The organism is Actinoplanes sp. NPDC051859 (assembly GCF_044452725.1).
In the GTDB taxonomy this organism is placed as follows: Bacteria; Actinomycetota; Actinomycetes; order Mycobacteriales; family Micromonosporaceae; genus Actinoplanes.
Genome location: NZ_JBITBX010000007.1, coordinates 112,756 through 438,715, shown reverse-complemented (window position 1 = coordinate 438,715; position 325,960 = coordinate 112,756). Strand labels below are relative to the sequence as shown.

The 325,960-nt window shown below is 68.9% G+C and carries 297 protein-coding genes, 2 tRNA genes, 2 pseudogenes and 1 riboswitch (1 of these 302 cut by a window edge); of the genes and pseudogenes, 149 read left to right on the top strand and 152 right to left on the bottom strand.

What is annotated here, in order from left to right; translation table 11 throughout:
- Nucleotides 1-117 precede the first annotated feature (117 nt).
- Entirely contained in the window at nucleotides 118-630 is a 513-nt protein-coding gene (locus ACIA1L_RS20815; protein WP_396074468.1) for a hypothetical protein, read from the top strand.
- Between the two features lie 4 nt (nucleotides 631-634).
- On the opposite strand, the gene ACIA1L_RS20810 is transcribed toward ACIA1L_RS20815, so the two are convergent.
- Nucleotides 635-1,090: a lamin tail domain-containing protein gene (locus ACIA1L_RS20810; protein ID WP_396074467.1), complete on the bottom strand. Its 456-nt coding sequence runs from the start codon at nucleotides 1,088-1,090 to the stop codon at nucleotides 635-637.
- 242 nt (nucleotides 1,091-1,332) lie between these two features.
- Between ACIA1L_RS20810 and ACIA1L_RS20805 the strand changes: the two genes are divergently transcribed.
- From ACIA1L_RS20805 to ACIA1L_RS20795, 3 genes are read left to right on the top strand one after another with little or no spacing between them, the layout of a single operon-like run.
- On the top strand, nucleotides 1,333-2,178 hold the full coding sequence (locus ACIA1L_RS20805; protein WP_396074466.1) for a G5 domain-containing protein: 846 nt from the start codon (nucleotides 1,333-1,335) through the stop codon (nucleotides 2,176-2,178).
- 10 nt (nucleotides 2,179-2,188) lie between these two features.
- On the top strand, nucleotides 2,189-3,031 hold the full coding sequence (locus tag ACIA1L_RS20800) for a DNA polymerase subunit beta (protein WP_396074465.1): 843 nt from the start codon (nucleotides 2,189-2,191) through the stop codon (nucleotides 3,029-3,031).
- Nucleotides 3,028-3,765, top strand: coding sequence for a Type 1 glutamine amidotransferase-like domain-containing protein (locus ACIA1L_RS20795; RefSeq protein WP_396074464.1), 738 nt, complete (start codon nucleotides 3,028-3,030; stop codon nucleotides 3,763-3,765). Before ACIA1L_RS20800 ends, ACIA1L_RS20795 begins: the two co-directional genes overlap by 4 nt.
- 12 nt (nucleotides 3,766-3,777) lie before the next feature.
- Here ACIA1L_RS20795 and ACIA1L_RS20790 read toward each other — a convergent pair whose 3' ends face one another.
- From ACIA1L_RS20790 to ACIA1L_RS20775, 4 genes are all read right to left on the bottom strand, one after another.
- Nucleotides 3,778-5,457, bottom strand: a complete 1,680-nt coding sequence (locus ACIA1L_RS20790; protein ID WP_396074463.1) for a ThuA domain-containing protein — start codon at nucleotides 5,455-5,457, stop codon at nucleotides 3,778-3,780.
- Nucleotides 5,454-8,267: a PQQ-dependent sugar dehydrogenase gene (locus ACIA1L_RS20785; RefSeq protein ID WP_396074462.1), complete on the bottom strand. Its 2,814-nt coding sequence runs from the start codon at nucleotides 8,265-8,267 to the stop codon at nucleotides 5,454-5,456. The genes ACIA1L_RS20790 and ACIA1L_RS20785 overlap by 4 nt, the downstream gene beginning before the upstream one ends.
- 104 nt (nucleotides 8,268-8,371) lie before the next feature.
- Nucleotides 8,372-8,734, bottom strand: coding sequence for a PH domain-containing protein (locus tag ACIA1L_RS20780; protein ID WP_396074461.1), 363 nt, complete (start codon nucleotides 8,732-8,734; stop codon nucleotides 8,372-8,374).
- A gap of 10 nt (nucleotides 8,735-8,744) precedes the next feature.
- Nucleotides 8,745-9,071 carry a 4a-hydroxytetrahydrobiopterin dehydratase gene (locus tag ACIA1L_RS20775; RefSeq protein WP_396074460.1) on the bottom strand — a complete coding sequence of 109 codons (327 nt, stop codon included), beginning with the start codon at nucleotides 9,069-9,071 and terminating at the stop codon, nucleotides 8,745-8,747.
- A gap of 180 nt (nucleotides 9,072-9,251) precedes the next feature.
- Here ACIA1L_RS20775 and ACIA1L_RS20770 point away from each other — a divergent pair, with 180 nt between their 5' ends.
- A complete protein-coding gene (locus ACIA1L_RS20770) occupies nucleotides 9,252-9,689 on the top strand; it encodes a (deoxy)nucleoside triphosphate pyrophosphohydrolase (protein ID WP_396074459.1) in 438 nt (145 codons plus the stop codon).
- Here ACIA1L_RS20770 and ACIA1L_RS20765 read toward each other — a convergent pair.
- Nucleotides 9,654-11,240: a long-chain fatty acid--CoA ligase gene (locus ACIA1L_RS20765; RefSeq protein WP_396074458.1), complete on the bottom strand. Its 1,587-nt coding sequence runs from the start codon at nucleotides 11,238-11,240 to the stop codon at nucleotides 9,654-9,656. The genes ACIA1L_RS20770 and ACIA1L_RS20765 overlap by 36 nt on opposite strands.
- Before the next feature lie 114 nt (nucleotides 11,241-11,354).
- The gene (locus ACIA1L_RS20760) at nucleotides 11,355-12,527 is read right to left on the bottom strand and encodes an acyl-CoA dehydrogenase family protein (RefSeq protein ID WP_396074457.1); all 1,173 of its coding nucleotides are present in this window, start codon (nucleotides 12,525-12,527) and stop codon (nucleotides 11,355-11,357) included.
- Nucleotides 12,528-12,581: 54 nt separating this feature from the next.
- Between ACIA1L_RS20760 and ACIA1L_RS20755 the strand changes: the two genes are divergently transcribed.
- The 3 genes from ACIA1L_RS20755 to ACIA1L_RS20745 are packed head-to-tail and all read left to right on the top strand — an operon-like array spanning nucleotide 12,582 to nucleotide 15,684.
- On the top strand, nucleotides 12,582-13,211 hold the full coding sequence (locus tag ACIA1L_RS20755; protein WP_396074456.1) for a TetR/AcrR family transcriptional regulator: 630 nt from the start codon (nucleotides 12,582-12,584) through the stop codon (nucleotides 13,209-13,211).
- Entirely contained in the window at nucleotides 13,208-14,602 is a 1,395-nt protein-coding gene (locus ACIA1L_RS20750; protein ID WP_396074455.1) for an aldehyde dehydrogenase family protein, read from the top strand. The genes ACIA1L_RS20755 and ACIA1L_RS20750 overlap by 4 nt, the downstream gene beginning before the upstream one ends.
- On the top strand, nucleotides 14,599-15,684 hold the full coding sequence (locus ACIA1L_RS20745) for an alcohol dehydrogenase catalytic domain-containing protein (RefSeq protein ID WP_396074454.1): 1,086 nt from the start codon (nucleotides 14,599-14,601) through the stop codon (nucleotides 15,682-15,684). Before ACIA1L_RS20750 ends, ACIA1L_RS20745 begins: the two co-directional genes overlap by 4 nt.
- Nucleotides 15,685-15,690: 6 nt before the next feature.
- Here the strand turns inward: ACIA1L_RS20745 and ACIA1L_RS20740 are convergent, their stop codons facing one another.
- Together ACIA1L_RS20740 and ACIA1L_RS20735 are read right to left on the bottom strand one after the other, a co-directional pair.
- Nucleotides 15,691-16,320, bottom strand: coding sequence for a C40 family peptidase (locus ACIA1L_RS20740; RefSeq protein WP_396074453.1), 630 nt, complete (start codon nucleotides 16,318-16,320; stop codon nucleotides 15,691-15,693).
- Between the two features lie 225 nt (nucleotides 16,321-16,545).
- The gene (locus ACIA1L_RS20735; protein ID WP_396074452.1) at nucleotides 16,546-17,778 is read right to left on the bottom strand and encodes an aminotransferase class V-fold PLP-dependent enzyme; all 1,233 of its coding nucleotides are present in this window, start codon (nucleotides 17,776-17,778) and stop codon (nucleotides 16,546-16,548) included.
- A gap of 53 nt (nucleotides 17,779-17,831) precedes the next feature.
- On the opposite strand from ACIA1L_RS20735, the gene egtA reads away from it, so the two are divergent.
- The 4 genes from egtA to egtD are packed head-to-tail and all read left to right on the top strand — an operon-like array spanning nucleotide 17,832 to nucleotide 22,076.
- Nucleotides 17,832-19,067: an ergothioneine biosynthesis glutamate--cysteine ligase EgtA gene (gene egtA / locus ACIA1L_RS20730; RefSeq protein ID WP_396074451.1), complete on the top strand. Its 1,236-nt coding sequence runs from the start codon at nucleotides 17,832-17,834 to the stop codon at nucleotides 19,065-19,067.
- On the top strand, nucleotides 19,064-20,356 hold the full coding sequence (gene egtB / locus ACIA1L_RS20725; protein ID WP_396074450.1) for an ergothioneine biosynthesis protein EgtB: 1,293 nt from the start codon (nucleotides 19,064-19,066) through the stop codon (nucleotides 20,354-20,356). Before egtA ends, egtB begins: the two co-directional genes overlap by 4 nt.
- On the top strand, nucleotides 20,356-21,105 hold the full coding sequence (egtC, locus tag ACIA1L_RS20720; RefSeq protein ID WP_396074449.1) for an ergothioneine biosynthesis protein EgtC: 750 nt from the start codon (nucleotides 20,356-20,358) through the stop codon (nucleotides 21,103-21,105). The genes egtB and egtC overlap by 1 nt, the downstream gene beginning before the upstream one ends.
- Before the next feature lie 2 nt (nucleotides 21,106-21,107).
- Nucleotides 21,108-22,076, top strand: a complete 969-nt coding sequence (gene egtD, locus ACIA1L_RS20715; RefSeq protein WP_396074448.1) for an L-histidine N(alpha)-methyltransferase — start codon at nucleotides 21,108-21,110, stop codon at nucleotides 22,074-22,076.
- Between the two features lie 52 nt (nucleotides 22,077-22,128).
- Here egtD and ACIA1L_RS20710 read toward each other — a convergent pair whose 3' ends face one another.
- The 7 genes from ACIA1L_RS20710 to ACIA1L_RS20680 form a co-directional block, all read right to left on the bottom strand.
- Entirely contained in the window at nucleotides 22,129-22,380 is a 252-nt protein-coding gene (locus ACIA1L_RS20710; RefSeq protein ID WP_396074447.1) for a hypothetical protein, read from the bottom strand.
- Between the two features lie 92 nt (nucleotides 22,381-22,472).
- Nucleotides 22,473-23,063 carry a TetR/AcrR family transcriptional regulator gene (locus ACIA1L_RS20705; protein WP_396074446.1) on the bottom strand — a complete coding sequence of 197 codons (591 nt, stop codon included), beginning with the start codon at nucleotides 23,061-23,063 and terminating at the stop codon, nucleotides 22,473-22,475.
- 99 nt (nucleotides 23,064-23,162) lie between these two features.
- Nucleotides 23,163-24,365 carry an acyl-CoA dehydrogenase family protein gene (locus tag ACIA1L_RS20700; RefSeq protein WP_396074445.1) on the bottom strand — a complete coding sequence of 401 codons (1,203 nt, stop codon included), beginning with the start codon at nucleotides 24,363-24,365 and terminating at the stop codon, nucleotides 23,163-23,165.
- Complete coding sequence (locus tag ACIA1L_RS20695) at nucleotides 24,365-25,381, bottom strand: phosphotransferase family protein (protein ID WP_396074444.1); 1,017 nt, start codon at nucleotides 25,379-25,381, stop codon at nucleotides 24,365-24,367. The genes ACIA1L_RS20700 and ACIA1L_RS20695 overlap by 1 nt, the downstream gene beginning before the upstream one ends.
- Nucleotides 25,378-26,148 (bottom strand): SDR family oxidoreductase, encoded by a 771-nt coding sequence (locus tag ACIA1L_RS20690; protein WP_396074486.1) that lies wholly within the window; start codon nucleotides 26,146-26,148, stop codon nucleotides 25,378-25,380. The genes ACIA1L_RS20695 and ACIA1L_RS20690 overlap by 4 nt, the downstream gene beginning before the upstream one ends.
- A 164-nt stretch (nucleotides 26,149-26,312) precedes the next feature.
- Nucleotides 26,313-27,065 carry an SDR family oxidoreductase gene (locus ACIA1L_RS20685; RefSeq protein WP_396074443.1) on the bottom strand — a complete coding sequence of 251 codons (753 nt, stop codon included), beginning with the start codon at nucleotides 27,063-27,065 and terminating at the stop codon, nucleotides 26,313-26,315.
- Between the two features lie 156 nt (nucleotides 27,066-27,221).
- The gene (locus tag ACIA1L_RS20680) at nucleotides 27,222-27,854 is read right to left on the bottom strand and encodes an alpha-ketoglutarate-dependent dioxygenase AlkB (protein ID WP_396074442.1); all 633 of its coding nucleotides are present in this window, start codon (nucleotides 27,852-27,854) and stop codon (nucleotides 27,222-27,224) included.
- A 110-nt stretch (nucleotides 27,855-27,964) separates the two neighbouring features.
- On the opposite strand from ACIA1L_RS20680, the gene ACIA1L_RS20675 reads away from it, so the two are divergent.
- Entirely contained in the window at nucleotides 27,965-28,537 is a 573-nt protein-coding gene (locus ACIA1L_RS20675; protein WP_396074441.1) for a hypothetical protein, read from the top strand.
- Between the two features lie 50 nt (nucleotides 28,538-28,587).
- Here the strand turns inward: ACIA1L_RS20675 and ACIA1L_RS20670 are convergent, their stop codons facing one another.
- From ACIA1L_RS20670 to ACIA1L_RS20630, 9 genes are all read right to left on the bottom strand, one after another.
- Nucleotides 28,588-29,604: a succinate dehydrogenase/fumarate reductase iron-sulfur subunit gene (locus ACIA1L_RS20670; protein ID WP_396074440.1), complete on the bottom strand. Its 1,017-nt coding sequence runs from the start codon at nucleotides 29,602-29,604 to the stop codon at nucleotides 28,588-28,590.
- A complete protein-coding gene (locus tag ACIA1L_RS20665; protein ID WP_396074439.1) occupies nucleotides 29,604-31,514 on the bottom strand; it encodes a fumarate reductase/succinate dehydrogenase flavoprotein subunit in 1,911 nt (636 codons plus the stop codon). Before ACIA1L_RS20665 ends, ACIA1L_RS20670 begins: the two co-directional genes overlap by 1 nt.
- 10 nt (nucleotides 31,515-31,524) lie before the next feature.
- On the bottom strand, nucleotides 31,525-32,331 hold the full coding sequence (locus ACIA1L_RS20660; RefSeq protein WP_396074438.1) for a hypothetical protein: 807 nt from the start codon (nucleotides 32,329-32,331) through the stop codon (nucleotides 31,525-31,527).
- A gap of 153 nt (nucleotides 32,332-32,484) precedes the next feature.
- Nucleotides 32,485-33,285: a hypothetical protein gene (locus ACIA1L_RS20655; RefSeq protein WP_396074437.1), complete on the bottom strand. Its 801-nt coding sequence runs from the start codon at nucleotides 33,283-33,285 to the stop codon at nucleotides 32,485-32,487.
- Nucleotides 33,286-33,397: 112 nt separating this feature from the next.
- The gene (locus tag ACIA1L_RS20650) at nucleotides 33,398-34,888 is read right to left on the bottom strand and encodes a TldD/PmbA family protein (protein WP_396074436.1); all 1,491 of its coding nucleotides are present in this window, start codon (nucleotides 34,886-34,888) and stop codon (nucleotides 33,398-33,400) included.
- Nucleotides 34,885-36,327: a TldD/PmbA family protein gene (locus ACIA1L_RS20645; protein WP_396074435.1), complete on the bottom strand. Its 1,443-nt coding sequence runs from the start codon at nucleotides 36,325-36,327 to the stop codon at nucleotides 34,885-34,887. The genes ACIA1L_RS20650 and ACIA1L_RS20645 overlap by 4 nt, the downstream gene beginning before the upstream one ends.
- A 43-nt stretch (nucleotides 36,328-36,370) precedes the next feature.
- The gene (locus ACIA1L_RS20640) at nucleotides 36,371-36,922 is read right to left on the bottom strand and encodes a Uma2 family endonuclease (RefSeq protein ID WP_396074434.1); all 552 of its coding nucleotides are present in this window, start codon (nucleotides 36,920-36,922) and stop codon (nucleotides 36,371-36,373) included.
- Nucleotides 36,923-36,961: 39 nt separating this feature from the next.
- Nucleotides 36,962-37,480 carry a Uma2 family endonuclease gene (locus ACIA1L_RS20635; protein WP_396074433.1) on the bottom strand — a complete coding sequence of 173 codons (519 nt, stop codon included), beginning with the start codon at nucleotides 37,478-37,480 and terminating at the stop codon, nucleotides 36,962-36,964.
- Nucleotides 37,477-39,225 carry a prolyl oligopeptidase family serine peptidase gene (locus tag ACIA1L_RS20630; RefSeq protein ID WP_396074432.1) on the bottom strand — a complete coding sequence of 583 codons (1,749 nt, stop codon included), beginning with the start codon at nucleotides 39,223-39,225 and terminating at the stop codon, nucleotides 37,477-37,479. The genes ACIA1L_RS20635 and ACIA1L_RS20630 overlap by 4 nt, the downstream gene beginning before the upstream one ends.
- A 75-nt stretch (nucleotides 39,226-39,300) precedes the next feature.
- Between ACIA1L_RS20630 and mshB the strand changes: the two genes are divergently transcribed.
- From mshB to ACIA1L_RS20580, 10 genes are all read left to right on the top strand, one after another.
- Nucleotides 39,301-40,179, top strand: a complete 879-nt coding sequence (gene mshB, locus ACIA1L_RS20625) for an N-acetyl-1-D-myo-inositol-2-amino-2-deoxy-alpha-D-glucopyranoside deacetylase (protein WP_396074431.1) — start codon at nucleotides 39,301-39,303, stop codon at nucleotides 40,177-40,179.
- Nucleotides 40,176-40,619, top strand: a complete 444-nt coding sequence (locus ACIA1L_RS20620; protein WP_396074430.1) for a hypothetical protein — start codon at nucleotides 40,176-40,178, stop codon at nucleotides 40,617-40,619. Before mshB ends, ACIA1L_RS20620 begins: the two co-directional genes overlap by 4 nt.
- Before the next feature lie 74 nt (nucleotides 40,620-40,693).
- Entirely contained in the window at nucleotides 40,694-42,442 is a 1,749-nt protein-coding gene (locus ACIA1L_RS20615; protein ID WP_396074429.1) for a VanW family protein, read from the top strand.
- 22 nt (nucleotides 42,443-42,464) lie between these two features.
- Nucleotides 42,465-42,929, top strand: coding sequence for a hypothetical protein (locus ACIA1L_RS20610; RefSeq protein WP_396074428.1), 465 nt, complete (start codon nucleotides 42,465-42,467; stop codon nucleotides 42,927-42,929).
- 35 nt (nucleotides 42,930-42,964) lie between these two features.
- Nucleotides 42,965-43,690: an alpha/beta fold hydrolase gene (locus tag ACIA1L_RS20605; protein ID WP_396074427.1), complete on the top strand. Its 726-nt coding sequence runs from the start codon at nucleotides 42,965-42,967 to the stop codon at nucleotides 43,688-43,690.
- A 55-nt stretch (nucleotides 43,691-43,745) separates the two neighbouring features.
- Nucleotides 43,746-44,297: an RNA polymerase sigma factor gene (locus tag ACIA1L_RS20600; protein WP_396074426.1), complete on the top strand. Its 552-nt coding sequence runs from the start codon at nucleotides 43,746-43,748 to the stop codon at nucleotides 44,295-44,297.
- Nucleotides 44,294-45,091 (top strand): anti-sigma factor family protein, encoded by a 798-nt coding sequence (locus tag ACIA1L_RS20595; protein WP_396074425.1) that lies wholly within the window; start codon nucleotides 44,294-44,296, stop codon nucleotides 45,089-45,091. Before ACIA1L_RS20600 ends, ACIA1L_RS20595 begins: the two co-directional genes overlap by 4 nt.
- Nucleotides 45,092-45,142: 51 nt before the next feature.
- A complete protein-coding gene (locus tag ACIA1L_RS20590; RefSeq protein WP_396074424.1) occupies nucleotides 45,143-45,946 on the top strand; it encodes an ABC transporter ATP-binding protein in 804 nt (267 codons plus the stop codon).
- On the top strand, nucleotides 45,943-47,289 hold the full coding sequence (locus ACIA1L_RS20585; protein ID WP_396074423.1) for a hypothetical protein: 1,347 nt from the start codon (nucleotides 45,943-45,945) through the stop codon (nucleotides 47,287-47,289). The genes ACIA1L_RS20590 and ACIA1L_RS20585 overlap by 4 nt, the downstream gene beginning before the upstream one ends.
- A complete protein-coding gene (locus ACIA1L_RS20580) occupies nucleotides 47,286-47,903 on the top strand; it encodes a hypothetical protein (RefSeq protein ID WP_396074422.1) in 618 nt (205 codons plus the stop codon). The genes ACIA1L_RS20585 and ACIA1L_RS20580 overlap by 4 nt, the downstream gene beginning before the upstream one ends.
- Here ACIA1L_RS20580 and ACIA1L_RS20575 read toward each other — a convergent pair.
- The gene (locus ACIA1L_RS20575) at nucleotides 47,900-48,862 is read right to left on the bottom strand and encodes a GNAT family N-acetyltransferase (protein ID WP_396074421.1); all 963 of its coding nucleotides are present in this window, start codon (nucleotides 48,860-48,862) and stop codon (nucleotides 47,900-47,902) included. The two genes, ACIA1L_RS20580 and ACIA1L_RS20575, sit on opposite strands and share 4 nt — an antisense overlap.
- A 90-nt stretch (nucleotides 48,863-48,952) precedes the next feature.
- On the opposite strand from ACIA1L_RS20575, the gene fdxA reads away from it, so the two are divergent.
- Together fdxA and dapC are read left to right on the top strand one after the other, a co-directional pair.
- The gene (gene fdxA, locus ACIA1L_RS20570) at nucleotides 48,953-49,279 is read left to right on the top strand and encodes a ferredoxin (RefSeq protein WP_396074420.1); all 327 of its coding nucleotides are present in this window, start codon (nucleotides 48,953-48,955) and stop codon (nucleotides 49,277-49,279) included.
- Nucleotides 49,276-50,373 (top strand): succinyldiaminopimelate transaminase, encoded by a 1,098-nt coding sequence (gene dapC / locus ACIA1L_RS20565; RefSeq protein ID WP_396074485.1) that lies wholly within the window; start codon nucleotides 49,276-49,278, stop codon nucleotides 50,371-50,373. Before fdxA ends, dapC begins: the two co-directional genes overlap by 4 nt.
- Before the next feature lie 74 nt (nucleotides 50,374-50,447).
- Here the strand turns inward: dapC and ACIA1L_RS20560 are convergent, their stop codons facing one another.
- On the bottom strand, nucleotides 50,448-51,038 hold the full coding sequence (locus ACIA1L_RS20560; RefSeq protein ID WP_396074419.1) for a hypothetical protein: 591 nt from the start codon (nucleotides 51,036-51,038) through the stop codon (nucleotides 50,448-50,450).
- 181 nt (nucleotides 51,039-51,219) lie between these two features.
- Here ACIA1L_RS20560 and ACIA1L_RS20555 point away from each other — a divergent pair, with 181 nt between their 5' ends.
- The gene (locus ACIA1L_RS20555) at nucleotides 51,220-53,475 is read left to right on the top strand and encodes a catalase (protein ID WP_396074418.1); all 2,256 of its coding nucleotides are present in this window, start codon (nucleotides 51,220-51,222) and stop codon (nucleotides 53,473-53,475) included.
- Between the two features lie 89 nt (nucleotides 53,476-53,564).
- Here the strand turns inward: ACIA1L_RS20555 and ACIA1L_RS20550 are convergent, their stop codons facing one another.
- The gene (locus ACIA1L_RS20550) at nucleotides 53,565-55,217 is read right to left on the bottom strand and encodes a methyl-accepting chemotaxis protein (RefSeq protein WP_396074417.1); all 1,653 of its coding nucleotides are present in this window, start codon (nucleotides 55,215-55,217) and stop codon (nucleotides 53,565-53,567) included.
- 276 nt (nucleotides 55,218-55,493) lie between these two features.
- Here ACIA1L_RS20550 and ACIA1L_RS20545 point away from each other — a divergent pair, with 276 nt between their 5' ends.
- Entirely contained in the window at nucleotides 55,494-56,297 is an 804-nt protein-coding gene (locus ACIA1L_RS20545; protein WP_396074416.1) for an RNA polymerase sigma factor SigF, read from the top strand.
- Between the two features lie 91 nt (nucleotides 56,298-56,388).
- On the opposite strand, the gene ACIA1L_RS20540 is transcribed toward ACIA1L_RS20545, so the two are convergent.
- From ACIA1L_RS20540 to ACIA1L_RS20525, 4 genes are all read right to left on the bottom strand, one after another.
- Nucleotides 56,389-57,318, bottom strand: coding sequence for a diacylglycerol/lipid kinase family protein (locus ACIA1L_RS20540; RefSeq protein ID WP_396074415.1), 930 nt, complete (start codon nucleotides 57,316-57,318; stop codon nucleotides 56,389-56,391).
- 66 nt (nucleotides 57,319-57,384) lie between these two features.
- Entirely contained in the window at nucleotides 57,385-58,278 is an 894-nt protein-coding gene (locus tag ACIA1L_RS20535) for a hypothetical protein (RefSeq protein WP_396074414.1), read from the bottom strand.
- A 37-nt stretch (nucleotides 58,279-58,315) separates the two neighbouring features.
- Nucleotides 58,316-59,080: a LamG-like jellyroll fold domain-containing protein gene (locus ACIA1L_RS20530; protein ID WP_396074413.1), complete on the bottom strand. Its 765-nt coding sequence runs from the start codon at nucleotides 59,078-59,080 to the stop codon at nucleotides 58,316-58,318.
- 87 nt (nucleotides 59,081-59,167) lie between these two features.
- The gene (locus ACIA1L_RS20525) at nucleotides 59,168-59,872 is read right to left on the bottom strand and encodes a hypothetical protein (RefSeq protein ID WP_396074412.1); all 705 of its coding nucleotides are present in this window, start codon (nucleotides 59,870-59,872) and stop codon (nucleotides 59,168-59,170) included.
- A gap of 231 nt (nucleotides 59,873-60,103) precedes the next feature.
- Between ACIA1L_RS20525 and ACIA1L_RS20520 the strand changes: the two genes are divergently transcribed.
- The 7 genes from ACIA1L_RS20520 to ACIA1L_RS20490 all read left to right on the top strand — a co-directional run bounded on the left by ACIA1L_RS20520 (nucleotide 60,104) and on the right by ACIA1L_RS20490 (nucleotide 68,101).
- Nucleotides 60,104-60,742: a DUF4352 domain-containing protein gene (locus ACIA1L_RS20520; protein WP_396074411.1), complete on the top strand. Its 639-nt coding sequence runs from the start codon at nucleotides 60,104-60,106 to the stop codon at nucleotides 60,740-60,742.
- A 9-nt stretch (nucleotides 60,743-60,751) separates the two neighbouring features.
- Nucleotides 60,752-61,381, top strand: a complete 630-nt coding sequence (locus ACIA1L_RS20515; protein ID WP_396074410.1) for an SIMPL domain-containing protein — start codon at nucleotides 60,752-60,754, stop codon at nucleotides 61,379-61,381.
- 71 nt (nucleotides 61,382-61,452) lie between these two features.
- Entirely contained in the window at nucleotides 61,453-62,766 is a 1,314-nt protein-coding gene (locus ACIA1L_RS20510; protein ID WP_396074409.1) for a hypothetical protein, read from the top strand.
- A 39-nt stretch (nucleotides 62,767-62,805) separates the two neighbouring features.
- Nucleotides 62,806-63,969 carry an ATP-binding protein gene (locus ACIA1L_RS20505; RefSeq protein WP_396074408.1) on the top strand — a complete coding sequence of 388 codons (1,164 nt, stop codon included), beginning with the start codon at nucleotides 62,806-62,808 and terminating at the stop codon, nucleotides 63,967-63,969.
- Nucleotides 63,966-64,403 (top strand): response regulator, encoded by a 438-nt coding sequence (locus ACIA1L_RS20500; RefSeq protein ID WP_396074407.1) that lies wholly within the window; start codon nucleotides 63,966-63,968, stop codon nucleotides 64,401-64,403. Before ACIA1L_RS20505 ends, ACIA1L_RS20500 begins: the two co-directional genes overlap by 4 nt.
- Before the next feature lie 7 nt (nucleotides 64,404-64,410).
- Nucleotides 64,411-66,327, top strand: a complete 1,917-nt coding sequence (locus tag ACIA1L_RS20495) for a response regulator (RefSeq protein WP_396074406.1) — start codon at nucleotides 64,411-64,413, stop codon at nucleotides 66,325-66,327.
- A 61-nt stretch (nucleotides 66,328-66,388) separates the two neighbouring features.
- On the top strand, nucleotides 66,389-68,101 hold the full coding sequence (locus tag ACIA1L_RS20490; protein ID WP_396074405.1) for a DUF4407 domain-containing protein: 1,713 nt from the start codon (nucleotides 66,389-66,391) through the stop codon (nucleotides 68,099-68,101).
- Nucleotides 68,102-68,128: 27 nt separating this feature from the next.
- Here the strand turns inward: ACIA1L_RS20490 and ACIA1L_RS20485 are convergent, their stop codons facing one another.
- Both ACIA1L_RS20485 and ACIA1L_RS20480 read right to left on the bottom strand, forming a co-directional pair.
- Nucleotides 68,129-68,407 carry a hypothetical protein gene (locus tag ACIA1L_RS20485; protein WP_396074404.1) on the bottom strand — a complete coding sequence of 93 codons (279 nt, stop codon included), beginning with the start codon at nucleotides 68,405-68,407 and terminating at the stop codon, nucleotides 68,129-68,131.
- Nucleotides 68,408-68,781: 374 nt separating this feature from the next.
- Nucleotides 68,782-69,177: a helix-turn-helix domain-containing protein gene (locus tag ACIA1L_RS20480; RefSeq protein ID WP_396074403.1), complete on the bottom strand. Its 396-nt coding sequence runs from the start codon at nucleotides 69,175-69,177 to the stop codon at nucleotides 68,782-68,784.
- A gap of 126 nt (nucleotides 69,178-69,303) precedes the next feature.
- Here ACIA1L_RS20480 and ACIA1L_RS20475 point away from each other — a divergent pair, with 126 nt between their 5' ends.
- The 6 genes from ACIA1L_RS20475 to ACIA1L_RS20450 all read left to right on the top strand — a co-directional run bounded on the left by ACIA1L_RS20475 (nucleotide 69,304) and on the right by ACIA1L_RS20450 (nucleotide 75,396).
- Entirely contained in the window at nucleotides 69,304-69,960 is a 657-nt protein-coding gene (locus ACIA1L_RS20475) for a hypothetical protein (RefSeq protein WP_396074402.1), read from the top strand.
- Nucleotides 69,961-70,263: 303 nt separating this feature from the next.
- Nucleotides 70,264-72,078 carry a S8 family serine peptidase gene (locus ACIA1L_RS20470; RefSeq protein WP_396074401.1) on the top strand — a complete coding sequence of 605 codons (1,815 nt, stop codon included), beginning with the start codon at nucleotides 70,264-70,266 and terminating at the stop codon, nucleotides 72,076-72,078.
- Nucleotides 72,079-72,268: 190 nt separating this feature from the next.
- The gene (locus ACIA1L_RS20465) at nucleotides 72,269-72,841 is read left to right on the top strand and encodes a hypothetical protein (RefSeq protein WP_396074400.1); all 573 of its coding nucleotides are present in this window, start codon (nucleotides 72,269-72,271) and stop codon (nucleotides 72,839-72,841) included.
- A gap of 11 nt (nucleotides 72,842-72,852) precedes the next feature.
- Complete coding sequence (locus ACIA1L_RS20460; protein ID WP_396074399.1) at nucleotides 72,853-73,416, top strand: S26 family signal peptidase; 564 nt, start codon at nucleotides 72,853-72,855, stop codon at nucleotides 73,414-73,416.
- A 69-nt stretch (nucleotides 73,417-73,485) separates the two neighbouring features.
- Nucleotides 73,486-73,578, top strand: a riboswitch (glycine riboswitch).
- A gap of 126 nt (nucleotides 73,579-73,704) precedes the next feature.
- Nucleotides 73,705-75,015, top strand: coding sequence for an L-serine ammonia-lyase (locus ACIA1L_RS20455; RefSeq protein ID WP_396074398.1), 1,311 nt, complete (start codon nucleotides 73,705-73,707; stop codon nucleotides 75,013-75,015).
- A gap of 18 nt (nucleotides 75,016-75,033) precedes the next feature.
- Nucleotides 75,034-75,396, top strand: coding sequence for a hypothetical protein (locus ACIA1L_RS20450; protein WP_396074397.1), 363 nt, complete (start codon nucleotides 75,034-75,036; stop codon nucleotides 75,394-75,396).
- A 61-nt stretch (nucleotides 75,397-75,457) separates the two neighbouring features.
- Here ACIA1L_RS20450 and ACIA1L_RS20445 read toward each other — a convergent pair whose 3' ends face one another.
- The 9 genes from ACIA1L_RS20445 to ACIA1L_RS20405 all read right to left on the bottom strand — a co-directional run bounded on the left by ACIA1L_RS20445 (nucleotide 75,458) and on the right by ACIA1L_RS20405 (nucleotide 81,895).
- The gene (locus tag ACIA1L_RS20445) at nucleotides 75,458-76,069 is read right to left on the bottom strand and encodes a hypothetical protein (protein WP_396074396.1); all 612 of its coding nucleotides are present in this window, start codon (nucleotides 76,067-76,069) and stop codon (nucleotides 75,458-75,460) included.
- A 650-nt stretch (nucleotides 76,070-76,719) separates the two neighbouring features.
- On the bottom strand, nucleotides 76,720-77,046 hold the full coding sequence (locus ACIA1L_RS20440; RefSeq protein WP_396074395.1) for a hypothetical protein: 327 nt from the start codon (nucleotides 77,044-77,046) through the stop codon (nucleotides 76,720-76,722).
- A gap of 25 nt (nucleotides 77,047-77,071) precedes the next feature.
- A complete protein-coding gene (locus ACIA1L_RS20435) occupies nucleotides 77,072-77,449 on the bottom strand; it encodes a hypothetical protein (protein ID WP_396074394.1) in 378 nt (125 codons plus the stop codon).
- 142 nt (nucleotides 77,450-77,591) lie between these two features.
- Entirely contained in the window at nucleotides 77,592-78,371 is a 780-nt protein-coding gene (locus tag ACIA1L_RS20430) for a hypothetical protein (RefSeq protein ID WP_396074393.1), read from the bottom strand.
- The gene (locus ACIA1L_RS20425; protein WP_396074392.1) at nucleotides 78,368-78,829 is read right to left on the bottom strand and encodes a hypothetical protein; all 462 of its coding nucleotides are present in this window, start codon (nucleotides 78,827-78,829) and stop codon (nucleotides 78,368-78,370) included. Before ACIA1L_RS20425 ends, ACIA1L_RS20430 begins: the two co-directional genes overlap by 4 nt.
- 31 nt (nucleotides 78,830-78,860) lie before the next feature.
- The gene (locus ACIA1L_RS20420; protein ID WP_396074391.1) at nucleotides 78,861-79,355 is read right to left on the bottom strand and encodes a hypothetical protein; all 495 of its coding nucleotides are present in this window, start codon (nucleotides 79,353-79,355) and stop codon (nucleotides 78,861-78,863) included.
- 83 nt (nucleotides 79,356-79,438) lie between these two features.
- Nucleotides 79,439-79,930: a hypothetical protein gene (locus ACIA1L_RS20415; protein ID WP_396074390.1), complete on the bottom strand. Its 492-nt coding sequence runs from the start codon at nucleotides 79,928-79,930 to the stop codon at nucleotides 79,439-79,441.
- A gap of 863 nt (nucleotides 79,931-80,793) precedes the next feature.
- On the bottom strand, nucleotides 80,794-81,405 hold the full coding sequence (locus ACIA1L_RS20410) for a hypothetical protein (RefSeq protein WP_396074389.1): 612 nt from the start codon (nucleotides 81,403-81,405) through the stop codon (nucleotides 80,794-80,796).
- A gap of 163 nt (nucleotides 81,406-81,568) precedes the next feature.
- Complete coding sequence (locus tag ACIA1L_RS20405) at nucleotides 81,569-81,895, bottom strand: hypothetical protein (protein ID WP_396074388.1); 327 nt, start codon at nucleotides 81,893-81,895, stop codon at nucleotides 81,569-81,571.
- Between the two features lie 186 nt (nucleotides 81,896-82,081).
- Between ACIA1L_RS20405 and ACIA1L_RS20400 the strand changes: the two genes are divergently transcribed.
- A complete protein-coding gene (locus tag ACIA1L_RS20400; protein WP_396074387.1) occupies nucleotides 82,082-83,680 on the top strand; it encodes a polysaccharide biosynthesis tyrosine autokinase in 1,599 nt (532 codons plus the stop codon).
- Here ACIA1L_RS20400 and ACIA1L_RS20395 read toward each other — a convergent pair.
- Entirely contained in the window at nucleotides 83,667-84,227 is a 561-nt protein-coding gene (locus ACIA1L_RS20395) for a low molecular weight phosphatase family protein (RefSeq protein WP_396074386.1), read from the bottom strand. The two genes, ACIA1L_RS20400 and ACIA1L_RS20395, sit on opposite strands and share 14 nt — an antisense overlap.
- A gap of 63 nt (nucleotides 84,228-84,290) precedes the next feature.
- Between ACIA1L_RS20395 and ACIA1L_RS20390 the strand changes: the two genes are divergently transcribed.
- From ACIA1L_RS20390 to ACIA1L_RS20370, 5 genes are all read left to right on the top strand, one after another.
- Complete coding sequence (locus ACIA1L_RS20390; RefSeq protein ID WP_396074385.1) at nucleotides 84,291-85,409, top strand: DegT/DnrJ/EryC1/StrS family aminotransferase; 1,119 nt, start codon at nucleotides 84,291-84,293, stop codon at nucleotides 85,407-85,409.
- A gap of 36 nt (nucleotides 85,410-85,445) precedes the next feature.
- Nucleotides 85,446-86,495: a GNAT family N-acetyltransferase gene (locus ACIA1L_RS20385; RefSeq protein ID WP_396074384.1), complete on the top strand. Its 1,050-nt coding sequence runs from the start codon at nucleotides 85,446-85,448 to the stop codon at nucleotides 86,493-86,495.
- A 76-nt stretch (nucleotides 86,496-86,571) separates the two neighbouring features.
- A complete protein-coding gene (locus ACIA1L_RS20380; protein ID WP_396074383.1) occupies nucleotides 86,572-87,177 on the top strand; it encodes a sugar transferase in 606 nt (201 codons plus the stop codon).
- 26 nt (nucleotides 87,178-87,203) lie between these two features.
- Nucleotides 87,204-87,920: a GNAT family N-acetyltransferase gene (locus ACIA1L_RS20375; protein ID WP_396074382.1), complete on the top strand. Its 717-nt coding sequence runs from the start codon at nucleotides 87,204-87,206 to the stop codon at nucleotides 87,918-87,920.
- 106 nt (nucleotides 87,921-88,026) lie between these two features.
- Nucleotides 88,027-88,761 (top strand): hypothetical protein, encoded by a 735-nt coding sequence (locus ACIA1L_RS20370; protein ID WP_396074381.1) that lies wholly within the window; start codon nucleotides 88,027-88,029, stop codon nucleotides 88,759-88,761.
- Here ACIA1L_RS20370 and ACIA1L_RS20365 read toward each other — a convergent pair.
- Nucleotides 88,740-89,222, bottom strand: a complete 483-nt coding sequence (locus ACIA1L_RS20365) for an SAM-dependent methyltransferase (protein WP_396074380.1) — start codon at nucleotides 89,220-89,222, stop codon at nucleotides 88,740-88,742. The genes ACIA1L_RS20370 and ACIA1L_RS20365 overlap by 22 nt on opposite strands.
- 210 nt (nucleotides 89,223-89,432) lie before the next feature.
- Between ACIA1L_RS20365 and ACIA1L_RS20360 the strand changes: the two genes are divergently transcribed.
- The 5 genes from ACIA1L_RS20360 to ACIA1L_RS20340 all read left to right on the top strand — a co-directional run bounded on the left by ACIA1L_RS20360 (nucleotide 89,433) and on the right by ACIA1L_RS20340 (nucleotide 92,446).
- Complete coding sequence (locus ACIA1L_RS20360) at nucleotides 89,433-90,215, top strand: Scr1 family TA system antitoxin-like transcriptional regulator (RefSeq protein WP_396074379.1); 783 nt, start codon at nucleotides 89,433-89,435, stop codon at nucleotides 90,213-90,215.
- The gene (locus ACIA1L_RS20355; protein ID WP_396074378.1) at nucleotides 90,206-90,406 is read left to right on the top strand and encodes a DUF397 domain-containing protein; all 201 of its coding nucleotides are present in this window, start codon (nucleotides 90,206-90,208) and stop codon (nucleotides 90,404-90,406) included. The genes ACIA1L_RS20360 and ACIA1L_RS20355 overlap by 10 nt, the downstream gene beginning before the upstream one ends.
- A 545-nt stretch (nucleotides 90,407-90,951) precedes the next feature.
- Nucleotides 90,952-91,449: a hypothetical protein gene (locus ACIA1L_RS20350; RefSeq protein ID WP_396074377.1), complete on the top strand. Its 498-nt coding sequence runs from the start codon at nucleotides 90,952-90,954 to the stop codon at nucleotides 91,447-91,449.
- A 44-nt stretch (nucleotides 91,450-91,493) separates the two neighbouring features.
- Nucleotides 91,494-91,850, top strand: a complete 357-nt coding sequence (locus ACIA1L_RS20345; protein WP_396074376.1) for a cyclic-phosphate processing receiver domain-containing protein — start codon at nucleotides 91,494-91,496, stop codon at nucleotides 91,848-91,850.
- Between the two features lie 128 nt (nucleotides 91,851-91,978).
- The gene (locus ACIA1L_RS20340) at nucleotides 91,979-92,446 is read left to right on the top strand and encodes a hypothetical protein (RefSeq protein WP_396074375.1); all 468 of its coding nucleotides are present in this window, start codon (nucleotides 91,979-91,981) and stop codon (nucleotides 92,444-92,446) included.
- 30 nt (nucleotides 92,447-92,476) lie between these two features.
- Here the strand turns inward: ACIA1L_RS20340 and ACIA1L_RS20335 are convergent, their stop codons facing one another.
- Nucleotides 92,477-93,088: a hypothetical protein gene (locus ACIA1L_RS20335; RefSeq protein WP_396074374.1), complete on the bottom strand. Its 612-nt coding sequence runs from the start codon at nucleotides 93,086-93,088 to the stop codon at nucleotides 92,477-92,479.
- Nucleotides 93,089-93,254: 166 nt separating this feature from the next.
- On the opposite strand from ACIA1L_RS20335, the gene ACIA1L_RS20330 reads away from it, so the two are divergent.
- Nucleotides 93,255-93,881, top strand: a complete 627-nt coding sequence (locus ACIA1L_RS20330; RefSeq protein ID WP_396074373.1) for a phosphoesterase PA-phosphatase — start codon at nucleotides 93,255-93,257, stop codon at nucleotides 93,879-93,881.
- Between the two features lie 293 nt (nucleotides 93,882-94,174).
- Nucleotides 94,175-94,564 (top strand): hypothetical protein, encoded by a 390-nt coding sequence (locus ACIA1L_RS20325; protein ID WP_396074372.1) that lies wholly within the window; start codon nucleotides 94,175-94,177, stop codon nucleotides 94,562-94,564.
- 70 nt (nucleotides 94,565-94,634) lie between these two features.
- Here the strand turns inward: ACIA1L_RS20325 and ACIA1L_RS20320 are convergent, their stop codons facing one another.
- Both ACIA1L_RS20320 and ACIA1L_RS20315 read right to left on the bottom strand, forming a co-directional pair.
- A complete protein-coding gene (locus ACIA1L_RS20320) occupies nucleotides 94,635-100,001 on the bottom strand; it encodes a fibronectin type III domain-containing protein (protein WP_396074371.1) in 5,367 nt (1,788 codons plus the stop codon).
- Between the two features lie 500 nt (nucleotides 100,002-100,501).
- A complete protein-coding gene (locus ACIA1L_RS20315; protein WP_396074370.1) occupies nucleotides 100,502-103,798 on the bottom strand; it encodes an RHS repeat-associated core domain-containing protein in 3,297 nt (1,098 codons plus the stop codon).
- A 493-nt stretch (nucleotides 103,799-104,291) separates the two neighbouring features.
- Here ACIA1L_RS20315 and ACIA1L_RS20310 point away from each other — a divergent pair, with 493 nt between their 5' ends.
- Entirely contained in the window at nucleotides 104,292-104,510 is a 219-nt protein-coding gene (locus ACIA1L_RS20310; RefSeq protein ID WP_396074369.1) for a hypothetical protein, read from the top strand.
- A gap of 229 nt (nucleotides 104,511-104,739) precedes the next feature.
- Nucleotides 104,740-104,943: a cold-shock protein gene (locus ACIA1L_RS20305; RefSeq protein ID WP_396074368.1), complete on the top strand. Its 204-nt coding sequence runs from the start codon at nucleotides 104,740-104,742 to the stop codon at nucleotides 104,941-104,943.
- 55 nt (nucleotides 104,944-104,998) lie between these two features.
- Here the strand turns inward: ACIA1L_RS20305 and ACIA1L_RS20300 are convergent, their stop codons facing one another.
- Nucleotides 104,999-106,162: a PQQ-binding-like beta-propeller repeat protein gene (locus ACIA1L_RS20300; RefSeq protein ID WP_396074367.1), complete on the bottom strand. Its 1,164-nt coding sequence runs from the start codon at nucleotides 106,160-106,162 to the stop codon at nucleotides 104,999-105,001.
- Nucleotides 106,163-106,352: 190 nt separating this feature from the next.
- Between ACIA1L_RS20300 and ACIA1L_RS20295 the strand changes: the two genes are divergently transcribed.
- Nucleotides 106,353-106,733, top strand: a complete 381-nt coding sequence (locus ACIA1L_RS20295; RefSeq protein ID WP_396074366.1) for a hypothetical protein — start codon at nucleotides 106,353-106,355, stop codon at nucleotides 106,731-106,733.
- Between the two features lie 75 nt (nucleotides 106,734-106,808).
- On the opposite strand, the gene ACIA1L_RS20290 is transcribed toward ACIA1L_RS20295, so the two are convergent.
- The 11 genes from ACIA1L_RS20290 to ACIA1L_RS20240 form a co-directional block, all read right to left on the bottom strand.
- Nucleotides 106,809-108,044 (bottom strand): hypothetical protein, encoded by a 1,236-nt coding sequence (locus tag ACIA1L_RS20290; protein WP_396074365.1) that lies wholly within the window; start codon nucleotides 108,042-108,044, stop codon nucleotides 106,809-106,811.
- 48 nt (nucleotides 108,045-108,092) lie between these two features.
- Entirely contained in the window at nucleotides 108,093-109,304 is a 1,212-nt protein-coding gene (locus tag ACIA1L_RS20285; protein ID WP_396074364.1) for a glycosyltransferase, read from the bottom strand.
- Nucleotides 109,305-109,358: 54 nt separating this feature from the next.
- Nucleotides 109,359-110,432 carry a DegT/DnrJ/EryC1/StrS family aminotransferase gene (locus ACIA1L_RS20280; protein WP_396074363.1) on the bottom strand — a complete coding sequence of 358 codons (1,074 nt, stop codon included), beginning with the start codon at nucleotides 110,430-110,432 and terminating at the stop codon, nucleotides 109,359-109,361.
- 64 nt (nucleotides 110,433-110,496) lie between these two features.
- A complete protein-coding gene (locus ACIA1L_RS20275; protein WP_396074362.1) occupies nucleotides 110,497-111,768 on the bottom strand; it encodes a lipopolysaccharide biosynthesis protein in 1,272 nt (423 codons plus the stop codon).
- Nucleotides 111,769-111,773: 5 nt separating this feature from the next.
- Nucleotides 111,774-112,787: a GDP-mannose 4,6-dehydratase gene (gmd, locus tag ACIA1L_RS20270; RefSeq protein WP_396074361.1), complete on the bottom strand. Its 1,014-nt coding sequence runs from the start codon at nucleotides 112,785-112,787 to the stop codon at nucleotides 111,774-111,776.
- A 5-nt stretch (nucleotides 112,788-112,792) separates the two neighbouring features.
- Nucleotides 112,793-113,434 carry a NeuD/PglB/VioB family sugar acetyltransferase gene (locus ACIA1L_RS20265; RefSeq protein ID WP_396074360.1) on the bottom strand — a complete coding sequence of 214 codons (642 nt, stop codon included), beginning with the start codon at nucleotides 113,432-113,434 and terminating at the stop codon, nucleotides 112,793-112,795.
- 11 nt (nucleotides 113,435-113,445) lie between these two features.
- Nucleotides 113,446-114,585 carry a glycosyltransferase family 4 protein gene (locus tag ACIA1L_RS20260; protein ID WP_396074359.1) on the bottom strand — a complete coding sequence of 380 codons (1,140 nt, stop codon included), beginning with the start codon at nucleotides 114,583-114,585 and terminating at the stop codon, nucleotides 113,446-113,448.
- Nucleotides 114,586-114,617: 32 nt separating this feature from the next.
- On the bottom strand, nucleotides 114,618-115,751 hold the full coding sequence (gene wecB / locus ACIA1L_RS20255; protein ID WP_396074358.1) for a non-hydrolyzing UDP-N-acetylglucosamine 2-epimerase: 1,134 nt from the start codon (nucleotides 115,749-115,751) through the stop codon (nucleotides 114,618-114,620).
- Entirely contained in the window at nucleotides 115,748-116,995 is a 1,248-nt protein-coding gene (locus tag ACIA1L_RS20250; RefSeq protein WP_396074357.1) for a glycosyltransferase family 4 protein, read from the bottom strand. The genes wecB and ACIA1L_RS20250 overlap by 4 nt, the downstream gene beginning before the upstream one ends.
- Nucleotides 116,992-118,077, bottom strand: coding sequence for an NAD-dependent epimerase/dehydratase family protein (locus ACIA1L_RS20245; RefSeq protein WP_396074356.1), 1,086 nt, complete (start codon nucleotides 118,075-118,077; stop codon nucleotides 116,992-116,994). The genes ACIA1L_RS20250 and ACIA1L_RS20245 overlap by 4 nt, the downstream gene beginning before the upstream one ends.
- A complete protein-coding gene (locus ACIA1L_RS20240) occupies nucleotides 118,074-119,123 on the bottom strand; it encodes a polysaccharide biosynthesis protein (protein ID WP_396074355.1) in 1,050 nt (349 codons plus the stop codon). The genes ACIA1L_RS20245 and ACIA1L_RS20240 overlap by 4 nt, the downstream gene beginning before the upstream one ends.
- A 292-nt stretch (nucleotides 119,124-119,415) precedes the next feature.
- On the opposite strand from ACIA1L_RS20240, the gene ACIA1L_RS20235 reads away from it, so the two are divergent.
- From ACIA1L_RS20235 to ACIA1L_RS20225, 3 genes are all read left to right on the top strand, one after another.
- Nucleotides 119,416-121,329, top strand: coding sequence for a DUF4012 domain-containing protein (locus tag ACIA1L_RS20235; protein WP_396074354.1), 1,914 nt, complete (start codon nucleotides 119,416-119,418; stop codon nucleotides 121,327-121,329).
- A gap of 271 nt (nucleotides 121,330-121,600) precedes the next feature.
- Nucleotides 121,601-123,505: a polysaccharide biosynthesis protein gene (locus ACIA1L_RS20230; protein WP_396074353.1), complete on the top strand. Its 1,905-nt coding sequence runs from the start codon at nucleotides 121,601-121,603 to the stop codon at nucleotides 123,503-123,505.
- Nucleotides 123,506-123,543: 38 nt separating this feature from the next.
- Nucleotides 123,544-124,887 carry a nucleotide sugar dehydrogenase gene (locus ACIA1L_RS20225; RefSeq protein ID WP_396074352.1) on the top strand — a complete coding sequence of 448 codons (1,344 nt, stop codon included), beginning with the start codon at nucleotides 123,544-123,546 and terminating at the stop codon, nucleotides 124,885-124,887.
- On the opposite strand, the gene ACIA1L_RS20220 is transcribed toward ACIA1L_RS20225, so the two are convergent.
- The 3 genes from ACIA1L_RS20220 to ACIA1L_RS20210 all read right to left on the bottom strand — a co-directional run bounded on the left by ACIA1L_RS20220 (nucleotide 124,848) and on the right by ACIA1L_RS20210 (nucleotide 126,858).
- On the bottom strand, nucleotides 124,848-125,492 hold the full coding sequence (locus tag ACIA1L_RS20220) for a VanZ family protein (RefSeq protein WP_396074351.1): 645 nt from the start codon (nucleotides 125,490-125,492) through the stop codon (nucleotides 124,848-124,850). The two genes, ACIA1L_RS20225 and ACIA1L_RS20220, sit on opposite strands and share 40 nt — an antisense overlap.
- A 146-nt stretch (nucleotides 125,493-125,638) precedes the next feature.
- Nucleotides 125,639-126,379 carry an L-type lectin-domain containing protein gene (locus ACIA1L_RS20215; RefSeq protein ID WP_396074350.1) on the bottom strand — a complete coding sequence of 247 codons (741 nt, stop codon included), beginning with the start codon at nucleotides 126,377-126,379 and terminating at the stop codon, nucleotides 125,639-125,641.
- A gap of 113 nt (nucleotides 126,380-126,492) precedes the next feature.
- A complete protein-coding gene (locus tag ACIA1L_RS20210; protein ID WP_396074349.1) occupies nucleotides 126,493-126,858 on the bottom strand; it encodes a hypothetical protein in 366 nt (121 codons plus the stop codon).
- A 257-nt stretch (nucleotides 126,859-127,115) separates the two neighbouring features.
- Between ACIA1L_RS20210 and ACIA1L_RS20205 the strand changes: the two genes are divergently transcribed.
- From ACIA1L_RS20205 to ACIA1L_RS20180, 6 genes are read left to right on the top strand one after another with little or no spacing between them, the layout of a single operon-like run.
- Entirely contained in the window at nucleotides 127,116-127,832 is a 717-nt protein-coding gene (locus ACIA1L_RS20205; RefSeq protein ID WP_396074348.1) for a glycosyltransferase family A protein, read from the top strand.
- On the top strand, nucleotides 127,829-129,337 hold the full coding sequence (locus ACIA1L_RS20200) for a glycosyltransferase family 4 protein (protein ID WP_396074347.1): 1,509 nt from the start codon (nucleotides 127,829-127,831) through the stop codon (nucleotides 129,335-129,337). Before ACIA1L_RS20205 ends, ACIA1L_RS20200 begins: the two co-directional genes overlap by 4 nt.
- Nucleotides 129,334-130,074: an SGNH/GDSL hydrolase family protein gene (locus ACIA1L_RS20195; RefSeq protein WP_396074346.1), complete on the top strand. Its 741-nt coding sequence runs from the start codon at nucleotides 129,334-129,336 to the stop codon at nucleotides 130,072-130,074. Before ACIA1L_RS20200 ends, ACIA1L_RS20195 begins: the two co-directional genes overlap by 4 nt.
- 14 nt (nucleotides 130,075-130,088) lie before the next feature.
- Nucleotides 130,089-131,765, top strand: a complete 1,677-nt coding sequence (locus tag ACIA1L_RS20190; protein ID WP_396074345.1) for an ArnT family glycosyltransferase — start codon at nucleotides 130,089-130,091, stop codon at nucleotides 131,763-131,765.
- Nucleotides 131,762-133,147 carry an oligosaccharide flippase family protein gene (locus ACIA1L_RS20185; RefSeq protein ID WP_396074344.1) on the top strand — a complete coding sequence of 462 codons (1,386 nt, stop codon included), beginning with the start codon at nucleotides 131,762-131,764 and terminating at the stop codon, nucleotides 133,145-133,147. Before ACIA1L_RS20190 ends, ACIA1L_RS20185 begins: the two co-directional genes overlap by 4 nt.
- Nucleotides 133,144-134,280 (top strand): glycosyltransferase family 4 protein, encoded by a 1,137-nt coding sequence (locus tag ACIA1L_RS20180; RefSeq protein ID WP_396074343.1) that lies wholly within the window; start codon nucleotides 133,144-133,146, stop codon nucleotides 134,278-134,280. Before ACIA1L_RS20185 ends, ACIA1L_RS20180 begins: the two co-directional genes overlap by 4 nt.
- Here the strand turns inward: ACIA1L_RS20180 and ACIA1L_RS20175 are convergent.
- Together ACIA1L_RS20175 and ACIA1L_RS20170 are read right to left on the bottom strand one after the other, a co-directional pair.
- Nucleotides 134,256-135,503 carry a beta-galactosidase gene (locus tag ACIA1L_RS20175; RefSeq protein WP_396074342.1) on the bottom strand — a complete coding sequence of 416 codons (1,248 nt, stop codon included), beginning with the start codon at nucleotides 135,501-135,503 and terminating at the stop codon, nucleotides 134,256-134,258. The genes ACIA1L_RS20180 and ACIA1L_RS20175 overlap by 25 nt on opposite strands.
- A 149-nt stretch (nucleotides 135,504-135,652) precedes the next feature.
- The gene (locus ACIA1L_RS20170) at nucleotides 135,653-136,438 is read right to left on the bottom strand and encodes an ATP-binding protein (RefSeq protein WP_396074341.1); all 786 of its coding nucleotides are present in this window, start codon (nucleotides 136,436-136,438) and stop codon (nucleotides 135,653-135,655) included.
- 249 nt (nucleotides 136,439-136,687) lie between these two features.
- On the opposite strand from ACIA1L_RS20170, the gene ACIA1L_RS20165 reads away from it, so the two are divergent.
- Nucleotides 136,688-137,113 (top strand): response regulator, encoded by a 426-nt coding sequence (locus tag ACIA1L_RS20165; protein WP_396074340.1) that lies wholly within the window; start codon nucleotides 136,688-136,690, stop codon nucleotides 137,111-137,113.
- Between the two features lie 38 nt (nucleotides 137,114-137,151).
- Nucleotides 137,152-139,677 carry an ATP-binding protein gene (locus ACIA1L_RS20160; RefSeq protein ID WP_396074339.1) on the top strand — a complete coding sequence of 842 codons (2,526 nt, stop codon included), beginning with the start codon at nucleotides 137,152-137,154 and terminating at the stop codon, nucleotides 139,675-139,677.
- A gap of 6 nt (nucleotides 139,678-139,683) precedes the next feature.
- Here ACIA1L_RS20160 and ACIA1L_RS20155 read toward each other — a convergent pair whose 3' ends face one another.
- The 5 genes from ACIA1L_RS20155 to ACIA1L_RS20135 all read right to left on the bottom strand — a co-directional run bounded on the left by ACIA1L_RS20155 (nucleotide 139,684) and on the right by ACIA1L_RS20135 (nucleotide 144,318).
- Nucleotides 139,684-140,427 carry an EAL domain-containing protein gene (locus ACIA1L_RS20155; protein ID WP_396074338.1) on the bottom strand — a complete coding sequence of 248 codons (744 nt, stop codon included), beginning with the start codon at nucleotides 140,425-140,427 and terminating at the stop codon, nucleotides 139,684-139,686.
- A 53-nt stretch (nucleotides 140,428-140,480) separates the two neighbouring features.
- Nucleotides 140,481-141,758: an EAL and HDOD domain-containing protein gene (locus tag ACIA1L_RS20150; protein ID WP_396074337.1), complete on the bottom strand. Its 1,278-nt coding sequence runs from the start codon at nucleotides 141,756-141,758 to the stop codon at nucleotides 140,481-140,483.
- Between the two features lie 99 nt (nucleotides 141,759-141,857).
- Entirely contained in the window at nucleotides 141,858-143,444 is a 1,587-nt protein-coding gene (locus ACIA1L_RS20145) for a DUF6345 domain-containing protein (protein ID WP_396074336.1), read from the bottom strand.
- Nucleotides 143,445-143,621: 177 nt separating this feature from the next.
- Nucleotides 143,622-144,044 carry a G5 domain-containing protein gene (locus ACIA1L_RS20140; protein ID WP_396074335.1) on the bottom strand — a complete coding sequence of 141 codons (423 nt, stop codon included), beginning with the start codon at nucleotides 144,042-144,044 and terminating at the stop codon, nucleotides 143,622-143,624.
- Nucleotides 144,045-144,096: 52 nt separating this feature from the next.
- Nucleotides 144,097-144,318: a hypothetical protein gene (locus tag ACIA1L_RS20135; RefSeq protein WP_396074334.1), complete on the bottom strand. Its 222-nt coding sequence runs from the start codon at nucleotides 144,316-144,318 to the stop codon at nucleotides 144,097-144,099.
- Between the two features lie 187 nt (nucleotides 144,319-144,505).
- Here ACIA1L_RS20135 and ACIA1L_RS20130 point away from each other — a divergent pair, with 187 nt between their 5' ends.
- Together ACIA1L_RS20130 and ACIA1L_RS20125 are read left to right on the top strand one after the other, a co-directional pair.
- Nucleotides 144,506-144,940, top strand: coding sequence for a glycosyltransferase (locus ACIA1L_RS20130; RefSeq protein ID WP_396074333.1), 435 nt, complete (start codon nucleotides 144,506-144,508; stop codon nucleotides 144,938-144,940).
- Between the two features lie 49 nt (nucleotides 144,941-144,989).
- Nucleotides 144,990-145,127: a hypothetical protein gene (locus ACIA1L_RS20125; RefSeq protein ID WP_396074332.1), complete on the top strand. Its 138-nt coding sequence runs from the start codon at nucleotides 144,990-144,992 to the stop codon at nucleotides 145,125-145,127.
- Here the strand turns inward: ACIA1L_RS20125 and ACIA1L_RS20120 are convergent.
- On the bottom strand, nucleotides 145,124-145,864 hold the full coding sequence (locus ACIA1L_RS20120) for a class I SAM-dependent methyltransferase (protein WP_396074331.1): 741 nt from the start codon (nucleotides 145,862-145,864) through the stop codon (nucleotides 145,124-145,126). The genes ACIA1L_RS20125 and ACIA1L_RS20120 overlap by 4 nt on opposite strands.
- Before the next feature lie 164 nt (nucleotides 145,865-146,028).
- Between ACIA1L_RS20120 and ACIA1L_RS20115 the strand changes: the two genes are divergently transcribed.
- From ACIA1L_RS20115 to ACIA1L_RS20105, 3 genes are all read left to right on the top strand, one after another.
- Nucleotides 146,029-146,595 carry a cysteine hydrolase family protein gene (locus ACIA1L_RS20115; protein WP_396074330.1) on the top strand — a complete coding sequence of 189 codons (567 nt, stop codon included), beginning with the start codon at nucleotides 146,029-146,031 and terminating at the stop codon, nucleotides 146,593-146,595.
- Nucleotides 146,596-146,715: 120 nt separating this feature from the next.
- The gene (locus ACIA1L_RS20110) at nucleotides 146,716-146,844 is read left to right on the top strand and encodes a hypothetical protein (protein ID WP_396074329.1); all 129 of its coding nucleotides are present in this window, start codon (nucleotides 146,716-146,718) and stop codon (nucleotides 146,842-146,844) included.
- Nucleotides 146,845-146,902: 58 nt separating this feature from the next.
- Nucleotides 146,903-151,171 (top strand): HEAT repeat domain-containing protein, encoded by a 4,269-nt coding sequence (locus ACIA1L_RS20105; protein WP_396074328.1) that lies wholly within the window; start codon nucleotides 146,903-146,905, stop codon nucleotides 151,169-151,171.
- 78 nt (nucleotides 151,172-151,249) lie between these two features.
- Here the strand turns inward: ACIA1L_RS20105 and ACIA1L_RS20100 are convergent, their stop codons facing one another.
- Nucleotides 151,250-152,314 carry a threonine aldolase family protein gene (locus ACIA1L_RS20100; protein WP_396074327.1) on the bottom strand — a complete coding sequence of 355 codons (1,065 nt, stop codon included), beginning with the start codon at nucleotides 152,312-152,314 and terminating at the stop codon, nucleotides 151,250-151,252.
- A gap of 65 nt (nucleotides 152,315-152,379) precedes the next feature.
- Here ACIA1L_RS20100 and ACIA1L_RS20095 point away from each other — a divergent pair, with 65 nt between their 5' ends.
- The gene (locus ACIA1L_RS20095; RefSeq protein WP_396074326.1) at nucleotides 152,380-152,865 is read left to right on the top strand and encodes a GNAT family N-acetyltransferase; all 486 of its coding nucleotides are present in this window, start codon (nucleotides 152,380-152,382) and stop codon (nucleotides 152,863-152,865) included.
- A gap of 55 nt (nucleotides 152,866-152,920) precedes the next feature.
- Here ACIA1L_RS20095 and ACIA1L_RS20090 read toward each other — a convergent pair whose 3' ends face one another.
- On the bottom strand, nucleotides 152,921-153,577 hold the full coding sequence (locus ACIA1L_RS20090) for a DUF4360 domain-containing protein (protein WP_396074325.1): 657 nt from the start codon (nucleotides 153,575-153,577) through the stop codon (nucleotides 152,921-152,923).
- Between the two features lie 469 nt (nucleotides 153,578-154,046).
- On the opposite strand from ACIA1L_RS20090, the gene ACIA1L_RS20085 reads away from it, so the two are divergent.
- Nucleotides 154,047-154,697 (top strand): DUF4360 domain-containing protein, encoded by a 651-nt coding sequence (locus tag ACIA1L_RS20085; protein ID WP_396074324.1) that lies wholly within the window; start codon nucleotides 154,047-154,049, stop codon nucleotides 154,695-154,697.
- Nucleotides 154,698-154,751: 54 nt separating this feature from the next.
- On the opposite strand, the gene ACIA1L_RS20080 is transcribed toward ACIA1L_RS20085, so the two are convergent.
- The 3 genes from ACIA1L_RS20080 to ACIA1L_RS20070 all read right to left on the bottom strand — a co-directional run bounded on the left by ACIA1L_RS20080 (nucleotide 154,752) and on the right by ACIA1L_RS20070 (nucleotide 161,889).
- Entirely contained in the window at nucleotides 154,752-155,993 is a 1,242-nt protein-coding gene (locus ACIA1L_RS20080) for an aminotransferase class I/II-fold pyridoxal phosphate-dependent enzyme (RefSeq protein WP_396074323.1), read from the bottom strand.
- Nucleotides 155,994-156,011: 18 nt separating this feature from the next.
- Entirely contained in the window at nucleotides 156,012-159,050 is a 3,039-nt protein-coding gene (locus ACIA1L_RS20075) for a putative bifunctional diguanylate cyclase/phosphodiesterase (protein WP_396074322.1), read from the bottom strand.
- Between the two features lie 277 nt (nucleotides 159,051-159,327).
- On the bottom strand, nucleotides 159,328-161,889 hold the full coding sequence (locus ACIA1L_RS20070) for a putative bifunctional diguanylate cyclase/phosphodiesterase (RefSeq protein WP_396074321.1): 2,562 nt from the start codon (nucleotides 161,887-161,889) through the stop codon (nucleotides 159,328-159,330).
- 225 nt (nucleotides 161,890-162,114) lie between these two features.
- On the opposite strand from ACIA1L_RS20070, the gene ACIA1L_RS20065 reads away from it, so the two are divergent.
- Entirely contained in the window at nucleotides 162,115-163,716 is a 1,602-nt protein-coding gene (locus ACIA1L_RS20065; RefSeq protein ID WP_396074320.1) for a S8 family serine peptidase, read from the top strand.
- Nucleotides 163,717-163,763: 47 nt separating this feature from the next.
- Here the strand turns inward: ACIA1L_RS20065 and ACIA1L_RS20060 are convergent, their stop codons facing one another.
- A complete protein-coding gene (locus ACIA1L_RS20060) occupies nucleotides 163,764-164,822 on the bottom strand; it encodes a MerR family DNA-binding transcriptional regulator (RefSeq protein WP_396074483.1) in 1,059 nt (352 codons plus the stop codon).
- 47 nt (nucleotides 164,823-164,869) lie between these two features.
- On the bottom strand, nucleotides 164,870-166,285 hold the full coding sequence (locus ACIA1L_RS20055) for a DUF1996 domain-containing protein (RefSeq protein ID WP_396074319.1): 1,416 nt from the start codon (nucleotides 166,283-166,285) through the stop codon (nucleotides 164,870-164,872).
- 169 nt (nucleotides 166,286-166,454) lie between these two features.
- Between ACIA1L_RS20055 and ACIA1L_RS20050 the strand changes: the two genes are divergently transcribed.
- Nucleotides 166,455-169,124, top strand: coding sequence for an alpha/beta hydrolase family protein (locus tag ACIA1L_RS20050; RefSeq protein WP_396074318.1), 2,670 nt, complete (start codon nucleotides 166,455-166,457; stop codon nucleotides 169,122-169,124).
- A gap of 6 nt (nucleotides 169,125-169,130) precedes the next feature.
- On the opposite strand, the gene ACIA1L_RS20045 is transcribed toward ACIA1L_RS20050, so the two are convergent.
- Complete coding sequence (locus ACIA1L_RS20045; protein WP_396074317.1) at nucleotides 169,131-169,538, bottom strand: VOC family protein; 408 nt, start codon at nucleotides 169,536-169,538, stop codon at nucleotides 169,131-169,133.
- 166 nt (nucleotides 169,539-169,704) lie between these two features.
- On the opposite strand from ACIA1L_RS20045, the gene ACIA1L_RS20040 reads away from it, so the two are divergent.
- Together ACIA1L_RS20040 and ACIA1L_RS20035 are read left to right on the top strand one after the other, a co-directional pair.
- A complete protein-coding gene (locus ACIA1L_RS20040; protein ID WP_396074316.1) occupies nucleotides 169,705-170,235 on the top strand; it encodes an RNA polymerase sigma factor in 531 nt (176 codons plus the stop codon).
- Nucleotides 170,235-170,756, top strand: a complete 522-nt coding sequence (locus tag ACIA1L_RS20035) for a hypothetical protein (protein WP_396074315.1) — start codon at nucleotides 170,235-170,237, stop codon at nucleotides 170,754-170,756. Before ACIA1L_RS20040 ends, ACIA1L_RS20035 begins: the two co-directional genes overlap by 1 nt.
- A gap of 8 nt (nucleotides 170,757-170,764) precedes the next feature.
- Here the strand turns inward: ACIA1L_RS20035 and ACIA1L_RS20030 are convergent, their stop codons facing one another.
- Both ACIA1L_RS20030 and ACIA1L_RS20025 read right to left on the bottom strand, forming a co-directional pair.
- On the bottom strand, nucleotides 170,765-171,319 hold the full coding sequence (locus ACIA1L_RS20030) for a TIGR00730 family Rossman fold protein (protein WP_396074314.1): 555 nt from the start codon (nucleotides 171,317-171,319) through the stop codon (nucleotides 170,765-170,767).
- A gap of 1 nt (nucleotide 171,320) precedes the next feature.
- Nucleotides 171,321-172,097 (bottom strand): TIGR00730 family Rossman fold protein, encoded by a 777-nt coding sequence (locus ACIA1L_RS20025; protein WP_396074313.1) that lies wholly within the window; start codon nucleotides 172,095-172,097, stop codon nucleotides 171,321-171,323.
- A gap of 223 nt (nucleotides 172,098-172,320) precedes the next feature.
- Between ACIA1L_RS20025 and ACIA1L_RS20020 the strand changes: the two genes are divergently transcribed.
- The gene (locus tag ACIA1L_RS20020) at nucleotides 172,321-172,488 is read left to right on the top strand and encodes a hypothetical protein (protein ID WP_396074312.1); all 168 of its coding nucleotides are present in this window, start codon (nucleotides 172,321-172,323) and stop codon (nucleotides 172,486-172,488) included.
- Here the strand turns inward: ACIA1L_RS20020 and dapE are convergent.
- Nucleotides 172,485-173,558 carry a succinyl-diaminopimelate desuccinylase gene (gene dapE / locus ACIA1L_RS20015; protein WP_396074311.1) on the bottom strand — a complete coding sequence of 358 codons (1,074 nt, stop codon included), beginning with the start codon at nucleotides 173,556-173,558 and terminating at the stop codon, nucleotides 172,485-172,487. The genes ACIA1L_RS20020 and dapE overlap by 4 nt on opposite strands.
- 53 nt (nucleotides 173,559-173,611) lie before the next feature.
- On the opposite strand from dapE, the gene dapD reads away from it, so the two are divergent.
- The 5 genes from dapD (at nucleotide 173,612) to ACIA1L_RS19990 (ending at nucleotide 183,511) form a co-directional block, all read left to right on the top strand.
- Nucleotides 173,612-174,559: a 2,3,4,5-tetrahydropyridine-2,6-dicarboxylate N-succinyltransferase gene (gene dapD, locus ACIA1L_RS20010; RefSeq protein ID WP_396074310.1), complete on the top strand. Its 948-nt coding sequence runs from the start codon at nucleotides 173,612-173,614 to the stop codon at nucleotides 174,557-174,559.
- 39 nt (nucleotides 174,560-174,598) lie between these two features.
- Nucleotides 174,599-175,603 (top strand): LacI family DNA-binding transcriptional regulator, encoded by a 1,005-nt coding sequence (locus ACIA1L_RS20005; protein ID WP_396074309.1) that lies wholly within the window; start codon nucleotides 174,599-174,601, stop codon nucleotides 175,601-175,603.
- A gap of 43 nt (nucleotides 175,604-175,646) precedes the next feature.
- A complete protein-coding gene (locus ACIA1L_RS20000) occupies nucleotides 175,647-179,489 on the top strand; it encodes a UvrD-helicase domain-containing protein (protein ID WP_396074308.1) in 3,843 nt (1,280 codons plus the stop codon).
- Nucleotides 179,490-179,520: 31 nt separating this feature from the next.
- Nucleotides 179,521-182,934: a UvrD-helicase domain-containing protein gene (locus ACIA1L_RS19995; RefSeq protein WP_396074307.1), complete on the top strand. Its 3,414-nt coding sequence runs from the start codon at nucleotides 179,521-179,523 to the stop codon at nucleotides 182,932-182,934.
- Between the two features lie 373 nt (nucleotides 182,935-183,307).
- A complete protein-coding gene (locus ACIA1L_RS19990; RefSeq protein WP_015625344.1) occupies nucleotides 183,308-183,511 on the top strand; it encodes a cold-shock protein in 204 nt (67 codons plus the stop codon).
- Between the two features lie 104 nt (nucleotides 183,512-183,615).
- Here the strand turns inward: ACIA1L_RS19990 and ACIA1L_RS19985 are convergent, their stop codons facing one another.
- The gene (locus ACIA1L_RS19985) at nucleotides 183,616-184,347 is read right to left on the bottom strand and encodes a lysophospholipid acyltransferase family protein (protein WP_396074306.1); all 732 of its coding nucleotides are present in this window, start codon (nucleotides 184,345-184,347) and stop codon (nucleotides 183,616-183,618) included.
- 148 nt (nucleotides 184,348-184,495) lie between these two features.
- Between ACIA1L_RS19985 and ACIA1L_RS19980 the strand changes: the two genes are divergently transcribed.
- Both ACIA1L_RS19980 and ACIA1L_RS19975 read left to right on the top strand, forming a co-directional pair.
- Nucleotides 184,496-184,687, top strand: a complete 192-nt coding sequence (locus ACIA1L_RS19980; RefSeq protein WP_396074305.1) for a hypothetical protein — start codon at nucleotides 184,496-184,498, stop codon at nucleotides 184,685-184,687.
- A gap of 62 nt (nucleotides 184,688-184,749) precedes the next feature.
- Entirely contained in the window at nucleotides 184,750-185,634 is an 885-nt protein-coding gene (locus ACIA1L_RS19975) for a hypothetical protein (protein ID WP_396074304.1), read from the top strand.
- Nucleotides 185,635-185,667: 33 nt separating this feature from the next.
- Here the strand turns inward: ACIA1L_RS19975 and ACIA1L_RS19970 are convergent, their stop codons facing one another.
- From ACIA1L_RS19970 to ACIA1L_RS19955, 4 genes are all read right to left on the bottom strand, one after another.
- The gene (locus ACIA1L_RS19970) at nucleotides 185,668-186,552 is read right to left on the bottom strand and encodes an ABC transporter permease (protein ID WP_396074303.1); all 885 of its coding nucleotides are present in this window, start codon (nucleotides 186,550-186,552) and stop codon (nucleotides 185,668-185,670) included.
- Complete coding sequence (locus tag ACIA1L_RS19965) at nucleotides 186,542-187,315, bottom strand: ABC transporter ATP-binding protein (protein WP_396074302.1); 774 nt, start codon at nucleotides 187,313-187,315, stop codon at nucleotides 186,542-186,544. The genes ACIA1L_RS19970 and ACIA1L_RS19965 overlap by 11 nt, the downstream gene beginning before the upstream one ends.
- Before the next feature lie 165 nt (nucleotides 187,316-187,480).
- Complete coding sequence (locus tag ACIA1L_RS19960) at nucleotides 187,481-188,530, bottom strand: ABC transporter substrate-binding protein (RefSeq protein WP_396074301.1); 1,050 nt, start codon at nucleotides 188,528-188,530, stop codon at nucleotides 187,481-187,483.
- Nucleotides 188,531-188,558: 28 nt separating this feature from the next.
- Entirely contained in the window at nucleotides 188,559-188,972 is a 414-nt protein-coding gene (locus ACIA1L_RS19955) for an RrF2 family transcriptional regulator (RefSeq protein ID WP_396074300.1), read from the bottom strand.
- Between the two features lie 171 nt (nucleotides 188,973-189,143).
- Here ACIA1L_RS19955 and ACIA1L_RS19950 point away from each other — a divergent pair, with 171 nt between their 5' ends.
- A complete protein-coding gene (locus ACIA1L_RS19950; RefSeq protein ID WP_396074299.1) occupies nucleotides 189,144-190,016 on the top strand; it encodes a hypothetical protein in 873 nt (290 codons plus the stop codon).
- 29 nt (nucleotides 190,017-190,045) lie between these two features.
- On the opposite strand, the gene ACIA1L_RS19945 is transcribed toward ACIA1L_RS19950, so the two are convergent.
- The 5 genes from ACIA1L_RS19945 to ACIA1L_RS19925 form a co-directional block, all read right to left on the bottom strand.
- Entirely contained in the window at nucleotides 190,046-191,110 is a 1,065-nt protein-coding gene (locus tag ACIA1L_RS19945) for a hypothetical protein (protein WP_396074298.1), read from the bottom strand.
- Nucleotides 191,111-191,514: 404 nt separating this feature from the next.
- The gene (locus ACIA1L_RS19940) at nucleotides 191,515-191,889 is read right to left on the bottom strand and encodes a hypothetical protein (protein WP_396074297.1); all 375 of its coding nucleotides are present in this window, start codon (nucleotides 191,887-191,889) and stop codon (nucleotides 191,515-191,517) included.
- A 59-nt stretch (nucleotides 191,890-191,948) separates the two neighbouring features.
- Nucleotides 191,949-194,027 carry an SIR2 family protein gene (locus ACIA1L_RS19935; RefSeq protein ID WP_396074296.1) on the bottom strand — a complete coding sequence of 693 codons (2,079 nt, stop codon included), beginning with the start codon at nucleotides 194,025-194,027 and terminating at the stop codon, nucleotides 191,949-191,951.
- Nucleotides 194,024-195,295: a YqgE/AlgH family protein gene (locus ACIA1L_RS19930; RefSeq protein WP_396074295.1), complete on the bottom strand. Its 1,272-nt coding sequence runs from the start codon at nucleotides 195,293-195,295 to the stop codon at nucleotides 194,024-194,026. Before ACIA1L_RS19930 ends, ACIA1L_RS19935 begins: the two co-directional genes overlap by 4 nt.
- 3 nt (nucleotides 195,296-195,298) lie before the next feature.
- Nucleotides 195,299-195,652 carry a hypothetical protein gene (locus ACIA1L_RS19925; RefSeq protein WP_396074294.1) on the bottom strand — a complete coding sequence of 118 codons (354 nt, stop codon included), beginning with the start codon at nucleotides 195,650-195,652 and terminating at the stop codon, nucleotides 195,299-195,301.
- Between the two features lie 130 nt (nucleotides 195,653-195,782).
- On the opposite strand from ACIA1L_RS19925, the gene ACIA1L_RS19920 reads away from it, so the two are divergent.
- The 4 genes from ACIA1L_RS19920 to ACIA1L_RS19905 all read left to right on the top strand — a co-directional run bounded on the left by ACIA1L_RS19920 (nucleotide 195,783) and on the right by ACIA1L_RS19905 (nucleotide 200,868).
- Nucleotides 195,783-197,090 carry a M16 family metallopeptidase gene (locus ACIA1L_RS19920; RefSeq protein WP_396074293.1) on the top strand — a complete coding sequence of 436 codons (1,308 nt, stop codon included), beginning with the start codon at nucleotides 195,783-195,785 and terminating at the stop codon, nucleotides 197,088-197,090.
- Entirely contained in the window at nucleotides 197,087-198,406 is a 1,320-nt protein-coding gene (locus ACIA1L_RS19915; protein WP_396074292.1) for a M16 family metallopeptidase, read from the top strand. The genes ACIA1L_RS19920 and ACIA1L_RS19915 overlap by 4 nt, the downstream gene beginning before the upstream one ends.
- Entirely contained in the window at nucleotides 198,403-199,407 is a 1,005-nt protein-coding gene (gene nudC, locus ACIA1L_RS19910; protein ID WP_396074291.1) for an NAD(+) diphosphatase, read from the top strand. Before ACIA1L_RS19915 ends, nudC begins: the two co-directional genes overlap by 4 nt.
- A 153-nt stretch (nucleotides 199,408-199,560) precedes the next feature.
- Nucleotides 199,561-200,868, top strand: a complete 1,308-nt coding sequence (locus ACIA1L_RS19905) for a hypothetical protein (RefSeq protein ID WP_396074290.1) — start codon at nucleotides 199,561-199,563, stop codon at nucleotides 200,866-200,868.
- Between the two features lie 83 nt (nucleotides 200,869-200,951).
- Here the strand turns inward: ACIA1L_RS19905 and ACIA1L_RS19900 are convergent, their stop codons facing one another.
- Nucleotides 200,952-201,194, bottom strand: a complete 243-nt coding sequence (locus ACIA1L_RS19900) for a mycoredoxin (RefSeq protein WP_396074289.1) — start codon at nucleotides 201,192-201,194, stop codon at nucleotides 200,952-200,954.
- A gap of 81 nt (nucleotides 201,195-201,275) precedes the next feature.
- Between ACIA1L_RS19900 and ACIA1L_RS19895 the strand changes: the two genes are divergently transcribed.
- The 4 genes from ACIA1L_RS19895 (at nucleotide 201,276) to ACIA1L_RS19880 (ending at nucleotide 204,564) form a co-directional block, all read left to right on the top strand.
- Entirely contained in the window at nucleotides 201,276-203,423 is a 2,148-nt protein-coding gene (locus ACIA1L_RS19895; RefSeq protein ID WP_396074288.1) for an ATP-dependent DNA helicase UvrD2, read from the top strand.
- 116 nt (nucleotides 203,424-203,539) lie between these two features.
- Complete coding sequence (locus tag ACIA1L_RS19890; RefSeq protein ID WP_396074287.1) at nucleotides 203,540-203,839, top strand: hypothetical protein; 300 nt, start codon at nucleotides 203,540-203,542, stop codon at nucleotides 203,837-203,839.
- A 151-nt stretch (nucleotides 203,840-203,990) separates the two neighbouring features.
- Nucleotides 203,991-204,353 (top strand): WhiB family transcriptional regulator, encoded by a 363-nt coding sequence (locus tag ACIA1L_RS19885; protein ID WP_396074286.1) that lies wholly within the window; start codon nucleotides 203,991-203,993, stop codon nucleotides 204,351-204,353.
- Nucleotide 204,354: 1 nt separating this feature from the next.
- Nucleotides 204,355-204,564 carry a hypothetical protein gene (locus ACIA1L_RS19880; protein WP_396074285.1) on the top strand — a complete coding sequence of 70 codons (210 nt, stop codon included), beginning with the start codon at nucleotides 204,355-204,357 and terminating at the stop codon, nucleotides 204,562-204,564.
- Between the two features lie 752 nt (nucleotides 204,565-205,316).
- Here the strand turns inward: ACIA1L_RS19880 and ACIA1L_RS19875 are convergent.
- The 3 genes from ACIA1L_RS19875 to ACIA1L_RS19865 form a co-directional block, all read right to left on the bottom strand.
- Nucleotides 205,317-206,663 carry an ABC1 kinase family protein gene (locus tag ACIA1L_RS19875; RefSeq protein WP_396074284.1) on the bottom strand — a complete coding sequence of 449 codons (1,347 nt, stop codon included), beginning with the start codon at nucleotides 206,661-206,663 and terminating at the stop codon, nucleotides 205,317-205,319.
- A 4-nt stretch (nucleotides 206,664-206,667) separates the two neighbouring features.
- Nucleotides 206,668-207,492 carry a hypothetical protein gene (locus ACIA1L_RS19870; protein WP_396074283.1) on the bottom strand — a complete coding sequence of 275 codons (825 nt, stop codon included), beginning with the start codon at nucleotides 207,490-207,492 and terminating at the stop codon, nucleotides 206,668-206,670.
- Nucleotides 207,493-208,013: 521 nt separating this feature from the next.
- Entirely contained in the window at nucleotides 208,014-208,175 is a 162-nt protein-coding gene (locus ACIA1L_RS19865; protein ID WP_015625326.1) for a DUF5679 domain-containing protein, read from the bottom strand.
- Nucleotides 208,176-208,892: 717 nt separating this feature from the next.
- On the opposite strand from ACIA1L_RS19865, the gene ACIA1L_RS19860 reads away from it, so the two are divergent.
- Together ACIA1L_RS19860 and ACIA1L_RS19855 are read left to right on the top strand one after the other, a co-directional pair.
- A complete protein-coding gene (locus ACIA1L_RS19860) occupies nucleotides 208,893-209,426 on the top strand; it encodes a M48 family metallopeptidase (protein WP_396074282.1) in 534 nt (177 codons plus the stop codon).
- A 212-nt stretch (nucleotides 209,427-209,638) separates the two neighbouring features.
- Nucleotides 209,639-210,235, top strand: coding sequence for a hypothetical protein (locus ACIA1L_RS19855; RefSeq protein WP_396074281.1), 597 nt, complete (start codon nucleotides 209,639-209,641; stop codon nucleotides 210,233-210,235).
- A gap of 108 nt (nucleotides 210,236-210,343) precedes the next feature.
- Here ACIA1L_RS19855 and ACIA1L_RS19850 read toward each other — a convergent pair whose 3' ends face one another.
- A complete protein-coding gene (locus ACIA1L_RS19850) occupies nucleotides 210,344-211,603 on the bottom strand; it encodes a zinc-dependent metalloprotease (protein ID WP_396074280.1) in 1,260 nt (419 codons plus the stop codon).
- Nucleotides 211,604-211,693: 90 nt separating this feature from the next.
- Here ACIA1L_RS19850 and ACIA1L_RS19845 point away from each other — a divergent pair, with 90 nt between their 5' ends.
- The 3 genes from ACIA1L_RS19845 to ACIA1L_RS19835 all read left to right on the top strand — a co-directional run bounded on the left by ACIA1L_RS19845 (nucleotide 211,694) and on the right by ACIA1L_RS19835 (nucleotide 216,099).
- A complete protein-coding gene (locus ACIA1L_RS19845) occupies nucleotides 211,694-212,725 on the top strand; it encodes a PDZ domain-containing protein (protein WP_396074279.1) in 1,032 nt (343 codons plus the stop codon).
- 108 nt (nucleotides 212,726-212,833) lie between these two features.
- Entirely contained in the window at nucleotides 212,834-215,806 is a 2,973-nt protein-coding gene (locus ACIA1L_RS19840) for a UPF0182 family protein (protein ID WP_396074278.1), read from the top strand.
- A 219-nt stretch (nucleotides 215,807-216,025) separates the two neighbouring features.
- Nucleotides 216,026-216,099: transfer RNA gene (locus tag ACIA1L_RS19835), tRNA-Met, on the top strand.
- A 399-nt stretch (nucleotides 216,100-216,498) separates the two neighbouring features.
- Here the strand turns inward: ACIA1L_RS19835 and ACIA1L_RS19830 are convergent.
- The 4 genes from ACIA1L_RS19830 to ACIA1L_RS19815 form a co-directional block, all read right to left on the bottom strand.
- Nucleotides 216,499-218,361, bottom strand: a complete 1,863-nt coding sequence (locus ACIA1L_RS19830; RefSeq protein ID WP_396074277.1) for a hypothetical protein — start codon at nucleotides 218,359-218,361, stop codon at nucleotides 216,499-216,501.
- A gap of 179 nt (nucleotides 218,362-218,540) precedes the next feature.
- On the bottom strand, nucleotides 218,541-218,951 hold the full coding sequence (locus tag ACIA1L_RS19825) for a hypothetical protein (RefSeq protein WP_396074276.1): 411 nt from the start codon (nucleotides 218,949-218,951) through the stop codon (nucleotides 218,541-218,543).
- An 85-nt stretch (nucleotides 218,952-219,036) separates the two neighbouring features.
- Entirely contained in the window at nucleotides 219,037-219,720 is a 684-nt protein-coding gene (locus tag ACIA1L_RS19820; RefSeq protein WP_396074275.1) for a DUF4360 domain-containing protein, read from the bottom strand.
- Nucleotides 219,721-219,858: 138 nt separating this feature from the next.
- Complete coding sequence (locus ACIA1L_RS19815; protein WP_396074274.1) at nucleotides 219,859-220,245, bottom strand: hypothetical protein; 387 nt, start codon at nucleotides 220,243-220,245, stop codon at nucleotides 219,859-219,861.
- A gap of 241 nt (nucleotides 220,246-220,486) precedes the next feature.
- Between ACIA1L_RS19815 and ACIA1L_RS19810 the strand changes: the two genes are divergently transcribed.
- Nucleotides 220,487-222,529: a diguanylate cyclase domain-containing protein gene (locus ACIA1L_RS19810; protein ID WP_396074273.1), complete on the top strand. Its 2,043-nt coding sequence runs from the start codon at nucleotides 220,487-220,489 to the stop codon at nucleotides 222,527-222,529.
- Here the strand turns inward: ACIA1L_RS19810 and ACIA1L_RS19805 are convergent.
- Together ACIA1L_RS19805 and ACIA1L_RS19800 are read right to left on the bottom strand one after the other, a co-directional pair.
- Complete coding sequence (locus ACIA1L_RS19805) at nucleotides 222,451-223,251, bottom strand: TIGR02452 family protein (protein ID WP_396074272.1); 801 nt, start codon at nucleotides 223,249-223,251, stop codon at nucleotides 222,451-222,453. The genes ACIA1L_RS19810 and ACIA1L_RS19805 overlap by 79 nt on opposite strands.
- Before the next feature lie 56 nt (nucleotides 223,252-223,307).
- Nucleotides 223,308-223,895: a chemotaxis protein CheB gene (locus tag ACIA1L_RS19800; RefSeq protein WP_396074271.1), complete on the bottom strand. Its 588-nt coding sequence runs from the start codon at nucleotides 223,893-223,895 to the stop codon at nucleotides 223,308-223,310.
- Between the two features lie 206 nt (nucleotides 223,896-224,101).
- Here ACIA1L_RS19800 and ACIA1L_RS19795 point away from each other — a divergent pair, with 206 nt between their 5' ends.
- The 3 genes from ACIA1L_RS19795 (at nucleotide 224,102) to ACIA1L_RS19785 (ending at nucleotide 226,731) form a co-directional block, all read left to right on the top strand.
- A complete protein-coding gene (locus ACIA1L_RS19795; RefSeq protein WP_396074270.1) occupies nucleotides 224,102-224,488 on the top strand; it encodes a multiprotein-bridging factor 1 family protein in 387 nt (128 codons plus the stop codon).
- 100 nt (nucleotides 224,489-224,588) lie between these two features.
- Nucleotides 224,589-225,038: a hypothetical protein gene (locus ACIA1L_RS19790; protein ID WP_396074269.1), complete on the top strand. Its 450-nt coding sequence runs from the start codon at nucleotides 224,589-224,591 to the stop codon at nucleotides 225,036-225,038.
- Nucleotides 225,039-225,090: 52 nt separating this feature from the next.
- Nucleotides 225,091-226,731: a methyl-accepting chemotaxis protein gene (locus tag ACIA1L_RS19785; RefSeq protein WP_396074268.1), complete on the top strand. Its 1,641-nt coding sequence runs from the start codon at nucleotides 225,091-225,093 to the stop codon at nucleotides 226,729-226,731.
- Nucleotides 226,732-226,792: 61 nt separating this feature from the next.
- On the opposite strand, the gene ACIA1L_RS19780 is transcribed toward ACIA1L_RS19785, so the two are convergent.
- Entirely contained in the window at nucleotides 226,793-226,987 is a 195-nt protein-coding gene (locus ACIA1L_RS19780; protein WP_396074267.1) for a DUF397 domain-containing protein, read from the bottom strand.
- Between the two features lie 21 nt (nucleotides 226,988-227,008).
- Nucleotides 227,009-227,866 carry a helix-turn-helix domain-containing protein gene (locus tag ACIA1L_RS19775; protein ID WP_396074266.1) on the bottom strand — a complete coding sequence of 286 codons (858 nt, stop codon included), beginning with the start codon at nucleotides 227,864-227,866 and terminating at the stop codon, nucleotides 227,009-227,011.
- Between the two features lie 129 nt (nucleotides 227,867-227,995).
- Here ACIA1L_RS19775 and ACIA1L_RS19770 point away from each other — a divergent pair, with 129 nt between their 5' ends.
- Together ACIA1L_RS19770 and ACIA1L_RS19765 are read left to right on the top strand one after the other, a co-directional pair.
- Nucleotides 227,996-228,136 (top strand): hypothetical protein, encoded by a 141-nt coding sequence (locus ACIA1L_RS19770; protein ID WP_396074265.1) that lies wholly within the window; start codon nucleotides 227,996-227,998, stop codon nucleotides 228,134-228,136.
- A gap of 19 nt (nucleotides 228,137-228,155) precedes the next feature.
- Nucleotides 228,156-228,422 (top strand): hypothetical protein, encoded by a 267-nt coding sequence (locus tag ACIA1L_RS19765; protein WP_396074264.1) that lies wholly within the window; start codon nucleotides 228,156-228,158, stop codon nucleotides 228,420-228,422.
- 36 nt (nucleotides 228,423-228,458) lie between these two features.
- On the opposite strand, the gene ACIA1L_RS19760 is transcribed toward ACIA1L_RS19765, so the two are convergent.
- Both ACIA1L_RS19760 and lysX read right to left on the bottom strand, forming a co-directional pair.
- Entirely contained in the window at nucleotides 228,459-228,587 is a 129-nt protein-coding gene (locus ACIA1L_RS19760) for a hypothetical protein (protein WP_396074263.1), read from the bottom strand.
- A gap of 68 nt (nucleotides 228,588-228,655) precedes the next feature.
- Nucleotides 228,656-231,994: a bifunctional lysylphosphatidylglycerol synthetase/lysine--tRNA ligase LysX gene (gene lysX / locus ACIA1L_RS19755; RefSeq protein WP_396074262.1), complete on the bottom strand. Its 3,339-nt coding sequence runs from the start codon at nucleotides 231,992-231,994 to the stop codon at nucleotides 228,656-228,658.
- Between the two features lie 201 nt (nucleotides 231,995-232,195).
- On the opposite strand from lysX, the gene ACIA1L_RS19750 reads away from it, so the two are divergent.
- Genes ACIA1L_RS19750 through ACIA1L_RS19740 form a run of 3 tightly spaced genes read left to right on the top strand, consistent with a single transcriptional unit; the run spans nucleotide 232,196 to nucleotide 234,788 of the window.
- On the top strand, nucleotides 232,196-233,038 hold the full coding sequence (locus tag ACIA1L_RS19750; RefSeq protein WP_396074261.1) for a hypothetical protein: 843 nt from the start codon (nucleotides 232,196-232,198) through the stop codon (nucleotides 233,036-233,038).
- Nucleotides 233,035-234,099, top strand: coding sequence for an alpha/beta hydrolase (locus tag ACIA1L_RS19745; RefSeq protein ID WP_396074260.1), 1,065 nt, complete (start codon nucleotides 233,035-233,037; stop codon nucleotides 234,097-234,099). The genes ACIA1L_RS19750 and ACIA1L_RS19745 overlap by 4 nt, the downstream gene beginning before the upstream one ends.
- Complete coding sequence (locus tag ACIA1L_RS19740) at nucleotides 234,033-234,788, top strand: SGNH/GDSL hydrolase family protein (RefSeq protein WP_396074259.1); 756 nt, start codon at nucleotides 234,033-234,035, stop codon at nucleotides 234,786-234,788. The genes ACIA1L_RS19745 and ACIA1L_RS19740 overlap by 67 nt, the downstream gene beginning before the upstream one ends.
- Here the strand turns inward: ACIA1L_RS19740 and ACIA1L_RS19735 are convergent.
- Complete coding sequence (locus tag ACIA1L_RS19735; protein ID WP_396074258.1) at nucleotides 234,785-235,321, bottom strand: DUF3558 family protein; 537 nt, start codon at nucleotides 235,319-235,321, stop codon at nucleotides 234,785-234,787. The two genes, ACIA1L_RS19740 and ACIA1L_RS19735, sit on opposite strands and share 4 nt — an antisense overlap.
- 111 nt (nucleotides 235,322-235,432) lie before the next feature.
- Nucleotides 235,433-236,137, bottom strand: a complete 705-nt coding sequence (locus tag ACIA1L_RS19730) for a VOC family protein (protein ID WP_396074257.1) — start codon at nucleotides 236,135-236,137, stop codon at nucleotides 235,433-235,435.
- Between the two features lie 232 nt (nucleotides 236,138-236,369).
- On the opposite strand from ACIA1L_RS19730, the gene ACIA1L_RS19725 reads away from it, so the two are divergent.
- A complete protein-coding gene (locus tag ACIA1L_RS19725; RefSeq protein ID WP_396074256.1) occupies nucleotides 236,370-236,525 on the top strand; it encodes a hypothetical protein in 156 nt (51 codons plus the stop codon).
- A gap of 101 nt (nucleotides 236,526-236,626) precedes the next feature.
- Here the strand turns inward: ACIA1L_RS19725 and ACIA1L_RS19720 are convergent, their stop codons facing one another.
- The 9 genes from ACIA1L_RS19720 to ACIA1L_RS19680 form a co-directional block, all read right to left on the bottom strand.
- The gene (locus ACIA1L_RS19720) at nucleotides 236,627-237,403 is read right to left on the bottom strand and encodes a hypothetical protein (RefSeq protein ID WP_396074255.1); all 777 of its coding nucleotides are present in this window, start codon (nucleotides 237,401-237,403) and stop codon (nucleotides 236,627-236,629) included.
- A 2-nt stretch (nucleotides 237,404-237,405) separates the two neighbouring features.
- Nucleotides 237,406-238,131: a hypothetical protein gene (locus ACIA1L_RS19715; protein ID WP_396074254.1), complete on the bottom strand. Its 726-nt coding sequence runs from the start codon at nucleotides 238,129-238,131 to the stop codon at nucleotides 237,406-237,408.
- A gap of 133 nt (nucleotides 238,132-238,264) precedes the next feature.
- Nucleotides 238,265-239,779 carry a helix-turn-helix domain-containing protein gene (locus ACIA1L_RS19710; RefSeq protein ID WP_396074253.1) on the bottom strand — a complete coding sequence of 505 codons (1,515 nt, stop codon included), beginning with the start codon at nucleotides 239,777-239,779 and terminating at the stop codon, nucleotides 238,265-238,267.
- Between the two features lie 249 nt (nucleotides 239,780-240,028).
- Nucleotides 240,029-241,036, bottom strand: coding sequence for an aldo/keto reductase (locus tag ACIA1L_RS19705; protein ID WP_396074252.1), 1,008 nt, complete (start codon nucleotides 241,034-241,036; stop codon nucleotides 240,029-240,031).
- Between the two features lie 742 nt (nucleotides 241,037-241,778).
- On the bottom strand, nucleotides 241,779-242,702 hold the full coding sequence (gene hemC / locus ACIA1L_RS19700; RefSeq protein ID WP_396074251.1) for a hydroxymethylbilane synthase: 924 nt from the start codon (nucleotides 242,700-242,702) through the stop codon (nucleotides 241,779-241,781).
- Between the two features lie 18 nt (nucleotides 242,703-242,720).
- Nucleotides 242,721-243,311 (bottom strand): O-methyltransferase, encoded by a 591-nt coding sequence (locus ACIA1L_RS19695; protein ID WP_396074250.1) that lies wholly within the window; start codon nucleotides 243,309-243,311, stop codon nucleotides 242,721-242,723.
- Nucleotides 243,308-244,012: a hypothetical protein gene (locus ACIA1L_RS19690; protein ID WP_396074249.1), complete on the bottom strand. Its 705-nt coding sequence runs from the start codon at nucleotides 244,010-244,012 to the stop codon at nucleotides 243,308-243,310. The genes ACIA1L_RS19695 and ACIA1L_RS19690 overlap by 4 nt, the downstream gene beginning before the upstream one ends.
- A gap of 354 nt (nucleotides 244,013-244,366) precedes the next feature.
- Entirely contained in the window at nucleotides 244,367-244,801 is a 435-nt protein-coding gene (locus ACIA1L_RS19685; RefSeq protein WP_396074248.1) for a hypothetical protein, read from the bottom strand.
- Nucleotides 244,802-244,840: 39 nt separating this feature from the next.
- Nucleotides 244,841-245,146, bottom strand: coding sequence for a hypothetical protein (locus ACIA1L_RS19680; protein WP_396074247.1), 306 nt, complete (start codon nucleotides 245,144-245,146; stop codon nucleotides 244,841-244,843).
- Nucleotides 245,147-245,385: 239 nt separating this feature from the next.
- Here ACIA1L_RS19680 and ACIA1L_RS19675 point away from each other — a divergent pair, with 239 nt between their 5' ends.
- The 3 genes from ACIA1L_RS19675 (at nucleotide 245,386) to ACIA1L_RS19665 (ending at nucleotide 249,766) form a co-directional block, all read left to right on the top strand.
- Entirely contained in the window at nucleotides 245,386-246,756 is a 1,371-nt protein-coding gene (locus ACIA1L_RS19675; protein ID WP_396074246.1) for a hypothetical protein, read from the top strand.
- A 15-nt stretch (nucleotides 246,757-246,771) separates the two neighbouring features.
- Entirely contained in the window at nucleotides 246,772-247,710 is a 939-nt protein-coding gene (locus ACIA1L_RS19670) for a phosphotransferase (RefSeq protein WP_396074245.1), read from the top strand.
- Nucleotides 247,711-247,810: 100 nt separating this feature from the next.
- Nucleotides 247,811-249,766 carry a hypothetical protein gene (locus ACIA1L_RS19665; RefSeq protein WP_396074244.1) on the top strand — a complete coding sequence of 652 codons (1,956 nt, stop codon included), beginning with the start codon at nucleotides 247,811-247,813 and terminating at the stop codon, nucleotides 249,764-249,766.
- 537 nt (nucleotides 249,767-250,303) lie between these two features.
- Here the strand turns inward: ACIA1L_RS19665 and ACIA1L_RS19660 are convergent.
- The 3 genes from ACIA1L_RS19660 to ACIA1L_RS19650 all read right to left on the bottom strand — a co-directional run bounded on the left by ACIA1L_RS19660 (nucleotide 250,304) and on the right by ACIA1L_RS19650 (nucleotide 252,378).
- Nucleotides 250,304-250,377, bottom strand: a tRNA-Met gene (locus ACIA1L_RS19660).
- A 56-nt stretch (nucleotides 250,378-250,433) separates the two neighbouring features.
- A complete protein-coding gene (locus ACIA1L_RS19655) occupies nucleotides 250,434-251,186 on the bottom strand; it encodes an enoyl-CoA hydratase (protein ID WP_396074243.1) in 753 nt (250 codons plus the stop codon).
- A 64-nt stretch (nucleotides 251,187-251,250) separates the two neighbouring features.
- Nucleotides 251,251-252,378 carry a lamin tail domain-containing protein gene (locus ACIA1L_RS19650; protein ID WP_396074242.1) on the bottom strand — a complete coding sequence of 376 codons (1,128 nt, stop codon included), beginning with the start codon at nucleotides 252,376-252,378 and terminating at the stop codon, nucleotides 251,251-251,253.
- 201 nt (nucleotides 252,379-252,579) lie between these two features.
- On the opposite strand from ACIA1L_RS19650, the gene ACIA1L_RS19645 reads away from it, so the two are divergent.
- Both ACIA1L_RS19645 and ACIA1L_RS19640 read left to right on the top strand, forming a co-directional pair.
- Entirely contained in the window at nucleotides 252,580-253,341 is a 762-nt protein-coding gene (locus tag ACIA1L_RS19645) for a pentapeptide repeat-containing protein (protein WP_396074241.1), read from the top strand.
- Nucleotides 253,342-253,352: 11 nt separating this feature from the next.
- Nucleotides 253,353-254,291, top strand: a pseudogene (locus ACIA1L_RS19640) (TerC/Alx family metal homeostasis membrane protein); the annotation flags it as partial.
- Between the two features lie 295 nt (nucleotides 254,292-254,586).
- Here ACIA1L_RS19640 and ACIA1L_RS19635 read toward each other — a convergent pair.
- Both ACIA1L_RS19635 and ACIA1L_RS19630 read right to left on the bottom strand, forming a co-directional pair.
- Entirely contained in the window at nucleotides 254,587-255,858 is a 1,272-nt protein-coding gene (locus tag ACIA1L_RS19635; RefSeq protein ID WP_396074240.1) for a translation initiation factor 2, read from the bottom strand.
- A 128-nt stretch (nucleotides 255,859-255,986) separates the two neighbouring features.
- Entirely contained in the window at nucleotides 255,987-256,838 is an 852-nt protein-coding gene (locus ACIA1L_RS19630) for a spermidine synthase (RefSeq protein WP_396074239.1), read from the bottom strand.
- 91 nt (nucleotides 256,839-256,929) lie between these two features.
- On the opposite strand from ACIA1L_RS19630, the gene ACIA1L_RS19625 reads away from it, so the two are divergent.
- Both ACIA1L_RS19625 and ACIA1L_RS19620 read left to right on the top strand, forming a co-directional pair.
- Complete coding sequence (locus tag ACIA1L_RS19625; RefSeq protein WP_396074238.1) at nucleotides 256,930-258,375, top strand: DUF1800 domain-containing protein; 1,446 nt, start codon at nucleotides 256,930-256,932, stop codon at nucleotides 258,373-258,375.
- Between the two features lie 2 nt (nucleotides 258,376-258,377).
- Nucleotides 258,378-259,628, top strand: a complete 1,251-nt coding sequence (locus ACIA1L_RS19620; RefSeq protein ID WP_396074237.1) for a DUF1501 domain-containing protein — start codon at nucleotides 258,378-258,380, stop codon at nucleotides 259,626-259,628.
- On the opposite strand, the gene ACIA1L_RS19615 is transcribed toward ACIA1L_RS19620, so the two are convergent.
- Nucleotides 259,625-260,536 (bottom strand): anti-sigma factor RsbA family regulatory protein, encoded by a 912-nt coding sequence (locus ACIA1L_RS19615; RefSeq protein ID WP_396074236.1) that lies wholly within the window; start codon nucleotides 260,534-260,536, stop codon nucleotides 259,625-259,627. The genes ACIA1L_RS19620 and ACIA1L_RS19615 overlap by 4 nt on opposite strands.
- A 180-nt stretch (nucleotides 260,537-260,716) precedes the next feature.
- Between ACIA1L_RS19615 and ACIA1L_RS19610 the strand changes: the two genes are divergently transcribed.
- The gene (locus tag ACIA1L_RS19610; RefSeq protein WP_396074235.1) at nucleotides 260,717-261,106 is read left to right on the top strand and encodes a hypothetical protein; all 390 of its coding nucleotides are present in this window, start codon (nucleotides 260,717-260,719) and stop codon (nucleotides 261,104-261,106) included.
- 3 nt (nucleotides 261,107-261,109) lie between these two features.
- On the opposite strand, the gene ACIA1L_RS19605 is transcribed toward ACIA1L_RS19610, so the two are convergent.
- Together ACIA1L_RS19605 and malQ are read right to left on the bottom strand one after the other, a co-directional pair.
- Complete coding sequence (locus ACIA1L_RS19605) at nucleotides 261,110-261,292, bottom strand: antitoxin (protein WP_396074234.1); 183 nt, start codon at nucleotides 261,290-261,292, stop codon at nucleotides 261,110-261,112.
- On the bottom strand, nucleotides 261,292-263,238 hold the full coding sequence (gene malQ, locus ACIA1L_RS19600) for a 4-alpha-glucanotransferase (RefSeq protein ID WP_396074233.1): 1,947 nt from the start codon (nucleotides 263,236-263,238) through the stop codon (nucleotides 261,292-261,294). Before malQ ends, ACIA1L_RS19605 begins: the two co-directional genes overlap by 1 nt.
- A 99-nt stretch (nucleotides 263,239-263,337) precedes the next feature.
- Here malQ and ACIA1L_RS19595 point away from each other — a divergent pair, with 99 nt between their 5' ends.
- The 6 genes from ACIA1L_RS19595 (at nucleotide 263,338) to ACIA1L_RS19570 (ending at nucleotide 275,924) form a co-directional block, all read left to right on the top strand.
- Nucleotides 263,338-263,589, top strand: a complete 252-nt coding sequence (locus ACIA1L_RS19595) for a hypothetical protein (RefSeq protein ID WP_396074232.1) — start codon at nucleotides 263,338-263,340, stop codon at nucleotides 263,587-263,589.
- Between the two features lie 66 nt (nucleotides 263,590-263,655).
- The gene (locus ACIA1L_RS19590) at nucleotides 263,656-264,888 is read left to right on the top strand and encodes a chitosanase (RefSeq protein WP_396074482.1); all 1,233 of its coding nucleotides are present in this window, start codon (nucleotides 263,656-263,658) and stop codon (nucleotides 264,886-264,888) included.
- A gap of 340 nt (nucleotides 264,889-265,228) precedes the next feature.
- Nucleotides 265,229-265,771: a hypothetical protein gene (locus ACIA1L_RS19585; protein WP_396074231.1), complete on the top strand. Its 543-nt coding sequence runs from the start codon at nucleotides 265,229-265,231 to the stop codon at nucleotides 265,769-265,771.
- 25 nt (nucleotides 265,772-265,796) lie between these two features.
- Nucleotides 265,797-269,222, top strand: a complete 3,426-nt coding sequence (locus ACIA1L_RS19580) for a LamG domain-containing protein (RefSeq protein WP_396074230.1) — start codon at nucleotides 265,797-265,799, stop codon at nucleotides 269,220-269,222.
- Nucleotides 269,223-269,266: 44 nt separating this feature from the next.
- A complete protein-coding gene (locus ACIA1L_RS19575; protein ID WP_396074229.1) occupies nucleotides 269,267-275,491 on the top strand; it encodes an RHS repeat-associated core domain-containing protein in 6,225 nt (2,074 codons plus the stop codon).
- Nucleotides 275,481-275,924, top strand: a complete 444-nt coding sequence (locus tag ACIA1L_RS19570; RefSeq protein ID WP_396074228.1) for an SUKH-3 domain-containing protein — start codon at nucleotides 275,481-275,483, stop codon at nucleotides 275,922-275,924. Before ACIA1L_RS19575 ends, ACIA1L_RS19570 begins: the two co-directional genes overlap by 11 nt.
- Nucleotides 275,925-275,926: 2 nt before the next feature.
- Here ACIA1L_RS19570 and ACIA1L_RS19565 read toward each other — a convergent pair whose 3' ends face one another.
- The 3 genes from ACIA1L_RS19565 to ACIA1L_RS19555 form a co-directional block, all read right to left on the bottom strand.
- On the bottom strand, nucleotides 275,927-276,223 hold the full coding sequence (locus tag ACIA1L_RS19565) for a hypothetical protein (RefSeq protein ID WP_396074227.1): 297 nt from the start codon (nucleotides 276,221-276,223) through the stop codon (nucleotides 275,927-275,929).
- A gap of 2,153 nt (nucleotides 276,224-278,376) precedes the next feature.
- Nucleotides 278,377-279,639, bottom strand: a complete 1,263-nt coding sequence (locus ACIA1L_RS19560; RefSeq protein WP_396074226.1) for a family 16 glycosylhydrolase — start codon at nucleotides 279,637-279,639, stop codon at nucleotides 278,377-278,379.
- Between the two features lie 97 nt (nucleotides 279,640-279,736).
- Entirely contained in the window at nucleotides 279,737-280,843 is a 1,107-nt protein-coding gene (locus tag ACIA1L_RS19555; protein WP_396074225.1) for a carbohydrate-binding protein, read from the bottom strand.
- A 289-nt stretch (nucleotides 280,844-281,132) separates the two neighbouring features.
- Between ACIA1L_RS19555 and macS the strand changes: the two genes are divergently transcribed.
- Nucleotides 281,133-282,260: a MacS family sensor histidine kinase gene (macS, locus tag ACIA1L_RS19550; RefSeq protein WP_396074224.1), complete on the top strand. Its 1,128-nt coding sequence runs from the start codon at nucleotides 281,133-281,135 to the stop codon at nucleotides 282,258-282,260.
- Nucleotides 282,261-282,279: 19 nt separating this feature from the next.
- Entirely contained in the window at nucleotides 282,280-282,909 is a 630-nt protein-coding gene (locus ACIA1L_RS19545) for a response regulator (RefSeq protein WP_396074481.1), read from the top strand.
- 18 nt (nucleotides 282,910-282,927) lie between these two features.
- On the opposite strand, the gene ACIA1L_RS19540 is transcribed toward ACIA1L_RS19545, so the two are convergent.
- The 6 genes from ACIA1L_RS19540 to aroA form a co-directional block, all read right to left on the bottom strand.
- On the bottom strand, nucleotides 282,928-283,479 hold the full coding sequence (locus tag ACIA1L_RS19540; protein WP_396074223.1) for a DUF5709 domain-containing protein: 552 nt from the start codon (nucleotides 283,477-283,479) through the stop codon (nucleotides 282,928-282,930).
- 9 nt (nucleotides 283,480-283,488) lie between these two features.
- Complete coding sequence (locus tag ACIA1L_RS19535; RefSeq protein WP_396074222.1) at nucleotides 283,489-284,262, bottom strand: ATP-binding protein; 774 nt, start codon at nucleotides 284,260-284,262, stop codon at nucleotides 283,489-283,491.
- A gap of 156 nt (nucleotides 284,263-284,418) precedes the next feature.
- Nucleotides 284,419-285,285, bottom strand: a complete 867-nt coding sequence (locus ACIA1L_RS19530) for a hypothetical protein (protein WP_396074480.1) — start codon at nucleotides 285,283-285,285, stop codon at nucleotides 284,419-284,421.
- Nucleotides 285,286-285,368: 83 nt separating this feature from the next.
- Nucleotides 285,369-286,172, bottom strand: coding sequence for a histidinol-phosphatase (gene hisN / locus ACIA1L_RS19525; protein ID WP_396074221.1), 804 nt, complete (start codon nucleotides 286,170-286,172; stop codon nucleotides 285,369-285,371).
- 73 nt (nucleotides 286,173-286,245) lie between these two features.
- Nucleotides 286,246-287,331 carry a ribosome small subunit-dependent GTPase A gene (gene rsgA, locus ACIA1L_RS19520; protein WP_396074479.1) on the bottom strand — a complete coding sequence of 362 codons (1,086 nt, stop codon included), beginning with the start codon at nucleotides 287,329-287,331 and terminating at the stop codon, nucleotides 286,246-286,248.
- Entirely contained in the window at nucleotides 287,304-288,587 is a 1,284-nt protein-coding gene (aroA, locus tag ACIA1L_RS19515) for a 3-phosphoshikimate 1-carboxyvinyltransferase (RefSeq protein WP_396074220.1), read from the bottom strand. The genes rsgA and aroA overlap by 28 nt, the downstream gene beginning before the upstream one ends.
- Nucleotides 288,588-288,658: 71 nt before the next feature.
- On the opposite strand from aroA, the gene ACIA1L_RS19510 reads away from it, so the two are divergent.
- The 5 genes from ACIA1L_RS19510 (at nucleotide 288,659) to rsrA (ending at nucleotide 291,772) form a co-directional block, all read left to right on the top strand.
- Entirely contained in the window at nucleotides 288,659-289,363 is a 705-nt protein-coding gene (locus ACIA1L_RS19510) for an SOS response-associated peptidase (RefSeq protein WP_396074219.1), read from the top strand.
- A 209-nt stretch (nucleotides 289,364-289,572) separates the two neighbouring features.
- Nucleotides 289,573-289,968, top strand: coding sequence for a WhiB family transcriptional regulator (locus ACIA1L_RS19505; protein ID WP_396074218.1), 396 nt, complete (start codon nucleotides 289,573-289,575; stop codon nucleotides 289,966-289,968).
- A gap of 11 nt (nucleotides 289,969-289,979) precedes the next feature.
- Nucleotides 289,980-290,582, top strand: coding sequence for an alpha/beta family hydrolase (locus ACIA1L_RS19500; protein ID WP_396074217.1), 603 nt, complete (start codon nucleotides 289,980-289,982; stop codon nucleotides 290,580-290,582).
- Between the two features lie 72 nt (nucleotides 290,583-290,654).
- Nucleotides 290,655-291,488 carry a sigma-70 family RNA polymerase sigma factor gene (locus ACIA1L_RS19495; protein WP_396074216.1) on the top strand — a complete coding sequence of 278 codons (834 nt, stop codon included), beginning with the start codon at nucleotides 290,655-290,657 and terminating at the stop codon, nucleotides 291,486-291,488.
- 5 nt (nucleotides 291,489-291,493) lie between these two features.
- Entirely contained in the window at nucleotides 291,494-291,772 is a 279-nt protein-coding gene (rsrA, locus tag ACIA1L_RS19490; protein WP_396074215.1) for a mycothiol system anti-sigma-R factor, read from the top strand.
- 66 nt (nucleotides 291,773-291,838) lie between these two features.
- Here the strand turns inward: rsrA and ACIA1L_RS19485 are convergent, their stop codons facing one another.
- Nucleotides 291,839-291,913, bottom strand: a complete 75-nt coding sequence (locus ACIA1L_RS19485) for a 50S ribosomal protein bL37 (protein WP_369752275.1) — start codon at nucleotides 291,911-291,913, stop codon at nucleotides 291,839-291,841.
- Between the two features lie 173 nt (nucleotides 291,914-292,086).
- Here ACIA1L_RS19485 and ACIA1L_RS19480 point away from each other — a divergent pair, with 173 nt between their 5' ends.
- Nucleotides 292,087-292,302 carry a biotin/lipoyl-binding carrier protein gene (locus ACIA1L_RS19480; RefSeq protein ID WP_396074214.1) on the top strand — a complete coding sequence of 72 codons (216 nt, stop codon included), beginning with the start codon at nucleotides 292,087-292,089 and terminating at the stop codon, nucleotides 292,300-292,302.
- Here ACIA1L_RS19480 and ACIA1L_RS19475 read toward each other — a convergent pair.
- Nucleotides 292,292-293,923 carry a tetratricopeptide repeat protein gene (locus ACIA1L_RS19475; protein ID WP_396074213.1) on the bottom strand — a complete coding sequence of 544 codons (1,632 nt, stop codon included), beginning with the start codon at nucleotides 293,921-293,923 and terminating at the stop codon, nucleotides 292,292-292,294. The genes ACIA1L_RS19480 and ACIA1L_RS19475 overlap by 11 nt on opposite strands.
- A 253-nt stretch (nucleotides 293,924-294,176) precedes the next feature.
- On the opposite strand from ACIA1L_RS19475, the gene ACIA1L_RS19470 reads away from it, so the two are divergent.
- Together ACIA1L_RS19470 and ACIA1L_RS19465 are read left to right on the top strand one after the other, a co-directional pair.
- Nucleotides 294,177-295,211, top strand: coding sequence for an SIS domain-containing protein (locus ACIA1L_RS19470; protein WP_396074478.1), 1,035 nt, complete (start codon nucleotides 294,177-294,179; stop codon nucleotides 295,209-295,211).
- A gap of 25 nt (nucleotides 295,212-295,236) precedes the next feature.
- Nucleotides 295,237-296,781 (top strand): sensor histidine kinase, encoded by a 1,545-nt coding sequence (locus ACIA1L_RS19465; protein WP_396074212.1) that lies wholly within the window; start codon nucleotides 295,237-295,239, stop codon nucleotides 296,779-296,781.
- Here ACIA1L_RS19465 and ACIA1L_RS19460 read toward each other — a convergent pair.
- On the bottom strand, nucleotides 296,778-297,701 hold the full coding sequence (locus ACIA1L_RS19460; RefSeq protein ID WP_396074211.1) for a 1-phosphofructokinase family hexose kinase: 924 nt from the start codon (nucleotides 297,699-297,701) through the stop codon (nucleotides 296,778-296,780). The two genes, ACIA1L_RS19465 and ACIA1L_RS19460, sit on opposite strands and share 4 nt — an antisense overlap.
- Nucleotides 297,702-297,916: 215 nt before the next feature.
- Here ACIA1L_RS19460 and ACIA1L_RS19455 point away from each other — a divergent pair, with 215 nt between their 5' ends.
- The 5 genes and pseudogenes from ACIA1L_RS19455 to ACIA1L_RS19435 all read left to right on the top strand — a co-directional run.
- Nucleotides 297,917-298,765 carry a helix-turn-helix domain-containing protein gene (locus tag ACIA1L_RS19455; protein WP_396074210.1) on the top strand — a complete coding sequence of 283 codons (849 nt, stop codon included), beginning with the start codon at nucleotides 297,917-297,919 and terminating at the stop codon, nucleotides 298,763-298,765.
- Between the two features lies 1 nt (nucleotide 298,766).
- Nucleotides 298,767-298,970 (top strand): DUF397 domain-containing protein, encoded by a 204-nt coding sequence (locus tag ACIA1L_RS19450; protein ID WP_396074209.1) that lies wholly within the window; start codon nucleotides 298,767-298,769, stop codon nucleotides 298,968-298,970.
- A 311-nt stretch (nucleotides 298,971-299,281) separates the two neighbouring features.
- Nucleotides 299,282-301,000 (top strand): nitrite/sulfite reductase, encoded by a 1,719-nt coding sequence (locus ACIA1L_RS19445; RefSeq protein ID WP_396074208.1) that lies wholly within the window; start codon nucleotides 299,282-299,284, stop codon nucleotides 300,998-301,000.
- Nucleotides 301,001-301,149: 149 nt separating this feature from the next.
- The gene (locus tag ACIA1L_RS19440) at nucleotides 301,150-301,905 is read left to right on the top strand and encodes a phosphoadenylyl-sulfate reductase (protein ID WP_396074477.1); all 756 of its coding nucleotides are present in this window, start codon (nucleotides 301,150-301,152) and stop codon (nucleotides 301,903-301,905) included.
- Between the two features lie 110 nt (nucleotides 301,906-302,015).
- A pseudogene (locus ACIA1L_RS19435) lies at nucleotides 302,016-302,984 on the top strand (sirohydrochlorin chelatase); the annotation flags it as partial.
- 298 nt (nucleotides 302,985-303,282) lie between these two features.
- Here ACIA1L_RS19435 and ACIA1L_RS19430 read toward each other — a convergent pair.
- Both ACIA1L_RS19430 and ACIA1L_RS19425 read right to left on the bottom strand, forming a co-directional pair.
- Nucleotides 303,283-303,537: a WhiB family transcriptional regulator gene (locus tag ACIA1L_RS19430; RefSeq protein ID WP_396074207.1), complete on the bottom strand. Its 255-nt coding sequence runs from the start codon at nucleotides 303,535-303,537 to the stop codon at nucleotides 303,283-303,285.
- 440 nt (nucleotides 303,538-303,977) lie between these two features.
- Entirely contained in the window at nucleotides 303,978-304,928 is a 951-nt protein-coding gene (locus ACIA1L_RS19425; RefSeq protein WP_396074206.1) for a diacylglycerol/lipid kinase family protein, read from the bottom strand.
- Nucleotides 304,929-304,981: 53 nt separating this feature from the next.
- On the opposite strand from ACIA1L_RS19425, the gene ACIA1L_RS19420 reads away from it, so the two are divergent.
- Nucleotides 304,982-305,371 (top strand): hypothetical protein, encoded by a 390-nt coding sequence (locus ACIA1L_RS19420; protein ID WP_396074205.1) that lies wholly within the window; start codon nucleotides 304,982-304,984, stop codon nucleotides 305,369-305,371.
- A 107-nt stretch (nucleotides 305,372-305,478) separates the two neighbouring features.
- Nucleotides 305,479-306,174: a FadR/GntR family transcriptional regulator gene (locus tag ACIA1L_RS19415; RefSeq protein ID WP_396074204.1), complete on the top strand. Its 696-nt coding sequence runs from the start codon at nucleotides 305,479-305,481 to the stop codon at nucleotides 306,172-306,174.
- Here ACIA1L_RS19415 and ACIA1L_RS19410 read toward each other — a convergent pair whose 3' ends face one another.
- From ACIA1L_RS19410 to sodN, 3 genes are read right to left on the bottom strand one after another with little or no spacing between them, the layout of a single operon-like run.
- Complete coding sequence (locus tag ACIA1L_RS19410) at nucleotides 306,175-306,570, bottom strand: anti-sigma regulatory factor (protein WP_396074203.1); 396 nt, start codon at nucleotides 306,568-306,570, stop codon at nucleotides 306,175-306,177.
- A 46-nt stretch (nucleotides 306,571-306,616) separates the two neighbouring features.
- On the bottom strand, nucleotides 306,617-307,060 hold the full coding sequence (locus tag ACIA1L_RS19405) for a GNAT family N-acetyltransferase (protein WP_396074476.1): 444 nt from the start codon (nucleotides 307,058-307,060) through the stop codon (nucleotides 306,617-306,619).
- A gap of 53 nt (nucleotides 307,061-307,113) precedes the next feature.
- Entirely contained in the window at nucleotides 307,114-307,518 is a 405-nt protein-coding gene (sodN, locus tag ACIA1L_RS19400) for a superoxide dismutase, Ni (protein ID WP_396074202.1), read from the bottom strand.
- Between the two features lie 84 nt (nucleotides 307,519-307,602).
- Here sodN and ACIA1L_RS19395 point away from each other — a divergent pair, with 84 nt between their 5' ends.
- The 4 genes from ACIA1L_RS19395 (at nucleotide 307,603) to ACIA1L_RS19380 (ending at nucleotide 311,493) form a co-directional block, all read left to right on the top strand.
- Nucleotides 307,603-307,911, top strand: coding sequence for a S26 family signal peptidase (locus tag ACIA1L_RS19395; RefSeq protein WP_396074201.1), 309 nt, complete (start codon nucleotides 307,603-307,605; stop codon nucleotides 307,909-307,911).
- Between the two features lie 138 nt (nucleotides 307,912-308,049).
- Nucleotides 308,050-309,318, top strand: coding sequence for an NADP-dependent malic enzyme (locus tag ACIA1L_RS19390; protein ID WP_396074200.1), 1,269 nt, complete (start codon nucleotides 308,050-308,052; stop codon nucleotides 309,316-309,318).
- Nucleotides 309,319-309,666: 348 nt separating this feature from the next.
- Entirely contained in the window at nucleotides 309,667-310,617 is a 951-nt protein-coding gene (locus tag ACIA1L_RS19385; protein WP_396074199.1) for a zinc-binding dehydrogenase, read from the top strand.
- 708 nt (nucleotides 310,618-311,325) lie between these two features.
- Nucleotides 311,326-311,493: a hypothetical protein gene (locus tag ACIA1L_RS19380; protein ID WP_396074198.1), complete on the top strand. Its 168-nt coding sequence runs from the start codon at nucleotides 311,326-311,328 to the stop codon at nucleotides 311,491-311,493.
- Between the two features lie 388 nt (nucleotides 311,494-311,881).
- Here the strand turns inward: ACIA1L_RS19380 and ACIA1L_RS19375 are convergent, their stop codons facing one another.
- The 9 genes from ACIA1L_RS19375 to ACIA1L_RS19335 form a co-directional block, all read right to left on the bottom strand.
- Nucleotides 311,882-312,994, bottom strand: a complete 1,113-nt coding sequence (locus ACIA1L_RS19375; protein ID WP_396074197.1) for an acetate/propionate family kinase — start codon at nucleotides 312,992-312,994, stop codon at nucleotides 311,882-311,884.
- Nucleotides 312,991-315,096 carry a phosphate acetyltransferase gene (gene pta / locus ACIA1L_RS19370; RefSeq protein ID WP_396074196.1) on the bottom strand — a complete coding sequence of 702 codons (2,106 nt, stop codon included), beginning with the start codon at nucleotides 315,094-315,096 and terminating at the stop codon, nucleotides 312,991-312,993. The genes ACIA1L_RS19375 and pta overlap by 4 nt, the downstream gene beginning before the upstream one ends.
- Before the next feature lie 92 nt (nucleotides 315,097-315,188).
- Nucleotides 315,189-315,917, bottom strand: a complete 729-nt coding sequence (locus tag ACIA1L_RS19365; protein ID WP_396074195.1) for an AAA family ATPase — start codon at nucleotides 315,915-315,917, stop codon at nucleotides 315,189-315,191.
- Complete coding sequence (locus ACIA1L_RS19360) at nucleotides 315,907-316,086, bottom strand: DUF6104 family protein (RefSeq protein ID WP_396074194.1); 180 nt, start codon at nucleotides 316,084-316,086, stop codon at nucleotides 315,907-315,909. Before ACIA1L_RS19360 ends, ACIA1L_RS19365 begins: the two co-directional genes overlap by 11 nt.
- Before the next feature lie 20 nt (nucleotides 316,087-316,106).
- Complete coding sequence (locus ACIA1L_RS19355; protein ID WP_396074193.1) at nucleotides 316,107-316,922, bottom strand: class I SAM-dependent methyltransferase; 816 nt, start codon at nucleotides 316,920-316,922, stop codon at nucleotides 316,107-316,109.
- Between the two features lie 98 nt (nucleotides 316,923-317,020).
- On the bottom strand, nucleotides 317,021-320,740 hold the full coding sequence (locus ACIA1L_RS19350; protein WP_396074475.1) for a multifunctional oxoglutarate decarboxylase/oxoglutarate dehydrogenase thiamine pyrophosphate-binding subunit/dihydrolipoyllysine-residue succinyltransferase subunit: 3,720 nt from the start codon (nucleotides 320,738-320,740) through the stop codon (nucleotides 317,021-317,023).
- A 165-nt stretch (nucleotides 320,741-320,905) separates the two neighbouring features.
- Nucleotides 320,906-321,733: an ABC transporter permease gene (locus ACIA1L_RS19345; RefSeq protein WP_396074192.1), complete on the bottom strand. Its 828-nt coding sequence runs from the start codon at nucleotides 321,731-321,733 to the stop codon at nucleotides 320,906-320,908.
- Nucleotides 321,730-322,647 (bottom strand): ABC transporter ATP-binding protein, encoded by a 918-nt coding sequence (locus ACIA1L_RS19340; protein WP_396074191.1) that lies wholly within the window; start codon nucleotides 322,645-322,647, stop codon nucleotides 321,730-321,732. Before ACIA1L_RS19340 ends, ACIA1L_RS19345 begins: the two co-directional genes overlap by 4 nt.
- Nucleotides 322,648-322,675: 28 nt before the next feature.
- Nucleotides 322,676-323,332 (bottom strand): PaaI family thioesterase, encoded by a 657-nt coding sequence (locus ACIA1L_RS19335; protein ID WP_396074190.1) that lies wholly within the window; start codon nucleotides 323,330-323,332, stop codon nucleotides 322,676-322,678.
- A 106-nt stretch (nucleotides 323,333-323,438) separates the two neighbouring features.
- On the opposite strand from ACIA1L_RS19335, the gene ACIA1L_RS19330 reads away from it, so the two are divergent.
- From ACIA1L_RS19330 to ACIA1L_RS19315, 4 genes are all read left to right on the top strand, one after another.
- Nucleotides 323,439-324,203: a GNAT family N-acetyltransferase gene (locus ACIA1L_RS19330; protein WP_396074189.1), complete on the top strand. Its 765-nt coding sequence runs from the start codon at nucleotides 323,439-323,441 to the stop codon at nucleotides 324,201-324,203.
- A gap of 125 nt (nucleotides 324,204-324,328) precedes the next feature.
- The gene (locus tag ACIA1L_RS19325; RefSeq protein WP_396074188.1) at nucleotides 324,329-324,967 is read left to right on the top strand and encodes a lysophospholipid acyltransferase family protein; all 639 of its coding nucleotides are present in this window, start codon (nucleotides 324,329-324,331) and stop codon (nucleotides 324,965-324,967) included.
- Between the two features lie 68 nt (nucleotides 324,968-325,035).
- Nucleotides 325,036-325,752, top strand: a complete 717-nt coding sequence (locus ACIA1L_RS19320; RefSeq protein ID WP_396074187.1) for a response regulator transcription factor — start codon at nucleotides 325,036-325,038, stop codon at nucleotides 325,750-325,752.
- A gap of 7 nt (nucleotides 325,753-325,759) precedes the next feature.
- On the top strand, nucleotides 325,760-325,960 hold the start of the coding sequence (locus ACIA1L_RS19315) for a sensor histidine kinase (RefSeq protein ID WP_396074186.1). It continues 1,353 nt past the right edge of the window; only the first 201 of its 1,554 coding nucleotides appear in the window; it begins with the start codon at nucleotides 325,760-325,762; its stop codon lies beyond the right edge, outside the window.

The following is a 325,960-nucleotide window of genomic DNA, read 5'->3' as shown; positions in this document are numbered from 1 at the left end:
CACCCCCCGGATCATCCGTACGACAGGGGCAGTAAGTCATACCGGACCAGGCGACCGAGCAGTCCCCGGCTGGGGACCTGAAAAAGGTAACGGGGTGGGTGACTGATCATGGGGACGGTGGCGCGGCGCTTCACAGCGGACCTGAGCGCCTGCACAGGCCTCGCCCTGCTCGCCCTTTCCGCCGTCGCGCCGAGCCCGCCAGCCGCCCCGGACTTCCGGCAGACGGCCGCCGCCGCCCTCGATCCGGTGCCGCTCACCGGCGAACCGGGAATGCTCATCGCCGCCTCGGGCAACATCGCCTGCGGACACACTGCGCCAGCCTTCAAAGACGGCAAGGGTACGGCCGTGGGATGCGCCATGGGCCGCACGTCCGACTACGTCTGGAACCTCGACGAGCATCCCGGGGTCCTCGCGCTGGCGGCGGTCAACCTGCTGGCTCTGGGCGCCGGCGGCTTCCTCCTCTGGCGTCGTCGCAGCGCGCGGAAGCTGCTGCCGGGTGCGGACGGCTCCGGTGAGCCACCCACCGGTGAACCTGGGCCGCACGGTCCCGGGCCGGATGATGCCGGGCCGGACGACGATCATCCGGCCGGCACCACCGGCGGCTACGGGCGTACCCCCGCAGCGTGGTAGCGGGTCAGCAGGCGACCCAGGTGCGGTTCTTCTTCGACGCCCACGAGCAGGAGTCGACTGCCTTGCCGGTGGCGTTGCGCAGGTGCGCAGTGTCGCCCGTGTTGTTCCAGATGTAGTTGCCGCTGCCCCAGTAGCGGTTTCCGCCCTTGTCGGTGCCCGTGCCGGTGCGCAGCCACAGGCGTCCGCCGTGCGCCGCGATGGTGACGTTGCCGAACGTGTAGACGCGGTTCGACTCGTCTCGGATGGTGTAGCCGCGCAGGTTCACCGCGCGGCTCCCGCTGTTGATCAGGGAGACCCATTCGTTGTTCAGGCTCGCGTTGCTGCGGGTGTCCTTGCCCGGCGAGTCGTACTGGGCGCCGTGGAAGCGCAGTGTGGGTGCCGCAGACGCGGGTGTGCTGACAGCGAGGGAGCCGGCGAGGACTGCCGTCGTCGTCGCGATGATGGTGATCGTTTTGCGCACCGGTTCCTCCAAGTGTCCGTGCCGAGTGCTCGGACATTCTGGACATGCGGTGTCGCTGGGTGGTGTCGCATACCCGTCCGTGCGGCGCCGGTCATCCTTTCGAGTGCGGCGCTGACGCTGGCGTGCCGGAGTCCGGCCCGCACAATGCTGGGGTGCTAAACCAGACATCTAGTGATTCCTGGCAGCATTTACTCGAAATGCCGCGAAAGTCATTCTGGGCGCGCCTGCCGTTCAGCGTCCGCATGACCACAGCAGGGCTGGGCGTCCTTGCCCTGATCGCCGGTACGGCAGGTGGAGTCGCCGCCCTGACCGGCGGTGACCAAGCTCGTGCGGTCACCGCCGTCAAGCAGGAAGCCGTGGCTGCCGCGCCGCTGCACGTACCGCCGCAGGTGCCCACCGCACCCGCCGACGACCGAACCGTGCCCGCCGACGACCACGCCGCCCTCGGTGCTGACCGAGCCGCGCCGGGCGAGGCTGACCGCAACGGCACCCGCAGTCCCCGGCCGCCCGCTGCGACCACTCCTCCGCAGGCGAAAGCACCGGCGAAGCCTGCCGGGACCGCCGCTGCGCCCGGCCCGTTGGTCCGCACCGAGCGGGTGTCGGAGACACACACCATCCCGTTCCGGACGATGCTGGTCCGCGACCCGTCGCTGCCGCGCGGCAGTAAGCGGGTGCAGACCCGCGGAGTTCCCGGCGTTCGCGTGCTGCAGTACGAGGTGACCTACACCGGCACCGCGGAGACGTCGCGCAAGCTGCTCGGCTCGACGGTCGCCCGCGAGCCGCAGCACCGGGTCATCGCGTTCGGCAACCGTCGCGACTCCGACGGCCCGGGCCGAGACCGGGACCGAGACCGGGATCGGGACCGGGATCGGGACCGGTGGTGTGGGAACGGCAAGAAGGAATGCACTCCGGCGGGGCGAAGTGCCGTGTGCAGCGACGAGACGAAGCCGGAAGAGGAAAGCATCCTCGACCAGCACCTCGGTCTGCTGAGCGCCGATGACCTCGACGCTCTGGATCTGACGCTGCCGTGCGAAGACGAGGTCCCGGTGGAACCCACCCCCGCGACCACGGCACCGAAGCAGCCTTGACCGCGAGAGGATGACGGGCGTGGCGGTAAGTGAGGCGCGACTGCACGAGCTGGCAGCCCGCCTGATGGAGGTGCCCGGCATCATCGGTGTGCTGCTGGGTGGCAGTCGCGCCCGCGGTTCGCAGACCTCCGACTCCGACACCGACCTCGGGCTCTACTACCGGCAGCCGCTCGACGTCGCCGCGCTGGACGAGCTCGCCCGGGCGGTGGCCGGCCCGCAAGCCCGGGTCACGGCGACCGGTGAGTGGGGCCCTTGGGTGGACGGCGGCGGTTGGCTGACCGTGGACGGCGAACCCGTGGACTGGATCTACCGGGACATCGACCGGGTGGTCCAGGCCGCCGTGGACGCCGAGCACGGCCGGTACGCCTTCCACGCCCAGGCCGGCCACCCCCTCGGCGTACCCGACTTCGCGTACGCGGGAGAAGTCGCTCTGGGTGTTGTCCTCGCCGACCCATCCGGGCAGCTGACCGCGCTGCACGACCGGGTCCAGGCAGTGCCGCCCGCGTTGCGCGAAGCGCTGGTGTCCGGCCTCTGGGAGGCCGACTTCCTGACCGGTGTGGCCCGCAAAGCCGTGGCCCGGCGCGACGCGGCCTACATCGCTGGTTGCCTGTTCCGGATCGTTGGCGTCTGCGCGCATGCCTTGCACGGCGCGGCCGGACAATGGCTGATCAACGAGAAGGGCGCGGTGGCCGCCGCGGCGGCGCTGCCCGGATCCCCCGAGCGTTTCCGGGATCGGGTCGACGCGCTCTTCACCAAGGTGGATGCGGATCCGCTGCACTTGTCCGCGGTGCTCGACGCTGCCGCGGACCTTGTTCTGGACACCGCCGACGCGTGCGCCATGATGACGCGATGACCGCCGACGAACCCACCATCCTCGCCACCAGCGCCGGATTCCGCCGGGGCGAACACGGCCTCTACGACCTGAGTCCCGGCCCGATCCACCACTTCGCCGCCGAGCTGTCGAACGCGGGGCCGAACGCCAAGTTCTGCTTCCTGCTGCAAGCCACCGGCGACCCCGAGAACTGGATCGGCGCCACCTACGCCGCGTTCGCCAAGACCGGTTACCGCACCTCGCACGTGCAGCTCTTCCCGATGCCCAATCACCGGGACCTTCGCGCGCACCTGCTGGACCAGGACGTCATCTGGGTCGGTGGGGGCAGCGTCGCCAACCTCTGCGCGGTGTGGCGGGTGCACGGCCTCGACGAGATCCTGCACGAGGCGTGGCAGGCCGGTGTGGTGCTGGGCGGCGTTTCCGCCGGGTCGATCTGCTGGCACCAGGGCGGCAGCACGGACAGCTTCGGCCTGATGCTGCGCGGGTTCACCGACGGGTTGGGCTGGCTGCCGTACAGCAACGGTGTGCACTACGACGCCGAGGAGCAGCGCCGGCCGATGATGCACCAGCTGATCGCGGACGGCACCCTGGGCGACGGGTACGCGACCGACGACGGCGCCGGACTCGTCTACCGCGGCACCCGCCTCGCCGAAGTGGTGGCCGACAAGGAAGGGCCCCTCGGGTACGAGCTGAAGCGGGCAGCGGACGGCACGGTCACCGAGACGCCGCTGCCCACTCGCGTGCTGGCTTACTGAGGCGGCACTGGCTTACTGAGGCGGCAGAATCCACCGCTGGTTGGCGGCGCCCAGGCAGTCCCAGAGGTGGATCTGCTGACCGTTGACCGGGCGATTCTCGCTGACGTCGAGGCAGCGGCCGGACTGCGGGTTGCGAAGGGTGCCGTCGCTCTGTGCCATCCAGGTCTGGGCGCCGGTGCCGTTGCACGTCCACAGTTGGACCTTCGTGCCGTTGGCCGTGCCGCCGCCGGCCACGTCCAGGCATTTGCCGAGGGCATGGAAAGTGGCGGTCGGCGTGATGGTCCAGCGCTGCGCCCCGGTGCCGTTGCACGTCCACAGTTGCACCTTGGTGCCGTCCGCTGTGCCGGCACCGGCGACGTCGAGGCACTTGCCGGCGAGGCCGACGACCGGCCCGACCCACGGCCCCGGATCGGGATCGCCCGCCTCCTTGATCCGAACGTTGCGGAACGAGACGTTGTCGCCCACCCCGTGGTTCTGCAAGCCGATGTGGCCGGCCAAGGAGCGGGCCGGATCGGTGTTGGTGAAGTCGTTGATCTTCCGGCCGTTGAGGAAGATCTGCAGCCGCTCGTCCTCGACCAGCAGCTCGAAGGTGTTCCACTCGCCCGGTGGGTTGAGTGCGGCGTCCCGGGCGGCGATGTCGGCCGACTGGAAGGTGTAGACGGCGCCGGTGGTGCGGTCGGGTGCGTCGGTGGCGTCGATCTGCACCTCGTAGCCGTTGTTCACCGCCGACCACGGGTCATTGGACGGCGGGAAGCCGAGGAAGATCCCGGAGTTGTCGTCCCCGGCCAGCTTCCAGTCCAGCTTCAGCGAGTAGACGGTGAACTGCTGGGCGCTGTACCAGAACAGGCCCATCCCGCCGGTGGACGTGAGGGTCGCGTTCGAGTTGGTGAAGCCGCCCGGGCCGGCCTGGGACCAACCGGTCGTCGCGCCGTCGTAGAGCTTGGTGTAGCCGGTCTCGGGTCGGCAGTCCGCTTGCGTACGCCCGGCCGCGTACCGGATTCCGCCGAGCAGGTGCGCCCGGAACGCGGCGTCGGAGTAGGACTGGGCGGTGTGGCCGCCGCCGGTGTAGAACGAGCGTCCCGTCTCGACGGTCTTGCACCACGCGTGCGGGTGATCGGCGCCCATTCGACCGCCGGAGTAGGTGCTCTCGTCCAGGGTGGCGAGGATGTGCGCGGTCGAGCGGGCGTTGGTGCGGTAGTCGTACCACTCGTCTGTGCGGTTCCAGCGTTGCGGCAGGTGGGCGGTCGCCGCGTGCGCCCGGTCCTCGACGACGACGGTGGCGGGCTGGATCAGCGGGTGGGACGCGAACCAGGCGCCGACCAGTTCGCCGTAGAAGGGCCAGTCGTATTCGGTGTCGGCGGCAGCGTGCACGCCCGCGTACCCGCCGCCGCCGCGGATGTAGCCCTCGAAGGCGGTTTGCTGCGTGGCGTTGAGGACGTCGCCGGTGGTGTTGAGGAAGACCACGGCCTCGTAGGTGGCGAGGCCGGCCGGCGTGAAGACGGCCGGGTCTTCCGTCGCGGTGACCGTGAAACTGTTCTGGGCGCCCAGTTCGCGGATGGCCTGCGTTCCGGCGGCGATGGAGTCGTGCCGGAAGCCCGCGGTGCGCGAGAAGACCAACACGTCGTACCACGTGTCAGCGGCCACCACCGGCGCCGGGACGAGCAGCAGGGCGGCGAGCAGTTTGCCGATCATGGCAGCACCCACTTCTGGTTGGCCGCGCCCAGGCAGTCCCAGATGTGGATCTGCTGGCCGTCGGCGGGATTGTTGCCGGAGACGTCGAGGCAGCGCCCCGACTGCGGGTTGCGGATCGTCTGGTCGCTCTGTGCGGACCAGATCTGTGCGCCGGTGCCGTTACATGTCCAGAGCTGGGCCTTGGTGCCGTTGGCGGTGCCGCCGCCGGCGACGTCGAGGCATTTGCCGAGCGCCCGGATCGTGCCGTCCGTGCCGACCGTCCAGCTCTGTGCGGGGGTGCCGTTGCACGTGTAGAGCTGAATCTTCGTGCCGTTGGTGGTTGCGCCGCCGGACACGTCCAGGCACTTGTTCGCGAGGCCACGGACCGGGCCGATCCGCGCTGCGCCGGAGTTCAGCGTGAAAGCGTCCACGTCGAACAGTGCGCCCGCACCCCCGGCGAAGGTCAGATAGAGCGTGCCCGCCGCGGCCGGTGCACCGCTGATCGCCCCGCTCACGTCGATGAACGTCTCCCAACCACCCGTCCGCGGCACTGTCGCCGAGCCGAGCACCGGACCAGTCGGGGAGCCGGTCCGCAGCTGCAAGGTGCCACCCGTGCCGCCGGAGGAGACGCGCGCGGTGAAGGACGTGGCCCGATCCAGCCGGTACGGCTCGAACGACACCCAGTCCCCGTTGTCGATGTTGCCAACCGTCTTGCCGCCCTCGGCCTGCGTCTTGACGATCTGCGTGATGCCGGACTGCGCCTTGTAATGCTCGGCCTGCCGGTGCCGGGGCTGCAGGATGTGCTGGGTGTGCGTGGTCAGGCCGCCCGCGTCGGTGTATTCGGCGTCGAAGACCGCGAAGATGTTGGCCGCCGAGTCGTGTTCACCGTCGACCGGAATGGTGATCGTGCCGGAACAGCCCGGCTGCGAGGTGATCTGGTGGCCGTGGCTGTCGTGACCCAGCACGTAGGTCATGGTCACCTTCGTGCAGTCGATCGTCGTGTCCTCCGGGTCGGTCACGGTGATGGAGAACGGGACCGCGTCGCCGTAGGAGAACAGCGAGCCGTGCATCGGGGCGTTCACCCGTACCGTCGGAGCGGTGTTGCCGACCGTGACCGTCACGCTGGCCGTGCCGGTCAGGCCTTCCGGGTCGGTCACCGTGAGCGTCGCTGAGAAAGTGCCATTGCTTCCGTACGTCTTCGTCGGGTTGGCTGCGGTCGAGGTGGTGCCGTCGCCGAAGTTCCACGCGTACGTGAGGTTGCTTCCCTCGGGATCCGCGGAGCCCGCCGACGAGAAGGTGACGGTGAGCGGCGGCTGGCCGGACGTCCGGTCGGCGCTGGCGACCGCGGTCGGGGCCTGGTTGGCGCCGGGGAGGTAGTCGAAGCGGTACAGCGCGGAGTTCTCGTCGCCGTTGAAGTAGCCGGTGCCGTAGTCGAGGACGTAGAGCGCGCCTTCCGGGCCGAACGCCAGGTCCATGACCTGCTTGCCGACCCAACCGAACGACGAGATGGTGCCCGGCGAGCCGTCCGCGCCGACCTGGATCGGCTTGATCCAGCCGCGGCCCAGCTCGCCGGCGAAGAACTGCCCGTCGAAGCCGACCGGGAACTTGGTCGGGGAGTTCAAGTTCGGGTCGAACCGGTAGACCGGGCCGCCCATCGGGGACTCGGAGCCGCCACCGAACTCGGGCGGGGTGCCGGCGTCGCCGCCGTATCGGATCCAGGCCGGGCGGGCCGGGGGCAGTTTGCTCTGCCCGGTGTTGCGGAACGAGTTGTTGGTGGGGCCGCCCGCACAGTCGTACTTCGGCCCGGTGCTGCTGGTCGCGAAGTTCCACTCGTTGTATGTCTCGGTGCTGGTGTTGGTGCCGGTGCAGTACGGCCAGCCGTAGTTTCCGGCGCTGGTGATCCGGTTGAACTCGACCTGGCCGCTGGGGCCGCGCAGCGGGTTGGTGATGCCCGCGTCGGGCCCGTAGTCGCCGAGGTAGACGATGCCGGTGGCCTTGTCGACGCTCATCCGGAACGGGTTGCGGAAGCCCATCGCGTAGATCTCGGGGCGAGTTCCCGGTGTGCCCGGCGCGAACAGGTTGCCGGTCGGAATCGCGTACGACCCGTTGGCGTTCACCTTGATCCGCAGCACTTTGCCGCGCAGGTCGTTGGTGTTGCCGGAGGTGCGCTGCGCGTCGTACCCGGGGTTGCGGTTGGTGCGCTCGTCGATGGGCGAGTAGCCGGCCGAGTCGAACGGGTTGGAGTCGTCGCCGGTGGACAGGTAGAGGTTGCCCGCCGCGTCGAAGTCGATGTCGCCGCCGACATGGCAGCAGAGGCCGCGGTCGGCGGGCACGTCGAGGACGTCCACCTTGCTGGCGGCGTTGAGGGTGAAGTCGGCGTTGAGTGTGTAGCGCGACAGCCGGTTGACGCCCTGCCATGCGGCCCAGGTGGTGCCGGTGGCGGGGGCGTCGCCGGTCGGGGTGTTCAGCGGCGGCGCGTAGTAGAGGTAGATGTGCCGGTTGGTGGCGAAGCCGGGGTCGACGCCGACTCCTTGCAGCCCTTCCTCGTCGTGGCTGTAGACGGCGAGGGTGCCGATGACGGTGGTGGTGCCGGCCGCGTCCGTACGCCGCAGCGTCCCGTTGCGGGCGGTGTGCAGCACGGACCGGTCGGGCAGGACGGCGATAGCCATGGGCTCGCCGACCTCGGCGACCCCCTTGGCGAGGGTGACCTGCTGGAAGTCGCCGGGTGCGGCTGGTGCTGACGGAGTGTCGGCGGACGCGGAATGGGGGAGGGCGGTGAGCAGGCTCGCGGTCAGCACTGTCACCACGGAGGCGGATCGAAGCTTTGCCATGCATCGATATGTGGGGGACATGGGACGACGCTAAGAACTTCCGCCGGGAGTGTCCATGCTTTCCGTCAGCGGAGGTGAACTTTTGTCTCTGGCGACAAAAAGCCTCAGGCGGCGTAGTGCAGGATCACGTTGTGCACGTGATGGGTCTTCTCGGAGCCGCGGAATTCGACCTCGTAGACGTGCTGGCCGACCGTGATCGCAATGGTGCCGGTGGAGAAGTACTGCCCGGCCCAGCTCTTGTTGCTGACCACGCTGACGCTGCTGATCTTCGAGTACGGAATGCTCGTGATCGCGAAACGCTTGCCGACGAAAGACTTGTCCTGGATGATCACCCGGCGGTCGGTGAGCCCGATGAATCCGGTGCCGACGCCGATCGCGTCGTAGACCGCGATGATCTGCTCACCCTCGAGGAGGCCGGAAGCGACCTGCTGGTACTGACCTTTGCTGTCGTATACCGGAGCCGTCATGGCGCCGAGATTACCGAGGCGGCGCCACCGCGATGCCGACCACCGTGCGATAGGCGTCTTCGATCCGGGCGGCCAGGGTGACCTCGCCGTCGGTGATGGTGCTGGCGTCCGGCGCGCCCAACAGGATCTGTGTCTCGCCGTCCGCGCGTTGGATGCGGGGACGCAGGTGCAGGGTGTCGGCAGCGACCTTGATCCGCTCGGTCAGTGCGGCGTGTTGGCTGTCATCGCACGCGAGAACCCGCTCGAGTCGGCCACCGTCCTGGGTCCAGCCGCCGAGCACTGCCAGTGCGTCACTGAGGTAATCGGAGCGGGCGCCCCGGGATTTCCTGCCGCGCATGGCCCACCTCCCAGGCGTCGTTGCCGGCTTGTGGCCAATCTGTCGCCGTGTCGTTGTATCAGTGCCCCCAGTGTGATCCCCCTTGTCAATGATGTCCACGCCCACATATCCGTGTTCTCGTGACGTACGGGACGCATCGTTCAACCTGTTCGGTCAAGATTTGTGGCACGCTTCAGTCTCATGCCCCCTGGACAGCAGTTCGGCACTCCGCCATCACGCAGAGTGATCGTTGCCGCCGTTATCGTCATGGCTGGCCGAGTGCTGGCCTGTGAGCGGTCCGCGCCGCCCGAGGTGGCCGGTCGCTGGGAATTCCCGGGCGGCAAAGTGGAGCCCGGCGAGACCGATGCCGAGGCGCTCGCCCGGGAATGCGTTGAAGAACTGGGTGTCCACGTGGAGGTCGGCCCACGGGTCGGCCCGGACGTGCCGTTGGCGCATGGTCGCGCCGTCCTGCGGGTATTCGCGGTCACGCTGCGCGATGGCGACGTGCCCCAGGCGCTGGAGCACACCGCCATGCGCTGGCTGGCGGTCGACGAGCTGCACAGCGTGCCGTGGCTGCCCGCCGACGAGCCGATCGTCGCGGAGCTACCCGCTCTGCTCGGCGCCGAACGTCTGGCGTAGCTCCCGCTTCAACACCTTGAAGCTGGGACCCATCGGCAACTCCGTCACGAACCGGACCTGGCGTGGGTACTTGTGCCGGCCGAGCCGCTCCTTCGACCACTCGATGAGCTCCTCGGCGCTGACCCCGCCCGGATCCGGCACCACCACCGCGCAGATCTCCTCACCGAGCACGTCGTCCGGCACGCCGATCACCGCCACCTGCACCACCGCGGGGTGGTGGGCCAGCTCCTCCTCCACCTCGCGCGGATAGACGTTGAAACCGCCCCGGATGACCAGGTCCTTCTTGCGGTCGACGATGGTGACGAAACCGTCGGCGTCCTTGGTGCCCAGGTCACCGCTGCGGAACCAGCCGTCGACCAGCGCCTCGGCGGTCGCCTCCGGCCGGTTCAGATAGCCGGCGAAGACGTTGTGGCCGCGGATCACGATCTCGCCCAGCTCGCCGGCAGGCAGGAACTCGATGCGCTCGTCGACGTCGGCCCGGGCGATCTCCACCTCGACGCCCCAGATCGGGTGGCCGATCGAACCCGGTCGCGTGCCGTACGCCGGCTGATTCGCAGTCGCGGTCGGCGAGGTCTCGGACAGGCCGTACCCCTCGAAGATGGTGGCGCCGAACGTCTCGGTGAACCGCTCCAGCACGGCCACCGGCAGCGAAGCGCCACCCGAGACGCAGAGCCGCAGCTTCGGCAGGTTTTCGCCTCGGTTTTCCGCTGCGGGTCGGCTCGGCAGCTGGTCGGCCTTGGCGGCCGCCTCCAGCAGGGCGATATACATCGTCGGTACGCCGTGGAAGGCGTCCACTTTCTCCCGGACCATCAGGTCGATCGCCGCCTCACCGGTGAAACGGGCCAGCAGCACCAGGGTGTTGCCCAGCCGGAAGGCGCCGTTCATGCTCACCGACTGCCCGAAGGTGTGGAACAGCGGAAGGCAGCCCAGCACCACGTCGTCGTGCCGGGTGTCGTTGACGTCGAACACGTTGACGGTCGCGTTCATGACCAGGTTGAGATGGGTGAGCAGGGCGCCCTTCGGCTTTCCGGTGGTCCCGCTGGTGTAGAACACGACCGCGACGTCCTCGGCCTCGCGGGTCACGTACGTCGGCAGCGTCGGCACCGCCACGACGGCCTTCTCCAGCCGTTGCGGCGCGTCCGGCAGGTCGGCCGGCAACGGACCCACCGAGACCAGCCGAACCCCGGCCTTCAGTGCGGCCACCGATGCGGTCTGCAACTGGCTGGCGTGCGCGACGAGCATGGTGGCGCCGCTGTCGGCGAGGACGTACGCCATCTCGTCGGGGGTGAGCAGCAGGTGCACCGGCACGACGCGGGCGCCCACGGCCAGGGCGGCGTAATAGACCCGCGGGAAGTCGGTGATGTTCGGGATGAGCACGGCCACGGCGTCGTCCGGTCGGACACCCAGTTCCTGCAGGCCGGCTCCGTAGGCGAGGGCGTCGGCCCAGAGGTCGCGATAGGTGGTGCGGTCCGTCCCGTCGATGACGGCGACCTTGTCGGGATACTTGCGGGCGGATTCGGCGAGGATGGTCGCCAGCGACAGGACCGTCATGCTGAGCCTCCTTTGGCATGCCCTCCTGGCCCTTGCTGCGCTGCGGTGCAGTCGTTCATGCTGAGCCTCCTTTGGCATGCCCTCCTGGCCCTTGCTGCGCTGCGGTGCAGTCGTTCATGCCAGGTGCCCTCCTATCTTGGTGTAACCCCGGAGCAGGTCGCGGCTGATGATCAGGCGCTGCATCTCGTCGGTGCCCTCATAGATGCGCATGAGGCGGACCTGGCGATACCAGCGCTCGATTGGTAGCTCGCGGGTGTAGCCCATGCCGCCGTGGATCTGCAGCACCCGGTCGACGACGTGGTTGACCATGTTCGCGCCGTAGAGCTTCGCCATCGACGACGAATGCCGCGGGTCTTCGCCCTGGTCGACTGTCCAGGCCGCGCGCAGGGTCAACCACCGGGCCGCCTCCAGCTCCACCTCGGAATCCGCGATCATCCACTGGATCGCCTGATTCTCGCCGATCCGTCGGCCAAAGGTTTCTCGAGTGTTGGCGTAGTCGATCGCCATGCCGAGCGCCCGCTCCGCGATGCCCAGCGCGTGCGACGGGATGAGGTAACGGCCCTTGCCGATCCACTTCATGCCCAGCTCGAAGCCTTGGCCGAGCTCGCCGAGGATGTTGCGCGCGGGCACACGTACGTTGTCGAAGACGAGCGCGGCCGGACCGCCCTCGCCCATGGTCTGGATGAATTCCGAGCGCCAGCCCATCTCCCGGTCGACCAGGAACGCCGTGGTGCCGCCACCCCGGACGCCCTTCTCCTTGTCGGTCACCGCGACCACGATGGCGAAGTCGGCGTCGTTGCCGTTGGTGATGAACGTCTTCTCGCCGTCGAGGATCCAGTCGTCGCCGTCCCGGCGGGCGGACAGGCGGATGTTGGCCGCGTCCGAGCCGGCGCCCGGCTCGGTGATGGCGAAGCAGGAGACCCGCTCGCCCTCGATCGTCGGGACCAGATAGGCGCGCTTCTGGTCGGCGTTGGCGTGGTAGAGGATGTTGTCCGCTTCGCCGCCGAAGGTGAACTGGACGAAACTGCGGCCGGTCTCGGTGACGATCAGGGACTGCAGGACGGCGGGCAGATTCATGCCGCCGTACTCCTCCGGCGTGGACAGTCCCCAGAAGCCGAATTTCTTGGCCTTGAGTCGCAGTTCCTTCAACTCACTGCGGTCCAGGCCAGGCAGGTGTGCCCGCTCCCGGCGCAGCGCTTCCTGCTCGAGTGGCATGACTTCGCGGGTGATGAATTGGCGGGCAGTGTCGCGGACCGCACGTTCTTCGTCGCTCAGTGAGAAATCCACGTGCTAAAACTAGCGGCGTAAGTTTTCCGGAGTCCAGAGTCGCAGGAGCGTGGAATGGCCCGCCCCCGGCAGACCGTGCTCACCCGGCAGCGGATCGTCGAGGTAGCCGCCGGACTGGTGGACACCGAGGGGCTCGACGCCGTGTCGGTCCGGCGGCTGGCTACCGAGCTCGGTGTCGCGGGACCCTCGCTGTACCACCATTTCGCCACCAAGAACGACATTCTCGATGCGGTGGCTGACGCCGTCGTCGCCCGGGTGGACGTGTCAGCCTTCGCCACCCTGGGCTGGGCGGACGCGCTGCGGCACTGGGCGCGGTCGTACCACGCGGTGCTCTGCGCGCACCCGCACATCGTGCCGGTGCTGGCACAGGGCCCGGGTCGGCGGCCGGCCGCGCTCGCCATGGCCGACACCGTCTACGGCGCGCTGATCGACGCCGGCTGGCCGCCGGCCCGAGCCACGCACATCGGCGCCCTGATGCGCTATCTGGTGACGGGTTCGGCTCTCGGCTCGTTCGCCCAAGGCTTCGACGAGGATCCTGGGGTGTACGCCGAGCGCTACCCCCACCTGCGCGACGCCCACCTGCTCGCCGAGCACCGCCGCAGCGTGGACGAGGGCGCGTTCGAGCTCGGCCTGGAAACCGTGATCACCGGCCTGGTGGCCCTGCGGAACGGAGTGCGGCAATGAACCGGGACAAGATCTATATCGGTGGCCGGTGGGTTGCCCCGGCGACGCGGGACACGATCGCTGTGGAGAACCCGGCGACCGAGGAGACCCTCGCCAAGGTGTCCGCCGGGACCGCGGAAGACGTGGACCGGGCCGTCGCTGCGGCACGGGGTGCTTTCGACGGCTGGGCGGCCACGCCGATGGCCGAGCGTGGCGCCCTGCTGGGCAAGCTGCACGAGGGGCTGTCGGCCCGGTCCGCCGACATCGCCCGCACGGTCGGGCTCGAACTGGGCACCCCGCTCAAAATCGCGAAGGCGGTCCAGGCTGGACTGCCGCTCAAGGTGCTGCAGGGGTACGCCGACCTGGCCGCCAGGCCGGTGGCCGAGGAAACGATCGGCAACTCGCTGGTGGTCCGGGAGCCGGTCGGCGTCGTCGGCGCCATCACGCCGTGGAACTACCCGCTGCACCAGGTCGTCGCCAAGGTTGCCGCCGCCCTCGCCGCTGGGTGCACGGTCGTGCTGAAGCCGAGCGAGTTGACGCCGCTGGTGGCGTACCTGCTGCTGGACGCCGCTGACGAGGCCGGGCTGCCCGCCGGGGTCCTCAACCTCGTGCCGGGCACCGGGCAGGTGGTCGGCGCCGCGATCGCCGGGCACCCCGACGTCGACATGGTGTCCTTCACCGGCTCCACGGCCACCGGGCGGGCGATCTCGCATGCCGCCGCCGACCGGATCGCCCGGGTCGCGTTGGAGCTCGGCGGCAAATCCGCCAACGTGATCCTGGAGGACGCCGACCTGGCCCGAGCTGTGAAGGTCGGTGTCGGCAACGCGTTCCTCAACTCCGGGCAGACCTGCACCGCGTGGACGCGCATGCTGGTGCACCGCAGCCAGTACGACGCGGCGGTCGAGCTGGCCGGGGCCACGGCGGAGACGTACCGCACCGGCGACCCGTTCGACGAAGCCACCCGGCTCGGGCCGCTCGTCTCGGCCGCACAGCGCGAGCGGGTGCGGGGCTTCATCGACCGGGCGGACGCGCGGCTCGTGACGGGTGCTGCGGGCGTACCCGGGAAGGGGTATTTCGTGGCGCCCACGGTCTTTGCGGATGTGGACCCGGACAGTGAGCTGGCCCAGGAGGAGATCTTCGGGCCGGTGTTGTCGATCATCACGTTCGACGACGACGACCACGCGGTGCGGATCGCGAACAATTCCCGGTACGGGCTGGCGGGTGGCGTCTGGGGCTCGCCCGAGCGGGCCATGGCGGTGGCTAGGCGGCTGCGCACCGGCGGCGTCGACATCAACGGCGGCGCGTTCAACCCGCAGGCGCCGTTCGGCGGCTACAAGCAGTCAGGCATCGGTCGTGAGCTGGGTGTTCACGGCCTCACCGAGTTCCAGCAGACGAAGGCGATCCAGCAGTGACGGCTTACATCCGCGCCCTGGTGGCGCACGCCGCGGGCACACCGCCCACGGTCGAGGAGATCCGACTGCCCGTGGTCGGCCCCGGCCAGGTCCGGGTCTGCATCCGCGCGGCGGGCGTGTGCCACTCCGACCTGTCGATGGTGGACGGCACGCTGCGGCCGCCGTACCCGCTGATTCTCGGGCACGAGGCGGCCGGCGAGGTGGTCGAGGTGGGCGCGAACGTCACCCGCGTCGCCCCGGGTACGCCCGTAGCCCTCAACTGGTCGCCACCGTGCCGCAACTGCTGGCACTGCACGCACGGGGAGCCGTGGCTGTGCTCGGCGGCCAACGTGGCGGCAACAGCGAACGGCAGCACCCTCGACGGCGCGCCGGTCCACGTGACGCTGGGGCTGGGCGCGTTCGCCGAACAGGTCGTGGTGCCGGAACGGGCTGTTATCGCCGTACCCGACAAGGTGGGGTGGGCCGACGCGGCCCTGCTCGGCTGCGCGGTGTTGACCGGCACCGGCGCGGTACGCAACACGGCTCGGGTGCAGCCGGGCGACGCGGTGGTGGTCATCGGGCTGGGCGGCGTCGGCCTGTCGGTGGTCGCTGCCGCGCGCGCTGCCGGAGCGGCCACGGTCCTCGCCGTCGACGTGTCGGAGGCCAAGAAGGCGCTGGCCGAGGCGGCCGGCGCGACGGAGTTCCTGCTCGCAGGCGACACGCTGGCGAAAGACGTGCGGGCTCGCACCGAGGGTCGTGGCGCCGACCACGCCTTCGAATGCGCGGGCCGGGCAGCGGCGATCAAGGCGGCCTGGCGGACCACCCGCCGCGGCGGACAGGTGACCGTGGTCGGCATGGGCCGGGCCGACGACCTGGTCGAGCTGAGCGCGCTGGACATCTTCACGTCGGCACGGACTCTGCGCGCCTCGGTGTACGGCTCGTCCGACCCGGACGTGGAACTGCCCCTGCTCGCGGGCGAGGTGGTGTCCGGCACGCTGCGCCTCGACCACCTGGTGACGGACCGGATCACCCTGGCCGAGGTCCCCGAGGCGTTCGCCCGGATGGCCCGCGGCGAGGGTGCCCGGTCCGTGGTCACCTTCTGACCGTCCTCAACCGATCAGGCGCCGGAACTGCAGCGACGACGACTTGTAGATGAAGCGCTCGGTCACCCGGCGGCCCGAACCCGGCGCGTCGACCATGCGCCAGCGGCCCACGAGGATGCCCACGTGGCCGCGCATGGCGACCAGGTCACCGACCCGGGCGGTGCCGGAGCTGACCCGCTTGCCGCGCCGGGCCTGGGCGGCCGACGAGTGCGGCAGCCGGATGCCCACCACCCGGTAGGTGCCGGCGGTGAGGCCCGAGCAGTCCCAGCTGTTCGGGCCGCTGGCGCCGTACGAGTACCAGTCGCCGCGTTGGGCGCGGGCGAACTTCACCACCTTGATCCGGGCCCGGGCATGCCGCTGGGCCAGCTTTCGGGCGGTCAGGATCTTCTTCTTGCGGGGCGCGACCGCCTTCTCGGTGGTCAGCTGGGGGATCTTGCGCGGGACCAGGCGGCTCTGTAGCTCATCGGCCGTGATCGGTGGTGCCTGCAGGCGCTTGGTCGGCGCCGACTGCACGGGGGTGGGCAGCAGCAGGATCGTGAGGGCACCAGCGCAGGCGGCCAGGCGCAGCGGGCTCGTGGACAGTGCGGCTCCTCGGTCGGCCCGGGACGCACGTGTGAACTCCGATGCCCTGCACACGCGGCGCAGGGCGGACCCGGGCGGGATCTTGACTCGCGGACCGTAACTCGGAGCTGTCTTCGCAGGTCAATCCGCACAGCCCGGGTCCGGCGTCAAGGAAGCGCGCGCGGCGGGAAACCCTGGGGCCCCACGACTCGTTAGGTCTGTCCAAGTACGACTCGCGCGCGCGTGGCGGCGGCCGGATCGACCTGAAACCTGATCACCTCCACGGGTGATCTTGATTACTCACCGGGAGCGCGGCAGCTGACGACAAAGCAGGTCCAGCTCCGCCTCGGTGTTGTAGTAGTGGGTCGACGCGCGGACCACGTCCGGCAGTCCGCGCCCCTTGAGATGCCACTGCGCGTAGTCCGCGGAGCTCGTGCTGGTGTTGATCCCGGCTCCGCCCAGCACCCGCTTCACCTCGGCGGCGTCGACTCCGTCCACCGTGAACGTCACGATGCCGCTCAACCGGTCGCCGCGGTCGTGCACGGCGACGCCGGGAAGCTCACGGAGCCGGTCGCGCAAGGCTGCCGCGAGCGTCGCGATGCGGTTGGTGATTGCCGGGAAGTTCCAGGTCAGCGCGTAGTCGGCTGCCGCGCCCAGGCCGAGCTTCGTCGCGTAGTTGGTCTCCCAGGTCTCGAAGCGGCGCGCGTCCGGTCGGATCTCGTACCGGTCCGGCGCGGGCCAGCTCGCCGCGTGCAGGTCGAGCAGCGGCGGCTCGAGGCGCTGCACCAGGTCGCGCCGGGCATAGAGAAATCCGGTGCCGCGCGGGCCACGCAGGAATTTGCGGCCGGTCGCCGACAGCAGGTCGCAGCCGATCTCCGCCACGTCGATGGGGAGCTGCCCGACGGACTGGCACGCGTCGAGCAGGAACGGCACTCCCGCGGCCCGGGTAACCTTGCCGACCTCGGCCGCAGGGTTCACCAGACCACCGGAGGAGGGCACGTGGGTCAGCGCGACCAGCTTTACCGTGTCGTCCAGGCGGCGGGCCAGGTCAGCGACGTCGATCTGGCCGTACTCGTCGTCGTCGACCAGCTCGACGACGGCGCCGGTGCGGCGGGCCACCTGGAGCAGGGCGATGACGTTGCTGGCGTACTCGGCGCGGGTGGTGAGGATGCGGTCGCCGGGCTGGAAGCCGAAGCCGTAGAAGGCCATGTCCCAGGCCCGGGTCGCGTTCTCCACCACGGCGATCTCGTCCGGGTCGGCGCCGATCAGCCGACCGATCGAGCGGTAGACGCCCTCGACCTCATCGGCGGCCTCGGCTGCGGCCTCGTAGCCGCCGATGAGACTTTCCCGCTGGGTGTACGCGATAACGGTTTCGGTGACCACCGCCGGGGGCAGTGCAGCCCCGGCGTTGTTGAGATGGGTGACCGTGGCACAGCCTGGAGTTTCGCGGCGGGCGCGGTCGACGTCGACGGTGGTGATAGCGGCTCCCTGGTCGTCGGTACGCCCCCTGAACCTACCCGTTCGACGCTGCACAAATCGATGCTTGTGTGTATGGTCGCGAAGGAATCACCACTCTAAGGAGAGCTGTGACTACCGAAAGTAGTGACGACGATCCGACCGGGAACGTCCTACGGCGGCTGTCCGACGCTGCCGAGCACGTCTCGGGTATCTGTTTCAAGACCGGTCCACCGCGCCGGGTCGGCGCCGAACTCGAATGGACCACCCACCGCGCCGGGCTCCCCACGGCGCACCTGCGGGTCACCGACCTGAGCCGGGCGCTCGGCCCGTACACCCCCGCGAACCTCGGCAACGCCGCACCCCGGGCGCTCCCCGGCGGCGGCACCGTCACCCTCGAACCCGGCGGCCAGCTGGAAATCTCCTCCGCCCCGGCGGACTCCCTCGCCGCCCTGTACGCCGCCGTCACCGTCGACCAGGAATTCGTGGCCGACCTCCTCGCCACCGGCGGCCTCGTCCTCGGCGACCGCGGACTCGACCCGTACCGGCCACCCGTCCGCATCCTCGACACCCCTCGCTACGCGGCCATGCAGCACGCCTTCGACCGCACCGGCTCCGTGGCCGGCCGCACGATGATGTGCAGCACCGCCGGCCTCCAGGTCTGCCTCGACGCCGGCACCGCGGCCCGGCTGCCGCAGCGCTGGGCGGCCGTCCACGACCTCGGACCACCCCTGCTGGCTGCGTTCGCCAACTCCTCGGGCCACGCCGGCGGCGACACCGGGTGGGCCAGCGGCCGGATGGCGACCTGGCTCGGCATCGACGCCCGACGCAGCGGCGAAGTGCCGCTCACCGCCGACCCCACCGACGCCTGGACCCGCTACGTCCTCGAGGCGCCGGTGCTGTGCGTGCGACGCAACGGCCACTGGGACACCCCGGACGGGGTGACCTTCGCCGAATGGATCGGCGGTGCCCTACCCCGGCCGCCCACCGTGGACGATCTCGACTACCACATCAGCACGCTGTTCCCACCGGTCAGACCCCGCGGCTACCTCGAAGTGCGCTACCTCGACGCGCAGCCCGGCACCGAATGGATCGCCCCGGTCGCCGTGCTCTGCGCACTCCTCGCCGACGACACCGTCATCGACAAAGCCCGCGACCTCGCCGGACCCGCCGCCGGTCGCTGGCAGGAAGCAGCCCGCCACGGCCTCGCCGACCCCGCCACCGGGGCCTGCGCGGCCGACCTGATCGACCTCGCCTGCCGCCACCTCGACCGCACCGGCCTCCCCGGACCGGTGCGTGACCTGGTGACCGGCATCGCCGACCGGCGGCTGCACGCCGGTGCTCTGCGGAAGGACCAGTACCGATGACCCAGGACCTGCGGCTCACCATCGCCGCCGAGCTGGAGCGCGCCCGGGCGCGTACCACCCTGCTCACCGAGACCGTCGACGACGCCGAACTGGTGCGCCAACACTCGCCGCTCATGTCGCCGCTGGTCTGGGACCTCGCCCACGTCGGCAACCAGGAAGAGCTCTGGCTGGTTCGCGACGTCGGCGGCCGCGAGCCGCTGCGCCGCGACATCGACGAGCTCTACGACGCCTTCAAACACACCAGATCGGACCGTCCCGCTCTGCCGCTGCTCAATCCCACCGAGGCCCGGGCGTACGCGGGCCAGGTGCGCGACAAAGCCATGGACGTCCTCGATCACGTACGCCTCAACGACCGTCCACTCGTGGCTGACGGCTTCGCCTTCGGCATGATCGTCCAGCACGAGCAGCAGCACGACGAGACGATGCTGGCCACCCACCAGCTCCGCGTCGGCGCACCCGTCCTGGAGGCACCTTCACCGCCCCCCGCTCGCAGCCCTGTGCGCGGCGAGGTTCGGATCCCCGGCGGCCCGTTCACGATGGGCACCGACACCGAGGCGTGGGCGCTGGACAACGAACGACCCGCCCACACCGTCGACCTGCCCACGTTCTTCATCGACGCGGCCCCGGTCACCAACGCCCACTATGCGGCCTTCATCGCCGAGGGCGGCTACGACGACGAGCGGTGGTGGAGCGAGCGGGGCTGGGCTTACCGGCAGAAGGCGGGACTCGTTGCGCCCCTGCACTGGCAGCGCGACGGGGACGGCTGGGCGTACACGCGATTCGGGCGCACCCAGCGGATCATCGCCGATGAGCCGGTGGTGCACGTCTGCTACTTCGAAGCACAGGCGTACGCCGCCTGGGCGGGGAAGCGGCTGCCTACCGAGGCCGAATGGGAGAAGGCGGCCCGCTGGGACCCGGCGACCGGACGCTCCCGCCGCTATCCCTGGGGCGACGAGTCACCCGGCCCCGAACACGCCAACCTCGGCCAGCGCCATCTCGCCCCGGCCCCGGCCGGCGCCTACCCGCTCGGCGCCTCACCGCTGGGCGTGCACCAGCTCATCGGCGACGTCTGGGAGTGGACCGACTCCGGCTTCCACGGCTACCCCGGCTTCCAGGTCTTCCCGTACGCGGAGTACTCGCAGGTCTTCTTCGGCGGCGACTACCGGGTGCTGCGCGGTGGCTCCTTCGGCACCGACGCCGCCGCCTGCCGCGGGACCTTCCGCAATTGGGACCACCCGATCCGGCGGCAGATCTTCAGCGGGTTCCGCTGCGCCCGCGACGCCGACTGATGTGCCGCCACCTGGCCTACCTCGGCCCGCCACTGCCGCTGTCCGCGCTGCTCTTCGACCCGCCGCACGCCCTGGCGAAACAGGCTTGGGCGCCGCAGGACATGCGCGGCGGCGGCACGATCAACGCCGACGGGTTCGGTGTCGCCTGGTATCCACCCAGCGCCACCGTGCCGATTCGCTACCGGGGAGCGATGCCGATCTGGACCGACCCGGCGCTGCCCGCGCTCGCCGCCGCCACCACATCGCGGGCAGTGCTGGCCGCCGTGCGGTCCGCGACAGTCGGCATGCCGGTCACCGACACGGCTGCCGCGCCCTTCACCGAAGGTCGCTGGTTGTTCAGCCACAACGGGGTGGTGCGCGGCTGGCCCGGCTCGGTCGCCAAACTCGCCAGCCGGCTGCCGACCGAGGACCTACTCACCCTCGACGCGCCGACCGACTCGGCACTGCTGTGGGCGCTCCTGCGGGACCGTCTACGCGCCGGAACGCCGCCCGCCGAGGCCGTCGCCGAGACAACCGCCGACGTGTCGCTGGCGGCTCCCGGCTCCCGGCTCAATCTGCTCCTCACCGACGGCACCACGATCATCTCCACGACCGTCGGTCATGCGCTGTCCGTCCGGGCGGGGGCTGACGCCGTACTCGTCAGCTCCGAGCCCGTGGAATCCGGGCGTGAGTGGCAGGCCGTGCCGGACGGCCACCTGCTCGTTGCCACCCCGATGCATCTCCACCTCAGTCCACTAGGGAGACCGTGACCATGCTCGAGATCCACCTCGACGACAGCGACATCGACCGCGAGTTGCGCGCCGACGTGACCACCGGCCTGACCGCCGCCGGAAAGTGGTTGCCACCCAAGTGGTTCTACGACGCCCGCGGCAGCGAACTGTTCGAGCAGATCACCCGGCTGCCCGAGTACTACCCGACCCGCACCGAGCGGTCCATCCTCGCGTCGCATGCGCTGGAGTTCGCCCGGATCACCGAGGCCAAGACGCTCATCGAGCTCGGCTCCGGCTCCTCGGAGAAAACCCGAATCCTGCTGGACGCCCTGCTGCAGCGCGGCACGCTGGGCTCGTTCGTCCCGCTCGACGTCTCCGACGCCGCCCTCGAGGAGGCGGTGGCCGGGCTGGCGGTCGACTACCCCGGTTTGACCGTACGCGGCGTCGTCGGTGACATGACCCGCCACCTGCACCACATCCCCGACGGCGACAACCGCGTCGTCGCCTTCCTCGGCGGCACCATCGGCAACCTCGCCCCCGCGGAACGCGCCGCCTTCCTCGGCAACCTGCGCGGCGTGCTGCACGAGGGCGAATGGCTGCTGCTCGGCACCGACCTGGTCAAAGACCCGGCCGTGGTGGTCCCCGCCTACGACGACGCGGCCGGCGTGACAGCCGAGTTCAACCGTAACGTGCTGCGCGTGATCAACCGGCGGCTGGCAGCCGACTTCGACGTCGACGCTTTCGCCCACGTGGCGCTCTGGAATGCCGAACAGGAGTGGATCGAGATGCGGCTGCGCGCGACCACGGCGCAGCACGTGCAGGTCCGCGAACTGGGGCTCACGGTCGACTTCGCGGCCGGGGAGGAGATGCGTACCGAAATCTCGGCCAAGTTCCGGCAGGCCGGGCTGGCCGCCGAGCTCTCGCAGGCAGGTTTTGCCCTGCGGCACTGGTGGACCGACCCGGACGGCCTCTTCGGCGTCTCACTGGCCCAGGCGGTCGCTACGAGCTAGGCCGGTCCCGCTACGAGCTGGACCGGTCCCGTTACGAGCTGGACCGGTCCCGCTACGAGCTGGACCGGTCCCGCTTCGAGGTGCCCAGGGTGTGCCGCAGCCGGGCCAGGTGGATCTCCACCTGGTCCAGCTGCCGGAGCAGGACCCCGGCCGGGAGGTCCGGGAGCGGCCGGGCGATGCCCAGGTCCCGGAGCGTCTTGAACTGGGTGTGCACCAGCTTCTCGCTGGCGGCGACCAGGCGAGCCAGATCCGCGGGATCGGGTTCACCGATCCCGCGTGCCGGGTCTTGCTGTGTGTCACGCACGCCCTGGCTATCGGCGGCGCCGCGCCCCGCTTCAGAAAACCCGCCGCCTCGAAGCGGCACCGCCGAGGGTGATGTGTCCCTCAGCGGGGAGATCAGTGGGGGAGCAGGGCGCGGAGCATGCGGGCCAGGGCGGCGCGGGCCCCGGCGGGATCAAGATCCATGGCGTCACGCAGCGTGCCCCAGGTGGGCCACATGGCCGCCGCAGTGAGGGCGTTGAGGAGGTCCTCGTCGCCGTTGATCTCGCGGGCGAAGACGGTGGACAGCTCGGTACGGACGCGCTGGAGATGGATGCGGCGGTAGCTCTGCAGCGCCGGCGAGAACGGCTCCTTGATCGAAGACGCCTTGGCGACCGGGGCGATCTGCTCCAGCTGGCGGGCGCGCTGGTGGCAGTAGAGCTCGATGCGGCGGTCGAGCGGAAGGTCGGGCGGGATCGGCTCGTGCAGGTCGTCGCGCTGGTCCAGGGTGAGCTGGCCGCTGGCGGCGAAGAGCGCCTCCATGTCGGCGAAGTGGCTCCAAAGCGCCCGGAGGGAGACACCCGCCCGTTTGGCGATGCGGTCCGCGGTCGGGCGCAGGTCGCCTTCGCGGAGCAGCTGCACGTGGGCCTCGACGATGGCGGCCCGGGTGCGCTCCGAACGGGCGGTACGCCCGTCGACGCGCGGGGCTGGTGGCGGGGTGGCGGGCATGGAGGGGCTCCGAGGTGTGGGCGTTCGATGAACGAGGGGTGGAAGAGCGGCCGCGACGACGTTGACGCGGCTACTCGAGGGCAGGGTGGTGCGGGTGGGTCAGGGGCGGTAGGCGGCGAGCTCCCGCCGGGCGAGAGACCGCTTGTGCACCTCGTCCGGCCCGTCGGCGAGCCGGAGGGTACGGGCCGCGGCCCAGAGCCGGGCCAGCGGGGTGTCCTGGCCGACGCCGGCCGCGCCGTACGTTTGGATGGCCTTGTCGATGATCCATTCGGTGCTGGCCGGGACGGCGATCTTGATGGCTTGGATCTCGGTGTGCGCGCCCTTGTTGCCGACGGTGTCCATCAGCCAGGAGGCTTTGAGGACCAGGAGGCGGGCCTGCTCGATGCGGACCCGCGACTCGGCGATCCACTCCCGGACGACGCCCTGGTCGGCCAGCGGCCGGTGGAATGCGGTGCGGTTGAGGGCACGCGTGCACATCAGCTCGAGCGCGCGTTCCGCCATGCCGATGAGCCGCATGCAGTGGTGGATCCGGCCCGGGCCCAGGCGCGCCTGGGAGATCGCGAAGCCGGAGCCCTCCGCACCGATGAGGTTGCTCGCGGGGACCCGTACCCCGTCGAAGGTCAGTTCCGCGTGGCCGCCGTGGTCGCCGTCGTCGTAGCCGAACACCTCCATGCCGCGCTCGATGGTCAGGCCGGGAGTGTCGCGTGGCACGAGGATCATGCTCTGCTGGACGTGCCGGGCGGCGGCAGGGTCGGTTTTGCCCATCACGATGAAGATCTGGCAGTTCGGGTTCATCGCGCCGGAAATGTAGAACTTGCGGCCGGTGATCACGTAGTCGTCGCCGTCGCGGACGATCCGGGTGCCGATGTTCGTCGCGTCCGAGGAGGCGACCTGCGGCTCGGTCATCGCGAACGCCGACCGGATGGTGCCGTCGAGCAGCGGCCGCAGCCACCGCTCCCGCTGCTCCGGGCTGCCGAACTGGGCCAGCACCTCCATGTTGCCGGTGTCCGGCGCCGCGCAGTTCAGCGCGGCTGGGGCAATCGAGGGGCTGCGGCCGGTCAACTCGGCCAGCGGGGCGTACTGCAGGTTGGTCAGCCCGGCGCCGTGCTCGCCGGGCAGGAACAGGTTCCACAACCCGGCGGCCTTGGCCTTCTCCTTCAGCTGCGCGATGACCGGGGGCGGCGACCAGTCATTCGCGTACGAGGCGTGGAACGTCTCCTCCGCGGGGTAGACCCACTCGTCCATGAACGCGAGTAGCCGCTTGCGGTAGTCCTCGGTCTTCTCGTCGAACGCGAAGTCCATCAGCTTGCCTCCAGCGTTCCATCCAGCGACTCGTGTCCCTGCGCGACTAGCGGTGCCACCATCTCGCCGACAGTGTCGAAGCCCTCACCAACCGTCTGCCCTTGAACGTATCGGTAGTGCACCCCTTCGAGGATCACGGCCAGCTTGAATGCGGCGAACGACACGTACCAATGCAGGTCGGAGACGTCCCGACCGGACCGGTCGGCGTAGTGCGCGGCCAGCTCCGGCAGGCCGGGGTGACCCGGCACTGACAGCGGCGTCCGAATCCCACGGTCGCTGACCAGCAGCGGTCGCCCGGCGTAGACCAGCATGAGCGCCAGGTCGCCGAGCGGGTCGCCCAGCGTGGACATCTCCCAGTCCAGCACCGCGTTGACCTGCAGCTTTTCGCCGATCAGCACGTTGTCGAGGCGGTAGTCGCCGTGCACGACCGCGCCCGGTCCGCCAGCTGGCACGGCCGCCGCGAGCCGGGCGTGCAACTCCTCGATGCCGGGCACGTCTCGGCTCCGCGAGGCGTCGAGCTGCTTCTTCCACCGGCGTACCTGCCGCTCGTTGAACCCGTCCGGTCGGCCGAAGTCGGCGAGCCCGATCGCCGCCGGGTCAAGCGCGTGCAGGTCGGCCAGCGTGTCCACGAGGGACAGTGTGAGACTCCGCACGGAATCCGGCCCCAGCGCGGTCAGCACGTCCGCATCGCGGTAGATCGTGCCGTCGGCGTGCTCCATGAGATAGAACGGCGCACCGATGACGTCCGGGTCGGTGCAGAGCCGGACCGGCCGGGGCACGGGGAAACCGGCTTCGGACAGCGCCGCCAACACCCGATGTTCCCGGGACATGTCGTGCGCGGTCGGCAGGACATGGCCGAGCGGTGGGCGGCGCAGCACCCACCGGTGCGTGCCGTCGCTGACGGCATAGGTGAGGTTGGATCGGCCGCCCGCGAACATGGTCGCGCTCAGCGGCGGCGCATTCAGGTACGCCCGCAGGCGCGCCAAATCCAGCCCGCGCGGCCCCGCCCCGCTCATGACCGCCCCGACTCGTCGAAGCCGCGCTGCACCTTGTTCATGCCGCCGAGCCAACGATCGGTGTCGGTGGCCCGCAGCGCGTAGTAATCGGCCACCTCCTTGTGCGGCAGGACCAGGAAGCTGTCGCCCTGCACCGCCTCGGCCACCACGGTCGCCACGTCTTCGGGCTCCAACGCGCCCGCCGCCAGGATGGTCCGGCTGGCGCTTTCCTCGCCGCCGGTCATCATCGCCGTGTTGACGCCCTGTGGGCAGAGCGCCTGCACGGTGATGCCGCGGTGGGCGTACGTGGCCCGGAGCCATTCCGCGAAGCCGAGCGCGGCGTGCTTGGACACCGAGTAGGGCGCCGAGCCGAGCAGCGTGAGAAGTCCCGCGGCGGACACGGTGAACAGCAGGCGGCCGCCGCCCGAGTCGAGCCAGCGGGGCAGGACGGCGCGGGCCGCGTACACATGGGACATGACGTTGATCTGCCAGGCCTGCTGCCACTCGGCGTCGGGTGCGTCGGCTGATCCGCCGGTGAGGATGCCCGCGTTGGCGCAGAAGAGGTCGCAGCCGCCCAGCTCGGCCCAGGCGGTGTCGACGAGTCGGCGCACATCCGCCTCATCCCCGGCGTCGCCCGGCACGGCGATGCCGCCGATCTCAGCCGCGACGACCGCCGCGGCCGCCTCATCGACATCGTTGACCACGACCCGCGCGCCATCCGCGGCGAACCGGCGGGCCATGGCCGCCCCGATCCCGCCACCAGCCCCGGTCACGACCACTCGCCGCATGCTCATCGCAGCGCCCCGTTTCGCCGGCCCGCACCGGTGCCGACCTTGCGCGCGCTCATCGCAGCCCCCCGCTTCGCCGGCTCCCACCGGTGTCGACCTTGCGCGGCGCGCTCATCGCAGCGCCCCGGTTCGTCGGCTCCCACCGGTGCCGACCTTGCGCGCACTCATCGCAGCGCCCCGCCGAGGGTGACGCCACCGTCGACGACGATGGTCTGCCCGGTGATCCAGGCGGCGTCGGGCGAACACAGGAAGGCCACCGTTCCGGCGATGTCCTCGGGGACGCCGAGCCGTTTGAGCGGGTAGGTGGCGGCGACCTTCTCCTCGCGGCCTTCGTACAGTGCGGTCGCGAACTTGGTCTTGACCACCGCCGGCGCGACGGCATTGACCCGGATCGCGGGTGCCAGCTCGACGGCGAGCTCCTCGGTGAGGTGGATGAGCGCGGCCTTGGTGACGCCGTAGAACGCGATGCCGGGCGCCGGGCGGATGCCCGACACCGATGAGATGTTCACGATCGCGCCGCCGTCCGTGAGGCCGCCCCGCAGGCCCTCCTGCACCCAGCCCAGCGTGCCCAGCACGTTGACGTCCACCATCTTGCGCGCGGCGGAAAGATCAAGGTCGGCGAGCGGACCGTACGCGGGATTGATGCCCACGTTGTTCACCAGGATCGACACCGGCCCGAACGCGGTCCGCACGGTGTCCACGACCGCGGCGCGGTGGTCGGCGTCGTCACCTCGCCCGGCCACCCCGATCGCGACCTCGGCGCCGCCGAGCCCTTCGACCGCGGCATCCAGCGCCTCCTTGTCGCGCCCGGTGATGCACACCCGGGCACCTTCGGCAACGAACCGCTGGGCGATCGCGTACCCGATTCCTCGGCTGGCGCCCGTCACGATCGCGACGGCGCCCGAGAGTGTCGACATCCGGCCAGACCCCCAAAAAGTTTGCACTTAGAGTGCTGAATACTATTGAGTAACCGTCCCGTCGCCCACCCTGCATGGGCTGACGGCCCGCCGCAAGCGGTACCGGTTTCTTGACCGCTGTGCTATCTGTCCGGGCCGCACCAGCGGCGACTAGGGCTAAGCGACGTTGATCGGGCGGAACTGCACGCTCACCCGGGGTCCCACCGCCCGCGCTGTCTTCGGGATGGCGTGCTCCCAGGTGCGCTGGCAGGAACCACCCATCACGATCAGATCGCCGTGCCCCTGCGGAAAGCGCAGCGTCTCCGCCCCGCCTGCGCGTGGGCGGAGGAGCAGGTGGCGAGGAGAGCCGAACGACACGATGGCGACCATCGTGTCCTGGCGGGCCGAGCGGCCGAGCGTGTCGCCATGCCAGGCGACGCTGTCGCGCCCGTCGCGGTAGAGGCACATGCCGGCGGTGACGAAGGGCTCGCCCAGCTCGGGGCGGTAGTGGGCGGACAGCCGGTCGCGGGCTTCGGTGAGCGTCGGGTGAGGGAGTTGCTCGTCGCGGCCGTACCAGCGCAGCAGTCGGGGAACGTCGACAATGCCGTCATACATCGGGCGGCGTTCAGCGCGCCAGGCCACCTCGGTGCGCAAGGTTTCGAAGACGGCGTCGGAGCCGGTGATCCAGCCGGGCAGGACGTCGATCCAGGCGCCGGCCGTGAGGTGCCGGCGCACCATGCGGCCGGGCAGGGGTTCCAGCGCCGGTGCCGGGCCGCACAAATCGAGCATCGAAGGCTGGTACGCTTCCATCGCGCGATAGTACGCCTGTTCGACTGCGGGAATGCTGACAAGTTCCACACACCGGCCCGCCACGCTGCTCACAACGAACGAGCGGCTGACGTGGTGGGAGCGGGCGGACGATGGCAGGCGACAGCGGAAAACGCAGGATCATGCTGGTCGGGTTGGCGGCGGTGGCCGTCCTGGCGGCCGCGGTGGCCTGCTCGGCGGAGCAGTCGAAGGACGGCGCTGCACCGCAGGTGGCAACCCTGACCAGCGGCGGCGCCAGCCCGGCCGCCTCGGGCAAGCCAGCCGAGCGGCCCCGGGAGCGGCTCGACACCACTGAGGAAGAGTTCGAGGCGCTGATGGCGCCGTACCGGAAGTGCCTGAAGGAACAGGGCGGCAAGGACAAGAAGGACTGGACCTACAACGGCGACACGCCGTTGGAGGCGGACATCCGCAACTACGAGAAGGCGGACAAGTTCTGCAATCCGCTGTTCTATCCGCTGCCGCCGTGGGAGCGGGATCCGAAGAACCCGGAGTCCAAGGACTTCACCCGGGACGTGGTCAAGTGCCTCAAGGGCAAGGGTGTGCGGTACGTCGAGGCGGGCGAGAACGGCCTCTCGTTCGGCGGCCCGCAAAACGACCAGGACTCCATCAGTAAGGGCCTGGAGTACGCGGACGACTGCGAGCGCGAAGTAGCGGCGAAGAAGTAGTGAGATGGGGGAGGGTCCGTGTAGTGCGGACCCTCCCGTACCAAAAGAGATCAGGGCTCGGGGTGCCGGTAGCTGATCTCGGTGAGCGGGAACTGCTGGTCGTCGCCGAAGGGCGACGGACCGCCCGCGTTCTGCGACAGCAGCTCGGCGACCTCCATTTTGCCGTCAGGCCCGATCGGCGCATGCTGCGGCGGTCGGGCTCCGGCGCCGGACAGGCCCGCGGCCACGCCGGTAACACCCTCGGAGATGCTGGGCGCCATGTTTTCACCGCTGCGGCTGCGGCTCGGGATCCCGCCGTGGCCGACCGACGTGCCGTCGAGCTGGTCCCGGCGGAAGATCTTGCGGCCCAGCCAGACCAGCGGGTCGTAACGGTTGTCCACCACCCGTTCCTTCATCGGGATGATGGCGTTGTCAGTGATCTTGATGTGCTCCGGGCAGACCTCGGTGCAGCACTTCGTGATGTTGCAGTAGCCGAGGCCCTGCTCCGCCTGCGCGTACTCCTTGCGGTCCTCGCGGTCGTCGAGCGGGTGCATGTCCAGCTCGGCGGCCCGGATGAAGAAGCGCGGTCCGCTGAACGCCTTCTTGTTCTCCTCGTGGTCGCGGACCACGTGGCAGGTGTTCTGGCAGAGGAAGCATTCGATGCACTTGCGGAACTCCTGCGACCGCTCGACGTCGATCTGCTTCATCCGGTAGTCGCCCGGTGCGACACCGGGCGGCGGCGCGAACGCGGGCGTCTCGCGGGCCTTCTCGTAGTTGAAGGACACGTCCGTCACCAGGTCGCGGATCACCGGGAAGGTGCGCAGCGGCGTGATCGTGACGGTCTCGGTTTCCTCGAATGTGGACATCCGCGTCATGCAGCCCAGCCGCGGCTTGCCGTTGATCTCCATCGAGCAGGAGCCGCACTTGCCGGCCTTGCAGTTCCACCGGCAGGCCAGGTCGGGGGTCTCGGTGGCCTGCAGCCGGTGGATGATGTCGAGCACGACCTCGCCGTCGTTGACCTCGACGTCGAAGTCCTGGATCTCCCCGCCGGACGAGTCGCCCCGCCACACTCGGAAATGACGCTTCATCAGTGGGCCTCCGTCGCGATCGCGTCGAATTCCGCGAGCTCCTGCTCGGTGAGGTACTTGCTGAGCTCGGTGCGCTTGAAGAGGCGCTGCAGCTCCTCGCGCATCTTCGGCAGCGGCTTACGTTCCAGGTGCACGTCGCCGTTGTCGTCGAGCGAGCAGACCAGGTTGACCTTGCGCCATTCCGGGCTCATCTTCGGGAAGTCCTCCCGAGTGTGCCCGCCGCGCGACTCTTCCCGTTCCAGCGCGGCTTTCGCCGTACATTCCGAGACGACCAGCATGTTGCGCAGGTCCAGGGCCAAGTGCCAGCCCGGGTTGTACTGCCGTCCGCCGGTCGCGCCGACGTTCGCCACCCGCGCCTTCAGCTCCTGCAACCGCTTCAACGCGTCGGACAGCTCGCCCTCGCGCCGGATGATGCCGACCAGGTCACCCATCACCGCCTGCAGATCTTGCTGCAATGTGTACGGATTTTCGCCGCCGCTCCGGTTCAGCGGGGCCAGCGCGGCGTCCACTGCCTGCTCGACATCCGCGGTAGCGACCTTCGGCCGTTTGGTCAGGCCATCCAGGTACGCGGCCGCGTGCTCACCGGCCCGCTTGCCGAACACCAGCAGGTCGGACAGCGAGTTGCCGCCCAGCCGGTTGGAGCCGTGCATGCCGCCGGACACCTCACCCGCCGCGAACAGCCCCTCGACGTGGCCGTGCGCCGCCGCCGAGTCCGGGTCGACCTCGACGCCGCCCATCACGTAGTGGCAGGTCGGCCCGACTTCCATTGGCTCCTTGGTGATGTCGACGTCCGCCAGCTCCTTGAACTGGTGGTGCATCGACGGCAGCCGCCGGATGATCGTCTCGGCCGGCATGCGGGTGGAGACGTCGAGGAACACGCCGCCTGACTTGGTGCCCCGACCCGCCTTGACCTCGCTGTTGATGGCCCGGGCCACTTCGTCGCGGGGCAGCAACTCGGGCGGGCGCCGGTTGTTGTCCGGGTCGGTGTACCAGCGGTCCGCCTCCGCCTCCGTGTCCGCATATTGGTGCCGGAACACGTCGGGGACGTAGTCGAACATGAACCGCTTGCCGTCGGAGTTGCGCAGCACACCGCCGTCGCCGCGGACCGACTCGGTGACCAGGATGCCCTTGACGCTGGGCGGCCACACCATGCCGGTCGGGTGGAACTGCAGGAACTCCATGTTGATCAGCGTCGCTCCGGCGCGCAGCGCCAGCGCATGACCGTCCCCGGTGTACTCCCAGGAATTCGAGGTGACCTTGTAGGACCGGCCGACGCCGCCCGTGGCCAGCACCACCGCGGGCGCCTCCAGCAGGATGAACTCGCCGGTCTCGCGATAGTAGCCGAACGCCCCAGCCACCTTGTCGCCGTCGAGCAGCAGCTCGGTGATCGTCGTCTCGGAGAAAACCCGGATCTTGGCGTCGTAGTTGCCGGTCTCCGCGAAGTCTTCCTGCTGCAACGAGACGATCTTCTGCTGCAGGGTGCGGATCAGCTCCAGGCCGGTGCGGTCACCGACGTGGGCCAGGCGGGGGTATTCGTGGCCGCCGAAGTTGCGCTGGGAGATCTTCCCGTCTTTCGTACGGTCGAACAGCGCCCCGTACGTTTCCAGCTCCCAGATCCGTTCCGGGGCTTCCTTGGCGTGCAGCTCCGCCATCCGGAAGTTGTTGAGGAACTTGCCGCCGCGCATGGTGTCACCGAAGTGCACCATCCAGTTGTCCTTGCTGTTCACGTTGCCCATGGCCGCCGCGGCGCCGCCCTCGGCCATGACCGTGTGCGCCTTGCCGAACAGCGACTTCGAAATGATCGCGGTCTTCTTGCCGGCGAGCCGGGCCTCGATGGCTGCCCGCAGCCCGGCGCCACCGGCGCCGATCACGACCACGTCGTAATGGTGTCGTTCGATTCGGGTTGTCATGGGGGGCCCTCTAGTTGATGAAGCGCAGGTCGGGCCACCAGCCCGCGGCGAGCGCCATGATGTAGAAGTCGGTCAGGGCGAGCGTCCCGAGGGTGATCCAGGCGAGCATCATGTGCCGCGCGTTCAGCTTCGACACGAACGTCCAGAAGCGGTACCGCACCGGGTGCTTCGAGAAGTGCTTCAACCGCCCGCCGGCGATGTGCCGGCACGAGTGGCACGACAACGTGTACGCCCACAGCATCACCACGTTGCCGACCAAGATCACGTTGCCCAGCCCGAACCCGAACTTGTCTCCACTTTGGAAGGCGACGATCGCGTCCCACGTGTTGATCAACGAGATGACGGCGGCGGCGTAGAACGCGTACCGGTGCAGGTTCTGGAAGACCAGCGGGAAGCGGGTCTCACCGGTGTACTTCTCGTGCGCGTCGGGCACGGCGCAGGCCGGCGGCGACAGCCAAAAGGCCCGGTAGTAGGCCTTCCGGTAGTAGTAGCAGGTGAGCCGGAACAACAGGAGGAAGGGCAGGGTGAACGCGGCCTCCGGAATGAGCCAGAAGGACGGCAGCGGCGTCCCGAACTCCGCGGCACCCTCGACGCACCGGTCCGTGATGCACGGCGAGTAGAAGGGGGTGAGGTAGTGGTACTCCTCGACGTAATAGTTGTTGTGCATGAAGACCCGGACGGTCGCGTAGATGACCCACGCGCTCAGTCCCGCGAAGGTGACCAGCGGCGGAAGCCACCACCGGTCCGTACGCAACGTCTTCGCCGCGATCGCGGCGCGCGAACGCCCCGCCTCCGGCCTCGTTGCCTGCGTCGTCATTGACGTCTCTCCCTGACAGTGCTGCGCTGAGGTGCTCTGCCGGCGGGCGCGCCTGTACCTGTCTGACAGACGGGGGGTGTGCGTCCGCAATGGTGTGGCACACGTTACAACGAAGGTCAGCGCAATGCTCTGTAAGGGATGGCTTACTGCCCGCTACAGCTCCGGTGCGGCAAGTCTGCGGATAAGTCCGGAACATACCGCCGGCGAGCGCCGCACCAGCTCATCGGCCGCCACCGCGCCGTCGCCGGTCCGCGGAACAACGAAGAACGCAGGTGTCCGTGACTCGGTTTGTGCCGCCAGCGCCTCTGCATACGACGTACGCGCATCGAGCAGCTGTCGCCACAGGTCCTCGGTGTGCTCGCCCCGCAACTGACCAACGTAGACACGCGCAGCGGTGTTCTCGTCACGTACGGCGACCGCTCGGGCGTCCGGAGTGGCTGTCGCCCCCGGCGGAGTCAGCCGGTTGAGCCGCTGCTCCAGCTCGAGGCAGGCAGTGTCCCGGGCGGCCAACTGCTCCTGTGCCTTGTCCCGGTCACCCCGGAAGTCCGCGACGGCGTTCACGACGGCAAGCCCGCCAACACAGAGCGACCCGACGATCAAGGCCGCGCCCGCCGCAACGCCCCCGATGAACCACCGGCGCCGCCGCCGGCTCCGCGGACCGTCCTCGGCCCCAGCCGGCGCGAACCGCAGCGCCCGGCCCCGATCAACCCCGCCCGGGTCCCCGTCCGAGCCGCGATCATCGTCCCGGCTGTGGTCCTCGGGCTGAGCGTGGTCTCCGGCTTGGCTGTGGTCCTCGGGCTGAGCGTGATCTCCGGCTTGGCTGTGGTCCTCGGGCTGAGCGTGATCTCCGGCTTGGCTGTGGTCCTCGGGCTGAGCGTGCTCTCCGGCTCGGCCGCTGGCGGCGTCCGCGTGCTGATTCGGGACCTGGTCATGGTCCTGCGAGTCGTTGCTCACCGCCCTAGTCAAACACGCCGGTCAATGCGGAGGCGTCGGCAACGGCTTCCGCTCAGCCGGAGGTGTCGGCAACGGCTCCCGCTCAGCCGGAGGTGTCGGCAACGGCTCCCGCTCAGCCGGAGGCGTTGCCGGTGATGTTCCAGGAGGCCAGGTGCAGGGCCGGAGCGGTGTAGCGGACACCCGACCAGCGATCCGGCAGGGCCACCGACTCCGCACCCACGCCGAGCACAGCCCCCGGACCCAGCGCCTGCGGGTAGGACTGGGTGAAGCGCATATTGCCCACCGCCGTCGTCACCTCGCCGTCCTCGATCAGCCAGACGCCGTTCCGGGTGAGACCGGTGACGACGAGGCTCTTCTGGTCGAGCACCCGGGTGTACCAGAGGTCGGTGACCAGCAACCCTCGGCGCACGTTCGCGACCAGCGCCCGCGCGGACGGCACCACCGACTCGGCCGCGCCCACCGAACCCGTGCCGCCTGTTCCCGTGCCTGCCGGACCCGTGCCGGCCGTGTCCGTGCCTGCCGGACCCGTGCCGGCTCGGCCCGCACCCGCCGGGCTTGTGTCCGGGTTGCTCGCTGCCCCGGCACCGGAGGTCGAGCCAGGAGCCAGACGGAGGTTGGCGGCGACCGGTCCCCAAGAGCGGGAGGCCGGGGAAGCATGTCCGGTCGAGGCGGCGCCCGCTTCGGCCGCCGAGGTCCGGTCATGGCTCACCGCGCGGGTCACACCCGCCTCCACCAGGGTCAGCGTGCCGCGGGGCGTGCCCTCCGCGTCGAACGGAAGGGTCGCGCCCAGCGGCTCGTCGGTCAGGGTGATCCGCTCGTCGAACTGGGCCACGTCCAGCTCGGCGAACGACTGACGCTGCGCGAAGGCCTTGCCGTTGAAACCGAAGCCGGCCAGGTTCTCCAACAGGTCGGCGACCGCGGCCGGTTCAAGGACGAGCTCATAGCGGCCGGGCGGCAGCTCCATCGGGTTGGCCGCGGCCCGAGCCTTGGCCGCGGCCCGCGCGCCCAACTCCGCACCGTCCAACTCGGCGAGCCGGCCACTGGCCCGGCGAGCCACCCCGTCGGCGCCGTCGAGGCGGGCGATGCCGTCCATTCCCGCGTCGGCGGAGCGGCCGTGGACCGCCTGCCCGAGAGTGTTGGCGAACCCGCCGGAGGCGTACGCGGTGCGGCAGAAGCCGGCCGTCTCCAGCCCGCCGGCGGCGTCCACGAATGCGCGGACCAGCGCAGCCCGGTCCTGCGGGCCGGCCGCGGCGGTCGCCTCGTCGTAGGCGGGGGCCGAGCGCAACTCGGTGGGTGCGGTGAGCCCCGGCCAGGTGGCGTCGGGCGGCGACAGGCGGGCCGCGGCCAGGGTGCGCTCCACCAGGGACCGTAGCCCTTCGGTGCTGGTCACGGTGGTCGAGCCGCCGGCCGTACGCCCGTCGAGGTGCAGGCGCAGCCGGACGGTCGTGGTGGCGTCTGCGACGTTCTGGTGGATCGCCGAGTTGGCGAACCGGGTCAGCGCCTCCGCCGAGTGCGCCGCCACCACTTCGGCTTCCGCGCCGGCCCCGGCGAGCTGCCGGGTGAGTTCGATGACGCGGGCGGCCAGGTCGAGTTCGGTGCTCATCCGCGGACTCCCACCCGTACGTTGGCAAAGCGGGCTGGTGCGGCGGGGTGGCCGGTGTGGCCGATCTGGCCGGGTTGGCCCTTGCCGCAGTTGGGGGTGCCCCACGCGACGGTCTCGCGGGACAGCATGTCCATCGACTGCCAGAACGTCGGGCCGATGCCGGTATAGGTGGGGTTGCGCAACATCCGGCCGCGCTTGCCGTTCTTGATCTCGTAGCCGATCTCGCAGCCGAACTGGAAATTGAGCCGCCGGTCGTCGATCGACCAGGAGCGGTTGATGTCCATGAAGACGCCGTCGTCGGTGGCCGCAATCATCTCGTCCAGGGTGTGCGGTCCCGGTTCGAGGCCGACGTTGGTCATCCGGACCATCGGCAGCCGGGCCCAGCCGTCGGATCGGACGCTGCCGGCGTAGTCGAGCCCGGCCATCGCCGCCGAGTCGCGTCCGGCCAGGACACCGACCCAGATGCCGTCGCGGACCGCGTCGCGTTTGGTCGCCGGGGAGCCCTCGTCGTCGAAGCCGAAGCTGCCGAGCGCGCCGGGGATCGTCGGGTCGAGCGTGATGTTCATGAGCTCGGAGCCGTACCGCAGGCTGCCCAGCTTGCTCAGATCCAGCCAGGAGGTGCCGGCGAAAGCGGCCTCCCAGCCGAGGATCCGGTCCAGCTCGATGGCGTGCCCGACCGACTCGTGGATCTGCAACGCCATCTGCTCGCCGCCGAGAATCAGCGTGGTCTCCTCCGCCGGGCACTGCGGCGCGGTGAGCAGCGCCCGTGCCTCGTCGGCCATCCGGGCGGCATGATCGGTGAGGGCGAGCTCGTCGACCAGCTCCCAGCCACGGGTGCCGTACTGCCCGCGGTGCGAGGGCCAGGAGCGCCGCTGGATCTCGCCGTCGCCGTACGCGTTGGCGGTGACGCCGGCGCCGCACTCGCGGATGTGCTGGTCGATGCGGTGGCCTTCGCTGGAGACGAACCACTTGCGGGTGTCCCAGATCTGATAGAGGCCCTCGGCGAGGTCCGCCCCGGCATCCTTGGCGGCGGCCGTGGCGGCGACCAGCAGATCACCCTTGGTGGACAGCGGCACCGAGAGCGGGTCGATCTCGCACGGGCTGGCCCAGCTCGCGGTCACCGCGGGTGCCGCCACCAGGTCGATTGCCGGCCCGGGCACCTTGGCACTGGCCGCGGCGATCTCGGCGGCCCGCCGCCCGGCGGCCCGCGCCGCGGCATCGGACAGGTCCGGCACGGCGTAGAAACCCCAGCTCGACCCGACCAGCGCCCGCACGCCGAGGCCGGCGCTCTCATCAGAGCTCAGGTCCTCGACCGCACCGTCCCGCGCGGTCATCGTCTCGGTCCGGCGCAGCATGACCCGGGCATCCGCATAGCGCGCCCCGGCATCCAGCGCCGCCTGCACCGCCGCCCCGGCCTCCGCGAAGTGATCGCCACTCATACCCACGACCCTAGGCGACGCCCCCGACAGAAACCCGCCTACTTCACTGCGGAGGCAACAGATCCTCCGGCGAAATCTCCGCCACCACGGGGTCCGTCAGCCGCAAGACCTCACCGACCTGAGCGACGGACCGCAGAACGTATGCGCCGTTGCTCAACTGGTGGAGGTGCAGCGCTCCGGTCTCCTGCTCCACAAGCAGATACCAGGGAATTCCGGCTGTCGCGTAGTAGTGCATCTTCAGCACCTTGTCGGCCGACGCGTTGGACGGCGAAACGATTTCGCAGACCAGGAGGACGGCCTCGGCGTCGACTGCCAACGCCGCGAAGTCGATCTTTTCGGTGATCACCACGTCGGGGATCGGTATGCGACCCGGTTGGAGCCGGACATTGATCGCTTCCGACACGAATCGCCCTGGCTCTGCCCCCGCTTCCAGGGCATTCGCGAGGCGTCGCGAGATGTATTGGTGGCGCGGCGTAGGCGCGGGGGTCACGTGCAGGCTCCCATCGAAGAGCTCGACGCGATCGGGGGTCTCCCCGAGGGCGAGGTAGTCCTCCTCCGTGATGGGTGAACCCATGCCGAAGATGGCGGACGTCATGCCCGCTATAGTCCCATGACTAGGGTCGTGCTGCATAGCTCAGATATTAAGGCCGGTTACTCGGACCAGCTGCATGACGGACTGTTCGACGTAGCCCTGGGCGGTGAGCATGTTGCTGTGCAGGAGGCCTCGGTCGGGTTCGGCGACGAGGTAGCAGGGGATGGCGGCCTGGGCGTACGCGTGCATTTTGAGGGTCCAGTCCACCGTGGCGCTGGCGGCCGACGTGATCTCGCAGACCAGGCGGACGGAAGCCGCGTCGACCAGGGGGATGTCCGGGTCGATGGCGCCCGCGATGACGAGGTCGGGGACGGCGATGCGGCCGGGGGCGAGGCGGACCGGGACGCCGGTGACCACGTTGAGGTCGGTGCGGCCGGCGCGCAGCGCGTTGGCGAGGGCGTTGAGGATCATCTGGTGTCGGGGGGTGTCCCGGGGGCAGGTGAGGACGTTGCCGTCCCAGAGTTCCGAGATGGCCGAGGTCTCGCCGAGTGAGAGGTAGTCGACTTCGGTCGTCGGCAGGGCTTCCATGGGCAGGCTGCGGCCGATCAGGGCTGACGTCATGCACACTCCCGGATGACGAACTCACGTTCTTCGGACAGATCCCCGGTGGGGGAGATCAACAGCGGCGCCCCGCCGGGTGCGGCGAGGGCGTGGTGGTCGTAGATCTCGGGGTTGTCGGCTCGGTTGCCGAGGTAGCGCTCGGCGAACGCGGGGGAGAGGTTGGCCCAGTCGGTGACGGGGTCGATGGCGACGCCGCAGCGGAACACGTCGGGACGGCGTTGGACGGCGAGGGCGGCGAGCCAGCCGCCGAGGCCGGTGCCGCGGATGGCGACTCGGCTGAGGTCGAGGTCGGGGTGTTTGCCGGTGAGGGCGTGCAAAGCGTCGACCTGGTCGGTGAGGGCCACGTCGGCGAGGCGCCGGTAGACGACTTTCTCGAAGCTGGGGGCTACTCCGGGCGTACCCCGGGAGTCGACGCTGACCACGACGAAGCCGGCGTCCGCCCACCATTGCCGGTCTTGCCAGGACCTCGCGTCGGTGACGACTTGCTGGTGGCCCGGCCCGGCGCCGAGGTCCAGCAGGACCGGCAGCCGGGTGCCGCTGACGTGGGCGGCCGGGTAGAGCACGCCGGCGGGGAGCCGGCGGTCGGTGACCCGGGTGAGCAGCGGCCGGGGCCGGTACGGCAGCGGGTGGGCGTCGTCAGGCAGCGGGACGGTGGCCGCGCCGCGCCGGATCGTGTCGTCGATGACCATGACGTCGCCGCCGAGGTGGGCGTGGTGCCAGCCGGGTTCGGTGGTGAGGCGACGGAGTTTCGCGCCGTTGCCGCCGAGGGCGGTGCGGACGGCGAAGACGTGTTGTTCGGCGGGTTCGCCTTCGGTGGCTTCGACGAGGACTTCCTGGGTGTCGGCGATCAGGCCGACGACGCGGCGGACGTAGAGCTCGGGCGGGGTGAGCAGGCTGCCGTCGGCGAAGAGGCAGCGGGCGTCGAAGCCGTCGTGGGCGAGTTCGCCGCCGACGAGGACGCGGCCGTCGGGCAGCAGCAGTGGGGTGCCGGGGACGGGTTCGACCCAGCGGGCGTCGGCCAGCTCGGCGTGCACCTGGGTTTCGCCGGTGCGCGGGTCGACGGACAGCACGAGGCCGTGTTGTTGGCTGCGGCGTAGCACGGTGAGCAGGGCGTTGCCGGTGGTCCAGCGGACGTCGACCAGGTAGGGGTAGGTCTCCCGGTCCCAGTGCACGTCGACCCAACCGCCGTGCAGGTCGAGCAGGTGCAGGCTGACGGTGGTCGCGCTGCGGACGGCCAGGATCCGGCTGCCGTCGGGGGACCACCACCACCCTCTCCTACGCCCGAAGTCAGCGGCTGTGGGTTCGGCGACGCCCCAACGCACGCCGCTGCCGGGTTCACCCGCGAGCAGCTGGTCGTCGCCGTCGGGGCCGATGACTCGCAGGGTGTCGTCGGGGGTGGTGTAGCCGATGGACTGTCCGGTCGGGTCGGGGCGGGGCGCGAGGACGGGCTCGGCGGCGGTGCACGGACCGCGGCCGGCGCAGGCCAGTTGCCCGGCTGTCGCCCAGGCGAGGACGGACAGGTCGGCGGAGCCGGCGTACGAGTCGATCGGACCGTCGGCGATGCGGGTGACCGCGCCGGTGGCGACGGTGAGGACCCACAGCGCGGCTGCCGGGTCGTACGGTCCGGCGGAGCGCAGGAAGGCCACCCGCGCGCCGTCGTCGCCGACCGTGACGGCGTGCGGCGCGCCGAAGCGGAACCGGCCGGTGCGGGCGGCGAGTTCGGGATACTCCACGCCGACCAGCATCGCTGATCAGGTGCCCCCCGCGTGCGGCAAACAGCAGACGCGGGCCTGGTACACCACGCGCGTAAAGTGGCGCGGGTGACCGACACCCTGCCCGCCCGCCGCCTCATGCTGGTGCACGCTCACCCCGACGATGAGGTCACCGGCACCGGCGCGACTATGGCCCGTTATGTCTCCGAGGGCGCCCAGGTGACGCTCGTGACCTGCACGTTGGGTGAGGAGGGTGAGATTCACGTGCCGGCGCTGGCCGGGCTGGAGGCGCAGCAGGCCGATCAGCTCGGTGGGTGGCGGATTTCGGAGCTGCAGCGCGCCTGTGCCGCGCTGGGCGTGACCGATCACCGCTTCCTCGGCGGTGCGGGCCGTTACCGCGACTCCGGGATGATGGGTCTGGAGACCAACAACCACCCGCGGGCTTTCTGGGGTGCCGATCTGGACGAGGCGGCGGCGAGCTGCCTCGCCATCATGCGGGAGGTACGCCCGCAGGTCCTGATCACGTACGACGAGAACGGCTTCTACGGGCATCCGGACCACATCCAGGCGCACCGGGTGGCGATGCGCGCGGCGGAGCTGGCCGAGGCGGAGGGCTTCGGCCCCGAGAAGATCTACTACACGGCGATGCCGCGCAGCGTGCTGGAAGGTGGCATGGCCGCGTTCCGGGGGATGGACGACAACCCGTTCGCCGGGGTGGAGCACGTGGACGATCTGCCGTTCGGGCACCCGGATGACGAGATCGCGGCCCGGATCGACGGCACCGACTTCTATGACCAGAAGGTCGCCGCGATGCGCGCGCATGCCACCCAGATCCCGGACAATTCCTGGCTGTACGGCATCGCCGGCGACTTCGGCGGCGAGTTCATGGGCGTGGAGTACTTCACCTTGGTCAAGGGGGAGCGCGGCGAGGTGTCGGGTCCGCACAAGTGGGAGAGCGACCTGTTCAGCAATGTGGTGGGGCGATGACGCTGGAAGCGTCCGTGCCCGCCCCGCCGGCCGAGCCGCCGGTCACTGCGCCGAGACCGGCCGTGGAGCGGCTGATCACCATCGGCGGTCTGGTCGTGCTGGTGCTCGCCACGGTCTTTAGTGCGCTGTTGGAGCTGTACTGGTCGCCGCTGCGGATCGGCCAGGTGCCGATCGGCGTGGCGATCCTGTTCGCGGCCGTCGCCAATTACGCGTTGTGCTGGTTTGCCGAGGCGGCGGTGGGGCGGCGTTCGGCGGTTGCCGTGCCCTGGGTGTTGTGGACCGTGATCATGTTTTTCGCTGCCGGGTTCAGGACCACCGAGGGTGACTATCTGGTCGGCCCGGAGGACTGGGTGGCGCTGGCGATGATTCTGGTGGGCAGCCTGACCTTCGCCGTGTACGCATATCGGGCTATTCTCCGCCCAACCGTCACAAAGTCATGACATCCGGTCGTGGCGTGCGTCGACGGCGCTGACCGGGCCGCAGACTCTTCGGAAGTCCGCCGCCGCCGCTGAAGGTGACATCGTTGACCTCCGTATCCGAAGACACCGCGGCATCGGCCGCCTCCACGGTCTACGCAAGCAGTAATGCCTCCGCGCCAGGGCCGCTCAACCGTAAGCGCGTCGTCATCGTGGGCACCGTCGCTGCCGTCCTGATCGCCGGCGCCGGTGCGGTCGCCTGGTCGTACGGCGGGGACGTCCCGCGCGGCACCCACATGCTCGGCGTCGACCTCGGCGGACTGTCCCGCAGTGACGCCGAACGGTTGCTCACCGACGCTGTCGAGGGCCGCACGGGTGAACCCGTCCAGATCGACCTCGACGGCGAGCTCCTCACCGTGCCACCCGCGGACCTCGCGCTGACCCTCGACATCGACCGCAGCGTCGGCCGCGCCATGCGGGGCAACCCCGTGCCGTTCGGCGTACGCACCGTCGACCCCGTGGTCGAGCTCGACGAGGCGAAACTCGCAGGCCTGCTGCGCCGCGAGGTCGACCCCAGACAGATCACCCTGAAGAAGCCCGGGATCGCGTACGCGGGCCGCACCCCGAAGCCCACCTACCCGGCGGCCGGCCGCAACCTGGACCCGGCACTCGCTGCCGCCGAGGTTCGTCGGGCCTGGCCGCTCGGCGAGACGGCCCTGGTGCCGCTGGTCGACCGGACGCCCATCACCGGCAGCGAGCAGGTCGACGCGCTGATCCACGAGCTGGCCGAGCCCGCCGTCGCCGCGCCGGTGACCGTGCGGGTGGGCGCGAAGTCGTTCACCCTCGCCCCCGCGGCGATCGCTGCCGGGCTCGTGTTCCGCTCGGACGACGACGGCCGGCTCACGCCCACCATTGACGGCAAACGGCTGCATGCTGCCGCGGAGCAAGCCTTCGCCACGGTGGAGAAGGCCCCCCGAGACGCTCGGGTCAAGCTCTCGAAAGGCAAACCGACAATCGTTGCGGGTACGCCGGGAGACATGGTGGACCTCGGCGCGCTGGGCACCGCCCTGCTGGATGTCCTTGGCAAGCCGGCGCCGCGCGAGGTGGCGGCCGTTCTCGTCGAGCGGCAGCCCGACCTGACCGCGGCCGGGGTGAAGACGCTCGGCATCAAGGAGAAGGTGTCGGCTTTCACCACCTACTTCACCGGCGGGGCCAGCTCGCCGCGCAGCCAGAACATCATGACGATCGCCCGGGCGGTCGACGGGGCGCTGGTCCGGCCCGGCGAGACGTTCTCGCTCAACGGGCACACCGGCGAACGCAACTACGCCGCCGGATACAAAGATGCCCCGGTCATCGTCGGCGGGAAGCTGGAGCCGGGCGTGGGCGGCGGCGCGTCGCAGTTCACCACGACCCTGTTCAACGCCGCCTACTACGCCGGGCTGGAAGATGTCGAGCACAAGCCGCACTCGTTCTACTTCTCCCGCTATCCCGCGGTGATCGAGTCCACGATCTTCTATCCGACGCTGGACCTGAAGTTCAAGAACACCACGCCGTACGGGATCTTCATCGACACCTCGTACACCAGTGGCTCGGTGACGGTGCGGATGTTCAGCACGAAGGTCTACGACAGCGTCAAGACCGTACGCGGGCCGCGCCGCAACGTGACGTCGCCGCCGACCGTGCACCGCGAGCCCGGCCCGAAGTGCATCGAGTCCAGCGGATTGCCAGGTTTCACCCAGGACGCTTGGCGCGTGATCCGCAAGGATGGCGAGGAGGTCGTGCGCGAGAAGTTCTCCTGGCGCTACGATCCCGAGCCACGGTTCGTGTGCGGCGGCGAGGAGCCGTAGGCCTGGTATGTCGGAGGACGTCATGAAGCAGCGGGTGGTGCCGATCGCGGTGTTGGCCGGAGCACTGTTCGCAGTGAACGTGGTGGCACGGCTGATCACCCGGTTCGGGTTCGACGGTGACGACACCGCCCAGTACCGGATCACCATCGGCATGTTCGCGACGATCGGCGTGATCCTCGCGTCGGTGGCGTACGTCCGGGCGCAGAAGTCGTTGCCCAGCGAGTGGCTGCCCAGCCTCGCCGCGGCGGCGATCGGCGGCATGCTGTTGACGATTCTGGTGGGCCCGTTCCTCAGCGGCGGCTACCCGTTCTCGGCCGGCGCCGGCAACTTCTTCTCGCAGATCTGGCTGTACGGCGGCTTCGCCATCGTCGGCATCCTTTTCGGTTACTGGATCGCGACGATGCTCGGCCGGGACTACCGCTCCCAGTCGCTCAAGGCCTTCACCGCGGCCAAGGCGGGCAAGCCCCGGCGCGTCGTCCGTCGCTGACCGTGGCGACCCGGCCGGGGTGAGAGGATCCGGCCATGCCGTACACGCAGCTCGGCGCGGTCAACACCTGGTGGGACGAGCACGGAGCGGGCGACCCGGTCGTGCTGCTGCATCCGGGCGGCGCCGACTCGCGGGCCTTCGACGTCACCCTCGCCCTGGCCGACGCACTGCACGTCTACCGGTTCGACCGGCGTGGGCACGGCCGGACCGCGGACGTCGACGGACCCATCGGGTACGCACAGATGGCCGACGACACCGCCGCCTTCCTCACCGAGGTCGTCGGCGGTCCGGCGCACCTGGTCGGACACAGTGACGGTGCCCCCGTCGCCCTGCTCACCGCCCTGCGCCACCCCGGCCTGGTCCGCCGGCTGGTCTTCGCTTCCGGCGTCTTCCACCACGAGGGCTGGCGTCCCGGCGTCCTGGACCTGGACGACGAGGCGACCGAGTTCCTCAGCTCCTGGTACGGCGAAGTCTCCCCGGATGGGCCGGCGCACTGGCCGGTGGTTGCGGCGAAGCTGGACCGCATGCACCGCACCGAACCGGTGCTCACGACCGCCGACCTGGCCGGCATCGAAACGCCGACGCTGCTGATGTTCGGTGACGACGACGAGGTGGAGCCTCCGCACCTGCACGCCCTGCACCGCGGCTTGTCGAACGTCCAGCTGGCGATCGTGCCGGGTGCGGGGCACGGCGTGCTGCTGGACCGGCCCGAGCTGTGCCACCTCATGATCCGCGACTTTCTGTCCTCGACCGAGATGTGACCCAGATCACTTTGCGGCGAGAACCGTTGCTGATCATCTCGTCGTCTAGCCGGGTGTGAGAAAAACCTTGGCGGAGCTCGACGAGGGAGAGCTGCTGCGCCGTACGGCGCGCGGCGACCGTCGCGCCTTCGACGAGCTGTATCGGCGGACGTCGCCGTGGCTGGCCGTGCGGTTGCGCCGGCGCTGCGCCGACGAAGACGTGGTCGCCGACGTGCTCCAGGAGACCTACCTGGCGGTGTGGCGCTCCGCCGCCAGCCAGGCGAGCACCGCACCCGAGGGCAGCGCGGTCGGTTGGCTCTGGACCATCGCCGCGCACCGGCTGGTCGACGCGTTCCGCAGCCGGGCCCGGCGCTCCCGCGTCCCCACCGTGGAGACGGTCGAGACTGTGGCACCCGCCGCCGAGGACGAGGTGATGGCCGGCCGGATCGACGCCAACCTCGAGAACGCCCTGCTCAACCTGCCGCCGGAACTACGCCAAGTGTTGCGCGCGATGGTGCTCGACGGGCTGACCGTTCGGGAGACGTCGCTGCTGCTCGGCATGCCGGAAGGAACCGTCAAGACCCGCGCGCGGCGGGCCCGGATCGCACTGCGGGAGGCGCTCTCGTGAACACCCATCCGTCCCCCGACCTGATCTCGCGCTACGCCACTGGCGACACCGACGTCGACGAAGCCACCCTCTGGGCCATGGAGGCCCACCTGGAAACCTGCGCCGACTGCCGGGACCACGTGACCGCCGCCATCGACCCCGGCACCCAGGACCTGCTCGCCCGAGTCGCCGAGGGCGTTTCGGCCGGGATCGCCACCGGCCCGGCGCCGGCTGGGCCCCGACGGCGGCTGCGGCGGACCGGAGTGGCCGCCCGGGTGCTGCCCTGGCTCGCCACGGCAGGCCTGCTGATCGGCGCAGCGGTCATCTTCGAGCGGTTGTTCCCCGAGATGCCGTCGCTGGTGCTGTTGCTGGCGCCGGTGGTGCCCCTGCTGCCGGTCGCCGCGGCGTGGAGCCGGCGCACCGACCCGGCCTGGGAACTCGTGGCGAGCATGCCGCGTACCGGTCTCCAGCTGCTGTTGCGCCGAACGTTGTCGGTGCTGGCGGCGGTCATTCCCGCGCTGGCCCTGGCGGCCTGGGGGACCGGCCACTCCCCGGCCCTCTGGCTGCTGCCCTGCCTGGCGTTCACCGCCGGCACCCTCGCCCTCGGCGGACTGTTCGGCATCGATCGTGCCGCGATCGGGCTGACGATCGCCTGGTCCGCCGCGGTCGTGGTGCCGAGCATGGTCACCGCGCGCCTGCCGGCCCTCCTCAGCGGAGGGAGCTGGCCGGTCTGGGCCGTACTCACTGCGCTCCTCGTGGGACTGGTGCTCGTTCGCGGCGCCGACCACCGCCGGTTCGGTGCCGGCAAAGGCTGATCCCACCCCTTACCTCGTACCTGTTATCCCGCACGACGGAACGGAGAGACGATGATGCGCGCCATCAGCGCGGCCGAAACGGCCCCGACCACCTACGCCTGGGCGGTGCACGCCTCGGGGCTGAAGGTCAAGGCCGGGCGGCACCTCGCCGTCGACGGGCTCGACCTCGCCCTCGGCACCGGCGTCCACGGCCTGCTCGGCCCGAACGGCGCGGGCAAGACCACCCTCATGCGCGCTCTCGCCACCGTGATCGAACCAGCCGGCGGCTCGCTCGCCCTGCTCGGCGCGGACGTCAGCGCCCGGGGCGACCTGCGCCGGGTCCGCCGCGGCCTCGGTTACCTGCCGCAGCACTTCGGCTTCTACCCGCGGTTCACCGTGCGGGAGTTCGTCGAATACATGGCCTGGCTGAAAGAGATGCCGAAGGCGGCCATCCCCGCAGCGGTGCAGCGGGCCATCGACCGGGTGGGCCTGACGAACCGGGCCGAATCAAAGCTCAAGACGCTGTCCGGTGGCATGCTGCGGCGGGCTGGCATTGCCCAGGCGATCGTGAACGACCCGGAGATCCTGCTGCTGGACGAGCCGACCGTGGGCCTCGACCCGGAGCAACGCCTCGACTTCCGGGAACTGCTGCGCGACATCGGCGTGGACAGCACGGTGCTGGTCTCCACCCACCTCGTCGAGGACGTGGTCGCCGCCTGCTCCGACGTAGTCCTGGTCGACGCCGGACGTCTCGTCTACCAGGGCACTCCGGCAGACCTCGCCGCGCGCGGCGGAGCCGGTGATGCCGGGGACAGCCCCGCCGAGCGTGGCTACTCCGCGCTGCTGCGGGCGTACCGGACGGAGAACGGCCGATGACCCGGGCGCTGTGGATCCAGGCGCGCCGCTCGACCGCGCCCGTCGTTCTGCTGTTGTTGCTGGCCGCTTGCTTGATCGCCATGTTCGCCGACAGCCCGTTCTGGTCCGGGGGCTGGCTGATGCTGGCGAGCGGTCAGCGGCTCCTGCTGGTGCTGCTGTGGCCGATCGCGCTGGCCTTGGGCGCCTGGCAGATGCGCTGGGAGCAGCGAGCCCAGGTGGACGAGCTCTTCGCCACCACCGGCCGGCCCCGCTGGCACCGCATCGTGGTCACCGCCGCTGTGCTCGGTGTCGCCGCGTTCACTTCCTACTTGCTGGCCTTCGCGGCGGGTGCCGCCTGGATCGCCGGCGGCGCCACCTATTTCCCCGCAGCGGTGCCCGCGGTGGTCGCCATCGGAGGGCTGTCGTTGGTGGCAGCGGTGTGGCTCGGCATGGGTGTCGGCTATCTGGTGCCGCACCTGGTGACCGCGCCCGCGCTGGCCGTCGTCGGCTTCGCGGTGCAGGTCCTGCTCGGGGTCATCTTCAAGAACGCGCGGTGGCTCGCGGACCTGCTGTCGCCGATGATGTCGGCGCCGTGGGACCCGTACTACACGCTGCCGGCCTCGTTCACCGTCGGACAGACGCTTTGGCTGGTCGGGCTGGCGCTGACCGGATTGCTGCTGGTCGCCCCTGCCTCCAAACGGTTCCGCCCGGCGGCGATCGTGCCCGTGCTGCTCGGTGCCGGGCTGGCCGTCGCGTTGTCGCCGCGAGTGGACACCGCCAATGCGCAGTGGGTCCGGGACCTGGCCGGCGCCGAGCTGGTCTGCGCCGAGGGCACGCCCCGGGTCTGTGTCACCAGGGTGAACGCCAAGGTGCTGCCGGCGGCGACTCCGCTGGCCCGGGAGGTCCTGGCGAAGCTGGCCGACTTGCCCGACGCACCGACGAGCGCTGTCGAGGACTGGCACCTGCCCTACGGCGACGCCCGGGACGTGTCCACCGGACGGCCCGGCCCGGACACCCTCACCTTCCTCGTCGAACGTAGTGGGGAGCTCGTGCAGGAGAAGTTCGTCCTGGACACTCTCACCACCTTCATCTCGCAGGGCAGGTACGACTGCGATGCGTGGACCGAGGAACAGCAGACGGCGAACGGGGCCGCCCTCGCCGCGGCCGTGTATTGGTTCGCGGGAAAGACGCCGGCGGCCGGCCTGTTCGTAGACCCGGCCGAAGTCGACCAGGCCACGCGGCTCGCCACCGAGCTGGGCTCCATGCCCCGGGACCAGGCTGTGCAGCGGGTCGCCGCCGTCCGCGCCGGGGTCAAGGAGTGCCGGACCGACTTGACCGCGATTCTGCAAGGACGCGCGAAGTGAGGTGGCTGTGGCTTTACCTCCGCTCCCGGAGCGTGCCGGCGGTGGCCGGGGCCGGGTTCGGCCTGATCGCCACTTTCTGGGTGCTGTGGAGCGTCTTCTCGAAAGAGCGGGACGTGCTGTTCCCGTACGTGGTGCTGATCGTGGTCGTGCTGGTCAGCGCCGTAGGCGGCACGCTGGCCGGCAATGACGACGCGCTGGACCGGACCGCGGCGAAACGCTGGGTGCCACGCCGGTTCGCGCATCTGCTCGTCGCCTGGGCCGCGATGACGGGTGTGCTGCTGGCGACGCTGGTGACGTCGGCTCGGTTCGGCCCCGCGGCAGAGGTGGCCCGCGACACCGGTGGGCTGCTCGGCCTGACCGCCCTGGGCGCGGCCCTGCTCGGTGCCCACCGCTGCTGGTTCCTGCCGTTGCTGTGGACGCTGCCCGCGATCGTGGTCGTCGCCGCCGGCAGCGAGAAGCTGACCGTGCCGGAGCAGGCCTTCACCTGGATGATGCAGCCGATCGGCAACAAGCCCGCCGCGCTGACCGCCGCAGTGCTGATCGTCGCCGGGACGGCCGCCTACGCCCTGCGCGGCACGCCTCCCCGGCCGGCATCCGACCCGTCCCCGGCTTAGCGCGGCGCCTCGCGGGTCAGATAGGTGTGGTGGGTGCGGAAGCCCAGTTTCCGGTAAAGCTCGACAGCGGGCGTGTTGCGTTCTTCCACCTGCAGGTAGGCCCGCGCCGACCCGTGCTGGAGCGCCCACCCCGCCAACGCCCGCATGACATGGGCCCCAAGTCCCCGACGCCGGGCGGCGGGAGCGGTCTGCAGCAAGGCCACCCCGAGCCACCGGTCCGGCCCGGTCACCGCGCCCCGGGCCACCGCGAGCAGGTCACCCTCCGCGTCGCGGACGTGCGCGAAGACAGCGACGGGTACGCCGGTCAGCACGCGTTTCGCCGGCTCGGGCAGGGTGCCCTTGTGCTCGGCGACCAGGGCGTACCAGTCGTCGGTGGGGGCGTCGGCGAGCTCGACCGTGGGCAGGTCGGTGCGCTCGGGGAGGGTGTTCAGCAGGTTCGGCACCCGGGCGGTCTGCACCAGGGTCAGCGGCCGGGCGGTCCAGCCCCGGGCGTCCAGCGCCGCGTTGACCGGGGCGGCCAGCGGCATCGGAGCGTTGATCAACGGTTGCTGGCCGCGGGCGGCGTACCACTGCTCGACGGCGTCGATCGCGGCGTCGAGGGTGCGGTCCGGATCACCGACGGCGAGCGCGGAGTTGGCCCGGCCGGTCCAGTTCCCGGCGGCGCGCAGGATCCAGCTGCCGAGCCGGGCCTGCACCGGGGCGGGCCAGCCCTCGTTGGCGGCCAGTTCCAGCGCGGCCACCTCGGCCGCGGGTGGGCGGCGGGCAGGCGGAACGCGTTTGGCCCGGTGCACCTCGGTGAGCGGTACCCGAACTGTGCCCTTGGCGGTGGCGATAGTGAGATCTGTCTCCGTCAGCGCCACAAGTTCGCCCAGCGCATCCGTGAAAAGTGGGCGATTCTGGGAAACGCCTACAATTCGACGAACGACAACCCGATGTCCCACATCCTGCCGTCGGAGCACGCCCCACCTCCTGTCGGCGAGATACTAGGCTCTGCGGCGTACCGTCGCGCTGCTGAGCTGTTAGCGGCATGGCTCCGGAAGGGAAAGACCGTGACCTACATCATCGCTGAGCCCTGCCTCGATGTCCTGGACAAGGCATGCATCGAGGAGTGCCCGGTCGACTGCATCTACGAGGGCAACCGGATGCTCTACATCCACCCCGACGAGTGCGTTGACTGCGGGGCCTGCGAGCCGGTCTGCCCGGTCGAGGCGATCTTCTACGAAGACGACGTCCCGGAGCAGTGGAAGGACTACACGAACGCCAACTACGAGTTCTTCGAGGACCTGGGCTCGCCCGGCGGCGCCTCGAAGATGGGCAAGGTCGAGAAGGACGCGACGTTCGTGGCGGCCCAGCCGCCGCGCGGGGATGCGCACTGACCGTGCTTTCGGCGGCGCTCCCCGATTTTCCCTGGGACCTGCTGGAGCCGGCGAAGGCGATCGCCGCCGGGCATCCCGGCGGCATCGTCGACCTCTCGGTCGGCACCCCCGTCGACCCTGTTCCGGCCGTGATCCGCGCCGCGCTGGCCGCTGCGGCGGATGCGCCGGGCTACCCGCTGACCGCGGGCACCCCGGCGCTGCGAACGGCAATCGGTCAGTGGGTGCGCGCGGCGTGTGCCACCTCCGGCGATCCCGCCGTGCTGCCGACCATCGGCTCGAAGGAGCTGGTGGCCTGGCTGCCCACGCTGCTGGGGATTGGTCCCGGCAACGTCGTGGTCATTCCCCGGATCTGCTACCCGACGTACGAGGCGGGGGCGCGGCTCGCCGGCGCTGAGGTGGTCCGCAGTGATTCGCTCACTGCGCTCGGCCCCGACCGTCGGGTGCGGCTGGTCTGGATCAACTCGCCGTCGAACCCGACCGGCCAGGTGCTGCCGGTGGCGCACCTGCGCAAGGTCGTCGAGTGGGCCCGTGAACGTGGCGTGCTGGTCGCCTCCGACGAGTGCTACCTGTCGCTGGGCTGGGAGCAGACCCCGGTCTCGGTGCTCGCGGACGAGGTGTGCGGCGGCGACTACACCGGTGTGCTCGCCGTGCATTCCTTGTCCAAGCGGTCCAACCTTGCTGGCTACCGCGCCGGGTTCGTGGCCGGTGATCCGGCGGTGGTGGCGGAGCTCCTCGCGGTTCGCAAGCACGGCGGCATGATTGTTCCGGCCCCGGTGCAGGCGGCGATGATCGCGGCGCTGGGCGACGAGTCGCACGTCGTCGAGCAGCGCGACCGCTATGCCGCGCGGCGGGAGGCGCTGCGCGCGGCGCTGGTGGGGGCCGGCTTGGTGATCGAGCACAGCGAAGCGGGCCTCTACCTGTGGGCGACCCGCGGCGAAGACTGCTGGAAGACGGTCGACTGGCTGGCCGAGCGGGGCATCCTTGCGGCGCCCGGCGCGTTCTACGGCCCGGCGGCTGCGCAGCACATCCGGGTAGCACTGACGGCCACCGACGAGCGCGTGGCCGCAGCCGCCGCCCGGCTCGCGGGGGCGTGAGGAACGTGGGCAAGTAGATGCGGGCGGGGGCTTGAAGCCCCCGCCCGCGGCGGTGAGAAGGAAGTACTAGCGGGTCAGACCATGACCTTCAGGGCTTCGAGGCGCAGGCTCTGGCCGGTGGTGCCGGCGCTCGCCCACTTCCAGTTCTTGGCGCAGCTCTTGCCCATCCAGCCGATGTCCTGCACGTGGCCCTGGACGCAGATCTTCTTGGCGGTGGCGAGGCGCAGGGCCTCCATGCGCAGCGACTGGCCCCAGGTGCCGACCGTGGCGATGTGGTTCTTCTTGGCGCAGCGGACCGGCTGCCAGCCGATGTTCTCGACGTGGGCCCGGGCGCAGATGCCGCCGGACTTGGTGGTGAGGATGGACAGCGCCTCCATGCGCCGGGACTGACCCCAGGTGCCGGCGGTGACGACCTTGCCGGCCTTCGCGCAACGCCAGCCCTGCCAGCCGATGTCCTGGATGTGGGCGTTGACGCAGACGGCACCCTTCCACTTGGCGGTGAACGCCTTGGCCGCGCTGCTCAGCGCCGGGGCCTGGACCGCGGCCGGGGCGGTCGGCTTGGCCGGGGCGGCAACGGCCGCGCCGCTGTTCATGGGCAGGATGATCGCGGCGGCGGCGATGCTCGCCACGGCAGCGTTGCGGAGGAAGTGTGTGACCTTGATCATGGTCGGAAAGGTACCGCCCAAAAGCGACATAAAACCTCAGGACGCCATGAAGATCATTTTTTGCCCCATTCGGATGATCCGTAACGGGTGACGGCGGATTGGCGCAGATCGTTTGCGCCGAAACCGGCCGGGTACGCGCTGTAAGCCCCCCGCGCTCGCCGTATCTGGAGGACTCGTTCCGATGAATTCCCGCAAACCGGCAGAGGTCGTCAAAGGCGCCGTCGAGGCCGCCGCGGCCAAGGTGACCGAAGCCCTGACTCCGGACGTGCCCGGCTCTCCTGGCAGCGCCCCGGCGCCCCTCGAAGAGCCGACCACGCCGGTCGCGCCACTGCCGCCGAAGGACGAGCAGGGAGCGCCGGACACTCGCACGCCGACGGGTGCCGAGACCGGGGTCCCACCCACCGCGAAGGGCCAGCAGGGCGCGTACCTCACCACCGCGAACGGGACTCGGCTCCGCGACACCGACCACTCGCTGAAAGCCGGGCCGCGCGGCCCGATCCTGCTGCAGGACCACCACTTTCGCGAGAAGATCACCCACTTCGACCACGAGCGGATCCCGGAACGCGTCGTACACGCCCGAGGTGCCGGGGCGCACGGCACGTTCACCGGCTACGGGTCAGCGGACGGCGTCACCTGCGCCGGCTTTCTCGCCAAGGGCAAGGAAACCCCGGTCTTCGTACGCTTCTCGACGGTCCTCGGCTCGCGCGGCTCGGCCGACACCGTCCGGGACACTCGGGGCTTCGCCACGAAGTTCTACACCGACGAAGGCACCTTCGACCTGGTCGGCAACAACATGCCGGTGTTCTTCATCCAGGACGCCATCAAGTTCCCGGACATCATCCACGCCGGAAAGCCGCACCCGGACCGGGAAATTCCGCAGGCGCAGAGCGCACACGACACCTTCTGGGACTTCGTCTCCCTGCACACCGAAGCCCAGCACCACACCATCTGGAACATGTCCGACCGGGGCATCCCGCGCTCCTACCGGACGATGGAAGGCTTCGGCGTCCACACGTTCCGACTGATCAACGCGGCTAACGAGACCGTGCTGGCGAAGTTCCACTGGAAGCCCAAGCTGGGTGTGCACTCCCTCGACTGGGAAGAGGCCCAGATCGCCGCGGGCATGGACCCCGACTACCACCGCCGCGATCTGTACGACGCGATCGAAGCCGGCGCCTTCCCGGAGTGGGAACTCGGCATCCAGGTCTTCCCGGACACCCCCGAGGAGACCTTCGCCGGCATCGACCTGCTCGACCCGACCAAGATCGTTCCCGAGGAGCTCGCACCCGTCCAGGCGATCGGCAAGCTGGTCCTGAACCGCACGCCCACCAACTACTTCGCCGAGGTCGAGCAAGTCGCGTTCCACCTCGGACACTTGCCGCCCGGTATCGACGTCACCAACGACCCGCTGCTGCAGGGCCGACTCTTCTCCTATGTCGACACGCAACTCACCCGGCTCGGCGGACCCAATTTCTCGCAGATTCCGATCAACCGCCCGCACGCCCCGGTCAACGACATGCTCCGTGACGGCTTCCACCAGCACGCGGTGCATGCAGGCGTGGCGCCGTACAAGCCGAACTCGTTGGACGGCGGCAACCCGTTCGAGGCGGGCGACGCAGAGCAGGCGTTCCTGGACTTCCCGGTCCGGGTCGCCGAGGCGCCGAAGGTGCGCGAGAACCCGGTTTCCTTCGACGACCACTACAGCCAGGTGCGCCTGTTCTGGCAGAGCATGTCGCCCGTCGAGAAGGAACACATCATTCGGGCGTACACGTTCGAGCTGGCGAAGTGTTACGAGCAGGCGATCAAGGAGCGGCAGCTGCGCTGCCTCGCGAACATCGACCCGGTGCTGTGCGAGCAGGTCGCGACGGGGTTGGGCCTTCCGGCGCCCGAGCCGACCGTACCCCTGGTGGACGTGGAGCCCAGCCCGGCACTGTCGCAGGTGGGCGGGGAATGGCCGGCTGACGGCCGCGTCATCGGCGTCGTCGTCGACGAGACCGACATGGCCGGCGTCGACGAGGTGCGCCAGGCGGTCTTCGCTGCGGGTATGACACCGCTGCTGATTGCTGCGCACGGGGGCAAGGTCGGTGGCCTGCCCGTGCAACGTACCTTCGCCACCGCCCGGTCCATCGAGTTCGACGCGATCCTGCTTGCCGCAGCACCCGCGCCCGCTCCCGACGCGCTGCCCGCCCGGGGCGCCACGGCGGGCGCCGCTGGTGGGACGGTGGATCCGCGGGTGATCCTGCTGGTCGAGGAGGCCTGGCGGCACGCCAAGGCCGTCGTCGCGTGGGGGACCGGCGAAACCGTGCTCACGCAGGCCGGTGTCAAGGACACCCCGGGCGTCGTCACTGCCGGCTCTGGTCCGGAGGCCTTCGCGGCGTTGCAGCCACTCCTGGCCGCGCACCGAGCCTGGGAGCGGTTCCCCGCCTCGGTCGCCTGAGAGTGCCGGCCGCGGGATCGGTCCTCGGTCGCCCGTCATGACGCAAGCCCGTCCCCGTACCGTCGGGGGCGGGCTTGCTGCATCGGGCGTCAGTTCTCGACGCGGAACCGGCCGACTGTTGCCTGGAGCTCGCGGGCCAGTCCGGCGAGGTCGCTGACGGCTTCGTCGGCCTCAGCCAGCGTGCTCGTCGTCGATTGCGCGGCGGCGGCGACCCCCTCGATGGTCCGGGCGATGTTCGTCGTGCCGTCCGCGGCGCCGGTGACGTTGCGGCCCATCTCGCTGGTCGTGGCGCTCTGCTCGTCGACCGCGGACGCGATGGTCAGCTGGTAGTCGTTGATTCGCGCGATGATCTGGCCGATCTCCTGGATCGCCAGGACCGCCTTGCCCGTCTCGGACTGGATCGCGGTCACCCGCTGGGAGATGTCCTCCGTCGCCCGCGCGGTTTCCTGCGCCAGGTCCTTGACCTCGTTGGCTACCACGGTGAAGCCGCTACCCGCGGCCCCGGCGCGGGCCGCCTCGATGGTCGCGTTCAGGGCGAGCAGGTTGGTCTGCTCGGCGATCGAGGTGATCACCTTCACCACGTTGCCGATCTCGGCCGAGGACTCGCCCAGGCTGGAAACCGTACGGTTCGTCTGGTCGGCCATGGCGACCGCCTCGGCCGCGACCCGGGCGGCCTCGTTGGCGTTCTGCGCGATCTCACTGATCGAGGCGCCCATCTCCTCGGCGCCGGACGCCGCCGCCTGCACATTGCTGGACACGTCCCCGGCATCGGTGGCGACGGCACCGGCTTGCTCTGCGGCGGCGCGGGCCGCGTCGCCGATCCGGCCGGTCAGGGTGGTGAGCTGCCTGGCGCTGCCGCCGAGCGTACGGGCGCCGGTGTTCAGCACTTCGACGGTGCTGCGCGTCGCGTCGCTGGCCCGGTTGACCGCGGCGGCCATCCCACCCAGTTCGTCGCGGCCGTGGACCTCGGCGCGCCGGGTCAGGTCGCCGTCCGCGAACGCGGCCAGGGTGGTGGAGACGCTGGAGAGCTGACCACGCATGACCTTGTTGAGCCAGAGGGCGAACAGTGCAGCCAGCACCAGCCCGGCGACCAGTGCGCCGATGGTCCACGCCCGGGCGGTGTGAAACTCCTGCTCGGCGTGCTCGGACATCTCCTGGGCCGTCTCCTTCTCCAACGCCTGGAGCGCGGACAGGGAGTCCTTGACCTCCTTCTCCCGCGCGAGGTAGGTGGGCACGAGCTGGTCGCGCGCGGGCAGGGTGAAGCCGGCGGGCGGTTCCTCGCCCAGCTCGACGACGTTGCGTAGGGCACGGTAGTCGGCCAGCGCCTTCACGACCCGCTCTTCGGCCGCCACGCGGTCGGAGCCTTCGGCCAGCGTGCGATACCGGTCGAGCGCCTGGTCGACCGTGACATCGGCGGCCTTGATCGTTTCCCGGCCCATCTTGCCGTACTCGGGATTGATCGGGGTGCCCCAGACGAGCATGAGGCCGCGGAAGTTCTCGCCGATGCCGTCCCGCACGACGACGAGTTGTTCCATGCTGTCGACGTGGGCCGACTTCATCTCCGCCAGGTCGTCGTTGGCCTCGGTCATCGCGCTGATGCAGAGGGTGGAGATGGCGACGGCCACCAGCGCCATCATCAGGGTGGGAAGCAGGTTCTTCAGCCACACCGGCCGGTCGGCCAGCCAGCCGACCAGCGGGTTCCGGCGTACGGTGACTTCAATCGCAGTCTTCGATGTCCGCACCGGATCTCGCTTCCTCGTCACGCCTCAGGTCCAGCGGCAGGCCCGCCTAACCGGACTCTTCGGCGGTAGTGGACCGCAACTGAGAGCGGGTCGGTTACGGCTTCAGCATCCACCTTTCGGCGCAGTTTCTGTGCCCGATCGGATGAGTTTGGGACACCCTTGCTGCTGGGCAAATGTCTGGTCGACCGCGACGGGTCTAGCCTCCCGGCTCCGCCGCACGTCACTGCAGGGAACAGGGCCACCGAGACTCGGTGGCCGGGATTGAAGGAGTCGTCCATGACCGTTATCGCCTCTGTCGACAGCGCCGAGCTCGCTGCTGATTCCTCGGCGACAACGGACCCCGCGAGCGAGCTGATCGCCGCGGTGGCCGCCCTCCCCGCCGGGCACCCGTCCCGTGCCGGTGTCCGCGACCGCGCGATCGAGGCCTGGATGCCGCTGGCCCGGCACCTGGCCAACCGCTACGCCGGCCGCGGCGAGCCCACCGATGACCTGTTCCAGGTCGCCGTGATGGGCCTGATCAAGGCCGTCGACCGCTACGAGGCCGACCGCGGCGTCGAGTTCGCCGGCTTCGCGATCCCCACCATCGTCGGCGAGCTGAAGCGGCACTTCCGCGACCGCACCTGGTCCATCCGGGTCCCGCGCCGCCTGCAGGAGCTTCGCCTCGCGATCACCGGCGCCAACAACACCCTGAGCCACACCCTGGGTCGTTCGCCGACGGTCACGGACATCGCCGAACACCTCGGCGTCACCGAGGAAGACGTGCTGGAAGGCCTGGAAGGCGCCCGCGCCTACAACGCCACCAGCCTCTCCACCCCGATCAACGCCGACGGCAGCACCGAGCTGGGCGACACCCTTGGCGGCGAGGACTCCGCCTTCGAGCTTGCCGAGACCCGGATCGCCCTCGGCCCCGCCCTGGCCACGCTGGACGAGCGCGAGCAGAAGATCATCTCGCTGCGCTTCTACGGCAACCTGACCCAGTCGCAGATCGCCGAGCAGGTCGGCATCTCCCAGATGCACGTCTCCCGCCTGCTCACCAAGGCCCTCGCCAAGCTCCGCGGCCACCTCGAGATGGCCGCCTGAGCCTGCCCGCCCCGCACCGCCTGACCCGCGTCTCCTCCGAGCCGCGGGTCAGCGGCGTTTCACGCACCCGAACCAGGAACCAGCGGTCGGATCAGCGGTCGACGGTGCCGGGCGGTGCCATGATGCGCAACGCGTTTCCGATGACCTCGATGCGGATGGGCGTCTGGCCGCAAGGTTCGCCGTCGACCTCCACCCGGGCCGGACGGTCGGTTTCCAGGCGCAGCTCGCCGACCGCGATGAACGGCTCTTCCCGCAGCGTGCGCCGGTGCCCCGTGGCGGCGTTCCGCGCGGTTTCGCGCAACAGGCCGCGCCGGTTCGACCCGCCCACCGGGTAGGCCACCAACAGCCGGTCGTCCGCGTCGGCGTCGCCGGTGATGGGCCGGCCGGCGTGGAATCCGCCGTTCGCGACGTACAGCTGGTGGGTGCGAAACTCGTGCTGCCGGCTGCCGGCGCGGACCACGGCCCGCAGCGGCCGGTGCCGGGCCAGCAGAGCCAGGGCCGTCAGCGGGTACGCGAGCCGCCCGGTGAGCCGTTTCAACCGCGGCGGCGCTTTGATCATGACGTCCGCGGAGAGCCCTACGCCCACGTGGTTGGTGAAGAGCTGATCGCCGGCCCGGCCCAGGTCGACGTCGACCACGATGCCGTTGGCGAGCGTGTCGACCGCCGCGCTCAGGTCCAGCGGCACTCCGACCGTACGCGCGAAGTTGTTGGTCGTGCCCAAGGGCAGCAGCCCGAGCGCGATGTCCTGGTGGGCGAGCATCCGGGCCGCGGTGCTGATCGTGCCGTCGCCGCCGCCGACCGCCAGCAGGTCGGGGCGCAGCGCGATGGCTTCGGACAGGCTCGACTCGAGCTCGCCGGGCCGGTCGACGCCGAAGTCGCCGAGCGACGTGAACCCGGCGGCGAGCAGCTGGTTCCGGGCGTCGCGGTAGAGCTTGCCGCCCCGCCGGGAGTGGGCGTTGACCACGAGGGCCGCGCGCCGTCCGCCGTGGATGTCCGCAGTGAGCTGCTGCTTGGTCCGCATCGGCGATAACCCTACCGCCACCCGCCGCTCAGCGCCCCTCGGCGACAGCGGCGGGCAGACGGAGGCTCACGTGGTGGAGCGGGTGCGCCGGCGGACGAGGTACGTGGCGAGGAGGCCGAGCAGCACCATGGCGCTGCCCGTGGTGGCGACGGTTGCTGCGGGCGTACCCGTGATCGGAAGTCCGGCACCGGAACCGGAAGCCGCCGACGTTGTCGGTGCCGGTGCGGGGGGCGCGGAGGATGGCGCGGCGGGCGACGGCGACGACGACGTCGGCGTGACCGAGGGTGACGCGGACGGTGTCGGCGACGGGGTGAGCGGCGGCTCGTTCGTCACGGTGAGCCGGATGTGGTTGCCATTGGTGCGGATGTCCGCGATCGGCAGGGCCAGCTTCGCGACGGTCAGTGTGCCCTGGTTGCCGCGGACGACCGGCTGTCCTGGCCCAGCGAAGAATGCGGTGACCGGTCGCAGCCCGCCGCGGGCGTCGGACCAGGCCTTGCTCTGCCAGCGGAAGGAAACGGTGGCTTCCGTGCCCGGGGCTGTGTCGGTGTGCACTCGGGCGACTGGGGTGGTGATGGACAGGCCGCCGCCGTTTCGGGGCAGCACCGCCGTCGGGAACTGGCACCACGCGATGTCGGTGTCGGCGTCGGCGGTGTACCAACAGTTGCTGTAGCGCTGGGTGAACTCGAGCGTGTGGTCGATCGCGACCTTGGCGACGAGGCCACGGACCGGTTTGTCGTCCATGCTGATCACACCGAGCGGCGCCCGGACGACATCGCCGCGCCGGGTCCGGTATTCGGGTTTGGACGGCCAGCCCATTTCCTCGTCGATCTCGGTGACCGCCTCCATCTTTGCGGGGTCGGCCGGGGCCGCGGCGGCGGCCGGGGCCGCCGCCGCGACGGAGAAACCGAGGACGGTTCCGGCGCTGAGCGCGAGGGTCCGGAGCATGCGGGAAGCGGTCACGCCGACATGCTCCCATACGCGGACAAATTGGACGGGGTCATCCGATGGCTACCCAGACGTCGTCCAGCGCGCCCTGAAACTGGTCGTTGTCGCGGTACGCGCCCTTGCCGCCGATGCTGAGCGGAATGGAGTTGGACACCGACAGGTCCGCCGGGATGGTGGCGCTGCCGCGGCGGCGGCCGTCGACGCGGATGGCGAGCCAGGAGCCCTTGCGGCGACATTCCAGGGTGTGCCACTCGCTGTCGGCGACGGTGACGCTGCTTCGGGCGATGTGCACCGCGCCCTTGGCGTCCACCATGGCGCAGCTGGGCTTGCCCGCTTTGCCGTCGATCTGCAGCTTGAACTGGCTGCCGCCCGCCGAGTAGCCCTTCTGGATGATGTTCTCGCCCTTGGTGGTCTGCTTCTTGTCGAGCAGCACGGTGGCCCCGAAACGGATCGGCTTGCGGCCGGGGTTGAGGCCGGCCGAGTTCTTGGCGCGCAGGGCCACCCGGGGGCACGGCTCGGTGCGGCACGGCGGCGGGAACTGCAGCGCCGTGCCGCCGCCGTGGGCGATGGGGGTGAGCGCGCCGCCCTTGCTGCTGACCGTCTTGAGCAGGTGCGGGCCGCCGGTCACGCTGGGGAAGAGCGCGCCGTCGGTCTGCTCGAAGGTGTACCGGACCACCTCGGTCTCTCTGGTGCCGGCGTCCGCCCGGATCCAGAACGAGCCGCCGATCGCGGTTCCCGCGGCAGCCGTCGCGGCGATCGCTCCGGTCATCCAGCGTCGGCGGCGCGACCGTGCCCGCGGCTTGTGATCGTCAATCATGTCCGAATCATCCCTTTATGGGGCACGCGGGGCAGCTTTGGCGGTGCGGTCGAACGGCCAGGAGGTGCTGGCCGAACGGAGGGCGGATCACTCGTCCTCGGCTTCGGCCTCAGCGTCACCCTCGGCCACGATCTCGATCTCGATCGTGGCCTGCGGGTTGGCCTCCGTGTCCTGGAGCTCGTCGCTGACCACCGGCACGTCGACCCACAGGGCGCGCAGCTGGGTCTGCATGAAGGCGGTCAACCGAGACCGGTACTCGCGATCGAACTGCTCCAGCGACTCGATCTGCTTCTGCAGCGCCTCGCGCTTGGCGCCCAGGCTGCCGACCGCGTCCTCGTACCGCTGCTGGGCCTGGAGCTTCAGCTGCTCGGCCTGCTCCTCGGCCTTCTTGGCAGCGGTCTCGGCCTCGGCTCGGGCCTCCGAGAGGACCTGGTCCGCGTTGCGCCGGACCTCCTCGGCCTGGGCGCGAGTCTCCCGGGCCGCCTTCTCGGCGGCCGCCCGGGCCTCGGCCAGGACCTTGTCGGCCTCCCGCCGGATGTTCTGCGAGTGGGCCTCCGCGTCCTCTGCGATCTTGTCCGCGGCGGTCTGTGCGTCCGTCCGGATCTTCTCGGCCTGCCGATTCGCGATGGCGATGTGCTCCTCGGCTGTCCGTTGGGCCAGCGTGAGTACCTGCAGCGCCTGGTTCGGCGGCATGTGACCCGGCACGATCAACGGATGTTCCGAGGTCGCGGTGTCCGGGGAGTTCCCGTTGAGAACGGCCTTGAGGCGGTCCTTGATCTGATGCTCGGTCACGGTTACGGCGATCTCCCCTGGGGTCGTGGGCGGACTTCTCGTCGCGGGATTCCTAACGCGTGAGAACCGTCATTCGGCGCGGCAGTGAGACATGGTTCGCCGCGTCGGATTCCTCCCACGATTCGCCCGGTGGGGGACCCGCGGGCCGACCGGGTGGGCCGCGCTGGCTGTTCGGGCCACTTCCGCGACCCGCGATGACCGGTTTGTCAGGGAGCGTGGCCGGGTCCTCGGGTGGTTGATCCGGCCACGCTGCACGTCCGGACCGGCTCGGCGGGGGAGTCCATGTCGTACCACGGAACCCGCCGCCGCACGGGCCGGTCGCTGTGGCCCTGGATCGCCGGTGGCCTCACCCTCGTGATGATCACGTCGCTGGTTGCCCTGTTCGCCGTCCTCGGGGTCATCGCCAACTCGCTGTCGGCCGCACTCGGGCTCGACGCCGTCCCGGCGACCCGCCAGGAGGCGGTGGGCGGGCGGCTGCACGAGGTGATCGCGGACGGCGGCTTCCAGTTCTCGGTCACCGGCATGCGGTGCGGCGCCCGCCGGGTCGGCACCGACAACCTCGGGCAGCGGGCGCGCGGAGAATATTGCCTGGTGGCGGTCACGGTCCGGAACATCGGTACGCGCGCCGAGGCGCTCGATGGCGCGGCGCAGACCGCGTACGCCGCCGACGGTTCCCCCTTCACCAGCGAGGTGGGCGCCGCCATGTACGTGGGCGGCCGCCGTCCCGGCATTCTCGAGCCGATCCCCGCCGGCGCGCTGGTCCGGGGCACCCTGGTGTTCGACGTTCCCCGTGGCACCCGGCTCACGTCGATCGAGCTTCGGGATTCCGTACGGACGCGCGGCGTGCGAATCCCGCTCACCCGCGAGTAGCTTCGACAAATGGCCGAGCAAGCGATGATCGTTGTCCGCGGTGCAGCTGTCCGCGAGGTTCCGCCGGAGATCGCGCAGTTCTCCGTGACCGTGTCCGCGCGTGACAAGGATCGGCAGGTCACGCTGACTCGACTGGCCGAGCGGTCCGCCGCCCTGCGCGACGCGCTGGACCAGTGGGCGGACGTGATCGAGCGGCGCGACACCAGTGGAGTGCAGGTACGCCCGGAGCTCAAGCGGGGCGGTGAGCGCGTCTCCGCGTACGTGGGCAGCGTCAGCACCACCGTGACGGTGTCCGATTTCGCCGCACTGGGCGAGATGTTGTTGCATCTCGCCGACGCGGACCAGACCACGATTTCCGGCCCGTGGTGGCAGTTGCGTCCCGGCAGCCGGGCGGGCGCCGAGGTCCGGCGGGAGGCGATCACCGATGCCCTGAGCCGCGTCCGGGAGTACGCGGCGGCTGTCGGTGCGCAGGTGGATCGCCTGGTGGAGATCGCTGACGAGGACACCGGCGGTGGGGGTCATTGGCGGTTGATGAGCGCCGGATCGGCCGAGGAGTTCGAGTTGGAGATCGACCCGCAGCCGCAGACCGTGCAGGCCACGGTGGTGGTTCGGGTAGCGATCACCGGCGCCCAGATCTGACCGAAATGTGTGACAGATCGGAATAAGGGAAATATCTTCAGACACCACGTGGTCTGAAGGGTGTGAGTGCGATGGCGCTGCCACAGCTCGGCGCATGGGTGCTCGATGAACTGCCGCGGCTTAACCAGGGCATTCTGCGCGACGAGGTGGCGCCGAGCGTCCTGGTCGACGCGCTGCACGAGGTCGTGCTGCCCCATCTGCCGCTGCCTGACCGCCTGTCCGTGCCCGAGGCGCAGCAACTCGTGGTCAACCTCGGCTTCGTGGGTGCCTCAGTCGGCCGGCACTATCAGGAGCGCACGCCCGGCGGCAAGGACACCCCGGAGCGGGCCTTCGAGGGCCTGGAAGCCGGCACCGGGCAGATTCCTTTCCAGCGCTACTTTGCGGCGCTCGCCGACCACACCGGCACCGGCCACGATCACCGGGACAGTTACGCCTCCCTGGTGCGGTGGAACGTGGGCACGGTCGAGGTGCGGCTGGGCGAACAGACCGTCGTGTCGATGCCGGGGGTGTTCTCCGACGGGCGTACCCGCACATACACCGGCACCAGCGGCGAGGAGCACTTCTTTGCGCTGGTCAAGAAGGGTGAGGCGGTCGAGAAGGCGGTCAACGACCTGCTGGAACCGCTGGCCGACCCGGAGACCTGCTGGGCCTGCCCGGAGCCGATGGCCCGGGTGCGGACGGCCATCACGTTGCTGGGCACGCTGCGCCAGTTGTTCCTGGACTTCGCGGCACTACCGCCCGAGCACAGCATGCCGCCCGAGCACTTCATGGACGTGTTCCGCCAGTTCGCCGTGCACTGGACCCCGGGTGACATTCCGCCGAGCGGCGCCCTGGACATCGAGGGTCTCAAGCGGGACTTCCTGCTGGGCATCGCCATACCCGACTACGCCTCGCACGTCCGCAAGCTGTTCCCCGGCCTGCTCACCGAGGAGCGGGCGATCCTGGAAGAGCTGATGGTGCAGCCCACTCTGCCGCAGCGGGTCGCTACCTCGCTCGGCGTCGACCTGGAAAAGTTGCCGGACGCCGACCCGGCGGATCTGCGCCGGCTGGTCGCGGCACACCCCGTCCTGATCCTTTGGTACGACATCCTGACCGCGCACGCCAAAGCGGCCGGCTCGCACCTGATGCTGAGCAAGAAGTTCCTGTTCAAGCCGCAACGCCAGCGGGACGCCGAGGGCATCGGTGACCACGCCCTGGTGTCGAACCGGTCCGGCACAACCGGCATGACCGAGACCTACCTGGAGCGGCTGACCCGCGCCCGCCGCGATCACGTATTGGCCCCGCTGCACCGAGCCGTCGCCGAAGTGGGCGAGGGCACCCCATTACATGCGGTACGGTCGGATATGAGAGAAATTCCACCAGTAGGGGTGCTGCTGGTGACCTGAGGGCGGGGCGGCAGCCGGGGGCTGATGGTGCAGACGAGGGTGAACGCCGAACCAGCGGGCGAGGTGCAGCTCCCCGGCCACGAGCAGCTCATGGCGCTGATCGACCACACCTCCGCCGTGATCTACATGCGCGACGCCGACGGCCGCTACCTGCTGGTCAACCGCGAGTACGAGCGGCTGTTCAAGCTGCACCGCGAGAACATCGTCGGCCTCACCGACCACGATCTGTTCCCCAAGGACACCGCCGACGCGTTCCGAGCCAACGACCTGGAAGCCTTCGCGCGGGGCGTGCCCGTCCAGATGGAGGAAGAGGTCCCCGGCGAGGGCGACGAGATCAACACCTACATCACGGTGAAGTTCCCGCTGCTCAACGCGGCCGGACACCCGTACGCGGTCTGCGGCATCTCCACCGACATCACCGACCGCAAGCGGGCCGAGGAACAGGTGATCCAGCTCAACGCCAACCTGGAACTGCGCGTCCGGGAACGCACCGCCGAACTGGAGGCGTCGACCCGGGAGCTGGACGCGTTCGCGTACTCGGTGTCGCACGACCTGCGCGCGCCGCTGCGCAGCCTCGAAGGCTTCAGCCAGGTGCTCCAGGAGGACTACGGCGACGTCCTCGACCAGCAGGGCCAGCGCTACCTGCAACGCATCCAGGCCAACGTCGGCCGGATGGCGCAGATGATCGACGACCTGCTCGGCCTGTCCCGGGCAACCCGGACCGAGCTGCATCGCGAGCACACCGACCTGTCCGCGTTGGCCCGTGACCTGGTCGCCGAGCTGCACAACACCGACCCCGAGCGCTCGGTCGACGTGGCCGTCGCCGACGGGCTGGTCGCGCAGGCCGACCCGCACCTGATCCGGCTGGTGCTGCAGAACCTGCTCGGCAACGCCTGGAAGTTCACCGCGAACTCCGAAGCCGCCGCCATCACCATGGCGTCCGAGGACCACCACGGCGTCGAGGTCTTCACGGTGACCGACAACGGCGCCGGCTTCGACATGAAGTACGCGCACAAACTCTTCGACCCGTTCCAACGCCTGCACACCGCCGACCAGTACGAAGGCTCCGGCATCGGCCTCGCCATCGTCCAGCGGATCATCACCCGGCACGGCGGGCAGATCACCGCCGACAGCTCACCGGGCAACGGCGCGACGTTCCGCTTCAGCCTGACCCCCGCCCCCGACGACTGGGAGATCCGATGAGTGACGGACCCATCCTGCTGGTCGAGGACAACCCCGACGACGTGATGTTCACGGTGCGCGCGTTCGCCAAGAACCACATCAAGAACGAGGTCATCGTCGCCAACGACGGTGAGGAAGCGCTGCGCCTGTTGTTGCCCGAAGACGGCACCCCGCCGCTGAAGCCGGCGTTGATCCTGCTCGACGTCAACCTGCCGAAGGTCAACGGGCTGGAGGTGCTGCGGCACATCCGCGAGGACGACCGCACCGTCACCCTGCCCGTGGTGGTGCTGACCACCTCCAACGAGGAACGCGACATCGTGGCGAGTTACCGGCTCGGTGCGAACAGCTACGTCCGCAAGCCGGTGGTGTTCGACGAGTTCCTCGCCGCCGCCAAGGTGCTGGGCGTCTACTGGCTGCTCGTCAACGAACCGCTGCCGCCCGGGTTGGGCCGGTGAGCCGCGCGTGGACCCCTGCCACCTGCTGGTCATCGACGACAACGACGACGACGCCTTCCTGATCGCCCGGCACCTCAAACGGGCCGGGCTGACGGTCGACCACACTCGGGTCGACACCGCCGCCGATCTGACGGCTGCGCTGCGCGAGCAGCCGCCCGACGTGGTCATCTGCGACTACAACATGCCGGCGTTGCGCGCCGAGGACGCCCTCGAACAGGTTCGCGGCCAAGACCCCGACATCCCCTTCATCCTGGTGTCCGGCGAGGTCGGCGAAGAAACCGCGGCCGCGGTGATGCGAGCGGGCGCGCAGGACTTCGTCCTCAAAAGCAAACTGGCCCGACTCGCGCCGGCGGTCCAGCGCGAATTGCGCGAGGCCCGGGAACGCCGGCAGCGGCGCCGAGCCGAAGCCGCACTGCGCGACAGCGAGGAACGGTTCCGCCTGCTCGCCGAGCACGCCCAGGACATCATCTTCCGCTACCGCCTGGTGCCCGAGCCCGCCGTCGAATATCTGAGCCCGGCCATCGAGGCGATCATCGGGCGCCCACCCGACGACTTCTACGGCGACCACGAGCTCATCTTCCAGCTGGTCGAGCCGGGCGACCGTGCGGCGTTGGAACAGTCCTGGCGTTCACCGCGACCGGGCACGGTCACCGTCCGCTGGCGGCGCCCGACCGGGGAAACTGTGTGGACCGAACAACGCGCGGTGGCGATCACCGACGACGCCGGCCACGTCATCGCGGTCGAGGGCATCCTGCGCGACACCACCGAGCAGGTGCTCGCCGAGCAACGTCGCGCCGAGCTGGAACGCCAGCTGCGCCAATCCGAGCGGCTCGACTCGCTCGGCCAGCTCGCCGGCGGGGTGGCGCACGACTTCAACAACCTGCTCGCGGTCATCTCCGGCTACGCCGCCATGCTCGCCGAGGACCTGCCGGCCGACGACCCGGCGCTCGCCGACGTCAACGGCATCCAACAGGCCTCGGCGCGGGGCACCGCCCTGATCCGCCAGCTCCTCATCTTCAGCCGGCTCGAACCGTCCCAGCCGGAGATCCTGGACCTCAACGCCGTCGTGCAGGAAATGCAAAAACTGTTCAGCCGTACGCTCGGCGAAGACATCGAGATGACCACGCTGCTCGAGCCCGCCCTGCCGCCGGTGACGATGGACCGCAGCAAGCTCGAACAGGTGCTGATGAACGCCGTCGTCAACGCGCGCGCCGCGATGCCCACCGGTGGCCGCCTGACCATCGCCACCGGCGGCACCCGGTTGGCCGACGGGTCGGCGGTCACCCTGACCATCACCGACACCGGCTGCGGCATGTCGCCCGAGGTCGCCGCGCGAGCCTTCGAGCCGTTCTTCACCACCAAGGGACGCGGCCAAGGCACCGGGCTCGGGCTGGCCACCGCGTACGGGGCGGTGACCGAGGCGGCTGGCACGATCGAATTGGACTCCCGCCCCGGCCAGGGCACCACACTGCGCGTCTGCCTGCCCGCCACCGCCGCCGCGGCGGACGACGCGGACACCGCTGCCACACCGGCGCCGGACGAGGCAGGCGGGCAGACGGTGCTGGTCGTCGAGGACGAGGACGCCGTCCGCGACATCGTCTGCCGGATCCTGACCAAAGCCGGATACCAGATCCACCGCACCGCGACGCCGCACGAGGCGCTGAAGCTCTGCCTGGAGGACCACGTGCAGATCGACGTCCTGCTGACCGACGTCATCATGCCCGGCATGTCGGGGACACAGCTCGCCGCCGAGCTGCGGCGCAGCCGGCCGGACCTGCCGGTGCTGTTCATGTCCGGCTACACCGGCGTCTCACCCGGCGGCCAGGAGCTGCCCCCCGACGCGCCGCTGCTGCGCAAGCCGTTCAGCAAGGACACCCTGCTGACCGAACTGCACAAGCTGTTGAAGCAGGCGGCCGGTGCATAGCGGCCCGGTCGATCCCACGGTTTCGCCCGCGCGGGCTCCAGGGATCGGCGAGACTTCCCGCATGCGTCGATTGTTGCTCCGGATCGCCAATGTGAACCCGGACAGCGTCACCACGCACTCGGACCGCGTCCTCTACTGCTCCATCGGCGTCTTCATCATTCTCTATTTCGGGTACGCGACCGTGGGCGGCGCGGCCTTCGTGGACGCCAGCGCCAACTACACCAACCCGTGGTGGCAATGGCTGGTCGGTCCACTGGTGGCGACGGGCGTCGTCGCGTACGACCGGGCAGTGGTCGGCCGGGTGGCGGTCAACTACCACAACCTGGACTCGCCGGACCCGGAAGAACTGCTCCGCAAGCCCACCCTGGGGCTGTACGCCGGCCGGGTCTGCCTGGCCCTGCTCTTCGCGGTCATCATCACCGAGCCGCTGATGCTGGAACGCTACAAAGGCGAGATCGACGCCCGGCTCAACGAAGTGCACAACGCGGAGATCAGCCAGATCGAGAACGGCGGGGCGATCGCGGCGTACGACGCCCGGCTCGCCCAGCTCAAGAAGGTGACCGTCGCCGAGAACGACGCCGTGAAGTCGCTGAACACCCGGGCGGCCGAAAAGCGCAGCGACGCCCGCAAGCTCTACGCCCAGGCGGTCGCCGACTCGGAGGGCGACGGCGCGTCCCGCAAGGCCGGCTGTCCGCCCGGCGGCTTCTGCGACACGCTGGTCAAGCGGTCCCGGGGGCTGGACAGCGAGGCCGCCCAACTCGACGCGCAGGCCGCCCGGTTGCAGGAAAGCCAGAAGGCCGCCCGACAGTCGCGCGCCGCCGAAGAAGCCGATCTCACTTCCAAAATCCAGGCGCAGCGTACGGCCAACGCCAAAGCCATCGCCGCCGATGCTGGGTTCGGCGCCCGTACCAAAGCCATGTGGTATCTGCTCGGCAGTGACTTCTGGGGCATCGGCGTCTTCTACATCGGCATCGCCCTGCTCCTCGTCGCCCTGGACTGCGCGGCCGTCGGGCTCAAAATCGTCTCGCACGGCAACGCGTACGAACGCACCGAAGCCCGTCTGGCCCGCGGCCACGAACACGAGGCGGCGATCGGTTACGAGCAGGGGCTCAAGGATGCGCGCCGCTACGCGGAGGCGGCCTCCCGGGTGATGGCCGAAAGCATAGGTAAGGCCTCCCACGACGAGGACTTGCAGGACATGGCGATGGAACGGGCGCGCGCGCACCTCTATGACAGCGTGGCCGGACTGGCGATGTCGCCGATGTCTCCCGTGCCCCTGATCGAACACCACCTCCCGCCGCATCCGCCCGAACTGCGCCGCCCGAACGGCGAGCTGCGGCAGGCCATCGACCTGCGCACCCTCAACGGTCAGCGCGGCATGCTCGGTGACCTTCCGGCTATGAACGACGAGCGGGGCAGGTATGGCGACATGCGGACCCTGGACGATCAGCGTGGCCTGCGTGGCGACCTGCTGGAGGTGGACCAGCTGCGAGACGTGAACGGTGAGCTCTCGGACGGCACCGGTCGCCGGGGCGTGGACGAGCTGCGGGACATGGACGAGCTGCGGGGCATGGATGAGCTGCGGGGCGTGGACGAGCTGCGGGGCATGGATGAGCTGCGGGGCATGGATGAGCTGCGGGACATGGATGAGCTGCGGGACATGGACGAGCTGCGGGACATGGACGAGCTGCGGGACGTGAACGGTGAGGTGCGGGACACGGTCGAGCTCCCGGTCCTGGACCGGCTGCGGGATGTGGGCAATATCAGGGCGTAGTGCAAATTGCACGAGGGGGCTAGGATTTCACTCCGGCGCTCCGTCAGCCCACGCTCTGTTTCGGCGGTGGCGCCGGGCTCGAAGAGCGGCGGAGGCGGCGAGGGATCGCCGTCGCCGCCGTGGCAATCCCGGCACCGGGGCGGGTCCGAGCGCGAGTCGCAGTTGCTCATACTCCGCACTGGTCAAGATGACACTGGCCAGGTCCAGCGCCTCCTGCCGGGATGTGCCGCGCGGCAGCGCCACCACGATGCCCGCCGGCGTCGACACTCGGACCGCGATCGGCAGTTCGGTCAGGCAGACGCGCATGGTTCCTCCTGGGATTCGCTGACAGCGGCGGGGCAGGCACTTGCCTACCGGCACCGCCCGCGGCTGCCCCCACGCCGGGCGAACGCCCGCACGGCCACGGCTACGGATTGCGCACTCGGCCACACTCTATGAAGTATTTGGCGGGATCGATGCGCGAGGCGCAGATTTCCAGCGATCCGAAAACGGGGCCAAACCGGCAGCGCCGCTAATTTGGCGTTGGCGGCTCTGCCGCTTCGGGCGGGTGTTCAGGCGCTCCGGGCGGGTGTTCAGCGCTCCGGGCGGGTGTTCAGCGCTCCGGGCGGGTGTTCAGCGCTCCAGGCGGGTGTTCAGCGCTCCAGCGGGAGGCGAGCGTTTCAGGCGGGGCGGTCAGGGTTTCAGGCGGGGCGGTCAGCGCCGAGGAGTGACTGGACCAGGGCGAGCACGTGCCGGCGGTCGTCGGGGCTGAGTCGGGAGAGCGCCGCCACCAGGATGGTGATCTCGGGATCGGTGGCCGGCTCCTGCCAGGTGGTGAGCCCGGCGGCGGACGCGGCCGCGGCCCGGACGGCGTCCAGTGGCACCGCCAGCCCCTCGGCCAGCCCCTCCAGCGTTGCCGGGTGCGGCGGCCGGCGCAGATGGTCGGCCGTTGCCAGGTGGTGCACGGTGGAGCGCGGGATGGTGCCGCGGCGGGCCACGTCGGCGTACGACCAGCCCTGCTCCGCCATCCGATCCCGGATGAGCTGCTGGAGCGGGTTCATCGGCATCCGGTGATCGCCTTCGTCGGAGAAGTTCACAATTTACCGTGCAAATATATCGAACGACTTCGACCCCTTGTCTGCCCGCCGGCGCCGGGCGTAGCGTCCGATGTCGATGGACAACCTGTCCATCGAGGTTGGACGTTCGGAGGCACGATGTCAGCCATGACGTACGCACCCACCATGTCGACGAGCCAGGGCTTCAGCGGCTGGGGCGACAACCCGTACGCGACGCAGCAGGGCGGCCAGCAGATGACCCCGCACCCGCTCGCACAGCAGGCAGCGCAGCAGCAGCTCGCCCACCGCATCGCCCAGCAGCTGATCCGCCAGCAGGTCACCCAGGTGCTGGCCCAGCAGCCGGGCATCACCCAGCAGCTCGAACACATGCAGCTGATCCAGGTGCAGACGCAGTCCCACCCGCTGGTCCAGGTCCTCGCTCAGCAGCCCCTGCTGCAGCAGATCGCCCAGCGGGCCATCGAGCAGCTCACCCAGTCCGGCGTGCTCCAGCTCGCCACGCAGGCCGCGCAGCAACTCGTGCAGCAGCAGCTGAGCCAGCAGCAAACCACCGGCCAGCAAGGCATCGCCCAGCCGTTCGCCCAGCAGTTCGGCTCGCAATACGGCCAGCAGCCGTTCGCTCAGCAGCCGTTCGGCCAGCAGTTCGGTTCCCAGTACGGCCAGCAGCCGTTCGCGCAGCAGCAATTCAGCCAGCAGCCGTTCGGCCAGCAGCAATTCAGCCAGCAGCCGTTCGGCCAGCAGTTCGGCAGCCCGCAGGTCCCGGGCCAGACCCCGTTCGCCTGGAGCCCCGGCCCGTTCGGCCGCTGACGATCCCGGCCGACCCGCGACCGCGGCACGTGAGCTCACCTCACCGTCGTGTCCGCGGTGTCAGACCTACCGATCGCCACCACGGTGCGTCCTCACTTCGGCGGTGGCCGGACCCCGCGGTCCGGTCGCCGCCGGCGCACGGCAACTCGCCCTACCCGGCGCGTCATGAAAGCCGGCGGCGTCAGGTTCACGGCAACTCGCCCTACCCGGCGCGTCATGAAAGCCGGCGGCGTCAGGTCAACGGCAACCCGCGGCGTCGCCCCGGCGTCACGTAAACGTCAGCGTCAGCGGAAGGAGCACGCCATGGCCGAGCAGGGCCAGGCACACGGCACCGGCCGGCCAAAGGGACGGCCCGACAAACCCCACGAGCGTGCGGCCGACCCCCGCCCCACCACCGCCGGCACCGCCCGGCCAGGTGCGCCGCAACCCGGCGAGCAGCAGCAGCCCGCCGACCGCCCCACCCCCGATTCCCTCGGTCGGCGCCCGGAGCGCTATCTCGTCGCACCGACGGGCCTAACAGCCGCGCCTGGCATGATCACGCAGTCGGGCATGACGGCTGCGCCCGGCGTGGCTGATCCGGCTCGGGCTGGGCAGCAGCTCATCGAGGCCCTGCAACGCGATCCCAGCCTGCACGTGGTGCGGATCATCCGCAGCGCCGCCGAGGAGGTGAGCACCGCTGAGCAGCGGACCGGCAGCTATTTCCCGGCCGTCGCGGTGGTGGAGGCCACCCCGGAGCAGGCGGCGATTCTGGCGGCTCGGCCCGAGTTCCACGTCGACATCGACCATCCGTTGCGGCACGGCGAGCAGTTGCCGGTTCCCGTGATGCTGCCGGCCACGGGGTCGGCGGAGCAGAGTGTGTCCGTACGTTTCCGGGTTCGTGATGATCAGGGTGAGCCGCTTGGCGATGCCATGGTTTACGTGCATGGCGGTTTGTATCCCGTTGCTGGCCGGACGGGTGCTGAGGGCATGGTGGAGTTGACCGTGCCGGCCGATTCGCTGGATGCGGTGCGGGGGGTCTTCGTCCGTCCGCGGGCGGACTGCTGGACCACTCTGGTGGACTCGCCGGACCTGTCGGCGACCGACGCCAATGCGGTGACCTGCCGGCGGCTCGACAGTGTTCCTCGTGAGCACGGGCCCGAGGAATGGGGACGCCGGGCGATGAGTTTCGATCGGCTTCCGCCCACCTACCGCGGGCACGGCGTACGCATCGCGGTGATGGGGTCGGGGGTCGACGGTGGTCGGCTCGGCGCGGCCGAGGGCGTCATGTCCGGCATCAACGTGGTGGGCCAGGATGAGAAGTCGTGGGATCAGGACGCGGTCGGCCGGGTCACCCACTCGGTGGCGCTGCTCGCCGGCTGTGACGGTGACCAGGCCGGCGGGCTGGCGCCCGAGGCGGAGGTGCACGTCTGTCGGGTGCTGCCGGGGCGGTTGAGCGATCTGCTGGAGGCGATCGACTACTGCATCGCCCAGGAGGTCGACGTCATCGATCTCGGCGTGTACGCGGACGGGGCGTCGGGGCTGTTGGCGCACAAGGTGGCGGAGGCGCGGCAGGCGGGGATCTTCTGTGTGGCGGCGGCTGGTGACACCGGTGGGCCGGTCGCGTTCCCTGGTTCGCTCGCGCCGATCTTCACCGTGGGGGCGATGGGGCAGCTGGGGACGTACCCGCAGGAGAGTCACCATGCCATCCAGCCGGCCGGGCTGCCGACGCCGGACGGCTTTTTCGCGGCCCGGACCAGCTGCGCCGGTCCCGAGGTGGATGTGTGTGCGCCCGGCGTGGCAGTCATTTCCGCGGTTGGCCCGCAGGGGCGGGCGGCGTTCGATGGCACGGCGGTGGCCGCGACACATGTTGCTGCGTTGGCGGCGTTGGTGCTGGCCCATCACCCGGACTTCCGGTACGGCTTCGGCAGCCGGCATCCGGGTCGGGTGGACCGGCTCGGTCAGCTGATCAAGGCCAGTTGCCGGCCGTTACTGGGCGTCGACCCGTACCGGTGTGGCGCGGGTCTGCCGGATGCTGCTGTGGCGGTCGGGCTGATCCCGTCCGTCCCGCTGGCCCCACCGGCTTCCCAGGTCACGGCGATGCGGGCTGCCGGCTATCTGCTGCCGGACCTGGACGACTGACGCTTTTCCCGGTGTGCGGGACCGCTGGGCGGACTCCGGTCCGCCCGGCGGTTTGTCATGTCCGCCGAGATTCGCCCAGCCTTGCCCTGGGTTTGACTGCCGCTTGAGACGGGGTTGAGGTAGCCCGCCGAACTATCCCCCTGACAGCGACGGAGTGGCCGGCAAGCCGGTCGGTGAGAGGACAACACAGATGCAGCTCGGCGGAACGAAGATGCTGGCGGTGGCGCTGACGGTGACCGGCGGAATCGCGATCAGCTCCGGCGTCATGTGGCAGGCCTCCAGCGCGGCCTTCACGGCGAACACCGGCAACGGCGCGAACAGCTGGAACGCCGGCACGGTGGCCCTGAGCGACGACGACAGCAACGCGGTCATGTTCAGCCCGACCAACCTGCGGCCCGGCTCGACCGGCGACAAGTGCATCACGGTCTCGTACTCGGGCACCTTGTCCTCCACGGTGAAGATGTACGGCACCGCGGTCTCCGGTGGCCTGGCCCCGTACATCGACATGGTGGTCGAAGAGGGCAGCGGCGGCGGCTTCGGCAGCTGCACCGGCTTCACCCCGACCGGTACCGCGTACACCGGCACGCTGAGCAACTTCGGCACCACCAAGAACAACTTCGCCAACGGCGTCGGCACCTTCGCCCCGTCCGGTGCGGGCCAGAGCAAGACCTACAAGATCACCTACACCGTCAACGCGGGTACGCCGGACGCCCAGCAGGGTGGCTCCGCGAACGCCTCCTTCACCTGGGAAGCGAACAGCTGATCATGACTGTCATGTCCGTACCGGCCGGATGGGCCGGAACCCAGCCGTCCCCGGTGGGACAGCGCAGTCGCCGGAACTTCGCCGGCCTCCCCTCGCTCCTGCTCCGGCTCGTTGCCATCGCGATCCTCGCGGGTGTCGGCGCCCTCGTCGCCTGGAGCTCGGTGCCCGCCCTCTGGGGCTGGACCCCCGTCGCTGTCGTCAGCGAGTCGATGAGCCCGAACCTGCACCGCGGCGACGTGGCCATCACTTCCGCCCCGCCGGAGAACTGGACGCCGATCGTCGGGCAGGTCGTGGTCGTGCCCGACCCGCAGCACCCCGGCAACACCCGCATCCACCGCATCAGCGGCATCGACGAGAACGGCATGCTGATCACCCGCGGCGACGCGAACGGCAGCGACGACAGCTTCCGTACGGCGCCGGACAAGGTCGAGGGCATCGGCCGCCTGCTCATCCCCGGCGTCGCCCTGGCCACGCTGGACCTGCAGGAAGGCGACCCGGCGATGTTCGTGCTGCAGACCGTCGCGGTGCTCGGCGCGGTAGCCTTGGTCCTGCGCCCGGCCCGCAAGCCGGAGTGATCCATCCGCCGACTTGACGGCCCGCGACGCGGCTCCTACGGTCGGCGCATAACTCAAGATCGCGCTGCTCGAGCCCTGGCGGGAGAGCACCCGGCCCGCCGGGACGCCGAAGGAGCAACTCCTCCCCGAGAATCTCTCAGGCCCAGATACCGCCACGGCGAGGCGACTCTGGAAAGTCGGGACCATCCTTCGGTCCCGCACCCACGGTGCAAACCGCCTGACGGCGGTGAAGCTCTCAGGTAGAGATGACAGAGCGGGGAGGGTCATCTGCGACCAGGGAGCCCTGTCATGGCGGTCAGCGCCTTCGACCTGTACTCAATCGGGATCGGCCCGTCGTCCTCGCACACGGTCGGCCCGATGCGCGCCGCGCGCAGATTCGCGGCCGCCCACCCGGACGCGACCCGGGTGCGGGTCGAGCTGTTCGGCTCCCTCACGGCGACCGGCAAAGGCCACGGCACCGACGGCGCGATTCTGCTGGGCTTGGAAGGTGCCGACCCGGCCACGATCGACCCCGACCGGGCCATCGTCCGGATCGAAGAGATCGGTACGGACGGCAAGCTCTTCCTCAACGGCACCCACCCGGCCGCCGTGGAATTCGTCCGGCACCGGCGCAGCTTGCCGTTCCACCCCAACGCCCTGCGACTGAGCGCCGACGACGGCGCCGAGCAGACCTACTACTCGGTCGGCGGCGGGTTCGTGGTCGAAGAGGGTGCGAGTGCCGACCCGGACACCACAGTGCTGCCGCACCAGTTCACCACCGGTGACGAGCTGTTGCAGGTCTGCCGCCGGGAGAGCTTGTCGATCTCGGACGTGATGCTCGCCAACGAGCAGTCCTGGCGCAGCACCGCCGAGATCCACGACGGGTTGCTGCACATCTGGTCGGTCATGCGCGGGTGTGTCGAGCGCGGGTTCCGTACGCACGGGGTCCTGCCCGGTGGCCTGCGGGTCCGCCGCCGCGCCCCCGCCTTGCACGCCGAGCTGATCCGGCGTCCAGAGACCGACCCGCTGCACGTGATGGACTGGGTGAACCTGTTCGCGCTCGCCGTCAACGAGGAGAACGCGGCGGGCGGCCGGGTGGTCACCGCCCCGACCAACGGCGCGGCCGGCATCGTCCCCGCGGTGCTGCACTACTACGACAAGTTCGTGGCCGGCGCCAACGACGAGGGCGTGGTCCGCTTCATGCTGACCGCCGCCGCGATCGGCATCCTGATCAAGGGGAAAGCCTCGCTGTCTGGCGCCGAGGTCGGCTGCCAGGGTGAGGTCGGCTCGGCCGCGGCGATGGCGGCGGGCGCACTGTGCGAGGTGCTCGGCGGCACCCCCGAGCAGGTGGAGAACGCGGCGGAGATCGCGCTGGAGCACAACCTCGGGCTCACCTGCGATCCGGTCGGCGGCCTCGTGCAGATCCCGTGCATCGAACGCAACGCGATCGCCAGCGTCAAAGCGATCAACGCGGCCCGGCTCGCCCTCAACGGCGACGGCGACCACCGGGTCAGCCTGGACACCGCGATCCGGACCATGCGCGACACCGGCCGCGACATGTCCAGCAAGTACAAGGAGACTTCCCGCGGCGGGCTCGCGGTCACCGTCGTGGAGTGCTGAACCCGATAATCTGCACCGGTGAAGGTGAAGCCGAACAAGCGTCAACTCGTGATCGGCGGCGGGGTCCTGCTCGTGGTGCTGGCGGGCCTCGCGATCGGCCGTTCCGCCCAGGAGCCGGGGCCGGGCACCCTCGACGACGCGGCTGCGCGCGCCTGCACCGCGTTCGCCGAGGGCCAGCGAAACGCCGATTCCAAACAGGCGCGCCTGGCGCTCGCCGACGAGGTCGGCAAGTGGTCGGCGGACAGCGACAACGACCGGATCGCGGAGCGGGCTGTCGCGATCGGCCGCAGCGCAAACGGCACCTCGACCGCATGGAAAGCGGACGCTACCGCCTTCACCCAGGCCTGCCGAGACGCCGGCTGGCCCACGTCAAAAAGCTGACCACGCCACGCTGGGCCGCCCGATGGCCTAGCCAGCGTCGAAGGGCCGGCCGGGGCGTCGGTCAGGGGCGGCGGGCCGAGCCGGTGATGCGGACCGGGACCGTGAAAATGGCGTCGCGGCAGGCTTGGTCGGCATCGGCCGCCATGCGCAGGGCGCCGGGCACGGTGAACACGGCCACGTCGTTGCGGCTGACCTCCCACTGCACGGGCAGCTCCGGCCTGGTGAAGTCGACGCCGTGCCGCGTGCAGCCGTTTTCGCGGTGCTCGTCGTCGGCGATGATGTTGCCCGAGCCGGGTGCGACGGAGGTGACCCGGATGGCGAAGTCGTTGTCGTTCGAGACGGTCACGGTCAGGTCGCCAGTGCCGCCCGGGGTCAGCGGCACGTCCAGGCTGGTGCGCCCCCGCAGACCCATTTCCAGGTACGCGCCCGCTCCGGCCGCTGCGCTCTGCGATCCGGTGATTTTCCAGTACGTCCACATGGCACCGGCATTGACGATCACGGCAGCGACGGCCGCAGCGACCAGAATGCTCCGGGTGCGTGGATCGAGTCCCCGTGTGCGGCGCGGTGCGGGTGTGGTGCCGTCGGGGTCCGCGACGGCGGCCGGCGGCTCTTCGGTGTCCTCCGCTCGGTCCTCCGCAGCGGGGCGTTCACTGCTCAGGACGGCTCGCCTCATGAGTCCACACCGGCCTTGGCGGCGGTGCTGACAGGGCAGGGCGTCGCGGTCGGGGCGAGCCGTCTGCGGGACGTACGCATACGGGGCTTCCTTCTGCGCGGTGGCGGGTGTTCCAACCGGGTGCCGCCGGTTCGGCACGGGGGCCGCTGAGCGGTGACACCACCCTGCCCGATTCGCCGGCGTGCCGAGATCGGCGTTCCGTCTGGCTTTGTCCGCGCATGACTCAGTGAGGACGGCCGGTACGGCCTAATTCCTCCGGGGGAGCGACCACCGCAGATGGATCTTCGACAGCCTGGCGGCCACTGCTGCGCTTCTCGGGTTGACCAGCGGCGACAGCGTGGTTAACACCAGGAACCCGGGGAGGCAAATCCGAGTGGTTCTGGGAAAACGCCTTCATCTCACGCGGCATCCGGTGACCCGTGGCCGCCCACCTGAATCGTCGCCCGCCGGATCGCTCGACCGCATCGTCTGGCGGTGCACAGCGGACTGCCGTTCGGCCGACCCGGATCGGTGCCCGTCGCACAAAGCGAGGCTGGCTGGATCGGTGCCCGTCGCACAAAGCGAGGCTGGCTGGATCGGTAACCGTCGTAGAAAGCCAGGCCTGCTGGATCGGTGCCCCGTCGCAGAAAGCCCTCTGCTCGGCCTAGGTCTCAGCGGGTGTGGGAGCGGCGACGTCGACGGCCGGCGGGCTTGGCTTTCGGGTCGGGCTGGATGCGGCGGCGGGCGTGGCCGACGAGGTGGGAGCGGTCTTCCGCGGGGGGAGTGAAGTCGGTGCCGGTGGCCGGGTCGTGCCGACGCTTACGGATGGCGAGGTCGAACATGGAGTTGGAAGCCTGGTCGTATCCGTTGCGGTAGGCCAGGTCCCGATCCAGTCCCTGCTTGTACCACTGGTGGATGCGTCCGGCGGCGTATCCGCTGGCGATGACGAAGGCGAGCGCGAACAGCGCTTGGATGATGCTGTTGCCGGGCACGGTCATGACTTCTGGTGTTGCCTTCCGTGGGTCAGACGTGGTGGTGCAGCAGCCGTTCGGCGTGGATGTCGACGGCGGTGCGCTCGGGGAGTTGGTGCAGGGGGACCACCGCGCGCACCTGGGCGGGTGCCACGGGCCGGGCCGGGGCGGGGGTGACTTCCACGGCGTCGCTTGCGTGCGAGCCGCTGGGCAGGGACCCGCTTGCGGTGGGGTTGATGCCGACGGGGTGGTTGCGGACGGCGAGCTGGAAGAGCGTGTGCGACGCCTGGTTGTAGCCCTCGCGGAAGGCCACGTCGCGGTCGAAGCCGTGCCGGTACCACTGGTGCACTCGCCCGGCCACGTATGCGGTGAAGATGACCATGGCGACCGAGAGGGCGAGCTGAAGTGCAATGGAACCGGTTGGCGTCATGGTGCAAATGTTATTAGTTGCCCCCGGTGAAGTAAGCCCTCTGTAACGGCAGTGCGGACCTACTCCCGGCGCCGCGATTTGACTGTTTGTTCAGGGTGTTTTGGCGTGACACGGCGACATTTTCATGAACTTCGACGGTCGCCTACTCAACGGCCGGGGAAAGCGTTTCTTTCTCATTTTCTTCTGTAGGCGCTGGACCGCTGGAACCGACCGGCGGCGGCACCGATTCCTCGACCGGTGCACTCTCGGGCGGCTCGGGCGGCACGATCACCGGCGCTGACGACGGCACCGGGACATCGGGTGAGGGGCCAGCCGGCGGGGAAACCGTGCCGGGCGCCGGTGCGACCGCGCTGGTGCTGGGGTCTACACCCGGCACTACCGCAGTTCCGCCTGGGCCGGGCGTGACGACCACCCCGTCCACCACGATGGGCTCGGCCTTGCCCGGCAACAGGAGCTGCTGACTGGCCTGACTCGGCGTCCCGGTCCAGAAACGACCGTGGGTGGCCACGACGGTGTACGTCACGAGATAGCCAGCTGGCGGGAGCAGGTCGACGCAACCGCGCCGCGGCGCCGGGACGTCGCAGGCGATCTGCCGGATCGGACCCAGGTTGCGGGTCACCACATAACGCTGGACACCGACGGACGGAGTGATTTCGACTCGGCTCCAGGTGATCCGTGGACCACGGAGGATCCGACCGCCCGCGTCGACCAGCGCCGGTCCGCTGGGCAGGACCGCGTTCGGTGCGTCCATGCGGGGGATGCTCGCGGCGTGCACGGTGAACGTGGCCCTGTCGGCGTTGACGTCCCAGTCGCCGTACGCGGCGACGCCGGTCCCGATCACCAGTGCGGTCGCCGTGCCGATGTACGGCAACGGCGACCGCAGGAGACGCGACGTGCGGGTACGGCCGGGCCGTGGCGTCACCGCGCGGCCACGGCGTCGGCGGTGACAGCCACGGTGAAGGTTGCTTCCTGGCATGCGTCCACGACGGTGTTCGGCATGCGCAGCGGCACCGAGCCGGCCTGCCGGGTGCTTCGCGCGTCGAGGCGGGCGGGCAGCGCCCCGGTGTATTCCTCGACTTCGAGGTTGGTGGCGTCGGGCGCGCAGCCTGGCTTGCTCGTGGCGGTGAGGCGGGCGTGCATGCCGGTCACCAACAGGTCGACGCCGGAGGAATTCGCCAGGGTCAGGACCAGTCGACGCCGGGCGCCGGGAACGAGGCCGTCGACGGCGGTGCCGCGTACGGTGAGGATCGGCACGGAGCCCGCCACCACGCTGAGGGTGAGCTGCTGATCGGTCGAGGTCTGGTCGTGCAGGGCGGCGCCGAGGCTGGCCGCGCCCACGACGGCCGCGGCGGCGGCCACGGTTTTGTGCCAGCGGTGCACGGGGGTAACTCCTAGACGGGCGAGGGGTGGGTCAGGAGGCGCTGCTCAGGCCTTTGGCCGTGACCGGGATCGTGAACGTGGCGCCCTGGCAGGCGCTGTCCGAGCTGTTGGTCATCCGCAGGCCGCCGGGCACGGTGAAGACGCCGATGGTGTTCTTCGGGACCTCCCATGACACGGCCAGCACATCAGCGCTAACGATCACTCCGGTCTCGAGGCAACCGGCGTCGCGGTGTGCGGCGTCCGCCGTTACCTTGCCGTCGCCGGGGCTGATCGAGGTGATGCGGACCGGGAAGCCGTTGCGGTTGGTGACCGTGACGGTGAGGCCGGCCGTCGCGCCGGGATATAGCGATTCGCTGTTGTCGGAGCGGCCTTGCAGCTCGAGCTCCACCGCGGATCCTGCCACGGCCACACCGGTGCCGGCTCCGCCGAGCTTCCAGTATGCCCAGGCCGCGCCGGCGTTGACGATCACGGCGGCAGCGGCGGCGGCGCTGAGGATCGCCTTGCCGCGACGGTTGAGCTTGCGCATGCCAGTCCTTTTCGGTCTGAGGGCATCGGGGGCCGGCGGCGACGGAGCGAGGGCGGCGTGACCGCCCTGCCCCATCGCCGTGCTCACGCCGCCGCGCTGACGGCGTCGAGGTGGACGTTGAACGTGAACGGTGCCCCCTGGCAGGCGTCCGCCGGGTCCGCCTTCATCTGCAGCGGACCGCTCCACGCGATCTGCGCGGTCGCCGGTTTGTCCTCGCTGCCCGCCGGCACGGTCGCCTTGGTGGGCAGGGCCGCGTCGTTGACGACGTCGACGTTGGCGCTGGCGTCGCAGCCCTGCTGGGTCGAGTCGAGCTGGGTCAGGTCGATGTTGGTGATCTTCACCGGGAAAGCGTTGCGGTTCTCCACCGTGAGCAGCACCGTGGTCGGGTTGCCGGGCGTGAGCCCGCCCGCCGCGAGGCCCGCGCTGGTGACTTTGAGGGTGACCACCGAACCAGCCTTGGCCTCGGCGGTGCCGGAGCCGGTGAGGCTCCAGGCGGCCCAGGCGGCACCAGCGGCGCCCACGGCGACCACGGTGGTGACGACGACGGTGGTGGACCGTCTGCTCAGTTTGCGCATGTGCGCTTTCCTCCTGCGAAGACATGAATGTGGCTCCGGCCGCCGGGACACGGCCGGAGCCACGGGGAATGAACTGCCTGCGCCCTCCGGTGGAGGCGGAAAACGGGCGCGGCACAACATTCCCGGACCAAGGGCAGAAACGTGATCGGATGTCCGTTCGGCATTACCGCCGGATGTAATCCCGCTTCTGCGCTCACCGGGTTAACCCGTCCGGGGTACGGCGCCGCATCCGCAGCATCGATCGTCGATGCGCTTTCGCGCTGTCAACGCTTCGATGAACGTTGTCACCAGCGAGAACATGCGGCTACCACCTTTCTCGGGAACTCTTCAAATCGGTGTCGGTCACGCTGTGCCGCCAATCCCCGTCACCGGGCGGGGTGACGGGGACCGGCGGAACCGCCGGTGCCGGGAGGACGCGGCGGGTCCGCACCGTCCCGGCCGTCGAAGGGGGGCGTTTCTGCGACGGCCGGAGAACGGTGAGGCTCTTCACTGGACTATCGTTTCGTGGCACGGGCCCTCGGCGTTTTCTGGCCGCCGAGGGCTCGCCCGATCCGCAAACGCGCCACGACACGGTTCGCGGATCCTCTTCACTTTTCTTCTTTCTCCATCACCTGCCGGGTTCGTAAGCCGCAGGTGTTTTGGGGAGACGCCGTCGCTTCGCAGGTAGGACGGCGTCTCGTAGTAGAAAACGCTACGGGGACGCCGGCGGAGATCGGGCCTTCGTGCGGCGAATTCCAGGTTTTGATCAACGTGCTGGGACCACTCGGATTAGCCCGAGAGAGTGACGTGAGCGCGGCTCGTCGGAAACGACGCCGGCCCGCACCTCGCAAGAGGTACGGGCCGGTGCCTTCCAGCACGTGCGGTCAGCTGTGCTGACGCCGCCGCATGGTGCGCCGGGTGACGACCGTGCTGCCAGCCAGGGCGAGGACGCCCAGACCCGCGACAGCCAGCCACGCGCCGTTCGAGTCGGCCGGGCTGCTGGCCGGGGTCACCGCGGTGCCACCGATACCCGCCGGGCCGCCGGCCGTGAACGAGGCACGGCGGATGTTCCAGCCGCCGCCCTTCTTCTTGTCGATCACATACACGGCGGCGGAAGCGCTCTTACGCGAGTTCTTCCCCTTGGCCGTGATGATCAGGACGCCGGCCGCGAAGGCCTTCAGGTTGTACGTGAACTTGCCGTTGCTGTCGGTGCGCACCGTGGAGACCTTGATGGTCTTCCACTTGGTGGAGCCCTTCTTGCGGAAGGTGACAGTGACGGTGACCTTCTCCTTCTTGGCGTACTTGCGGCCCGTAGCCCGCACGGAGACGCCGTACTTCACCACGCCCTTGTTGACCACCAGCGACGGCGGCGGCGGCGGGTAGTGCACCTTCGGCGTGGCCGATGCCGCGGTTGCGGTGAAGGCCGTCAACCCCAGGCTCATCGCCAGTGCGGCGATGACCGAGGTGAGAAAAGCGATAGCCCGATTGCGGCTCATTGCTGCCTCTTCCAGATTTTGTGATTAGCCCTCGACGTACAACGGGCCAGGCCCGTTCTCGTTGCGATGTCAGCCCTTTCGGGTGCACCGGGCTCTGTCGCGACCCTCCGGCGCTGGGCCGGGGTCGCCCGTGGCTCGATCGCAGGCGGCGGGCCGCCGGTGGTCACACCGACGACGCGGTCTGGTTCGAGTCCGGTGCCGGCTCCACCTCCTCGCCGTCGAGCGTGGCCCCCACCATTCCGCCGCCGGTGGGGCTTTTAGTCTGGGAATGACGACCCGGGTAATACCGTTGCGGCATTGCCGAACAACGATCGAGAAATAGCCCCGACAACAATGCGGTCATCGACTCGGACCGGGTTGTTCCGCGCGGATTCCCGGCGGCGGGCAGCAGTCGTCGGGTCCCGGCCGTAACCGGCCTGACCAGGCATTTCGCGGTGCCATGTCGGCCGTCGCGGAAATCATGCTGCCTCTTCCGGGTGAAATCTTCCACGTCGTCGGAGTTTCTGCTCGGTGAACCATCATTGGAGGCGCTATGCGCCGTTATCCGTGATGAGCCCCGGTTGCGCGCGGGCTCGTACGGGACAACGCGTAACCGATGACCGAATACATGCGCAGTTCGGGCCGATGAAGGTGACCGAATGGCGGATACCGGGACACGAATAGAGGAGGCAACTCGATGGACCTGCGCGATTACCTGCGCGCCGTCCGGAAGCGATGGTGGCTGGTCGCAGGAGCAATCGCGGTGTCGGTCGGCGTTGCCGTCGGCGTCACCCTCCTCACCCCGCCGACGTACGCCGCCTCCGTCACGTTCTTCGTGAACACCCGCGGCACCGAGGTGACCCAGGCGTTCCAGGGCGGCCAGTTCGCCCAGCAGCGAGTCAAGTCGTATGTGGACGTGCTGACGAGCAACCGGCTGGCGCAGTCGGTCGCGGCGGCGGATCCGGCCGGCTTGGCCGCCGAGGATATTCAGAAGCAGATCGCGGCGCAGGTCGTCCCGGATACCGTGCTGGTGCAGGCAACGGTGACGGATACGAATCGTGCTCGGGCCTTGCAACTGGCCCAGCGGCTGGCCGTGGAGTTTCCGGCGTTGATCGGCAAGCTGGAGACGCCGCCGGGTTCGAAGTCGCCGACGGTGGGCGTACAGATCATTGCGGAGCCGAAGCTGGCAGATGCGCCGGTGTCGCCGCAGCCTGTCCGCAATGTGGGCCTGGCTATTGCTCTGGGTTTGATTCTCGGGGTGGGGGCCGCGGCCCTGCGCGAATCATTGGACAGCACTATTCGATCGCCGGAGGCGTTGAATGCGGCCGCGTCGGCGCCGGTGCTGAGTGCGATTCCGTTCGACCGCAAGGCCGACAAGTCGCCGCTGATCACTGAGGGCAGTGCGCAGTCCACCCGGGCTGAAGCAATGCGTCAGTTGCGGACGAACCTGCAGTTCGTGCACGTGGACCGGCCGTTGCGCAGCCTGGTCGTCAGCAGCGCCCTGCCGGGTGAGGGCAAGTCCACCACCGCCTGCAACCTGGGCATCGCGTTCGCCGAGGCGGGCAAGCGGGTCATCATCATCGACGCTGACCTGCGGCGTCCCCGCATCGCCGAATACCTCGGCCTGGAAGGTGCGGTCGGGCTCACCAACGTCCTCGCCGGGCAGGCCAACGTCCGTGACGTGGTGCAGCCGTGGGGCAAGAGCGGCCTGTGGGTGCTGCCCAGCGGTTACGTCCCGCCGAACCCCAGCGAGCTGCTCGGCTCGGGCAACATGGCCGACCTGCTCACGGCGCTGGGCACGGCTTTCGACGTCATCATCATCGACACCCCGCCGCTGCTGCCGGTCACCGACGCCGCGGTCATGTCGACCATCGCCGACGGTTGCCTGCTGGTTTCCCGGCACGCCAAGACCACGGTGTCGCAGGCGCAGACGGCTGCGGCAGCCCTCGCCAAGGTGAGCGCCAAGCTGCACGGCTGCGTGCTCAACATGGTGCCCGCCAAGAAGGGCAGCACGTACGCGTACTACAGCTACGCGTCCGCTACCGACGAGGTGACCGCCCCCGAGACGACCGCCCCGCCGCGGCCCCGCAACTCCGGTGGCGGCATCGGCGAGTCGAAGCTCCCCGCCTCACCGTTCCGGCAGGAGTACACGCCGAACGTCGCCAAGGAAAAGTCCCGCCACGGGCGCCTCGTCGACGCGGTGGACACCCCGACGACCGATCTGCGGGCGTACCGCAAGCCCGACGCCGGCCACTACGAGGGGACGGCGTCGGTGCCGAAGGTCAAACGGCAGTGATCACCCCGACCACCGCGCGCAGGGACCCCCACACATCCTCGGCACACACCCGGAACGCCTCGATCGGCTGGTTGACCGGGTCCGGCAGGTCGTCGGCGTCGCCCGGCGCCGCGGGCACCAGGTGCCGGTGGTCGTTCACCTCGGCCACCAGCCGGTGCATCCGCTCCGCGGGCGACCCCGCGGTGATCGGCGGCACCACGGCCGCGAACCTGGCGAACTGCCGCACCGTGAACGTCCGCCGGACGGCCCCCGGCTCGACCGCCAGACAGGCCGAGCGTTGCTCCCGCGTGGCGGTCAACACCAGGTCGGCGTCGCGCAAAATTCCGGCGGTCACCGTACGGCTGACGAACCCGGACGCGTCCACCCCGCACTCACCCAACACGTCGGAGCTGCCCCGGTGCATGGGCGACCCGTCGTACGCCCGGGTCCCCGCACTCGCCGTCACGACCGCGGCGGCGGCCGGCCCGAACGCGTCGTCGAACGCCCGCCGCGCCAGCCGCTCCGCCAACGGCGACCGGCACAGATTCGCGTGGCACACGAAAAGCATTCCGAAACGATCCGCAGACACCGCTTGCCCTCCTGTCGACAGTTCCGCAAAGGATGCCCCACGATGACCGGACGAATTCTGTTGTCCGCCCCCGACGTCGGCGACCTCGAAGAGACGTACGTTGTTGAGGCCTTGCGTTCCGGCTGGGTCGCTCCGGCCGGCCCGGCCGTCGACGCTTTCGAACGTGAGGTCGCCGACCGGGCCGGCGTCGCGCACGCCGTCGCAGTCAGCTCTGGCACGGCAGGCCTGCACCTCGCGCTGCTCGCCTCGGGCGTCGGCGCAGGTCAGACGGTGATCGTGCCGACGCTGACCTTCGCCGCCACGGCCAACGCGGTGGCGTACACCGGCGCCCAGCCGATCTTCGTGGACGCCGACCCCGCCACCGGAAACCTCGATCCGGACCTGGTGGAGCAAGCCCTCCACGTGCACGGCGACACCGTCGCCGCCGTCCTGCCCGTGGACCTTTTCGGTACGTGCGCCGACTACGACAAACTCATCCGTACGTGTGACGCCGCCGGGGTGCCGTTGATCGAAGACGCCGCCGAATCGCTCGGCTCCACCTATCGGGGGCGACCGGCCGGCTCCTTCGGCGCCGCAGCCGTGATCTCCTTCAACGGCAACAAGATCATGACGACGTCCGGCGGTGGCATGCTGCTGTCGGACAACCGTGAGCTCATCGAGCGCTGCCGGCACCTGTCCACCCAGGCGCGCCTGCCGGTCCCGCACTACCAGCACGAAGAGATCGGCTACAACTACCGGCTGAGCAACATCCTGGCCGCCCTGGGCCGTGCCCAGCTCCGGCGACTCGACGAGATGATCGCCCGCCGCCGGGCGCTGCGTGACGCCTACGCCAAGCTGTTCGCCAGCATCGACGGCGTTGACCTGCTCGGCCAGGACGACGGCGCCAACTGCTGGCTGACCAGCGTGATCATCGACCCGGCCCGCGCCGGCTGGGATGCCGCCAGCCTGGCCCGACACCTCGCCGAACACGACATCGAAACCCGGCCGGTCTTCAAGCCGATGCACCTGCAACCGGTCTTCGCCGGCGCGGACTCGGTGTTGACGGGAGTGGCGGAACGACTGTTCCAGAGGGGTTTGAGCTTGCCCAGCGGCTCCGGCCTGAACGAATCGAACGTCCGCCGGGTGCTGGACAGCGTGAAGGCATTTCTCGCAGAACGCTGACGTCGATCCGAACCTATCCTCTGATCAGGAGTACGCATGATTCACGTTCTGGATGCCGTAACGGACCGCGAGGTGTGGCTGGAGCGGTGGGCGGCGTGCGGCCGTGAGCCCTTTGCCCACCCCTCCTACAGCGGTCTGTTCGCGGCGGCCGGCGAGAGAGCACTAGCCTTGGTGGTGGAAAACGGTGGCGAGTTCGCGCTTCTTCCGCTCATCGTTCGCCCGGTGCCGGCAGCCCTCTCACAGGACGAGCTGACCGACGCCATCTCGCCCTACGGGTACGGCGGGCCCTTCGTGTCTGGCTCCGTCGATATCGATCAGGTCCTGACCGAGGTCGAGGATTGGGCAGCCAACGAAGGCATCTGCTCCGCCTTCCTGCGTCTGTCGCTCGAGTCGGGCCTGTCCGGCCGGCTTGGCACCGGGCGTACCGCGATCACCGAGACGGCGGACAACATCGTGGTCAATCTTCGGCAGAGTCCGGAGGAGCTGTGGGCCAACTACGAACACAAGGTGCGCAAGAACGTCAAGAAAGCCCTGCGCGCCGGCTGCAGCGTACGTAGGGACGACAACCTCCAGGACGTTGACGCGTTCCTGAACGTCTACTCGTCGACGATGCAGCGTCGGAGCGCAGCCCAGTGGTACCGCTTCGATCGAAGCTTCTTCTCCGCTCTCGCCGATGGAATCTCGGGGAGCTACAGCGTCTTTTCAGTGGTCAACAGCCAGGACGAGGTAGTCAGTGTGGAGCTGGTGCTTCAGAGCGACGCCTACCTCTACTCCTTCTTGGGCGGCACGTTGGCGGAAGCCTTCTCGATGTCACCCAACGACCTGCTGAAACACGAAGTGGCCTCATTCGGTCAGCAGACCGGGCGCCACGGCTACGTGCTGGGCGGCGGGTACAAAAAGGACGACGGCATCTACCGATACAAGAAGGCATTCGATCCGCAGGGCGTTCGCGGCTTTCGTACCGCGAAGTTGATCGGCTGCCAGCAGCGATATGACGCGCTGGTCGCAGCACGTCTTCAAGAGGTCGGCGGGGTCCTGGACGAAGGCTTCTTCCCGGCCTACCGCGCGTCCGTTGCCGCCCTCTGAGCTACGCCTGTTCTGACCTTGCTTTTCTGACTCATTGATTGGAAGACCGATGCGCCGGAGGAACGTGCACCGTTCGGTGACCAAGAGGATCACCGACCTGACCATCGCGATGCTGCTGCTCGTGGTCCTGAGTCCACTTCTGTTGCTGGCAATGGCAGCCATCGCTCTCACCATGGGGCGACCAGTCATCTTCACCCAGACCCGAACCGGCCTATCCGGGCAGCGATTCCGGCTGATGAAGCTCCGCACTATGCGGGACTCGCACGGCGCGGACGGCAAGCCACTCAGTGACACTGAGCGGCTGACCTCGCTCGGTCGCTTCCTGCGTAAAAGCAGCATCGACGAGCTTCCAGAGCTCATCAACGTCATGCGCGGGGAGATGAGTCTGGTCGGCCCCCGGCCGCTGCTCACCAGGTACGACCGTTGGTACACGGACACGGAACGACTGCGTTTCGCCGCACGCCCCGGACTAACCGGTCTGGCCCAGGTCAGCGGACGAAACAATGTCGGCTGGGACGCGCGCCTCGCGATGGATGTGCGCTACGTCCGCAACTGGAGCCTCGGCATGGATCTCTCGATCCTTGTCAAAACCGGTTGGGGCGCGGTCGCCGGTTCGGGCGTCACCGTGGACCCGAGCGCGGCCATGCAGGACCTGGACATCGAGCGGCAATGCCGGGTCTGACGGAGACGACCGGTCGGGTCAGTGACATGGACGCGACCGACCCGGTCGCAGTTCAGGAAGCTACGGCGCTTCTCGCGGAGTCGGTACACGAATCCATTCGAGGTCTGGTCCCATATCACGCCGATGGCTATGCCGCATACCTCCGGGCCGTGCTGGGCGCGCCAGCGCCGATGCGCACGGTCCTGGTCCGTACTGTCTGCATCGGCTCGGAAACGGTCGGGACCGCCGATTGGCGTGTTCTCCCTGGAGAACTCTTCCTCAATGGCATCGCGGTGGCCTCGCACGCCCGAGGCATGGGCCTGGCCAGCCTGCTGATGGAGGACGGCGCGCAACTCGCCAAGAGCATGGACATTCGCAGGCTCGGACTCGATGTGCTCGCTGACAACCTTGTGGCCCTGAATCTCTATCGCCGTAGAGGCTTCGTTGCCACTGGGAGTACCTATTGGCGGCACGTCGATCATGCCGGTGCCGATGAAACCAGTTTGCAGGCGATCGACTGGCCGGTCTTCAGCGCTCATATGCAGGCTTATGGCTTCGGCGACTTGACGCTGCGGCTGCGCTCTGGCGAGTCGCGACGAGTTCGCCAGGTCGGGAGAAAGCTGAGAGTCCCCCCGGGCTGTCCCGGCGTTGCCTATCTAGCTGCAGCTCTTGGCGCTGACAGAGTAGTGACGACGACCGTCGAGGCGCCGGATGACCTGTCAATTGCGCATTCTCTACGAATGTCGCGCGAAGTCTGCCCTTGACGGAAGGTTCCCGTCACTTGATACGACCGGCCGCCATGCTCCACGTGGTAGGAGCCGGCCTGAGATCGTCCCTGGAGTCCGAATCAGAAAACTCGTCGCTGAAGACATGTCTTCTGAGCACAGGGAACTGAACCCTGCGCTCCTGGACGCAATCGAAGCGCTGGACCCACAGCCGCGAAGTGGCCGATGGGCCAGCCTCAGCTATTGCATCCTCGACGCGGTGTGGTCGATCGGCGCGCGGTACGACGCGGTGGTCGTACCGCTAGTCAGGCGCATCTCCGAACTCGCTGGCGATACCACGCCCCTGATCCCACCCGGAAGCCCTCCGCCTGACGATCCGATGCGGTTGGAGCGATTCCTAGCCCGGTACCCCGACACGATGGCTTTGCAAGCAATCACCAACGCCCAGCGAACCTCCACCCGGGCTGGCATCGCCAAGGCCGATGCTGCGCTGCGCTTCGCGCGCGTCTTCGCCGAGCAGGGGATAAACGACCTGAGCAGCGCCGCGACGCTCGTCGTTGATGGCTCTTCGGTCCGGTCGCAGATTGATCATGCACTGGCGGCAGTTCCTGGCGCCGGACGGGCCGGCATCCGCCTCAGCTACCTCTGGATGCTCGTCGGTGACGACGATGCGATCAAACCTGACCGGATGGTCCTGCGCTGGCTGGCTCGTCACGCTGCACCGGTTTCGCCAGTCCAAGCCCGCGTGATGCTCCACGATGCGGCGTCGGCGTTGTCCAAGCGCCTCCACCGACCAGTGACACCATGGATGGTCGATCACGCCATCTGGCGCACCGAACGTGCCGGTGGTGCACCGGCTCACGGCCTACACGCAAAATAGCTGGCTAGCATCTCGGTGGCCCAGGTTGCTTGGTAGACCTCACCTCTTGGCCCGAAATCAATGAACCAGGGTTTGATGTCAAGGACCGGCGTTCCGTCAACGGCGTCGAGTTCCTCCACGTGTAGATCGAGTCCGTCAACCCTTAACAGGCGGCATCGCGATACACCGAGCCAGTTCAGGCGGCGCATGTTGCGGTGACCGAAGATCCCCACCTCGGGGTAGCTCGGATTGTCCCGCGGCCGCCGGGCGCCGCGGCTCAGATCGCTCTGGTCTGTCAGGTGGAAGCGGAAGACCACCTCGAGGTGGGAGAAGTCCTCAAGCCCCTTGGTTGACTCTGGCGCGACCCTGCTGCCCTCGATCCGAATGATCGACCGCGTCCCACCCCAATAGTCGTCAGTCGGCTCGATGCGACCACCCACCACGTGAGCGACCGGCTCGACAATGAAATCCTTATCCGGCATGTGCTACTCCTCTCGATCTTGCGTGCTCCCCGCGGTCCGTGCATCGGAGGTTTGACACTGACAAGACCCTGCCGCTCGTTCAGCTAGGCGTGCGTGACAGTCTGCCCTTCGGCTCGATAGATTCGTAAGGCTCGAAGCCCGGCTCACCGGGCTAGTAAGGGTTCGCATGGCGCCGAGTACAGGGGTGTACAGGTGACGCAAATCCAAGTCTTGGAACTGTTTGCGGGCGAGCTGCGCAGACTGCGTTCGGGAGCTGGCCTGTCGCAAGAGGCCTTGGCCGAGAAGATCAGCTACTCGGCGTCCCTGGTCGCTGCCGTCGAGCAATGCCGCCGCCCGCCGCAGCTCGAGTTCGCCCAGCAGTGCGATCAAGTTCTCGGCAGCGAAGGACTTCTTCTCCGGATACGTGAGGTCTGCATCCGAGAGTCGCTAGTTCCCTGGTTCCGTGAATGGGCGGCGATCGAGCGTGAAGCAAGAGCACTGCGCACGTTCCAGCCGCTCGTGATTCCCGGCCTGCTCCAGACAGCTGACTACGCCCGGGGGATGTACGAAGGTGGCACTCCGCTGACCGCGGACGAACTCGACCAGATCGTTCTCGGCAGACTCACTCGACAGGAGATTCTCGAGAGTTCTCGGCCGCCCCTGCTCGTCGCGGTGATCGACTACTCGGTCCTCGAGCGGCCGGTCGGCGGGCCGAAGATCATGCGGGAGCAGCTCCTCCACCTCGCTGAAGCTGCAACCCGGCCGTTCGTACACGTGCATGTCATACCGAGAGGCGTCGGCGGCTACCTCGGTCTGGGTGGGCCATTCGTTCTCGCTACGGCACCTGACGGGGCTGACATGGCCTACCTGGACAATCAACTCAAGGGCATGTCGGTCGACGGTGTGGAGGAGCTACGCTACCTCCGGGATGCGTGGGAGTGCGTGAGGGCTGATGCCTTGCCGCAGCGCCAGTCCCACGCACTGATCGCGGAGGCAGCGAACCAATGGACCTGACCCGGGCGAAGTGGCACAAAAGTTCCCGCAGCAGCACTAATGGCGGCGACTGTGTCGAGGTCGCCGCCAACCTGCCTGACGTGGTCGGTGTAAGGGACTCCAAGGCTCCCGCGGGCCCTGTCTTGGCGTTCCCCCGCGGCGGCTGGCTTGCCTTTGTAACCGGTGTGAAGTCCGGCGAGTTCGACATCTGAGCTATCTGGAGCGAAGGCGCATCTCGACCTCCTGCAGCCGGGCATCAACGCAAGGCCAGAGCAAGCCACAGACGCAGAGCCGCCGACCGAGGCCCCACTGTCGTTTCCGAGGCCTGTGATTCAGGTGTAGCTCGTTCATCGGATTCCCTACCGATCGCGACGGAGAGATGCCGACGGCGCAGCGCGAGCGATCTCTCCGTCGCGATCCGCGGCCACCCGATACACGCAGGGGTGACCGAACGACGCGACCTGTCCTTGGCTCGGGAGCAACCACTCGTTCCAGCCGGCCGTCACTAGCCAGTCTGGTGCGGCGATGGGCACGGCGTAAGACCTGCAGCCAGCACACACAGGTTGTAAGGCTCTATGACTGGCGAGTGCAGATCTGTACAGAAGTTGGATACTCATGCGGTCCAGGTCAGAGTTGCCACCATCGCAGTCCGGGCGTGCTGGTCACACGCTCGCAGGGTGTTATCCAGCTCGGCCACCGAGCCGCGCCGTCTCAGCCCGGAGGCGGTCAAGTTCAGCCACGATTAGGTCTCTACCGGGTGGCCCGCGTGCATGGCTCGCGCCTCTATGCGCTCGTCGGCCGACGAGTCAGATCGATGACGGGTCTGTGCTACGTCATTGACGGCGCGTGGTGCTGCACCGCGCCGCTCATCATCGACTTCGGCGGCCCGCGTCTGGAACTCGCCTTCGACGGCTTCGACGAAATGCACCTGGGCTGGGAAACGATCGACGTTGATGAACCTCTAGACACACCCGACCAGGACGACCCTGAACTGGCTCTCGCCTGGGGCGATCCGCAGGAACCACACTTGGCTGGCATCCTCGGCGCCGTAGTCCGAGAGGTGCGAGTACTGGAACATGACTTCCGGCTCGATCGCGTTGACGGGCAACGCCTCCAGGCGTGGCTGCTCGCCGGTTTGGAACTGGTCTTCGACGACGGACGGGCGGTGCAGTTGTCCAACGTGTTCAGCGAACTGACGGTCGCCGCGGAGCCGGCGGACGATGACACCTGGCGGCGACAAGTCGTTAGGAGCTGAGGGGGAGGACCGGGCATCATCGTACGATGACTGACCGCGAGCCGATGATCGTCCTCATCGACGATCTCCGCTCGTTCGTCGACGGCCGGCCAGCCGAGGTGGCGCGCACGAGCTCAACTGGTGTCGAGCTTCTCAACCGTCACCGCGGCCACCGGCTCGACGAACTCTGGCTCGACCATGATCTTGGCGACGATGACACCATCTGGCCGGTCGTGGAGGTTCTCGAACGGGCTGCCTTCGAGGGCCAGCCCTTCGATATCGGTGTCGTCATCATCCACTCGGCCAATCCCGCGGGCGCCGCGAAGATGGCGCAGGCTCTGCGGCGCTGGAACTATCCGGTTCGGGTTGCTTCGGGCAATTCCGCGGTGGGATACATCGGCCCAGGGGACTCGGGTGGATGATCTAGCAACTACCCCGGAGGCCGCTCACGAGCACACTACTAGTGCGGCATAAGCGGAGATCCGTAAACAATTCAGATTCAGGTCGGGGCCGCGGATGTCAGATCGCGCAGGTAGGCAAGGATGCTCGGATGCGCCGTCCCGTCATCGCCCTAGCCACCCTTGTCATGGCAGCCGGTTCACTGTCGTCTTGTGACTCCGGCGGGACGTCGTCCAGCCTCTCACCGCACCCCGCTGCGTCGGGCACGCCGGCTGTCAGCGGCACGCCGCAAACCCTCCGGATCTTCCGTGAGGGGGACAAGACGCTATCCATCATGTTCTACGTGCGCGGTCAGGGGCGGGCGGAAGTCACGTACTCCGTGCGTGCCGGCGACACACCGACCCGCGAGACGGTGGCGGTCCCGTGGACCCACATCGTTGAGGTCGGGGTTGACGAACCCGATTTGTCGCCTGTCCTGACCGCTCGGAACACCGATCCGAACGCCACGGCCGAATGCCAGATAGGGACGAGCCAGCTCGCTCTTTCCGGAGGCGAGCTGCCGCTGGTGCCGGGCCGCACGGTCAGGTGCGCCATCGACAAGGTGCCGTCCGTGCGTTGACGTGTCGCACCGGCGCCGTCCAGCGCGGGATCAGACGGTGGGCGTGCGGGCACCGCCGGATGATTCCACCAGCGCGTCGGCGACCAGGGCGGCATCCGCGTCAGCCAGCTCGGCCGGGTACTCCGGCAACAGATCGTCCCAGACCGGCAGCCATGAGCCGTACAGTTGCGCCTGGCCTTCGGGTCGGGCGAAGAACCACAGGTGTAGATGCGCGGCGCCGTCGCCGAAGCGGTACATGTGGGCTCGCGAGATGTGCGGCACCGCTTGGATGTGCCGGACGATGCGGGTGCCCAGCAGGCCGAGTTCCGCGGCCATGTCGTCGGGGAGATCAGCAAGGTCGTAATGCTCGCGGGGGTAGAGCATCAGGATCAGCGGCACCCCGACGCCGGGGATCCGGTCGAGACGCCAGCGTTCGTTGAACCAGATGCCCTTGTCGCGGTCGCTGCAGATGCTGCAGTCCGCGGGGTCCTCGCCGTGTCGCGGCGGCTCGGGCAGGACCGGCGGCCGGAGGGCGGAGACCCGGAGGCCGTCCTGTTCGAACGGGCTGATCTCCCAAGCGGTCATGCGGGACAGAGGAAGGCGCTGCTCGCTGTCGGTGGCAGCGAGCGCGTGCTGGTAGAACTCGTCCGGAGTCAATGCCATTGCCGCAGAGTAGTCATGCCGGGCGAGGCGAGGGGACACACGAGCGTTCCGCGTCTCCCCTCGCGCGGTCAACCGCGGCTGTGCGTACGCCCGCCTAGCAGCGGGCCTACACTCACCCACCCATCGGCGCAGCCCCCGCGGACGCACTCGCCCCCTAGGACCGACCATGCCGACACTCACCGACGCCCCCACGACCGTCGCGACGCCAACCCGGCTGCGCCTCGCCAAGCTCATCACCGACGTGCTCTCGCCCGCCGTCCTCGTCGCCCTGCTCACCCTCACCGTGGCGTGGAACGCCGCCGCCGGCCTCGCCCAGGCACTCACTGTCGGCCTGATCGCGGCCGCGGCCGGAAGCTTCATCCCCATCGCCTACATCCTGCGCGGCGTACGGAAAGGCAGATGGACCGACAAGCACGTCCGCGTCCGGGCCCAGCGCAAGCTGCCCATCCTCGCCTGCCTCATCTCCACGGTCCTCGGCACCGTCGTCCTTTACCTCGTCGACGCGCCCCGGCAGCTCATCGCCCTCATCATCGCGATGGTCGCCTCCCTCGCCGTCGCCGCACCCGTCACCGTCCTGCTCCGCTGGAAGATCTCCGTCCACGCCCTCGTCGCTGCCGGAACCACTGCGGCACTCACCGTCATCTTCGGACCCTTCGGTCTCGTGACGGCACCGGTCGCCGTCGCGGTCTGCTGGTCACGGGTCGTCCTGCGGGACCACACCCTGCTCCAAGTTATCGGCGGCACCATCGTCGGCACCGCCGCGATGACGTTTCTCTTCCCCGTCCTCAGCTGATCCCGCAGATCGCCTCCGGAGTCGCCGTGCCATGCCCGCGGCGGTGCTGTTGCTGCCGGACCACCTATACCGCGGCCCAGCTGCCTCGCAAGGCGGCCGTTGCTTGCACGCGGGCTGCACTACTACCGGGTTTCGCGAGGCAACTAGGACGGTCCGTCCCACTACCGACCGCTCGGAGTCGCAGAGGAACCACACGGACAGCTTGTATGGCTCTGCGGATCGATGGGTACAGCGTCGTATCGGGGGTAGCTTGGCAGCTGCTCTTACTCGGCTCGATGAGAGGTTTCGGATACATGCGACGTTTTTCACGATGGTCAGCGGCGGTCGTGGGCATTACCGCAGTGGTGCTCGGATCTACTGCACTGCCTGCGGCGGCGGCAACCAACGAGGTGTTGCTGCAGCGCAACGGCGAGTGGAAGGCGTACGCCTACCTCGACATGTCAGCCCGCAAGGCTTGCGTCCGCGTCTACAACGCCGGTTCGGGCGCGTACGCCGGGGTGCACTACGAGGCCTGGGACAACGGCGCTGACGCGCAGGCGTGGGACTACGGCGGCGACAACGCGAACACCTGTGCCGCAATCCCGGGCAATTACACCCGAGGCGAGAAGGTCAACGTTTATCTGAGTTTCACCGGAAGCGGCTGGAGCGACTACCGCTACGTCACGGGGATGGTGCTGCAGTAGGTCAGCAGCCCCCGACAAAATAGTCAGGGCCGCCACCTCGCGGTGACGGCCCTGACTGCTATGCGGTTTCTCAGTACCGGATGGTGATGTCCACTCGGCGGTTGCGGGCCATGCCCGCGGCGGTGCTGTTGCTGCCGGACGGGTTCGCTTCACCCTTGGTGATCACGTTCGTGCGGATCTTCGTGCGGGCCGCCAACGTGCGACACACTTCCCGGGCACGCCGTTCACCGAGCGCGCGGCTGGCGGCTGCGCTACCCCGGTCGTCGGTGTGCCCGACGCAGGTGATCGACCGGATACCGGTCAGGTTGCTCCGCAGGGTGCCCAGGTAGCGGCGTTGCGGGGCGCTGATCGTCGACGAGGCGGTGGCGAAGTACACCGGTCGTGCCGCGGTGAAGCTGTTCAGCACGAGCTGGGTACGGCTGCTGCCCCGCAACGTCTTCCCGCCGCCGGTCGGCACGGTGGTGATCGCCGCCGCGATCGGGTAGCCGCCGAGTCGCGCGGCCATGGCCCGGCCGAGCGGGTTCAGCGTGGCGGTGACGACCGCTGAGCGGCTGGCCGTGGTGGTGACTGCGCGGCCGGTGCCGAGCATGACCCGCTTGCCGGACACCGTGCTCCACAGCACCAGCGTATGCCGGCCACGAACCGCCGAGGAGAACGACACCGCCACGGGCACCGTCGCCTTGGCCGGAAGGCCTCGGGTCACGGTCAGCTTGGAAACCTTCACTGTGACCGAGCCGGTCGACGGGCTGGGGCCGGGTGTCTCGCCACCACCGCCGGTCACGACGGCCGTGTAGGTGCCGTCGACGATCGTGCCGATGGAGTCGGTGATGCGGTACTTGACCGCGGTGGCCGTACCCGTGAAGCCGGTGACCGGGACGAAGGTGATCGCGCCGGTCGTGGCGTCCAGGGCGTAGGTGCCCTGTTGCGGGATCACGACGGTGGTGGTCGGGTTGTTGAGTGCGTCGAGCAGGGTGATGCCGCCGCCGGCCGGGACCGGCAGGGTCGTCTTGTTCGTGTCGCCGGGCCCGGTGGTGTCCGGGTTGGTCGGCGGCACGGTGACGGGCAGCGCCATCTTGCGGGACGCACCGTTCGGGTCGACACCGACAGCCAAGAAGGTGTGCGCGCCGGCGGCCAGCGACGCCGGGACGGTGACCGGCACCGAGAAGTTGCCGTTGGCGTCGGTGGTGACCGTGCCCAGCTCGATCGGGTCGGAGTAGATCGTGACCTTCGCCGTCGAGAACGGCGCGAAGCCGGTGCCGATCACGACGATCTGCTGCGACGGTACGGCCAGCGACAGCTTGCCCTTGTCCGTGGTCAGTGTCAGCGGCGCATCCGTGGGCACGGTGGCCGGCGGTTCCGGTTCCTGCACCGTCACCTGGTTCGACGCCGCCGACGGCAAAGACGTGCCGCCGGGGCCGATCGCCACCACCGTCACCGTGTAGGCCGTGCCGGCGACGCCGCCGAGCACACACGACGTGGCGGGTGCGTCCACCTGGCAGAAAGCCTGACCCGGTGACGCTTCCGCCTTGTAGTTCACCGCGCCCTGCACCGCCGGCCACGACACCGTGATCGACGAGATCCCGGCCGTGGCGACCGGCGCGGTGGCCGGGGCAGCGGGGGCCGGGGTCGGAGCGGCGGGGGTGACCGTCGCCGCCGCCGACGCGGTGCCCGGTCCGACACCGTTCACCGCGCGGACGCGTACCTGATAGAGCTGGCCGTTGACCAGCCCGGTGACCGACAGACGCCGCTGGGTGTTGGTGTGCACGGAAGTCTGGACCGTCGCCCAGTTCACCCCGTTGTTGGTGGATACCTCGTAGCCGGTGATCGCACTGCCGCCGTTGTCGGTCGGCGGCGTGAAGATCACCATCGCGGCGGTGTCATCGGGCTGCGTGCTCAGCCCGGTCGGCGCGCCAGGCGCGACCGCGGCCGGGGTCACCGACGAGGCCGTGGAGGCCGCACCGGGTCCGACACCGTTCACCGCACGCACCTTGATCTGGTACGTCGTGGTGTTCGTCAAGTTGCTCACGGTCGCCGTGCGCGTGCCGCCGCCACCCGCGGAGGTGGCGATCGTCGCCCAGTTCACCCCGTTGTCCGTCGACACCTCATAACTGGTGATCGCGCTGCCACCGTTGTCGACCGGCGGCGTGAAACTCACACTCGCCGAGGTGTTGCCCGGTGTGGTCGACAGACCCGTTGGCGCACCCGGCACCTGCGTGGCCGGGGTGACAGACGACGCCGTCGAGGCCGCACCAGGACCGACGCCGTTCACCGCACGCACCTTGATCTGGTACGTCGTGGTGTTCGTCAAACTGCTCACGGTCGCCGTGCGCGTGCCGCCGCCACCCGCGGAGGTAGCGATCGTCGCCCAGTTCACCCCGTTGTCCGTCGACACCTCATAACTGGTGATCGCACTGCCACCGTTGTTCACCGGCGGCGTGAAACTGAGGCTCGCCGTGGTGTTGCCCGGCGTCGTGGACAGGCCGGTCGGCGCGTCCGGCGCCACCGAGCCCGGGGTCACCGACGAGGCGGTCGACTCGGCGCCCGGTCCGACGCTGTTCACCGCGCGCACCTTGACCTGATAGGTCGTGGTGTTCGTCAGGCTGGTCACCGTGCCCGTCCGGGTGCCGCCGCCAGCCGCGATCGTGGTGATTGTGGCCCAGTTGACGCCGTTGTCGGTGGACACCTCGTAGCTGGTGATCGAGCTACCACCGTTGTCGACCGGCGGCGTGAAGGTTACGGTCGCGGTGGTGTTGCCCGGCGTGGTCGACAGGCCAGTCGGGGCGCCCGGCGCCTGGGCGGTCGGGGTGACCGAGGACGCCGTCGACGCGGCACCGGGTCCCACTCCGTTCACTGCCCGCACCTTGATCTGGTACGTCGTGGTGTTGATCAAACTGGAGACGGTCGCCGTGCGCGTACCGCCACCACCGGCGGAAGTGCCGATCGTGGTCCAGTTGACGCCGTTGTCCGTCGACACTTCGTAGCTGGTGATCACGCTGCCGCCGTTGTCGACCGGCGGCGTGAACGTCACGCTCGCCGAGGCGTTGCCCGGCGAGGTCGACAGGCCGGTCGGGGCGCCCGGCGCCTGGGTGGCCGGAGTGACCGAGGAGGCCGTGGAAGCCGTACCCGGTCCGACGGAGTTCACCGCACGTACCTTGATCTGGTAGGTCGTGGTGTTGGTCAGGCTGGTCACCGTCGCGGTGCGCGTACCGCCGCCGCCCGCCGACGTGGCGATCGTGGTCCAGTTGACGCCGTTGTCGGTGGACACCTCGTAGCTGGTGATCGTGGCGCCACCGTTGTTGACCGGCGGCGTGAAGCTCAGGCTCGCCGTGGTGTTGCCCGGCGTGGTGGACAGACCGGTCGGCGCGTCCGGCGCGGTCGCCTGCGGGCAGGCCGTGAAGGTCGCGATGACGCTACCCGCGCCGGATCCCGACCGTACGCCGTTCGTGGTGGCACCGTTCGGCGCGAGGTTCGCGCCGCCACCGCCACCGCCACCGTCGAACTGGTCGACGCCGCCACCGCCACCGCCGTAGTAGCCACCGCCACCACCGGCGCCGCCACCCGAGCCGCCCTGCGCACCGTCACCACCCAGTCCGGCGCTGCCCACACCCGCGGAACCCTCCACGGTCGAGCCGCCCATGCCGCCTCCGATGGTCGAGGCACCGCCACCGCCGCCGCCGTTGCCACCGGCCGAGCCGTTGGCACCGTCACCGCTCAACGAGCCCGCGTCGCCGCCGGCACCGAGGCCGCCGCCGCCACCACCGCCGGCGATGATGTCCGGGCTGGAGTTCGCACCCATCGTCACGCTCGAGGCGCCACCACCGCCGGCGGCACCGATGCCGCCGGACGGCGCACCGCCGCTGACGCCGCCGGACCCCATCGAGCCGACATCGCCGACGTGCACGGTGTAGGCGTCGCCCGGTGCCACCGTGACGGCGTGCACGACCTGCCCGCCCTTGCCGGCGGCTCCGGCGCCGATGTCACCACCCGAAGCACCGCGCACGTCAAACTGGATCTCACACACGTTCGCCGGAACGGTCTCGACCAGCGGCTGCGACGAGTCGGTGTACGTGGTCGGCGGCGGCGGACCGTTGGGGGCCATCGACGCCGAGGGCATCGACTCGTTCGAGTTGCCCACACTGTTCGTCGCGTGGACCGTGAAGGTGTACGAGACACCGTTCGTCAGACCACTGACCGTGCAGGGGCTGTTCATGCAGGAGGCGTTGAAACCGCCCGGCGTCGAGGTCGCGGTGTAGGTGCTGATCGCCGCGCCGCCGTCGTTGAGCGGCGGCGTGAACGACACGGTCGCCTGCGCGTCACCGGGAACCGCGTCGACACCCGTGGGCACACCGGGGACCGAGTTCGGCAGGGTGTTCACGTAGCCGTAGCCCGCGAAGATTCCGGGCAGGCCGCGGCCGGTCACATACAACTTCATCGCGGTCGGCGAGACCGCCACGCCGTAGGTGTCGACCCCGCTCGGCTGGTCGTAGCCCTCCTGCGGGACGGGCGGGTTGGACGAGTAGTCCGCAACCTTGTACCAGTACAGGTTCGAGCCCGAGGTGTTGCCGCCGTTGGCGCCGTACACCTGCTGCCCGTCCGGGGTGACGGCGATCTGGTTGAACCGCTGCTCGTAGTTGGTGTTCCCGTCCGTCGTGTTCAGGTACGCGAGGCTGGCGGTGGTGAACCCGTCGATGTACCCGTAGCTGTACTGCCCACCGGTGGCGTCGTCGTTGGCGGCGAACAGCGTCGTCCCGTCCGGGGTGACAGCCAGGTACTGCACCTCGAAGGTGCCGCCGCCGTTGACCGTCGCGGACGTGGTCACGGTGTTGTTCGACGTGTCGATCTTGGAGATCTTGCCGCTGCCGCCACCGACGTAGACGAACTTTCCGTCCGGGCTGGCGGCGACGGCGATGGGCGAGAAGGACACCGGAACCGTCGTCGTGACGGAGGCCGTGCTCGTGTCGATGACCGAGACCGTGTTCGCTCCGGCGTTCGCGACATAGGCCATGTCGGTGCTGCCCACGGAGGTGACGACGATGCCCTTCGGCGAGTTGCCCACGCTGATACTGGAGCTCGCCGACCCGGTGGCGGCGTCGATGACGGAGACGTTGCCGGCGGTGTTTCCGGTGACGTACATGGTCGCGCTGTCGCTGCTGAACGCGATCTCGTACGGATCGGCGTCGGGAACGCTGACCGACCGCCACGTGGGGCTGTTGTCGGTGCCTTCCAGCGCCAGAATGTCGGTCGCGCCGGCCTCGTCGTTGATCGCGTACACGCGGGTGCCGTCCGGCGAGACGGAAAGCAGGCCCGGCTCCTGGTTACCAGTGGCGGCTACCGACCCGACCTCCGTGGGTGGCTGAACGGCCAACGCCGGGGCCTCGCCCAAGGCTGCCACCAGCACGCCGACCAGCGCCGCGGCTACCGCTTGCGCAGGCGTCACACCCGCTCTCACGCGGCGGTTCCGCCGCCGAACCCTATCATCACCGACTACCCCGAGTGTCATAGTCTGCACTTTAGGTGACATGCATGGCGCTTGATGGCGGTTCGATGGAGCTCACCACCGATAGGCGTCGCGCGAGGAGCGAACCTGAGGGCCGAAAAGCAAAGCGCACAGAAGGGGCGGGTATGCCGAACGGCGGCTCGCCTGATCCAGGCAGCCGCCGTTCGGAACATCACGGAACCCGATCCCCACACCCGCACTTTCCGGATCTGGCCGATCGGTCTATCTGGATTTGCCTCGGTCACCCAGGAAGCCACGTGGCGCGAACTTGAACAACACAGGCAGGAATACCACGAGAATGATCGATGCCATGAGGAGCGCAGAACCTTGGGACAAACCACCGGACCCGCTAGCGTACCCGGCCCCGATCATGATCATGATGAGTGCCGCGAGAAGTGTGAGGAAGATGCCCTTGGATGGTGTGCGCTTCATATCGCTCCTCAGTTCCGACCGAGATAGTAGGCACCGCCAAAAGCGCCGAAGGCTGCCCCACCGATGATGCCGCCGGCGGCTGCTCCACCGGGGCAACCGGCGCCAGCCGTGGGAAGGGACGCAATGATGCAGCCCGTCACGCCGCCGACAATGGCGCCGGCGCCTCCGAACGTCGCGACATAGTCCATGAAGTCAAACAGCGCGTCATCCTCCATCCCGGTGGGATCGACGTTGTCGATCGGATCGCCGGCCGCATAGGCGTACCGATTGCCCTTGCGCGGACTGCCGATGAAGCTGAGGTTGTCCTGCTGGGTGAAGCGCCCCTGGTTCGGGTTGTACCAGCGCTGCCCGTACTTGGTCAGCCGGGTCGCCGCGTCGTACGTGCCGCCCGCGTAGCGGATGATGTTGGTCTGGCCGAGGCCGTTCTCCTGCGTGCTCGCCTGGACCACGCCGTACGGGTCGTAGACATAGGTAGCGGCCACGGTGTTGTTGCTACCCACCACCGCGACGACCGAACCCAGTCCGTCGAGGACATAGGCGTAGTCAGCGCCGCCGATGCGGAGACCCAGCGGGGTGCCGATGCCGTCCCGTTCGACGTACACGGTGGGGTTGGTGCCGTTGGTCCAGGACTGCAGCCAGGGCATGCCGTGCTGGTCCTCCATGCCGTAGTCGAGCTTGAGAGCCCCGACCCTGGCGACTTCGACCTGGTCCGTTCCGGCGTACGCATAGTCGGCGTTGCCGCCCGGCCCGTACGCGTTGGTCATCTGGTTGGCGGCGTTGTGGCCCAGCGTGCCGATCGTCGGCTCGGTGACCTTGGTCTGGTTGCCACGGTTGTCGTACGTGTTGTTCGTCGTGGTGACCTGGTTGGCGGAATTGAACGTCAACGACTGCGTCTCGGTGCCGTCTGCCTTGACGGTCTTGCGGTTGCCATTGGTGTCGTACGCGTACTCATAAGTCTTGCCGTGGACGTTGGTGGCCTTGGTCAGGCGGTTGCCCTTGTCGTGGCTGAACTCGCTGACCGCACCGGTGATCTCGTTCCTCTGCCACTGCCGGATGCCCGTGTCGTCGGCCTTGTCGGTGGAGCAGCCCTGGCCGGACACGTACTTGGCGTAGCAGTACGTGGTGTCGAAGACCGGGCCGCCCGACTTGCGGGTCGAGGTGATCCGCAACGGCCGGTCGGACTTGTCATAGCGGGTCGTGGTGCGCAGGACCCACTGGCTGTTCTCGTTGTCCGTGGCGAACCACTGATCGGTGCGGTTGCCGTTGGAGTCGTAGGCGAAGTTGTAGCGGGTGCCACCAGCCGTGTCGACGCGGACCAGCCAGTTGCGGCTGTTGTAGTAGTAGCGGGTCGTGCCGCGGCCGTCGGTCAGCCGCTCGAGGTTGCCCGCCGGGTCCGGCACGTACGTCTGCGCCGGCGCGTTCGGGGCACTCCGGACCCGCAGCCGGTTGAGCTGGTCGTACTGGTAGGTGGTGGTGCCGGTCGCGTCGGTACGGGTGATCAGGTTGCCGGTCAGGCCGTAGTCGTAGCTCACCGGCGCGGTGGCCGGGCAGCCCGGACCTGCGTACGTGACCTTCATCAGCCGGTCCTCGGCGCTGTACTCGTACGTGGTGGTGCAGGCTCCGTGGGTGACGGTTTGCAGCCGGCCGAACGCGTCGTAGGTGAACGTCTTGACCGCCAGGCCGTTGCCGGTGGGAGGCGTCAGCTTCGTCAGCTGCTTGTTGGCGTCGTACGCATAGACCGTACTGTTGCCGTCGTTGCCCGGATCGGTGGATTTCTTGACCGTGCCGTCGTCGTTGTAGTCGACCTTCGCCTCGGCCGCGAGCGCGTCCTTGGCAGAGGTCTTGTTGCCCGCGCCGTTGTAGCTGAACGACGAGCTGTTGCCCTGCGTGTCGATCGACGAGGACGGCTGGAAGTTCGCCGTCGGGTTGGTCTGCGACGCGGCGTTCGCGTACGCGGCGGAGGCGCTGGATCCGGTCGGCGACGCGGACTTGGTCATCGACTCGCCAGCGTTCGCGCCAAACGTGTTGGTGACCGTGCCGCCTTCCGGGGTGACCAAGGTGGCGATGTCCGCGAACGGCGTGTAGGTCTTGCTGCGCTCGTTGCCCGCCGGGTCGATGGTCTTGGTGACGCGCTCGTCGTCGTTCAGCTCGTAGGTGGTGTGCGGCACCTCAGCGACCGGCTTCGACAGGTCCTGGCGTGGATCGGCCACCTCGGTCTTCGACGCCGTCGGGTAGGACAGGCGGGTGACCGAGCCCTGCCCGGTGGCGTTGTCGGTGACCTGGTTGACCGAGGTCACCCGGTGCTGGCCGTCGTAGGTGATCAGGACGTACGTGTCGGGCTTGGTGGTGATCTTCGTCAGGTCGCCCTTGGCGTCGTATTCGAACATCACCTTGCGCGGGGTCGCGCTCTGGATGGTCTGCAACCGGCCGGCACTGTCATAGGCGTACGAGGCTTCGCGCCAGCTGTTGTCCGCGCCGGTCTGCCGGAGCTTGCTGACTTTGCCGTCGGTGTAGGAGACGGCGACGGTCCGGCCCGAGCCGACGCCCTTGTCCGAGGTCACGCCGGTCCACTGCGCGCCGGCGTGGGTGTAGTCGGTGACGTTGCCGTTGCGGTCCTCGGTCTTGTCCAGGATCCCCGCCGAGGTGAAGAACAACTTCTTGCCGCTGCCGTGCTCGGTGAGCTTCCAGCCAGAGCCGTCCTTCGTGAGGGTGGCCTTGAACTCGCTCGGCGTCTTGTAGCCGGACCCTGAGACCGTGAACTTTCCGATCACGCCGTCAGCGGCCACATAGGTCACCGACTTGTCCCCGGAGGCCTCGACGAGCCGAACATCAGCACCGCTCCGGGTCCGCCAGCCGGGCCCGAGCGCGCCGTTGGCGATGCTTGTGCCCACCAGCAGGCTGTTGTAGGCAGCGCCGAGGGTGACGTTGTCGGCGACCCCCGGCAGGGTCAGTTCGGTGCTGGTCAGCAGCAGGTTGCCGGACCCTACGTTCACCTGCATCTGCAGGCGGTCGGTCAGCGAGAACGACAATTGCGTGGCGTTGCGCACCGGCCCGGTGCCCTTGGGCACAGCTGGCGCTTCCGCCGCGCTAGCGGTCCGCGCGGCTGCCGTGGACTTCACCTTCGTCGCGGTGCTGGACAACCACACCGCGGGACCGGACTGCGGCGATCCGACCGGCTCGATCACCGGCGTCGCCACCCTGGCCTGGACCGGCTGCGCCGCAGCTGGACCGGCCGTGACCGCCACCAGCGACGACGCCGCGAGCACCACGACGCTCACCCCGGCGGCAGCACGAGTTTGTGCCATTCGAATTCCTCCCCGTGACCGGCGGAAACAGTTTTCCGCCGGAAATCCAGACACCACAAATAGCCGCCCCGCAAACGAAGGCGGCACGGAACCACTGGCGAAAGAAAGAGAAGTCCGAGGGTCGCGGATTCGCCGCCGGGCATGCCCGAGCCCCAGCTCAGCAGCTACAGACGTGGCTAGCTGAGCGGCATAATCCTGTCCCCGATATTCAATTCCCCGTTGGGGCACATCTTACGAACGTCTACTTACCACAGTCAACAACAGTTACAAATGGTAGGGATGCAACGCGTGTAACGGGCAAGCCGGGCAGGAAATTTACTTCGCGTAGATCCGGACGATTCAAACCATGACGTGTCCCACAGCGACCGCTGGGCCGAACAGGTCACGGTGTGCCGCCGAGCGGGTCAAAACCGCTCCAGGCCATATCCGGGAGCCGCCAACGCTCGATCTCCCAGTAGCCAGACCCGGCAGCACCCGAGGAAGGACCAGTCAGGTGGAAGACACCGCAGCGAGGGAACCCCGCCGCACCAACCTCGCCCGACGCACCCCCGGCGCCGCCTGGCGGGCCGCCCGCAGAGACCCGGGCGGACGCAAGCTCACCGTCAACCGGGCACCCAGCAGCGCCACCTACGCCGCAGACGAAGCCACCCTGCTCCGCCTCCGCGACGGTCTGCTGGGCGCACACCGCCCCGAGCAGCCGCCCCGCTCGTAAACGTGCTCCTACCCACCTTCGGATTACCACGACGGCCAGCCCCGACGAGTTGTGCTACGTTGAGGTCGTTGCAGTTTTGATTTCCAAAGACGTTTTTGGCGCCTGACGGGGTTATCTGAAACCCGGCAGGCGTTTTTTCGTTAGTGCGTGTCGTTTCCGGCGCGGGTGATCAACGCGGCACCCGAAGTCTGCACGGTGCAGACTTCGACCAGCCTGCGAAGGAGCAGACATGACGACAGGCATCGTGAAGTGGTTCAACGCCGACAAGGGCTTCGGCTTCATCACCCCGGACGACGGCGGCGCTGACGTCTTCGCCCACTTCTCGGCGATCGCGTCGAGCGGCTTCCGCAGCCTCGACGAGAACCAGCGGGTCGAGTTCGACATCACCCAGGGCCAGAAGGGCCTGCAGGCGGAGAACATCCGCCCGCTCTGATTTCACTCCACCGAACGGCGGCCCGACTGATGCAGCGGGCCGCCGTTCGGCGTGTTTACGGGCGGTAGCCCTCGAGGCTGTGGTCGAACACCCGGAACAGCCACCCGTCCGCCACCACCACATTGCCGCCGTCATCGTTGCCGAACTGCTTACCGGACGACACGACCCGGCCGGTGGCCGCGTTCAGCACGCCGACCGGCTGACCCGCGTCGACATTGGTGTAGAGCAGGCCGCCCGCGCGCACCGGCTGGCTGGTGTCGCCTTCGAACTGCCGGAGCCAGAGCCGCTTGCCCTTCTTGACGTCCAGCGCCTCGATGCCGTTCACCACCGTCCGGTAGACCCGCTTGCCGTCCGCGGCCAGCAGGGCCGGCGCACCGGTGTCCATCGTGTTGGTCCAGGTCGCCGCGCCGTTAGCCAGCTTCGCGCCGATCAGCCGCCCGGCTTTGTCGGTCGCGAAGTACATGTCGCCGGCTGCCGCGATCGGCTGCCACTCGATCGGCTTGCTCCACGCACGCTTACCGGTGGTGATGTCCACGGCGGCAACCCCGGCGGCATCCGTACGCGTCACCAGCAGTTTGCCGTTCGCCGACACCCCGGGTGACCAATGCTCGGCGAGCGACCACCGTGCTTTGCCGTCACTGAGCCGATAGGCGCGCACGCTGGGGTCGGACGACTCCGACGACCCGGCAACCACCACCATGCCCTTGTCGACGACCACCGTCTCGACCGGCCCACCCGCCGCGACCTGCCACTTGACCTTGCCGGTGGTGAGACTCAACGCCACGATGCCGCCGTTCGGGTCGCTCTGCGACTGGCACTCGGTGTTCCCGGCGATGAGCAGCCCGCCCGCGACTGCCAGGTGCGGCGTGTACTCGTTGTCCGGGTACGCCCAATCCCAGTGCCAGGACCGTTTGCCGGTGCCCGCCTGGTAGGCGCCGATGCCCTTGTCGTCGGTGACGAAGACGCGGCCACCGTACGCCAGCGGCTCGGCGGGTTTGGTGCAACTGAGCTCGATGTCGGGCAGCTTGGCCGACCACCGCTTCTTGACCTTGTTGATGCTGGCCGCGTTGATCGCGGACTCGGCCGGGTTGTAGAAGTTGTGTCCCGCGCCGTAGCCGGGCTGCGTCCAGCCCGGCGACACAGCGGCGGCGGGTGCGGCCGCAAGCGTGACGGCGAGAGCACCGACGCTGAGCGTGGCAAGCACGCGTGTTTTCCACATGACGTCCCCCATGGGTGATGACGTGCCGGCCCGGCCAGCACAACGTATGGGGCAACGTTCGTCCCGGCGCTACATCCGCGGCCTGTGTCACCTGCGGGTGATGCCGATATACCCAGTTCTAGGAATACCCGCGCTGATCTTCACCGGGGAGGCTGTTCTGCGCACGCCAACAACCGGCGAAAGGAAGATCATGCGCTTCTCCCGAGTGGTCGGGCTGGCAGTAGCTTTCGGGCTGGCTGCATCCGCACTCCCCGCCGTGCCCGCGGCGGCCGCGACCCCTAAGTGCACCCTCACCATCGGGGCGGCATACCCGCCGTACCAGGACTACTACCTGCTGACCGTCGGCTGCACGGAGGGCAACGTCGAGAGCTTCTCGGTGCACGGGTCGGACCAGTGGGACGACGACTGGCTGTTCACCCAGGGCTTTGGATACGAGATCATCGTCGACGGTGGCAAGCTGAACGAGGACCCCGGCGCGGGGGACGAGATCTATGCCAAGGCCACTGTCCGGCTGCCCAACGGCAGCAAGGTCAACGTGGGGACCAACAAGGTTCACGGCCGGTGGAGCTGAGGTAGAAGCCCCCGGGCGAGTCGCCCGGGGGCTATCGGGACCAACGGTCCCCTCAGCGCGCTGGTCTGGCGCCTTCTATGCATCCGGAGATTCAGGATCCCGACCAAACAGTCGCAGCGCACCGAAAACTGGAAGCATTGCCACCATGCTTTGCAGGTATCCGACCACTGATTCGGGATAGCTGCTGGTCCAACTCAAAGGGCCCGCGATGGCCACGAACAGCAGCATCAGTCGTCCGGGGCCGGGTCCTTGACCGGTTCTCAGTAACAGCGCCAACGCCAGAGCCCATAGGCTATAGAACAGCATCACGCCATAGGGGCCGGTAAAGAAATATAGGTTGCCTAAGGGGAGGAATGAATATGAATTTGTGCGAGAGCCCCCGATGTAGTCACTCACGAGACCGCCGGTGGCGAGGATGGGTCGGGAAGAGTCTAGGGCGCGGGGAACCAATCCATACCGAAGGATGTTCTCTGGGGTGATGAATCCTGGCACTCGGGCTGGCACTTCGTATTTATCTACCTCGGTTATCTGAGTGTCGAAACGTAGACGTTCTTGCGCCGTAACCTCAGTCGAAACCGTGATTCCCTGGTCTTCGCGAATCTGATTGCGGACGGCGAAGATCGCGGGCCAGGCGAGCAGGAGAATCAAGGAAAGCGTGACTGCCAGCCGTGCTCGGAACAGGCCCAGCAGCATGCAGGCAAGAATAATGAAGCTGAAGAAGTTCACCATCGGTGCGGTAATCGCACTAAGGGCTGCTACGACGAACTGTGCCCCCATGATTGCGGCGGTCCAGCGATAAAAGCTCGACTTGTTCATCAGTCCACCGAGACACGCGGATGCGAACAGAGCCAGCGCCATGTATTTCCAGGTGATGAGGGGAGTCAGGATCGGGACCAAAGGTGAGGTTGCGGCTCGTCCGGTAATCTGCGTACCGATTCCACCGCCGCCTGCGGCGGCGCTGACAATGTCCGCGGCGACACCGATGATGGCAACTGGACGCGCGATTAAGAGGATCCGAGGGTACCGAGAGTTTGCGGAAACGCGGTCCGTCAGCTGCGGATACAGGGGACGCAGCTTGAGAAGCGCGGTCTCGATCAGACCCGCTCCGCACAGTGCGAGCCCTATGAGTCCAACAAGGAAATAAGTTCGCGGATTTTGATACCACACCGCTTGTGGAATGACCAGCAGGAGATAGGGTACGACCATGATGCATGTCGCCGGGTAGCGCTGGAGCACGCGGGTGACAAGGTTTTCCCGCACGCTGTCGACATCTGTGTTCGGCGCAATACTACGGGCGGCGGCGGTGATCACGGATGTCCTTAGTCGATTTCGGATATGTGAGGGTCCCCGGAGATGGCGTTAGCGCGAAGGATCCGTCAGTGACTCGGGGGCGGTGCCGAAGGTCGACCGAGGAATGTTGCCGGTCCGACCTGCAGCGACCCAGCCGAACAAGTCAGCATAATCGCGGGCTGTGTCAGTCCAGGTGCGGTCAGCAAGCCGGTGACTCGCCACGCGTGAGGCTGCGGCATAATGCTCGCGATTCGCAGCCAAGCGTTCGATGGCCCGGGACACTGATCGCGGGTCATACGCATCGAAGAATGCCGCGTCCCCACCGGCGAATTCGATCTGGGCGCGCAACGGCTTGACGTCGGCGCATGCCACCGGAAGGCCCCAGCTGAAAGCTTCGAAGATCGCGCCGCTCGCCGCCTCCCAGGTCGAGGGGACCACGACCGCCCAGGCTCGGCTGTAGAGCTCCGTCAACTCATCCACCGTTACGAATCCCGGCAGCGAAACTCGCCCTGCCAGGTCCGGCTCGGCCGCACGCTGCAGGAGCCGGTCCGCCTCGGGGGCTACCAATGGGCCAGGGCACACCAAGCGGAAGTTCGGCAACAGCGTCATACCTTCGAGCAAGGTGGCGTGGTTCTTATGGGTTGATGTTGACGACGGGTACAGCAGGAGGCCTTCCTCGGGCGTGCTCACCTGATCTGCCGGTCGCGGATGAAATGTCGGCGGCGGGATCATTGCGATCTTGTCCCGCGCTTCAGGGAAGAGCTCTAGCGCCTGCTGGTACGGATGCGGCCAGGACACAGCGATCGCGGCCGCCTTCTTCACGTTCTCGGTGATGACCTCGACGTAGCCCGGTTCAAGGAAGCCTGGCTGAAAGCGGCGGAGGTCGTGCATGACAAGAACAGAATTCTCCGCACGCACCGGCACGCACGTGAACGGATACACCGTCACGTCCGCCTGTGTCTTCTCCTGCGGCCTCGCGATCTCCCGGATCCCATTGACCACTCGGCGGGAGATCTTCGACGCGCGAACTTGCGCCGGGACGAAGCGCCTGGCCTGCCGACCGAGTCTCGTGTCGCTGCGCAGCGCCACGGGAATCTCCGACCATCGAACAGTGTCGCTGGGTACCCGTTCCTTCCAAGCTTTGGTGGTGTCGTCGAGGATCTCTACCTCGATGTCATGCTCCGCCGAATTCAGCAGCCCCCGGAGCATCCCGTACGTAAACGCCTCGACTCCGGCAGAGTGCCCGGGCTTGATGGAGGTGCCGTCGATCCGAATTCGCATACCTGGGTACCTTTGCTGTAGGTCGCGGGATGGTCCGTTGTTGACGGAAATGCACTACGCCTGGATGTCGCGGAAGGCGCAATCCAGGCGCCTAAGAATCTCTTCCAGTTCTGGGTCAGTCAGATCCGGATAGGTTGGTAGGTTGAATCCTCGCCTACTCAGCTGCTCTGAGACCGGCCAGGAATCCGTCGACGGCCCGTAGGCGGGCAGCCCGGGCAGCGGAGGAAAGAACGGACGAGTGTCTACCCCGAGGTCGGCAAGGCGGGCCGTCAACTGGTCTCTTGTATAGCTTGCAGTCCCGCTCACCAAGAGAGATGCCATCCAGGGTGCCCGCTCCGCAGGATGTACGGTCCTGGGGACCTCGAGTTCGGCCTTCCCGCTCGCCCACCTTTCGTAGGTGGAGACGATGTCCTTACGCCGCGAGATCAACTGTTCACTGCGCTCGAGCTGACCGCACAGGATCGCGGCAGCCACGTTAGTCATGCGGTAGTTGAAGCCGATCACGGGGAAGAAGTAGCGCCGGTTCGGGTCCATGCCTTGGTTCTTGAAGAGGCGCATTTTCGCGGCGAGCTCATCGTCGGCGGTGGTGACACAGCCACCTTCGCCACTAGTCAGGATCTTGTTGCCGAAGAACGAGAAGGTGGTCGCATCCGCGAGCGCACCTACCGGGGCGCCGTCGAGCCGGCCACCCAGAGACTCGGCGGCATCGGCAATCAGCAGGAGGCCATGCGACGAGCAGACGGGACGCAACGCGGTGTAGTCCGCAGGATGGCCGTAGATGTCGACGGCGATGACCGCTTTGGTCCGCGGCGTGATAGCGGCGGTGACCGCGTCCGGGCCGATGCACCAGGTGTCCGGCTCCACGTCAACGAAGACCGGGGTCGCGCCGCAGTATGTAACGGCGTTGGCTGTGGCGATGTAGGTGAACGCCGGCACGATAACCTCGTCGCCGGGACCGATTCCGGCTGCGGCGAGCACCAGGTGCAGGGCCGAGGTGCCGTTGTTGACCGCGACGGCATGCGTGGTGCCGCAGCGTGCCGCGAATTCGGCTTCGAACCGGTCGATGTAGGGGCCGGTGGACGATACCCAGCCGCTGCGTACGGCGTCGGCGACGTACTTCTCCTCCAAGTCCGACAAGGATGGCTTGGCTACCGGGAATCGGGTCATCGAGACGTTCTTTCTCTGGGTGTGATCAGCGGGAGGGTGGGTTGGCGGCCACCGGGGTCCTCGGAGGCGTGCTTTCGGAGTCTTGCCGCGCGAGTTCCGTAGGGGACGTCTCTTGCGGCATGCTCCGGCGGAGGAGCACGTACGACGCCGCGGTCGACATTGCGGCAGCGGCAGAAGAGAACACAGCTACCTGGGCCAGTGAGTGCGCAAACGGCGCCAGCGCCGCGAAGGCTGCGACACCGACTCCGTTCGCCCAGGCTGTCGCCCAGGTGCGGCCGAGTCCGGCCAGTTGTCCGTTCAGGCCCTGCCGTATATAGAACAGCAGGCCGCCGATGCAGAGGTAACGGGTGATCTCGCCAGCTCCCGCGAATTCTGTGCCGTAGACGGTGGTGATCAGCCAGCCGGCTGAGGCAGCGACGGCTACCGTCATGGCCGCCGCTGCCAGGAGGCCGCCGACGTCGATTCCTGAACGCCTAGTCCGGCCGGTCAGCCCTCGCATGAGATTGGCGGCGCCGAAGATCGATGCGAGCTGTCCGAGTGAGGAGGCCACGGCATACAGGCCGACCTCTGTCAGTCCGAAGAGTGCTGACACGACGATCAGGTCGATGCGGGAAGCCAGGAATGACAGCACACTGCCGACGTGATAGCCACCGGAGAACCTAGCGACCTCTTTCAGTTCAGCGCGTCGCGGCAGCCGCAGACTCACCCGAGACCAGCCACCGATGAGTACAGGCGGGGCGCAAACGCTGATGCAGAGCGCGAAGGCGATCAGGTCGATCGGTGCGGTGGAGTCCGGCCCGGCCAGACTCAGGGCGATCAGGCAACCGAGCAGGTAGATCGCCGGCTGCATGAAGCGCAGCAGCGCGTAGCTGCCCCAGCTCTCGTGGACGAGGAGATGCGCTGCACGCGCGTCGCAGGCGATGGTCCCGAGCACTACTAATGCCAGCGCTATGCACAGGCTCGGGTCTGCCAGCAGGCCGGTGAACGCGAATCCGGACACGAGCGCGGCCAGGGCGCCGAAGGCGAGCATGACGAGCACACCGCTGGAGACCGGCATGCTCGTCAGCCGGCGCCGTTCGGCACCGTGGCGGGCGATCAGCGCCTTGTCCACCGACAGGCCGCACACCCAGCCGAGCGCCTGCCCCCAGGTGGCCACGACCACGATCTGGCCGCGGCCGGTCGGCCCGAGGGTACGGGCGATTAGAATGCCGGTGAGCACTGAGGAGACAACCGTGAACAGTGCTGCCGCTTCCAGACCGCGCTTTGCGGTGACGAGGTGCTGAATTCGCCGGAGCAAGTCGGCTACCGGTCGATCCTGACCAGGCGTCCCATGCGCTCGTCCTCGAGCAGCTGCCGGTCGGCGTCGACCATGATGCGGACCAGGTCCGTGAAGCCGGTCTTGGGAACCCAGCCCAACTGCTCGCGGGCCTTGCTGGCGTCACCGATGAGCGCATCGACCTCGGTGGGGCGCATGTACTGGGGATCGATCTGGACGTGCTTCTCCCAGTCGATGTCCACCATCGCGAAGGCCGCATGCACGAATTCGCGGACCGTTCGTGCCTCGCCCGTGGCGATGACGTAGTCGTCCGGCTTGTCCTGCTGCAGCATCAGCCACATCGCCTCGACGTACTCCGGCGCGTAGCCCCAGTCCCGGACAGCGTCAAGGTTGCCCAGGAAGAGCGTGTCCTGGATACCGGCCTCGATGCGTGCCACCGCCCGGCTGATCTTGCGGGTCACGAAGTTCTCTCCGCGTCGCGGGCTCTCGTGGTTGAACAGGATGCCGTTCGAGACGTGCATATCCCAGGCTTCGCGGTAGTTGACTGCGGACCAGTACGCGAAGACCTTCGAGCATCCGTACGGGCTGCGCGGGTGGAAGGGGGTGGTCTCGCGCTGCGGCGGGGGAGTGGAGCCGTACATCTCCGAGGAACTGGCCTGGTAGACCCGGCAGTTCACGCCGGCGATCCGGATCGCCTCCATGACCCGGACTGCACCAAGGCCAGTCACGTCGGCTGTGTAGCCGGGAACGTCGAACGAGACCCGCACGTGGCTCTGGGCGCCGAGGTTGTAGACCTCGTCTGGCTGGACCTCACGGATCAGGTGGACGAGCGAACCCATGTCCCCGAGGTCGCCGTAGTGCAGGAAAAGACGGGCGTCGGGGTGGCGGGGGTGCACGTCGACCCGCTCGATACGTTCGGTGTTGAAGCTCGACGAGCGCCGCTTCAAACCGTGCACGACATAGCCCTTGTCCAGCAGCAGCTCCGCCAGGTAGCTGCCGTCCTGGCCGGTGGTACCCGTGATGAGAGCGACCTTCGGCATACCATTCACCTTCTGAGTTCGGTGTCAGCTGACACTTTGAGCGGACGCGCGGGCACGCCGACCACCGTGGTGTTCGGCGGCACGTCCGTGCGGACCAGGGCCCCGGCGCCGACTACCGCGCCGGCACCGATCCGCTTTCCTTCCAAGACCGACGCCCCTGCGCCGATGACGGCGGCCTCACCGATCTCGGTGAACCCGCCGACCGTGCAGCCAGGCAGCAATGTGGCGAAGTCGCCGATCACGACGTCGTGGCCCACGGCGACATTGGTGGAGACATGGGCGTGACTTCCGACGGAGATGCCGGTGGTCAGTACCGCCCCCGGCCAAATGATCGAACCGGGCTTGCGGCTTGTATCCGACCCGATGACGGCATTCGGATGCGCCACAGCCGGAGCAGACCTCGCCGAGACTTCCGCTGCTCCTGCCAGACGACGCCGGACTCGTCCGTCACCGATACCGATGAGAAATCCGACCTCATCGGGTGCCTCGGTGAACCAGGAGTCATCACCGAGCCGGGGTGCGGGAAGCGGCTTCCCGGTTTCCCCCGCAGGGCCGATGAACCCGATTAGCGCGAGTGCGGGATCGGTGCCCGCGATCCAGGCGACTTCACGGGCATGTCCCGAAGCGCCGAGTACGACGAACTGCATAGGAGACACGGTCATGATTCCCCGGCCCTCGGAGCGGATCGCGCCACGTCGAGAATGTTGCGAACGGTCGTCGTCTTCTTCCAGTCGCGATATGCCCGGGCAGCGGCTGAGCGGTTCTGTTGCCGTTCGGCCGCCGACATGGTCGATAGCCTTTTCAACTCCAGACCGAATTCCTCGACAGAGCCATCGGCCAGGGCGCTTCCGCCACCCCCTTCCAACACCTCGGTCCACGGCGTCGTGTCGGTACAGATGACCGGGCAGGAGGCGGACAAACTCTCCGCGATGGCGTGGCCGAAGTTTTCCCCCGTTGTGGGGAAAACGAAGGCGTCGTAATCCGAAAATGTCTTGCGAACGTCTGCGGGCGCTAATTCGCCGCGGTAAGCGACCTGAACCTCGTTCGGTAGCTCGGCGATGATGGCTTGGCAGCTAGCCCAATATTCTTGATTCTCGATCGGGCCCCAGATATCAAGATCTACTGGATTGGCGACATGCCGCAAGGCTTCGAGTGCGACGTGCAGGCGCTTGTTGATGACGATCCGACTGACATAGACCAGCCGGGCGTGGTCTGCGGAGGGCAGCCCATCAGTGATCGGCTCGTCCGGCAGGGCGGTCTGGTTGGGTACAAGGTGGACGACGTCAGCGGGGAAGTTGCGGCGGATGTCCGCGATTTCATGTTCTGCCGTCGCGTGCCACTGCACCTTGAGGAGCCGAAGGACTCGTTTCCATGTCGGCAGCAGCGCGCGCTTCTTTCCGGCTTTTACTGAGAGAGCTCCATCGGAGAATTCGCCTCGTGGCGCGATCAGGATCCGCCGTACCTGCAGGATTCGGATGAGAGCAGCAAGCAAAGGTGCGACCGTCGTCCTGACAGCCCAGAAACTGTTGACATACATCAGGTCGAAGGGCGTGGTGCGTAGGTCGCGCCAGAGCCGCCACCACTGCGCAGGGCTTGCGGTGTCCAGGTAGAAGATCTGCGCGGTGCCGCGCTGGAACCACTGGCCGGAAAGGCCTGGGTAGGGCTCGGTCGCGCCTTCATCTCGGTCCCGGGTGACGAGGCGCAGCTCGACGCCCTCCGGCACGGTATCGACGATCTGCGCGATGGAGCGGATCGGTCCGCCGCCCCGAAAGCCGGGCTCGAAGGCGCCGGACGTCATTAGCACGCGGTAAGCGGACTGTTCCGGTGCACTCATGCGCTGGCCGAGGGCTGGCGGATACCGGACCAGGCGCTATGGCGGCGCACGGTCGACAGGATGAACCGCACCGTTCGAGCCGAGGTGTTGTCGATCGCGTAGTCGGCGGGCACGGTTACGTCAGAACCGGCTGTCGTGATCGCTCCGACAGACTCGACGACGCCGTACGGGTCCAGGCCGGTCATGATGATCGCGCCGGTGTCGAGGGCTTCCGGACGCTCGATCGAATCCCGCAGCGTTACCGCGGGGAAGCCGAGGATCGACGACTCCTCGCTGATCGTGCCGCTGTCGGACAGCGTACATTTCGCCTTCGTCTGCAGGTGGACGTAGTCGAGGAAACCGAACGGCTCGTGGAAGACGATGTTCGCGAGCGAGCTCGGATCATCCGCGCGCTCTTCGAGCCGCTTCCGGGTACGCGGATGGGTCGAGACGAGTACCGGCAGACCCCACCGGTCGCGGACGGCCCGGAGGCAGTCGAGCAGCTGCCCGAGCCGTTCCGGATCGTCGACGTTTTCCTCGCGGTGGGCGCTCACCAGGAAGTATTCGCCTGCGTTGAGGTCGAGCCGGTCGAGGACCTGGCTGGCTTCGATCTTCGGCCGGTAGTGTTCCAGCACCTCCCGCATCGGCGACCCGGTGTGCATGATCCGGCGCGGGTGCAGGCCTTCGGCCAGCAGATTCCGGCGGGCGTGCTCGGTGTAGACCAGGTTGAAGTCGCTAACGTGGTCGACCATTCGCCGGTTGGTCTCCTCCGGCACATTGAGGTCAAAGCAGCGGTTCCCGGCCTCCATGTGATAGACCGGCACCTTCATTCGGCGGGCCATCAACGCGGCGATGCAGCTGTTCGTGTCGCCCAGGACGAGCAGCGCATCGGGCCGCTCCTCCTTGATGGCCTCCTCAACGCCTGCCAGCACCCCGCCGAGCACGCGGCCCAACGAAGACGTGTCGACACCGAGAAACCGATTCGGCTTGGGCAGCTCGAGTTCTTCGAAGAAGACGTCGCTGAGCATGGGGTCCCAGTTCTGGCCGGTGTGGACCAGAACGTGGTCGACGGTTTCGTCGAGGCAGCTGATCACCCGGGAGAGTCGGATGATTTCGGGCCGGGTGCCGACGACGGTCATCACCTTGGTCATCGTTTGCGTCCTCCAGTGATGGCGGCGGCGATCAGCATGTCTTCGAGCTGGTCGATACCTGCTTGGCGGGACATCTGGGTTCGGTAGACCTCGAGGGAGCGGCGGGCCATCGCGGCGCGCTCGTCGACGGACAGCTTGGCGGCGTGCTGGAAGCGCTCCGCCAGGGCACGCCAGTCGTCCGGTGGGGAGGCGAGCCCGACGCCGTGGGTTTCCACCAGCGTTGCGCAGTCGCCGGGGACGGAGACCACGACCGGTGAGCCGCAGGCGAGCGCCGCTTGCAGCTTGGAGGGGACCGTGCCGCGGAAGATGGGCTTGTCGGCGAGGCTGACCAGCTGGAAGTCGGCAGCGGCGTAGAGCGCGGCCATCTCGTCCATAGGGAGGCGACCCAGGAAGCGGACGTTGTCGGCGCCCAGCTCGGTGACCAGGTTTCGGGCCGCCTGCTCCTCGATGCCGGATCCGGCTAGCACCAGGTCCATCTCCCGGCGCTCGGAGAGGCTTGCGGCAGCGCGTACGGCGGTGGGGATGTTCTGGAAGGGGCCCATCGCTCCGGCGTACATGACGGTGCATCGGTCGCGATGGCCGATGACGCGCCGGGCTTCCGGGCTGAGCGGGACCGGGCGGAAGACGTCCTCGTCGGCCCAGTTCAGCACCACCCGCGTGCGGTCGGGGTCGGCGCCGCGCTCGATCACCATGTCGCGCATGGTCGGTGCGATGACGGCGACTCCGGCGGCGGAACGGTAGACGCGGCGCATGACCGCGTGCAGCGCGCGTTCGACGGAGCGGCCGATCGCGCCGGACGGCGCCATCGACGACTGGGTGACGGACTCGGGCCAGAGGTCCTGGACGTGGATCACACTCGGGACGCCGCGCAGCAACTTGAGCAGCGCCGGTGCCGCGAACACCGTGGCGGGGGTCAGGTAGACGTAGACCGCGTCGACGTCGGCGAGGAACTGCCAGGCGGCGGCCGTGCTGGTCGCTGCGAACGACAGGTAATTGGCCGCACGCCGGACCGGGGACGAGTCATGGCTTGCATACAGCGGGACTCGCCGGACGGTGACGCCGTCCTGCCGGGAGGCATGGCCCCAGCGCTGACGGAAGCCGGGATAGATCTTGCCGTCCGGGTAGTTGGGGAAGCCGGTCAGCACCCGGACGTCGTGCCCGCGGGCGACCAGGCCGTCGGCCAGGTTCGCGGGGATCGACGACGGCTCCGGTGGATACCACTGCGAGATGATGCCGATCTTCATCGCACCGGCTCCGGGTAGGTGTCCGGGTTGGCCGGGTCGAAGAGGTCGTTGGACCAGAACAGCGTGGTCAGCTCGCTGTCGCCGACGTTGGTGATGTCGTGCGCCCACATGGTCGGCATGTCGACCACGACCGGCTCCTCGCCGGATACGCGGAAGGTCAGCACCTCGTCGTGCAGGACGCGCCGCAGGCGAATCTCGGCTTCGCCGCGGACGACGACGAACCGTTCCACCTTTGCCAGGTGGAAGTGCTGGCCGCGGGTGATGCCGGGAACCGTGGACGAGCAGAACGTCTGCCCGCCGCCGCCGTGCACCTTGACGGTTTCGACCAGGCTGCCGCGGGCGTCCGAGTGCCGGGTCAGGCCGTACGGCGCCGGGGCCAGGTGGGAGCGGTACGTGTTGAACAGGCGTACGTCGAACCGGTCTGCCAGATCGGGAATCTCGGCGGTCCGGTACGTGGCTGCGAACCGTTCGAGTTGGTCTGCGAGCTGCTGCACGGTGCGACGCACGGTGGGCTGTGCATCGGTGGTGCCGAGCAGCAGGGCCGCCGCGTCGGTGGCGTGCAGGAGGTCCAGTTCCCGATCACCGCTGATCTGAGGTGTGCCGCCATCGGCGAGGAGCCGGCAGAAGGTGGCGATCACCGAGTTGTAGTGCGGCTGGCCGTGCTCGCCGAAGAGGTTCGGGAGCAGGACGTCGGCGAACGTCGAGCCGAGCCAGCGCGTGGTCTCGGCGAGCTGCACCGCCGCGGTGGCTTTGCCGTCGCCGTAGGCGGTGCCGTTACCCGCCTGGATCGAGTTGGCGAACACCACTGTCTTCGGCGGCGTGGGGCAAGCGCGCAGGCCAGCCATCAGTTGCTGGGCGAGCTGGACGTTGCCCGCGGTGACCTTGTGCGGTTCGCCGCGGTTGATGCCCGCGATGTGGATGACGCGGTCGGCGCCGTTCAGCGCATCTGCGAGCAGCGCTGGGCTGGCCAGCGTCGCGCGGTCCACGATGGTTGGTTCCGGGAAGCCGAGGGCGCGGGCCAGCACGCGGACGTGCCAGCCCAGGAACCCACCGGCGCCGGTGAGGACGAGGGATTCAGTCATGCCGGCACCGAGTCGGGGAGGCGGTCGGCGGCGGCGAGTTGCGCCCGGACTTCCGGCAGCGTCAGCAGCAGCTTTTCCACCTCGGGCACCGTGAGGCGGGGGGCGTTGAACGAGTTGAAGTCGAAGATCTGCTCGCGCTCGGTCTCGCCCTCTTCGAAGTAGAGGGCGTAGTTCAGGTCGCGCGTGTCGAGCGGCACTCGGAAGAAGTCGCCGAAGTCTTCCGCGTGTTCCAGCTCTTCGCGGCTGGCCAGGGTTTCGGCCATCTTCTCGCCGTGCCGGACGCCGAGGATGTTCATCTTGAACGGGACGCCGAAGAGGTTGCATAGCGCTTCGCCGAGGTCAGCGATGGTCGATGCGGGCGCCTTGCGGATGAAGATGTCGCCCGGCCGGGCGTGGTTGAACGCGTGCTCGACCAGGTCCACCGACTCGACCAGCGACATCAGGAAGCGGGTCATCTTCGGTTCGGTGACCGTGATGGGCTGGCCGGCGCGGATCTGCTCGATGAACAGCGGGATGACCGAGCCGCGGGAGTACATGACGTTGCCGTAGCGCACGCAGGAGACGTTGGTCGCTGCGTTCGGGTTGTTGCGGGCGTGCGCCTGGGCGACCTTCTCCATGAGGGCCTTGCTGATGCCCATGGCGTTGATCGGCTGCACGGCCTTGTCGGTGCTGAGGAAGACCGCCGACTGGACGTCGTTGCGTTCGCACGCCTCGATGACGTTCGCGCTGCCCAGGACGTTGGTCTTGACCGCTTCCAGCGGGAAGAACTCGCACGACGGCACCTGCTTGAGGGCGGCCGCGTGGAAGACGTAGCTCACGCCGCGCGCCGCCTTCGTCACGGATTCCGCGTCGCGGACGTCGCCGACGTAGAAGCGGACCCGGTCGTCTCGCAGCCGGCGGCGCAGATCGTCCTGTTTCGCTTCGTCCCTGCTGAATACCCGCACCTCAGAAGCCCCGGCGGCCAGCAGCCGGGCCACCATGGTCTGGCCGAACGATCCGGTGCCGCCGGTGATCAGAAAGCGTTGGTCCTGGAGGGAGGGCAACAAGAGGGGATCCTTTCGAGCATCGCTGAAAGACGATCGATTCACCCGAGACCAACGAGGCCTCGGCGGTCGGGTGTCGGACCGGAGCGGAAAGGTTTCGGTCGTCCTGCACAGGCCAACGGATTTCACCGCAAGGGGGTAGGCCGAACATCCTGCGGCCCGCCGTTCCGTTAGTCAGGGATGGCCGAAGTTCGGACACTCCGCGACCGAAGGCGTTGCGCCGGGGGAGTGGTCGCCTTTATCAATCTGCGGACGCCGTCTGGGCGCCTCACTGTCGTTTTAGGGAATCATCAGCGTGCCTGACGAAGATCAGAATCCGTCGCCGAGCGGTCCGGATCGATATTCCTTCACTCCGCCCGCGGACGCGGGGGCGCAGCGCATCGAGTTCAAGAAAGTGCGTCGCGTTTCCGCGGAGTCTGCCGCGCCGAATGCGAAACAGCGGAAGCCGCAGCGGCGAAAGGCTTTCATTTTGGCCGCCGCCGGTCTGGTGGTCGTGCTGGTGCTGACGGTTGGCTGGGTGGGGGTGCAGGGGGTCCGGGCCAAGGGGCACCTGCAGACCGCGGCTGGCTTGTTCTCGCAGCTGCAGCAGCAGATCCGCGCCGGGGAGGTCGCCGCCGCGAAGGGGACGCTGTCTGCTTTGCAGCTGGAGACCAAGGCGGCCCGGGACGAGACGGACGGGGTCGGCTGGGCGGTGGCGGGGAAGCTTCCGCTTTTCGGGGATGACCTGGGCGCTGTGCGTACGGTGGCCAGGGTCTTGGATGAGCTCGCCGCGGATGGCTTGCCGGCGCTGTTGGATGTGGCGTCGGGGTTGGATCCGAAGGCGTTGGCGCCGAAGAACGGCCGGGTCGATCTGGCGTCGCTGTCGACGGCTGCGCCACGGATTGCGTCCGGTCTGGCGGTGATCAAGAAGGCCCGCGCTGACGTGGACGGCATCGAGTCGGACGGGCTGATGGACCAGGTCAGCGCGGCTGTGGGGCAGCTGGCTGACGGGTTGGCGAAGGCTGATCAGCTGGTGTCGACGGCGGACCGGGCGGCGAAGTTGCTGCCGCGGATGCTGGGGGCGCAGGGGCCGCGGAACTACCTGGTGTTGTTCCAGAACAATGCGGAGATTCGGGCGACCGGTGGCATGCCGGGTGCGTTCATCGTGGTGCATGCGGATGCGGGTGCGGTGACGATCACCGACCAGGGCACGGCGGCGAGCGACATGAAGACGTTCGATCCGCCGGTGCAGACGTTGGACGGCGATCAGATTGCGCTGTACACCGACCGGCCGGCGGTGTTTCCGGCGGACGTCAATCTGACGCCGGACTTTCCGACCGCGGCGGGTCTGATTCGGGCGATGTACAAGCAGCGGTCCGGGGTCACCGTGGACGGTGTGTTGGCTACCGACCCGGTGGCGTTGTCGTACCTGCTGCGGGCGACCGGTGCGGTGCAGATGCCGGTGGGGGAGGCGCTGACCGCCGACAATGCGGTGCGGGTGCTGCTGTCGGAGGCGTACGCGAAGTATCCGGACCCGGCGGACCAGGATGCCTATTTCGCGAAGGCGGCGCGGGCCACGTTCGAGGCGCTGATCAAGGGTCAGGGTGACGCCAAGGGCATGGTGACGCAGTTGGCGAAGGCGGCGGGTGAGCGCCGGCTGCTGATGTGGACGGCCGATCCGGCGGAGGAGGCCGCGCTGGCCGGGACCGTGTTGGAGGGGCGGCTGCCCGCCGACGACGCGACGCATCCCACGGTCGGGGTGTTCCTGAACGACGGTACGGGCGCGAAGCTGAGCTATTACCTGAACCACGCTGCCGAGCTGAGCGCCGGGAAGTGTGACGAGGAGGGTGGCCGGGACTTCCATCTCAAGGTGACGTTGGGGTCGACCGCGCCGACCGCGAACCTGCCGGACTATGTGACCGGGCTGGCGTTGACCGGGGACAAGTACACGTCGCGGACCAACCTGATGATTTTCAGTCCGACCGGGGGCGGGGTCGTGTCGGTCACCTCGAACGGTCAGGAAGTCGAATTCGGTTCGGGTCTGGAACGGGATCGGGCGGTGGCGATCGTCACAGCGGAACTGCCGCCGGGGACCAGTAAGACGTACGACGTGACGATTCAGCCGGGGACGCTGCCGGAAAAGGGCGAGGCGGTGCACCCTCGGTTGTGGACGACGCCGGGCGTGCGGCCGTGGCAGCAGGCTGTGCAGTCGGGTGCCGCCTGCTCCTGAAATACCAGGTAGTGCCGTTGTGCCCCATCGCCACGCCGGCGGTGGGGCATTTCGGTAATCCGCTCCGGCTCGCCCATTTATGCCCACGGTATCCGCCATATGGACAGGGTGATGGGGCCGAACTACGCATGTATGCGCGACGCCGCAGCGCGTTGTTTTAATCGACCCCGTAGGCATGCGGGGCCGTTAGTGGAACGGCGTTATCGCATTTCCGCGGCGGCCGCGCTGGGGGAAGACCGTTCGGTATCGAATTTCACTCTGAAGAGGCCGTATGTCATTCGCAGCGCTGATTCGGCAGTCCGACACCCCGGCTACGCGTACGCGTGTCCTCGGCCCCTGGCTGGTCGATGCCGGTGCCTGGGCGCTCGGCCTGGGAGCGGCGGTCTTCGCCCGGTACGACGGTGACCTCGTGGCGGCGCCGATGACCGCCACCGTGGCAGCCGTCGCCGTCGCCGTGGTGCTGCACACGGTGATCGGGCACCAGCAGTTCCTCTACCGCGGCCGGTACGGCTTCGGCACCTTCGAGGAAGTGCGGGCGGTCTTCACCACCGCGCTGGCCGTGGTGCTGGTCCTGTTCGCGATCGATCTGGCGATGCCGGCCCGTCCGGTGCCGCTGAGCGTCACAGTGGTCGGTGGGTCCGTCGCGCTGATCGCCATGTGCGCGGTCCGGTACGTCCGGCGCCTCCAGCACGAGCGCCGGCTGCGCCCCGACGCGCTGCGCGGCACTCCGGTGCTGCTGTTCGGCGCGGGGGCTGCGGGGCAGCGGCTGCTGCGTTCGCTGCTGCAGGACCCGAACAGCCAGTACGTGCCGGTCGGCCTCATCGACGACGACCCGGGCAAGCGGCACCTGCGGGTCAACGGCATCGCGGTGCGCGGCGACCGCAACGACATCGCTGAGGCGTTGGCGTCGACCGGTGCCCGTACGGTCATCTTCGCCGTTGCCAACGTGGACGGCGAGATCATCCGCGAGGTGCGTCGCCGGACGCTGGACGCCGGCGCCTCCTTCAAGGTGGTGCCGTCGTTCACCGAACTGCTGGACGGCACGGTCAGCGCGTCCGACGTGCGCGACGTGAACATCGCCGACCTGCTCGGCCGGCACCAGGTCGACACCGACCTCGACGCGATCGCCGGCTACCTCAAGGGCAAGCGGGTGCTGGTCACCGGCGCGGGCGGCTCGATCGGCTCGGAACTGTGCCGCCAGCTGCACCGCTTCGCGCCCGCCGAACTGATGATGCTGGACCGCGACGAGTCCGCCCTGCACGCCGTGCAGCTGTCCATCCACGGCCGGGCGCTGCTGGACAGCCCGGAGCTGATCCTCGCCGACCTGCGCGACGCCGACGGCATCGCCGCGATCTTCGCCGAGCGCCGGCCGCAGGTGGTCTTCCACGCCGCCGCGCTCAAGCACCTCTCGCTGCTGGAGAACCACCCCGGCGAGGCGGTCAAGAGCAACGTCTGGGGTACGCAGACCGTCCTCGAAGCCTCCGCCGCGGTCGGCGTCGAGCGCTTCGTCAACATCTCCACCGACAAGGCCGCCAACCCGAGCAGCGTGCTCGGCTACTCGAAGCGGATCACCGAACGGCTCACCGCGCACGCCGCCACCACCGGCGACGGGACCTACCTCAGCGTGCGGTTCGGCAACGTGCTCGGCAGTCGCGGGTCGGTGCTCACCGCGTTCGCCGCGCAGATCGCCGCCGGCGGGCCGGTCACCGTCACCGACCCCGACGTGACCCGCTACTTCATGACCGTGCAGGAAGCTGTGCAGCTGGTCATCCAGGCCGCCGCGATCGGCCGCGACGGGGAGGCGCTCGTCCTGGAGATGGGCCGCCCGGTGCGGATCGCGCAGGTCGCGCGGCAGATGGCCGAGCAGGCCGACCGTCCGGTCGAGATCGTCTACACCGGGCTGCGTCCCGGCGAGAAGCTGCACGAGGACCTGTTCGGCGAGGGCGAGGAAGACGTGCGCCCGCTGCACCCGCTGATCTCGCACGTCGCGGTTCCCGCGCTGAACCCGTACGAGGTGCAGATCCTGGCGCCGTACGCGGAGTCCGGCCGGATCGTCCAGTCGCTGAAGGGTCTGTGCACCGGCCCGGCCCGGGTGCCGGTGGGTGCCCACATCGCCCGGCAGGCCGGTCCCGCGGATCTGCGCGAGACGGTCGTGCTGCGGGTGCCGAACCGCTGATACCGGCCTACCCCCGAACGAGAAGAGAAGGATCTATCGTGCTTTCCTCGCAGACCGTCGAGACGCCGGCGAGATTGTCGCGGCTCGGCATGCCCGCCCCCCGGCCCGCCGTGGACGAGCCGACGTTCCGCTACGACGTGGCGGTCGTCGGGCTCGGCTACGTCGGCCTGCCCACCGCGCTCGCCCTGCAGAGCGCGGGCCAGCGGGTGGTCGGCCTGGAGATCAGCGCCGCGCGGCTCACCGAGATTCGCGAGGGTACGGCCGACCTGCTGCCCTCCGACAAGTCCCGGCTGCTCGACGCGCTCGACACCGGCGACGACTTCCGCCTCACCACCGACCCCGCCGAGTGTGCCACCGGCCGGATCGTGCTGGTGTGCGTGCCGACGCCGATCGACCACCACCTCGCCCCCGACCTCGACGCGTTGCGGGCGGCCTGCCGGACCGTCGTGGCCCAGGCGGTGCCCGGGCAGACGCTGGTGCTGACCTCCACCACGTACGTGGGCTGCACCCGCGACTTCCTCGTGGAGCCGCTGCGTGAGCGCGGGTTCGTGGTGGGCAGGGACATCTTCGTGGCGTTCGCGCCGGAACGCATCGACCCGGGCAACGAACGGCACGTGCAGAAGCAGGTGCCCCGGGTCGTCGGTGGCGTGACCCCGGAGTGCGTGCGGCGGACGACCGAGCTGCTGGAGGGCTGCGCCAGTTTCGTGCACCCGGTGAGCAGCGTCGAGACCGCCGAGATGACCAAGCTTTACGAGAACACGTTCCGCGCGGTCAACATCTCGATGGCGAACGAGTTCGCGGACATCAGCCGGGGCCTGGGCCTCGACATCACCGAAGTCATCGACGCGGCGGCCACCAAGCCGTACGGCTTCATGCCGTTCTATCCGGGGCCGGGCGTCGGCGGGCACTGCATCCCGTGCGACCCGCACTACCTGCTGTGGCAGTTGCGCGCCGACCGGGTCAGTTCGCCGCTGATCGAGACGGCGATGCACCAGGTCGCGGCGCGGCCCGGCCGGGTGGTGCAGCGGCTGGTCGAGGTGCTGGGTGCCAGCGGCAAGGCGCTGAGCAACGCCAAGGTCCTGGTGGTGGGCGTGGCGTACAAGCCGGGCGTGGCCGACGTGCGGGAGTCGCCGGCGCTGGAGATCATCGAGCGGATGCGCGCCGCGGGTGCCTCGGTGTCGTTCACCGACGAGCTGGTCGAGTCGATTCTGGTGCCGGGTGGCCGGCTGCGCTCGGTGCAGACCACGGACCCGTCCGAGTGGGACGCCGTCCTCGTGCACACCCTGCACCCGGGCGTCGACTACTCGTGGCTGGCGGACACGTCCGTCCTGCTGGACGCGACCTACCGCCTAAACGAGCTGGTCCACCGCGTGGTGCTCTGAGGTTCAGTGCTCTGAGCTTTATCGCTCGGCGGCGGCTGCGGGACAGGGAGGTCCGGCAGCCGCCGTTTTGTGTGACCGCGGCGCCAAAGCCGACCGGCTAGTGCCGCGGCGAGGAGGACGGCCGCGGCGGCCAGGGCGCCGAGGAACGTGCCCAGGGTGTTGTTGCGGATGTCGGTGATGGATCCGGCTCGGCCGGGGATGAGGTACTGCGCGGTCTCGATCGTCAGCACCAGCAGGAAGCCGTAGGCGGTGGTGCGCAGGACGCTGCGCCACAGCACGTGTCCGGCGAGGCCCAGCGGCACGTAGAGCGCGATGTTCGCGATCTGCTCGGCGTCGGAGGGCGCGGCGGTGAGCAGCGACCAGACCAGGCGCGGCTCGTTCCACTGGGTCAGGAAGTGCGGCGGTACCAGGGTGGGCGCGACCGGCGGCACATAGTTCGGGGTGGCCGTCAGCGCGACGATCATCGCCACCGAGGCGAGCATGAGGTAGCCGGTGATGCGGTGGCGGGCGAACCGGCTCAGCGGCCAGGCGCAGATGAGGCACGCGACGAAGACCACCTGCGGGACCGGGTTGGTGACGAAGGTGGCGAGGCTCTCGGGCGTCATGAAGCCGAAACGGTCGCGATGGGCATTCTTTGCACCCTAGGCGGCCCGGACGGGCAGGGCATGATCGTCGTCACCGGTCCGGGTTAGGCGGCATGGTCAAGATTCCGGTGTGGCCGCCGCCGGGACCGGCGACGGCCACGCGCGGGTCAGTGCATGACCTTGAGGTGCCAGTTCTTGATCTTCTGTACGGACACGTCCTCGCCCGTGCCACCGGTGAAGCCGACGAAGGCCTTCTTGTAGCCCAGTGCCTTGCGCAGGTCGACGTGCTCTTCGAGGATCTTCATCTCGTCGCCGCCCATGGCCTTCACGCGGACCTTGAGCATCTTGGTCTTGGCGTTCCAGGTGATCCGGACCCGGATGTCCTGGCCGAACATCTGGATCGGCGACGGTGCCACCATCGACTGGGTCTCGTCCGAGGCACCATGCATGACCAGGGCGACGTGGTTGTTGTCCACGTCGTTCGGGTTCTTGAAGGTGTCCATCTCGACGGCGACGCTGTGCGTCATGCCGCCGTAGCCGATGCTGCCGCCGTGGCCGCCGATCTCCATCGGGCCGTCGTTCTGCAGGACGAACGCGACGCCGTCGGCGTGGCCGACCGCTCCGGTCATCGAGACGTCGAACCAGGTCTCGAAGGACCACTTCGGGTTGATCTTCATCTTCGACCAGGCGGCGCCGGCCTGGCGCTTGGTGTCGCTGGTGAGCCGCAGCGCCATGCCGTCGACGGCGGTGCTACCCACCATGTGCAGGCCGGGTCCGGCGCTGAAGTCGGAGTGGCTGATGACCTTCTTGGAGCCGGACGGTGCGGCCACCGCGGCCGGCGTCATGGACGTGCCGGCCAGTGCGGCGGCCAGGGTTAAGGCCGCGCACGTTGCCAAGCGCTTTCGCATTGCGTGTTCCCCTCGTACGGTTGGAACGGTCGAAACCACCTTGAACCGCACGAAAAAGCGAAACGCCGCAAACGGGCAGACCTCATACTTTCGGCCGAAGCGCGACTGCCCGTTTAGTTCTGGTCCGGCACCTTTGCCCGCGCTACCCGATCCGGCCCGAGCTGGTACGTCGACATACGCAGGAGCTCCGGGGGCAGGTGATGCCGCCCGGTGTCCGTCAGGTTTTCCCAGTTGTTCTGGCCGGAGAGTCCGTCGAGCCAGAGCCGGTGCGCGTTTTCGAGGGCGGCGGAGTCGGGGCGTTCCACCCGGGGGGAGAGCCGGACGGGGGGTGCCACCCGGCGGTTGCGGCCGCGCCACGCCAGCGTGACGGCTTGGGCGCGAGTGCGGCGGCCGCGCCAGAACAGCACTGTCGCCACCAGGGCCATCGCGACGAACGCTGACCAGAGAGTGATGAGGATGGTCATCAGGGGGAGGTCCACGCTTCGACGTTAGTCACGGCGATCCAGTGCCGCACCGGCGAACTAACCGCTCAGGGTTAAGCACCACGGCCGGGTTTTCGCAGCCGTTCCGGCGACAAGCATCCCCCAGAGTTAGTTCGTTCGGTGCGCGCAATCAAACCGTTTTTAGGGAGAACTATCCGGATAGGTGGTTACATGTCCGTTTCCCCGGCCCGCGACCCGGCGGATACCGACAGAATGGGTCGGACAAATCAGGCAACGGAGGCGGAGCCGACGAGATGCAGCATGCTCTCACCACGACCGACGACACTTCCCAGGCCGGACGCCGCATCACCAGAAGCGCCGCGGCGCAGCCGGGCTCGACCCGGCCGCTGCTGCTGGACCGGACGGCGAGACCGCCGGGGCGCCCCGCGCAGCACGTCGATCTGGAGCTGATCTTCCCGGTCGTCAACCGCGAGGACGACGTGCCGGTCCGGCTCGCGAACGCGGCGGCCGCCCTGCTCACCCTGGACCTGTCCGTGTCGATCGCGATCGTGGACGGCGGTTCCAGCGATCGCACCCTGGAAGCCGTCGACGAGGTCGCCGCGGGCTCGCTGCTCCCGATCCGGGTGCTCGGCTGCTCGATCCCCGGCTGGGGAGCCGGCGCCCTGCGCGGCGCCCGAACCAGTCGGGCGCGCTGGGTCGGCTTCGGTGAGCCCAGCCCGTTCGGGCGCGGCACGGTCGCGGCCCTGCGGCGTGCGGCCCACCTGCTGGCCGGCGGCAAACACATCGTCTGCCTCGCCGCCGAAGGCCAGCGGCTGACCGTCATGGACCAGCCGGTCGCCGAGCTCCTGTTCACCGACGAGCTCCCCACCGGCCCAGGCTTCGTGCCCGCCCTGCCCGACACGGCGCGGCACGCCGGACTGCGGATGGCTGCCCACGGGCGCATCCCGGCCGGCGACCTCGACCGCATCGAACAGGACAGCACCCTGATCCTGCCGAGGATCACGGCATGACCGGTCGACGCTTCCGCGGTGCGGACGGCGAGCACGTCGTATGGCTCAACTTCAAAGACAGCGAACACCCGCTCGGCGGCGGCGCCGAGGAGTACATGCACCAGGTCACCGCGCGGATGGCGACGTCGGGACAACGGGTCACCATCGTCACCTCCCGGCCGAATGGCGCGGCACGGACCACCGAGATCGCGGGCGTCACCGTACGGCGGATGGGCAACGCGTACACGGTCTATCTGTATGCGTTGCTCTGGCTTTTGCGCCGGCGGCGGGACATCGACGCGATCGTGGACACCTGCAACGGCATCCCGTTCTTCTCCCCGCTCGCGGTGGGGCGCCGGGTGCCGGTCGTCGTGCTCATCCACCACGTGCACCAGACGATGTTCGCCCAACACTTCCGCTTCCCGCTGGCCCAGATCGGCCGGTGGATCGAGCGGGTCGGCAACCGCATCGTGTACGGCGAGCGCACCATCGCCGTCGTCTCGCCCTCCTCGCGTACGGAAGTCCGCCGGGTCCTGGGTTTGGTCGGGCCGGTGTTCGTGGCCGCCAACGGCCAGGCACCGCTGCTCGTGCCGGGCACCCGCCGGGCCGAAGCCCCGCGCATCGTGTGCGTCGGGCGGCTCGCCCCGCACAAGCGCTGGGACCTGCTGCTGCGCGCGATGCCCCGGGTCGCCGAGCTGATCCCCGACGTCGAGGTGCACCTGCTCGGTGACGGACCCTGCCGCAACCAGCTCACCGCCCTGATCGCCGAGCTGGGCCTCGGCGACCGGGTGACGCTGCACGGCCGGGTCGACGACGACGAGCGCAACCGGATGCTGGCCTCCGGCTGGCTGACCGTCTGCACCTCCGAAGTGGAGGGCTGGGGCCTGGCGGTCACCGAAGCGATGAGCCTCGGCATCCCCGCGGTCGTGCTCGCCTCACCCGGCCTGCGCGACTCGGTGCGCAACCGCAGCACCGGCTGGGTCGTGGCCCGGCCCGCCCACCTGGCCGGCCAGCTCACCTCCGCACTGATCGAGCTGGAAGACCCGGCCGCAGCCGCACTGTGGGCGCGCCGGTGTCAGGCCTGGGCCGGCCGATTCACCTGGGACGCCACCACCGACCGGATCACCGCGCTGCTCGCCGCCGAAGACGCCCGCCGGGTCGCCGTCGACCGGCGCGCCGTCTGCGACCTCGCCACCGTGGTCGACCTGCCGGTCCGCCTCGCCGCCCGGATCGACTTCACCCGGCTGCGCAGCGTCGACCAGATCGACTGGGAAGGCTACGACCCGACCGACCCCACGTCCGTACGCGTCCGGATCCTGCTCGCCGGCTTCGACGAAAGCGACGCCACCGCGCTGCTGCACCGGCTCGGCATCGACACAGATCCTGCCACCACCTGGGTGTGGCTGGCCCGCCCGGCCGACCTGCTCGGCTGGAAACGCGCCGCTGGACCCCGCGCGGGCGACCTGCGCCCGTACTTCGCAGACCACTGCGCCGAGCCGGCGCACAGCGGAACGAGGACCACATGACGATCAAGGTCGTATTCCTGGGTGGCAGCAGCACCCTCGGACTGGGCGTGCAGGGCCGCTCGTACGCCGTGCGTTACGCGGAAAAGCTCGGCGCCGACGTCGAGACGCTGCAACTGTCCAAATCGGCGCAGACCGTGGCCGACGTGGCGCCAGAGACCCTCGCGCAGATCCGCGACTTCCGGCCCGACGTCGTGCTCCTCTCCTTCGGCGCCGCCGAAGGACACGTGCACCCGAGTCGGTTCCTGCAACGCATCCTCGACCGGTTCGCGCCGCAGAGCTGGCGCGGCCCGGCCGGCATGGAACCGCGGCCCTACTTCTCGAAGACCCGCACCAAGCGGCTCCGGCAGGTGCTGATGTCCGGCACGAAAGTCCAGGTCAAGCGGGCGATCATCGCGGTCAGCGGCGGCTACCACCGGCTGCCGTCGGATGAGTTCGACGCCGGCCTTCGGAAGATCCTGGACGAGCTTGGGCCGGCCACCAAGGTGCTGATCGGGCTGTGGCGGGTGGACCCGTACAAGTTCCCGCGGTCGAACCCGGTGCTGCGGCACAACGACGAGCTGCTGCAAGCCATCGCCGCCGAACGCGACGACGTGCGGTTCGTCAACACCGCCGACGCCGTCCACTACTGGGACGACTTCCTCGCCGACCACGCCCACCTCAACGAGGCGGGCCACGACCGGGTCGCCGACCTGATCCTCGACGCCACCAGCCGGACTCCAGCCGCTGCCTCGCGGTAGCAGAGAGCAGAGATGTGACCGCCGTACTCGACCTGGAAGCCGCACCACGCCGGCGCCCGCCCCGCACCACGCGGCGGCGGGCGCCGTGGTGGGTCTTCGCCTCGGTGCTCGCGGTGGCCGCCGCCGCGTACCTGATCAATCTGCGCGTCGCGCTCGACTTCGACCTCGACGAGGTCATGTACACCATCGCCGGTCAGAACGTCGCCGCCGCCGATTCCGTTTCCTGGGGCGAGATGCCGACCAGCGTGCACCCGCCCGTGCACTTCCTGCTGGTCGGCCTGTGGACGCTGATCACCGGCACCGCGGACGGCAGCATCGTCGACGCTCTCTTTGCCGCCCGTTACCTCGGCGCGCTGTGCAGCGTGCTCGTGGTCGGCATGGTCGGGCTGCTGGCCCGCCGCCACACCCGCAACGGCTGGCTGGTCGCCGGGGCGATGCTGCTCGCCGCCGGCAACGGGTTCCTGGTCCGGTTCGGGCGTACGGCACTGATCGAACCGACCGCGCTGCTCGCCGGGCTCGGCGTGGTGCTGCTGGCGTTGCGGCTGCGTCGGGCGGCCAGCCCGGTCTACATCGGCATTGTCGGGCTGGTCTCCGGCATCGCCCTACTGATCAAAGAACCGCTGATCTTCACGGTCCTGGTGCCCGTGCTCGCGGCCGTTCTGGAGCGCGACTTCGCCTATCTGCGGCGGGCAGCCACCGCCGTCCTCGTGGCGATGGGCATCTGGGGCATGTTCCCGCTGTGGGCGGTGCTCAACGGCGCCGGCGCGTGGTGGTGGTCGGAGCACGACACCAGCCTCCAACGGATCAGCGGCCTGCTGCAGGTCAGCGGACTCAACCGGCCCGGCGTCTCGTCCACCGGCGTTTTCGGCGACACCTTCACCACGTACGTGAGTGGCTACCTGACCTTCGGCATCGGGGCGCTCGGGCTGCTCGTGCTGGCCTACCGGGGCGGGCTGTTCCACCGGCGGAAGCTACGCGCCCGGACCGCCAGCCTGGTCGCGTTCGGAGTGCTCAGCTACGGGTTCCTGGCGTACTGCGTGCTACTCGGACAGGCCAACGAGCAGCTGACGGCGTACTCGGCGGTGCCCGCGGTGCTGTTGAGCGTGCTCGCCTGGGGCGACCGGATGCCCAAGGTGATCGTGGCGGCGGTGACCGCGGTGGTGCTGGCCAGCCTGGCCGCCTGGACCTGGAACGTCGCCATGGCCCGCGACGACGCGTCCACCCGGATGGGCGGCTTCCTCACCGAGAACTACGCGTGCGCGCCGGTCAACGCGACCGGCAACGCGCTGCGCTGGGCGCCCGTGCTGCCCCGCAACCACGTCGAGGGCTTCCGCGACGGCGGCACCGCGGTCGAAGCGGGCGTCCGGCTCTTCCTCCTGTCACCCAAGGACAGCCGGATGCGTTACGGCAACTCGTCGCCCGAACTCGACACGTTCGTGCGGACCTACGGCTCCCTGGTCCAGCAGTACCCCAGCCGCCGGTACGAGCAGATCGAACTGTGGTCGGTGCCCGGCCCCCAGCTCGCCGCCCGCGACTGCGGCAACACCCGCCCGCCGATCGCCCAGAACGCGTCGGCCCTGCGCTTCCTGGCCCTGCTCATCGCCGCGGCGGCGGGGCTCGGCACGGTCACGTACGGATGGAACGCCGTTCACCGCCGCCGCGAATGGGCCAGAGATTGGGCAAAGCGATGACCGCCGTGCTGGAGAAGCCCGTGGTGCGGCACAGCGCCGGCGCGGGCTGGCTGATGATCGCCACGACGTCCGCGGGCGTCATCAACTACGGGTACGCGCTCGTGCTCACCCACGGCCTCACCCCGGCCGAATACGCCGCCTTCGCCGCCGCCCAAGCCCTGCTGATGGTCCGGGCGGCGATCTCCGCGGCCGGCATTCCGTGGATCCTGGCCCGCGAGATCGCCAAGGCGCCCGGTGACCTCGCGCGGCAGTCGGTCGTCACCACCTTCGCGTTTTGGACCAACCTGGTCATCGGCCTGGTCCTCACCGCCGTGGTGACCGGCGGCGTGCTGCTCTTCGGCAGCGTCCGGGAAGCGGTCGTGGTCGCCTGCGCGTCGCTGTTGATGTCCGTCGGCTCCACCGGCATGGGCTACCTGCAAGGCGTCGGCCGGATGGAGACCATCGCGATGCTGTTCACCACCGAGGTGGTGGTGAAGGCCGCGGTCGGCATCGGACTGGTCTTCTGGGCCGGCCTCGGCTCCGCCGGCGCGCTGGCCGGCTTCGTCGCGGGCAGCCTCGTGCTGCTGATTCCGCTGCCGAAGTTCCGGAAGCTGCTCGGGCCGCCGGTGTGGCGCCGAGCAGAGTCCCAGCTGCTGCGGGCCGCGCTGCGACAGACCCGGATGCAGGCCAACGTCGCCGTCGCCTCCGCGGGGGACACCGTGCTGGTGGCGGCGCTGGGGCTGGGCAGCACCGGCGGGCCGTACCTGGCCGCGTCCGCGCTGGGTCGGGTGCCGCTCTTCGCCTCGAACGCCGTCTCGACTGCGGTGTTCCCCCAGCTCAGCCGGGACGCGTCGGCCGAGCGGAAGGCCGGGGCGCTACGGTCCTACCTGCTGGTGGCCGCACTGATGACCGCGGTGCTGGTCACCCTGCCCAGCGAGATCCGCTCGGCGCTGTTCCCCGACGAATTCGACACCATCGGGCAATGGCTTCCGTACGCGGCAGCGCTCGGCCTCGCCATCGGAGCGGTCAACCTCAGCGTCACCTTCCTGCAAGCCGACGACTCCCGCGGCACCGGCCTGCACCTCACCCTGATCACCGCCGGCTACCTCGCACTGGTGATCGTGGCGGGCGCGTGGTTCGGCGTGACCGGTCTCGCCGCCGGTGCCGCGCTCGCGGGAATGCTCGCCGTGGCGGCACTCGCGCTGCTCGCTCCCGTACGCCCGGGGTGGAAGGTCCTGTTCAAGTCCCGCCGCAGCCTGCACGACCTGGTCGGGATCGCCGTGGTGTTCGCCGCGCTCGCCGTGGCGGGCCACCCGCTGCTGTGGCTGGCGGTCGCCGCGGTCGCCGGAATCTACGTCCTGGCCGCCAGTTTCCCCGAACTCATGCCCCGGAGGCGCAAGTGACGGTACGGATCGGCATCGACGGCCGGGTACTCACCGACCGCTACCACGGCATCGGCCGAGTCACCTGGGAGCTCGTCCGGGAAATGGCCGCGACTCCCGGCGTCGAAGTGGTCGTCTTCGCCGGCGAGGAACGGTCCCGGCGCTTCGACATCGACACGCTGGCCCTGCTGCCGGACGTCGAAATCGCGCCGGTCCGGCTGCGGGCGGTGGACGTACGGCAACTCTGGCGCTGGCGGTCACTGGTCCGCGGCGCACTGGTCGATGTGATGGTCTTCCCCTACCACCTGGGCGCGGCGCCGCTGCTCGGCTGCCCCACCGTGGCGCTCGTGCACGACTGCATCTTCGAGACCGACCCCCGCTATGTGCCGTCCCGGAGCATCGGCGTCGCCTACCGGATGATGACCTCGCTGGTGGCCCGCACCGCGACGATCGCGACGGTCAGTCGGGCCTCCGCGCGCGAGGTGGAGCGCTACTACGGCCAGCGCGTCGACCCCGGCCTGGTCATCGGCGCCGGCGTCGACCAGCAGCTGCGGGCCGACCCGGCCGCGGCGGACCGGCTGGCCCGCGAATACGGCCTCGAGCCCGGGTACGTCCTGCACGTCGGCGCCCAACGCCCCCACAAGAACGCGGCCATCCTCGTCGAGGCGATCGCCCGGGTGCCCGGCGCGCGGCTCGTGCTGGTCGGGTCGGCCGACGAGCGGTTCGGCGACGAGGTCGGGCCGGCGATCGAGCGGTACGCCGTCGCCGACCGGGTCACCCGGCTGCCGTTCGTGCCGGAGGAGTTGCTGGGCAGCCTGTACGCGGGGGCTCGGCTGCTCGCGTACCCGTCGCTGGTCGAGGGTTTCGGTCTGCCCGTGCTGGAAGCCATGGTGGCGCGCACCCCGGTGCTGGCCAGCGACGTGCCGGTACTGCGCGAGGTCGGCGGGACGGCAGCGCAGTACGTGCCGCCGGGATGCGCGGAGGCGTGGGCGGCCGGGATCACCCGGCTGCTCGCCGATGATGATCTCCACCGCGGCCTGGTGGCCGCGGGTGCCGCCCACGCCTCGCACTTCACGTGGGGTGCCGCTGCTGCGCGGCTGGTCTCCGCCTGTCAGACGTTGACCGGGACTTACTTGACCGAGCCGATCAGGTAGGTGGCCTTGACGATCTCGGTCGCCTTCTGCCGGACGATGTAGAGGGCGGCCAGGTTGTTCTTCTGCGCCTGGGCCATCACCAGCGGCATCTGGTCGACGCGCATGTCGTGGCTGGTCTCCGCCATCGTCTTCAGACCCTTGGCCTTGGCGAGACCGGCCAGGTAGGTGACGGTGGCGTTGGACTCGGCCCAGGTGCCATACACGATCACGTTCTTGTCCTTGAGCGCGTTGACCTGGCGGGCCATGTCGAAGCCGCGCTGCACCTCGCCGTTGATCTCCGGGCTCGACGTGCCGTTCAGGTTGGTGGCGACGGCCTTCTCCAGGTCACCGGTGCGCATGCCGTACGACGGGTAGAGCACAGCGGCGTTGCCCGCGAAGCCGGCCGTCCGCAGCGCGGTGATCTGCCAGTTCTGGTAGTCGGCCAGGGCGGTGAGGTACCAGCGCAGGAACTTGCCGGCCTCGCCGTTCGGGCTGGGCTGACCCGGCTTCCAACCCTTCACCGGGCTGGCCTGCTGGGCGTAGACGTCGTACGCGTAGTAGAGGTTGCGGATCTTGCCGGTGCTCGGGTTGACCTTCGACGGGTAGGTCAGCTCGCCCCAGTGCCCGCCGCCGACCCGGACCAGCGAGAACTGGTCGCCGAGGCGCGCGAAGACCGTGGTGAGGTAACGCTCGGCCAGGTAGCGGTAGCGGGTGCCGAAGACCAGGTTGGGCTCGGGGGAGTCGGTGTAGACGCCGCCGTTCTGGTCCACGAACCGGGCGCCGGTCGAGTTGAGCAGCCAGGCCGGAGCCTCGTGCACGCCGGTGTTGAAGGAGATGGTGTAGCCGAGCGCCTTCAGCGTCGAGATGCGCTTGGCGATGCTGGCGAAGTACTGCTCGTTGTAGACGCCCTTGGTCGGCTCCGCCTGTGCCCAGGACATCTCCACCAGCACGTCGGACGCGCCGCCGGCGGTCCGCAGGTTGGTCATGTCGGCGTCGGAGTAGTTGCCGATGATGCCAAGCGCGGGCACGGCGGCGGACTTCACGGTGCTGGTGGGCTTGACGGCGGCCTTCTTGACGACGGTCTTCTTCGCGACGACCTTCTTGGCGACGGTCTTCTTCGCGGTGGTCTTCACGACTTTGGTCGCGGTGCGGGTGGCACTGGCCTGGGCCTCGGCGGGGGTCGAAGTGAACAGGGCAATGGCGGCGACGGCCGCAGCGGCGATCTTAGTCGTGTTGAGCTTCACGCCGGGCAGATTCGGCTGTGGCGCCCCGCACTGGAAGGGTCGCAACCGAGCGCTCCGACGTCGCACCCAAGCTGCACTGTGGTCGGTTGCCGGACGGTTTCGCTACCGGACAGGACCGGGCTGGCACCCGATTGGCACCCGAGCTGGAATCAGGCGCCGTTACCCTGCCGCTGGTTACCGCGGGACCGAACGTTTGCCCACACCACCTTGCCGCTGCGGGTGGGCAGCGCGCCCCAGGCGGACGCGAGGTTGTGCACGACGTGCAGGCCCCCGGGGAAGTGGCGCATCTGTGGGATACGAGGATTGCCGTCGGCGACGGCCAGGTGGACGCCGGTCCGCTGGCGGGCGACGGAGATCTTGATGTCGCTGCCGCCGTGCTGCACCGCGTTCACGACCAGTTCGGTGATCACCTGCTGGGCGGCGGGCAGGACGGACGTCAGGTTCCAGGTGGTGCAGCCGTCGGTGACGAGGTCCCGGGCGGCTGCGGCCGCGGCCGGGCCGGCGGGCAGACCGAGGCAGAGGCGATCGGTCAGCGGCCGGCGACTGCGCAAGGCCGCTCGCGCTTCCGGCAACGTGGCATACATCGGTTGGTGGTATTGCGCCCCGCACCGCCGCAGCACCACGGCCAGCGGCGCCTGGGTCGGCAGACAGATGGCGAACGGCACCGCGGGACGTAGCTCGGCGCCCCATTTGCGGGCCGCCGGCCACAGCATCGCGCTCTCACCCAGCGGGTCGCCCAGGTCGTGCAGGTCCACGATGACACCGCTGGGCTGCTCGGACAGGGTCTTCTGGAGCGTCGTCACCACCGCACTCTTGAGCTCGCGGTTCCAGCGGCCGTGCACGGTGAGTTCGATGATGGAGGTGTCCATGTCGGCCACCGCGGTCACTGCGGCCTCTGCGTGGTCCAGCAGGTAGGGGAGCTCGTCGTGATCCATCGCCGTCCTTACTGTCCGTGACGATGTGCGTACACATCATAGTGGCTTGGATCGATGGAAAGCGCTACGCCTGCGGATGGCCGGTATGCAAACAACGCGGTTCACCGCCGCGGAAAAGCATGACCTTTTGCCGGGGCATCACTCGACAGGACGATTTCCGGGAGCGAAACACGGCGAACGTCGCGGGGTCTTTGCCGTGGAGCAATAATGACCCCGGCGCACCACACTTCTTCCCACGCCGGAGCCCATATGAGCGTGTTGCTCATCGCGGAGGATGTCGACGACATCGCGATGATTCTTGTCCGACTGTTCCGCCGCGAGGGGATGACGGTCCTGCACGGTGCGGACGGGGCGGAAGCGTATGACCTGGCCGTCGAACACCGGCCTGACGTGATCCTCACCGACCTCGGCATGCCCCGGGTGGACGGCTGGGGACTGCTCAAATCGGTCCGGGAGAATCCGGATCTCCGCGACACACCCGTCGCCATCCTGACCGGGCAACTCCAGCCCGGCGACACCCGGGTGTCCGACTCCGGTGCCTGTTGCCTGTTGCTCAAACCGTGCCCGAACGACCAGCTGAAAGCCGAGATCAAGCGGCTCACCGACGCCGGCCCGCACGGTCACACCTTCTCCGCCGCAGGATGCCTCAATCACGCCACCACCAACGTGAACTAACGCCCATTCTTACAACAAAAAGATCGGACCGTGGCGGCATGACCAGAAATGCCGTGGTGAGCGTCGACCGAGCCGTACTGGCCGACCCGGTGCGCCTGCGCGCCGTTGAGCTGTCGAAACGCATACTGCCGGTCCTGCCCATGCCGGTGGACGACATCGCCCGGCTCGCGGCCCGGCTGACGGGCTCGCCGATGGCAGTGGTCACGCTCGTCGGCAGCGAGGCGGAGTTCTTCGCCGGCGCGCACAACATCCCCGAATCACTGAACGAGCTCGGCGACCGCCTGCCGCTCGAGTACTCACTCTGTAAATACGCCGTCTCCGCCGACCACCTGATCGGCGTCGAGGACATGCGCGCCGCCGACGATCCGGAGCTCTGCGAGCACCTGCTGACCCGGGAATACGGCGTCCGTGCCTTCCTGAGCGTGCCGGTCCGCGACGCCGGCGACCAGCCGGTGGGCTCGCTGACCGTGCTCGACACGTCGACCCGGAACTGGACCGACGAACAGAGCGCCGCCCTGCTGGAGATCGAACACCTCCTGCACCTGCCGACCGCTGCGGCGCCGCCCCCGGCGGTCGAAGGCCTGGACAGCGCCGCCCTGCTCGCCAGCGTTCCGCAAGCGCTGCTGGCGGTCGACGCGCACGGCACTATCGTCGGATTCAACCGCGCCGCCGAGGACCTGCTCGGCTTCGCGTCGGCCGACGTGCTCGGCCGCGGCCTGGACGAGTGCCTGCAACCCGACTACGACCACCAGCCGGTCGGTGCCGCCCTCGACCGCCTGTTCGCCGCCGCCCCCGAACGACCGGTCCGCCGCCAGGTCAGCCTCCGGCACCGCGACGGCAGCCGGCTGCTCACCGAAGTCGCGCTCACCGTCGTCCGCGGCTCCGGCGGCGCACTGGCCTGTGTCCTCATCACCGACCTGACGAAGCACAAAGCGGTCGAGGAACGAGCGGACCACAACGCCAGCTTCCTCGAGGCTCTGCTCGACAGCCTCGCCGTCGGCGTGCTCGCCTGCGACCCCGACGGCGGGCTCGTCGTGATGAACCGGGCGCTCCGGCAGGTCTACGGTCTCCCCGAAACCAGCGAGCTGCCGCCCGACTACGCGACCCTGGTCGGCGGCTTTCTCTACGACACCGACCACCAACCACTCCCGTGGCATCAGACTCCGCTCATGCGCGCCCTCAACGGCGACCCGATGCGCGACACCGACGTGATCATCGACGTTCCCGGCCACCGGACCCGTACGTTCGGCGTCACCGCTCAGCCGATCATCACGGCCAGCGGGCAGCAGACCGGGGCGGTCGCGGTGACCCACGAGGTCACCGCCGTGCGCCGGGTCGAGCGCTTCCGGGACTGCCACCTCGCCGTCGAACAGGCGCTGAAATCCGCCACCTCGGTCGCCGAGGCCGCCCCGACCGTTCTGCAGGCGGTGGTGACCACCCTGCGCTGGTCGGCCGCGGAGCTGTACCTCGTCGACGAGGTCACCGGCCAACTGCATTCGGTCGGGCACTGGAACGACACCGGGATGGAATCGGAAGGCTTCTTCGGCCACACCCCGGTCAAGGGAGCCGGGGCGACCGGCCGGGTCTGGCGCACCGAGCAGCCGTTCTGGATCCGCGAAATCGGCGACGCCACCATGCTGCGCTCACCGTTCGAACGGGAACGCGTCGAGATCTGCCTGCGGCACGGCATTCACACCGTGCTCGCCGTCCCGGTCAGCGACGGCCGTAACCTGCTCGGCGTCCTCACCTGTTACGCCGGCGCCGCGGAGAACCACGAGGAAATGCTGACCGTGCTGCTCGACGGGATCGCCGCGCAGATCGGCATCTTCGTCGCCCTCCGCCGGGCCGAAGAGCTGACCAGACAGCTCGGCCGGGTCCAGGACGACTTCATCTCGCTGGTCGGCCACGAGCTGCGAACACCCCTGACCGCGATCACCGCGTACGCGGGAATGCTCTCCGACGACTTCGGCGAGGACGAAGACAGCCGGTCCATGGTGCAGAGCATCGAGCGCAACGCCGGCGAGCTCCAGTCGATCGTCGCGACCCTGCTCGACCTGGCCGGCCTGGACTCCGGCCACCTGCCGTTGCAGATCCGGCCCGTCGACCTGTCTCGGATCGTCCTCGAAGCGGAGGCCGCGTCCCGGCACCACGACGTGCACTTCCACACCGACATCCCGGACAGCGTCACCATCGACGGCGATCCGGACCGGCTGCGGCAAGTGGTGCAGGACCTGCTGGACAACGCCGCGAAATACAGCGCCGCCGGCAGTGACGTCCGGGTCAGCCTGACGACCGACGCCCAGATGGCCGAACTGTGCGTCAGTGACCAGGGCATCGGCACGCCCAGCGAAGAACGGGAACGGGTGTTCGACCGCTTCTACCGGGGCAGCAACGTCCGGCACCAGGGCACCCAGGGGACCGGGCTCGGACTGAGCCGGGCGCGCACCATCGTGCACCTGCACGGCGGCACCATCCAGCTCCTCGACAACGAACCCACCGGCACCACAGCCTGCGTCAAAGTGCCCATCCAACAAGACGCCGCGCGCACCGTACGGGACCTCTGACGTCCCCTAGAGCAGCGGCTCGATGTGGCGGCTGGGCAGGGGGCCGGGTTTGGCGATGTAGTAGCCCTGGCCGTGGCGGACGCCGAGGGCCATGAGTTGGGCGTGTTCGGCGTAGGTTTCGATGCCTTCGGCGACCAGTACGGCGCCGACGCTTTCGGAGAAGGAGAACAGGGCGCGGGCGAGGGCGATGCGGACGGGGTCCTGGTCGATGTCGCGGGTCAGCGAGATGTCGAGTTTGATGATGTCGGGTTGGATTTGCAGGATCTGGCTGAGGTTGGCGAAGCCGGAGCCGGCGTCGTCGACGGCGATTTTGATGCCGGCGGCGCGGAGCAGGTCCATGACTTCGCGCAGTGCGGTGTAGTCGGTGACCTGGGTGTGTTCGGTGAGCTCGACGGTGAGGCTGTGGTGGGCGTGGGCCAGGAGCATGGTGATGGTGCGGGGTTCGAGGAGGGCTTCGACGGAGGCGTTGAGGCTGAGCCAGACGCCGGTGGGGAGGTCGCTGATGCGCAGCAGGGCGCGTTCGATGGCGAGGATTTCGAGGTCGACGCCGAGGCCGGCGGTGTAGGCGGCGTGGAAGGCGTCGGCGGGGTTGGTGAAGTGCTCGGGGTTGAACCGGGCGAGCGCTTCGTAGCCGTTCACGACGCCGTCTTCGAGCTGGACGATCGGCTGGAAAGCGGGCTCCACCGCGTTGCGGTACAGCACTTCGCGAACGGCCCGGGTGGCGGGCGAGGGGAGCTGCGCGACGGTCATGCCGCCTAGTTCGGCCGGCAACCTCAACGCAACCTCAGGCCGCCATCAGCTTTCTACGTAACGACGAGCGCCCGGCTCATCGTCTCGGCGGCCGGGCGCGAGTGGGTGCCCGCGACGGTCTGCGCCGACCAGCGCATGGCGTCCATGACGGCGCCGGTGAGGTCGTTGCCGCCCCGGTTGAAGCCCATCATCGCCATGTCGCCCCGCTCGTACGCGTCCACCACTCGCAGCATCCGACCCAGCGGCCCGGTGCCCCGGGTCAGCGCCGCGGTGATGTCCGCGGTCAGCGGCACGTGGCTCACCAGCGACGCCGGGGTGATCCCGAGCAGCTGGGCGACCGCGGTGATCAGCCCGGCCACGAACGCGGCGTCCGGGTCGGAGTCGAAGCGGGGTGCCAGGTTGTGGCAGAGCCGGGCCCGGGTCAGCGCGTTCGCCAGCGTCGCCTCGGTGGCCTCGCTGACGTCGTCGACGACCATGAGCATCGCCCACCGGCGGATGTGGCCCAGGCCGAGCAGCATGACGGCCTGCCGGATGGAGGACACCCGGCGGATCGAGCCGACCGCCGCGCCGTTGCTGGCGCGCAGCACGCGCATGGTCAGCGCCGGGTCGCTGGAGATGATTTCCACGATCCGGTCGATGTCGACGTGCGCGGCGTCCAGCGCCTCAAGCAGCTCGCGCTGCCGGGCCTTGAACGGCGGGATGCAGACCGCGGTCATCACCTGCGGGCGGGAAAGCACGTAGCCCTGCCGCAGCTCGATGCCGTACTTGTCGCACAGCGCCAGGTCGTCCAGCGTCTCCAGACCCTCGGCGACGATCTCGATGCCGGGGAAGCCGCGGAAGAAGGCCAGCTGCTCCTCGAGGCGCTCCGGGTCGCAGCTCGGCAGGTCCAGCTTCACGTACGAGGCCAGGGGCAGCAGCCGCTCGTGGCCGGAACCCCAGACGAAGTCGTCCAGGGCGATCGGGTAACCGGCGGCGACCAGGTTCGACACGCCCGCCACGACCGCGTCGTCCACCTCGATCGTCTCCAGGACTTCGAGGACGACACTCTCCGGGCCGAACGGCAGGATCAGCTCGCCGGTGAGGAACTCGCGTGTCATGTTGATGAAGCACATCCGGTCGCCGACGACCTCGTCCAGGCCGAACTCGGTGAAGGCGTTCACCAGGACCTGACTGGTCGCGTACGCGTCGCGCCGGTCGGCCTCGACAGCGCTGGTGTTGCCACGGAACAGCAGCTCGTACCCGGCGATGTCGCCGTGCGCGTCGAAGATCGGCTGCCGCCCGATGTGCACCTGCCGGGTTCCGGGCTGAGAGAACTGCTGCCGCTTGTCCATGGCGGGACGATCGGCCGCCTTGATGTTCTCTTGAGCGTTCTCTGCGGGAAACTTGAAAGAGGGGCCGCGCACCGAGCGCAGCCCCTCTTCAGGCACGGATCAGGAGCCGCCGGAGATGTACCAGTAGCCGGTGATCGAGGCTGCGGGCACGTCAGCGCTGACCGCGCCCTTGCCCCAGAAGTAGTCGTTCATGCTGACCGCGCCGCCGGGGCCGATCGGGCCCATGGTCGCCCACACCACCGAGGCCGGCTGGTCGTCGATCGAGGCCTGCGCCCAGGCGTTGCGCACGGACATCGGCTTGTTCCACCACAGGAACGGCGTACGCAGCAGGTAGTTGGCGTACGTGCCACCGTGCGAGGCGCTGTGGTACGACACCGTGTGGAAGCTGTTGAGCTGGTGCAGCCCGGCGAACGCGGGACCCCAGCGCTGCCACCACCGGTTGCCGGGCGCGCCGGCCTCCAGCACCAGGCAGGTGAACAGGCTCATCCACTCGACGTCACCGTTGCCCCAACGGGCGTCGGTGTTCGACAAGAACGTGTCGTCGTTGCTGCTGCAGCCGGAGAAGCTGAAGCCGGTCGGCGCGCCGTGGCCCTGCCAGTAGGTCATGTCGACGTGGTCGGTCCAGTCGCTGTCGTCGCCGCCCAGCGCCGGGTCCTTGAAGTCCTGCTCCCACGCGTTCTGCTCGGTCCAGCTGAACTCGACCGGGATGCCGCGCGAGGAGAACTGGTTGTTGAAGGACTGCAGGTTGGTGCCGGTGTGCGGCAGGCCGGAACACGGTCCGGTGCCCTCGCTGCCGACGTCGGCCCGCCCGAACGCACGCGCGGTCACCGTCGGGCTGTCACCCGGCCGGTTCGCGGGCGGCGCGGGCATCTCCGGCAGCGTCGCGTCGACCGCGGCCGGGGCCATGACGATCTGGGCGCGGCTGCCGTCAGTGTTGATGCCGGAGCAGCGCAGGCTCGGCTCGATGGTCTTCACCGACTCCGACAGCGCCGGCGCCCAGTAGACCGGGGTCGCTGCGGCGATCCGCACCTTGCCGCCCATCGCGGCGGCGCACCGGGTCCGGGCGGTGGCCGCGTTGACGACCGCGACCGTGCCGGTCTGGGCGACCGTACGGGTGCTGTAGGACAGGGCCGTCACCGCGCCCCGCCCGTTGTAGGCCACCCGGATTTTGGCACCGGGTCCCTCGTAGGGCAGGCCCGCGAGGGTGAAGTTGTAGGAGACGGCGGTGTCCAGTGCAGCGGACGCGGTGGTGCGCCCGCGTTTGTCGACGGCCGTGAGCATGGTGTGCCGCGCGGTCGCCTTCGCGTTGCGCGGCGTCATCTTGACGGCGGCCAGGGACCGGGCGGCCCGGCGCGTCGCGTCCGCGCCGGCGAGCGGGCGCAACCGCTTCAGCGCGGCAACGTCGAGCACTGTCGTGGTGGTGGCCTGTCCGTCCTCGTCCTTGCCGACCCGGTTCGACGCCTTGGTCGGCACCGCAAGGAACGCGTTCTGCGCGGCGAACCGGACGCTACCGTCCTCGGACCGCGCCACTCGGGCGAGGCCCAATGCGCGGCCCAGGCGGTTGGCCTGGGCCGCGGTCAGACCGTTCGACCGTACGGTGAAAACCGGCAGTGTCGCCGCCGCGACGGCGGTCTCGACGGCTCCCGCCGGCGCGGCGATCGCGTTGATGCCCAGCGGCACAGTCACCGCTGCCGCCGTGAGTAGGGCGGCGGTGGTCCGTCGCCGCCGCCTGGGTGTTTCAGTCTCGCTCCACATCGCTGACCCCCCGTGTCAAGCTCCGGCACCGTTCGGTGCCGGAGCCAGTATGGGATCGGGAAATCCCGCGAAATGCGGTTATCAGCGGCGTGACGGATAGGCGACAGGTCAGGAGGTGCCGACGGCGGTGACCTGGTCGACCGGCTTGCGAGTGATTTCGTTCTTGATCAGTTTCCGCTGCTCCTTGCCGTCCACGATCGTCACCTCGTAGGTCTTGGTGCGCTCGCCCGCGACGCCGCCGGTGCGCACTTCCTTCTCGCCTAGCGACAGCCAGTTGTCCTTGACTGTGCGGGACTTGAACTTCACCGGCTCGGTCTCGGTCACCGTGCGCTTGCCGGCGGCGGCCGGCGCCGGAGCGCTCGGGGCGGTGGACGCGACCGGGCTGGCGTTGCGCGGGGTGGAGTCGGAACCGCTGTCGTCGAGGACGCTGTAAGCGATGGCGCCGCCGGCGGGTACGGCGAGGGCGGCTACGATCAGGCCGACTTTCTGCAGGGGCTGCAACCGCGACCACGCGCTCGTCTGGTTTTTCACCCGCACAGTGTGGACGTCCTCTTCCGGCGCCAGATCCCCCGTTCGGGTGAAGTCAGCTCGCCCCCGGATCGACCTCGACGGTCACGTCGGAGGACGAGGCGGGAGTGGGCCGGGGGCGGTCCCGGGACTCTCGGGAGACGCCCAGGACGAGCAGTCCCAGCAGGCCGGTCAGGAGCAGGGCGGCGATGGCGAACTCGAGACGGTCGCGCCGGCGGGTTCGCCACAGGCCGCGTGGGGGGATCTCGTCATACCACCGGGGTTCGTGTTCGGGCACCGGACCAGTCTTCGCCCCCAGCCCGGTCGGGGCCTAGTCGGCGAAAGAAGCTAAAAGATTTAGCCTCTTTCTGGGCGACGCTCGCAGCCGGCCGCTCGTTGGGCATGGCCGCACCGCTGAGGCTCTTTGCGCAGCTGTTGAGATACGGCTGAGGTTGCATTGAGGTTGCCGGCCGAACTAGTGGGGCATGACCCAGACGAACCTCCTCGCCGTCCCGCCCGTCGTCGTCGCCGGCCCCGCCCGTGACCTGACCCCCATGCCGTGGCCCTACCGCGTAGCCTCCGTCGAGCTCTCCATCGTCGTCCCGTTCCACAGCGCCGACGAGCGCCTGCAGGACGCGCTGCGCCGCATCGGTGACGCCCTCAACTCCCAGGGCATCTCGTTCGAGGTGATCGCCCTCTCCGCCCGTCCCGGCATCGGCGCCTCGCCCGAACTCGCCCGCATGCCGCACACCCGCGTCATCACCTCGGACGCCGTCGAGGACAAGGGCGCCGCCCTGCACCTCGGTTTCGCCATGGCCCGGGGCGCCTGGATCTGCTTCGTCGACGTCGACGAGGACGCCGACATGGACGCGTACGAGCTGATCGAGTACTTCCACCGTGCCCGCGAGAAGAACTTCTGATCCCTCTTTCCACGAAAGGCTGAGCTCCGTGCCAGCAGGAAGTGACGTCATGAGCCTGTTGGTCGCGGTCCTGGCGGCGTTTCTCTACCTGACCGCCACGATGCGACGCGACCCCGATGACGACGGCGACGGACCGCGCCGCCGACGCAACGACACCCGGACCCCGCAGCGCCGCGAGGCCCTCTAACGCCGCGAAGCTTGAACGCAGAACCGGTGGGCGGTCACCGTGAGGGGCCCGTCCCGGCGAATCATCGCGTCGATCCGGCGCAACACCCGGTCGTACCGCTCCGGGGTGAAGTCCCGCACCTGCCACGGCACCGCACGCAGGTGCTGCACGATCGCACCGACGTCAGCAAACGTCAGCGGCGGCCGCTCTTCGCGGACGTCCGTCACCACCAGCCCGGCCGCCTCCAGCGCGGCAACCGCCGTCGCCGCGGTCCAGGTCCGCAGATAGGGCGGGGCCGCACCCAGCTCGGCATTCAGATCCGCCAGATCGTCGCTGCCCACCTGCTGGGTCAGCAGCGTCCCGCCCGGCCGCAACAACCGGGCGATGTCCGCCGCGGGCAGCCGTCCGTGCCGGCTCAACACCACGTCGAACTCGTCCTCGCCGCCGGGCAGCTCGGTGACCACCGAGGCCCCGTACGGCGCCAGTCGGTCCCGGGCCACCGCGACGTTCGGCGCCCAGCCCTCCACCGCGACGGTGTGCGCAGGGAGCGGCGCCAGTTCCACCAGCAACTCGCCACCCCCGGTGTCGAGGTCCAGCGCGCTGCCCGCCGCGCGCAGCAGTGGTGCGGCGAGCGCGGGGTAGGACCAGGACGGCCCGGCAACGGTGGTCCGACCGTCCAGCCAGCCGAACTCCCAGTTGGTGAACGAGATGCCGGCGGCCTCGCTCACGAGCTGGTCATAGGGGCCTCCGGAACGCATGCCCGCGACGGTAGCCCCGCGACCGGGGCTCCGGCGATCCGGGCGCCGTGCGGACAGCGGGCCTTGTCGGCAGGATCACGCCGCTGAAGTTGTCGTACCCCCGGAATAGGGTCACGGGGACAGCGATCGACTAGCGGCTGCTCACCCTGCTTACGGAGGCTCGCATGACCACGCTCGGCAACCGGCCGAATACCGCCCTCGTCGTCATCGACGTGCAGAACGGCGTCGTCGGGCAGGCTCACGACCGAGACCGGATCGTTGCCAACATTGCCGCCGCGGTCGAGAAGGCCCGCGCCGCCGGCACCGAGATCGTGTGGGTCCAGCACAGCAGCGACCAGCTTGCCCGCGACAGCGACAACTGGCAGTGGGTGCCCGAGCTGGCGCCGCGCGCCACCGAGCCGCTGGTCCACAAGAAGTGGGGCGACTCGTTCGAGGCCACCGACCTGGAGTCCGTCCTCGCCGAGCGCGGCATCGGCCGCCTGTTCGTCACGGGCGCGCAGACCGACGAGTGCATCCGGTCAACCCTGCACGGCGCTTTCACCCGCGGCTACGACGTGACGCTGGTCGCCGACGCCCACACCACCGAAGACTTCTCGGAATACGGCGCGCCGACCCCGGACAAGGTCATCGCCCACACCAACCTCTATTGGAAATACCACGCCGCCCCCGGTCGCACCGCAGGCACGGTCAACACCGAGGAGCTGGACTTCGCCGCGGCCGCGCAGTCCTGAGGTTGGCCTGCGGGTGCAGGCCGGCGGCGGGCACTACGACTTTCGTCCGATCGGGGGACCGGCGGAAACCCCGCTCGCTGGCGATGCCGGCCGGGGCAACCGACCGGGATAGTCCTTCCCATGCACACGACAAACGCTTTCGACCGAGCCCAGCTCGCGGCCATCCTGACCGATCCGGCGGTGTTCCGGCTCGGTCTGCTCGCCGCCGCCGTCTCGACCGCCGTCCTCTCCGTCGCCGCGCTGCTCTGATCCACTCGTCGGTGTTCGCGGACCGGAGTGGACGGTCCGCGGCGGATACCATGGCGGGATGCCCGTGCTCGCCGAAAGATCAGCGGACGACAATGGGCAGGCTCCCGCAGCCGAAGTCTGGGCAGACACCGAGTTTCGCCGTCAGCTCGGCCGAGCCGTCCCGCGGACCTACTGCCGGCCGCATTTCCTGCACAGCGGCGATGACGATGTCGCCAGCACCCTGCCGATCGACCTCAGCGCCCTCGTCGAGGAGCTGACCCAACACCGGCCTCGGACCTGGATCATCGCCGGCGGTCCGGGCAGCGGAAAGACCTCGCTTGCCGCGGCGCTGGCTGCCGACCTGCTCGAACGCGACACGGTGCCGGTCGTGCTCGACGCCCGTACGTGGGCGCGGGTCGACGAGAAGTCCGAGCTGAAGGACGTCCTGCTCGCCCTGCGGCCGGACGAGATTCCCGCCCCGCTGTGGAAGTCGCGGATCAAGCACAAGCGCTGCGTCGTCATCATCGACGGCCTCAACGAGATTTCTCGGCAGTTTCGCGACGCGCCGGCCTGGGCCTTCGCCAAGTCGATCGTCGAGGGCGGGCACCCGTTCCCGGTCCTCGCCACGATGCGGCACTTCACGGACGAGCCGCAGGAGTCGTTGAGCCGGCCGATGACCGTGCTGGACCTGGCCCCGTTGACCGATGCGGAGGTGGCCGACTACCTGGCCGCCGTGGGCCTCGACTCCGCTGCCGTGTTGCGGCTGCGGACCCAGGACGACTTCGAGGACCTGTATTCCAACCCGCTGCTGTTGTCGCTGCTGGCTAACCTGCTGGGCCCGCAGTCGAGCAGCGCGAGCACCCCACCGTCGCGCGGCCGACTGCTGTTGCAGACGGTGCAACGGGCGCGGCGGCAGCGACGGCTCACCGCCGATGAGGCCGAGATCGAGCGGAACGGTTTGCAACTCGAGTCGGTCATGGTGGCGGCTGCCGCGTGTGCTCTCGCCGATCCGGGCCGGGACCAACACTTCGCCCGCCGGGATGTGGAGCGGCTGCTCGCCCAGCACCGGCCGGACGAGCCGCGGCTCCCCGCCATCGTGGATGCCTTCCTGGACACCCAGATGGTGGTGCGGGTCGAGGATCCGGGCTCGCTCGACCGCTACCGGTTCGCGCACCCCTCGTTCGTCGACTTCGGCGTGGCACTGGCCTACCGCGACGAGGATCTGCCGGAAGCGCTGATGGCCGCCGAGGAGCTCGTGCACTGCCTCGGCGACTGGGTCGGCCTGTCCGCCGACCCGGATGAGAGCGCACGCCTGGTGCTGAACCGGATCGCCGATGATGAGTACGAGTACGACCGCGCCTGCCTCGTCGACGTGGTGTTCGCCAACCGCGGCGTCCTCACCCCGCAGACGTTGACCCTGCTGTGGCGATCGATCGGCAAGGCCCTGGGCACGGCGCTGCGTGGCCGGCGCTGGCAGCAGCAGTCGCTGATCCAGGCGCTGAACCAACTGCCCGAGTGGACCATCGCCGAGGGGATCCGACTCGGCGTGCTCGACAAGTTCACCGGGCCGCTGCACGCGGAGATCGCGGACCAGTTGGCGCACCGGACCCTGGACGTCCGCAAACTGCGGCAGGCGCAACGACGCACTCGCGACGAACGGTTCGAGACCAACGCCGCCGAACGCCGGCAGGCGCTGGCGCTCGCCAAAGAGCTGGGCGCGAGCGGCTCGGCCGGGCCGGTGGAGGCGTTGAAGGCCCGGTTGGCCGGCGCGGACGACGAACTGGCCGCTCGGATCGTGCACGGCATCATGCGGCTAGGCGGGCTGGATGAGATGCCGGTCCTGGTCAGCACCCTGGCCGCCGGCCAGTCGGCGCTGACCCGGGCGGCCGCGGCCGCGGCGCTCGCCTCGGTGGGGCACCGCGACGCCATCGCCCAGCTCATGGAGTCGCTGGTCAAGGACGAGTCGGCGGAGGTCCGGCTGGCGTGTGCGACGACGCTGGGCCGACTGCGCGCCCGGCAGGGGGTCGGCGTGCTCGCCGCCGCGCTCGCCGACGCGGCGGCAACCGTCCGGGTGGGGGCCGCCCGGGCGCTCGCCGAGCTGGCCGACGCCCGGACGGTGCCGGCACTGATCCGGGCGTTGGAGGACGAGCACGACCACCACGTGCAGTCGGCGCTCGCCGCGGCGCTGGGCCGGCTCCGCACCACCGAGGCGGTGCCCGGGTTGATCATGGCATTGACCGAGACCTCCTTGACCGTACGGATGGACGCGTGCCGAGCCCTCGGCGCGATCCGGGACCCAGCCGCCATCCCCGCCCTGGCCCGCCGCCTCCAGGACCACGCCGGAGCCGTACGCGGCGAGGCACTCAAAGCCCTCGGCGAGATCGGCGACCCGAGTGCCACCCCGCACCTGATCGAGGCGCTGCAGCACGAGGAAGCGCAGACCCGGGCCATGGCAGCCACCTCGCTCGGCAAGATCGGCGACCCGCGGGGCATCGACCCGGTGCTGCGGGCCCTGACCGACGACAACCCGTACGTTCGGAGCGGAGCAGCCGGCGCGCTGGGTCGCTTCCCGGACCGGCGCATCGCCGCCCGACTCAACGAGGTCGTCCGGCAGGACCCGCATTCCGCCGTACGCTCCTCGGCGATCAGTTCGCTGGGCCGGGTCGGCAGCTCCCGCGACCTGCCCGCGCTCGAACGGGTCATCCGCGACCCGGAGGAATTCCCCTGGGCGCGGACGGTCGCCGTCATGGCGTACGGAGCGCTCTCCTCGGAGACGCCCATGTGGCTGGCCGCGACGGCCGACGAGCTGAACCCGGCCATCCAGAACGGTGATCCGGAGGCGCAGAAGTTGCGCGGGGCGATCGTTTTCTGCGTGGGCCGACACTCCAACCTGGAACTGATCGGCTGGCTGGAGTCGGTGGCCCGCACCGACCCGGAGTTCATGAACCGCACCTCCGCGACGTCCGCACTGGTCCGCAACGGGCGCGCCTCGGAACGGTTCCTCACCAGTCTGCTGTCTGACGCCGAACAGGCGGTCGCCGCCGGCCGGAAGCCCGGCGCGGCCATTCTGCGGATCGCCGCGACGGAGATCGTCCGCAGCTCCGCGGACACCGGCCTGCGCGACCCGTCGATGCTGACTCGGCTGCTCGACATCGTGCTCACCAACGGCAAAGAGTGCGAGGAGATCGTTTCCGGGGCGGTGAAGGACAACCGCAGTTCGGACCCGCGCCGGATGTTGCGGGTCCTCGAGTTCATCGGCGACCGACTCGCGGCGGCCGACCGGGACGACCTGATCCGGACGACCGTCGCGGGGGCCATCGAATTCCACCGCCGGCAGATCGAGTTCGCGGAGACCCTGGCCGGTCTGCGCGCCGACGCCGGCCTGCTGCCAGCCAGGTTCGAGGCCGCCCTCAACAGCAGCGCCGTTCAGGCCGAAACCTCCGTCCATGGCGGCGTCACCCAGATCGACGCAGCTGCCGGCGGCGGCTCTGTGCAGGTCGAGGCCGCAGTCGGCGGCGGCGTGGGCGAAGTATCGACCTCGCGCGAAGCTGATACGGCTGTGAACAAGACCTTCGCCCCCACGCCGATGACCGAGGAAAGGGAGCCCGTGACCGACCGGTGCGACCTGCTCGTGGTCACCGTCAACGCCGTGGAGACCGAGGCGGTGAAGAAGGCGCTGAGCGCGCACTGCGGGCCACCGGTCGTCAAACACGCGAAGATCAACAGCTACTGGCGCTATCACGGTGCCAACCTGCCCACGATTGCGCACCTGCGGTGTGGCATGGGCGGCAGTGGCGTACGCGGCGCGTACGTCCAGGTCGGCGACGCCGTCCGCGACCTGCGCCCGACATCGGTGGTGGCGGCCGGCGTGGCCTGGGGCGCGGACCCGGCAGCCACCGGGATCGGCACGGTCCTGCTCAGCACCCAGGTCATCGACTTCGAACGGCAGCGGGTCGGCGCGGACACCGCCGGCGAAAAGGTGGTCATCGCGCGCGGGGCCAAATCCGAGGCGAGCCCGCGCCTGATGAACCGCTTCCTGGTGACCGACTACGACGGCACCGGCGTGACCATCGCGGACGGGCCGCTGCTGTCGGGCGAGAAGCTGATCGACAATCCGGAGTTCAAACGCCAGCTCATCGACCTGTTCCCGGACGCCATCGGCGGCGAGATGGAGGGCGCGGGCATCCAATCGGTGTGCGCGCGGGAGCAGGTGGACTGGATCGTCGTCAAGGGCGTCTGCGACTTCGCCGAGAACAAGGGCGAGGACAAGGCCAACCGCCAAGCCCTCGCCGCCGCCCGCTCCGCCGAAGCGCTCTGCGCGGTGCTCCGCCAGGGCGGCTTCGGCTAGGCCTGGAGGTTCGCGTTGCCATGCCGGAACCGGGGTAGGCCCCGCCTGGAGCGCTCCGCGACCTAGCGAAGACAAGACCTAGGCGCAGAGGCCGGCCAGGATCTCGGCGATGGCTTCGGGCTTGTGGCGCAGGGTGGCGTGGCCGACGGAGAGTTCGGCGCGGACCACGGCGGGGTCGCCGGTGGCGAAGCCGCTGGGCCACACCCACAGGCCGGTCTCGTCGGCGAGGCGCTGGGCGTTCTCCCGGAACGTCTCGGCGGACGCGGCGAACAGCAGGTGCATCATCGGCGCCTGTGGGGGATCGGGCACGACGCGGACTTCGGGTACGCCGGCGAGCGCGTCCCAGATCGCCCGGGCGTGCCGCATCCGGGCTGGCATTTCGGCCAGCGCATCGTCCAGCAGTCGCAGTGCCGACGCGGCGGCCGGCCACAGGGCGAACAGGGTGCCGCCCAGCCGGGACCGCCATTCGCGGACCGCGGCGATGTCGGGAGCGGAGCCGGCGACGCAGCATCCGGGCAGCGCGCCGATGCCTTTGTAGAAGGACACGTAGACAGTGTCGAAGAGGGCGGCGATGTCGGCGGGGGCGCGGTCGTAGCCAGCGCTGGCCTCCCAGAGGCGGGCGCCGTCGAGGTGGACCGCGGCGCCGCGGTCGCGTGCCCAGCGGGTCTGCGCCACGAGGTCGTCCCAGGCGGGCAGGGCGCCACCGAGGTCACGTTGGGGCAGTTCGAGGACGAGGGCAGCGACCGGTTCGGCCACATCTTCCAGGTCGTCGAGGGTGAGCAGGCGTTCCAGGTCGCCGGCGCGGCGCCCGACGAGGTGGTGCAACCGCTGATGCGCCTGGCCTTCGTGCTGTTCGAGGTGGGAGTACGGGTGCCAGACGACGGTGCGGGTGGTCCGCCGGTCGGCGTGCACGCGCAGGGTGGCCGCTTGCGCCATGGTGCCGCTGGGCAGGAACACGGCGGCGGGCTTGCCGAGCACGTCCGCGACGTGGCGTTCGAGGTCGGTGACGACGCCGCCGGCGCCGTACAGGTCGGGTTCGGTGTCTGGGTCGATCGACGCGAGGAGGTCCCGCGGCCGGATCAGCCCGTTGCCGAGGAACGTGTCGGTGCAGGCGGCCCGCCGGGCCCGGATCTCCTCGTCCACCGGGCCAGTCTTTCGTGTCCAGCCGTCGCTGTCAGTCGGGATTGCGGTACTGATATCAAGAGCGGATGCGACTGCGTCCGTACGCTGAAGAAGATCTGGGTTTGACCCGGCGCTTGGAATCCGACCCTCGGGTGGTCGGCGAGCTCGGCGGTGTCGGGGACGACGCGCATGCGGCCGGGGTGCACGAGAAGCGGATGGCCGGGGTGGCCGAGGGCGACCTGTATTTCGCGATCCTGCCCGATGCGGCCGAGGAGCCGGTGGGGATCATCGCGGTGTGGCGCTCGGAGTTCGCCGGTGAGCCGGTTTTCGAGCTGGGGGCGATGCTGGTGCCTGACCATCAGGCGCGGGGTGTCGCCGCTGAGGCTTTCGCGCTGTTGCTGCCGCACCTGCGGCACGGTGGGATCGGCACGTTGCATTCTTTTCCAGGCGTGACGAACGGGCCGTCGAACGCGATCCTGCGCAAGCTTGGCTTCAGTCGGGGCGAAGACTGCGACCTGGACTACGAGGGCCGGCCGTTGCGGTGCGCGCATTGGACGCGCGAGCTGGCCTGACGCAAACGGGGAGAGCTTCGTGACGAAGCTCTCCCCGCGCGGCGGCAGGTGCCGCTCAGCAGCGGATCCAGGCGAAGTTGAACAGCGTGTCGACGTCGCCCTCGCTGGACTTCATCGACATGGTGCTCTTGCCGGACGAGGTGCCGGCGTCCACCCGCAGCTCGGTGTTGATGTTCAGGACCTTCTGGTCCTGGCACGGGAGGTAGACCAGTCCGCCGGCTTGGTCGTTGGTCGCCCAGTAGCCGTTGAGCGGCCCGGCGAAGGAGTCCTCGGTGCGGTTGTTGGCCGAGGAGCCCTGCCAGTAGTAGTTGGTCTTCTGCAGGCCGGTGGCGCCACCGTTGATCTTCAGCCGGCCGCGGTACTCGGTCTGGGCGACCGCGAAGGTCCAGCCCGCCGGTACGGTGACGAGCACGCCGAGCTGGCAGTTCTTGCGGCGGGCCGTGGGGGAGGCGTCGCCGCCCGCCTCGGCTTCGAAGTCGTAGTACCGGACGCGGAAGCCGGTCTTGTCGTGGTTGCCGTAGACCGCGGCCGTGCCGGGCGCGCAGCCCGAGCCGTTGGCGGCGATCACTTCGACGTGGACGTTGCCATCGGGCACGCCCTGGACGGCGGCCGGTCCTGCGACGGCGGCGGCCGGGGTGGCTAGGGACAGCGCGAGGACCGTGCCGACTACGGCGAGAACCGCACGCCTCCCGCCGACGAGTCTTTCCTTCATTGCATTCCTCTCGGATTGCTACTCAATATCGACTTGCAGCGCGCGTGCGTCATCGCCGGAGAAGCCGGCCAGCATCCTTGCTCGACGGCATTCCGTTAATAACCTGACTAATGCGCTGGGACTCTCCTGGTAGTCCCGCGAGGGAATGTTAGTCAGGTGATGACAGCCACACAAGCATCGACTTGAGTCGATAACTTGAGGTCGAGACGGCCGGACAAAACTCCTGCTCAGGATGAGGTTTAACCCGGCGACGGCCGGGATTGCGGGGATAATTCGGGCTTTTCCGCCGGACCTATTGCCCGGTTCGACAGCAAGAGTGCCGAATGCTGGTTTGTGCAGTCTGCCGCGAAACATCGGCGAAATGTATTTTCCGGCGCGGAAGCCGCAGAAGATTTCATTGACCCTGATCTATGCAAACCTTAACATTGGCCCGCGTGTGCATCGTCGTGTCAGCTTGAAAGGGAGTCCAATGCGTAAAATGTTGGTGCGTGGCGGTGCGGTGCTCGCATTGCTTGCCGCCTCACTGGTTTCCGGCCCGGCCGCCCAGGCGTCCGGCAGCGGCATTCTGACCGACCCGCCGAATCAACAGATCACCATTGACCTGGTCGCCATGGCCGGCTCGGGCTGCCGGCCCGGCACCGCCGATGTCGCGATCTCGCCGGACAACAAGGCCTTTACCGCCATCTACAGCGAGTACCTCGCCCAGGCGGGCCCCGGCATCTCCACCACCGAAGGCCGGAAGAACTGCCAGCTGAACGTCCTGGTCCACGTGCCCCAGGGCTTCACCTACGCCATCGCCAAGGTGGACTACCGCGGCTACGGCTCCACGATGGCCGGCTCCAGCTCGCAGCAGCGGGCGAACTACTACTTCCAGGGCATGAGCCAGGGCGTCTACACCACCCACCCGTTCCCGGCGCCGCTGGACGACAACTGGATGGTCAGCGACGAGGTCGCGGTGGCCGCCATGGTGTGGCACCCGTGCGGTGAGATGCGCAACCTCAACATCAACACCGAACTGCGGGTCAGCAAGGGTTCGTCCACGGGCACCAGCTTCGTGACCATGGACTCCACCGACGGCAGCATCGAGACCACGTACCACTTCGCGTGGAAGCGCTGCTGACGAAGCTCCGTACGCGAGAAAGGGCCGCCGGGAAACCAGCGGCCCTCTTTCTCGTCAGCGGCGGCGCAGCAACGGCGTGCCCAGGTCGGACAGCAGCACCAGCAGGTCGTCGATCTGCTCGTCGGTGTGCGCCGAGGTCAGCTGGATCCGGAAGCCCACCTGATCCTTCGGCACCCCCGGGTACGGCGCCAAGGTCACGTAGACCCCGCGCTCCAGCAACGTCCGTGCCACCGCGGGCAGGTCATCCGGGTTGCGCAGCGGGATCTGCACGAGGGGATAGCCCGACTCGTTCGGCGTCTCCACACCCAGCCCGTCGAGGTGGTCCAACACCCGCCGGGTTTTGCGGTGCAGATCGTCGCGCAGCGCGTCGCCGCGAACCTCGTTGACCTCCAGACCCTTCAGCGCGGTCGCCAGCGCCGCGGTCGGCACCGGACCCGAATACAGGTACGGCGGCGCGGTGATCTTCAGGTGCTCCTTGACCCGGGTCGAGCAGGCAATGAACGCCAGCATCGACGAGTACGCCTTCGAGAAGCCGCCCACCAGCACGATGTTCTCGTAGTCCAGCCCGTAATGGCGGACTACGGCGTTGCCCCGGCGGCCGTAGGAGGTGGCGTCGCCCGCCGCCCGCTCGCCGATGATGCCGAAGCCGTGCGCGTCATCGACGTACAGGGTGGCGTCGTAGTCGCGGCAGACCGCCGCGAACCGGGCCAGGTCCGGGGTGTTGCCGGTCATGCTGTTGACGCCGTCCATGCAGACCAGGGCCGGGGTGCCCGGCGGCAGCGCGCTCAACAGCTCGGCGAGGTGCTCGGCGTTGCCGGACCGGAACCGGGTCAGGGTCGCACCCAGGCCACGGGCGTGCACACAGCCGTCGTAGATCGTGCGATGCGCCCGCGAGTCGAGCAGGATGTGGCCGCCCCGCGCCAACGCCGGAATGACCGACAGGTGGATCTGGCTGATCGTCGGCAGCAGCAGGGTGTCCTCGGCGCCGAGCAGCGCGGTCAACTGTTCCTCGATCATCGGATACAGCCGCGGGCTGCCGAGCATCCGCGACCAGCTCGGGTGGGTGCCCCAGCGGCGCACCTGCGCGTCGATCGAGTCGATGATTTCGGCGTCCAGATCCAGACCGAGATAGTTGCAGGACGCCCAGTCGACGAGCCACCGGTCGCCGATTCGAATTCGACGGCCGTCAATCTCGTCAATCACCTGGTCCCACAGCCCAGCCCCGGTGAGCTCGGCGACGCTGCGGTAGGCGGTGCCGGCGGTGGCCGGCGGGGCGGCAGGGGAATTGGGCACCATGCGCCGAATGTTAGAGGCTCACCGCGAGCCCTCGATCAACCGGGCGGCGTCCGCCTCACTCATCGGTCGGTTGAAGAGGAAGCCCTGCCCAAAGCGGCAGCCGGCCTCGGTCAACAGCCGGTGCTCCGGCTCGGTCTCGATGCCCTCCGCCACCACATCCAGGTTGAGCGTGGCGGCCAGCTGGATGATGCCCCGGACCAGATCGAGCTGCTGCGGTGAGCCGGTGATCGTGTCGACGAAGGACTTGTCCAGCTTCAGCGTGTCCACCGGGACCCGGTGCAGGTAGCTCAGCGAGGAGTAGCCCGTACCGAAGTCGTCGATGGAAAGCTTGATCCCGGCCGCGCGCAGCCGGGCGATGTCGGCGTGGATCCCCTCGTGCTCGCCCAGCAGCAGGCTCTCGGTGATCTCCAGGGTGAGCAGGTGTGCGGGCAATCCGGTCCGCTCCAGCTCAGCCAGCACCTGATCGACGAAGTCCGGCGAACGGAACTGGCGGACCGACACGTTCACGCTGACGTAAGGCGTGTCCTGCGGATGCTGCTCGTGCCAGCCCGCGGCGGTGGCGACGGCCGTGCGGAGCACCCAGGCGCCCAGCTCCACGATCAGCCCCGACTCCTCGGCCAGGGGAATGAAGACCGCCGGGGAAACCATGCCGCGCTCCGGGTGCGGCCAGCGCAGCAACGCTTCGAAGCCGACGGTACGGGCCGGGCCGAGCTCGACGATCGGCTGGTAGTTCAGGGCGAAAGCATCCTCGGCGAAGGCCCGGTCGAGGTCGGTGCGGAGCTGCATCCGGTCCAGCACTTCGGCGTGCAGCGACGCCTCGTAGCGCCGCCAGCGCCGGCCGCCGCTCGGCGGCACGGTGTCCAGGGCGACATCCGCCTGACCCATGAGGTCCTTGGCGCTGCCCGCGTCCGCCGTGGTAGCCACACCCACCCGCAGGTGCGCCGCGACGAGGCTGCCGCCGACGTGGAACGCCTCGTCCGACAGGCAGACGACCTGCTGGGCCAGCTGCTCGATGTAGCCGACGTTCGGCGCATCCACGATCAGCACGCCGAACTCGTCGGCCCCTAGCCGGGCCACCGAGCCCCGGTCCGCGAACAGCACCGACAGCCGCTTCGCCACCGCGATCAGCAGCTCATCGCCGACGTCATGGCCCATGGTGTCGTTGACGACCCGGAACCGGTCCAGGTTGATGATCATCGCGCCGCAGGCGCCGTCGCCCCGGGCGGCGATCGCCGCAGCCACGTCGTCCTGGAACTGCAGGCGGTTACCCAGACCGGTCAGCGGATCCACGTACGCGCGGGTGATCAGCTCCTGCTCCAGGCGCTGGCGCTCGGTCACATCGCGCAGGGTCACCACGAGCCCGTTGACGCCCGGCTCGCTCCGCATGTCGCCGATGACCGCCTCGGTGCAGATCAGCGCGCCGTCGGTCCGGCGTACCTGCCACTGGCTGAGGCCTTCGCCCGCGGCACCGCGCCGGGCGGCGTCGAGCTGGTTGCGGACGTCGTCGCGCTCCTCGGCGTCGATGATCGCCACGAAGTCGGTGCCGACCAGCTCCGCGGTCCCGACGACCTGTTCCGCCGCCGGGCTCACGTACGTGATGCGGTTGTCCTCGTCGACGATCGCGATGACCTCGGTCGCGTTGAGCACGAGCGTCCGGAAGTACGCCTGGCTGTCCCGGCGGCTGATCTCGCGGTTCAGCCGGATCCGGTCGATCATGGTGGCCGCCTGCCCGGCGAGCACCGGCACCGCCTCCTGCAAGCCGATCAGCGCCGGCTCGTCGGCGCCCACGAACAGGTCGCCGATCCAGGTGTCGCCCACCGCCAGGCGGCAGTGCAGAGCCAGCTCGAAGCGGGCCAACGGCTCGGCGACCTCTGCGGGCAGGGTGACCACGTAGCGCAGCTCCAGCCCGCCGGTCAGGTTGCCGATCGCCGCGGTGACCGCTGCGGGCTCGCCGTGCAGCTCCAGGACGATGCGGTGTTCCGTACCCGGCGGAAGCATCCGTCCGACGGCCCCGCGCAGGACCGCGTCGGCCTCGTCGGCGCTGGCCGAGACCAGCAGAGCTTCGCAGGCCTCGCGCAGCTCGCGCTCGCGGGCGAGGGTCTGCCGCAGGCTGCCCGCGACCGCGGACATCCGGGCGAGTGAGAGCAGGATGAGCGCGGCCGACACGACGGCGATGACCACCCCGTCGTGGACCGGACCACGCAGCGCCTGCACCAGCAGCGCCGCCGGTGGGAGCAGCGAGGCGAAGGTCAGCACGCCCCGGCGCAAAGTCACCTGGGTCTGGGTCAGCACCTGCGGCTCGGTCAGCCGGATCATCGACGGGTGCAGCGCCGCCGCACCGCCGGCGATGTAGAAGACCAGCCAACCTAGATCGATGGGGCCACCGAGCTGCCAGATGCCTTCGAGGCGGCTGAGGCCGTAGAGGACGTCCGCGGTGAGGAGCCCGGCACCCGAGGCGAGCAGGAACACCAGGCTGGTATTGCGCGCTGCGGCAAGGCCGAGCCGCGCCAGGATGGCGAGGGTGAGCACGTCGGTCAGCGGATAGGCGATGGAGACCGCCTTCTCCAGCACGCTCAGGTTCGGGTCCTGCAGGAACGGGTTGATCAGGAAGATCCAGGCGAGGAAGCCTGCCCCGACCGTCAACAGGACCGCGTCGAGCATCCCGGCCCGGTCTGGGAACCGCGCCCCCGACCGGGTCAGTCCGATCAGGCCGCCCAACAACAGCGGTAACGAAGAGCCCAGGAAGACCAGGTCCGCCACGGACGGGAACTGGCCGGGCACCACCACCAGCGCGATCAAGGTGCCGACGGCGAACGTCAGATAACTCGCCGAGAGCAACAGCCAGGGTTGCCGGCGCCGGGGCCGATTGCGGCTGATGCCCACGGCGAAGGCGGTCAGCGACGACAGGACGATCAGCGCCCACGCGGCGACGTACAACTGCGGGACGAACAGATAGATGGCCGCGAGCAGGGAGGTCGCGGTGAGATAGATCGGTACGGCACGAGGCAGTGGTGACCGAGGGCGATCGGCCAACGCGGCGAAGGCACGGACAGCCACGTTGCGATGCTCGGGGATCTGCGGTGGTTCTGGAGTCGATCCGCCCGAAGGTGCCGTATGTCCGGTTTTCTCGGGACGGCTGACGACCCGGGTGGCGGAAGTGTCACCCGTGGAGGTCCCCAAGGGGAACCGCTCGTCTGTACTCAAGGCAACCTGCCCGGGCCGCTGCTGCACCCGCCGCCATGGCGGGCGTCACTACCTCTTGATCGGCATCTGGGCTTCAGGACTGAGAGCCGGCTGGATGGGTGGCAATCATGGAGATCAGTGCAGGATCTTACTACGCGTCGGCAGTCCGGACCCCTAGCTCTGGCAGGTGTGCTGTGGGCCGCCCACGGAGCCACTCGGCAAAGTCCGGGCCGGGCAGCGGCCGGGAGATGTAGTAGCCCTGGATCACGCCGCAACCGTGGCGGCTTAGATACTCCAGCTCGGTCTCGTCCTCGACCCCCTCGGCGACGACGATGAGGCCGAGCGTACGTCCCAGCTGGAGCGCCGCATCCGTCACCGCCCGCCGGGTCTGGTCGGTGGTGAGCCCCCGGACGAAGCTCTTGTCGATCTTCATCTCGTGGATCGGCAGCTCGGCCAGGCGGCCCAGCGACGAGTGCCCGGTGCCGAAGTCGTCGATGGAAAGCTTGACGCCGAGCGCGTGCAACAGCTCCAACGTGCGCATACTGCGCGCCGGATCCTCCATAACGCCGTTCTCGGTGATCTCCAGGGTCAGCGCCGAAGGCGGCAGCCCGTGCCGGCGCAGCGCGTCCGACACGTCATCGGCCAGACCGGGCTCGGTCAGAATCTGCGGCGACAGGTTGACGGCGACCGACAGGTCGGGCCCGCCGTGCCGCCACTGCGCGCACGCCGCGAGCGCCGTGTCCAGGATGAACCGGGTCAGCGCGGGAATCAGCCCGGCCCGCTCGGCCAGCGGAATGAACTCGTCCGGCGGCACCGGCCCGTCCGGCCGCAACCAGCGCGCGAGCGCCTCCGCACCGAGCACTCGGCCGTCACTCGGATCCACCTTCGGCTGGTACGCCACGGTCAGCGCCCCGTTCTCGACCGCCGAGCGCAGCTCCGCCATCAGGGTCAGCCGGCGCGGCGTGTTCAAGTCGTCCTGCGCCTGGTACGCCCGAACGCCGGCGTGCGCGTGCTTGGCGGCGTACATGGCGACGTCGGCGCGCTGCAGGAGCCGGTCCGGTTCGATGCCGTGCTCCGGTGCGAAGCTGACGCCCACGCTGGCCTGGGCGTTGAGGCCCATGTCGCCCACCGGGACCGGTTCGGCCACGATCCGGCGCAGCTCCTCCGCGGCGTCCAGAACTTCCTGCGTGCTGGTGCAGCCGGTGACGACGACGGCGAACTCATCGCCGCCCAGCCGGGCGACCGTGCCCCGGCCCTCGAACGCGGCCTGGAGCCGCTGGCCGATCTGGCGCAGCAGGTCGTCGCCGACATCGTGGCCCAGCGCGTCGTTGATCTCCTTGAACCGGTCGATGTCAGCCAGCAGCACCCCGACCGGGCCTCTGATGATGCCTGCCTCGATCGCGTTCCGGAGGTCCATGAGCAGGAGTCGACGGTTGGGCAGGCCGGTGAGCGCGTCGTGCATGCTGGTGTGCCGCAGCCGCTCGACCAGGCCGATGTTCGTCAACGCCACGGCGGCGTGCGCGGTGAGCGCCTGCAGCAGCCGCAGATCCTCCGCGCTGAACGTGGAGATATCGGCCAGGCTGTCGTAGACCATGAGCACGCCGGTGCCGCGGTCCATCGCCACCGGGACCGCCATACCGTCAACCGGACGGCCGTCGACCTGCGCGACAGCCGGAGCCAGGTGCACCGGCTCGCCGCTCAGCGCCGGATACCACCACGCGGCCGGGTCGGGCCGGTCGTGGTGCCGGGTAGGGACCCGATCCTGCGCCGAGAGTCGGAAGCTCACCGGCTCACCGCCGCCGGTGGCGACCACCAGCTCGGCTGTGTCCGCCCGGGTCACGTCGCGGACTCGGCTCAACACGGTGTCGATCACCGACTCCAGATCCCGGGAGCCGTGCAGCGAGCGGGTGAAGGCGTACAGCTGCTCGACCTGGGCGTGGCCCTGGGTCTGCAGGGCGTACCGGCGGAAGACCTCGAAGATCGCGAAGAGCAGGACGGCGAGCAGCACCGCGGCGAGCATCTGGTCCCGGACCACGATGGCGGTGATCAGCGCCAGCGTCGTCGTCACGATCATCATCGGGAGCTGGATCAGCTGCTTGATGTCCGCGGTGACCAGCCGCCGCCACTCCTGGCTGTCGTCGTGCAGGGCGATAACCATCGTGACCAGCACGATCGAGACCACATCCACGACCAGAGCCGCCGCGTACGCCGCCAGCCAGCCCCTTGGCTCCAGCGTGTGCCCCGGCTCGGCGATCATCCGGAACACGGCGGTGGCTACCGTGGCCTCTGTGGCGTAGAGCGCCACGTTGAAGAGCAGTTTCACACCGCGTTGCCGGCGGAACGCGAGCAGACCGGCGGTGCCACCGAGCACCCGGGCCAGGACGACCGCGGCCGGCGAGCACCAGATCAGCGCCAGGACCAGCGGCACCTCGCTCAGACTGATGGTGTGGGCGCCCCGACGGACCGGGAACACCACCACGAACCGCTCCGCGAAGGCGAACAGCGTGGCCAGGACCAGCAGCAGGAGGGCTTCGCGGCCGCCGAACAGGGACTGGCCCCGGGCCCACAGCGCCTGCACGGTGACGACGAGCGCGACCAGGACAGCGACGATCGCCACGACGCGGCCGTCCGGGGAACGCCAGGAAAACCGTCCCCGGGCCGCGTCGGCGTGCTCTGGACCCGTGTGGGTGCCGTCGTCGGAACTGGACGTCACCCCGGCACGCTCCTTCCCGTACGCCACCTTGTTGCGGCTCTTGTCTTTCCTGTCGGCCGCCGGAGACTTTTGTGAAGCATTGCCGGAAAGAACTATTGGCAGCTCACCGGCCAGATGAGGGGGCCTGGCCGGACGGCGTCGACCCCCGTCCGATCGCCGACTTCGGCAGCGCCGGAAACGACCGATCAATGCACCTGTCAATCCGGTTACTTTTCGGGAGCGTAGATGGTTCGCAGTCGTGGGTCGCGTCGTGTGCTGGTCGGAATCCTGTCGGGGGCACTCGGTGCCACCGCCCTGGGTGTCGTCCCGGCGTCGGCGGTCTCGGCCACGCCGCAACAACCGGTAGTGAAGTCGAACTTCCTGAGCGAGGAATGGCTGGCCGACCAGGACGCCCACTCGATGTACAGCATCGCCAAGTGGGCCGGTGTGCACGACGTATGGGCCAAGCGGGACGCGCTGGGCCGCAAGATCACCGGCGCGGGCGTCGGCATCGCGCTGATCGACAGCGGCATCACCCCCGTCAAGGGCCTGGACGGTGCCGGCAAGGTCGTCAACGGGCCGGACCTGTCGGTCGAGTCGCAGGCGGACAACCTGCGCTACCTGGACACGTACGGCCACGGCACGCACATGGCCGGCATCATCGCGGGCCAGGACGCCGGCGTCGAGCCCGGCACGGTGTCCTCGAAGTCCTTCGCCGGTGTCGCCCCCGGCGCCCACCTGATCAACATGAAGGTGGCCGGCGCCGACGGTGCCGTCGACGTCTCCCAGGTCATCGCGGCCATCGACTGGGTCGTCGCGCACCGCAACGACCCGGGCCTGAACATCCGCGTGATCAACCTGTCCTTCGGCACCGACTCGCTGCAGGACCCGCGCATGGACCCGCTGTCCCACGCGGTCGAGGCAGCCTGGCGCGCCGGCATCGTCGTAGTGGTGGCCGCGGGCAACGACGGCGCCTCCGCCGCGCGGCTCGCCATGCCGGCCATGAACCCGTACGTCCTCGCGGTCGGCGGCGCCGACACCAACGGCACCGACAACCGGGCCGACGACGTGGTCGGCGACTTCAGCAGCCGCGGCGACGCGAACCGGGCCCCCGACCTGGTGGCCCCGGGCAAGTCCGTGGTCTCGCTGCGCGACCCGGGCTCGTACATCGACACCGAGTACCCGGAAGGCCAGCTCGCCACCGACTCGGCGAAGCGCTTCTTCCGCGGCAGCGGCACCTCCCAGGCCGCCGCGGTGACCTCCGGCGCCGCCGCCCTGCTCCTGCAGCAGCGCCCGGACCTCACCCCGGATCAGGTCAAGGAGCTGCTGGTCAGCACCGCCGAAGCGATGCCCGCGGCCGACCCGGTCGGCAGCGGCGCCGGCCAGCTCGACGTCGAGGCCGCCGCCGACGCGACGACCCCGGCCCAGACGCAGTCCCACCCGGCGTCCCTGGGCACCGGTTCGCTCGAGCAGGCCCGCGGCACCGCCCACCTCACCGACCCGATCAACGGCCGCGAGCTGACCGGCGAGCAGGACCTGATGGGCAACCCGTGGAACGCCCCGGTCTGGGCCCAGCAGGCAGCCACCGGCACCTCGTGGGACGCCGGCACCTGGAACGGCGGCGTCTGGACCGGCACCGCCTTCGACGGCACCTCCTGGGCCGCCACCACCTGGACCGGCACCGCCTGGTCGGACGTCGCCTGGTCGGCGCACGAGGCCGGCTTCACCGGCCGCTCCTGGACCGGCCGCAGCTGGACCGGCCGCTCGTGGACCGGCCGTAGCTGGACCGGTCGCTCCTGGACCGGCAGCGTCTGGTCGGGAGCCGCCTGGGCGGCCCCCGCCAACTGAACCGGCACTCAGCAAGCCGATAGCGGGTGTCTCGGGGGAGACATCCGCTATCGGCGTACCGGCATGAGAATCGAGTAGCCACCGGCGCCGCTGATCGCGAGCGGGCTGATCGGGCCGTCGAGTTCGAGGACGAGCTGGCCGGAGCCGCTCGCATCCAGGGCCTGGAGCAGGTACTCCCGGTTGACCGCCGTGTGTGCCGCTTCGTCGGCGGCCCAGGCCTGCTCGTCTGACAGTCGTACGTCCCCAGCCGGGTCAACGGACAGGACCACGAGCGGATGGCTGATTCCGTCGTGCTCCCGGACCACCGTGGCGGCAGTGCCCAGTGAAGCGCGTAGAGCCGGAACGTCGACCGTGATCTTGCGGGAGCCCGGTGCCCCCGGCCCGGCGAGCCGGCGGTGGTCCGGGAAATCCACGTCGAGTGGCACGGCGGTCAACTTCGGTCCGGGGCCGACGCCGGCGGCCACGAGGCTGAGTTCGAGGTCGAGCGTGACCGTGCCGCTCACCAGCGGGCGCAGCTCGTCGACGAAGCCCAGCGGGACGGCGACCCGGATCGGCGGCCCGGTGACCGTTCCGGCGGCCTCAGCGACGGCGAGCCGGTAACGGTCGGTGGCAACCAGGGTGAGTCCGTCGGTGCCGGCCTCGAACAACACGCAGTTGATCATCGGCAGGTCGGGGTTGGTGCCGGCGGCGTACCGCACGGCGTCGAGCGCGGCGGCCAGGTCGGCGGCGGGCAGGGTGATGCGGGTCAAGGTGCTCTCCTCGAGGTCCAGTAGCCGGTGCAGGCGGGAGAGCTCGCGGCGGGCGTCGGCCAGGCCGTGTTCCAGGCGGCGCAGGTGCTCGTCGAGCAACTCGCGGACGCCCGGGCGGCCCGGCGCGCCGGCCGGGCCGCTCAGGCCCGCGACGGCCCGGCCGATGTCCGCGACCGGCATGCCCACCCGGCGCAACCCGGCGACCAGCCGCGCAGCCCGGATCTGGTCCGGGCTGTACCGCCGGTAGCCGGTCGCCGGGTCGACCTCGGCCGGGATCAACACCCCGGCCTGGTCGTAGAACCGCAGGGCGCTGATGCCCAGGCCACTGGCCCGGGCGACCTCGCCGATGCCGTACATCTCGCTCTCCACACCTCGGCACCCTGGTACCTCGACCAGGTCGAGGGTCAAGCGGCGCGAATGGTACGCCCGCTGTTGATCGCGGCGACAATCCGCTTCATCTGCCGCTCGGAGTTGACGTTGACGAAGTCGTCGTGGTCAGAGAACGGGTTGTGGTCCTCCTCGGGGAAGGAGTCCAGCGCGAACTGTCCGCGGACCTGCTGCTCACGCGGGATCGCGTAGGAGAGGGTGATCCGCAGCTGCGGGATGGCCTTCGTGCCGCTCGGGCAGGCGCCGCTGGCGGCGTCCGCGAACGCCAGGTGGCTGCGGTGGTTGGCGCTGTCGATGTTCTTGCCGTCCCAGCAGCCCGGGAAGTCGTGCACCCGCTGGACCAGCGACCCGGACGGGCAGATCGGGTACTTGTCGGAAAGTCGGTCACCAAAGCCGGAACAGGTCCAGCTCGGCCGGGCGTTGGCTGGTCCCCGGCTGGTGGGCTTCGCGTCCCCGGTCAGCGCCCGGAGGAACCGCGGCATCGCGACAACCTTGCTCTTGGCGTTGCCTCGATACTCGATGAGCACCGAACGCGGCCGCTGGATGCCGCCGGTGTTGTTCGGCAGCTCGAGGTTCTTCCCCTGCGGCTCGGGCAGTGCGGAGCTGCTGGGCTGCGGCGCGGGCGGAGTGGCACCGCCCGGGGTCGCGGAATGGGAGTGCGACGGCATGTACTTGTGCATCGAGTCGTAGCTGACGTCGCAGTCCACAAGCGACACGAGTTGCCCCGATCGGCCGTAGGCACTGCGACTGATGGCGCTGATGAGCTCGGCACGTTTGGCCCGCAACGGCTCGATGACCGAAGCGTTGAAAGCGGCGTCGACCCGGCCGCGGCTGTCGTTCATCCGGACGTTCGCCGCGGAGGTCAGCCGGTCCAGCTCGGCGAGCCAGCGAGCAACGGCCGCGCGACGGCCGGCCGGCACGCGGTCACCGACGCGGGGACATGACACGTTCGGGACGGTCCGAGCCAGTGCCTGCCGGGTGCCGGCACTGCCGGGCCGGACGGCGGGGTCGACCCGCAGCACCGGCCAGAAGTACGACGACCGGTCCCCGTTGCGGCAGGTGGTGCCGGAGGCGGCCAGTTCGGCGTCGGACGAGGTGGCCGTGATGGCGAGGTTGCCGACGAAGTCGTGCACGTGCTCGGCGCCGTTCTTGATACCCGGCTGGGCGACCGGGTTGTCCGGGCTGAACTTGCCGTTGCGGTTGGTGCCGCAGTCCACGACCGCCCGGCCGGTGGCGGCGTTGCGCCCGGGTGTCGGCTTGCGGGCAGCGGGGGCCACCCGCTGGATCGGCACGTACTGGCTGAGTTCCGTGGCGGCGTCCGCGGTGCCCTTGCCGCCGCTGGACACGAAGGTCACGGTCAGCACACCGGTGGCGGCGAGCACTACCCCCGCCACCGCGACGCGGGCCTTCCCGGCCCATTTCCTGCCTGTCATTGCGGTCTCCTCGTTCGCGTCGCGCGCCTGCCGCGCGGCTCGACGGCAACGAGTACGGCCCCACGGCTCAAGCGGGACGGGCCACCGATCGATGGTCAGAAGACGGTAAGAATCGACGCCCCATTCGGCAGGCATCGACAGATTTGCACGTCTCAGCTAGACACTCCATATGCGCAAAATCTTCATATCGGCCGCGCTCGTCGCCGCCCTTTTCGCGGGCGCCGGCGGACCGGCCTGGGCCGCGCCTCCGCCGCTGGTCGCCGCAGCAGACGGCTGGTCCCTGACCGGTGACACGCTCACCTGGACGTCGGCGCGCCGGGTGCCCATTGGGGACGCCGTCATCGAGTTCTTCGCCGGCGACCGCCCGCTCGGCCGCCCCCAACCCCACCCCGATCAACGCACCTTCACCCTGCACCTGGAATCGGGTCACGCCGCTCACCTAGCCGACCTGAGCGTCCGGGCTAGCGGCAAACGACTGGACGAGGCTTCCTCCGCGACGCCCGGGCTGCGGGCAGGGGCGATCACAGTGCCGGCCGAGCAGCCCCCCAACCCGATCGACCCGGGGCGTAAAGGTCCCTACCAGACAGTGCACGGCGAGTACGCGCTCGACGGCGTCAAGCTGCCCGACTTCCCGGAGCTCGTGGAGATGCGGGGCGTCGTGGTGGCGCCGCAGAATGCCCCCGGCACGCGGCCGCTGGCGCTGCTCCTGCATGGCCGGCACGGGTGGTGCTACAGCGACACCGCCAAGGCCGCGCCGCAGGATTGGCCGTGCCCGCCGGGGACCCGGCCCGTCCCGAGCTACCGCGGCTACCTCCAAGCGCAAGAGCTGCTGGCCTCGCAGGGCTACGTCACCGTGTCGATCTCGGCTAACGGCATCAACGGCCAGGACTGGAACGCCGACGATGGCGGCGCGCAAGCCCGATCATCGCTGGTCCGCCAGCACCTCACCAAGTGGGCCGACTGGGCAGGCTCCGCCCGGTCGAACGCCCCCGCGATCATCCGGTCCGTGCCCCGCGCCGACCTGTCCCGGGTGTTCCTGATGGGGCACTCCCGCGGCGGCGAGGGCGTGAGCCGGGCCGCGATGGACTCGCTCACCCCACCGCCCGCAGCGGTGGACGGCGCACCCGGCAAGGCCCGCTGGACCATTCGCGGCATGCTGCTGATCGGTCCGACGATCTTCGGACACAACCCGGTGCCCGACGTGCCGTCCGTGACGGTCCTGCCCGGCTGCGACGGCGACGTCGCCAATCTGCAGGGCCAGCTCTTCGTCGACGGCACCCGCGGCGTCAGTCGGGGCAAAGCCCTGCACAGCGCCCTGTACGTCATCGGCGCCAACCACAACTTCTTCAACACCGAGTGGACACCGGGCCAAGCCGCGGCACCCGCACACGACGACTTCCCCGCCGACTCTCTCGACCCGGTGTGCTCGCCCGGCACGCCCACTCGGCTGACCGCGCAGCAGCAACAAAACACCGGTGCCACGTACATCGCGGCGGCGGCAGGGCTGTTCATCGGCGGGGACGACCGGGTCCGGCCGTTGCTCGACGGCAGCGGGGTACGCGCACCGTCCGCCGACCCGGCCCGGGTCCTCAGCCACGCACTCGGCGCGCAGCGCACCCCGGCGCTGATCCCGGACCCCAGCGTCGAGGCCGGCGGCGGCGCCCGCATCTGTGCCCAGGTCAGCCGCGCCGCCGACGCGTGCGCCCCGGCGGACGTCGATTCGGCGCACTTTATCTCCCTCACCAGCGACGACGAGCCCGGCCGGTACGCCGCCAAACTCGACTGGGACGCCGCGGGCCAGCCGCTCACCCTGGCCCCGGCCCGCCCGGTCTCGCTGGCCGGCAGCAGCGACCTGGCCCTGCGCCTGATGGTGCCGCCGAACACCATCGGGACCCGGTTCGGGGTGACCGTCGTCGAGCCGGGCGGCCGGCGTACGGCCCTCGGCGACGTCACGGTCGACGGGCTGCCGGGCACCGAGTACACGACCTCGTACTGGGCGCGTGAGGTGCGGGTGCCGCTCGCGGGCGTCCGCGGAAAGCTGGCGAAGCTCGAACTCGTCCCGCGCAGCGCCGCCGGTGAGGCGTGGCTGCTCGACGCGTCGGGCTGGCGGCCGGGCACTCCCGCGTACCAGCCGGTCGCTCTGCCACGGTTGGACGTCGGCGCACTCACCGTGGACGAGGGCGACTCCGGCACGAGCACGCCCAGCGTTCCGGTGACGGTCACCGGGCGCGGCTCGGGCCAGGTCCGGTTCTTCCTCACCGACGTGCTGACCTGGACGACCACGTCACGGCTGGTCACTGTGCGGCCGAGTGACCGGGTGGTCCGGGTGCCGATCGAGGTACGGGGCGACGCGCTCTACGGCGCTGACGAGCAGGTCCGGGTGAACGCGAAAGCCGAGCGGGGCTTGGTAGTCGGCGACTACGAGGGAGAGCTCACGATCCGCAACGACGACTCGGCCCCGACGTTCACACTGACCCCGGTCGCCGACCGGGTTGCCGAGGGCGCCGAGCTGAAGTGGCGGGCGACGCTGTCCGCCCCGGCCGAGACGAAGATCGTGCTGCGGGGCTTTCCGGAACTGCCGGCCGCGGGCGCGGAGCTGTCGAGCACCGACGTCGACCCGACCTGGTTCGAGAACTTCGGCTTCGAAGATCCGGAACCGTCCCGGCCGCTGTCCACGACGCCGGTCGGCGCGTACGTGCCGATCGAGCCGGGCGAGACCTCGGCGGACCTGACCGTGCCGACGATCGCCGACGACGTGGCTGAGCCCGACGAGGTGGTGGAGCTGCACTTCGAGACGGACACCGGACTGCCACCGGTGGTGGGCGTCGTGACCGGCTGAGCCTCGTCACCCCTGCGAGAACCGCACCATGTTCCCGGAGGGGTCGCGGAACGCGCAGTCGCGCACCCCGTACGGCTGGTCTATGGGTTCCTGGAGCACGTCGGCGCCGGACGCGCGTACCCGTTCGAAGGTCTTGTCGCAGTCCTCGGTGCGGAAGATGATCCCCGGCAGCAAGCCCTTCGCGAGCAGATCTGCCGTGGCCTCCCGGTCCGGCGCCGAGGTGTGCGGGAAGTAGCCGGGGATCTCCAGGCCGATCTCGACGCCGGGGCTGCCCGGGGCGCTCAAGGTCAGCCAGCGGTTCTCCTCGAACGTGACGTCGGTGCGGACCTCCAGCCCGACCACGTCCCGGTAGAACGCGAGTGCTTCGGAGTAGTCGTGGACCACGAGGAAGCAGTGGGACAGCGCGATGGTCATGCGTCTCACGCTAAGCCCGTCCTCCCCGCCGGGCTTCTCCATTCCTGATCGATCAGTACGGCCTGTCGTCCCTGCTCAGACCAATCGGCCCCAGTTGCGGAACCCGGGTGTAATGCCTGCGGGGCTGGCGACCGTATGTAGGTGTGATCCAGGGGAGGAAGCCTGCATGGATATTGCCGACGAGGAGCAACTCACCGCGTTGTATCGCGACCACGCTGACGCTGTGTATCAGTACGCCGCACAGCGGGTCGGAGCGCACGAGGCCGGTGAGGTGGTCAGCGACACGTTCGTGGTGGCATGGCGCAAGTTCGGGGCGATCCCGGCCGGGTCGGAGCGGGCGTGGCTGTTCGGGGTCGCTCGGCGGGAGACGTTGAACCGCCTGCGGAGCAGTTCCCGGCGGGAGTCGCTCTACGCGCGGCTGCTGTCGTCGGCGAGCGACACCGAGCGCGACATCGCCGACGGCGTAGCGGTGCGGCTGGACGTGTGGCAGGCACTCGCGGCACTGCGAGAGGCCGACCGCGATCTGCTGCTCACCACGTTGTGGACGGACCTGTCCGCCGCCGAGGCGGCACGCACTCTCGGCTATACCCGTGCGACCTACGCGGTGCGGCTGCACCGGGCCCGCCGCCGGTTCGCCCGGGTGCTCTCCGCCGAACAGTCAAGCGCCATCCACGCCGCCCAACTGAGGAGCGCCTGATGAACATCGACCACCTGATCAGCAGCAGCCGACCCGCCGAATCGTCCGGCTGGTCGCAGACAACGGAGGGAAATGCCGTGCTCACCACCATCCTCGACCGGTCCCGCGAGAGCGAAGCCGGCCGCCGTCGCCTACCGCGTAAGCGCCTGATCGTCGGCATGGCGGTGGCGGTGGTGCTCGGTTCCACCGGGGCGGCGACGGCGTACGCGATCATTGGCGAACCGCCGGCCAAGTGGCGCGCGAACGGCCAGGTCGCCTGCGGTGACGAGCTCAGCGCAAGCTCGAGCCTCGCGATCTTCAAGGTGCCCGCGAGAATGAACGCGCTCGACGCCTGCCGTGCCTACTGGCGGGACGAGGCGAAGAAGCCGGCACCCGAACCGCTGATTGCCTGCGTGTTCGCCAAGGGCGGCGAGGGCGGCGGCATGGCCGTTCTGCCCGGACGTAAGGGCAGCACCGCCGAGAAGGACTGCAACTCGATCGGCATGTTCGTCGCGCCGGACGAGGCGATCGCCACGCCGTAAGCTGCGCTTCACACCGGGCGGGGTGCACCCCGCTCAATGGTGTCCAGCGCCGCTTCGATCGTGCTGACCACAGTGACCTGGGTCAGCGCCGTACGCCGGACGAAGGTGGTCTCGGTGATCTGGTGCAGCCACGACCATAGGCCGGTGTAGAAGCCGTCCGGGTCCAGCACCACGATCGGTTTGGCGTGCAGGCCGAGGGTGGCGGTGGTCCAGACCTCGAACAGTTCGTCGAGCGTGCCCAGCCCGCCCGGGAGGGTGACGAACGCGTCCGAGCGCTCGATCATGACGTTCTTGCGTTCGCCCATGTCGGCCGTGACGACCAGCTCGTCCGCCGAGGTGTCGGCCACTTCGAGGTCCACGAGCGACTGCGGGATCACGCCCAGGGTGTGCGCGCCCGCCGCCCGGGCGCCTTCGGCGACGGCGCCCATCATGCCGACCCGACCGCCGCCGGAGACGAGCGAGTGGCCGCGCGGGCCGAGCGCCTTGCCGAACTCGGTGGCTAGGGCGAGGTGCTGCGGGTCGAGGCTGGTGGAAGAGGCGCAGAAGACGCAGATCGCCGCCACGTCACCGCTTCCCGTTGGCGGTCGCTGCGGCGTCCGCTTTCACGATCATCTGTACGGCCTCCGCCACGTCGTCGGTCGACTGGATCAGCTCCAGATCCGCGGGGCTGACCTTGCCGTCGGCGAGCAGCCGACCCTTGATCCAGTCCACGAGTCCGCTCCAGTATTCCGAGCCCATCAGGATCACCGGGAAGCGGGTGACCTTGCGGGTCTGCACCAGGGTGATCGCCTCGAACAGCTCGTCGAGGGTCCCGAAGCCGCCGGGCAGCACGACGAACGCCTGCGCGTACTTGACGAACATGGTCTTGCGGACGAAGAAGTAGCGGAAGTCGATGCCGATGTCGACCCAGTCGTTGAGGCCCTGCTCAAACGGCAGCTCGATGCCCAGGCCGACCGACATGCCGCCAGCTTCGGTGGCGCCGCGGTTGGCTGCCTCCATCACGCCCGGGCCGCCGCCGGTGATCACGGCGAAGCCGGCCTCAGCCAGCGCGGCCCCGAGATCCCGGGCCAGCTCGCACTCAGGGCTGTCCGGAGCACTACGCGCGGAACCAAACACACTCACTGCGGGCGGGAGGTCGGCTAGCGTGTCGAAGCCCTCGACGAACTCGGACAGGATGCGCAGCGCCCGCCAGGCGTCCTTGGTCTTCCACTCGCCGCGGTGATGCGAATCGAGCAGCTTCTCGTCGGCCGTACTCGGCGGGATCGACTCCCTCCGCAGCGTGACGGCGCCGCGATGACGCTCGTGTCCGGTGCGTCGGCGGCCGTCCGTGCTGTCCGTCATGGCACCCACGGTAGTGCGGACGGTCCGTAACTGGTGAATAACCGGATGGGTTTCGCCAAGAGGATTGCGGCTTCGCGGGCTTTTTGCCAGATTGAAGCCACGGACGGTAGCTCTGGTCCCACTGTCCGAAAACTCGGCCCCATTCTGGCTCGCCCGCTGTCGATCCGCACGGCAGGCACGGCGTCCGGCCCCGGCCGGGCATCTCGGCGAAGGAGCCACCGCGATGACCCGTTACGAGCGCATGAAGGCCCAGCGACGCATGCAGCGGCGCATCCGCCTGGTGGTCGAGGAGCGCCGCATCGCGCTGTCCCTGCCGCCGCCGGTCACCGACCAAACCACCGACCCGGAGGCCACGGTGGAGATCCCCCAGGCCACCCCACCCGAGATTTAGTACGCCGTCAGCCAGCGATGCAGCGTGGCGGCCCCGTCGCGGATCTTGCCGATCTCAACGTGCTCGTCCGGCGCGTGCGCGAGCTGCGGATCGCCCGGCCCGTAGTTCAGCGCGGGCACACCGAGCGCCGCGAACCGGGACACGTCCGTCCAGCCCAGCTTCGCCGCCGGCTCCGCGCCCACCGCCGCCAGAAAATCACGCGCCGGCGCCGCATCGAGCCCCGGCAGTGCGCCAGCCGCCGAGTCCGTCACCTCGATGTCGAAGCCCGCGAACACCTCGCGCAGGTGGGCCAACGCCTGCTCCTCGGAGCGGTCCGGGGCAAAGCGCAGATTCACCTCCACCGCACATTCGTCCGGCACGACATTGCCCGCAACCCCACCCGAGATGCGTACGGCGTTCAGGCCCTCACGGTATGTGCATCCATCGATGGTTACCGTCCGCGGTCGGTAGTCTTCGAGCCGACGCAACACCGCCCCCGCGGCGTGGATCGCGTTCACTCCGCGCCAGGCCCGCGCCGTGTGTGCGCGCCGCCCGGCCGTCCGCACCACCACCCGCATCGTGCCCTGGCAGCCGGCCTCGACCACGCCGTACGTCGGCTCGAGCAGGACCGCGAAATCGGCGGCAAGCCACTCCGGACGATGCTGCGCCACCAGGCTCAGCCCGTTGTACTTGCTCTCGATCTCCTCAGCCTCGTAGAAGAGGAAAGTCAGGTCGTACCGCGGGTCCGGCAGGGTGGCGGCCAGATGCAGGGCCAAGGCCACGCCCGACTTCATGTCCGAGGTGCCGCAGCCGTAAATCAGATCGCCGTCCACGGTCGACGGGAAGTTGTCGTTCAGCGGCACCGTGTCCAGGTGCCCGGCCAGCACCACCCGCTGCTCGCGGCCCAGGCTCGTCCGCGCCAGCACGGTGTTCTGAAAACGCTCGGTCTCCAGGTGCGGCGCCGCCCGCAGCACCTCCTCCACGCAGTCGGCGATGACCTTCTCGTGGAGCGAGACGGACTCGATGTCGACCAGCGTGCGAGTGAGCACCACCGGGTCGACGAGTACGTCGGGAGTGAGCGGGTTTGCCATGCCCGCACAGTACCGTCCTAACGTGAAGCCCCTGTCCTAGTAGGGTTCCGTGTGTGAGTAGCGCGATCTCCACCTCGCCCGCCTGGGGCATCGGCCTTGCCACCGTCACCGCGGACGGCACGGTGCTCGACACCTGGTATCCGACCGGACACCTCGGCCTCGGTGAACTCCCCGCCGAACCGCCCGCCCTGCCCGCCGGGCTGACCGGCCCCAAAGCGCTCGCCGGTCTCTCGACGATCGAAGTGCGCACCGAGGTGTCCTCCCTGGCTGACCCGATCAAGGACGCCGCAGATGCGTACCTGCGGCTGCACCTGCTCTCGCACCGCCTCGTCAAGCCCAACGAGCAGAACCTCGACGGCATCTTCGGCCTGCTCGCCAACGTGGCGTGGACCTCCGCCGGCCCCTGCCCGAGCGACCGGGTCGACGAGCTGCGCCTGATCGAACGCGCTGCCGGCCGCCACCTCAGCGTCCACAGCGTCGACAAGTTCCCGCGCATGACCGATTACGTCGTGCCGGGCGGCGTCCGCATCGGCGACGCCGACCGGGTCCGACTCGGCGCCCACCTCGCCGCCGGCACCACCGTCATGCACGAAGGCTTCTGCAACTTCAACGCCGGCACGCTCGGCACCTCCATGGTCGAAGGGCGCATCGTCCAAGGCGTCGTCGTCGGTGACAGCTCCGACGTGGGCGCCGGCGCATCCATCATGGGAACCCTCTCCGGCGGCGGCAAGGACAAGGTGTCGATCGGCGAACGCAGCCTGCTCGGCGCCAACGCGGGCATCGGCATCTCCCTCGGCGACGACTGCGTCGTCGAAGCCGGCTGCTACATCACCGCCGGATCCAAGCTCACCCTGCACGACGGGCGCGTGGTCAAGGCCCGCGAACTGTCCGGCGTCAACGGCCTCCTGTTCTGGCGCAACTCGGTGACCGGCGCACTCGAAGCCCGCCCCCGCACGGGCACCGGCGTCGAACTCAACGCGATCCTGCACGCCAACGACTGACCCGCCGCCACGGCACCGCGGCGTGGAACACTCAGAGCTATGCCCCCGCAACGGGCCACCCTCCTCCAGGTCGCGCAGCGGGCCGGCGTGTCCCGCAGCACCGCCTCGTTCGTCCTCGCCGGACGCCACCAGGACATGCGCATCTCGGAGGACGCCCGCCAACGCGTCCTAAGAGCTGCCCAGGAGCTGGACTACCGACCCAACCTCATGGCCCGCAGCCTGCGGACAAAAGTCACCAAAACCGTCGCCCTGATCTCCGACACCCTCGCCTCCGACCCGTACGCCGGCCGAGCCATCCACGGCAGCCTCGCCGCCGCCGTCGCCCACGGCCACCTGCTCTTCATCGGCGAAACCGAAGGCGACCTCGTCGTCGAGGAAAAACTCATCGCCGACTTCCTCGACCGGCAGGTCGACGCCTTCATCTACGCCTGCATGTTCACCCGCTACGTCCGAGTGCCTCAACAACTCAAAGGCCGTCCGGTCGTCCTCCTCAACTGCCTGACCCGGGCCGCCCGACCAGCCCACCACGCGGTCATCCCCGACGAGATCGGCGCAGGCTGGAGCGCCGCGCGCACCCTGATCGCCGCCGGCCACCGCGACAGCATCCACCTCGTCGGCGACCCCGCCCGGCACGTCCTCGCCGGCCGCGAACGCCTCGCCGGGCTGCGCGAAGGCCTCAGCGCCGACGGCAGCAAACTCGCCGGCATCATCGAATGCGACTGGTGGCCCGAACCGGCGTACGAGGCGGTCACCCGAGCACTGACGAGTGGTCTCACGCCCCGAGCGCTCGTCTGCCTCAACGACCGGGTAGCGCTCGGTGCGTACCAGGCGTTACACGAGGCCGGCCGATCCGTGCCCGCCGATGTGTCCGTGCTGTCCTTCGACGACTCGGACCTCGCCGCCTGGCTGCGACCCCCGCTCACCAGCATCTCCCTGCCGCACTACCAGCTCGGCTGGCAGGCCGTCGAGCTGCTCCTCGGCCCCGCGCAAGCCCCGGCCGTGCACCGCGTGCCGATGCCCGTACGCCTGCGCGCCTCGGTCTAGGCCCGTGGGTTTTCTGTCATAGCTGCGTGGTCTCATAGGTGCCGTGACCTCGACCCCAGCAGCGCTGCGCCGGCCGGCCTACCGGCTCGTGCGCCGGCCCCTGCCCGGGTCGGCAGCCCTGCAGACAGACCCACTCCACGAGCACATCGTGGCGCACACCGCCGGGCCGCTCCTGGTCGTCGGCGGCCCCGGCACGGGCAAAACCACGACGCTGGTCGAAGCGGTCGCCGCCCGGATCGCCGCCGGAGTCGACCCGGAACGCATCCTCGTCCTCACCTTCGGTCGCCGCGGCGCTACAGCCCTGCGGGACCGCATCGAGGCGCGGATCGCCGGGCCCGCATTCCACGAGCCACTGGTGCGGACCTTCCATGCGTACGCCTTCGGCCTCCTCCGCCGGGCCGCAGCCGAACGCGGTGAGCCCTCGCCCCGCCTGCTCACCGGCCCCGAGCAGGACCTCATCATCCGCGAGCTCCTCGAAGCGGTCGGCGACGACACCCTGCCCGACACGGTCCGCTGGCCCGACGCCCTGCGCCCCGCCCTGCCCACCCGAGCCTTCGCCCAACAGCTCCGCGACCTCATGCAACGCGCCGCCGAACGCGGCATCGGCCCGGTCGAGCTCGCCCGGCACGGCGAACGCCTCGGCCGCGACGACTGGCCCGCCGCCGCCCGCTTCCTCCGCGAATACGTCGCCGTCCTCGCCCTCCGCGACGTCACCACCCGCGGCTCCACCGCCTACGACCCCGCCGAACTGGTCCGCGCCGCCGCCGGCCTGCTCCACGACGACCCCACCCTCCTCGCCGCCGAACGCCGCCGACTCGACTACATCTACGTCGACGAGCTAGCCGACACCGACCCCGCCCAACTGGAACTCCTGTCCCTCATCGCCGGCGGCGGCAAAGCCCTCGTGGCATTCGGCGACCCAGACTCTTCGATCTACGGCTTCCGCGGCGCCGACCCGGAGGCCGTGACAACCTTTCCCAACCTGTTCCGTACGGCCTCGGGCGCGCTCGCCGAGACGCTCACCCTGCACACCAGCTACCGGGCTGCCCCGACTCTCCTGACCGCGACGAGCCGGGTCACCCGCCGCATGCGCGGCCGCCGCACCCACCGCCCCCTCCTGCCACCAGCTCCTCCTGCCGCTTCGCCTGCCGTTCCGGGTCCGCCTGCTGCTTCGGCCTCGGGGGCGGTCGTGCGGACATTTCGGTCGACGACCAGCGAGACCGCCTTCGTGGCACACCAGCTGCGCGAGGCACACCTCCTGCACGGCGTGCCGTGGTCGCGGATGGCGGTCGTGCTCCGGTCGACCAGCCTCCAACTGCCCTCCCTGCAACGCGGGCTGTCCGCTGCGGGCGTGCCCACCGTCACCCACGCCGAAGACCTGCCGCTGCACCTGCAACCCGCCGTCGCGCCTTTCCTCCTGCTGCTGCGCTGCGCCTTAGCCCCGACAGCGCTCGACGAGGAGGCCGCGGTCGCTCTGCTGCACTCGCCCCTCGGCGGCGCCGACCCGCTGGCCGAGCGACGGCTCCGGCAGGGGCTGCGCGCTCTCGCCCTCGCCGCAGGCGACCGCCGACCCTCCGGCGAACTGCTGGTCGACGCCATCCGCGACCCCGCCGGCCTCGACCTCGTCGAACGCCGTTGGGCCGCACCCGCCCAGCAGGTCGCCCGCCTCATCGCCGTCGCCCGCGAGGCCGCAGCCGCCCCAGCAGCCACCGCCGAGCAGGTCCTCTGGGCCGTCTGGACCGCCAGCGGCCTCGCCGACCGCTGGTACGCCCTCAGCACCCGCGGCGCCCCCACCGAACCCAGCACCGAAGGCGGCCGCGCCCGCCAGTGGCGTGCCGAAGCCGCCGACCGTGACCTCGACGCCATGGTGGTCCTCTTCGACGCCGCCGCCCGTTTCGTCGACCGCCTCCCCGGCGCCCGCACCGAGGTCTTCCTCGACCACGTCCTCGGCCAAGACCTCCCCGCCGACTCCATCGCCCCCTCCGCCGACCGCGGTGAGGCCGTCCGCATCCTCACCGCGCACGCCGCCAAAGGCCTGGAATGGGACATCGTCGTCCTCGCCGGCGTCCAGGAAGGCATCTGGCCCGACCTGCGCCTACGCGGCAGCCTCCTCGGCTCCGAACGTCTCGTCGACGTCCTCGCCGGCCGCGACGCCCCGGGCCTGGCCGCCATCGTCGGACAGACCTCTGCCCTCCTCGACGAGGAGCGCCGCCTCTTCTACGTCGCCGCGACCCGGGCCCGCCACCGCCTCATCGTCACCGCAGTAGCCTCCGCCAGCGTCGGCGGCTCCGACGGCGAAGAACAACCGAGCCGCTTCCTCACCGAACTCGGCATCCCCGACCGCCCCCACCCCGACAACCCGCCCCCGCCCGACTTTGGCCCCAGCGGCCCCGGCACGACCCCAGGCCCCGCCCTCGGCGGCCCCGGCCCGACCCCAGGCCCCGCCCTCGGCGGCCCCGACCCGGAACCGGGCCCCGACCCGGAACCGGGCCCCGATGGCGCCGACTCCGCTAGCCCCTCAGGCCTACGCCCAGGCCTTTCGGGCCCCGGCGCCCCCGACCCCGGCCCCGACTTCGGCCCCGACCCTGACCTCGGCCCCGACTTCGGCCCCGACCCTGACCTCGGCCCCGGTGGAGGTAACCCGGAACCCGGCCCGGACCGCGGCTCAGCCCGCCCGGACCCTGCCGCGGCGGGCCACGCCGTTCCGGCGGGCCACGTTGCCTTGGTCGATGACGCCGCGCCAGCCGACCACGGTGGGTCGGCCACCGAATCAGACCTCGTCAATTCCGCCCACATGCCACAGGCTGAGCCGCCCGATCCCTTCCCGCAGCCCATCGACCTCGCCCCCGAGCCAGAAGCCGAATTTGAGGTGCCGGTCGGGCGGCCGCCGCGGGCGTTGACCCTGGCGGCGTTGGTTGCTGAGCTGCGTACCGTCGTCATTGCGCCGGATGTGTCGCCGGCCCGGCGGCATGCTGCGGCTGTTGAGCTGGCCCGCCTGGCGAGCGCTGGCGTTCCCGGGGCCCATCCCGACGACTGGTGGGGTTTGCGGCCGTTGTCTGACGATCGTCCGCTGGTGGCGGAGGGCGAGCCGGTCAAGGTCACGCCGTCGGCGATGGACAGCGCCCTGCGGTGCAGCTTGCGGTGGTTGCTGGAGCGGCATGGTGGCGCGGCGCCGGCTGGTCCTGCTCAGGGGGTGGGCAATCTGGTGCATGCGGCGGCGATGCTTGCCGAGGATGCGAATGCCGACCGGGAGCGGCTGGTCGAGTACGTTTCGGCGCGGTTCGATGCGATCGAGTTGGCTGCGCGCTGGCTGGCCGGCCCGGAGCAGGAACGTGCCCAGGGAATGGTCGACAAACTGTTGCGCTGGCTGGCGCGTAATCCGCGGCGGCTGCTCGCGATCGAGCACGAGTTCACCGTGCGGCTCGGTGATGAGAAGCGGCCGATTCAGCTGACCGGGCGGGTGGATCGCCTCGAGGTTGATGAGCAGGGCCGGCTCGTGGTGATCGATCTGAAGACGGGTAAGAGCACCGCGGTGTCGGCTGCCGACGTCGAGCAGCACGCTCAGCTGGCCGGCTATCAGGCGGCGGTGGACGCGGGTGCTTTCGATCAGCTGAGTGCTGGTGCGGAGAGTGGCGGCGCGGCGTTGGTGCAGCTTGGCCCGACTAAGGAGGCGCGCGAGCAGCTGCAGGTGCCGCTTGCTGACGCCGAGGACCCGAACTGGGCGTACGCGATGGTTCGTCGTACGGCCGACACGATGGCAGCGGCAACGTTCTCGGCGGTTGCCAACGCGAAGTGTCGGGTTTGTCCGGTGCGGACCAGTTGCCCGGTGAGCGGGCAGGGCCGGCAAGTTGTCGAACCGGGCCCACCCGCGGTGGGATCCCGATGACGCCGGCCCGGTTGGCCGCTGGGAGCGTCGGGTGACCCAGCCGAGTCTTTTTGCGGATGCGACGTCGAGGCCGCGGCGACAGGCCGATTCCGGGCCGCGGTACACGCCGGTCGAGTTGGCGAAGTTGTTGCGTCTGCACGCGCCGACCTCGGAGCAGGCGGACATCATCGCCGCGCCGGTCGCTCCGCTGCTGGTTGTCGCCGGCGCGGGTTCCGGCAAGACGGAGACGATGGCGTCCCGGGTGGTGTGGTTGGTCGCCAACGGGTACGCCCACCCCGATCAGATCCTCGGCCTCACCTTCACTCGGAAGGCGGCGGGCGAGTTGGCCCACCGCATCCGTACCCGGCTCGGTCAGCTGGTGCGTCGCCTCGGCCAGCAGGAGGCGCTTGCCGGTGAGCCGACGGTCGCCACCTACCACTCGTACGCGGCCCGGGTGGTCACCGAGCATGGTCTGCGCGCCGGGTACGAGCCGTCTGCGCGGTTGCTGACCGAGGCCGCCCGGTGGCAGATCGTCGACTCGCTGGTGCGGTCGTACACGGGGGAAATGACGGGTTTGAACCGTGCGCCGGGCACGGTGACCGATGACGTGTTGGCGTTGGCCGGTGAGCTGGCGGAGCACCTGGTGACGCCGGATGAGCTGGCCGCCTGGACGGGGCGGTTCTTCGCCGAGGTGCAGGGGCTGCCGGGCCGGGTCTACAAGGACGTGACGGACGCGCTGCTCCGGCAGCAGCAACGGTTGACTCTGCTGCCGCTGGTTCGCCTGTACGACCAGCGCAAACTCGACATTGAAGCGATGGACTTCGGCGACCAGCTGGCGCGGGCCGCGCGGGTTGCCCGGGACCATCCGGAGGTGGGTGCGGTCGAGCGGGGCCGCTACAAGATCGTGCTGCTCGATGAGTACCAGGACACGAGCCACGCCCAGGTTGTCCTGCTGAACGCGCTGTTCGGCGGCGGTCACCCGGTCACCGCGGTGGGAGACCCGTGCCAGTCGATCTACGGGTGGCGGGGGGCTTCGGCGGGCACGCTGGACCGGTTCCCGGCCGAGTTTCCCGGGCCGGGCGGGCACCCCGCCCAGGTCCTCGAGCTGACTCGGAGCTGGCGGAACCGGCCGGAGATCCTGCAGGTCGCCAACGCCTTGTCGCGGCCGCTGCGCGCCGCCGGCGCCCGCGTCGCGGAGCTCATCCCGGCCCAGCGGGTGGCTGATCGGGTCGGCAAGCGGACGGTCGCCTGCGCTTTGCTGAGCACGTACGCGGATGAGGCGCAGTGGATCGCCGACTCGATGCTGGCCGCTTGGCGCACGGCGGCCCGGCTGCCGGAGGCGCTCCCGGCTGACATCCCCCTCGACAGGCGGCCGACCAGCGCGGTGTTGGTGCGGGTGCGCAGCCAGATTCCGGCGATCGAGGAGGCGCTGCGGGCTGTGGGGCTGCCGGTCGAGGTGGTCGGCCTGGGCGGCCTGCTCGACACTCCCGAGGTCCGTGACGTGGTGTGCACGCTGCGGGTTCTGGCTGATCCGACCGACGGGGCGGCGCTGCTGCGGCTGCTGACGGGCGCCCGGTGGCGGATCGGCCCGCGTGATCTCGTGGCGCTGCACCGCCGCGCCCGGGCGATTGCCGCGGCGCGGGTTGCCGGCACGACGGGGGATGAGCCGGAGCAGGTGGTGGGGGACAAGCTCGACGACGCCACGCTGGTGGAGGCGATGGCGGATCTGGGTGCGCCCCAGCAGTTTTCGCAGGAGGGCTATCCGCGGCTGCGGGCGTACAGTCGGGAATTGGCCGAGTTGCGGCACCGCCTGGACCAGCCGCTGCCCGATCTGGTGGCCGATATCGAACGCACCATCGGCCTGGACGTCGAGGTCGCGGTCCGTGGTTGGGGCGCGGGGGATGCGGGCTTGGCGCGCGGGCACCTGGATGCGCTCGGCGACGTCGCGGCGCGTTTTGCGGGTGATACCGATGGCGGTACCATCGCGGGCTTTCTTGCTTTCCTGGCTGCGGCGGAGGAAGAGGAACGCGGCCTCGCTCCCGGCCAGGTCGATGTGGTGGAAGGCGCGGTGCAGGTGTTGACTGCGCACGCGGCCAAGGGCCTGGAGTGGGACGTCGTCTCGGTGGCGGGCCTGACGAAGAACGTGTGGCCGGGGCTGACCCGCGGGTCGGACAACTACCTGGGTGGCATGGGCGTGCTGCCCTTCCCGCTTCGTGGTGACGCTTCCGGCTTGCCGGCGTTGGACCTGTCCGAGGCGGTGGATCAGAAGGATGCCGCGGCGGCGCTCGCCACGTTCGGTCGGGCTTGGAAGGAGCATGACGAGCGGGAAGAGCGCAGGCTGGCGTACGTCGCCGTGACCCGTCCGCGGCGGCTGCTGCTGGCCTCCGGGTATTGGTGGGGCGATGGAGTCAAGCGTCACCGCGGACCGTCGGTCTTCTTGGCGGAGCTTCGTGCCGCCTGCCTAGATGGCGCTGGCACGGTGGACCACTGGACCCCGGAGCCGCCCGCTGATGAGACGAATCCGTCCGCTGAGGTCGTGGCTTCCGCGGAATGGCCCGCCGATCCGCTGGGCGCCCGCCGCCCGGCCATGGCCGCCGCAGCCGACCTGATCCGGCACATGATCGCTGCTCCGACCCCGGAGGCCGCGTTGGCGTTCGCCGAGCTGGCCGAGTCGGAGGAAGAGGTCGGCGCCCGGGCGGGCCTGGCCGCCGAGGTGACTGGCCTGCCCGAAACCGGGGATCCGGATATTGCGCGCTGGCGGCGGGAAGCGACGCTGCTGCTAGCTGAGCGGGCGGAGCGTGCCCGGCACGACGGTCCGCTCGAGGTGGCCCTCCCGCCGCACCTGTCCGTCTCTCAGCTGGTGGTGTTGCGCCGCGACCCGCAACTGCTGGCCCGTTCCCTGCGCCGGCCGTTACCGCAGCGTCCAGCCCCGTACGCCCGCCGCGGCACGGCGTTTCACACCTGGCTGGAGCAACGCTTCGGCGCGGCCCGGCTGCTCGATCTTGACGAACTGCCCGGTGCCGCCGATGACGCTGCGGCCGCCGACGAGGACCTGGCCGCGTTGCAGCAGGCTTTCCTCGCGGGGGAGTGGGCCTACCGCACCCCGGTCGAGGTGGAGGTGCCGTTTGCCACCACGATCGCCGGCGTGGTGATCCGTGGTCGGATGGATGCGGTCTTCGCCGAACCCGGCGACCGCTACGACGTCATCGACTGGAAGACCGGCCGCCGCCCCACCACTGCGGATGCCGCGGCCGCCACGGTGCAGCTTGCGGCGTACCGGGTCGCCTGGGCCGCGTTGGCGGGGGTGCCCGTGTCCCGGGTGAAGGCCGGCTTCCACTATGTCCGGGAGGGTGTGACCGCCCGGCCCGCCGATCTGCTGGACGCGGACGGCCTGGCTGCCCTGATCACCGAGCTTCCGCAAGCGGAGTCACCCGCCACCACCGGCGTAGCTCACCCGGCTGGGTGACTTCAGCGGCAGCACTTTGTCCGGTTCGTTCGGCGGAGAGAGTCGGACCTTTGCCCGGCGCTGGAGGTTCGTCCGGTAAAAGCCGCGAAGCGCCCCGAATCGGCAGGTAGTTGCGGGCGGTCCTGAGGGGTCATTTGCACGCCGATCCCGGCCTGGACATCCCCATCGTGCTAGGCTCCGTTGCGTTGTCAGTTTGGTTCCCAAGTACTCAGGAGCGCCTGTGGGGAAGTCTGCCCCAGGCGCTCTTTGTCGTAACCCGGGTTTCTCCGGTACGGGCGATCAGTACGGCGACACGAGTCCCGCAAAAAACGGGTCTTACCACCTCGCTCCCGTCCATAATGGCCTGGAGCGATCGACCGTCGAGGAGACGAGCATGGTTACCGGCGTTGTGAAGTGGTTCAACGCGGACAAGGGCTTCGGGTTCATCACCCCGGACGACGGCGGCGCCGACGTCTTCGCCCACTTCTCCGCGATCCAGACCTCCGGCTACCGGAGCCTGGACGAGAACCAGCGGGTGGAGTTCGAGGTCACCCAGGGCCAGAAGGGCCCGCAGGCGGCCAACATCCGCCCGCTCTGATCACAGCTCACGCTGACATGTAGGCGCCGGTTCCCCATCGGGCCGGCGCCTACATGCTGTGCTGACAGAAGTGCCCGCCGCCATGCGGTACTGACTGAAATGCCCTAGGACGGCTGCCGGGCCGGGTCGCCGATGTCTTCCGGGCGCGGGGCCGTGCCGCCGAGGTGCGCGGGCAGCCACCAGCGGTCGTCCGGGCCGGCCGGCTTGTCCGGGTAGGCCTGCTGAGCCTCGTCGAGGAGCTCGATCAGCCGCTCCCGCAGGAGCAGCGTGGTGCTGTCCGTGGTGTCGCCTTCCCGCATCGGGATGGGCGCACCGATCTTGATGATGATCGGCACGTGCCGCTTGGTGAGCTCGCGCTTGTGACCCTTGGTCCACAGCCGGTGGGGACCCCAGACCGCCATCGGGATCAGGGGAACCGCCGCCGCACCGGCGAGCCGGGCCGCGCCGGACTTCAGCGCCTTCACGGTGAAGGACTCGCTGATCGTGGCCTCCGGGAAGACGCCGACCACTTCGCCGTTCTTCAGAGCCTTCTCCGCCTCGTGGAACGCGGCGGTGCCGGCCTTGCGGTCGACGGGGATGTGCCGCATGCCCCGCATCAACGGCCCGCTGATCTTGTGGTCGAAGACCGACTTCTTCGCCATGAACCGGACCAGGCGTCTGGCCGGTTGGGCGCCGAACCCGCAGAGGGTGAAATCCAGGTAGCTGACGTGGTTGCTCGCCAGCACCGCCCCGCCGGTCGCCGGAATGTGCTGTGCGCCTTCGATCTGAATTTTCATGTCGAGCACGCGGAACATCGTCTTGGTAAGTCCGACGACCGGGGGATACACGAATTCCATTGGGTCACGGTACCGGCGTTCGATGAATTCTTCCTGGGAGGGACGCAACCGATCGCGGGGTCCGCAACGTCTTAAGGGTGACTGCGCCGAACGGCGGTGCGGTCCAAGCTGAGATGCCGAAGGGTACGGCTCAGCCTGGGAGGCCCGGATGAACACCTTGTCTGCCCGTCGCGAACTGGCGTTTGTGTGCGCGTTGGCGGTGCTCGGGCTCGGACTCGTCCTCATCGTGGCCTTCGCTCCCTGGTACGGCCCGACGAGCTCGGGCGGCGCGCGCCCAGCCGTCGTGGAACCCACCCCGCAGCCCGCGGAGGTGCGAGTGGAGTTCATTTCGCATCGCTGACAGCGTTGTCATTACCGCCGCGCGGGACCCATGGCTCCCGGCCGATGGTGTTCACTGGAGTAATGTCCGAGCGCACCACCACAACGACCGCCGCCTGGCCGCGGCCGGACGTCTCGTGGGCCTCCGGCACTGTCACCTCGGCGGGTGTGCCCCCGCTGCTTCCACCGCCCGCCGCGCCACCCGAGCCGCCGCCACCCGGTCCGGACCGGCGCCGGATGATGCTGATGTTCGGTGGTGTGGCCGCGGCGATCCTGGCCGTCGGATTAACGATCATCCTCGTGGTGGGTCTGACCTCGGAAGGCGACCCGTTCGGCAGCAAGGCCGCCGCCCCCAGCGAAGTCCGGCCGCCGCTGGCACAGATGTGCCCGGCGCCGACCGTGCCACCCAGCGCCGGACCGGCACCCAAGCCTTCCCAGCTGCCACCCGCGACCGGCGAGCGCACCTCCGATCCCGAAGCCGGCATTTCCTACCGCCGATACGGCGCTCCGTGGCAGCCCTGGAACACCACCTGGCGGGCCGGGACGCTGGAGGTGCCATACAAGGTGGGGCAGCATTTCGTGACCGAGGATTACAGCCTCGGGACGTACCATGCCTCGATCTTGTCGGCGGCGGTGCCGGCGGCGGACAACGATGCGGTGACCCTCAACCTGGAATGTGTCGGCCGGCAGGTGGCCGCTGACGTCCGCGCCGAGTATTACCCGCAGCCCAACCGGCTGGAGCCGCTGCGGGACGAGATGACGACGCTGGGCGGGCGGCCGGCCTGGCTCAGCGAGTTCCGGCTGCACTTCCGGCAGCCGGGACTGCAGGCGGACCAGGAGCGGTCGGCGGTGGCGATCATCGACGTCGGCAAGCCCACCGCGGCGGTCCTCTACGTCTCCATTCCCGGCACGCACCGCCAGTTCGACTACGTGATCAACGAGGTGCTGGCCTCTGTCCGCCCGCTCTGAGGCGCTGACCGGGCGGACTCTCTCATGCGGTGGCTACGTGCCGCTGAGACCCCACCGCTTGCGCAGCGCGTTGTCGGCGGCCTTGAAGAGCACGTCGATCAGGATGCCGATCACCAGCACCACGATGATGAAGCAGATGACCAGGCTGGACTCGTTCAGATCCCGGGACTGCTGCATCCGTACGCCGATCGACAGCGCCCCCGGCACGATGACGAGCAGTTCACCCGCCATCAGGCTGCGCCAGGAGAACGCCCAGCCCTGTTTGAGGCCGGAAATGAACGACGGCAGCGACGCGGGCAGGATCAGGTGGCGATATTTGGCGAAGCCCGTCATGCCGAGCACCTGACCGACCCGCAGCCAGGTTCGCGGCACGTAGTCGATGCCGCTGATCAGCCCGTTGGCTACCGACGGGGCCGCGCCGATGACGACGACGAACATGATGGCGCTCTCGCCGATCTGGAAGAGCAGGATGGCGAGCGGGAACCACATGATCGACGGCATGGTCTGCAGGCCGGTGATGAGCGAGCCGATGGCCGCCCGGAGCGGGGCGAACTGGGAGACCGCTGCGCCGACGATCGTGCCGATGGCGACGGCCAGGGCGAAGCCGGTGAGGGCGCGGACCATGGTCAGCCGTACGCCGTCCCAGAAGGATGCCGTGGTGATCAGGTTGCCGAGGTCCTCGAAGACCGTGCCCGGGCCGGGCAGGACGTAGATCGGCTTCCACTCGGACCAGACGACGATCTGCCAGATGGAGAGCACGATGGCGATGGCGAGCAGCTTGGGCCAGGCGCTGCGCCACACCCGGATGCCCAGGGCAGGCCGTTCGCTCTTGCCGCCCAGTTCGAGGGCGTCGAGGCCGGTGACCCGATCGGCGGCGGCCGAGGATTCCTTGCGGGCGGTGGGGATTTCAGCCTGCATGTCGGGCGACCTCCGCGCGGAGCCGGTCGGTGATCTCGGCGGCCTGGCCGGCCACCTCGGGGGAGTCGATGCGGCGGGGCCGCTGGTGGGTCACCGGGAAGTCCTCGATGACCCGGCCGGGGCGGCTGCTGAGCAGGACGACCCGGTCGCCGAGCCGCACCGCCTCGCGGACGTTGTGGGTGACGAACAGGACGGTGAGGTCCTGCTCGCGCCAGATCCGCTCGAGCTCGTCGTGCAGGATGTCGCGGGTCATGGCGTCGAGCGCGCCGAACGGCTCGTCCATCAGCAGGATGTCCGCGTTCTGGGCGAGGGCGCGGGCCAGGGCGACGCGCTGGCGCATGCCGCCGGAGAGTTCGTGCGGGCGCTTGTCGCCGAAGCCTTTGAGCCGCACGATGTCGAGGAGCTCCTGGCCGCGTCGCCGGCGGTCGGCCTTGCTGACGCCGCGCAGCCGCATCGGCAGCTCCACGTTGCCCGCCACCGACAGCCAGGGGAACAGGGCGGCTTCCTGGAACATCAGCGAGACGTGCCGGCCGCCGATGTCGAGGGTGCCGCCGCTGATCCGGTCGAGCCCGGCGACCAGTGAGAGCAGGGTGCTCTTGCCGCAGCCGGAGGCGCCGAGCAGACACACGAATTCGCCCTTGCGGACGGTCAGCGAGACCTTGTCGAGGGCGAGGAGGGCGTTACCGCCGGAGCCGTACTGTTTGGAGACGTGGTCGAGGCGGACGACCTCGGTTCTCAGATCTGTGGCTTCCGCGATGCTCATGGTGGTTCTCCGGGTGGGCGAGTGAAGGTTCTCCGGGTGGGCGAGTGAAGGTTTGCCGGGTGGGCGAGTGAAGGTTCTCCGGCGGGCGAGTGCTGGTGCTCCGGGTAAGCGAGGCGGATGAGTGCCGGTCGGACCCGCGCACCGCGGGCCCGACCGGGTGGCAGATCAGGCGGCGGCGTCGGTGACTGTGGGCTGACCGTCGGCCTTCAAGAGCTCGTTGAGCGGGCCGAGGTCGTAGATGCCCTTGAGGTCGACCGGCTTGAGCAGGCCGACATCCTGGGCGTGCTGGGCGCTGGTGTAGAGCGACGACGCGACCGGGTCGTTGGTGAAGGTCAGGTTCTTGAACGCGGCGGCGAGAATGTCGTCCTTGAGCGGCTTGCCGGACAGGGCGGCGAGCTGCTCGTTGGCGGCCTTCTGCGCGGCGGTGGCGTCACCGGCGATGAATTTCTCGGCGGTGATGTGGCCTTGCAGCAGCTTCTTCACCGTGTCCGGGTGCTTCTTCAGGAAGTCCTGCTTGACGATCAGGTGGGTGGTGACGAACTGCCCGTTCGGCCACAGGTCCTTCTCGTTGACCAGGATCTTGCCCTTGGACTCGAGCACCATCCGGCTCAGGTTGGGCTCGGGCACCCAGGCCCCGTCGATGGCGCCCTGGGCGAACGCCTGCACGGCGGTTGCGTTCTCCTGCGGGAGCACGGAGACGTCGCCGCCGCCCTGCTGGTCGGCGTTGAGCCCGTTCTGCTTCAGCCAGGCGCGGAGTGCGACGTCCTGGGTGTTGCCGAGCTGGGGCGTGGCGATCTTCTTGCCCTTGAGGTCGGCGGGGGTGTTGATGCCTTCCTTGACCACCAGGCCGGCGCCGCCCGAGGTGCTGCCGGCGATGATCTTCAGGGCGGTGCCCTTGGAGGTGGCCCAGCCGTTGATGGCCGGGTTCGGTCCGATGTAGGTGGCGTCGATCGCGCCCGAGAACAGCGCCTCGATCGCGGCCGGGCCGGCGTTGAAGGTCTTGGGTTCCAGCTTGGTGCTGCCCAGCGCCTGCTGGTAGAGGCCGTTCTTCACGCCGATCAGTGCCGGCGCGTGGGTGATGTTCGGGAAGTAGCCGAGGCGCAGCGCGGTGGCCTCGCCGCCGGCTTCGGCGTCGTCGCCGCAGGCGCTGAGGGCGGTGGCGGAAATCAGGGCGGCGGCGGCGAGGGCAAGCGCACGGAGAGTGCGGGAGCTCATGTCTCTCCTCAATGGTGGGAAGCGTGCCCTAGGCGGCGGGCAGCGCGGAAACAGCAAGGTGGGCGAGGGTGCGCCGATCGACGACACCTTCGATGGCTTCCTCGACCGCGACCCACACGTCCTTGAGGCCGGTGGCGACCCCGTGGTAGGTCGTGGTCGTGGTGGGCAGGCCGCGAACGGTGGTGAGTGCCCCGCCGGCGGCTCGGACGACGTCTCCGACGGTGATCTCGGTGGCTGGCCGGGCCAGGGCGTACCCGCCGTCGACGCCGCGGTGGCTGTGCAGCAGGCCGGCGCGGCGCAGGTCGAGCAGGATGCCCTGCAGGAAGCTGAGCGGAATGTCCTGGGCCGAGGCCAGGTCGGCTGCCTTGACCAGGTGTGGGTGGTCTGCGGCAATCGCGAGCATGGCGCGGACGGCGTAGTCGGTGCGTGCCGAGACATACACGGTGCTGTCCTCTCGGTCCGGCGGGAAACTCTATCTGTTGGATGGGAATAGTGGATCAGATGGGATTAGTGCGTCAAGCCCGCACCGCATCGTGGGACCCGCTGTCGGATACGCGACTAGACGGCCAGGCGGTGAACAAATCAAGGCCCGAGCTGTGGCAGCATTCCCAGCGTGTTCGCTCTCACCGAGCGTCGTCGCACGTCACAGGCCATCCGCCTGTCGCCCGGGGTGCGGATTCGCGGGCCGATCGCCTATGTCCCCCGGCGCGATCACTTCTTCGCCCTCGACCCGGCGCACGAGGCAGTCGTCCGGCGACTGAGTTGCCGGATCGCCCGCGTCGTCGCGCCGAGCGAGACCGTCAGCGCCCTCGCTGAGCTGGGCATCTGCGACACCGACCCGCAGACGCCCCGGCGCGCCTTCTTCGGCCGGTCGGTGATCGGGCGGCTGGAAGCGCTGCCGGCGATCACCGAGCTGCTGGTCATCACATGTTTCGCGACCGCGTGGCGCTCGATCCAGCCGGTCCGCCCCGCTGATCCGGGCGTGCCGTGCGGCGTGCAGACGGTGGTCTCCGCCGGCAACTCCTCGGTGGACGCGCTGCTGCGGCTGCGCGACCTGCTCGTCCGGCTCGGTGTGACGACCTGGGCCTTGCACGTGATCGTGCCGGTCGGCAAGGCCGCGGGAGCCCGGCAGGCAGCGCTGCTCGCCCCGGGCGGCCGTGCGGGGACGTGCTCGACGAGGTGGTCCGGCGGACCGACGCCGAGGGCGTCGCGATCGACATCCGGTTGGCCGGCACGCACCTGGCGCCCCACTCGACCCGCTGATCAGTCCGAAGGGGCGATCTTGCCGTGGCGGACGTCGCCCCGGGCGGCAAGCGGACGTTCGTCCCCGGCTCGGCCTGCGCAGCGTGGTCCTGCGGCACTCCCGGGCGCACGTGGATCTGGCCGGGCACGCGAACCGCTACCTCAACTGCATGCTCGCCGCCTTTGCGCCCGCCGGCCTGCATCTACCCCGGGATGGGAACAGTGCCGCACGCGGAGCCGGTGACTCCACGTGCGGCACACGATGAACAGTCGCTAGGTGAGCGGGTTGTAGACCGGGCTGACAGCCGCCGTGGACTGGCATTTCAGGCCGGGGCCGCCCGAGAACTTCGGGCAGATCTGGAGCAGCCACCGCTGGTTGGGCTGGGTGGGCTTGCCGGCGACGATCTTCTTGGCCGTGGTGTCCGAGAGGCCGCAGGTCGTGGTTCCCGTGAGCGCCGGGAGACCGTTGTTCTGGGTGTTCCAGTTCAGGTCGTAGGCCCACAGCTTGTAGTCGACGCTGCACTGCGCCCGTTTGGATCCCGAGCCGGTGGTGGTGAGCTCGAAGCGTGCGTTACCGTCGACCGCGCTGAGCTGCCCGGTGTAGTTCACCGTGGCAACTCTGCTGCTGCCGCTGTTCCAGAATTCCATTCCTGACACGGTGCCGACACAAGGAATGTTGCCGACCGTTATGGTCGTCGCGGCGGTGCCGTCGGAATTGACGAGAGGTGAGAAGAGCTGCGCGGTCGACACCCTGTTGAATTCTTTGCCGGTGGAGTCGAAATAGGTCTGTTCCAGGGCGACATTGGTTTGCAGGAAGCGTGCTACCGCGTAGGCTCCCTTTTTCTCGCCGGGGTTAGCGGTGAGAGTGACGCTTTCGGAGACCATTTTCACGTTGCTGGTCTCGGTTCTCGTCGAGGTGCCGCCGCTGACATTGGCGTGCGTTTTGACATCGACCGAGAACTTGACGAAGAACAGATCGACGGTCGGCTTCCCGCCGACCTCCACCCCGGTTTCCCATCCGGTCGTCGTTTCCTTGGATTTCACGACGGCTGTCGAGTTCGAGGTCTGCCTGCTAACCGTGACGGCACTTCCGCCGGAGCCGCCGATTCCGGGCGTCGTCCAGCAGTTGTCCAGATCCTGGGTGACGCGGGCCTTGTTGTTCACCTGGTAGGAGGTGGTTTCGAACTGTGCGAGCACCTTCTTCCGGCAGTATCCCTTGGTGCCGCCGGACCTCTTAGCGCTCTCCCACATTCCCCAGTTCTGGAAGGCCGATTCGATGTCGCCCGAGGTTTGCTCGAAATAACAGTTATCCAGCGCTTGCGCCATGGAATAATTCATGCCCGCGGGGGTCTGTGCGGCCTCCGCAGTGCCGTGCAGTCCGAGTGCGGCTAGTGTCGCTCCGGTCGCTACCAGTGCGATTGATTTTCTGCGTGACATCGCGCTTCGCTCCGATTCTCTTCGCGGGGAATGGTGGTCGAATTCAGCGGACGACTTCGCACGAATTTTGGACAGTCTGGGCTTGTGGCCCGTAGTCCATCGAGCTGCGCATCAAGGAGCTGTGGTCTCCATTGATCGCAAAAGTGGAGCCGATATCGAATGTGATATCGGTTGGGCTGTGACGGGCGTCAGCTGTGCTTAGCCTATGTGTCCTCTGTCACTTGCGCCAGGCGCGCGGGCAACATCGCGAATATGTCGATGCTTGCATTCTTGCGCGCATTACGGCGGCGGGCCGGGACCAGCGATTACTGGACCGCCCGGGACCACATCGAGGCAGTTTCCAGCAGCGCCTTCACGCTCGTCTCGTCGCCCTCGGACAGCCGCAGCACGCGCGCGGGCACGTAGCCGTCGGCGTCCACTTCGCGCAGCCAGGCCGCGGCCAGCTCGGTGTGGTTCGCGGTTTCGAACACGCCAACGATCTCGGCGGCGGCGGCGAGGCGTCGGCGCACCGCGTACCCGGGGCGAGTGGGAGCGGTGAACCAGGACTCGAACTCGGGGACGGTCGTCGCCCCGGCCAGATACGCGGTCAGTGGCCGGCCGAGCGCCGTGACACACAGATCCGCATGGTCGTCGACAGACGCGGGGCGGTGTCCGGCGCGCGCCAGCACGGATGCAGTCATGACTTCGACGCTAGCTCCGTCCTCGCAAGAGCGCGACCGCCGGAGGGACAGCTCGTGCTTCATCGGAGAAAAAGGTCGGTCACCCGGGCGGCGAGACCGTCGAGGACGGGCTTGCCGTCCTCGATCGCCGCGACGAACGCCGCCCACGAGTCCAACGGAAAGTCGTCGGTCTCCGGCACCGGCTCCTGGTTGAGATAGCCCGGCAGCAGCAGCGCGTTCTGGAACAGCCAGGGAATGTAACTGCCCTCCGCGTCCCAACCCGGCAGCTCCCGGGTGCGCTGCAGATGCCGGCCCAGCTCCTCCCGCGAAGACCAGCGCAGCATGTGCGCGTCATGCCGAAGACTCTTGATGTACGGGTTGTACAAATGCCCCGGCCCCAGCCCGAACGTCTGCCGCCACTGCGCCCACAGGATCGCCTCGTCGCGCCCGCCCAGCGTCATCACGTCATTTGTCGCACTCTCCAGGAGCATGCTGTTCAGGTACGGCCACAGCGTCAGCGGCGTCAGCAGATTCTTGGCATCCGTCCGCAGCAACGACTGCAGGATGGGCCAGGCGTTCTTCTCCAGCTCGTCCCACGACGTCAGGTTGGGCACGGCCTTGACCGCCGCCAGCAGGCTGTAGAGCGACGGGTTGTGGTCGCCGTAGAAGGTGCGCGCCACCGACCACGGATCCGTCGGACGCAGCAGGGCTTCCGGCGTGTCCGCGGCCGGTGCGCGGGCACTCAGGTCCAGAAAATCCGACAGGCTGACGAAGTCGCGGACCGCGCCGTGTCCCGTGTGGTCGATCCACCGGTCGAGATCGGCCCGGAACTGTGTCTGTGCGTCGTGGTCCCGCGAGCCGACGTCGTCCACGCAGACGCGGACCTCCACGCCGAGGCGGGCCAGGGCGCCCGCCACGAACGCCTGCACCATGTGGATCACCGATGCGCGGGCGCGCAGCCGGACCGGCCAGAGCAGTCGGATCGGCTGGACGGTGCCGCTGAGCTGGGTCACCCAGCCGAACCGCCGTTCCAGTTGCAGCAGCAGGCCGGGCACGTCGCGGGGCGGCAGCATGCCGGGCTGGGTGACGAGCTGCCGCTCCCAGCTGTGGTGCCGGACCCGGTTCTGCAGGCCGGTCGCGCGCGGCGGCACCGTGACCTCGGCCCGTTCGGCCAGGGCCGGGAACAACCGGTCCGAGTCGACACCGGGGAAGCATTCGACGTCGGCGCCGGTCTGGTCGCGCAGCCGGGCGGCGGTCGCCAGTGCGGTGGCCGCGTCCGCGTCGCCGAGCGCCCACAGCACCCGCATCGGCTGAGTCCGGGCCAGCGCCGCGGCGATCGTGCCCGCCCAGTCGCTGCTGCCGATCACGCAGACGGTGTCGCCGCGGATCAGGTCGGCCGTGGTGGTCACCAGCGGCGTGTTGCCGTAGATGCGGGCCGGGTCGTGCAGCAGTTGCGGCCCGCGGACGTGCAGGGTGGGCCGCCAGAAGCCGTGCAGGTGGAAGACCCGGACCGCGCCGTCGGAGCCGCCGGTGTGCCCGAAGCCGCCCCGGGTGTCGAGCGGCAGGCTCACCGCCCGGCCGCCGGCGTCCCGGATGGCGATCTCCAGCAGCGGATCGAAGTTGGTGGTCAGCACCCGATGGTCGAACGCCTCCGGGATCCGCGCGAGCAGGTGCCCGAGCGCCTGGACGCCGCGTGGCAGCAGCCAGGAGAAGCGGTCGTTCTCCACGCCCTCGCCGATGCCGCGTTCGAGGCGCTGCCCCAGCCCGTGCGTGGCCAGCGGCGACTCCATCGGGTCCGGCGCCGCGTACGCCTTCAGCACCGCCTGTTGCGCGATCACGTCGAACGCGTCGCCGGACACCCAGTCGGTGAACACCCGGCGGTACGCGCGGTACACGTCGATCGGCCGGGCTCCGACCAGTTCGGCCCGGGCCTGGGCCAGCGCCCGTTCCAGCGCGCCGTCGTCGTTGCGCCCGGCGGCGTACCCTTCGGCGATCTCGAGAATGCCGTGCACCCGCGGGACGGTCTGTGCGGTGAGGCCGGAGCCGACGATCAGGGTGATCTGGTCCACGTCGTCCAGTGCGGTGGTCAGCCGGTCGAGCAGCAGCAGTTCGCCGGGGCTCAGGCCGGTCCCGGCCGGCTCCGGTTCGCGCGCCGTCATCGGCCCGCCTGCAACGACTGCCAGAGCTCGCCGGGCCGCTCGGTGAAGACCTGCCGCGAGGTGTGCCGGCTCGCGATCAGGGCACCCCGGTCGAGGTACTCCTCCAGTTCCCCGGCCCGCCAGCCGAGGTAGCCGCGGAAGACCCGCATCGCATCGACGCTCGCCGAGACGTTCTCGGGGACACCGGAGAGATGCATCGTGCCCAGCCGATCGCGGACCGGCGTGAACCGCAGCGGCTTCGGGGCGCCCGCCCGCAGCAGGGTCACCACGATGTAGCCGTCCTGGGCGACCGGTCCGCCGTGGAACAGCATCATCGGGTTGCGCAGCAGCGGGCGCCAGTGGCCGGGGAAGTCGGCCGGCAGGTCGCCGAAGGGCCGGGTGATGCACACGCCGAGCGCGCCGGTCCGGTTGTGCCGCAGCACGAGCAGCGCCCGCTGGCCGAGGTCGTCATCGACGAACCAGGGCGCCGCATAGAGCACGCTGCCGGCCAGATCGTGCCGGGGCGCGGCCGCGTTGTGCACCAGCGAGATCTCGCCGCCGGCGTCGCGGGCGCGCAGCTCGGGGCGCTCGTACCCGCGGCGCAGCATGGCCCGCCGGACCGTGCGCCAGATGGCGTGCACGGTGAGCGCGGGTGGCGGGACCTCCGGCGGGGGCGGCCGCAACCCGTCGCGCAGCAGCCGGATCAGCTCACCCGTGAACGCGGTGTGCACTTCGTCGCGCGGCGCCATCGCGGGCCGGTTGGCGGGTGCGGACACCAGCAGGCAGGTGCCGGCCGCCTCGGCCTTGTCGGCGACGGCATCGGTGCCGGTGCTGTCGCCGCCCATCTCCGCCCCGGCCCGGCCGGAATAGCAGCAGTCCAGGATGACGACCCGGCGCCGGGCCCGGGTGTCGGCGACCGCGCGGCGGATCCATTCGTACGGGACCCCGCGCTCGTAGGGCACTTCGGGGTCGCAGCCGGGCAGGCCGAGGATCAGGTGGTCGTCGTCCGCGTCGACCAGCCCGTGCCCCGCGAAGTAGACCAGCAGCAGCCCGTCGCGGCCGGTGACGGCGGCCGCCCGCCGGATCGCCCGGCTGACCTCCGCGGGGTCCTCGGGATCAGTGAGCACGTGGACGTTCTCCGCGGGCACCCCCCACAGTGCCTCGCCGCGGAGCAGGTCGCGCAGGTCAGTCACGTTGCGCTGGGCGGCGGGCAATGGAGACAGTTTTCGGTACGCGGAAACGCCGATCAGCACGACCTGGGAAACGGCCGGGTCCGCCACGTCACTCATCGGTCAGCGCTGTTCGCGGTTCTGCAACTCTTCGAGGGCGGCGGCAAGGGCGCGCGGATCCTCGGCCTCGAGCCGGGTCGTCGTGCCGTCCGCGGCGTTGTGCACGATCGTCACGTGCGGGCTGGGGTGCCGGGACTGCTGCCAGGACGCCACCGCGAGGGCGAGTTGTCCGGCCGACAGGCCACTCCCGATGATCAGGGTCAGCACGTCGAGCAGCGTGCCCATGGTCTCCGAGTCGGGACTCTCCGCGCGGGCGAGTCGGCCGTCGACGCGGACCTGTTGCTCGCCGCGCAGCCATCGATACAACGACTCGGCGTCCGCCGTCGACGCGCATTCCAGTCGCAGCTCCACCGGCATGCAGACCCCTCGCTCATATCGATGCATTTACCGACTTCGTGGTCTTGCGTAAGCGAAAGCTAGCACTCCGCCGGGTGCCGGTGACCGGGCGTACCCATCGGATCCGGTGGAGGGGGGTTAGATTCTTCAGGTGGCCCGCAGAGTGAAGATCCCCGCGACGAAATACCCGGTCGAACGGTTCACCCTCGACAACGGCTTGCGGGTGGTCCTCACGCCCGACCGCAGCGCGCCGGTCGTCGGGGTGGCCGTGGTCTACGACGTCGGCATCCGGTCCGAGCCGGAAGGTCGCACCGGCTTCGCGCACCTCTTTGAACACCTGATGTTCCAGGGCTCGGAAAACCTGGAGAAGCTCGCCCATTTCCGGCACGTGCAGGGTGCGGGTGGCAGCTTCAACGGTTCCACCCACCTGGACTACACAGACTATTTCGAGATCCTGCCCGCAGGTGCACTCGAACGGGCGCTCTTCCTCGAAGCGGACCGGATGCGCGGCCCCCGGCTCACCGAGGAGAACCTGCGTAACCAGGTCGACGTGGTCAAGGAAGAGATCCGGGTCAACGTCCTCAACCGCCCGTACGGTGGCTTCCCGTGGTTGAAGTTGCCCCCGGTGATGTTCGAGACCTTCCCGAACGCGCACGACGGCTACGGCTCCTTCACCGACCTCGAAAGCGCGACGGTGGACGAGGCCGAGGAGTTCTTCCGGAAGTACTACGCCTCGGGCAACGCGACGCTGGCCGTGGCCGGTGACTTCGACGTGGCCGCCACCGTCGAACTGGTCAAGCGGCACTTCGGCGACGTCCCGAAGCGACCCAAGCCCAAGCTGCCCGACTTCGACGAGCCCGGCGTGACCGCCGAGCGCCGAGAAAGCTACGTCGACAAGCTCGCACCGCTCCCAGCGATCGCCGCGGGCTGGCGGGTGCCGGACCCGATCGCCGACTTCGCCGCCTACCTGCCCTATGTGGTGCTGGCCGAGGTGCTCACCGACGGCGACGCCTCCCGGCTGGTCGAGCGGCTGGTCCAGCGGGACCGGATCGTCACCAGCGTCGGCGGCTACCTCGGTTTCATGGGCGACGAGTACCTGGTTCGCAACCCGACCGCTTTCCTGCTGCAGGCGCACCTGCCGCCCGGCGGCGACGCCGACAAGGTGCTCCGGGTCGTCGACGAGGAACTGGACCGGCTCGCCACCAAGGGGCTGACGCCCGGCGAGCTCGCCCGCACCCAGGCCCGGATGGCTACCCACCTGCTCCGCGACACCGACGCCGTGCTCGGCCGGGCGCTGCCGATGGCGGTGCTCGAGTTGCAGCGCGGCACACCGGAGCTGCTGAACGAACTGCCCAAGCTGGTCGGCGAGGTGACCGAGGCGCAGGTCGTCGCGGCCGCCGCCACCCTGCGGCCCGAAGGCCGTGCCACCGTTGAGGTCGTCCCGGGAGTCGACAAGTGAGCGTCAGGACCCTGCCGGACCTCGTGCCGGACTCCAAGATCAAGCTGCCCAAGCAGGCCGAGCGCACGCTCAGCAATGGACTGACCGTCATCGCCATCCGGCGCCCGGCCGTCCCGCTGGTCGAGCTGCGGCTGCGCATCCCGTTCGGGCGCGCGCCGCTCGCCCGCGCGACCCTGCTGTCGCAGGCCCTGTTCACCGGCACGGCCACCACGTCCAGCGTCGACATCGCCGCCGAGCTGCAGGCGGTCGGCGGTGGACTGTCCGCCGGACTCGACCCGGACACGCTGCTCGTCACCGGCAACTCCCTCTCCGCCGGCCTCGACCGGGTGCTGGAGATCCTCGCCGGCGTGCTCACCGACGCGGCGTACCCGGCCGATGAGGTCGCCACCGAACGGGACCGGCTCGTCGACCACATCCAGGTCGCCCAGAGCCAGCCGTCGCACCTCGCCCGCACGGCACTGCTCAAGCGGATGTACGGCCGCCACCCGTACGCGGTCCAAACCCCGGAGCCGGAGCAGGTCAAGGGCGTCCGACCGGGCCAGCTCCGTGCCCTGCATGCCGACCGGGTCAGGCCCGGCGGCGCAGTGCTGGTGCTGGTCGGGGACATCAACGTCGAGAAGGCCATCGACGCGGCGGAGAAAGCCCTCGACGGCTGGATTGGCGCCGGACGCGACGCCGTGGTCCCGGCCACTCCCGCGCTGGAACTCGGCCCCCTGCTGCTGGTCGACCGGCCCGGTTCGGTGCAGTCGTCCGTACGGATGGCGCTGCCGGCTGTGCCGCGCACCGACCCGGACTATGCCGCGTTGCAGCTCGCCAACCTGGTCTTCGGCGGCTATTTCTCGTCGCGCTGGGTGGAGAACATCCGCGAGGACAAGGGCTACACGTACGGCCCGCACACCGCGATCGAGCACTTCGTCGCCGGCTCGTCGCTGGTGGTGGCGGCGGAGGTAGCCACCGAGGTGACCGGCCCGGCGATGCTGGAGACGCTCTACGAGCTGGGTCGGATCGCGAGCCTGCCGCCGGGCGAGGACGAGCTGGAACAGGCCCGCCGGTACGCCCTCGGCACCCTGCGCCTGGGCATGTCGACGCAGGCGGGCCTGGCTGGGCTGGCGAGCATCTACGCCAGCTTCGGGCTGCGACTGGACTACCTCACCCAGCACTCGGCGGCGCTGTCGTCGGCCACCCGCGAGCAGGTGGCGGAGGTCGCCGCGCGCTACCTCGCCCCGGCGCAGGCAGTGTCGGTGGTGCTCGGCGACGCCGACCTCATCGAGGGCCAGCTTTCCGCTCTGACCCCGGTGGAACGCGGCGTCGCGTGAGCAATCAGTCGCTGTCCGGTGCGGAACAGCCCGACGTGCGGGAACAGCCAGGCTTCGACGGGCCGCCACTAGCGCGGACGGCGCTCGACCGGGCGGCCTACCACCGCCAGGATGCGGACTGGCTCGCCGAAGCTTGGAAAACCGGCGCGGTCCTGGTCATCGACATCGCCAAGGGCGGCCGCGCCCTGGTGACCGGCGTGGCCGAGGGCAAGCCCGCCCTCGTGCTCGTCGGCGCCGACACGGCCCCCGAGGGCGAACGCCTCTTCCTCGGGGTCGACCCTGCCGGCGTACCCGTCTTCGCCGTCGACGCCCCGCTGCCCGAGGTCGACGGTGCCGAGCCGCGCACGCTGCGCGACATCGGCGACCGACTGAGTTCACGCGACGCGGGCATCTTCACCACGGCGGCCGCCCTGGGCAACTGGCATGTGTCCCACCCGTACTCGCCGCGTTCCGGCCAGCCCACCACCGTCGCGGAGGCGGGCTGGTCCCGGGTCGACGGCGACGGCGGTCAGCTGTGGCCGCGTACCGACCCCGCCATGATCGTCCTGGTGCACGACGGTGTTCCCGGGCCGGAGGGCCGCTGCCTGCTCGGCCACAACGTCGCCTGGCCGCAGAAGGACGACATTCGGCGCTTCTCCTGCCTGGCCGGCTACGTCGAGCCCGGTGAGTCGGCGGAGGCCTCCGTCGTCCGCGAGGTGCGCGAGGAGGTCGGCATCGTACTGCGCTCCCTGCGGTACGAGGGCAGCCAGTCCTGGCCGTACCCGGGCTCGCTGATGCTCGGCTTCACCGCCGAGGCCGACCGTGACCAGCCGATTGTCGTTGACCCGGAGGAGATCGACGAAGCCCGTTGGTTCACCCGTGCCGACGTCACCGCGATGATCGCCGGCGACTACACCGACCCGGCTTCCGGCGTACGCATGAGCCTGCCCATGCGGTCTTCGATCGCCTTCTATCTGGTCGAACGATGGCTGAGCGGCTTCGCCCCGCGGGATCGACGCTGACCTGGCAGTGATCATCGCCACGATCGACAAAATTGGTGAACTTATATCTACAGCAAAGCGACAAAGCGGACTAAGCCCAGTTACTCGTAGGTAGCGGCGGTTCGGGTTCCTGTTTATGGTGCGGCGGTCATTGCCACCGACACGGGGGAACACGTGAACTCTCGCTTCAACCTCTTCGTTCGCGCCGCGGCCGCATCGGCGCTGGCCGCTGGCTCTCTGGCTGCCTTCGGCGCGCCCGCTCGGGCCGCTGACAACGTCGCGGACCTCGAGCTGACGATCACCGGCACCAAGATCGCCGCCACTAGCTCGGGCAAGGTCATCAAGGCGACCATCAAGAACCACGGCCCGAACACCGCCGTCGGAACCGTCATCGTCTTCGACAGTCAGCGGCTGATCAGCAGCAAGGTCAAGCTCGAGGTGCTGGACGCCGAGCTGTGCGAGGTCCGGGGCGCGAAGTTCGCCTGCATCATCGGCGACATCGCCTCGGGAGTGTCGCTCGACCTGCCGATCACGCTGACCCGCCTGGGGGGCACCGGCAACGCCGGCAAGCTGGTCGCTGCGGTGGCGCACGAGGGCAAAGACCCCAACGAGGAGAACGACGCCACCAATGGTGGCGTCGATGTCGAGGTCGGCGTCAGCGGTCCGGACCTCTACGCCCAGGCCGACGACGTGGAGGTCGACGCCAACGGCGCCAAGAAGCTGGTGGCGCCCGGTGGCATCGGCAAGGTGAACTTCGAGGTCGGCAACCAGGGCGACGTGGCCGTCGACGGTGTCACCTTCGAGCTCAAGCTGCCGGAGCACGTCACCTTCGCCGGCGAGCTGGACGGCTGCACCTACGACGCCGCGAAGACCGTCGCCACGTGCAAATACGACAAGCTGCCGCTGGCGCCCGCCGACCAGGACAAGAACCCTGGTGACAACGTCTACTCGGCCATCAAGGGTTTCCACACCGTCAAGGTCGCCGAGAACGCGCCGTCCCCCAAGGACCTCACCGGCACGATGAAGGTGGACGCGATCCTCGCCGCCGCCCCCGCCGTGGAGGCTCCCGCCGCGCCCAAGGCCATCGCCGAGCTGCCTGAGGGCCTGGTTGGCGAGAAGGCCGAGGAGGCCCCGGCCGACAAGGCCGCGCAGTCCCCGATCGTCAAGCCCGGCAAGACGGCGCCCGAGGTCGACAAGAGCGACAACTCCGACCAGTTCGTAGTCTTCGTGGGCAAGACCAACGGCGGCGGTGGCAGTGACAAGCCCGTCGCCGACAAGCCCGTCGCTGACAAGCCCGCTGGCACCGACAACCAGGCCGGTGGCAGCACCGACGGTGGCGGTCTGCCGGTCACCGGTGCCAAGGCTGGCCTCATCGGTGGCGCGGGTCTCGCCGTGGTCGCCGTGGGCGGCTTCCTGATGATCAGCGCGCGTCGTCGTCGGGTCGTCCTCGTGACCCCCGGAGACGAGAAGTCCGCGCTCTGACGCGACTGATCGCCTGAGAAACATCAACGCCGTGGGCGTGGGCTTCGGCCCGCGCCCACGGCGCTTTTCGTGCGGTCGGTCAATCAGGCCGACAGCGCGGCCAGCTTCTCTTTGACCTGGACAATCGAGGGGTTGGTCAGCGCCGATCCGTCGTCGAAGCGCATCGTCGGCACCGTCTGGTTTCCGCCGTTCACCTGCATCACAAAGTCGGCGGCCGTCGGGTCCTGCTCGATGTCGACGACCTCGTACGCGATCCCCTCCCGGTCCAGCTGCGACTTGAGTCGGTGGCAGTAGCCACACCAGGGGGTCGAGTACATGGTCAACATCGGTTCGTGTCCCTTCGCGGATGTCACTTGGCAGTACGCCACCCGCTCAAACGTCAGACCCCGGTGACATGATTCCCGGTTGTGACAGCGGAACGGGTTCTCGCCGGCCTCGACCCCGACCAGCGCCGGGCGGTGACCGCCCCGGCCGGGCCGGTCTGCATCCTCGCCGGTGCCGGCACGGGCAAGACGAGAGCGATTACCCACCGGATCGCCTATCGAACGTTGTCCGGTGACATCAGCCCCCGGCACGTGCTCGCGGTCACCTTCACCGCCCGGGCCGCGGCCGAAATGCGCGCGCGGCTGACCGGGCTGGGAGCCGGCCGGGTCCAGGCCCGCACCTTCCACGCCGCCGCGTTGCGCCAGGTGCGCTACTTCGCACCCCGGCTCCTCGAAGGCCGGAACATGCCGGAGTTGGTCGAAAGCAAAGCCCGCCTGGTGACGCTCGCCGCCGGTAAGGCCGGGCTGCGCGCCGACCGCACCGCCGCCCGAGACCTCGCCAGCGAGATCGAATGGGCCAAATCGTCGCTGGTCGAGCCCGGCGAATACGTCGTCGCCGCCACCAAAGCGCTCCGCGAGCCACCGTACGAAGCGGCGAAAGTTGCCGAGGTGTTCGCCGCGTACGAAACGCTCAAACGCCGCCAGGGCGTGATCGACTTCGAGGACATGCTGCGCGCCGCGGTCTGGGGCATCGAGGAACACCCGGACGTCGCCGAACAGGTCCGCTCGCAGTACCGGCACTTCGTCGTCGACGAGTACCAGGACGTCAACCCGCTGCAGCAACGGCTGCTGGACGCCTGGCTGGGCGGCCGCGACGACCTCACCGTGGTCGGCGACGCCAGTCAGACCATTTACTCGTTCACCGGCGCCACCTCGTCGTACCTGGTCGACTTCCCCCGCCAGCGCCGCGAGGCCGTCGTGGTGCGGCTGGTCCGCGACTACCGCTCCACCCCGCAGGTCGTCGGTCTCGCCAACGCGGTCATCAAACAGGCCCGCGGCACCGAGGCCAAGCTCCGCCTCGAACTTATCGGCCAGCGCCCGCCCGGCGCCGAACCCGACCTCAAAATCTTCCCGGACGAGTCCGCCGAAGCCGTCGCCGTCGCCCGTCGCTGCCGGGAGCTGATCGGCGCGGGCACGCCGGCCAGTGAGATCGCTGTGCTGTTCCGCACCAACGCCCAGTCGGAGACGTACGAGAAGGCGCTCGCCGAGGCCGAGGTCCCGTACGTCGTCCGCGGCGCCGAACGGTTCTTCGAGCGCACCGAGATCCGCCAGGGCATGATCGCGCTGCGTGCCGCCGTACGTTTGACTCCGGGGGAAACGCCCCTGGTCCAGGCCGTCGTCGACGCCCTCGCCGCAACCGGCTGGGCCCGCGACAAGCCCCCGGCAGGCGGGGCGCAGCGTGAACAGTGGGAGGCACTCGCCGCACTAGTCGCCCTCGCCGAAGAGTACGAACGCAGCCCCGCACTGCTGCCCGTGGGCGAAGCCGGAAAAGTGCAACGCGACGTCTCTCTCTCCGCCTTCAACGAGGAACTGGCCCACCGGGCTGACCAACAGCACGCCCCCACCGTGGCGGGCGTGACCCTCGCCTCCCTGCACTCCGCCAAGGGCCTGGAATGGGACGCGGTCTTCCTGGTCGGGCTCGCCGACGGCACGTTGCCCACCACGTACGCCAAAACTCCCGACCAGCTCGAAGAGGAACGCCGCCTGCTCTACGTCGGGGTCACCCGCGCGCGGCAATGGCTCTGGCTCTCGTACGGCCAGCTCAGAGCTGGCGGCGGCCGCACCCGGCGCCCGTGCCGGTTTCTGCCCCAGCTCGGCACCGGCACCGGACATCGCACCTTCGAGAAGGCCAGCAGCTCCGCGAGTCGGAAAACCGGCACCCGGCCCTCCCAGATCGTGTCCTGCCGAATCTGCGGCGCCACCCTCCTCGCCGGCGCCGACCGCAAACTCGGCCGCTGCCCCACCTGTCCCTCCGACCTCGACCAGGACCTTCACGACCGCCTCTTCCAGTGGCGTGCACACGCCGCCGCCCAGCAGAAAGTCCCTGCATACGTGGTGTTCACCGACGCCACCCTCGTAGCCATCGCGGAACGCCGCCCGACCACCCCGCCGGAGCTCCTGGCCATCGCCGGCATCGGCGGCCGCAAACTCGGCCAGTACGGCGCCGCGGTCTTCGCGCTGGTCGGCGGAGCGACCCCCGCAGACCTCGCCGCAGAAAACTTTGAAAACTAGTGCGTTAATTCGTTTGCCTCCCCTGCAAGGGACGGCATAGCCTCAGTGCACACCTTGACGAGCGACCTGCTCGGACGGGGTTTAGGACACGAGTGGAAGCGATGGAGGTGGCACCGATGAGGATCGACTACACGATCGAGCGACCGTCGACGCTGCTTGCTGCTTCCTGCGCTCCGTCCGTCTCGCTGCTGCCAGTCCCCGCCCCGGAGGCCTATGTCCCCGTGGCGCGCTTGGCGGCCGCACTGGGCTCCGCTTCGCAGGCGCACCAGGTCCAGATCCAGGCCGAGCTGGTCCGGATTCCGGTGACCGTCGATGGAAGCAACGGGACCAGTGGGTTCGTGGGCAGCAATGGCCTCGCCGTCAAGCGACTGATGGATGAAGCCAGCGGTGTCCCGCCTCGAGGAAGGCCGGTCTGAGTCATCAGACCTCCGGCTCACCTCGAGGCCGCGGAACCCCTAACCGGGATCCGCGGCCTCAATTTTTTGCCCGGCCCACCGGCCGGTACGGCACACAGCACCACCGATCAACCAAGATCGAAGTAGAGAAAGAGAGAGGTGACCGGGCTTTATGAGTCTGGCGCTGGCCCCCCTCGACGTGAGCGTCGAGATCGAGGCAAACCTGCCCTGTCGGAAGTTCGACCCGGACCTTTGGTTCTCGGACGCCCCGGCCCAGCTGGAACTGGCCAAGTCGCTCTGCGGGGACTGCCCGCTGCGCGTCGAATGCCTCGCCGGCGCGGTCGAGCGCAACGAGCCCTGGGGCGTCTGGGGCGGCGAAATCTTCGAGCGTGGCGCCGTCGTACCGCGCAAGCGGCCCCGTGGCCGCCCCCGCAAGGTCGACGTCGCCCGCGACGCCGAACTGGCGGTCGAGGTGAAGGAGCGGCTCGCGGCCAACGGCCTCGACAGCCGCAGCTCAGTTCGACTGGCTGCATGACATGACCACCACCACCCCTTACCGGAAGACGGAAATCACCACCATGAGCTCGAGCGGAACCACCAAGCTGAAACTCATCCAAGAAGCGCTCTCCCGAGCACGAATGCGTCGGCCTCAGGCCGACTACCACCCTGAGGCGCACCGTCCCGCACGCCAGATCGCTATGTCGGCCCGGCACCGGACCGCATCCGAACTGGGTGGACGCCTCTGATCCACCACGAATCGCCCGGCCCCGTCCGCAGCTCGCTGCGGGCGGGGCCTTTCTTTGTTGCTGGAGCTAGGCGGAGCTGGAGCTGGAGCTGGGCGGGGGTTAGGGGCTGGAGATGACTCGGACCGGGGCTGGGGCTGGGGCGTCTCGGACTCGGACTCGGGCTGCTCGGGCCTGGGCTGGCGCTGGGCTAAGGCGCGGGCGTTGCTGGGGCTGGGCGCGGGCGGTGCTGGGGCTGGGCGCGGGCGGTGCTGGGGCTAGGGCGGTGCTGGGGCTGGGCCTGGGGCGGCACTGGGGCTGGGGCGTGGGCGGCGCCGGAGCTGGGGCGTGGGCGGTGCTGGGGCTGGGGCGGCACTGGGGCTGGGGCGTGGGCGGCACTGGGGCTGGGGCGTGGCGGCGCTGGAGCTGGGCTGGGGCGCGGGCGGCGCTGGTGCTGGGGCTGGGGCGCGGGCGGCGCTGGAGCTGGGGCTTGGGCGTGGGCGGTGCTGGGGCTGGGGCGCGGGCGGCACTGGGGCTAGGGCAGGTGCCGGGCTGGGGCTGGGGCGGGCTCGGACTGGGGCTGGGGCTGCTCGGGCGGGGCTTGGTCGGTGTGAGCCGCAGTTGAGCAACCGTGCTCCCCTGAACGTGAGTCCAGGCACAGCAAGGCGGCCTCCGAGCCGAACTCAGACCCCACTACCGGCCCGTCCGGACGCTGCCCACCGGTGGCCACCCCGGCGGCCATCCTGGGGGTGGCGCCGGACAATTTGTTGTTTGAGTTAGTCCACGGGGGCGAAGCCGGGGAGCCATTCCTCCAGGATCTCCCGGTAGGGGGCTTCGGCTTCGAGCTGGCAGAGGACACCGATCGAGCCGAGGGTGACGCGGTGGATGAGGAGGTAGGACGGGGGGAGGTTGAGTTTGCGGCTGAGTTGGAAGGCAGGCGATCGCGGGCTGGAAAGGCGCGTGGCTTCGGAGCGGATCCAGCTGCGGGTGAAGCGGAATTTCGGGACGGCCACCGGCTCGATCATCGGGCGGAGGAAGTCGAGGACCGCTTGAGCGTCGAGTTCGTCATCAGGCTTGATGAAGCCTTCCTCGCGGAGACCGTCGGCGACTCCGGCGGCGTTGCCGTCGAGGGCAAGGCGGACGAGGCGGCCGATCGGTTCGGGGTGGCCGTCGGGGAGCCGGGCGACCGCGCCGAAGTCGATGACTCCGAGGCGGCCGTCGGGCAGGATACGGAAGTTGCCCGGGTGCGGGTCGGCGTGCAGGAGGCCGGCTCGGGCGGGCGCCGAGAAATGCAGCGTGGCCATGAGTCGGCCGGCCTCGTCGCGTTCTGCCTGCGTGCCGTCACTGATGACCTTGGACAACGGCGTGCCGTCGACCCATTCGGTGACCAATACCCGCGGTGCCGAGGCGACGACCCTGGGCACGTAGATCTCGGGATCGTTGGTGAATGCGGCGGCGAACGCTTTTTGTGACTCCGCCTCCATCGCGTAGTCGAGCTCTTCGGTAATGCGCTCGCGGAGCTCTGTGAGCAACGGCTTCATGTCCATGCCCGGCTGGATGATCTTGAACATTCCAGCGAGCCGGCCCAGCTGTTTGAGGTCAGCGAGAAGGGCTTCTCCGGCACCCGGGTATTGCACCTTGACGGCGACAGTGAGCGTCTTCGGCTTGGCGCCCTTGCGGGTGGGCGGCAGTTTCCAGACGGCCTTATGCACCTGGCCGATGCTGGCGGCGGCCGCTGGGCTGTCATCGAACTCGGCGAAATTCTCCCGCCAATCCTCCCCCAGCTGCTCGGCGAGAGCCTTGTGCACGCTGGCGACCGGCATCGGCGGCGCCGCTTCTTGCAGCTTCGTCAATGCCTGTCGGTACGGCCCGGCCATCTCTTCAGGCATGGCGGCCTCGAACACCGATAGCGCCTGGCCGAACTTCATGGCTCCGCCCTTGAGCTGTCCCAGGACGCTGAACAGCTGTTCGGCGGTGCGCTGCTGGATGTCGGCGGAGATGACGTCGGTGGCGATTCCGGTAACCCGCTTACCGAGCCCCAGCATTGTCCGCCCGGCGAAACCGAGGGGCAGTGCTGCGAGCTTCGCGGTTCGGGCTGCCGCACGACGCGGGATGTCGGTCACCAGATCATTGTGCCCGGTGCGGCGGCGTTCGACCGCCCTGCGCGGATCGCCCTCGCGTTCCTACACAGAAACACCACGGATGCGGCACCCAACTGCGGCGTCGGATCCGTCCGGGTGCCCCGATCTCGATCTCGGCGCCCTCGGTGGCCGGTTTCTGCCCGTCGATGAACTCCAGCACCTGCGCCACGGCGTACGCGGTAGCGGCGAGCACGGTGGCAGCCGCGCAAGGCTCGCCGTCCCGAGGACCGGGCGTGGGCCGGTCGACATCCGGGTTTCGCTCGCGACGGTGGAGATCCAGGCAGTTGAGGCAGGGGCCACCGTGAGCCGGAACCAGTGGGCCGATGACGGCGGTTGCCTCCCGGATCGCCACGGCCAGGTGCGGCTGACGCCGTTGTGCGTACCCAGCGGCTAGCAGAGCGGTGGGCTGGTCGTGACCCAGCTGAACGACCAAGCGCGTGCCGCCACGGCGGACCGCACGGGTGCCGGTCGTGGGAACGGCACGCAGGACGGCTTCGTCGACCGCCCTATTGAGTGGGGAGCCGAGCGTGGCCTCGCGCAGGGGGCCGGCTATCCGGTCTTGATGGGTGACGGCACCCAAGAGGTCGGCGTGGACGTGGCCGATGCCCGACTCGGCCAGGCCGACCGCGATCCCGGCGCCGAGCCTGCCGCGTCCTCGGACGGTAATCCGTGCGGTTCGCCGCCGCCTCAGCACCGCTGCGGCTGATTCACCGGCGCCCTGGTTGAAGGGCTGCCGGAGAACCAATGTCGCTGCCTCGCCGGACAGCTGGGCGGCGTCTCCGCTGGCGGGATAGAGGGTGTGCGCAGGCACGACCAGTCCGACGCGAGTGAGGGATTCAAGCAGAGCAGCGGCGTCCGTGGGGGATATGCCCAACCGGGGAGCCCGGCGCAAGACATCGCGTTGGGTTCGGGACCCATCCAGCAGTGTGAGCAGCTGGGCAGTATTCGGATCGGGCAGGTCGACCAGAACGGCGTGGTCGGGTTGACGGCCCAATTGCAGCGTTGAGCTGCCGCGCCAGGTGCGGACGAGGCCAGGGACAAGGGTGGGACGGACGAGAGGAGGGGCGCTCATGGGTGACAGGTTGTCATGAACCCAATTCGGAGCGAGTTCGTTATCCACAGGCCGCGCAGGCGCTCGTGCTCGGCTGTCCACAGGCTGGGCTGAGTTATCCACAGGCTGCGGAGCGGAGGTGGACAACTACTTAACGTGTTTACTCGATCACTGGTGACGACCCGGGCGGGTGAATCCCGGCGATCACACCCCGCCGGCATCCGCGGGGCGTGACGAAGGCGGGGGTGGCAGCTGCCACCCCCGCCTTTCGTAGCGTCCGGTCAGGCCTTCGCCTTGCCCAGGATGCGGTTCACCGTCGTGCCGCAGACCGGGCACTTGCCCTTGGCCATGTTCATGCCGGTCTTCGAGACCTCGACGGTGCCCTGGAAGTCGCGCTTCTCCTTGCACTTCACGCAGTAGCCGTTGTAGGTGTTGTCGGCCACGGTTCCTCCTCGTCATGTTGTCGGCCGGGTCGGCCCGATTGCCCGGATGTGGTCAGGTCCTTGAGGGGACCTGGACCCGTCCGGGGCCCTGCTCGCGGCGACAGGCCGCGATCTGTGTTCGGCGCTGGACCGCTCCGCGACCACGTGGATGTGGCCACCCGCTCGGGGCGGTCACTACCCAGGTCCGGCCATTTCCATGTCAGCGCAGCGTCGGCGGTGACGTCGACGTCGTGAGTTTGCCGGTCGTAGTGTCCCTTTTTAAGCAGATACGGGCGGACACGCCGACGAATTACTTCAGAGCGGTCGAAAAGGTACGCCAAGCGTCGAATCGCACACGACGCAGTGTCAGGTCAGTGAACGGCCCGGAGAGCCGGAGGTGTGGGGTGACGACGGAGCCCGCATGCTGCAAGCCCGGAACTGTCGGGAACTACTGAGGTGCGGAAGCGTTGGAGGGCGTGGCGGTCCGTGAAGCTGTTCAGGATTGCCGGACAAAGATCGAAGCGAACGAGGTTTGAGGGGCGCCGGAGCGGAGACTTGGGAGGGGTGTAGCGTGGCGCGGTCCACGGTGCCTTGTTGCCGGCTTGCAAAATCTTTTCGGATTTTCTGGGGCAAAGCTCACATTTTGGGTGCGTGTCGTTTGCCGTACCCTTGCGGCGACCTGGGCCTGACCGATTAACGTCGCAATGTGAAGCCGAGTGTGGGCCACGCGAGCCGATAATGGGCAGGACGCGTAAGCCTGTCGTCGAAGTGCGGCGTAGCCAGCGCCGTCGTCGTACGGTGTCCGCGTACCGCGAGGGCGAGCGGGTCGTCGTCCTCATTCCCGATCGGTTCTCCCGGGCAGAGGAGACTGAGTGGGTGGCGCGGATGCTCGCCCGGTTGGCCGCTCGCGAAGAGCGCGTCGGGCGGACGGACAACGAGCTGCTGGGGCGCGCGCAGAAGCTGATCGCCCGCTACCTCAGCGACCATACCCACGACATCGTTCCGGCCAGCGTGCGGTGGGTCACCAATCAAAACGGGCGCTGGGGGTCGTGTACGCCCGACGACGGCACGATCCGCATCTCGCACCGGATCCAGGAGATGCCCGACTGGGTGATCGACTACGTGCTGTTGCACGAGCTGGCGCACCTGGTCGTGCCGAGTCACAACGCCGCCTTCTGGGAACTGGTCAACCGGTATCCGAAGGCTGAACGCGCCCGCGGCTACCTAGAGGGCATCTCCGCCGCAACGGGTCTGGTGCTCGCAGACGATTGACCGCGCACCAACGCGCGCTTGCTGATCCTCGTGGTCCTCTGCAGTCGCGGGACTGCACCGCAGCCTCTTCTCAGTCGCCGCCGGCATCGGTGCCCGCAGCTGTGGATAACTAACCGCAGGTCGGCGGCGTGATAGCCCACGTTTGTGGCTGAGGCGGCTGTGCCTGTGGATAGCCATCGAGGCAGCTCTGCCGAAGTCGCTACGGTGCTCGGGTGACCAAACGAGTCGTGGTGGCGTTGCTGGGTCCCGTGCCATGGAGTCCGCCCGGGATCGACGCGGTGGCGTGGCGAGCCGCCCTGGCTGAGGACGTGGTGGATCTGCTGGCCCGGTTGTCGCAGGCCGAGCCGGCGATCGCGGCGACCGCGGCCGATCTGGCATTGGCGCGAGAGATTGCCTGGCCCGGGATGCCGATCTATGAAGTGCCGACCGCGACCGTGTTGCCCGTGTTTGCCGCTGCGGCACGGGATGGCTTTGAGCAGGCAGCCGTGCTGGCTGCCGATGCCGCTGACGTGCCGGGCATGATCTTGGGAAAGTTGCTGCGGCCGTTAAGCGGGAAGCCGGTCGCCGTGGCCCCGGGCGGACCGAGCGGCGGAGCTCTGGCAGTCGCTGCGAACCTTCCGGTGCCGGATTGGTTGGCCGACACCGATCTGGAGGCAGCCAGCCCGATGGCGGTGCGGAGAAACGCGCCGCAGCCAAGTCTCGTGGAATCGACACCGGAGTGGCACCGCCTCCGCGGGCCAGCGGATCTAGCCACCCTCGATCCCGCCCTGGAGGGATGGGAGAACACCCGGGCATTACTTGGGGGCTGACGGGATCCAGATGCGGCCCGACTCAGATGCCGCCCGGCCCTGACGGGCCGGACGGCATCAAGGGTGCACCGGCGAATGGCGGTCCGCGCCACCCACACAGCTACGACATCAGGATTTTGATCCTGGCTCGTCGTTATTTCCGGAGTCGTCCTTGCCTAGGTTTTCGAGCTCAGAGATGTCCCAGTCCGACTGGCTGCTGGCGAACTTCTGCGGGTCAGCGAAGTCCTCGTCGGTCGGCAGCAAATCGGGGTGGTCCCAGAGAGAGTCGCGACCTTGCACGCCGCGGGCCTCGGTGACCGCGGTCCACAAGGCGCCTGCTTCACGGAGGCGGCGGGGGCGCAGTTCGAGGCCGACCAGGGCGGCGAAGGTCTGCTCAGCCGGGCCACCAGCGGCACGGCGGCGGCGGAACGCTTCGCTGAGCATTGCCACCGACGGGAGCCGGTCACCCGCGGCGCTGTCCACGACGTGGCCGACCCAGCCCTCGATCAGAGCGAGCGCGGTTTCCAGGCGGGCCAGGCTTGCCTTCTGCTGCGGCGTGTCTTCTGGGGTGAAAATGCCCTCGAGCGCCATCGCCTGCATCGACTCCGGGTCGGCGGGGTCGACGCGGCTCATGGCCTCCTCGATCGCCTCACGGTTGACGGTGATGCCATTGGCGTAGGTTTCCACCGCGTTGAGCACGTGGGCACGCAGCCAGGGGACGTGCTGGAACAGGCGCTGATGGGCGGCTTCGCGCAGCGCCACATAGAGCCTGACCTGGTCCTCAGGGATCTCCAGGCCGTCGCCGTAGGTCTTGATGTTGGACGGGATGAGCGCTGCCGTGCCACCCGGGCCGAGCGGGAGACCGATGTCGCCGGCCGAGAGCACCTCCGCGGCGAGCTGGCCGAGCGCCTGGCCGAGCTGGCCGCCGAAGAGCGCGCCGCCGAGGGTCGCGACCATCGACTGCATGGGGCCGAGCTGGGCTCGGGCCTCCTCGGGGACCAGATCGCCCATTGCGCCCACCATGCGGCCCGCGATCGGGTCACACAGCTTCTTCCAGACGTCCAGGGTGTTGTAGACCCACTCGTTGCGGTTCCAGGCGGTTGCGTCGCGCACACCTGACGGCAGTGAGGACACCGGGTCGAGCCACAGGTCGGCGAGCCGGAGGGCCTCGGAGACGGCATGGTGCTCGTACATGTTCACGGAGGGGTCGCCGGTCGCGCTCAGCTGGCTGGCCGCCACTTGGCGGGCCAGATCCCAGTTGACCGGGCCGCTTCCCGGCGCGGCGAACATCTGCTGCAGCTGATTCATGAACTGCTGCATCTGCTGCGGATCGGAGGGATCGGGCGGCTGGGCGCCCGGCAGGCTGAAGCCGAACGGGATATCAGGCACGTCCCCAACGGTACGCGGGTCCGAGCCGGTATTGCCCGTTGCCGGTGTCAGCTCAGAGAGAACTCAGGGTTGGTTGATACGGTCACGCGCATGAGACGTCGCGGTGTCACGGTCATCCTCGGCGCCCTGATCACCGCACTGCTGGCAGTCGGAGTCATGGCCTTGCCCCTGCCGTATGTCGTGCTCAAGCCCGGCCCGACGGTCAACACGCTCGGATCGGACAACGGCAAAGAGGTCATCCAGGTGACGAAGGGGCAGACCTCGACCAGTGCGGGTCAGCTCCGGTTGACCACCGTAGGGGTCCAGCCCAGCGTGGAGCTGGTGTGGGCGATCCGTGGCTGGTTCAGTGACGAAGAAGCAGTGGTGCCCCGTGACGTGATCTACCCGCCGGATCGCAGCGAGGCGCAGATCGAGCAGAAGAACGCCGAGGAGTTCAAGTCCTCGCAGACCAGCGCCGAGACGGTCGCGCTGCGCGAGCTCGGCTACCCGGTGCAGGTGTTTGTCACCGAGGTGGTCGCGGATGGCGCTTCGGCGGGCAAACTGCAGAAGGACGACACGATCGACACCGTCGACGGCACGCCGGTCACCAGCCCCGCCAAGCTCACCGAGCTGGTGCGGGCCAAGCCGGTGGGCGCCGCGCTGACGATTGCCTACACCCGGGCGGGGAAGCCGGGGACCGCGCAGGTCACCACGAAGGAAGCCGGCGGCACCAACTCCGGACCTCGGATCGGCGTGGCGGTGGACAAGAAGCAGTCGGCCCCGTTCACGATCGCCATCGACCTCGACGAGATCGGCGGCCCCAGCGCCGGGCTGATGTTCACCCTGGGCATCATCGACAAGCTCAAACCCGAGGATCTGACCGGCGGCAAGATCATTGCGGGTACGGGCACGATCGACGACGAGGGCAACGTCGGGCCGATCGGCGGCATCCCGCAGAAACTGGTCGGTGCCAAGAAGGCGGGAGCACAGCTCTTCCTGGTTCCGGCCGACAACTGCGCCGAAGCGCTGCGGAACGCGGTGCCCGACCTGGCGATGGCGGAGGTCGCCACGGTCAAGGACGCGCTCACGGCGGTGCAGACATTTACGTCCGGGGGTACGCCGAAGCCGTGCCCGGCCTCGTGAGATATCCACAGGCGCCCTAAGCGAAACGACGCAACACCCTAGAGTGAAGACCAGTCTTGAGACTTTGTGGGGTTCCCGTTGGTCATGCGTAACAGTCCTCTACCGAGGATGAGCCGGCGCGGTCGTGTGACCGTCGGCGTCCTCGTGGGGGTCTTCCTCCTCTTCACGTTGCTGGGCTGGGGCATCGACGCCTACACCGACTACCTGTGGTTCGACGAGGTCTCCTTCACCGGGGTCTACTCGGGTGTTCTGGTGACCCGCCTCCTGCTCTTCCTTGCGATCGGTCTCGCCATGGCGCTGATCCTCGCGGCGAACCTCTACCTTGCCTACCGCCTTCGGCCGCTGCTGCGGCCGCACTCGGCTGAGCAGGCCACGCTCGAGCGCTACCGGATGGTGATCCAGCCCCGCCTCGGCACTTGGATCTCCGTGGTCGCGGTGGTGATCGGGTTCTTCGGCGGCCTTTCCGCGCAAGGCCGCTGGAAGGACTGGATGCTCTACACGAACGCCCAGCCCTTCGGCGTGACCGATCCGCAGTTCAACAAGGACATCGGCTTCTACATCTTCGAGTACCCGCTGCTGCGCTACGTGCTCGGCGTGGGCTTCACCGTTGTCGTGCTGTCGGTGATTGGCGCGCTTGCCGTGCATTACGTGTTCGGCGGTGTGCGGCTGCAGGGCGTCGGTGACCGGATGACGTCGGCGGCCCGTGCTCATCTGACCAGCCTGGTGGCGATCTTCGTGCTGCTCAAGGCGGTCGCCTACGTCCTCGACCGGCGGGCACTCCTGCTCGAGCAGCACGTCTCACCCGGCCTCTACGGGGCCGGCTATACCGACGTGAATGCCCTGCTGCCCGCCAAGGAGATCCTGGCGTACATCTCGATCGTGGTCGCCATCGCGATCATCGTGTTCTCCAACGCGGTCATGCGGAACCTCGTGTGGCCTGGTGTTTCGCTCGCCCTGCTGGCTATTTCCGCGGTGGCGATCGGCGGCATCTACCCGCTGGCCGTGCAGAACTTCCAGGTCCAGCCGAGCCTGGCGGACAAGGAAGCGCCCTATATCGCCCGCTCGATTGCGGCCACCCGGGACGCGTTCGGGCTCAGTGCCACCGAAATGCGGGCCTTCCCGGCGTCCAGCACGGTGCCGCCGGACAAGCTCGACGAGAATCCCAGCGCCAAGTCCGTACGGCTCATCGACCCGCAGCTGGTGTCCCAGGCATACACGCAGCAGCAGCAGGTCCGCGGCTTCTACGACTTCGGCCCCAAGCTCGACGTGGACCGTTACAAGGTCGGAGAACAGACCCAGGACTACGTCGTCGGCGTCCGCGAGATCAACGACCAGGCGCTGACCGAGCAGCAGCAGAATTGGCTCAACCGGCACACGGTCTTCACCCACGGGTACGGCATGGTCGCGGCGCCCGCCAACCGGGTCGTCTGCGGTGGTCTGCCGTACTTCGTCTCCGGCTTCCTCGGCGATAAGCAGCAGCCCGGTTGCGCCTCGGAGAAGGAAGAGATCGCGGTGCAGCAGCCGCGCGTCTACTTTGGCGAGCAGTCCACCGAGTACGCGATCGTCGGGCAGACGGACGAGGCCAAGAAGGTCGAGTTCGACCGGCCGCAGCCCAACGACAACAACTCCGAGGAGCGGTACACGTACACCGGTGAAGGTGGTGTGCCGATCGGCTCGTTCTTCCGCCGGCTCGTCTTCGCGATCAAGAACACCGAAAGCAACTTCCTGCTCTCCGACGCGGTGAACGACAACTCCCGGCTGATGTACGTCCGGGACCCCCGTTCCCGCGTGGAGAAGGTCGCACCGTTCTTGACCATCGACGGCGACCCGTACCCGGCCGTGGTCGACGGGAAGATCCAGTGGATCCTCGACGGGTACACGACCTCGGCGACGTACCCGTACGCACAGCGGATCAACTTGCAGGAAGAGACGCAGGACGAGCTCACCAACCGGGGCACGTTCGCGCTCGCCCGCGACAACATCAACTACATGCGCAACTCGGTCAAGGCGACCGTCGATGCGTACGACGGGACGGTCAAGCTTTACGAGTTCGACGAGGCCGACCCGATCCTGAAAGCCTGGAACCAGGCGTTCGGCGGCAAGCTCATCACGCCGAAGGCAGAGACGCCGGAGGCGCTGAAGGAGCACTTCCGCTACCCGGCGGACATGTTCAAGGTGCAGCGCAACCTGCTGGCCAAGTTCCACGTGACCGACCCGGCGACGTTCTTCTCCGGCCAGGACTTCTGGCAGGTCCCGAACGCCCCGGACAACCCCGATGAGGGTGTCAAGCAGCCGCCGTACTACCTGAACGTGCAGCTCCCGGGCCAAGAGGACGGTCCACGCTTCCAGCTGACATCGGCGGTCACCCCGAACGGCCGAGACAACCTGGCCGCGCTGATCTCCGGCTCGTACGTGGGGGGCAAGCCGAAACTGGAAGTGCTCGAACTGCCCGACCAGACCGCCATCCAGGGGCCGGTCCAGGTGCACCAGCGAATGACCAACAACGCGGTCGTGCGCTCCGAGCTCACCCTGCTGTCCAACAACAGCAACTCCCAGGTGCTCTACGGCAACCTGATCTCGCTCCCCGTGGGTGACGGCATGCTTTACGTGGAACCGGTCTACGTGAAGAGCGGACAGCAAGACGCCGTCCCGCTCCTCCAAAAGGTGCTCATGTCATACGGCGACGGCGGCACCTACGTCGTCCTGGCCGACAACCTGGAAGCCGGCCTGAAGCAACTGGTCACCCAGGGAAAGAACCAGCCGGCGCCGCCAGCCACCAACCCCAACACCGGCACCCCGCCCACCGCGGGCACTCAGCCGCCGGTGCTGACCGGGCAACTCGCCCAGGCAGCCGCGGCCCTGGACAAGGCCATCGCCGACGTGAAGGCGGCCCAGCAGTCCGGCGACTTCGCCAAATATGGTCAGGCGCTGGCAGCCCTCGACAAGGCAATGACCGATTTCAAGAACGTCCAGAAGGCAGCGGGCGCCCCGGCGCCTGCCACGACTCCACCTTCGGCCCCAGCCTCTACTCCAGCGTCGGCTCCGGCGTCAGCGCCGGCGCCTTCGCCCAGCGGCAGCTAGCGCCACGTTCTGCACTACCAGCGGCCCGCCGGCACTCCTGCTGGCGGGCCGCTGTCTTGCCCAACCGCTAACAGCTTCGGGCTGACCGGCAACGCACACCTTCGCAGGAGTCGCGTGCGGCGGGCGACCCCACGTTGAGCTGCGATTCGAGGTGTGGCGAGCGTTACGGGGGGTCGCTTTGCAGGCGCCGGGGTGCACGGGATAGAGTGAAGAAGCCGACGCGGGGTGGAGCAGCTCGGTAGCTCGCTGGGCTCATAACCCAGAGGTCGCAGGTTCAAATCCTGTCCCCGCTACTAGTTAAGAACGTAGTCCAAAGCCCGTCGCCCGCTAGGGATGACGGGCTTTGTCGTAGTCGCATTTGCGTGGCGGTCGTATCCCATGTCTTGGCAAACGGCGGCCCATGGCAGCGATGGATGCCTGCCTGGGTTTCTGGGGCATCGGCAGAGTTACACGCTGTTCGCGTTGGGCTTTGACCGCATCAGCCCGGCCAGCTTTGCGCCCAGGAATGAAGCCCTTCGCTTGGTCCGAATCATCGAGATACAGCTGTGGGGCTCACACAAGCCTGCGAGTCCGGATGCCCACCTGACGCCTACGGGGGTGTGCGGCGATGCCCCGGGCTTCGGCCATCTGTCGGGTAAGGCAATCGGCGCCTAAGGCGCTGGTGTGTCCCGGTTCGGGCGAGGACGCCGCGATCAGTAGCGCGGCCGTTGGGCGATCCCGCTTCGCGATGCGTCTTCCCGGCGGGCGAACGCTCCTTTCTCGATCGTATCGAAGACCACCGCGGCCGCATTCGAAGCAGCGAGCTGCTGCGCGTCGTCACGCTTGTTGTACCCCCAATCGCTGATTCCCTTCACCACGATCCATTCCACGTCGGCCCGCATAGAGGCCGCCGAGACTGCTGCACCCTCCATCTCGCCGCCGAGGGCATGCTGGTACCAGCGGTTCAAGGCGGCACGCAGCGGTGTGCAGTCGACCAGGACGTCCCAGGAGAGCAGAGTGCCCGACCAGAGTCGTGCGCCCGGCGGCGGTGAGGCGACAGCAAAGCCTGCCATCAGGCGGTGTCCCGCCGCGACGGTATAGCCGCGATCGATCGTGTCGGTCTCGCCCACCCGCAGATTGACGACCTGGAGCCGCGTTCCTACGATCACGTCACCCAACTGCTGCTCTTTCTCGTGCAGGCCGAAGCAGATTCCCAGCATGATCACGTAGTTCGGCGTCCAGTCGGAGATCAGCTCCGGCAGGCTGTAGGCGGCCGATTCGGTGCTGGTCATGCCGGGGCCGCACTGGGCAAGTAATACATCGACGCCGCCGATCACACCGAGCCGATACACGGGATGCCTCGCCGAGAAGTCCAACGGGAAGTCAGCCGTTCGGCCGGCTCGCGCTCGCCGGAGGACAGCGTCTCGTTCGACAGGTGTCGCCACCACGATCAACAGGCGGGCCTGATTGGCCGCTTCCCCCATCATGGCTTCATATCTGGTCCGACGACTTTGGAAGTACCTTCGGCTTTGGGCGATGGAAGCCATTGCCACCAGTGCTGTCGCTGGCAACAGACCACCGATCATGAAGCCGAGCGAGCGTGCCCAGAAAGTTTCGGCCTGCAAGCCCGCCGGGTTTTGCCAGATAAGCCGGTGCCAGACCCATTCCAACGCGGTCATGAAGGTTGCGGGCCGGTCAGCACAACCGATGGTGCACGCGGACTGTTCCCAATCCGAAACCGGTATCGCCATCGCCGTCACCGAGACGGCCACGCCCGCAGCGTAGGCGAAGAAGAAAGCGCCGGTTTCGACCAGGCGAGATGGCCAGACCGTACGGCGCCGCGGCAGACGCAGGCCGATCATCGGAGTCTCGACGCCGCTGGGCAGGTCGTGAGCCCACTCCTTGACGTGGTTGCGCATGGCCGAGGTGGTGACGCCCCTGTTCGGGCAGGCCAACGGCGCCTCGTCACCAGCGAGCACGATCAACCGCCTCGCGACGTCATTCAGGAGGGTCGCAGCATCGCTGTCCTGTTCGTGGTGGCAGAGCAGCATCGACCACTGGTCGTACGGTAAGGACTCGGCGGCGATCTCATCCAGTCGTGGAGCTTCCCGTGCCAGCGACCGTAGACCGCGCCAGGTCATGCGTATCCACCCGATGAGCCAGTCGGTGACAATGACGGCGTAGAGGAGCAGCTCGGCGAAGGCAGCTCCATACCAGAGGGTCATCGTGCCGATCGATCCACGTAGACCTCCCAGGAGCAGAACCCACAGTACGAAAATGATGAACTCACCGAGAAGGACAACCAGTTCCCACTGTCGATCGATCCAGCGCAGAACGCTCGAGGTGGTCTCGAGTGGTCGGTCCGCGGGCGGGCGCAGCACTGCGAAAGAGTTAGGACCGTGCCAGATCAGCCGCCCTTCACGCGACGCTCGATAGATTTGCATGGTGATCGGTGACTGCGATCGGACCAATCCCGTTATCCGCGGTCGTAGGTGTTCGCTGACCTCAGCGCCCATCTCCGCACCTCGGACGGAACGGGCGGCTTCTCGGCATTCACCGAAGGTGAGTTGTGTCATGCGTGCATGGAATCATTCGACTTCCTGCACAGGTATCTATTTCCTCGTCAAAGCCACAGCTTGCAGGTCGGTGAGGGTTCCCGCATAGCCGTCGGTGGACAGGTGCGCGACGAGGGCCAAACCTGCGGTGCAGCAGCGGCACCAGGTAGGCGTCCAGCGCGTCTGACGTACGGCCCGGTTCAGTGCCAGTAGTAGGCCAGGACGCCCCACGGGACGGCGACCGAGAGGGCGATGGCGGCGGCCAGGTAGGGCGGACGCCAACGGGCTGCGGGGGTGACGGCGAGGATGAGGAGCGCCGAGCTGGACCAGAGGACCCAGAGGCCGCCGAAGGTGAGCGCTGTGCCCAGGGCGGTGATGAGGGCGGCACTGACCAGGCAGGTTGTGACGAAGAGCCGCCAGGATCGCCGCATTGCCAGGGGCAGGGCGATGACGGCTACGACGAGCCAGCCGAACAGGGCTTCGATGTCGAACCCGGCGAGGCCGCCGGTGCGGGCCAGCGCCACCAAGCCGTTCAGTGCCGCGAGGAGGACCAGGAGGGGCCGGGCGGGGTGCGGCGCCGGCGGAGCGAGAACTTGAACGCGTTCAACCATGCGGTGCAGCATAGGACGTGAAGTAAAGGGCGCGGCTCCGGTCGGCGTGGGGGCGCCGGCCGGAGCCGCGAAGGAACTACCTAGCTCAGTTGTTGCAGGGGATGCTGGAGAGGTGCGCCCGGACGGAGTTCCAGCCCGGGTCGGCCACGTTGCTCAGGTACGAGAAGGTGGTCCCCTCGTCGAGGTGCAGCTTCTGGGTGATGACGAGTTCCTCGGTGGCACCGCAGTTGCCGATGAGGGCCTTGTCGGACGGCAGGCCGGTGAGGTTCCAGTTCGTGCCGAAGTCGGTCGGGCCCTCGATCGTGCCGGTCAGCTCGGTGCCGCCGCTCGGGGCGCTGACCGAGATCGACGCCTGGCCCTTGGCGCCGGCCTCCAGCACGCTCTGGCCGGCCATCCACAGGTTCGTCAGGTTGAACGCCTGGCGCTCGGGCGCGGTCACCTTCAGCGAGTAGGTGCAGGTCATGTCGGTCAGGCTCTTGCCATCTTCGGTGACGATGGCGTCGCCGTGGGTGTAGTAGGCGGTCGAGCCGTCGAGGAGGGTGGACTTCTCGACGACGGTGCCCGGCTTGCCGCACGCGTCCGTCTTGACGACGGTGCCGGAGGCGTCGCGGATGGTACCGCCGAGGACGGTCAGGTCGCTGATGGCGAGGTCGCGGACCGGGGTCTCCGGGTTGGCGGCCATGGCGGGGCTGGCGGCGAGGGCCGAGCCGGTGAGGGCGATGGTGGCCGCCGCGACGACCGGAAGGAGGCGACGCATGGTCAGAGACATGGAAGACAAACTCCCTAAAGATGATCAAGCGCCGGGTTTCGACGCGCAGGGAGAGAATGCACAACCTTCCATGACAAGTTCGTGACATGCGTGGCGGGTGGGCAGCGGGGCCGAGTGGGGCTCGGCCCCGCCGATGCGCTACTTCCGGCAGATCGGGGAGTTCATGATCGTGATCTTGTCGACGACGCCGTACTCGGTAGCCAGCAGCTCGCCGTTCGGCTGCAGGCAGGTGGTCCTGCCGTTGGTGAAGTGCAGCAGCGCGCCGTCGTCGTTGCGGGTGTTGACCACCACGCTCGCGCCCTTGCTGCGCGAGCCGAGCGTCTGCGTGGGGCCCAGGTCGCGGTAGGCAGCCGTGGGCCGCTCCCGCTCGTAGTCGTTGAAGGTCTTGTAGAAACAGACGCGCGGGTAATCACACCCGGCGATCGTTTCGTCCGCGGCGGACGCCGGCGCCGCCCCGGCGAAGACGCCGACCCCGGCTGCGGTGGTGGCGACCAGGCCGACGATGATCCTGCTGATTCGGTGCACGTGAGTCTCCCCGATGATGGTCGATGCGGGCTCCGCGAGGGAAGCGGGCCGCACCCATCGTGGGTGGGGGCACAGGACCGGACCTAGCCGCTGGGACGGCTTGGGACGCTGGGACGCCAGACCGGCTCTGACCAGCGGTGCGCCGCCCATCGTGGGACAGGAACTGAGCGCTGGCCCGACGCTCAGCTTTCCGGCCGGGGTGCCGATTGGCCCGGTCTCGCCGAGAGGAGGCTGTGAGCGCTTGTCGATCACCGCAGCCTTGCGCAACCGCGCCATCCGCGAGGTCCGGCGGAGCGCGCTGCTTTCCTCCGTCGGGTCGGCCATCGCCGCCTGCTACGCGCTGGCGAGCCCGAGCCACCCGCATCGACTGGCCCTGTTGCTGGTGAGTGCCTTTGTCCTCGCCCTGAACGCGGCCGGGTGGCACGCTGCCGGAGCCATCGCCGCCTCGCGGTGGCGGCTGCCCATGCAGTTGAGCGCGGGACTCGCCACCATTGCCGGGCTGTGCGCGGTCGGCGTCCTCGACGGCGGGGTGGGGACGCCGCTCGGCGACCTGCTGCCGTTCTATCTGATCTTCCTGGCCGTCCTCATGCCGCCCCGAGCTTTCCTCCTGCTGGCGGCAATCGATCTTGGCGCGTACGCCGTGGTGGCCGGCAGCGGACCGCCCGGATCGCTCGGCTATCCCGTGCTCTATGGCGTGGGGTTCGCGGTGGTGGCGCTGCTGTGCCTGCAGCACGCCGGGGTGCTGGTGTCATTGCGCCGCAGGCTGGCGGAGATATCCCGAGTGGACGCGCTGACCGGTTGCCTCAACCGGCGCGGCTTCGACGAGCGCTTCGCCGCCGAACTCGCCGGCGCGGCGCAGGCCGGGACGCCGCTCACGCTGGTGCTCGTCGACCTCGATCGATTCAAGGAGATCAACGACTCGTACGGGCACCGCACGGGTGACGACCTGCTCGCCTGGGTCGGGCACACGCTGCGCGACGCGGTGCGTTCCGGGGACGCGGCCGGCCGGCTGGGCGGGGACGAGTTCGCGGTGCTGTTGCCGGATACCGGGTCGGCGGAAGCGGACGGGGTCGTCGAACGGCTGCGGGCCGCACTCGGTGCCGTGGCGCCTGCCAGTTTCGGCACGGCGACCTCGGTTGCTGCCACCACCGCCGCGGAGCTCACCCGGCTCGCCGATGCGCGGCTCTATGTCGACAAGACGTCCCGGGACCGTCGGGCGCCGACCGCGGCAGCCGTGGCCGCGGCGTGTGCCCAGCCGCCGGCGCAGGCCGCGGTGCGGGTGTCCCGCCGGGAGCGACGCCGGCATTCGATCGCCGATACCGGTCGGGTGTCGGCGCTGAAGGGTGTCGCTGCCCTGGGTTATCTGCTGGTCTTCGCCGCGGATCATCCGCACTGGGCGGCGATCGGACTGCTGTCCTCGTTCGGGATGCTGCTGGGCCTGGTCACCTTCGCCGCCGCGGACCGGCTGAGCCGGTCGCGGCACGCCCAGTGGGTCATGACCGGAATGGCGTTCTCCTGGTACGGCAGTGCCGCCACGGCCGCGGCGCTGGACGGCGGCGTCAGTTCGCCCTTGGCTGCCGGCCTGCTCTGCTCCCTGCCGCTGATCATGCTGGGCACCCGCTGGCGTGCCGCATTGCCGGTGCTCGTCACCGTCTGCCTCGGCTATCTGCTGATGGCCGTGCTGGAGGGTGCGCCCAGCGCCTGGTATGTCGTCGCCCATCTGGTGAGCCTGCTGGCGGCCTCGGTGGCCTGCGCCGAGCAGGGTTTCGTCGCCGCCCGTCGCCGGTCGCTGGTGACCCGCCTGTCGGAACGCGACGCGCTCACCGGCTGTCTCAACCGGCGCGGCTTCACCGACCGGTTCGCCGCTGTGCTGGACGAGGCTCGACGGTCCGGCGCCCAGCCCGCCCTGTTGATTTTCGACCTGGACGAGTTCAAGAAGCTCAACGACACGGCCGGGCACGAGGCGGGGGACGACCTGTTGCGCTGGGTGGGTGCCACTCTGCAGTCCGGCGTACGCCCGGACGACCCCGTGGGCCGGCTCGGCGGTGACGAGTTCGTCGTCCTGGTAAGCGGCGATCCGGCGGGCCAAGCCGAGCGGCTCCAACGGGCCTTGGCGGTGCGTACGCCGTCCAGCGTCGGAGCGGCGACAGCCGGCCGGGACGGTACGGACTTCGACACGCTGTACGGCCAGGCCGACGCCCGTCTCTACGCGCAGAAGCGGGCCTCGAAGGCCGCCCGGACCGGTGTGCCGCGGGCGTGGTCGAGGACGGCGAACACCACCTGATCGAACCAGCCGGCCGTGTCGGCGAGAGCTCCCGCGAACGCGTGCGCCACTATCACCGGATCGTTGCGGAAGACGCCGCAGCCCCACGCGCCGAGGACCAGTCGGCGGTGGCCGTGCGCGGCAGCAACCGCGAGCACCCGCCGCGCCCGGATGGCGAGCAGGGCCGCCGCCCGGTCGGCCGCGTTCTGGCGTACGGCGCCACGGTTGGGGGCCGCGGCGGTCAGGAACGACACGTCGTAGGCCGGGGCGATCAGCGCGCCGTCGTCGTCGCGGAAGACCGGTACGCGCGGGGAGTAGACGACCCGGTCGCTGTAGAGCGGATCGCTCTGGGTGCGGTGGAAGGCGTAGTAGGCGGGGACAGCGGTGAGACACGGGTAGAGAGCCGAGGCGCGGGCGAGGCTTTCTTCCTGGGCCTGGGCGCCCGTACGGAATCCGCCGCCCGGGTTTTTCGCGGAGGCGAAGTTGAGCGCGGCCACGTCGCCGGCTGCGGCGAGCCGACGCGCCGCGGCCAGGGTGCTTTCCCGGGTCACCTCGACGGCTGGGGCCGCGCCACCGACGGCGGGGGTCGGCAGCGTCTCCTCGGGCAGGTGCAGCCGGGTGCCTGCCACGGCGGCGCTGACACGGTCGGCCAGGTCGACAGTGCCGTTGCCGGGCACGGAGTAGCGGCCGGCGTCGAGGATCGCCAGCGTCTCGGCGGCGAGCACCCGGAGTTCCTTACTCATGGCGTGGCATTCTCCGCGGCTCGGCCCGGGTCCGCGATCGGATATCGGGCTGGCGGTCAGCCGCGGACCCGGCCACCGATCAGCTTGATCAGTACGGGTGCGACCCGCCGCAGCGGCAGCACGTGGTCGGCGACGTCGTCACGGGTGATGGTGGCTTGCGGCATCGAGGACTCGGTCGACGTCGCGGCTGTGGTGGCGATGACCGTTCCACCCAGGTGGTGAACGGCGGTGGCCCCGGTCGCGGCGTCGTTGCCTCGGCCGGTGAGCACCACTGCGATGAGGCGCCGCCCCAGCGCGATCGCCGCTGTGGTGAGCAGCAGGTCCGCGGACGGCCGGTAGGGCGGCACCGGCCCGGAGGGGATCAGGGTCAGCGCCGGACCGTCCACGATCAACGTGTGTTGGCCCGGTGGGGCGACATAGACGTGGCCCGGCTCGAGGGTCTCTCCGTCGGAGGCGGAACTGACCGACAGGGCGGTGATCTGGTTCAGCAAGTTCGGGAGGCTGCTGGCGCGTCCCGGGTCCAGGTGTTGCAGGGCCACGATCGCGGCGGGCAGGTCGGCCGGCATCGGCGCCAGCACGGCGTTGAGCGCTGCCAGGCCGCCGGCCGAGCAGACCAGTGTCACGACCGGAAACTCGTCCGCCATGCGTCCACCCTCTCACCTTTGGTCGGGCTCAGGTGGGTGAAGGGTTCCCGGTCCTGCACCTGCAGCAGCCGCCACTGTGGGCAGGTGCAGGACCGGGCCGGCGGCGTAGCAGGAAGTGCGCCGCCGGTGCGTTGGTTTTCCAGCCAATGAAAATAGCACCGGCTGGCTCGACAGCCAACCAGAAGCCATCGGCATATGCTGCACAGATGAGCTTCGGGGACTACCTGAAGGACGCCATCGACGCCGCCCGGTTTCCGACGCCTACGCATTTCGCGCGCGCGGTCGGCATGGATCCGTCCGTGGTGCTGCGCTGGCTCAGCGGCGAGCAGCGGCCCACCATCCGGTCAATCGAGCGGATCGCGCCGGTGCTGGGCCGCACCATCAACGAGCTGGTGCTCGCGGCGTACCCGGATCGGCTGGCCGGGCCACCACCGCGGCCGGTCCCTGCGCCGCATCCGCTCGTCCGTGAACTGGATCGGATGCTGGCCGACGACTCGCCGATCCCGGCGGCCGACCGCCGAGCGCTCGAAACCGTGCTCGATCGGATGATCGATCCCTATCGTCAGGTGCTCAGGCGTCGCCGCTCCGCGTGACTGCTGGTCGCATCCCAGCCGTCGACTCCGTAGGCTCCTCGGTATGACCACGCGGGCCGGAGTCGAACGCGCCTCAGTCGTGAGTGGACTTCACCTTCACGTGAGCATGTTGCTCGCGGGCTGTCTGGTGGCGGCCATCGCCGCCACCGGCGCGCTGATCATCACTGCCGTCGTCGGTTTCGCCGGGCGCTCGGGTCCGCCGCGCGGCGGACCGGGGTTGCCCGCCGGCCCACCACCGCACCTGCACGGCATCGCCATCCTCGTCGTGGTCACCGGGATCTTCGTGCTGGCCTGGCTCGCGGTTCTGGTGGCCTTCGCCCGCGATCAGATACTGCGCCGGCTCGGTGCCACCACGCACATCGAGGAAACCCTGGCCGAGATGCGAGCCCAACTGGCCGCCGACCGCGGCGCCGAAGCCCAGGTTCTGCTCGACCGCCTTGCCGAATACGGCGAGCAGCGCGAGACGGACGGCTACCTCCACGCCATGCGCACCGCCTCCAGCGAACAGCAGGCCGAGTCCAACGTTCACGCGTTACGCCCGCGATCTTGACCCGCGCTGGTCGAACGCCCCGGCCTGCCGATTCCACGGTCACCCGCCGCCGATGTCTGACAAGCTCGTCAACGTGCTGTCTTTTCTGAGCCGCCTGCGGGTCGGGAGCCGTCTCGGGCTGTGCTTCGGCCTGCTCATCGCGCTGCTCGCGATCACCGCCGGAGCCGGCTGGTGGGGCTTACGCACACAGGACCGGGTGCAGCAGGCGCTCGCAGACCTGACCAGGTCCCGCGAGGCAGTACAGCAGTTCCTCTACAGCGTGGCCGATGTGACCGGCTGGCAAGGCCTGGTGATCGCCGATGCCGGCGTGGTCGGCGGAGTAGCGGCCACCAAGCCGGACTCCTACAACCGCGACGGGTTGCTGCAGGCCAAAGCCTCCATGTACGAAGCACTCGACGCCCTGGACCAGGCTGCGCTCAAGCCGGACGAGCGCACCATCGCCCAACCACTCCGGCAGATCTGGGACGGCTTCTACGTCTCCGACGACGAAGTGGTCAAACTGCTCCAGCAGGACACTCTGCCCGCCCGCGCCGCCGCCATGAAGATCGTCAACGAGGGCGCTTCCAACGAGGCGTACGTGCAGACGATCGATATCACCGACAAGCTGGACGCGGCCACCGAAGCCCGCGGCGAGTCGCTGCATCAGGCGATGGAGAACGCCCGCTGGACCAGCACCGCGGCACTGGGCGGCACGCTCGCCGTGGCAGTGCTGCTGGCACTGCTGGCCGGCATCATGGTGACCCGGTCCATCGTCCGGCCCCTGCGCTCAGTGGTCCGGGTCCTCGGCCGGCTCGCCGACGGTGACCTCACGGCCCGGGTCAACCTCCAGCGCTCCGACGAACTGGGCGCGCTCGCCACGGCCGTCGACCGCAGCACCTCGGCGCTGCAGACCGCGGTGCGCCAGGTGCTCGACGGCGCCGGTTCGGTCGGTGACCTTTCCGTCCGGCTGTCCGGCGTCTCCGAGCGGATGGCGAACTCGGCTGACGAGGCGCGTACCCGAGCAACCCAGGTCTCCACCGCCGCCGACAGCGTCCTCGCCCACCTCAGGACGGTGGTGCTCAGCAGCTCGGAGGTCGGCAGCGCGATCGCCCGCATCGCCACTAGCGCCGACGCCGCCACCCAAGCCGCCGGCGAGGCGGTGGGCACCACCCGCGACACCGGCCAGGCGATCGCCCGGCTCGGCGAATCCTCCGCCGAGATCAACACCATCGTCAGCCTGATCAGCGGCATCGCCGAGCAGACCAACCTGCTCGCCCTCAACGCCACCATCGAGTCGGCCCGCGCCGGCGAGCACGGCAAAGGCTTTGCCGTGGTCGCCAGCGAGGTCAAAGACCTCGCCCAGGAGACCGCCAAGGCCACCGGCGACATCACCACCAAGGTGTACGCGATCCAGAGCGGCACCGACTCGGCGGTCACCGCCATCAACGCGGTCAGCGAGGCGATCCAGCGCATCGACGGCTTCCAGGAGATCGTCTCGGCGGCCATCGACGAGCAGAACGTCGCCACCCGGCAGATCAACGGCAGCCTCGGTCAGGCCGCCGAAAGCAGCGAACAGATCGCCCACACCATCGCCGAACTGGCCCACAGCACCGACGCGGCGGCCAGCGACGTCGACGACGCCCGTACGGCCGCCAACGAGCTCGCCGACGCCAGCTCGACGCTCCGCGCGGCGATGGCCGAGTTCAAGATCTGACCCTGGACACTGGCGAGCCCCGCTTCCCGGGTGGGACAGCGGGGCTCGGTGTGCCGGGATCTCAGAGGTCGAACTCGCCGCGCTGGGTGCTGCCGATGAAGGCGGTCCACTCGCCGGGCGAGAAGATCAGCGCCGGGCCGTCCGGGTTCTTGCTGTCGCGCACGGCGACGACCTGGTCAAGCTGTGCCCACTCGACACACTGGCTGTTGCTGTCGCTGCGCGTGCTCTTGCGCCATGTGGCACGAGACAGGTCCACTGTCGCGCCTCCTTCTTCCTTCTACGCCAGCTCCCTGGCGATGGCCACGATCAGCTCGCGGGACTTGCTCTCGCTGAGGGCGGCGGTTTGCAGGTGGGTATAGACAAGATTAACCCGCCGCATGTCGTCCTCTCGCTCGAGATACACGTCGCCGGCTTGGCTGATCACGTAGGCCACCGGGCTGTGGACACCCTCGGGGAATTCAAGGATCGAGAAGGGCCCGGTCGTTCCGGCATGGTGTCCCTCGCTGAAGGGCAGCACCTGCATCGTCACGTTCGGTCGCTGGCTAAGGGCGAGGAGATGGCGGAGCTGCTCCCGCATAACATCGTCGCCGCCGGTCCGGCGGCGTAGGACCGCCTCGTCCACCACTGCCCAGAAATCGAGTGCCGGTTCTTCGGCCAGACAGGCTTGCCGCGCCATACGCAGCTCCACCCGGCGGCCGACTTCGGTGGGTTCATCCGGCCAAGCGGCTGTCACTACCGCATGTGCATACGCCTCTGTCTGGAGCAAGCCGGGCATCACCGCGAGTTCGAAATTCTTAACCGTGGTGGCTGCGCTTTCGAGGCCGACGTACATGGAGTAGTTCATCGGCAGGGTGCCGAACTGGGACCACCAGCCGCGTTGCTTGCCCTGCTTCTGCAAGTCGAGGGCGGTGAGGGCGCGGGGGTCATCGTCGGGGATTGCGTAGCGCGACAGCATGACGAGCAGGTCGCCGCGGTTGATGCCGACGTCGCCCGCCTCGATTTTGTAGATCTTGGATTCGGAGCAGCCGAGAACATCCGCGATCTGGATGTGCGTGAACTTCGCCGCCTCGCGCATCGCTTTGAGCTGCTGGCCGAGCTGCCATCGCGCGATTGTCGGCCCACTTGTCCTCGGCACCACATACCTCCCGGTCCGTCAGGACGATCAGTTTTCTCCTTCTTCATCGATGGAGCAACCCCGGTCCACAAAAGAATTCTTACACTGAGGTATTGATGATGATATTGCTCCGTGTCAGTGTGAGGAGCCATGGACCTCGGCGCGATTATTGCGGCGCTCATCGTCGGTTTCCTGGCCGGCTTGCTCAGCTTCAAGATCAAGGTGCGCTGGTGCCCGACCTGCGGCGCCACCCTGTCCTGCCCTGACCTGCGCTGCCCCGCGCACCGCTGACCAGAGAGGTGGACCAGACATGTCCGGAGCGGACGATGCGGCGGCAATCCGGTTGCTGGCGGAGAGTTGCCCACCCCTCGAAGCCCTCGCGGCGATGAGCGACGAGCTTGATCGAATAGCCGCCCGCCTGCACCGATTGGTCGGCGACAGTCACAACGATTTCATCGTGGGCGCCCACTACAAGATCCGCCTAGCTAAAGAAGATCTTGAATGCGTGGGAATTGCGATCGGCGGCGTTCGCGAATCGCTGCATTCCTACGCGCGCGGGATCGCCCCAGCAAGCTAAGCGGGATCGCGCCAAGTCGCTATGCGGGATCGCCCATCAAGCTAAGTGGTGCAGCACCAACATCGCGACGACCACACCCGCGGTGACCTCCACCCAGCCCGCGTAGCGGGGCGGCGGCGGGGGGACATCCTTCACATTCAGCTCAGCCCAGTTCCGGTTCGGCATGTGCGCACCTCCGAACGCAGTCAAGGGTGGTCAGGTCAGAGTTCGGTACGGGCACAGTACGGAAGACGTCAGCGGGCAGCCGGCCGATTGATCGGGAACGGCACGGTGTCGCGGATCGTCCGGCCGGTGAGCAGCATGATCAGTCGGTCCACGCCGAGGCCCAGCCCGCCGGTCGGCGGCATAGCGTATTCGAGGGCGCCGAGGAAGTCCTCATCGAGTTGCATGGCTTCCGGGTCGCCGCCGGCTGCCAGCAGCGACTGCTCGGTCAGTCGGCGGCGCTGCTCGACCGGGTCGATGAGTTCGGTGTACGCCGTGCCCAGCTCCATGCCGAACGCGACCAGGTCCCAGCGTTCGGCGAGGCGCGGGTCGGTGCGGTGCGGCCGGGTCAGGGGTGACACCTCGGTCGGGAAGTCGGTGTAGAAGGTCGGTGCCTCGGTTTGCTTCTCGACCAGCTTCTCGTACATTTCCAGCACGATCGGTCCTGCGCCCCAACCCGGCTGCAGCGCGACGCCTGCTGTGGTGGCGTGCCGGCGCAGCTCCTCGATGCCGGTGTCCGGGCTGATCGCCTCGCCGAGCGCCGCAGACACCGCATCGTGCAGGGTGATGACCGGCCATTCGGTGTCGAGGTCGACCTCCACGCCGTCGCGGCGCGCCACGGGGGAGCCGTGCGCTGCCGTTGCCGCGGCGAGGATCAGGGTGCGGGTGAGCGTACGCATCGTCGTGTAGTCGCCGTAGGCCTCGTAGGCTTCCAGCATGGTGAACTCGGGGTTGTGCGTCGCGTCGACGCCCTCGTTGCGGAAGTCGCGGCCCAGCTCGAACACCTTCTCCATGCCGCCGACGGCGAGCCGCTTCAGGTAGAGCTCGGGGGCGATGCGCAGATACAACGGCATGGCGTACGCGTTGCTGTGGGTGACGAACGGCCGCGCGTTGGCGCCGCCGTGCACCGGCTGCAGGATCGGCGTCTCGACCTCGAGGAAGTCCCGGCCGATCAGGGTGGTGCGCACCGCGTGCACGGCCGCCGAGCGGATCCGCAGCATGTCGCGGGCGGCTGGCCGGACGATGAGGTCGAGGTGCCGACGCCGGCTCAGCATCTCCAGGTCGGCGATGCCGCGGCGCTTGTCGGGCAGCGGGTGCAGACATTTCGCGGTGATGGTCCAGGCGTTCGCCAGGACGGAGACCTCGCCGAGCTTCGAGGTGACCACTTCACCGGTGACTCCGACATGGTCACCGAGGTCCACACTGGAGCGCCACTGCCGCAGCGAGTCGCGGCCCAGCTCACCGGTGGTCAGCATGATCTGCAGGTCGCCGCTGGCGTCGCGCAGCGTGGCGAAACACACCCCGCCGTGGTCGCGCTGCAGGATGAGCCGGCCGGTCACCGACACGGTCCGCCCGGTCGCCGCGTCGGGCGGCAGGTCCTCGTGCGCGGCCCGGATCGCTCCGCATTCATCGGTACGCGCGAAGCCCGGCGGATACGGGTCGACTCCCGCCGCGCGCAACGCCGACAGCTTCGCCAGGCGTACCCGAGTCTGTTCATTGTGGGTGGGTTCCGCGGCCGTGACCGTCTCGGCGGGGTCGGGAATCCGCGGCAGCGGGATGCGGGCCTGGGCGTCCTCGGGCGCCAGAGCTGTGGCCTGCCCGCGGCGCCGTAGCGTCAGCAGGCTGGGAACCTCGACGAAGCCCTCGGCGACGGCCGACGCGAAACCCACCTTCGCCAGGTCGCTGACGTCCTCGAAGCAGAGGAACCGCGGAATCCACTGCGGCTGGTATTTGACGTTGGAGCGGTACAGCGACTCCAGCTGGAACCAGCGGGAGAAGAACAGCAGCAGCCGGCGCCAGGCGAGCAGCACCGGACCCGCGCCGATCCGGGCGCCTTCCTCGAACACCGCCCGGAACACGGCGAAGTTCAACGACACCCGCGTCACACCGAACTGCGGCGCTTGGCCCATCAGCGTCGCCACCATGTACTCCACCAGGCCGTTGTCGACGCTGCGGTCGCGCCGCATCAGGTCCAGCGACAGCCCGTCCTTGCCCCAGGGCGTCAGCGACAGCAGGGCCGCCTCCGCACCCTCCACATCCAGTGCCTCCACCAGCACACAGTTGCCGTCGGCGGGGTCGCCGAGTCGGCCCAACGCCATCGAGAAGCCGCGCTCGGTCTCGGTGTCCCGCCAGCGCGCGGCCAGCGACACGATCCGGTCCATCTCGTCGGCGGGAATGTCGCGGTGCCGCCGGATCCGCACGGTGTAGCCGGCCCGTTCCACCCGGGCGACAGCCTGCCGCACCTGGCGCATCTCCCGGCCTTCGAGGCTGAAGTCGGCCGCCCGCAGGATCGCCTCGTCGCCCAACTCCAACGCGCGCATGCCCGCGCGAGCGAAGGCAGTCGCGCCGGCCTCGCTCGCACCCATGACGGCCGGCGTCCAGGCGTACTCGCGGGCCTCCTGCAACCAGGCGGCGATGGCCGCGCCCCAGTGCGCCCGGTCGCCGATCGGATCGCCGCTGGCAAGGCTCACCCCGCCGACCACTCGGTAGGTCACGCCCGCCTGGCCGGACGGCGCGAAGATGACTTCCTTGTCGCGGCGGGTGGCGAAATAGCCCAGGGAGTCGTCTTCACCGTACGCATCAAGCAGTTCACGGACCCGGCGCTCCTCCGCGGCGTCGAGTGAGGCAGCGGCCCGCTGGGAGCGCATGAGCACGGCGACCGCGGTGAGCAGGGTCAGCGCGCCGAAGAAGCCCAGCACGAGGTTGATCCAGCCGGGCGCCATGCCGGAGCGGTGCACGCTGAACTCCAGGGCACCACCGGTGACCTGCTTGATCGCGTACGCGAGGTGGTGTCCGCCGCTGCGGCGCAGCGAGCCGGGGAAAGCCGCCACCAAGCCCCAACCCAGCAGGGAGAAGATCGTGATCATCGCGGCCACGGTGCCCAGGGCCTTGGGGAAGCTGGCCCGCTGGACGCGGGCATAGAACTGCTGATGGGTACGCGCCAGCACGGCCAGCACCAGCACAGTCAGCACCAGGTTGCCCGTGAGCAGCCACAGGTGCTTGGTGGACAGCTGGGCCCACCCGGGTGCCGGGCGCTGCGCCACCAGCAGAATCAGCGCGTCGGTGATCAGCTGCAGTCCGAAGTAGCCGGTCAACAACCAGTAGGCGACCCGCTTGCGGTTGTTGACGCCCACCGCCAGCATCACCAGGAACACGGCGTAACCGAGGTTGGCCGGCGCGGGCATCAGCAACGAGTCGACCAGCCGGCGGATCGGCATCAGCCGGGTCCCGAACGCGGCACTGACGGCAGCGAGCGCACAGATCAGCGCCACGACGAGCAGAACCCGGGACGCCACCTTCGGTACGGAGCCCTTCCAGCCCCGACGCGGGGACTCCGGTGTGCCGGTTGCCCACTTGCCAGGCTCCGTCACTGTCTCTGCTGTGCCTTGCACCAGTCTCTCCGCCCATGTCGCTCGACGAGCCGCGACGATACGTGACGACCGCTACTGGGGAGTTGCCCGGTTGCCCATAGTGATGGGGGATTCGACAGAATCCGAAGCTGACAATTTCCACACAATCGCTGGTAACTCTTGCTGGGCCATGCCGGGCGCTGCAGAAAGGTGGGACGAGTCGTGAGCCTGACGGGAGTCTCGCTGCTGGTAGTGGTCGGCCTGACCGCGTTCGCAAGTGCCGCGGCGACCATCCACCTGTGGTCGGTTGGCGGTCGTTGGCGCGTGCTGATCCGCACGGTGGGCATCCTGTTCACCCAGATCGCGACCGTGCTCTGCATCGGCCTGGCGGTGAACCGTTCGGAGCTGTTCTATCCGTCCTGGGCGGCGTTGGCCGGCGACACCGGCACCCAGTCCACCACCGCGCCCACCCGCACTGGCGAGCTCGACAGCGCGCTCGCCGGACGCACCACGCTGCCGTGGCAACCGAGTGACCTCCCCGGCTGGCGGCTGTCCGGGCCGCCCACCGTGACGGTCCCGCCCGAATACCACACCGCGGGCGCCGGCGAATATCCGGTCCTCGTCGTGCTGGGCGCGCCCAGCAAAGCACCGGCCCCGGTGCCCGGCGCGGTGACCGTGGCACTGACGCCCACCAAGGACACCACCGCCGAAGCGCTGCGCACCCTGATCGCCGACCTGCGCAAGGACCTACGCGTCACGGAACGCGGCTGGGCCCTGGTGGCCGGTGCCCCCGACGCCGCGCTCGCCGGCAAACTCGCCACCGCGCACCCGGACCAGTTCCGGGCGTTCGCGCTCGCGCACGAGACCGCCCCGAGCGGCACACCGGCCGGCATTGCGGTCGCGGTGGTGCGTCCGCCCGGCAAGACGCACAACCCCCCGGCCGGGGTGACCGTCCTGCACTCCGCTCCGGCGACCGCCACCCGGACAGCGATCGACTGGGCCACGTCGCGGCTGAGCGCGCCGCTCGCGCCGCCGCTGCAACTGCCGACAGGAAAAGAAGAATGAGCCTGCAGGGAACACCCGTACTGATCGCCGGGATCGTGGCGGTGCTGCTGTCCGCCGTGCTGATCGCCGTGATCTGGGAGCGGGGCGGCCGGCTGCGGCTGCTCCTGCGCAGCGCTGCCGTGGCAGTGGCGTTGCTCAGTGTCACCGCGACGGTGCTGGTGCAGCTCAACCGGATGACCGAGGCGTACTCGCTCGCCGAAGAACCCGAATCCGCAGCGCCCGAACAGACCGCGTCCACCGACACGGACTCCGGCGACTCCGACTCCGACTCCGACGCACCCGCGCCGGTGGCACAGAAGACCGGCAGTCAGGTGCGCAAGTTCACCGTCCCCGGCAAAGCCAGCGGGCTGAACCTCACCATGTACGTGTACCTGCCCGCTGCGTACCAGGCTGGCGGCAAGCAGCGGTTCCCGGTGATTCAGGCGTTCCACGGCTACCCGGGGTCGCCGCGTACGTGGTTGAAGAAGCTGAAAGTGCAGGAGCGGCTCGATGCCGAGATCGCGGCCGGCCGCATGTCGCCCACAGTGGTGCTGTTCCCGTTCCAGACACCGGAGCAACTGCTCGACACCGAATGCACCAACATGCAGGGTGGGCCGCAGACCGAGACGTTCCTGACCGTCGACGTGCCGGCCTTCGCCAAAGCGAAGTTCCGGATCCACACCGACCGTACGGGCTGGGGCCTGATCGGCTACTCGGCCGGCGCCTACTGCGTCAGCAGCCTGCTCCTGCGTCACCCCCAGCTGTACTCGGCCGGCGCCAGCATGTCCGGTCTCTCCGGGCCGGCCATCAATGTCGGCGACGGTAAAGAGGCCACCGAACACGACGTCGTGTGGAGGCTGAAGAACCTGCCCCGGCCGGCTGTGGCACTCTGGATCGGGTGGGCGAAAGACGAGCAGGCCATCCGGCGCGACTCCGAGCTGATCGCCGCCCACGCCACAGCCCCGATCCGGCTCACCACAGCGGTGGTGGAACGCGGCGGACACAGCCACGCGGTATGGCGGCAGATGCTGCCCCCGGCATTCGACTGGCTCTCCGCCCAGTTGGCGCGGCCGCATCCCTGACCGCGGCAGCCCTGGTGCTGGCCCTCAGCGGCTGCGGGCCAGCACCGAGCCCCCCGGAATTCGTCCCGGCCACCACCGTCGTCACCCTCGGCGACTCGGTGCCCTCTGGCTTCGCCTGCGAATGCACCGCCTTCCCCGAGCTGTACGCCCACCACGAGCACGCCAGCTCGGTCAACCTCGCCAAGGCGGGCAGCACCTCGGCCACCGTCCGCGCTGAACTCGACGACCCGGCGGTCCGCGCCGCCCTCGCCGACGCCGACGAAGTGCTGCTCATGGTGGGCGCCAACGACGTGTCCGACACCTTCACCGACCAGGACGCGGTCACCGCCGCGGCCGCCGACGTCCACACCAACGTCCGCGCGATCATCGACGCGATCCAGGCTGTCCACGCCACGAACGTGATCGTGCTCGGCTACTGGAACGTTGTCAGTGACGGCAAAACGGCGCTCGACGCGTACGGTGAAAACGGGGTGACGGCCTCCCGCCGGGCGACCGACACGATCAACGCTGCCCTCGCCGCAGCCGCCCGCGAAGGCGGCGCCGCCTATGTCTCCACCGACCCGGCGTTCCATGGCGCTGACGGTGCCCAGGACCCGACCCCGCTGCTGGTCGCGGACGGCGACCACCCGGACTCGGCCGGGCACATCGCGATCGCCCAGCTTCTCCCGCCGCTGAAGACCGCCACCTAGATCTTCCGCATCAGCACCTTGGCGATCTGCTTCGCCTTGGCTAGGTTCTCGTCCTCGCTGTCACCGCGCGAGTAGACGTCGATCGAGACGGTGCCGTAGAGGACATAGAGGTGTCCGGCCAGCGCGAACGCCTCCTCGCCGACCCCGTCCACCGGCGTCGCCTCGGCGATTTTCACGGTGAAGTCGGACTCCGTGGTCCGGGCCAGGAACACCGCGAGCTGCCCGCCGGGTTGCTGCCACTGACAGAACCGGGCTGCGTCCCCGGACGAAGCGCCGTCCTCGTCGATCTGGCTGATCTCGCGGCCGGTCAACTCCCGGACCTCGCCCTTGCTGAGCAGCGTGCACGGGTCGGGGATGTCGCCCGCGTCCTTCACCGATTCTCCGATGCGGCCAGCCCCGCTAGCCGACGGCGTCGGCTGCGCGGTCGCAGGCGTCTTCTCCGCCGTCGCCTCCGGTGCATTGATCATTCCGCACCCGGCGAGGGCGGCGACGGTGGCGACAGCGACGGCGACAGCGGCAAGGCGACGCTTCATGGTTCTCCCCTGAACGGATGCCGCGAGGTGCGGCGTGCGATCAGGTTGCCGGGTGTCCCCGCGCCGGCGGAAGGCCCCCCGACCAGCCGTGACACGATTGCGGGAGAAACGTCAGCCGATCGGTGTGAGGCAGAACTCATGCCCGTCCGGATCGGCTAGCGCGACGTGCGCCGCAGGGTGCTGGACGACATCAGTCCGTGTCGCCCCGAGCGCCACCAGACGCTCGACCTCCGCATTTAGCTCGCCCGCAACCCCCAGGTCGAAATGCAACCGGTGTTTGCCGGTCTTCGGCTCCAACGGCGGGCCACCCCAGGTGACCTTCGGCCCGCCGAGCGGCGACCGGATCGCCGTCTCCTCATCCTGGTCCCAGACCAGCGGCCAACCCAGCGCCGCACTCCAGAAGTAGCCGCACGCCTGCGAGCCATCGCCCGCCAGCGCCCCGATGAAGCCGCACTCCGCCAAGAACTTGTTGCCGGGCTCGATGACACAGAATTCGTTGCCCTCAGGGTCCGCGAGCACAACGTGCCCTTCCTCCGGCCGCTGCCCGACGTCGATATGCCGAGCGCCCAACTCCAGTGCCCGCTCCACCGTCCGCTGCTGGTCCTCGAGCGACGTACTGGTCATGTCGAAGTGCAGGTGGTTGGCGACGGTCTTCGGCACGTCGGACGGCAGGAAACGCAGCCGGAACCCGGTGTCATCGGCGGGCACCAGAGTCGTGTCGTCCGCCGACTCCCAGCCCAGAAAATCCGCCCAGAAGCGGGCCAGACGGACAGGATCCTGCGCATCGAAGCACAACGCAACCAGGTCAGCGGTCATGCGGCCCACGCTAAACCGGCCCACCCTGGCGGGCAACGCATTTCTGCCCCGCACTGCGCGTCTGACTGATTTATCGCCAAGCTTTTCGTGGGACGGGTGAGAGCTTCCTTAAGACTTCCTTCGCAATTTGACGCCCCTCTCCAGGCATTTTTAGGATCACCGCACCATAAAAACGAGGGGTTGCGGCAATGACCAGGACAGTTCCAAAGATCGGCGGTCTGCAATGATCGGCGTGGGACAGATCCTGCTGGCACTCGGCGTGCTGGTGCTGCTGGCCGTACCCGGTTTGGTGCGCGCCTGGCGCCGCGTCGACGACATCCTCGCCGAGCCGGCCGTGTCGGCGGAGCCCGACGCCGAGCTGCTCGAGCCCGTACCGTCTGGCACCTGAAGGATCCGTGGACCTCGACCATGAGCCTGCGGGGCTGGGCGTCGGCGTTCGTGTGCCCGGCCCCGAGACTTACCGGCCGCATTTGCGGTGCTCTGTTCCGCCTACCCATCGCCGTCGAGGTCGATGATCGAGGTGGGTTGAGTTGACCGCTGAGCGGGCCGGAGAACTTCCAACAGGTCCTGTGCCGCCTGAGCCACCTGCGCCACGCTCTCCGTCGTGCGATCGAGATAGGAGCTGTGGAGCTGCTGCACGCCCAGTCGCAGATCCAGCAGATCCATCACCATCCGTGCGAGGGCGGCGTTGGCCCGGATGGAGCGCTCCGGCAGCTTGCCCTGAAGTTCGGCCTCCACCATCCGCGCGCGCAGGTCCTGTTCCCGAATCCTGGCGGCCGCCCGGGCCTGAGCCAGCTCTTCATTCTCGATCGCACGAGCGGCCGCGGCGACCTTCCTGGCGCGTTCCTTTGAGCGCTCGATGACTGCCGATCGGACCTCGGCGTCCGCTAACAATTCCTCCGTCTTCTCCACACGTTCGCGGATCCGTAGCGGAAGCTGGTGGTCAAGGTCGTCATTCAGCAACAGCTGAACCCGGTTGGGCCTGGATCGGTACCTAGCGTGCTTCGCATGAGAGATCCCGGCGATCCGATGCTCGGGAAGCCACTCCTTCGCCGTGTAGTAACAATCCTTGAGCGGATTGATCCCCATGCCGATGGCATCGGCGAACCGGGTGAGCTCGATCTGCGCCTCGCTGGTCTCCGCTCTGGAACTCGCGGGCGGAACCAGTGCCAGTGCCAGATCGCCGAGCGCCCATCTGTCGACCGGGTGCTGAGCCAGCAGACGCCTGCCCTCGGCAACCGAATCCCGCCAGTCCAGAGCAGGCAACGCTACTTCCGAGTCGCCGTGGACGAGATTGCCTTGACCGGGTCCGGACCGGTCAGAACCGCGAAGTCGGGCGTCGCTACCTGCATCAGCCGCCCGACAGCCGTGGTGACGCTGATGCCCAGCTCCCGCTTCATCCGTTCGGCGATCCCCTCGAACGTCATGCCGACCATCGCGCAGTCGTCGCGTACGGTGCCACTCACCCGGACGATCTGGTCTCCGCGCGGCCGCACGTAGTACTCGATGATCAGATCCTGATCGTTTGTGGCAACCTTGACCGGAATGGTCACACCATCCCTGGTCACCTTCGCCTCGACCAGCAGCAGACCCTTATGAACGAGCAGCGTCTGCACCGCGCCAGATCGACTGGTGCGACTCATCGTCCCCCAGAGCAGCGCCGTGACATCCGCGACAGCCTTCGCGCGCTCCTCGAGATCCGGGTGTTCTTTGGGCTCCCGCTTCAGGACCGTCGCCTCGTCCTCGCGAAGCCGAGTCCGGGTCAAGAATCCCGGCAGAACTCGATTGATGAGCGCCTCTGACGTGAGCCCCAGCTGCCCCAGCTGAGCCTTCTTGAGTAAAACGTCGTCGCCGCTGGTCAGCACGGGCCGCTCCGCGTAAATATCGCGGAGACTGGCGGCGAGGGTGTCCTGTTTGAGAACCCGATTGTCTTCCTCGTAATATCCCTGAACCGCAAGGGCGTCGAGAGCCAATGGATTATCGCGCCAACTCATGGCGAACTCCTTCTCTCTCACGGGTCGACTCCGTTGTGGAGCGTCGCCGTTCCGAGATTTCAGACGCTAGGCCTCGGCCAGCAACGAGGGCAAGAGTGGTTTCCCGTCGTCCCTCGATCAGGGGAAGCCGGCGCTAGTCCGTGCCCAGACGCAGCCACTCGCGTGGTGGCATGCCGTGCGCGGCCGTGAAGGCCTTCGTAAAAGCCGGTAGGTGCTGGTACCCGAGTCGGCGGGCCACCACGGACGGTGGATGCCCGGCCCACATCAGGTGCCGTGCCTCGTTCATCCGCACATTGGTTCGCCAGCGCGTGAAAGGCTCGCCCAGCGCGCGCGTGAACTCGCGTCGCAATAGCGTGTGCTCGATTCCGAGGGACACTGCCCACTCCGTCAGCGTTCGCCGGTCCGCGGGATCCCGGACGACAGCCGATACCACGGTTTCCACCGCCTCCGGCAGCGTTTCCGGTCCGACTGACGATACCTGCGGCAGCTCGAAGAATGCTTCATCGTGGTGCCCCGGCGGGCGCAGCCAAAAATGGTTCGCCACGACCTGGTGCAGAAGAAAAAGCTCGGCGTCGGCGGGCATCCGCAATACCGTGGGCGCCCCCGCCGGCGCCGGCCGTGCCGCTAGACGGTAACCCAGGGGCAACGCGATCGCACCCTCCGCGAAAGAGAACCGATGGGATACCCCGGGCCGCGGCAACAGCACGTCGCCGGCCTCGAGACGCCACGAGGTGCCGGAAATCTCCACAACGATCCAGCCGCGGTACACCCAGAGAAAGTGTTCGAACAGTTCACCTTGGCCCGTCATGGTCCAGGTATCCGACGTCATCGTCGGCACCTGAGGCGGCTCAACCCGTGACTCAGTGGATTGCACCAACGCGGTCAGCAGGAGTTCCTCTTTGGACCACGCACCGCGCATGGCCGCGTACCGCCCCGGGCTCATTCCCATCCGCCCGGCAAAAGCATGCGCGAAGCCGCTCGCGCTCGCATAGCCCACCTGGTGAGCTGTCCAGCCGATATCGCGGCCCTGGGTGAGGTACGCAGCAGCCGCATCGACCCGCACCGCTGTGCGCCACTGACCCAGACTGAAACCCGTCTCGTCTTTCAGCTGCCGCTGCAGGGTGCGCGCACTCGTCAACGCCGTTGCCGCCAACTCGGCCGCCGTCGATGACGACGCCGGATTCTCCAGCAAGCCCTGCACGACACGTCGGGCTCCTGCCGATCGCGGCAGCGGCGGCAGCCTCGGCGCCGTCCAGTCGCGCTCCGTTCCCGGGTGGGCCAGCAGGTCGAGCAGACGCGAGCGATCTGGCCGCATCCCCATGGCGACGCCGAGAGGCTTAGCCATGCGATAGGCCAGCCAGTCCTCCCAGCCGGGGGGAACCGTCACCACACACGACTCGATCAGTGGCAGCAGGGCCGCTTCGAGAAAGATCGGCAACGCCACCGATCCCGCCGCCACGACCGCAGAATGCCGCACCTGGGGCGCGATCCACACCGCCTGGCCGGTCTCGGCAACCAGCACTGCGTCCTCGGTTCGCACCGTGAGGCGGCCCTGCCGCACCCACATGAACACCGCCTCATCGACGGTGACCCAGTCAAGCCGTGACTCGGGAATGGGCGGCACGGCTCCCTGCCAGTAGGTACGCAAGGCTAGCTAGCTGGCGTACGGGAGCAGTGAGCGGACACGACGAGAGCCTAACGCAGCTGTCATGAAACCCCCTCGCGTCCTGCCCGGCTGCACCGGCAGTGCGGGATCACGCGCGCAAGCGGTCGGGCCGCTCGGAGGTTTCACGCGGTCGGGGGTGATCGGGGGTCGCCTCTCGTCGGCTTGCGAGGAATGCGCTCGCTCGGTTCCGGTCGACCAGGCCAGAGTCCCCCGGTTTCGGTTACGCAGCGGTCAGCTCCATACCGAGATCTCGGTGAGGAACGTGTAGGGGTAGTCCGGAGTCGGCGGCTCGCTGACCTTGTCGAGAACCTGGACCGCAGCGGGATCGAGATGCAGGTCAGCAGCCTGAAGGCAGTCCCGGAGCTGGTCGGCGGTGCGGGCGCCGACCAGAGCGGCGGTGACGCCTGGCCGGTCCGTCACCCACGCCAGCGCGGCATGCGTGGAGGTGAGGTCGTGTTGTGCCGCGACGTCTGCGAGCGTCTCGATGATCCGCCAGGTCCGGTCGCTGCCTCGCCGGGAGAACGCTTCCAGACCCCGGTTCGGGTCGTCGCCCAGTCGGCTTCCCTCGGGCGCGTCGGTATCGCGGCGGTACTTGCCGGTCAGCCAGCCTGCACCCAATGGGCCCCACACCATGGTCCCCATGCCGAGCGCCCGGGTCGCCGGAAGCTGCTCCCACTCGGGCTCTCGTACCAGGAGGCTGTACTGCGGCTGTAGCGACACTGGGGCAGGACCGCCGGCCCGCAGCGCCTGCGAGTGCACCAGCGCCGTTTCCCACCCGGCGAAGTTGCTGACTCCAATGTGCGCCACCTTGCCTGCCGCTGTGGCCTCGGCGGCGAACGCGGCGAACTCCTCCAGTGGGACCCGGGGATCGGGCCCGTGCGCTTGGTAGATGTCGATGCGTTCGACGCCGAGGCGCCGCAGGCTGGCATCCAGCGCCCGGTGCAGGTAGTCCCGGCTGAGACCCGCACCCGGTTGCCCGGTCACCGGAAACCGTCCCTTGGAGGCAATGACCAGCCCCTCACGCTGCTGCGGGCGATTGCGCAACCACCGGCCCAGAATTTCCTCGCTGCGGCCGTCGACGTATACGTCGGCGTTGTCGATCAGCGTGCCACCCGCTTCGACGAAGGCGTCGAGGATTGCAAACGCCGCATCCTCGTCGGCTTCCTTCCCGAACGTCATGCAGCCCAGCGCCAGCCGCGACACCATCGGTCCGTCAACACCGAGCTTGCGCAATTCCATGTTCACATCACCTTCAACTGAGTGAGATTCGGTCGTTCGTGCGGACGTGTTCCTCTGAAGACGATGATGATTATCTATCTCGCTGGCCCTGGCATGCGACGGACTCGGAACCATATGCCGCCCGGTTCCCGAGACACCGCAGTGGATTTCTTCTAGCGGTTGGTCCGGTCGGCCACGATCGGTGCTGCCGGAGAAGCGGCGTCGGTAGGCTGGTATTTGTTGCTCAACCACCACCGGCGCGGAGCAGAAGGTGGAACCCTGAAAACGCTCGCCGACATTCGGCATGACGTCGGGAATGGCGCTGAGGACCTAGAAAGGTCGGCGGCGGGGTCGCCCACCAGATTCACCAGGGCACAATGCGCACATGAAGATCAGAAGCCCGGCTCCTCGAACTGGGAGCCGGGCTTCTGATCTGCACCTACTTTGTAGCGGGGACAGGATTTGAACCTGCGACCTCTGGGTTATGAGCCCAGCGAGCCGTCGAGAGGCCATGCGTTGAGCTGTATCTGTGCAGTTCAGCGAGATACCCCAGGCTCTCTACGATCCTCGGTTCCGAATCACGGCGCGGGGCTCGCCCGGACGTGGCCCGGATCAAGGTCGCCCGCGAACACAGGCCGAACTACTGACCTTCTTCAATGGGCGCCCCACGCGTCGCTTACGCTCCGTGCTGGTTAGAACTGCGAGGTGGTTCCGCTGCGGCGGAACAGCTCGTGCAGCCCGGTCATGCCTGAGGTCATCAGGGCTACTGACTGAGCAGCTCGCGAGCGCCTTGACGGAGAAGGGCAGCCGCGACCGAGGTGCCGAGCGTGAGCGGGTCGGTGTGCCACTCGTGTACGTCGAGGACGTTCTTACCGTCGAGGCCGATAACGCGTGCGCGCAGGTGAAGGCGTCCGTCGGGTTCGGTGCGGGCGAGGGCGCCGATCGGGGAGTGGCAGTTGCCCTGCAGGATGTGCAGCATGGTGCGCTCGGCGACCGTCTCGGTCCATGCGCGTGGATCACCAAGACCGGCGACGAGTTCCAGGGTGGCAGTGTCGTCGTCGCGGCATTGCAGGACGAGGGTGCCGGACCCGACCGCGGGAACCATGGTGCCGACGTCGATCGGGTGGGTGATCCGGTCGGCGTGGCCGATGCGGTGCAGCCCGGATACGGCGAGCAGCAGTGCGTCGTATTCGCCGGCGTCGAGTTTCGCGAGGCGGGTGTTGGCGTTGCCGCGGATCGGTACTGGGGTCAGATGGGGCCAGTGCAGGGCGAGCTGCGCGACTCTGCGGACGGCCGAGGTGCCGATCCGGGTGCCGGCGGGCAGTTCGCCGATGGGCAGCCCGCCGGGGTGGACGAGGCAGTCGCGGACGTCGTCGCGGGTCAGGTAGGCGGCCAGCACGGTGCCTGCCGGGGCAGGTCGGTCCCCCGGGATGTCTTTGACGCAATGCACGGCGATGTCGACGTGGCCGTCGATGAGTGCCGCGTCGACTTCCTTGGTGAAGGCGCCTTTTCCGCCGAGCGCGGCGAGGTCGCCGTGCCAGCGGTCCCCGGAGGTCGCCATGGACACGACTTCCACAGCGATGTCCGGGTATCGGTTGGTGAGCATCGCCTGTACGCGGTCGACCTGCGCGAGCGCCATCGGGCTGTTGCGGGTGCCGATCCGGACGGTGCGGCGGGAAGGCGACATAGTGGCGAGGGTAGCCCTTTAGGTGCGGGCGGCGACGACCAGACCGGATGCCCAGTTCATGATCAGCGGCCGGATCCCTCGTTCGTGGACCAGTCGATCGAGGAACGCGTCGACGCGGCCCTGGTGATCGTGTGGCCAGGTCGGCTGGGGCGATAGGTCGTCGCCGACGTAGAGCGCGCCGGGACGCAGCAGGCTCACGAGCCGGTCGAGGTGTTCGTACTTGCCGGGGCGGCAGTCGACGTAGGCGAGGTCGAACATAGGGCCGGTGTATCCGGCCAGCCACGCCGCAGCGTCCTGCTGGACCAGCCGCAGCCGCGGGTCCATGCCGAGGTGGCGTCGGGCCACGTCCTGCACGGTGGGGTCGGCCTCGACCGACATCAGCGTCGCCGTCGCGGTCATGCCGTCGAGCAGCCACGCCGCTCCGGCGCCGGCCCCGGTCCCGAGTTCGAGCAGCCTTCCGCCGGGCTTGCTCGCGGCGAGCACGGCCAGCAGCGCCCCGGTGCGGTCCTCGCACGACATGGCGAACCCGAGCCGGTTTGCCTCGGTCAGGAGGGCATCCAGCTGCGGCGGACGTCGCCACGGCTGATCCACGAGCCGCGCGGCGCTCATCGCGCGGCCTCCAGGGCGCGGGCGACCTGTTCGGCGGCGTAGGTCAGGATCAGGTCAGCCCCAGCCCGTAACAGCCCGGCGTGGTATTCCACCATTCCTTGTTCACCGAGCGCGATCAGCGCCGCGTACTCGCCGGAAGTCGAGTACGCGACCAGCGGTACCCGGACATGGTCGCGGAGGCGGACCAAGAGATCGGTACAGGTCAGCACAGGTTGCAGCGTGAGCGCGTCGGCGCCCTCGTCCAGCCACCGGTCCGCTTGCAGCAGCACTTCGCGGTCTGCGCGGCCCGGTTCCAGTTGCATGCCGCGCCGGTCGCCCCGCTGTGGGTTGGTGCCCATCAGCGTCTTGAACGGGCCGTACAAGCTGGTGTGGATGGCCAGGTTCGGGTTCACCCCGACGTCCGGCATGCCGTTCTGGTTCAGGTAGTCACGGACCGCGCGGACAGTGCCGTCGATCATCGCGGTTGGGCTGACGATGTCAGCGCCCTGTTTCGCATGCGCGAGCGCCATCGCCGCCATGAGCTCGAACGTGGCTTCCCGGTCGACTCGGCGGTTCGAGGTGAGCAGCGCGCACTCGCCGTGATCGGTCCACGAGCAGCCGCACACCTCAGTGGTGACGACCATGTCCGGTGCGGCGTTCTTCACCGTGTCGATGGCGGCCAGCATCCGATTGCCCCGTCTCAGCGCCTCGGTGGCCCACATGTCTACGGTTGCTTCCGTACGCGAAGATCTTCACGCTGCGGATCCCGAGCCCTGCCCACCGGCGCACGGTGCCAGTGACCTGCGAAAGTGGCACCGCACCAGGGAGACCCCGGCCGTCCATCCGCTTTGGCAGCACCAGCAGCGGGGCGGTCAGCGCCCGCACGTGCAGCCGGTTGATTTGCATCAGGGCCCGCACCGTAGGGCGCGCCCTGCTCGGGTTCACGCCCCGGGGCGTGGGCAGAGCGGAACGAGTGGTCGTGGGTATTGCTGCGTCCATGGTCGATTCCTTCCTCTAGCGGTCAATGGCCCGACCGTGGTTAGGCATGGCATTAGGTCCCGGCGCGGGATGCCGCTTCAGCCGCCGGATGCCCGTGGCGGTCGGGCTGCGTTACGGATCGCTGACGCCCGCACTGCCACATGTCGTGGATGCAGCGAGCGGTCCCAGAACACCTGATCGGCCCGGAGGGCTATCCACCACTCGCCATCTTCATCCGTCGTCGCTCCTTCGTCGGCGCGGACCACGATGTCGATAGCATCGATGCCGTACTTGTAGTCACGGTCTGAAAGGTGCAGGTACAGGCCGTCGCGTAACGCGATACCGTCGACGAACAACACGCCGTCATGCCGCTGTGGCGTCACCGCCAGCCGCCCCAGGGTGGAAGCGCTCTTAGCACCCACCGGACCTGCCGGGAGAGCCACCGAACGGGCAACCTTCGACGCGGTGACACCATGCAGATGCGTTGTTCCATGCACGGCCAGGCAAGCCCACAAACGCACCGCCGACGCCATCGGCGGTACACCACTCGGTGGATCAGGACATCGATCGACTCACGCCGCCGGACGGACACGCCGACTTCCACGCTGCAATTGATCTTCGATACGACACGGGAATTCGTCGACGGGGTCGGGTTCACCGCGTGGTCGCAGCCACTGGTTGAGCACGGTGTCTACGACGGTCGCCCGGGTCGCCCCCGGCCGATACCTGACCGTCGACGCGTGCAACGAGGCGTACACGATCGCACCGGGAAAACGGCCGTCGGCACGCTCAATCCATACTCGGATGTTATCGCGATCGAAGCCCGCGCCCAGCCCAACGTCGGACTGTTCTTCACGCGAGATCGTCTTCCTTGTCATGGTTGTCTCCTGACCGACCACTGAAGTTCGGCGTTGACGCACCTCATGCGCCTTGGCACGCGGCAACCATGCCGAGACACCGGGACTGACCGATAGTCGCGGCACTCGTTAGATCCGCTCACTGCCCGCGCTGTTATCGGCGACTAGCGCGACTAGTCAGATCTGCTGGCGATTCACTCGCGCTGGCATGCCCTGCCGTTAAGCTGCGTTCACTGTCGACCGTCGATGGGAGCGTTGCCGTGAATGTGAGTACGTGTGGGCGCAACGAATCGCCGGATCCACGGCTGTGGCGTGAGCCGCCGATGCGGGATGCGCTCATCCGACGGGACATCGGCGCGGTCTTCCTGCTGCTGCACCGGCGGCACGGCATGACCCAGCGTCGTATCGGAGAGCTGGCGGGCTTCGCCGCCTCTGAGGTGTACGAGGTCATCCACGGGCGGAAGATCATGGCCTACGACGTCCTCGTGCGTATCGCCGAAGGACTCGGGGTTCCACGTGGCCTTATGGGACTTGCCCACGATGAAGGCCCTGCGACCCGGCCGGGTACTGTCCCGCTGCCACTGGAGAACGCAGACCAGCGGCAGCAGTTCATCGCCGCCCTGGCAGGAGTTGCGGTCGGCGGTCCACCGGCGCTCGACGCGTGGTTGCCGCACACGGAACAGTGGCCGGGACCCGTCCCGGAGGCGGTCAGCCCGGCGACTGTCTCCACGGTCCGCGAGATTACCGACCGGCACCGGCGGCTTGACGCCACATACGGCGGCGGCTCCTGTCGAGACTCCGCGCTCGGCTACCTGCTCTGGGCCCGCTGTCTGCTACGCAGCCCCTGCCCCGACGAGATCCTGGCGGCAGACCTTTGTGGCAAGCTCGCTGATCTGCACAATCTCGTCGGTTGGATGTGCCACGATCTCGGTCAGCACACCGCGGCCCGCCGTTACCTTGCCCAAGGATTGGTCCTCGCACAGAAGGCCGACGACGTCACTCTGATGGCCGACTCCTATTACCGGCTCGGCCGCGTCAGCATCCACCAAGACGATCCTCGCGAAGCCCTGCACCTATTTCAGCTCGGACTGATGGTTGCCACTACTTCGAGCTGCCCCACTTCCGCAGCGATACTGCACGCCAACATCGGCTGGGCACACGCCAAGATGGGCAACGCCGCAGCTGTCCGCGACTCCCTGGCCCGCGCCGGCGAAGAACTCGGCCGTGCGGACTCGCAGGCCGCCCCGCAATGGACCCGATTTTTCTCTTCCGCCGACCTGGCCGGCATGTCCGGCGTCGTCCACGCGGCATTGGCCCATCACGACGAGCACCGCAAGACTCATGCCCTGCTGGCAATCGAACACGCGGGCCACGCGCTGAACGGCCGCGACGCGACATCGCGCAGTGGCGCCTTCGACCACGTCACCGCCGCCACAGGCCATGCCCTACTGGGTGAGGGAAGGGCCGTCATTCCCCACGCGACCGCCGTTCTCGCCGCCACCGGACAAGTCCGTTCCCGAAGACTCCTGGACCGGTTGGACGGGCTCGCCGACGTCGTCGATCCTCACACCGGCCGCAACAGCAGTCTGCACAATCTGGTTACCAAGATCCGTACATTGACCGGCGCGTGACCTAGCCTTGCGAGGGTGTCGACCACCCTGACCGCCGAGGCCGCCGACCATCTGGCCCACGGGCTTGCTTCGGTCCGCCAACGCGCCGGGCTCACCAGCGGTGACGCCCAGCTGCTGCGGTACACGATCAACGCCGTCTACCGCATCGGCGACCGCGTCCTACGGCTCTCGCACGGTGACGCAGGCCGCCAGCGCGCCGAACGAGTGGTTCTAGGCACCACGTTGCTCAACCGCCATGAGGTACCGATCGTCCAGTTGGTCGACGACCTCCCGCAACCCGTGACCGCCGGGGATTGGGTTGCCACCGTGTGGCACTACCTCCCGCACCCACCGGAACGACCCGCCGCCGTAGAGCTCGCTAAGCCGTTGGCCCAGTTGCACGCCATCAGCAGCCTTCCGGGAGAACTTCCAGGCTGGTCTCCGATCGCCACTGCCCGCCAACGACTTACCGCCGTTGAAGCTTTGCCTTGCGCCGAGCAGCACTTCACGGAGACGTGGGCCAAACGCGAGCTGAACTTGCCGCTAGAAGACCTCGTCGCAGCTTTGCTAGCGCGCTGCGACGATCTTGAGCACCGCATCGCCCTCACCCAGTGGCAACTGCCGGTCGGCCTTATCCATGGCGATGCCCACGTCGGCAATCTGCTCGCCGGCCGCCTCTGCGACTTCGACTCCCTCTCGGTCGGCCCCCGCGAGTGGGACCTCGTACCCCTGGCCCACAGCGCCGCCCGCTTCGGCGACCCCGTCGAGCCCTACCAACAGTTCGCCGTCGCGTACGGCTACGACCTCACACACTCGCCGAGTTGGCCGCTGCTGCGCGACGTCCGAGACCTGCAACTCGTCACCAGCGTCCTCGACAAACTTGCGGGCCGACCAGAAGTCGCACAGGTCCTCGGACACCGCCTTCGGACCTATCTTGCCAGCGACCGGGACGCCATCTGGACTCGATACCGATAGCCACAGACACGCAGACTGAGAAGCATTCTCTTGGAGGGTGTCGCCTCCACGACGCTTCCTAGGCGCCATCCAAATCAAAGTTGTAAATGGTAGAAGGCAAATGAGTAGCGAGGATTCGACCTTGAGACGGGTTCGGTTCTACGGTGCCGTGGACCTTGCCACACATTGGCAAGCTGGTCGCGCCGCCGAAATCGCTGAACGATTCGATCCTGCGGATGCCCCGACGAGCGCGGCGGACATCATCGAGTTGTACAACGTTCAGCAGTTCGTCGAAGCTGGATTCTTCCCGGTAGACTACACAGATGCGCAGCGCGCAGAGGCTCAGGCGCGAATCCCAACCATGCGTAGCGCAATTGCACGATTCTTTACTGAGATCGATGGATCGAACGTCGGGCAACTCATTGCTGCTGTCGAACGCAATTTTCACGCCGATCTTCTTGAGCTTCTAGGCAGGAACAAAGCATTCGAGCGTTGCGACCCAGATGACATGCTGACCGCGCTCAACGCAACAGGCGTCAACCTGAGCATTTTGCTCGGGAACAAAAAGCTTGTGCATGCGTACGACACCCAACTGCGCGACCTCCTCCTATCGGACGTACGCAATGCTGAGCATTTAGTGCGGAAATACATGCAGAAAGACGCCACAAGCGAGATTTTCCTCCCGAGGAGTCTCACATCCGTTCAGGTACGTCAGATGCTGCAAGGGTATGTCGACAGCGCCGACCCGAACCTCAACTACATCGGACTGATTGAAATCTCCCCGCTCGACATCAAGACTGGCGTCGACGCCAAGCTCAAGCTGAGCGCGAAACGACGCAAGGACCGCATGACCGAGGAATTCTTCCGCGATAACGCAGGGATCGCGAGCGGCTGTGAAGTGCGAATATCTGATACTCAAGACGATCCAGTCACCGTCGAAATGGACGGAATGGTGGCAAATTTCACCTACAGTCGCAAGTGGCTGGATCAGACTGTGGACAACGCCAGCATCCTCAACAATTTCCAGCACCTCTTCGAGTTCGCCAACCGTTACGTCCTACTCACGCTCCCTGCATACCCTGCAGACCTTAGTGTCTTCGAGAGGTTCCTGACTACTACAGGGAAAACCGAATATCATGTCGGTGCAGCATTTCACCTTATTGAAACGAGCTCGCTGCTACAGACGCTTTTCTACCACCGCTATCTAGAGTCGAAGGACATCGATTTGGAAGCAGTGGTCGCCTGGTTCTTCGAAAAATATCTCGTCGAAGAGTTCGGTGCGCGAAACTTTTCCTTTACGCCATCAAGCAGCGGATCTTCCTATCTCCAAAAATCTAGGCATCTCTTCGCCGAGATGGAGAGCGTCGCCATGCAGTTCGCTTTATATGTGGAAAACGGAGAGCTCGACAGGGAGCTCCTCGCGATCACATCGGATCCCGTTCTCTACAAACAGCTGCCAAGCATGGTCGTCGGAAAGTACATCTACGCGGGCAAGGGTAATGAAATCGGCGGCATTCTTCGTGCATTGTTCTCCGACCAATCGGAGTTGGCGTACATCAGCGATACATTAAAAGCATCGAACGCCGCAAGGCTCCTTATTAAGGACAAGGTGTCTTACGAAGACTTCGCGGAGCATCAAAGGCCGATTGTAGACCGCCTGATCACGTTGGGAGTCCTTGAAGACACCGGCACGCGCGTGCAGATCAGGGGACGGGCGCAGCTCCAGATTCTAAACTCGCTATTCGGAACTCAAGCAGCGAGCTACTACCACCTTACGAATCAGGGGCGAGCGGAGGCTGACTCGATGGTAGCCAGAGGCTGGGTGACTCGGCGCACTTCGCTTCTGTCAGAGGCTGAGGGCAGTTACTTCAATTATTTCCTCAACAAGATTGATTTCACTAACGGTCCTGAACTGCGAAACAAATATCTTCACGGGTCGCAAGTAAATTCGGAAGGCGAAGGTGCGCATTTCCGCACCTATATTACGGCGTTAAGGCTAATTGTCGCCCTGGTGATCAAGATAAATGATGATTTCAGCTTGTCGGCTGCAGAATGCACGCCGCGCGAGGTGAGATAGGCGCGATGGAGCCTGAAAGGGAATTCCGCCGCATGGTGGCGCAGCATTCGGGGCATCATTCGATGCCTCGGATACTCGTGGCAGGTCGTTTAGGGCGGCCTGCGGAAAGTTCCGCAGGCGACGTCCCGTGTTGGGTTGGCATCGACCAAGGCGAAAGCGGTTGTCTCTTGTGCGGCGGGATGGCCCAAACGTCATGCTGCGAGCGGTCGGCTCAAGCCACGCAGGGGTCCCCGGACGGCGCAGATCCACGCGGTGCACGTTGCGGGTCCGGTCCGATCTACGTGGGCAGACCCATCGTTCGATTGGCGCCAGCCCGCCGACGGGTTAGGCGGCGGCCGTGACCCGCTGTGAGCGAAGCGCGTAACGGGAATCACATCTGGATGGGTCTTGCGTCCGAGGATGCGATGTGCATGTGATGTCGTATATTGCGTCGTGCCGGGACGTGCTTTTTCGTTTGCCCGGACAATGCCCGGATGAAGATCAAAAACGCGGTTCCCCTAGAGTAGGGAACCGCGTCCTGACCTGCAATAACGCTAGTAGCGGGGACAGGATTTGAACCTGCGACCTCTGGGTTATGAGCCCAGCGAGCTACCGAGCTGCTCCACCCCGCGTCGGTAGGGAAACGTTAGCACGACCCGTTCCTACCCCGTCGCCCCGCCCCACCGCGTCAGCGACGGAACCGGGCCACGGTCTCTTGGATGGCCGGGCCGGTGGCTGTGGAGGCCTGGGCCCAGGACTCGAACTCCAGCGCCGCCGCGAAGTCGCCGGTTGTGGCCGTACGCACGGAGGTTTTGATGTCTCGGGCCAGGGATGGGTCGAGCTTCGCCCAGCGGGCCGCGCGTTCGTGGGCGGCGGTGAGGGGGTCGTCGGCGAGGGTGCCGGCGAGGCCGAGGCGGACTGCTTCTTCGCCGGTGACGCTGCCGCCGTCGAGGAGGAGTTGCAGCGCCCGTTCTGGGCCGAGGGCGCGGGTGAGGAACCAGGTGCAGCCACCGCCGGGGTGGAGGCCGATTTTGGTGAAGGAGGCGATGAGGCGGGCTTGGGGGCCGACGATGCGGGTGTCGCAGGCCATGGCCAGGTTGAGGCCGGCGCCGACCGCGGGGCCTTGGACGGCTGCGATGGTCGGGATGGGCAGGCGCATGACGCGGAGGAAGCTGTCGTAGACCTGGTGGAGGTCGGTGCGGATGGCGGAGACGGACCGGCCGGTGTCGCCGAAGAGGGCCGGCAGGTCGGCGCCGGCGCAGAAGGCGGAGCCTGCGCCGGCCACCACGAGGGTGCGGGCTGCGGTGTCGGCGGCGACCTCGGTGATGGCGTCGGCGAGGGTGTCTCGCAGTTCCTCATCGATGGCGTTGCGGCGGTCGGGGTCGTTGAGGGTCAGGGTCCAGCGACCGTCGTCGGTGCGTTCCCGCAATACCTTGCTCACGCAAAGCACCCTAAAACACTGCGGCCCCCGGCGGGGGATGCCGGGGGCCGCAGGAGGGGGAAGATCAGCAGTACGTGACGCCGGAGCCTTTGCCCCACTTGCAGGAGTCGATCGACTTGCCGGTGTTGCTGCGCAGCGATGCGGTGTCGCCGCCGTTGTTCCACACGTAGCCGGTGCGGTTCCAGTAGCGGTGCGCGACGTCGGGCTTGTGGTTGGTGCCCTTGCCGGTGTGGACGTAGAGGCTACGGCCGGCGCCGAGCTTGTAGTCGCCCGAGAAGGTGTAGACCTTCCCGGAGGCGTCGCGGACGGTCCAGCCCTTGAGGTTGATGGTCGCCTTGGTCTTGTTCAGCAGGCGGAAGTACTCGGCGTTGAGGCTGGTGTTGCTGCCGGTGTCGGCGCCCGGCGAGTTGTACTGGATCTTGCTGAACTGGACGGCGCCCGCGGGGGCCGACGGGGTGGTCGGCTTGGGCGGCGTCGTCGGCTTGGTGGGGGTGGTGGGCGTCGTGGGGGTGGTGGGGGGCGTGGTGCCGCCGCCGGTGCCCGAGCCGCTGCCGACGTTCAGGGAGATGGTCTCGGTCTGGCCGCGGAGCAGGTTGTTGTCCGCGTCGGCGTCGATCACGGCGCGGTAGGACTGGGTGCCCGAGCCCTGGCCGGTGAGGGTGGCCGCGAAGGTGGCCGCCGACTCGGAGGTGTAGCCGTCGGCGATGTTGGACCAGGTGCCACCCGAGTTGCGCTGGATGTGCACGCGCAGGCCGGGCTGGGCCGGGTCGGCGGCGACGGTGGCGTTGACCGTGCCGTTGCTGGCGCTCAGCGTCATCGACGGCACGATGCCCATGGCGACCGAGATGCGGTTGGAGTCGTTGCCGCCGGCCCGGACGTAGAAGCGGAAGCCGGAGTCCAGGATCCGGTTCAGCGTCCAACGGCCGGAGCTGTTGGCCGTGGTCGTGATGTAGGTGCCCGCGCCCCGGTCGTAGTCGGGGGACGGGTAGAAGGCATTGAACTTGTACGCGGACTCGTACAGTTCCACGGTCGAACCCGCCGGGGCGGTGCCGGTGAGGGTGATCGGTCCGTAGCCCTGGCGGCTCGCGGGCGCCGAGATGGTCGGCGCGGTCGCCGCGGAGGCGGGCGCGGCGAGGCCGAGGGCGGCGGCGCAGCCGAGGGCGGCGAACAGGGCCGTCTGACGGGCACGCATCAGCGGGTACTCCTTGGGGTTGGGGGGCGGTGTCTTGCAGCGTAGTAAGAATGACTGTGTGTAGCCACCCGTACGGTTGGGCCTGGTTATTGGCTGGTCGGATGAGCGTGAAGGCGACGGAGAGTTACTTTCCGTCAGGTGAGTGGGTCACGGTACGTAACGGGAATATGCCGTGATTCGGGCGAGACTAGGGTGAGGGCCATGAAAGAACTGGAGCTACGTGCCGACTGCGGCCGGTGTGCCGGCCTCTGCTGCGTGGCGCCCGCTTTCGCCAAGTCATCCGATTTCGCCATCGACAAGCCCGCCGGCAAGGCCTGCCCCAACCTGCGCGACGACTTCCGCTGTGACATACATGACCGGCTGCCGCAACGCGGCTTCGGCGGCTGCGTCGTCTTCGACTGCTTCGGCGCCGGCCAGCAGGTCACCCAGGTCACCTACGGCGGCCGCGACTGGCGGGCCACGCCCACCATCGCGCCCGGCATGTTCGCGGTCCTGCCGGTCATGCGCCAGCTCCACGAACTTCTCTGGTACGTGACCCAGGCGCTGGAGCTACCGGCAGCCCGCCGCCTGCACCCCGAACTCACGGCGGCGCGGGACGAAACCCTCGCACGCACCGCCGGAACACCCGAGGAACTGCTTGCGCTGGACGTGGACGCGTACCGAAGGAAAATCAATCCGCTCCTGCAGAAAGCGAGCGAGCTGGCCCGGGCGGAAGCGGGCGGCCGTCGGGCCGACCACCGCGGCGCCAACCTGATCGGCCGGCGCATGCGCGGCGCGAAACTGCGCGGGGCGAGCCTGCGCGGCGCGTTGCTCATCGGCGCCGACCTGCGCGAAGCCGACCTGCGTCTCGCCGACTTCACCGGCGCCGACCTGCGTGGAACGGACCTGCGCGGCGCCGACCTGCGCGACGCGCTCTTCCTCACCGAGGCCCAGCTCAAAGCGGCGGTGACCGGCGACCTCTAAGATGGATCGTCATGCAGGTCTCCGGGCTCGTCTGGACACTGACCGTCGCGGGCATCCTCGGACTGGTCCTCTTCGACTTCTTCTTTCACGTACGCCGAGCACACATTCCGTCGCTGAAAGAAGCCAGCATCTGGTCCGGCATCTACGTCGGCATCGCGATCCTGTTCGGCCTCGGCGTGCTGGTCTTCGGCGGCCAGGACATGGGCGCCGAGTACTTCGCCGGCTGGGTCACCGAGAAGGCGCTCTCGGTCGACAACCTGTTCGTGTTCCTGGTGCTGCTCGGCAGCTTCAAGGTGCCCCGCGCCGACCAGCAGAAAGTGCTGCTGTTCGGCATCGTCTTCTCGCTGATCGCGCGGACCGGCTTCATCTTCCTCGGCGCCGCGCTGATCAACTCGTTCGCCTGGATCTTCTACCTCTTCGGGCTGATCCTGCTGGTCACGGCCGGCAACCTGCTCAAGGGCGAAAGCGAACGCTCGGCCGACAACGTCATCATTCGGGTCGCTCGCCGCTTCCTGCGCACCTCCGACGAGTACGACGGGGACAAGCTCTTCACCGTCGAGGACGGCAAGCGGGTCATGACCCCGATGCTGCTGGTCATGGTTGCCATCGGCGGCACCGACATCCTGTTCGCCCTGGACTCGATCCCGGCCATCTTCGGCCTCACCCAGAGCGTCTACCTGGTCTTCACCGCCACGGCGTTCTCCCTGCTGGGCCTGCGCCAGCTCTACTTCCTGCTTGACGGGCTGCTCGACCGGCTCGTCTTCCTGTCCTACGGGCTCGCGGTGATCCTCGCCTTCATCGGCGTCAAGCTGGTCCTGCACGCGCTGCACGAGAACAACGTGCCGTTCATCAACGGCGGCGACCCGGTCGAGGTCATCGAGATCACCACCGTGACCTCCCTGAGCGTCATCATCGGCGTGCTGATCGTCACCGTCGTCGCGTCACTGCTCAGCCCCAAAGGCCGAGCCCAGACGTACGCCGCCGCAGCCCGCCGGCACGCAGCGGAGTTCCTCGACATCGAGAAGGACCCGAAGTACTGCGACGAGATCTACCACAAGCTGCAGAACGAGGAAGCGCAGCTCAAGAAGCTGCCGGAGAAATACAAGGCCCGGCTGCGCCAGCAGCAGGAACTGATGGATTTGCTGGACAAGGCGCACCGGGTGCACGAGGAACGAGTCGAAGCGGGCACCTGCTACCGGCCCTGACCCTGTTCCAGCGCGGCCTGCTACCAGCCGGGTCTGCTTACTAGCCCTGGCCGCGGAGGCCGGTCTCGTGTTCGGAGCGTTGGACCTGTGCCTTGCCCTTGGCGGAGTTACCTGCGAAGCGGGCGGCGGTGCGGCGGACCTGTTCTGCGCGGGCGGCGAGATCTGCGGTGGGGTGCTCGGCGGTGGGCTGCTGCTCCAGCGCGGGCTGGGCGGAGAAGCCGGGCGTGACATCGTCGTCCGGGAGATTGGCGACGAGGTTGGCGACCCGGGCGGCCAGGCGGGCGGCGCGAGAGGCGAGGTCAGGCTCGGAGTCGTGGGTGGCCTGCTCGGCGGCCGCCGCTTGCAGTGCCCGCGCTTCGTCGGCGGCCAGTCCGGGGCGGTAACCCGGGAGCCGTCCCGACCCGCCAACCGCGGCGGGGAACGGCCGGGCCGCCTGCTCGGCAGCCGGTGCGTCGCCTCGATCGGCGTGGGCGCCGAACTGACTGCCGGCGGCCTCCGCAGGCGCTGCAGGGCGCAGAGCGGGTGAGGTCGGGGGTGGGCCGACCTGGGTGGGTGAGGTCGGGTGCGTGGCGTGCGTGGCCGGGTACGGGCCGCCTGGAATGGGGGAGGTCGGGTGCGTGGCGTGCGTGGCCGGGTGCGGGCCGTGCGAAAGGGGTGCGGTCGGGTATCCGGCGTGCGGAGTCGCAGTGGGCTCGGCATGGGCACGAGTCCCGGCGGTGGGCGGTGGTGTGGCTGGGGCGTCGTGGGGCTCGGATGTGGGTGGGGCGGGGACTTGCAGGGCGCCGAGCATGGTGACTGTCTGGCCTTCGCCGCCCTGGAAGTTGGTGAATTCCGGGCCGATGAGGAGCTTGGAGAGCATCCGGGCCTGCGAGGTGTTCAAGCCCAGTTTGTCCGCGTTGTCGACCCGGAAGCCGGCGATCGCGTGCCGGATGATGTTGGCCATCCGGTCAGCCGCGCGGATGTCGGTCAGGTCGCCGCCCGCGAAGACCAGCGCCGGGAACGAGCCGTCAGCGCCGCCGCAGACCAGCTGGATCTGGGTGACGGCGGCCGCGCGGCCCGGGTTGCGGGAACCGGGCTGCACGCGGATGTGCTGCGGATACAGCCAGCGCAGCTCGCCGGAGCGGAGCTCTGCGTCGTCGCCGGCGTATGCGTACCCGATGCGGGTGCCGGTGACGACGACTTCGGTGGCCTCGGGCAGCGTCCAGCGCGGCAGGGAGGCGGCACGGTCGAAGGCGTACTCGGCGACGGCGCAGTGGCCGCGCCACAGGATGCGGTCGGCGCCGGTCGGCGGATGCGGGTGCTGGTCCAGCATCCTTCGATTAGATCCGGCGGCGTTACGGATCGACAAGTCGTGTCACTGTCAAATTGCCGCCTGGGCGCACGATCAGCCGCAGGGGCCGCGCTACCTGCACCTTTGGGTGACGGGGACCGTACGTGGGGCTACGATTTGGCGCTGAAGAGGCCGGCGGGTGGGGCCGGGGAACTGACGGCGGTGGAATCGGTCATCGGGGCGTGGCCGCCCGCGAACCGGGCCAGATCCGACTCGACGCGGCCCGGGAACCAGTCGCCGGCCGCCCGCCGGCTCAACTGTCCCAGTGGCAGGGGTTCGCGTCCGGCGACGACCACGAGGTTGCCGAAGCGGCGGCCGCGCAGCACCCCGCCGTCGGCGATGAGGCAGGCCTCCGGCAGGACCGCGCGGATCGTGGCGACCTGGGCCTTCGCGTAGGTGAGCGGCGGCCCGTCCGCGACATTCGCCAGCAGCCAGCCGTCCGGGGCGAGCACCCGGGCCACCTCCCGCACGAACTCGACCGACGACACGTGGGCGGGCGTCTGGGCACCCGCGAACACGTCGACGATCACCAGGTCGTACCCGCTGTCGCGCATGCCGGTGACGGCTTCGCGGGCGTCGGCGACCCGTACGCGCAGCTTGGCTCTGGGGTCCCAGGGCAGTGCCGTGCGGACCAGATCGACCAGCGGGCCGTCGATCTCCACCACCCGCTGCGGTGAGCCGGGCCGGGTGACCGCGATGTACCGGGGCAGTGTCAGCGCCCCGCCACCGAGGTGCAGGACCCGCACCGGTTGGCCGGGCGGCGCCAGCAGACCGACGGCGGTAGCCATCCGGCGCACGTATTCGAACTCCACGTGAGTGGGGTCGGTGAGGTCGACGTGTGACTGGGGGGTGCCGTTCACCAGCAGGGTCCAGCCGCCGGCCCGGTCGGGGTCGGGCACCAGCTCGGCGACGCCGGAGCCCACCGTCTCCACCCGTCGATCGTCGCGTCTGCGCTGTGCCACGGCTGCACCCTACGGGGAACGGGAGTTGCGGTTGGGGAGTAGGACGCCGGTTCGTCGCTGAAGATCGTCAAGCCGGCCGACGTCGGAAGGTGTGACGGCATCCGCGGACTTCCTCCCCGACGACCCGTTGCTGCACCTGCTGCGCCGCGCCACCTACGGCCCGACGCAGGCCTCGGTCGCCGAGATCCGCCGCCTGGGCGCCAAAGCGTGGTTGGAGCAGCAGCTCAAGCCCGCAACGATCGACGACCGGGTCGCCGACGGCCTGGTGGCCCGTTTTCCGCTGAGCGGCCTGACCATCGACCAGGTGCGGGCCAAGGCCAAAGCCAAAGCCATTCCCATGTACGGCTGGGAGCCCATGTACGACGTCTGCGGCGCCACTCTGGCCCGGGCGGTCTGGAGCGAGCGGCAGCTGTTCGAGGTGATGGTCGACTTCTGGTCCAACCACCTGAACGTGACCTGCCCCTCCGACGACGTGTGGGACAGCCGGCCCGACTACGACCGCAGCGTCATCCGCAAGTACGCCCTGGGTCGTTTCGCCGACCTGCTCAAGGCGTCGGCGAAGCACCCGGCGATGCTCACCTACCTGGACAACCGGTTCTCCACCCGCGCGGCGCCGAACGAGAACTACGGCCGGGAACTGCTCGAACTGCACACCGTCGGGCTGGGCTACCACGAGTCCGACGTCAAGCACGCTGCCCGGCTGCTCAGCGGCATGACGGTGAGCTGGGAGAACGGCCGCTACCGGTACGACGCGCGCGAGCACGCCACCGGCGCGGTGCAGATCATGGGGTTCCGGCACGCCAACACGACGGCCACCGGCGGCGAGGCCGCGTCGATGGCTCTGCTGGATCACCTTGCCCTGCACCCGGCCACGGCCAAGCGGATCGCCACCAAGCTGTGCGTACGGTTCGTCGCCGACGTGCCGCCCGCCGCACTGGTGACCCGGCTGATGAAGGTCTACCTGGACAACAAGAGCGCCATCGCCCCGGTGTTGCGGGCGCTGTTCACGTCGGCCGAATTCGCCGCCTCGGTGGGCGCGAAGACCCGGACGCCGTACGAGGATGTCGTCGCGACCGTACGGGCTCTGGGATACGGGCCGGACAAGTCCGGGACGAAGGGGATCCGCGGGCTGTACTGGATGACCGAGGAAGCCGGGCAGGCTCCGCTGGGCTGGAAGCCGCCGAACGGCTACCCGGATGTGGCTACCGCCTGGGCGTCGCCGTCCGGGCAGGTCATCCGCTGGAACGCGCACCTCAACGTCGCCGCGGGCTGGTGGCCGAACACGCTGCAACGGCCGTCGTCGCTGGTCAGTGCGTTCGCCGGTGCTACCCGGCCAGCCACCTACGGTGCGCTGATCGATGCGGTGGCGACCCGGCTGCTCGGCCGCAGTGTGGCGCCCGCGCACGCCGAGGCCCTCGCCGCGTTCTTCGGCAAGAAGCTCGCCAGTCCGCTGCGGGCCGGCGACGCGGCGGCCGACTGGCAGTTCCCGTGGCTGATGGCCCTGCTGCTCAACTCTCCCTACTTCGCGCTGAGGTGACCGTGACGGTGCAAGAGATCTGTAGCTGCCCGGTCAGTCGTCGCGCGCTGCTCGCGGCCGGCGCCGCGGGGGCGTTCGCCGGGCTGGTCGGCGATCAGCTCGCCACCCAGCTGGCGTTCGCGTCGCCGGGCTACGGCGGGGACGTCTTCGTGCTGCTGTCGTTGCGGGGCGGCTTCGACGGGCTGTCCGCGGTGGTGCCAGCGGGCGATCCGGCCTACTACGCCGCCCGGCCGTCGATCGCGGTGCCGAAGAACCGGCTGATCGGCGGGGACTCGTACTTCGGGCTGAACCCGGCGCTTGCGCCGCTGCTGCCGTACTGGAAAAACGGGACGCTCGCTGCCGTGCAGGCCGCCGGGCAGCCGGCGCCGAACCGGTCGCACTTCGCCGCGATGGAGGAGCTGGAGCGGGCCGCACCCGGCACGTCCGTCCGCACCGGCTGGCTGGACCGGCTGATGGGCGGGCTCGGCGCCTCCGGTGCCTTCGACGCGGTCTCGGTGGGCAGCGCCATGCCCGCCCGGGTCTATGCCGGCACCTCGCCGGACCTGGGGCTCGCAGCCGTCGATGAGCTGGTGTTGGCCGGCGAAACCGAGGAACGCTCGATGGCGAAAACCATGGCGGCCCTGTATGCGGACGCCCCCGACGCGCTCGCCCGCACCACCGGCATGACGACGTCCGCGCTGACCACCGCCGCCGCGCTGAAGGCCGCCGGATACACGCCCGCCAACGGGGCGGCGTACCCGAACACGGGCCTGGGTGGTGCCTTGAAAGACGTGGCCCGGTTGATCAAGGCGGACGTCGGGCTGATGAGCGCCACCGTCGACTCCGGCGACTGGGACATGCACGAGAACCTCGGCACGGCCGTGCCCGGCAGACGGATGTACGACAACCTCAATGGCCTGGCGAAGGCGCTGGCCGCGTTCGCGCAGGACCTCGGCCCGGCCGGGCTGCGCCGAGTCACCCTGATCACGATCAGCGAGTTCGGCCGGCGGGTCGGCGAGAACGGCTCCGGCGGCCTCGACCACGGGTACGGCAACGCCATGTTCGTCCTCGGCGGCGGAGTCAAAGGCGGCCAGGTGTACGGCCGCTGGCCCGGCCTGGCCGAGACCAAACTGGTCGACGGCGACCTGGCCGTGACCACCGACTACCGCGCGGTCATCGGTGAGATCCTGCGCGCCCGCTGCGAACTGTCCGACGTCGCCGGCGTCTTCCCCGGCGTGTCAGCGTCCACACTGGGTCTGGTTCGCAGCCGCTAACGCCGCACCGCGAAGCGCACGTGGGTCAGGCCACCTTCCTGCCGGATCGACAGGGCGTCGCAGAGCTGGTGCACCAGCCAGAGGCCCATGCCGCCGACCTCGCCCGGCCGGGGCAGCAGATAACCGGCCAGCGGGCTCGGACCCACCGCGCCGTCGTCGGTCACCTCGGTCACCACAGCGTCGGCGCTGAGCCAGATGCGCAGCTGACGATGCTTGCCGCCGTGCCGGATGCTGTTCGTGGCGATCTCGCTCAGCGCCAGCACCAACACCTCCACCCGGGCGGACGGCAGCCAGGCCTCGGCACCCGCCCGCTCCCGGATCAGCGTGCGCAGCTGGGCGACGGTGTCGCCGACCGGCAGAGCCAGCAACGGCTCACCCGCCACCGGCCACGGCCGCTCGGGCAGCGTGGCAAGGAAAGACTCGGGCACTTCATAGCCCGCATTGTCCCGCCACTCGCCATCGTGCAACCTCGGATGGGTACGCACGGCAGCCTCGAGCAACTCGCCCGGCAGGCTTCCCCGGTCGTACGGGCACAGCAGATGCCCGTGCAGCTCGGCCAGGCTGCGGTTGAGCGCCGACTCGAAACGCAGCCACGGAGCGGGCGGTCCGGCGTACGGGATCTGGCCGATCAGCCGGACGAACGGGCTGCCCTCGGCGGCGGCGGTGCGCAGCAGCTGCGCCCAACCTGCGATGGTTTTGGCGGGGCGGGCGTACCACTCGTCGGCGGGGAGGAACCGCACCGCGGCGGCGTCCCCCGAAAGGGTGTCACGCAACAGGCCGATGTGGTCAGGCCCGGCGGCGACCGCCACGGTCTCGCCGCGTTCCAGGCCGTCGCGGAGAAATCCACCCAGCAGTTCGGCGTACGCGACGTCAGTGTCGTAGAGGAACGCCGAGTGGGTGAACACCACCTCGCCTCCTCCGAGCACCGCTGATCGACCACGGTAACACCCCTGCCCGGCCGGACCTGCGGCCGAGTGCGCCCGGTGCACCACTGCGGGTGAATGGGCGTACAGAAACCGGAAATCAGCCCTGCGACCTGCACCGCACGGTCCACACTGGGCCATCAGCTACGAACGCGGGGGTGCACGGTGTCAGGTACGGGGACCAGCGTGCTGGCCGAGATCATCGGCGAGGTGTCGAGGCGGCCGCCGACCGTGCCGCCAGCGGCCGGTGACATGACCGCCATCCTCGCCGCCGCCCAGCACCGCGCCGGGCCGCCGCTGAAGATCCGACGGCACGACGCGGACGAAGGCCCGGCCTATTGGCGCTGGGACTGCGCAAGCTGCGGGGAGTACGGCGGCGGCCGGCACCACCCCGACGCGATCAACCGCGCGATGCGGCACTGCGCCGAGCACCCGGAGCACGGCTCGTCGCTGCTCCCGCCGGCCCGCTGCCGGGAACGGGACCACCGGCTCGCCGTGCACCCGATGCTGTTCGCCATGGACGACGACCCGCCGCCCCCGCCCCTGGCGAGCTGACACCTACCGCTGGTAGGTGTCGCCTTCGCCGGTGCGCTTCTGCGCCTCGTCGACCGCCCGGTCGATGTGGGCCGAGTGCTTGTGGTCGGTCCGCTTGTCGACCTCGTCGCCGATCTTCTCGAGGACCTGGTCGACCTGCTTGTCGTGCTTGGCGGCGAACTCCTTCGCCTTGTCCAGGAAACTCATCACGACCTGCCCTTCTTGGTGTTCAGGATGTCGGCGACCCGCGCGACCCGCGGGTCCGCCACGAGCTCTTCCAGGCTGGTGTGCAGGGGCTGACGCCAGTTCGGGTATTCGTCGGTCGTACCCGGAAGATTGGGTTGATCCACCTCGCCGAGCACGTCGTAGAGGGACGCGGCGACCAGCCGGCACGGGGTCCGCGCCAGGAACTCGTGCATGGCGAGCACGATCTCCTCGCTCGTGCTTGTCGCCGAGATCAAGCCCTCGTCGGTGAGGCGGGCGAGCAGTTGGGCACGGTCCTTGTCCGCGTACGCCCGCTCCTGCTCGACCGGGCCGGTGAGCTGGCCCAACTCGGCGCGCACCTTGACCTGCTCGCCGATGAGGAAACCGGCGGCGGTGGGCAGATCGTGCGTCGAGATCGTCGCCAGCGCGTTCCGGGGATAACGGGCCGCCGGCAGGTAGCCCTCGTCCGGGTCCTCCTCGTAATCCTTGGTGAACCAGAGCACCGCCGAGCCGAGCATGTTCATGTCTTCCAGCGTCTCGGTCACCACCGGCAGCACCGTGCCCAGATCCTCACCGACCACGACGGCTCCCGCCCGGTGCGCCTCCAAGGCCAGGATGCCGAGCATCGCGTCCGGGTCGTACCGCACGTAGGTGCCCTCGGCCGGTCCCATGCCCGGCGGCACCCACCAGAGCCGCCACAGCCCGGCGACGTGATCCACGCGCAGGCCGCCGGCGTGCCGGAAGATCCGGCGCAGCATGTCCCGGTACGCGGCGTAGCCGGTGGCGACGAGTTGGTCGGGTCGCCAGGCGGCCAGCCCCCAGTCCTGCCCGAGCTGGTTGAACGCGTCCGGCGGGGCGCCCGCGTGGACGCCGGCGGCAAGCACGTCCTGCAACAGCCAGCCGTCGGCGCCGCTCGGGTCGATGCCCACGGCCAGGTCGTGCACGACACCGACCGACATTCCCTGCGCCCGGGCGGCGTTGTTCGCCGCGTCCAGTTGCTCGTCCAGCAGTTGCTGCAGCCACACGTGGAACGCGACCCGGTCACTCTGCCGGGCGGCGCGCACCTCCGGGCCGTCCGGCCGGCGCAGCGGCTCGGGCCACTTCTGCCAGTCGGCGCCATGCTCCTCAGCCAGCACACAGAACACCGCGAAGTCGGTACGCCCCGGATCGGCGTCGAGGTCAACCTCGCCAGCCAGCGGCCACAGCAACTCCAAAGCATCCCGCTTGGCCTGCCACACCGCGCTGTAGTCGATCAGAGCGTCGGCGGGCGGTTCCGGCCGCAACGCGTCCACCCGAGCCCTCAGCTCCGGATCCGCAGCCCGGTACGCCGCGGTGTCCGCCACCCGCAGATACAGCGGATTCGAGAACCGTCGGCTCGACGGCGAATACGGCGAGGCGGGCACCGGCAGCGTCGGCGTCACCGCATGCAGCGGATTCAGCAGAACCAGCCCGGCGCCGTGACTCGCCTCCACCAGGGTCCGCAGGTCACCGAGGTCACCCAAGCCCCAGGACGCCGCCGAATGCAGGGCATAAAGCTGCACCATCCAGCCCCACGCCTCCGGAGGCTCCGGCAGCCGCGGCGGCACCACGACCAGGGTGACGTCCTGCCCGCCGGACCGCAGCCGGTGCCAGCCCAGCGGCAGATCAGCCGGAACATCGGTGACCTCCCGCGTGGTGCCGTCCTCGAACACGATCGTGCCGGGCTCGGCCAGCGGCTGCGTCGTACCCGCGCGGACCACCACCGTGCCAGGCAATTGGTGCTGCTCACGGGCGCTGCGGACCGTCGCCAGGGCGCGCTGGACCGCCGCCGGGGAGGTGGCGTCCACCCCGAGCAGGCGCAGCACACCCACCACCGACTCGTCCGACACGTCGCGGCGCTGACGCTGCCAGTCCTCGTACCAGGTGGCCACCCCGTGCGCCTCCGCCAGCGCGGTCAGCTCGGCATCCACTAGCGCTCCCTCGTTCTTGAGTTCCTGCCCCTTACCCTGCCGGGAAATGTCTAGTCCCTGAAGAGGCGCGCCTTGCCAGCATCCGACAGACTGGAGCGCATGTCTCCTGCGGTGAAGTGGTGGTCCCGGCTTAGTGCGGCCGTGACAGGCATGGTCCTGACCCTGGTGGTGCCGGTGCACGCTTGGGCGGCAAGCACCGGAGCCGACGGTCTGATCCTCGAAGCGGCCAAGTCCCGCCGCAGCCGAGGCTTCGGTTTCCTGCCCATCCTGGGCGGCCTCTGCTGCCTGGTCGTCGTCGGCGGCATCGTGCTCGCCCTCGTCCTCATCGCCAAAAAGCGCAAGCGCCGCTGACACCTGGCGATTTTCCCAAAGCGCAGGCGGCGCTGACGTCCCACCCTTACCTTCGAGAAGGTGAGGATGCGGGCGAACATGATCGCGCTGGGCGTCGGCGTCGCCGCCGTCTGCACCGTCCCACTGGCTATCACGGTCACCGCAGACGCCTCCGCCGACGTCCTGCTTTCCCGCCGCCACCCGGCCCTCGCCTCCAGCGCGAAAGACACCCAGCACGCCGGTGCCATGGCGGTGGACGGTGACCTGACGACCACCTGGACGAGCGACCCCAGGCCCGGCTCCCAATGGCTGCGCGTCGACCTCGGCAAGGCACAGACCGTCAACCGGGTCCGGTTGCTCTGGGACGATGCTTACGCGCGTACCTATCGGGTGCAGATCTCCTCCAACGGCTCGATCTGGGCCGACCTGCGCGCCGCCAAAGGCGGCAACGGCGGGACCGACGACCTGAAGAAGTTGCGCGGCTCCGGCCGATACCTGCGGGTCCTCGCCACCCAGCGCGCCGCGTCAGCCGGCTTCGCTCTGCGCGAACTGCAAGTGTTCGGCCCGGGCCCGGCCGGCAAACCCAGCCCGGTGAACACCCCGGAAGCCACTGTCCCCGCCGCCGCCAGCGCCCTCACCACCGCGCGCAAGAAGGAAACCGCTTTCCGCCTGGTCTCCAGCGCCGAAAACTCCACCATCAACTGGCGCGGCCAGTACGGCTACATCGAAGACATCGGCGACGGCCGCGGCTACACCGCCGGCATCATCGGCTTCTGCTCCGGAACCTCGGACATGCTCGCGCTGGTCAACGAATACACCCGGCGCTCCCCGAAGAACAAACTCGCGAAATACCTGCCAGCTCTGCGCAAAGTCGACGGCTCCGACTCGCACGCCGGCCTCGACCCAGGCTTCACCGCGGCGTGGAAGGCGGCCGCCGCGGACCCGGTCTTCCGCAAGACTCAGGACGACGAACGAGACCGGATGTACTTCGACCCGGCCGTCACCCTGGCAAGCGCGGACGGCCTGCGCGCCCTCGGCCAATTCGCCTACTACGACGCGGCGGTCATGCACGGCGTCTCCGGCATGCGCCAGATCCGCGCCGCCGCCATGCGCAAAGCCAAAACCCCGGCGCTCGGCGGTGACGAAACCGCCTTCCTGGAAGCGTTCCTCGACGCCCGCACCAAAGAGATGCGTACGGAAGAAGCCCACAGCGACGTCTCCCGGGTCGAAACCGCCCAACGGGTCTTCCTCCGCACCGGCAACCTCGACCTGAACGCGCCGCTGACCTGGCGCGTGTACGGCGATCGCTTCACGTCCTAGGTCCCACGCACCGGCCAAGGAGATCGACGTCGGTTGCATGCTCGGCGCGCCGTTGACCGCGCGAAGGCCAGACGGAGCCTGAGCTCGCCGACCATCGCCACTTCGGCGGTCAAAAATATTTGCGATCTTGGGTATTGACGGTGGGCGTTGCTCTCCGTACCGTCACCGACGCGATCTGTGCGAGGGGGCGGGCGGTCGCCCGTTTCGGTGTGACCTGGCCATCACGTGACCCCTTGCAGTTCGCTGTGACTTACGGGGGAGAGTAATGGTGTCGTCGGCGCATGCCCGGGTAGCGGTAGGTACCTGCTTGGCAGTCCTTACGTCAACGCTGGTGGTGGGCGTGACTTCGGCGAGGGCCGGAGCAGCGGAAGCCTGCCCTTCAGGGGCCGTAGCGGATCAGACTCCGGCCGCGGAGACGGAAAAGGCCGCGCAACGGCTCGCGCAGCTGTGCGACAAGCCGGTGGAGGTCCTGTCCGCGGCTGACGAGTTCACCAAGGTGACCGCGTTGCCATCGGGCACCTTTACGTTCGAGTCCTCCATCGAGCCGGAGCGGGTTGAGCGCTCCGGCCAGTGGCTCGACGTCGACACCAACCTGGAGCCGGGCGCAGACGGCAGGTTGCACCCCCGGGCCGCTGCCGACGTCACGTTCTCCCGCGGCGGTGACGGACCGTTCGTGGTGTTGCGGGGCGGCGGGGCGGACTTTTCGCTGTCGTGGTCGGGGACGCTTCCCCCCGGTGAGGTCTCCGAGGACAGGGTGACCTACAAGAATGTCTATCCGGACGTGGACCTGGTAGCTCGGGCGCTCCCCGGCGGCTTCTCGCACGTGCTGGTGGTGCGAACCGCCGAGGCGGCAAGCCTGCCAGCCAGCCGTGCGGGAGGCTAGCTACACAGTTGGTGGGTCCGCGACCGTGACCGAAGCGCCGGGTGGCGGCGTGATCGTCAGCGGGCCGAACGGGGTCATCGTGGGCGCGCCGCCTGCTGTTGCCTGGGATTCGACCGTGAAACCACCAATACGGAAGGACTCTGCGGCGCAGGGCCAAGCGAACGTGAAGAGCGCGCAGCGGGCTCTGTCGCAGGCGGGCGATCCCCCGCCAGTAGCTGCATCTACCTCTAGTGCGGAAGCCCCCGGAGACCTGGCCCGAATCGCTGACGTCGACGTGGCCGTCGCCGGTAAGGAACTGACGGTCAAGGTGGACGACACGCTGCTCGACGGGCGTTCGTCATTTCCCCTCTTCATCGATCCGACCTTCGACAAGGTCTACGAGAAGTGGATCCCGGTCAGCGCTCGAGCCAAGAACGAGAAATGGACCTCGGGCGACAGCTGGCCTCGCGGCGACATCCGCGTCGGTGAGAACTACGACGATGCCGGTGACCTGTGGCGGGCGCACGTCCAGTTCGACATCGGCCAACTCGCCGGCAAGGTCCTGATTAACACCACCAGCGTGGATGCCACGGAGGTGCACACCGGTCACTGCAGGGGGGAGAAGGTCAGCCTGTGGCAGACGAACAAGATCGACGGCAACACGCCGAGCTGGAACGGGATGGCGGACAAGTGGCTGCACGGCGCGGCTCTCGACACCGTGACGTCTGCGGCCAACGCGGGGTGCGGTGAGAAACCCGGCGGCATCAAGTTCAAGGCCTCGGGTGTGAAGACCCAGGTACAGCGGCATGCTACCGCCAAGATGGCGTCCATCACGTTTGGGTTGAGGGTGCCGGATGAGGATTACGGACATCAGCATTGGGTCCGGCTGAAGGCAGGCAGCGTCCGGCTGATCGCCGAGTACCGGTCGACGCCGACCTCGCCCGTCGCGGTGCGTTCGGCGCCGGGTGGCGACTGCAAGAAGGAAGCGCCGGGACCCTGGATCAACGACAATTCACCGACGCTCTACGGCAAAGCGAGCGACGACGACGGGGAAGTCCGCATCGTCTTCGACCTCACCGGTCCGACCAGCCCGGCCGACTACAAGTCACCGAAAGTCAAGACCAAGCCCCTTCCTCAAGAAGCGGACTGGACCCCCAGCGGCCTCGCGGACGGCAACTACCGGTGGCGTGTACATGGAACGGACGACGTCGAAGGCTCCCCTTGGACCGACTACTACTGCCACTTCCGGCTGGACCAGACCAGACCCGCCACTCCGCTGGTCCGTCGAGTCTCGGCCGGTAGCCCGAAGGAAGGCCAGCCCGTCACGCTCGAGTTCTCCTCGTGGGATGCGGGATCCGGGATCTCCAAGTTCGGCTATGGCATCGGTGTCGATGTCTGGCAGCACACGGTGGACTCCAACGGGACCACGCAGATCACCTTCACGCCGCCGGCCGGCCGCACGCAGGTGTCGGTGTGGGCGCGGGACGCGGCGGGCAACAATTCCGAGCGCGCGGACTTCAACTTCTTCACCGGCCGGATCGTCGCCGCCCAGTCGAAGGCCGTGTGGCGGTTGACCGCGGATCCCCGTGACGACTCGGGCAACGGCCAGAACCTGCAGTTCTCAGGAGATGTGGGGTACGGGCCGGACCGCACCGGTCAAGACTGGTCGGCGCTCTCGTTGACGGGCAACGGTTGCGCCAACGCGACATCGGTGGTGCGCTCCGACGCCGAGTTCACCGTGACCGCTTGGGCGAATGTGACTGACAAGTCGCAGGCCCGGCCCGTTCTGGCGATTCACGGCGACCACATCGCCAGATTCGTTCTCTTCTATGACTCGAGAGCTGACAGCTGGAAAGCGTCACTGACCTCCCGGGATTCTTCGGACCCGCAGTGGTTCGAAGCCCCCGGTCCGCAGGGCGTGCCATTGAACACCTGGCAACATCTCGCCGCCACGGTGGATCCCGTGGCGAGGGTCATGCGTATCTATGTGGATGGCGTATTGAAGGGTGAGACCGCCATCAGCGACACGCCCTGGAATGGCGAGAAGTTTCAGGTGGGCTGTGCCGGCGGCAACCGGATGCACGGCCGCGTCGACAACGTCGGTGTCTGGCAGGGACTGCTCGACGATGGACAGATCTGGGAGGCGCGCACCGAGTTGCCGTCCGGTCCCGCCGGTGCTTGGCAGTTGCGAGGAGACGGTGGGAACACGGTCGCCGCGGAAAACCCTTTGGATGTGCCACAGACAGCGTCCTGGACCGAGGACGCCTTCGGCCGGCCGCGCTCCGCGATCGAACTCGACGGCAACAGCTGTGCCCCGGCGAAAATGTCGGTGGTGAAGACCGACGAGTCGTTCACGATGGCCACCTGGGTGAAGATCACCGACACCGGCGGCGGGTACCAGACCGTGCTGGGGCAGGACGGCAGTCAGGTAGGCAACTGGCATCTCGGCGCCCGGAACGACGGGCGTTGGACCCTGCACGTGAAGGACGCCGACACCATGATGAGCCCGGCCCGCGACGCCTACAGCCCCCCGAACGCCGTCCATGAATCGGTCGGCCGGTGGACCCACCTGGCTGCCGTGTATCGGGCCACCGCGAAACGGATCGCCCTGTTCGTCAACGGCAAGCTGGTCGACGAGGTGGAGAGCGGACCGACGCCGTGGCACGCGAGCGGCCAGTTGACCGTGGGCTGTGGCAAGTGGGGCGAAGGCCATTCGCACTTCCTGCGGGGTGCGATCGCTGACGTCAGGTTGTGGCGCGGGGCGCTCAGCAACGAGGCGATGGCGGCGCTGCCGGGAAGCAACCCGCCGGTGGCCGTGCAGGGGCTGTGGCCGCTGGAGGGCGATGGCTCGGAAGAGCCGACGAACTTCGAGGACCGGTCCGGACACGGCCGGCACCTGTCGGTCGCTGGGCAACACGAGTGGCTGCCGGACCGCTTCGAAAGCCGGGGCGGTGCACTCGGTCTGGCACTCGCCGAGGGATCCTGCGCGCAGACCACGGGACCGGTTATCCGTACCGATGAATCCTTCAGCGTCTCGGCGTGGGTCGCCATTGACGAATTGACTGGCACGCGCACTGTGCTGTCCCAGCTGGGAGCAGGTACGCAGGGCTTCCGGATGGAATACGCGCAGCAACCGAACCGCTGGCGTTTCGTCATGCCGTCTCGCGATGACAATTCCGCGGCAGTGGTCGAGGTGCAGTCCAAGGCGGAACCCGTGCGTGGCGTCTGGACTCTCCTGTCCGCCGTGTACGACCTACCGGCCAAGAAGATTCGCTTCTACGTCAACGGCGATCTGCAGGGAGAGCAGAATGCGCCTGGCTCGCCATGGACCGCGCAGGGACCCGTGACGGTCGGCTGCACCGGCACGACCGATGGCCGCCGGACCAACCACCTCGGTGGCCTGGTCGACGATGTTCGGGTGTGGTCGTCGACCGTGCACCCGGACCGGTTCGCCTCCCTCGCGCACTCCTGATCCGACTCCGCTGATCCGCTGACACTCTGACCGGAGACGTCGACATGCCGCAAGACCGCTCGTTGTTCAGCCCTGCCCGCCGCAGGATCGCCCTGGGCGTATCCGCGCTGATGGTTACCACCTTCCTCACCTATCACTGGGTGGCGGAGGAGCTGAGCGGCGAGCGGGATGTGGAGTCCGTTGCCGCGCAGGAGTTCGGCACGGTGAAGGTCGCGCCGGTGCCGCCGCCGGTTGACGGTGGCAAATGGACAGGGCCGGCGAACGGCCGTTGGCCGTCGCCCGGATCGGCCGAGATTTCGCTGACCGGTTCCGCCGGCAAAGCGATGCAGGCCAAGGCCGGCACGATTCCGGTGGCCGTTCAGACGGTGCCGGGCAAGGGAGCCCCGGACCGCGTACGGGTCACCGCCCTGCCCGAGGAGCACTCCACCAAGCTCGGCGTCAGCGGCCCGGTGATCGCGATCGAGGGGGACAAGGACGGCCAGGTCGAGACGACAGTCGACTTCGCCAGCTTCGCCGGCCTGTACGGCGGTGGTTGGGCGAGCCGGCTGAACCTGGCGCAGCTGCCCGCCTGTGCGGCAACCACGCCAGAGAAGGCGGAATGTCAGTCCGCGGCGCCGCTTGCGGCGGTGAAGAACGGGTCGACGCTGAAGGCCAGCTTCGCCGTGGCGAAGTCCGGCCCGATGATGCTGGCGCTCAGCGCGGACACCGAGTCGGATGAAGGTGACTACAAGGCATCCGACCTGCAAGCCTCCGGATCATGGACGGCCGGCGACAGCTCCGGTGCCTTCTCCTACAGCAATGCCGTCAAGCTGCCGCCGGCGCCGGGTCCGACCCCGCAGGTGGCGCTGAACTATTCGTCGCAGACGGTTGACGGGCGGATGGCAGGCAGCAACAACCAGGCGTCCTGGGCCGGTGACGGTTGGGACTACTCGCCGGGCTTCGTCGAGCGCACGTATGTCAGCTGCGCCGATGACCAGGCAAAAGATGGCGACAAGGAACCGAACAACAGCGCCAAGGACAAGAAGACCGCCGACCAGTGCTGGAAGGGCAAGTCCCCGAACATCACCGTGTCGCTGGGTGGCACCAATGCCGCGCTGGTCAAGGACGATGCGACCGGTAAGTGGGTGCCCGCGCAGGACGGCAACTGGAAGGTCGAGCAGGAAGGCTCGGTCGCAGACAAGGACTCCGCCACCACCGAGCGCTGGATCATCACCACCCCGGACGGGACGCGTAACTACTTCGCCAGTGAGGTCGGCTCGGCCAACTCCCGGTGGACGGTGCCGGTGTTCGGCAATCACTCCGGCGAGTCCTGCCACGCGGGGGAGTTCAAAGATTCGTCGTGCGCGCAGGCGTGGCGTTGGTTGCTGGACAAGCAGGTCGACGTCAACGGGAACATGACCCGCTACTACTACAAGAGCGAGACCGGGCACTACGGCGCTGCCGGCGACAAGAACAACCGGGCCTCGTTCATCCGTGGCGGCATTCTGGAGCGCATCGAGTATGGCCTGAACACGGCCTTCCCGAATGTTCCTGCCACCGCGCGGGTGGTGTTCACCCCTGCGGACCGCTGTTTCAGCGACTGCTACAAGGACGACAAGCCGGTCAAGGCGAACTGGCCGGACGTGCCGTGGGACAAGGAGTGCACGGCCGAGCCCTGCACCGACAAGCTCGCCCCACTGTTCTACTCCACCAAGCGGCTCACCAAGATCACGACCGAGGTCTACAACGGCAACGGCTTCAGCGCGGTGGACTCGTGGACCCTGGACCAAGAGTTCAAGGCACCGAAGACGAAGCGTTCAGCGTCGCTGTGGCTGAAGTCGATCACTCACGCCGGCCACGTCGGAGCCACGATCACCGACCCGCCGGTCGTGTTCACCGGCATCGAACTCGCGAACCGGGTGAACGCCGCGGCCGGCGCCCCCATGTTCACCCGCTGGCGCGTACAGAACATTCGTACCGAATCTGGCGCCGACATTTTCGTTTCCTACTCTGACCCCGACTGCGACACCAACGACCTGCCGAACGTGGCGAGCAACGACCGGCTGTGCTACCCCGTGTACTGGACGCCGGACGGTCAGTACGACCCGGTCCGGGACTGGTTCCGCAAGTACGTGGTCAACCAGGTGACGCAGCACGACCGGACCACGGACCAGCCCTCGGTCACGACCCGGTACACCTACTCCACCGACGGCGGCGGCACGAACGTCCTATGGGGCTGGGACGACAGCGAGTTCACCAAGAAGAAGCACCGCTCGTACGGGCAGTGGCGCGGCTACGCCCGGGTCACCACCCGAGTCGGGACGACCGACAAGATTCTGACCACCCGCAAGCAGTTCTACCGCGGCCTGGACGATCAGCCACTGCCCGATGACAAGACCCGCAACGTGCAGGTCACCGACTCGGCCGGCAACACGTACGCCGACCACCCGGCACTGGCCGGATCGCCGCTGGAGCAGGCGACCCTCGACGGTGACGCGGTGGTCGAGGCGCAGAGTACGGCGTACTGGATCAGAAAGACCGCGGAGCGCGATCGCACCGGCGGCAGTGACCGGGCCTACCGGGTCGCGCCCTCCGTGCAGAAGGGCCGCAAGCTGCTCGCGCCGGGCGCGTGGCAGCAGACCGAGACCCGCACCGACTACAACGACGAGGGCCAGCCCGAGTCGACGTCGGAACTGGGCGACGTCGCCAAAGGCGGAGACGAGGCATGCACCCGCGTCACGTACGTCAACAACGCGGATCCGTGGCTGCGCGGTCTGGTGTCGCGGGAGGAACGGGTCGCCAAGGCCTGTTCCGCGGTGTTCTCCCGTCCGGCCGATGTGATCTCCGACGTCAAAACGTTCTACGACGGTTCTGATTCGCACGGTGCTGCCCCCAGCAGGGGACAGGCGACCCGGGTGGACACGCTGAACGCTTGGTCCAACGGCGCACCGAACTACACGACGACCTCGCGCACCGCGCACGACGCGCTGGGCAGGGTCGTCAGGAGCACGGACTCACTGGGACAGGTCACCAAGACCGCCTACACGCCCGCGGGTCCCGGCCCGGTGACCCAGACGTCGACGGTCAACCCGCTCGGCCACGAGATCATCACCGACCAGAATCCGGCATGGGCCGAGCCCACCTCGATCCTGGACGCGAACAAGAAGCGCACCGACCTCCAGCACGATGCGCTCGGCCGTCTCCTCAAGGTGTGGCTGCCCGGCCGCGCCAGGGATGCCAGCCCGAACCTGGAATTCGGCTACCTGTTGCGCAACAACGGTCCGCTGGCGGTGACGACCAAGCGGCTCGGCCCGAACGGCAACTTCATCACCGAGATCGGTTTGTTCGACTCGCTGTATCGGTCGGTGCAGAAGCAGCAGGACGCACTCAAAACCAAGGACGGCGACGCCGCCCGCCTGGTCACCTCGACCGGTTACAACGACCGCGGCCAGGTCGAATTCCAGTCCGACGAGAACTACGCGTTCGGCGCGCCGGGCACGGGTCTGCTGGCCATCTCGCCGGGCGAGGACCGGGCCCGGACGGTGTCGACCTATGACCGGCTGGGTCGGGTCGTGGACGAGGCACTCTGGTCGGGCAATGCCAGGAAATGGTCGACCAGCACAATTTATGGTGGAAACCCGGCCGGATGGCAGACCGCGGTGACTCCGCCGCAGGGCGGCACCGCGACCGCCACCATCGAGAATGCCGCCGGCGAGGTCGTCGAAAAGCGGGAATTCCATGGGCCGCGCGCTGAAGGATCGTTTGACGCCACCAAGTACACGTACACGCCGCGAGGCGACCTGGAAACGGTCGTCAAGGGCAGTCTGAACTGGCGCTACGAATACGACCTGCGCGGTCGTGAGGTCAAGACCGTCGACCCCGACAAGGGTACGACCACAGTCGAGTACAACAACGCCGACGACGTGGTCAAATCCACCGACGCCAAGGGTGACGTCGTCTCCACCACCTACGACGAACTCGGCCGGCAGAAGGAACGTTTCTTCAACGGGGCCAAGGCCGCCGACTGGACCTACGACACCCTCGCCAAGGGACACCCCACCAAGTCGACCTCATATGTCGGCGAGTACGGCCTCTCGCGGCAGGTTTTCCGATACAACGACGCCTACCAGGTGGTGGACGAGGAATCGGTCATTCCGGCGATGCCCGGCCTGACCGCCCTGGCCGGCAAGTTCGTGACCACCCACACCTACACGCCGAACGGCCTCCCGTGGCGGACCAGCCTGCCCAAGGTCGGCCCGATGGAGAAAGAGGGCATCACCCGTACCTACGACGACCTGGGCAACATCGTCATCCTCGCCGGCATGTCGGCCCCGTCGCAGACCGACCGCACGTACATCAGTGAGGCCACCTTCTCGCCGTACGGTGAGCTGCTGAACCGTGTTCTCGGGCCCAAGAAGGTGGACGGGCAGGCGAAGGCGGTCACCTACCAGAATTACGTCTATGACGAGGTCACCCGCCGGCTGACCGAGTTCAACTTCGACCGCGACGCCTCCATCACCAACGTCGCCCGCCTGAAGTACGCCTACGACGACGCCGGCAACGTTCTTTCCATGGCCAACCGGCCGGAAGGCACTGACGACCAGCCCCGTGCCGGCGAGGAAGACGTCCAGTGCTTCACCTACGACCACCTGCGCCGGTTGACGCAGGCCTGGGCGCAGGCGGCTGCGAGCTGCGGCGCCCCGACGGCTGGCGGTAAGGCGCCGTACTCGAAGGCGTGGACGTTCGACCAGCACGGCTCCCGGACCACTGCCACCGACCACGTGGCCGGCACGACGTCGAACTACGAATACGACGGCGCGTCCCACAAGCTTCGCAAGGTCACGACCGGTGACCAGGTTGAGCATTACGACTTCGACGAGCGCGGCAATCTCGAATACCGCAAGGTCGGCGACCGCACCGAAACGTTCGACTGGAGTCCGCACGGCAAGCTGACCAAGATCAGCGGCCCCGAAGGCGACACCACCATGGTGTACGACGTCGACGGCAACCGCATCGCCCGCATCGACCCGGGCGGCGCGGCTACCGCCTACATCTACGGCCACGAGTACTCGACCACGCCGAACCAGGGCACCAGCGCTACCCGGTATTACGAGCATGCGGGTGACACTTTCGCGTCGCGTACTGACACGACGTCGAAGAAGGGTGATGTCATCTGGCTGGGGTCGGATGCGCAGAACTCGGCGACGTGGGCGGTCAACTCGGTGACCCGGGTGGAGACCGTCAAGTACAACGACCCGTACGGCAACCCGCGCGACCGGACAGCGCCGGCGGTCAACTGGCCGGGCGGGCAGCGTGGCTTCGTCGGCGGGGTTACGGATCCGACCGGCCTGACGCTGCTCGGCGCACGGTTCTACGACCCGCGGACGGGAGCGTTCATCTCCGTCGACCCGGAAGTCGACGAGTACGACCCGCAGCGGCTGCATGCGTACGCGTACTCCAACAACAACCCGACCACCTTCTCTGACCCCGATGGGCTCTTCTGGGGATCCATCAAGAACGGCCTCCAGAAAGCCGCTAGTGCAGTCGCTAGTGGTGTCACTACCGCAGCCAAAGCTGTGGTGGACAACGCCGGTACGATTGCCGATGTTGCCGGGACTATTGCGACTGTGGCGGCTTTCCTCCCGCCGCCCGCGCAGGTTGTCGCAGTAGCAGCCGGAGCGGTTGCTGCTGTGGCAGGTGCGATCGACACCATAAAAAGTTGTGTCGGCGGAGAGAATCTCGGCTGTGCTGCAGGCGTTGCTGGAATGATTCCTGGTGTCAGGCAAGCTAAGAACGCGATTCGCGGAATCGGCGCTGCGAAGAGCGTAGTGAAGAAGGCTGATGACGAAGTCGACGACGTCCTCGCCGCTGCGAGAGGAGAGGCGGACCAGGCATCAACTATTCGGCCGGATGCAGCTCGTCCAGTCGTGGCGGAAGCTATCAAGACTCGTGGTCGCACTGGGCGCATATTTTCCGCTACTAGCCAGAGGGGTGATCCGCCTGTGTTGCACCCCACGGTGCGCCGAATCCTGCGTTTCGTGCCGCCGAAAATGCGTGGTAATGGTCATGCTAAATGCGGTCTTGCCATCTGCCTCACTGATTCATTAAATCAAGGAATCAGTCCGAGAGGGGCTGACGCGCGGGCCGTGCTAATCCGTAACAAGGTGACGCATAAGAAGCATGGTATTGCCGTCCCTCCGTGTGCAAGCTGTAAGCTTCTGTCATTCTGGTTTGGCTTGCGTTGGCCTGGGCCGTGGAGCTGGTGGAACAGGAGCACTCGTGGACGGTAGATTTCCTCGCGGTGTTGATCGTGCACTGCGTAAATCTGGCTGGATTCCTGGCCGCACAGTCGACGCTTCGCTATGGCGCGAATGTATTCGCGGAATCGAAATGCACGTCCCCGCTGAGCGATTCTTGACTGAGTTCGGCGGACTTTCGGTTAATATTCATGGTCTTGGTCGTTCGGCGGCGAAGGCGCCGTTCGAGTTAGATCCAGGATTGTGTGAAGGTGAGGAGGAGAGGTTCCGTGATTGGAGCAATACCCTGGGACGCGTCATCTATCCTTTAGGGGAGCTAGACCACGGCAGATTCTTTCTTGGTATGGACGAGCTCGGAGAGATATTCCTGGTGGCGGATTGGCTCGCAAGCTTCGGATCCGGTGATGCCGGATTGATTGCGTTGTGTCAGGGCGTGATGCCCACAGAAATGCATGGGGCACCATAAAATTATCCTGAATGGAATTCAGCTTTGGTCGGGATGCTGCTGGTTGACTGCTCGGCAGTGCTTGGTGTCGTCTGGAGGTTCCGGATGCTTTCTCGGGACGGATCCGTGCTGCTCTGCGGAACGATCTGCGAATCTGAGATCAGTATTTTGTAACGGATAGCCCGAATCTTTCGAAAACCTTCCTCAGATATGCGGAATGGCTGGTGGGAAGCGAATTCAGGCACGCCGACGATCTGGCTGCGCTGCGCCAATGGATGGCCTTGCTGAAGATTGGCGCCTGGCACGAGTTTAGGTGTCATCAACTATCGGTTGACGGCATTCAGGCGGGGGTGGCTCCTACGTCGCCGCGGTGGGCTGCTGCACAGTGGTGGAAGCAGTAGTGGTTACCGGTCGGCCCAGCACCTGCCCTCCGGGGTGTCTAACGGGGGTAGTCCAGCGGCGAGGCGTGGCCCGGTGGCGGGCTGGGCAAGGCATCGGTCGCGGAGCAGGACGAACGGGACGTCGGTGCGGCGGCCAGCAAGGCGGATGAGGGCGGCTTTATGGCTTCCTGTCGGTGGCGCGTTGCGCGTCGTGGTAGGCCTGGATGGGTGTGTGAGAGACGAACAAGAAGGCGCACGTCAGAGCCGCTGACGTCCGCCTGGTGTGGCTCGCCGCGGCACAAGGTTCTCGAGCTCCGCGCCGGCGACAACACCCCGGATAATCCGGATGGCACTGGCAGTAGGTCATGCCGGACTTGGCGACCGGCCAGTCTCTTGGAGGCGCTCAAGAAGGCAACGGGAGATCAAGAGTGGGCCCACTTCCAGTTGTTGGTGCCTTTGCAGTCCCACATCTGCAGTCGGGCACCGTCCACGGGATTGGCCGCCGGACAGTCGATGCAGCGTCCGCGAGATCTTGGCGTCGGGCATATCTACCGCATCGGTGATGGGGTGATGCCTGACGGGCACCTACGATGGATTCATATTGATTGAGTCGTCTTTCCAGGACGATGGTCCAGCCGTTCTGGCAGATGGTAGGCACATCGAATCGTTGTCTGCCATTGCGGCCTGCCGCGATGAATTGGACTATGCGTCCAAGCATGGCGTCGATGGCTTACTGGAAATAATGGAAGATCGAAACCTTCCTTTCTGGCGTCCTGTCCGGAACTCCATCTTCTCGGAAAGGGTCGGCCGTTGGAGCGTTGGCACCTTCGATAGGGCGAGTTGTGCGGAAGAGGTGCGTCCCGCTTACGACAATCACCGATCGTATGCGCGCCTCCTCGTCATCGTCCCCGGCCTCTTGCCATGACGAAATCAACGGTTTGAGATGCATCCGGCACCAAGGTTAGTCGCACAGCTTTTGCCGGAGCAGATTCCGGCAAGTGCGTGAAGTCGTGCTGGTGCGGTGTCGATGTACGGCTGGCCGAGTGCATAACTTGCCAATCCGCCAGGTCCGGCACCACCTTTGATTGGTGGTGCTGGCGCAGTTCCAGAGGTTGAAGCTATGCGCCCGTTGCATCGTTCCAATTCTTTGACGTCGACGCAACGGTTGGCTGACACGCTTCTCAGCTCACCACCAGTGGATAATGAGAACCGTTGCACTGGATTTCTACTGCAGGTCAGGCCTCCCTCGCCGCAGGTTCCTCGGCATAGGTGAATCCTCGTCCGGGATGTCCAGTTCGTCGAATATGGGGCTGGGCAATTTTCCCAATACCATTTTTGTGTAAGTTGAAGCTGGTGGATGGGAAGGATTGAATCGTCGGCTAGTGAGTTTTTCCGTCATAATGCGAATCCTCTCGCATGGAGGAATTCAACACTTCAGTGAATCGTGGCAATGGCACGGGGGAAGCCACTAGTGCGCTTTTGGCCCTCGCGCTCGACGAGCCGGACCGGAAGTGAGTGGAGTGTGTTCTTCTCGACCTGGTGGACAATGCAGAGGACTGGCAGGTCCGGGCGCTGGCCGTGATTTGTGTGGGTCATGTAGCGAGGTTTCGCAAATCAATATCGCCCTACATCCGTATCAAACTCGAAGAGCTGCTCGGTGAAGCGTCCTTTGCGTCTCGCTTCTCCAATGCCCTAATGGACTTGGAGGTTCTTGCTGATCGTAAACGCTAGGCATCGGTTGATCTATCTTCCCCGGGTGGCGCACAGTAGATGCCTTGCTGGAGAGGAATCTCGAGACGCAGCCCTGCTGCTCCCCGGCGGTTTACCGCGGTGGGCTCCCTATTCCACTTTGCCGTCAACGAGGTGGGCGTGGTGTACAGCGCGTTAGACAGCCCGGTGACCTACGGTTCGGGCTCCCAGTGTCGAGGGGAGTTCGTGCTCTAGCACCGGGCCCGCATCTTGGTTCCGTGAGGTGACGTTTGCCGCGTTCGAGCAGGGCCCCGACGACGCTGACCGATGTGGATTACATGGGTCGCAACTGGCGGCTCCAGGAGTAGTCCGGGAGCTGTGTTGTCCCGATTTTGTTAGTACGCTTAGGCGACGGTCCACTTTTGGTTGTTTGTCCCCGCACAGTCCCAGAGTTGGAGCTGAGCACCGTTGGCGCTGTTCCAGTCTTTGACGTCCACGCAGCGGTTGGCGGACACGTTCCTCAGCTCTCCACCGGCGTACAATGTGAACCGTTGCACCGGATTGCCGTTGCAGGTCACCAACTGAATCGGCGTGCCATTGCCAAGGGCGCCGCCGGCCGGGTCCATGCACTTGCCCATCGCCCGCATCGTGCCGTCGCCCGTCGCCGTCCACTGTTGAGCGTTGGTGCCGTTGCAGTCCCACATCTGCAGTCGGGCGCCGTCCACGGGATTGGCCGCGGGAATGTCGATGCAGCGTCCGCTGAAAGCTGATCGGAGCGCAGAGCCGCCGTCGCCGGTCCAGGCGGAGACGCGTACGTAGTCGACGAGCATCGTTTGCGGGAACACGGTTGTGGCATCGGGATATCCGGGCCAGTAGCCGCCCACCGCCACGTTGAGGATCATGAAGAAGTTGTGGTCGAAGACCCAGGGGTCGCCGCCGAGGTTGGCCGGGGTGATGCGGTGGAACTCGGTGCCGTCGAGGAACCAGACGATCTGGCCGGGGGACCAGTCGACGCGGTACGTATGAAACGCGTCGCTGAGCGGGGCGCCGATGGTGCGGCTGCCGCCGATGCCTTCCGCGCCTGAGTAGCCGGGGCCGTGGACGGTGCCGTAGACCGTGCGGGGTTCCTTGCCGACGTTTTCCATGATGTCGATTTCGCCGGTGGTGGGCCAGTTGCCGCCGCCGAGCATCCAGAATGCCGGCCAGATGCCCTGACCCTTGGGGATCTTGATGGAGGCTTCGAAGCGACCGTACGTCTGCGCGAACCGGTCCGCGGTCAGGATGCGGCCGGAGGTGTACTGGCAGGTGCCGTAGTGGCACTGGTAGCCGGCGGGGTTGTCGCGGCGGGCGGTGATGGCCAGGTGGCCCTGGCCGTCGTGGCTGACGTTGCTGGTCGAGTTGGTGTAGTACTGCTGCTCGTTGTTGCCCCAGCCGCTGCCGCCGATGTCGAACTTCCACTTGCCCGGGTCGATCGAGGTGCCGGCCGCACCGTTGAACTCGTCGGACCAGGTGACCGGGCCGATGGCGGCTTGGGCGGGTGCGGGTGGAGCCGCGGCGGTGAGGCCGCTGCTGAGGGCGACAGCGGCGAGGGCTGAGACCAGCGCGGCCCGCGCCCTGGGAGCAGGGGCGGGCCGGCGACGGGTGGAGCGGGCGGGGATGGGTGGCATGGGGAACCTCCGGGGGAGAGGTCGTTCATTTATATGACGCAGTCTTTACAGATTGACCGACGTCAGTCAATAAGCGGTCCCCGGAGGTTCCTTTTACTCAGAGTTTTTTGAAGAGGCTCACCAAAGAGGTCGGCTCCCAGCCCGGCAGTGAGGTGTGTGCCTCGAGAACCTGGTAGCGCTGACCCTTGAACTTGATGATCGTGCCGACCTTGTAGTCGGTGAACTTCTTCCACTCCTCGACCTCCGGCTCGGCCGGGGCGGTCGTGGTCGGCGCGGCCGCGGTGGGCGGCTGTGTCGTGGCCGGCGGCGGGTCTGCCGGTGCCGTGGTCGCCGGGGGCTCGGTCGACGGCGGCGTGGTGGGCACGTCGGTCGACTCGGTGGGCGGCGTCGAGGCAGGCTCGGAGGGTGTGGCCGATGGAGAGGTCGGCGGCGTCGCAGGCGGGGTCGACACCGGCGGGGTGGTCGGCTTGGGCTGACCGCCGTCTTCCGCGCCGAACTCGACGTGGTCCACGGACATCTTGGCGGGCAGGTCGGCCCGGCGGGCGTCGGTGACCAGCAGGCTCAGTGTGAGCCGGAACAGCTGACCGGTGACGCTCTGCGGGGCGTTGACCTGCTGAAGCACGTCGCCGTCGCGGGTCAGCGTGACGGTGTCCTGGGTCCAGCTGACCGCGTACGTGTGGAAGTCGCCGTCGGTGACCGGGTCGGCGAGCAGGTTGACGCCGGCGGGGTTGTAGCCGGTGCCGAACAGGGCGAAAGCGGGACGCAGGCCGTCGCCGTCCGACGGCACTTTGATCTTGGCTTCGACCCGGCCGGAGTCGCGGCGGAACATGCTGCGGCTGACGAGCTGGGCCGAGGTCACGCCGGAGCGGTCGCCGCCGCGGGCCGCGATGACCAGGTTGCCGTCGCCGTCGAGGCGGGCGTTTCGGGTGCTCTGGCTGAACGTGACGCCGTAGCCGGTGCGGTTGGTGGTGAGGAACCACTTCTGCGGGTCGACGGTGCTGCCCTCCGGGCCAGCGAAGTCGTCGGAGAACTGGTCGAGCGAGGGAATGCGCGCGGTGGTACGGCGGAAGTCGGACGCGTCCGCGGTGTCGTTGCGGGTCGGCAGCCAGATCGCGGTGGCGAGTCCGGCCGTCGCGACGGCGAGCGTGACGACTATTCGGGGACGTATCCAGGCATGCTTCAGCGGCGCGCTGTGTCGCGGCACGGGGGGACCTCCGGTGGGCGGGGGTTCTTGGGCAACATCAAGACCTAAGAAGATTCCCGCGGAAAGGTCAAGCCATCATCCGCGAATTCATTAGAACAGTTTGGTTTTCTCAATGTGTGTACTGATCGAGTTGCGTACCCGCGTCCCTTCAACGCCTGATTTGATCTCGAATGCGCCGCCCCCACCTGGGCATCGTGTCCTACGGGACCAGGGCGCTTTTCGTTCACCGCAGGTGCGGTTCTCATCCGCCCGGACGATGCCGTCCCGGCCGGATGAGTAGGGTCCAGCCATGGCAGAGACGAGCGGCCTCCAGACACCGCTGTGGCGGGCGATCGCGGTATACCGGATCGCCGCCCTGGTCTATGTCGCCGTGCTCGTGGTGCGCAACGTCGGGGCGTACGAGCGGCCGATCTTTGCGTGGCCGGTGCTGGCGCTCACCGCGGCCTGGACGGTGTTCACCACGTACGCGTACGCCGTGCCGGCCCGCCGTCGTCCCCCGCTCCTGGTCGCCGACCTGCTCGTGACGATGGGGGTGATGGCCTCCAGCGCTTTCATCGTCGGTCCGCAGGCGTTGACGGCGGGCACTCCGACGTTGGCGGTGAGTTGGCATGTCGCTCCGGTGATCGCCTGGGCGGTGGCGGGTGGGCGCCGCTGGGGCATCATCGCGGCGCTGGCAATGGGGGCCACCGACCTGGCTGTCCGGGCTCGATATGACCAGGCCGCGTTCACGGGCACCGTGTTGATGCTGCTCGCCGCGCTCGCGGTCGGCTATCTCGTGGGCATCGCCGAGGTGTCGCAGCAGCGGCTCGAGCGGGCCATTCAGCTCGAAGCCGCCACCCGGGAGCGGGAGCGGCTGGCCCGGGACATCCACGACTCGGTGCTGCAGGTTCTCGCCCTCGTCAAACGCAAGGGCGCGCACCTGGACGGAGAGGCGGGCGAGTTGGCCCGGCTCGCAGGGGAGCAGGAGGCTGCGCTGCGCACCCTGGTCACGGGGCGGGTGGAGCCGGTGGACGAGCATGCCGACGTCGACCTGATGATGCTGCTGGACCCGTACGCGTCGACGACGGTGTCGGTCGCCGCGCCGGCCGGGGCGGTGCGCATGCCGTCGCGGGCCGCGAATGAGATTGCTGCCGCTGTGGCCGCCGCGTTGGACAACGTGACCCGGCACTGCGATCCGGGCACGAAGGTGTGGGTGTTGGTGGAGGACGAGCCGGAGTCGGTGACCGTGAGCGTGCGGGACGAGGGCTGTGGCATCGCTCCCGAGCGGCTGGTGGAGGCGGAGTCGCAGGGCCGACTCGGGGTTGCCCAGTCGATCAAGGGCCGGATCGGGGACCTGGCCGGGACCGTACGGATCACCTCCGCGCCGGGGCAGGGCACCGAGGTCGAGCTGACCGTGCCGCGGGCCTCGCTAGGCTGACCCTGTGGCGATCAGGGTGATGGTGGTCGACGACCACCCGATGTGGCGCGACGGTGTAGCGCGGGACCTCGCGGCGGCCGGGTACGACGTGGTCGCGACCACGGGTGAGGGGCATCAGGCGGTCCGGATCGCGGGTGCGGCCCGGCCGGACGTGGTGGTGCTCGACCTCCAGTTGCCGGACATCTCCGGCGTTGAGGTGATCAACGGGCTGCTCGCGGCCGTGCCCGGGGTTCGCGTGTTGATGCTGTCGGCCAGCGGTGAGCAGCAAAGCGTGCTCGACGCGGTGAAAGCGGGCGCTTCCGGTTATCTGCTGAAGTCGGCGGCGCAGGCGGACTTCCTGGACGCGGTGGGGCGGACGGCGGCCGGGGACACCGTGTTCACGCCTGGCCTGGCCGGGCTGGTGCTGGGGGAGTTTCGGCGGCTCGCGGTGGAGCCCGCGGGCGAGGATCAGCTTGCGCCGAAACTGACCGAGCGGGAGACCGAGGTGCTGCGGCTCGTGGCAAAGGGATTGTCCTACCGGCAAATCGCCGAGCGGTTGGTGCTCAGTCATCGCACGGTGCAGAACCACGTGCAGAACACCCTCGGCAAGCTGCAGCTGCATAATCGGGTGGAATTGACCCGATATGCCATTGAAAAGGGCCTGGACTAAGCGCCCAGGCCCCGCCTTTCACCGGTAATTCGGCGCGTTGGTCTCGTGCATCGCGGCCTCCTCGGCCGACGGCCCGCCGCCGGCTGCGCCCGCGTCCGTGGCGACGCTGTCCCGCTCGTGGTCGAAGCCGGAGCCGTTGTCCGGGTCGACCAGGCGGCCCACCGTCCTCGGCACGTCGTCGTCGAGCTGGCCGTCGTCGTACATCGAGATCGCGGAGTGCGGGTCCGAGGTTGGGCTCTCGCCCCAGACGTCGGCAGCCAGCTGGCGCTCCCGCGGGTCGTCGAGCGTCTCGTCGATCGGGTCGCCGGCAGGGCGGTCCTCGGCGCCGAAGTCCGGCTCCTCCTGCCGCAGCCGCCGATCGAGGCCCTCGCCCTGGCGCGCTTCCTCCGGGGTGTCACCGAAGCGGTTGGAGCCGCCCGGTCCGACGCCGGCCAGCGCGGCCGGATCGGCGCCGTCCGCCCAACGCGGGCTCTCCACCTCGTCGTACGCGTTCGAATCGTCGTCGGCCGTGTCGGGCAGGCCGGACGCCTCCGGGTCGGAGACCGCGGTCGGGAAGTCGTCGTCTCGCATGGTGAGGGGTTACCCCTGGTCGGGGCCGGCCATGCGTGTTGTCGGGACATCTTGGTGCGCCGGGTCGGTGTCGTCGAGAAACGCCCACACGACCTTGCCGTCCGGCACGGCGAGGCTGCCCCAACGCTGCGCCACCGAGTCGATCAGGAGCAGGCCACGGCCGCCGTACGAGGTGACGGGGACGGGGCTGCCGGTGAAGTGAGGGATGACCGGGGACTGGTCGCGGACCGCCACGCTCATGGTGTCACCGTGCCGCCCGAGCAGGACCGTCATCGTGGTCTGTGCGTGCGCGACGACGTTGTTGACCATCTCGGTGAGCACGATGCAAGCCGGCCCGGCCAGCTCGGGCAGGTCCCAACGGGCGCAGGCTTCGGTGACCAGTTCCCGGGAGCGGCGGGCGGCGCCGACCGCGGGTTCCAGCGGAGCTGACAGGAAATGGGTGGGCGAGGGTCGGCCGAGCGCGGCGAAAGCCTCCTGCGGGTCGGGCCAGATGGGCAGGCCGGTGCCGATCCACCCGGCGGCGCTGCCATCGGCACAGAGCACCAGGTGAGCGCCGGGCCAGTCGGCGGTCGCCCGGGCCACGTCGCTGAGCACGGTGAGTGCACCGGGTTGCCCGACGGTCAGCTCGCGGACGTCGACGACCAGGGCTTCGGGCTGTGCGGCGAGCCGGTGGAGGAGTGCCGCCCCCACCGCGGGGGCGGAGCCGGCGTCGAGCACCCCGGACAGCCGGACGACCGGATAGGTCTGTCCGTCGTCCACCTGGTGTCGAACCTCGCTCGGCATGATCGCTCCATTGTGCATAAGGCGCGGCGGACTCGCATTCCGGCAATCGATGAGAGTTTTAGCACGGTTTGCGACGATTGCCGGATAAGTAGGGGATCGTCATGTGCTTCGTTTACCCCAGGCCAGGCACCTCATGCACAGGGCCAGCAGGGCGGTTCAGCGAGCGGCGGGGTGCAGGTGCGCGCGCTCAGCCCGATGGCCCGAGGACGGCTGGGCGGTCTGGTGGTGGTGCTGCGGTTCGGCGTACCTGGTCATCGCGATCACCGCGCCGAGTGTGACCACGAAGCCGACAGCGGCCAGCCACTCACGCCCGGGATGAATCCGGTCGCCCAGCAGCAGCAAGCCGACAATCGCCGCCGGCACCGCCCCCGCGGCGTCCATCGCCGCCACCGCGGCGGTGGTCGAGCCGCGCTGCATGGCTAGACCGAGCAGCAGCTGACCGACGATCGAGTGCGCGACCAGCAGGTAGAGCAACGGGTCGGCGAAGAACTCGCCCGTCGATTCCGCCATCGCCAACGGCCGAGCCGCGATCGCGGCCGCCGAGAACGCGATGCCGGCCAGGGACCCGAGCGCGACTGATCCGAGCGCGCCATGCAGGCGTACGGCAAAAAAACCGAGCACCGCGAGCACGGCGACCGTCACGGCCAGCCCGACCACCCCGGCGGTCCCCAGCGGGCGCGAATGCGCCGGCTGCGCCGACAGGACCAGCGCGGTGATGCCGCCGAGCAGCAGGATCAGCAGCGCGATCTCGGCGAGCGGCAAGGTCCACTTCAGCACGAGCACGCCCAGCAGGGCCGTCACACCCAGCCCCGCCGCGACGCTGGCCTGCACCAGGAACAGCGGCAGGTCCCGCCGGGCCAGGAAGGCCAGCACGAAGCCGAGGACCTGGCAGCCCAGGCCGAGCAGGTAGGTGCGGTGGCTAGCCAGCCGGACCAGCAACTGCGGGTCGAAAGTGTGATGCACGCTCGTGCGCGCCGCGGCCACGGACTGCAGCATGTTCGCCACGCCATAGGCGGCGATCATCGCTGCGAGGAAGAACCAGCCCGCGGACATCACCTGAGCGAGAATAGACCAGCGGCTCCCACGCTCGGAGCACGATCGGTGCGTCAGGCCCGGCCGCGGGCCAACCGTTCGAGAATCTCCTCGTGCAGTTTGCCGTTGGAAGCGATGGCGCTGCCGTCGCCCGGTGCACGCTGCCCGGCCAGGTCCGTGAAGCTGCCGCCCGCCTCGGTGACGATCGGGATCAGGGCGGCCACGTCCCACAGCGACAGCTCCGGCTCGACCATGGCGTCGAGGGCGCCTTCGGCGAGCAGCATGTAGCCGTAGAAGTCGCCGTAGGCCCGGCTGCGCCAGCTCTCCCGCAGCAGGCCGAGCATCGGTTCGAGGTAACCGCGTTCCTCCCAGCTCAGCAGGCTGGAATAGCAGAAGCTCGCATCGCTGATCGTGCGGACGGCGGAGACGGCGAGCCGGGTGGCGGCACGCTGGTGCTTGCCCGCGTACGAGCCGTGGCCGAGCGCGCCCCACCAGCGGCGGCCCAGGGCCGGCGCGGAGACGAGGCCGGCGACCGGCCGCTCGCCCTCCATCAGCGCGATCAGCGTGCCCCAGATCGGGACGCCGCGGATGAAGTTCTTGGTGCCGTCGATCGGGTCGATGACCCAGTGCCGGTTGCCCGCGCCGGCCGGGGCCGTGGAGCTGCCGAACTCCTCGCCGATCACGCCATCGCGCGGCCGCGCCCGGGCCAGGGTGGCACGCAAGGCCTGCTCGACGGCGGTGTCGGCGTCCGAGACCGGGGTGAGGTCCGGCTTGGACTCGATCGTCAGGTCGAGCGCGCGGAACCGCGCCATGGAGATCGAGTCGGCCGTGTCGGCGAGCAGGTGGGCAAGCGCGAGATCATCGGCATACGAGGCCATGCGGGCACGCTAGCGGATCATCGTGGCCTGGCGCGGACCTCAGGCCGGGCGAGCCGCTGCGCGGCACCTCTGGTCACTCGCTCTGGTCGCGCACGTCCAGGTCGCCGGCGCGGCTGCTGAGAAGCCGACGGTACGAGGACAGTCGACGCGCGTCCGCCTTGCCCTCGGCGACCCAGGCGTCCAGGGCACAACTCGCGTCGGACGCGGTGTGGCCGCAGTTGGGCGGGCAGTCGACCGTGCCCTCCACGAGGTCGTCGAAGCCGTGCAACAGGCTCTCCGCGCTCACATGAGCCAGCCCGAAGCTGCGGATCCCGGGCGTGTCGATGATCCAGCCCGGGTCGCCCTTCTTCCGAACCCTGGGTAGGCGCAACGAGACAGCGCTCGTCGACGTATGCCGGCCCTTGCCGACCGCACTGACCACGCCGACCGCGCGCAACGCGTCCGGCACCAGGCGGTTCACCAGCGTGGACTTGCCGACACCGGAATGCCCGACCAGCACCGAGATCTGGCCGGCGAGATGCCCGCGCAGCTCGCTGAGGTCACTGTCCGGGTGGATCAGTACGTACGGCAGGTCCAGCTCGGCGTAGTAGTCCAGCACCTGTTCCGGCCCGGCGAGGTCGGCCTTGGTGAGGCACAGCAGCGGCTCCACGTCGGCGTCGTACGCGGCGACGAGGCAGCGGTCGATGAAGCCGGTGCGGGGCGGCGGGTCGGACAGGGCGCTGACGATCACCAGCTGGTCGGCGTTGGCGACGACGACCCGTTCGAGGCGGCCCTCGGGGGTGGTGTCGTCGTCGTCGGCCGTACGGCGCAGGACGGAGGTGCGTTCGGCGATGCGCACGATCCGGGCGAGCGCCCCGGGCGCGCCGGAGACGTCGCCGACCAGGGCCACCCGGTCGCCCACGACCACGGACTTGCGGCCCAGCTCCCGGGCGCGCATGGCCGTGATGACCTCGTCCTCGGTGTCGGCGTCCTCGCGGACACAGCCGTAGCGCCCGCGGTCGACGGTGATCACCAGCGCCTCGACGGCGTCCTCGTGCTTGGGCCGGGTGCGGGTACGCGGCCGCGACGACCTGCCCGGACGGATCCGGACGTCGTCCTCGTCGTACTCGCGTTTCTTGCGTTCCGGCAGCTTCAGCTCCCTGTCACCAGGCCGGCCCAGAGCTCGGGGAACTCGGGCAGCGTCTTGGAGGTACACGCTACGTCGGTGAGGCGGATGCCCTCGACGGCGAGGCCGAGGACGGCGGCGGCGTGCGCCATCCGGTGGTCGGCGTAGGTCTCGAAGGAGGCGGCGTGGAGTGGCCTCGGGGTGATGTCGAGGCCGTCGGGGTGCTCGACGATGCCAGCGCCGACCTTGTTCAGCTCGCGGGCGAGCGCGGCGATGCGGTCGGTCTCGTGGCCGCGGATGTGCGCCACGCCGCGCAGCGAGGAGGGCGAGTCGGCCAGTGCCGCCAGTGCGGCCAGCACCGGGGTCAGCTCGCTGACCTCGGACAGGTCGGCGTCGATGCCGTGCAGCACGCCGGTGCCCCGGACGGTAAGGCCGTCGTCGTTCTGGGTGACCTCCGCGCCGAGGGCGGTGAGCAGGCCGGTCAGCGTGTCGACCGGCTGCCAGCTGTCGCGGGGCCAGCCGCCCAACGTCACCGAGCCCCCGGTGACCAGGGCGGCGGCGAAGAACGGCGCGGCGCCGGAAAGGTCGGGCTCGATGGTCCAGACCCGGCCCTGCGTCGGACCCGGCTCGACGACCCAGCGGTCGGGCTCGCTCTCGTCGACGACGGCGCCGGCGGCCCGCAGCATGTGCGTGGTCATCCGCAGGTGGGGCGCCGAGGGAACCGGCGGTCCTTCGTGGCGCAACGTGAGGCCCTTGGCGAAGCGGGGTGCCGAGAGCAGCAGGCCGGAGACGAACTGGCTGGATGCCGAGGCGTCGATGACCGCCGGACCACCCGGCAGGGTGCCGGTGCCGCGGACGACGAGCGGCAGGCCGCCGCTGGGTGACGCGTCGATGTCGGCCCCGAGGGTGCGCAGCGCGTCGATGATCGGGCGCAGCGGGCGGTTGCGGGCGTGCGGGTCGCCGTCGAAGGTGACCGTCCCGGCGGCCAGCGCGGCCACCGGCGGCGCGAAACGCATGACCGTGCCGGCCAGGCCGACATCGATGGTGGCTGGGCCGCGCAGGGCGCCGGGCTCGATGGTCCAGCGCTCGGGGTCGCTCGTGTCGATCCGGGTGCCGAGCGCGCGCAGCCCGTCGGCCATCAGCGTGGTGTCGCGAGCGCGCAGCGGACGAAGAATCTCGGCGGGACTGTCGGCCAATGCGCTGAGCACCACGGCCCGCGCGGTCATCGACTTGGAGCCGGGCAGCCGCACGGTGGCGGTCACCGGCCCAGCGGCCACAGGCGCGGTCCAGGGGCGGGCGTCAGCAGTCACGCCCCCATTCTGCCGGTCCGGGGCGACGTCGGGTCAGCGGGGACACCGGGCGCCGGCGTATGGTTCGGCCCATGTGTGGGCGGTATGCGACGACGAAGAGCGAGGCTGATCTCAGTCAACTCTTCGATGCGGCCGTTCTCGCCGAGGCGCCCGGGGCGAGCTGGAACGTCGCGCCGACCGACCCGGTGCCGCTGATCCGGATGTCGCAGCGGCACGACGGCAGGGTGGTCGACACTGGTCGTTGGGGCTTGGTGCCGCCGTGGGCCAAAGACCTGCGCGCAGGCGCTCGGATGATCAATGCGCGGTCCGAGACCGTGGCGACGTCATCGGCGTTCGCGTCGTCCTTCCAACGGCGCCGCTGTCTCGTGCCGGCTGACGGCTGGTTCGAGTGGGTGAAGACCGGCAAGCAGAAGCAGGCCTATTTCATGACCCCGCGCGACGGCTCGGTGCTGGCCTTCGCGGGCATCTGGACGATGTGGCGTGGCGAAACCTTGACGTGCAGCGTGTTGACGACGGCGGCGCTCGGGGGACTGACCGCGGTGCACGACCGGATGCCGCTGATCCTGCCGCGCGAGCGCTGGGCGCCGTGGCTTTCCGGCGGCGGTGAGCCCGATGAGTTGCTGCAACCGCTGTCCGCGGCGGAGTTGGCAGCCATCGAGGTGCGGGCGGTGCGGCCGGACGTCGGGAACGTCCGCAACAACGGTCCAGAGCTGATCACGCCGCTGCCCGTCGAGGAATCGGCGGCGTCGGCGGCGGAGCCAACCGCGCTGTTCTGAGGCGTTGTCGACCGCCCGTACACAAATCGTTACCTCAGTTTTGTCCGGTAATGGTGGCATCTCGGACTGTAAGTTTTCTTGAGAGATAGACAACACCCTTGTTCTGATCTTGTTGCGTGCGATAGAAACCAGCGCCGGTGTGGCGACGGGTGCGCATGGTGCGGACGCGCCGCCACGGCATTACCGGTACCCACGGGGGAGGTGGGCTGATGACACGCGCTCGAATGCCGCGTCCACATGAAGTTGCCATCGCACGACGAGACCCGCGCCTGCTCGAAGCCATTGCGGGCCGCACCAACGACGAGTCCTGGCGCACCCGAGGCGCCTGCCGGACCGTCGATCCGGAAACCTTTTTCCCAGCTCCGAACGAACCCACTGAACTCGCGGTGACGCTGTGCGGCACCTGCCCTGTCCAGGGGCCGTGCCTGGCCTGGTCGCTGCAGGTGGGCGACTGCCACGGGGTCTGGGGCGGCACCACGCCGCGGGAACGGCGGGCCATGCTGATCGCCTGGCGCGAGCGCGTGCAGCCGAACGGCGACCCGGTCGACGACGGGCCGGAGGAGGAAGATCGCCGCCTGCTCACCTTGGAGCCGGTCAGCCGGTAACCATAGGAGCTGTGCGCAGCTTCGAGATCGACACACCGCGCGGCCCGGCGCGGGTCCGGCTCACGGACCCCGCCGGGCCGCCGTGCAGCATGCTGGTCCTCGGCCACGGCGCCGGCGGCGACGTCGACGCGCCCGACCTGACCGCGGTGCACGACGTCACAGTCGCCGCGGATGTCCGGGTGGCGTTGGTGACCCAGCCCTACCGCGTGGCCGGTCGCAAGGCTCCCGCGCCCGCCGGGCACCTCGACGAGGCGTGGACCGCGGTCCTGGCCGAGATCGCCGACCCCGCTCTGCCGCTCGTCACCGGCGGCCGGTCCAGCGGCGCGCGGGTCGCCTGCCGTACGGCGGCAGCAGTCGGTGCCGCCGGGGTGCTGGCGCTGGCCTTCCCGCTCCATCCACCAGGCAAGCCGGAGCGCAGTCGCGCCGAAGAACTGCCCGCCGACCTGCCGACGCTGGTCGTCAACGGTGACCGGGACCCGTTCGGCGTGCCTGAGCCGGTCGGCGCGGTCGACGTTGTGGTGCGCCCGGGAGCCGTCCATGACCTCCGTCGAGACCTGCCCGCCACCGCAGAGATCGTGGCGGACTGGCTGCGCCGGCACGGCTGGGCTCGTTAGTCCGGAATGCGGACGGCGGTGCCCGGCGTTGCATCCCCTGCGAGTTGCCGTACGTCGGAAGGGGTGTGCATCGTGCGAGGCGGAACCGAATTCGCCGAGCGGGAGGGCCAGCAGTCCCGCACAGTGCAGGAGCTGTTGCGCTCGCCGGAGTGGCCCGCGGTGTCCCCGCCGAGGTTCACCCCATCGGTAAGTGTCAGCACCCCGGCGGTTTTCGAATCAGCACAGGGGGCACTCCCCGTATCCTCGGCAGGCAAGTCGAGGGGAGAGATGCGGGTGACGCCCACAGAGCGGGTCGAACGGAGCGGACGCAGCGAGCGGACCGAGGAGCGCCGGGCGCGCTTCGAACGGGACGCACTGCCGTTCGTCGACCAGTTGTATGCCGCGGGTCTGCGCATGACGCGCAATCCCGCTGACGCCGAGGACCTGGTGCAGGAGACGTTCCTCAAGGCGTTCTCGGCGTTCCACCAGTTCGAGGAGGGCACCAACCTCAAGGCCTGGTTGTACCGGATCCTGACCAACACCTACATCAATTCGTACCGGCGCAAGCAGCGGCAGCCCGTGCAGGCGCCCACCGAGGAGATCTCGGACTGGCAGCTCGCCTCCAGCGAGTCGCACACGTCTTCGGGCCTGCGTTCCGCCGAGACCGAGGCGCTGGACCGGCTGCCCGACAGCGACATCAAGGATGCGCTGCAGCAGCTGCCCGAGGAGTTCCGCCTGGCCGTCTACCTCGCCGATGTCGAGGGTTTCTCGTACAAGGAGATCGCCGACATCATGGGTACGCCGATCGGCACTGTCATGTCCCGCCTGCACCGCGGTCGCCGCAACCTGCGCAATCTGCTGGAGCAGTACGCCGTGGACCGGGGAATCACCCGAGGCACCAGCACGCCCGCCGCACAGGAGGCCTGAGCGACGTGAGCGACGAGGACAACAAGACCGACTGCACCGTCGTCATCAGCGAGGTCTACCTCTACCTCGACCTCGAATGCAGCGACGAGCGCCGGATGCTGATCCAGAAGCACCTGGACGACTGCTCGGACTGTCTGCGCGAGTACGGCATCGAGCACGAGGTGAAGGCGCTCGTGGCCCGCTGCTGCGGCGACGAGACGGCTCCCCGGGAGCTGCGCGAACGGCTCAAGCTGAAGCTCAGCGAGTACGTCGTCGAGGTGGAGAGCCACGAATATCTGCCCTGAGTCGGGCGCAGAACGTGAGAAGGGCCGGTAGCGATCGCTACCGGCCCTTCTGCGTCACCCCACGGCTCAGGAGTTGGGACGCTTGCCGTGGTTCGCGGAGCTCTTCTTCCGAGCCTTCTTCTTGCGGGCCTTCTTGGCCATGTCGTTCTCCTCATCGGTGCGCGTCTCCCGACGGCGAGGCGGCCGTGGGCACGTTCAACCTGCCGATCGTAGACGGCCACGGAACATCAGGTCGCGCGCCCCATATGTGCCCGGGAGCGAATCATGATTGGATACCGTTCACGCGACGAAGCGCCGACGAGAGGACAAGCACCATGGCCGACGAAATCCGTGCCGAAATGGTGGCCAATGTGTGGAAAGTCGTGGCCGCGGCCGGCGCCGAGGTCGAGGAAGGCGACACGCTGGTGATCCTCGAGTCCATGAAGATGGAGATCCCGGTCCTCGCCGAGTCCGACGGCACCGTGGCGAAGCTGGCGGTCAACGAGGGTGACGTGGTGCAGGAAGGCGACCTGATCGCCGTTATCGAATAATTCCGCGGCCGGAGATCCAGCGCCGCAGCAGTCCTGACCGCCGGTTCCGCTGTCGCGGGATCGGCGGGAGGCCGGCCCGTTCCTCTGCCTTGATGATCGCGGTGGCGCGCTCCCGCACCTCGACAGGCAGGTCCGGCGTGGCTAGCGCAAGCTGGGCGATGGACCAGGCCAGCGCGGTGGACCCCGCTGCTGCCTCCAGGCGGCGGGTCATCAGCGCGGCCACGTCGGGCCGGGCGGTCGGATCCACCCATGCGTACGTGACCAGGGCGAACAGCGCTGCCTCGGTGATCGAGTCGAGGCCGCCCTTCGCGAGGTCCACCAGCAGTCGGCGCCGCTTCGAGAAGGGCCAGCGCTGCTCGGTGTCATGATGCAGCAGCCCGAGGCAGGCCCAGACCTGGGCGCTCCGTCGCCACAGCGCGGGGTCGTGCGCTGCCAAGGCCCGGCCCTCGTCGTTGTCCGGGGCCGGCGGCGGCGAGGCGATCAGCGCCAACAGGTCCTCGGTTTCGACGAGCACCAAGCCCAGCGCCGCGTCGTAGGCGGCCGGCGGGTGGGCCCACAGCGGATGCGCAGCCCGGTGCAGGCGTTCGATCGCCTCCGCACTCGGGGCTCCCGCGACGAAGGGCTCCCGTGCCGGGTCGAGCGGCACTTCGGGTGCGGCGGGGACCCGGCTGAGCCAGGGCTGATCGGCGCAGGACTCGGCCAGATCGTTGTGCTCGTGCGTGTCGTCGGGGTGGTCCCGCTGGAAGTCGGCCAGCCGCACCAGGTGGGCCAGGTCGCCGTCCGCCCGGTAGCGCAGCCGGCAGCCGGTGTGCACCGCGCAGTCGTCCTCGGGGTTCTTGGCGAGCGCTCGGTCGATCCAGGCCAACGCGTCGTCCAGCCGGCCGCTGTCGGCCAGGGTTCCCGCGATGTCGGCGTAGACAGAGAGGTCGTCGGGGTCGTACATCACCGCACGGCGCAGGGCGGCCAGGGACTCCGGGACGCGGCCGGCGCTGCGGTAGGCGTACCCGAGCCAGATCTCCGCGAGTTTCGACGGCCGTAACCGGGCGCCGTGAGCGGCCCATCGCACGGCCCGGTCCGCCTCGCCGAGCCGGCGCGCCAGCGCCGAGCCGGCACCCAGCAGCATCGCGTGCTCGGCGTGCGCCTGCACGGCATGCCCGACCAGCGTCAGGTACGGCCGCAGCGCCGCCCGACCCGCCTCAGGCGCCGGGTCGCCGATCGCCGTGCACAGCTGCATGACGATCCGGGCGAGCAGGCCGGGCTCCATCCGCGCGCCCAGCTCCGGATCGATGACCCAGGGCACGCCCGCCCAGTCGACGCCGGGCGTGTGTCCGCTTGCCGCGGCGAGCAGAGGCAAGCCGTCTTCGGGTCGGCCTGCCGCGGCGAGCAGGTGGGCGCGGGCGACGACCGTGCCCACGAAGGCGTGCTGTTCGAGGGGGAAGAGCTCCAGGCCGCCGTCTGCGCGGGTGGACAGCCGGCCGAGGAGCTCGTGGATTTCCGGCAGCGTCGGCGCGAGCGCTATCGCTCCGGCCAGGTGGTCGGCGGCATGGTGCACCTCGCCCCGTTCGAGCGCGGCGCGGGCCTGCTCGAGGTCGTCGTCGGCCGAGCGCCGGGAGTCTTCCATGGCTGCGCCTTCCTCATCGCCCGCGAGCGGTTCTTCGGCGGCACCGGTGTTGCCGGGGCCTTCGCGTGCGTCGATGGCACGCGGTGTGCCACCGACGCGAAGCCTAGGCGACGACGCTCAATATGTCAGTCCTGCACAACTGCGTGATCTTGCTCGTTACGTTGTGTTTGGGCGCTCAAACGTGCAAGACTGCGCACCGTACGAGCGAGAGTGCGCAATTCGGGAGGACGCAGTGACGCAGCGAGGTCAGGGCATGGCGGCCGACATCGCCGAGCAGCCGGAGAACTACGCCCGCCTGTTGCAGGGCAGCCCCGCCGCGGAGATCGCCCAGGTAGCGGCCCGTATCGCTGAACACCGCCCCGAGCATGTCGTCTTCGTCGGACGCGGCACGTCGGACCACGCCGCCCTCTACGGCGCCTACCTCACCGAGATCCGGCTCGGCATTCCGGTCGGTCTCGCCTCACCGAGCGCGATCACGCTCTACGGCGCCCGGCCCGATCTCGCCAAGGCCCTCGTCGTCGGCGTCAGCCAGAGCGGCGGCTCCCCGGACCTCACCGAAGTGCTCAAAGTCGCCCGGGAGAGTGGCGCTCTCACTCTTGCGGTGACAAACAACCCCGGCTCGACCCTGGTCGACGTGGCCGAGCTGTCCATCGACATCTCCGCCGGGCATGAGCGAGCGGTCGCCGCGACCAAGACGTACACCGCCGAACTGCTCGCGCTGCTGCTGCTGGTGGAAGGCATCCGCAGCGGCGACGGCACGCTGCCCGCCGAGGAACGCGCCGCGCTGGAAAAGCTGCCGCAGCTCGCCGAGGAAACACTGGCCGGGCGCGGCGCTGATGAGCTGGCGCAGCGCTACCGGTTCGCGTCGCGGATGGTCACGACCGGCCGCGGATACGCGTACCCGACCGCCCGCGAGACGGCACTGAAACTGATGGAGACCTCCTACCTGCCGGCCCTCGCCTTCTCCGGCGCCGACCTGCTGCACGGCCCGCTCGCGATGACCGACCCGGACGTGCCCGTGCTCGCCGTCGTCGGCAGCGGCCCCGGCGGCACCTCGATGGCCGACGTGGTCAACCGGCTCGGTGAGCGCCGCGCCGACGTCGTCACCATCGGCGCCCACGACATCCCCGGCGCGGCCGGCCGGCTGTCCGTGCCCCACGTCGACGAGCGGTACGCCCCCCTGCTCGACATCCTCCCGCTGCAACAGCTCGCCCTCGCGCTGGCGCTGGCCCGCGGCGAGGACCCGGACGCCCCGCGCGGCCTCAAGAAGGTCACCGCAACTCTCTGAGTCCGGGGATGGCAGGCTGGGTTCCGTGTCCACGCTGCGCGAGCTCGCCGAAGAGCACACCGACCTCAACCCCGGCGACATCGACCACCTCACCCGGCTCGCCGGGGACTGGCAGCTGCTGTCCGACCTGTCCTTCGCCGACCTGCTGCTCTGGGTGCCCGTACGCCCGGTCGAAGGCCAGCACGCCCGGTCGTTCCTGTGCATCGCCCAGGTGCGCCCGACGACCGCGCCGACGGCGTACCAGGACGACCAGGTCGGCAAGATCTCCGGCGGTCCCGAGGTGGCTCACCTGGACATCGCCTACGTGCAGGGCCGGATCTGGCGCGAAGGCGACCCTGTCTGGTACGGCGACACCCCGGCCCGCCACGAAGCCATCCCGGTGCGGCTGCGCGGCGCAGACGAGAACATCGAGGTCATAGCGATCATCGGCCGGGACACCAACCTGTCCACCGCGCGGACGCCCAGCCAGCTCGAGCTCAACTATCTGACCACCGCCGACGACCTGGCTCAGATGGTCAACGACGGCACGTTCCCGCCGCCGCGCCGCCACCAGGGCGAAACCACGTCCGCGCCCCGCGTCGGCGACGGTCTGATCCGGCTCGACGCGGGCGGCAAAGTCACCTACGCGAGTCCCAACGCCCAGTCGGCGTACCGGCGGCTCGGGTTCAACGCCCACCTCGTCGGTGAGGAACTGTCGGTGCTGTCCAAGCGCCTCGCCGCCGACCCGCTGGAGGGCACGGACGCCGCCGAGCGCATCCTCACCTCCCTGCGCGGCGAATCCCCGGCCCGCAAGGAAGTCGAGGCCCGCGGCGCCACCGTTCTCATGCGCGCCCTGCCGCTCATGCCGGCGGGCGTGCCGATCGGTGCGCTCGTGCTGGTCCGCGACGTCACCGACGTCCGCCGCCGGGACCGCGCGCTGATGACGAAGGACGCGACGATCCGCGAGATCCATCACCGGGTCAAGAACAACCTGCAGACCGTCGCCGCGCTGCTGCGCCTGCAAGCCCGCCGGGTCAACATCCCCGAGGCCCGAATGGCTCTGCAGGAATCCGTACGCCGGGTCGCCTCCATCGCCCTCGTGCACGAGACCCTGTCCATGTCCAGCGACAGCGACGAAGCTGTCGAGTTCGACGGCATCGTGGACCGGGTCGCCACCGCCGCCTCCGAGGTCGCCGCCACCGAGATCTCCGTCAAGATGCGCCGCGAGGGCACCTTCGGCGTGTTGCCCGCGGAGATCGCCACCTCCCTCGTGATGGTTCTCAACGAGCTCCTGATCAACGCGGTGGAGCACGGCTTCCCGCCGCGCGACGAGGAAACCGAGTCGGTGGCGGAACCCTCGACCGCCGAAGTTGTCGTGTCGGCGCACCGCTTCCGCAAGCAGCTGCACGTGACGGTCGCCGACAACGGCCAAGGCCTGCCGGACGGCTTCGAGAGCGACGCCAAGGGCCGCCTCGGCCTGCAGATCGTGCAGGCGCTGGCAACCGGGGAGCTGCGCGGCACGATCGAACTGCGCAACCGCGCCGGCGGGGGCACCGAAGCGGTTCTCGTGGTGCCGCTCGGCAAGCGCTAGGCGTCGAGTGGCCGCAGCTGCACCCGTTCGATCAGCTGCGCGACCGCTTCGCCGCGGCCCGTACCGAGCCCGTGCCGCGTCACGTTGAGCGCACCTGCCGCGGCGCCGGTCCGCAGCGCGTCCCGCAGGTCGCCGCCGCGGGCCAGCACCGAGGCGACGCCGGCAGTCATGGAGTCGCCCGCGCCCCGGTGGTCGACGACCTGCAGGGCCGGCAACTCCACGGCCAGCGCCTCGTCCTCGATCAGGGCGATCGCGGCCTCGTCGGCCCGGCTGATCAACACCGCGTCCGCGCCTTCCTCGCGCAAGGCGTGCGCGGCCTTCACCAGCTCCGCGACACTGTCGTTCGCCGCCCGCCCGTCGTCGATCAGCTCCTCGTGGCTCACTTTCAGGAACGAGACGCCGCCGGCCAACACCGCGGTCAGATTGTCGCCCGACAGATCGGCGACCACCTTGCCGCCATGCGTACGCAGATCCGCCGCGAGCCGCCGGTAGACATCCGCATCCACCACCTCGGTCCCGGCCGCCCCGCTCAAGATGCTGACCGTCGCCTTCAGCCCTTCGGTCAACGTCGTGGTGTACAGCTCGTCGAGATCGTGCCGCAGCAACGGCGCTCCGGGGTGCTCAGCGATGGCCGTCCGGTTGCCGTCGCGGCGATCGTGCACGTACCAGCCGCTGTCGGAGGCGCGGGCCACCGCGCGTACCCGAACGTCTTCCTGTTGCAGGAGCCGCACGATGATGTCGCCGGTCTCCCCGCCGGCGGCGACGCAGAGCGTGACCGGCACGCCGAGCGCGGCCACCATCCGGGCCTGCCAGATGCCCTGGCTGCCGGGGTGGACGTGCAGCTCGACGGAGTCCGCCTGCTGCTCGATCGTCACGGTGAGCTGAGGGGCGGGCGCGAAAACCATGACCGAGGAATCCATGCCGCAGGCCCTACCCCGTGCCCAGCCCGGACAACCTGAGCATTCCCTGAATCCGATTGCCCGGGCGGGGCTCGCACGCGACTTGCTGTGCGGGCGCGGTTACCACCGCCGGAACACGTTCCGGCAGGCTGTCTCCGCGCCTGCTCAGCGTCGCATGATGCACATTGGACTTCAATGGCTTGTATAGACGAAATCTGATTGGCATCATTCCTGCCATGACTCAGCCTGCCTTCCGTAAGGCTCCCAACCTGCGGCAACGCCAGCTCGGCATGGCCCTGCGCAAGTTACGGGAAGGACTGGGCCTGTCCGCCGATCGGGCGGCTGAGCACCTGGGCTGCGCCCAATCGAAGGTCACCCGGATCGAGCAGGCCCGCTCCAGCGTCGGCCGCGGCGACCTGTACCTCCTCCTCGAGCTTTACGGCGTCAACGCCAGCGAGCGCGAGTCGTACTGGGCGTTGGCCCGCGCCGGCAAAGAGCGCGCGTGGTGGGACGCCTACCGCGACGTCATCGGCCCCGGCCTTGCGGAGTACGTCGCCTTCGAAGCCTCCGCCGCGGAAGTGCGGACGTGGTCGCTCGGCACCATCCACGGCCTACTGCAGACGGAGGCGTACGCCCGCGCCACGTTCGCAGGCGGTCTGCCGCGCACAGACGACGAGATCGACCGCGTGGTGTCGGCCCGGTTGGAGCGGCAGAAGCGCCTCCACGAGGACCTGACAATGTGGGCGATCCTCGACGAGTCTCTCCTCGCCCGACCGATCGGCGGCGGCGCGGCACTCCGTGAACAGCTTGATCATCTGCTGTCGTTGCCGCCATCAGTGACCTTGCAGATCGTTCCGATGGACTCGCGGTGGCATCCCGGGCTGAGCTGCGCTTTCACGCTGATGTCCTTCACTGACTACCCTTCGGTCGCTTTCCTGGAAGCTTCCTACCGAGACACTTACATTGACTGGGCTGACGATGTGGCTGGGTATAGGCTCGCGTTCGATCAGCTGATGGCGGCTGGGGTCGACCCGGAGGCGTCACGGGTGAGGATTCAGATGGCGCGGAACAGCATCAAGGAGTGACATGGACCTGAACGGCCAGCCAGGTTGGCGGAAATCTCGCCGGTCCTCGGGCGGCGGTGACAACTGCGTCGAGGTGCTCGATCTGGTGGATGGTGGCCGTGCGGTGCGGGACTCCAAGGACCGAGGATCCGGTCCGGTGCTGACTTTCACCGCGGCTGCGTGGGACGCGTTCACCTCCGGCGTGAAATGCGGCGAGTTCGAGTAAGCGGAATTACTGAGCTCTGCGGAAGAGCTCGGTGTGGCCGTGCGCACGCTCCCGGATTCTGGACCGGGCTGGTACAGAAGGCGTGCGCGTGAGAGGCTTGCCGGCATGACCGCTGCAGTTGACCGCCGCTTCGTGGCTCGCCGCCACGTCGACTACGGCCGTGTCCGCAGCGCCATGTGTCCGGCTGTCTGACGCCGCCCGAGTTTCTTGTCCGGGCGCGCGAGACGCGCCGGCATCCTCGCCAGACACCGTTGTCGCGATACCTGCCGTGAGCGTCGCAGCGTGCCCACAAACGCTGAAGGGACGCCGCCATGGCGCTCAGCACCACCACCCCCGCGCCCGCCACACCTCCCGCGCCCGCCGCTCGTCCGGCCCGCCCGCGTAAGGCCCGCGGTGAGGGTCAGTGGGCGGTCGGACACACCGAGCCGCTGAACCCGAACGAGCGGATCAAGAAGGACGACGATCCGCTGAACGTCCGGGCCCGGATCGAGAACATTTACGCGCACACCGGGTTCGCCGGCATCGACCCGCAGGACCTGCGCGGCCGGTTCCGCTGGTGGGGGCTCTACACGCAGCGCAAGGCGGGCATCGACGGTGGCCGGACCGCGGTGCTGGAACCGCACGAGCTGGAAGACGAGTTCTTCATGCTGCGCGTACGCATCGACGGCGGCGCCCTGACCGTCGCCCAGCTGCGCGTGATCGCGGAGATCTCCACCGAGTTCGCCCGGGACACCGCGGACCTCACCGACCGGCAGAACGTGCAGTTCCACTGGATCCGGGTCGAGGACATGCCGGAGATCTGGCGGCGGCTCGAGTCGGTCGGCCTGCAAACGACCGAAGCCTGCGGCGACTGTCCGCGGATCGTGCTCGGCAGCCCGGTCGCCGGCGTCTCGACCGAGGAAGTGCTGGACCCGACCCCCGCCATCGACACCATCGTCGAGCGGTACGTCGGTGACCCGCGCTACTCCAACCTGCCGCGCAAGTTCAAGACGTCGATCTCCTGGCTGGCGGACACCCCGCACGAGGTCAACGACATCTCGCTGCTCGGGGTGGTGCACCCGCAGCACGGGCCCGGCTTCGACCTGTGGGTCGGCGGCGGGCTGTCGACCAATCCGCGGCTCGCCGAACGGCTGGGCGTGTGGGTGCCACTGGACGAGATCCCGGACGTGTGGGAGGGCGTGGTCGGGATCTTCCGCGACTACGGCTACCGCCGGCTGCGGAACCGGGCGCGGCTCAAGTTCCTGCTCGCCGACTGGGGTGTCGCGAAGTTCCGCGAGGTGCTGGAGAAGGAATACCTCGGCCGGGCCCTCATCGACGGACCCGCCCCGGATCTCCCGGAGAAGCCGATCGACCATATCGGCGTGCACCGGCAGCGCGACGGGCGGAACTACGTAGGTGCCGCCCCGGTCGTCGGGCGCTCGTCGGGGACGCAGCTGAGCCGGCTGGCTGACCTGGTGGCTCGGCACGGATCAGACCGGGTGCGCCTGACCCCGTACCAAAAGCTGTTGGTTCTCGATGTTGCCGACGACCAGGTGGAACCGCTGGTCGCAGGCCTGCGTGGCATCGGGTTGGAAGCACGGCCGTCGGCTTGGCGCCGCGGCACGATGGCCTGCACCGGCATCGAATATTGCAAGCTCGCCATTGTCGAGACCAAAGCCCGCGGTGAGGAACTGGTGGCCCGGCTCGAAGAGCGGCTCCGGGACTTCGACACGGACATCTCGATCCACATCAACGGCTGCCCCAACGCCTGCGCGCGCACCCAGGTCGCCGACATCGGGCTCAAGGGCCAGCTGGTCATGGACGCGCAGGGCCGGCAGGTCGAGGGCTTCCAGGTGCATCTCGGCGGCGGCCTCGGCATGGCGCAGGGTCAGACGGCCGGTTTCGGCCGCAAGGTGCGCGGCCTCAAAGCCACTGCCGAAGAGCTTCCCGGGTACGTGGAAAGGCTCGCCCGCAACTACCTGGCCGGCCGCACCGACGGCGAGAGCTTCGCCGACTGGGTCGTCCGCGCCGACGAGGGGCTGCTGACATGAGCGACGCCCGAAGCACCCCGCTGCACTGCCCCTACTGCGGCGAAGAAGACCTGTTCCCCAACGAGGCCGCGCACGGCGCCTGGGAGTGCCACTCCTGCGCCCGCGTCTTCTCGGTCAAGTTCCATGGACTGCTCCCAGGGAGTGAACCGATGAGAGTGCTGACCGCCGCCGACCTCGGCCTGGTGAACCTGAGTGAGCCCGTCGACCCCGCACGCCGGTCCCGCGCCGAATTGGAAACCCTCGCGACCGAGGGCGCGGCCGTGCTGGCCGACGCGTCCGCCGACGAGATCGCGCGCTGGTCGGTGGCGACCTTCGGGGACCGCTTCTGCGTGACGAGCTCCATGGCCGACGCCGTCGTCGCGCACCTGTACTCCCGCGCGACCCCCGGAGTCGACGTGGTCTTCCTCGACACCGGCCTGCACTTTCCGGAGACGCTGAAGGTGCGCGACACCGTCGCCCGGACCATGAACGTCAACGTCCGGTCGATCCGCCCGCGGCGGACCGTCGGCCAGCAGGACGGCGAGCTGGGGCCGCGGCTCTTCGCCCGCAACCCGGACGAATGCTGCTTCCTGCGCAAGGTCGAGCCGCTGGAGCGGGCCCTTTCCTCCTACGACGCTTGGGCGACCGGCCTGCGCCGCGACGAGTCACCGACCCGCGCGAACACGCCGGTCGTGGCGTTCGACCCGCGCAAGGGCAAGGTGAAGGTCAACCCGATCGCGGCGTGGACCCAAAACGACGTGGACCGCTACATCGCGCGCTGGAACGTGCCGGTCAACGAGCTGTTCGCCAAGGGGTACGGCTCGATCGGCTGCTGGCCGTGCACCCGCCGGACCACGGCGGGCGAGGACCCGCGCGCAGGCCGCTGGGCGATGTTCGACAAGACGGAATGCGGGCTGCACGCATGACCGAGCTGTCAGACGCTTCCCACCAACCGTCAGCTGATTCCTTCCCCGGTGCGCCGGGCCGGGCCGTCTCGCCTGGGGCGCCGGGCCGGGCGGCCAGCCTCTGCGTCGACGCGCCACGCCGGGGCGTAGTCCTCGTTGCTCATGGGAGTCGGGATCCGCGGGCGGCGCGGGCGACGGAACGTCTTGCAGCGTCAGTCCGCGCGTTGCACCCGGACTGGGACGTGCGGGCGTCGTACCTCGATCACAGCGTTCCCCGGCCGCGGCAGGTGCTGGCGTCGTTTGCGGCGGCCGGACATGCGCGGGCGGTCATGGTGCCGCTGCTGCTGACCTCCGCCTATCACGGGCGGGTGGACGTGCCCGGGGAGATCACCGCCGCTCGGGCTGCGGGCGTGCAGCTGGACGTGGAGCTGACCGAGGTGCTGGGGCCGGTGGCGGGCCAGGTGCCGGCACTGCTTCTCGACGGCTTGGCGGCGCGCCTGCATGAGGCCCAGTCGGTTGCTGAGGAGTGGGATCCCGCCAGGCGTGCGCCGGCTTGCCGGGTCTCGGGGGTCGCTGAGAGCGCGATGCGGACGGCGGTCGAGGGGGCTGCGGGTGTCGCTGGGAGCGCGGTGCGGACGACGGTCGAGAGGGCTGGGGGTGTCGCTGGGAGCGCGGTGCGGATGGCGGTCGAGGGGGCTGCGGGTGTCGCCGCGCGCGTTGTCGGTCGGGCGGCAGTGGATGGCGTGGTGCTGACCGCCGCAGGCACGCGAAGCGCGTCGGCGCGGGCGACGGTCGAGGCGGCCGCCGTGGCGCTGGGGGAGCGGCTGGGAGTGCCGTGTCGGGTGGCATATGCCTCGGCAGCGCCGCCGCTCGCTGGCGAGGCCGTACACGCGTTGCGGGCCGCCGGCTGCCGCCGGATCGGGTTGTCTTCCTATTTTCTGGCACCCGGGCTGCTGTGGGATGCGACCGTGGCATCGGCGCTGGAAGCCGGGGTGGCTGTGGTGGCGGAACCGTTGACGGACAGTTCGGCTCTGGCTGCGCTGGTCGCTGACCGGGTGACGGCGGGAGAGTGTGTTTCGCGCCTCGGTGCGGTGGCCTGACTTTGCTTTCGCGTTATTGCCGTGAGCTGCGTTACGGCACTCGTGATCATGGTTACCGGCCTGGTGATCACGCTCACTGGGAACTGCCTGAGAGAGGCTGACCGTCCACAGCAGAGCGCTCCCTATGCTGTTTTCAGCATTGCGATGATTTCGAGATCATTTCGCATAGCTCGGTGATCGCATTCCCGCCGAGCGTCACCATTGCTCGCGGTAATCAGAACGGTACGCGGATGTGGCTAGACAGCACGACGCCCCGGCGCCGTGACGGCCCGGGGCGTGAATGCTGTGAGGGGATTGTTCAGACGGTAGTAGCGCTGACCCGCAGGCCGCCGCGACGCTTGACCGCGCGCCGCTCATCCTCGCTCATACCGCCCCATACGCCGGCGTCCTGACCGCTCTCGAGCGCCCACTGCAGGCACGACTCGGTCACGGGGCACCGCCGGCACACGGCCTTGGCCTGCTCGACCTGCAGGAGCGCGGGGCCGGACGTCCCGATCGGGAAGAACAGCTCCGGGTCCTCGTCGCGGCAGATCGCATCGTGGCGCCAGTCCATGGCGGCAACACTCCTTGTTTCGGCTGGGGTAATGAAATGGTGCGGACTTACTACTTACTTTTATCTGCATCCGCGACGGCGACCGACGGACAGCGTTCGTCTGATCACCAGTGCGTGAGCAAGCTTTGTTGTGGAGGCCGTTCTGCATCTTCTGGTCGAGGAACGACCTTCTGGATTAGGAACGCGGGCGAGCGGCATCCGGTTACTTCTTATCGCTTGTGAATGCTTTCACGAACTCTCGCGATGTCAAGGGTAGTGCTCAGAAAATCTCCGAGCGGGTGAGCTAGCTCACGACCCTTTTGTCCGCTTCTGGGGGTTGCTCCCAGGACCGGCGCATGAACGCTCCCATCAATGTAGTACGGTAGCCGCCACCTTGCAGACCTTTCGCCCGTGTTTCTGTAACGGATCGTGAGGACCTTCGGTTTCGGCCTACCCAGTCCTCAGCAGATCACACGCAGCGCGTCGGGGACGGACAAGAAGTGCACCTTCTGCCGCTCACCCAGGTAGTCGCCGTCGAGCTGGAAGGACTGCGGGCGGGATGCCACGACAGTGAACTCGGCCTGATCGTGGATGCGCAGCACGTTGCGACCCCGCGGATTGGCCCGCTTACTCGCCATCTGGGTCACTGTCCGTGTTGTGTTGGACACTCCTAGGCTACGAAGGGCCAGTACGTCAAGTCCACGGTCGAACGATGCCTGCGGGTTGGGGTTGATCGGACGGTCGCCGACATAGGTCCACGGCGCCGTGTTCTGAATGATGACGGTTCCCAACCCGGTTTCCGGTTCCTCTCCGGGGCGCTCGATCTGCAGGGGCGGAGCTTTGCGATCTTCGCCCGAGGCGAACTGCCCGATCAGCGACCGCAAATAAAGGGCCGGAGTGGACGTACGACCGCGTAACCGCGCCTGTTCCACCCGGCGAACCACCGCGGCATCCAGCCCCAGTCCGGCGGTAAAGGTGAAATACCGGTCGTCGGCCCGACCGAGCCCGATCACCCGGTGCCGGCCCGACCGCAGACCGTCCAAGATCACACCGGTGCCCTCGACCCAATCGCGGGGCAAGCCCAATGCCCGCGCGAAGACATTTGTCGAACCCCCGGGCACCACGGCGAGCGCTGGCAACCGAAACGCGGGCGCCGTGCCGGCCGAGGCCAGCCCCGGATCCGCAGTCATCAAGCCGTTCACGGCCTCGTTGATCGTGCCGTCGCCGCCCAGCGTCACCACCACATCGACGCCGCTCTCCGCCGCCGTACGCGCCAGCGACGCGGCATGCCCGCGCTTCAGGGTGTACTCGACTGTCAGCTCGACCTGGCTGCTCAACGCCCTGACCAGCACGTCGCGGCTGCGTTCACTGGTGGTGGTGGCCTTGGGGTTAACCACGAGTAACGCTCGCATGGGCGGCACTGTACCTCCACGAGCCGCCCCGAGCTGGCCGGTATCGTACAGCGGTGACCCCTGCGGATGTGGAAACTCCGGCGACTCTGGTGTGGGCGGTGCGCCTGCTCGCCGCCGAGGCGGTGGCGCTTGCGGTGCTCGCGGCGTACCTGATCGTGCTGGTCCTGACGGCCGATCCGGAAAGCCTGGCGGTGGCGATCTCGCTCGCTGTCATGACCGCGCTCGGCGCGGCCGCCGTCTTTCTGGTGGCACGGGCGTTGGCCGCGCGCTCGGCGCGGGCCCGCGGACCGGCCATCGTCGTCCAGCTGTTCCTCATCGCCTCCGGCGGCTTCCTGCTCCAGACCGGACCGGCCTGGGCGGGCATCGTGGCGATGCTGCTGGGCGCGGGGATCGCGGTGCTCTGCCTGATGCCGACAACAACCCGCGCGCTCGGGCTGGACTGACACTCTGATCAGCACTTCCGCCGCGCAAGGAAAGGCCTACCCTGAGTGTGGCGGATCACACCGACGGCGCTTCGTTCGCCGGGCCGTGGCGACTAAGGGGTGAGCGAGTGACCGGATCGACGGTGCGCCCGCCGGCGTATCAACTACTGGCGGACGAACTGCGTGCGGAGATCACGTCGGGTCGCCTGCAGCCCGGTGAGCGGTTGCCCCCCGAGCCGGAACTGTGCGTACGGTCCGGTGTCAGCCGCAGCACCGTCCGCGAAGCCCTGCGCCTGCTGGCAAGTCAGCACCTCATCCTCACCACCCGCGGCGTGACCGGCGGCAGCTTCGTCGCCCACCCCGACGCGCAGCAGCTCTCCGACGCGCTGTCCACCGGACTCACCATGCTCACCAACTCGGCCGAGGTCGGGCTCGCGGACCTGCTCGAACTGCGCCGTGCCGTGGAAATTCCGGCGGCCGGACTCGCCGCGGAACGCCGGACCGACGCCCACCTGGTGGAGCTGCGCGGCGCCATGTTCGACCCCGACCTCGACGGGCTCGACACGATGATGGCCGCGCACGCCGCCTTCCACTCCGCGATCGCCTCGGCGACCTGCAACCCGCTCTACGAACTGGTCACCCGGCCGCTCTACCACGTCGGGTACGGCGAAGACGTCGTCGAAGGGCTGCCCGGCGACTACTGGAACCGGATCGACGCGGACCACCGAGACCAGTTGGCGTACGTCCGCAACCGCGACGCGATCGGCGCGATGGAGGTGGGCCGCCGCCACCTCGACTACATCGCCTCGGTGGCAGCGCGCTAGTTAGTTCTCGGTGCGTCTCGTCAGGAGCCGAATCGTCGCCTGCCGGCCATTCGCCTCAGCGGCCGCCGACGTGGTCAGGGCGGTCAGCACCTTCCAGGCGAACGACGACTCGGACGGCAGCCGGGCACCGCGCACGGTCGCGACCGTCACCTCGACCGTCAGCGCGTCATCGGTCACCGCGAACCGGCACTCCAAATCCGCGCCCCGAGTCGCGATCGCCAGCAACATCGCGCAGGCCTCGTCGACCGCGATCCGCAGATCCTCGATCTCGTCTAAGGCGAAATGCAGCCGAGCTGCGAGGCCGGCCGTCGCTGTGCGGAGCACGCCCAGGTAGCCGCCGTCAGCGGGCACGGTGAGCAGCACGACGTCGTCACCGAACGCCGGCTCCGAATGCATTGTCTGAAGCTGAGTCACCGACCCCATCCTCCCGATGGACGAGACTCTAGCGCCTGTCGGCCGAGGCGCGCTCAGCGAGTCGGCCTAGTGCCGCACCCGTCAGCCGGTAGGGGACCCAGTCGGTCTGCGGCTGCGCGCCGATCGCCGCATAGAAGTCGGCCGCCGGGTTCCAGTCCAGCATCGCCCAGTCGAGCCGCTGATAGCCGCGCTCCACGCAGATGTGGGCCAGCTCGGCCAGCAGGGCGGCGCCCGCCCCGGTGCCCCGGTGATCGGGACGCACGTACAGGTCCTCGAGGTAGACGCCGTGCACGCCTTCCCACGTGGAGAAATTCAAGAACCAGAGGGCCATGCCGTAAGGAGCGTCGTCATGGTCGACCGCCACGATGCCGAAGACGGCTGGCCGTTCGCCGAACAGCGCCGCCGTGAGCTGCTCCACGGTCAGGTGACACGCCTCGGGCGCGCGTTCGAAATCGGCCAGTTCGTGGACCATCGACACCACGGCCGGCACGTCCGTGGGACGTACCGGCCGGATGCGTACGGTGCTCACGCCTGCTTGGTCTCCCAGAAGATCTTGGAGATCTCCTCGATCTTGCCGAGCAGCTGCTCGCCCACCGCCGGGTCCATCGAACCCTTGACGCCGGACGCGCCCGCAAGCTTGGTCGCCTCGTTGAACAGCTGGTTGAGCTGCGGGTACTTCTCGAAATGCGGCGCCTTGAAGTAGTCCGTCCACAGCACCCACAGGTGGTGTTTGACCAGCTCGGCCCGCTGCTCCTTGATCTGGATGGCACGGGTGCGGAACTCGGGGTCGGTGTTCGCCTGGTACTTCTCGGCGATGGCCTTCACCGACTCCGCCTCGATGCGGGCCTGCGCGGGGTCGTAAACCCCACACGGCAGGTCGCAGTGCGCGCTGACCACAGTGCGCGGCGTGAAGAAACGCGGAAGTCGCATCGGGACCCCTCCATGAGTTTGCGATGATCCGGGCCTGACACTACCCCTTACATCCGAAGCCATACCCGACGCGGGATTGATGCCATGAAGTTGCAACTGCCGGTCTTTGCCGTACTCGTGCGGGGGCCCTCCATGGCACCCACCCTGCGCTCGGGAGACGCCCTGGTCGTGCGGCGGACGCGGCACGTCCGCGAAGGCGACATCGTGGTCGCGATCTTCCGCTCGCGGCCGGGCCTGCTGGTCGTGAAACGTGCGGTCCGCCAAGAAAATCAAGGCTGGTTCGTACGCGGTGACAACGAGTTCGTGACCGACGATTCCCGCGCCTACGGGGTGGCGGATGTCATCGGACGCGTGTTGTTCCGGTACTGGCCTCGACCCGGTCGGCTACGTTAATGTCCGGTAACCACAACACACCAGAGTGTGGTTGCTGCACCGGGTGATCCCCGCATCGCACGTCGGTCCGCGCAGACTCGCGCATCAGGGCCGGCTGGCACCACCGACGTACCGATGCGTGTCTGGAGTCTGTTCCCCGTGTCTTCCTTCAGTTTTGAAACCCAGCCTGAGCTGTCCGCCGACCCCGTCTTCGAGCTGCACAAGCACGGCAAGATGGCTATTGCTCCCACCGTTGCGCTATCCAGCCGGGATGACCTGTCGCTGGCGTACACGCCGGGTGTCGCCCGGGTCTGCACCGCCATCGCCGACGACGAAGACCTGCACCACGACCTCACGTGGGCCGGCAACACCGTCGCGGTCGTCAGCGACGGCTCGGCCGTCCTCGGCCTCGGCAACATCGGCCCCAAAGCCGCCATGCCCGTCATGGAAGGCAAAGCCGTGCTGTTCAAGCAGTTCGGCGGCGTCGACGCCATCCCGATCTGCCTCGACACCCAGGACGTCGAAGGCATCATCGCCGTCGTGAAGGCGCTCGGCCCGTCCTTCGGCGGCATCAACCTCGAAGACATCAGCGCACCCCGCTGCTTCGAGATCGAACGCCGCCTCGACGAAGCCCTCGACATCCCGGTCTTCCACGACGACCAGCACGGCACCGCGATCGTCGTGCTCGCCGCCCTGCGCAACGCCGCCACCCTGCTCAACCGCCGCTTCGCCGACCTGCGCGTCGTCATCAGCGGCGCGGGTGCGGCCGGCATCGCCATCACCGACACCCTGATCGCCGCCGGCGTCCACGGCGCCAACACCATCGTCTGCGACTCCCGCGGCATCATCCATTCCGAGCGGGACGCGCTCACCGGCGTGAAAGCCGCCCTCGCGGAGAAGACCAACTACTCCGGGCGTACCGGAGGCATCAAGGAGGCGCTGATCGGCGCTGACGTCCTCATCGGCGTGTCCGGTGGCGCCATCGGCGAACAGGCGCTGGCCGGCATGGCCCCCGGCGGCATCATCTTCGCCCTGGCCAACCCCACCCCCGAAGTGCCACCCGCCATCGCCCACAAGTACGCCGCCATCGTCGCCACCGGGCGCAGCGACTTCCCCAATCAGATCAACAACGTCCTGGCCTTCCCGGGCATCTTCCGCGGCGCCCTCGACGCGCGAGCCACCCGCATCACCGACGGGATGAAGGTCGCGGCGGCCGAGGCCATCGCCTCGGTGTGCTCGGACGACCTGCGCGCGGACGCGATCGTGCCGTCGGCGCTGGACCCGCGGGTCGCCGTCGTGGTGGCTGCTGCGGTGGCCCAGGCGGCAGAACTTGACGGGGTGGCCCGGCGGATCACCTCGGGCTTCGGCACTCCTGCTCTTACGCCGGTCTCCTCGCCCGCGGCATTCTCCACATCTGCTGCTCACTGACGCCTTCCTCGCTGCGCGCTCGTTGCTCCTGTACTTCCTGGTCTTCCGGTTGGCGGTTCGCGCGCTGGTTTCCTGGTCTTCCGGGTGGCGGTTCGCGCGCTGGTTTCCTGGTCTTCCGGGTGGCGGTTCGCGCGCTGGTTTCCTGGTCTCCCGGGTGGCGGTTCGCGCGCTTGTTTCCTGCACTTCCGGGTGGTGGTCGCGGTTCGCGGCCGCCACCCGGTGCGTCGTTCGGTGGTCAGGCTTGGTCATTCATAGCGGGTTCTCGGGTTTGTGCCGGGGGTTATCCACACTTCGCGGTTGTCCACAGGCGGGTGGCGGGCACCCATGCGGATGACTAGCGTTCTTCCCATGCGCGCCGCCTACGCCAGTGCCACCAAGCCGGACGAACCGCTCGCCGCACTCACGGTCGGCGACCTGCCTGAGCCGTCCCCACCCGACGGCTGGGTGACGGTCGACGTGCGGGCCAGCTCCCTCAACCACCACGAGATCTGGTCCCTGCGCGGCGTCGGGCTGCCCGCCGACCGGCTACCCATGATCCTCGGCTGCGACGCGTCCGGAGTGGACGAAGCCGGCAACGAAGTCGTCGTCTACCCCGTTGTCGACGACCCAGCGGACCCCCGCGGCTTCTCCCTGCTCTCCGAGCGCTGGCCCGGCACCCTCGCCGAACGAGTCGCCGTTCCCGCGGCCAACCTCCTGCCCAAGCCGGCCGGCATCTCCTTCCTCGACGCGGCGTGCCTGCCGACTGCCTGGCTCACGGCGTACCACATGCTCATGACCCGAGGCCGCGTCACCGAGTCCGAAGCCGTCCTCGTCCAAGGCGCCGGCGGCGGCGTCGCCACAGCAGCCGTTGTCCTAGCCACAGCCCTCGGCAAACGCGTCTACGCCACCAGCCGCGACCCCGAGAAGCGCGCCAAAATCGCCGACCTCGGCGCCACCGCCATCGAACCCGGCGCCCGCCTCCCCGAGCGAGTCGGCGTCATCATCGAATCCGTCGGCGCCCCCACCTTCGAACACTCCCTCAAATGCGCCGCCCCCGGCGCCCGCATCGTCGTCTGCGGCGCCACCGGCGGACCCTTCCCCAAGATCGACCTCCGCCGCGTCTTCATGATGCAACTCGAGATCCTCGGCAGCACCATGGGCACAGCAACCGAGCTGGCCGCCCTCCTGGATCTCTGCATCGCCCGAGACATCCGCCCAGTCATCGACTCCACGTACGGCTTCACCGCCGTGGCAGACGCCTTCACCCGTCTGCACTCGGGTCAGGCGTTCGGCAAGGTAGCCATCGACCACCTGCACTGATCGTCTTCCGGGCTCGCTGTCTCCGAGTCCTGCGGCTGTCCGTTCGGCTAGCCCGAGCCGGTGCCGGGTTTCCACACGTCCCCTTCCGGCAGGCCGTGCCTTGCCAGACCCGGCGGATTCGCACGAATGGGTAGTGCGCTCTAGCGGCCAGTTGAATACGCCTGCAGGTGGCTGCGCTGGCTGTTGAGGGCTTAGGCGTTGGCGACGGTGTCGCGGACCGGCCGCACGGTTGGCTAGCGACGGCGGGTGCACGGTGATCGGCGGCAGGACCAGCTGCGTCGAGCGGCGTGCTGCCTTGGCTGGGCGATCCAGTGACTGCCTCGCCAGGCGGGCCGGGTTTGTTTGTGGGGCGGTCCAGCTGGGCGGTCATGGGCCTGCCCCAGCACTGGCTGCAGCCCGACGTCGTCGAAGGTATGCACCGCGTCGCCATCGCCGATCCACCGCCTGCCAGTCCGTCTCGGCAGGGCGGGTGTGAGCATCTTCATGGCGGGTTCGGGCACCGTGACCCAGCACGTGAAGGTGACCAAAGGCTGATCACACATGCGCAGCCCGTTGCGTCGCGAGTCCTCCGGAGTTGGCTGTGCTGGGCATTTCGGGTGGAAAGACACTCCCACGAAGGGGTGAAAACCTGGAGCTTCCCGCGAATGTCCTGGTAGTGGCCTGAGCGGGCCTGGTCGGGGAGCATGCTGCTTCGCTATGGTCGTCCGCATGTCTGACAACAGCGTCGACCCGAGCGGCAACACCGAAGCGTTCCGCGCCTTCACGCAGAGCACGCCGGAGGAACCCGTAGCGGCTTCGAAAAGCCCGCTCATTGTCGGTGGAGCCGTGGTGGCCGTGGTCCTGATCGCCCTCGTCGCCTGGCTCGTCGTCAGCTGACAGCGCACGCCCCGCCAGCGTGTGGGGCAGCGGCCGGATTCCGGCGACGGCGAGATTGCGGCCACGGCGAGATTGCGGCCACGGCGAGATTGCGGCCACGGCGAGATTGCGGCCACGGCGAGATTGCGGCCACGGCGAGAATGCGGCCACGGCGAGAATGCGGCCACGGCAGATCCATCCGCTTTGCCTCCAGCGCCGGTTCCCCGTTGCGAGTGAGGCCATCGGCAGAGTTCCGCGCCCGTCCGCTTCGCGTCGACCTGTGCTGACCCGTTGAAGGCCGATTTCCCGAATCCGGAGATCGGCTGAATCTCCGTACTCTGATCCCTCATCAACCCATCCACGACGTAACCCGGCGTGCCCGCGAGCGCTCGATGCGGGTAGTGGGAGCTCAGTCTCTGAGGGCCTTGCTGGTTTCCATGGCAATCTCTTGTTCTTCGTCGGTCGGGATCACGCAGACTCGGACGCGGGCCGAGTCCGATGAGATCAGGCGGTCGCCGCGGCGGTTGCGGGTGTCATCGATGTCGATGCCCAGGGTGGACAGCCCGTGCAGGGCGGCGGCTCGGACCTCGGGGGAATTCTCGCCGACTCCCGCGGTGAAGGTGATGGCGTCGGCGTGGCCCAGTACGGCGAGGTAGGCGCCAACGTACTCCTTGATGCGGCGGCAGTAGACGGTGAAGGCCAGCTCGGCGGCGGGGTCGCCGTCGTGGCGGCGGCGCTGGATTTCGCGCATGTCGTTGGCGCCGGCGAGGCCTTGGAGGCCGGCCGTACGGGTGAGGGAGTGTTCGATCTCGTCGAGGGTGAGGCCTGCGGTGCGATGCAGGTGGAAGAGCACGGTGGGGTCGATGTCGCCGCTGCGGGTGCCCATGACGAGGCCGGGGAGTGGGGACATGCCCATCGAGGTGGCGACGCTGCGGCCTCGTTCGACGGCGCAGGCGCTGGCGCCGTTGCCGAGGTGCAGGGTGATCACATTGGTTTCTTCCGGCGGCCGACCCAGCAGCGCCGCCGTTTCGCGGGCCACGTACGCATGGGACGTCCCGTGAAAGCCGTAGCGCCGGATCTGCCAGCGCGAGGCGAGGTCCGCATCGATCGCGTAGGTGACGCCGTCCGCCGGGATCGTCTGGTGGAACGCGGTGTCGAAAACGGCGACCTGCGGGACGTCGGGCAACAGTTTCCGGGCGACCGCAATGCCGCTCAGGGCTGCCGGGTTGTGCAGTGGTGCGAGTGGCACCAGGCCCTCGATCGCGGCCACCACCTTGTCGTCGATGATGGTCGCCGTGCTGAAGAGGCTGCCGCCGTGGACGACTCGGTGGCCGATCGCGCCGAGGCCGGACAGGTCGACGGATTCCATGACCCGTTGCAATGCCTCGGTGTGGTCGGCGGCGTCACCACCCGCCTCCCCGACCCGCTCGATGAGCCCCTTGGTCAATGTCACTGGCGGGGTGGAGTCGAAGAGGCGGTATTTGACGGAGGACGAGCCACAATTCAGGACGAGAATCTTCACGCGCGTACCTGAATGGTGCTCGCCTGAACAGCGCGTGCCTGAATGGCGGTGATGGCGACGGTGTTCACGATGTCTTTCACCGTGGCTCCTCGGGAGAGGTCGTTGACCGGGCGGCGCAGCCCCTGCATGACCGGACCCACCGCGACCGCGTCGGCGGAGCGTTGGACCGCCTTGTAGGTGTTGTTGCCCGTGTTGAGGTCGGGGAAGACGAAGACCGTGGCTTTGCCCGCGACGGCGCTGTCCGGGAGTTTGGTGGCGGCGACCGCGGGGTCGATGGCCGCGTCGTATTGGATGGGGCCTTCGACGGGGAGGTCGGGGCGGCGTTCGCGGACGAGGGCGGTGGCCGCGGCGACCTTGTCGACGTCGGCGCCCGTGCCGGAGCGGCCGGTGGAGTAGGACAACATGGCGACTCGGGGCTCGATGCCGAACGCCGCGGTGGTCTGGGCTGAGCAGAGGGCGATGTCGGCGAGTTGGGCGGCGTCGGGGTCGGGGTTGACGGCGCAGTCGCCGTAGACGAGGACGCGGTCGGCCAGGAGCATGAAGAAGACGCTGGAGGCGACCGTGAGGCCGGGGACCGTCTTGATGATTTCGAAGGCTGGGCGGATGGTCGCGGCCGTGGTGTGGGTCGCGCCGGAGACCATGCCGTCGGCGTGCCCCTCGGCGACCATCATGGTGCCGAAGTAGTTGACGTCGCGGACCACGTCGTAGGCGAGGTCGAGGGTGACGGCCTTGTGTTTGCGCAGTGCGGCGTAGCGCTCGGCGAAGGTGTCCCGCCAGGCACTGGTGGCCGGGTCGATGAGGCGGGCGGCGCCGATGTCGAGGCCGAGCTCGCGGGCGCGGCGGGTGATGTCGGCCGGGTCGCCGAGCAGGGTGAGGTCGGCGACGCCCCGGCGCAGCAGGGTTTCGGTGGCACGCAGGATGCGTTCGTCGGTGCCTTCGGGCAGGACCAGGTGGCGCCGCTCGGCGCGGGCGCGGTCGATGAGGTCATTGGAGAACATGAGCGGGGTGACGCGGCTGGATCGGGTGACGTTGAGCAGCCGGTCCAACTCGGCGGTGTCGACGTGCTCCTCGAACGCCCCGAGCGCCGCCTCGATCTTGCGTGGGGTGCCCACACTGAGCCGGGCGTGGATCCGGGCGGCCGCGCTGATCGTGTGGTAGCTGTCGGTTTGGACGACGAGCATCGACAGGCCGGTGTTGAGCTTCTCGATGACCCGTACGGCGCGGGGGTCGGGAAATTCGCCGAGGGTCAGGACGAGCCCGGCGAGGGTGACGTGGCCGGCGGCATGCGCAGCGCTGGCGGCCACCAGAAGGTCAGCGCGGTCGCCCGGCGTGATGAGCAGTGCGCCGTCGGTGAGGTGGTCGAGGAGGGCGGGCACGTGCGCCGCCCCGACGACGTAGTCGAGCACGTCGCGGTCCAGGGCGTCCTCGCCGCCGGACAGGACCGTCGCGTCGAGCGCGGCGGCCACCTCGGCCACGGTCGGCGCCGCGATGGCCGGCACCTCGGGGATGGCCCAGACCGGCACGGGCAGGCCGTCCGGGGCGGGCATCCCTGCGGGCACCCGGTTGGCGATCACGGCCGGCACCGTCGCATGCAGGTCGGTGAGCGAATGGTACGCCGAGCGGACCGCCGCGCCGAGGTCCGTCCGCCGGCCCTGACCGCTGACGACGGGCAGGACCACGCTGCCGAACTCGGTGGCGAGCCGGGCGTTGAACGCCAGCTCCCGCGGAAGTTCGTCGTGGCCCGCATCCTGCCCGTCGGCGAAGTCGCTGCCGATCACGACGACCGAGCCGCACTCGCGCTCGACCGCCCGGTAGCGCTCGACGATGCGCGCAATCAGCTCCTCGCGCCGGCCGTCGGCGACCAGCGTGGTCGCTTCGGCGGTGGTGACACCGTAGGAGTCGTCGTATCGCACCGCGACCGGGTAGCGGCTGATCAGCAGGGTGAGCAGCGGATCCGGGCCGGTGCCGGCGACCAGCGGCCGGAACACGCCGATCCGGGCGACCTGGCGGGACAGCAGCTCGACCACCCCGAGCGCGACCGTCCCCTTACCGACCGACGGGCCGAGCCCGGCGATGTAGACGCTGCTTGCCACAGACCTCAAGGTACCGGCCCGATATTCATCCCGCCGGGGCACGCGGACAAAGACGAGGGCACGTGGACGAAGACGAGGGCACGTGGACGAAGACGAGGGGATCAGTGCAGCATGCGCAGGTAGCTGCCGGGGTCGCCGAGGAACCTCCGCCAGTGGTCGACGACCGCCAGCTCGTTCCAGGAGGTCCGGCGGATGCCGTGCGGGCCGAGCTCCAGGATCGTCGCGTCCGGGAGGGCGGTGAGCAGCGGCGAGTGGGTCGCGACGACGACCTGGGCGCCGTCCGCTCGCAGCCTGTCGAGGCGGGCGAGCAGACCGAGGGTCGCGGTGAACGACAACGGGGCCTCGGGCTCGTCCATCAGGTAGAAGCCGTACCCGTGGAATTTGCGGTCGAGCAGTTCCAGAAAGCCCTCGCCGTGGCTGCGTTCGTGCAGGTCGCCGTCCGGCGACCCGGGCAGGTTCTCCAGGTACGTGTACAGCCCGTGCATCGTTTCGGCGCGGAGGAAGTACGCGTTGGCCCGCCGTCCGGGGGTGCGGGTCACCTTCAGGACCGATCCCAGTGGGGCTTCGGTGACCCGGCTGCTGTGCCGGGCGGCCCGGGAGCCGCCCTCGGGGTTGAGTCCGTGGGCGGCGGCCAGTGCTTCCACCAGTGTCGACTTGCCGGAGCCGTTCTCGCCGACCAGGAAGGTGACACCGGCCGGGAGGTTCAGCCCGTGCTCGAGGACGGCCGCGACGGCGGGGATCTGCGCCCACCAGGCGTCCCGGCCGATCTCGATCTCCGGGTCGCGGTCGATCCGGCGGACCGGCCGGTCCGGGAGCGGATTACTCCTCATCGTCCTCGTCGTCGCGGGCCAGCCAGGTGGCGAACCGTTCGATCGGTGTCTCGAACTCCGGGTTGTCATCGACGAACGTCCGCAACTGCTCGGCGACCCACTCGAGCGTGACGGTCTCCTCGCCTCGCCGCTGGACCAGCTCTTCGATGCCTCTGTCCGTGAAGTACATGCCTGGATATTAGAAGACGGTCAGTCGGCCTCGGCCTCGGGTTCCTGACGGCGCAGCGCGCCGAGGATCTTCCGCCGGTCGAACAGGAACTGCGGCTTCTGCCGGGTCCGGGTGGCGAAGTCGAGGTACGCCTTCGTGAGGTCGGCGTCGTCACTGGCGAGGACACCGGTCATCGGGATCTTCGGCCACGCGGACTCGTACTCGAACATCTGGTTGGCGTAGCTGTGGTCGCTGTCGTGCTGGAACATGTCGATGGTCTCGAGCTTGGCGATCGCGTCGGTGAAGCTGCGCCGTGGGTCCTTGGCGTCGCTGATCGTGAGGTTCCACTGCTCGTGGCCGCGGACGAGGTTGCCCGCCTCTTCCCGGACGTCGAAGCTGTGCAGCATGCCGTGCCCGTTGCGCTCCAGGGCGCTGAGCATCATGAACGACGATCGTCCATCGGCGACGCCGGTCTCCACGACGGTGGCGGGCCGGAGCAGCCGGACGAGGCCGTACAGAGCCAGGCCGGTGCCCTGTTCCACGCCCCAGCGTGGCGGGAAGACGGTTTCGGTCTGTTCGTAGCGCTCGTCGAGGCGGGCGTACACCTCGTCGAACTCGTCGGCGACCTTCGCCACCTCGTCGGCCGGCCAGCCCAGCGCTTCCAGGAAGGCGGTGGGTGTCGACTCCAGATAGACGCTCAGCTTGGTGAAGTCGTGCAGGGTCGGCGGCTGGGGCGCCGGCTTCGGCGGCGGTTTCGGCGGTGCCTTCTTCTTCGGCGGCTTCGGCGGTCGGTACTTGCGAATCTCGTAGCCTGTCGCTCGGCGGAGCGACGAGTTTATGATCTTGCGCACAGACATGACCGCAACTTACGCGCGACGGGTTGCCAAATCAATCAGATGCGCAAAGACGACGGGCGTCCCACTTTGGTGGGACGCCCGTCAGCTGCTTGCTGAGATCAGTGTCGCGGTAGAGCAGCTTCGACCAGTGCGGACTGCTCCGCCTCGTGCATCTTGGCCGAGCCGACGGCCGGGGCGGCCGCGGCGGGGCGCGAGATGCGGCGCAGGCGTACGCCTTCGAGGTGCTCGAGCAGGTTGAGCGCCACGAAGGACCAGGCGCCCTGGTTGGCCGGCTCCTCCTGCACCCAGGCGAAGTCCTCCGCCTCGGGGTACTGGTTGAGGACGGCCTTCAGTTCCTCGACGGGCAGCGGGTAGATCTGCTCCATCCGGATGATCGCCGTGTCGGTGCTGCCCCGCTCGGCGCGGGCCTGGAGCAGGTCGTAGTAGACCTTCCCGGAGCAGAGCAGGACCCGCTTGACCGCGTTCGCGTCGAGCGGGGTGCCGTTGATCCCGGCGTCGGCGAGGATCGGCTGGAACGTGCCGGTGGTGAAGTCGGCGACCGACGACACCGCGAGCTTGTGCCGCAGCAGGGACTTGGGCGAGAAGACGACCAACGGCTTGCGCTTGCTGGACAGGGCCTGCCGGCGCAGCAGGTGGAAGTAGTTGGCCGGCGTGGTCGGGTTGGCGACCCGCATGTTGTCCTGCGCGCAGAGCTGCAGGAACCGCTCGGGCCGGCCGGACGAGTGGTCCGGGCCTTGGCCTTCCTGGCCGTGCGGGAGCAGCAGCACCAGCGAGGACTGCTGGCCCCACTTCACCTCGCCGGAGGAGATGAACTCGTCGACGATGGACTGGGCGCCGTTGACGAAGTCGCCGAACTGGGCCTCCCAGAGGACCAGCGCGTCCGGGTTCTCCACCGAGTAGCCGTACTCGAAGCCCATGGCGGCGTACTCGCTGAGCAGCGAGTCGTGCACGAAGAAGCGGGCGTTGCCGGTGGACAGGGTGGACAGCGGCAGGAAGTCGTCGCCGGTCTTGGCGTCGACGATCGAGGCGTGCCGGGAGGTGAAGGTGCCGCGCCGCGAGTCCTGGCCGGCGAGGCGGACGGTCACGCCCTGGTTCAGCAGGGAGCCAAAGGCGATCAGTTCGCCGAAGCCCCAGTCGATGCCGCCCTCCGCAGACATCTTCACGCGCCGGTCGAGCAGCTGCTGGACCCGCTTGTGCGGGGTGAAGCCGTCGGGCAGGTCGATGTGCGACTGGCCGACTGACTTGACCATGCCCGCGTCGACCGCGGTGTCCACCTGCGGCTCCGGCTCCTGGACCGGAGCCGGGCGGACCCGAGGCGGGGAGCCCGCGGTGTCCCGGGTGGCCTTGAAGACCTGTTCGAGCTGGGCCTGGTAGTCGCGCAGCTGCTCCTGGGCGTCTTCCACGGTGATGTCGCCGCGCCCGATGAGCTCCTCGGTGTAGAGCTTGCGGACCGACCGCTTGGTGTCGATGATCTGGTACATCCGCGGGTTGGTCATCGACGGGTCGTCGCCCTCGTTGTGGCCGCGGCGGCGGTAGCAGACCAGGTCGATGACGACGTCCTTGTTGAACGCCTGCCGGTATTCGAAGGCCAGCTTGGCGACCCGGACGACGGCCTCGGGGTCGTCGCCGTTCACGTGGAAGATCGGCGCCTGGATCATCCGCGCCACGTCGGTCGAGTAGAGCGACGAGCGGCTGTACTCCGGGGCGGTGGTGAAGCCGACCTGGTTGTTGACGACGACGTGGACCGTGCCGCCGGTGCGGTAACCGCGCAGCTGGGACAGGTTCAGCGTCTCGGCGACCACGCCCTGGCCGGCGAACGCGGCGTCGCCGTGCACCAGCAGCGGCAGCACGGTGTAGCCGTGCAGGCCCAGGTCGAGGCGGTCCTGCTTGGCGCGGACGATGCCCTCGAGTACCGGGTCCACCGCCTCCAGGTGCGACGGGTTGGCGACGACGCTGACGGTGGTGGAGTTCTCGCCGTCGGGCGTCGTGTACTTGCCGGTCTGTCCGAGGTGGTACTTCACGTCACCCGAGCCGTGCGCCGACTTCGGGTCCATCTGACCCTCGAACTCGTTGAAGATCTTTTCGTACGGCTTGCCGACGATGTTCGCGAGCACGTTGAGCCGGCCGCGGTGCGCCATGCCGATGACCATCTCGTCGAGGCCCGCCTCGGCCGACGACTCGAGGACGGCGTCGAGCAGCGGGATCAGCGACTCGCCACCCTCGAGGGAGAACCGCTTCTGACCGACGAACTTGGTCTGCAGGAAGGTCTCGAACGCCTCGGCGGCGTTGAGCCGGTTGAGCACGTGCTTCTGCTCGTCGGAGTCCGGCTTGGTGTACTTGATCTCGATGCGGTCCTGGATCCAGCGCCGCTCCTCGGGGCCCTGGATGTGCATGTACTCGATGCCGACCCGGCGGCAGTAGGTGTCGCGGAGTACGCCGAGGACGTCGCGCAGGCGCATCTTCTGCTTGCCGCCGAAGCCGCCGACCGGGAAGGTGCGGTCGAGGTCCCACAGGGTCAGTCCGTGCTGGAGCACGTCCAGGTCGGGGTGCCGACGGATCTTGAACTCGAGCGGGTCGGTGTCGGCCATCAGGTGACCGCGCACCCGGTACGCGTGGATCAGCTCGACCACCCGCGCGGCCTTGTCGATCTGCCCCTCGGAGGTCCGGGCCACGTCGCGCACCCAGCGCACCGGCTCGTACGGAATCCGCAGCGAGGTGAAGATGTCGTCGTAGAACGAGTGGTCGCCGAGCAGGAACTCGTGCATCGCCTTGAGGAACTCGCCGGACTGCGCACCCTGGATGACCCGGTGGTCGTAGGTGCTGGTCAGCGTGGTGACCTTGCTGACGCCGTGCTCGGTGAGGGTCTCGTCGGACATGCCGGAGTAGGGCGCCGGGTATTCCATCGCGCCGACGCCGATGATGGCGCTCTGGCCGCTCATCAGGCGCGGGATGGAGTGCACGGTGCCGATGCCGCCGGGGTTGGTCAGCGAGATCGTGGTGCCGGCGTAGTCGTCCATGGTCAGCTCGTTGCGGCGGGCGCGCCGGACCAGGTCCTCGTACGCCTGCCAGAACTGCCGGAAGTCGAGCTGCTCGCAGTTCTTGACGGACGGCACGACGAGCGTGCGCGAGCCGTCCTTCTTGACCAGGTCGATGGCGATGCCGAGGTTGATGTGCTCCGGCTGCACGAGGGTGGGCTTGCCGTCGACCTCGGCGAAGGAGTTGTTCATCTCCGGGCGGGCCATGACGGCGCGGACCAGCGCCCAGCCGATGAGGTGGGTGAAGCTGACCTTGCCACCGCGGCCGCGGGCCAGGTGGTTGTTGATCACGATGCGGTTGTCGACCAGCAGTTTGGCCGGGACGGCGCGCACCGAGGTGGCGGTGGGCACCTCGAGGGAGGCGTCCATGTTCTGCACGATCTTGGCGGCGACACCCCGCAGCGTGGTCGCCTTGGCGCCGGCCGGAACCGTGCCGTTGGCGGCGGCCTTCGGCGTCGGAGCGGGGGTGGCGGGCTTGGCGGCCGCGGGCGCCGGAGCCGGCTTTGCCGGGGCGACAGGCTTCTCGGGCGCGACCGTCGCGGCGGCGGGTGCATCGGTGCCGGCCTTGGCGGCGGTGGCCTTCGCGTTGGCGGCTGTGGCCTCATCGGGTGTCGCGATCGAGCCCGAGGCAGTGGCCGGCTTGTAGTCGGCGAAGAAGTCGTGCCAGGCGGGGTCGACGCTCGTGGGGTCGGCCAGGTAGCGCTGGTACATCTCGTCGACGATCCATTCGTTGGGACCGAAATCCGCGAGTGGATTCTCATGCGAAGTCTGCTGGGTCGACACTTTCGTGTTCGCCTCTTTCACCATGTTGTCAGCACGCGACATACGTCACAGAGCACGAAGGATTCGGCGTCAAGGCTACGCCGTGGGATCGGCGTAGCCATTCGCACGTCCGGACTGTGACCTAGGGAATGAGACAGACGGGGCTGGTGTGACGCGGCTTACGCCTCAGGACACGTCCCGACGCTTCGCGATCCAGGTGCCGAGAACCCCTGCGACCAGGGCATACCCGATGAGGACCAGGGCGCCCACCCACCGTGGTGGGTTACCGGGCAGTTCGGTGCCCGAGATCATCAATCCCGAGGCGATCGGCGGGACCAGCACCTGCAGCTTGTTGACCCAGTCGCCGAACTTGTCCGCCAGCAGGCCGACGAACAGCGCGACACCGAAGGTGCCGAGGATGTAGACCGTGCTGAGGGTGATGGTCGCGCCGATCTGGCTGCGGATCAGCACGCCGGCGCCCACGCCGAGGATCGCCCAGAGCACGTACGCGAGCCCGTTGAGTCCGATCGCCCGCCACACCGCCGGTTCGCCGAGCTGGGTGCCGACGTCGAGCGAGCTCAGGACGATCGGCGCGGCGATCAGGTTGAGCGCCGTGGTGATGAGCCAGAACAGCGCGCTCAGGATGACCGCGGCGGCGAACTTCGCGATGATGATCGACTCGCGGCGCGGGGTCACCAGGAACGTGGTGGTCGCCGTCTGGTGGAAGTACTCGTTGGTCACCACGATGGCGGCCAGCAGCATCACGATCAGCAGGCCGAAGAACTGGCCGTTGGTGTAGAGGTTGGTGGCGACGTTCACCGATTCGGCGGCCGCGGCCATCTGGGCGAGGTCGTCGGCGCTCGCGCCCTCGGTCGCCGCCGGGCTGAGCAGGAAGTTGCTCTGAATCCAGTTGATGAGCAGGGCGAGGCCCCACAGCGGCAGGGTGATGAGGCCGAAGATCCACCAGGTGTTGGTGCTGCGGATCTTGAGGAGTTCAGCTCGGACCAGGTTCATCGGATGCCCGCCTTTCCGGCCGTCAGCTGCAGGAAGACCTGCTCAAGGTCGGCCTTCTCGCCGGTGAGCTCGTGCAGCTCGATGCCGGCGGTGAAGGCGATGTTGCCGATGCGGGCCGGCTCGAGGCCGGACACGGCCAGTGCGCCGTCCGGCAGTGCCGTCACGGAGGCCTGCTGCGCGGTGAGCGCCGTTGCCAGGTCGGCGGCCCGTGGGCTGCGCACCCGGACCTGGGCGAGGCCGGCCATCGACCCGAGCACCTCGTCGACCGGGCCCTGCCGGATGAGCTGGCCCGCGGCGATGATCACGACGTCGTCGGCGAGCTGCTGCATCTCGGAGAGCAGGTGGCTGGACACCAGCACCGTGCGGCCCTCGGAGGCGAGGAACTTGAGCAGGTCACGCATCCAGCGGATGCCCTCGGGGTCGAGGCCGTTGGCGGGCTCGTCGAGGATCAGGACCCGCGGGTTGCCCAGCAGCGCGGCGGCGATGCCGAGCCGCTGCTTCATGCCCAGCGAGTAGCCCTTGAACTTGCGCTTGGCCGCAGCCTCCAGCCCGACCCGGGCCATGGCCTCGTCGGCCGCTTCCCGAGGCAGCCCCGCGGCGGCGGCGATGACCCGCAGGTGGTTGATGCCGGTGCGGCCCTTGTGCGCGCTGGACGCCTCCAGAAGCGCGCCGACGTGCCGCAGCGGCTCGTCCAGCTCCGCGTAGCGGACGCCGGAGAACGTGGCGCTGCCGGAGGTGGGCCGGACCAGGCCCAGCATCATCCGCAGCGTGGTGGTCTTACCGGCGCCGTTGGGACCGAGGAACCCGGTCACCCGCCCCGGGCGGACGGTGAACGACAGATTGTCGACCGCCCGCAGGTTCTTGTATTGCTTGGTGAGTTGGGAGACGACGATCTCCCCTTGGCCGGCCGTCAAGAGTCCGCCCTCCGGTTCGTTGAATAGATCAACTTACCGGGTCTAGGGCGATCCATGTGGCCCGTGCCCGGGCGTGCCGCGTGCCATCCTGGCCGTAGACCGTCGAATCAACGACGGCCTTGCGGCCCTCGGCGCTGACCGCCGTCCCGACGACGACGCATCGGTCACCCGGCGCGGGCAGTGCATCAACAGCCACCGCGATCCGGCCCAGCACGAACGTCCGGCCGCTCTGCAGTGCCGACCAACCGCCCGGACAGTCCAACGCGGCCCACATCAACGGCACGGTGACCTCGGCCGGGACGTCCCAGGTCGCCGCCATCCGCCCGTCCGGCAGCGGCCCGGGGAAGATCCGCAGCCCGGTGGGATGCTCCGGCCCGCAGACGTAGCAGCCCGGGAACGGGTGGGCCGACAAACCCGGATAGGGGCCCGCCTCCGCCGGATCGGCTACCGGCACACCCGCGCCGGCATCAGCATCCGCCGCCACCTCGGCAACCAACGTCCCCGCCGGGTCGAGGACCTTGCCGCCGGTCAGGGTCAGCTCGGTCGCCAGCGGTGGCGGCACGCGCAGGGTCACCACGTACGCGCGGCCGTCGACGCTCGCGCCGGCCGCCTCGGCGAAGGTGCCGGCGGACCAGCCGCCGTTGCCGGAGCCGGGCGGACCGTTGTAGCGCGCGGGAATCTGCATGGTCCAGACCTTCTCACAGCCGATACGACCAGGCGTTCACTCACCGGCCATCCGGTGCCACCCGGTGCGCCACACCCGCGCCGATCACGGCCCTTACACAGAACTCATGACGGTATTGATGACCGCCGCCGCACCCACCGGGACCAGCGGCTATTCCCTCCTCATCGCTGACGACGCCAGTCAGGTCGCGGCCGCGCAGCGCTTGCGCCACGACGTCTTCGCCACCGAGCTCGGCGCCACCCTGCGCGGCGCCACAGCAGACGGCCGGGACACCGACGAGTTCGACGACTACTGCGACCACCTGATCGTGCGCGACGACGCGACCGGCGGGGTGGTCGGCACCTACCGGATGATGACGCCGCGGGCGGCGGAGCGCGCCGGGCGCCGCTACGGCGACGGCGAGTTCGAGATGAGCGGGTTGCGTTCGCTGCGCGACCAGCTCGTCGAGACCGGCCGCTCCTGCGTGCATCCGGATCACCGCTCCGGGGCGGTGGTCAACCTGATGTGGGCGGGCCTGGCCCGCTACCTGCACCTCAACAACCTGCGCTGGCTGGGTGGTTGCGCGTCCGTGCCGCTCACGGACGGCGGTCACACCGCCGCAGGCGTCTGGGCCCGGGTACGCGACAAGCACCTGTCCCCGCCCGCACTGCGAGTGCAGCCGCGGCGCAGCTGGATCGCAGAGACCACGCTGACGGGTGACCCGAAGGTGCAGCCGCCGCCCCTGCTGAAGGGATATCTGCGGTTGGGGAGCTGGGTGTGCGGCGAGCCCGCGTACGACCTGGATTTCGACTGCGCCGACTTTTACGTGCTGTTCTCCATGGACCGGATGGACGCCCGGTACCGCCGCCACTTCCTGGGAGCGACGCGATGACGTGGCAGCCGGTGTCGTCGTGCGGGCCGGCGTGCCGGCCGGGCGGGGACGAAGCCGTGAGCGGGGTCGCCACGGTGATGCGGTTGGGGGCCGCTGCCGCCGTACTTGTGGGGGGATTGGTTCTGGTGCCCATCCTCCGGGGCCGCGCGGTCCGCAGAATCGCCCGCGGCCTGCTCGCGGCTCTCGGGGTGCAGCTGGTGTGGCGCGGCCCGGCGCCGCGGCCCGGCAGCCTGCTCGTCGCCAACCATGTCTCCTGGCTCGATGTGCTCGCGCTGCTTGCTGTGGCGCCGGTGACGCTGGTCGCGAAGCGCGAGGTGGGCAGCTGGCCGGCGGTGGGTCTGCTGGCCCGCGCGGCCGGTTCGATCTTTGTCGACCGCGCCCGACCGCGGCGGCTGCCCGTGACTGTCGGCGAAGTCACCGCCGCGTTGCGGGCCGGTCGCACGGTCGCGGTTTTCCCCGAAGGCACGACCTTCTGCGGCGCCGAAGCCGGACGATTCCGGCCCGCGGTGTTCCAGGCCGCGGTCGACGCCCGCGCCGCGGTGGTCCCGATCTCCATTCGGTACGGTTCACCGGCGGCGTCCTTCATCGGCGACGACACCCTCTGGGCTTCGGTACGCCGGGTCGCCAAGCTGCGCGGCCTCACCGTGACCCTGGTCGGGTCGCCGGCGCTGCGGCCCGAGCCCGGCGCGGACCGGCGGTCCCTGGCCCGGGCGGCGCAAGCCTCCGCGGGCATCCGCACGACGACCTTCGATCTCGCCGCCTGACCAGGCTCACAGAAAACTTTCAGCCGGCGTGCAGCGTCGGCGCAGCGATCTGGGCGAAGATGGGGGCCATGGCCGCCACACAGACCCAGGGCAAGCAGAGCGAGGCGAAGCTCCTCGTCGTCGAGGACGACGCCAACATCCTCGAGCTGCTCTCCGCCAGCCTGCGCTTTGCCGGGTTCGACGTCAGCACCGCGACCAGCGGCAGCGCCGCCGTCAGCGCCGCCAAGAACGCCACTCCCGACCTCGTCGTCCTCGACGTGATGCTGCCCGACCTCGACGGCTTCGAGGTCATCCGGCTCATGCGCGAGGGCGGCGCCCGCACGCCGGTGGTCTTCCTGACCGCCCGCGACGGCACCGACGACAAGATCCGCGGCCTCACCCTGGGCGGCGACGACTACGTGACCAAGCCGTTCAGCCTCGAGGAGCTGACCGCGCGCATCCGGGCCGTCCTGCGCCGCACCAATGCCGGTGACGAGGAGCCGTCGCGGCTGGTCTTCGCCGACCTGGAGCTCGACGAGGAGACCCACGAGGTCTACCGGGCCGGCCAGCGCGTCCAGCTTTCGCCCACCGAATTCAAGCTGCTGCGCTACTTGATGCTCAACGCCAACCGGGTGCTGTCCAAGGCGCAGATCCTCGACCACGTCTGGAAGTACGATTTCCGCGGCGACGACAACATTGTCGAGTCGTACATCTCCTATCTGCGGCGGAAGGTCGACAACGTGCAGCCGCGCCTGATCCACACGCTCCGCGGCGTCGGCTACGTCCTGCGCAAACCCGCCGCCTGAGCCACCGGTGACCCTCACCGAACGGGTCCGCAGTCACGTCCCGCTGCAGACCGGGCTCCGCCGCGTGCCGCTGCGCACCAAGCTCGTCGCCGCCGTCCTCGTCCTGGTCTTCGCCGCACTGACCCTGATCAGCGCGGCCAGCACGTACGCGCTGCACAGCTACATGATCGGCCGGCTGGACGCGCAGCTCCGGCAGTTCACCGACCTG

Excerpts from the sequence above, each read along its gene's own strand:
- ACIA1L_RS20805 (WP_396074466.1), top strand. The coding sequence starts at position 1,333 with ATGACCACAGCAGGGCTGGGCGTCCTTGCCCTGATCGCCGGTACGGCA.
- ACIA1L_RS20800 (WP_396074465.1), top strand. The coding sequence starts at position 2,189 with ATGACGGGCGTGGCGGTAAGTGAGGCGCGACTGCACGAGCTGGCAGCC.
- ACIA1L_RS20795 (WP_396074464.1), top strand. The coding sequence starts at position 3,028 with ATGACCGCCGACGAACCCACCATCCTCGCCACCAGCGCCGGATTCCGC.
- ACIA1L_RS20790 (WP_396074463.1), bottom strand. The coding sequence starts at position 5,457 with ATGATCGGCAAACTGCTCGCCGCCCTGCTGCTCGTCCCGGCGCCGGTG.
- ACIA1L_RS20785 (WP_396074462.1), bottom strand. The coding sequence starts at position 8,267 with ATGGCAAAGCTTCGATCCGCCTCCGTGGTGACAGTGCTGACCGCGAGC.
- ACIA1L_RS20780 (WP_396074461.1), bottom strand. The coding sequence starts at position 8,734 with ATGACGGCTCCGGTATACGACAGCAAAGGTCAGTACCAGCAGGTCGCT.
- ACIA1L_RS20775 (WP_396074460.1), bottom strand. The coding sequence starts at position 9,071 with ATGCGCGGCAGGAAATCCCGGGGCGCCCGCTCCGATTACCTCAGTGAC.
- ACIA1L_RS20770 (WP_396074459.1), top strand. The coding sequence starts at position 9,252 with ATGCCCCCTGGACAGCAGTTCGGCACTCCGCCATCACGCAGAGTGATC.
- ACIA1L_RS20765 (WP_396074458.1), bottom strand. The coding sequence starts at position 11,240 with ATGACGGTCCTGTCGCTGGCGACCATCCTCGCCGAATCCGCCCGCAAG.
- ACIA1L_RS20755 (WP_396074456.1), top strand. The coding sequence starts at position 12,582 with ATGGCCCGCCCCCGGCAGACCGTGCTCACCCGGCAGCGGATCGTCGAG.
- ACIA1L_RS20750 (WP_396074455.1), top strand. The coding sequence starts at position 13,208 with ATGAACCGGGACAAGATCTATATCGGTGGCCGGTGGGTTGCCCCGGCG.
- egtB (WP_396074450.1), top strand. The coding sequence starts at position 19,064 with ATGACCCAGGACCTGCGGCTCACCATCGCCGCCGAGCTGGAGCGCGCC.
- egtC (WP_396074449.1), top strand. The coding sequence starts at position 20,356 with ATGTGCCGCCACCTGGCCTACCTCGGCCCGCCACTGCCGCTGTCCGCG.
- egtD (WP_396074448.1), top strand. The coding sequence starts at position 21,108 with ATGCTCGAGATCCACCTCGACGACAGCGACATCGACCGCGAGTTGCGC.
- ACIA1L_RS20705 (WP_396074446.1), bottom strand. The coding sequence starts at position 23,063 with ATGCCCGCCACCCCGCCACCAGCCCCGCGCGTCGACGGGCGTACCGCC.
- ACIA1L_RS20700 (WP_396074445.1), bottom strand. The coding sequence starts at position 24,365 with ATGGACTTCGCGTTCGACGAGAAGACCGAGGACTACCGCAAGCGGCTA.
- ACIA1L_RS20695 (WP_396074444.1), bottom strand. The coding sequence starts at position 25,381 with ATGAGCGGGGCGGGGCCGCGCGGGCTGGATTTGGCGCGCCTGCGGGCG.
- ACIA1L_RS20690 (WP_396074486.1), bottom strand. The coding sequence starts at position 26,148 with ATGCGGCGAGTGGTCGTGACCGGGGCTGGTGGCGGGATCGGGGCGGCC.
- ACIA1L_RS20685 (WP_396074443.1), bottom strand. The coding sequence starts at position 27,065 with ATGTCGACACTCTCGGGCGCCGTCGCGATCGTGACGGGCGCCAGCCGA.
- ACIA1L_RS20680 (WP_396074442.1), bottom strand. The coding sequence starts at position 27,854 with ATGGAAGCGTACCAGCCTTCGATGCTCGATTTGTGCGGCCCGGCACCG.
- ACIA1L_RS20675 (WP_396074441.1), top strand. The coding sequence starts at position 27,965 with ATGGCAGGCGACAGCGGAAAACGCAGGATCATGCTGGTCGGGTTGGCG.
- ACIA1L_RS20670 (WP_396074440.1), bottom strand. The coding sequence starts at position 29,604 with ATGAAGCGTCATTTCCGAGTGTGGCGGGGCGACTCGTCCGGCGGGGAG.
- ACIA1L_RS20665 (WP_396074439.1), bottom strand. The coding sequence starts at position 31,514 with ATGACAACCCGAATCGAACGACACCATTACGACGTGGTCGTGATCGGC.
- ACIA1L_RS20660 (WP_396074438.1), bottom strand. The coding sequence starts at position 32,331 with ATGACGACGCAGGCAACGAGGCCGGAGGCGGGGCGTTCGCGCGCCGCG.
- ACIA1L_RS20650 (WP_396074436.1), bottom strand. The coding sequence starts at position 34,888 with ATGAGCACCGAACTCGACCTGGCCGCCCGCGTCATCGAACTCACCCGG.
- ACIA1L_RS20645 (WP_396074435.1), bottom strand. The coding sequence starts at position 36,327 with ATGAGTGGCGATCACTTCGCGGAGGCCGGGGCGGCGGTGCAGGCGGCG.
- ACIA1L_RS20640 (WP_396074434.1), bottom strand. The coding sequence starts at position 36,922 with ATGACGTCCGCCATCTTCGGCATGGGTTCACCCATCACGGAGGAGGAC.
- ACIA1L_RS20635 (WP_396074433.1), bottom strand. The coding sequence starts at position 37,480 with ATGACGTCAGCCCTGATCGGCCGCAGCCTGCCCATGGAAGCCCTGCCG.
- ACIA1L_RS20630 (WP_396074432.1), bottom strand. The coding sequence starts at position 39,225 with ATGCTGGTCGGCGTGGAGTATCCCGAACTCGCCGCCCGCACCGGCCGG.
- ACIA1L_RS20620 (WP_396074430.1), top strand. The coding sequence starts at position 40,176 with ATGACGCTGGAAGCGTCCGTGCCCGCCCCGCCGGCCGAGCCGCCGGTC.
- ACIA1L_RS20610 (WP_396074428.1), top strand. The coding sequence starts at position 42,465 with ATGAAGCAGCGGGTGGTGCCGATCGCGGTGTTGGCCGGAGCACTGTTC.
- ACIA1L_RS20605 (WP_396074427.1), top strand. The coding sequence starts at position 42,965 with ATGCCGTACACGCAGCTCGGCGCGGTCAACACCTGGTGGGACGAGCAC.
- ACIA1L_RS20590 (WP_396074424.1), top strand. The coding sequence starts at position 45,143 with ATGATGCGCGCCATCAGCGCGGCCGAAACGGCCCCGACCACCTACGCC.
- ACIA1L_RS20585 (WP_396074423.1), top strand. The coding sequence starts at position 45,943 with ATGACCCGGGCGCTGTGGATCCAGGCGCGCCGCTCGACCGCGCCCGTC.
- ACIA1L_RS20560 (WP_396074419.1), bottom strand. The coding sequence starts at position 51,038 with ATGATCAAGGTCACACACTTCCTCCGCAACGCTGCCGTGGCGAGCATC.
- ACIA1L_RS20555 (WP_396074418.1), top strand. The coding sequence starts at position 51,220 with ATGAATTCCCGCAAACCGGCAGAGGTCGTCAAAGGCGCCGTCGAGGCC.
- ACIA1L_RS20545 (WP_396074416.1), top strand. The coding sequence starts at position 55,494 with ATGACCGTTATCGCCTCTGTCGACAGCGCCGAGCTCGCTGCTGATTCC.
- ACIA1L_RS20540 (WP_396074415.1), bottom strand. The coding sequence starts at position 57,318 with ATGCGGACCAAGCAGCAGCTCACTGCGGACATCCACGGCGGACGGCGC.
- ACIA1L_RS20530 (WP_396074413.1), bottom strand. The coding sequence starts at position 59,080 with ATGATTGACGATCACAAGCCGCGGGCACGGTCGCGCCGCCGACGCTGG.
- ACIA1L_RS20515 (WP_396074410.1), top strand. The coding sequence starts at position 60,752 with ATGGCCGAGCAAGCGATGATCGTTGTCCGCGGTGCAGCTGTCCGCGAG.
- ACIA1L_RS20510 (WP_396074409.1), top strand. The coding sequence starts at position 61,453 with ATGGCGCTGCCACAGCTCGGCGCATGGGTGCTCGATGAACTGCCGCGG.
- ACIA1L_RS20500 (WP_396074407.1), top strand. The coding sequence starts at position 63,966 with ATGAGTGACGGACCCATCCTGCTGGTCGAGGACAACCCCGACGACGTG.
- ACIA1L_RS20490 (WP_396074405.1), top strand. The coding sequence starts at position 66,389 with ATGCGTCGATTGTTGCTCCGGATCGCCAATGTGAACCCGGACAGCGTC.
- ACIA1L_RS20485 (WP_396074404.1), bottom strand. The coding sequence starts at position 68,407 with ATGCGCGTCTGCCTGACCGAACTGCCGATCGCGGTCCGAGTGTCGACG.
- ACIA1L_RS20475 (WP_396074402.1), top strand. The coding sequence starts at position 69,304 with ATGACGTACGCACCCACCATGTCGACGAGCCAGGGCTTCAGCGGCTGG.
- ACIA1L_RS20470 (WP_396074401.1), top strand. The coding sequence starts at position 70,264 with ATGGCCGAGCAGGGCCAGGCACACGGCACCGGCCGGCCAAAGGGACGG.
- ACIA1L_RS20465 (WP_396074400.1), top strand. The coding sequence starts at position 72,269 with ATGCAGCTCGGCGGAACGAAGATGCTGGCGGTGGCGCTGACGGTGACC.
- ACIA1L_RS20460 (WP_396074399.1), top strand. The coding sequence starts at position 72,853 with ATGTCCGTACCGGCCGGATGGGCCGGAACCCAGCCGTCCCCGGTGGGA.
- ACIA1L_RS20455 (WP_396074398.1), top strand. The coding sequence starts at position 73,705 with ATGGCGGTCAGCGCCTTCGACCTGTACTCAATCGGGATCGGCCCGTCG.
- ACIA1L_RS20445 (WP_396074396.1), bottom strand. The coding sequence starts at position 76,069 with ATGAGGCGAGCCGTCCTGAGCAGTGAACGCCCCGCTGCGGAGGACCGA.
- ACIA1L_RS20440 (WP_396074395.1), bottom strand. The coding sequence starts at position 77,046 with ATGACCGTGCCCGGCAACAGCATCATCCAAGCGCTGTTCGCGCTCGCC.
- ACIA1L_RS20435 (WP_396074394.1), bottom strand. The coding sequence starts at position 77,449 with ATGACGCCAACCGGTTCCATTGCACTTCAGCTCGCCCTCTCGGTCGCC.
- ACIA1L_RS20420 (WP_396074391.1), bottom strand. The coding sequence starts at position 79,355 with ATGCGCAAGCTCAACCGTCGCGGCAAGGCGATCCTCAGCGCCGCCGCC.
- ACIA1L_RS20415 (WP_396074390.1), bottom strand. The coding sequence starts at position 79,930 with ATGCGCAAACTGAGCAGACGGTCCACCACCGTCGTCGTCACCACCGTG.
- ACIA1L_RS20410 (WP_396074389.1), bottom strand. The coding sequence starts at position 81,405 with ATGAGCCGCAATCGGGCTATCGCTTTTCTCACCTCGGTCATCGCCGCA.
- ACIA1L_RS20400 (WP_396074387.1), top strand. The coding sequence starts at position 82,082 with ATGGACCTGCGCGATTACCTGCGCGCCGTCCGGAAGCGATGGTGGCTG.
- ACIA1L_RS20395 (WP_396074386.1), bottom strand. The coding sequence starts at position 84,227 with ATGCTTTTCGTGTGCCACGCGAATCTGTGCCGGTCGCCGTTGGCGGAG.
- ACIA1L_RS20390 (WP_396074385.1), top strand. The coding sequence starts at position 84,291 with ATGACCGGACGAATTCTGTTGTCCGCCCCCGACGTCGGCGACCTCGAA.
- ACIA1L_RS20385 (WP_396074384.1), top strand. The coding sequence starts at position 85,446 with ATGATTCACGTTCTGGATGCCGTAACGGACCGCGAGGTGTGGCTGGAG.
- ACIA1L_RS20375 (WP_396074382.1), top strand. The coding sequence starts at position 87,204 with ATGGACGCGACCGACCCGGTCGCAGTTCAGGAAGCTACGGCGCTTCTC.
- ACIA1L_RS20370 (WP_396074381.1), top strand. The coding sequence starts at position 88,027 with ATGTCTTCTGAGCACAGGGAACTGAACCCTGCGCTCCTGGACGCAATC.
- ACIA1L_RS20365 (WP_396074380.1), bottom strand. The coding sequence starts at position 89,222 with ATGCCGGATAAGGATTTCATTGTCGAGCCGGTCGCTCACGTGGTGGGT.
- ACIA1L_RS20355 (WP_396074378.1), top strand. The coding sequence starts at position 90,206 with ATGGACCTGACCCGGGCGAAGTGGCACAAAAGTTCCCGCAGCAGCACT.
- ACIA1L_RS20345 (WP_396074376.1), top strand. The coding sequence starts at position 91,494 with ATGATCGTCCTCATCGACGATCTCCGCTCGTTCGTCGACGGCCGGCCA.
- ACIA1L_RS20340 (WP_396074375.1), top strand. The coding sequence starts at position 91,979 with ATGCGCCGTCCCGTCATCGCCCTAGCCACCCTTGTCATGGCAGCCGGT.
- ACIA1L_RS20335 (WP_396074374.1), bottom strand. The coding sequence starts at position 93,088 with ATGGCATTGACTCCGGACGAGTTCTACCAGCACGCGCTCGCTGCCACC.
- ACIA1L_RS20330 (WP_396074373.1), top strand. The coding sequence starts at position 93,255 with ATGCCGACACTCACCGACGCCCCCACGACCGTCGCGACGCCAACCCGG.
- ACIA1L_RS20325 (WP_396074372.1), top strand. The coding sequence starts at position 94,175 with ATGCGACGTTTTTCACGATGGTCAGCGGCGGTCGTGGGCATTACCGCA.
- ACIA1L_RS20315 (WP_396074370.1), bottom strand. The coding sequence starts at position 103,798 with ATGGCACAAACTCGTGCTGCCGCCGGGGTGAGCGTCGTGGTGCTCGCG.
- ACIA1L_RS20305 (WP_396074368.1), top strand. The coding sequence starts at position 104,740 with ATGACGACAGGCATCGTGAAGTGGTTCAACGCCGACAAGGGCTTCGGC.
- ACIA1L_RS20300 (WP_396074367.1), bottom strand. The coding sequence starts at position 106,162 with ATGTGGAAAACACGCGTGCTTGCCACGCTCAGCGTCGGTGCTCTCGCC.
- ACIA1L_RS20295 (WP_396074366.1), top strand. The coding sequence starts at position 106,353 with ATGCGCTTCTCCCGAGTGGTCGGGCTGGCAGTAGCTTTCGGGCTGGCT.
- ACIA1L_RS20285 (WP_396074364.1), bottom strand. The coding sequence starts at position 109,304 with ATGCGAATTCGGATCGACGGCACCTCCATCAAGCCCGGGCACTCTGCC.
- gmd (WP_396074361.1), bottom strand. The coding sequence starts at position 112,787 with ATGCCGAAGGTCGCTCTCATCACGGGTACCACCGGCCAGGACGGCAGC.
- ACIA1L_RS20265 (WP_396074360.1), bottom strand. The coding sequence starts at position 113,434 with ATGCAGTTCGTCGTACTCGGCGCTTCGGGACATGCCCGTGAAGTCGCC.
- ACIA1L_RS20260 (WP_396074359.1), bottom strand. The coding sequence starts at position 114,585 with ATGACGTCCGGCGCCTTCGAGCCCGGCTTTCGGGGCGGCGGACCGATC.
- wecB (WP_396074358.1), bottom strand. The coding sequence starts at position 115,751 with ATGACCAAGGTGATGACCGTCGTCGGCACCCGGCCCGAAATCATCCGA.
- ACIA1L_RS20250 (WP_396074357.1), bottom strand. The coding sequence starts at position 116,995 with ATGAAGATCGGCATCATCTCGCAGTGGTATCCACCGGAGCCGTCGTCG.
- ACIA1L_RS20245 (WP_396074356.1), bottom strand. The coding sequence starts at position 118,077 with ATGACTGAATCCCTCGTCCTCACCGGCGCCGGTGGGTTCCTGGGCTGG.
- ACIA1L_RS20230 (WP_396074353.1), top strand. The coding sequence starts at position 121,601 with ATGTCATTCGCAGCGCTGATTCGGCAGTCCGACACCCCGGCTACGCGT.
- ACIA1L_RS20220 (WP_396074351.1), bottom strand. The coding sequence starts at position 125,492 with ATGACGCCCGAGAGCCTCGCCACCTTCGTCACCAACCCGGTCCCGCAG.
- ACIA1L_RS20215 (WP_396074350.1), bottom strand. The coding sequence starts at position 126,379 with ATGCGAAAGCGCTTGGCAACGTGCGCGGCCTTAACCCTGGCCGCCGCA.
- ACIA1L_RS20205 (WP_396074348.1), top strand. The coding sequence starts at position 127,116 with ATGCAGCATGCTCTCACCACGACCGACGACACTTCCCAGGCCGGACGC.
- ACIA1L_RS20200 (WP_396074347.1), top strand. The coding sequence starts at position 127,829 with ATGACCGGTCGACGCTTCCGCGGTGCGGACGGCGAGCACGTCGTATGG.
- ACIA1L_RS20195 (WP_396074346.1), top strand. The coding sequence starts at position 129,334 with ATGACGATCAAGGTCGTATTCCTGGGTGGCAGCAGCACCCTCGGACTG.
- ACIA1L_RS20185 (WP_396074344.1), top strand. The coding sequence starts at position 131,762 with ATGACCGCCGTGCTGGAGAAGCCCGTGGTGCGGCACAGCGCCGGCGCG.
- ACIA1L_RS20170 (WP_396074341.1), bottom strand. The coding sequence starts at position 136,438 with ATGGATCACGACGAGCTCCCCTACCTGCTGGACCACGCAGAGGCCGCA.
- ACIA1L_RS20165 (WP_396074340.1), top strand. The coding sequence starts at position 136,688 with ATGAGCGTGTTGCTCATCGCGGAGGATGTCGACGACATCGCGATGATT.
- ACIA1L_RS20160 (WP_396074339.1), top strand. The coding sequence starts at position 137,152 with ATGACCAGAAATGCCGTGGTGAGCGTCGACCGAGCCGTACTGGCCGAC.
- ACIA1L_RS20155 (WP_396074338.1), bottom strand. The coding sequence starts at position 140,427 with ATGACCGTCGCGCAGCTCCCCTCGCCCGCCACCCGGGCCGTTCGCGAA.
- ACIA1L_RS20150 (WP_396074337.1), bottom strand. The coding sequence starts at position 141,758 with ATGGACAAGCGGCAGCAGTTCTCTCAGCCCGGAACCCGGCAGGTGCAC.
- ACIA1L_RS20130 (WP_396074333.1), top strand. The coding sequence starts at position 144,506 with ATGACCCAGACGAACCTCCTCGCCGTCCCGCCCGTCGTCGTCGCCGGC.
- ACIA1L_RS20125 (WP_396074332.1), top strand. The coding sequence starts at position 144,990 with ATGAGCCTGTTGGTCGCGGTCCTGGCGGCGTTTCTCTACCTGACCGCC.
- ACIA1L_RS20120 (WP_396074331.1), bottom strand. The coding sequence starts at position 145,864 with ATGCGTTCCGGAGGCCCCTATGACCAGCTCGTGAGCGAGGCCGCCGGC.
- ACIA1L_RS20115 (WP_396074330.1), top strand. The coding sequence starts at position 146,029 with ATGACCACGCTCGGCAACCGGCCGAATACCGCCCTCGTCGTCATCGAC.
- ACIA1L_RS20110 (WP_396074329.1), top strand. The coding sequence starts at position 146,716 with ATGCACACGACAAACGCTTTCGACCGAGCCCAGCTCGCGGCCATCCTG.
- ACIA1L_RS20105 (WP_396074328.1), top strand. The coding sequence starts at position 146,903 with ATGCCCGTGCTCGCCGAAAGATCAGCGGACGACAATGGGCAGGCTCCC.
- ACIA1L_RS20095 (WP_396074326.1), top strand. The coding sequence starts at position 152,380 with ATGCGACTGCGTCCGTACGCTGAAGAAGATCTGGGTTTGACCCGGCGC.
- ACIA1L_RS20090 (WP_396074325.1), bottom strand. The coding sequence starts at position 153,577 with ATGAAGGAAAGACTCGTCGGCGGGAGGCGTGCGGTTCTCGCCGTAGTC.
- ACIA1L_RS20085 (WP_396074324.1), top strand. The coding sequence starts at position 154,047 with ATGCGTAAAATGTTGGTGCGTGGCGGTGCGGTGCTCGCATTGCTTGCC.
- ACIA1L_RS20080 (WP_396074323.1), bottom strand. The coding sequence starts at position 155,993 with ATGGTGCCCAATTCCCCTGCCGCCCCGCCGGCCACCGCCGGCACCGCC.
- ACIA1L_RS20065 (WP_396074320.1), top strand. The coding sequence starts at position 162,115 with ATGGTTCGCAGTCGTGGGTCGCGTCGTGTGCTGGTCGGAATCCTGTCG.
- ACIA1L_RS20060 (WP_396074483.1), bottom strand. The coding sequence starts at position 164,822 with ATGTACGGCATCGGCGAGGTCGCCCGGGCCAGTGGCCTGGGCATCAGC.
- ACIA1L_RS20055 (WP_396074319.1), bottom strand. The coding sequence starts at position 166,285 with ATGACAGGCAGGAAATGGGCCGGGAAGGCCCGCGTCGCGGTGGCGGGG.
- ACIA1L_RS20050 (WP_396074318.1), top strand. The coding sequence starts at position 166,455 with ATGCGCAAAATCTTCATATCGGCCGCGCTCGTCGCCGCCCTTTTCGCG.
- ACIA1L_RS20045 (WP_396074317.1), bottom strand. The coding sequence starts at position 169,538 with ATGACCATCGCGCTGTCCCACTGCTTCCTCGTGGTCCACGACTACTCC.
- ACIA1L_RS20040 (WP_396074316.1), top strand. The coding sequence starts at position 169,705 with ATGGATATTGCCGACGAGGAGCAACTCACCGCGTTGTATCGCGACCAC.
- ACIA1L_RS20035 (WP_396074315.1), top strand. The coding sequence starts at position 170,235 with ATGAACATCGACCACCTGATCAGCAGCAGCCGACCCGCCGAATCGTCC.
- ACIA1L_RS20025 (WP_396074313.1), bottom strand. The coding sequence starts at position 172,097 with ATGACGGACAGCACGGACGGCCGCCGACGCACCGGACACGAGCGTCAT.
- ACIA1L_RS20020 (WP_396074312.1), top strand. The coding sequence starts at position 172,321 with ATGACCCGTTACGAGCGCATGAAGGCCCAGCGACGCATGCAGCGGCGC.
- dapE (WP_396074311.1), bottom strand. The coding sequence starts at position 173,558 with ATGGCAAACCCGCTCACTCCCGACGTACTCGTCGACCCGGTGGTGCTC.
- ACIA1L_RS20005 (WP_396074309.1), top strand. The coding sequence starts at position 174,599 with ATGCCCCCGCAACGGGCCACCCTCCTCCAGGTCGCGCAGCGGGCCGGC.
- ACIA1L_RS19990 (WP_015625344.1), top strand. The coding sequence starts at position 183,308 with ATGGTTACCGGCGTTGTGAAGTGGTTCAACGCGGACAAGGGCTTCGGG.
- ACIA1L_RS19985 (WP_396074306.1), bottom strand. The coding sequence starts at position 184,347 with ATGGAATTCGTGTATCCCCCGGTCGTCGGACTTACCAAGACGATGTTC.
- ACIA1L_RS19980 (WP_396074305.1), top strand. The coding sequence starts at position 184,496 with ATGAACACCTTGTCTGCCCGTCGCGAACTGGCGTTTGTGTGCGCGTTG.
- ACIA1L_RS19975 (WP_396074304.1), top strand. The coding sequence starts at position 184,750 with ATGTCCGAGCGCACCACCACAACGACCGCCGCCTGGCCGCGGCCGGAC.
- ACIA1L_RS19970 (WP_396074303.1), bottom strand. The coding sequence starts at position 186,552 with ATGCAGGCTGAAATCCCCACCGCCCGCAAGGAATCCTCGGCCGCCGCC.
- ACIA1L_RS19965 (WP_396074302.1), bottom strand. The coding sequence starts at position 187,315 with ATGAGCATCGCGGAAGCCACAGATCTGAGAACCGAGGTCGTCCGCCTC.
- ACIA1L_RS19960 (WP_396074301.1), bottom strand. The coding sequence starts at position 188,530 with ATGAGCTCCCGCACTCTCCGTGCGCTTGCCCTCGCCGCCGCCGCCCTG.
- ACIA1L_RS19945 (WP_396074298.1), bottom strand. The coding sequence starts at position 191,110 with ATGAATTATTCCATGGCGCAAGCGCTGGATAACTGTTATTTCGAGCAA.
- ACIA1L_RS19940 (WP_396074297.1), bottom strand. The coding sequence starts at position 191,889 with ATGACTGCATCCGTGCTGGCGCGCGCCGGACACCGCCCCGCGTCTGTC.
- ACIA1L_RS19935 (WP_396074296.1), bottom strand. The coding sequence starts at position 194,027 with ATGACGGCGCGCGAACCGGAGCCGGCCGGGACCGGCCTGAGCCCCGGC.
- ACIA1L_RS19930 (WP_396074295.1), bottom strand. The coding sequence starts at position 195,295 with ATGAGTGACGTGGCGGACCCGGCCGTTTCCCAGGTCGTGCTGATCGGC.
- ACIA1L_RS19925 (WP_396074294.1), bottom strand. The coding sequence starts at position 195,652 with ATGCCGGTGGAGCTGCGACTGGAATGCGCGTCGACGGCGGACGCCGAG.
- ACIA1L_RS19900 (WP_396074289.1), bottom strand. The coding sequence starts at position 201,194 with ATGTTGACCATGTACTCGACCCCCTGGTGTGGCTACTGCCACCGACTC.
- ACIA1L_RS19890 (WP_396074287.1), top strand. The coding sequence starts at position 203,540 with ATGAGGATCGACTACACGATCGAGCGACCGTCGACGCTGCTTGCTGCT.
- ACIA1L_RS19885 (WP_396074286.1), top strand. The coding sequence starts at position 203,991 with ATGAGTCTGGCGCTGGCCCCCCTCGACGTGAGCGTCGAGATCGAGGCA.
- ACIA1L_RS19880 (WP_396074285.1), top strand. The coding sequence starts at position 204,355 with ATGACCACCACCACCCCTTACCGGAAGACGGAAATCACCACCATGAGC.
- ACIA1L_RS19860 (WP_396074282.1), top strand. The coding sequence starts at position 208,893 with ATGGGCAGGACGCGTAAGCCTGTCGTCGAAGTGCGGCGTAGCCAGCGC.
- ACIA1L_RS19845 (WP_396074279.1), top strand. The coding sequence starts at position 211,694 with ATGAGACGTCGCGGTGTCACGGTCATCCTCGGCGCCCTGATCACCGCA.
- ACIA1L_RS19840 (WP_396074278.1), top strand. The coding sequence starts at position 212,834 with ATGAGCCGGCGCGGTCGTGTGACCGTCGGCGTCCTCGTGGGGGTCTTC.
- ACIA1L_RS19830 (WP_396074277.1), bottom strand. The coding sequence starts at position 218,361 with ATGACACAACTCACCTTCGGTGAATGCCGAGAAGCCGCCCGTTCCGTC.
- ACIA1L_RS19825 (WP_396074276.1), bottom strand. The coding sequence starts at position 218,951 with ATGGTTGAACGCGTTCAAGTTCTCGCTCCGCCGGCGCCGCACCCCGCC.
- ACIA1L_RS19820 (WP_396074275.1), bottom strand. The coding sequence starts at position 219,720 with ATGTCTCTGACCATGCGTCGCCTCCTTCCGGTCGTCGCGGCGGCCACC.
- ACIA1L_RS19805 (WP_396074272.1), bottom strand. The coding sequence starts at position 223,251 with ATGAGTAAGGAACTCCGGGTGCTCGCCGCCGAGACGCTGGCGATCCTC.
- ACIA1L_RS19800 (WP_396074271.1), bottom strand. The coding sequence starts at position 223,895 with ATGGCGGACGAGTTTCCGGTCGTGACACTGGTCTGCTCGGCCGGCGGC.
- ACIA1L_RS19795 (WP_396074270.1), top strand. The coding sequence starts at position 224,102 with ATGAGCTTCGGGGACTACCTGAAGGACGCCATCGACGCCGCCCGGTTT.
- ACIA1L_RS19785 (WP_396074268.1), top strand. The coding sequence starts at position 225,091 with ATGTCTGACAAGCTCGTCAACGTGCTGTCTTTTCTGAGCCGCCTGCGG.
- ACIA1L_RS19770 (WP_396074265.1), top strand. The coding sequence starts at position 227,996 with ATGGACCTCGGCGCGATTATTGCGGCGCTCATCGTCGGTTTCCTGGCC.
- ACIA1L_RS19765 (WP_396074264.1), top strand. The coding sequence starts at position 228,156 with ATGTCCGGAGCGGACGATGCGGCGGCAATCCGGTTGCTGGCGGAGAGT.
- ACIA1L_RS19760 (WP_396074263.1), bottom strand. The coding sequence starts at position 228,587 with ATGCCGAACCGGAACTGGGCTGAGCTGAATGTGAAGGATGTCCCCCCG.
- ACIA1L_RS19745 (WP_396074260.1), top strand. The coding sequence starts at position 233,035 with ATGAGCCTGCAGGGAACACCCGTACTGATCGCCGGGATCGTGGCGGTG.
- ACIA1L_RS19740 (WP_396074259.1), top strand. The coding sequence starts at position 234,033 with ATGGCGGCAGATGCTGCCCCCGGCATTCGACTGGCTCTCCGCCCAGTT.
- ACIA1L_RS19735 (WP_396074258.1), bottom strand. The coding sequence starts at position 235,321 with ATGAAGCGTCGCCTTGCCGCTGTCGCCGTCGCTGTCGCCACCGTCGCC.
- ACIA1L_RS19730 (WP_396074257.1), bottom strand. The coding sequence starts at position 236,137 with ATGACCGCTGACCTGGTTGCGTTGTGCTTCGATGCGCAGGATCCTGTC.
- ACIA1L_RS19715 (WP_396074254.1), bottom strand. The coding sequence starts at position 238,131 with ATGAGTTGGCGCGATAATCCATTGGCTCTCGACGCCCTTGCGGTTCAG.
- ACIA1L_RS19705 (WP_396074252.1), bottom strand. The coding sequence starts at position 241,036 with ATGGAATTGCGCAAGCTCGGTGTTGACGGACCGATGGTGTCGCGGCTG.
- hemC (WP_396074251.1), bottom strand. The coding sequence starts at position 242,702 with ATGTCGCCTTCCCGCCGCACCGTCCGGATCGGCACCCGCAACAGCCCG.
- ACIA1L_RS19695 (WP_396074250.1), bottom strand. The coding sequence starts at position 243,311 with ATGAGCGCCGCGCGGCTCGTGGATCAGCCGTGGCGACGTCCGCCGCAG.
- ACIA1L_RS19690 (WP_396074249.1), bottom strand. The coding sequence starts at position 244,012 with ATGTGGGCCACCGAGGCGCTGAGACGGGGCAATCGGATGCTGGCCGCC.
- ACIA1L_RS19685 (WP_396074248.1), bottom strand. The coding sequence starts at position 244,801 with ATGGCGTCGGCGGTGCGTTTGTGGGCTTGCCTGGCCGTGCATGGAACA.
- ACIA1L_RS19680 (WP_396074247.1), bottom strand. The coding sequence starts at position 245,146 with ATGACAAGGAAGACGATCTCGCGTGAAGAACAGTCCGACGTTGGGCTG.
- ACIA1L_RS19665 (WP_396074244.1), top strand. The coding sequence starts at position 247,811 with ATGAGTAGCGAGGATTCGACCTTGAGACGGGTTCGGTTCTACGGTGCC.
- ACIA1L_RS19650 (WP_396074242.1), bottom strand. The coding sequence starts at position 252,378 with ATGCGTGCCCGTCAGACGGCCCTGTTCGCCGCCCTCGGCTGCGCCGCC.
- ACIA1L_RS19645 (WP_396074241.1), top strand. The coding sequence starts at position 252,580 with ATGAAAGAACTGGAGCTACGTGCCGACTGCGGCCGGTGTGCCGGCCTC.
- ACIA1L_RS19635 (WP_396074240.1), bottom strand. The coding sequence starts at position 255,858 with ATGCTGGACCAGCACCCGCATCCGCCGACCGGCGCCGACCGCATCCTG.
- ACIA1L_RS19605 (WP_396074234.1), bottom strand. The coding sequence starts at position 261,292 with ATGAGTTTCCTGGACAAGGCGAAGGAGTTCGCCGCCAAGCACGACAAG.
- ACIA1L_RS19595 (WP_396074232.1), top strand. The coding sequence starts at position 263,338 with ATGTCTCCTGCGGTGAAGTGGTGGTCCCGGCTTAGTGCGGCCGTGACA.
- ACIA1L_RS19590 (WP_396074482.1), top strand. The coding sequence starts at position 263,656 with ATGCGGGCGAACATGATCGCGCTGGGCGTCGGCGTCGCCGCCGTCTGC.
- ACIA1L_RS19575 (WP_396074229.1), top strand. The coding sequence starts at position 269,267 with ATGCCGCAAGACCGCTCGTTGTTCAGCCCTGCCCGCCGCAGGATCGCC.
- ACIA1L_RS19565 (WP_396074227.1), bottom strand. The coding sequence starts at position 276,223 with ATGACACCTAAACTCGTGCCAGGCGCCAATCTTCAGCAAGGCCATCCA.
- ACIA1L_RS19560 (WP_396074226.1), bottom strand. The coding sequence starts at position 279,639 with ATGCCACCCATCCCCGCCCGCTCCACCCGTCGCCGGCCCGCCCCTGCT.
- macS (WP_396074224.1), top strand. The coding sequence starts at position 281,133 with ATGGCAGAGACGAGCGGCCTCCAGACACCGCTGTGGCGGGCGATCGCG.
- ACIA1L_RS19545 (WP_396074481.1), top strand. The coding sequence starts at position 282,280 with ATGGTGGTCGACGACCACCCGATGTGGCGCGACGGTGTAGCGCGGGAC.
- ACIA1L_RS19540 (WP_396074223.1), bottom strand. The coding sequence starts at position 283,479 with ATGCGAGACGACGACTTCCCGACCGCGGTCTCCGACCCGGAGGCGTCC.
- ACIA1L_RS19535 (WP_396074222.1), bottom strand. The coding sequence starts at position 284,262 with ATGCCGAGCGAGGTTCGACACCAGGTGGACGACGGACAGACCTATCCG.
- ACIA1L_RS19530 (WP_396074480.1), bottom strand. The coding sequence starts at position 285,285 with ATGATCGCCGCCTATGGCGTGGCGAACATGCTGCAGTCCGTGGCCGCG.
- hisN (WP_396074221.1), bottom strand. The coding sequence starts at position 286,172 with ATGGCCTCGTATGCCGATGATCTCGCGCTTGCCCACCTGCTCGCCGAC.
- ACIA1L_RS19510 (WP_396074219.1), top strand. The coding sequence starts at position 288,659 with ATGTGTGGGCGGTATGCGACGACGAAGAGCGAGGCTGATCTCAGTCAA.
- ACIA1L_RS19505 (WP_396074218.1), top strand. The coding sequence starts at position 289,573 with ATGACACGCGCTCGAATGCCGCGTCCACATGAAGTTGCCATCGCACGA.
- ACIA1L_RS19480 (WP_396074214.1), top strand. The coding sequence starts at position 292,087 with ATGGCCGACGAAATCCGTGCCGAAATGGTGGCCAATGTGTGGAAAGTC.
- ACIA1L_RS19475 (WP_396074213.1), bottom strand. The coding sequence starts at position 293,923 with ATGGAAGACTCCCGGCGCTCGGCCGACGACGACCTCGAGCAGGCCCGC.
- ACIA1L_RS19470 (WP_396074478.1), top strand. The coding sequence starts at position 294,177 with ATGGCGGCCGACATCGCCGAGCAGCCGGAGAACTACGCCCGCCTGTTG.
- ACIA1L_RS19460 (WP_396074211.1), bottom strand. The coding sequence starts at position 297,701 with ATGGATTCCTCGGTCATGGTTTTCGCGCCCGCCCCTCAGCTCACCGTG.
- ACIA1L_RS19455 (WP_396074210.1), top strand. The coding sequence starts at position 297,917 with ATGACTCAGCCTGCCTTCCGTAAGGCTCCCAACCTGCGGCAACGCCAG.
- ACIA1L_RS19450 (WP_396074209.1), top strand. The coding sequence starts at position 298,767 with ATGGACCTGAACGGCCAGCCAGGTTGGCGGAAATCTCGCCGGTCCTCG.
- ACIA1L_RS19445 (WP_396074208.1), top strand. The coding sequence starts at position 299,282 with ATGGCGCTCAGCACCACCACCCCCGCGCCCGCCACACCTCCCGCGCCC.
- ACIA1L_RS19440 (WP_396074477.1), top strand. The coding sequence starts at position 301,150 with ATGAGAGTGCTGACCGCCGCCGACCTCGGCCTGGTGAACCTGAGTGAG.
- ACIA1L_RS19430 (WP_396074207.1), bottom strand. The coding sequence starts at position 303,537 with ATGGACTGGCGCCACGATGCGATCTGCCGCGACGAGGACCCGGAGCTG.
- ACIA1L_RS19425 (WP_396074206.1), bottom strand. The coding sequence starts at position 304,928 with ATGCGAGCGTTACTCGTGGTTAACCCCAAGGCCACCACCACCAGTGAA.
- ACIA1L_RS19410 (WP_396074203.1), bottom strand. The coding sequence starts at position 306,570 with ATGCATTCGGAGCCGGCGTTCGGTGACGACGTCGTGCTGCTCACCGTG.
- ACIA1L_RS19405 (WP_396074476.1), bottom strand. The coding sequence starts at position 307,060 with ATGGTCCACGAACTGGCCGATTTCGAACGCGCGCCCGAGGCGTGTCAC.
- sodN (WP_396074202.1), bottom strand. The coding sequence starts at position 307,518 with ATGCGACTTCCGCGTTTCTTCACGCCGCGCACTGTGGTCAGCGCGCAC.
- ACIA1L_RS19395 (WP_396074201.1), top strand. The coding sequence starts at position 307,603 with ATGAAGTTGCAACTGCCGGTCTTTGCCGTACTCGTGCGGGGGCCCTCC.
- ACIA1L_RS19385 (WP_396074199.1), top strand. The coding sequence starts at position 309,667 with ATGCGCGCCGCCTACGCCAGTGCCACCAAGCCGGACGAACCGCTCGCC.
- ACIA1L_RS19380 (WP_396074198.1), top strand. The coding sequence starts at position 311,326 with ATGTCTGACAACAGCGTCGACCCGAGCGGCAACACCGAAGCGTTCCGC.
- ACIA1L_RS19365 (WP_396074195.1), bottom strand. The coding sequence starts at position 315,917 with ATGAGGAGTAATCCGCTCCCGGACCGGCCGGTCCGCCGGATCGACCGC.
- ACIA1L_RS19360 (WP_396074194.1), bottom strand. The coding sequence starts at position 316,086 with ATGTACTTCACGGACAGAGGCATCGAAGAGCTGGTCCAGCGGCGAGGC.
- ACIA1L_RS19355 (WP_396074193.1), bottom strand. The coding sequence starts at position 316,922 with ATGTCTGTGCGCAAGATCATAAACTCGTCGCTCCGCCGAGCGACAGGC.
- ACIA1L_RS19345 (WP_396074192.1), bottom strand. The coding sequence starts at position 321,733 with ATGAACCTGGTCCGAGCTGAACTCCTCAAGATCCGCAGCACCAACACC.
- ACIA1L_RS19335 (WP_396074190.1), bottom strand. The coding sequence starts at position 323,332 with ATGCAGATTCCCGCGCGCTACAACGGTCCGCCCGGCTCCGGCAACGGC.
- ACIA1L_RS19330 (WP_396074189.1), top strand. The coding sequence starts at position 323,439 with ATGACGGTATTGATGACCGCCGCCGCACCCACCGGGACCAGCGGCTAT.
- ACIA1L_RS19320 (WP_396074187.1), top strand. The coding sequence starts at position 325,036 with ATGGCCGCCACACAGACCCAGGGCAAGCAGAGCGAGGCGAAGCTCCTC.